This window comes from Caballeronia grimmiae (assembly GCF_022879615.1).
In the GTDB taxonomy this organism is placed as follows: Bacteria; Pseudomonadota; Gammaproteobacteria; order Burkholderiales; family Burkholderiaceae; genus Caballeronia; species Caballeronia grimmiae.
In genome coordinates this window covers 57,459-518,831 of record NZ_CP084272.1, presented here as the reverse complement: position 1 = coordinate 518,831, position 461,373 = coordinate 57,459, and the positions used below count along the sequence as shown (strand labels likewise).

At 63.2% G+C, this 461,373-nt stretch carries 391 protein-coding genes, 3 tRNA genes, 6 pseudogenes, 4 riboswitches and 1 other annotated feature (2 of these 405 running past the window's edge); of the genes and pseudogenes, 180 read left to right on the top strand and 220 right to left on the bottom strand.

The window, feature by feature from the left end:
* On the bottom strand, positions 1–1,091 hold the 5' portion of the coding sequence (gene cbiE, locus LDZ21_RS15990) for a precorrin-6y C5,15-methyltransferase (decarboxylating) subunit CbiE (RefSeq protein WP_244795776.1). 118 nt of this gene lie to the left of the window's left edge; only the first 1,091 of its 1,209 coding nucleotides appear in the window; its start codon is at positions 1,089–1,091; its stop codon lies beyond the left edge, outside the window.
* 83 nt (positions 1,092–1,174) lie between these two features.
* Positions 1,175–1,365, top strand: a riboswitch (cobalamin riboswitch).
* Positions 1,366–1,484: 119 nt separating this feature from the next.
* Here cbiE and cobG point away from each other — a divergent pair.
* The 4 genes from cobG to cobJ are packed head-to-tail and all read left to right on the top strand — an operon-like array spanning position 1,485 to position 5,659.
* A complete protein-coding gene (cobG, locus tag LDZ21_RS15985) occupies positions 1,485–2,699 on the top strand; it encodes a precorrin-3B synthase (RefSeq protein WP_244795775.1) in 1,215 nt (404 codons plus the stop codon).
* Positions 2,692–3,318 (top strand): precorrin-8X methylmutase, encoded by a 627-nt coding sequence (locus tag LDZ21_RS15980; RefSeq protein WP_244795774.1) that lies wholly within the window; start codon positions 2,692–2,694, stop codon positions 3,316–3,318. The genes cobG and LDZ21_RS15980 overlap by 8 nt, the downstream gene beginning before the upstream one ends.
* A complete protein-coding gene (locus tag LDZ21_RS15975; RefSeq protein WP_035964542.1) occupies positions 3,315–4,043 on the top strand; it encodes a precorrin-2 C(20)-methyltransferase in 729 nt (242 codons plus the stop codon). Before LDZ21_RS15980 ends, LDZ21_RS15975 begins: the two co-directional genes overlap by 4 nt.
* The gene (gene cobJ, locus LDZ21_RS15970; protein ID WP_244795773.1) at positions 4,031–5,659 is read left to right on the top strand and encodes a precorrin-3B C(17)-methyltransferase; all 1,629 of its coding nucleotides are present in this window, start codon (positions 4,031–4,033) and stop codon (positions 5,657–5,659) included. Before LDZ21_RS15975 ends, cobJ begins: the two co-directional genes overlap by 13 nt.
* Here cobJ and LDZ21_RS15965 read toward each other — a convergent pair.
* The 4 genes from LDZ21_RS15965 to cobW all read right to left on the bottom strand — a co-directional run bounded on the left by LDZ21_RS15965 (position 5,638) and on the right by cobW (position 12,191).
* Positions 5,638–6,210 (bottom strand): vWA domain-containing protein, encoded by a 573-nt coding sequence (locus LDZ21_RS15965; protein ID WP_244795874.1) that lies wholly within the window; start codon positions 6,208–6,210, stop codon positions 5,638–5,640. The two genes, cobJ and LDZ21_RS15965, sit on opposite strands and share 22 nt — an antisense overlap.
* A 113-nt stretch (positions 6,211–6,323) precedes the next feature.
* Positions 6,324–7,337: a magnesium chelatase ATPase subunit I gene (locus LDZ21_RS15960; RefSeq protein WP_244795772.1), complete on the bottom strand. Its 1,014-nt coding sequence runs from the start codon at positions 7,335–7,337 to the stop codon at positions 6,324–6,326.
* The gene (gene cobN, locus LDZ21_RS15955; RefSeq protein ID WP_244795771.1) at positions 7,334–11,107 is read right to left on the bottom strand and encodes a cobaltochelatase subunit CobN; all 3,774 of its coding nucleotides are present in this window, start codon (positions 11,105–11,107) and stop codon (positions 7,334–7,336) included. The genes LDZ21_RS15960 and cobN overlap by 4 nt, the downstream gene beginning before the upstream one ends.
* Before the next feature lie 4 nt (positions 11,108–11,111).
* Positions 11,112–12,191: a cobalamin biosynthesis protein CobW gene (gene cobW, locus LDZ21_RS15950; protein WP_244795770.1), complete on the bottom strand. Its 1,080-nt coding sequence runs from the start codon at positions 12,189–12,191 to the stop codon at positions 11,112–11,114.
* A 114-nt stretch (positions 12,192–12,305) separates the two neighbouring features.
* A riboswitch (cobalamin riboswitch) is annotated at positions 12,306–12,550 on the bottom strand.
* A gap of 54 nt (positions 12,551–12,604) precedes the next feature.
* Positions 12,605–12,846, top strand: a riboswitch (cobalamin riboswitch).
* A gap of 174 nt (positions 12,847–13,020) precedes the next feature.
* Here cobW and LDZ21_RS15945 point away from each other — a divergent pair.
* The 4 genes from LDZ21_RS15945 to LDZ21_RS15930 are packed head-to-tail and all read left to right on the top strand — an operon-like array spanning position 13,021 to position 15,480.
* Positions 13,021–13,350, top strand: coding sequence for a cobalamin biosynthesis protein (locus LDZ21_RS15945; protein ID WP_244795769.1), 330 nt, complete (start codon positions 13,021–13,023; stop codon positions 13,348–13,350).
* Positions 13,347–13,949 (top strand): cob(I)yrinic acid a,c-diamide adenosyltransferase, encoded by a 603-nt coding sequence (cobO, locus tag LDZ21_RS15940; RefSeq protein WP_244795768.1) that lies wholly within the window; start codon positions 13,347–13,349, stop codon positions 13,947–13,949. Before LDZ21_RS15945 ends, cobO begins: the two co-directional genes overlap by 4 nt.
* A complete protein-coding gene (locus LDZ21_RS15935) occupies positions 13,949–15,247 on the top strand; it encodes a cobyrinic acid a,c-diamide synthase CobB (protein ID WP_244795767.1) in 1,299 nt (432 codons plus the stop codon). The genes cobO and LDZ21_RS15935 overlap by 1 nt, the downstream gene beginning before the upstream one ends.
* A complete protein-coding gene (locus LDZ21_RS15930) occupies positions 15,244–15,480 on the top strand; it encodes a DUF1289 domain-containing protein (RefSeq protein WP_244795766.1) in 237 nt (78 codons plus the stop codon). The genes LDZ21_RS15935 and LDZ21_RS15930 overlap by 4 nt, the downstream gene beginning before the upstream one ends.
* On the opposite strand, the gene LDZ21_RS15925 is transcribed toward LDZ21_RS15930, so the two are convergent.
* Both LDZ21_RS15925 and LDZ21_RS15920 read right to left on the bottom strand, forming a co-directional pair.
* Entirely contained in the window at positions 15,477–16,241 is a 765-nt protein-coding gene (locus tag LDZ21_RS15925; protein ID WP_244795765.1) for a CbtA family protein, read from the bottom strand. The genes LDZ21_RS15930 and LDZ21_RS15925 overlap by 4 nt on opposite strands.
* Before the next feature lie 9 nt (positions 16,242–16,250).
* Positions 16,251–16,487, bottom strand: coding sequence for a CbtB domain-containing protein (locus LDZ21_RS15920; RefSeq protein WP_035964566.1), 237 nt, complete (start codon positions 16,485–16,487; stop codon positions 16,251–16,253).
* A gap of 30 nt (positions 16,488–16,517) precedes the next feature.
* Positions 16,518–16,639: riboswitch (cobalamin riboswitch) on the bottom strand.
* 89 nt (positions 16,640–16,728) lie between these two features.
* Here LDZ21_RS15920 and LDZ21_RS15915 point away from each other — a divergent pair.
* From LDZ21_RS15915 to hmuQ, 3 genes are read left to right on the top strand one after another with little or no spacing between them, the layout of a single operon-like run.
* Positions 16,729–17,274, top strand: coding sequence for a histidine phosphatase family protein (locus LDZ21_RS15915; RefSeq protein WP_244795764.1), 546 nt, complete (start codon positions 16,729–16,731; stop codon positions 17,272–17,274).
* A gap of 27 nt (positions 17,275–17,301) precedes the next feature.
* Positions 17,302–17,673, top strand: coding sequence for a DUF1428 domain-containing protein (locus LDZ21_RS15910; protein ID WP_244795763.1), 372 nt, complete (start codon positions 17,302–17,304; stop codon positions 17,671–17,673).
* Positions 17,674–17,710: 37 nt separating this feature from the next.
* Complete coding sequence (hmuQ, locus tag LDZ21_RS15905) at positions 17,711–18,025, top strand: heme-degrading protein HmuQ (RefSeq protein ID WP_244795762.1); 315 nt, start codon at positions 17,711–17,713, stop codon at positions 18,023–18,025.
* A 55-nt stretch (positions 18,026–18,080) separates the two neighbouring features.
* Here the strand turns inward: hmuQ and LDZ21_RS15900 are convergent, their stop codons facing one another.
* Entirely contained in the window at positions 18,081–18,416 is a 336-nt protein-coding gene (locus LDZ21_RS15900; RefSeq protein ID WP_244795761.1) for a hypothetical protein, read from the bottom strand.
* 79 nt (positions 18,417–18,495) lie between these two features.
* A complete protein-coding gene (gene lhpI, locus LDZ21_RS15895; RefSeq protein WP_244795760.1) occupies positions 18,496–19,419 on the bottom strand; it encodes a bifunctional Delta(1)-pyrroline-2-carboxylate/Delta(1)-piperideine-2-carboxylate reductase in 924 nt (307 codons plus the stop codon).
* 200 nt (positions 19,420–19,619) lie between these two features.
* On the opposite strand from lhpI, the gene ppk2 reads away from it, so the two are divergent.
* Entirely contained in the window at positions 19,620–20,516 is an 897-nt protein-coding gene (ppk2, locus tag LDZ21_RS15890) for a polyphosphate kinase 2 (protein ID WP_244795759.1), read from the top strand.
* A gap of 6 nt (positions 20,517–20,522) precedes the next feature.
* Here ppk2 and LDZ21_RS15885 read toward each other — a convergent pair whose 3' ends face one another.
* From LDZ21_RS15885 to LDZ21_RS15865, 5 genes are all read right to left on the bottom strand, one after another.
* Positions 20,523–20,744: a hypothetical protein gene (locus LDZ21_RS15885; RefSeq protein ID WP_244795758.1), complete on the bottom strand. Its 222-nt coding sequence runs from the start codon at positions 20,742–20,744 to the stop codon at positions 20,523–20,525.
* Between the two features lie 147 nt (positions 20,745–20,891).
* Positions 20,892–22,382: an efflux transporter outer membrane subunit gene (locus LDZ21_RS15880; RefSeq protein WP_280519425.1), complete on the bottom strand. Its 1,491-nt coding sequence runs from the start codon at positions 22,380–22,382 to the stop codon at positions 20,892–20,894.
* 23 nt (positions 22,383–22,405) lie between these two features.
* Positions 22,406–25,606, bottom strand: coding sequence for an efflux RND transporter permease subunit (locus tag LDZ21_RS15875; protein ID WP_035964585.1), 3,201 nt, complete (start codon positions 25,604–25,606; stop codon positions 22,406–22,408).
* Positions 25,607–25,637: 31 nt separating this feature from the next.
* Positions 25,638–26,834, bottom strand: a complete 1,197-nt coding sequence (locus LDZ21_RS15870) for an efflux RND transporter periplasmic adaptor subunit (protein WP_244795756.1) — start codon at positions 26,832–26,834, stop codon at positions 25,638–25,640.
* 55 nt (positions 26,835–26,889) lie between these two features.
* Positions 26,890–27,708 carry an alpha/beta hydrolase gene (locus tag LDZ21_RS15865; RefSeq protein WP_244795755.1) on the bottom strand — a complete coding sequence of 273 codons (819 nt, stop codon included), beginning with the start codon at positions 27,706–27,708 and terminating at the stop codon, positions 26,890–26,892.
* Between the two features lie 204 nt (positions 27,709–27,912).
* Here LDZ21_RS15865 and LDZ21_RS15860 point away from each other — a divergent pair, with 204 nt between their 5' ends.
* From LDZ21_RS15860 to LDZ21_RS31170, 3 genes are all read left to right on the top strand, one after another.
* The gene (locus LDZ21_RS15860; RefSeq protein WP_244795754.1) at positions 27,913–28,923 is read left to right on the top strand and encodes a LysR family transcriptional regulator; all 1,011 of its coding nucleotides are present in this window, start codon (positions 27,913–27,915) and stop codon (positions 28,921–28,923) included.
* Positions 28,924–29,073: 150 nt separating this feature from the next.
* Entirely contained in the window at positions 29,074–29,418 is a 345-nt protein-coding gene (locus LDZ21_RS15855) for a DUF4148 domain-containing protein (protein ID WP_244795753.1), read from the top strand.
* A gap of 36 nt (positions 29,419–29,454) precedes the next feature.
* Positions 29,455–29,580 (top strand): hypothetical protein, encoded by a 126-nt coding sequence (locus LDZ21_RS31170; RefSeq protein ID WP_280519424.1) that lies wholly within the window; start codon positions 29,455–29,457, stop codon positions 29,578–29,580.
* Here the strand turns inward: LDZ21_RS31170 and pdxR (LDZ21_RS15850) are convergent.
* On the bottom strand, positions 29,577–31,079 hold the full coding sequence (pdxR, locus tag LDZ21_RS15850; protein WP_244795752.1) for a MocR-like pyridoxine biosynthesis transcription factor PdxR: 1,503 nt from the start codon (positions 31,077–31,079) through the stop codon (positions 29,577–29,579). The two genes, LDZ21_RS31170 and pdxR (LDZ21_RS15850), sit on opposite strands and share 4 nt — an antisense overlap.
* Positions 31,080–31,274: 195 nt before the next feature.
* Here pdxR (LDZ21_RS15850) and LDZ21_RS15845 point away from each other — a divergent pair, with 195 nt between their 5' ends.
* From LDZ21_RS15845 to LDZ21_RS15825, 5 genes are all read left to right on the top strand, one after another.
* Positions 31,275–32,378 (top strand): ABC transporter ATP-binding protein, encoded by a 1,104-nt coding sequence (locus tag LDZ21_RS15845; protein ID WP_244795751.1) that lies wholly within the window; start codon positions 31,275–31,277, stop codon positions 32,376–32,378.
* Between the two features lie 72 nt (positions 32,379–32,450).
* Complete coding sequence (locus tag LDZ21_RS15840) at positions 32,451–33,494, top strand: ABC transporter substrate-binding protein (protein WP_244795750.1); 1,044 nt, start codon at positions 32,451–32,453, stop codon at positions 33,492–33,494.
* 78 nt (positions 33,495–33,572) lie between these two features.
* A complete protein-coding gene (locus LDZ21_RS15835; protein WP_244795749.1) occupies positions 33,573–34,844 on the top strand; it encodes an ABC transporter permease in 1,272 nt (423 codons plus the stop codon).
* A gap of 5 nt (positions 34,845–34,849) precedes the next feature.
* Positions 34,850–35,689, top strand: coding sequence for an ABC transporter permease (locus LDZ21_RS15830; protein WP_244795748.1), 840 nt, complete (start codon positions 34,850–34,852; stop codon positions 35,687–35,689).
* Between the two features lie 332 nt (positions 35,690–36,021).
* Positions 36,022–36,486: a DUF3331 domain-containing protein gene (locus tag LDZ21_RS15825; protein ID WP_035964645.1), complete on the top strand. Its 465-nt coding sequence runs from the start codon at positions 36,022–36,024 to the stop codon at positions 36,484–36,486.
* Here the strand turns inward: LDZ21_RS15825 and LDZ21_RS15820 are convergent, their stop codons facing one another.
* Positions 36,487–37,101 carry an NAD(P)-dependent oxidoreductase gene (locus LDZ21_RS15820; RefSeq protein ID WP_244795747.1) on the bottom strand — a complete coding sequence of 205 codons (615 nt, stop codon included), beginning with the start codon at positions 37,099–37,101 and terminating at the stop codon, positions 36,487–36,489.
* Between the two features lie 439 nt (positions 37,102–37,540).
* On the opposite strand from LDZ21_RS15820, the gene LDZ21_RS15815 reads away from it, so the two are divergent.
* From LDZ21_RS15815 to LDZ21_RS15775, 9 genes are all read left to right on the top strand, one after another.
* Entirely contained in the window at positions 37,541–37,738 is a 198-nt protein-coding gene (locus LDZ21_RS15815; protein ID WP_035964659.1) for a hypothetical protein, read from the top strand.
* 532 nt (positions 37,739–38,270) lie between these two features.
* The gene (bcsD, locus tag LDZ21_RS15810; RefSeq protein WP_244795746.1) at positions 38,271–38,735 is read left to right on the top strand and encodes a cellulose biosynthesis protein BcsD; all 465 of its coding nucleotides are present in this window, start codon (positions 38,271–38,273) and stop codon (positions 38,733–38,735) included.
* A gap of 125 nt (positions 38,736–38,860) precedes the next feature.
* The gene (gene bcsP, locus LDZ21_RS15805; RefSeq protein ID WP_244795745.1) at positions 38,861–39,469 is read left to right on the top strand and encodes a cellulose biosynthesis protein BcsP; all 609 of its coding nucleotides are present in this window, start codon (positions 38,861–38,863) and stop codon (positions 39,467–39,469) included.
* Positions 39,466–40,251, top strand: a complete 786-nt coding sequence (gene bcsQ / locus LDZ21_RS15800; RefSeq protein ID WP_244795744.1) for a cellulose biosynthesis protein BcsQ — start codon at positions 39,466–39,468, stop codon at positions 40,249–40,251. The genes bcsP and bcsQ overlap by 4 nt, the downstream gene beginning before the upstream one ends.
* Positions 40,200–42,464 carry a UDP-forming cellulose synthase catalytic subunit gene (gene bcsA, locus LDZ21_RS15795; RefSeq protein WP_244795873.1) on the top strand — a complete coding sequence of 755 codons (2,265 nt, stop codon included), beginning with the start codon at positions 40,200–40,202 and terminating at the stop codon, positions 42,462–42,464. The genes bcsQ and bcsA overlap by 52 nt, the downstream gene beginning before the upstream one ends.
* A complete protein-coding gene (gene bcsB / locus LDZ21_RS15790) occupies positions 42,464–44,845 on the top strand; it encodes a cellulose biosynthesis cyclic di-GMP-binding regulatory protein BcsB (RefSeq protein WP_244795743.1) in 2,382 nt (793 codons plus the stop codon). The genes bcsA and bcsB overlap by 1 nt, the downstream gene beginning before the upstream one ends.
* Before the next feature lies 1 nt (position 44,846).
* Positions 44,847–45,980 carry a cellulose synthase complex periplasmic endoglucanase BcsZ gene (gene bcsZ, locus LDZ21_RS15785; RefSeq protein ID WP_244795742.1) on the top strand — a complete coding sequence of 378 codons (1,134 nt, stop codon included), beginning with the start codon at positions 44,847–44,849 and terminating at the stop codon, positions 45,978–45,980.
* Positions 45,974–50,563 carry a cellulose biosynthesis protein BcsC gene (locus LDZ21_RS15780; RefSeq protein ID WP_244795741.1) on the top strand — a complete coding sequence of 1,530 codons (4,590 nt, stop codon included), beginning with the start codon at positions 45,974–45,976 and terminating at the stop codon, positions 50,561–50,563. Before bcsZ ends, LDZ21_RS15780 begins: the two co-directional genes overlap by 7 nt.
* Positions 50,564–50,721: 158 nt before the next feature.
* On the top strand, positions 50,722–51,369 hold the full coding sequence (locus tag LDZ21_RS15775) for a phosphoribosyltransferase (protein ID WP_244795740.1): 648 nt from the start codon (positions 50,722–50,724) through the stop codon (positions 51,367–51,369).
* Positions 51,370–51,540: 171 nt separating this feature from the next.
* Here LDZ21_RS15775 and mdeB read toward each other — a convergent pair whose 3' ends face one another.
* On the bottom strand, positions 51,541–54,255 hold the full coding sequence (gene mdeB, locus LDZ21_RS15770) for an alpha-ketoglutarate dehydrogenase (protein WP_244795739.1): 2,715 nt from the start codon (positions 54,253–54,255) through the stop codon (positions 51,541–51,543).
* A gap of 138 nt (positions 54,256–54,393) precedes the next feature.
* Between mdeB and LDZ21_RS15765 the strand changes: the two genes are divergently transcribed.
* From LDZ21_RS15765 to LDZ21_RS15750, 4 genes are all read left to right on the top strand, one after another.
* The gene (locus LDZ21_RS15765; protein ID WP_244795738.1) at positions 54,394–54,924 is read left to right on the top strand and encodes an Lrp/AsnC family transcriptional regulator; all 531 of its coding nucleotides are present in this window, start codon (positions 54,394–54,396) and stop codon (positions 54,922–54,924) included.
* Between the two features lie 74 nt (positions 54,925–54,998).
* Positions 54,999–55,895: an ATP adenylyltransferase family protein gene (locus LDZ21_RS15760; protein ID WP_244795737.1), complete on the top strand. Its 897-nt coding sequence runs from the start codon at positions 54,999–55,001 to the stop codon at positions 55,893–55,895.
* A 70-nt stretch (positions 55,896–55,965) separates the two neighbouring features.
* The gene (locus LDZ21_RS15755) at positions 55,966–57,003 is read left to right on the top strand and encodes a S1C family serine protease (RefSeq protein WP_244795736.1); all 1,038 of its coding nucleotides are present in this window, start codon (positions 55,966–55,968) and stop codon (positions 57,001–57,003) included.
* A 226-nt stretch (positions 57,004–57,229) separates the two neighbouring features.
* On the top strand, positions 57,230–57,397 hold the full coding sequence (locus LDZ21_RS15750) for a hypothetical protein (RefSeq protein ID WP_160174734.1): 168 nt from the start codon (positions 57,230–57,232) through the stop codon (positions 57,395–57,397).
* A 33-nt stretch (positions 57,398–57,430) separates the two neighbouring features.
* Here LDZ21_RS15750 and LDZ21_RS15745 read toward each other — a convergent pair whose 3' ends face one another.
* On the bottom strand, positions 57,431–57,796 hold the full coding sequence (locus LDZ21_RS15745; RefSeq protein WP_244795735.1) for a hypothetical protein: 366 nt from the start codon (positions 57,794–57,796) through the stop codon (positions 57,431–57,433).
* Between the two features lie 179 nt (positions 57,797–57,975).
* Between LDZ21_RS15745 and LDZ21_RS15740 the strand changes: the two genes are divergently transcribed.
* Both LDZ21_RS15740 and LDZ21_RS15735 read left to right on the top strand, forming a co-directional pair.
* On the top strand, positions 57,976–58,500 hold the full coding sequence (locus LDZ21_RS15740) for a hypothetical protein (RefSeq protein WP_244795734.1): 525 nt from the start codon (positions 57,976–57,978) through the stop codon (positions 58,498–58,500).
* A gap of 544 nt (positions 58,501–59,044) precedes the next feature.
* A complete protein-coding gene (locus tag LDZ21_RS15735; protein ID WP_244795733.1) occupies positions 59,045–59,968 on the top strand; it encodes a DMT family transporter in 924 nt (307 codons plus the stop codon).
* Positions 59,969–60,013: 45 nt separating this feature from the next.
* Here LDZ21_RS15735 and LDZ21_RS15730 read toward each other — a convergent pair whose 3' ends face one another.
* Positions 60,014–60,358 (bottom strand): helix-turn-helix domain-containing protein, encoded by a 345-nt coding sequence (locus LDZ21_RS15730; RefSeq protein ID WP_244795732.1) that lies wholly within the window; start codon positions 60,356–60,358, stop codon positions 60,014–60,016.
* Positions 60,359–60,766: 408 nt separating this feature from the next.
* Between LDZ21_RS15730 and LDZ21_RS15725 the strand changes: the two genes are divergently transcribed.
* Positions 60,767–61,372, top strand: a complete 606-nt coding sequence (locus tag LDZ21_RS15725; protein ID WP_244795731.1) for a phasin family protein — start codon at positions 60,767–60,769, stop codon at positions 61,370–61,372.
* Positions 61,373–61,379: 7 nt separating this feature from the next.
* On the opposite strand, the gene LDZ21_RS15720 is transcribed toward LDZ21_RS15725, so the two are convergent.
* Positions 61,380–61,739, bottom strand: coding sequence for a DOPA 4,5-dioxygenase family protein (locus LDZ21_RS15720; RefSeq protein ID WP_244795730.1), 360 nt, complete (start codon positions 61,737–61,739; stop codon positions 61,380–61,382).
* 53 nt (positions 61,740–61,792) lie between these two features.
* Entirely contained in the window at positions 61,793–61,921 is a 129-nt protein-coding gene (locus LDZ21_RS31165; protein ID WP_280519423.1) for a hypothetical protein, read from the bottom strand.
* Between the two features lie 76 nt (positions 61,922–61,997).
* On the opposite strand from LDZ21_RS31165, the gene LDZ21_RS15715 reads away from it, so the two are divergent.
* From LDZ21_RS15715 to LDZ21_RS15705, 3 genes are all read left to right on the top strand, one after another.
* Positions 61,998–64,307 (top strand): ATP-dependent DNA helicase, encoded by a 2,310-nt coding sequence (locus tag LDZ21_RS15715; RefSeq protein WP_244795729.1) that lies wholly within the window; start codon positions 61,998–62,000, stop codon positions 64,305–64,307.
* Between the two features lie 55 nt (positions 64,308–64,362).
* Positions 64,363–64,878 carry a hemerythrin domain-containing protein gene (locus LDZ21_RS15710; RefSeq protein ID WP_244795728.1) on the top strand — a complete coding sequence of 172 codons (516 nt, stop codon included), beginning with the start codon at positions 64,363–64,365 and terminating at the stop codon, positions 64,876–64,878.
* Positions 64,879–64,960: 82 nt separating this feature from the next.
* Positions 64,961–65,707: a 2OG-Fe(II) oxygenase gene (locus LDZ21_RS15705; RefSeq protein ID WP_244795727.1), complete on the top strand. Its 747-nt coding sequence runs from the start codon at positions 64,961–64,963 to the stop codon at positions 65,705–65,707.
* 3 nt (positions 65,708–65,710) lie between these two features.
* Here LDZ21_RS15705 and ribA read toward each other — a convergent pair whose 3' ends face one another.
* Both ribA and LDZ21_RS15695 read right to left on the bottom strand, forming a co-directional pair.
* Entirely contained in the window at positions 65,711–66,379 is a 669-nt protein-coding gene (gene ribA / locus LDZ21_RS15700; protein ID WP_035964806.1) for a GTP cyclohydrolase II, read from the bottom strand.
* Positions 66,380–66,505: 126 nt separating this feature from the next.
* A pseudogene (locus LDZ21_RS15695) lies at positions 66,506–67,216 on the bottom strand (NADPH-dependent F420 reductase); the annotation flags it as partial.
* Positions 67,217–67,388: 172 nt separating this feature from the next.
* On the opposite strand from LDZ21_RS15695, the gene ahpC reads away from it, so the two are divergent.
* Both ahpC and ahpF read left to right on the top strand, forming a co-directional pair.
* On the top strand, positions 67,389–67,952 hold the full coding sequence (gene ahpC / locus LDZ21_RS15690) for an alkyl hydroperoxide reductase subunit C (RefSeq protein WP_035964812.1): 564 nt from the start codon (positions 67,389–67,391) through the stop codon (positions 67,950–67,952).
* A 145-nt stretch (positions 67,953–68,097) separates the two neighbouring features.
* A complete protein-coding gene (ahpF, locus tag LDZ21_RS15685) occupies positions 68,098–69,672 on the top strand; it encodes an alkyl hydroperoxide reductase subunit F (RefSeq protein ID WP_244795726.1) in 1,575 nt (524 codons plus the stop codon).
* A gap of 77 nt (positions 69,673–69,749) precedes the next feature.
* Here the strand turns inward: ahpF and LDZ21_RS15680 are convergent, their stop codons facing one another.
* Entirely contained in the window at positions 69,750–70,979 is a 1,230-nt protein-coding gene (locus LDZ21_RS15680; protein WP_244795725.1) for a sensor histidine kinase, read from the bottom strand.
* 215 nt (positions 70,980–71,194) lie between these two features.
* Between LDZ21_RS15680 and tam the strand changes: the two genes are divergently transcribed.
* Positions 71,195–71,971 (top strand): trans-aconitate 2-methyltransferase, encoded by a 777-nt coding sequence (tam, locus tag LDZ21_RS15675; protein WP_244795724.1) that lies wholly within the window; start codon positions 71,195–71,197, stop codon positions 71,969–71,971.
* 6 nt (positions 71,972–71,977) lie between these two features.
* Here the strand turns inward: tam and LDZ21_RS15670 are convergent, their stop codons facing one another.
* The gene (locus LDZ21_RS15670; RefSeq protein WP_244795872.1) at positions 71,978–72,913 is read right to left on the bottom strand and encodes a LysR family transcriptional regulator; all 936 of its coding nucleotides are present in this window, start codon (positions 72,911–72,913) and stop codon (positions 71,978–71,980) included.
* 154 nt (positions 72,914–73,067) lie between these two features.
* Here LDZ21_RS15670 and LDZ21_RS15665 point away from each other — a divergent pair, with 154 nt between their 5' ends.
* Positions 73,068–74,651 carry an aldehyde dehydrogenase (NADP(+)) gene (locus tag LDZ21_RS15665; RefSeq protein ID WP_244795723.1) on the top strand — a complete coding sequence of 528 codons (1,584 nt, stop codon included), beginning with the start codon at positions 73,068–73,070 and terminating at the stop codon, positions 74,649–74,651.
* 550 nt (positions 74,652–75,201) lie between these two features.
* Here the strand turns inward: LDZ21_RS15665 and LDZ21_RS15660 are convergent.
* On the bottom strand, positions 75,202–75,399 hold the full coding sequence (locus LDZ21_RS15660; protein WP_244795722.1) for a hypothetical protein: 198 nt from the start codon (positions 75,397–75,399) through the stop codon (positions 75,202–75,204).
* Between LDZ21_RS15660 and LDZ21_RS15655 the strand changes: the two genes are divergently transcribed.
* The gene (locus LDZ21_RS15655; RefSeq protein ID WP_244795721.1) at positions 75,398–77,227 is read left to right on the top strand and encodes a RodZ family helix-turn-helix domain-containing protein; all 1,830 of its coding nucleotides are present in this window, start codon (positions 75,398–75,400) and stop codon (positions 77,225–77,227) included. The two genes, LDZ21_RS15660 and LDZ21_RS15655, sit on opposite strands and share 2 nt — an antisense overlap.
* Positions 77,228–77,323: 96 nt before the next feature.
* Complete coding sequence (locus LDZ21_RS15650; protein ID WP_404980961.1) at positions 77,324–78,460, top strand: TAXI family TRAP transporter solute-binding subunit; 1,137 nt, start codon at positions 77,324–77,326, stop codon at positions 78,458–78,460.
* Between the two features lie 6 nt (positions 78,461–78,466).
* Here the strand turns inward: LDZ21_RS15650 and pdxR (LDZ21_RS15645) are convergent, their stop codons facing one another.
* From pdxR (LDZ21_RS15645) to LDZ21_RS15635, 3 genes are all read right to left on the bottom strand, one after another.
* Positions 78,467–79,918 (bottom strand): MocR-like pyridoxine biosynthesis transcription factor PdxR, encoded by a 1,452-nt coding sequence (gene pdxR / locus LDZ21_RS15645; RefSeq protein WP_244795870.1) that lies wholly within the window; start codon positions 79,916–79,918, stop codon positions 78,467–78,469.
* A gap of 135 nt (positions 79,919–80,053) precedes the next feature.
* The gene (locus LDZ21_RS15640) at positions 80,054–80,317 is read right to left on the bottom strand and encodes an ArsR family transcriptional regulator (protein WP_244795720.1); all 264 of its coding nucleotides are present in this window, start codon (positions 80,315–80,317) and stop codon (positions 80,054–80,056) included.
* The gene (locus LDZ21_RS15635; protein ID WP_244795719.1) at positions 80,314–81,759 is read right to left on the bottom strand and encodes an aminotransferase-like domain-containing protein; all 1,446 of its coding nucleotides are present in this window, start codon (positions 81,757–81,759) and stop codon (positions 80,314–80,316) included. The genes LDZ21_RS15640 and LDZ21_RS15635 overlap by 4 nt, the downstream gene beginning before the upstream one ends.
* A 148-nt stretch (positions 81,760–81,907) precedes the next feature.
* Here LDZ21_RS15635 and LDZ21_RS15630 point away from each other — a divergent pair, with 148 nt between their 5' ends.
* Positions 81,908–84,220: an FdhF/YdeP family oxidoreductase gene (locus LDZ21_RS15630; RefSeq protein ID WP_244795718.1), complete on the top strand. Its 2,313-nt coding sequence runs from the start codon at positions 81,908–81,910 to the stop codon at positions 84,218–84,220.
* A 470-nt stretch (positions 84,221–84,690) separates the two neighbouring features.
* On the opposite strand, the gene LDZ21_RS15625 is transcribed toward LDZ21_RS15630, so the two are convergent.
* The 3 genes from LDZ21_RS15625 to LDZ21_RS15615 form a co-directional block, all read right to left on the bottom strand.
* The gene (locus tag LDZ21_RS15625) at positions 84,691–87,426 is read right to left on the bottom strand and encodes an MGH1-like glycoside hydrolase domain-containing protein (RefSeq protein ID WP_244795717.1); all 2,736 of its coding nucleotides are present in this window, start codon (positions 87,424–87,426) and stop codon (positions 84,691–84,693) included.
* A gap of 83 nt (positions 87,427–87,509) precedes the next feature.
* On the bottom strand, positions 87,510–89,417 hold the full coding sequence (locus LDZ21_RS15620) for a glycogen debranching enzyme GlgX (RefSeq protein ID WP_244795716.1): 1,908 nt from the start codon (positions 89,415–89,417) through the stop codon (positions 87,510–87,512).
* Positions 89,414–89,890 (bottom strand): nuclear transport factor 2 family protein, encoded by a 477-nt coding sequence (locus tag LDZ21_RS15615; RefSeq protein WP_244795715.1) that lies wholly within the window; start codon positions 89,888–89,890, stop codon positions 89,414–89,416. The genes LDZ21_RS15620 and LDZ21_RS15615 overlap by 4 nt, the downstream gene beginning before the upstream one ends.
* A 600-nt stretch (positions 89,891–90,490) precedes the next feature.
* Here LDZ21_RS15615 and LDZ21_RS15610 point away from each other — a divergent pair.
* Positions 90,491–91,675: a hypothetical protein gene (locus LDZ21_RS15610; protein ID WP_244795714.1), complete on the top strand. Its 1,185-nt coding sequence runs from the start codon at positions 90,491–90,493 to the stop codon at positions 91,673–91,675.
* A 19-nt stretch (positions 91,676–91,694) separates the two neighbouring features.
* Here LDZ21_RS15610 and LDZ21_RS15605 read toward each other — a convergent pair whose 3' ends face one another.
* From LDZ21_RS15605 to LDZ21_RS15595, 3 genes are all read right to left on the bottom strand, one after another.
* Positions 91,695–92,975 carry a DUF445 domain-containing protein gene (locus tag LDZ21_RS15605; RefSeq protein ID WP_244795713.1) on the bottom strand — a complete coding sequence of 427 codons (1,281 nt, stop codon included), beginning with the start codon at positions 92,973–92,975 and terminating at the stop codon, positions 91,695–91,697.
* Positions 92,976–93,072: 97 nt separating this feature from the next.
* Entirely contained in the window at positions 93,073–98,889 is a 5,817-nt protein-coding gene (gene uvrA, locus LDZ21_RS15600) for an excinuclease ABC subunit UvrA (RefSeq protein ID WP_244795712.1), read from the bottom strand.
* 186 nt (positions 98,890–99,075) lie between these two features.
* Positions 99,076–99,969, bottom strand: coding sequence for an alpha/beta fold hydrolase (locus LDZ21_RS15595; RefSeq protein WP_244795711.1), 894 nt, complete (start codon positions 99,967–99,969; stop codon positions 99,076–99,078).
* Between the two features lie 280 nt (positions 99,970–100,249).
* On the opposite strand from LDZ21_RS15595, the gene LDZ21_RS15590 reads away from it, so the two are divergent.
* Positions 100,250–102,238: a glycoside hydrolase family 28 protein gene (locus LDZ21_RS15590; protein ID WP_244795710.1), complete on the top strand. Its 1,989-nt coding sequence runs from the start codon at positions 100,250–100,252 to the stop codon at positions 102,236–102,238.
* A 55-nt stretch (positions 102,239–102,293) separates the two neighbouring features.
* Here LDZ21_RS15590 and LDZ21_RS15585 read toward each other — a convergent pair whose 3' ends face one another.
* Entirely contained in the window at positions 102,294–102,797 is a 504-nt protein-coding gene (locus tag LDZ21_RS15585) for a DUF6496 domain-containing protein (RefSeq protein ID WP_244795709.1), read from the bottom strand.
* Positions 102,798–103,172: 375 nt separating this feature from the next.
* Between LDZ21_RS15585 and LDZ21_RS15580 the strand changes: the two genes are divergently transcribed.
* From LDZ21_RS15580 to LDZ21_RS15515, 14 genes are read left to right on the top strand one after another with little or no spacing between them, the layout of a single operon-like run.
* On the top strand, positions 103,173–103,352 hold the full coding sequence (locus LDZ21_RS15580) for a Flp family type IVb pilin (protein WP_244795708.1): 180 nt from the start codon (positions 103,173–103,175) through the stop codon (positions 103,350–103,352).
* A gap of 51 nt (positions 103,353–103,403) precedes the next feature.
* Positions 103,404–103,952, top strand: coding sequence for an A24 family peptidase (locus tag LDZ21_RS15575; protein ID WP_244795707.1), 549 nt, complete (start codon positions 103,404–103,406; stop codon positions 103,950–103,952).
* A 12-nt stretch (positions 103,953–103,964) separates the two neighbouring features.
* Positions 103,965–104,933, top strand: coding sequence for a Flp pilus assembly protein CpaB (cpaB, locus tag LDZ21_RS15570; protein WP_244795706.1), 969 nt, complete (start codon positions 103,965–103,967; stop codon positions 104,931–104,933).
* A 46-nt stretch (positions 104,934–104,979) separates the two neighbouring features.
* On the top strand, positions 104,980–106,458 hold the full coding sequence (locus LDZ21_RS15565; RefSeq protein WP_244795705.1) for a type II and III secretion system protein family protein: 1,479 nt from the start codon (positions 104,980–104,982) through the stop codon (positions 106,456–106,458).
* A 7-nt stretch (positions 106,459–106,465) separates the two neighbouring features.
* The gene (locus LDZ21_RS15560) at positions 106,466–106,840 is read left to right on the top strand and encodes a CpaD family pilus assembly lipoprotein (RefSeq protein ID WP_404980968.1); all 375 of its coding nucleotides are present in this window, start codon (positions 106,466–106,468) and stop codon (positions 106,838–106,840) included.
* 21 nt (positions 106,841–106,861) lie between these two features.
* Positions 106,862–108,079: a CpaE/TadZ family protein gene (locus LDZ21_RS15555; protein ID WP_244795704.1), complete on the top strand. Its 1,218-nt coding sequence runs from the start codon at positions 106,862–106,864 to the stop codon at positions 108,077–108,079.
* The gene (locus LDZ21_RS15550) at positions 108,079–109,464 is read left to right on the top strand and encodes a TadA family conjugal transfer-associated ATPase (protein WP_244795868.1); all 1,386 of its coding nucleotides are present in this window, start codon (positions 108,079–108,081) and stop codon (positions 109,462–109,464) included. The genes LDZ21_RS15555 and LDZ21_RS15550 overlap by 1 nt, the downstream gene beginning before the upstream one ends.
* A complete protein-coding gene (locus LDZ21_RS15545; protein WP_244795703.1) occupies positions 109,461–110,435 on the top strand; it encodes a type II secretion system F family protein in 975 nt (324 codons plus the stop codon). The genes LDZ21_RS15550 and LDZ21_RS15545 overlap by 4 nt, the downstream gene beginning before the upstream one ends.
* On the top strand, positions 110,432–111,391 hold the full coding sequence (locus LDZ21_RS15540; protein WP_244795702.1) for a type II secretion system F family protein: 960 nt from the start codon (positions 110,432–110,434) through the stop codon (positions 111,389–111,391). The genes LDZ21_RS15545 and LDZ21_RS15540 overlap by 4 nt, the downstream gene beginning before the upstream one ends.
* A complete protein-coding gene (locus LDZ21_RS15535; protein ID WP_244795701.1) occupies positions 111,388–112,212 on the top strand; it encodes a tetratricopeptide repeat protein in 825 nt (274 codons plus the stop codon). The genes LDZ21_RS15540 and LDZ21_RS15535 overlap by 4 nt, the downstream gene beginning before the upstream one ends.
* Positions 112,209–112,676 (top strand): TadE/TadG family type IV pilus assembly protein, encoded by a 468-nt coding sequence (locus LDZ21_RS15530; RefSeq protein WP_035969104.1) that lies wholly within the window; start codon positions 112,209–112,211, stop codon positions 112,674–112,676. Before LDZ21_RS15535 ends, LDZ21_RS15530 begins: the two co-directional genes overlap by 4 nt.
* A gap of 2 nt (positions 112,677–112,678) precedes the next feature.
* Positions 112,679–113,323 (top strand): TadE/TadG family type IV pilus assembly protein, encoded by a 645-nt coding sequence (locus LDZ21_RS15525; RefSeq protein ID WP_244795700.1) that lies wholly within the window; start codon positions 112,679–112,681, stop codon positions 113,321–113,323.
* A gap of 2 nt (positions 113,324–113,325) precedes the next feature.
* Positions 113,326–115,170 carry a VWA domain-containing protein gene (locus LDZ21_RS15520; RefSeq protein ID WP_244795699.1) on the top strand — a complete coding sequence of 615 codons (1,845 nt, stop codon included), beginning with the start codon at positions 113,326–113,328 and terminating at the stop codon, positions 115,168–115,170.
* A gap of 24 nt (positions 115,171–115,194) precedes the next feature.
* Positions 115,195–115,776 carry a DNA-3-methyladenine glycosylase gene (locus LDZ21_RS15515; protein ID WP_404980973.1) on the top strand — a complete coding sequence of 194 codons (582 nt, stop codon included), beginning with the start codon at positions 115,195–115,197 and terminating at the stop codon, positions 115,774–115,776.
* Here LDZ21_RS15515 and LDZ21_RS15510 read toward each other — a convergent pair whose 3' ends face one another.
* From LDZ21_RS15510 to LDZ21_RS15495, 4 genes are read right to left on the bottom strand one after another with little or no spacing between them, the layout of a single operon-like run.
* Positions 115,777–116,982 carry an ABC transporter substrate-binding protein gene (locus tag LDZ21_RS15510; protein WP_244795697.1) on the bottom strand — a complete coding sequence of 402 codons (1,206 nt, stop codon included), beginning with the start codon at positions 116,980–116,982 and terminating at the stop codon, positions 115,777–115,779.
* A gap of 46 nt (positions 116,983–117,028) precedes the next feature.
* Positions 117,029–117,736: an ABC transporter ATP-binding protein gene (locus LDZ21_RS15505; protein WP_244795696.1), complete on the bottom strand. Its 708-nt coding sequence runs from the start codon at positions 117,734–117,736 to the stop codon at positions 117,029–117,031.
* Positions 117,733–118,518 carry an ABC transporter ATP-binding protein gene (locus tag LDZ21_RS15500; RefSeq protein WP_244795695.1) on the bottom strand — a complete coding sequence of 262 codons (786 nt, stop codon included), beginning with the start codon at positions 118,516–118,518 and terminating at the stop codon, positions 117,733–117,735. The genes LDZ21_RS15505 and LDZ21_RS15500 overlap by 4 nt, the downstream gene beginning before the upstream one ends.
* Positions 118,515–120,392 (bottom strand): ABC transporter permease, encoded by a 1,878-nt coding sequence (locus LDZ21_RS15495; protein WP_244795694.1) that lies wholly within the window; start codon positions 120,390–120,392, stop codon positions 118,515–118,517. The genes LDZ21_RS15500 and LDZ21_RS15495 overlap by 4 nt, the downstream gene beginning before the upstream one ends.
* Before the next feature lie 205 nt (positions 120,393–120,597).
* Here LDZ21_RS15495 and LDZ21_RS15490 point away from each other — a divergent pair, with 205 nt between their 5' ends.
* From LDZ21_RS15490 to LDZ21_RS15480, 3 genes are all read left to right on the top strand, one after another.
* Positions 120,598–120,792: a hypothetical protein gene (locus LDZ21_RS15490; protein ID WP_244795911.1), complete on the top strand. Its 195-nt coding sequence runs from the start codon at positions 120,598–120,600 to the stop codon at positions 120,790–120,792.
* Positions 120,793–120,951: 159 nt separating this feature from the next.
* Complete coding sequence (locus LDZ21_RS15485; protein WP_244795693.1) at positions 120,952–122,286, top strand: glutamine synthetase family protein; 1,335 nt, start codon at positions 120,952–120,954, stop codon at positions 122,284–122,286.
* Positions 122,287–122,300: 14 nt separating this feature from the next.
* Positions 122,301–123,674 carry an aspartate aminotransferase family protein gene (locus LDZ21_RS15480; protein ID WP_244795692.1) on the top strand — a complete coding sequence of 458 codons (1,374 nt, stop codon included), beginning with the start codon at positions 122,301–122,303 and terminating at the stop codon, positions 123,672–123,674.
* Here the strand turns inward: LDZ21_RS15480 and LDZ21_RS15475 are convergent, their stop codons facing one another.
* A complete protein-coding gene (locus tag LDZ21_RS15475) occupies positions 123,675–124,574 on the bottom strand; it encodes a LysR substrate-binding domain-containing protein (RefSeq protein ID WP_244795867.1) in 900 nt (299 codons plus the stop codon).
* Positions 124,575–124,661: 87 nt separating this feature from the next.
* The gene (locus tag LDZ21_RS15470; protein ID WP_244795691.1) at positions 124,662–125,615 is read right to left on the bottom strand and encodes a 2-hydroxyacid dehydrogenase; all 954 of its coding nucleotides are present in this window, start codon (positions 125,613–125,615) and stop codon (positions 124,662–124,664) included.
* Between the two features lie 415 nt (positions 125,616–126,030).
* Here LDZ21_RS15470 and LDZ21_RS15465 point away from each other — a divergent pair, with 415 nt between their 5' ends.
* Positions 126,031–127,416 carry an MFS transporter gene (locus tag LDZ21_RS15465; RefSeq protein WP_244795690.1) on the top strand — a complete coding sequence of 462 codons (1,386 nt, stop codon included), beginning with the start codon at positions 126,031–126,033 and terminating at the stop codon, positions 127,414–127,416.
* Between the two features lie 4 nt (positions 127,417–127,420).
* Here the strand turns inward: LDZ21_RS15465 and LDZ21_RS15460 are convergent, their stop codons facing one another.
* Complete coding sequence (locus LDZ21_RS15460) at positions 127,421–128,065, bottom strand: TetR/AcrR family transcriptional regulator (protein ID WP_244795689.1); 645 nt, start codon at positions 128,063–128,065, stop codon at positions 127,421–127,423.
* A 160-nt stretch (positions 128,066–128,225) separates the two neighbouring features.
* Here LDZ21_RS15460 and LDZ21_RS15455 point away from each other — a divergent pair, with 160 nt between their 5' ends.
* From LDZ21_RS15455 to folE, 3 genes are all read left to right on the top strand, one after another.
* The gene (locus LDZ21_RS15455; RefSeq protein ID WP_244795688.1) at positions 128,226–128,648 is read left to right on the top strand and encodes a YybH family protein; all 423 of its coding nucleotides are present in this window, start codon (positions 128,226–128,228) and stop codon (positions 128,646–128,648) included.
* Positions 128,649–128,670: 22 nt separating this feature from the next.
* Positions 128,671–129,123 carry a VOC family protein gene (locus LDZ21_RS15450; protein ID WP_244795687.1) on the top strand — a complete coding sequence of 151 codons (453 nt, stop codon included), beginning with the start codon at positions 128,671–128,673 and terminating at the stop codon, positions 129,121–129,123.
* A 125-nt stretch (positions 129,124–129,248) separates the two neighbouring features.
* On the top strand, positions 129,249–129,899 hold the full coding sequence (gene folE / locus LDZ21_RS15445) for a GTP cyclohydrolase I FolE (protein WP_035969081.1): 651 nt from the start codon (positions 129,249–129,251) through the stop codon (positions 129,897–129,899).
* Positions 129,900–129,951: 52 nt separating this feature from the next.
* Here folE and epsC read toward each other — a convergent pair whose 3' ends face one another.
* Positions 129,952–130,944: a serine O-acetyltransferase EpsC gene (epsC, locus tag LDZ21_RS15440; RefSeq protein ID WP_244795686.1), complete on the bottom strand. Its 993-nt coding sequence runs from the start codon at positions 130,942–130,944 to the stop codon at positions 129,952–129,954.
* 173 nt (positions 130,945–131,117) lie between these two features.
* Positions 131,118–131,351: a hypothetical protein gene (locus tag LDZ21_RS15435; protein WP_035970900.1), complete on the bottom strand. Its 234-nt coding sequence runs from the start codon at positions 131,349–131,351 to the stop codon at positions 131,118–131,120.
* Positions 131,352–131,614: 263 nt separating this feature from the next.
* On the opposite strand from LDZ21_RS15435, the gene LDZ21_RS15430 reads away from it, so the two are divergent.
* Complete coding sequence (locus LDZ21_RS15430; protein ID WP_244795685.1) at positions 131,615–132,205, top strand: DUF3005 domain-containing protein; 591 nt, start codon at positions 131,615–131,617, stop codon at positions 132,203–132,205.
* 50 nt (positions 132,206–132,255) lie between these two features.
* Here the strand turns inward: LDZ21_RS15430 and LDZ21_RS15425 are convergent, their stop codons facing one another.
* The gene (locus tag LDZ21_RS15425) at positions 132,256–132,414 is read right to left on the bottom strand and encodes a hypothetical protein (protein ID WP_167569282.1); all 159 of its coding nucleotides are present in this window, start codon (positions 132,412–132,414) and stop codon (positions 132,256–132,258) included.
* Positions 132,415–132,584: 170 nt separating this feature from the next.
* On the opposite strand from LDZ21_RS15425, the gene LDZ21_RS15420 reads away from it, so the two are divergent.
* The 4 genes from LDZ21_RS15420 (at position 132,585) to LDZ21_RS15405 (ending at position 135,636) form a co-directional block, all read left to right on the top strand.
* A complete protein-coding gene (locus LDZ21_RS15420) occupies positions 132,585–133,058 on the top strand; it encodes a hypothetical protein (protein ID WP_244795684.1) in 474 nt (157 codons plus the stop codon).
* Positions 133,059–133,144: 86 nt separating this feature from the next.
* The gene (locus tag LDZ21_RS15415; protein WP_244795683.1) at positions 133,145–133,744 is read left to right on the top strand and encodes a short chain dehydrogenase; all 600 of its coding nucleotides are present in this window, start codon (positions 133,145–133,147) and stop codon (positions 133,742–133,744) included.
* Between the two features lie 2 nt (positions 133,745–133,746).
* Positions 133,747–134,187, top strand: coding sequence for a GNAT family N-acetyltransferase (locus LDZ21_RS15410; RefSeq protein WP_244795682.1), 441 nt, complete (start codon positions 133,747–133,749; stop codon positions 134,185–134,187).
* 210 nt (positions 134,188–134,397) lie between these two features.
* Positions 134,398–135,636, top strand: coding sequence for an MFS transporter (locus LDZ21_RS15405; protein WP_244795681.1), 1,239 nt, complete (start codon positions 134,398–134,400; stop codon positions 135,634–135,636).
* Between the two features lie 44 nt (positions 135,637–135,680).
* On the opposite strand, the gene LDZ21_RS15400 is transcribed toward LDZ21_RS15405, so the two are convergent.
* From LDZ21_RS15400 to LDZ21_RS15390, 3 genes are all read right to left on the bottom strand, one after another.
* The gene (locus tag LDZ21_RS15400; RefSeq protein ID WP_244795680.1) at positions 135,681–136,610 is read right to left on the bottom strand and encodes an SMP-30/gluconolactonase/LRE family protein; all 930 of its coding nucleotides are present in this window, start codon (positions 136,608–136,610) and stop codon (positions 135,681–135,683) included.
* A gap of 96 nt (positions 136,611–136,706) precedes the next feature.
* The gene (locus tag LDZ21_RS15395) at positions 136,707–138,284 is read right to left on the bottom strand and encodes an aldehyde dehydrogenase (NADP(+)) (protein WP_244795679.1); all 1,578 of its coding nucleotides are present in this window, start codon (positions 138,282–138,284) and stop codon (positions 136,707–136,709) included.
* A gap of 151 nt (positions 138,285–138,435) precedes the next feature.
* Positions 138,436–139,953 carry an MFS transporter gene (locus LDZ21_RS15390; protein WP_244795866.1) on the bottom strand — a complete coding sequence of 506 codons (1,518 nt, stop codon included), beginning with the start codon at positions 139,951–139,953 and terminating at the stop codon, positions 138,436–138,438.
* Positions 139,954–140,222: 269 nt separating this feature from the next.
* Here LDZ21_RS15390 and LDZ21_RS15385 point away from each other — a divergent pair, with 269 nt between their 5' ends.
* The 4 genes from LDZ21_RS15385 (at position 140,223) to LDZ21_RS15370 (ending at position 143,174) form a co-directional block, all read left to right on the top strand.
* Positions 140,223–140,696 carry a universal stress protein gene (locus LDZ21_RS15385; protein WP_244795678.1) on the top strand — a complete coding sequence of 158 codons (474 nt, stop codon included), beginning with the start codon at positions 140,223–140,225 and terminating at the stop codon, positions 140,694–140,696.
* Between the two features lie 104 nt (positions 140,697–140,800).
* Positions 140,801–141,523 carry a helix-turn-helix domain-containing protein gene (locus LDZ21_RS15380; RefSeq protein WP_063934938.1) on the top strand — a complete coding sequence of 241 codons (723 nt, stop codon included), beginning with the start codon at positions 140,801–140,803 and terminating at the stop codon, positions 141,521–141,523.
* A gap of 171 nt (positions 141,524–141,694) precedes the next feature.
* Entirely contained in the window at positions 141,695–143,020 is a 1,326-nt protein-coding gene (locus LDZ21_RS15375) for an SUMF1/EgtB/PvdO family nonheme iron enzyme (RefSeq protein ID WP_244795677.1), read from the top strand.
* A 77-nt stretch (positions 143,021–143,097) separates the two neighbouring features.
* Positions 143,098–143,174, top strand: a tRNA-Val gene (locus tag LDZ21_RS15370).
* A 73-nt stretch (positions 143,175–143,247) separates the two neighbouring features.
* On the opposite strand, the gene LDZ21_RS15365 is transcribed toward LDZ21_RS15370, so the two are convergent.
* The 3 genes and pseudogenes from LDZ21_RS15365 to LDZ21_RS15355 all read right to left on the bottom strand — a co-directional run bounded on the left by LDZ21_RS15365 (position 143,248) and on the right by LDZ21_RS15355 (position 145,307).
* Positions 143,248–143,466, bottom strand: a complete 219-nt coding sequence (locus LDZ21_RS15365; RefSeq protein ID WP_244795676.1) for a hypothetical protein — start codon at positions 143,464–143,466, stop codon at positions 143,248–143,250.
* Between the two features lie 149 nt (positions 143,467–143,615).
* Positions 143,616–143,870, bottom strand: a pseudogene (locus LDZ21_RS15360) (TonB-dependent siderophore receptor); the annotation flags it as partial.
* 213 nt (positions 143,871–144,083) lie between these two features.
* Positions 144,084–145,307 (bottom strand): PepSY-associated TM helix domain-containing protein, encoded by a 1,224-nt coding sequence (locus LDZ21_RS15355; RefSeq protein ID WP_244795675.1) that lies wholly within the window; start codon positions 145,305–145,307, stop codon positions 144,084–144,086.
* A 231-nt stretch (positions 145,308–145,538) separates the two neighbouring features.
* Here LDZ21_RS15355 and LDZ21_RS15350 point away from each other — a divergent pair, with 231 nt between their 5' ends.
* Both LDZ21_RS15350 and LDZ21_RS15345 read left to right on the top strand, forming a co-directional pair.
* A complete protein-coding gene (locus tag LDZ21_RS15350; RefSeq protein WP_244795674.1) occupies positions 145,539–146,429 on the top strand; it encodes a sterol desaturase family protein in 891 nt (296 codons plus the stop codon).
* A 250-nt stretch (positions 146,430–146,679) separates the two neighbouring features.
* Entirely contained in the window at positions 146,680–147,189 is a 510-nt protein-coding gene (locus LDZ21_RS15345) for a hypothetical protein (RefSeq protein ID WP_244795673.1), read from the top strand.
* A gap of 8 nt (positions 147,190–147,197) precedes the next feature.
* Here LDZ21_RS15345 and LDZ21_RS15340 read toward each other — a convergent pair whose 3' ends face one another.
* Positions 147,198–147,476: a DUF3253 domain-containing protein gene (locus LDZ21_RS15340; RefSeq protein ID WP_244795672.1), complete on the bottom strand. Its 279-nt coding sequence runs from the start codon at positions 147,474–147,476 to the stop codon at positions 147,198–147,200.
* A gap of 10 nt (positions 147,477–147,486) precedes the next feature.
* Positions 147,487–148,617: a porin gene (locus tag LDZ21_RS15335; RefSeq protein ID WP_244795671.1), complete on the bottom strand. Its 1,131-nt coding sequence runs from the start codon at positions 148,615–148,617 to the stop codon at positions 147,487–147,489.
* A 462-nt stretch (positions 148,618–149,079) separates the two neighbouring features.
* On the opposite strand from LDZ21_RS15335, the gene LDZ21_RS15330 reads away from it, so the two are divergent.
* Positions 149,080–149,730: an N-acyl amino acid synthase FeeM domain-containing protein gene (locus LDZ21_RS15330; RefSeq protein ID WP_244795670.1), complete on the top strand. Its 651-nt coding sequence runs from the start codon at positions 149,080–149,082 to the stop codon at positions 149,728–149,730.
* Positions 149,731–149,866: 136 nt separating this feature from the next.
* Positions 149,867–152,773: a putative bifunctional diguanylate cyclase/phosphodiesterase gene (locus LDZ21_RS15325; RefSeq protein ID WP_244795669.1), complete on the top strand. Its 2,907-nt coding sequence runs from the start codon at positions 149,867–149,869 to the stop codon at positions 152,771–152,773.
* Between the two features lie 90 nt (positions 152,774–152,863).
* On the opposite strand, the gene LDZ21_RS15320 is transcribed toward LDZ21_RS15325, so the two are convergent.
* The 3 genes from LDZ21_RS15320 to LDZ21_RS15310 form a co-directional block, all read right to left on the bottom strand.
* Positions 152,864–152,998, bottom strand: a complete 135-nt coding sequence (locus LDZ21_RS15320) for a DUF3563 family protein (protein ID WP_244795668.1) — start codon at positions 152,996–152,998, stop codon at positions 152,864–152,866.
* A gap of 51 nt (positions 152,999–153,049) precedes the next feature.
* Complete coding sequence (locus tag LDZ21_RS15315) at positions 153,050–154,024, bottom strand: hypothetical protein (protein WP_244795667.1); 975 nt, start codon at positions 154,022–154,024, stop codon at positions 153,050–153,052.
* Between the two features lie 195 nt (positions 154,025–154,219).
* The gene (locus tag LDZ21_RS15310; RefSeq protein ID WP_244795666.1) at positions 154,220–155,305 is read right to left on the bottom strand and encodes an alpha/beta fold hydrolase; all 1,086 of its coding nucleotides are present in this window, start codon (positions 155,303–155,305) and stop codon (positions 154,220–154,222) included.
* Between the two features lie 243 nt (positions 155,306–155,548).
* Between LDZ21_RS15310 and LDZ21_RS15305 the strand changes: the two genes are divergently transcribed.
* Both LDZ21_RS15305 and LDZ21_RS15300 read left to right on the top strand, forming a co-directional pair.
* The gene (locus LDZ21_RS15305; protein WP_244795665.1) at positions 155,549–155,974 is read left to right on the top strand and encodes a ribbon-helix-helix domain-containing protein; all 426 of its coding nucleotides are present in this window, start codon (positions 155,549–155,551) and stop codon (positions 155,972–155,974) included.
* Between the two features lie 36 nt (positions 155,975–156,010).
* A complete protein-coding gene (locus tag LDZ21_RS15300) occupies positions 156,011–157,081 on the top strand; it encodes an extracellular catalytic domain type 1 short-chain-length polyhydroxyalkanoate depolymerase (protein ID WP_244795664.1) in 1,071 nt (356 codons plus the stop codon).
* A gap of 31 nt (positions 157,082–157,112) precedes the next feature.
* Here LDZ21_RS15300 and LDZ21_RS15295 read toward each other — a convergent pair whose 3' ends face one another.
* Positions 157,113–158,030 carry a LysR family transcriptional regulator gene (locus LDZ21_RS15295; RefSeq protein WP_244795663.1) on the bottom strand — a complete coding sequence of 306 codons (918 nt, stop codon included), beginning with the start codon at positions 158,028–158,030 and terminating at the stop codon, positions 157,113–157,115.
* Between the two features lie 118 nt (positions 158,031–158,148).
* Here LDZ21_RS15295 and LDZ21_RS15290 point away from each other — a divergent pair, with 118 nt between their 5' ends.
* Positions 158,149–158,910 (top strand): SDR family NAD(P)-dependent oxidoreductase, encoded by a 762-nt coding sequence (locus LDZ21_RS15290; RefSeq protein ID WP_244795662.1) that lies wholly within the window; start codon positions 158,149–158,151, stop codon positions 158,908–158,910.
* 912 nt (positions 158,911–159,822) lie between these two features.
* Here the strand turns inward: LDZ21_RS15290 and LDZ21_RS15285 are convergent.
* Positions 159,823–162,570 carry a hybrid sensor histidine kinase/response regulator gene (locus LDZ21_RS15285; protein ID WP_244795661.1) on the bottom strand — a complete coding sequence of 916 codons (2,748 nt, stop codon included), beginning with the start codon at positions 162,568–162,570 and terminating at the stop codon, positions 159,823–159,825.
* A gap of 512 nt (positions 162,571–163,082) precedes the next feature.
* Between LDZ21_RS15285 and LDZ21_RS15280 the strand changes: the two genes are divergently transcribed.
* Positions 163,083–164,711, top strand: coding sequence for a PAS domain-containing sensor histidine kinase (locus tag LDZ21_RS15280; protein WP_244795660.1), 1,629 nt, complete (start codon positions 163,083–163,085; stop codon positions 164,709–164,711).
* Here LDZ21_RS15280 and LDZ21_RS15275 read toward each other — a convergent pair.
* Positions 164,708–165,196, bottom strand: coding sequence for a response regulator (locus LDZ21_RS15275; protein WP_244795659.1), 489 nt, complete (start codon positions 165,194–165,196; stop codon positions 164,708–164,710). The two genes, LDZ21_RS15280 and LDZ21_RS15275, sit on opposite strands and share 4 nt — an antisense overlap.
* A 346-nt stretch (positions 165,197–165,542) precedes the next feature.
* On the opposite strand from LDZ21_RS15275, the gene LDZ21_RS15270 reads away from it, so the two are divergent.
* Genes LDZ21_RS15270 through LDZ21_RS15255 form a run of 4 tightly spaced genes read left to right on the top strand, consistent with a single transcriptional unit; the run spans position 165,543 to position 169,407 of the window.
* Entirely contained in the window at positions 165,543–166,382 is an 840-nt protein-coding gene (locus tag LDZ21_RS15270; RefSeq protein ID WP_244795658.1) for an ABC transporter permease subunit, read from the top strand.
* An 8-nt stretch (positions 166,383–166,390) separates the two neighbouring features.
* On the top strand, positions 166,391–167,113 hold the full coding sequence (locus tag LDZ21_RS15265; protein WP_244795865.1) for an ABC transporter ATP-binding protein: 723 nt from the start codon (positions 166,391–166,393) through the stop codon (positions 167,111–167,113).
* Positions 167,114–167,147: 34 nt separating this feature from the next.
* A complete protein-coding gene (locus LDZ21_RS15260; RefSeq protein WP_244795657.1) occupies positions 167,148–168,152 on the top strand; it encodes an NrtA/SsuA/CpmA family ABC transporter substrate-binding protein in 1,005 nt (334 codons plus the stop codon).
* Positions 168,153–168,171: 19 nt separating this feature from the next.
* Positions 168,172–169,407: an acyl-CoA dehydrogenase family protein gene (locus tag LDZ21_RS15255; protein ID WP_244795656.1), complete on the top strand. Its 1,236-nt coding sequence runs from the start codon at positions 168,172–168,174 to the stop codon at positions 169,405–169,407.
* A gap of 45 nt (positions 169,408–169,452) precedes the next feature.
* Here the strand turns inward: LDZ21_RS15255 and LDZ21_RS15250 are convergent, their stop codons facing one another.
* On the bottom strand, positions 169,453–170,511 hold the full coding sequence (locus LDZ21_RS15250) for an LLM class flavin-dependent oxidoreductase (protein WP_244795655.1): 1,059 nt from the start codon (positions 170,509–170,511) through the stop codon (positions 169,453–169,455).
* Positions 170,512–171,114: 603 nt separating this feature from the next.
* On the opposite strand from LDZ21_RS15250, the gene LDZ21_RS15245 reads away from it, so the two are divergent.
* The gene (locus LDZ21_RS15245) at positions 171,115–172,290 is read left to right on the top strand and encodes an acyl-CoA dehydrogenase family protein (protein WP_244795654.1); all 1,176 of its coding nucleotides are present in this window, start codon (positions 171,115–171,117) and stop codon (positions 172,288–172,290) included.
* A gap of 21 nt (positions 172,291–172,311) precedes the next feature.
* On the opposite strand, the gene LDZ21_RS15240 is transcribed toward LDZ21_RS15245, so the two are convergent.
* From LDZ21_RS15240 to LDZ21_RS15225, 4 genes are all read right to left on the bottom strand, one after another.
* The gene (locus tag LDZ21_RS15240) at positions 172,312–173,517 is read right to left on the bottom strand and encodes a benzoate/H(+) symporter BenE family transporter (protein WP_244795653.1); all 1,206 of its coding nucleotides are present in this window, start codon (positions 173,515–173,517) and stop codon (positions 172,312–172,314) included.
* A 17-nt stretch (positions 173,518–173,534) separates the two neighbouring features.
* A complete protein-coding gene (gene catC, locus LDZ21_RS15235) occupies positions 173,535–173,813 on the bottom strand; it encodes a muconolactone Delta-isomerase (protein ID WP_244795652.1) in 279 nt (92 codons plus the stop codon).
* A gap of 51 nt (positions 173,814–173,864) precedes the next feature.
* Positions 173,865–174,992: a muconate/chloromuconate family cycloisomerase gene (locus tag LDZ21_RS15230; RefSeq protein WP_244795651.1), complete on the bottom strand. Its 1,128-nt coding sequence runs from the start codon at positions 174,990–174,992 to the stop codon at positions 173,865–173,867.
* A gap of 105 nt (positions 174,993–175,097) precedes the next feature.
* Positions 175,098–176,021: a LysR family transcriptional regulator gene (locus LDZ21_RS15225; protein ID WP_244795650.1), complete on the bottom strand. Its 924-nt coding sequence runs from the start codon at positions 176,019–176,021 to the stop codon at positions 175,098–175,100.
* Between the two features lie 173 nt (positions 176,022–176,194).
* Between LDZ21_RS15225 and catA the strand changes: the two genes are divergently transcribed.
* The 6 genes from catA (at position 176,195) to LDZ21_RS15195 (ending at position 181,332) form a co-directional block, all read left to right on the top strand.
* Complete coding sequence (gene catA / locus LDZ21_RS15220) at positions 176,195–177,130, top strand: catechol 1,2-dioxygenase (protein WP_244795649.1); 936 nt, start codon at positions 176,195–176,197, stop codon at positions 177,128–177,130.
* A 92-nt stretch (positions 177,131–177,222) separates the two neighbouring features.
* Complete coding sequence (locus LDZ21_RS15215; protein WP_244795648.1) at positions 177,223–178,581, top strand: Rieske 2Fe-2S domain-containing protein; 1,359 nt, start codon at positions 177,223–177,225, stop codon at positions 178,579–178,581.
* The gene (gene benB, locus LDZ21_RS15210; RefSeq protein ID WP_244795647.1) at positions 178,578–179,066 is read left to right on the top strand and encodes a benzoate 1,2-dioxygenase small subunit; all 489 of its coding nucleotides are present in this window, start codon (positions 178,578–178,580) and stop codon (positions 179,064–179,066) included. Before LDZ21_RS15215 ends, benB begins: the two co-directional genes overlap by 4 nt.
* Positions 179,067–179,105: 39 nt before the next feature.
* Positions 179,106–180,137 carry a benzoate 1,2-dioxygenase electron transfer component BenC gene (gene benC / locus LDZ21_RS15205; RefSeq protein ID WP_244795646.1) on the top strand — a complete coding sequence of 344 codons (1,032 nt, stop codon included), beginning with the start codon at positions 179,106–179,108 and terminating at the stop codon, positions 180,135–180,137.
* Positions 180,124–180,900 (top strand): benzoate diol dehydrogenase BenD, encoded by a 777-nt coding sequence (benD, locus tag LDZ21_RS15200; RefSeq protein WP_244795645.1) that lies wholly within the window; start codon positions 180,124–180,126, stop codon positions 180,898–180,900. The genes benC and benD overlap by 14 nt, the downstream gene beginning before the upstream one ends.
* 33 nt (positions 180,901–180,933) lie before the next feature.
* Positions 180,934–181,332: a RidA family protein gene (locus tag LDZ21_RS15195; RefSeq protein ID WP_244795644.1), complete on the top strand. Its 399-nt coding sequence runs from the start codon at positions 180,934–180,936 to the stop codon at positions 181,330–181,332.
* A gap of 269 nt (positions 181,333–181,601) precedes the next feature.
* Here LDZ21_RS15195 and LDZ21_RS15190 read toward each other — a convergent pair whose 3' ends face one another.
* Both LDZ21_RS15190 and LDZ21_RS15185 read right to left on the bottom strand, forming a co-directional pair.
* A complete protein-coding gene (locus tag LDZ21_RS15190; protein WP_244795643.1) occupies positions 181,602–182,051 on the bottom strand; it encodes a LysR substrate-binding domain-containing protein in 450 nt (149 codons plus the stop codon).
* Entirely contained in the window at positions 182,024–182,164 is a 141-nt protein-coding gene (locus LDZ21_RS15185) for a helix-turn-helix domain-containing protein (RefSeq protein ID WP_244795642.1), read from the bottom strand. The genes LDZ21_RS15190 and LDZ21_RS15185 overlap by 28 nt, the downstream gene beginning before the upstream one ends.
* A gap of 181 nt (positions 182,165–182,345) precedes the next feature.
* Between LDZ21_RS15185 and LDZ21_RS15180 the strand changes: the two genes are divergently transcribed.
* Positions 182,346–184,778: a glucose/quinate/shikimate family membrane-bound PQQ-dependent dehydrogenase gene (locus LDZ21_RS15180; RefSeq protein WP_244795641.1), complete on the top strand. Its 2,433-nt coding sequence runs from the start codon at positions 182,346–182,348 to the stop codon at positions 184,776–184,778.
* A 161-nt stretch (positions 184,779–184,939) separates the two neighbouring features.
* Complete coding sequence (locus tag LDZ21_RS15175) at positions 184,940–185,938, top strand: porin (RefSeq protein ID WP_244795864.1); 999 nt, start codon at positions 184,940–184,942, stop codon at positions 185,936–185,938.
* 22 nt (positions 185,939–185,960) lie between these two features.
* Here the strand turns inward: LDZ21_RS15175 and LDZ21_RS15170 are convergent, their stop codons facing one another.
* A complete protein-coding gene (locus LDZ21_RS15170) occupies positions 185,961–186,638 on the bottom strand; it encodes an HAD family hydrolase (protein ID WP_244795640.1) in 678 nt (225 codons plus the stop codon).
* Between the two features lie 300 nt (positions 186,639–186,938).
* On the opposite strand from LDZ21_RS15170, the gene LDZ21_RS15165 reads away from it, so the two are divergent.
* On the top strand, positions 186,939–188,210 hold the full coding sequence (locus tag LDZ21_RS15165) for an MFS transporter (RefSeq protein ID WP_244795863.1): 1,272 nt from the start codon (positions 186,939–186,941) through the stop codon (positions 188,208–188,210).
* Positions 188,211–188,279: 69 nt separating this feature from the next.
* Here the strand turns inward: LDZ21_RS15165 and kdpE are convergent, their stop codons facing one another.
* The 9 genes from kdpE to LDZ21_RS15120 all read right to left on the bottom strand — a co-directional run bounded on the left by kdpE (position 188,280) and on the right by LDZ21_RS15120 (position 199,685).
* A complete protein-coding gene (kdpE, locus tag LDZ21_RS15160) occupies positions 188,280–188,978 on the bottom strand; it encodes a two-component system response regulator KdpE (RefSeq protein WP_244795639.1) in 699 nt (232 codons plus the stop codon).
* An 82-nt stretch (positions 188,979–189,060) separates the two neighbouring features.
* The gene (locus LDZ21_RS15155) at positions 189,061–191,853 is read right to left on the bottom strand and encodes a DUF4118 domain-containing protein (RefSeq protein WP_244795638.1); all 2,793 of its coding nucleotides are present in this window, start codon (positions 191,851–191,853) and stop codon (positions 189,061–189,063) included.
* Positions 191,854–191,882: 29 nt separating this feature from the next.
* Entirely contained in the window at positions 191,883–192,458 is a 576-nt protein-coding gene (gene kdpC / locus LDZ21_RS15150; RefSeq protein ID WP_244795637.1) for a potassium-transporting ATPase subunit KdpC, read from the bottom strand.
* A 31-nt stretch (positions 192,459–192,489) separates the two neighbouring features.
* On the bottom strand, positions 192,490–194,574 hold the full coding sequence (kdpB, locus tag LDZ21_RS15145) for a potassium-transporting ATPase subunit KdpB (protein WP_244795862.1): 2,085 nt from the start codon (positions 194,572–194,574) through the stop codon (positions 192,490–192,492).
* Between the two features lie 85 nt (positions 194,575–194,659).
* Positions 194,660–196,468 carry a potassium-transporting ATPase subunit KdpA gene (kdpA, locus tag LDZ21_RS15140; RefSeq protein ID WP_244795636.1) on the bottom strand — a complete coding sequence of 603 codons (1,809 nt, stop codon included), beginning with the start codon at positions 196,466–196,468 and terminating at the stop codon, positions 194,660–194,662.
* A complete protein-coding gene (gene kdpF, locus LDZ21_RS15135; RefSeq protein ID WP_035965954.1) occupies positions 196,465–196,560 on the bottom strand; it encodes a K(+)-transporting ATPase subunit F in 96 nt (31 codons plus the stop codon). Before kdpF ends, kdpA begins: the two co-directional genes overlap by 4 nt.
* Before the next feature lie 535 nt (positions 196,561–197,095).
* Positions 197,096–197,740 carry a response regulator transcription factor gene (locus LDZ21_RS15130; RefSeq protein WP_244795635.1) on the bottom strand — a complete coding sequence of 215 codons (645 nt, stop codon included), beginning with the start codon at positions 197,738–197,740 and terminating at the stop codon, positions 197,096–197,098.
* A complete protein-coding gene (locus tag LDZ21_RS15125) occupies positions 197,721–199,187 on the bottom strand; it encodes a sensor histidine kinase (protein WP_441301349.1) in 1,467 nt (488 codons plus the stop codon). Before LDZ21_RS15125 ends, LDZ21_RS15130 begins: the two co-directional genes overlap by 20 nt.
* Before the next feature lie 111 nt (positions 199,188–199,298).
* Positions 199,299–199,685 (bottom strand): response regulator transcription factor, encoded by a 387-nt coding sequence (locus tag LDZ21_RS15120; protein WP_244795633.1) that lies wholly within the window; start codon positions 199,683–199,685, stop codon positions 199,299–199,301.
* A 433-nt stretch (positions 199,686–200,118) separates the two neighbouring features.
* Between LDZ21_RS15120 and LDZ21_RS15115 the strand changes: the two genes are divergently transcribed.
* On the top strand, positions 200,119–200,451 hold the full coding sequence (locus LDZ21_RS15115; protein WP_244795632.1) for a DUF4148 domain-containing protein: 333 nt from the start codon (positions 200,119–200,121) through the stop codon (positions 200,449–200,451).
* A gap of 70 nt (positions 200,452–200,521) precedes the next feature.
* Complete coding sequence (locus LDZ21_RS15110) at positions 200,522–201,316, top strand: alpha/beta hydrolase (RefSeq protein WP_244795631.1); 795 nt, start codon at positions 200,522–200,524, stop codon at positions 201,314–201,316.
* A gap of 85 nt (positions 201,317–201,401) precedes the next feature.
* Here the strand turns inward: LDZ21_RS15110 and LDZ21_RS15105 are convergent, their stop codons facing one another.
* Entirely contained in the window at positions 201,402–202,649 is a 1,248-nt protein-coding gene (locus tag LDZ21_RS15105; protein WP_244795630.1) for an NAD(P)/FAD-dependent oxidoreductase, read from the bottom strand.
* A 125-nt stretch (positions 202,650–202,774) separates the two neighbouring features.
* Between LDZ21_RS15105 and LDZ21_RS15100 the strand changes: the two genes are divergently transcribed.
* Positions 202,775–203,515, top strand: a complete 741-nt coding sequence (locus LDZ21_RS15100; protein WP_244795629.1) for a class I SAM-dependent methyltransferase — start codon at positions 202,775–202,777, stop codon at positions 203,513–203,515.
* A 60-nt stretch (positions 203,516–203,575) separates the two neighbouring features.
* On the opposite strand, the gene LDZ21_RS15095 is transcribed toward LDZ21_RS15100, so the two are convergent.
* From LDZ21_RS15095 to LDZ21_RS15015, 17 genes and pseudogenes are all read right to left on the bottom strand, one after another.
* Positions 203,576–204,010 (bottom strand): YbjQ family protein, encoded by a 435-nt coding sequence (locus tag LDZ21_RS15095; RefSeq protein WP_244795861.1) that lies wholly within the window; start codon positions 204,008–204,010, stop codon positions 203,576–203,578.
* 25 nt (positions 204,011–204,035) lie between these two features.
* A complete protein-coding gene (locus tag LDZ21_RS15090) occupies positions 204,036–204,437 on the bottom strand; it encodes a hypothetical protein (RefSeq protein WP_244795628.1) in 402 nt (133 codons plus the stop codon).
* Between the two features lie 62 nt (positions 204,438–204,499).
* Positions 204,500–205,747: a beta-ketoacyl-[acyl-carrier-protein] synthase family protein gene (locus LDZ21_RS15085; protein WP_244795627.1), complete on the bottom strand. Its 1,248-nt coding sequence runs from the start codon at positions 205,745–205,747 to the stop codon at positions 204,500–204,502.
* Positions 205,744–206,970, bottom strand: a complete 1,227-nt coding sequence (locus LDZ21_RS15080; protein WP_244795626.1) for a beta-ketoacyl-ACP synthase — start codon at positions 206,968–206,970, stop codon at positions 205,744–205,746. Before LDZ21_RS15080 ends, LDZ21_RS15085 begins: the two co-directional genes overlap by 4 nt.
* A complete protein-coding gene (locus tag LDZ21_RS15075) occupies positions 206,970–207,695 on the bottom strand; it encodes a 3-ketoacyl-ACP reductase FabG2 (RefSeq protein WP_244795625.1) in 726 nt (241 codons plus the stop codon). The genes LDZ21_RS15080 and LDZ21_RS15075 overlap by 1 nt, the downstream gene beginning before the upstream one ends.
* Positions 207,692–208,183, bottom strand: a complete 492-nt coding sequence (locus LDZ21_RS15070; RefSeq protein ID WP_244795624.1) for an ApeP family dehydratase — start codon at positions 208,181–208,183, stop codon at positions 207,692–207,694. The genes LDZ21_RS15075 and LDZ21_RS15070 overlap by 4 nt, the downstream gene beginning before the upstream one ends.
* 6 nt (positions 208,184–208,189) lie before the next feature.
* On the bottom strand, positions 208,190–209,374 hold the full coding sequence (locus tag LDZ21_RS15065) for a beta-ketoacyl-[acyl-carrier-protein] synthase family protein (protein WP_244795623.1): 1,185 nt from the start codon (positions 209,372–209,374) through the stop codon (positions 208,190–208,192).
* Positions 209,371–211,785, bottom strand: a complete 2,415-nt coding sequence (locus tag LDZ21_RS15060; RefSeq protein ID WP_244795622.1) for an ApeM family transporter — start codon at positions 211,783–211,785, stop codon at positions 209,371–209,373. The genes LDZ21_RS15065 and LDZ21_RS15060 overlap by 4 nt, the downstream gene beginning before the upstream one ends.
* Positions 211,785–212,450: a LolA family protein gene (locus LDZ21_RS15055; protein ID WP_244795621.1), complete on the bottom strand. Its 666-nt coding sequence runs from the start codon at positions 212,448–212,450 to the stop codon at positions 211,785–211,787. The genes LDZ21_RS15060 and LDZ21_RS15055 overlap by 1 nt, the downstream gene beginning before the upstream one ends.
* Positions 212,447–212,887 (bottom strand): acyl-CoA thioesterase, encoded by a 441-nt coding sequence (locus LDZ21_RS15050; protein WP_244795620.1) that lies wholly within the window; start codon positions 212,885–212,887, stop codon positions 212,447–212,449. Before LDZ21_RS15050 ends, LDZ21_RS15055 begins: the two co-directional genes overlap by 4 nt.
* Positions 212,880–214,643 carry a glycosyltransferase family 2 protein gene (locus LDZ21_RS15045; RefSeq protein ID WP_244795619.1) on the bottom strand — a complete coding sequence of 588 codons (1,764 nt, stop codon included), beginning with the start codon at positions 214,641–214,643 and terminating at the stop codon, positions 212,880–212,882. The genes LDZ21_RS15050 and LDZ21_RS15045 overlap by 8 nt, the downstream gene beginning before the upstream one ends.
* Positions 214,640–216,337: pseudogene (locus LDZ21_RS15040) on the bottom strand (ApeI family dehydratase). Before LDZ21_RS15040 ends, LDZ21_RS15045 begins: the two are co-directional and overlap by 4 nt.
* Positions 216,334–216,966, bottom strand: coding sequence for a COG4648 family protein (locus LDZ21_RS15035; protein ID WP_244795618.1), 633 nt, complete (start codon positions 216,964–216,966; stop codon positions 216,334–216,336). Before LDZ21_RS15035 ends, LDZ21_RS15040 begins: the two are co-directional and overlap by 4 nt.
* Positions 216,966–217,217: an acyl carrier protein gene (locus LDZ21_RS15030; protein ID WP_244795860.1), complete on the bottom strand. Its 252-nt coding sequence runs from the start codon at positions 217,215–217,217 to the stop codon at positions 216,966–216,968. Before LDZ21_RS15030 ends, LDZ21_RS15035 begins: the two co-directional genes overlap by 1 nt.
* Before the next feature lie 2 nt (positions 217,218–217,219).
* Complete coding sequence (locus LDZ21_RS15025; RefSeq protein ID WP_244795617.1) at positions 217,220–217,519, bottom strand: ApeE family acyl carrier protein; 300 nt, start codon at positions 217,517–217,519, stop codon at positions 217,220–217,222.
* A complete protein-coding gene (locus tag LDZ21_RS15020) occupies positions 217,500–218,291 on the bottom strand; it encodes a lysophospholipid acyltransferase family protein (RefSeq protein ID WP_244795616.1) in 792 nt (263 codons plus the stop codon). The genes LDZ21_RS15025 and LDZ21_RS15020 overlap by 20 nt, the downstream gene beginning before the upstream one ends.
* Positions 218,278–218,997: a beta-ketoacyl synthase chain length factor gene (locus LDZ21_RS15015; protein ID WP_244795615.1), complete on the bottom strand. Its 720-nt coding sequence runs from the start codon at positions 218,995–218,997 to the stop codon at positions 218,278–218,280. The genes LDZ21_RS15020 and LDZ21_RS15015 overlap by 14 nt, the downstream gene beginning before the upstream one ends.
* A 479-nt stretch (positions 218,998–219,476) precedes the next feature.
* On the opposite strand from LDZ21_RS15015, the gene LDZ21_RS15010 reads away from it, so the two are divergent.
* Positions 219,477–220,331, top strand: a complete 855-nt coding sequence (locus tag LDZ21_RS15010) for a polysaccharide deacetylase family protein (RefSeq protein WP_244795614.1) — start codon at positions 219,477–219,479, stop codon at positions 220,329–220,331.
* A 228-nt stretch (positions 220,332–220,559) separates the two neighbouring features.
* Here the strand turns inward: LDZ21_RS15010 and LDZ21_RS15005 are convergent.
* The 9 genes from LDZ21_RS15005 to fdnG form a co-directional block, all read right to left on the bottom strand.
* A tRNA-Sec gene (locus LDZ21_RS15005) sits at positions 220,560–220,655 on the bottom strand.
* 72 nt (positions 220,656–220,727) lie between these two features.
* Positions 220,728–221,354, bottom strand: a complete 627-nt coding sequence (locus LDZ21_RS15000; RefSeq protein ID WP_244795613.1) for a DedA family protein — start codon at positions 221,352–221,354, stop codon at positions 220,728–220,730.
* A 28-nt stretch (positions 221,355–221,382) separates the two neighbouring features.
* A complete protein-coding gene (locus LDZ21_RS14995; RefSeq protein ID WP_244795612.1) occupies positions 221,383–223,386 on the bottom strand; it encodes a bifunctional DedA family/phosphatase PAP2 family protein in 2,004 nt (667 codons plus the stop codon).
* Positions 223,387–223,425: 39 nt separating this feature from the next.
* Positions 223,426–225,354, bottom strand: a complete 1,929-nt coding sequence (selB, locus tag LDZ21_RS14990; protein WP_244795611.1) for a selenocysteine-specific translation elongation factor — start codon at positions 225,352–225,354, stop codon at positions 223,426–223,428.
* Positions 225,351–226,790 carry an L-seryl-tRNA(Sec) selenium transferase gene (gene selA / locus LDZ21_RS14985; protein ID WP_244795610.1) on the bottom strand — a complete coding sequence of 480 codons (1,440 nt, stop codon included), beginning with the start codon at positions 226,788–226,790 and terminating at the stop codon, positions 225,351–225,353. The genes selB and selA overlap by 4 nt, the downstream gene beginning before the upstream one ends.
* On the bottom strand, positions 226,787–227,797 hold the full coding sequence (gene fdhE / locus LDZ21_RS14980) for a formate dehydrogenase accessory protein FdhE (protein WP_244795609.1): 1,011 nt from the start codon (positions 227,795–227,797) through the stop codon (positions 226,787–226,789). The genes selA and fdhE overlap by 4 nt, the downstream gene beginning before the upstream one ends.
* A gap of 205 nt (positions 227,798–228,002) precedes the next feature.
* On the bottom strand, positions 228,003–228,653 hold the full coding sequence (locus LDZ21_RS14975) for a formate dehydrogenase subunit gamma (protein WP_035966003.1): 651 nt from the start codon (positions 228,651–228,653) through the stop codon (positions 228,003–228,005).
* The gene (gene fdxH / locus LDZ21_RS14970; RefSeq protein WP_244795608.1) at positions 228,640–229,572 is read right to left on the bottom strand and encodes a formate dehydrogenase subunit beta; all 933 of its coding nucleotides are present in this window, start codon (positions 229,570–229,572) and stop codon (positions 228,640–228,642) included. The genes LDZ21_RS14975 and fdxH overlap by 14 nt, the downstream gene beginning before the upstream one ends.
* A gap of 9 nt (positions 229,573–229,581) precedes the next feature.
* Positions 229,582–232,650: a formate dehydrogenase-N subunit alpha gene (fdnG, locus tag LDZ21_RS14965; protein WP_244795607.1), complete on the bottom strand. Its 3,069-nt coding sequence runs from the start codon at positions 232,648–232,650 to the stop codon at positions 229,582–229,584.
* Positions 232,651–232,952: 302 nt separating this feature from the next.
* Between fdnG and LDZ21_RS14960 the strand changes: the two genes are divergently transcribed.
* From LDZ21_RS14960 to LDZ21_RS14950, 3 genes are all read left to right on the top strand, one after another.
* Complete coding sequence (locus LDZ21_RS14960; RefSeq protein ID WP_244795606.1) at positions 232,953–234,242, top strand: YihY/virulence factor BrkB family protein; 1,290 nt, start codon at positions 232,953–232,955, stop codon at positions 234,240–234,242.
* A 292-nt stretch (positions 234,243–234,534) separates the two neighbouring features.
* Positions 234,535–235,701, top strand: a complete 1,167-nt coding sequence (locus tag LDZ21_RS14955; protein ID WP_035966011.1) for a porin — start codon at positions 234,535–234,537, stop codon at positions 235,699–235,701.
* Positions 235,702–235,909: 208 nt separating this feature from the next.
* A complete protein-coding gene (locus LDZ21_RS14950) occupies positions 235,910–236,878 on the top strand; it encodes a glycerophosphodiester phosphodiesterase family protein (RefSeq protein WP_244795605.1) in 969 nt (322 codons plus the stop codon).
* 6 nt (positions 236,879–236,884) lie between these two features.
* Here LDZ21_RS14950 and LDZ21_RS14945 read toward each other — a convergent pair whose 3' ends face one another.
* Positions 236,885–237,757, bottom strand: a complete 873-nt coding sequence (locus LDZ21_RS14945) for a proteasome-type protease (protein WP_244795604.1) — start codon at positions 237,755–237,757, stop codon at positions 236,885–236,887.
* Between the two features lie 181 nt (positions 237,758–237,938).
* Between LDZ21_RS14945 and LDZ21_RS14940 the strand changes: the two genes are divergently transcribed.
* Positions 237,939–239,495: a 3'-5' exonuclease family protein gene (locus LDZ21_RS14940; RefSeq protein WP_244795603.1), complete on the top strand. Its 1,557-nt coding sequence runs from the start codon at positions 237,939–237,941 to the stop codon at positions 239,493–239,495.
* A gap of 477 nt (positions 239,496–239,972) precedes the next feature.
* Here the strand turns inward: LDZ21_RS14940 and LDZ21_RS14935 are convergent, their stop codons facing one another.
* From LDZ21_RS14935 to LDZ21_RS14915, 5 genes are all read right to left on the bottom strand, one after another.
* Positions 239,973–241,772 (bottom strand): ShlB/FhaC/HecB family hemolysin secretion/activation protein, encoded by a 1,800-nt coding sequence (locus LDZ21_RS14935; protein WP_244795602.1) that lies wholly within the window; start codon positions 241,770–241,772, stop codon positions 239,973–239,975.
* A 269-nt stretch (positions 241,773–242,041) separates the two neighbouring features.
* Entirely contained in the window at positions 242,042–242,311 is a 270-nt protein-coding gene (locus LDZ21_RS14930; RefSeq protein ID WP_244795601.1) for a hypothetical protein, read from the bottom strand.
* The gene (locus tag LDZ21_RS14925) at positions 242,308–242,667 is read right to left on the bottom strand and encodes a hypothetical protein (RefSeq protein WP_244795600.1); all 360 of its coding nucleotides are present in this window, start codon (positions 242,665–242,667) and stop codon (positions 242,308–242,310) included. Before LDZ21_RS14925 ends, LDZ21_RS14930 begins: the two co-directional genes overlap by 4 nt.
* Positions 242,668–242,675: 8 nt before the next feature.
* Positions 242,676–243,074: a hypothetical protein gene (locus LDZ21_RS14920; RefSeq protein WP_244795599.1), complete on the bottom strand. Its 399-nt coding sequence runs from the start codon at positions 243,072–243,074 to the stop codon at positions 242,676–242,678.
* Positions 243,075–243,094: 20 nt separating this feature from the next.
* Positions 243,095–245,899, bottom strand: coding sequence for a two-partner secretion domain-containing protein (locus LDZ21_RS14915; protein ID WP_244795598.1), 2,805 nt, complete (start codon positions 245,897–245,899; stop codon positions 243,095–243,097).
* 404 nt (positions 245,900–246,303) lie between these two features.
* Between LDZ21_RS14915 and LDZ21_RS14910 the strand changes: the two genes are divergently transcribed.
* Complete coding sequence (locus LDZ21_RS14910) at positions 246,304–247,506, top strand: NAD(P)/FAD-dependent oxidoreductase (RefSeq protein ID WP_244795597.1); 1,203 nt, start codon at positions 246,304–246,306, stop codon at positions 247,504–247,506.
* Between the two features lie 100 nt (positions 247,507–247,606).
* On the opposite strand, the gene LDZ21_RS14905 is transcribed toward LDZ21_RS14910, so the two are convergent.
* Complete coding sequence (locus LDZ21_RS14905; RefSeq protein ID WP_244795596.1) at positions 247,607–248,161, bottom strand: RrF2 family transcriptional regulator; 555 nt, start codon at positions 248,159–248,161, stop codon at positions 247,607–247,609.
* Between the two features lie 519 nt (positions 248,162–248,680).
* A pseudogene (locus tag LDZ21_RS31410) lies at positions 248,681–248,810 on the bottom strand (IS30 family transposase); the annotation flags it as partial.
* A gap of 6 nt (positions 248,811–248,816) precedes the next feature.
* Between LDZ21_RS31410 and LDZ21_RS14895 the strand changes: the two are divergent.
* Positions 248,817–249,042: pseudogene (locus LDZ21_RS14895) on the top strand (outer-membrane lipoprotein carrier protein LolA); the annotation flags it as partial.
* A 47-nt stretch (positions 249,043–249,089) separates the two neighbouring features.
* Here the strand turns inward: LDZ21_RS14895 and LDZ21_RS14890 are convergent.
* The gene (locus LDZ21_RS14890; RefSeq protein ID WP_244795595.1) at positions 249,090–249,284 is read right to left on the bottom strand and encodes a hypothetical protein; all 195 of its coding nucleotides are present in this window, start codon (positions 249,282–249,284) and stop codon (positions 249,090–249,092) included.
* Between LDZ21_RS14890 and LDZ21_RS14885 the strand changes: the two genes are divergently transcribed.
* Complete coding sequence (locus LDZ21_RS14885) at positions 249,283–249,423, top strand: hypothetical protein (RefSeq protein WP_244795910.1); 141 nt, start codon at positions 249,283–249,285, stop codon at positions 249,421–249,423. The two genes, LDZ21_RS14890 and LDZ21_RS14885, sit on opposite strands and share 2 nt — an antisense overlap.
* A 417-nt stretch (positions 249,424–249,840) precedes the next feature.
* On the opposite strand, the gene LDZ21_RS31305 is transcribed toward LDZ21_RS14885, so the two are convergent.
* From LDZ21_RS31305 to LDZ21_RS14860, 5 genes are all read right to left on the bottom strand, one after another.
* Complete coding sequence (locus tag LDZ21_RS31305) at positions 249,841–250,194, bottom strand: hypothetical protein (RefSeq protein ID WP_309775565.1); 354 nt, start codon at positions 250,192–250,194, stop codon at positions 249,841–249,843.
* 787 nt (positions 250,195–250,981) lie between these two features.
* Positions 250,982–253,681, bottom strand: coding sequence for a type VI secretion system ATPase TssH (gene tssH, locus LDZ21_RS14875; protein ID WP_244795594.1), 2,700 nt, complete (start codon positions 253,679–253,681; stop codon positions 250,982–250,984).
* 139 nt (positions 253,682–253,820) lie between these two features.
* Positions 253,821–254,306 (bottom strand): Hcp family type VI secretion system effector, encoded by a 486-nt coding sequence (locus LDZ21_RS14870; protein ID WP_244795593.1) that lies wholly within the window; start codon positions 254,304–254,306, stop codon positions 253,821–253,823.
* Positions 254,307–254,398: 92 nt separating this feature from the next.
* Positions 254,399–255,997, bottom strand: coding sequence for an OmpA family protein (locus LDZ21_RS14865; protein WP_404981094.1), 1,599 nt, complete (start codon positions 255,995–255,997; stop codon positions 254,399–254,401).
* An 83-nt stretch (positions 255,998–256,080) separates the two neighbouring features.
* The gene (locus LDZ21_RS14860) at positions 256,081–256,821 is read right to left on the bottom strand and encodes a DotU family type IV/VI secretion system protein (RefSeq protein WP_244795591.1); all 741 of its coding nucleotides are present in this window, start codon (positions 256,819–256,821) and stop codon (positions 256,081–256,083) included.
* Between the two features lie 473 nt (positions 256,822–257,294).
* On the opposite strand from LDZ21_RS14860, the gene tssB reads away from it, so the two are divergent.
* Positions 257,295–257,807 (top strand): type VI secretion system contractile sheath small subunit, encoded by a 513-nt coding sequence (tssB, locus tag LDZ21_RS14855; protein WP_244795590.1) that lies wholly within the window; start codon positions 257,295–257,297, stop codon positions 257,805–257,807.
* A gap of 55 nt (positions 257,808–257,862) precedes the next feature.
* Positions 257,863–259,418 (top strand): annotated as a pseudogene (gene tssC, locus LDZ21_RS14850) (type VI secretion system contractile sheath large subunit).
* 471 nt (positions 259,419–259,889) lie between these two features.
* Here the strand turns inward: tssC (LDZ21_RS14850) and LDZ21_RS14845 are convergent.
* The 16 genes from LDZ21_RS14845 to LDZ21_RS14775 all read right to left on the bottom strand — a co-directional run bounded on the left by LDZ21_RS14845 (position 259,890) and on the right by LDZ21_RS14775 (position 281,280).
* Entirely contained in the window at positions 259,890–260,438 is a 549-nt protein-coding gene (locus LDZ21_RS14845; protein WP_244795589.1) for a hypothetical protein, read from the bottom strand.
* A 277-nt stretch (positions 260,439–260,715) separates the two neighbouring features.
* Positions 260,716–261,228: an OmpA family protein gene (locus tag LDZ21_RS14840; RefSeq protein WP_244795588.1), complete on the bottom strand. Its 513-nt coding sequence runs from the start codon at positions 261,226–261,228 to the stop codon at positions 260,716–260,718.
* Between the two features lie 61 nt (positions 261,229–261,289).
* Positions 261,290–262,150: a type VI secretion system lipoprotein TssJ gene (gene tssJ, locus LDZ21_RS14835; protein ID WP_244795587.1), complete on the bottom strand. Its 861-nt coding sequence runs from the start codon at positions 262,148–262,150 to the stop codon at positions 261,290–261,292.
* A 32-nt stretch (positions 262,151–262,182) separates the two neighbouring features.
* Positions 262,183–263,148, bottom strand: coding sequence for a type VI secretion system baseplate subunit TssG (tssG, locus tag LDZ21_RS14830; protein ID WP_244795859.1), 966 nt, complete (start codon positions 263,146–263,148; stop codon positions 262,183–262,185).
* A gap of 77 nt (positions 263,149–263,225) precedes the next feature.
* A complete protein-coding gene (gene tssF / locus LDZ21_RS14825; protein WP_244795586.1) occupies positions 263,226–265,037 on the bottom strand; it encodes a type VI secretion system baseplate subunit TssF in 1,812 nt (603 codons plus the stop codon).
* A 71-nt stretch (positions 265,038–265,108) separates the two neighbouring features.
* The gene (tssA, locus tag LDZ21_RS14820; RefSeq protein ID WP_244795585.1) at positions 265,109–266,704 is read right to left on the bottom strand and encodes a type VI secretion system protein TssA; all 1,596 of its coding nucleotides are present in this window, start codon (positions 266,702–266,704) and stop codon (positions 265,109–265,111) included.
* 16 nt (positions 266,705–266,720) lie between these two features.
* Positions 266,721–266,825: a hypothetical protein gene (locus LDZ21_RS31550; protein ID WP_483305515.1), complete on the bottom strand. Its 105-nt coding sequence runs from the start codon at positions 266,823–266,825 to the stop codon at positions 266,721–266,723.
* Between the two features lie 39 nt (positions 266,826–266,864).
* On the bottom strand, positions 266,865–270,413 hold the full coding sequence (locus LDZ21_RS14815; protein ID WP_244795584.1) for an ImcF-related family protein: 3,549 nt from the start codon (positions 270,411–270,413) through the stop codon (positions 266,865–266,867).
* A gap of 11 nt (positions 270,414–270,424) precedes the next feature.
* Positions 270,425–271,699, bottom strand: coding sequence for a KPHS_23130 family T6SS system protein (locus LDZ21_RS14810; RefSeq protein WP_244795583.1), 1,275 nt, complete (start codon positions 271,697–271,699; stop codon positions 270,425–270,427).
* Positions 271,699–271,956, bottom strand: a complete 258-nt coding sequence (locus LDZ21_RS14805; protein WP_244795582.1) for a PAAR domain-containing protein — start codon at positions 271,954–271,956, stop codon at positions 271,699–271,701. Before LDZ21_RS14805 ends, LDZ21_RS14810 begins: the two co-directional genes overlap by 1 nt.
* A gap of 111 nt (positions 271,957–272,067) precedes the next feature.
* Positions 272,068–273,012 (bottom strand): DUF6708 domain-containing protein, encoded by a 945-nt coding sequence (locus LDZ21_RS14800; RefSeq protein ID WP_244795581.1) that lies wholly within the window; start codon positions 273,010–273,012, stop codon positions 272,068–272,070.
* Positions 272,933–273,850 carry a hypothetical protein gene (locus LDZ21_RS14795; protein ID WP_244795580.1) on the bottom strand — a complete coding sequence of 306 codons (918 nt, stop codon included), beginning with the start codon at positions 273,848–273,850 and terminating at the stop codon, positions 272,933–272,935. Before LDZ21_RS14795 ends, LDZ21_RS14800 begins: the two co-directional genes overlap by 80 nt.
* Positions 273,851–273,897: 47 nt before the next feature.
* Complete coding sequence (locus LDZ21_RS14790; protein WP_342346298.1) at positions 273,898–274,842, bottom strand: DUF6708 domain-containing protein; 945 nt, start codon at positions 274,840–274,842, stop codon at positions 273,898–273,900.
* Positions 274,843–274,847: 5 nt separating this feature from the next.
* Positions 274,848–277,949, bottom strand: a complete 3,102-nt coding sequence (locus tag LDZ21_RS14785; protein WP_244795578.1) for a T6SS effector BTH_I2691 family protein — start codon at positions 277,947–277,949, stop codon at positions 274,848–274,850.
* A gap of 23 nt (positions 277,950–277,972) precedes the next feature.
* Positions 277,973–278,941 (bottom strand): DUF4123 domain-containing protein, encoded by a 969-nt coding sequence (locus LDZ21_RS14780; protein ID WP_244795577.1) that lies wholly within the window; start codon positions 278,939–278,941, stop codon positions 277,973–277,975.
* Positions 278,938–281,280: a type VI secretion system Vgr family protein gene (locus tag LDZ21_RS14775; protein ID WP_244795576.1), complete on the bottom strand. Its 2,343-nt coding sequence runs from the start codon at positions 281,278–281,280 to the stop codon at positions 278,938–278,940. Before LDZ21_RS14775 ends, LDZ21_RS14780 begins: the two co-directional genes overlap by 4 nt.
* Before the next feature lie 316 nt (positions 281,281–281,596).
* Between LDZ21_RS14775 and tssC (LDZ21_RS14770) the strand changes: the two genes are divergently transcribed.
* The 5 genes from tssC (LDZ21_RS14770) (at position 281,597) to LDZ21_RS14750 (ending at position 285,881) form a co-directional block, all read left to right on the top strand.
* On the top strand, positions 281,597–283,042 hold the full coding sequence (tssC, locus tag LDZ21_RS14770) for a type VI secretion system contractile sheath large subunit (RefSeq protein ID WP_244795575.1): 1,446 nt from the start codon (positions 281,597–281,599) through the stop codon (positions 283,040–283,042).
* Between the two features lie 68 nt (positions 283,043–283,110).
* The gene (gene tssK / locus LDZ21_RS14765) at positions 283,111–284,457 is read left to right on the top strand and encodes a type VI secretion system baseplate subunit TssK (protein ID WP_244795574.1); all 1,347 of its coding nucleotides are present in this window, start codon (positions 283,111–283,113) and stop codon (positions 284,455–284,457) included.
* Positions 284,454–285,107, top strand: a complete 654-nt coding sequence (locus LDZ21_RS14760) for a DotU family type IV/VI secretion system protein (RefSeq protein ID WP_244795573.1) — start codon at positions 284,454–284,456, stop codon at positions 285,105–285,107. The genes tssK and LDZ21_RS14760 overlap by 4 nt, the downstream gene beginning before the upstream one ends.
* Before the next feature lie 13 nt (positions 285,108–285,120).
* A complete protein-coding gene (gene tssE, locus LDZ21_RS14755; RefSeq protein ID WP_244795572.1) occupies positions 285,121–285,555 on the top strand; it encodes a type VI secretion system baseplate subunit TssE in 435 nt (144 codons plus the stop codon).
* A gap of 50 nt (positions 285,556–285,605) precedes the next feature.
* Positions 285,606–285,881: a PAAR domain-containing protein gene (locus tag LDZ21_RS14750; protein ID WP_244795571.1), complete on the top strand. Its 276-nt coding sequence runs from the start codon at positions 285,606–285,608 to the stop codon at positions 285,879–285,881.
* A 644-nt stretch (positions 285,882–286,525) separates the two neighbouring features.
* On the opposite strand, the gene LDZ21_RS14745 is transcribed toward LDZ21_RS14750, so the two are convergent.
* The 3 genes from LDZ21_RS14745 to LDZ21_RS14735 all read right to left on the bottom strand — a co-directional run bounded on the left by LDZ21_RS14745 (position 286,526) and on the right by LDZ21_RS14735 (position 290,275).
* A complete protein-coding gene (locus LDZ21_RS14745; protein WP_244795570.1) occupies positions 286,526–286,783 on the bottom strand; it encodes a hypothetical protein in 258 nt (85 codons plus the stop codon).
* Positions 286,784–287,132: 349 nt separating this feature from the next.
* Positions 287,133–288,995, bottom strand: a complete 1,863-nt coding sequence (tssF, locus tag LDZ21_RS14740; RefSeq protein WP_244795569.1) for a type VI secretion system baseplate subunit TssF — start codon at positions 288,993–288,995, stop codon at positions 287,133–287,135.
* Positions 288,992–290,275 carry a type VI secretion IcmF C-terminal domain-containing protein gene (locus LDZ21_RS14735; RefSeq protein WP_244795568.1) on the bottom strand — a complete coding sequence of 428 codons (1,284 nt, stop codon included), beginning with the start codon at positions 290,273–290,275 and terminating at the stop codon, positions 288,992–288,994. Before LDZ21_RS14735 ends, tssF (LDZ21_RS14740) begins: the two co-directional genes overlap by 4 nt.
* Positions 290,276–290,315: 40 nt before the next feature.
* On the opposite strand from LDZ21_RS14735, the gene LDZ21_RS14730 reads away from it, so the two are divergent.
* Positions 290,316–291,565 (top strand): IS3 family transposase gene (locus LDZ21_RS14730; protein ID WP_425306854.1). Its coding sequence is split into 2 segments (ribosomal slippage): positions 290,316–290,628 and positions 290,628–291,565, totalling 1,251 coding nucleotides; the frame shifts between segments, so codons are not numbered across the junction.
* Positions 290,618–290,734: a sequence feature (AL1L pseudoknot), on the top strand. It overlaps the preceding gene by 117 nt.
* On the opposite strand, the gene LDZ21_RS14725 is transcribed toward LDZ21_RS14730, so the two are convergent.
* From LDZ21_RS14725 to LDZ21_RS14695, 7 genes are all read right to left on the bottom strand, one after another.
* Complete coding sequence (locus LDZ21_RS14725; RefSeq protein WP_244795567.1) at positions 291,562–293,949, bottom strand: ImcF-related family protein; 2,388 nt, start codon at positions 293,947–293,949, stop codon at positions 291,562–291,564. The genes LDZ21_RS14730 and LDZ21_RS14725 overlap by 4 nt on opposite strands.
* Positions 293,915–295,282 (bottom strand): KPHS_23130 family T6SS system protein, encoded by a 1,368-nt coding sequence (locus LDZ21_RS14720; protein WP_244795858.1) that lies wholly within the window; start codon positions 295,280–295,282, stop codon positions 293,915–293,917. The genes LDZ21_RS14725 and LDZ21_RS14720 overlap by 35 nt, the downstream gene beginning before the upstream one ends.
* Positions 295,234–295,494, bottom strand: a complete 261-nt coding sequence (locus LDZ21_RS14715) for a PAAR domain-containing protein (RefSeq protein ID WP_244795566.1) — start codon at positions 295,492–295,494, stop codon at positions 295,234–295,236. Before LDZ21_RS14715 ends, LDZ21_RS14720 begins: the two co-directional genes overlap by 49 nt.
* A 769-nt stretch (positions 295,495–296,263) precedes the next feature.
* A complete protein-coding gene (locus tag LDZ21_RS14710; protein WP_244795565.1) occupies positions 296,264–296,887 on the bottom strand; it encodes a hypothetical protein in 624 nt (207 codons plus the stop codon).
* Positions 296,888–296,889: 2 nt separating this feature from the next.
* A complete protein-coding gene (locus LDZ21_RS14705; protein WP_244795564.1) occupies positions 296,890–299,322 on the bottom strand; it encodes a hypothetical protein in 2,433 nt (810 codons plus the stop codon).
* A 73-nt stretch (positions 299,323–299,395) separates the two neighbouring features.
* Positions 299,396–301,768, bottom strand: coding sequence for a type VI secretion system Vgr family protein (locus LDZ21_RS14700; protein WP_244795563.1), 2,373 nt, complete (start codon positions 301,766–301,768; stop codon positions 299,396–299,398).
* A 433-nt stretch (positions 301,769–302,201) separates the two neighbouring features.
* Positions 302,202–302,522, bottom strand: a complete 321-nt coding sequence (locus LDZ21_RS14695; RefSeq protein ID WP_244795562.1) for a LamG-like jellyroll fold domain-containing protein — start codon at positions 302,520–302,522, stop codon at positions 302,202–302,204.
* Between the two features lie 114 nt (positions 302,523–302,636).
* Here LDZ21_RS14695 and LDZ21_RS14690 point away from each other — a divergent pair, with 114 nt between their 5' ends.
* The 4 genes from LDZ21_RS14690 (at position 302,637) to LDZ21_RS14675 (ending at position 305,584) form a co-directional block, all read left to right on the top strand.
* Positions 302,637–303,548, top strand: a complete 912-nt coding sequence (locus tag LDZ21_RS14690; RefSeq protein ID WP_244795561.1) for a tyrosine-type recombinase/integrase — start codon at positions 302,637–302,639, stop codon at positions 303,546–303,548.
* 206 nt (positions 303,549–303,754) lie between these two features.
* Positions 303,755–304,012, top strand: coding sequence for a hypothetical protein (locus LDZ21_RS14685; protein WP_244795560.1), 258 nt, complete (start codon positions 303,755–303,757; stop codon positions 304,010–304,012).
* A gap of 199 nt (positions 304,013–304,211) precedes the next feature.
* On the top strand, positions 304,212–304,430 hold the full coding sequence (locus tag LDZ21_RS14680) for an excisionase family protein (RefSeq protein ID WP_244795559.1): 219 nt from the start codon (positions 304,212–304,214) through the stop codon (positions 304,428–304,430).
* Between the two features lie 17 nt (positions 304,431–304,447).
* Complete coding sequence (locus LDZ21_RS14675) at positions 304,448–305,584, top strand: site-specific integrase (RefSeq protein ID WP_244795558.1); 1,137 nt, start codon at positions 304,448–304,450, stop codon at positions 305,582–305,584.
* Between the two features lie 232 nt (positions 305,585–305,816).
* Here LDZ21_RS14675 and LDZ21_RS14670 read toward each other — a convergent pair.
* The 5 genes from LDZ21_RS14670 to LDZ21_RS14650 form a co-directional block, all read right to left on the bottom strand.
* Positions 305,817–305,893: transfer RNA gene (locus LDZ21_RS14670), tRNA-Ile, on the bottom strand.
* Between the two features lie 153 nt (positions 305,894–306,046).
* The gene (gene rpoD, locus LDZ21_RS14665) at positions 306,047–308,101 is read right to left on the bottom strand and encodes an RNA polymerase sigma factor RpoD (RefSeq protein WP_244795557.1); all 2,055 of its coding nucleotides are present in this window, start codon (positions 308,099–308,101) and stop codon (positions 306,047–306,049) included.
* Between the two features lie 427 nt (positions 308,102–308,528).
* Positions 308,529–310,412 carry a DNA primase gene (dnaG, locus tag LDZ21_RS14660; protein ID WP_244795556.1) on the bottom strand — a complete coding sequence of 628 codons (1,884 nt, stop codon included), beginning with the start codon at positions 310,410–310,412 and terminating at the stop codon, positions 308,529–308,531.
* 21 nt (positions 310,413–310,433) lie between these two features.
* A complete protein-coding gene (locus LDZ21_RS14655) occupies positions 310,434–310,880 on the bottom strand; it encodes a GatB/YqeY domain-containing protein (protein ID WP_244795555.1) in 447 nt (148 codons plus the stop codon).
* 259 nt (positions 310,881–311,139) lie between these two features.
* Positions 311,140–312,366, bottom strand: coding sequence for a BaiN/RdsA family NAD(P)/FAD-dependent oxidoreductase (locus LDZ21_RS14650; protein ID WP_244795554.1), 1,227 nt, complete (start codon positions 312,364–312,366; stop codon positions 311,140–311,142).
* A gap of 61 nt (positions 312,367–312,427) precedes the next feature.
* On the opposite strand from LDZ21_RS14650, the gene tsaD reads away from it, so the two are divergent.
* Positions 312,428–313,456 (top strand): tRNA (adenosine(37)-N6)-threonylcarbamoyltransferase complex transferase subunit TsaD, encoded by a 1,029-nt coding sequence (gene tsaD / locus LDZ21_RS14645; protein ID WP_244795553.1) that lies wholly within the window; start codon positions 312,428–312,430, stop codon positions 313,454–313,456.
* Here tsaD and LDZ21_RS14640 read toward each other — a convergent pair.
* Positions 313,453–314,085 (bottom strand): glutathione S-transferase family protein, encoded by a 633-nt coding sequence (locus LDZ21_RS14640; RefSeq protein ID WP_244795552.1) that lies wholly within the window; start codon positions 314,083–314,085, stop codon positions 313,453–313,455. The two genes, tsaD and LDZ21_RS14640, sit on opposite strands and share 4 nt — an antisense overlap.
* A 32-nt stretch (positions 314,086–314,117) precedes the next feature.
* Positions 314,118–315,356, bottom strand: a complete 1,239-nt coding sequence (locus tag LDZ21_RS14635) for an MFS transporter (RefSeq protein ID WP_244795551.1) — start codon at positions 315,354–315,356, stop codon at positions 314,118–314,120.
* A 103-nt stretch (positions 315,357–315,459) separates the two neighbouring features.
* On the opposite strand from LDZ21_RS14635, the gene LDZ21_RS14630 reads away from it, so the two are divergent.
* Entirely contained in the window at positions 315,460–316,356 is an 897-nt protein-coding gene (locus tag LDZ21_RS14630) for a LysR substrate-binding domain-containing protein (protein ID WP_244795550.1), read from the top strand.
* Between the two features lie 51 nt (positions 316,357–316,407).
* Here the strand turns inward: LDZ21_RS14630 and folE2 are convergent, their stop codons facing one another.
* The 4 genes from folE2 to LDZ21_RS14610 form a co-directional block, all read right to left on the bottom strand.
* Positions 316,408–317,205, bottom strand: a complete 798-nt coding sequence (gene folE2, locus LDZ21_RS14625) for a GTP cyclohydrolase FolE2 (protein WP_244795549.1) — start codon at positions 317,203–317,205, stop codon at positions 316,408–316,410.
* Positions 317,206–317,363: 158 nt separating this feature from the next.
* Positions 317,364–319,274, bottom strand: a complete 1,911-nt coding sequence (gene dxs / locus LDZ21_RS14620) for a 1-deoxy-D-xylulose-5-phosphate synthase (protein ID WP_244795548.1) — start codon at positions 319,272–319,274, stop codon at positions 317,364–317,366.
* Positions 319,275–319,353: 79 nt separating this feature from the next.
* On the bottom strand, positions 319,354–320,241 hold the full coding sequence (locus LDZ21_RS14615) for a polyprenyl synthetase family protein (protein ID WP_035966048.1): 888 nt from the start codon (positions 320,239–320,241) through the stop codon (positions 319,354–319,356).
* Positions 320,238–320,570, bottom strand: a complete 333-nt coding sequence (locus LDZ21_RS14610; RefSeq protein ID WP_035966050.1) for an exodeoxyribonuclease VII small subunit — start codon at positions 320,568–320,570, stop codon at positions 320,238–320,240. The genes LDZ21_RS14615 and LDZ21_RS14610 overlap by 4 nt, the downstream gene beginning before the upstream one ends.
* 322 nt (positions 320,571–320,892) lie before the next feature.
* Between LDZ21_RS14610 and LDZ21_RS14605 the strand changes: the two genes are divergently transcribed.
* Positions 320,893–321,999 carry a putrescine 2-hydroxylase Put2H gene (locus LDZ21_RS14605; protein WP_035966052.1) on the top strand — a complete coding sequence of 369 codons (1,107 nt, stop codon included), beginning with the start codon at positions 320,893–320,895 and terminating at the stop codon, positions 321,997–321,999.
* 97 nt (positions 322,000–322,096) lie between these two features.
* Entirely contained in the window at positions 322,097–322,966 is an 870-nt protein-coding gene (locus LDZ21_RS14600) for a sulfurtransferase (RefSeq protein WP_244795547.1), read from the top strand.
* A gap of 10 nt (positions 322,967–322,976) precedes the next feature.
* Here the strand turns inward: LDZ21_RS14600 and LDZ21_RS14595 are convergent, their stop codons facing one another.
* The 3 genes from LDZ21_RS14595 to polA form a co-directional block, all read right to left on the bottom strand.
* Positions 322,977–323,849 (bottom strand): dienelactone hydrolase family protein, encoded by an 873-nt coding sequence (locus LDZ21_RS14595; RefSeq protein WP_244795546.1) that lies wholly within the window; start codon positions 323,847–323,849, stop codon positions 322,977–322,979.
* Between the two features lie 222 nt (positions 323,850–324,071).
* A complete protein-coding gene (locus LDZ21_RS14590; RefSeq protein ID WP_244795545.1) occupies positions 324,072–325,445 on the bottom strand; it encodes an NAD(P)/FAD-dependent oxidoreductase in 1,374 nt (457 codons plus the stop codon).
* A gap of 138 nt (positions 325,446–325,583) precedes the next feature.
* Positions 325,584–328,322: a DNA polymerase I gene (polA, locus tag LDZ21_RS14585; RefSeq protein ID WP_244795857.1), complete on the bottom strand. Its 2,739-nt coding sequence runs from the start codon at positions 328,320–328,322 to the stop codon at positions 325,584–325,586.
* A gap of 1 nt (position 328,323) precedes the next feature.
* Between polA and LDZ21_RS14580 the strand changes: the two genes are divergently transcribed.
* Positions 328,324–329,073 carry an LOG family protein gene (locus LDZ21_RS14580; protein ID WP_035966057.1) on the top strand — a complete coding sequence of 250 codons (750 nt, stop codon included), beginning with the start codon at positions 328,324–328,326 and terminating at the stop codon, positions 329,071–329,073.
* Between the two features lie 301 nt (positions 329,074–329,374).
* Positions 329,375–330,214, top strand: a complete 840-nt coding sequence (locus tag LDZ21_RS14575) for a hypothetical protein (protein WP_244795544.1) — start codon at positions 329,375–329,377, stop codon at positions 330,212–330,214.
* A gap of 43 nt (positions 330,215–330,257) precedes the next feature.
* Here the strand turns inward: LDZ21_RS14575 and LDZ21_RS14570 are convergent, their stop codons facing one another.
* Complete coding sequence (locus tag LDZ21_RS14570; RefSeq protein ID WP_244795543.1) at positions 330,258–331,784, bottom strand: AMP nucleosidase; 1,527 nt, start codon at positions 331,782–331,784, stop codon at positions 330,258–330,260.
* Positions 331,785–331,987: 203 nt separating this feature from the next.
* Here LDZ21_RS14570 and LDZ21_RS14565 point away from each other — a divergent pair, with 203 nt between their 5' ends.
* From LDZ21_RS14565 to LDZ21_RS14555, 3 genes are all read left to right on the top strand, one after another.
* A complete protein-coding gene (locus LDZ21_RS14565) occupies positions 331,988–332,410 on the top strand; it encodes a hypothetical protein (RefSeq protein ID WP_244795542.1) in 423 nt (140 codons plus the stop codon).
* A gap of 89 nt (positions 332,411–332,499) precedes the next feature.
* Entirely contained in the window at positions 332,500–333,471 is a 972-nt protein-coding gene (locus tag LDZ21_RS14560) for a homoserine kinase (RefSeq protein WP_244795541.1), read from the top strand.
* Positions 333,472–333,486: 15 nt separating this feature from the next.
* Entirely contained in the window at positions 333,487–334,308 is an 822-nt protein-coding gene (locus LDZ21_RS14555) for a BPSS1780 family membrane protein (protein ID WP_244795540.1), read from the top strand.
* 83 nt (positions 334,309–334,391) lie between these two features.
* On the opposite strand, the gene LDZ21_RS14550 is transcribed toward LDZ21_RS14555, so the two are convergent.
* A complete protein-coding gene (locus LDZ21_RS14550; RefSeq protein ID WP_075583151.1) occupies positions 334,392–334,565 on the bottom strand; it encodes a DUF3563 family protein in 174 nt (57 codons plus the stop codon).
* Between the two features lie 137 nt (positions 334,566–334,702).
* Positions 334,703–335,863, bottom strand: coding sequence for an extracellular catalytic domain type 1 short-chain-length polyhydroxyalkanoate depolymerase (locus LDZ21_RS14545; protein WP_244795539.1), 1,161 nt, complete (start codon positions 335,861–335,863; stop codon positions 334,703–334,705).
* A 296-nt stretch (positions 335,864–336,159) separates the two neighbouring features.
* On the opposite strand from LDZ21_RS14545, the gene LDZ21_RS14540 reads away from it, so the two are divergent.
* Positions 336,160–336,846, top strand: a complete 687-nt coding sequence (locus tag LDZ21_RS14540; RefSeq protein WP_404981032.1) for a phosphatase PAP2 family protein — start codon at positions 336,160–336,162, stop codon at positions 336,844–336,846.
* A gap of 26 nt (positions 336,847–336,872) precedes the next feature.
* Here LDZ21_RS14540 and LDZ21_RS14535 read toward each other — a convergent pair whose 3' ends face one another.
* Positions 336,873–337,697, bottom strand: coding sequence for a molybdenum-dependent transcriptional regulator ModE (locus LDZ21_RS14535; RefSeq protein ID WP_244795537.1), 825 nt, complete (start codon positions 337,695–337,697; stop codon positions 336,873–336,875).
* A 158-nt stretch (positions 337,698–337,855) separates the two neighbouring features.
* Here LDZ21_RS14535 and LDZ21_RS14530 point away from each other — a divergent pair, with 158 nt between their 5' ends.
* Both LDZ21_RS14530 and LDZ21_RS14525 read left to right on the top strand, forming a co-directional pair.
* Positions 337,856–339,442: an inorganic phosphate transporter gene (locus tag LDZ21_RS14530; RefSeq protein ID WP_244795536.1), complete on the top strand. Its 1,587-nt coding sequence runs from the start codon at positions 337,856–337,858 to the stop codon at positions 339,440–339,442.
* Positions 339,443–339,707: 265 nt separating this feature from the next.
* Positions 339,708–339,866 (top strand): DUF3309 family protein, encoded by a 159-nt coding sequence (locus LDZ21_RS14525; protein ID WP_035966072.1) that lies wholly within the window; start codon positions 339,708–339,710, stop codon positions 339,864–339,866.
* Between the two features lie 78 nt (positions 339,867–339,944).
* Here the strand turns inward: LDZ21_RS14525 and LDZ21_RS14520 are convergent, their stop codons facing one another.
* Positions 339,945–340,253 carry a hypothetical protein gene (locus LDZ21_RS14520; protein ID WP_244795535.1) on the bottom strand — a complete coding sequence of 103 codons (309 nt, stop codon included), beginning with the start codon at positions 340,251–340,253 and terminating at the stop codon, positions 339,945–339,947.
* A gap of 36 nt (positions 340,254–340,289) precedes the next feature.
* Positions 340,290–340,520 carry a hypothetical protein gene (locus tag LDZ21_RS14515; RefSeq protein WP_035966075.1) on the bottom strand — a complete coding sequence of 77 codons (231 nt, stop codon included), beginning with the start codon at positions 340,518–340,520 and terminating at the stop codon, positions 340,290–340,292.
* A gap of 251 nt (positions 340,521–340,771) precedes the next feature.
* On the opposite strand from LDZ21_RS14515, the gene LDZ21_RS14510 reads away from it, so the two are divergent.
* The 3 genes from LDZ21_RS14510 to LDZ21_RS14500 all read left to right on the top strand — a co-directional run bounded on the left by LDZ21_RS14510 (position 340,772) and on the right by LDZ21_RS14500 (position 342,295).
* Positions 340,772–341,044 carry a DUF2866 domain-containing protein gene (locus LDZ21_RS14510; RefSeq protein WP_244795534.1) on the top strand — a complete coding sequence of 91 codons (273 nt, stop codon included), beginning with the start codon at positions 340,772–340,774 and terminating at the stop codon, positions 341,042–341,044.
* 91 nt (positions 341,045–341,135) lie between these two features.
* The gene (locus tag LDZ21_RS14505) at positions 341,136–341,573 is read left to right on the top strand and encodes an MbcA/ParS/Xre antitoxin family protein (RefSeq protein ID WP_035966077.1); all 438 of its coding nucleotides are present in this window, start codon (positions 341,136–341,138) and stop codon (positions 341,571–341,573) included.
* On the top strand, positions 341,570–342,295 hold the full coding sequence (locus LDZ21_RS14500; RefSeq protein ID WP_244795533.1) for an RES family NAD+ phosphorylase: 726 nt from the start codon (positions 341,570–341,572) through the stop codon (positions 342,293–342,295). Before LDZ21_RS14505 ends, LDZ21_RS14500 begins: the two co-directional genes overlap by 4 nt.
* Positions 342,296–342,299: 4 nt before the next feature.
* Here the strand turns inward: LDZ21_RS14500 and LDZ21_RS14495 are convergent, their stop codons facing one another.
* Complete coding sequence (locus LDZ21_RS14495) at positions 342,300–343,604, bottom strand: DNA topoisomerase IB (protein ID WP_404981097.1); 1,305 nt, start codon at positions 343,602–343,604, stop codon at positions 342,300–342,302.
* Positions 343,605–343,672: 68 nt separating this feature from the next.
* Positions 343,673–344,410: a metallophosphoesterase gene (locus LDZ21_RS14490; protein WP_244795532.1), complete on the bottom strand. Its 738-nt coding sequence runs from the start codon at positions 344,408–344,410 to the stop codon at positions 343,673–343,675.
* Positions 344,411–344,616: 206 nt separating this feature from the next.
* Here LDZ21_RS14490 and LDZ21_RS14485 point away from each other — a divergent pair, with 206 nt between their 5' ends.
* The 10 genes from LDZ21_RS14485 to treY all read left to right on the top strand — a co-directional run bounded on the left by LDZ21_RS14485 (position 344,617) and on the right by treY (position 366,163).
* Positions 344,617–345,270, top strand: coding sequence for a DUF1345 domain-containing protein (locus LDZ21_RS14485; protein ID WP_244795531.1), 654 nt, complete (start codon positions 344,617–344,619; stop codon positions 345,268–345,270).
* Between the two features lie 351 nt (positions 345,271–345,621).
* Positions 345,622–347,265, top strand: coding sequence for a glycogen synthase GlgA (gene glgA / locus LDZ21_RS14480; RefSeq protein WP_244795530.1), 1,644 nt, complete (start codon positions 345,622–345,624; stop codon positions 347,263–347,265).
* Positions 347,266–347,385: 120 nt separating this feature from the next.
* Positions 347,386–347,562: a hypothetical protein gene (locus LDZ21_RS14475; RefSeq protein ID WP_160174748.1), complete on the top strand. Its 177-nt coding sequence runs from the start codon at positions 347,386–347,388 to the stop codon at positions 347,560–347,562.
* Between the two features lie 64 nt (positions 347,563–347,626).
* A complete protein-coding gene (locus LDZ21_RS14470; protein ID WP_244795529.1) occupies positions 347,627–351,025 on the top strand; it encodes a maltotransferase domain-containing protein in 3,399 nt (1,132 codons plus the stop codon).
* Positions 351,026–351,106: 81 nt separating this feature from the next.
* Positions 351,107–354,487, top strand: a complete 3,381-nt coding sequence (gene treS / locus LDZ21_RS14465) for a maltose alpha-D-glucosyltransferase (RefSeq protein WP_244795528.1) — start codon at positions 351,107–351,109, stop codon at positions 354,485–354,487.
* Entirely contained in the window at positions 354,480–356,708 is a 2,229-nt protein-coding gene (glgB, locus tag LDZ21_RS14460) for a 1,4-alpha-glucan branching protein GlgB (protein ID WP_244795527.1), read from the top strand. The genes treS and glgB overlap by 8 nt, the downstream gene beginning before the upstream one ends.
* Before the next feature lie 144 nt (positions 356,709–356,852).
* The gene (gene glgX / locus LDZ21_RS14455) at positions 356,853–359,078 is read left to right on the top strand and encodes a glycogen debranching protein GlgX (protein WP_244795526.1); all 2,226 of its coding nucleotides are present in this window, start codon (positions 356,853–356,855) and stop codon (positions 359,076–359,078) included.
* Positions 359,079–359,160: 82 nt separating this feature from the next.
* Positions 359,161–361,056: a malto-oligosyltrehalose trehalohydrolase gene (treZ, locus tag LDZ21_RS14450; RefSeq protein WP_244795525.1), complete on the top strand. Its 1,896-nt coding sequence runs from the start codon at positions 359,161–359,163 to the stop codon at positions 361,054–361,056.
* Entirely contained in the window at positions 361,053–363,248 is a 2,196-nt protein-coding gene (gene malQ / locus LDZ21_RS14445) for a 4-alpha-glucanotransferase (RefSeq protein ID WP_244795524.1), read from the top strand. Before treZ ends, malQ begins: the two co-directional genes overlap by 4 nt.
* Positions 363,245–366,163, top strand: coding sequence for a malto-oligosyltrehalose synthase (gene treY, locus LDZ21_RS14440; RefSeq protein WP_244795523.1), 2,919 nt, complete (start codon positions 363,245–363,247; stop codon positions 366,161–366,163). The genes malQ and treY overlap by 4 nt, the downstream gene beginning before the upstream one ends.
* A gap of 189 nt (positions 366,164–366,352) precedes the next feature.
* Here the strand turns inward: treY and LDZ21_RS14435 are convergent, their stop codons facing one another.
* Together LDZ21_RS14435 and LDZ21_RS14430 are read right to left on the bottom strand one after the other, a co-directional pair.
* Positions 366,353–367,708, bottom strand: a complete 1,356-nt coding sequence (locus LDZ21_RS14435) for a hemolysin family protein (RefSeq protein ID WP_244795522.1) — start codon at positions 367,706–367,708, stop codon at positions 366,353–366,355.
* A 61-nt stretch (positions 367,709–367,769) separates the two neighbouring features.
* Positions 367,770–368,891: a sensor histidine kinase gene (locus LDZ21_RS14430; protein ID WP_244795521.1), complete on the bottom strand. Its 1,122-nt coding sequence runs from the start codon at positions 368,889–368,891 to the stop codon at positions 367,770–367,772.
* A 403-nt stretch (positions 368,892–369,294) separates the two neighbouring features.
* Here LDZ21_RS14430 and LDZ21_RS14425 point away from each other — a divergent pair, with 403 nt between their 5' ends.
* The 9 genes from LDZ21_RS14425 to LDZ21_RS14385 all read left to right on the top strand — a co-directional run bounded on the left by LDZ21_RS14425 (position 369,295) and on the right by LDZ21_RS14385 (position 379,189).
* Entirely contained in the window at positions 369,295–370,347 is a 1,053-nt protein-coding gene (locus tag LDZ21_RS14425; protein ID WP_244795520.1) for a glycosyltransferase family 2 protein, read from the top strand.
* A 43-nt stretch (positions 370,348–370,390) separates the two neighbouring features.
* Entirely contained in the window at positions 370,391–371,878 is a 1,488-nt protein-coding gene (locus LDZ21_RS14420) for a N,N-dimethylformamidase beta subunit family domain-containing protein (protein ID WP_244795519.1), read from the top strand.
* 416 nt (positions 371,879–372,294) lie between these two features.
* Positions 372,295–373,563 carry a flippase gene (locus LDZ21_RS14415; protein WP_244795518.1) on the top strand — a complete coding sequence of 423 codons (1,269 nt, stop codon included), beginning with the start codon at positions 372,295–372,297 and terminating at the stop codon, positions 373,561–373,563.
* A gap of 234 nt (positions 373,564–373,797) precedes the next feature.
* The gene (locus LDZ21_RS14410) at positions 373,798–373,977 is read left to right on the top strand and encodes a hypothetical protein (protein WP_035968835.1); all 180 of its coding nucleotides are present in this window, start codon (positions 373,798–373,800) and stop codon (positions 373,975–373,977) included.
* Between the two features lie 481 nt (positions 373,978–374,458).
* Positions 374,459–375,610 carry a glycosyltransferase gene (locus LDZ21_RS14405; protein WP_244795517.1) on the top strand — a complete coding sequence of 384 codons (1,152 nt, stop codon included), beginning with the start codon at positions 374,459–374,461 and terminating at the stop codon, positions 375,608–375,610.
* Between the two features lie 10 nt (positions 375,611–375,620).
* Positions 375,621–376,700 (top strand): glycosyltransferase family 4 protein, encoded by a 1,080-nt coding sequence (locus tag LDZ21_RS14400; protein WP_035968840.1) that lies wholly within the window; start codon positions 375,621–375,623, stop codon positions 376,698–376,700.
* Between the two features lie 37 nt (positions 376,701–376,737).
* Positions 376,738–377,931, top strand: coding sequence for a glycosyltransferase (locus LDZ21_RS14395; protein WP_244795516.1), 1,194 nt, complete (start codon positions 376,738–376,740; stop codon positions 377,929–377,931).
* 129 nt (positions 377,932–378,060) lie between these two features.
* Positions 378,061–378,402, top strand: a complete 342-nt coding sequence (locus LDZ21_RS14390) for an FKBP-type peptidyl-prolyl cis-trans isomerase (RefSeq protein ID WP_244795515.1) — start codon at positions 378,061–378,063, stop codon at positions 378,400–378,402.
* Positions 378,403–378,409: 7 nt separating this feature from the next.
* Positions 378,410–379,189 carry an AraC family transcriptional regulator gene (locus LDZ21_RS14385; RefSeq protein ID WP_244795514.1) on the top strand — a complete coding sequence of 260 codons (780 nt, stop codon included), beginning with the start codon at positions 378,410–378,412 and terminating at the stop codon, positions 379,187–379,189.
* Between the two features lie 60 nt (positions 379,190–379,249).
* Here the strand turns inward: LDZ21_RS14385 and purF are convergent, their stop codons facing one another.
* From purF to leuC, 16 genes are all read right to left on the bottom strand, one after another.
* Positions 379,250–380,797, bottom strand: coding sequence for an amidophosphoribosyltransferase (purF, locus tag LDZ21_RS14380; protein WP_035968845.1), 1,548 nt, complete (start codon positions 380,795–380,797; stop codon positions 379,250–379,252).
* A 132-nt stretch (positions 380,798–380,929) separates the two neighbouring features.
* Positions 380,930–381,463, bottom strand: coding sequence for a CvpA family protein (locus tag LDZ21_RS14375; RefSeq protein WP_244795513.1), 534 nt, complete (start codon positions 381,461–381,463; stop codon positions 380,930–380,932).
* Positions 381,464–381,469: 6 nt separating this feature from the next.
* Positions 381,470–382,303 carry an SPOR domain-containing protein gene (locus tag LDZ21_RS14370; protein ID WP_244795512.1) on the bottom strand — a complete coding sequence of 278 codons (834 nt, stop codon included), beginning with the start codon at positions 382,301–382,303 and terminating at the stop codon, positions 381,470–381,472.
* Positions 382,304–382,350: 47 nt separating this feature from the next.
* On the bottom strand, positions 382,351–383,661 hold the full coding sequence (gene folC, locus LDZ21_RS14365; protein ID WP_244795511.1) for a bifunctional tetrahydrofolate synthase/dihydrofolate synthase: 1,311 nt from the start codon (positions 383,659–383,661) through the stop codon (positions 382,351–382,353).
* Between the two features lie 78 nt (positions 383,662–383,739).
* A complete protein-coding gene (gene accD, locus LDZ21_RS14360; RefSeq protein WP_035968851.1) occupies positions 383,740–384,612 on the bottom strand; it encodes an acetyl-CoA carboxylase, carboxyltransferase subunit beta in 873 nt (290 codons plus the stop codon).
* 60 nt (positions 384,613–384,672) lie between these two features.
* A complete protein-coding gene (gene trpA / locus LDZ21_RS14355; RefSeq protein WP_035968854.1) occupies positions 384,673–385,476 on the bottom strand; it encodes a tryptophan synthase subunit alpha in 804 nt (267 codons plus the stop codon).
* A 52-nt stretch (positions 385,477–385,528) separates the two neighbouring features.
* Complete coding sequence (locus LDZ21_RS14350; protein WP_244795510.1) at positions 385,529–386,380, bottom strand: DNA-methyltransferase; 852 nt, start codon at positions 386,378–386,380, stop codon at positions 385,529–385,531.
* A gap of 7 nt (positions 386,381–386,387) precedes the next feature.
* A complete protein-coding gene (gene trpB / locus LDZ21_RS14345; protein ID WP_244795509.1) occupies positions 386,388–387,581 on the bottom strand; it encodes a tryptophan synthase subunit beta in 1,194 nt (397 codons plus the stop codon).
* A gap of 54 nt (positions 387,582–387,635) precedes the next feature.
* Entirely contained in the window at positions 387,636–388,304 is a 669-nt protein-coding gene (locus LDZ21_RS14340) for a phosphoribosylanthranilate isomerase (RefSeq protein ID WP_244795508.1), read from the bottom strand.
* Positions 388,301–389,104: a tRNA pseudouridine(38-40) synthase TruA gene (gene truA / locus LDZ21_RS14335; protein ID WP_244795507.1), complete on the bottom strand. Its 804-nt coding sequence runs from the start codon at positions 389,102–389,104 to the stop codon at positions 388,301–388,303. The genes LDZ21_RS14340 and truA overlap by 4 nt, the downstream gene beginning before the upstream one ends.
* Position 389,105: 1 nt before the next feature.
* Positions 389,106–391,127 carry a FimV/HubP family polar landmark protein gene (locus LDZ21_RS14330; RefSeq protein ID WP_244795506.1) on the bottom strand — a complete coding sequence of 674 codons (2,022 nt, stop codon included), beginning with the start codon at positions 391,125–391,127 and terminating at the stop codon, positions 389,106–389,108.
* Positions 391,128–391,302: 175 nt separating this feature from the next.
* Positions 391,303–392,424, bottom strand: coding sequence for an aspartate-semialdehyde dehydrogenase (gene asd / locus LDZ21_RS14325; protein WP_244795505.1), 1,122 nt, complete (start codon positions 392,422–392,424; stop codon positions 391,303–391,305).
* A gap of 81 nt (positions 392,425–392,505) precedes the next feature.
* On the bottom strand, positions 392,506–392,655 hold the full coding sequence (locus LDZ21_RS14320; protein WP_160174749.1) for a hypothetical protein: 150 nt from the start codon (positions 392,653–392,655) through the stop codon (positions 392,506–392,508).
* A gap of 134 nt (positions 392,656–392,789) precedes the next feature.
* On the bottom strand, positions 392,790–393,857 hold the full coding sequence (leuB, locus tag LDZ21_RS14315; protein ID WP_244795504.1) for a 3-isopropylmalate dehydrogenase: 1,068 nt from the start codon (positions 393,855–393,857) through the stop codon (positions 392,790–392,792).
* 17 nt (positions 393,858–393,874) lie between these two features.
* On the bottom strand, positions 393,875–394,525 hold the full coding sequence (gene leuD / locus LDZ21_RS14310; RefSeq protein WP_244795503.1) for a 3-isopropylmalate dehydratase small subunit: 651 nt from the start codon (positions 394,523–394,525) through the stop codon (positions 393,875–393,877).
* Positions 394,526–394,547: 22 nt separating this feature from the next.
* Positions 394,548–395,957 (bottom strand): 3-isopropylmalate dehydratase large subunit, encoded by a 1,410-nt coding sequence (gene leuC / locus LDZ21_RS14305; protein WP_035968873.1) that lies wholly within the window; start codon positions 395,955–395,957, stop codon positions 394,548–394,550.
* A 309-nt stretch (positions 395,958–396,266) separates the two neighbouring features.
* On the opposite strand from leuC, the gene LDZ21_RS14300 reads away from it, so the two are divergent.
* Together LDZ21_RS14300 and LDZ21_RS14295 are read left to right on the top strand one after the other, a co-directional pair.
* Positions 396,267–396,515, top strand: coding sequence for an AbrB/MazE/SpoVT family DNA-binding domain-containing protein (locus LDZ21_RS14300; protein WP_244795502.1), 249 nt, complete (start codon positions 396,267–396,269; stop codon positions 396,513–396,515).
* Positions 396,509–396,829 (top strand): type II toxin-antitoxin system PemK/MazF family toxin, encoded by a 321-nt coding sequence (locus LDZ21_RS14295; RefSeq protein WP_244795501.1) that lies wholly within the window; start codon positions 396,509–396,511, stop codon positions 396,827–396,829. Before LDZ21_RS14300 ends, LDZ21_RS14295 begins: the two co-directional genes overlap by 7 nt.
* 257 nt (positions 396,830–397,086) lie before the next feature.
* Here the strand turns inward: LDZ21_RS14295 and LDZ21_RS14290 are convergent, their stop codons facing one another.
* The 8 genes from LDZ21_RS14290 to LDZ21_RS14255 form a co-directional block, all read right to left on the bottom strand.
* The gene (locus LDZ21_RS14290; protein ID WP_244793700.1) at positions 397,087–398,112 is read right to left on the bottom strand and encodes an IS110 family RNA-guided transposase; all 1,026 of its coding nucleotides are present in this window, start codon (positions 398,110–398,112) and stop codon (positions 397,087–397,089) included.
* Between the two features lie 132 nt (positions 398,113–398,244).
* On the bottom strand, positions 398,245–399,546 hold the full coding sequence (gene gltA / locus LDZ21_RS14285; protein WP_244795500.1) for a citrate synthase: 1,302 nt from the start codon (positions 399,544–399,546) through the stop codon (positions 398,245–398,247).
* A gap of 156 nt (positions 399,547–399,702) precedes the next feature.
* Positions 399,703–399,996, bottom strand: coding sequence for an FAD assembly factor SdhE (locus tag LDZ21_RS14280; protein ID WP_035968877.1), 294 nt, complete (start codon positions 399,994–399,996; stop codon positions 399,703–399,705).
* A 1-nt stretch (position 399,997) separates the two neighbouring features.
* Positions 399,998–400,702 (bottom strand): succinate dehydrogenase iron-sulfur subunit, encoded by a 705-nt coding sequence (locus LDZ21_RS14275; RefSeq protein ID WP_035968879.1) that lies wholly within the window; start codon positions 400,700–400,702, stop codon positions 399,998–400,000.
* A gap of 16 nt (positions 400,703–400,718) precedes the next feature.
* On the bottom strand, positions 400,719–402,494 hold the full coding sequence (gene sdhA, locus LDZ21_RS14270; RefSeq protein WP_244795499.1) for a succinate dehydrogenase flavoprotein subunit: 1,776 nt from the start codon (positions 402,492–402,494) through the stop codon (positions 400,719–400,721).
* A 5-nt stretch (positions 402,495–402,499) separates the two neighbouring features.
* Complete coding sequence (gene sdhD / locus LDZ21_RS14265) at positions 402,500–402,868, bottom strand: succinate dehydrogenase, hydrophobic membrane anchor protein (protein ID WP_244795498.1); 369 nt, start codon at positions 402,866–402,868, stop codon at positions 402,500–402,502.
* Between the two features lie 2 nt (positions 402,869–402,870).
* Positions 402,871–403,281 carry a succinate dehydrogenase, cytochrome b556 subunit gene (sdhC, locus tag LDZ21_RS14260; RefSeq protein WP_244795497.1) on the bottom strand — a complete coding sequence of 137 codons (411 nt, stop codon included), beginning with the start codon at positions 403,279–403,281 and terminating at the stop codon, positions 402,871–402,873.
* Positions 403,282–403,456: 175 nt separating this feature from the next.
* Complete coding sequence (locus tag LDZ21_RS14255) at positions 403,457–404,248, bottom strand: GntR family transcriptional regulator (RefSeq protein WP_244795496.1); 792 nt, start codon at positions 404,246–404,248, stop codon at positions 403,457–403,459.
* Positions 404,249–404,824: 576 nt separating this feature from the next.
* Between LDZ21_RS14255 and LDZ21_RS14250 the strand changes: the two genes are divergently transcribed.
* From LDZ21_RS14250 to acnA, 6 genes are all read left to right on the top strand, one after another.
* Positions 404,825–405,811, top strand: a complete 987-nt coding sequence (locus tag LDZ21_RS14250) for a malate dehydrogenase (protein ID WP_244795495.1) — start codon at positions 404,825–404,827, stop codon at positions 405,809–405,811.
* Between the two features lie 169 nt (positions 405,812–405,980).
* Positions 405,981–406,991 (top strand): HpcH/HpaI aldolase/citrate lyase family protein, encoded by a 1,011-nt coding sequence (locus LDZ21_RS14245; protein ID WP_244795494.1) that lies wholly within the window; start codon positions 405,981–405,983, stop codon positions 406,989–406,991.
* Positions 406,992–407,094: 103 nt separating this feature from the next.
* Positions 407,095–408,270: a bifunctional 2-methylcitrate synthase/citrate synthase gene (prpC, locus tag LDZ21_RS14240; RefSeq protein ID WP_244795493.1), complete on the top strand. Its 1,176-nt coding sequence runs from the start codon at positions 407,095–407,097 to the stop codon at positions 408,268–408,270.
* 88 nt (positions 408,271–408,358) lie between these two features.
* Entirely contained in the window at positions 408,359–408,880 is a 522-nt protein-coding gene (locus tag LDZ21_RS14235) for a hypothetical protein (RefSeq protein WP_035970578.1), read from the top strand.
* A 32-nt stretch (positions 408,881–408,912) separates the two neighbouring features.
* On the top strand, positions 408,913–410,364 hold the full coding sequence (locus LDZ21_RS14230) for a bifunctional 2-methylcitrate dehydratase/aconitate hydratase (protein WP_244795492.1): 1,452 nt from the start codon (positions 408,913–408,915) through the stop codon (positions 410,362–410,364).
* A 68-nt stretch (positions 410,365–410,432) separates the two neighbouring features.
* Positions 410,433–413,150, top strand: coding sequence for an aconitate hydratase AcnA (gene acnA, locus LDZ21_RS14225; protein WP_244795491.1), 2,718 nt, complete (start codon positions 410,433–410,435; stop codon positions 413,148–413,150).
* Between the two features lie 87 nt (positions 413,151–413,237).
* Here the strand turns inward: acnA and LDZ21_RS14220 are convergent, their stop codons facing one another.
* On the bottom strand, positions 413,238–413,555 hold the full coding sequence (locus tag LDZ21_RS14220; protein WP_244795490.1) for a DUF2917 domain-containing protein: 318 nt from the start codon (positions 413,553–413,555) through the stop codon (positions 413,238–413,240).
* A 293-nt stretch (positions 413,556–413,848) separates the two neighbouring features.
* Between LDZ21_RS14220 and LDZ21_RS14215 the strand changes: the two genes are divergently transcribed.
* Positions 413,849–415,270 (top strand): aminotransferase-like domain-containing protein, encoded by a 1,422-nt coding sequence (locus tag LDZ21_RS14215; RefSeq protein ID WP_244795489.1) that lies wholly within the window; start codon positions 413,849–413,851, stop codon positions 415,268–415,270.
* A gap of 17 nt (positions 415,271–415,287) precedes the next feature.
* On the opposite strand, the gene LDZ21_RS14210 is transcribed toward LDZ21_RS14215, so the two are convergent.
* Genes LDZ21_RS14210 through LDZ21_RS14200 form a run of 3 tightly spaced genes read right to left on the bottom strand, consistent with a single transcriptional unit; the run spans position 415,288 to position 417,244 of the window.
* Positions 415,288–415,902, bottom strand: coding sequence for a DUF5666 domain-containing protein (locus LDZ21_RS14210; RefSeq protein WP_244795488.1), 615 nt, complete (start codon positions 415,900–415,902; stop codon positions 415,288–415,290).
* Between the two features lie 48 nt (positions 415,903–415,950).
* Positions 415,951–416,718 (bottom strand): molybdopterin-dependent oxidoreductase, encoded by a 768-nt coding sequence (locus LDZ21_RS14205; RefSeq protein ID WP_244795487.1) that lies wholly within the window; start codon positions 416,716–416,718, stop codon positions 415,951–415,953.
* A 4-nt stretch (positions 416,719–416,722) separates the two neighbouring features.
* On the bottom strand, positions 416,723–417,244 hold the full coding sequence (locus tag LDZ21_RS14200; RefSeq protein WP_425306859.1) for a cytochrome b/b6 domain-containing protein: 522 nt from the start codon (positions 417,242–417,244) through the stop codon (positions 416,723–416,725).
* Between the two features lie 244 nt (positions 417,245–417,488).
* Here LDZ21_RS14200 and LDZ21_RS14195 point away from each other — a divergent pair, with 244 nt between their 5' ends.
* Both LDZ21_RS14195 and LDZ21_RS14190 read left to right on the top strand, forming a co-directional pair.
* On the top strand, positions 417,489–418,160 hold the full coding sequence (locus LDZ21_RS14195; protein ID WP_244795486.1) for a heavy metal response regulator transcription factor: 672 nt from the start codon (positions 417,489–417,491) through the stop codon (positions 418,158–418,160).
* Positions 418,157–419,557, top strand: coding sequence for a heavy metal sensor histidine kinase (locus LDZ21_RS14190; RefSeq protein WP_244795485.1), 1,401 nt, complete (start codon positions 418,157–418,159; stop codon positions 419,555–419,557). Before LDZ21_RS14195 ends, LDZ21_RS14190 begins: the two co-directional genes overlap by 4 nt.
* Positions 419,558–419,562: 5 nt before the next feature.
* On the opposite strand, the gene LDZ21_RS14185 is transcribed toward LDZ21_RS14190, so the two are convergent.
* From LDZ21_RS14185 to LDZ21_RS14135, 11 genes are all read right to left on the bottom strand, one after another.
* Positions 419,563–421,362, bottom strand: a complete 1,800-nt coding sequence (locus tag LDZ21_RS14185) for an FAD-dependent oxidoreductase (RefSeq protein WP_244795484.1) — start codon at positions 421,360–421,362, stop codon at positions 419,563–419,565.
* A complete protein-coding gene (locus LDZ21_RS14180) occupies positions 421,359–422,471 on the bottom strand; it encodes a DedA family protein/thiosulfate sulfurtransferase GlpE (RefSeq protein WP_370887037.1) in 1,113 nt (370 codons plus the stop codon). The genes LDZ21_RS14185 and LDZ21_RS14180 overlap by 4 nt, the downstream gene beginning before the upstream one ends.
* Positions 422,472–422,722: 251 nt before the next feature.
* The gene (gene denD / locus LDZ21_RS14175) at positions 422,723–423,691 is read right to left on the bottom strand and encodes a D-erythronate dehydrogenase (protein WP_244795482.1); all 969 of its coding nucleotides are present in this window, start codon (positions 423,689–423,691) and stop codon (positions 422,723–422,725) included.
* 16 nt (positions 423,692–423,707) lie between these two features.
* Positions 423,708–424,496, bottom strand: coding sequence for a 2-oxo-tetronate isomerase (gene otnI, locus LDZ21_RS14170; protein WP_244795481.1), 789 nt, complete (start codon positions 424,494–424,496; stop codon positions 423,708–423,710).
* Between the two features lie 46 nt (positions 424,497–424,542).
* Positions 424,543–425,436 carry an L-threonate dehydrogenase gene (gene ltnD, locus LDZ21_RS14165; protein WP_244795480.1) on the bottom strand — a complete coding sequence of 298 codons (894 nt, stop codon included), beginning with the start codon at positions 425,434–425,436 and terminating at the stop codon, positions 424,543–424,545.
* 22 nt (positions 425,437–425,458) lie between these two features.
* Positions 425,459–426,163 (bottom strand): FadR/GntR family transcriptional regulator, encoded by a 705-nt coding sequence (locus LDZ21_RS14160; RefSeq protein ID WP_244795855.1) that lies wholly within the window; start codon positions 426,161–426,163, stop codon positions 425,459–425,461.
* 93 nt (positions 426,164–426,256) lie between these two features.
* Entirely contained in the window at positions 426,257–426,595 is a 339-nt protein-coding gene (locus tag LDZ21_RS14155; protein ID WP_035970636.1) for a thioredoxin family protein, read from the bottom strand.
* A gap of 65 nt (positions 426,596–426,660) precedes the next feature.
* A complete protein-coding gene (locus LDZ21_RS14150) occupies positions 426,661–427,188 on the bottom strand; it encodes a chromate transporter (protein ID WP_244795479.1) in 528 nt (175 codons plus the stop codon).
* Positions 427,185–427,733: a chromate transporter gene (locus LDZ21_RS14145; RefSeq protein ID WP_244795478.1), complete on the bottom strand. Its 549-nt coding sequence runs from the start codon at positions 427,731–427,733 to the stop codon at positions 427,185–427,187. The genes LDZ21_RS14150 and LDZ21_RS14145 overlap by 4 nt, the downstream gene beginning before the upstream one ends.
* Before the next feature lie 63 nt (positions 427,734–427,796).
* Positions 427,797–428,741: a 2-dehydropantoate 2-reductase gene (gene panE / locus LDZ21_RS14140; protein WP_244795477.1), complete on the bottom strand. Its 945-nt coding sequence runs from the start codon at positions 428,739–428,741 to the stop codon at positions 427,797–427,799.
* A 33-nt stretch (positions 428,742–428,774) separates the two neighbouring features.
* Positions 428,775–429,146, bottom strand: coding sequence for a hypothetical protein (locus LDZ21_RS14135; RefSeq protein WP_244795476.1), 372 nt, complete (start codon positions 429,144–429,146; stop codon positions 428,775–428,777).
* Between the two features lie 211 nt (positions 429,147–429,357).
* Between LDZ21_RS14135 and gndA the strand changes: the two genes are divergently transcribed.
* Positions 429,358–430,764 (top strand): NADP-dependent phosphogluconate dehydrogenase, encoded by a 1,407-nt coding sequence (gndA, locus tag LDZ21_RS14130; RefSeq protein WP_244795475.1) that lies wholly within the window; start codon positions 429,358–429,360, stop codon positions 430,762–430,764.
* Between the two features lie 48 nt (positions 430,765–430,812).
* Here gndA and LDZ21_RS14125 read toward each other — a convergent pair whose 3' ends face one another.
* From LDZ21_RS14125 to LDZ21_RS14100, 6 genes are read right to left on the bottom strand one after another with little or no spacing between them, the layout of a single operon-like run.
* Positions 430,813–431,934: a Gfo/Idh/MocA family protein gene (locus LDZ21_RS14125; RefSeq protein ID WP_244795474.1), complete on the bottom strand. Its 1,122-nt coding sequence runs from the start codon at positions 431,932–431,934 to the stop codon at positions 430,813–430,815.
* On the bottom strand, positions 431,931–432,992 hold the full coding sequence (locus LDZ21_RS14120; RefSeq protein WP_244795473.1) for a sugar phosphate isomerase/epimerase family protein: 1,062 nt from the start codon (positions 432,990–432,992) through the stop codon (positions 431,931–431,933). The genes LDZ21_RS14125 and LDZ21_RS14120 overlap by 4 nt, the downstream gene beginning before the upstream one ends.
* Positions 432,993–433,039: 47 nt before the next feature.
* Positions 433,040–434,002, bottom strand: a complete 963-nt coding sequence (locus LDZ21_RS14115) for a substrate-binding domain-containing protein (RefSeq protein ID WP_244795472.1) — start codon at positions 434,000–434,002, stop codon at positions 433,040–433,042.
* Positions 434,003–434,024: 22 nt separating this feature from the next.
* Positions 434,025–435,041, bottom strand: a complete 1,017-nt coding sequence (locus LDZ21_RS14110; protein WP_035970647.1) for an ABC transporter permease — start codon at positions 435,039–435,041, stop codon at positions 434,025–434,027.
* Positions 435,022–436,509 (bottom strand): sugar ABC transporter ATP-binding protein, encoded by a 1,488-nt coding sequence (locus LDZ21_RS14105; protein WP_244795471.1) that lies wholly within the window; start codon positions 436,507–436,509, stop codon positions 435,022–435,024. The genes LDZ21_RS14110 and LDZ21_RS14105 overlap by 20 nt, the downstream gene beginning before the upstream one ends.
* Before the next feature lie 2 nt (positions 436,510–436,511).
* Positions 436,512–437,531 carry a LacI family DNA-binding transcriptional regulator gene (locus LDZ21_RS14100; protein ID WP_244795470.1) on the bottom strand — a complete coding sequence of 340 codons (1,020 nt, stop codon included), beginning with the start codon at positions 437,529–437,531 and terminating at the stop codon, positions 436,512–436,514.
* Between the two features lie 187 nt (positions 437,532–437,718).
* On the opposite strand from LDZ21_RS14100, the gene LDZ21_RS14095 reads away from it, so the two are divergent.
* Positions 437,719–438,135 carry a YciI family protein gene (locus LDZ21_RS14095; protein WP_035970091.1) on the top strand — a complete coding sequence of 139 codons (417 nt, stop codon included), beginning with the start codon at positions 437,719–437,721 and terminating at the stop codon, positions 438,133–438,135.
* 7 nt (positions 438,136–438,142) lie between these two features.
* On the opposite strand, the gene LDZ21_RS14090 is transcribed toward LDZ21_RS14095, so the two are convergent.
* Together LDZ21_RS14090 and LDZ21_RS14085 are read right to left on the bottom strand one after the other, a co-directional pair.
* On the bottom strand, positions 438,143–438,850 hold the full coding sequence (locus LDZ21_RS14090) for an SDR family oxidoreductase (RefSeq protein WP_244795469.1): 708 nt from the start codon (positions 438,848–438,850) through the stop codon (positions 438,143–438,145).
* A 79-nt stretch (positions 438,851–438,929) separates the two neighbouring features.
* On the bottom strand, positions 438,930–439,358 hold the full coding sequence (locus LDZ21_RS14085) for a MarR family winged helix-turn-helix transcriptional regulator (RefSeq protein WP_244795468.1): 429 nt from the start codon (positions 439,356–439,358) through the stop codon (positions 438,930–438,932).
* Between LDZ21_RS14085 and LDZ21_RS14080 the strand changes: the two genes are divergently transcribed.
* Together LDZ21_RS14080 and LDZ21_RS14075 are read left to right on the top strand one after the other, a co-directional pair.
* On the top strand, positions 439,357–439,641 hold the full coding sequence (locus LDZ21_RS14080; RefSeq protein ID WP_244795467.1) for a hypothetical protein: 285 nt from the start codon (positions 439,357–439,359) through the stop codon (positions 439,639–439,641). The genes LDZ21_RS14085 and LDZ21_RS14080 overlap by 2 nt on opposite strands.
* A 60-nt stretch (positions 439,642–439,701) precedes the next feature.
* Positions 439,702–440,859: a branched-chain amino acid ABC transporter substrate-binding protein gene (locus tag LDZ21_RS14075; protein WP_244795466.1), complete on the top strand. Its 1,158-nt coding sequence runs from the start codon at positions 439,702–439,704 to the stop codon at positions 440,857–440,859.
* Here the strand turns inward: LDZ21_RS14075 and LDZ21_RS14070 are convergent.
* On the bottom strand, positions 440,840–441,769 hold the full coding sequence (locus LDZ21_RS14070) for a LysR substrate-binding domain-containing protein (RefSeq protein WP_035970095.1): 930 nt from the start codon (positions 441,767–441,769) through the stop codon (positions 440,840–440,842). The two genes, LDZ21_RS14075 and LDZ21_RS14070, sit on opposite strands and share 20 nt — an antisense overlap.
* A 116-nt stretch (positions 441,770–441,885) precedes the next feature.
* On the opposite strand from LDZ21_RS14070, the gene LDZ21_RS14065 reads away from it, so the two are divergent.
* The 3 genes from LDZ21_RS14065 to LDZ21_RS14055 all read left to right on the top strand — a co-directional run bounded on the left by LDZ21_RS14065 (position 441,886) and on the right by LDZ21_RS14055 (position 445,653).
* Positions 441,886–443,040, top strand: coding sequence for a methionine aminotransferase (locus LDZ21_RS14065; protein WP_244795465.1), 1,155 nt, complete (start codon positions 441,886–441,888; stop codon positions 443,038–443,040).
* A 24-nt stretch (positions 443,041–443,064) separates the two neighbouring features.
* Entirely contained in the window at positions 443,065–443,847 is a 783-nt protein-coding gene (locus LDZ21_RS14060; protein ID WP_244795464.1) for an ABC transporter substrate-binding protein, read from the top strand.
* 231 nt (positions 443,848–444,078) lie between these two features.
* Complete coding sequence (locus LDZ21_RS14055; RefSeq protein ID WP_244795463.1) at positions 444,079–445,653, top strand: DHA2 family efflux MFS transporter permease subunit; 1,575 nt, start codon at positions 444,079–444,081, stop codon at positions 445,651–445,653.
* Positions 445,654–445,862: 209 nt separating this feature from the next.
* Here LDZ21_RS14055 and LDZ21_RS14050 read toward each other — a convergent pair whose 3' ends face one another.
* The 3 genes from LDZ21_RS14050 to LDZ21_RS14040 form a co-directional block, all read right to left on the bottom strand.
* Positions 445,863–446,300: a DUF29 domain-containing protein gene (locus tag LDZ21_RS14050; RefSeq protein WP_244795854.1), complete on the bottom strand. Its 438-nt coding sequence runs from the start codon at positions 446,298–446,300 to the stop codon at positions 445,863–445,865.
* A gap of 89 nt (positions 446,301–446,389) precedes the next feature.
* Complete coding sequence (locus tag LDZ21_RS14045) at positions 446,390–450,064, bottom strand: DUF748 domain-containing protein (RefSeq protein ID WP_244795462.1); 3,675 nt, start codon at positions 450,062–450,064, stop codon at positions 446,390–446,392.
* A 123-nt stretch (positions 450,065–450,187) separates the two neighbouring features.
* Positions 450,188–451,663 carry a DUF1254 domain-containing protein gene (locus tag LDZ21_RS14040; RefSeq protein ID WP_244795461.1) on the bottom strand — a complete coding sequence of 492 codons (1,476 nt, stop codon included), beginning with the start codon at positions 451,661–451,663 and terminating at the stop codon, positions 450,188–450,190.
* 257 nt (positions 451,664–451,920) lie between these two features.
* On the opposite strand from LDZ21_RS14040, the gene LDZ21_RS14035 reads away from it, so the two are divergent.
* The 5 genes from LDZ21_RS14035 to purU all read left to right on the top strand — a co-directional run bounded on the left by LDZ21_RS14035 (position 451,921) and on the right by purU (position 461,091).
* Positions 451,921–452,571, top strand: a complete 651-nt coding sequence (locus LDZ21_RS14035; protein ID WP_244795460.1) for an FMN-binding negative transcriptional regulator — start codon at positions 451,921–451,923, stop codon at positions 452,569–452,571.
* Positions 452,572–452,653: 82 nt separating this feature from the next.
* The gene (locus tag LDZ21_RS14030; RefSeq protein WP_244795459.1) at positions 452,654–454,939 is read left to right on the top strand and encodes a heavy metal translocating P-type ATPase; all 2,286 of its coding nucleotides are present in this window, start codon (positions 452,654–452,656) and stop codon (positions 454,937–454,939) included.
* A 706-nt stretch (positions 454,940–455,645) separates the two neighbouring features.
* Positions 455,646–458,714 (top strand): acetoacetate--CoA ligase, encoded by a 3,069-nt coding sequence (locus tag LDZ21_RS14025; protein ID WP_244795458.1) that lies wholly within the window; start codon positions 455,646–455,648, stop codon positions 458,712–458,714.
* 224 nt (positions 458,715–458,938) lie between these two features.
* Positions 458,939–459,973, top strand: coding sequence for a glycosyltransferase family 2 protein (locus tag LDZ21_RS14020; protein ID WP_244795457.1), 1,035 nt, complete (start codon positions 458,939–458,941; stop codon positions 459,971–459,973).
* 242 nt (positions 459,974–460,215) lie between these two features.
* Positions 460,216–461,091, top strand: coding sequence for a formyltetrahydrofolate deformylase (gene purU / locus LDZ21_RS14015; protein ID WP_035970103.1), 876 nt, complete (start codon positions 460,216–460,218; stop codon positions 461,089–461,091).
* Positions 461,092–461,157: 66 nt separating this feature from the next.
* Here the strand turns inward: purU and LDZ21_RS14010 are convergent, their stop codons facing one another.
* Positions 461,158–461,373: the 3' portion of a glycine betaine ABC transporter substrate-binding protein gene (locus LDZ21_RS14010; RefSeq protein WP_244795456.1), read on the bottom strand. The gene runs 639 nt beyond the window's last position; the window shows 216 of its 855 coding nt (coding positions 640–855); its start codon lies off the right edge, out of view; its stop codon occupies positions 461,158–461,160.

Here is a 461,373-nt window from a genome sequence, read left to right as displayed (position 1 = left end):
CGCCAGTCGACGAGCGCCGCTTCGCTCTGCAAGGTCACCGCGTTGACGATAAGACGGCCGCCCTGCCGCAGCCGCGACCAGCAGGCATCGAGCACGCCGGGCGCGGTCGCCCCTCCGCCGACGAATACCGCATCCGGTGCGGGAAGGCCATCGAGCGCAGCGGGCGCTTCGCCCTTCACGAGCCTGAGCGTCGGCACGCCGAGCGCATCGCGGTTGTGCTCGATGAGACGCTGCCGCCCTTCATTCGCTTCGATCGCAATTGCGCGGCACGCCGGATGCGCGCGCATCCATTCGATGCCGATCGAACCGCAGCCCGCGCCCACGTCCCATAGCAATTCGCCGGGCTGCGGCGCGAGACGCGCGAGCGTGATGGCGCGCACATCGCGCTTGGTGAGCTGGCCATCGTGACGATAGGCTTCGTCGGGCAGACCGGGCGTGAGCGGCGGGCCGGCGTGGCCTGCGTGCGTCCTGCAGTCGATCGCCACGAGATTGAGCGCAGCGACTAACGGCTCGCGCCAATCGTCCGCACGTTCGTCGATGCGGCGCTCGCCGATACCGCCGAGATGCTCGAACACGCTCATGCGGCTTGCGCCGAAGCCATGCACGGTCAGCAACGATGCGATAGCCGCGGGCGTCGAGCCATCGGCGCTCAGCACGAGAAGGCGCGCGCCGCGAAACGTATGGGCGAGCAGTTCCGCGACCGGACGCCCGACGAGCGATACGCACTGTGCATCCTGCAACGCCCAGTGCAGGCGCGCCGCTGCGAGCGACAGCGAGGAAGGCGCGGGAATCACGCGCATTTCATCGGGCGAAAGCTCGCGTGCGAGCGTGGCGCCGACGCCGAAGTGCATCGGGTCGCCGCTTGCGAGCACGCATACTCGCGTGCCGCGCGTGCGTTCCGCGAGCACGGCATCGATGGAAAAGGGTTTGGGCCACGGCGCGCGGCGCGCCGCGATACGTGCGGGCAGAAGCGCGAGATGACGCTCGCCACCGTGGATCGAACCGGCTTCGATGAGCGCGCGACGTGCCGCGCGGCTCAGGCCATGCCAGCCGTCTTCGCCAATGCCCACCACGGTCAGCCAGGTCGACATGTGCCGTTCCCTCCTTGCGGTTCGCTGCGTGCATCACGAGAAAACTGCATGCACGAAGCGGTCTGATGGTCGATAAAAGCGGGCATAATACAACGTCCGTCGGTGCCTGCCAGGGTAAAACCTGAAGGGCCTAACAGGGAACACAGCAAAACTGTGGCTGCCCCCGCAATTGTACGCAGCGAGTCCGCGCTCCACTGCCACTGGTTTATACCGGGAAGGCCGGCGCGGATGGCGACCTGCCAGCCAAGAGACCTGCCGACGCCAGAATCAACGCTTATTTCGCGCGAGCCCGCCGGGCGGGGTGTACCGGTCTGTTCATGGCGCGATACCGCATCCGTTACGCTTTTGAACGCACATTCTTCGACATCGCGGCCATCGGCTTGTCCGGGCCTCATGCGCATCGTGCCCGCACGAGACGGCGGCCTCGCCCGCTTGCGTCTCATCGGCGGCGAACTGAGCGCGCATGCAGCGCATGCGGTTGCACGCGCCGCCGTGCTTTGCGGTTCGGGCGTCATCGACGTGACGAACCGGGCCAATCTGCAACTGCGCGGCATCCGCGACGATGCCCACGCGGAACTCATCGATAGCGCCTTGAACGCCGGCCTCGGTCCGCAGGCGGAAGGCGGCGACGATATCCGCAACGTCATGCTAAGCCCGCTCGCCAACGACGCGACGCGCACGCTCGCCGCCAGCATCATTGCCGCGATGCAAAACGATGCCGCGCTACACGCGTTATCGCCGAAATTTTCGCTGCAACTGGATGGCGGCGAATCGCTCGCCATGCTCGATCATAGGCATGATGTGTGGCTCTCTGCACTCGATGGCGGCGCGCGTTTTGCGTTCGGTTTTGCAGGGTCGATGCCGCATCACGTCGAACATGCGCCCGCGCTTGGCGGCGTTGCACGCGATGATGCCGTGGGTTTTGTGATTGCAGTGTTGCATGCGTTTCTGGCACAGGCGACGCAACAGGAACATCGCATGCGCGAGGTGCTTGCACGCATCAGCGTTGCGCGCTTTCTCGATGCGCTTTCCTTCGATGCCGCATGCACGACATGGCGGCGTGCGCCGTCCGATGCGTCGCTGCGTCTGGGCGCACACGCAATGCCCGAACACGATGCATGGTACGTCGGCGCACAACCGCCGCTTGGCCGTCTGGATGCGGCGACGCTCGACGCGCTCGCTGATCTCGCGTCATCGCATGCGCAGGGGCGGCTCATTTTCACGCCGTGGCAAAGTGTAGTGCTGCCCGGCGTCGCAATGCAGGACACGCGATACGTGATAAATCGCCTCGATGCGCTCGGCCTCGTCACCGACGCGCGCCATCCGCTTGCGCGACTCATCGCATGTACAGGATCGGCCGGCTGCGCCAAAAGCCACGCCGACACCAAAGCCGATGCGCACCGCCTCGCGCCGCTGTTGCCACCGAATACATACGTGCACTTGAGCGGTTGCGATCGTTCGTGCGCGGCGGCGCATCCGGTTGAAGTAACGCTGTTCGCGGTCGGAACCGGCCGCTATGACGTGCATCAGCAGGCACAGTGCGTCGCGCACGATCTTTCCATCGAAGAGGCGGCCGCATGGCTTGCCTGGAGACATGCCGATGCTTGACTACATTCGCGACGGCGCCGAAATCTATCGTCAGTCGTTTGCGACGATTCGCGCCGAAGCCAACCTGAGCGCCATTCCTTCCGATATTGAGAAGGTCGCCGTGCGTTTGATCCATGCGTGCGGCATGACCGATATCGTCGATGACTTGCGTTCTTCTCCCGGTGCAGGCGATGCGGGCCGCGCGGCGCTTGCTGCGGGCGCACCCATTCTCTGCGATGCACGCATGGTCGCGGAAGGCATCACGCGCGCACGCCTTCCCGCCGATAACCGCGTGATCTGCACGCTCGGCGATGCATCCGTGCCCGAACGCGCCCGTGCAATGAACAACACGCGATCCGCCGCCGCGCTCGAGCTATGGAGGCCGCATCTGGAAGGCGCGATCGTCGCGATCGGCAATGCGCCGACCGCCCTCTTTCATCTACTCGACATGATCGATGACGACGCACTGAAACCCGCGCTCATACTGGGCTTTCCGGTTGGTTTCATCGGCGCGGCGGAATCCAAGGCGCTGCTTGCGTCCGACAGCCGCGGCGTGCCTTACGTCGCCTTGCTCGGACGGCGCGGCGGAAGCGCAATGGCCGCCGCCGCAGTGAACGCACTTGCTTCGGAGACCGAATGATGAGCGGACGACTCTACGGGCTGGGCGTCGGTCCGGGCGATCCTGAACTCATCACGGTCAAGGCGCTGCGGCTGTTGAAGTCCGCGCCGGTGGTAGCTTATTTCGTCGCGAAGGGAAAGAAAGGCAATGCGTTCGGCATTATCGAGTCGCATCTCGACGATACACAAACGCGCCTGCCGCTCGTTTATCCGGTCACGACGGAAGCGCTCGAACCGCCGCTTTGCTACGAAACCATCATCAGCGCGTTCTACGATGAATCCGCACTCGCCATCGCCGATCATCTCGAAGCGGGGCGCGATGTCGCGGTGATCTGCGAAGGCGATCCCTTTTTCTACGGCTCGTACATGTATCTGCACGACCGCCTGGCCGGACGCTTCGACGCGCATGTGGTCCCCGGCGTGTGCTCGATGCTAGGCGGCGTATCGGTGCTTGGCGCGCCGCTCGTGTATCGCAATCAAAGTCTCAGCGTCCTTTCGGGCGTGCTGCCCGAAGAGGAACTTCGGCGCAAGCTCGAATCGTCGGATGCGGCCGTCGTCATGAAACTCGGACGCAACTTCGAGAAAGTGCGCCGCGTCCTGATCGAACTCGGGCTGGACAAGCGCGCGCTTTATGTCGAACGCGCGACGATGGCGAATCAACGCATCGTCCCGCTCGATGAAGTCGATCCGATGGCGTCGCCTTATTTCTCGCTGCTCGTCGTGCCGGGGAAAAAATGGCAGGCGTGAAGACGCATTCGACGCTTGCCATCGTCGTGCTCGGTGAAAGCGGGATGCACACTGCGCGCCGCATTCAGGCGCAATACGCCGGATCGCTCGTGCATGGTCTTGCGGGCCGCGTGGACGCTGATCGTGCTTACGAGAATTTCGGCACGCATCTGCGTTCGCTCTATGCATCCGATACGCCGATCGTCGCGCTATGTGCCGCGGGAATCCTGATTCGTGCACTTGCGCCCTGCCTGAGCGACAAGCAAGCCGAACCGCCCGTGCTGGCCGTCGCGCAGGACGGCAGCGCGGTGGTGCCGCTCCTCGGCGGCATGAGCGGCGTCAACGTGCTTGCTAAGGAAATCGCTGCTGCGCTCGACGTGAAACCAGCGATTACGACAAGCGGCGAATTGCGCTTCGGCACATGCCTGCTTGCGCCGCCGGAAGGATATGCGCTGGCCGATATCGAGCGCGGCAAGCGCTTCGTATCCGACTTGCTCGCGGGCGAAACGACGCGCATAGAAGGTCATGCACCCTGGCTCGATCACGCCGATCTTCCGCGCAGTGCCGATGCGCGCCTCGCGGTGCGCGTCACGCCGCATATCGATGAACACGACGATGCGCTCGTGATTCATCCGCGCTGCGTGGTGGCGTGGGTGCATGACGTGAGCGGTCCTGTCGCAGAACGCGTGCGTGACGCGTTACGTGCACACCGCTTGTCCCCGCTTGCGCTCGCAGCACTCGTCGCACCGACGCACGCGATGGCTCGCGATGCCCTCGCCGATGCCGCCAGCGCACTCGACGTGCCGCTGCGTTTCAGCGACGCGATGCCTTCGCAAGACATCGGCATCACCGTGGCGGACGGCCCTGTCGATGTGCAAACCATTGGCCGCGCACGCGGGATGCTGACCGTAATCGGCCTGGGCCCGGGCAACGCGGATCTGATGACGCCCGCATCGAAGGCCGCGCTCATCGCCGCGCAGGACGTGCTCGGCTATGAAACGTATCTGCGCATGGCGGGACCGTATCGCGCCGATCAATGCGTGCATATGAGCGACAACCGCGAAGAGTTGCAACGCGCGCGCCATGCTTTCGAACTCGCGAGCGCCGGACGCAACGTGGTCGTCGTTTCATCGGGCGATCCGGGCGTATTCGCGATGGCCGCCGCCGTGCTCGAAGCATTGGAAGAAGGCTGCGCGACTCATCCCGAATGGAACGCGGTCAAGCTGACCATTTTGCCGGGCGTATCCGCGTCCCTCGCGACGGCCGCACGCGCGGGCGCACCGCTCGGCCATGACTTCTGCGTGCTGTCGCTATCGGACAACCTGAAGCCTTGGGACGTGATCGAGAAACGAATCACACATGCATGCGAAGCCGATCTCGTGATGGCGTTCTACAACCCGCTATCGAAGGCGCGGCCCTCGCAGTTCGATCGCGCGATGAGCATCGTGCGGCAGTATCGCGATGCAGCGACGCCCGTCGTGCTCGGCCGCGACGTGGGACGTCCCGCTGAGACGATCCGCACGGTCACGCTGGGCGAGCTGCACGGCGGCCTCGTCGATATGCGCACGATGGTGATCGTCGGTTCATCGCGAACACGCAGCTTCGGCGACTGGGTCTATACGCCGCGCTGGTATTGAAGCAGCGCATCCGCCGATACGCATTGCGCTCCCCACGACACCGCCAACGCCTCAGCCCCGCCGACACGCACGAGTCCATCCTCGAAATCCACGACGATGATGCGATCCGCAAAAGAAGGCGCGGCGGGCCGCTCGTTCACGCGGCCATCGGTCAGCAGCCATAGCCAGCGCCGTTGATCGGGCCTGCGCCGTGCAGCGCGCGCAAGCACCGTTGCCGCGCTCGCCATGCCGAGCGTGAGCGGCGTACCGCCTCCGCCGCCGATCGGCGCAATCCATCGCTCGTTGAACCAATGCGCCGCGCCCGGCTGACGGCGCACTTCGGCGCGGCCGCCGCCGAAGCACACCAGCGCAACCTCAGCGCGCTCGCGATAAGCGCGGTCGAACAGCGCGATCAACATGCCTTTGGCGCGTGCGAGACGTTCGCCGCCTAGCATCGAGCCGGAGCAATCGAGCACGAAGCAATGCAACGCGCTCGCGTCGCCATCGGTGTGGCGAAAGCGCAAATGTGCCGCATGAAAAGGCGCGGCGCGCTTCGCTCGCAGCGTCCCTATCCAGTCGATGCGTGCGCTGTCCGCGCCATCGTGAGTACGGTAGTGGCCCCGCGAACGCGCGTTCTGCCATCGAAGACGATGCGCTTGCGCATCGGCGTCGAGCCTTCGATGGCTCAGGCTTTTTTTTCGGCGAGCGGCCTGACTTGCTTGATCTTCGCGGCGCCAACCGGCTCGGGCGGCACGTAGCCCCACTCGCCATCCTGTGCGCTCGCGCCGTTTGCCTGACGAGGCGGCATCTCTTGCGGCGCTCTTTGCGGCTGCGCGTCCTGCTCACGGCGTCGATGACGCAACACCGCTTCGGCCACGCATTCGACATGCTTCGTCTCGACGCGATGCGCGCCTTCGAGCGCCGCGAGCGCACGCGCCGCCCGTAGCATCACGAGGTCCGCGCGCAAGCCATCCACTTGCGCGGCGATACAAAGCTCGCTGACGCGCGCATGAACGGCATCGTCGAAATCGTAGTGGTTCAGCGCGGCGCGCGCGGCATCGATACGTTCGCCGAGCGCCGCCTGGTTGTCCGCATGGAGCACACGAAATGCCTCGGGATCCGTATCGAATGCAAGACGCGACTTGACGATTCTCTGTCGCACGTTCGCATCGAAACAATTGTCCAGTTCCACCGCGAGCCCGAAGCGGTCCAGCAATTGCGGACGCAGTTCGCCTTCTTCCGGGTTCATCGTCCCGATAAGAACGAAGCGCGCATCATGCCGGTGCGAAATGCTGTCGCGTTCGATGATGTTCACGCCGCTCGCCGCCACATCGAGCAACTGATCGACGAGCGGATTCGGCAACAGGTTCACTTCGTCGACATACAGCACGCCGCGATGCGCTTTCGCCAGCAGGCCCGGCGAGAACTTCACGCCGCCGTCGCGCAACGCGCTCTGGATATCCAGCGTGCCAATCAACTGTTCCTCGCTTGCGCCGAGCGGCAAGGTCACGAGCCGTCCTTCGGGCAGAAGCTCCGCGAGCGCGCGCGCCGCCGTTGATTTCGCCGTACCGCGCGGCCCGCTGACGAGCACGCCGCCAAGCGAGGGATCGACAGCCGCGAGCAGCAAAGCCTGCTGCAACGGCGCCTGTCCGACGAGCGCGGTGAAAGGAAACACTGGAAATGAAGAGGTATCGTTCAAATCTGTCGGCTCTCGAGTTGCTGCTCGACATCGAGCAGATGCCGCGTCACCGCCTCGCGATAGTCGCCCGGCGCTTGCCACAAGCCGCGCTCCATCGCTTCGAGCAAACGCTCGCAGATCGACTGCAACGCGTGCGGGTTGTGACGGGCGATGAAGTCGCGCGTGCCGGCATCGTTCACATAAGCATCGGTGACGAGCGCATATTGATGATCGGACACGACGCGCGCCGTGGCGTCGTAGCCGAATAGATAGTCGACCGTTGCGGCCAGTTCAGATGCGCCCTTGTAGCCGTGTCGCTTGACGCCATCGATCCATTTCGGATTGACGACGCGCGCACGCACCACGCGTGCAATTTCTTCGTTGAGCGTACGAACGCGCGGCGCCGCCGGGTTGCTGTGATCGGCGTTGTACGCCTGCGGCTGCAAGCCCGACAGATAACGCACCGCCGCCACCATGCCGCCCTGAAACTGGTGATAGTCGTTCGAATCGAGAATGTCGTGTTCGCGATTGTCCTGGTTTTGCAGCACCACATCGAGCGATGAGAGACGCGTGCCGAAGCTCGCGCGCGCTTCGACGCCGTCGCCGCCTTGCGAATACGCATAACCGCCCGTGCTTTGATAAGCCTCCGAGAGATCGGCGTCGGTGTGCCACTGACGCGCATCGATCAATTCCTGCAAGCCCGCTCCATATGCACCGGGCTTCGTGCTGAAGACACGCCAGCCCGCACGGCGACGCGCTTCCGTTGCATCGACACCGCGGCCGATTAGTTCATCGCGCTCGCGCAGAATTCGTGCGCGAATCGGGTTCACGTCGTCCGGCTCGTCTTCGAGTGCGGCAACGGCCTGCACCGCCGCGTCGAAGAGATGCATGAGATTGGCGAACGCATCGCGAAAGAAACCCGATACCCGCAAGGTCACGTCGATGCGCGGACGATTGAAGATGGAGATGGGCAGGATCTCGAAGTCCGTCACGCGATGACTGCCCGCCGCCCACTTCGGCCGCACGCCGATGAGCGCGAACGCCTGAGCGATGTCGTCGCCTCCCGTGCGCATCGTCGCCGTGCCCCACACCGACAAGCCGATCGCACGCGGATAGTCGCCGTGGTCCTGCACGTGTCGCTCGACGAGCATGTTCGCGGACTTGAGCCCGAGCGACCAGGCGGCTTGCGTCGGCAAGGCGCGCGTATCGACCGAATAGAAATTGCGACCGGTAGGCAAGACGTCGGGCCTGCCGCGTGATGGCGAACCACTCGGTCCCGGCGGCACGAAGCGCCCTTCGAGACCGCGCCTGAGTTGCATCAGCTCTTGCGGTCCGCATGCATCGAGGCGCGAGAGGACATCGCTTTTCAGGCGTTCAAGCACGAGTTTCGTATGTGCTCCGGGCACGCGAGCATCGTCTTGCAGCAGTTGCATCGCAAGACATTCGAGGCGCTCGCGCGTGTCGCCATGATGACGCCACGGCGCACTGCTCACCGCTTGCAATGCTTCAGGGCGCGGGCCCGTCCATGATGCGGACCAGTCGGCGTCTAGCGGATCGAAGGCATCGCCCAGTTGCAGATCGCGTGCGAGCGCGGTGATGAGGCTCGCGTTCGCACCTTGGCCATCGCCAACTGGAAAACGCCCTAATGCAAGCAACGTATCGCGGCGCTGCACGCCGTCGGGCGATACGCCGAACACATGCAGGCCGTCGCGTATCTGCGCCTCCTTCAGTTCGCACAGGTAGGCATCGGCGCGCGTGAGCAATGCGTCTTCGCCCGCGATGTCGCGCGGCGCGTCCAGCCCCAGCTCTTCATGCAGTCTGTGTTGGACGATGTTTTGCAGTATCGACTTGCGCAAAAGTTTTGCGCGGCGTGCATCGACCATTAACGCTTCGTAGTATTCGTCGACTTGCCGTTCGAGGTCCTGCAAAGGCCCGTAGTTCTCAGCGCGCGTGAGCGGCGGCATCAGATGATCGATGATGACCGCCTGCGCGCGCCGCTTCGCCTGACTGCCCTCGCCCGGATCATTGACGATGAACGGGTAAAGATGCGGCATTGGGCCGAGAATCAGATCGGGCCAGCACGACGCCGACAACGCCACGCTCTTGCCCGGCAGCCATTCGAGATTGCCGTGCTTTCCTACATGCACGATGGCGTCGATATTGAAGCGCGAACGCAGCCAGAAATAGAACGCCAGATAAGCATGCGGCGGGACGAGTTCGGCATCGTGATAGCTCGCGTAGTCGTTCCGTTCACGCGAACGCGAAGGCTGAATGCCAACGAAGACTTCCCCGCAACGAAAGCCCGCGATCATGAAGCGGCCGCGTCTTATCGTCGGGTCTTGCTCGGGTGCGCCCCATGTTGCTTCCAGTGCAGCGCGCGCATCGGCGGGAACGGCGTCATACGCAGCACGATATTCCTCGAGCGAAAGGCTTTGCAGCGCGGGACGCAAATCGCGCACGACCGGATCGTTCGTCACGCCTTGCGTCAACGCCGCGATGAGCGCATCGCCATTCTCGGGAATAGTGCCGACGCGATAGCCTTCGCGCGCAAGCATCGACAGAATGCCGACTGCGGACGCCGGCGTATCGAGACCCACGCCGTTGCCAATGCGCCCTTCGCTTGCCGGATAGTTCGCCAGCACCAGCGCGATGCGTTTGGCCGCGTTCGGTTTATGCCGCAGCGCGCACCAGCGCCGGCTCAGTTCCGCGACGAAGCGCACGCGCTCGGCATCGTGCTGATAGCGCACGACGTCGACTTGCGTATGCGGACAGTGATACGCAAGCCCCTTGAAACTCACTGCGCGCGTGATGATGCGGCCATCGACTTCGGGCAACGCAATATGCATTGCGACATCGCGCGAATTGAGGCCGTGATTGTCCTTCTGCCAGTCTTCACGATTGCCGCCGCTTAAAACCACTTGCAGCACGGGGGCATCGCCGGCCACTTCGAATGCTTCGCTCTCGCCGATCACGCCCGCTGCGAACGCCGTCGTATTCAATACGAGCGACGCATGATGCTCCGCGCACAAGCGCGCGACCACTTCGCGGCTGACGCTTTCCTTAAGGGAGGAAATCGCGATCGGCAGCGGATTGAGCCCCTCATTTTCGAGCGAATCGATCAGCGCATCGAATACCGCTGTATTGCCCGCTTGCAGATGCGCGCGATAAAACAGCACCGCGACGACTGGCGCGCCCGCGGTCCATCGCGCGCGCCAGTCGTCGATCACGGCGATATCGTGCTCGGGATGATAGATGGCGACAGCAGGCAACGGACTCGGCGGCTGCGGCTCGCGCCCGAAGCCAAGCGCATGATGAGCGATCGCGCGCAGGAACGCTTCCGCATTGCGCGCGCCGCCTTCGCGCAGATAACGCGACATGACGCGGCAGAACGCGGCGTCGGCCGTGCTCTTGGCGATGAGATTCGGGTCTTCGGTGAGATCGCCGGAGAACATCGCGAGCACTTGCTTCTCGCTCTTCGCAAGCGACACGAGCCGCTCGATCCCATACGGCCAATACGATTCGCCGCCGAGATGGTCGACGATGACGACCTTCGCGTGACGCACGACGTCGTCGATATAGAAGTCCACCGATGCAGGCTGACGCAAGAACGACTGATTTGCGAGCCGCACTTCGGGAAAGCCCGCTTCGAGGCGCGGAAACGCGCTCGCCAGCAGTGCGAGCGTCGTGTCCGCCGAACTGAGCACGACGATCGGCGCACGCGTCTGCTCGATGCGTATGACGCCAGCGGCATCGTCGACGAAACCGCCAGGTGTCGTGCGTAGTAAATGCATCGTGTCAGGCCTGGACCGGCGCGCTGGCGAGCGCGGCATCGAATGCGGACTGGAGCGCCGGCTGATCGAGGTCTTCTCCGATCAGCACGAACCGGCTGGCCGCTTCGCCGTCGGACCAGCGCCGGTCGAAGTAACTATCGAAACGACGTCCCACGCCTTGCACGACCAGACGCATTGCAGCGCCGGGAAGCGCAGCAAAGCCCTTCACACGATAGATCGTGTGGTGCTCGACGAGACTCTGCAACGCGGCGATGGCCTGCTCGCGCGACTCGATGATCGCCTGAACGACGACCGAATCGAACGCGTCGTGATGATGGTCGGCGTGGCCTTCATCATCTACCGCACCGTGATGATCGTGCCGCAAATGAATCGTCTCTTCCGATGCCGATTGCAAGCCGAGCAACGCATGCAGATCGAGCCGGCCCATCTGCGCAGGGACGATCTTCACTTGCGGCGGAATCTCGGGTCGTATGAGTGCTTCCACTTGGCCAAATGCATTGCCGTCCATCAGGTCCGTCTTGTTGACGATCACCAGATCGGCCGATGAAAGCTGATCCTCGAACAGTTCATGCAGCGGCGATTCATGGTCGAGGTTCGGATCGGCCTTGCGCTGTGCGTCGACTGCGGCGGGATTGGACGCAAAGTGGCCGCTCGCAGCAGCGGGGCCATCGACGACCGTGATCACGGCATCCACGGTAAAAGCATTCTTGATGGACGGCCAGTTGAACGCCTGCACGAGCGGCTTCGGCAATGCGAGACCGGACGTTTCGATCAGCACGTGGTCGATGCGGTCGCGCCGTTCGAGCAATTGCTCCATCACGGGATAGAACTCTTCCTGCACCGTGCAGCACAAACAACCGTTCGCAAGCTCATAGAGATTGCGGTCCGCAGAGGCCGCTTCGTCATCGCAGCCGATACCGCAGCCCTTCAGAATCTCGCCGTCGATGCCGAGTTCGCCGAACTCGTTGACGATGACCGCCAGGCGCAAGCCCTGCGCATTCGACATGATGTGGCGCATCAAAGTGGTCTTGCCGCTGCCGAGAAAGCCGGTCACGACGGTGACGGGAATCTTGCGGGTTTGCATCGTTGCTCCGTGGCGTGTGTGCGTGCGCCGTGCCGCTCAAGGCATGAAATGCGATGTCGAACGGGAATGCGCACGGCTCTGTGATCATGGACCGGGCCGCATCCCCGCGGCATGGGTCCTTGCGAAAGTCTGGCCGGTATCCGGGCTTGCGGCTTCATTGCACCGCCTTCCTGCCGATGGCAGTGGCGTGTGGCGCAATGCGCGGCATCGTCAATACCGATACCGCCAGTCGCTTACCGTTGCGGGGGCAGCGCAGGTTGACGCAAGCCATGATCATGCATGGCCAGGCGCTCCCTGCTTCCCGTTTAACTGTGCGCGAAAGAAGCTCGCACACGAGCACCAAAACTGCGTGAAAGTCTAGGCGTAGCGGGCACGAGCGTCAAGGAAACACGCGCTTTGAAGAAGCGCCTATGGTATCTTTGGCCCGCGACTGGTGCTCGCGCGTTCCAACGCAACGCGCAGTTAAACGGGAAACAGGAAGCCGTGCTCGTCAGACGAACCACGCGCCAGCCTGTGCTGTCCCCGCAACGGTACGCGACCAGCGGCATTGTCATCGTGCAATGCCGCGCATCGTGCTCGAATGCCACTGCCGAAGGCGGGAAGGCCGCACGGTGAGGTCGCAAGCCCGGATACCGGCCAGCGCAGGAACGAAGCGCATTGCGTGATTGCATGCGACGCGCTTCGCCGAACGCCGCGCATCCGCGAGGGACGCATGCACGGCGCAAGCTGCCATTCCATTTCGATGATGACCATTAGCGCGAAGCGGCGCCATCTTGCCGTCGGCATCGGTTGCAGGCGAGGCGCAAGCGCGGACGCCATAGAGCAAGCCGTGCGCGCGGCGCTTGGCGCAACCGCCTTTCTGTTCGAGGATATTGCGCTGGTCGCCAGCATTGCCGCGAAAGCGAATGAAGCAGGCTTGCTTGCGTTTTGTGAGCAACATGGTCTTGCTTTGCAATTCTTCCGAACGGAAGAAATTGCCGAAGCGCCAGCAAGCTATTCGCCGTATGCCGGCAAGCACGTGAACGTCGATGGCGTGTGCGAGCCTTGCGCGATACTGGCAAGCCAGGGCGGACGCCTCGTGCTTGGGAAGACTATCGTCGGCGATGTGACTGTCGCCATTGCAATGAAGAACGCGCCATCAGATACGAAAGTCCCATGAAAACCGATACCGAATCGCATCTGCGCATGACGCAGCGTCGCAAGGAAGGCCACGAAAAGAAGCAGGCCGCCGCCGATCACGAGAAGGGTTTGTTGATCGTGAATACCGGCAATGGGAAGGGCAAGACCACAGCCGCATTCGGCATGGCGGTGCGCGTGCTCGGCCACGGCATGAAGCTCGGCGTCGTGCAATTCATCAAGGGCGCGTTACATACGTCCGAGCGCGATTTCCTCGCCGCAGTGGCGAATTGCGATTTCGTCACGATGGGCGATGGCTATACGTGGAACACGCAGAACCGCGAAGCCGATATGGCGACCGCGCGCAAAGGCTGGAATGAAGCGCGCCGCATGATCGAGAGCGGCGAGTATCAGATGGTCGTGCTCGACGAACTCAATACCGTGCTCAAGTACGAGTATCTGCCGCTCGATGAAGTGCTCGATGTGCTGAAGGCGCGGCCCGCGATGCTGCACGTCGTCGTGACGGGCCGTCATGCGCCAGATGCGCTCGTCGACATCGCCGATCTCGTCACCGAGATGCGGCTCGTGAAGCATCCGTATCGCGAGCAAGGCGTCAAGGCGCAACGCGGCGTCGAATTCTGATGCCGCGCTGCCCTGCACTCTTCATCGGTGCGAGCGCCTCGCATCAAGGCAAGACCACCGTGACGGCCGCGCTTGCGCGCCATCATGCGCGGCAAGGCCGGCGCGTGCGCGTCTTCAAGACCGGCCCGGATTTTCTCGATCCGATGATTCTCGAACGGGCATGCGGTTCGCCCGTTTATTCGCTGCATCTGTCGATGGTCGGCCTCGATGCCTGCCGCGCGATGCTTGCAAAAGCAGCGCGTGAAGCCGATCTCATTCTGATTGAAGGCGTCATGGGTTTGTTCGATGGCACGCCCAGCAGCGCCGATCTGGCCGCCACGTTCAACGTGCCCGTGCTCGCCGTGATCGGCGCGCATGGCATGGCGCAAACGTTCGGCGCGGTGGCGTTCGGGCTGGCGCGTTATCGCACGGATGTGCCGTTCTATGGCGTGCTCGCCAATCGCGTGGCATCGGCGCGTCATGCGCAGATGCTTGCCGAAGCCATTCCGGACGGATTGCGCTATTGCGGGCATCTGTCCAACGCGGACGATATCGCGTTGCCCGAGCGTCATCTCGGCCTGACGCAAGCGCAGGAAATCGCGAGCCTCGATGCACGCCTCGATCGCGCCGCCGATGCCATCGCTACCACCTCGCTTGGCGACCTGCCGCCGTATGTCGAGTTCGAAGATGCGACGCTCGATGCACCGCCGCGCGTGCCCGATGGGATGCGAATCGCCATCGCGCGCGATACCGCGTTTTCTTTCATCTATCCGGCGAACATCGACTTGCTGATTGCGATGGGCGCGACCGTCACGACGTTCTCTCCGCTCGCCGACGAACCGCTGCCCGCCGATACCGATGCGCTCTATCTTCCCGGCGGCTATCCCGAACTGCATGCGGCCACGCTCGCATCGAATGCATGCACGCGAGCGTCGATCAGGGAGCACGTTGCGCGTGAGCGCGTGGTCGTCGCGGAATGCGGCGGCATGCTTTATCTGCTCGACACGCTGACGGATATCGAAGGCAACCGGCACGCGATGCTTGGTGTGTTGCCCGGCAATGCGACCATGCAGCGGCGTCTCGCACGCCTCGCGATGCAGCGTCTCGACACTGCACATGGCGTGCTCACCGGCCACACCTTTCACTACTCGACACTCGATACGCCGATGCAGCCGCAACTCACCGCGACGCATGCAACGACGGGCGCGGCAGGCGAAGCGCTTTATCGCCAGAGCCGCATCACGGCAACGTATATGCACGCTTATTGGCCGTCGAACCCGGCGGCAGCCGCCGCGCTGTTTCGCGGCGAATCACTATGACGATGACATTGGACCTCGCCTTCACGATCGAACGCGCGAAAGCGCAAGAACCCATTGGTTCGCCTTGCACCGGCGTATGCAGGATCGATCCCGCACACGAACTGTGCGCGGGATGCTTCAGAAGCCGAGCGGAAATCAAAGCCTTCAGATCGATGGACGATGCCGCAAAGCTCGCCCTTCTCGAGGAATTGCCCGGCAGGCAAGCATCGGTGTCGGGCGTGAAGATCGCTTAGACCGTCGCCATGCTTCGCCGCGCGGGACGTTCCAGTTCGCGGGCGGCGAGTGCGCCGAAGACAAGTCCGAGCGTCGTCCAGATGATCGCCTGAATGCCGATGGCGGCCACGCGGAAATTCCAGAGCAACGATCCGGAGAAACCAGCGGGCACTTCATCGACGCGCGGCAGGATGAATTGCGCAAGCACCATCAACGCCATATACGCAGCGCCCGCGATGATCGTCGCATTCCAGTTGCCCTGAGTGCCATGCAAGCGCCTTTGAAACCACACGGAAAAAGCCGCCGTCGCAATGGAAATCGCAACGATGCCGAAGAACAATGCAGTGCGCACGCCGATGGTCTCAGGATTGCCGACGGCGGGCGGATTCGGCGGATACACGAGAAACGGCGCAACGGTCACGCTGACGAAGCCGAACATCGCGAGCAATGCCGCTACGCCACGCGCGTGCAAAGCGCCGAGCCGCCCGTAAGCGAGGGCAAAGACAAGCGAGAAAATGCCGCCGAGCGCCGTGCCGAATACCGCGATGCCTGTGAGCAAGCCTAAGCCCGCCTGAGTATCGCGGCTAACGATGTCTTCGCCGCCTTCGTGTTCGTGTGAATGCGCCGCCCCTTCATGCCCTGCATGCGCATGTTCGTGCTGCGCTTCGAAAGCGATGGCGCGCTCGACCGATGCTTCACCCACCGTCTTTGCGAACGCGAAGCCGAGCAGGCCCGCGACGAGTCCCGCGATCATGCCGCGTATCAACAGACTGCGAATCACGGCCCGTCCTCAGTGGCACGGAAAGCCGAGCAAATGCCGGCCATCGTGAACGAACTCGTGGACGTAGGTGCCCGACAGAATCGACGTTGCGCCCTGCTCTGCGCCGACGAAGTAAATGGCGATTAGCAGAATGAGGCCGATAAACACGGCCCAAGGCAGGACTTCGCGCACCGGAATGGGGACAGGTGCGTCGATTGTCGGCAAAGAAGGAGCAGCGGAAAAGACCGGTGCGTTGGAAGCATTCATGGATGGTTCTCCTGGGAAAAGCGCGTCCCGATAGACGAAGAGCTTGCAGCGGGGTCTGACTCGCGGGCTATCTATTTGACACGCCCGCTTACAGTGGCGCGACCGTGCCGGGTTTGCACCGGCTTCCTCGCACTGCAAGCTTGCCATTCTATGACGATTACCGGCAAAGTAAAGCAATGCTGCTCTAAGGCGATTGATTGAAGTGAACGTTATTCTGCTTTGCCACGGCGCTACGCATGCCATGAGAGCCGCGCGCTTTCCGACTGGTGACGAACCCGTTGAGCGCGGCGAATTCGCGCGCTTCGATCTTCCTCACGACGTTCCTGTCATTTCCAGTCCGGCCGCCGCAGCGCGCGAGACGGCCTCATGGCTAACGAGTAATTTCACGATCGACCCTGCGTTCGACGATATCGACTATGGCCGTTGGCGCGGCCATGCCCTTCGCGAGATTGCGCAGCAGGAAGCGGCAAACATCGCTGCGTGGTTATCGGATGTGAATGCGCGCCCGCATGGCGGCGAGAGCATCGCCATGCTGGCGGAACGCGTCGCCGGGGCGCTGACGCGTATCGGGACCGATGCGTTGCATGAATGCTGCATCGTGGTCACGCATGCGATCGTCGTCAAAGCGGCGCTCGCGCATGTGCGCGGCGAAGCACTGGCGTCGTCGTTGAGAATGGATTTCGCGCCCTTGTCGTCGATACAGCTTGAATATGATGAAGCGCGTCGTTTATGGTCCGTACGAAACTTCGATGCCAGCGCAAGGCTCAAAAGCATCGACAGCGCATGACGCTGCCGCACACTCAAGGAGACTCACATGGCGCACTACGTTGATGGTTTCGTCGTACCCGTGCCAATCGACAAGATAGATGCATACCGGGCCATGGCCGAGGAAGCCGGCAGAATATGGCTCGAACACGGCGCGCTGCAGTTCGTCGAAGCCATCGCCGATGACGTCAAACCGGGCGAACTCACTTCGTTTCCGCAGAGCGTTCAGCTAAAGGAAGGCGAGACAGTTGCGTTCTCGTGGATACTTTACGATTCGCGAGAGCAACGCGACGCAGTGAACGAGAAAGTCATGAACGACCCTCGGCTGAAGGCCATGATGGAGAAGGCTCCGCCGCCGTTCGACGGAAAACGCATGTTCTTCGGCGGATTCAAGACGCTGGTCGAACTCGGCAGCGCCTGAGCGCGCTTAGCGCAATTCACAAAGGAAAAGCATCGACATGTTCATCGCCATGAATCGCTTCAAGATAGTGCCGGGCGCCGAGTCGGATTTCGAACGGCTGTGGACGAGCCGCGATACTCATCTGAAGGAAGTGCCCGGCTTCGTCGAGTTTCATCTGTTGAAAGGCCCGATTAAGGACGACCACGTGCTTTATTCGAGCCATACAATCTGGGCGAATCGTGCCGCATTTGAAGACTGGACGCGCTCGGACGCGTTTCGCGCCGCTCATCGCAACGCGGGCGGCGAGTCACGTCAGCTCTATCTGGGTCATCCGGAATTCGAAGGCTTTGAAGTCATTCAGACGATCAGCTAACACGCGCGTTTTACACGTCGATGAAAAAACGCGCTAAAGTCGCCATCGCAATGGACTAAGCCTTTGCCCCGCGAGCCATCCGTTGCAGCGTCGAAGAATCGATTGCGGCGGCGCAGATGCGTACGGCTTCCTTCAAGGTCCGGGGCCGTCCTTCGCCGAACTGCGATTCGAGCATGGCCACCGCGCGCACCCGCTCTTCGTTGCCCAGCTTTTCGCCGGTCGCCAGTTCCAGCACGGAGATGAAGTAGGCGGCGGGCGGGGCTGCGCGCCCGGCAGGAGTGGGATGTGCGGCACGCACGCCATGCGATTCGCCCGCACCGTCGCGGTGTCCATCGAACGCGGTCCGGCGCAATGGCCGTGCGGTCCAATCCGTTTCGCTTCGACTATTCATTGGTCTGATCTTCGCTGAAGTGCCCTGCGCCCGAAGCGCATCGTCTGTTTATTAGACAGCAAAGATCGTTCCAACCCGCCTACGCGCTCGCCTCTTGCGACGATAAAACAGCTCTTGCGACGCGGCATGCAGCGAGATCCCACGCCGCACAGCCGACCGACTTGAATACCACCGGACGGCCGGAAACGCTGCGCGAAACAAGCGCCGACGCAAGGGGCGTCACTGCATTCCAGTCGACATCCGCGAGAATGTAGTCCCCCGCTTCGTGGCGAGCGCCAGCCGGATCGTCGACATAAAGCTCGCTGGCATGAATGATCGACGGCGCGATTTCGGCCGCGTCCGCGGTGAATGCGCCCACGCCGATGACGAGCCGAGCCGGGTTCGCCGGCTGCGTATAGACCGGCGTTTTGCTCGTTGTCGCCGTAATCACGACGTCGATCGAATCGGGCACCGAACCGTGTTCCAGCGGTTCCATATTGGCGGACAAACCCGCGTTCTCCTCGAAGAATACGCCCGCGCGGCCCGGCCGCGAGCCGAGAACATGGATGTGCGCTTCGGGATAAAGGCTCGCAAGCGCCTCGACATGATGCGCAGCCTGTTTGCCGGTACCGATAACGAGCACTGCCCGAGGCGCTTGTGCGGCGAGCGTGCGAATGGCAAGCATGGATACCGCGGCGGTTCGGCGGCCCGTGACGGTCGGACCGTCCAGCATGAATTGCAGCGCACCGGTTGCAGCATCGAATGCGCTGACCTGTCCGTGTATCGTGGGCAAGCCCAGCGCGCCGTTGCCGGGGCACACGTTCACGAGCTTGTGCATGGCGATATCGGCGGCGGACGCGGGCATCGACAACATCACGCCGCCGTGCGCGAGCGGCACGACCATGCGCTCGGGACTGACGATGCGGCCCGCCGTGTAGTCGAGCATGGTCGCGGCCAAAGTGTCGACGAGGCGATCGTAAGGCAATAGGCGCGCGGTTTGCACTGCATCGAACGTGTCGGTCATCGTGAGTCGCCTCTCTGAGTTTTAGCGCCAAGCGCCGGAATATTCTAACGGCGCACGAACGCGTGTCAGAAAGCGCGAGCGTTTCTACAATGGACGAATCGATTGCGGCGTCATACGACTGCAACGCCATGCGGTCATAATCGGGCGTCCCGCGCCGCTCACGAACGACCGCGCGAACCAGATGCATTCCGGAGCACGACATGAACATGACGGACAAACAGCGCCGTTTTCACGCCGACCTGATCGACAGCTACGACGAAGAGTTCGAGATGGAGATCGACGACCGCCTGATGGACGGCGAAGCGGCCTTCTCCGATGAAGAACGGGCGATCCGCAAGACCTATTTCCGCGAGCTTTTCCGCTTGCAAGGCGAACTCGTCAAGTTGCAGGACTGGGTCGTGCACACGGGACACAGGCTCGTCGTCATCTTCGAGGGACGCGACGCCGCCGGCAAAGGCGGCGCAATCAAACGCATCACGCAGCGGCTCAATCCGCGTGTATGCCGCGTCGCTGCACTGCCTGCGCCGAACAATCGCGAGCGTACGCAATGGTATTTCCAGCGTTATGTGTCGCATCTGCCGGCTGGCGGCGAGATCGTGTTGTTCGATCGAAGCTGGTATAACCGCGCGGGCGTCGAACGCGTGATGCACTTCTGCACCGATGAAGAGTACGAAGAATTCTTTCGCTCGGTGCCGGAGTTCGAGAAGATGCTGGTACGCAGCGGCATTCAGATCATCAAGTACTGGTTTTCGATTACCGACGATGAACAGGAAGTGCGCTTTCAGGCGCGCATCGAAGATCCGTTGAAGCAGTGGAAGCTCAGCCCGATGGATCTCGAAAGCCGCCGCCGATGGGAAGCCTATACGGCCGCGAAGGAAGTCATGCTGCAACGCTCGCACATACCGGAAGCGCCGTGGTGGGTGGTGCAGGCCGTTGACAAGAAGCGCGCACGCCTCAACTGCATTCATCACCTGTTGAGTCAGGTGCCGTATCACGAGATCGAGCATTCTTCGATACAGCTGCCCGAGCGCGTATTCAATCCGGATTATTTACGCCAGCCCGTGCCGCACGAGATGTACGTTCCCGAAGTCTATTGACAAGCCTCAGCAGCAGTGACGGCAGGCAATGCGATCGATTGCCTGCCCGCGCTCACGATGCACCGCCTGACGCGCGACGAACTGATAAGCGTGCTGCGAACCTCTGAGCAGCATCACGAACATGACTTGCGCGAGATTGAAGTCGAGCGTGACCATGAGCCGCATGAGCAGCAGCAAAGGCAGCACGACGGCAGGTTGATAGATTTGTCTGGCGATCAAGGCTCTCATTGGCGGCTCCCATTCCCATGACTTGTATTCTATGGATCCAAGCGATGCCGATAAATGGGCCGCAAGTGAAGACATATGTTCCTTGAAGCGAACAATCGCGGTCAGAAACAAAAAAGGCCCCGCATTCAGCGGGGCCAAAGACCGGCATTAGTTCTTCGCGAGACTCGGTTCGGGAACCGGCGTGGGCATCGCATCGCCCCATCCGCCGCCAAGCGCGCGTATCAGGTTCACCGTCGATACCGCCTGTGTCCCCGCAAGCTGAACGGCCGCGCGCTGCGACTGCAACACGGTTCGCTCCGCGTCGATCACATCGAGGTAATTCACCGCGCCTTCCGTGTACTGCCTGCGTGAAAGCTGCGCGGCGCGCACCGATGCGTTCACCGCATCTGCCTGCGTCGTGGTCTGCGTTTCGAGGATGCGCAAGTCCGACAGGTTGTCTTCGACTTCACGGAAAGCCACCAGCACTTGCTGACGATAATTTGCCACGTCCTCTTCGTAAATGGCGCGCGCATTCGCGAGATTGCCCTTGCGACGCCCGCCATCGAAGATCGGCAGATTGAGCATCGTGCCCGCGAACGGCCCGAGCAGGAACGTGCGGCTCGACCAGTTGAAGAGATCGCCGAGCGTCGCCGATTCGAAGCCGCCCGATCCCGTCAAGGTCAACGACGGAAAGAACGCCGCCTTCGCCACGCCGATGCGCGCATTCGCTGCGGCCATCGACCGCTCCGCTGCAGCGATATCCGGACGGCGTTCGAGCAACGACGAAGGCAAGTCCGGCGGCAAGCGCACCGTCACCGGCTTGAGCGGGTTGGCGGCCATCGTGAATTGCGCGGGCGCCTTGCCGAGCAGTACCGCAAGACCATGCTCCGATGCCGCGCGCAAGCGTTGCACCGTCATCGCATCGGAACGAGCCGTTGCCAGTTCGGAGCGCGCACGCGCGACGTCGAGTTCGCTGATATCGCCTTCCGCGAAGCGCCGCTGCACGAGCTTGAGCGCTTCTTCACGCAGGGACACGGTGCGCGCGAAAACATCGGCTTCCGCATCCAGCTCGCGAAGATTGAAGTAGTTCTGCGCGACGTCCGCCTGCAATGCAAGCTGCACGGAACGGAACAACGCCTGGCTTTGTTCCGTGTCCGCGTTGGCCGCCTGCACCGAGTTCGAGACGCGGCCGAACAGATCGACTTCATACGACACGCTCGCTTGCGCGCGCCACAACGTCTGCGCCGGAACGTTCCCGTCGGGCGGCAGGAATTGCGAGGCCGGCGAGAACTTCTCGCGTGTCGGACCGAAGCCTGCATCGAGCGTCGGAAAGAGACCTGCACGCGCCGTCTGATTGATTGCGCGCGATTCCTTCACGCGCGCCGCCGCAGCCTTCAGATTCTGATTCGCCTCCTGCGCCTGACGTTCGAGATCGTTGAGCGTGGCGTCGTCGAACACGGTCCACCACTCGCCGCGCAGCATTTCTTCCGAAGGCTGCGCGGTCTTCCACGTACCCGCTTCCGATGGCGACAGCGTCGGCGTTTCCTTGTACGCAGCCGGCGGATTCACATCCGGCTTTTCATAGGTCGGGGCAAGCGAGCACCCCGCGACCACGAGCAGCGACGCCATCAAAGCCGGCAAGCCCAACCATCGTTTCATTAGCGACTTATTCATCATCCACCTCATTGCGCTTCGTACGAAGCACCGATACCGCGCATCTGCGGATGCGTGCCGTGCTTGTCCGTCACATGTTCCGTGCGGCTCAGCTTGCGCAGGATCACGTAGAACACCGGCGTCAGCATCAGACCGAACAGCGTTACACCGAGCATGCCGAAGAACACTGCAACGCCCATCGCATGACGCATCTCCGAACCCGCACCCGACGACAACACGAGCGGCACCACGCCCATGATGAACGCGATGGATGTCATCAGAATCGGACGCAGACGCAAGCGGCTCGCTTCGATCGCCGCCTGCACGATGGAACGTCCCTGCATTTCCAGCTCACGAGCGAACTCCACGATAAGAATGGCGTTCTTCGCCGACAAGCCCACAAGCACCATCAAGCCGATCTGCGTGAAGATGTTGTTGTCGCCATCCGTGAGCCATACGCCGAGCAGCGCGGAGAGGATGCTCATCGGCACGATGAGGATCACCGCGAGCGGCAGCGTCAGGCTTTCATACAACGCGGCAAGCACGAGAAACACGAGCAGCACGCTGATCGGGAACACCCACAGTGCAGCGTTGCCCGCGAGAATCTGCTGATACGTAAGGTCCGTCCATTCGAACTTGATCCCGCGCGGCAGCACTTCAGCCGCAATGCGTTCCGCAGCCGCCTGTGCCTGGCCCGACGAATATCCCGGCGCAGGACCGCCGTTGATATCCGCTGCCGTGTAGCCGTTGTAACGCACCACCATTTCCGGGCCATACGTCGGCGATACCTTCACGAGCGAGGAAAGCGGCACCATGTCTCCGTTCGCGTTGCGCGTCTTCAGCAAGCCGATGTCTTCGGGATTCGCACGGAACGGCGCATCGGCCTGCACGCGCACCTGGTACACGCGTCCGAAGCGGTTGAAGTCGTTGACATACAGCGAGCCGAGATAGACCTGCATCGTGTCGAACACATCCGTCACCGAAACGCCCAGTTGCTTCGCTTTCACGCGATCCAGATCCACGTTCAGTTGCGGCACGTTGATCTGATAGCTCGAGAACGTCGGCCCGAGTTCCGGCGTCTGAGATGCGCGCTTGATGAACGCCTGCGTGGCATCGGCGAGCGCCGCATAGCCGAGCGCGCCGCGATCTTCAAGCTGCATCTTGAAGCCGCCGAGCGTGCCGAGACCGAGCACCGGCGGCGGCGGGAACACGGCGATGAACGAGCCCTTGATGCCCGCATACTTCTGATTCAACGCACCGGCAATGGCATTGGCCGACAGCGACTTGTCATGCACGCGGTCCTTGAACGGCTTGAGCGTGACGAAGACAATGCCCGCGCTCGAGGAATTCGTGAAGCCGTTCACCGACAGGCCCGGAAATTCCACCGCGCTTTCCACGCCCGGCTGTTTGAGCGCGATGTCGCTCATCTGGCGGATCACGCCTTCGGTGCGATCGAGCGATGCGCCGTTCGGCAACTGCGCGAAGCTGATCAGATACTCCTTGTCCTGCGCGGGCACGAAGCCGCCCGGCACGAGCTTGCCCATCAGCACCGCACCGCCGAGCAGCACCGCATACACGACCATCATGATCGCCTTGCGGTTGATGACGCGGGTGACGCCCTTGCCGTACGCGTCCGATCCGCGATGAAAGACCTTGTTGAAGCCGCGGAAGAAGCCGCCGAACACGCGATCCATTCCACGCGTGAGCCAGTCCTTCGGTTCATCGTGGCCCTTCAGAAGAAGCGCTGCGAGCGCCGGCGAAAGCGTCAGCGAGTTGAACGCGGAGATCACCGTCGAGATCGCGATGGTCATCGCGAACTGCTTATAGAACTGACCCGTCAGGCCGGACATGAACGCGAGCGGCACGAACACGGCAACGAGCGTCAGGGCAATCGCGATGATCGGCCCGCTCACTTCGCGCATCGCCTGATACGTGGCATCTCGCGCCGACAAGCCCGCTTCGATATTGCGCTCGACGTTTTCGACGACGACGATCGCATCGTCGACCACGATACCGATCGCGAGCACCATGCCGAACAGCGACAGCGCGTTGATCGAGAAGCCGAACGCAAGCAACAGCGAGAACGTCCCGACGATCGACACCGGCACCGCAAGCAGCGGAATGATCGAAGCACGCCACGTTTGCAGGAACACGATCACCACCAGCACGACGAGCGCAATCGCTTCGACGAGCGTATGAATGACCGCCTCGATACTCGAGCGCACGAACTGCGTCGGGTCATAGACGATCTGATACTCGAGGCCCGCAGGCATGTCGGCCTGCAGTTCCTTCATCGTCTTGCGCACTTCGTCGGAGATCTGGAGCGAGTTTGCGCCCGGTTGCTGGTTGATTGCGATCGCCACGGCCGACTTGTTGTCGAGCAACGAGCGCAGGCCGTACTCGGATGCCGCGAGTTCGACGCGCGCGACATCGCTGAGATGCGTGACCGCGCCATCCGGCGAAGTCTTCAGCACGATGTCGCGGAACTCGGACTCGTTCTGCAAGCGGCCGCGCGCATTCACGTTCAACTGCAGCGGCACGTTGGGCAGCGTCGGCGAACCGCCGATCACGCCAGCCGCAACCTGCACGTTCTGCTCGCGGATCGCATTGACGACATCGGTCGCCGTCATGCCGCGCTGCGCGACCTTTTGCGGATCGAGCCAGACGCGCATCGAATAATCGCCCGAGCCCCACAACTGCACTTCACCCACACCGGCGATACGCTCAAGCCGATCCTTGACGTTGATGAGCGCGTAATTGCGCAGATACGTCATGTCGTAGCGGCCGTTCGGCGAGTTCAGGTGAACCACCATCGTGAGCGTCGGCGATGACTTGATCGTCGTCACGCCGAGCCGCTGCACGTCTTGCGGCAAACGCGGCAGCGCCTGATTCACGCGGTTCTGCACGAGCTGCGTGTTCTTGTCCGGGTCGGTGCCGAGCTTGAACGTGACGGTCGTCGTGAGATTGCCGTCGCTGTTCGCCTGCGACTGCATGTACAGCATGTCTTCGACGCCGTTGATCTGCTCTTCGAGCGGCGAAGCCACGGTCTCCGCAATCACCTTCGGGTTCGCGCCGGGATACTGCGCATGCACGACGACCGATGGCGGCACGACTTCCGGATACTCGGAGATCGGCAGCTTGAACATCGCGATGATGCCCGCCAGCAGCACGACCACCGACAACACGCCCGCAAAGATCGGGCGGTCGATGAAGAATTTGGATATGTTCATGACGAGTTCTTTCCGTTGCGGATCACGCGAATCACTGCGCCGATGCCGTCTTCACGACGGGCGCATCGCCGCTGTTGTTCATCGCGACACCGTTGGCTTTGACGACATCGTTCGGACGCACGCGCTGCAATCCGTTCACGACGATGCGTTCGCCCGCTTCCAGTCCCTTCGCAATCACGCGCAAGCCGTCATGTGTCTGACCGAGCGTGACTTCGCGATACTGCACGCGGTTGTCCTTGTCGACGACCATCACGAACTTCTTGTCCTGATCGGTGCCGATGGCGGCATCGTCGACGAGCACGGCCGGGTGAGGCGTGCCGCCGCCCACTTTGATGCGTGCGTACAGCCCCGGCACGAGCGAGCCGTCCGGATTGTTGAAGCGCGCACGCACGCGGATGGTGCCGGACGTCGTATCGAGGCGGTTATCGACGGAATCGACGACGCCTTCGCGTGAATAACCCTCTTCGTTGGCAAGCCCGAGCGACACCGGCACGGTGTGGCCCGCGTCCCGGCCGAGATAGCGCAGATAGGTTTGTTCGTCGACATCGAACGATGCATAGATCGGCGAGACCGACACCAGCGTCGTCAGCAAGGGCGCATTGCCGCCCGTCGATACGATGTTCCCCACCGTCAGTTCCGCACGCGACACGCGACCCGATACCGGCGCGGTGATGCGCGTATAGGCAAGATTGATCTTCGCGGTTTCGACGGCGGCTTGCGCAGCCTTCAGGTTGGCGACGGCCTCGCGTGCGGCGTTTTGCTTCTCGTCGTAGTCGCGCTTGGCGATCGCGTTATCCGTGAGCAGACGTTCGGCACGCGCGGCGTCCGTCGATGTATAGCCGTTGCGCGCCTGCGCCGCCGCGAGTTGCGCTTGCGCGCGATCTACTTCGGCTACATAGGGACGCGGATCGATCGTGAACAGCGGATCGCCCTTCTTCACGAGCGCGCCATCCTTGAAATGCACCGCGACGATCGTGCCGGGCACGAGCGGGCGAATATCCACGTGGTCCACCGCTTCGAGCCTGCCCGAGTAGCTTTGCCAGTCGGTGATGGTCTTCGAAATGACGGTCGCGACATCGACTTCGGTGGCAGTGGGGCTATGCGCTGCGGCTTTGGCTTCGTTGATCGCCGCGTCGCCGTGGCCGCGCCAGGCGGTATAGCCGCCCGCGCCTGCGATGACCAACGCAGCGCCTAGCGCGGCGTAGATGCGTTTGCGAGTGAAGAACATGATGAAAGGCTCCGGTTGCGTTGAGATTGTTTTTTTATGGTGCTCGGCTTAGCGCTTATTTGGTGCGCGCAAGCCGCTTCCTGAAGAAAGCGACGACATCGGCCAATGCGTCGGGATGCGCGGCAAGCGCCTGATGCGATGCCTTGCAATGCCTCGTCACTTCGGTGGGCACGCCCGCCGAGATCAGTTCCGCTGCGTACTTTTCAGCCTCGATGTGCAGCAGGTCATGCTCGGCGCTCGCGATCAATGCAGGAGGCAGGCCAGCAAGACGACGCGATTCGAGCGGCGCCGCATACGGATGCAAGCGTTGCGACGGATTCGGCAGGTAAGCGCGATAACAGCGCGCGCATTCGCTCAGTTCGAGATCGGGGCACAGCACCTTGCGCTCATCGGCGACGCGCGTCATGCTCGGATCGAGCAGCGGCGCCAGCAGCACTTGCGCGGACATGCGAATGTCGCCGCGATCGCGTGCAATGGCAGCAACACATGTCGCGAGATTGCCGCCCGCATCGTGGCCCGCCACGCCTACTCGCTGCGGGTCCGCACGTTGAGCGCGCGCATGCGCCACGGCCCATTGCGCCGCGCGATAACCATCCTCGGGCGCGGCCGGAAACGGATACTGCGGCGCCAGCGAATAAGCCACCGACACGACCCATGCGGGCGTATCGCGTGCGATGGTCGCCGCGGCGATGTCGGCATCGTCGAGTGTGCCGCTTGTAAAACCACCGCCATGAAAATAGAGGACGATGGGCAGGACGGTGCCGTCCGACGCGGGGCGATAGCTGCGCAGCATGATGGGCTGCACATGGCCCGCAATGCGCGCCTCTTCGATGCACAGTCTCGGTCCTTGCTCCAAATCCAGCAGTGATGCCATGGTTATTTCCGTGCACAGCCCTGATGCAAGGCCGTCACGCATGAGTTGCGATGGTGCGAATTCTGGAGTCCGCGCCTTTTTTAATAAATGCCTATAATCCGGCAACACAATTCGGTCGCCCCGAACAATCATCGCTTAAGCTCCCGGCAATTTTCTTAGCCAGCCGCTTAATTCCCTGCCTCTATAAGCATCGAAGGTACGAAAATGGATCGGCTACAAGCAATGCAGGTCTTTACTCGCGTCGTCGACACCAACAGCTTTTCGCGTGCAGCGGATACGCTGAACCTGCCGCGTGCATCGGTGACGACGATCATTCAGAACCTCGAAGCCTTTCTCAACGTGCGGCTGCTTCAGCGCACCACGCGCAGGCTCAATCTCACGCCGGACGGCGCCGCCTACTACGAGCGATGCGTGCGCATCCTCGGGGACATCGAGGAAGCCGAGAGCACGTTCTCGAACAACGGCAAGGGGCCGCACGGCAAGTTGCGCGTGGACATGCCGGGGGCCATCGGGCGGCTGATCGTTATGCCCCAGCTATGCGATTTCCACACGCGCTATCCGGACATCGAACTGATGATGGGCTTCGGCGACAAGCCGGTCGATCTCATTCAGGAAGGCGTCGATTGCGTGATCCGCGTCGGCACGCTGCAGGATTCGAGTCTTGTCGCGCGGCGCATCGGCGTGTTTCAGGGCGTCACGGTGGCAAGCGCTCAATATCTGGAACGCAACGGCACGCCGACGACGCTCGACGATCTGCAGAACCACACTGCCGTCAATTACTTCTCGAGCCGGACTGGGCGAATCATGGACATGGATTTCGTCGTGGACGGCGAGACCATCGAAGTGAAGATGCGCGGCATGATCGCGGTGAACGATGCCGAAGCGTATCTGAGTTGCGGGCTCAAGGGCGTGGGCATCGTTCAGGTGCCGCGATTCATGGCGCTGCCGTATCTGCGTTCGGGCGAACTCGTCGAACTGTTGCCGCAATGGAGCCCGATGCCGATGCCCATTTCCGCGGTGTATCCGCACAACCGGCATTTGTCGCCGAAGGTGCGCGTGTTCGTCGACTGGGTGGCGGAGCTGTTCGAACGCTGCCCGCTGCTGCAGGGCCAAAAAGAAGCGGAAGAGCGCTGCCTGCCGACGAGCACCGCATCGCCGATGATCGTTCGCCACGGCACGCCCGAAGTCGCGGGCACGGCGGACGTCGTGGTTTGACGGCTCGACGATTATTCGCCGCAATAGATAAATCTATTCGTCAATAGGCCATTTATCCGCCGCACCGGCGCGACTACATTTCGTCCTGCCACGGCGCATCGTTCATTCACACGATGCGCCGTATCCCGAAGGATCGAAAGGAGTCGCACCATGAAACGCTATCTGCTCACGAGCCTCTCGCTCGCCGCTGTGTCCGCCGTGATCTCGAGCACCGCTTTTGCGGAAGGCGGCCAGGGAATCGGCCGTGCGGGAACGTATCTCACGCCTACGCAAAGCACGGCAAGCGCAAGCGAAACGCCCAAAACGCGTGCGCAAGTGCGGGCCGAACTCGCCGCAGCCTATTCGAACGGCTCATTGCCGGCCCTCAATCGCAATACTTATCCTTCGCGAAGCATGTGGGGCGACGCCGTCGCCGCGCAGGCAGAAGCGCACAACCGGGCAATCGTCGATTACGCGAATGGCGCGCCGGCCGCCGCGAATCTGAGCGCACGCTGATTCATTCGTCATTCTAACTATTCGAAGGATAAGCCCATGTTCGATACCGAATCGGCACTGGAGCAATTCTCTTTGCTCGATGATTTCTCGACGGACGCGCCCGTCTGGCGTCCGTTTGCACCGGACGAAACTCAACAGCACATCGACGCCGAGATTCTTTAGGAACCCGCTTCCACCGCGCTCAATGCCCGCTCGATCACGCTCGCCAGCTTTGCAAAGGCGGGCGCGATCTCGGCGTTCGGCACACACGCATAGCCCAGCATCAAGCCCCTGCGCGCGTCGTCCTGATTCATGTAGTAGTGCGTAAGCGGACGCGTGACTACGCCGTTCGCGAGCGCATCGTCGGTGATTGCGCGATCGCTCGCGTTGCCGGGCAATTCGAGCACGAAGTGCAGGCCCGCTTCGTCGCCGCGCACGGCGAGCGTTTCACCGAAATGCGCGCCGATCGCGTCGATGAGCAACTGACGGCGTTCATCGTAAAGGCCGCGCATGCGCCGCACATGCGACGTCAAATGCCCATCCAGAATGAATTCCGTCATCACCGCTTGCTGCATCAACTGGCCTTCGCGGTAAAGCTCCGCTACGCCGGTGCGGAACGTATCGACGAGATTCTCCGGCACGACCATATAGCCCATGCGCAAGCCGGGAAACATCATCTTGCCGAGACTGCCGACATAGATGACCTGCCCGGCATCGTCGAGTCCCTGCAGCGACGAAAGCGGCCGGCTGCGATAACGGAACTCGCTGTCGTAGTCGTCCTCGATGATCCACACGCCATGCTGCCGCGCGAATTCGAGCAGCGCACGACGCCTCGCGAGACTCATCACCATGCCGAGCGGATACTGATGCGACGGCGTCACGAGCGCAATGCGCGGCGGCGCGGCCATGTCGCGCGCGCTCGGATTGAGGCCTTCTTCGTCGACGGGCACGGGCACGAGCGACAGCCCCGACGCCTGCAGCACGCTGCGCACGCCCCAGTAGCACGGCTCCTCGACCCACGCGCGATCGCCGCTATCGGTCAGAAGACGCACCGCGAGATCGATCGATTGATGAATCCCCGTCGTGATGATGATCTGATCCGGCGTGCATTTCACCGAACGCGCGACGCGCAGATAGTCCGACAACGCGCGCCGTAGCGGCCGGTACCCGCCGCCCGGCGCATACGTCAGCAAATCGGGACTCGCGCGCTTCCAGAGCCGCGACTGCAAACGGCTCCACGTACGCGACGGAAACTCCGCCACATCCGGCACGCCCGGCATGAACGCGCCCCACTGCTTCGGCGCGACGCCCGCGTGGGCGATCAGCCGCGCGCCCCGCTTCGATATCAGACAAGGCTTGCGCGGCGTTTCGTCGGCTGGTTCCTGCGGCTTGCGCACGGCCGCACGGTCGTTCGGGGCGGTATCGGCGACATAGGTGCCGCTGCCGGTCGTGGACGTGACATAGCCTTCGGCCGTCAACTGCTCGTACACATGCAGCACCGTATTGCGCGCGACGCCGATGTCGGCCGCCAGCATGCGCGAGCTCGGCAGCTTCGCCCCCGACGCGAGCTGACCGGTCAAAATGGCCTGCTGCATCGCCTCGAGCAGTTGCCGGTAGACCGGCTCTTCGCGCGCGCGGTCGATTCGCGCGTTCAGCCAGTCTGCAAGGAGGATAGCGTTCAAAGTCCTGTCCCGGGACGAGGAGCCGGCTGCCGGAAGTGGCTCCCCGATGAATATTGAAATGGTTCCCCATTGTAGAACCGTCTCAGGCTATAGTTAGCGCAAGTAGTGGAAAAAATTTCCGGAGCCGCTCGCCGTCCCGTTGCGGCGCCGGCATCCGAAATATCCGCATTCAGCTTTCCGAAGGAGACACGGAAGATGAAATCCGATCAGGTGATCGTCAGCTTTCGCGGCGTCCGAAAGACTTACGACGGCGAAACGCTCGTCGTGAAGTCTCTCGATCTCGACATCTACCAAGGCGAATTCCTTACGCTGCTCGGGCCATCCGGCTCGGGCAAGACCACGTGCCTCATGATGCTCGCGGGCTTCGAATTCCCGACGGGCGGCGAAATCTGGCTCGACGGCAAGCTGCTCAACAAGGTGCCGCCGCACAAGCGCGACATCGGCATGGTGTTTCAGAACTACGCGCTCTTTCCGCATCTGTCGGTGCAGCAGAACGTCGAATATCCGCTGACAGTGCGCAAGATGTCCGCCGAAGAACGTGCTCATCGCGTCAACAACGCGCTGAAGATGGTGCGCATGGAGAGCTTCGCGAAGCGTTACCCGGCGCAGTTGTCGGGCGGTCAGCAGCAGCGCATCGCGCTGGCTCGCGCGCTCGTGTTCGAGCCGAAGCTCGTGCTGATGGACGAGCCGCTCGGCGCGCTGGACAAACAGCTTCGCGAGCACATGCAGTACGAACTGAAGTCGCTGCACGAGAAGCTCGGCGTCACCTTTGTGTACGTCACGCACGATCAGGGCGAGGCGCTCACCATGAGCGACCGCGTCGCCGTGTTCGACAAGGGCATCGTGCAGCAGCTCGATACCGTCGACCACCTCTACGAAGCGCCGTGCAACGAGTTCGTCGCCAACTTCATCGGCGACAGCAACCGGCTGCGGGGCACCATCGAACATACGCAAGGCGATTACTGCGAGATACGGCTCGCGGACGGCACGCGGCTTTCGGGCCTGAACGTGGCGAAGGCGAACGCCGGCGCGTCGGCGGTAGCGTGCATCCGGCCCGAACGCATGAAGCTCGCAGCCGGCGCGCACCGCATGAACGGCGCCAACGGACACAACGCGCTCGCGGGTGAAGCCAGGAGCCTCATCTATTTCGGCGACCACGTGCGCATGCGCTGCGGCGTGCGCGATCAGGACGAGTGTTTCGTCAAGGTGCCGCTCGGCACCGAGGCCCTCGCAGGCTTTACGCCCGGCGCGCCGATCGCACTGGAATTCGCGCCCGAGCATTTGCGCGTGTTCGCGTGAGACGTTCCCCGGCGTGCCGCGCGCATGCCCTTTTCCGCAGTCAATTGATAAAACCAAGCAGAGGAAACCACCATGAGGAAGTTCGCACTGTGTTCCAAGGGAGCCGCCGCGCTCGTGTGCGCGACGAGCGTATCGGTCGCGTTCGCGGCGGACCTCACCGTCGTCAACTTCGGCGGGGCTAATGGCGACGCGCAAAAGGTCGCGTTCAATCAGCCGTTCGAGAAGGCGACCAACAACAAGGTCACGGCGGTCGAGTACAACGGCGAGCAGGCCAAGGTCAAGGCGATGGTCGAAGCCAAGCACGTGAACTGGGACGTGGTCGAAGTCGAATCGGGCGATCTCGGCCGTGGCTGCGACGAAGGTCTGTACGAAAAGCTCGACTGGTCGAAGATCGCGAAGAAATCGGAGCTCGTGCCCGAGTCGCCGCAAACCTGCGGCGTCGGTTTCTTCGTCTGGTCGACGGCCCTCGCCTATAACGCCGACAAGCTCAAGAGCGCGCCGGCCAGCTGGGCTGACTTCTGGGACACGAAGAAATTCCCCGGCAAGCGCGGCATGCGCAAGGGTGCGCGCTACAACCTCGAATTCGCACTGATGGCCGACGGCGTCGCGCCGAAGGATGTCTACAAGGTGCTCGGGACCAAGGCCGGCGCGGATCGCGCGTTCAAGAAGCTGGACGAGCTGAAGCCGAGCATCCAGTGGTGGGAGGCCGGTGCACAGCCGCCGCAATTCCTCGTCGCGGGCGATGTCGTCATGTCCACCGCGTACAACGGCCGTATCGATGCCGCGCGCAAAGAGGGCAAGAACCTCAAGGTCGTGTGGAACGGCAGCATCTACGACCTCGACTACTGGGCCATTCCGAAGGGCTCGCCGAACAAGGACGTGGCGATGCAGTACATCGCGTATTCGGTATCGCAGAAGCCGCAGCAGGAGTATGCGCAGCACATCGCCTATGGTCCGGTGAACAAGGCCGCGATCACCGCGCTCGATGCGAAGACGCAGGCCGATATGCCGAACTCGCCGGCCAACGCGAAGAACGCGGTGTTGCAGGACATGGCGTTCTGGACCGATCACGGCGATGAACTGGAACAGCGCTTCTCGGCGTGGGCATCGAAGTAAGTGGCTGACTGCGGTGCGACGGTCGCGCCTCCTGTGAGGCGCGGCCTCGTTACCGCCAAGTTGCAGGGAGACACCAGCGTGAACACCATCACGATCGCCGTGGACGAGTCGGGCGAATCGACCGCGCGCCTGAAAAAAGAGCTGAAGCTCGCCGACGCCAAGAAACGCGCGATGGCGCTTGCGTTGATCGCGCCGCTCGCCATCTTTTTGTTTCTGATCTTCGTCGTGCCGATCGGCGCGTTGCTTACGCGCGCCATCGAAAATCCCGAAGTGGCGAACGCGTTGCCGCATACCGGCGCGGCGCTCGCCGGCTGGGACCGCAAGGCCGCGCCGCCCGATGCCGCCTACGCCGCGCTCGCGCAAGACCTGACCGCGATCCAGGACGGCGATTCGATGGGCGCGCTCGCCCGCCGCCTGAACACGGAGATTCCCGGCTATCGCTCGCTCGTTGCGAAGACCGCTCGCGCGATGCCGCTCACCGGCGACGACGGCAAGCCGCTCGCGCCGCCGCAGTTGCGCGCCAAGATCATCGAAATCGACGAGCGCTGGAACGATCCGGCCTACTGGCAAGTCATCGCGAAGAACGCGAGCCGGTTGTCGCCGTTCTATCTGCTGGCGTCGCTCGATCATAAGCAGGACGGATTCGGCAACATCGTCCACGCCGATCCCGACCAGTCCATCTATCTCAACGTATTCGGGCGCACCTTCGTGATCGGCTTCGCGGTGACGCTGTTCGCGCTGCTGCTCGGCTATCCGCTCGCCTACTGGATCTCGACGCTGCCCGCGCGCCGCGCGAACCTCGTGATGGTCCTCGTGCTGATACCGTTCTGGACCTCGGTGCTCGTGCGCGTCGCCGCGTGGATCGTACTGCTGCAGAGCGAAGGGCTCATCAACAAGGCGCTGATCGGCAGCGGGCTGATCGGCTCGCCGCTCGCGCTGCTCTTCAACCGCGTGGGCGTCTATATCTCGCTGACCCACATTCTTCTGCCCTTCATGATTCTGCCGCTGTACAGCGTGATGAAGTCGGTGCCGCCGACTTATCAGCGCGCGGCGGTATCGCTCGGCAGCCATCCGTTCGCCGCGTTCTGGCGCGTGTATGTACCGCAGACTTATCCCGGCATCGGCGCGGGCGTGCTGCTCGTGTTCATTCTGGCGATCGGCTACTACATCACGCCGGCGCTGCTCGGCGGCCCGAACGACCAGATGGTGAGCTACTACATCGCCTATTTCACGAACGTGACCATCAACTGGGGCATGGCCTGCGCCCTCGGCGCGCTGCTGCTCGCCGCGACGCTGGTGCTGTACGTCGTCTACGGGCGCTTCACGCGCTCGAACGTGAGCCTGGGGTAACAGAGATGAAACTCGCCAAACCGCTGTTCGCGCCGCACACGTCCGCCATCGAGCGCATCTGGTACTTCGCGTTGCGCATTCTGTGCGTGCTGACGCTGCTGTATCTGATCCTGCCGGTGCTGGCCATCGTGCCGCTGTCGTTCTCGTCGAGCACCTTCCTCGTCTATCCGATTCCCGGCTTCTCGATGCGCTGGTATCACAACCTCGTCATGTCGGATGAGTGGCGCATGGCCGCGAAGAACAGCTTCATCGTCGCGCCATCGGCGACGCTGGTCGCGACGATCCTCGGCACGCTCGCCGCAGTCGGGCTGACGAAAGCGAACTTTGCCGGCAAGGGCTTGCTGATGGCGGTGCTCATCTCGCCGATGATCGTGCCGGTGATCGTCGTCGGCGTCGGCATGTATCTGTTCTTCGCGCCGCTCGGCATCGCGAACACGTACTTCGGACTGATTCTCGCGCACGCGGCGCTCGGCGTGCCGTTCGTGGTGACGACGGTCGCCGCGACGCTGCAGAACTTCAACACGAACCTGGTGCGCGCGAGCCAGTCGCTCGGCGCGAACCCGCTGACGACGTTCTTTCGCGTGACGCTGCCGGTGATCGCGCCGGGCGTGATATCGGGCGCCCTGTTCGCGTTTGCGACATCGTTCGACGAAGTCGTCGTCACGCTCTTTCTCGCCGGCGCGGAACAGACGACGCTGCCGCGCCAGATGTTCACGGGCATCCGCGAAAACATCAGTCCGACAATCGCCGCGCTGGCGACGATTCTCATCGTGTTTTCGACGAGTCTGCTGCTGGCGCTCGAATGGTTGCGCGGTCGCGCGGCGGCTCGGGCCGTGGCGGGGTGAAGTGCTGCCGGGCTGCTTCGCGCGTGTCGTTGCAGCCCGGTTTTATTGCGGTAGCGACTGAACGCTGCGGCGCTTCTTTCGAATTTGCCTTCTTTCTAATTACTTATCGCTTTCTAGATTCGAGCAAAGCTCTGTTTTGCCGACGGAGTAGGCAAAACTTAAACAGGCCGCAAAGCCTTACCCGGCAAGCATCCGGCATTGACATAAGCGCAAATCTGACCGTCCATTGGGATTATTCGCGTCAACGGGACAGTGTTTTCACTGATGCCGTATTTATCGGAATGTGCTTAATGACGTACGTTCTAGGTCGAGCCAAAGCCTGGAAAAATGCCATGACAGCACTTTCGAAGCGAGCCGATCCGTGGTCTCAAACGGTCCATCAGCTCGAAACGATACCCGCCGAGACCGGCCGCATCGCTCCGTCCCAACGAACCGCACGCGCCGAGAGCGCCTTTGTCGACCGTCTGACGCGCGACTGGAATCGGGCGCATCCGCAGCCTGCGAATGACCGGCTGCCCTATCCTCAAGCCATCGTGCGCGTGATCGAGCGCCCGAGCAGCGCCACCGCGCTCGTCTACTGGTCTGATCCCGGCACCTGCCATTACGGCTATCAGGGCTGGCGCGCGACGACGGCCAACACGGAAGGCGTCTGCTCCCTGTCGGGGATGCCGATTCATCGCGGCGATCAGGTGTATCGCCCGTCGCAGCGCGATCCCAAACCGCAAAACGCATCGGCGATGATCCTCGCCGCCGCAATGCCGCAAGACGAGGAAGTCGAAGCCGACGTCCACGGCTGATCAGTAGCCGACCGTGAAGCGTTGCCTGACCGGTACGCCGCGCTCGAAGGCGTCGAGGAACGCGATCGCGAAGTCGTCGAACGTGATCCAGCTTCTGCCGTTGGCGTCGACTAGCAATTCGTCGACGCCAACGCGGAATTTACGCGTGCGCGGGCCGTCCACGAATTCCGCCGACGGCGACACGAAGGTCCACATCACGTCACGCTCGCGGCGCAACGCGTCGAGGAACGCCGCGCCCGCCGTCGCCTCCTCGCGATAGGCCGGCGGAAAGCCCGGCGCATCGAGCACGCGCCGGCCGGGCGCGACGTACAGGCTTCCCGCGCCGCCGACGACCAGCAAACGTTCGACGCCCGCGCGCTTCACCGCTCCGACGATCGCGCTTTCAGGCACCGAGGCGAAGCGCGTCGCGCTGAACACCGCGTCGTGACCCGCGATCGCATCGGCGAGCGCGGCCATGTCGAGCGCGTCGACGTTGCGCGCGGTCACGCCGTCGCGCGCGTTCAGGGCGGATGTATCGCGGGCCAGCGCCGTTACCGTGTGTCCCCGGCGCAACGCTTCCTCCAGCAATCGGCTGCCGGCATTGCCCGTCGCGCCGATGATCGCAATCTTGCTCATGCATGTCCTCCCGGCGTTGGCGGCGCAAAACGTGCAACTCCGTGCGCGGTAATTCCTTCACACAGAGAGCGAAAACACAGAGGCGCCGCATCGAATGGCCCGATTCCGTTTCGACGAATCGACGAATGCGAGAATCGTTCGGGCAATGCCGCCGCCTTCAGAACCGGCGACCGGTTCCGGGAACGCAATTTTCGAGCCGGTTTTAAGTGTCCCCGCCAATAACCAACCCGTCCGGCCATAATCCGCCGCACACCATGATGCAAGGAAGACGCCGTTAAACTAGAGACCCCGCACTCTTGTCGAAACGTGTTATTACGGCGATTCCCGGCGCGCCGAACGCAATCCGTTTCGCGAAGAGTTTCAATCGAAGTCGTCAATTTGTCATGACACTGGTTTATCTTGCAGGTCCTCGCCGCTCCATTACCGGAAGGAGTTAATCGTGAAGAATCCGCAATTGCAGGGTGCGATCGAAGGACGCGACAATCCGGCTGGTGAAACCGCCTACGAGCCAATCCCGCTTGGCGCCGCTCAGGCAGATTCCGCCGATGAAGCCGACTACGCCGATTCGCTGGACATCCCGCTCAATTACGGCATCGTGATGGACGCTGTCAGGGACGCAGTTCGCGCCAACCCCTGAGCGTTCGAATTTCTTATACGAAGCGCCCCGGATGGGGCGCTTTTTTGTCCAGTTTCGGTCGCGACATTCACCGTTCTTCACTGCGCCGGCGAACCAATTATCAGAACAATAATCGCCGTGCAGATCAAAGATCGCCATCGGTCGCTCTGACCGACAAAAAGTCAAGAGAAACAAAAGCGTCAATATTCGTTACCGAACTGTATTAACACGATGGTACACTTCGCCGTCCGCTAAGCGCGGACTCGCGTCTGAAGTAAGACGCGGCTGCTGTCCATCATTCGTCCATGCAGACGGCGCCTGAAAGACCGAAATCAATGCCGCGAATCAAGCGGTATATCGCCGTACTGGCTAATCGTCCTGATTATTGCTCTTTGGCAGAAGCCAATGATCTGAGCTAACTTCAGACGAGAAGCAACGCCTGACCGACTATTGGGATTAGAGGGATTCGACGTCTGCTTTCAGTCAGATAAGCAAAGGCGAAAATCACCGGACAACCTGCACGCACCTTGCGCGCGCATTCGAATCGACCACGATGGCCGCACCTTTCGATTACCTGCTCGACCGTCAGATATCCCGGCAGTGGCGCGGCTTGCTGTCGTCGCTCGCGGATGAATTCGAGGCGCAGATCGGCGGTGCAGAACTGCGTCAACTGATGCATCGCGTAGGCAACCGTTTTGCCGATGCGTCGCCCCTGCCGCCATGTGCCTCGACGGCCGACCTCGCCGATGCGCTGAACGCAGTCTGGCGCGAAGCGGACTGGGGTTTCGTCGAGCTGTCGGACGCGCGCGACCATCTGCGCATCGTTCATTACTGCGCGCCGCTTCGGGCGTTCGGCGAAAGCGCCCTCGCGTGGACGCCCGCGTTTCTGGAAGGCGCGTACCAGCATTGGCTCTCGGCGCTGGGCGCGGAAGGGCTGGCCGTCCGGCAGCACGGCGGCATCGGGGAGACGGGCGGCGACGCCGCCATCGAATTCCGGCTAGCGCACGGCGCGAGCTGAGCAGCGGCTGTCGAGGATGGGCCGCGTCGTTGGCGGCATCGACCGTTCAGCATCGGACGGCGAAAAAAATGCAGCACGCAGCACTGGCCACGTTTGAAGCAGGGCATCACGAGGATGCGGCATCCATGAATACTTCGCGCGACATCGAGAAGCTGTTCGATCACTTCGGCGGCAATGCAGGGGAATATCAGGAGATCGGCCGGGAGAACGAGGCCAGGAACGCTCGCACCCGCTGGCCGCTGCTCGCCACGCTCGACTTCGCGCAGCCGGCGATTCCCGAGATCGCGGCGCGCCGCGAGTCGCGCGGGCCATCGGACGCCGCGCCGACGACCACTCCCACGCTCACGCCAATTCGCCGGGGCAAGCCGCCGCTCTTCGCGCGGTCTCATCGACGGACGATTCCGCCTGTGAATCCGCCCGCCGCGCACGATTCGCTGAGCGCCGCGCGGTTTTCGTCGCCGGAAGAGGCGGTGCGAGCGGCCGTTCCCGCGTCGCTGAACGTCGCGCGCCCCGGCTGGCTCGACGCGCGCAACGCGCCTGCGGCGATACCTGCCGTCGACAAGGCCGCAGCCGCCGTCGCTCCGGCGATCCCGAAGGCCGAAACGCCGCGCGCGAACCCGGCTTCGTCGATCCTCGGCAAGCTCTTCCAGCCCGCGCCCGCCGCGCAAGCCGCCTCCGACGACTCGCTCCCCGCGCTGTTTCACCGCCTGCGCAACGGCGGCTCACGCTCATGAAAGTCGTCACCGTCGTATCCGCGAAGGGCGGCGTCGGCAAGACGACGCTCGCCGCCAATCTGGCCTCGGTGCTGGCGTCGCGCAATCGCCGCGTGATCGTGCTCGATCTCGATCCGCAGAACGCCCTGCGCCTGCATTTCGGGATTCCGCTCGACAGCATCGACGGCATCTCGCGCGCCACGCTCAGCCAGAGTCCGTGGCAAACGGTGATGTTCGACGGCATCGACGGCGTCACCGTGCTGCCCTACGGCGCGGTCGTCGAGGACGATCGCCGCCGCTTCGAAACGCTCGTCGACAGCGATCCGGCCTGGCTCGCGCGCTCGCTCAATTCTCTTGCGCTCGACGCAAACGATATCGTCATCGTCGATACCCCGCCCGGCTCCTCCGTCTACACGCGCACCGCGCTGACGGCGGCCCATTTCGCGCTGAACGTCGTGCTTGCGGACGCGGCCTCCTACGCCGCGATTCCCGGCATGGAGCGCATGATCGACGCGTACGCCGCGCCGCGCAGGGACTTCGCCGGTCAGGGCTATGTCGTGAATCAGGTGGATCAATCGCGTCAGTTGAGCAAGGACGTGCTCAAGGTGCTGCGCGACATGCTCGGCTCGAAGCTCTTTCCGGGCGTGATCCATCAGGACGAAGGCATCGCGGAATCGCTCGCGTGCGACACGACACTGATCCACTACGATCCGCTCTCGCAAGCCGCCGCCGATCTGCGCGCGTGCGGCGACTGGCTGCTCGCCGCCATCGACGCGATCGCGCCTTCAAGGAACGTCGCATGAGATCGGCGAAGATTCCATCGCAGGAAACGGAGGTCAGCGTCGCGACGTCGCGGCTCGAACGGATCGTCGATGCGGGGATCTGGAGCAGCCGGATCGTGGTCGCCGCGCTGACGCTTTTCGCCGCGTTCGCGCTGTACTTCGTCGTGACGGTGCCGCTCGCGTTCGGCCAGCAACTCGCGTTCGCAACGATCTGCTTCGTCTGCGCGCTCGGCTTCCGCCGCTTACAGGGCCAGTATGCGACGCTCGTGATGATCATGCTGTCGGTGACGGCCTCGGGCCGCTACATGTATTGGCGGCTCACCGAAACGACGTACTGGGAGCGCCCGCTCGACGCCGCGTGGGGCCTCTTGCTCGTCACCGCCGAAGTCTACGCGACGCTCGTGCTGATGCTCGGCTACTTCCAGACCGCGTGGCCGCTCAAGCGCAAGCCGCTGCCCTTGCCCGCCGATCGCAGCGCGTGGCCGACGGTCGATGTCTTCATCCCGACGTACAACGAGCCGCTTTCCGTCGTGAAGCCGACGATCTACGCGGCGCTCGCGCTCGACTATCCGACCGACAAGCTCGCGATCCACGTGCTCGACGACGGCCGCCGCCCCGAGTTCAAGGCGTTCTGCGAGGAAGTCGGCGTCAACTGGACGATCCGCACGCATAACCGCCACGCGAAGGCGGGCAACATCAACGAGGCGCTCAAGATCACGAATGGCGAGTACCTCGCGATCTTCGACTGCGATCACATCCCGACGCGCTCGTTCCTGCAAATCTGCCTCGGCTGGTTTCTACGCGACAAGCTGCTTTCGATGCTGCAGACGCCGCATCACTTCTTCTCTCCCGATCCGTTCGAGCGCAATCTCGGCACGTTCCGCAAGGTGCCGAACGAGGGCGAACTGTTCTATGGCCTCGTGCAGGACGGCAACGACCTATGGAACGCGACGTTCTTCTGCGGCTCGTGCGCGGTGCTGCGCCGCTCGATGGTCAAAGAGATCGGCGGGATCGCGGTGGAAACCGTCACCGAGGACGCGCATACCGCGCTTAAGCTGCATCGGCTGGGCTATACGACCGCGTATCTCGGGATTCCGCAAGCCGCCGGGCTCGCGACGGAGAGCCTGTCGGGACACATCGGTCAGCGCATCCGCTGGGCGCGCGGCATGACGCAGATTTTCCGCATCGACAATCCGCTCACGGGCAAGGGTCTCAAGATCGGTCAGCGGCTGTGTTATCTGAACGGCATGCTGCACTTCTTCTATGGCGTGCCGCGTCTCGTCTTTCTGACCGCGCCGCTGTCGTATCTGTTCTTCGGCGCGCACGTGATCGAAGCGGCGGCGAGCACGATCGCCATCTTCGCGCTGCCGCACATGATGCACGCGAGCATCACCAATTCGCGGATGCAGCGGTCGTTCCGCCATTCATTCTGGGCCGAAGTGTACGAGTCGGTGCTGGCGTCGTACATCACCGCGCCGACGCTGCTCGCGGTCATCAACCCGAAGCTCGGCAAGTTCAACGTGACCGCGAAGGGCGGACAGATCGCGAAGGCTTACTTCGACTGGTCGATCTCGCGCCCGTATCTGTTCCTCCTGTTGCTGAACCTGCTCGGCTTCATCGCGGGCGCGGTGCATATCGGCCTGAACTGGCACGTGCGCAGCGAAGTGCAGACGACCGTGCTTAACCTCTGCTGGACCGTCTACAACATGCTGATTCTGGGCGCGTCGGTGGCGGCGGCGAGCGAGCAGCGCCAAGTGCGGTCGACGCATCGCGTGACCATGAAAATGCCGGTGATGCTTAAGTTCGCGACGGGGCGCACGCTCGCTTGCGAGACCATCGACTATTCGGAAGGCGGCGTCGGCGTGAAGCTGCCGAACAGCATCGCCGTGCCGCTGCACGAGCGCGTCACCGTCTCGCTCTTTCGCGGCGACGAGGAATTCGCGTTCCCCGCGACCGTGGGTTTCAGCGAGCCGGGGCGCGTCGGCCTGCGCTTTTTGCAGCTCACGCGCGAGCAGGAATACGACTTCGTCAAAACGACGTTCGCGCGCGCGGATGCCTGGACCGGCTGGTCCGAAGGCCGCCTCGCCGATACCCCGCTGCGCGGCCTGTCGCACGTGCTGCTGGTCGGCACGCGCGGCATCGCCGGCCTTTTCGAGCACCTGTACAGCGACCTTCGGACCTGGACGAGCAAGACGCCGGTCGACGCGAAGAAGCTGACGACCAAAGATCAATAATGAGCAAGGGATCATCGAGGCCGCGTCTCGGCGGCGCAGTGGCATGCGCGTTTGCATTGGCTATGGCGCTGGGCGTGCCGGTCGCGGGGGCGGCCGACGTCGCGCCGGGCCCGGCCGTCGTCTATAACCCCAACACCATCGCGCAGCCCGCGCTCGCGGCGCCGGTGCCCGCGTTCTCCGGCAAGCCCGACAAGCCGCTCGCCTCGCGCGTGCCGACGACCGCCGATCCCGGCATGCTCGTCCCCGGCGGACGCCGCCAGACGCTCACCTTCGCCGACTATGGAGCGCTCGATCCGCTGCAATTGCGCGGCACGGACGGCCAGAACGGCATCGCGTTCTCGGTGCGCGGCGACGAAGTCGTGACCGGCGCGGTGCTGCATCTGATCTACAGCTATTCGCCGTCGCTGCTGGCAGCGATTTCTCAACTGAAGGTGCTCGTCAACGGCGAAGTGGCCGCGACACTGCCGGTGCCGCGCGAGCAGGCCGGCACGCTCGTCGCCCGCGACGTGGCGATCGATCCGCGCTTCATCACCGAGTTCAATCACCTGAACGTGCAGTTGATCGGGCACTACACGCAGCAGTGCGAAGACCCGTCCAATTCGACGCTTTGGGCGACGGTCAGCAATTCCAGTTCGCTCGATCTCACGTATGCGTCGATTGCGAGCAAGCCCGATCTCGCCGCGTTGCCGCAGCCGTTCTTCGACCGGCGCGACGTGCGCCGGCTCGAACTGCCCTTCGTGTTCGCGGGCAAGCCGGGCCTCGGCGAACTGGAGGCGGCGGGCATGGTGGCGTCGTATTTCGGGTCGCTCGCGGGCTATCGCGGCGCGGTCTTTCCCGCGCAAACGGACGCCGTGCCGCTTGCCGGGAATGCCGTCGTGTTCGCCCTCGGCGATGCGAAGCTGCCGGGCGTCGATATCCCGCCGGTTTCCGGTCCGACGATCGCGGTCGTCGAACGCGATGCCGCCGCACGCGGCCGCCTGCTTCTCGTGCTCGGCCGCGACGACAAGGAACTGAAGATCGCCGCGAAGGCGCTCGGCGTCGGGCAGAACACGCTGTCGGGTGCGAGCGCGACGATCACGCAGTTCAACGATTTGCAGCCGCGCCGCCCCTACGACGCGCCGAACTGGCTGCGCACCGACCGCCCGGTGCGCTTCGGCGAACTGGCCGAAGCGCGCGATCTGACCGCCAACGGCTACGACGCCGACGCGGTGCGCGTGAACCTGCGCGTGCCGCCCGATCTCTTCATGTGGCAGACCAAGGGCGTGCCCATCGACCTGGCTTATCGCTACACGGTGCGGCCCGCGCCGGATCGCTCGTCGCTCAACATCAGCGTGAACGACGGTTTCGTGCAGTCGCTGCGGATTCCGGCGGTGTCGGCATCGACGTTCGATCTCGCGCACTATTTCAGCCGCGTGCTGCCTGACCGGACCGCCGCCGCGCGCCGCCAGATTTACTTGCCGCCGCTGCTGATCACGCCGCGAGCGCAGTTGCGCCTGCACTTTTATTACGACATCCCGAAGACCGGCGAATGTCAGGGCCGCGTGCTCGATAACGTCGTCGGCGCGATCGATCCGAATTCGACCATCGACCTGTCCGGCTTTCCGCATTACATGGCGCTGCCCGACCTCGCCGCGTTCGCCAACGGCGGCTTTCCGTTCACGCGCCTCGCGGATTTGTCGCAGACGGCGGTCGTGCTGCCGAACGACCCGAACTCCGCCGACTACAGCCTGTATCTGCTGGAAATGGGTCGCATGGGAGCGTCGACGGGCTATCCGGTGACGGGCGTCACCGTGACGAACGCGAACGATGTCGACCGTTTCGCCGACAAGGACCTGCTGATTCTCGGCGCGCCGGGCCGCCAGCCGCTCTTGCAACGCTGGGCGAAGCAGATGCCGTTTTCGAGCGACGGCGACGCGCGCACTTTTCAGTTGAGCGACGTGGCGTTCAAGGTCGTCGACTGGTGGCATGGGGAAGACGGGCCGGAACGCTCGCCGGCACGCGCGGATTTGTCGCTCGTCAGCGCGAACGGCGACGCGCTCTTGACCGGCTTCGAATCGCCGCTGCAGAGCGGGCGCAGCGCGGTGGCGCTCATCAGCGCGGCGGGGCAATCGGATGCGGACCTGTCCGCCGCGTTGCTGGACAACGACCTGCTGCCGTCCATTCAAGGCGCGATGGCTGTCATCCACGGCCGCACGGTCACGGTGACGTCGAACGGCGAGGCGTATTACGTCGGCCATCTTTCGCCGATGCATTACATGCGCTGGGCGCTGTCCGCGCATCCGCTGTTGCTCGTGTTCTCCGCGGTGATCGCCGCGTTGATCATCGCTGCGCTGTTCTACCGCGCGCTGCGTTCGCTCGCGGCGCGCCGTCTGAGGGATTGATATGCGTGAGGTTCTCGTTCGGCTCGCGGCGGGCGCGGTCGTCGCAGTGGGCGCGGCGTCGCCTGCCAACGCTGCGCAGTCGTGCGACTGGCCCGCGTATCGGCAGTTCGTCGAGCGCGTCGTGCAGGCCGATGGCCGCGTCGTCGACCGCTCCACCGACGCGCAGCAGACGACGTCCGAAGGCCAGTCGTACGGCATGTTCTTCGCGCTCGTGGCCAACGACCGCGCGAGTTTCGACCGCCTGCTCGGCTGGACGCGCGCCAACCTCGCCGCCGGTCGCTTCGACGCGAACGACATCCGTTTGCCCGCGTGGCAATGGGGCCGCAAGGCCGATGGCTCGTTCGGCGTGATGGACCCGAACGCGGCCTCCGACGCCGATCTGTGGATCGCCTATGACCTGCTGCAAGCGGGCCGCTTGTGGAACGAGCCGGCCTACACGCGGCTCGGCCGCGCGCTCGCGGCGCAGGTCGTGAAGCAGGAAGTCGCCGATCTGCCCGGTCTTGGGCCGATGCTCCTGCCCGGTCCGCAAGGCTTCAGCGCGGACGGCGTGACGCGGCTGAATCCGAGCTATCTGCCCCTGCCGCTGTTGCGCGGCCTCGCCCACGAGATGCCCGACGGCCCGTGGACGAAGCTCGCGCAAAACGCCGCCCGCCTCGTCAGGATCACGTCGCCGCGCGGCTACGCGCCGGATTGGGCGGCGTATCGCAATGGCCAGTTCGTCGTCGATCCGAAGAGCAGGGATATCGGCAGTTACGACGCCATCCGCGTTTATTTGTGGGCCGGCCTTGCCGCGAGCAGCGATCCGCTTTCCCGGCCCTGGCTCGACGCGCTTTCGGGCATGCGTCAAAGCGTGGCGAAGACGGGCTTTCCGCCCGAGAAGGTTTCGTCGACGACCGGCGCGGCCAGCGGCGAAGGCCCGCTATCTTATTGGGGCGCGCTGGCGCCGTATTTCAGGGCGCTGAACGACGAGCGAAGTCTCAGCCTCGCGCGCGCCCATCTCGACGCGCTGAACGGCGGACAGGAGCCGGTCTATTACGACCGCGTGCTCGGGCTGTTCGGCGGCGGCTTCATCGACGGGCGATACCGCTTCGACGCCAACGGCCGCCTCGTGCCGAACTGGAGAAGCGCATGCTGATCCGCACGAGAAAGCGCGCCATCGCGGCGATGCTCTGCGCCGCGCCCGCATGGGCATTCGCGCAGGCTAGCGCCGATCCGCTGACGGTGCTCGTCGATCAGGGCAAGTACTGGCAGGCGCACAAGCGGGGCGATCTCGCCGAGCAGGCGTGGCAGAAAGTGCTGCGCATCAATCCGAAGCAGCCCGACGCGCTCTTCGGCATGGGCATGGTGCTGGCGGATCGCAAGGACGGCAGCGGCGCGCAGCAATATCTCGCGCAATTGCGGCAGGTTGCGCCGAACTATCCGAGCATCGACGAACTCGGCGCGAGGCTCGGCGAATCCAGCCCGCGCGATCAGAGCGTCAACGACGCCCGCCGTCTCGCGCAAAGCGGACAAAGCGCGTCGGCGGTGCAGGAATACCGGCGCGCGATCGACGGCAAGCCCGCGACGCCCGCGCTCCAGCTCGAGTATTACCAGGCGCTCGCCGCGACGCCGCAGGGCTGGGACGAGGCGCGTCGCGGCCTCGAACAGCTCGCGCGCCAGAACGCCGACGATCCGCGCTACGCCCTCGCCTACGCGCAGCATTTGACTTATCGCGATGCGACGCGCCGCGACGGTATCGCGCGGCTCGCGAAGCTGGCGGGCGACGGCGCCGTCGGTGCGCAGGCGAAAACGAGCTGGCGGCAGGCGTTGTTGTGGCTGGGCGCGCGGGCATCGGATGCGCCGCTGTTTCAGGCGTATCTCCAGACCGCGCCCGATGACGCCGCCGTGAAGGCCCGCTTCGATGCGATGGTGCAGCAGGACAAGGCCGCCCGCGACCGCGCGCAGGCGGACGCCGCCGTCGATGCGCGCGGCCGCGCCGTCGCCGATGGCTTCGCGGCGCTCGATCGCGGCGATCTCGTCGCGGCGCAGGCGCGCTTTTCGTCGGTGCTGGCGGGCGACCCGAACGATGCCGACGCGCTCGGCGGCCTCGGTGTCGTCGCGCTGAAGCAGGAGCGCTTCGCGGAGGCGCGTACGTATCTCGAACGGGCATCGCGTGCCGGCAACGCCGCGCGCTGGAAAGACGCGCTCACCAGCGCGACCTACTGGACCTATACGAGCGATGGCATCGGCGCGCGCAGCAACGGTGAAATCGCGAAGGCGAAGGCGTTGTTCGAGCGCGCCATCGCCGTGAATCCGTCCGATGTCACCGCGCAAACCCTGCTCGGCGACATGCTGCTCAACAATGGCGATCCGCGCGGCGCGGAAGCGGCGTTTCGCATGGCGCTGCGCCGTCAGGCCGACAATCCCGACGCGATTCGCGGGCTCGTCGGCGCGCTGGCCGCGCAAGGACGGGGCGACGAAGCGCTCGAATTCGCGAATCGGCTGAACGCGGAACAGCAGGCGAAAGCGGGCGGCATCAACACCCTTCGCGGCGAAGCGCAGGCGGCCCAGGCGCGCACCGCCGAAGCGCGCGGCGATCTCGGCGCGGCCCGCAGCCTCTTCGAAGACGCGCTGCTCAACCTGCCCGACGATCCGTGGCTGCGCCTCGACCTGGCGCGCATCTATGTGCGGCAGGGCGCGGTCGGCAATGCGCGCAGCATGATGGACGGCCTCGTCGCAGCCCACCCCGAGATGACCGATGCGCTGTACGCCAGCGCCCTCCTCGCCGCCGAAACGCAGGACTGGTCGACGGGGCTCGCGCAACTGGAACGCGTCCCCGCCGCGCAGCGCACGCCGGCGATGACGGCGTTGCAGCATCGACTGTGGGTGCATCAGCAGGCCGAACTCGCGACGCGCGTCGCCAACGCGGGCCAGCGCGCCCAGTCGATCGCCATTTTGCAGCGCGCGGAGCCGCTCGCCGCAGGCAGCGCGGAACTGACGGGCGCGGTCGCGTCGGCGTATCTGAAGGCGGGCGATGCATCGCGTGGACTCGCGCTCATGCGCGGGGCGATTGCCAGTGCGCCGAACGATCCGGGCCTGCTGCTGCAATACGCGGGCATCCTTTCATCGACGCAGCAAAGCGCCGAGCTTGGCTCCGTGATGCGGCGTCTCCAGTCAATGCCGCTGACCACGCAGCAGCGCGCCGATTTCAACGACCTGAACGTGGGTATCGTGATCGCGCAGGCGGACGCGGTGCGCACGCGCGGCGATCTGGCGGGCGCTTATGACGTGATCGCGCCGTGGCTCGCCGCGATGCCCGACGACGCGGACCTGCAGGCGGCGCTGGGCCGCATGTACACCTCCGCCGGCGATGACCGCAACGCGCTCGCGTGCTATCGCGCGGCGCTCGCCCGCCGTCCGGACGACATCGGTTTGCAGAGCGCCGCGATATCGGCAGCGTCCGGCGTGCGCGATTTCCGGCTGTCGGAATCGATGGCGAAGCAGGCCATCGCCGCCGCGCCGAACGATCCCGCGCTGCTCGCCGCTATCGGGCGGATGTATCGAGCAGAAGGCAAGCTGGATCTCGCCGCACAGTTCTTGCAGCGGTCGCTGGTTGCGGCCAGTCCGTCCGTCGCTGGCGGCGCGGAAAGGCGCGGCAACGTTCCGCGCGACTGGCAGGCCGCGATGAATCGCATCGGCTCGACGCCGCTTCCGGGGACCAATCCGTTCGAGGGGAAGACGGCCGTCGGAACGGCGGGCTCGGGAAATGCGCAAGCCGATTTCGGTCCGTCCAACTCGTTCAACTCGTTCAACTCGTCCTATTCGACACCAGTGCCGACTTATCTGCCGCCGCCTGCGCAGCCCGCGCCCTATTCCGTGCCTTACGTGGCGCCTCAACCCTATGGCGCACCGCGCTCAGCGGCAAGCGGCGGATATGGCCCGGATGCCTATGGCTCCGCGCAGTCGGGCGGGCCGCGCCCGGCGGCGAACAGCGGCTATGCTCCGGACAACGCCGGCTACGCGCAGCCGGCCGCGCCGCTGCAACCGTATCCTGGGCAAGAGCCGGGCGCTTATCCGGCGCAGGCGTACCCGCAGCCGGATGCGTATCCGCCGTATCCGCAGCAGCAAGCGGCCTACGGCGCGGCCGACCCTTACGCGACGTCGCCGTGGCCGATGTCGCCTGCGGCGCGTCAGGCGAAAACGGGCGGATATGCAACCGCCGCTGCTCCGGCTTCGAAGCGGGCGGCATCGCGCAAGACGGCGGCGGCATCGGCTTATCCTGCGCAGGCGCCGTATGGACAGCAGCCATACGCGCCGCCTCAACATGTGCCGCCTCAATACGCGCCGCCTCAATACGCGCAGCAACAGCCGTATGCGCAGCCTTACGCTCAACAGGCTTATCCGCAGCAGTACGCGCAGCAGCCCTACATTCCGCAGCCGCCTGCGGGCTACGCGCAGCCCTACTATCCGGCGCAATCGCAGCGCGCCGCGTCCGCCGCAGCGGTGAGCGCGGGCGGCGCGGCAAGCATCGTCAGTTCGCAGACGGCCGGCGTCGCCGAAGAACTGGCCGCGATCAACCGCGAGCAGGCGAGCACGATCTCGGGCGGCATCGTCTTCCGCAATCGCGATGGCGAAAACGGCCTGTCGAATCTGACCGATATCGAAGCGCCCGTCGAAGGCCGCATCAAGGCGGGCAACGGACACGTGATCGTGCGCGCGACGCCCGTCACGCTCGATGCCGGCACCGCCGAGAGCACGCAGCAGACGCTCGCGCGCTTCGGCTCGGGACAAGACGCGACGACGACGCCGGTCGCCAATCGATACGGCTCGCAGACGGCGACGGGCGTCGGCCTGTCGGTCGGCTACGAGAATCGCCATTTCAAGGGCGATATCGGCACGACGCCGCTCGGCTTCCGCGAGACGAACATCGTCGGCGGGGTGCAGTATCAGAACGCGATCAGCGACAAGGTATCGTATTCGCTCGCCGTCGCCCGCCGCGCCGTCACCGACAGCCTGCTCTCCTACGCCGGCGCACGCGATGCCGGCCAAGGCCTCGAATGGGGCGGCGTGACGTCGAGCGGCGCGCGCGCGGACCTCGGCTGGGACGACGGCACGAGCGGCGTCTATGTCAATGCGGCGTTCCAGTATCTGGATGGCCGAAACGTCGCGTCGAATACGGCGGAGAAAGGCGGCGGCGGCATCTACACGCGGCTGTTGAAGGACCCGGACCAGACGCTGACTGTCGGCGCGAACACGACGCTCATGCACTACGACAAGAACCTGTCGTATTTCACGTACGGTCAGGGCGGCTATTTCAGCCCGCAGCAGTACGTGATCCTCAACTTCCCTGTCGAATACATGGGACGCACGGGCCTTTTCACCTACGATGTAAAGGGATCGGTCGGCGTGCAGCATTACCGGCAGGATGCGTCGAGCTACTTCCCGACCGATAGCCAGCGGCAGCAGAACGCAGCGGGGTCATCGACGGTTCCCGATGCCGGCGCGGTGTATCCCGGCCAGAGCAAGACGGGCGTGTCGTACTCGTTGAGCGCGACCGGCGAGTATCAGCTCGCGCCGCAACTGGCGTTCGGCGCGACGGCTTCGTTCGGAAACGCGTATCAGTATCGGGAATGGCTGGCGGCGGTGTACGTGCGATACAGCTTCAACCGGCAAGGCAACGTGCAGCCGCTATTTCCGCCGCAGGCGTTCAGTTCGCCGTATCTGTCGCTGGCGAACTGAGCGGGCGTCGTTCTGACGATGCGCGGGCGGTCGTTTGTCTACGGCGTTGCCTCGCTGAAAAGCCTCATGCCGGCTATGGCGCTTTCGCGGGAACGCGCGTAGCTTGCGGGCTTAGGGACGTGCAGGCGCATGTTCCAGCACATCCGAGGACACATCAAATGACCTCGACTTTCACCGACAGACGCCACGCAGGCCGCGAACTCGCCACGCTTCTTTCGACGTATGCGGCCCGCGACGACGTCGTCGTGCTCGGCCTGCCGCGCGGCGGCGTGCCGGTGGCGTTCGAAGTGGCGAGCGCGCTCGATGCCATGCTCGATGTCCTCGTCGTGCGCAAGCTGGGCGTACCGTGGCAGCCTGAACTCGCGATGGGCGCGATCGCTTCCGGCGACGCGTTTTATCTCGATGAACGCATCGTCGAATATGCGGGCGTGTCCGCTTCCGCACTCGAGGACGTCATTGCCAGCGAGCGCGCGGAACTGGAACGGCGCGAGCGGCTTTATCGCGGATCGCGGCCGCCGCTGAATCTGTCGGGCAAGATTGCGATCATCGTCGATGACGGCATGGCGACCGGCGCAAGCATGAAGGCCGCCGCCATGTCGTTGCGCAACGGCGACGCGCCGCCTGCTTTGATCGTTGCGGCGGTGCCGGTCGCCCCGCTGGATTCGGAGGCGCGCGTCGCGCATGTCGTCGATGAGTTCGTATGCGTGCTAAGGCCGCAGCAGTACCTGGGGGTCGGGCAGTTTTATTTCGACTTCGATCAGACGAGCGATGAGGAAGTCCGCACGTTGCTGGGTTTGCGGGGTTAGTGCTTAACGGGGTGTCGCGTTGCGCCGCCGCATGGTTCTACGTCATTCCGTCATCCGCAATGAGCAGCAGTCCGAGGAGCACGCCGGCTCCTGAACGTTGCCAAGTATCCCTGATTACTTGGCGGAGGCACAACAGCGCCGCGTAAGCCCGCCCGTTGCCCGCCGTGGACGCTATCGCGTCCAGGGAGCGTCGCCTTCCGCTCCCTCCCGCCCATACTTCTTCCGCGCCTCCCCGAGTATCGACGGCGCGACCACGCCCTCATCGACCAGCGCCTTCAGTGCCGCCAGCACGATAGACACGCGGTCCACTTCGAAGAACGCGCGCAATGATTGCCGCGTATCGCTGCGGCCGAAGCCATCGGTGCCGAGCGTCACATAACGGCGCGGCACGTAAGCGCGGATCAGCTCGGGCACCGCGCGCACGTAATCCGTCGCGGCGATGACCGGTCCGCGCGATGTTTCCAGCGCACGCTCGACGTAAGGCTTGTCTTCCGCATCCGAAAGACGCGCAAGCCGCTCGCACGCCGCGCCATCGCGATGCAACTCCGTGTAGCTCGTCACGCTCCACACGGCGGCGTTGATGTTCCAGTCCGCCTGCAGCATCGCGCGGGCGGCGATGGCCTCGTTCAGAATCGCGCCGGAGCCGAGCAATTGCACTTGCGCGCCGTTCGCCGAAGCAGCGTCGCCAATCCGATAAATGCCGCGCAGAATGCCTTCGCGCGTGGCCGCGTCGAGCGTCTTGCCGGGCGCGGACGGCTGCGCGTAATTCTCGTTGCCCACGGTGATGTAATAAAACACGTCCTGCTGGCGCTGCATCATCTCCTGCATGCCTTCATCGACGATGGCCGCGACCTCGTACGCGAACGCGGGATCGTAAGCGCGGCAGTTGGGTATCGTCGATGCCGACAGGTGGCTCGTGCCATCCTGATGCTGCAAGCCCTCGCCCCCGAGCGTCGTGCGTCCCGCCGTCGCGCCGATGAGGAAGCCGCGCGAACGCTGATCCGCCGCCGCGAAAATCAGGTCGCCGATGCGCTGGAAGCCGAACATCGAGTAGTAGATGTAGAACGGCAGCATCGGCAGATCGTGAACGCTGTAGGACGTCGCCGCCGCGATCCACGATGAAATCGCGCCCGCTTCCGAGATGCCCTCCTCCAGAATCTGGCCGCGCGTGTCCTCGCGATAGTAGAGCATCGAGCCCATGTCCTCCGGCTCGTACAACTGGCCGAGCGGCGAATAGATGCCGACCTGCCTGAAAAGGTTAGCCATGCCAAACGTACGCGCCTCGTCCGCGACGACCGGCACGACGCGCGATCCGAGCGTCGCATCCTTCATCAGGCTGCCGAGCATGCGGACGAAAGCCATCGTCGTCGACATCTCCTTGCCGGCGGTATCCATCGCGAACTGAGCCCACGTGTCGAGCGCGGGCGGCACGACCGGTTGCGAGGCCCGTGCACGGCGGCGCGGCAGATAGCCGCCCAGCGCCGCACGCCGCTCGTGGAGATAGCGCATTTCCGGAGCATCGTCGGCAGGCTTGTAGAACCTGAGTTGTTCCACATCGCTATCCGACAGCGGCAGGCGGAAGCGGTCGCGGAACGCCTTGAGGTCATCGAGATCGAGCTTCTTTTGCTGATGCGTCGTCATGCGGCCCTGCCCGACCGCGCCCATGCCGAAGCCTTTCATCGTCTTGGCGAGGATCACGGTCGGCTGGCCCCGATGCGCCAGCGCCCTTGCATATGCCGCGTGCAGCTTGCGCACGTCGTGACCGCCGCGCCGCAAACGGTCGATATCCTCATCCGACATATGCGCGACGAGCGCCGCCAGTTCCGGATTCTGGCCGAAGAAGCGCTCGCGGTTGTAGCGGCCATCGTTCGCGGAAAAGGTCTGGAACTGGCCGTCGACCGTGTGCGCGAACGCGCGCAGCAATGCGCCGGTGCGGTCGCGCGCAAAGAGCGCGTCCCAGTCCGATCCCCACAGCACCTTGATGACGTTCCAGCCCGCGCCGGTGAACTGCGCTTCGAGTTCATCGACGATACGGCCATTGCTGCGCACCGGGCCATCGAGCCGCTGCAAGTTGCAGTTGATCACGAACACCAGATTATCGAGCTGCTCCCGCGACGCCAGAGACAGCGCGCCAATCGATTCCGGCTCGTCCATCTCGCCGTCGCCGAAGAAGCCCCACACCTTGCGTCCTTCAGTCTGCTTCAAGCCGCGATTCTGCAGATAACGCATGAAGCGCGCTTGATAGATGGAGTTGATCGGACCGATGCCCATCGAGCCGGTCGGGAACTGCCAGAAGTCGGGCATCAGCCACGGATGCGGATACGAGCACAACCCCGGCCCCGCGATCTCGCGGCGATAGTGGCGCAAGTGGTCTTCGTCGAGAAAGCCTTCGAGGAACGCGCGGGCATACACGCCCGGCGACGAGTGCGGTTGGAAATAAACGAGATCGCCGCCGCGTTCATCGCCGGCGGCGCGGAAGAAATGATTGAAACCGACTTCGAAGAGATCGGCCGCCGACGCGTAGCTCGCGATATGGCCGCCAAGCTCGCCATACGCTCTGTTGGCGCGCACGACCATCGCCAGTGCGTTCCAGCGCAGGACAGCCGCGAGTTTCTCTTCGATATCGAGATTGCCGGGATACGGCGGCTGCTCACTGACGCCTATCGTGTTCGTGTATGGAGTCGCACGCGCCCGCGCCGATTCGACGCCGACCGACAGCGCATGCTCCGCGAGCCTGTCGAAGAGATATTGCGCGCGCTCCTTGTCAACATGCGCGACGACCGCATCGAGCGCTTCCAGCCATTCCGCGGTTTCGGCGGGGTCCGTGTCTTCACGGCCTCGCGCAAGAGAAAGAAGCTGGCTGGTTCCGCTCGACAAGTCCGTCATGGCGCGACTCCGGGTAAGGGCTGAATCCTTTCAAGCATATCCAGTTCCCGGCAGAATTTGCGTCTCATTTGGCTGCGGCGCCGCTTTGCGATAGTGTGTTCATTCTTTGAAACCGCCAAAAACCGGAATCATCACACTATGAGCGTGCAACCGAAGCAACGCCTCGATCGCATCGATATCGGCATACTGAACCAGTTGCAGCAGAACGCGCGCATCACGAACTCTGAACTGGCGCGCGCCGTGAACCTGTCGCCGACGCCGTGCTTCAATCGGGTGCGGGCGCTCGAAAAGGCGGGGCTGTTCAGGCAGCACGTGACGCTGCTGAGTCCCGAGGCGCTCGGCTTGAGCATCAACGTGTTCATTCAGGTAAGCCTGGAAAAGCAGGTCAAGGACGCGCTCGCCCGCTTCGAACAGGCCATCAGCGAGCGCCCGGAGGTCATGGAGTGCTATCTGATGACGGGCGACGCCGATTATCTGCTGCGCGTCGTTCTGCCGGACGTGGCGGCGCTGGAACGCTTCATTCTCGAACGGCTGACGAAGATGCCGGGCGTGTCGAACATCCGCTTCAGTTTTGCGCTCAAGCAGGTGCGATACAAGACCGCGTTGCCGCTGCCCGCGTCAGGATTGACGCTGCCGGAGCCCAAGCACGATGAAGACGACTGGACGTGATGCGCTATGAACGCTCGGCGCGGCGGACGATCGAATCGCGCAGAATAGACGCTCCGTCACTCCCGCAAACGCCAATGACCGAACGCGCCCCGCTTCGCGCGCCATCGTGGCGCAATATCCTTCAGCAGACAGAACGCGCGCTCGCCTGCGGCGCACTGCGTCCCTTCGATACTGTCCCGCATGTCATCGACGATCGAGGCGTGCGCTTTCTCGTGCGTCAGGCGGCGAATCTCGCCCGCAAGGAAGAAGCCGCGAAGCTGGCGGCCAAGACGGCGGCCGATGCGGCCAGCGAATGGCGCGATCCGTTCTCTCCGTGCGAGGAGGCGCTGCGCGTCGGCGATATCGGCGAGCGGCACTTTCTCCTGCTCAACAAGTTCAACGTGCTCGCGCATCACCTGCTGATCGTGACGACGGAGTTCGAGCCGCAAGCCGCGCTGCTCGACGCCGGCGACTTCGCGGCGCTCCTCGCGTGCCTGCGCGAATTCGACGGCCTCGGCTTTTACAACGGCGGCGCCGTCGCCGGATCGAGCCAGCCGCACAAGCATCTGCAGATCGTGCCGCTGCCGCTCGACGGTCATCCGGTGCCGATCGAACCGCTCGTCGAAGCCGCTCGCGATACCGCGCCGTATCGAGTGCCGCAATTGCCGTTTGCGCATGCGGCCGCGTGGCTCGGCGATGCCACGTCGGTCGAAGCGGCCGACGCATTCCAGACGTATCGCCGGCTGCTGGACGCGATCGGTATCGAACCGTTCGATGTGCTCGGGGCGGCGCATCAATCGGCGCCCTACAACCTGCTCGTCACACGCCGATGGATGCTCGCCGTTGCGCGCACCGCCGCCGATGTCGATGGCGTCGCGGTGAACGCGCTCGGCTTCGCAGGATCGCTTTTCGTGCGTGACGATGCACAGCGCCGCATCGTCGAAACGCTCGGGCCGATGCGCCTCCTCGCGCGGGCATCGCGCCCGGCCTGAGAGCGCCGAACCGGCCTTGAAAAGCCGTGCGGCGGCCCGCATGTCGGCTCTCATACATTCGGAGTCCGAGATGGGAAGCCGTCCTCGATTCATCGACGATCTTGCGCGCGGCTCGCAAGACGCCGCGTCCTCACAGCCGCTCCAGCCGCTCGACGACGCCCCTTTGCTCGATGCCTATTCGCGCACCGTGATCGGCGCGCTCGAGCGCGTGCAGCAAGCCGTCGTCTTCATTTCAGTGGAACGCGAATATGCCGATGCGCGCGGGGCTCGCCGCGCGGCCGGCGGCACCGGTTCGGGCTTCATTTTCACGCCCGACGGCTATTTGCTGACCAATAGCCACGTCGTCCACGGCGCGACGCGCATCACCGTGACACTGGCGGACGGCGCGCGCTTCCATGCGGATCTCGTCGGCGACGATCCCGACAGCGATCTCGCGGTGCTGCGCATCGGTTCGCCGGAGCCGCTGCCGCACGTCGCACTGGGCGATTCGCACAGCCTGCGCGTCGGGCAGATCGCAATTGCCGTCGGCAATCCGCTCGGGCTTGCGCAAACGGTGACCACGGGCGTCGTGTCGGCGCTCGGACGCTCGCTGCGATCGAACTCCGGCCGGATGATCTACGACGTGATCCAGACCGATGCCGCGCTCAATCCTGGCAACTCGGGCGGGCCGCTCATCAACTCGGCGGGACAGGTCATCGGCGTGAACACCGCGATCATCTCGGGCGCGCAGGCCATTTCCTTCGCCACGGCGATCGACACTGCAAAGTGGGTGATCATGCAGATCTTCGCGCACGGGCGCGTGCGGCGCGCGTACATCGGCGTCGCGGGCACGACTGCGCCCGTTTCGCGGCGCGTGCAGCGCTTCTTCGGGCTGCCGGCCGCAAGCGCGGTGCACGTGATGGAAGTCGTCAAGGGAAGCCCGGCTGCGTCGGGCGGCCTGCGCGCCGGCGATCGCATCGTCGCGGTGGATGACGTCGTCATCGATAGCGTCGACGGTTTGCAGCGCACGCTGGATGCATCGCGAATCGATCGTGCGGTGAAGATCACGGTGCTGCGCGGGTCGCAGAAACAGGACATCGAAGTGACGCCGGTCGAACAGACCGGCTGACGTTTTTCGTCGGCATCACGAAGCACTCAGGCCAGCGCGAACCTGTCAGGCCCACGGTTTGCGCTAAGACGATTGTCTGGTGACTATGTGCGCTAACAGCCGGTCGAAACAGCGACTATCCGGCTTAATAAAGGAGCAGCAGGCGCACGAGCGGGTCACCGTTCGACCGGCCTGCCCTCCGGGGAAGGTCCCAAGGTCCATAGAGAACCAAGCAAAAGGGATTGCCATGACCAAGCACAAGACCAAACTTTCGATGCCGCGCCGTCAGGCGTTCCGCTGCAGCGGCCAGCAACTCGACGCCATCATGCGATTCGCCGAAGAGCGCAAGTTCGACGAACAGCCGCTGCAATGGGTCGTCGCCCAATATTGCCGTTCGCAAGCGAAGGCAGCCTGATTGCAGACTGAGTACCACTGAGCTGACGTCGGTTCAGCGCTCCGACAGGATCCGCTGCTTGAGCACCCAGATCGCCGTGGACACGGCGTAGTACGCACTTACGTTGCCGGTCACGAGCTTGCCGGTGAGTTGCACGCGTGCGTCTTCGGGCAGCTCGGCATCGACGATCTGCACCGTGGATACATTCGACTGCGTCCCCGCGCTCGCAATGCAAAGAGGGCTCGAAAGCGCCAGAATCCATGCGCGGTTCGTGGCGGCGTCGGCCTGACGCGCAGCCTGGCGCGTGACCTTGCCTTCGAGCATCACGATGTCGCCGTCGCTGAAGCAGGGCGCCGCCCATGCAGAGCTCGCCGCTGCCATAATGAGCAGACACACCCACGCACACGCTTTCGCTGTCATGCGAGCCTCGTAGAAAGCGCATTCGAGTCGACGCGCTGTGGCCTGAAAAGACGCCCACCCACTTTAGGCGATTGCCGATAGGGTCGCAACCCGGACAAACTTCGAAAACGTGCCGCGCCGGGCGTACGTGCGGGAACGCACGTTGCTGTCTCTTCTGATGATTCCTACACCGCGCACTCATGCGAGCGTCGCGTCGTTCGATCAAGGAAGCGACGCTCGCATCGACGATACGCGCATACACGCGGACGGAGACGACGATGAATCAGGCGACCAATCAGGTGATCGTGGGCGTATTTGCGTCCTATCGCGACGGACACGAGGCGCTGCGCGCGTTGCAACATGCCGGACTTTCACGCGACGACGCGCATCTGTACCGCGCCGGGCCGAACGATGTCGATTTCGACGCCTTTCCGCTGCCCTCGCACGAAGAGGACGAGGCGGAATACATCGCACATGGCGAACATCAAGGGGTAATCGGGGCGCACAACCGTTTCGTTTCCCGCGACCCGAAGCCGCCACGGCCGCCGGGTCCCACGGAAAACGACGATGCCGTCCGGCAGCGCACGCTGCTGGTCATCAGGATCACCGAGCATATCAAACCGGGCCCGATCGGCGACATGCTGCATGAACATGGCGCAGTCGCCGTGAAAGATGCCGCAGGCCATTGGCGATTCTCGCCGTACAGGAGCGCGGCGCGCGCGTAAGCCGCAGCGCGGCGCTTGGCTTCAATGCATGCGCCGCTGCGCTCGTTCGTTGCACGCGGTATCGGGGTCTGCGGCGGAATCGGCTTCGCTATCCGCCGCTGCGGACGCTTCGTCGGCCTCTTCTCTCGCAAGGCGCATCGCCTCTTGCGCCGACGCAGCCCGCAAGGCCCGGCATTGCGCCGATCTCCGAAACATTGCCAGCATACGGACGACTTCGCGTGGTCTCGTTCGCATCGCCGTCTCCTGATGAAGCGTTGAGAAACTACTTTAAGTGTAGGCGGCAAACGGCGGAAGACAAAGCCCGAATCGCGCATGATCGGATGCAGCGTTCACGTTTTTTCTCGATGATCGCGCCTCTTCTTCGACCTCCTCATGCACCCGCGTGAACGAACCGTCTAGTTAATTTCACCATCGTGACGCTCGCACAACAGCGCGAAAAGTACTTTACTGCCGCCTTGCCAGCCGCGTTCGATGTCCGCAGAATGGAAGCAACGGCTTAATTAAAGCCGTTCTTCATTCATGGCAGCGGACGGGCGGACAGTCGATGGCAACCCTGGAAGGCAAAGCGCGATTTCGGATCGATACCGACAACACCGGCGCCGGCATCGCGATCATGGTCCTGACGACCGCCACCTTCGCCGCCAGCGATTCGACCGTCAAGCTGATCGGCGCCGCTGTCCCGCTCGTCGCACTGCTGTGGGTGCGCTACCTCTTCCAGATGATCGTGCTCGGCGTCTGGCAAGCGCGGCGCGGCTCGTTCAGCCTCTTTCGCACCGACAATGCGAAATTGCAAATTGTCCGCGCGCTCCTGCTGCTCACGAACTCCGCCTGCACCTTCGCCGCGCTCCGTTATTTGCCGCTTCCCGTGACCACATCGCTTGCGATGCTCGCGCCGCTCATTTCCACGCTGCTCGCCGCGCTCGTGCTGAAGGACCACGTGCCGCGCAGCAAGTGGGCGATGGTCGTGATTGGCTTCATCGGCATGTTGATGGTGGTGCGGCCGGGCGGCAGCGGATTCACGTGGACCGTGATTTTTCCGATCGCCTCGGCGACCTCGTTCGCGTGCTTCCAGGTAGTGTCGAGCCATCTGTCGCGCGTCGATGACGCCGCCACGACGAACTTTCTGACCGCGCTCGTCGCGACGATCGTGCTGTGCGCGGCCGTGTGGGCGGATCAGGCACAACTGCTGCCAGAGATTGCGCGCGTGACTGCCGCAAGCTGGATGCTCGTCGCGTTCATGGCGACGATGGCGACCGTCGGCCAGTTGCTGATGCTGCAGGCGTTGCGCCGCGCTCCGCTATCGGTGCTGACGCCCTTTTCCTACGCGCAGCTCGCCTTTGCATCGTGCTTTAGCTGGCTGCTCTTCGGACAGGCGCCCGACCTTTGGGTGGCGATCGGCATGTGCGTGATCGCGGCGAGCGGTATCGGGACGGTGCTGATGCACGGCCGCAAGGCGGTCACGGTTTGAACGCTGCCGCGCGCTGCGCACGCCCCGAAGCACGCGGATAGCAAATCAGCGCGATGCTTGCGCCGCTTGAGCCTGGCCAGTACAGAGCCAGTGCACGTCGACATCGAGCGCCCTGGCGATGCGATTGAAAGCGTGGAGCGGCGGGACGGTAATGCCGCGCCGCCAGAATTGCACGTCGTCTTCGCTTACTTCGACCCATTTCGCGGCTTTGGCGGAACTCACGTTCGCGCGCTGCATCGCCCGGTCGAGGCGCGCGGCCATTGCGCGCCGCAAGGAATTATCGTCGTGACTGCGTTCAAGGTGCCCAATGGTGAAGGTATGTCGGCCCATCTGTTTTAACTCTCTCGATTTATCTATTTGGCCGTTCAGCGCCGGCTCGATCTGCTCCATGAATCGTACAAAATAACAGTGACGAACGAATGACAGCCCTGTTCTCTCGTTGAATCATGCGCTTATTGCAGTGCGAGATTTTTCAAGATAGGAGGCATACCGTCAAGTGGGGATAGACCGGATCTCATGCCCGCCGCTCTAAGTGTTTACCCGCCGCAAACGTAAAACGCTTTATTGTCAAGGACTTATCGAACGTTCGTACGCGCCGTGCCTCGGTCGGCGGATTCATAAGCAGGACGCACGGTTGCGTCGTGTCCCGTTTACTGCCGTTGAACCCAGATTAAACAGAGCAATGCCGCCGCCAAAATAAAGCATTAGAAATGGCAATTGACACGCGTGTGACTTTCTCTAAAAATCGATTCCTCGCTGCACCGCAAAATTCACCGATTTTCTTAGAGAGGCATTTCAATGGAATCGAGCACGAGCAGTCTTGCGCCGGAGAATCTACTTGCATCGCAGAAGGCAGGATTGAACGTCAGTTTCGGTCTTGCATCGCGCGCGGTCGAAGGCTTTGAAAAGCTCATCGATTTGAATGTGCGCACCTTCAGGACAGCACTCGCGGAACATCAGGAATACGTGACGAAGGCTTTCTCCGTCCGCGATCCGAAAGAATTCTTCGCGCTTCAGAACGCGCGATTCCAGGCGAACGCCGAGAGTACGCAAGCGTACTGGCAGCAGGTTGCCGACGTTGCGACGGGCGTGCGCGGTGTCTATCTGGAGGCCGCGCAGGATCAGATCGGGAAATCGCAACGCAACGTTCAGGCGTTTGTCGACAGCATCGCGAACGGTGCGCCGGGCAGCAACGCGGTCGTGTCGGCGTGGAAGCAGGTCATCGATACGGCCACGCAGTCCGCGAACTCGGCGTATGAAGCCGCTCGCGCCGCTGCGCGCCAGGTCGTCGAAGCCGCACAGGACGATGCAGCCAGCGCAGCTAACGCCGCCAGCACCGCCAGTGCAGCGACGCCGCCCGCCGTTCGCGCGGTATCGACGAAGGCTGCGAGCGCAAAGAAGTGAGAACGCGTTACCGTTGAAAGGCCGTCAGCACGAGTTCGTGCGAGCGGCCTATCCACACGGCCGAGTCGCGATGATCGCGCAAGTCATCGCCGGTATTCGGATGCATGAAAATATCGAGCGCGCCGTGATTGACGGCCAGCCATTCGAGCATCGAAGCGAGCCGCTCGCTCCCGAACGCCAACTGAAACGACCATTGCGGATGCGGCCCGACAGGCCGTTCGTGAAAGCGCCCGAGCCGCAACACACCGCTTTGCACGTCGCTCGCGAACCGCTCCGCGATCAGTTCCCTGAGTTGCCACGCGGCGTCGCGGCTGGCGGCGTCGAAATAAACGTGCGCGTGCCAACTGCTTATCGTGGGCGTTTCCATCGTTTCATCCGTTCGCGCGTGATCGAGACAGCGACCATTCTAGCGAAACGCCGCTAATACGCCCCGCCGCCGCTACCGGACGACGACCGGCTCGACGACGCGCCACCGCCCTCCGTCTGACACCCGGCGAGCGTTCCACCAAGCAGCGCGACGACTGCCGCGACGATGATTGCGAGCTTCATGTCCGTCTCCAGAAGTTAGCGACGTTCAATAAACGCGTCGCCGGAGCGCAATATTCCGCATGCTAGACTACTGTACATGTGTACAGTTCCAGAGCCCGCCTACACTGTCGCCGTGCGCGCGCTGTGCGAATTCACCGCGAAGCAAGGCGATCTCGACCTTCGTTTCACGCCCACGCCGACCGCACAGGAAGGCGTCGCCGGTCACCTGACCGTGACTGGGCGCAGGCCCGACGGCTATCAGAAGGAAATCACGCTGTCGGAAGACTACGGCCCGCTGCGCGTGCGCGGCCGGGCTGACGGCTACGATCCCGCATCGAACCGGCTCGAAGAGATCAAAACGCATCGCGGGAAGCTGGAGTCGATGCCGCAGAACCATCGGCATCTGCATTGGGCGCAGGCGCGCGTCTACGGGCACCTGATGTGCCGCAAGCTCGCGCTGGAATCCATCGACATCGCGCTTGTTTATTTCGACATCGTCGCGCAGACGGAAACCGTCCTCGTCGAGACGCAATCGGCGCTCGCCCTGAAGGAACATTTCGATGCGCAATGCGAGCGGTTCATTGCGTGGGCGGAGCAGGAAGTGCAACACCGGACGGCGCGCGATGCCTCGCTCACGGCACTTGCTTTCCCGCACGCCACGTTTCGCCCCCGACAGCGCGCGCTTGCCGAAGGCGTGTATCGCGCGGCCATGTCTGGGCGATGCCTTGTCGCTGAAGCGCCGACGGGCATCGGCAAGACGGTCGGCACGCTCTTTCCGCTGCTGAAGGCGTGGCCCGCGCAGCAGCTCGACAAGATCTTCTTCCTCACCGCGAAAAGTGCAGGCCGCCAGCTCGCACTCGATGCGCTGACGACACTCGGCGCGTCCACGCAGCGGCCGCTGCGGGTCATCGAACTGGTGGCGCGCGACAAGGCGTGCGAGTATCCGGACCGCTCATGTCACGGCGATTCGTGCCCGCTTGCACGCGGCTTCTACGATCGCCTGCCGGCCGCGCGCAGCGCTGCGCTCGAACGTGCGCAACTGCATCGCGCGTCGATTGCGGAAGTGGCGCGGGAGCACGCCGTCTGTCCGTACTATCTGAGCCAGGAATTGTCGCGTTGGGGCGACGTGATCGTCGGCGACTACAACTATTACTTCGATACGAGCGCGATGCTCTTTGCGCTGGCGGTGGCGAATCGCTGGCGCGTGGCCGTGCTCGTCGACGAAGCGCATAACCTCGTCGATCGCGCGCGCGGCATGTATTCCGCGACGCTCGATCAGGCCACGTTCAACGCCATGCGCCGCACCGCGCCGCCGGCGTTCAAGCGCACGCTGGCTCGCGTGGCGCGTGCTTTCAGCGACACGAGCCGCGAGCAGAGCGCGGCGGGCATCGAATACGCGGCGCACGACGCGCCGCCCGCCAAACTCCTGAAGGCGCTGGGCCAGGCGGTATCGGCGATGACCGAAACGCTCGCCGAGCAGCCGGACGTCTTCACGCCCGATGTCCTGCGCTTTTATTTCGACGCCGTGCAGTTCACGCGCATCGCGGAGCGGTTCGGCTCGCATTCGCTGTTCGATATCGCGCTTTCTGGCAAACGCCACGCCGTGTTCTGCCTGCGCAACGTGATTCCCGCGCCGCATCTCGCGCCACGCTTTGCGCGCGCCCACAGCGTCGCGCTGTTCTCCGCGACGCTCACGCCCGCGCACTTTTACGCCGACATGCTCGGCCTGCCCGCGACGAACGTGCGCATCGACGTCGATTCGCCTTTCACCGCGGACCAGCTCGACGTGCGCGCGATCTCGAACGTATCGACGCGTTTTCGGGATCGCGAGCGCTCCGTGGACCGCATCGCCGATCTGATCGCCGGGCAGTACGCGCGCGCGCCGGGCAACTATTTGAGCTTTTTCAGCAGCTTCGACTATCTGACGCAAGTCGCGTCGGCGGTGGCGGAGCGGCATCCGTCGATACCCTGCTGGCAGCAGTCCCGCGCGATGAGCGAGGCCGCGCAACAGGCGTTTCTCGCGCGCTTCGAGCCGGATGGGCGCGGCATTGGCTTCGCGGTGCTGGGCGGTGCGTTCGGCGAGGCGATCGATCTGCCGGGCACGCGGCTGATAGGCGCGTTCGTCGCGACGCTCGGGCTGCCGCAACTGAACCCCGTCAACGAACACATGAAAGCGCGCATGCACGATGCCTTCGGTGAAGGCTATGCGTACACGTATCTGTTTCCAGGCTTGCAGAAGGTGGTGCAGGCGGCCGGGCGCGTCATTCGCGGGCCGCAAGATCGCGGTGTCCTGTTCCTGATCGACGATCGCTTCGCCCACGCCGAAGTGCGGCGGCTCTTGCCCGCCTGGTGGAACGTGAACATCGTTCGCGAGCGCGAGGCGGCGGGCACTCTCCTTGCTGGATAAAGGCACCCCAAAAGCCTGCCGCGCGAGAAGCCCAGGCCACACATAAGGAGAAGCCATGTCCACCACCGATCAACCGCTGCGGCAACCGGAAGCGGGCGACGCGCTCGAAATCCTCACCGCCGATCATCGCGCCGTCGAACAGCTTTTCGAGGCGTTCGACCGTGCGCCGAAAGACGATCTTGAACGCAAGTCGACGCTCGTGCAGCGCGCGTGCGAACTGCTGACGATTCATGCGATCGTCGAAGAGGAACTGCTCTACCCCGCCGCCCGCGAGGCGTTCGGCAAGGACGACGAGAAGATCGATGTCGAAGAAGCGTACGTCGAGCACTTTCTCGTGAAGACGCTGATCGAGAAGTTCACGCAGTTGCGCGCCGGCGACGAAGGCTTCGATGCAACTTTCCGCGTGCTGAAGGAAAACGTCACGCATCACGTCGAAGAAGAGGAAACCGAGCTCTTCAAGGAAATCCGCAAGGCCGGGGTCGACCTCGTCAAGCTGGGCGAGAAGATCGAGGCGCGCAAGACCGAGTTGCAGAACCGCATCACCGAAGTCGCGACCGCGACGACGCACTGAATCACACCGCAAGATCCGGAGCGTGTGAGCCGCGCTTTTGCCGCACAGTGACGGCGAGACTCACACATCGGCCGGAGCATTCATGAAAGTGACTGGAAACGCGCTCGCATACGATGCGGGCGCGGACATCGTCGAACGCGTCGATGCGCTCGACTGGACGGATATCGAAACGCAACTCGGCTTGCAAGGCTCGGCCATTGCGCCGGGCCTGTTGTCCAGCGAGGAATGCGCGGCGCTCGCGTCTTCGTACGACGACGAAGCCCTGTTTCGCAGCCGCATCGTGATGGAGCGGCATAGCTTCGGGCGCGGTGAATACAAGTACTTCTCTTATCCGCTACCCGCGCTGATCGACGACGTGCGCGGCGCGGCGTACGCGCATCTCGCGCCGATTGCGAATCGCTGGAACAAAGCGATGCACATCGACGTGCGCTTTCCGCAGCATCATGCGGCCTTCATCGAGCGATGCCACCGCGCGGGACAAACGCGCCCGACGCCGCTTCTTCTTCGATACGTCCCCGGCGACTTCAACTGCCTTCACCAGGACTTATACGGCGAGCACGTTTTTCCGATTCAGATGGCCATTCTGCTTTCCGCGCCCCGACGCGAGTTCACGGGCGGCGAATTCGTGATGACGGAGCAGCGTCCGCGCATGCAGTCCCGCGTGGAAGTGGTGCCTCTGGCGCAAGGCGACGCGGTGTTCTTCGCGGTGCATCAGCGGCCCGTGAACGGCACGCGCGGGGTGTATCGCGTGAACATGCGGCATGGCGTCAGCCGCCTGCGCACTGGCCGGCGGCACATGCTCGGCGTGATCTTCCACGACGCGCGCTGACGCTTACTCGTTCTCTTCGAAGTAATGCCCGAAGCGCGTCTGCTTCGTCTTGATGTAGCGTTCGTTTTCCTCGCGCATCGGGATGGCGAGCGCCACTCGCTCGCTGACCGGAATGTCATGGCGCAGCAGCGTATCGAACTTCGACGGATTATTGCTCATCAGCCGCACCGACCGGACGTTCATCGCGCGCAGGATGGCGGCGGCTGAGTCGTATTCGCGGGCGTCGTCGGGCAGGCCGAGGTGCAGGTTCGCATCGACGGTATCGAGGCCCTGCTCCTGCAGTGCATAAGCGCGAATCTTGTTCGCGAGGCCGATGCCGCGCCCCTCATGCCCGCGCAGATAGAGCAGAATGCCGCGATTCTCAGCGGCGATATAGCGCAGCGCCAGATCGAGTTGCTCGCCGCAATCGCAGCGATATGAGCCGAACACATCGCCGGTCACGCATTCGGAATGCAGGCGCGTAAGCACGGAGTCGCCGTTGCTCACGTCGCCCATCACGAACGCGATGTGCTCGACATCCGTTTCCTTCACGCGATAGACATACGAGCCGAAGGTGCCATAACGCGTCGGAATGGTGGCGGTAGCGACCAGTTCAACGTCCGCGCATTCGGCGCATTCGCCGAAGCGGTGATCAGTGTCCTGCACGGCAAGCGTTGGAGAAACGGTTTTCATAGTGAATCAGCGAGTCCATGACGCCGGGTGCGACCCGGCACGTCATGGTAAAGCCCATCGGGAAAGTTTGCAGATTGTCGCACGGCGCGCGTCCGCTTTACCCGTTGCCCCGCTGATGGTCCCGATTCACGCCGGGTTCTCGAAAGTGCCGGGACTGTTGTCCGTCGCGCGCCATTCGGGCTTGCGCACCGGATCGGCCTTTTGCAGCGCCGCGCGGAGGGCGGCGGCGTCGAGATCGGCGGTATAGACAGGCGTGGCCGGCTGCTGACGCCAGGAGTCGTCGATCTCGCCGGCATCGACCGCATCGAAGCCGATTTCGTTGATCAATTTCATCACGACGCTCTTCGCGCGATGATCGTCGCCCGCGACCGGCAGCGCGATGCGCCCCGCCGCGCCCGCCGGCTTGCCGTTCTTCCGCAGATGCGCCGCGTAGATGTTGTTGAACGCCTTCACGACAGGACGCCCGATCTGCTGTTCGACCCAGCGGCTTTCCGGCATGCCCTTCTCGATCGGCTCGATACGTCCGTCGCGCTGCTGCGGATAGTAGTTGCCCGTGTCGATCACCACGACGTTCGCCGGCACGCCCGCGAACAGGTCCTTTGGCAAGCCGGGCACTTTCGCTTCCGGAATGGTCACGACGACAACTTCGGCACCCTTCACCGCTTCGCGTGCCTCGACGGCGACCGCGCCGGTCGTCCGCTCGACGTCGCGCAGCGAGTCCGGCCCGCGTGAGTTCGCGATGCTGACGTCGTGCCCGGACTGCGTGAAGCGTTCAGCGAGAACCTGTCCGATGTTGCCTGCTCCAATGATGCCGATTTTCATAAAAACCCTCCGTGAATTAAGCGCCTGCCTAGCTACGCGAGCGCAGTGCCGCCTCTGGGAAAACGCGACGAATCGACGCCATAGCCTGGATCAATTACAATGATAAAATCAATCCATTTTCAAGGATTGATAGTTTTAGTTCATACTTCACTCACTTCTTCAACACCACTCCAAGAGGAATCTGGTAATGCCGATCATCAACAGTCAAGTCAAGCCGTTCAAAGCAACCGCCTACCATAACGGCGACTTCGTGACCGTCACCGACGAAAGCCTGAAGGGCAAGTGGTCCGTGTTCGTGTTTTACCCGGCTGACTTCACGTTCGTTTGCCCGACCGAACTGGGCGATCTGGCGGATCGTTACGAAGAATTCAAGAAGCTCGGCGTCGAGATCTACGGCGTATCGACGGATACGCACTTCACGCACAAGGCATGGCACGACACGTCGGAAACCATCGCCAAGATCAAGTATCCGATGATCGGCGACCCGACGCTCGCGATCTCGCGCAACTTCGACGTGCTGATCGAAGAAGAAGGCCTGGCACTGCGCGGCACGTTCGTGATCAACCCGGAAGGCGAGATCAAGCTGTGCGAAGTGCACGACAACGGCATCGGCCGTGACGCTGGCGAACTGCTGCGCAAGGTGCAGGCTGCGCAATACGTCGCATCGCATCCGGGCGAAGTCTGCCCCGCCAAGTGGACGCCGGGCGCTGAAACGCTGACGCCGTCGCTCGACCTCATCGGCAAGATCTAAGTCTGGGTTTTCACAACGAGCGCATCACGAATCCGCCGCACCACTCGCGGCGGATTCGCCTCCTACGCCTTCGGTACGGCGCCTTGCGCCGCGCCGGAGCGTGTCGCAAGAACGCCAAGAACAACGTCACGGAACGGACAACGCCATGCTGGACGCCAACCTCAAGAATCAGTTGAAAGCCTATCTGGAAAAGGTCAGCCGGCCGATCGAGCTCGTCGCCTTCCTCGACGACAGCGACAAGTCGCATGAGCTCAAGAGCCTGCTCGACGAAATCGCTTCGCTGTCCCCGCGGATCAGCGTCGTCGAGAAAGGGGATGCCGCTGCGCGCCGTCCGTCGTTCACGATCGGCGAGCCGGGCAAGGCCGCGAGCATCCAGTTCGCAGGCATCCCGATGGGTCACGAATTCACGTCGCTCGTGCTGGCGCTGCTGCAAACCGGCGGCCACCCGATCAAGCTCGACGACGCGACCATCGAGCAGATTCGCAATCTCGATGGCGACTATCAGTTCGAAACGTATTTTTCGCTGTCGTGCCAGAACTGCCCGGAAGTCGTGCAGGCGCTGAACGTGATGGCGATCATCAATCCGCGCATCAAGCACGTCGCAATCGACGGCGCACTGTTCCAGAACGAAGTCGAGGAACGCCAGGTCATGGCCGTGCCGACGATGTTCCTGAACGGCGAGAGCTTCGGCCAGGGCCGCAGCGGCGTGAAGGAAATCCTCGCGAAGCTCGATAGCGGTTCGGCGGCCCGCGCGGCGAAGGAACTGGAAAAGAAGCCGGTGTTCGACGTGCTGATCGTCGGCGGCGGCCCCGCTGGTGCGGCTGCGGCGATCTACTCGGCACGCAAGGGCATCGCGACCGGCGTCGTCGCGGAACGCTTCGGCGGGCAGGTGCTCGACACGATGGCGATCGAGAACTTCATCTCCGTGCAGGAAACGGAAGGACCGAAGTTCGCGACCGCGCTCGAGCAGCACGTGAAAAGCTACGACGTCGACGTGATGGACGTGCAGCGCGCTGAAAAGCTGGTGCCGGGCCGCATCAACGAAGTGCATCTGGCGAGCGGCGCGGTGCTGAAGGCGAAGGCCATCATCCTCGCGACCGGCGCGCGCTGGCGTGAAATCAACGTGCCGGGCGAGCGCGAATATCGCGGCCGCGGCGTGGCGTACTGCCCGCACTGCGACGGCCCGCTGTTCAAGGGCAAGCGCGTCGCGGTGATCGGCGGCGGCAATTCGGGCGTCGAAGCGGCGATCGATCTGGCGGGCGTGGTGTCGGCGGTGACGCTGATCGAATTCGGCGCGGAACTGCGTGCCGACGCCGTATTGCAGAAGAAGCTGCGCAGCCTGGCGAACGTAACCATCGTCACCAGCGCGCAGACAACGGAAATCACCGGCGACGGCAAGAAGGTCAACGGTCTGACCTACACCGACCGCGTGAACGGCGAAAGCCATCGCGTGGAACTGGAAGGCGTGTTCGTGCAGATCGGCCTCGTGCCGAACACCGAATGGCTCAAGGGTACGGTGGAGTTGTCGAAGCACGGCGAGATCATCGTCGATGCGAAGGGCGCGACGTCCGTGCCGGGCGTGTTCGCCGCGGGCGACGTGACGACCGTGCCGTTCAAGCAGATCGTGATCGCGGTGGGCGAAGGCGCGAAGGCATCGCTGGGCGCGTTCGATCACCTGATCCGCGCATCGGTCGAAGAGGAAGAAGCCGTGGCGGCGTAAGCAGCATCGGAAGCGCAGTCATAAAAAAGGCGAACGGAGCGATCCGTTCGCCTTTTTCTTTTCCTTTGCCGCGCAAGTCACGGCGCGCTCGAAGGCTTCGGCTCCAGCACGAGCGGAAACGTCACTTCGAACACGCTGCCGTACCCTTTCGACGACTGGAAGCGCAACTCGCCATCGAGCGCGCGTGACAGTTCCTTGACGATCGCGAGGCCGAGACCCGCGCCGGGGATATCGTCGGCGGCGGCGCGCTCGAATTCCTCGAACACCCGCTCCTGATCCGCCTCGCCGATCCCCACGCCAGTATCCGCGACGCGCAAACGCCAGCGATCGCCGGGCGCGACGCTGATCGACAGTGCGATTTCGCCCGATGTCGTGTACTTGATCGCATTCGACAGCAAGTTCAGCGCGACCTGCTTGACCTTCAGCCGGTTCGACACCACCGCGCCCAGGCCCGCGTCCAGATGCCCGACAAGCGTGAGCCCTTTTGCCTCTGCCGCCACGCGCGACGACTGCATCAGCTCGTCATAGAGGGCGATGAGATCGACCGATTCGACCGTCAGGATGGAATCGTCGTTGAGCACCTTCGAGTATTCGACCATTTCGTCGACGAGCGTCGCCATGTCCCCGATCTGGCGGTTCGCAAGCGCGAGCGCCGTATCGCGCCGGGTCGGCGAGCGCGCGGCCAGTTGCAGCGCCGTCGAGAAAACATTCAGGAAATTGCGGAGGTCGTGCGCGACGCGCCGTGTGATCTGCATGCGGGTTTCGTATAGCTCGCTGATCAGCTTCTGGCGCAGCGTCAGTTCGTGGTTCGCGTGCTCGAGCATGCCGGTGTATTCGTCGATCTTGCGATCGCGCTCGCTCACGGCTTCGCGGATCGACGTCAGCGTGACGAAGCTCACGACTTCGTCGGTCGTGAGGCGCGCGTGCTCCTCGTCGATGCGGGACAAGTCGTCGTGAGTCGCCGCATATTCGCCGATGGCCGACAGCAACACCTGCCGGAAAGCGTCGAGCTCGCGCACCAGCTCGTCGATGCGATAGCCCTGCTGTAAGCGCCATTGTCCATGCAGCCGCGCGTCGGCTTCGAGCGAGCGTGCGCTATCGACCGCGCCGGGCGACTCGAGCACCGAGCAGATTTCATCGAAGATGCTCGGCAAATGATCCGCGAGCTGGCGGTACGTGAGCTGGTCCGCGTGTTCGACTTCGGAATCGCCGAACACGAGAGTCATCCATCGTTCGGTGAGTTCGGTTTGCCGGTGGCGCAGCGCGGCCACGAGACCGCGCATGCCGCCGGCTGGGGTGTCGCTCATGTGCGATGCTCCGATTGCTGTGCGCCGGAGGCGGCGCGCATGACGCTGAACTGTTATGCGGCAATAAAGGTCGATTCGACCGCATGCCGCTTCGAACACCACGGCAGTATAGGCCGACACATCGCGCGCGGCGTATGTCCGACCATGCAGTTCGGGCATTGTTTTTCTTGATCGCGGCGTTATTCTTTACGCGGACCCGATGGCAGGAGCAGCCCATGACGACAGCATCCGGCTGGCAAGCAAAGCAGTACAGTCTCTTCGAAGCCGAACGCACGCGGCCGGTGCGCGATCTTCTCAACGGTGCGCAAGGCGCGCCCATCCGGACGGCGGTCGACCTCGGCTGCGGTCCCGGCAATTCGACTGAAGCGCTCATTGCGTATGCGCCCGAGGCGAGCGTCATCGGCATCGACAATTCGCAGGACATGATCGACGCCGCGCGCAAACGCCTGCCCCGCGTCACCTTCGAGCTTGCGGATATCGCTGCGTGGGACGACGCCGGACCGTGCGATCTGATCCTCGCGAATGCGTCGCTGCAGTGGGTGCCGGGCCACGACATGCTGCTGCCACGCCTCGTCGATAAACTCGCGCCCGGCGGACGGCTCGCCATCCAGATGCCCGACAACCTCGACGAGCCCGCTCACGTTCTGATGCGCGAAGTGGCGTCGGACGCGCGGTGGCGTGATCGGCTGCAGGGTGTTGAACGCACCGCGCGCTTTTCGGCTGAGTGGTATTACCGGCTGTTGAAGCCGCATTGCATGCGCGTCGATGTGTGGCGAACCACTTATCACCACGCGCTCGACGGCGGTATCGACGCGGTCGTCGAATGGTTCAAGGGCAGCGCATTGCGGCCCTTCCTGGCGAAGCTCGACGCGGGCGAACAGGCGGACTTTCTAAGTCATTACCGCTCCGCGCTGGCCTCCGCTTACACCGTGCTGGACGACGGTTCCGTGCTGCTGCCGTTTCCGCGTCTCTTTATCGTCGCGACGCGGTGACAACGCTCATTGCGGCCGGCCGGTTTCACGCAGCATCTGCACGAACTGCCGCGCCGCCGGCGACAGCTCGCCGCCCTTTCGCGTGACGACACCGTACGTCTGCGATTTCGATTTCATGCGCACGGGCAAGACGCGCAGCATGCCGTGCCGCTCGAACACGCGCGCGACGCTCGCGGGCAGAATCGACACCAGTTCGGGACTCTCCTGCAGCAACGTCACGGTGACGAGCGGCGACGCCGTCGAGATGGGATTCGCGGGCATCGGCAGGCCGGCCAGGTCGAGTTCGCGCTCGAGCAGCGCGCTCATTGGCAGATAGCTGGGGTACGTCACCCAGCGATGATTCGCCAGCTCCGCGAAGCCGATCTCCTTCACGCCCGGCTCCGCATGACTTCGCCCGACGACGATGCTGAGCGGCTCGTCCGTAAGCGGCTGATAGTGATACTTCGACGGCTGATCCGACACGCTCGCCCGCCCGATCACGAGGTCGACACGGCCATCGTCCAGCATCACGAGCATGTTGGCGCTCGTGTCCTCGATGATCTCGATCGCGAGGTCCGGATGCTTCGCGTGCATCGTGTTCACGATCGGCGCGACGATGCCCGGCACCGCGCCCATGATCGTGCCGACCGACAGCCGCCCGCCCGTGCCCGCGCGGATCTGCGCGACTTCCTGGCACAGCGCGTTGAGGTCGGCGGCGAGCACGCGCGCATAGCGGATCACGCAGCGGCCGAACGGATTCGGAATCAGCCCGCTCTTTGCGCGCTCGAAAAGCGGCGCTTCGAGCATCGATTCGAGTTCCGCGAGCGCCTTGCTCGCGGCGGACTGGGTCATCGCCATTGCGCTGGACGCCTTGTGCAGCGACTTGTGCTCGTCGAGCGCGATCAGCAATTGAAGCTGCTTCATCCGCAGCCGGGACATCAGAGTATCGAGCGAACTTTTCATCATGCGGCGCCGCGGGGTGATTCCGAAAAGCGATCATGCGATGGAAAGGTTTCACTATACAGGCGGCGTCCTCGCGCCGTATAGTCGGAACAGCGCCCTGCTCGTCACACATCATACGAGTCGGCGAACCATTTCACGAGAGAGACGAGACATCATGCAACTCACAGGCAATCTGCTCATCGGCCAGCAATCCGTCTATGGCGCGAACGGCTCCATCAAGGCCATCAACGCATCGACGGGCGCGGCTATCGAACCGGCTTTCGGCGGCGCGACCCTCGAAGACCTCGACCGCGCATGCGCGCTCGCCTGGTCCGCATTTGACGTGTATCGCGAAACCGCGCCGGAAGCACGCGCCAAGTTTCTGGAAGCGATCGCGCAGAACATCCTCGATATCGGCGACGACCTGATCGAGCGCTGCATGATCGAAAGCGGCCTGCCCCGTCCGCGTCTCGAAGGCGAGCGTGGCCGCACGGTCGGCCAGTTGCGCATGTTCGCTGAAGTCGTCCGCAACGGCGATTACCTCGGCGTGCGCATCGACCCGCCGCAGCCCGAGCGCAAGCCGCTGCCGCGCGTCGATCTGCGCCTGCGCTACATCGGCCTCGGCCCGGTCGCCGTGTTCGGCGCGAGCAACTTCCCGCTGGCGTTCTCGGTTGCCGGCGGCGATACGGCATCGGCGCTGGCCGCGGGTTGCCCGGTCATCGTGAAGGCGCACTCGGCGCATCCCGGCACGGCGGAACTCGTCGGCCGCGCGGTGCAGAAGGCCGTCAAGGATTGCGGCCTGCCGGAAGGCACGTTCTCGCTGCTGTTCGACAGCGGCCGCGATATCGGCCAGGGCCTGGTCAAGGACAACCGCATCAAGGCGGCCGGCTTCACCGGTTCGCGCGGCGGCGGCACGGCGCTGATGAAGCTCGCCGCGGCCCGCACCGAACCGATCCCGGTCTACGCGGAAATGAGCAGCATCAACCCGGTCGTGCTGTTCCCGAACGCGCTGAAAAACCGTGGCGAAGCCATCGGCAAGGCGTTCGTGCACTCGCTCGTGCTGGGCGCGGGCCAGTTCTGCACGAATCCCGGCCTCGTGCTGGCCGTCGACGGTCCCGACCTCGACGCGTTCATCGCAGCGGCATCGGCGGCGCTGAAGGAAACCAGCGCGCAGACGATGCTCACGCCGGGCATCCACAAGACCTACGAAAGCTCGATCGACAAGGCCGCTTCGCACGCCGACGTGACGATCGCCGCGCGCGGCCTCGAAGCCAAGAGCGGCCATCAGGGCCAGTCGGCGCTGTTCGTGACGACGGCGGATGCGTTCCGCAAGAATCACGAACTGCAGGAAGAGATTTTCGGCGCGTCGTCGCTGGTCGTGCGTTGCCCGGATCTCGCGTCGATGCGCGAGCTGATCGAATCGCTGGAAGGCCAGTTGACGTCCGCGCTGCATATTGATGAAGCCGATTACGCCGATGCCCGCAGCTTCCTGCCGGCGCTGGAACGCCGCACCGGCCGCATTCTGGTGAACGGCTTCGGCACCGGCGTGGAAGTCGGTCACGCGATGGTCCACGGCGGCCCTTATCCGTCGACGGCCGATGGCCGTTCGACGTCGGTCGGCAGCCTGGCGATCGACCGCTTCCTGCGCCCGGTGAGCTATCAGGACCTGCCGGAAGCGCTGCTGCCCGACGCGCTAAAGATCGACAATCCGCTGGGGCTGAATCGCCGTATCGACGGCAAGCTGCAACTCGCGAGCTGACCGAAGCACGGTCTCGCAGGACGCCCCTTCGGGGGCGTTTTTTGTTTTCGGCTCGGGGGCGATTATTTCGTCAACCTAACGAATTCACGCCTGCGCGCCGCCGGCCGGGCAAGCCCCAGCCGGTCCACGCGGTAAGCGCTTTTGCATCAGTGGGTTATCGAGCGGCCCGTCGGCCTTGTCGGTTATCGGCTAAAGAATGGCGTCTCAAAACCGCCGCCCCGCGCAAAATGTCGCAAACAGTGAGACTGAAGCGTGGCGCTGCGCGCATCGCCCGGCGCTTACGAAGCGTAGCGACGGGCCGCGCCCGCAGCGATCCGGCGTTTTCGCACCGGGACAAGGAGCCACGCGCCGCGATCCGGATCCGGCGCGCCATGCGCCGGCGCTCGCATCGAGACGCCCGAATCTAGGTGCGAAATGCAATTGACGTCCGCAAACGGTTGAACCATATTCAGATGTCGCTCCCGTTAGCGAGTTTTCGCACGGGGAAACAATACGAAGGATTGCTGCGGCGTCTCCCGCGTGTCACGCGCGGGGCCGCGCCGAGGCCACGTTATTGCATATGTCCTTCGAGGGCTTTTAGCATGACCACGCGTTTGACGTTTCCCGCATCCATGTTTTCCGTCGTCTGCCAGCGCTGTGGCAGCACGATGCGCAAAAGCGCCGACAGTTGCCCCAACTGCGGCGCCGACCGCAGCGCGGCTTTCGGCCACAAACGGGGCCCGGCGGAAGCACGGCCGCGCGCGAACATGTTCGAGCAGCAGGCGTCGACGCCGCTGGCATCGGCGGCGGCTTCCGGTCCGATCGAAACCGGCGACGACGATGCACCGTATTCCGCCTGGGCCGGGCGCTGGGACCCGAAGCGCGCGAGCGAGCGCATCGCTCAGCGGGCGGCCGACCACAGGGCGAAACGCGCCGAGGAATCCGCGCGCAACGCCTACGCGGACCCGAGCAACGACCCCGACGGGCTGCCCGGCTCCGGCAACTGGGACCGCCGGAAGACGGTCATCGCGGGCGCGTGCGCGCTGGCGGTGGCGGCAGGCGCAATCGCCCTGGTGCGGCAAGCATCGGATGAGCAGCCCGCGCCTACGACGGAACTGAGCGCGTCCGGCACCATCGATCCGAAATTCGGCGCATTCGGCCGCGGCGCAACCGATGCGCCCGCCGAGTCCGCCCTTCCCGCCACGCCGAAGCCGCAAGTCCAGACGGCGCAGGACAGCGCGCGCGTCATCGCTCCCGACGATCCGCTGTACGCCGCGCGCATGGCGCTGGACCGGCGCGACCTCACGGCGGCGCGCGCCCGTCTGAAGGCACTCCCCGCACAGCAGCAGGCGCGCCCCGAGTTCGATGCGCTCAAGGAGGAACTGGCCAACCGCGAACTGCAACGCGACGCCGCGCTGCAACTGGCTCGCGCGTGCGAGCGGACGTCCGCGTGGGCGTGCGTGCAGCAGAATGCGGCGGAGGCGCTCGCGCTCGACGGCAGCAACGCCGAATCGCAAGCGATGCTCGAACGCGTCATCACCCATGCGGGCTGGCTCGCCGGATCCCCGCAGGGCGGCAAGGCACGCGCTGCCAACACGCCTGACAACACGGCGAACCCCGCTGCCGCGACGGGCGCGGTGGCGGTCGCGCCGGCTCCGGCGCCTGCTCCGGCAAACGTTGCATCGGCGGCGGTGGCCGCTGCTCCGGCAACGCCGGCTGCGGCAACGCCGGCACCGTCCGCCGCCGTCGCGGCAGCGAAACCGGCCCCGGAACGGCACACGACACAACGCGCAACGAGCGCAACCGCCGCCGCGGCAGCCGCGCGCCAGGCCGCCCTCGACGAAGCCCGCGCCGAGACCGGGTATTTGTCGCGAGCGGAAAAGATCGCGCGTGCGCAAGCGGCGACCAATGCGGTCGTGGCCGCGACCATCGTTCCGCCGACGCCCGCGTTCGCCTCCGCGCCCGCTGCGACGGCTGCCGCGCCGACGAAACCGGCCGCGACATCGACCGTGACGGCCGTCGAAACCGCCAGACCCGCACCGGCGCAAGCCGCGCCGGGCAACGGCCTGTATGTCGCGCCGAGCGCGCAGAACGGCATGTACGTGGCCCCGAGCGCGCCCACCGACATGTACGTCGCGCCCGCCGCGCCGAACGGCATGTATGTCGCGCCGACGCCGCGCCCGGCTCCCGCTCCATCGCCTGCGCCCGCGCCCGCGCCCGCGCCCGCGCCGGCACAGCGCTCGACGCCCGCCGGCGCGCAGTCATCCGCGCCGCCCGTTGCCACGCAGGCATCGGCGCTGGCTACGACGCAGGCAGCGGTGCAAGCCCTCGCGCAACCCGCCGTATCGCACGCGCCGCTGTCCGCGACGTCGAGCGCCGCGCCTGCCGTCAGGCCCGTCGCGACCGTGCAGACCGCCGTCGCCGCGACGCTCGCACCGACCACGCCCGTCGCCAGTACCGGCGTGCGGGCGGCGGGCACGCCGGCCGCATCGACCGTGACGGCGCGCTTCGACGCCGACAAGAGCGACGACGTCGAACGCGCGATCAAGCAATACGGCTGGAGCAGCACCGACGCCGCGCCCAAACCCGCGCGCTAGACCGCCCGCGCAATCAGCGCATGACCGCCTTTCGCGCGATGCAGCCGCATCGCGCGTGTTTCGAAGAACCCGTCCAACTCGACTCAAGGGTCAACCATGGTCTCGACCAGTTTCATGCGCAATGCCGCGCGGGGTGCGCTCGCTCTCGCTGCCGTCATCGGGCTCGCCGGCGCGGCGAGCCTGAGTCACGCCGATCCCGTGCCGTACAAGATCACGACGGGCCAGGAACGCGGCACGTATATCCAGATCGGCCAGGATCTGTCGAAGTACGTCGCGGAGCCGGCGGGCATCGATCTGGAAGTGCTGCCGTCGAAGGGATCGGCGGAAAACGTGCAGCGCATGCGTTACGAGCCGGGCGTCAAGTTCGCGCTGGTGCAGTCGGACGTGTATCAGGCGTATCTCGACATGGCCGCTTCGGGCAACGCGGACGCCGGCAGGATCATTCAGCCGCTGCGCCTCATCATGACGCTGTACGACGAAGAGATTTACTTCGTCGTGCGCTCGGATTCGCCGCTCAAGACCATCAACGAGATCAAGGGCAAGAACATCAGCGTCGGGCCGATCGGCAGCGGGACGGCGCAATCGGCGGAAACGCTTTACCGGCTGATGTTCGGCGAGCCGGTCCCCGAGGCGAACGAGCAGCACTACAACAACGAAGACGCGCTCGCGAAGCTGATCGTGCGCAAGATCGACGTCGCGGTGATCGTGGCGGGCCAGCCTGCCAAGCTGTTTCAGGACATGAATCCGGAGTTGCTGCAGCAGATCAAGCTGCTGCGCCTCGATCCCGCCGCGCCCGAGACGGCGAAAGCGAAGCAGACGTACTTCCCCGCGACCATCCGCACGACGAGCTATCCGAACTGGATTCAGGAAGACACGCCGACGCTCACCGTGAAGGCGTTTCTCGTCACCTACGACTACGGCTTGCGCGGCACGGTCGGCGCGCTGTCGAAGTTCGCCGATTCGCTCTGCACGAACTTCGACACGCTGCAGGCGAGCGGTCATCCGAAGTGGAAACAGGTGCGTCTCGAACTCCCGCCGCTCACGCGCGGCTGGAAGTACTATCCGCCGATGGAAAAGCACTTGCGCCAGTGCATCGCGCGGCGCACGGCGGCGGGCAAGTCGCCAGGATCGGCGCAGACGGTGTCCACGCGCGGAGCGGACGCCGCCGCGGGCAAGAAGAAATCGACGTGCACCGGTCAGGAAAAGCTGCTGCTGCTGTGCGACGACCAGTGACGCGGGTCATCCGCGAAGCGACGGCATGAGCGCGGCAAGACGCGTCATGCCGCGCTCGATCGTCTCGACGCTCGTCCCGCCGTATCCGAACAGCATGCCCTGCTCGCGCGCCTGACCCGCATAGAACGGGCGGATGCCGTACAGCCCGACCGACGCCTCCCGCGCCGCCGCGACGACGCGCTCCTCTTGCCACTCATCGCGAAGCCGCGCGACGAGGTGGATCCCCGCCATCGCGGGTAACGGTTCGAACAAGGGCGCGAGATCGCCCGTCAAGTGGTCGAGCAAGGCCGTGCGCCGCTGCGCATACGCCTTGTGCATGCGGCGCAGATGCTTCGCGTACTCGCCGTCGAGCATGAAAGCGCCGAGCGCGGTCTGCGTCAGCATGCAGCTATGGCAATCGGCGATCTGCTTCGCGTTCCAGAGCGGCTCGCGAAGCGTCGCCGGCGGCACGGCATAGCCGATCCGCAAATCCGGGAACAGCGTCTTCGAAAACGTGCCGACATAGGCGACGAGGCCCGCGCGATCCAGACTCTTCAGCGATTCCACCGGCCGTCCTTCGAAGCGGAACTCGCCGTCGTAATCGTCCTCGACGATCACCGCGCCGCGCTTGCTCGCCCATTCGAGCAATTCGACGCGCCGGTCAAGGCTCATCGGCATGCCGAGCGGAAACTGATGCGACGGCGTCACGTAGACGAGCCGCGCATTGCGCGGCAGCCTGCCGACGACGATGCCCTCCCCATCCACCGGCACATGCGCGATCCGTGCGCCCAGCGCCGCGAACAGCGCCCGCGCGGGCGGATAGCCCGGTTCTTCGACCGCGACGACATCGCCTGGCTGAATGACCACGCGCGCCAGCAGATCGAGCGCCTGCTGCGCGCCCTGCGTCACGATGACGTCCTGCCAGTTGCACGCCACCGCGCGGCTGAAGCCGAGATACCGCGCGATGCCGAGCCGCAGTTCCTGCTCGCCCGCCGGATCGCGATACGACGCCACGCCGCCGCCCGCCCGCGCCTGCGTGCGCAGCGCCTGATTCAGGCAGCGGCGCCAGGCATCGAAGGGAAACAGCGTCTTGTCGGTCACGCCGCCCTTGAAGTCGCAATCGAGCGTGACGTCCGCGGGCGGCATCGGCATGGCCATGCGCTCGGGCATCGCGCGCCAGATGCCGGCGGCCCGAGCGCGCGCCGACGCCGGATCGGGGCGTGCGCCGGGCAGCCGCGCGAGGCCATCGGCGACGAACGTGCCGTCTCCGGCGCGCGTGCGCAGGAAGCCCTCCGCGATGAGGCGATCGAAGACTTCGAGCGTCGTTTTTCGTGAAACGCCGAGCTGCGCGGCGAGATCGCGCGTGGACGGCAGGCGCGCGTTCGCGGCGAGCCGTCCTTCGATGATGCCGGCGCGCAACTGACCGTAAATCTGGCCGGTCAGGTCGCGCCGGCCGTGCAGGGTGATGTGGATGTCCAACGGGGTAGCGATGTCGTTAGCGAAGCGGCGGCGATTCGGCACGCGGCGTTTTCTTGCTTCGGCCGCGCGATGCGCGAAAAAAGTATGGACGGACAGCTACAGCGCCCGGCTGCACCTGAGCGTTTGGACCGCGAGTCACTCGTCGTCTCCGAAAATTGCACTGCAAAGCGCCTCGCCATCGGCGGTCAGCCAGGCCGAACCCGCGCCCTCTTCGCCCGTTTGCACTTCGACCAGCTGCGCATCGGCGAGCGCGGTCAGTTGACGGCGCAGCGCGCTCATCGGCAAGGCGGACTGCTTCGCCAGCCTCGCCAGCGACCACGCGCGCCCCGGCGACTCCTGCTTCGCGCGCCACAGTTGCGCGAGAACGGCGACGAGCGCCGGATCGATTTCATCGTTCATGTTCTTGCTCCGTTCGCGCGGGCGTCCAGTTCCCCAACGAGTTGCCCGAGCCGTTGCAGCGCCGCCTCGCGCTGCGGCGTCCACGGATAGCTGTAGTTGAGCCGGATGTAATGGCTGAAGGCGTTGCGCGTCGAAAACATATAGCCCGGCCCGACCGTGATGCCCTCCGCGAGCGCCGCGCGATACAGCAGCATCGAATCGACGCGCTCCGGCAGTTCCACCCACAGCACGTAACCGCCCTGCGGCGCGGATGTGCGCGTGCCCGCAGGAAAGAACCGCTCGACCATCGCGATCATGATGCGCGCCTGCTGCCGATATAGCTTGCGCACGCGCCGCAAATGCCGGTCGAAGCCATCCTGACGCAGATAGTCCGCGACGGCCACTTGCGGCACGGAAGGCGTCGTCAGCGTGTTGAGAAACTTCAGCTTCTCGACTTGTGCGCGAAAACGCCCGGGCATCGCCCAGCCGATGCGATACGACGCCGTCAGGCTCTTCGAGAACGACGCGCAGTGCAGCACGATGCCCTTTGTATCGTAGTTCTTGAGCGTCGAAGGCCGCGCATCGCCGAAGTGCAGTTCGTGATAGACGTCGTTTTCGATCACCGGAATATCGTGCATCGACAGCAATTCCACGAGCCGGCGCTTGCGCGCGTCGGGCATCTCGAAGCCGAGCGGGTTCTGGAAGTTCGGCATCACCATGCACGCCGCGATTTTTCCCTCGCCGATGATCTGCGCGAGCGCGTCGATGTCGATGCCATCGGCGGGATGCGTCGGCACTTCGATCGCGCGCATGCCGAGGCGCTCGATTGCGTGAAGCATCGCGTAGAACGTCGGCGATTCGACGGCGACCGTATCGCCCGGCTTCGCGACGGCCTGCAGGCTCAGGTTGATCGCTTCCGTCGCGCCAACCGTGATGACGATCTCGCCGGGATCGACGGGCACGCCGGTCTCCGCATAGCGCCGCGCAATCTGGCGGATCAGCTCCGGATTGCCCGGCGGCAGATCGTCGATCAGGTTCCAGCTTGCATACCGCCGCGCAATGGCGTTCGCGTACTGGTTGATCCGCCGCCACGGGAACGGCTCGGTATCGGGATACGGCGAGCCGAACGGCACGGCGTCGTGCGCGCGGATGCTGCGCAGCGTCGACAGCACGAGGCGGCTCACGTCGACTTCCGACGCGACCGCGATCGCGCCGGGCTCGGCGGCTCCGTTGCGGCCTGTCACGCGTGCGCCCGGCTTCGCGCGCACGAAATAGCCCGACTGCGGCCGCGTCTCGAGAATGCCGCGGCTTTCCAGCAGCGCATACGCATGCAGCACGGTCTTGATGCTCACGCCGTGCTGCTGGCTCGCCTGTCTCACCGACGCGACGCGCTCTCCCTGCGTGAACACGCCGCGCCGCACGGCGGCTTCGATTTCATCGGCGAGTCGTTCGTAGAGGTTCACGGAGCGCGTTTATCGGCTGGATCAAGCGCAAGTCTAGGGCAAATCGCCGCAACTGTGCTCCTCTCATTTCTGGTTTTCTGTGCGCCGCCTTCGATTCGGGACACAGTACGCTGTGACCCATCGTCTCATTAAGCCGTCGCCCCCCGCCATGAAGAAGCCCGAACCGCGCATCGAACCGTATCATCACCCCGCCGCCGGCTGGGGCGCGCTCAAGCAGGTCGCCATCAACCTCGTGAAGGAAAAGGTGTCGGGCGGCAACTATCGCACGCTGTTCAAGCAGAATCAGCCCGATGGTTTCGATTGCCCCGGTTGCGCGTGGCCTGATCGCCAGCATGCCTCGACGTTCGAGTTCTGCGAAAACGGGGTGAAAGCGGTCGCCGCCGAAGCCACGGCCAAGCGCGTCACGCCGGCTTTCTTCGAGAAACACACGGTGTCGTCGCTGATGGCGCAGTCGGACTACGAGCTGGAGCAACACGGCCGCCTGACCGATCCGCTCGTCTACGATGCGAAACGCGACCGCTACGTGCCGATCGGGTGGGATGCGGCTTTCGAACTGATCGCATCGCACCTGAAGAAGCTGGACGACCCGGATCGCGCCGCGTTCTATACGTCGGGCCGCGCCAGCAACGAAGCCGCGTTCCTGTATCAGTTGTTCGTGCGCATGTACGGGACGAACAACTTTCCCGACTGCTCCAACATGTGCCACGAAGCAACCAGTCGCGGCCTGCCGCATACGGTCGGCATCGGCAAGGGCACGGTCACGCTCGACGACTTCGAGCACGCCGACACGCTTTTGCTCTTCGGCCAGAATCCGGCGACGAACCATCCGCGCATGCTCGGCGAGTTGCGCGAATGTGCGAAGCGCGGCGCGACGATCGTATCGATCAACCCGCTCAAGGAGCGCGGCCTCGAGCGCTTCGCCAGCCCGCAGCACACGCTCGACATGCTGAAGCCCAAGGGCGTGAAGATCAGCTCGGTATTCATCCGCCCGAAAGTCGGCGGCGATTTCGCGCTGATCAAGGGCGTCGCCAAGCGCGTGATCGAACTCGACGACGCGGCGTGCATCGCGGGCGGCGAGCGGGTGCTCGACGTCGAATTCATTGCGCAACATACCGTTGGCTTCGATGCCTTCGCCGCCGATCTGCGCGCGGAAAGCTGGGACATGATCGTCGCGGAATGCGGCGTGCCGATGGACGAGATTCTCCGCCTCGCCGATATCTACGCGAACGGCCGCGCGGTGATCGCGACGTGGGGCATGGGTCTTACGCAGCACAAGAACTCCGTGCCGACGGTTCAGTTGCTCTCCAACCTGATGCTGATGCGCGGGAACATCGGCCGGCGCGGCGCGGGCCTGTGCCCGGTGCGCGGGCATTCGAACGTGCAGGGCGATCGCACGGTCGGTATCGAGGAAAAGCCGACGCAGGCGTTTCTCGACCGGCTCGGCGCAGCCTACGATTTCGAGCCGCCGCGCGAGCACGGCTACGACGTCGTGGAAACCATTCACGCGATGCTGGAAGGCCGCGTGAAGGTGTTCATCGGTCTGGGCGGGAATTTTTCGATCGCGACGCCCGACACGCCGCGCACCTGGCAAGCGATGCGCGCTTGCGACCTCACCGTGCACATCACGACGAAGCTCAACCGAAGCCATCTCGTGCATGGCCGCGACGCGCTCGTTCTGCCGACGCTCGGCCGCACCGAAATCGACATGCAGAACGGCGTGGCGCAAGGCGTGAGCGTCGAGGATTCGATGAGCATGGTGCACATCTCCTACGGCATGAACAAGCCGGCGTCACCGGACCTGCTGAGCGAAGTGGCGATCGTCGCGCGCATGGCGCACGCGACGCTCGGCAGCGCCAAGGTCGACTGGCTCGCGCATGCAGACGACTACGCGATGATTCGCGACGGCATCGAGAAAGTGATCGACGGATTCGAGAATTACAACGAGCGCCTGAAGCAGCCGGGCGGCTTTCATCTCGGCGTGGCGTCGCGCGATCGCGTATGGAAGACGCCGAGCGGGAAGGCGCAGTTCATCGTGCATGCAATCGCGGTGGATACGCCGATTCACCGCGCCCGCGCGCTGCACGGCGAGCGCCTCCTGACGCTGATGACGACGCGCTCACACGATCAGTACAACACGACGATCTACGGCCTCGACGACCGTTACCGTGGCGTCTATGGCCAGCGCCGCGTGTTGTTCGCCAATCGTGAGGATATCGACATGCTCGGCTTCGAGCCGGGCGAGCTCGTCGATATCACGAGCGTATGGGATGACGGCGTGGAGCGCCGCGTCGAGGGCTTCAAGCTGGTCGAGTATGACATTCCGCGTGGCTGTCTTGGCGCGTACTATCCCGAAACGAATCCGCTCGTGCCGCTCGCGTCCGTTGCGGATGGCGCCGGTACGCCGACATCGAAGTCCATTCCCGTGTTGTTGCGCTCTGCCAGTCGAGCCTTTGCCGCCTGAGGTTGCACTTGAGCGTGGCTTTGCAGACCGCTTGCTGACGCGCCCGTGACCGCGCGCTGAGGCGGCGTTCGAGCGCGGCGGCGCCGCAAAAGAAGCGGTCGACGACCGCGCCGAGCGCCGCCAGGATGCCGACGCACGCAATCCACCCGAACGCGAGGTTGTCGAGCGTGCAACTCACGTAGACGCCGCCCGCCATCGCCACGAGGAACACCAGCATCACCAGCCCGAACGGGGGCGATTCCTCGTGCTCGGTGCGGCGGCGTAAACAGGCGAACCCGTTCCCGCGCGATGCGTTGTACTGTCCCAAGCCCTGCATGCCTGCGATTCCGTTCATTTTTTTCTCCAAACTGCTGCAAGTTTGTGTCCGCACAACTTACGCAGAAGGAGACAGCAGAGGAATCGGATTTGTCCGAACCGTAGACTGCAGGTTTGGCTCTTGACTGAACGGTGAAACGGCGCTTTCACGCGGCTCATTTCGCGCCCGCGAACTCCTGCACATCGGCGTCGGCAACGCCGGCGAGCGGCACGACGCCGGACGGTCCCATCGCGCGGGGTTGCAGCAGCAGCGCGACCAGCCCTGTCCATCCCGTCTGGTGCGACGCCCCCACGCCGCGGCCGTTATCGCCGTGGAAATACTCGTGGAACAGCACGAGATCGCGGGAGCGGGGATCGGCCTGCAGCAACGGATATGCGCCCATCACGGGCCGCTCGCCGTTCTTGTCGAGCAGAAAAAGCGTGGTCACGCGACGCGCGAGTTCATCGGCGATTTCGGCAAGCGAGAACGTCTTTCCCGAGCCGGTCGGATACTCCACGCGAAAATCGTCGCCGTAATAGCGGTGAAATTCGAGAATCGATTCGATCAGCAGATAGTTCACCGGCATCCACACCGGCCCGCGCCAGTTCGAGTTGCCGCCAAACACGCGCGACGTCGATTCGCCCGGCTGATACTGCACGCTGAAGCTCTCGCTGTTGTGATAGAAGACGAACGGCTCGTCGAGATGGACACGCGAAAGCGCGCGCACGCCGTGATCGGAGAGGAACTCGGTTTCGTCGAGCATGCGCTTCAGCAGCGCTTTCATGCGATGCCCGCGCAACAGCGACAGCAGCACGCTATTGCCCTGCCCCGCGACGTTCCATCGCGACACGAGCCGCGACAAGTCCGGCCGATGCTCCAGAAACCAGTGCAGCCGGTCGCGCAAGCCCGGCAACGCGCGATGCACGCTGGGCTCCAGCACGTGAACCGCGAAAAGCGGAATCAGGCCGACGATCGAGCGCACGCGCATGGGCACGCTCGAGCCATCGGGCAGGCGCAGCTTGTCGTAGAAAAATTCGTCCTCGCTGTCCCAAAGACCGGTATCGCAGCCGTCCTCGCAACTCACCGCTTCCGCGATATACAGGAAGTGCTCGAAGAACTTCACCGCGATATCGACGAACACCTTGTTCGCATACGCCAGTTCCAGCGCGATCCGCATCAGGTCGAGCGCATACGCGGCCATCCACGCGGTGCCGTCGGCCTGGTCGATATGACCGCCCGTCGGCAGCGGCGACGAGCGATCGAAGATGCCGACGTTATCCAGCCCGAGAAAGCCGCCCTGAAAGATATTGCGGTCGTCGGCGTCCTTGCGGTTGACCCACCACGAGAAGTTGAGCAGCAGCTTGTGGAACACCAGTTCCAGAAAATCGCGGTCGCCGACGCCCGTGATCGCGCGATCGATCTCATATACGCGCCACGTCGCCCACGCATGGACGGGCGGGTTGGCGTCGCCGAACGCCCATTCGTAGGCCGGCAACTGGCCGTTGGGATGCTGATAGCGGTCCTTCACCAGCAGCAGCAATTGCCGCTTGGCGAACTCGGGGTCGATCAGCGCAAATGCCGCCGCATGGAACGCGAGGTCCCACGACGCGTACCACGGATACTCCCACTTGTCCGGCATCGACACGATGTCCGCGTTGCACAGATGCCGCCAGTCGTAGTTGCGCCCGAAGCGCCGCTGCTTCGGCGGTTTCGGCTGCAACGGATCGCCATCGAGCCAGCGGGTGACATCGAACTGATAGTACTGCTTCGACCACAGCATGCCCGCGAGTGCCTGCCGCTGCACGAGCCGCTGGTCGGCATCGGCGATCTCGTGCTGGAGCGCGCCGTAGAACTCGTCCGCTTCCGCGATGCGTCGCGCGAATAAAGCATCGGCGTCGAGCGGAACGCCGTCCGGCGCGGATTCGGGACGCCAGCGCAGGTACACCGTCGCCTTGCCATGCGCCGCGAGCTGGAGATGAAAGCGGGCCGCCGCGCGTGTGCCGGTGTCGCGGCGGATCGCGTCTTCATCGCCATGCAGGACGTAGTCGTTGAAGCCGTCCTTGAACGGCCCCGCGCCGTCCATGTGGAACAGGCGCTTCACGTTGGTCTCGTTCTCGCAGAACATCCATTCGACGCCTTGCACATCCGGCGACCATGCGGTGACCACCATCGGTTCATGGCCCAGATGCCTCGCCGCCACGTACGTCGCGCCCTGCACCGATTCGAGCGTGAGCGATGGCTTCGTCGGCGTCGGTTTCCACGACCAGGTGTTGCGCGCCCAGATTTGCGGCAATGCGTCGATGACCGCGGCCTCGTTCGCGCGATTTTCGATGCTCACGCGCATCACGATATCGTCCTCGGTGTGCTTCGCGTATTCCACGTGCACATCGAAGTAGCGTTCGTCGTCGAAGGCGCCGGTATCGAGGACTTCGTACTCGGCCATGTCTGCGCCGCGACGCGCGTTTTCATCGACGAGATCGGCGTACGGAAACGCCGCGTGCGGATACTTGTACAGCATGCGCATGTAGGAATGCGTCGGCGTGCCGTCGACGTAGAAGTACAGCTCCTTCACATCCTCGCCGTGATTGCCCTCCTGATTCGTGAGGCCGAAGAGCCGTTCCTTCAGGATCGGATCGCGTCCGTTCCAGAGCGCGAGCGAGACGCACCAGTTGAGCTTGTCGTCGCCGAAGCCGGCGATGCCGTCCTCGCCCCAGCGGTACGCGCGGCTCCGCGCATGATCGTGCGGGAAGTACTCCCATGCGGTGCCAAATTCACTGTAGTCCTCGCGCACCGTGCCCCACTGACGCTCGCTCAGGTACGGCCCCCAGCGTTGCCAGCGCGGGCAGTCGCCGCCATGCAGCCGCGTTCCTTCGGCGGTATGAATCTGGTTGACGGTGCGCGGCTTCGGCATGAGAGTTCCTCGGTGCGGCTATGGATGATTGTCAAAGACGCCCAATTTAACGCGATTCGACGAGCGCCCGCACAAACGATGCATCATGCGCCACCGATCAGCTTCTCGACGCGCATCAGCTCCGCGAGCGACCACGCCTGAAACGGCGCGCCGCCGGGCGTATGCGGCGCTTCGCCGTCCGCGACTTCGCTGATATGGCCGATGCCATAATGTTCGAGATGCGCGTGAAGCGGCGCGAGAAAGCGCTCGCGCACGCCCGCTGCGCCATGCACGCGCAGCCACGCTTCGACGAACGGGCCCATGAGCCACGGCCACGCGGTGCCCTGGTGATAAGCGCCATCGCGATCCAGCAATCCGCCTGCATAACGCGAACGATACGCCGGGTCTGATGGCGCGAGCGTGCGCAGCCCGAGCGGCGTCAGCAAGTGCGCTTCGACCTGAGCGATAACCGCGCGCGCGATCTCGTCATCGACGATGACATGCGGCAGACCGCCGACCGCGAAAATCTGATTGGGACGGATGGAGCGATCGAGCTTGCCCGGCTCGTGATCGGCATCGACGACATCGTAGAGCGCGTGCGTCTGCGGGTCGACGAAGCGCACCTGGAACGCCTGCTGCGCGCGATTGCGCATCGGCTGCCAGCGCGCGTTCCACGCCGACGCGATCGACAGCGCGTTGATCCACAGCGCCTGCACTTCGACCGGCTTGCCGATGCGCGGCGTCACGACCCAGTCGCCCGCCTTCGCGTCCATCCACGTGAGTTGCACGCCGGGAACGCCTGCGCGCAAGAGGCCGTCGTCGTCCGCGGCGATGTTGAAGCGCGTGCCGCGCGTATAGCCTTCCAAAATTGCATCGACGGTGCGTTGCAGGCGCGTCGTGGTCGCGGCGGGCGCATGGCCGGTCGCGAGATAGTCGTGGACCGCGATCACGAACCACAGCGACGCATCGACGGAGTTGTATTCCGGCAGGCCGCCGCTATCGGGAAAGCGGTTCGGCAGCATGCCTTCCGAGAGCGTGTCGGTCCATTCGAGCAAAATCGATTCTGCATCCTGATGACGTCCCGAAGCGAGCAGCAGGCCGCGCATCGAGATGAACGTGTCGCGGCCCCAGTCGGTGAACCACGGAAAGCCCGCGATGATCGTGCGCCCGTGCTTGCGCGCAACGACATAGGCATCGGACGAGCGCGCGAGCCGCGAGCCAAACGCGGCGCGGCGCTCTCGCTCACGCCCGTCGAATTGCGATGCAAGCGCGAGCGCATCGCGTTCGCGCGGCGGATCATCGCCGGCATCGGCGTGCAGGATGAGCACCGCTTCGCCGCCCGCGAGATCGAAGTGAAAGACGCCGGGCGTCGCAAGGTCTTCGATGTCGTCGAGCCCGCGCTCCCGTTCGCGCACATACAGGAAGTTGCGATACCAGTCCGGCGCGTGTTCGTATGCGCCATTGCTCGTCGCGCCGATGGCAGGCAGGTCGCCATAGGGCCGCCAGTGCACGCGCTCGCCATCGACGCTCGCATCGAAGCTGAACGACGCGTTCTCGCGATGCAGCGCGTGATAATCGCGCCCGGACAACAGCGGCCGCACGTGCAGCGCCGCTCGGGCCGCCGGGCCTTCGAGACGCCAGCGCAGCACGGTCTCGCCGCTCTCCTTCGCGACGAACACTTCCGCTATGACCGTCACGTTCTCGCCGATGCGATAACGCCACGTCGGCCACGGCGATGTATCGAAGGAATCGAGATACGCCGATGCGTCCGGATACAGCACGTCCGGCGCGTAACGCTGCATGGTCAGCGGAACGCGTGCGCCGTCGACATCGAGCCAGGCCTCCACGCCGTTGACGAGCACGACGCGCCCGGCGGGCGGCTGCGTCGCCGTAAGCAGGAGCGCGTGATAGCGGCGCGTGCGCGCGGTGCCGACGGTCCCCGATGCAAAGCCGCCATGCGCATCCGCTTCGAGCCATTCGTCTTCGAAGCGCGCCGGGTCGAGCGCCGTCATGCCGACGCCTCCTTGCGATAGTCGGCGAGCGCGCGGCGCGCTTTGCGGCGGATGGCCTGCTGCATGCGCGGCGTCCAGCCGAAGCACCAGCCGGCGGGACCGAGCGCCTGACGGCTCCAGCGCCAGAGATCGAAGGCGTCCGTCTGTTCGAAGATGAGTCCGTCGCGAATCGTGAAGCGCGTGCGTATCTCGTTGACGACGGGCCGGCCCGTCGCCGAGTACGTGTAACGGACGACGGCGGTCGCGTTCGCGGTTTGCCCGAGCGCCTCGATGCCGTCGACGCTCAATGCGAAGTCGCGCGCGCGATGCAGCAGCATGCGCCACATGTCGCCCGCTTCAACGCCGAACAGCACGCCGAAGGCAGGGTCTTCGAAGCGGACGTCGGGTGCGTAGCAGGCGGCCATCGCGTCGGCGTCGACGTTCCCGAAAGCACGGTAAAAACGCTCGATGAGTTCGATGTTCGTATTCGGCATGGCGGATCGATTGTGCGTGTTGGCGGCGGCTGCGGCGCGCACAAAGTCGCATTCTCGCGCGACTGCGGCTTGTCTGCATGATCGCGGGTTCCCTGATGCCAATCACGAAATGCGGAAGTAGCTAAAAACCGCGCGCCTCATTTAAAAGCCAAGGGTCGTTATTCTACGAATAGGATGTTTCTTATTTTTATCTGAGATTGTTCTTAATCAAAAAATGACAATTCAACCGGCGATCAACGGCGGATAATTTTTTCAAACCGATATCCTAAAGATAGCCATTTAAATATAATCCGGTGGCCGCACCCGCTGGGTGAATGAATCCGGCAGCGCCGCCATGCCGCGTCGACCTGACACCGACGCCAATCAAGAACCGCAGCAGCACAGAAGTAGAGCGCGATGAGAATCAAGCCCACAATGAGTACGCCATCGCAGGCGTCCGCGGATTATTTCCTGACTGACACCCGAACCGGCGTCATTATTCGCGTCATTCAATCGGTATCGCCCGATAATGTTATTTACGTGCTTAAAACCGAGAGCGAATCGCTATATTGTGCGCAACTCGATTATCGGGAATACCCCGATCGTAATTCGGTTCTGCTGATGGCATTCGAATCGGGGCTTTCTGTCACGATGACCGGAGACGCGAGCCACAATATCACCGACATTTCCGCAGCACTGCCCGGCGCCCCGCGACTTCCTTCCATTGACGCCACCTGGCGTCTGCTGGAGGACGTCAGGACAGGAAGCATCGCTCAGATCGAAGATGCCGATACCCTCGCGAGCATGGCGTACATCGTACGCAGCGCGGACGGCTCGCACCATTGCGCGCAGATTCGCCCGCGCGAGCACGGCTATCGCAACGCGTTGCTGATGGCGGCATTCAGGGCAAGCCTTCCCGTGACCGTGGCCGGCGACGCCGACTATTACCTCACGGCGCTATCGGTTGGATCGAAGGCGTTCGGGCCGCACCTGAGCGCCGCGCCCGCCTTCATCGCGAGCACGCCGCGCTCCGGCGTCATCGACGAGATTACGGACAAGGAAGTGTCCGACACGCTGATCGTCATCGTCAAAACGCCGGACGGCACGCGCTATCACGCGCAGATCGACCGGCAGGAGCATGCGAACCGAAACAACCTGCTGTTGCTCGGGCTCAAGACGGGCTTGCCGGTCACGGTCAACGGGGATAAGGAGCACTACGTCACCGGCATCGCGGTCGGCGCGCTGAGTGCGCCCGCCGCGCCGTCGCTCGTGCTATTCGGGGCCAAGCTGACGGAGACACGCAGCGGCATGCTCGTGCGCATCATCGATTCGGATTCGCTCGAAAATATCCGCTACGTGCTGCGTACCGCCGATGGCGCGCACTACTGCGCGCAGATGAACACCGTGGATCACCCGAGCCGGCATCAGATGCTGATGTCCGCGCTGGCGAAGAACCTGCCGGTCAGCATTTGCGCCGACGACGCTTCGACGATCACCGGCGTCGCGATCGGCCTGCTGCGTGCGGGCAGCCCGACCTTCCATTGCGGCGCAACGCGCTTCGCGACGAGCGAGATGGGGAACATCATTAGAGTGATCGACTCCGACCTGCTCGGTGCGGGCGCCGTCTATGTGCTCCAGACGCCCGACGGCAACGAGTGGTGCGTGCCGCCGCTCGCGCACACCGAACCGGCGCGCGGCGAACTGCTGACCGCCGCGATGACGTCGGGACTGACCGTCACGGTCCACGGCAGCAGCGCCGAGAACATGCCGTATGGCGCGGGAAGCGTGATGGTCGAGCGGCCTTGACCGCACGCTGATCTGCGTATCAGATGCTTAGAAGCGTCACCGCGTGAATGAGCAAGCCGACCGCGCCGCCCACCAGCGTGCCGTTCACGCGGATGAACTGCAGATCGCGGCCGATGTTCAGCTCGACATCGCGCACGAGCGTCGCGTCGTCCCATTGCTTGACGGTCGCGGCGATGTGCTTCGCGATGCCTTCGCGCAACTCCGGCGCGAGCGCCTTCAATGCATCGCGCATATGCTCGTTGATCGACTCGCGCAGCGCGGGATCGCCGCCCAAGGATTGCGCGAAGCCGGACGCCACCTGAACCACTTTCACATGCAGCGCGGAATCGGCGCGCTGCAGATCGGCGCCGAGCCATGTGGTGAATTCGTCCCACAGGCCATCGACATAGCCGCGCAACTCGGGCTTGTCGAGCCACTCGCGCTTGTGCAGGTCGATGCGCTCCTTGAACGCCGGGTCCGACTTCAGGCGTTCGACGAAGCGTTCCACGGCGGCGTCGAAGGCCTTTCGGCGCTCGTGCTCCGGGTCGCTCGTCACGTCGTGCAGCCATTGATTCGCGCCGCGCACGAGGCCCGCCGCGAACTTGTTGCCGAGGTCGGCGGCGTCCAGCCCGACGAAACCGAGCATGCCGACGAGCTTCGGATACTCCTCTCCCGCGACCGCGACGATGCGCGCCGCCAGCATCTCCTGCACCTCGGGCTTGTCGAGCCACGCGGCCATCTGCTTGAGACCCTCGTCCAGCAGCAACTGATGACGGCGGTCGGCGGTCAGCGTGGACAGCAGGTTGCCCGCCGCGGCGGACAAATCGAAGGCCTCGGCCCGGCGGCGGATGGCTTCGTGAAGCGTCGCCTTGACGCGCTCGTCGTCGACGAAAGACAGCAACTGGCCGACCGCCGTGACGGCTTTTCTGCCGAGCAGGTCGGCGTTCTTCGGCTCCGCGAGCCACGCCGACAGACGGCTCGCCGGATCGAAGGCGTTGACGCGCTCGACGAGCGCATCGGTGCCGAGGAAGCGGTCGCGCACGAACGCGGCGAGGTTATCGGCCACGCGCGCCTTGTTGGCGGGCAGGATGGCCGTGTGCGGAACCGGCACGCCGAGCGGATGCCGAAACAGCGCGACGACGGCGAACCAGTCCGCGAGCGCGCCGACCATCGCGGCTTCCGCGAACGCCGATACCCACGCCCACGCGCCCGCATCGTGCTGGCTCTTGGCAAGCGCGAACAACGCGCCCGCCGCGACCAGCAAGCCGGCGGCGAACCACTTCATTCGTTTCAGGGCTACGGCTTTATCCTGCGTGTCCATCGAGTCGTCATCGCGAGTGGTGGAAAGGGCGCCAGCATATCAATGCCGCCGCTGCAACGCCAACAGCGGATCGACGCGACGAACCCGGCGCCGTCCTTCACGCCGCGTCTTCCGCGCGCTGCGTGCGTCCGAGCACCGGTCGCAACGCCGTGCCCGTGTGACTGCGCGGATGGCTCGCGAGCGTCTCCGGGTCCGCCGCCGCGACGATCGTCCCGCCGTTCACGCCGCCTTCCGGCCCGAGGTCGAGCACCCAGTCGGCTTCGGCGATCACATCGAGATCGTGCTCGATGACGATCACGCTATGCCCGCCGTCCACCAGCCGGTGCAGCACGCGAATCAGCTTCGCGACGTCCGCCATGTGCAGGCCGACCGTCGGTTCGTCGAGCACGTAGAGCGTGTGCGGCGGCTTCTGGCCGCGCCGCGTGATGTCGTCGCGCACCTTCGACAACTCGGTGACGAGCTTGATGCGCTGCGCCTCGCCGCCTGACAGCGTCGGCGACGGCTGGCCGAGCGTCAGATAGCCGAGGCCCACGTCCTTCATCAGTTGCAGCGGATGCCCGATGCTCGGCATCGACGAGAAGAACTCGACGGCTTCGTCGATCTCCATCGTCAGCACTTCGCCGATGTTCTTGCCGCGCCACGTCACCGCGAGCGTTTCGGGATTGAAGCGCTGGCCGTGACAGACGTCGCACGGCACCTTGACGTCCGGCAGGAAGTTCATCGCGATCGTGCGCACGCCCTGGCCTTCGCAGGCGGGGCAACGGCCATCGCCGGTATTGAACGAGAAACGCGACGGCTTGTAACCGCGCGCGCGAGCTTCGAGCGTATCGGCGAACAGCTTGCGGATGGTGTCCCACATGCCGATGTACGTCGCCGGGCACGAACGCGGCGTCTTGCCGATCGGCGTCTGGTCGACTTCCAGCACGCGGTCGATCGCCTCGAAACCGGTGACGCCCGAGCAGCCGTGCCATGTGTGGACGACATCAAACTTCGGACCCGGCGCTTCCCGCGCGAGGACGCTCGAGCGCGACTTCGCGGCGGGCTTGCCCTGCGCCGCCTGCGCCGTTTTGCGCGCGCGGCGCTCGGCCGGCGACGACAGCGCCGAACGGCCGACGGCATCGAGCAGATTGGTCATCAGCACGTCGCGGGCGAGCGTCGACTTGCCCGATCCCGACACGCCCGTGATCGCGACGAGCCGGTTGAGCGGCACGCTCGCCGTCACGTTGCGCAGGTTGTGCAGCGTCGCGTTCTCGACCGTGAGCCACTGTTCCGGCACGGCGGCACGCTTGCCCGACCCGGCGCGCACGTCCCGGCGCGGCTGCAGCGGATGCACGATCGGGTTCGCCAGCATCTGCCCGGTCAGCGACGCCTTGTGCGCCGCGAGGTCCGTCACGCTGCCCTGCGCGACGACCGTGCCGCCGCGCTTGCCCGCGCCCGGCCCGATATCGATGATGTGGTCCGCGCGGCGGATCGTGTCCTCGTCATGCTCGACGACGACGAGCGTATTGCCCTTGTCGTTGAGCTTTTTCAGTGCGGACAGCAGGATCAGGTTGTCGCGCGGATGCAGACCGATGGTCGGTTCATCGAGCACGTAGCACACGCCCTGCAGGTTGCTGCCCAACTGCGCGGCCAGCCGGATGCGCTGCGCTTCGCCGCCCGAGAGCGTAGGCGCCGCGCGATCGAGACTCAGATAGCCAAGCCCGACTTCTTCCAGAAACTGCAGGCGCCCTTCGATTTCGCTGACGACGTCGCGCGAGATGTCCGCATCGCGGCCCGTGAGTTTGAGGCCCGCAATCCATTCGCGCGTGTCCGTGACCGTCCAGCGTCCCACTTCGGTGATCGGATAATTGCCGAACGTCACGGCCCGCGCGACGTCGTTCAGGCGCGTGCCTTCGCATTCGGCGCACGGCTGATCGACGATATCGTCCGGCTCCTGATCCACCGAACCGATGCTCTGCTCGCGGCCCCGATCGTCCTGCGCGAAGACGGTATCGTCGAAGGCGGCGCGCTGCTCGCGCGTGAGCTTCACGCCGGTGCCGACGCACGTGTTGCACCAGCCGTGCTTGCTGTTGTACGAGAACATGCGCGGATCGAGTTCCGGATAGCTCGTGCCGCACGTGGGACAGGCGCGCTTCGTCGAGAACACGATCGTCTCTTCGCTGCCGCGCCGCTTGCCGTTCGACAACGCGCCGTGCAGTTCGTGGAGCGGCGCGCACAGGTGCATCACGCCCTTGCCAACTTCGAGCGCGTCTTCGAGCATGCGCCGCAGTTCCGCCTCGTTATCCGCCGATACGACGAAGTCCGCCACCGGCAGTTCGATCGTATGTTCGCGGAAACGATCGAGCTTCGGCCACGGATCGACCGGGTGAAACTCGCCGTCCACCCGCAGATGCGTATTGCCGCGCGCCTTCGCCCACTTCGCGAGATCGGTATAGACGCCCTTCCGATTCACGACGAGCGGCGCTAGCAGCCCGACATGCTGCCCCTTGAAATCGCGAAGAATCTGCGCCGCGATGGACTCCGCGCTTTGCGCCTGCACCGGCGTGCCGTCGTTGACGCAGTGCTGGATGCCGAGCTTCACATACAGCAGACGCAGGAAGTGCCAGACTTCCGATGTCGTCGCGACCGTGCTCTTGCGCCCGCCGCGCGACAGGCGCTGCTCGATCGCGACGGTTGGAGGAATGCCGTAGACGGCATCCACTTCCGGCCGGCCCGCCGGCTGCACGATGGAGCGTGCATAAGCGTTCAGCGATTCCAGATAACGGCGCTGGCCTTCGTGGAAGAGGATGTCGAACGCGAGCGTCGACTTGCCCGAGCCGGACACGCCCGTCACCACGTTGAACTTGTTGTGCGGAATATCGACGTCGAGCGACTTGAGGTTGTGCTCGCGCGCATTGACGATCCGCACGACGCCCTCGCCCTGCAGCGCGCGCCGTGCGCTCGCCACTTCCGCCGCGAGCTGCAGCGGCACGCCCGCGCGCTTTTCCGCCGCGCCCGGCTGCATCGCTTCTTCGTAGTCGAGCAACGCGCGGCCCGTGTGCGACGCTTCGCAGCCGGCCACCTCGTCGGGCGTGCCGACGCACACCACTTGCCCGCCGCCGTCGCCGCCCTCGGGACCGAGATCGATGATCCAGTCCGCGGCGCGAATCACGTCGAGATTGTGCTCGATGACGATCAGCGAATGACCGCGTTCCAGCAGCCGGCGCAACGCCTGCATCAACTTGGCGATGTCGTCGAAGTGAAGGCCCGTCGTCGGCTCGTCGAACATGAAGAGCCGGTCTTTCTGATTCGGCGATGCGGTCTCCGCCAGAAAGCCCGCGAGCTTCAGACGCTGTGCTTCGCCGCCCGACAGCGTCGGCACCGGCTGACCGAGCTTCACGTATTCGAGGCCCACGTCGACGATAGGCTGCAACACGCGCAATACTTCGCCGTCCGAAGCAAATAGCGACACCGCTTCGCTGACGGTCAGCTCCAGCACGTCCGCGATGCTCAGTTCACGGCCGGCGCGCTCGATCTTCACATCGAGAATTTCCGCGCGATAACGCCGGCCGTCGCAATCGGGGCAGCGGAGATAGACATCGCTCAGGAACTGCATTTCGACGTGCTCGAAACCCGAGCCGCCGCAGGTCGGGCAACGGCCATCGCCCGAATTGAAGCTGAACATGCTCGCGCCGTAGCCGCGCTGCGCGGCGAGCGGCGCCTTCGCGAAAAGCTTGCGGATTTCATCGAACGCGCCGACGTAGCTCGCCGGATTCGAGCGCGCCGTGCGGCCGATCGGCGATTGATCGACGAACACCACGTCGTCCAGTTGCTCCGCGCCCTTCAGCGCACGGAAGGCGCCAGGCGCTTCCGTCGCCTTGCCGAAGTGGCGCATCAGCGCGGGCGCGAGCACGTCCTGAATCAGCGTCGACTTGCCCGAACCGGATACGCCCGTCACGCAGACCAGACGCTGCAACGGAATCTCGACCGTCACGTCCTGCAGATTGTGATCGCTCGCGCCTTCGAGCACGAGGCGCGGCGTGTTCGCATCGACCACGCGGCGCGTCCAGTTCGCCGCGTGCGCGACCTGCTTGCGGCCGCCGAGATACGCGCCGGTGAGCGTGTCGCTGGCTTGAATGTCGTCGGGCGTGCCGTCGTAGACGATCTCCCCGCCGCGCTCGCCCGGCCCCGGCCCCATGTCGATGAGACGATCGGCGGCGAGCATCACCGAAGGATCATGCTCGACGACGACGAGCGTATTGCCCGCATCGCGCAGACGATGCATCGCCTCGACGATGCGGTTCAGGTCGCGCGGATGCAGCCCGATGCTCGGTTCATCGAGCACGAACAGCGTGTTCACGAGCGACGTGCCGAGCGCGGTCGTCAGGTTGATGCGCTGCACTTCGCCGCCCGACAGCGTGCGGCTCTGGCGATCGAGCGTCAGATAGCCAAGGCCCACGTCGCACAGATACTTGAGGCGCGTCCGCACTTCCGCGTGCAGCAGCTTCAGCGCTTCGTCGAGCAAGGTGGAAGGCAGCGTCAGGGAGTCGAAGAAGCGGCGGATGCGCTCGATCGGCATCAGCATCAGATCGTGCACGGTCAGGCCCGGCAATGCTTCGAGCTGATCGCGCGTCCAGTCGACGCCGTTCGGCAGGAAACGATCGGCGGGCGCGAGGACGGCATCGGCCTGTTCCTTCGTGCCGAGACGCCACAGCAGCGATTCGGTCTTGAGACGCGCACCCGCGCACGCGGGGCACGTCGTATAGCTGCGGTATTTCGACAGCAGCACGCGAATATGCATCTTGTACGCCTTCGACTCCAGATAGTCGAAGAAGCGCTGCACGCCGTACCACTGGCTTTGCCACTTGCCGGTCCAGTCGGGCGAACCTTTGATGACCCAGTCCCGTTCCTTCTGCGTCAACTCGTTCCACGGCACGCCGAGGCGGATGCCCGCCTTCGCGCCGTATTTCACGAGGTCGTCCTGATTCTCTTTCCACGCCGGTGTTTGCAGCGTCTTGACCGCGCCTTCGCGCAGCGTTTTCTTCTCGTCCGGAATGACGAGGCCGTAATCGACGCCGATCACGCGCCCGAAACCGCGGCACGTTTCACACGCGCCATACGCCGAGTTGAACGAGAACAGCGCCGGTTGGGGATCGGCATAGCGCAGGTCGCTTTCGGGGCTATGCAGGCCGGTCGAGAAGCGCCAGATGTCCGGCTCGCCCTCTTCGTTCAGCACGTAGACGTTCACGCGCCCCGTGCCGCGCAACAACGCGCCTTCGATGGCCTCCAGCGCACGCGAGCGCTCCGTGTTCTGCAAACGGAACCGGTCCGCGACGACATCGAGCACCTGCCGCGCGCCCGCGTCCGTCTCTACGTGGCGTTTCGCCTGCACGCGCGTGTAGCCGCTCGCGGAAAGCCATTGCGCGATTTCGTCGTCGCTGGTGGCGTCGGGCAATTCGACGGGAAACGTGATCGCTAGACGCGGATCGCCGGCGCGCGTGCGTTCGAGCAGCTCGGCATAGATCGTCTCGGGCGTGTCGTGCCGCACGCGATGCGCGGTCTTTTTGTCGAACAGTTCGGCGGCGCGTGCGTAGAAGAGCTTCAGGTGATCGTTCAGTTCGGTCATCGTGCCGACGGTCGAGCGCGAGCTACGCACCGGATTCGTCTGGTCGATGGCGATGGCGGGCGGCACGCCGTCGACGCGATCCACCTGCGGGCGGTCCATGCGGTCGAGAAACTGGCGCGCGTACGCGCTGAACGTTTCGACGTAGCGGCGCTGGCCTTCGGCGTAAAGCGTATCGAAGACGAGGCTCGATTTGCCCGACCCGGACGGACCCGTCACGACGGTCATCTGGCCGGTGTGCAGGTCGAGGTCGAGATTCTTGAGGTTATGTTGACGGGCGCCGCGAATGCGGATTGCGTTGTTCGATGCCAATTTTTCAACCGGTTCAAGGTGATGGACGGCTCTCGCGCGTCGGTCGACAGCCGTGGGCAGCGCGCACAAGTGTTCGGCAGCGCGCACCTGCCGCAGCGAACAGTACTGTACACCTATACAGTATGTGTCGCCAGACGCGCCAGAAGTGTGCGCCTGTGCCTTTGCAAGTAGCTCGCCCGGTCGACGTCAGCGGAGGTGCGCGATGAGGGCGTCGGCCACCGCATCGGGCGCTTCGCGAGGCGGGAAATGCCCCGCGCCGTCGATCACCACGCGCCGGTAACCGGCCGTGAAGCACGCCTCCTTGCCCTCGGACATCGACGGATCGTCGCAGCTATCCGCGCCGCCCTGGATCATCAGCGCGGGCACGCCGATCTGCTCGATCCCGCGCAGGCGCTCGTAAAGCGGCGCGAGCGACGCATCCGATGGCTGATCGCTGCGCCAGCGCCGCCGATAGGCGTTGAGCGTGACCGCCACCCAGTCGGGGTTGTCGAATGCGCGGGCCGTGGCGGCGAACTCGGCTTCGTCGAACCAGCCGGGCGGCGACCACGTGTCCCACTGGATACGCGCGAAGCCCCTGGGATCGGCGGCGACGGCGGCCGGTGCGTCATCGAGCGACATGAACCACTGATACCAGAAGCGCCGCGCCTGGCCGAAGTCCGGCGGCAGCGCGAACTCGCCGCGCGGCTGGAACGCGAGCGCAATCGCGGCCATGCGCCGCACGCGTTCGGGAAACAGCGCGGCGACCGTGTACGCGGCGCGCGCGCCCCAGTCGTGGCCGACGATATCGAATCGCCCGATGCCGAGCGCGTCCGCCAGTTCGACGGCGTCGTTGGCAAGCGCCACGCCGGAGCCATCGCGCACGGCGGCATCGCGCAGAAATCGCGTGCCGCCCGCGCCGCGCAACTCCGGCACGACGGTGCGAAAGCCCTCGGCGTTCAATCGCGCCGCCACCGCCGTCCACGCCCGCGCCGCGTCAGGCCAGCCGTGCAGCAGGATGACAGCCGGCCCATCGGCGGGGCCGGCGTCGGCATAGGCGATGTTCAGCGTCGGCGTTTCGGCGCGGCGGTCGAAATCGAGCATGGCGGCTCCGTTCAGACACACGAGACCGTTCATTCTAGGTCGATCGCCGTTCGGACGCGCGCGGCCCTGCGACGCTTTCGACGGCTGACGTCGTATAAGTAGGTTAGGGGTAAGTCCTGAGCCGATGCACGTCGGCGGAGCCTTGACGCTTATGGGAAGCGCCCGGTATCGTCCTTGCAGGTAAACGGTTTCCTAACTCATCGCCGAAACGCGGCGCATGGTTGTACGACGTCAGCTAAATTCCCACGATATATCCGGCCAAACCGGAATGGAGACACGCATGAAGGACCGCAATCCCACTCTCACCTCGCCTCGACGCCGCAGCATCCTGAAATTCGCCGGCGTATCGGCGAGCGCGCCGCTGATCGGCGGACTCGGCAGCCTGGGCGTCCTCGCCGGCTGCGGCGGCCACGACGATTCCGGCACCCCAGCGACCGCCGCCGATCCCATCTGGGGCCCGTCCGGTTCCGCGACGCAGATCGTCAACGCGTTGAAGAACGTGTCGACGTCGATGGTGCCGGGCCGCCAGTTCCTCGTCACCGATTACGGCGCGAAGCCCTGCGCGGTCGTCGCGGCGGCGAATCCGTACACCGATCCATCGAAGTCGCCCCTCAGCACCGGCGCGGACCAGACGCACGCGCCCGGCTCCTTCGATTCGCGGCCCGCCTTTCTCGCGGCCATCGCGGCGTGCAGTGCGGCCGGCGGCGGGCGTGTCGTCGTGCCAACGGGCAACTGGTATTGCGCGGGGCCGATCGTGCTGCTGTCGAACGTCGACTTCCATCTGAGCGCGAATTGCGAAATCTTCTTCAGTCAAAACCCGGCGGACTTCGCGAAAGACGGCCCGATCGACTGCGGCGCGAACGGCAAGCTGTTTTATAGCCGCTGGCAGGCAAACGATTGCCTCAACTACGGCCCGCCGGTCTACGCGCGCAACCAGACCAACATCGCGATCACCGGCGAAGGCGATACCTCCGTGCTGAACGGCCAGGCGATGACGCCGTTCGCCGGCAGCGGCAACACCGCGACGTGCTGGTGGACGTGGAAAGGCAACAGCGGCGCATACGGCTTCGCGGGATCGTCGACGCCCTCGCAGGCATTCGCCAATCCGAATAACGTCGACCTGAAATCGGCCGCGCCCGGCATCGCCGATTCGCTCTACGCCAAACTCACCGACCCGGCGACACCGTGGCAGCAGGATCAGAACTACCTGCCCGCGCTGTCGGAAGCCGGCGTCGCGATCGAGAAGCGTATCTTCGGCATCGGGCATTACCTGCGGCCATGCATGGTGGAATTCATCGGCTGCACCAACGTGCTGATGGAGGGCTATCGCACGATCAACACGCCGTTCTGGCAGCACCATCCGACCGACTGCACCAACGTCGTGATCCGCAGCGTCACGGTCGACAGCATCGGCCCGAACAACGACGGCTTCGACCCGGACGCCTGCGACATGGTGCTCTGCGAAAACGTCACGTTCAACACGGGCGACGATTGCATCGCGATCAAGTCGGGCAAGGATCTCGATACGCAATACGGCCCCGCGCAGAATCACGTCATTCAGAACTGCACGATGAACAGCGGCCACGGCGGCATCACGCTCGGCAGCGAGATGGGCGGCGGCGTGCAGAAGATCTACGCGCGCAATCTGCAAATGCTGAATCAGTTTTGGGCGACGAACTCGCTCAACATCGCGATCCGCGTGAAGACGAACATGAATCGCGGCGGCTTCGTGAAGGACTTCTATGTCGACAACGTGACACTGCCGAACGGCGTGAGCCTCACGCCTTCCGGCTATGGCAGCAGTCTGCTCGCGGGCAGCCCGATCAATTCGACCGTTCCGCTCGGCGTGGTGACGGCGACGGCGGCGAACCCGTCGGCGGCGCAAGGCGGGATCATCACGTTCGACTGCGACTATCAGCCGTCGAAAGATGCGATCCGCACGCGGCCGGCGCTCGTGCAGAACGTCAATATCTCGAACGTGAAGGCGAGCAACGTGACGCTCAGCGGCAAGACGGGATCGTGTTTTCAGGCGATCGTCGCGCAAGGGCCGGTCGCGTTCGACTACAACGGCGCGCCGCCCACACCCGCGATTCCGGCGATCACCGGCGTGACCATCACCAATTGCGACTTCGGCACGCCGGTTGCAGTTGGCCCGGCGACGGCGGCATCGCCCGGACCGGTCTATGCGTACAACGTGCACGACATCAAGCTCGTCAACACGGTGATCGCGGGGCAGACGCTGAATCAGACGGTAAGCGATCCGCGCTAAGCGAACAGCGGGACTCGCGCGAGTCCCGCTTTTCTAACGCTTCGTCAACGCTTCGTCACCGCGACGCGTGCCGCGAACTCGACGCGGACTTCTTGCCCGCCGCGTGCGCGCGACGCGTCGCCCAGCCCTTCTTCGCGGACGCCGAACGATCGGCGGCCGAACGCCGGCTCGCGCTGGCGTGGGCCTGCTTCGACAGCGACTTGTGCGACGCCGCCTTCGTGCTTTCGCGCTTCAGTACGCGCGTCGACGTCTCCGAGCGCTTCGCCTTCGATTCGGTGCTCGGGCTCTTCGTCTTGCGATGCGCGGCCTTCGTATCCTGCGCGGCCTTCTTGCGCGTGCCTTCCGACGCTTCGCCCTTCTTCGGCGCCTTCAGCTTGACGCCCGAGCGCCGCGCTTCGGACAAGCCGATGGCGATCGCCTGCTTCGCCGACTTCGCGCCATGCTTGCCCTCGCGGACGTGATCGATCTGCTCCTTCACGAACGCGCCCGCCTGCGTGCTCGAGGACTTCCCTTCGCGCTTCGCTTTCTTCGCGCGCTCGACGGTTTTTTTCTCCGGCATGTCGGTGCTCCTTTGAGGTGAGTCGTATCGCCCTTTGAGCAACGGGCGTGCCTTGTCGCTCGGTGGAGAAGCACCGCGCCGAACGTTTCGCAAGACGCGCAAACGATTGCGCACTCCCGTTTTGCGCGTTCCTTGTAACGCGCTGAAATCAAGTCTCCTTGGATACGAAGCGGTAGCCATGAACCCCGCTAAAGACGACCGCGTTTCTGCCGATAAAGCTCCTATCCACCCCACCGCCAAACGTTCTCGATATAGGCGCGGTTCTGCCTCCTGTTCGATGAATTGCCTCTTGGCGGTGGTGGATAAGCTTCAACCGGTAAGCAATCCCCTGCAGCGCTTGAAGTCGTTCTCTCCTCCCTCTTAAAGGAAGCAACCATGCAAAAGTTCTTGAAGGCGTTCGTGCGCGACGAACGCGGCGTCAGCGCGATGGAATACGCCATCCTGGCTGGCATCGTCGTGATCGCGCTGGTCGCGGCCGGCACCAGCTTCTCGTCCGCGATCAGCGGCCTGTGGGGCGGCATCACCACCGCCATCACCAACGCGAAACCGTCTTAATCGCCGGCGATGCACCCGGAGATCCGCGCAGCGCTTCGCCGGATCTCCACCTTGCCGTTCTCCGTATTGCCCATCACCCAGCGATCCATCGTGCCGACTCTTTCCGTTGTCATTCGTCTTGTCGCCGTCTGCGGGCTCCTGTGGCTCGCGGTCATCGACGTGCGCGCGCGACGTCTGCCCACGAAAATAGTCCTCGCGATCGGCGCGCTCTTTTTCGTCGATGCGCTCATCGCCGGCATGCCGCTCGACGACCTCATCGCGCATCTGGTGCTCGCAGTCATCGTCTTCTTCGCCTGTGCGCTGCTGTTCGCGGCGCGGCTCCTCGGCGGCGGCGATGCGAAGCTCGCTTCCGTCATCTTTCTGTGGGTCGGCTTTGGCCTGTCGCTCGCCACGCTCACGCTCGTTTCCGTGATCGGCACGCTCGTCTCGCTCGTCAGCCTCGCCACGCGCAACATGAATCCGTCGCAGCGCTTCGTCCCGCTGCGCGCGCTGGCGATGTTCTCCGCCCGGCGCGGTGTGCCGTACGGCGTCGCGCTCGCGTTCGGCGGCGGCGCGGTGATCGTGCTGCCCGCCGTGCTGCGCCTTCTTTCGACGCAATAGGACGGCATCCTCATGTCCAACATCATCAAATTCGCGGTGCTGCTCGTCGGCGCGCTCCTGGTCGCGCTGATCGTGCGCGTCGTGATTGCCAGCGCATCGCATTCGGGCAAGTCCGCCGCCACGACGGAGAAAGTCCTCGTGAGCGCGGCACGCCTTCCGCAAGGGCTGCTGCTTCGCGACGAGGATCTTTCGTGGAAGCCGGTCGACAAGACGCAGGTGCCGCCGAACGCGATCGTTTCCGGCGATGCGAAAGCGCCCGAACTCAAGGGCGCGCTGCTGCGCCATCCGGTCGAGAGCGGCGCGGTGCTCGTCACCGACGATGTGATCCTCCCGAGTGCGCCCGGCTTTCTCGCCGCGACGCTCAAGCCGGAAATGCGCGCGGTGTCCGTCGCCGTCGATGACGTCTCCGGCAACGCGGGCCTGATCCAGCCGGGCGATTACGTGGACCTGCTGCTGACGCAACAGATGGAGCGCCGCACCGATTCGCCCGATCTCGCGGTATCGAGCGAGACGGTGGTCGAGCATGTCCGCGTGCTGGCGGTGGGCTCGGAGATCAAGCGCCCGAAGAACGACAGCGACGGGCAGGACGCAGCCATCGCCCGCGCCCGCACCGTCACGCTCGAAGTCACGCCGCACATGGGCGAAGTCGTCGCGGTGGCCGCGCGGCTCGGCAGCCTGTCGCTCGCGCTGCGCAGCTTCGCCACCGTCACGCGCGATCCGGCCGCGACGGCGGCATCGACGGCGGACGAGCGCAAGCCAATCTGGGCCGGCGACATTTCCCGCGCGGTCCGCGATCTGCCGCGCAATCGACAGGCGCCGGCGGGGACGGCGAACGCCGCTCCGCACGCGCCGGCCGTTGCACGCACCGTGACCATTTATCGCGGCTCCGAGAAGTCGGATACGTCGGGCGGCGCGCAAGCGGGCGTCACCGGTATCGCCGGCGTTTCGCCGCCGCTGCCGGCCCTTCCCACCGAACGTTGACGCCGCGTCACCGTCCTTTCGCGCGCCATCGCCAGGATTCAGGTTCATGAAAACGCAGTTCAGTTCGATCCGTACCGATGCAAGGCTGCTCGCCGCCCTGCCGATGTGCGCGGCCATCGCCGCGAGCGCCGCGCAGGCAGCGGAGTCCGTGCGGCCGCCACCCAACACCGCACCGTCGATCGTGCGCGGGGCGACGCCGCCGGCCTACGCGGGCCAGCAAGGCCCGCTCACGCTCGACGCCGGCAAAGGCACGCTGCTGCAGTTCGGTGAACCGGCGGTATCGGTGTTCATCGCCGATCCGGCCATCGCCGATGTACAGGTGCCGTCGCCCAAATCGCTTTTCGTGCTCGGCAAGAAGACCGGCACGACGACGCTTTACGTGCTCGGCGCGAACAACAAGCCGATCCTGCAACGCACGGTCGTCGTCACGCGCGACATGCTGACGCTGCGCGCCTCGCTCGCCGCCCGCTTCCCGAATACGAACCTGCAGGTCAGCACCGGACAAGGCTCCCTGCTGCTCACGGGCCAGGCCGCCACGGCCGCCGATGCGGACGCCATCGTGCAGGCGGTCACGCCGTATCTGGCGGACAAGGAAGTGCTGATCAACCGCATGACCATCGACCGGCCGTTGCAGGTGCAACTGCGCGTGCGCATCACCGAGGTCGATCGCAACGTCACGCAGCAACTCGGCATCAACTGGCAGGCGATGGGCAACGCGGTCGGCAACTTCTATAGCGGCATCTTCAGCGGCCGTCCGATCTATAACCTGAGCAACCCCATCACCGGCTCGAATGGCAGCGTGTCGTATCCGGTCAACTTGCCGACCAACAATGCGTTCTCGATCTTCGGCGGCTTCAGGACCAACAACGTCGACATTCGCGCGCTCGTCGATGCGCTGAATCAGGAAGGCTTGCTCACCGTGCTCGCCGAGCCGAATCTCGTCGCGCTGTCCGGTCAGACGGCGAGCTTCCTCGCGGGCGGCGAATTTCCGATTCCCGTGTCGCAGACGAACGGCGCGATCTCGGTCGAGTTCAAGCAGTTCGGCGTCAAGCTCGATTTCACGCCGACCGTGCTGAACGACCGCCGCATCAGCCTGAAGGTGCGTCCGGAAGTCAGTCAGATCGACACGAGCGCGAGCGTCACCACCGGCGGCGTGACGGTGCCGGGCCTGTCGGTGCGTCGCGCGGATACGACCGTCGAGCTTGGCAGCGGACAGAGCTTTGCGATCGGCGGCCTCCTGCAGAGCAATACCAGCGACATCGTTTCGCAGGTGCCCGGCCTCGGCTCCATTCCCGTGCTCGGCAAGCTGTTCTCGTCGACGAACTATCTGAATAACAAGACCGAACTCGTGATCATGGTCACGCCGTATCTCGTCGAGCCGACGAATCCGTCGAATCTGCGCTCGCCACTGGAATCGCTGATTTCGCCGTCGAGCGACGTCGAATACGGCTTCCGGCGCAAGAACGGCGGGGCCGTGGAAAGCGGTCAGCCGCGTCTCGTCGGCGCGGCCGGATATGTGTACTGAGGCCGCCATGAAACCCACACGACTGCTCTCTCTCCTTCTCGTCTGCGCGTTCGCGATGAGCGCGAGCGGCTGCTTCAAGCCACCGCGCAACATGCCGGAAGCGTCGGTGATCGGCTTCGACGGCACGGCCGCCGTGCCGCCCGACTGCGCGAGCCTGTCGCGTCCGTCGCTGCTGACCGACGCCGGCATTCGCCGGCCGCGCGTGCAATGGGGATGCGCGACCTACACCAATCTCGCGGCGCAAGTCGCGCGTGGCGAGGACCTCGTCGCGCCGCGCACGCTCGGCCCCGCCGATGCGGCCGTCGCGGCGAGCGCGGTGCGCCGGTATGAAACCGGCCGGGTGATCGAACTCGACAAGTCGACTTCACGCAGCAGCAAGTGACGAACGACAAGGCAGACACGCATGAGCACTGAATTTTCCTTCACGAAGAGCAAGTCCGGCGCGCGCAACGCGGACTTCATCGCGTTCGTCGCGGATCGCAAGACCGAGCAGATCGTCAAAAGCTTCGTGCTCGAACAGGCGATGCCGCATGCGCATGTCGCAGTCGGCAATGTCGACGACGCCATCGCCTATCTGGCGAAGATCGACCGCTCCCCGCTGTTCCTTCTCGTGGACCTGCAGCAATCGGTGATGCCGCTGTCCGATCTCGGCCGTCTCGCCGAAGTGTGCGAGCCGTCGGTGCAGGTCGTCGCGCTCGGCGAGCGCAACGATGTCGGCCTGTTCCGCAGCCTGCTGAAAATCGGCGTGCGCGACTATCTCGTGAAGCCGGTAACGGTCGAATTGCTGAAGCGCACGATCAGCGTGTCGGAAGGCAAGGTCAGTCCGGTAATGCTCGCGCGGGCGGGCAAAACGATCGCCTTCGTCGGCTCACGCGGCGGCGTCGGCGTGACGACGTTTGCGCTCAACGTCGCGCGCCATCTGTCCGAGGACACGCATCGGCGGGTCGCGTATGTCGATCTGAATCTCTACGGCAGCGCCGCCAATTCGATGCTCGGCCTGCAGACCAACAACGGTCTCGTCGATGTCTTGCAGAACGTGCACCGGCTCGATCCGCAATACGTCGAGCGCACGCTCGTCCCCAAGGGCACGCGCCTGTTCATGCTGTCGGCGGAACTGGAAATCGCCGCGGCGCGGCCTTTTTCCGCAGGCGCGCTGCAACGCGTGCTCGAACTGCTGTGCGACAGCTTCCACTACGTGATTCTCGACGTGAGCAACCCGAACGATCCGCTTGCACAGGAAGCGTTCGATCACGCGGCGCGCGTCTATCTCGTTGCGGACCGCTCGGTACATTCGACGCGTTCGACCATTCGCCTGTTGCGGCACATCGAGGATCGCGACAACAACCCGCCGACCTCGCTCCTGCTGAACAACCCCAACGCCGCGACGAGCGGCAAGGTGCAGACGGGCGACTTCATGGCGGCAGTCGGACGCACCGTGCTGTATGAAATCCCGTTCGAGGCGAAGGCGCTCGCCACCGCCGAAAATCTGGGCGAAGCGCCGAAGGACAAGACAGCAAACGGCTTCAATCAGATGATCACGCGCATCGGCGGCGACCTGACCGGGCAGCAGGTCAGCGCCGAACGTTCCTTCTTCCAGAAGCTCAAGCGCGGGAGAGGATGATGTTCGGGCAGAAGCAGGCCTCGCGATCAACGCCGGAAGCGGACGAAGAAGCCGTCGCGCCGGTCGTTCATGCCGTGCCCGTCGCCGCGCCCGCGCGGCCCGCCGCGCCCGAAGGCAACGACGTGCTGGTGCGCTCGGACCTTTTCAGAGTCATTCGCAACGGCGTGTTCGCCGCGATGAACCCGTCGGCGGCCGTCGGCAAGACGCGCGAGCAGATGAAGCCGGGCGTCGAGACGCTCGTGCTCGACGTGGCCGAACGCGAGCGCCTGAACATCACCATCGCGGAGCAGCAGCAGATCGTCGGCGAACTGCTGAACGACATGTTCGGGCTCGGCCCGATCGAACCGCTGCTCGCGGACGACACCATCACCGACGTGCTCGTCAACGGTCCCGATCAGGTCTACGTGGAACGTCACGGACGGCTGGAACTCACGAACTGCAAGTTTCGCGACAACAATCACGTGGTGAACGTGGCGCAGCGGATCGCGGCGGGCGTGGGGCGTCGCGTCGACGAAAGCAGCCCGATGGTCGATGCGCGTCTCGCCGATGGCAGCCGCGTGAACGTCGTCTTGCCGCCGCTCGCGATTCACGGCGCATCCATCTCTATTCGCAAGTTCTCGAAGCGCAACATCACGCTGCATCGCATGGCGCAGCAAGGCAACATGTCCAGCGCGATGGCGACCGTGCTCAAGCTCGCGAGCACGTCGCGGCTCAACATCATCGTGTCGGGCGGCACCGGTTCAGGCAAGACGACGCTGCTGAACGCGCTGTCGCACTTCATCGGACATGGCGAACGCACGGTGACGATCGAAGACGCGGCGGAACTGCAACTCGTGCAGCCGCATGTCGTGAGCCTCGAAACGCGCCCGGAAAACGCCGAAGGACTCGGCGCGGTGACGCAGCGCGACCTCGTGCGCAACGCGCTGCGGATGCGCCCGGACCGCATCATCCTCGGTGAAACGCGCGGCGCGGAAGCCTTCGACGTGCTTCAGGCGATGAACACCGGTCACGACGGCTCGATGACCACGATCCACGCCAACACGCCTCGCGACGGCATCACGCGTCTGGAAAGCATGGTGATGATGGCGAACGGCAACCTGCCGCTGCTGTCGATCCGCCGCCAGATCGCGAGCGCGGTGCATATGATCGTGCAGATCGAACGCATGCGCGACGGCATGCGGCGCGTGACGCGCATCACCGAACTCGTCGGCATGGAAGGCGACGTGATCATCACGCAGGACCTGTTCACGTTCCGCTACGACGCGAGCGCCTATAGCGAGGAAGTCAAGGGCGTCTACGAATGTGCGGCGGTGCGGCCTTCGTTTGCGACGCGCGCCGCTTACTACGGTCTCGAAGACGCGCTGCTGGAGGCGATGCGGCCATGACCTCCGTCGACCTGATTACGTTCTGCGCGTTTGCCGGCGTGCTGCTGCTCGGCATCATGGCGCTCGTGCTGCAGGACATGCGCAATCAACGGCCCGACGCACGCATCCGCGCGCGCATCCGCTCGGCGTTTCCGCAGAACGGCATGCGCCTGCACGATGCGCGTCACGACCATTCGGACCTCTATACATTGAGCCGCAACGACAACGCGTTCAGCCTCTGGTTTGCGCCGCGAATCGCTCGGCTCAGGACGGTGGCCGGCGCGAACGGGTTGCGCGTGGTGCTGGGCGCGGCGATCGTCGCGGAGATCATCGCGCTCGCCATGGCGCGCTTTCTGCCCTTGCCTTCCATGCTGACGCCGGTGTTGCTGATCGGGCTGCCCGTGTTCGCGTCGATGCAGGCGTACCGCTTTCTCATTGAACGCTTCAAGCGGCGCTTCCTCGATGGCTTCCCCGATCTGATCGACCTGATCGTGCGCGCGGTGCGTGCGGGCGTGCCGGTGACGCATGTGATCGGCACGGCAGCCAGCGAATGTCCCGAGCCGCTCAGCAGCGAGTTCAAGCAGATGGGCGATGCGCTCCAGGTCGGCCTCGATCTCGAAGAAGTGCTCAATGTCGCGGTCGCGCGCATCGGCATCGCGGATTTTTCGTTCTTTTGCGTATGTCTGCTGCTTCAGCGCGAGACCGGCGGACAGCTTGGCGAGACGCTCGAAAACCTCGCGGGCATCGTGCGCAAGCGCCGTGAGATTCGCCAGAAGACGCGCGCGCTGACCGGCGAGGCGCGCATCACGACGAAGATTCTCGCGTCCGTTCCGTTCGTCATTCTGGGCAGCATGTTCCTGCTCAATCGCGCTTATCTGATGGTGCTGTTCGACACGTCGACGGGTCAGAGAGTGCTCACCTGTGCGGCGATTTCGCTCGTGATGGGATTGAGCGTCGTTCACAAGATGTCGAAACTGGATACATCGCGATGAGCCAGGCCAACGTCGAAACACTCATCAACCTGCTGATGCTGCTGACGCTCGTGATCGCGATTGCGATCTGGTGGGCGACGAAGCATGGCGGCCAGCGCGGGCGTATCGCGGATCGCGTGCGTCAGGCCGGGCTCACGCATCGCAATGAAGGCGCGAGCGACGAAGACGACCAGAACGACAGTGCCGTCGCGCGCGCGACGCATCGGCTCGCGCGTCTCGGCGACCGTCTGCCGCTCTTCGACGCGAAGTATCGCGAGAAGCTCAGGAAAGAGATGGTGCGCAGCGGCTATCGCAGTCAGGCAGCCGTGTCCGTGCTGCTCGCGGTGAAGTTCGTCGTCGGCCTCATCTGCGCCGCGTTCACCGTGATGCTCGGCTCGCATATCCCCGTGGTGGGCGGCTATCCCGCCGTGCGCGGCATCATGATGCTGCTCGTGTTCGTCGTCGGCATGATCCTGCCGGAATACGTGCTCGCGTTCTTCGCCTCGCGCCGCCGCAAGGCGATGGCGTCGAGCCTGCCCGATGCGCTCGACCTGCTCGTCATCTGCACCAACGCGGGCAATAGCCTCGGCGTGTCGATCCGCCGCGTCGCAGATGAAATGAAGACCATCTGCCCGCCGCTTTCAAGCGAGTTCGCGCTGACGGCGGACGAACTCAAACTGTCGGGCGACAGCCAGCGCGCGCTGCACGCGCTGGCCGATCGTATCGACCTGCCGTCGATTCGCGCGCTCATTTCGACGCTCACGCAATCGATGCGTTATGGCACGCCCATCACGCAGGCCCTGCGCACGCTTTCGCATACGGAGCGGCTTGCACACATCGTGTCGCTCGAAGAAAAGGCCGCGAAGCTCGCGCCCAAGATGGCGGTGCCGATGATGGTCTTCATCCTTCCCGCGGTGATGCTCATTGCCGCAGGTCCGGCCGTCATTCAACTCATGAGCGTTTTCGCAAAGAAATGAACACTCTAAAAATCTGCCCGAGCCGCGCACTGAATCTTGCGTCGAGAGCCGGCGCGGCATCGCTCGTCATTGCACTCGCCGCATGCACGACGACCACGCGCCAGGTGACCGATACGCATCCGGTCATGCGCAACTCCGCGCCCAGCACGATGAGCGAGTTGCGCATCGCGGACACGGCGCTCGAATCCGGCAATCTCGAACTGGCGACTTCGCTCTACGAAAAAGCGGTGCAGGCCGATCCTCGTTCCTCGGCGGGTCTCACCGGGCTCGGCAACACGCTGTATGCGGTCGGCGACTTCACGCGGGCGGGCGTGTACTACGACCGCGCGAGCAAGGTCGATGCAAACGCGCCCGCGCCGCTCATCGGCATGGCGCGCGTGGCGTTGCGTCAGCGCCGCTTCGATGACGCGATCGCGACGTATCGACGCCTCGTCGCGCTCTCGCCGGACGATACGCTCGCGCTCGCCGGACTCGGCGCGGCCATCGACATGACGGGCGATCACGCGGCGGCACAGGCCTTTCTGCGCGATGCGTTGAGCAAGCATGCCGGCGACCCGATGCTGTCCGTGAACCTCGGCATGTCGTTGATCCTCGGCGGCGATCCGCGTGAAGGCGCGAACGTGCTGCTCGATGTCACGCGCTTCCCCGCCGCGCCGCCGCAAGCGCGTCAGGACCTCGCGCTCGCCTACGGCCTGCTCGGAAACCGGGAAGCCGCCGCCGAAATCCTGTCGCGCGATTTGCCGAAGGCATCGGTGGAAGACAACCTGCGCTACTACGACATTCAGCGCGAACGGCTCGCGCAAGCCGGCGGCATCAAGTGAAAGCGACGCGCCTTCTTCGCGACGACAGCGGCATCGCGGCGATCGAATTCGCTTTCGTGCTGATGGTCGCGGTCGTGCTTATCGTCGGCACCATCGAACTGGCGCTGGAGATGATCGTCGATGCGACCGTGCAAGTGGCGGCGCAGGAAGCGTCACGCGTGGGCCTCACGACGACGGCGCCCGCCAGCGGCACGCGACAGGATCAGGCGTCCGCGATCGTGAACCGGATTCTCAACGGATGGACGAAGCTCGGCGCGAAGGTGGCCATTACCGAAGCCAACTACGTCACGTTCGGCAACCTCGCGAACGCGAGTTACACGCCGTCGAGCGACATGGGCGCATACGGCGATGTCGTGGTCTACAACATCAAGCTCACGATGCAGGGCGTCACCGGGATTCCGAAGATGTTCGGCGTCAAGGAGCTGACGTTCCAGCGCAACTACATCGTGCAGAACGAGAAATGAACATGGCCCAGCTATTCGATAAACTGGCGCGGCGAATCAGGGCGCTGCTGCATTCGGATCGCGGCAGCGTGTCGGTCGAGTTCGTCGTCATCGTGCCGCTGATGCTGCTGGTTCTGCTCGGCTTCACCGAGCTGTACATGTACATGCGCGCGGTCAGCGCGGTCGATCGCACGGCCTTTACCGTCGCGAACTCGCTCGGGCAAATGTCGAGCGTGATCATCGACGACTCCGACACCGCCGATGCGAACAGCACCGCATCGGTATGGCGCGCGGCTGCGCTGATCGCCGCGCCCTACAAGCTCAACGGAAACGGCATGGTCTACATCACGTCCGTGTGCGACTCGCTGCCGTGCATCACGGACAACTCGTACTCGCTGAAAGCCGGGACCGCGACGATTTACTGGACCGCATCGCCGTCGGGCTGGACGAAGAATGCGGGCATGACGTCACAGGTCACGAAGACGAATCTGCTGCCGGCGACGTGGCCGTTCCGCACCGGCGATTCCGCGATCATCGTGGAAGTGTTCCTGTCGTATAACCCGTTCACGATGACATCGAACTTCATGTCCGGGCTGCCGGGCAAGCAGACCATCTATCGCCGCGTCTACGTGCGAACGCGTACCGGCCTTCCGCTCTACAAGCAATGAACATGGACCCGCGCGCCCGACCTTCAGCCAGGCTCACGTTCAAGCCGATGCCCGCCGCGAGGCGCTTCGTGCGCCGCGTGCGCGATGGCGAACGCGGCGCCGTCGCGATTCTGTTCGCCATGTGCGCGAGCGCGACGATCGGCTCGATGTGCATGTCGCTCGATGCGATCGACTACGCGATGACGCAGGGCCGCATGCAGATGGCGCTCGACGTCGCGACGCTGTCGGCCGGCGCGGACCTCTCGCACTTCAACGGCACGCCGACCGGCGCGAATCTCGCGACCTGGCAGGCCGACGCCCGCGCCTACTACAACGCGAACATGCCAACGAACGCGCTGGGCTTCACGATGCCCGACGCCAGTTTCGTTGCGACCGTGACCGGCACGCCCGCCGCCGGTCAGAAGATCTCGTTGTCCGCATCGGGTTCGATGCCGCTCTTCGCGCCGAAGGTCCTGAGCATGCACGTGAGCGGTCCGGGGTCGGGGTCCGGCTCCGGCTCGACGCCGTCGTCGCCGCAGGCGTCCATCGTCTCGGCGACGAACACGGCGTTGCGCCTGCCCGAAAGCACGCTGGAACTCGTGATGGTGCTGGACAACACCGGCTCGATGAGTTCGCCCGCTAATGGCGTGAGCGGCGATACGAAGATGACCGGCCTGAAGAAAGCGGCGAACACGCTGATCGACAGCGTGCTGCCTTCGGCATCGAAGAAAAGCTATATCGGGCTCGTGCCGTTTGCGAGCACGGTGAACGTGAGCGGCGCGTTATCGTCGAGCGGGAGCTGGCTCAGTTCGTCATGGCCCGTCTATAACGCGACTTCTTCGATCAAGACGGCAAGCTGGGGCGGTTGCCCCGTCGAGCCGCGCACGGGAGGCTACCTGTCCCCCGAAGCGTATTCGCCGGGCGACACGGGCAAGTTCGGCCGTTACTACTACAACGTGCCGACGAGCGGACTGAGCGTCTACACGTATAGCAGCAGAAGCAATTACAGCTCGTGCAGCCTTTCGAGAAACTACTCTCCCACGGTCGCGAGCAACGTTCCGGTCACGCTGGGTTCGGGCGGAGCCAATCTGTGTGACTATCCCAACTCGGGACAAGGAACCGGCATCGGGTATCGCTACGATCAGTACACGTCCTCCGGGCAAACGCTCACGCAGAATTCCGGCTGTCTTGCCACACCGGTCACCTTCCTCACGCAAGACGAGACCGCGCTCACCAGTGCCGTCAACGCGATGACGCCTTCCGGTTCGACCGTCATTCCGACCGGTCTGCTATGGGGCTGGCGCATGCTCGAACCTGCGTGGTCGCAGAACGTGGCGGGCAAGGGCAACGGATGGGTATCGACGGATACGAGCTTGCCCAAGCCCACCGATGGCACCGTGTCGAATCTTCAGCGCGTGATGATCGTGCTGACCGATGGACTGAATCAGATCGGCGCGGCGGGTTCCATTCCCAATACGCTGTACTTCAACGGCTTGTCCGGCGTGGGATCGAACAGTCTCGCCGCGAACACGGTGAAACGCGCGGACGGCTCCTCGATGACCAATGCGCGCACCGATTCCGCGGAACTGCATGGCGGCGATCCGAGAGACCCTTCGAGCGGCAACAACGCGGGCTGGCCCGACGACGCGAACACGTTTCAGTTGGCGATCTGCTCGGCGATAAAGGCCAAGGGCATCACGGTCTATGCAATCACGTTCGGCGCGTCGGCCTCGAGTTCGACCGCGCGGGTCACGATGCAAAATTGCGCGAGTCCCGGCAACTATTACCATGCACCCGACAACGCCACGCTGAACAGCATCTTTCAGCAGATCGCGGGCAGGCTCGGTGTGCTGCGGCTGACGCAATGACGCCGATGAACATTCGCCCGTAGAATGCCGGGTGTGAAAGCGAACCCTGATCCCATCGATTTTTCCGCCGCCTCGGACGTGGTCGCGCGCCGTCTCATCGGCGCGATCGTGACCGTGGATGGCGTTGGCGGCCGTATCGTCGAAACCGAAGCTTACGATCGCGAAGACCCGGCATCGCACAGCTTCTCAGGCCCCACGCCCCGCAACATGGTCATGTTCGGGCCGCCCGCGCATGCGTATGTGTATCGCTCGTATGGGATTCACTGGTGCCTGAACTTCGTGTGCCGCGAAGCCGGTCACGGCGCGGGGGTGCTGATTCGCGCAATCGAACCGTTGACCGGCATCGACGCGATGCGCGAGCGGCGCGGACTGGAACCGCTCAAGCTGTTGTGCTCGGGACCGGGGCGCGTCGCGCAGGCGCTCGGCATCACGCACAAGAACAACGGCATGTCGCTGCTGGAAGCGCCCTTTCATATCGAGCCGCCCGAAGAAGCGTTCGACATCGTATCGGGGCCGCGCATCGGCATCAGCAAGGCGATGGATGTGCCGTGGCGTTTCGGGCTTGCCGGATCGAAATACTTCAGCAAGCCCTTTCCCAAAGACTGATCAATCTGCCGGGCGCAGCTTCTTCACTTCTTCGTCCGATGGTTGCACGCTCGCGCCGTCTACATAACGGAAATTCGTCATCACGCCCTTGCCGTCTTTCAGCGCGGTGACGCCGACGTAGGCGCCCATCGTCGATTGATTGTCCTGCTTGCGATAGACGATCGGACCGAAGGGCGTATCGACGGGCAAGCCCTTGAATGCGGCTGCGAGCTTGTCGGCATCGGCGCTGCCCGCTTTCTTGAGGCCATTGGCAAGCGACATCATCGCCGTATAGCCGACGACCGAGCCCAGGCGCGGATAGTCATGGTATTTCGCCTGATATGCAGCGACGAACTGCTTGTTCGCGGAGGTATCGATGGAATACCACGGATAGCCCGTCACGATCCAGCCCACGGGCGCTTCCGCGCCGAGCGGGTCGAGATAGTCCGGCTCGCCGGTCAGCAAGGACACCACCGCGCGATCCTTGAACAGCCCGCGCGTGTTGCCCTCGCGAACGAACTTGCCGAGGTCCGCGCTGAAGAGCACGTTGAAGATGGCGTCGGGCTTCGCATCGGCCAGGGCTTGCGTGACCGCGCCCGCGTCCACGTTGCCAAGCGGCGTGGCTTGCTCCGCGACGAATTCGACATCGGGCTGCGCGGCTTTCAGCAGGCGCTTGAAGGTCGCCACCGCGGACTGGCCGTATTCATAGTTGGGATAGACGAGCGCCCAACGCTTCTTCTTGAGCTTGGCCGCTTCCGGCACGAGCATCGCCACCTGCATGTAAGTGGAAGGCCGCAAGCGATAGGTGTACTTGTTGCCGTTCTGCCAGACGATCTTGTCGGTCAGCGGTTCGGCGGCGAGAAAGAATATGCGCCGCTGCCTGGCGTAGTCAGCGAGCGCGAGTCCCGTGTTGGACAGATAGCCGCCGAACAAAAGCTTCACCTGTTCGCGGGCGACGAGTTCCTGCGCCACGCGCACGGTATCGCCGGGGTTGCCGTTGTCGTCGCGAGAGACGACTTCGAGCTTGTTACCGTTGACGCCGCCTGCAGCATTGATCTGTTCAAGCGCGAGATTCCAGCCGTTTCTATAGGGCATCAGAAAAGCGGGCTGCGCTTTATAGCTATTGATTTCGCCAATCCTGATGGCGTCCGCGTGGGCTTCGAAAGCGCTTAGCGCCGCTATGGCGGTCAAAGTGAGCTTGAGCAATTGTCCTGCACGAATCGTCATCAATCTTTCTCCTTTAGCGATATTGTTTTCGCGCGAGCATCGACGCTCAAACGCCCAGGTACGCACGACGCGCGGCATCGTCGCGAACGAATTCATTCATCGGGCCTTCATGGCGAATCTGGCCTTTTTCGAGCACATAAACGCGGTCGCTGACGAGCGCCGCAAAGTGCAGATTCTGCTCCGACAGAACAATGGCGATGCCTTCACGTTTCAATTCGAGGATCATATCGGCCATTTGCTCGACGATGACCGGCGCCACGCCCTCGGATGGCTCATCGAGCAGCACCACGCGCGGATTGCCCATCAGCGTGCGCGAGATCGTCAGCATTTGCTGCTCGCCGCCGCTCATGCGGCTCGCGCGGCGGCCCCGCATTTCGTCCAGGTCAGGAAACACGCGAAAGAGCTTCTCGGGCGTCCACGAGGGCGCGCCTTCACGCGGCGGCTGACGGCCGGTGTCGAGATTCTCCATCACGGTCAGATCGCCGAATATGCGGCGGTCTTCCGGCACATAGCCCAGTCCCATGCGCGCGATGCGATACGGCGGCAAGCCGATAATGCTCTCGCCCATGAACGATATCGCGCCCGTCGTACGCGGCAACAGGCCCATGATGGCCTTCATGGTCGTCGACTTGCCCGCGCCATTGCGGCCCAGCAAGGCGACCACTTCGCCGGGCCGCACGTCGAAGGCGACATCGAAAAGAATCTGCGCACGGCCATAAAATGCGTTGAGGGTGCCGACCTCGAGCAGCGTCATCGTGCGGCTCCGTCGTTGAGCGCGGCATGCGGACTGAACGACGCGCCCGTGCCAAGATACACCTCGCGCACGCGCGAGTCGTTGCGTATGGCGTCGGCATCGCCTTGCGCGATCAGCTTGCCGCGTGCCAGCACGATCAGCGTATCCGCATATTCGAACACCACGTCCATGCTGTGCTCCGTGAAGAGCACGCCGATGTTGCGCTCTTTCGCAAGGCGCGCGGTCAGCGCCATCAACGCGTTGCGTTCTTCGGGCGCCATGCCGGCGGTCGGCTCGTCCATCAGCAACAGCTTCGGGCGATTCGCCAGAGCAACGGCCAGTTCGACGCGCTTGACATCGCCATAAGCCAGCACGGCGCAACTGCGTTGCGCATGGCCCGCCATGCCGACGAGATCGAGCAACGCCATGGCTTCGTCTTCGCGCCACGAAGCAATGCGTGAAAACAGGCTTAAAACGCGCCGTTCGTGCGACAGCAAGGCCATCTGCACGTTTTCGAGCACGGTCATCGAATTGAACGTGGCTGCGATCTGAAACGTGCGGCCTACGCCGAGCCGCCATATGTCGCGCGGACGCTTCCCCGCTATCCGTTGACCGTCCAGTTCGATCGAGCCTGCGCCTGGCTTGAGTTGCCCGTTGATCATGTTGAAGCACGTCGATTTGCCCGCGCCATTCGGACCGATGAGCGCAAGTAGCTCCCCCGCCTTCAATGAGAACGACACGTCATCGACGGCCTGCACGCCATCGAACGATTTCGACAGATGTTCGATGCGCAAGAGCGTCATTGCGCCTCCGGGAATCGATCGCGCAGAAAGCCTGCAATACCCTGCGGAAACGCGATGACGAGCACGAGAATGGCCGCGCCGAGCAGCGCCTGCCAGTAGTCGGTTTGCCGCGCGACGGTGTCCTGCAACCAAGTGAACACCGCAGCGCCGACGATAGGCCCGGTCAGCGTCTGTATGCCGCCTAGCAGGACCATGACGAGGCCGTCGACGGAACGCGCGACGCTGATCACGTCCGGTGAAATGTTGCCCTTCGAGAACGCGTACAGTGAGCCTGCAAGTCCGCACACGAGCGATGCAACGACGAAGGCAAACCATTGCACGCGCGCCACGTCGATGCCGACTGCTTCCGCGCGCAAAGGCGAATCGCGGCCCGCGCGCATGGCAAGACCGAGCGGTGCGAACAGCATGCGGCGCAGAAACCAGACGCCCGCTATCGCGGCTAACAACGTCAAGTAATAGAAGGCGACCGGCGACGAAAGCCACGGCGATGGCCACAACCCGAGCAGGCCGTTGCTGCCGCCCGTCACGGCGTCCCACTGATACACGACGGACCATACGATCTGCGCGAACGCGAGCGTCAGCATCGCGAGATAGACGCCGGACAAGCGCACGCAGAACCAGCCGAAGACGATAGCGCCGAAGCCCGCGATGATCGGCGATAGAACGAGCGACGCTTCCATCGGCAGGGAAAATGCCTTGAGGAACAACGCCGCGCCGTATGCGCCAAGGCCGAAATAAGCGGCATGTCCGAACGAATGCATGCCGCCCGGCCCCATGATGAAGTGCAGGCTTGCGGCGAACAGCACGGCGATCATGATCTCGACCAGCAGCACCGGCATGTACGGAAAAGCGTTTGCAGCAAGCGGCGCGAGCACGAGCACCAACACGACGACGCCCGCCGCGAACTTCATGCGCCGCGTCGCGGGAACGAGCGGCCTGTCGGCGGGCGCGGCGGAACGTGCGATGGCTTGCGGACGCCCGAAGAGCCCCCAAGGCCGCAACACGAGCACGACGGCCATCACGACGAATTCGGCGACCAGCGTGAATCGCGACAACGAGAAGTCCACGCCCATGATCGACACGTGTCCAATGCCGATGCACAGCGCCTTGATCTCCGCGATCAGCAGAGCCGCGACGAACGCGCCGGGAATCGAGCCCATGCCGCCCACCACGACGACGACGAAGGCATCGCCGATCGTCGCGATGTCGAGCGCCAGATTTGCCGACATGCGCGGCGCCTGCAATGCGCCGCCCAACCCCGCGAGACATGCGCCGACGAAGAACACGCCGGTAAAGAGCCACGCCTGATTCACACCCAGCGCGCCGAGCATCTCGCGGTCCGCACTGGCCGCGCGCACGAGCGTGCCCCAGCGAGTGCGCGTCAGCGCATACCAGAGCGCGGCGAGCACGAGCGGTCCAGTCACGATGAGCATGAGGTTATAAGTTGGCAACGCATGGCCGAGCACTTGCACCGCACCCGCGAGATGCGGCGCGCGCGGGCCGAACAGATCTTCCGGGCCCCACAGATAAAGCGCGGCGTCGCGAAAGATCAATACGAGCGCGAAGGTCGCGAGCAAATGGAATAGCTCCGGCGCGCGATAGATGCGTCTCAGCACGCCGATTTCGATCACCGCGCCCAATGCGCCGATGACGACCGCTGCGGCCACGACCGATGCCCAGAAACCCGCCACGCTTGCACCGAAACGGCTCGTCAGGCTATAGGCCACGTACACACCGAGCATATACAGCGAGCCATGCGCGAAGTTGACGATGCGCGTCACGCCGAAGATCAGCGAGAGTCCCGATGCAACGAGAAAGAGCGCACAGGCATCGGCGAGACCGTTGACGAGTTGGACGAGCAGATTGGCAAGCATCGGGCGCGTTGAAAACGAGAAGGCAAAAGAACGACGAGGCGACATTATCAATCAAATTGGACTGAGCCTTTCTGCATGACAAAAACCTCTGCGCTGGAAAACACGGCTTGACGGCGCCGATGGCTCGTATATTCTCGCTAGAGGGACTCAGTGGCCATGCGCCGCCATCCCTCGAGTAGTTCAATTTCGCCAAACGAGCATTATCGTGAGCGTCCAAAGCCCTCTGGTTAGCAGAAGCGCGAGCCGCTTCTTCACCGATCGCTGCGGCATCTATCCCGATTGCCGCTTCATGCCGGTCGTCACCATCCTGTCTCGCCGCTCAGTGCGGCGACGCAACGCCATTGCAGCGCGCGCGTTCATCGCCGTGGATTGCGTCGGCGTGGCTTCGCTGCTGCCGTAGCGCCTCTTCTTCCGTTTCTTCCGCTTCTTCGCTCGACAGCCGCTTGAGCGCGAGCATTCGCGCGGGCCAGGCTCGTCTGCACGCTTTGCGGCCGGCATCTCCCGCCTAGGCCGGAGATGCGCGCGCCCTATGAAAACGCATCGGAAAGAGAGCACGCAAATGGAACGCATAGACGAATTCCTGCGCAAGCATCGCATCACTGAAATCGAAGCCATCATTCCCGACATGGCGGGCACCGCACGCGGCAAGATCATTCCGCGCAGCAAGTTCGAATCGGGCGAATCCATGCGCCTGCCGCAGGCCGTCATGATCCAGACGGTGACCGGCGATTATCCCGACGACGCGAGCTTCACGGGCCTGACCGATCCCGACATGATCTGCGTGCCGGATGCATCGACGATCCGCCTGATTCCGTGGGCCACGGACCCGACCGCGCAAGTCATTCACGACTGCGTGCATTTCGACGGCACGCCGGTCGCCATTTCGCCGCGCCGCGTGTTGCGTCAAGTGCTTCAGAAATTCGAGGATAAAGGCTGGCGGCCCGTGGTCGCGCCCGAACTGGAATTCTTTCTCGTCGACGTTAATCGCGATCCCGACCTTCCGTTGCAGCCGCCCGTCGGCCGCACGGGCCGCGCGGAAACGGGCCGGCAAGCGTATTCCATCGACGCGGTCAACGAATTCGATCCGCTCTTCGAAGACATCTATGAGTATTGCGAGGTTCAAGAACTGGAAGTCGACACGCTGATTCACGAAGTCGGCGCGGCGCAGATGGAGATCAACTTTCTGCATGGCGATGCGCTCAATCTCGCGGACCGCGTGTTTCTGTTCAAGCGCACCGTGCGCGAAGCCGCGTTGCGCCACAAGATGTATGCGACGTTCATGGCCAAGCCGATGGAGAACGAACCGGGCTCGGCCATGCATGTGCATCAAAGCATCGTCGATGAAGAGACCGGGCGCAATCTCTTCACCGGGCGCGATGGCGAAGCGACGGGCCTGTTTTACAGCTACATCGCGGGGCTGCAGAAGTACACGCCTGCGCTGATGCCGGTCTTCGCGCCATATATCAATTCATATCGAAGATTCTCGCGCTTCATGGCCGCGCCGATCAACGTCCAGTGGGGCTACGACAATCGCACGGTCGGCTTTCGCGTGCCGCATGCGTCGCCCGAAGCAAGGCGCATAGAGAATCGCATTCCGGGCGTGGACTGCAATCCTTATCTCGCGATTGCGGCAACGCTTGCGGCCGGCTATCTCGGCATGACGCAGCATCTGGAACCGACCGCGCCGCTCACCAGCGACGGCTATCGCATGCCCTTTCAGTTGCCGCGCAATCTCGACGAAGGATTGACGCTAATGGGCGCCTGTGAGCCGCTCGCGGACATGTTCGGCGAGAAGTTCGTGCGCGCCTATCTTGCGTTGAAGGAAACCGAATACGAAGCGTTCTTCCGTGTCATCAGCTCATGGGAACGCAAGCATCTCTTGCTGCACGTCTGATAGCGGAGGCAAACATGAATGATCGTATCCACTCGACAGCGCATTATCGTGCGCTCGATGCCGCGCATCATCTGCATCCCTTTTCGGATATGGCGGAACTCAATCGCGCGGGAAGCCGCGTGATCGTGAAAGCGGATGGCGTCTATCTGTGGGACTCGGATGGCGTGCGCATCATCGATGGCATGGCAGGGCTGTGGTGCGTCAACGTCGGCTATGGACGGCGCGAACTCGTCAATGCCGCATCCACACAGATGCAGGCATTGCCCTACTACAACACGTTCTTCAGAACGACGCATCCGCCGGTGATCGAGCTATCCGACATGCTCGCGCAACTGGCTCCGGCAGGCTTCAATCGCTTTCTGTACTGCAACAGCGGCTCTGAAGCCAACGATACGGCGCTGCGCGCGGTGCATCGCTATTGGGCTTTGCAAGGCAAGCCGAACAAGCGTTATGTGATCGCGCGACACAACGGCTATCACGGATCGACGATCGCGGGCGCCACGCTCGGCGGCATGACTTACATGCACGAGCAGATGCCGTCGATGATCGAGCATGTCGCGCATATCGATCAGCCTTACTGGTTCGGCGAAGGCGGCGAAATGGACGCCGAAGCATTCGGCCTCGCGCGTGCACGTCAACTCGAAGCGAAGATCGTCGAACTCGGCGCAGAGAACGTCGCTGCGTTCATCGGTGAGCCGTTTCAGGGCGCGGGCGGCGTGATCTTTCCGCCCTCGACTTACTGGCCGGAGATCGAACGCATCTGCCGCAAACACGGCGTTCTGCTGATTGCCGATGAAGTGATCGGCGCATTCGGGCGCACGGGTGAATGGTTCGCGCATCGCCACTTCGGATTCGCGCCGGATGTCATCACGATGGCGAAGGGTCTGACGAGCGGCTATGTCCCGATGGGCGCGGTCGGGCTGTCGGACCGCATCGCGGATGCGATCGTTGATGGCGGCGAGTTCAATCACGGCTTCACTTATTCCGGACATCCGGTCGCGGCGGCCGTCGCGGTCGCGAACCTGAAGCTATTGCGCGATGAAGGCATCGTCGCACGCGTCAAAGACGATGCGGGACCGTATTTCCAGCAGCGATTGCGTGATGCGCTGAGCGATCATCCGCTCGTCGGCGAGATACACGGTGCGGGTCTCGTTGCAGGCATCCAACTCGCTGAAGATCCGCTCAATCGCAAGCGGTTCGCCAATGGCGGCGAGGTCGGAACCCTGTGCCGCAATTTCAGCTTCGACGGCAATCTCGTGATGCGCGCAAGCGGCGACCGCATGTTGCTATCGCCGCCGCTCGTGGTGACGCACGATGAGATCGATGAGATCGTCGCCAGGGCCAACGCGGCGATCAATGCGACGGCGAAGGCGCTTCACATCTTGTAGTCAGCTTTGTGCCTTGCTGGCAAAGTGATCCGCCGCCATCAGCCTGAAAGCGGTGACGGCGGGATTGTCCTGATCCGCGCGCCAGGCCATGCTCATTTCCGCTTGCACGCTGTGGTTCGCGATCAGGCGGAACTCGACGTTGTCGTAATGGAAGCGTTGCGCCGATGCTGGCAGAATGCCCACACCAAGCCCGGCGCGTACGAGCGACAGAATGGTCGGCGTCTGATCGATATATTGCGTGAAATGCGGATTCACTTCTTCCGCAGCAAGCATGCCCATGATTCGTTCATAGAAGTACTTTCCGTGCGTAGGCGAGTGCATGATGAACGGTTGCTGATCGAGTTGCCGGAGCGCGATCTGTTCATGGCCGCATAACGCGTGACCCGCTGGCAGTGCGACGATCAAAGGCTCTCTGTCGACAAGCTGAAACTCGAGCTTCTGACGCGACGGCAAGGGCCTGAGAAAACCAAGGTCGATTGCATTGGCGGCAAAGGCTTCGATCTGTGCGACTGAAATGAGTTCGAGCAACACGACATCGATATCCGGCAATTCGCGCCGTGCGGCAACGAGCACCTCCGGAATGAGTTCATACCCCGCCGCGCCCGTGAAGCCGATTCGCACGCGCCCCGTCTTGCCCTTGCTCGCGCGCCGGACGGCGCTTTCTGCTTGCTCGGAGAGATTGAGCAACCGCGATGCATCGGCGAGGAAAACGTGGCCTTCGGTCGTCAGCTTGACGGTGCGTCCAATGCGCTCGAACAGCTTGACGCCCAGGTTCTCTTCAAGCAGATGAATCTGCCTGCTGAGCGGCGGCTGCGTCATGTTGAGCAACGCGGCGGCACGTCGGAAGTTCAGCTCCGTCGCGGCGGCGACGAAGCAACGTACTTGTCCAAGGTCGAGCATCGTGATCGGCGCAAACGGCGCGGGTGACGGCATAGCCGATCATTATAGGTGCGCTTCCAGCGGTATCGCGCTGCGTCGCCGCGTCAATCAGGTCGTGAGGCTGCCTTCAGGACGCTGACCTGCAAGCGCCTTGGCGATACTCGCCAGCACCATTTCGCCCATCGCCGTGCGCGATTCCACGGTCGCGCTCGCGCGATGCGCCTGCAACACCACGCGATCCATGCCGAACAGCTCGGACGGCACATTCGGCTCATCGACGAACACATCGAGGCCCGCGCCTGCAATCACGCCGCCCTTCAGCGCATTGACGAGATCGTGTTCCGCCACCAGCTTGCCGCGCGCAACGTTGATGAGATACCCGTCCTTGCCGAGTGCATCGAGCACGGCTGCATTGACGATGCCCTGCGCTTTATCCGCTGCGGCGGCCAGCACGAGAATGTCGCTTTCGCGAGCAAGCGATAGAAGATCGGGCACGAAGCGATGCTCGACATCGTCCATGCGGCGAATGTCCGTATAAGCGATCGGACAGCCGAACGCCGATGCGCGCTGTGCGATCGCCCGGCCGACCTTCCCCAGCCCGACGATGCCCACGCGCTTGCCGCTAAAACGGCGCGACAGCGGTATCGCAGCGGGACTCGGATTGGACTGCCACTTGCCGGCCTTGACGAACTCATTGCCCGGGCAGATCTCGCGCAGCACGGTAATGATCAAACCGATAGCCAGATCCGCGACATCTTCGGTCAACGCGCCAAAGGTGGCCGTCACCGGAATGCCGCGTGAGCGGGCGAATTCGAGATCGACGGCATCCGTGCCCACGCCATTGACCGCGATCACTTCGAGCGCCGGCAGCTTCGTGATGAGTGCATTGGAGATTCCCGTATGCCCGCCCGTGATGACGCCTCTGATCGATGCACCATGCTCGCGGATATACGCCTCTTTGTCGTCCTGTTCGAAGAGGCGATGCATCATGTACCGTGCGTTCAAGGTGTCGTTGATTGCGGGCACGAGGATGGGATTCAGTTGCAGGATGTTGGGCTTCAAGAGAGTGTCTCCGTGTGAATCGCGTTCGTCGCGGGCGGTGGATTGCGACGGATCATGTCGTCTTTTCCAGTGCGCGTCCAATCCCAAATCGCTATCAATTGATCCACGATTCGATGCTTCACACGGAGCGCCACAACCGATTCAATACGGGAATCAGGTAATAGCAATAAAAGATTGGACGGCTGATCACGTCCGCCGTGAGAATCGGTTCATCGGCAGAAAGAACACTAAAAATTGCCTTGAATCTGATCGGAGACATCAGCGTGAAATCGAGCCTTACATTCGCACTTCCGTTGCACTTCCCCGCCTTCGCACGTTTTAGCGGCCCCGCCCGCTGAAGCTGTCCCTTCGCAAGAACACGCGTTCAACCCATGCGCGATGTTCTCCTCGCGTCGAATGAACCGGAGGAAGTCACATGAATAACGCTGAAGGCGTTGTCTCGTCCGTGCAGGCCGAGCCCATTGCGGGCAAGCGCACGGGTCATCGATGGATCGTGATGGGCCTGATCTTCTGTATCTGGGCCATCGCTTGCGCGGACCGCGCGAATTTCGGCATCGCACTGCCCTATCTCAAGAAGGAATACCACATCACGAATACCGAGGCTGGCCTGATCGTCAGCCTCTTCTCGTTCGCGTATGGCTTCGTGCAGATTCCAGTCGGCCTGCTTTACAAGCGTCTCAGCGAGAAGACCACGGGTTTTCTTTTCTCCGTGTTCCTGATTCTGACGTCCGTTTTCACTGGACTCATGGGCACCACGTCGTCGGTGTTCCTGCTTCAGGCGTATCGCGTCGGCCTTGGTTTGTCGGAAGGACCGCTCGGCATCGGCTGCACGAACATCATCAACCGCTGGTTTCCGGCCAAAGAGAAAGGCACGGCAACGGGCCTCTGGATTGCAGCGTCGAAGCTCGGGCCGCTGATCGTGCCGCCCGTGTGCATCATCGTGATCCAGCTTTGGGGATGGCGTGAAATCTTCTATGTGTTCGCGGTGCCGGGTATCGTCCTCGCGTTCGTGTGGATGGTGCTGGTCACGAATTCGCCCGGGGAAAACAGGTTCTGTTCGCCCGAAGAACGCCGCTATATTCTCGATGAAGCGTCCGCCGGCATGAGCGAAGCCAAAGCTGCGAGCCGCGGCCACCTCGAACCGATGCCCTGGCTCGACGCCATCAATCGCACGAAGCGCGTCGCCCCGCTCGACACGATTCGCCAGGTGTTCCGCTCATGGAATATCTTCGGCGTAGCCTTGGGCTATGGCTGCATGATCGGCATCAGCAACATCTTCATCTCGTGGATTCCCACGTATCTCGTCACTGTGAAGGGCTTCGCTTCGGTCAAGATGGGCTTTCTCGCGTCGGCGCCTTTCATCGGCGCGGTAGCGGGCAACATGCTCGGCGGCGTGATCTCGGACCGTCTGCTCGGCGGCCGCCGCAAGCCGATGATGATGCTCGGCGCGTTCGGCACCATGATCATGATGTTCGCGCTGATCGACGCCCCCGACAGCGTCGCTTATCTGGGCGCGGCGCTGATGATGTCCGGCCTCATGCTTGGCATCGGCTTCGCGGGCTATTCCGCGTATCCGATGGGACTTGCCACGAAAGCGACGTATCCGACGGCATTCGGCATCGTCAATTCGCTGGGGCAGATCGGCGGCGCGTGTGCCCCGCTCGCCGTCGGGCTGCTGCTCGATCGCTATAGCTGGACGAGCGTGTTCCTCTATATGTTCGGCACGTCCCTGCTCTGTCTCTTGCTGCTCCTGAGCATCGTCGAACCGGTGGCAAGCGTCGATGCGAAAAACAACGGCTAAACGCTCATAAGCCTTGCTCGACCATCGAAAGCAGACGCGCAGCAAGCGGCTCGATCTCTTCAGGACCGAGCCCTTGCAGCGGACCTTCGATCAATAGCAGCGCAAATCCATGCACCGCGCTCCACGCCAGATACTCCGCCTGCCTGCGGCGACGCGCTTCGAGCGCACCCGCCTCCACCATCTCATCGAGCGCGCGGCTCAATAGCTGGAAAGGATCGAGACCGCTCGGTCCCGCGCCATAGGGCGCGTCGTGCTCGGCCCACTCCGCTTGCGGCGCGGCAAACGCGGTGCGGAACAATCCCGTCTCCTCCTGCGCGAAACGCAAATAACCCGCGCCGATCGCGCGCAGCCCCGAGCGCGCGGCATCGGCGCGGCGACGCTTCATCGGGCGCGCGGCCAGTTCGTCCTCCATCGCCGCAGCCACCGATGACAACGCCGCCGACCGCACCGCCGACAGCAACGCCTGCCTGCTTTCGAAATGCCGATACGCCGCGTTAGGCACGACGCCCGCACGGCGCGTCGCTTCACGCAGCACGATTGCATCCGGCCCGCCCTCGCGCGCAAGCTCAATGCCGGCGTCGATCAACGCACGGCGCAGATCGCCATGTCTGTAAGTGCTTCGCGCTTTCGTCGCGTTCGGTCTTGTCATTTTGCTTGCAAGGGCGATGCGCTATGTGGACAGCGTCCATTATCTCTGCTACTTTTTGTGGACGGTGTACACAAGCGAAGAATTATTTCGCGTGCGCCTTTGCCGTTGTTCTGTCACGACAGGCGTGCATCGTAGGAATACCGTCACGTGTGGAGGCACCATGCCCGTTCCGAACGACCGTATGAATGACGAAGCGCGCATACGCGAGATTGCCGAGGCGTGGCGGCAAGCGGTGCTCGCAAAAGACACGTCTGCGCTGGTCGCGCATTACGCGGCGGACGCAGTCGTGTTCGATGTCGTACCGCCCGCGTCGATGCAGGGCGTCGAGCACTATTGCGAGAACTGGCAGCGCTGGTTCGACAGCATCAATGGCCCGTTCACGTTCGAGTTCAGGGAGATGCATATCGCGGCAAGCGGCGACATAGCGTTTCTGCACTCGCTCAATCGCGTGGCGGCGGGCGGGCGCGACGACCTCGTTCGCGCCACCGTATGTTTCAGAAAAATAGACGGCGACTGGCGCGTGGTGCACGAGCACGCCTCGGTGCCGCTGATGATGGACATGGACCCCGACGAAAAGCCCTGACCGTCTCTTTCAAGGAGCAGACATGCAAGTTCAACCCTATTTGTTTTTCGAAGGCCGTTGCGAAGAAGCGGTCACGTTCTATCGCGAACAGCTTGGCGCACAAGTGCTCATGAAGATGCGCTTCAGGGACAATCCCGATGCGTCGAAAGACAACGGCAGCGAAGCGGCCAGCGGCTGCAGCCTGCCCGCAGGCTCGGAAGACAAGGTCATGCACACCGCCTTCACCATCGGCGATTCCATGCTGATGGCCTCCGACGGCATGTGCAGCGGCAAGCCCAATTTCCAGGGCGTATCGCTTTCGCTGACGGCCAACGACGAGCAACAGGCCGAGAAGTTCTTCAACGCGCTCGGCAACGGCGGCCAGGTGCAGATGCCAATGACGCAGACGTTCTTCGCGAAGCGCTTCGGCATGGTGCAGGACAAGTTCGGGGTGTCGTGGATGGTGCTCGGCGGCGTGGAAAGCCACCCGGCCTGATCGCATGCTGCCATGCGGCCGCGGGCGGCCATCGAAAGCTCTAAAGACCGGACGAGCGTATAGACCTTCCAAAACGTGGAACAATATAAGGCGCTATCCGCAAAACCGAACAGAAGGAGTTTTCAATGAGCAGCCCGCGCAAAAATCATCTAACCGGCTCGGACATGCCTGCTGACTCAGCCGATCGTCCGTCGCGCGAGGAAGCCGAAGCCGCCGTGCGCGTGCTGTTGCGCTGGGCCGGCGACGATCCCCGCCGCGAAGGCCTGCTGGACACGCCTGCCCGCGTCGTGCGTTCCTATGAAGAGTTCTTCGCCGGCTATGCCGAGAATCCGCACGACATCCTCGCCCGCACCTTCTCCGAAGTGCAGGGTTACGACGAAATGATCGTGCTGAAGGACATTCGCTTCGAGAGCTATTGCGAGCATCACATGGTGCCGATCATCGGCCGCGCGCATGTCGCTTATCTGCCTAACAAGCGCGTGGTCGGCATCTCGAAGCTCGCGCGCCTCGTCGATGCGTTCGCCAAGCGCCTGCAAATTCAGGAGAAGATGACCGCGCAGATCGCGGATACGCTGGATGAAGTCCTGCAGCCGCTCGGCGTGGGCGTCATTCTCGAAGCGGCGCATCAGTGCATGTCCACACGCGGCGTGCACAAGGCGGGCGTGGCGATGGTGACATCGCGCATGCTGGGATCGTTCCGCGACGATCCTTCCACGCGGCGCGAGTTTCTTGCGATCGTCGGGCAATCGAGCGCGTTCAGCGTGACGAATACCTGAAGCGCACAGTCGCAGCACGCAAGAGAAAGGGCCTTCGCGGCCCTTTCGTTTTTTATGCGCCGCGGCCGTTGTCGCCGCCGACGCCATTGCGCAGCGCATCCGCTCCCGCGCCTTCGCGCACCTTGCCCTGCGAAACGTTGCTGCCCGGCGGGACGCTATGCGTGAGCCACACGTTGCCGCCGATCACCGAACCCTTGCCGATGGTGACACGGCCAAGGATCGTTGCGCCCGCATAGATCACGACATCGTCCTCGACGATCGGATGCCGCGCGTTGCCCTTCACGAGCACGCCGTCGTTGCCCGATGGAAAGCTCTTCGCGCCGAGCGTCACGGCCTGATACACGCGCACCCGCTCGCCGATGACCGCCGTCTCGCCGATCACCACGCCCGTGCCGTGATCGATGAAAAAGCTCGGGCCGATCGTCGCGCCCGGGTGAATGTCGATGCCCGTCAGCGAATGCGCGATCTCGTTGATGAAGCGCGCGAGCAGCGGCACGCCCAGCTTGTGCAGCGCATGCGCGAGACGATGATGCGTCATGGCCCACACGCCCGGATAGCACAGCAGGATCTCGGTAATGTGCTGCGCGGCGGGATCGCCCGTGAAAGCGGCCTTGATGTCCGAGACGAGCAGCGCACGGATAGCCGGCAATTGCGCGCCGAATTCACGCGCGATGCCGAATGCAAGCGTGTTCAGCTGGGAATCGTTCGTGTCGCGATATTCGGGCAGAAAGCGCAATGCGCGGCGAACCTGCTCATGCAACAGGCGCAGCGTGTTTTCGAGCGTCTGCCCGACGTAGTAATCGACGCTTTCGTCAGTCAGATCCGGCGCGCCGTAATGCGTCGGAAAGAGTGCGGAGCGCAGACCATTGACGATCTTCAGAATGGCGTCGCGCGACGGCAATTCGCGTATGCCAAGCGGATGCCGCGTGCGATGCAATTCCTCGCGCGACTCACGCAGTTCCGCGACGATGCGCGACAAGCCCCATTCGCGCGAGTCGTGAAGCGGCGCGTCGTTGAGGGAGTCAGGCGCGATGTCGCGTGGCATGGAAGTTCTGACCGAAGGCGTGTTCTGCATGTCGACAACGAAAGAATGTAAACGGCGACCGTGACGCGCACGGCGGAATTACCTCAAGCGTACCCGGTTTCGACTGGCGTTGCGTCGACGCGGCCCGGAGTTGGCGCTTTCGCACGCGACTCTGTCGATTCGACGCCGCTTGCTTACACCGTGACATGGCTTGCATCGATCCAGCGCACGGCCCAGTCGCGTGCGTGCGCAATCGCGTCGTCCTCGCTCGGAAAGCGCAATTCAGCGGGGAAAAAGCGGTTCGCGACGAGTTCGCCATCGCTCGAACGCGAGATGACGACATACGGTTGATAGCTTCCGTCCGCCGTCCGGGCGGGCGCGCAGTTGAGTAGATAGCCTCGATGGAAAAAGGCTGCATCGTGTTGCATGAGTCACCCGTCCTAAAGTGCCCTGCTCTCGAATGGCGTTGCCTGAAGTCGGGCAGCGTCGCGCGTGTTGCGCCCTATTGCGCTTTGCTGCGGACAAGCTACAAATAATACTGGTAGTAAAACCCCTGAGTGGCGAAAAAAATCCGCGAAATTTTTATCGTCGATGGAGCGCCCATCGTGCAAGGCTTCCGGTTGCATCGTCAGAAATCCGGAACGGCTCTTGCAGCAAAGCATCGTCACTCATGCCACTGCAGGAGGTCATCGTGAACAACGCTGAAGCTAACGAACCGCAAGGCAAGCAGAGCGATCGCGCGGCGCGCAGCCCCATCAAAACACCTGCGACCGAGACCGCGCACGTCAGCATGGACGATGCAAGGAAGGCCGAGGCCGGCCGCGAAGCGCATGCCGGCGCGGGTGCGATGGAAGACACGGCCGCGCCGAACCAGGCGCAAAGCCGTCATCCGCGCGGTATCGATGTTCTCAACGACGAGACACTCGACGACACCGTCGATGCCGATGGCAAGAACATTCATGCGAAACGGGAAGCGGAGATGCGCGCACGCGAGCCGGATTCGGTCATTTCATCGAATGCGACGCTCGTCAACACCGTTCCCGAACCGGGTGACGGACTCGGCGGCTTCGACAGCCGCCCCGCGCGCAATGGCCTTGCGCTGGCGCTGGAGCGCGGTTGCCGGATGATCGATCGCGGCATGGTCACGCCGGCGCTGCCGGAAGTCGAAGCGCAGCAGCGCTTCGAAGCACGCGATGCGCGCGGCCACACCTTGCGCGGCCGCAAGCACTATGCGTTGAACCACCTGCGGCCATCGCGTCTCATTGAAATAGAGCGTTCGTGATGGCGTGCAGACAGGCCGCGCACGACGCGCGGCCTGTCTGCGGAGCGGCTTTACTCGTCCTTCTTCTTGTCTGCCTCATCGTCGGTCTCGATGCGCGTCACGCCGCCGGTCGCGGGCGGATCGCTCGCCGGAAACGTGTCTTCTACCGCCTTGTCGACGATCTCTTCATCGCGCTCCGAATGGGGATTCTGTTCCTTGGTGTTGCTCATTGTCGGCTCCTTTGTCGTGGGCTCGCGAGGCGAGCCGTGGGTGTCTTCATGCAATGCAGCAACGTTCATTCCAACACGGGTAACAGCAGGCACACCGATTGCGCAAGAGCTTGGCTGCAAAGAAGATTCGGATGACAGCCGCATCAATCGAACGAGATGAGGAAGGAAACATGAGCACGGGTCAGGCATACGACGATTACAACGCCACTGACGAAACTGCCGACACCCCCGCGCCGCCGCCACTGGAAACGCACGCCGCCGCACCAGCGCGATCGTCGGCCGAACAACGCTTCAAGACCGCGCTCACGTGTCTCGGCACGGCTTACGCCCTCTCATGGGCCGAACTGGGCCTCTCGCTCGCGCTGGGCTTTCCCGGCGATGCGGCGAGCTATCCGGTGGCGGCGTCCATCGTGTCGCGCGTGCTCGTCGGCCTGCTTTACCTGTGCGTCGCGTCGCGGTTGCAATGGGCGCGCTGGGCGACGGTTGCGCTCGGATTTGCGTCGGTCGGGCTCGTCGCTCCGACGCTCGCGATGCTGTGGCATGTGTTTCCCAGCGCCGCCGTGCTTTCCGGCGCAATGCTGGCGTGCCGGCTCGCGGCGTCGCTCTGCCTGCTTTCGCCGATGCCGTCGCGCAAGGCCGGATAAGCAAAAGCTTCGCGGCTTTTCATCGTGCAGTGGCGCGTGCACAATGCGTTGCGAATCCTCAACCGCAACGCATAGCGAGGCTGCTCATGAAAATTGCCGTTATCGGTGCGACCGGCACGGTCGGCCGGGCCGTTTGCGCCGAATTGCAGGCGCGTCACGACATCATCGACATCGGCGCGACGCGCGGGACACATCGCGTCGATCTGCTCGATGTCGACAGCATCAAGCGTCTTTTCGACACGATTGGCCACGTCGATGCGATCGTCGCCACGGCGGGACACGTCCATTTCGGCGAACTCGTGAAGATGACGCCCGCGCAATTTCGCGTCGGCCTCGACGACAAGCTGATGGGCCAGGTCAACCTCGTCCTCACGGCGCGCGATTATTTAAACGATGGCGGTTCGTTCACGCTGACGAGCGGCATCATCGGCGCGGAGCCGATCCGGCTGGGCGCGAGCGCGGCGGCGGTCAACGGCGCGATCGAAGGCTTCGTGCGCGGCGCGGCGATCGAGTTGCCGCGCGGCTTGCGCATCAACGCGGTCAGTCCGACGGTGCTCACGGAAGCGATGGAGAGCTACGGCCCTTACTTTCGCGGGTTCGAATCGGCGAGCGGCGCGCGCGTGGCGCTTGCGTATAGCCGCAGTGTCGAAGGCGCCGAGACGGGGCGTGTCTATCAGGTTCACTAAGCATGCAAAACGATGCCATGCGATGCACGCGCGACGATTATCGCGTGACCACCGATATCGACACCTTCGATTTCGATGTCGTTCACCGCTATTTGAGCGAAGTGGCGTACTGGTCGCCGGGGATAGCGCGCGAGACGGTCGAGCGCGCCGCGCGGCATTCGCTCGCGTTCGGGCTGTTCGAGGGCGAACGGCAGATTGGCTATGCGCGCGTCATTACCGATACCGCGACCTTCGCCTATCTCGCCGATGTGTTCGTTTTGCCTGAGCATCAAGGCGCCGGACTCGGCACCTGGATGATCGAATGCATCATGGCGCATCCCGGCTTGCAAGGGCTCCGCCGAATGATGCTCGTCACGCTGGATGCACACGGCGTTTATGCGCGGTTTGGCTTCGAAGCGCCAAAGCATCCGGAGCGGATCATGGAAAAAATCGGCCGCTCCTGAAGCCTCGCGCGTTGCTGGGCGTACATTGCCGCGATTGTTCGGCTGCCCTGGATTGTCAATTCGACGCGCCGCCCTTTTTCCTCGCCGCCCGTCCTTCTACAGTGTGTCCTTCGCCGCGCCGGCCGTTCAGTGTTGAACGCGCCGCGCGTCAGCTTTGCGACTGCCGAACGCGAGGCCACGGCTTCGCCGGCACTTTCTGGTTTTCATTCTATGCATATCGACTCGCCCACCGTCTCCGGGGCACCGGACGACGTTTCCACCACGCTACGCCAGTGGCTTGCCGTGCTCGCGGTCGCAGTCAGTGCGTTCGCGTTCGTGACGGCGGAATTTCTGCCGGTCGGCCTGCTGCCGCAGATTGCCCACGACCTGGGCGTCAGTCCAGGCATCGCAGGCCTGATGGTGACGACGCCCGGCGTCATGGCCGCGATCTTCGCACCGACGCTCATCATCGGCGCGGGCCGCATGGATCGTCGATATGTGTTCCTGCTGCTCACCGCTGTCCTCTTCGTGTCGAACGTGGTGTGCGCGATGGCCCCCGGCTTCGCGATGATGCTCGTCGGACGCGCGATGCTCGGCGCGGCGCTTGGCGGCTTCTGGACGCTCGCGACGGCGGCGGCGCCTCGCCTCGTGCAGGGCAAGGACGCAGCGAAGGCGACGGCGATCATTCTGACGGGCGTCACGTTCGCGACGGTCATCGGCGTGCCGCTCGGCATCTTCATCGCGTCGTTTGCGTCGTGGCGGCTTTCGTTTGCCGCGACTGCGGGCCTCGTCGCCGTCGCGCTGATGGCGCAGGCGCTGCTGGTGCCGCGACTGCCGTCCGCGTCCGGTCTGCGCATCCACGACTTCAAGGCGCTGCTGGCAAGGCCGCATGCGCGCCTCAGCATGGTGATGGTGGCATTCGCATTCGGCGCGCACTTCTCGACTTACACGTACATTGCGCCCTTGCTGGAACAGGACTTCTCGCTGAACGCCATCACCTTGCTGCTGCTCGGCTTCGGCGTGATCGGCTTCTTCTCGAACGCGCTGATGTCGGCGATGGTCGCGAAGCACCTTGTCAAGTCCGTGGCCGTGATGATTCTGCTGCTGCTCGGCGCGATCGTATCGATGCTGCTGTTCGGGCATTCGCACATCGGCGAAACAGCGGCCATGCTGATCTGGGGCGTCGCGTTTGGCGCGCTGCCGCTCTGCTTCAGCGTGTGGATTCAGCGCGGCACGGCGGACTATCCGGAAGCCGGCTCCGCCATGTTCGTCAGCATCATTCAGGTGGCGATCGCGATGGGCTCGGCAGTAGGCGGCGCGATCGTCGACCGCGCGGGCGTGGAGACCGACTTCATGCTCGGCGCGGGACTCGCCGTGCTCGGCCTGCTGACCTTGCAACGCGTGACGGCGCTGGGACGTTCGGGCATGGCTCGCACCGCGAAGGGTCCGTGCGAGCCGTCGCTCGACTGAGGCTTTGCGGCGCGTGGCGGAAGACGTGAGACGTCAGGTCTGCTTCAGCATCCCTGCGAGTTCACATACAGCGAATACAAGCCGTGGCTCGCCGCCATGAACAACCGGTTGCGATGCCGGCCGCCGAAACACACGTTCGCGCATCGTTCCGGCAGATCGATATGTCCGATCGCCTCGCCTTGCGGCGTGAACACGCGCACGCCGTCGAGTTCCGCATCGCCCATGCCCCAGCCGCACCACAAATTGCCGTGGATATCGACGCGAAAGCCATCGGGCGTGCCGGGACCGGCGTCGATCAGAAGGCGCGGTTCACCGAGCGACCGGCCGCCGTTCAGCACATCGAACGCGAAGATCTTGCGCGGCGTCGAGCGCGATTCAACGACGTACAGCACCGATTCATCCGGCGAGAACGCGAGTCCGTTCGGGCCGACGAAGCCGTCGATCATCTTCGTGATCTCGCCGCTCTGTCCATCGACGCGATACACGCATGGCCTCAGTTGCGGCTCCTGCTTCTCGCCCTCGTAGTAGCCGTCGATACCGAACACGGGATCGCTGAACCAGATCGATCCATCCGACTTCACGACGACATCGTTCGGCGAATTCAGCGGCTTGCCTTCGAAGCGATCCGCGAGCACGGTCACGGAGCCGTCGTACTCGGTGCGCGTCACGCGCCGAGTCAGATGCTCGCAAGTGACGAGCCGCCCTTCACGATCGCGCGTATTGCCGTTCGCGTTGTTCGATGGCTTGCGGAACACGCCGACCTGCCCGCTTTCTTCGTCCCATCGCAGGATGCGATTGTTCGGGATGTCGCTCCACAGCACGTAGCGGCCGTCGCCGAACCACACCGGCCCCTCCGACCAGCGCGCGCCCTGATAGAGGCATTCGACCGACGCTGAAGCGATGCGCAGCGCGTTGAAGCGCGGATCGAGCACGCGGATGGCGGGGTCGGGATAGCGGCGGTCGGATGGAGGCATCGAGTGGTCCTTTTTGAGAATGCAAAGCCGTTGCGGGCGACGGCGCGCCGAAAGCGCGCGGGTCATACGCGTGATTCTGTGGCGACCAAGGCGGCTTCAATTCGCCCCGAGTTCCCCATCGCGCAGCCGCCACAGATTGAGCGGATTCTCGTCCGCCAGCGCCTGCGGCAAGAGCGGCGCGGGCAAGTCCTGATAGCAAACCGGCCGCAAGAACCGCTCGATCGCCATCGCGCCGACGGATGTGGACCGTCCATCGGACGTCGCGGGGAACGGGCCGCCATGCACCATCGCATACGCCACCTCGACGCCCGTCGGGAAGCCGTTCGCCAGAATCCGTCCGACCTTGCGCTCCAGCACGGGCATCAGACGCCGCGCGAGATCGATGTCGTCGTTGTCCATCAGAAGCGTCGCGGTCAACTGGCCTTCGAGTTGGCGCGCGACCGCGATCATCTCGTCCTCGTTCGCGCAGGCAACGATCACGGACGTCGGGCCGAAGATTTCATCGGCAAGCTGCGGTGTCGCGAGAAACTGCTCCGCGTTCACCCGATACAGCGCCGGCAGCGCGCCGCTCGCCGTCTCGCTCTCCTTGCCCGTCGCGATGCGCAGCGCGCCTGACGCATCGCGATGCGCGATGCCGTCCGCATACGCCGCCGCCATGCCCGCGGTGAGCATCGTCTGCGCTTCCTTCTTCTCGAGCGCGGCCATCGCATCGTCGATGAAGTCTTCCAGCTTCGAATCAGCCAGCGCGAACAGGAGGCCGGGATTCGTGCAGAACTGGCCGACGCCCAGCGCGACCGAATCGATATAGCCGGCCGCGAGCGCATCGCCGCGCGTGGCCAGCGCGCCGGGCAGCGCGAAGACCGGATTCACGCTGCTCATTTCGGCATAGACGGGAATCGGCACGCTTCGCCTGGCGGCAATCTCGACGAGCGCGAGACCGCCACGCCGCGAGCCGGTGAAGCCGACCGCCGCGATGGCCGGATGCGCGACGAGCGCCTCGCCGATCGCGTTCCCCGCGCCGACGAGCAACGAAAACACGCCTTCGGGCAAGCCGTTGTCGGCGACCGCCTTCTGCACCGCGCGGCCCACGAGTTCGGACGTGCCGAGATGCGCCGGATGCGATTTCACGACGACCGGACATCCCGCCGCCAGCGCCGCCGCCGTGTCGCCGCCTGCAACCGAAAACGCCAGCGGGAAGTTGCTCGCGCCGAACACCGCGACGGGGCCGAGCGGAATCTTCTGCAAACGCAGATCAGGACGGGGCAGCGGTTTGCGATCGGGCTGCGCGGAATCGAGCGTCGCGGAAAGCCAGCGCCCTTCGCGCACCAGCGACGCAAAGAGCCGCAACTGCCCGACCGTGCGGGCGCGTTCGCCTTCGAGCCGCGCTTTCGGCAACGCAGATTCCGCCTGCGCGCGTTCGATGAGCGCATCGCCCAGTTCGATGATGTTGTCCGCGATCGCCTCGAGAAATTGCGCGCGCGTTTCGAGCGGCGCGTGGCGATATGGATCGAACGCGGCGTCGGCGAGGTTACACGCGCGGTCGACTTCCGCCGCGCCGCCCCCGCCGAAGACGGGTTCCAGGTCGACGTTGCGAGCGGGGTCGAACGCGCGGAGCGTAACTTCGGCGCCCCGCACGGCCGATGCGCCGATCAGCATTTCTCCGGTAATCATCATGGTGAACCTCCGTGCTGTTGGTGCTGCCCGTGCCTGAGCGGGCGGCAAGGGATGCGGCATTCGGCAACGCATGGCGTGTGCCGGATCGGTGCGCGCCTGGCAAAGTGACTCGCGGGCGGCCAAAGCGTTCCGCCGCACGATCAGCGCGGCGTCAGCCCTTGCCGGCCTTCCGGAACGTTATATGTCCGATCCGCCGCACCAGCAACACCGCGACGAGCGCCGCGACCGCCGTCAGCATCGTGCCGATATGCACGGACTGCACGAGCGCATCGCGGGCAGCGTCGAAGAGCGCGGGCGCGTCGAGCCCGGCCGAGCCCAGATCGCGCAGCAGCGTATCGCGCAATGCTTCGTCGACGAGAATGCGCGGATCGACGAAACGCGGCTGCCATTGCGCCGATGCCGTCGCGCCGAGGACGCTGACGGTGCGCTCGACGACGCTCGCGTAATGATGCGCGACGATCGTCCCGACGATGCTCGTGCCGAGCATGCCGCCGACCATGCGCGTCGATTGCAGCAGCGCCGTCGTGATGCCGAAGCGCTCGCGCCCCGCGATCTCCTGCCCGAACACGTTCATGTTGTTCAGCACGAAGCCGAGCCCGATACCGACGGCCGCCATCGGCAATTCGATCCACAGGTGCGGCGTCGACACGCGCGCAAACGACAGCCCGACCGACGCCAGCACCAGCAGCGAGAAGCCGATCGTCAGGATCATCGTCGGCTTGCGCAAATGGATGACGATCCGCGTATTGATGAAGCTGCCGAGCGCGATGCACGCGGCAATCGGCGTGGCGAGCAGCCCCGCCTCCTGCGGCGAAAGCCCGAAGCCGCCCTGCAGCAGCAGCGGCGCGAAGAAGATCAGCGAGAACATCACGAAGCCCGCCATGAAGGACAGCGTGAACAGCGTGACGAGATGCGGATCGCGGAAAATATCCAGCGGGATGATCGGATGCGTTGCGCGCCGCTCGCAGACGAGGAGCGCCGCCGCGCCGACGATCACCGCGCAACCGAGCGCGACGTTGCCGCCCGACAGCCCCGACTTCGGCACGGACTCGATCAGCGCCTGAAAACCGCCCAGCACGAGCGCGACAAGCACGGCGCCGGTCCAGTCGATCTTTACTGCGCCTTCGCGCGGCCGGTGCAGGTTCGGCAGATGCGACCAGATGAAGTACAGCGCCGCCGCGCCCACCGGCAGGTTGATCAGGAACGTCGAACGCCAGCCCCAGTGCTGGCTCATCCATCCGCCGAGCGACGGCCCGGCCGCCGTGCCGATGCCGTACGCCGCCGCGAGCACGACCTGCCATCGCACGCGCGTGCGGGGATCGGGAAAGAGATCGGGGATCGCGGCGAACGCGGTGCCGACCATCATCCCGCCGCCCACGCCCTGCAGTCCGCGGGACAACGCCAGAAACAGCATGTTCGGCGCGAGCCCGCACAAAACCGAGGCAAGTGTGAACGTGACGACCGCCGCGATGACGAACCGCTTGCGGCCGAAATAATCGCCGAGCCGCCCGAACACCGGCACGGTGACGACGGATGCCAGCAGGTAGGCGCTCGCAATCCACGCGTAATACTCGAAGCCGTGCAGTTCCGCGACGATCGACGGCAGCGCCGTGCTCACGACCGTCTGGTCCAGCGCCACCAGCATGTTGACGAGCCCGATGCCGAGCATCGCGTAGAGGGCGGTTCGGAACGCGAGTGCGTGCGGCTGGGGTTCGGTGGTGCGGTCGTCGGTCATGCGGCGTGTTAAGCGGGCGCTGAGTCGGTGGAATCAAGGATTGTACGGCGTCGCTTGCGACAGATCGACTCATCCCAAAAATTGCGCGGTCTTCCGGCAACGGCTGCGCGTTATGCTGCAAAGCGCGTATCGCCGCGAGGCAAACGCCCGCGCCAGGCACCGGCGGCGGCGCGCCCGACATTTCATTGCACGAGGAACACGCCATGTTCAAACGCATCATCGTCGCCATCGACGGCAGCCGCACGTCCCAGCACGCCTTCGACACCGCGCTCGACCTCGCCGTCACGCATCAGGCCATCGTCCAGCCGTACTACGTCGTCGAGAGCGGGCCGATGTATATGGACGTGCCCGGCTACGATCCGTCCTTGCTGCAGAAGGGCCTGACCGAACAGGGCGCGACGGTGGCGCGGGAAGCCGCCGAAGCGATGAAGGCGCGCGGCGTCGCGGGCGACGTCGTCACCGTCGAAGCCACCGTCAGCGACGATGTCGCCTCGCTCATCATCGGCGCCGCGCGTGCATTCAACGCCGATCTGCTCGTGATGGGCACGCATGGCCGCAAGGGCTTCAAAAGGATGATTCTCGGCAGCGTTGCCGAGCGTTGCCTGCGGCAAGCCAGCTTGCCGGTGCTCTTGATTCCCTCGGCGGCAACGAATTCGGACGACGCCTCTACCGCATGATGTAAAGATTGTGCAAGCAGCGGAGGCGCGGCATTTTTCCGCACGGTCGGGCAGGCGTGCTATGGGACAATCAATTTGTCATCCATCAAGAATCCGAGCTCGCCATGTCTGATCCGATCCTTCCCCGGCGGCAAGCGGCGCACTGTTCCAGCTGCGCTATGCGCCATCTGTGCATGCCCGAAGGCCTCTGCGCCCGGGACGTCACCAAGCTGGAACACATCATCTCCGTGACGCGCAAGATCCGTCGCGGCGATGCCCTTTTCCGCACCGGCGACACGTTCGATTCGCTCTACGCGGTGCGCTCCGGTTCGCTCAAGACCGTCGTCACCAATGACGGCAGCCGCGACGGCGGACGCGAGCGCATGACCGGCCTGCTGCTGGCGGGCGATGCGCTCGGCCTCGACGGCATCGGCGATGGCCGCCATACGTGCGACGCCGTCGCGCTGGAAGACAGCTCCGTCTGCGTCGTGCCGTACGCGCTCTTCGAGCGCATGTGCCGCGAGACGGATTCCCTGCAACGGCGCATGCATCGCATGATGAGCCAGGCGATCAACCGCGAAGCCGAACACGTCGTGCGGCTCGGCATGCTGCGCGCCGACGAGCGCGTCGCGCGCCTGCTGCTCGACATGTCGGCGCGGCTCGCGCGGCGCGGATACGCCACCGCCGAGTTCACGATGCGCATGACGCGCGACGACATCGGCAGCTATCTCGGCATGACGCTCGAAACGGTGAGCCGCACGCTGTCTCGCTTCGACAAGCTCGGGCTCATCGAGGCGCAGGGCAAATCCATCCGCATCCGCGATTTCGACGGACTGCGCGGCATCTGACAATCGCGTGAGCGCGCGGCGGTTTGTTCGGCGCACCCGAACAAACGCCGTGTTCGGCGCGCGTGGCACGGACTTCGCTACACATTAGCTCTTTCATGCAACCGGGCAGGCGTTTTGGCGCTTGCCCGAATCCTATGCAATGCTTTCGGCTTGCACCGGAGACCGAGCGAAATGAATCGCGAACCATCCCTGCGTCATCCCCTGCTGGAGCGGCTCGCTGAAGCGCGCCGCGTGACGGACGAACTTTTCGACATCGTCAGGCGCGAGCATCTCTACGATCGGCCGATCGCTGAACGGCATCGCATCGTCTTCTATATCGGCCATCTCGAGGCGTTCGACCGCAATCTGTTCGACAAGCGCCTCTTCGACCTGCCGAACACCGATCCCGCCTACGACCAGCTTTTCGCATTCGGCATCGATCCCGTCGATGGCGGCCTGCCGACCGATCAGCCGGGCGATTGGCCTTCCCTTGACGAAGTGCAGGCCTACAAGATGCGAGTGCGCGCGGACATCGACGCGCGCTTCGATCCGACGAGGCTCGTCGCCGAACCCGCGTCCGCCGACGAACCGCCCGCGAAGCTGCTCGAAGTCGCGATCGAGCATCGGCTGATGCATGCCGAGACGCTTGCCTACATGCTGCATCAATTGCCGGTCGACAGAAAAATTGCACCGGCGAACGCGGCATCCGAGCGGACCTCGGACCGCCCGCTCGTGCACGAGACGGTGCACGTTCCCGAAGGCACGGTCACGCTGGGTCTTTCCCGCGCGAGCGGGCGATTCGGCTGGGACAATGAGTTCGATGAAATGCACGTGGACGTGCCGGCGTTCGATATCGACCGCTACATGGTCACGAACCGCGATTACCTGCGCTTCATCGATGCGGGCGGCTACTGGAATCGCGACTTCTGGAACGACGCTGACTGGGCGTGGAAGGAACGGCATCGCATTGCGCATCCGGCCTTCTGGATTCCGGGCGACGCGGCCGACGACACTGCAGCCAGTGCGGACCAAACCGATGCCGGCTGGAAGCTGCGCACGATGTTCGAAGAGATTCCGCTTCCGCTCGACTGGCCGGTGTACGTGAGCCATGCGGAAGCCAGCGCCTATGCACGCTGGGCCGGCAAGACGCTGCCAACTGAAGCGCAGTGGCAACGCGCGGCCACGGGCGCCCCGCACGTCGCGGAAGGCAACTTCGATTTCCGCCGCTGGGACCCGACGCCGGTGCAGGGGCATCCCGAGAACCGCAGCGCGTTCGGCGTCGAGGGGCAGTTCGGCAACGGCTGGGAATGGACATCGACGACATTCGGCCCGCTGGATGGCTTCGAGCCCTTCCCGTTCTATCTCGGCTATTCGGCGAACTTCTTCGACGGCAAGCACTTCATCATCAAGGGCGGCTCACCTCGCACGGCGGCGTGCATGCTCCGGCCGAGCTTCCGCAACTGGTTCCAGGGGAATTACCAGTACGTGTATGCGGGCTTTCGCTGCGTGAGCGTGTGAGCGTGTGAGCCGTCTGAAGATTCTTCGCGCTCGGGCTTGTATATCCGCTCGGGGCTCTCTATAATGCGCGGCTCAACAGGCTCGTAGCTCAGCTGGTTAGAGCACCACCTTGACATGGTGGGGGTCGTTGGTTCGAGTCCAATCGAGCCTACCAACGCATATGCTGTAAAACAAATCGCCGCGTTCATCGCGGCGATTTGTTTTTCTGCTTCCTCTTTTGTACTCCCCTAATCCCACATGTTCCGGAACGCCACGGCGGCGATCACGGGCACGGTCAGCACGAGCGGAATCGCGAAGTACGGTACTTCCAGGTTCACCATCCAGCTATAGATCAGCCAGCCGATGCCAAGCGCCAGCGTGCCGATGCCGACCAGCGCCGAGAGGACATTGAGCGAGCGCGCCGACAAGCGCCTGCGGGACGGTTCTTTACTCGAGGTCGGTTCCATGATGACGGTGTGGGCGCAGCGTGCGCGAGACATATACATCTAAGTTTATACCGCTCGCCGATGCGGCGTAGCGCGGTCACGAGACCATTAAAAAGCACGCCGCCGGTTCAAGACACGAACCAGCGGCGCTTGCTTTCACTCAGCGTTCATCAGAAATCGGTGGTCATCGACAGAAGCACCTTGCGCGGCGCGCCTTGCGTCAGATAACCGCCGATCGTCGATGACCAGTACGACTTGTTCGCCACGTTGAGCACGCTTGAGCGGAACGTCGTCGGCTTGCCGAACAGCACGGTCGCATAACGCGCGCCGAGGTCGAAGCGATCCCAAGCCGGAATTGACAGCGTGTTCGTTACGTCCAGATATTGCGAGCCGGTATGGATTCAGCGCGCCGTCAACGTCAGGCCGTTCGAGATCGCCCGCGGACAGCGTCCTCGCCGGATACGGCACCTGCGGCGTGTCGTAGAGACTCGTCGGGAACGCGCCGGCGAAGGTATAGGCCGACATGGAATCGACGCGCCCGCCGTCACGAAATGCGACATCGGGCCGGTATTGAAATGCCCGCGCACGCCCGCTTCGGCCGAGCTGCTGTCTTCCGCTGTCGCGTTCAGCCCTGTGCGTCACGACGACAGCGACCGTCCTCGCGCCGCGCGAGCGTCCGCAGCGGCGGCCGAGTGCCGGCGCGCCGCCCGCTTGCGCATCCAGATGATGAGGCCGGTCGCGCTCAGAATGGCCACTGCCACGCCGACCGCGCTGATCAGAATCCGCCCCGTCAGCCCGACGATGCGCCCCGAATGCAGCGGAAACTGCGCCTGCATGAAGATATCGCCGGCCGAGCCGCGGCCCGGGATCGACGAACCCGCGAGCGTCCCCGTGTGACCGTTGTAGTACAACCACGCGTTGCCGAGGCCGCCATCGCCGTGATCGTGACCGGGCGCGAAGAAGCCGACGCCGTACGCCTGCATCGCAGGGGCGTAGTAGAGCGCGCCCATCGGCTCGGCGATGCTCTCGCGCTTCGCATCGCGGGCCGCCGTTTCAATGATCTGCGCGCGTGTCGCGGGCGGCTGGCTCGTTGGCGCGGGGCGCACCAGATCGGCGTTTTCAAGGAATGACGGCGACAGCTTCGAGAACGCGGACACGATGGGCCGCACGACCGGATCAGCGAGATTCATCGAAACGGAGGTGAGCGCCATCATCAGCAGCAGCGCCCAGATCCACACGCCGCCCGAGCGATGAAGATCGAAGGTCAGCGCATAGCCGCCGCGACGGAAGCGGAACGCGAGCGACTTGCGCCACGCCTTCACGCTCGGGAACGACAGCACGAGCGCGATGCCGCTGTCGAAAAACCAGATGATGCCGACGACGCCGAGCAGCCACGTACCGGTATCGAAGCCGCCGAGCACCGGCAAATGCAGCGTGTAATGCAGCTTGTAGAGGAACGGCATCAGATCGATGCGCGCAAGCGACACCGCGCCCCACATGCGCCGCGCCTGCACTTCGCCGGTGGCGGGATCGACGGCGATCTGGTTGTAGTCGACGGCATACGGCGCCCCCGTCGACGGATTCGTGCGCGGCCAGACCATTATCTGCGCGGCATGCCCCGGCTCGACGCCGAGCGGCAGATACGTTACCTCGACGCGCGGATCGGCTGCTTCGACGCGCTGCGCTAGCTCGAGCGGCGGCAGCGGCGCGCCGCCGGTACGCGCCTGGAAAAACGACGGATTGAGCATCGCGTCGATCTCGTGATCCCACGCGATGATCGCCCCGGTCAGCCCCGACACGAACAGGAACAGCGCGGTCGCGACACCAAACCAGCGGTGCAGCCGGACGAGCACCGGCCTCATGCTGACACTGCCTTCAAAGGAAATTTGCGCGCGGCTGCGGTCATTCGACGTCCGTTGGTAAATAGGAATTATTCGCAATGTTATACAGGACGGGCGATGTGGACAAGCCTTTCGTCAGGTTCGGCGCGTCCACGGCCACACCGCGACAACTCGCGAAACAAATGCTGCGTGGTTTTTAACCGGCGCCATCACTACAGTTGCGTTCATCCGCAACCCACTCATGGCGACATCATGGAAATGATCGGAAAGTTATCGATGTACGTGCTCATCATCGTGCTCGGAGCGTCGATGCTCGAAGCGCTGATTCTCAGCCGCGTTCACAAGGGCACTGCGCGCGCATTCGACTGGCACGAAGTCTGGATCTCCCTCGCCGATCTCGTCGGCCGCAAGCTGCTTGCGTTTCTGCCGCTTTCACTCGCGACGCCGGTGTTCGCGTTCGCGTGGGAGCATCGCATTCACACGGTGACGAGCAATACGCCTCTGACCGTGCTGATGCTTTTTATCGGCATGGAGTTCTGCTACTACTGGTATCACCGCGCTTCGCACACCATGCGTTTCTTCTGGGCGACGCATGCAGTGCATCACTCGCCCAACCAGTTGACGCTCTCTTCCGCGTACCGGCTCGGCTGGACGAGCAAGATCACGGGCGCCGCGATGTTCTTCACGCCGCTCGTATGGTTCGGCGTGAAGCCGGAAGTGGTGCTTGCCGCGTTGTCGATCAACCTGCTGTATCAGTTCTGGCTGCACGCCACGTGGATTCCGAAGCTCGGCTGGCTTGAATACGTGCTCAACACGCCTTCATCGCATCGCGTGCATCATGCGTCGAATGCGGCTTATCTCGATGCGAATTTCGGCGGCGTGTTGATCGTCTTCGATCGACTGTTCGGCACGTACGTCGAAGAACGCGCCGATGAACCGTGCCGCTATGGACTGACGACGCCGACTACATCGCGCAATCCGATCGTCGTTGAGACGGAGCACTGGACGAGCCTCGCGAAAGACGTGGTGAGCGCTAAAAGCGTGTCCGATGCAGTCAGCTTCGTGTTGCGCCCGCCGGGCTGGCTGCCCAATGGCGGAGGAGAGACGACCGCGGAGTTGCAGAAGCGTGCCAAGGCAACCTGAGTTTGCGACGTTGTATTCGGGCAAAGGCGGAACGAGTGTTTCGCCTTTTTGCGCTTTGCGCTCTTATCGCGCCACGATGGAACGAACATTCATCAAACATCCTAATCATTCTCCGATGACTGGACCTTTCTCTTCGAAAGCCCTATAACCGTATGCATCGGCGACTTCGCTTTCCCGTCCCTTAAGGAAACCGAACGATCGATAAGCATAACCCAGCAATTTGTCGGGGTTAATGTTCGGAGGTGTCGTCATGCAACGCAAGACGTGCCTTTTAAGTAAGAAACTGGTGAGGGCTTCGGTCATCGTGCTCTTCGCGGCAAGCGCCGTATCGGCGCAGACGATCCCGAAGCAAGGTCCCATCGATGTGACTTTCACGGCTCTCGGACGCGACATCAGCGCAATACCGGCCGGCGGCGAGGACGTCGTCTACTTGTATGAAGCGACGATGGCCTTCACCAATAACGTCAAGACGCCCTTGATGCAGAACGTGATTGCGCGCTGCGTGGAATCCGGATTCAGCGGCGGCGAGGCGAACGGATTCTGCGTCTTCACCGACAAGGACGGCGACAAGTTCGTCGAGACGTTCAGTCACAAGGCGGGCACCATTGCAGGAAAAGCGGTCCTTGGCTCAGGGACCGGCAAATACAAGGGCATAGAAGGCCAGCTCGACTGGCAACAGGTGCAGCCGCTGCCCGCCGACAAGGGAACCTTCAACTTCGTCGGAAAGAAGACGGGAAGTTATCGGATAGCGGGTGGTTGAGCGAGCCATCACGGCGCGGGAAATCGAGGGCCGCGCCGCAAGCGGATCGGACCGCGATCGATCGACTCCGGCGACAACGTCACCGCGGCTTGCGTGATCAGAATGCTTCCCTCTCGCGCCAGCCGCGCGGCGACTTGCCGTATTGCAGGCATCAGCTTGCGCCATTCGCTTTCATCGTCGGGAATGAGTTCGCGCGCGACATCCGAAGGGCAAATGGATGCAGTTGCCGAGCGCCTTCCGAGCAATTCGAACACGCAACGCTCGATATCCTGGTCCGATGAAGTCATCGCTCGATGCTCAGAAGCTATGCCGAAGGCCGGTCATCACCGACAGTTGGGTCGATCCGTTCGCTGCGCTCAATCCGCTGACGCCCTGCAATTGCGCACCGATCAGGCCGCCTCGATAGAGCGAGTAATCGGCTTCGACATAGACGTCAGTGCGGCGGGATATGCCGTGATCGGCCACCACCTGGAACTGCGTCGCGTTGCCGTCTCCGCTTGCATTCTTGCCATCCTGAAGCGTGCGCCAGAAGTTGGCTGACACGTGCGTGCGCGTGCCGATCAACTGCGTTACCCCGCCAAAAAACATTTGCCGCGATGAAAATTGCGTGAATCCCAGCGCCGTCAACAGCGCGGGCGTATAGGGGCCGTTTGGCGCGTTGCCCACATACGCACCATCCTCGCGATTCACCGCCCATCCCGCGTTCACCGAAGTGTTCCCGAACGTATAGGCTCCGCCCGCCGTCCACGACTTCATGTGGGCCGAACTGTTCACGGCGTCGCGCGTGTCGAGATAGCCCGCGGCCAGCCGCAACGGCCAGCCCGGCACATACGACACCGATGCACCAATCTGGCTCCCCGCGCCGTATGCCCCGGCAACACCGCCGAACGCATAGGAGAGTTCCATCGTCACGTCTTGCCAGCGCGCCGTGTATTTGGCCATGTTGCTGGTCCAGACGCCCTGCGCCATGCCGACCTCGGGGCGGAAGACATAAACCGTCGGCAGCCACGCATTGGTGACATAGGTGCGCAGGACTGCCGTCGCAAGCGGATTGACTTGCCGCCCCAGCGTCAGTCGTCCGAAAGTAGACGACCGGATGCCGACGAAGGCCGTATTGAAGAAAGGATAAGCCGGGTCATTCGTCCCGCTATTCGGGAAAAAGCGATTCTCCAATTGAAAAACGACGCTGTTGCCGCCGCCAATGTCTTCGGAACCAAGCAGGCCCCAGTGACTTTCGCTCAGGCCGCCGTTCGAAAGTTGCAGGCGGTCATTGCCGGACGTGTCGGCATGAGTCGTGTAGCGCAGCGCCGTGTCCACGAGTCCATAGAGCGTCACTGACGACTGAGCGCACGCGCTCGCGCTGTACAGCCCGACGCCTGCGAGAAGGACGGCCAGTGATCGCGGGTCCCATTTCGAACTCAGGTTCATTATCTGCCTGTGTGCATAGCGGATTGAGTTGCAGCCGGTCCAGTGTCAAAGATCCGGCGTCTTGAATACGAAGGCCGCAGACTACCAGCAACGCACGAACGCTAGCGACTTCGTGTCGTATCGGTAAGAAACGCCTTGACTTTTGCCTGCACTCGCTAAGGAAAAAAGGAACTAGTAAATACTCATGTAAAAGCTACTCGCTCCGTCGACACGACACTCCCGGCTTGCCGGCCGGGACACATCACGTCCCGCACGTTCGTGAGAATCTTGGTCGTCGCGTTTAGGGGCCAACCTTATTCCCTAAAGCGGCGCACTTTTTTCTTTCTTTAATCCACGGGATAAAAAATGGACCGCATCGACTCAGCGCTTCTCACGCAACATCTGGACTTCACGTCGCTCGAACAAGACCTGGCGCCAAGCACGGTTAAGAAAACGGAAAGATTGCCGTTTACGATAAAGATCGTGAGTGATCAGGCAGAACTCTCGAAAGCCGTCGAAATGCGGCGGGCCGCCTATGGGCGTCACCTGCCGGAATTCGCAGAAACGATGGACGTCGAGGCGCTCGATGCCGCGCCCGGCACGGTCGTGCTGCTCGCGCAATCACGGCTGGACGGAGGTCCGCTCGGTACGATGCGGATCCAGACCAACGTATTCGGACCGCTCGCGGTCGAGCAATCCGTCCGCCTGCCCGACTGGCTGAACCAGGCGCGACTTGCCGAGGCGACGCGGCTTGGCGTCGCACGCGGCGCAATCGGCCGGATGGTCAAGGTGGCGCTGTGCAAGGCGTATTACATGTACTGCGTTGAGAACGATATCGACTGGATGCTGATTACCGCGCGTTCACCGCTCGACCGGGAGTACGAGGCGATGCTGTTCAACGACGTGTATGGCCAGAACGAGTTCCTGCCGATGACGCACGTCGGCGGCATGCCGCATCGGGTGATGGCGAAGCCGGTTGCGCTGGTCCGCCAGCGTTGGGCCGCGGTCAGTCACTCGTTCTATGGTTTCTTCTTCGAGACGAATCATGTCGACATCGATGTCAGCGTGGCGTCGAGGCCGGATCAAGCGGATGGCGTCGAGTACAGCGGGCTGCAATCGCTGAGCGAAGCGTAAGGTAGCAAACGTACGCCCGGGCATAAGGAGCGTACCGATGATCGCCGGCGGCGACGCATTCGCGTGGCCGCTGTCGATTGTCGTAGCATCTCGATCCACGAGATGAAAGCGGTAGTCAAGGAGGAAAGGGCACTAAATGACAAGCGATAAGTGGACGTTTCGGGACCGGCTGACCAGTTGGGCGTTCCTGCGGTTCTCCGTATACGTGGCGCCGTTCGTGATTGCGCTCGGCACCATCGCGGTCATGTTCTGGGCGCCGCGTCAGTTCGACACGACGGGCACCGTTCCGCTTCGCTTCCACGTGATCGCCGATCCGGCCGCGACGCTGCGGCCCGCCGATGCCATCGCCCGCCTGCGCGATACGGCGTCCATCGCGCGTACTGCGCGTTTCAGCACGCATCTCGCGCAAACGCCGTTCTGGTTTCTGCTCGAAGCGCCCGCAAGCAATACCAGCGTACCCGCGTTCATCGACCTTCCGTCGCGGCACGCGCAAACGATATCCTGCTGGAGCACCGCCCCTAGCCCTGCCCTTCTCGGCGCCGGCGACCGCTACGGCACGCACGGCGACATCCGCTTCAACAAGGCGGGCTTTGCGCTGCAACTTGGTGCGCAAACACGCGACACCCCCATTCTTTGCCGCGGCACATTCTCCGGACCCGCGTACATCACCGCGACCGCACTGAGCCGCGACAAGCTCGAAGAAACCACACTCGATTTTCAACAGGGCGCATCGCTGATCACGGGCGGCCTGCTCACGCTTGCGATCTTCGTGTTCGTGACGGCAATCATCAATCACGAATGGACGTACGTCATTTTTGCCGCATGGCTCGTTGGCAATCTGCGCTTGACGGCCAACGCAATGGGTTTCGATACCGAATGGATGGGCCGTCTCATTCCGCCCGGTCATATTGAGTTTCTGCGCGAATTCACCTTCGCGTCCTACTACATCCTGACTGCGACGCTCTTCGTCGAACTGTTCCGCCGCGAACTGAAAGCGATCGGCCTGCGCTGGACTCTGCACGCAGTCCGATACGGCGGTTGCATTCTGATGGTCGCTGCTTTCATGCTGAGCTACGCCCACTTCATTCCCGTGCTGTGGGCGAGCGCGAGCTTTTGCATCGTGGTGCTCACGTATTTTCTCGCGCAGCTCGTCTTCAAGGCGAGATCGCGCACGGTGTTGTGGTATGTCGCGTCGATGGGCATCGTGCTCTTCGCGACGCTGTCGGAAGTGCTGGAGGCAGCGTTCGGCTTCAAGGGACTCGCAGGCGCGCATAGTCCCGTCTTGACGGCGCTGTCGTCGAGCATGCTGTGCGCGTTCGCAATCGCTGAACGCATGCGCGAAGAGCGCGAACGCCGCCGTCAGATGCAGATCGAGCTGCGCAATACCTACGATGTCACGCCCATCGGCCTCTTCACGTTGAACGAGGAGCATTGCTTCGTGCGCGCCAATCCCGCGCTGCACGCGATGCTCGGCTTGCCGCATGCGCAGGATGGTTCGCATCGCTGGGCCGACTACTTCGCGCAAGGCGCCGAGCGCGCGTTGAACGAACTGCTGCAAGGCGATGAATCGGCGTCGATCGAAATCGAGGGCGCGCCCGGCACGACAACCGACGGACGCCGCTACTCGCTTCGAGCCATTCGCGCGAAGGGCTTCATCGAAGGCTCGCTCGAAGACGTCACGGACCGCTCGAAAGCCGTCGAGCGCCTGCACTTCCTCGCCGAACACGACCCGCTCACCGGGCTGTTGAACCGGCGCGGGATCGAACACGCCATCGCCCGTCAATGCGAAAAGAGCGGCGCATGGGCGCTCGCGTATCTCGACCTCGACCGCTTCAAGGTGTTCAACGATCTGTTCGGCCACAGCACGGGCGATGAAATCCTTCGGCATGTCACCGCGCGTCTGGTCGAGCGCCTTGGCTCGCATGTGCCGATCGGGCGCATCGGTGGCGACGAGTTCGTGTGCGTGCTTGCCGACATGGAGATCGACGACGCGATCGCGCGCTGCAAGGAACTCGTCACCGCGTTGAACGCGGCCCCGTTCCTCGTCGATACACGCGCCTTCCAGGTCAGGGGATCGATCGGCGTCGTCGAATGCTCGCACGGTGAACACGGCCAGGACGCCCTCGCCTACGCCGACCGCGCATGCCGCGCCGCCAAGCGCGGCGGCAACGCACGGCTCGTCGCATTGCGTAAAGGTGCGCCCGCCTTCGAGGAACGCGCCGCCGAAATCAGCCTCATCGAAGCGCTCGGAGAAAGCCGCCTGCCCGACGGACTCTTCCTCGTCATGCAACCGATCATGTCGATGCAGGCACCGGGAGAATCGCTCGATTTCGAAATGCTGTTGCGCCTGCGCACCGCGGATGGCGCGGTCGCAACTGCTGGCAAGCTGGTCGCCGCCGCCGAGGACTCGGGCACGATCGTACAGATCGACCGCTGGGTGCTCGCGACGACGCTTGCATGGTTGAGTGAGAACCGCGCATCGCTCTCGAGAACGCGCTTCGTGTGCGTGAACCTGAGCGGCGGCTCGCTCAACGACGAGCACTTCCTCGACGAACTGTTCGCGCTGTTCTCGCGTTACGAGGACATCGTGCATTACCTGTGCATCGAGATCACCGAGAGCGTCGCGCTGCACGACCTCGAGCATACGGAGCGTTTCATCGCACGCGTTCACGACATGGGCGCGAAGATCGCCATCGACGATTTCGGCGCCGGTCAGACATCGTTGCGCTATTTGAAGAAGCTATCGGCCGATGCGCTCAAGATCGACGGCGAGTTCGTGCGAACGATGTGCAACCATCCCGCCGATATCGCAATCGTCGAAGCGATCATCAATCTCGCGCGCAATCTCGGCATGCGCAGCATCGCCGAATGGGTCGAAGATTTGCAAACGCTCGATGCGCTGAAGGAACTGGGCGTCGACTATGTACAGGGCTTCGCCATTGCAAAGCCGCAAGAGGCCCGCGACATACTCGTGGCCTCGTCCGCTGCGAGCTTCGTGACCAACCCTGAAGTCAAACGCTATTTGCAAGCGGAAACGGTATGAGCGCGTGATGGCCTGCGCGGGCGATGCATGCGCCGCCGGCTTCTGTGTCCGGCGTGGCGCATGCGTCGTCGAGAGACTTGCTTCGAAGAATCAACGAAGCACGTCCCCGGCTTCGAGCTTTCGTATGCGCCTTTCAACGTCGGCAAGATCAGTCGCTTCGGAGACATAGGCATCGCACCGCTTGCGCTCGATCGCGTCGAGCCAGGCGTTCAGCAGATAAAACAAGAACATGATCATGGTATTTCACCGTCTGGTCGTGTGATCCGGCTTGCGCCATCACGATTGCGCGAAGGCATCCGTGCCGCAAATGAGCGTCCGGGCGTGCAGCGGTTCGAGCGCCGCCGCAAGCCGTTGCCCTTGCGCGTCACTTACCATGCCCGTCAGCACCTCGGCGAAGCGCGGCGCCTCGACGCCCGAGATGATGTATTGCCAGCGATAAGCATCCAGCACGCCGGCGCAGACGCGCGCTTCTTCATCGTCGGACAACGCGCGGTCGAGCATCGACAGGAAGCAATGGGCATCCGCTGCGGCCTGGGTTTGCAGCAGGCCGTCGATCGCGCAGACCAGATCGATCAGATCGCCGATTGCCTCATCACGCGCGGCTTCGTCGATGCGCGCGTCTTCACGCAGCCATTCGAGTTCGTCGATGATCGCGTGCTGCGACTCCTCCTGCCAGTGAAACAGAAAGATGTCCTTGAAGAGCGGCGACATGTTGCTGTCGCTTTCCATGCTCTGCCGGTAATGCACTTGCGTGACGATTTCGATGCAGCAGGTCAGCGCAAGAATCGACCACGTCGACTTCGTCAGCACGAGCGCGGCGACGTCATCGGCGCTCGCAGTGAAGCGATAGCCGTGCGGCATGACGGCGGCAGCCAGCGCATCGACACGGCGGAATAGTTCCTGATGCTTCAGCTCTTCATCGGTGAATCGCACGATCGCCTCGAACGCGGTCTGATTGGCGAGCGCGTGTTCACGGCCGAGTTCGATCATCTTCGCGCCGATGAAACGCTCGATCAGCCCGAACATGTTCGCGTAGGTGCGGCCCTGAATCTGCGACATCAGGCGGCGCTCGGCGTCATCGAGAAACGGCAGGCGTTCCGTCTCGCTCAGTCCTTCGGGCATGAACTTGTGCAACGGGTCGAATTGACGGCCGCGTAATACGTCCCGGTCGATGTCCCAGCGAATGCGGCGCGATGCTTCGATGCATTTCATATAGCGTTGCTGGGCGGCTTGAGGACTGAAGGCTTTCATGAACATACTCCGTGAACTGTCTGTCGGAAGATAAAGGACGGTTCGGCGGAAGAAGGAAGAAAGCGTTGCGCCACCGTCTGGAGATCATTCTGGGCAGACGCATGCGCGAAAACATGAGTCGCACGTCCCGGTCGATGCCGGGAAGAGGCGCGCAGTACGCGCGAAAGCGGGACACGTGTCCCGGCCAGGTCGGGTCTACGAAGAAACGTCGTCGAAGCCTGCGCGGCGCGCAAGCACGATCGCCTGTCCGCGGCTATCGACTTCGAGCTTCGAGAAAATGCTGGTGAGATGATTGCGCACGGTCTTTTCGCTCAATGCGAGGCGCGCGGCAATTTGCGCGTTGTCGCGGCCGCCCGCAAGCAATTCGACGATGTCCCGCTCGCGCGGCGTCAGCATCGCGAAGGCGGGATCGGGCGCAGTCAACGCCGGAAGAAACCCGCGCACTTCATCGCGCCATCGCTGCCAGGCTGGCTCGGCTTCGAGCACGAGATGATTGTCGCTTTCGAGCGGGACGAAGCGCGCACCGGGAATCATCCCTGCGATCAGGCGGCTTTCGTCGAACGGGACGCGCGCATCGCCGCTTGCGTGAAGCACCAGTACCGGGCATTCCACCTTGGGCAACAGATCGAACACATCGATCTCGTTGAAGACGCGCATGATGCGCGCCGCGTTGCGCGGCGTCGTGGTCATGCGTTCCAGCTCATTGAACCAGCGATGCTGTTCCGGACTGCCGCCCGGTATGAACTGCGTGGTGAAGAACTGGCGGAACGCGGGATTGCTCTTGCCCCAACCTATTTCAGCGAGACGCACGAGCATTTCCGCTTCCTCGTGCAGGGCGGGATCGTTCGTGCGCTTGAGGCGTCCTCTCGCATAGCCGCCGTGCAGCACGAGATGAGTCACGCGCTCGGGATGCGCCACCGCATACGCGACGGCGATCGATGCGCCCTGCGATATGCCGAGCAATGGAAAACGCTCGATGCCGCACGCGTCGACGACGGTTTCCAGATCGCGCAGCCACGCATCGAAGGAGATATCGGCGACGTCTCTATCGGAGAGGCCGCAGCCGCGCTGATCGTAGCGAATCAACGTGTGATGCTGGCACAGCTCCAGCATCAGATGACTCCACACCGGGCTCGAGAAGTCCAGCTCGAGATGGCTCAGCCAGTTCGCCGCCTTGATGAGCGGCGGCCCGGAGCCGCACGTCGCATAAGCGATGCGCGCGCCATCGCTCGCCATGCATAGACGTATCTGTTGCCGCGGCGGGGACGAGCACTGCTTCATCGCGAGGCAATGATGTAGGGAGTACGTACTAATTCGGCCGGTATTAAACGGATCGCACGAGTCAGTCATGCTCGCGCGCAAAGGCCGGGGAAGTCAAGGTTCCGGGTGTCGTCGGATTCGATGCCGCAGTCGCTTTATCGCCCATCAGCATCGAGGCGCGCGAACGCGAATTCGTTTGACACCGACGATTTATAAGCCTATAACCATCCCATTGGATGGTGAGCGGATGGAAACGCCGAAAACATGGAAAAGACGGATACGCCCGAATCGTCGCGCTCACGCGGCGGCGAAACGGAAAAAATTACGATCAATCTCGGCCCGGTGGACTTGGGCCAGATCGACTTGCTCGTCGAAGAAGGCTTCTACTCGAACCGTACGGACCTCATTCGCACGGCCATTCGCAATCAGTTGTCCGTTCACGCGGTCGTCGTTCGGGAAACGGTGACGCGGCGCGAACTGGTGCTGGGCCTTCAGTACTTCTCAAAGCGCGATCTCGAAGCGGTGCGCGCCGCGAACGAGCGACTCAACATTCAGGTGCTGGGACTTGCCAGCATTGCCGCCGACGTGACGCCCGAGCTCGCGCTGGCCACGATCGATTCCATTCTGGTGCGCGGCGCATTGCACGCACCAGCGGCCGTCAAAGCTGCGCTCGCGGGTCGAATCCGCTAACGCCAGCATGCACGCCAACAAACAACGGACCTCATAATGAAACTCAATGAAGGCTTTCTGGACTCGATGAAAGAAGCGTTCGAACGCTTCAAGGAACACGACCCCGCCGCCGCCACCGATCTCATCAGGCGCGCGTTAAGCGGCGAATCCACACACGTGGAGCCCCCGCAAGCGCAACGCGCGGAACAGGCAAAGGTCGATACGACGCCCTTCGGCCGCTTTCACAAGACGCGGACTGAAACGGATACTGCCGTCGAGGATCGCGGACATTTCAGCCGGAAAAGCTACGCGAATGCCGCCGGGCAGCGCGATTACAAGCTATACGTGCCGAGCGGATATCGCGGCGAGCCGGTGCCGCTCATCGTCATGCTGCACGGCTGCACGCAGGACGCCGACGATTTCGCGGCCGGCACGCAAATGAACACACTCGCGGACGAGCACGGCTGCATCGTCGTCTATCCGATCCAGCCGCAAGGGGCGAACCCGTCGAAGTGCTGGAACTGGTTCAAACCCGCCGATCAGGCGCGCGAGCGCGGCGAGCCATCGTTGATCGCGGGCATCACGCGTGAAGTCATGGCGAGTCATAGCGTGGACTCGAAGCGTGTGTATGTCGCGGGGTTATCGGCGGGAGGCGCGATGGCGGCGATACTCGCGCAGACCTATCCGGACTTGTACGCTGCGGCAGGCGTGCATTCGGGACTGGCTGCCGGCTCGGCGCACGATCTTCCGTCAGCGCTCGCAGCGATGCGCGGCGGCCAGCGTCCCGGGCACGCGAAGACGACGCAGCCTTCGCGCTGTCCGCTCATCGTCTTCCACGGCGATGCGGATACCACCGTCCATCACGCCAACGCCGATGCGATCCTGCGCGGCTTCAGCGTCGATACGGCCGCGTCGGCCGCGCCCGCAAGCGACATCGTGAGTACGCGCAAGTACACGGTGCGCAAGCTGGTGTCGCCTGAAGGCACGCGGGCGGAGTTCTGGACGATACACGGCGCGCCGCATGCGTGGTCAGGCGGCAGTTCACGCGGCTCCTATACCGATCCCACCGGCCCGGATGCCAGCGCCGCCATGCTGCGATTCTTTCTGGCGCATCCTCGGCAGCACTGAGCGTTATCGGCGTGATTGGCGTGGTCAGTGGTCAGCGGTGCAGCAGCCACGCAGGCTCGGAAAGATGCGCCGCGAAGAAATCGCCGAGCGCCGTCACCTTCGCCGGACGCGCCCTCGCCGATGGCGTGACGAAGTACAGGCCGCCTCGCGTCAGCCGCCAATCGGGCAGGATCGTTTCGAGACGGCCATCGGCGAGATATTCGCCCGCGATGAACTCGGGCAGTTCGGCAATGGCGAGCCCATCGAGCAGCATCGGCAGAAGCGCATCGGCGTTCGTGACGCGCAACGGTCCCGTCGGCGTGACCGGCTCTTCTTCGCCGGCATCGTTGGTGAAGCGCCACACTGCGTTGCCCGCGCGATAGGCGTACGAAAGGCACGGCCGGCCCGCGAGATCGCGTGGATGCGCCGGGCGGCCGTATCGCTCCAGATAGTCCGGCGACGCGACGACGAGTTGCGACACCGGACACAAGCGCCTCGCCACCAGCGACGAATCCGGCAAGGCGGCAATCCGCAGCGCCGCATCGAAACCTTGCGCGACGATATCGACCGTCGCATCGGACAAATGCAAGTCGACCGAGACTTCCGGATACGCCTGGAAGAACGCGGGCATCAGCGGCGCGACCCAGCGCAAGCCGAACGACATCGGAACAGCGAGACGAACCAGCCCGCGCGGCTGCACCGACATCTCGCGCGCGGCGCTTTCCGCTTCCTCCGCCTGCCGATAAATGTCGCCGGCTTTCTCCGCGATAGTCCCGCCGAACTCGGTCAGCGCCAGTTGCCGCGATGTTCGATTGAACAGCCTCGCGCCAAGGCGATCCTCCAGCCTCGCCACGCCGCGCGACACCGTCGCGACGGAGACGCCCATCGCGCGGGCGGCGGCTGCGAACGAGCCTTCTTCGGCCACCTTGGCGAACATCGCCAGACCCTCGAAATCCGGTAGCTTCGTCATTTCATTTCTGCAACGATGGTTTGCAGACGATTCTATTTCGAAAGGACGCGTCCGTCGATATCCTTCTCACATCGCTTCACGACATGACACTTCAACCGGACACACAAGGAGCAACACCATGGCACGCAAGCTCGAAGGCAAGATCGCACTCGTCACCGGCGCCACCAGCGGCATCGGTCTCGCAACCGCCAAGCGGTTCGCATCGGAAGGCGCGCATGTGTACATCACGGGCCGTCGCGCAGCCGAACTCGATGCAGCGGTCGCGGCCATCAACGCGATCGGCTCGGCGACCGGCGTGCGTGTCGATTCGTCGAAGCTCGATCAACTGGACGCGCTCTATGAGCAGATTCGCGGGGAAAAGGGCCGGCTCGATGTGCTCTTCGCCAATGCAGGCGGCGGGAGCATGCTGCCGCTCGGCGAGATCACCGAAGCGCATTATCACGACACCTTCGACCGCAACGTGAAGGGCACGCTCTTTACGGTGCAGAAGGCGCTGCCGCTGCTGTCCAAGGGCGCATCCGTGATCCTCGCGGGGTCGACGACGACCATCGAAGGGACGGCGGCGTTCAGCGTGTATTCGGCGTCGAAGGCTGCGATCCGCAACTTTGCCCGAAGCTGGATTCTCGATCTGAAAGACCGCGGCATCCGCGTCAACACCATCAGCCCCGGTGCGACGAAGACGCCCGGACTCGTCGAACTCGCAGGCCCGGACGAGACGCAGCAGCAAGGCCTGCTGGACTATCTGGCGTCGCGCATTCCGATGGGGCGCGTCGGCGACCCGAACGAAATCGCTGCGGCTGCACTCTTCCTCGCGTCCGACGATGCGAGTTTCGTGAACGGCGCCGAACTGTTTGTCGACGGCGGTCAGGCGCAAGTCTGAGCATCACAGCACGCAGGCAGCGGCGCGTGCGGTTGCCTTCGAAAGATGCAGCGCCGGCCGTTGGCTTGTGATCCTCGGCTCTCTCTCAGGTTCTAGCTGGCCGAAACACGGTTGATTCCAGCGCTGCGCGGGCAGGATAGCTGGAACCGGTTCCAATGTCGCATCGTTTTTCGCAATATCGTTATTACGGTCGATGATTTGCAACGGCGACCAAACGGGATGCACGAGCGGCAGGCAAAAAAAAGCCGGCTCATGGAGCCGGCTTGAAAGTTCTGGCCATTCCGAGGGCCGTGCCAGAACCTGAGAGAGCGAACGTTCCGCAGAACAGAAACGACAGTATAGCTGATGGCGAGCGCGTCTGGCTTTTTCACTTTCATTTTTATCATTTTTTGTGAGAGTTGATCGTCGCTTCTTGTTAGGTCGTGGGGCCTGTCGAGGCAAGCTGGACCAGCCTTGGCCGCGTCAACGTCGAATCGACGCCCCTCAACGATCCTTTCATTTTTATCATTTTTAAATGTTTGCTGCGTTCAAGGGCAGTGCCGCCTGGCGGGGTGAGCCTGACCCACGCGCGTCGAACTACGCGCGTTAGCGACGCATGCGTGCAATAAGGGCGCTCGCAGATCAATGCCCACGGCGAACTAAACGGCCACCGGCTGCCGGAAGTCGCGCCCGGCGATGATGCGCCCACGTTCGGTCAATTTGCGGACGCAAAAAGTAGCGCGCGCTCGGAAGCGTCGCTGCAAGTGATTTGGATCAGCATTTGCCTTTGCGGACGTTCCACCGTTTGCGCGGCCTGTTCAAAAGCGCCACGCTCAGCAACGCAAACAATCGCAGCCGTCCGCGCTAATCGAAGAACAGAACGCACCACTCGACGCCGAGCCCGACTGCCGCAATATGCCGACGATCCAACTATCACTGCCGCTCGCTCATCCGTGATTCGGAGATCACGCTCCGTATCGCATCGAAAAGACGGGCAGGATCTACGGGCTTCGACAGATGCAGATCGAACCCCGCCTGCAACGCACGCGCTTTGTCGTCCGCGCTGCCGAAAGCGGTCACCGCGATAGCCGGCGTCCGATGCCCCGCCTGTCGCAACGATCGCATGAGCGAGTAACCATCTTCGTGCGGCATCCCAATGTCCGACAGCACCACGTCGAACCGCCGCGTCGCGAGGCAATGCCGCGCAGCCGACGCCGATTCCGCCCCGCACACTTGCGCGCCGACGGAACCCAACACGGCGGTCATTGCATCACGCGCGTCGGCTTCGTCTTCGACCAGCAGAATGTCGAGACTGTCGAGCACGTCGCGACGCGATGATGAAGCAGCATGCAACGGGACAACGCCGCCGGATTGCGCATCGTCGCTGGTCCTGGACGGCAGTGACACCGTGAAGACGCTACCCTGCCCCACACCGCCGCTATACGCCGTGATGGAACCGCCATGCAGATTGACGATGCTTTTCGCGATCGCCAGGCCAATCCCGAGTCCGCCGAACGCGCGCGTCGTCGCCGGCGCGTTCGAAGCCTGCGCGAACGGTTCGAAGACGCGTTCGATAAAGGACGCCGGAATTCCTTCGCCGGTGTCGGCCACTTCGATCTCGGCAGCGTCCCCCTTTCTGCGTGCGTCGATGCGTATGCGGCCACCCGGCTTCGTGTATTTGAGCGCATTACCGAGCAGGTTCGAGAAGACCTGACTGAGCCGCGTTGAATCGCCTTCTATCACGAGCGATTCGGGAAGCTCATGAACGATATTGATTTCCTTCGCCACCGCCTCCAGCGCCACGTCTTCCATCTCCGACACCAGCAGCGGCACGAGATCGACCGTCTCCATCTCGATGAGAAGCTGCCCCGCCGCGATGCGGCTCAGGTCGAGCAGGTCATCGACGAGGCGAGCCTGCAACTTCACGTTCCGGTCGATCGCGTCGATCCCGCGCGCGCGCAGTTCGGCGTTGGCGCTTTCGTGACGCAGAAGATAGCTCCACGATTGCATCGCGTTGAGCGGCGTGCGCAATTCATGCGATACGGTCGCGAGAAACGTATCTTTCAGGTTGCTCGCGTGCTGCGCTTCAAGGCGCAGAAGCCGTTCATTCGCCAGCAGCCGGTTGCGCTCGCTTTCCAGGCTCTTCTGATGTGAGATGTCGATGGTGATGCCGTCGAATCGCACCGGCTGGCCGTCGTCATCGACGTGGGTGCGGCCTTTCGCGCGAATCCATCGAACGTCGCCGGCCGGCGAGACCGTGCGGTACTCGATATCGTAGGGAATGCCTTGGTTGACGGCCCGCTCGATGGCCACGCGAGTCTTTTGCCTGTCCTCCGGATGAACGATCTGATAGAACAGTTCCAGGTCGACCTCCGCGTTGGGTGCGAGCCAGAAATGCTCCTTACATTTCGGATTCCATATGATTCGGCTGAGTGGGATCGGGCAATGAAACGTCCCGATCTCCGCCGCTTCGATCGACAAGTCCAGACGTTCGCGTTCCTCGCGCAGGCTTTGTGCGGTGCGTAGCGTTTCTTCGACATCGGTGATCATGCCGACCCATTCGTAGATATCACCGTCCTTGCCGCGCGTGCCCGCCGCACGAACCTGGCACCGCCGGAACGTCGACGACGCCGCATGCCACAGGCGCACGTCGGCACGATAAGGCTGATCCGTCTTGACGGCGCGCTCGAGCGCGGCCTGAGCCAGCGCGCGGTCCGCTTCATGGATCATTTCAATCCATCCGTGGCCCTGATGCTTCTCCCACGGCTGCCCGGTATAGCTTTCCCACGAGGGCTGCGGAATCACGAAGCGGCCGATTTCGTCGCACACATAGGCGATCGTGCTCGCGACCGTCACGAGCGCGCGATATCGCGATTCGAGCCGCAAGCGTTCCAGCTCGATGTTCTTAGGCTCGTTGACGTCGATGGTCGCGCCGAGCCAGCGAACCAGCGCGCCTTCGCGATCCCTGAGCGGCGTCGCGAGCGATCGCATCCAGCGATACGTCCCGTCCGGCTGACGAAGCCGATGATCGATGACATAGTCCGTGCCGTCCTGCACGGATGCCGCCCATCGTTGAACCGTCGCTTCGCGATCGGTCGGGTGAGTCAACGTTTCCCATGCGCGTCCGAGCAGCGGCTGTTCCGCGGCGGTATGGCGCAATGCCGCGCTCGACATGTGATCGAGAAGGCCATCCGGGCTGGCCGTCCACAGAATAATCGGCATCGCCTCTGAGAGCATGCGATATCCCGCCAGCGCGGTCTCGATGTCCATCAACACCTGATGCGCGCCCGACGGCTTCACGACGAGCAGCATCGCGGGTTCTCGAGCGGCATTCGTGCGCTGCGGGAGCGGACGGAACTCCAGCGTCCAGGCTGCCCCGTGTTCCGCCGTCGAAGCTGTGGACGCAGGCACGACCACAATCGCGGGCTGCATCGTTCGAAGGGCTTCGGTTGCACCGGCGAACACGCGGGCGCCCCACTCGTCCCTCGACGAAGCAGGATGGTCTTTCAAGAGAAGTGAAAGAATTCCTTCGGATACTGGCCCCGGCGCAGGCTCGCCAAAGCGTTCGACGAAGTGCCTGTTACCCGCGATGACAGACAGATCCCGGGCAAGAATGGCGCATGCGGACGGGTTGATTTCCAGCAGCGCGAGCGCCAGTGCGTCGTCGTTGGTCGTGGGCATTTCTACGGCAGTCGAGAGTCACGAGTGAGTTTCCGCGCTTGGACGCTTCGGCGGGTTTCGTTCACTCAGGAACCTTCTACAGAGGTCAGTGAGTTCGCGCATATCTTACCCGTGGATGTGCGCTCCGGGCGTTCGATGGACAAGCAAATCGAGTGCCATTGTTTGCACGCTTACCACTTGGGTAGACATTCACTCACTCGTCCAATTTCTGTTCATCCTAGGCTCGCCGATGGATACCGTATAACAACCTTCAACCGCCCGCCGATTTAATCGACACGGAACCCCCGCATAGATTGGAACTCACGGAAACAAGAAGAAACAAGCGCGGAAAGAAAGCGAAGTGAAGCGAATGTCTGTCAGAACGTCGTTCGCTTCATGCGATGCACTCTTTCACTGTGAATCAGTGATTAGGATGACAGCCGGCAGCGTACACGATTCCAGAAAAATGGGAGAATGCCATCTTGCAACGCGCACAATATCAATAACGCGCCCGCGTTTTCCTTCAAGCTCCTATGGATGACCTCAGTAGATCGCTTTCTCAAACAGATGTCCCGGACGCGGCAGCATGGTTTGAAGCGATCCTCGATGCTTACGTCATCCTGGACGAGAGCTACCGTATATGTTTTGTCAACGCCAGTTATACGCAGTTGACGGGGCATACACGCGAGGCAGTCATCGGCAAGTCGATCTACGAGATCAATCAATACGGAAGCGAAGCACATCGCGCCGCCCGTAGCCAGTGGGTTGCGGCTGCAATCGCGGAACTGAAACCGGGCGAGACACGTTCATCGCCGCCCTTTCGCGCCGAATGGCCTTCGAACGAGGATGGCAAACTCGCGCTTCGCTTCTGGAAGATCAAGGCCAGCGTGATCGTCCCCGCCGATAGCGGCCGTTCCTACTACGCCATTCGCGTCAGCGATGTCACCGATCGCGTGAAGCGCAGCGAGGCCGACAAGCGCGAGAAAGCGCGTCTGCGATCGCAAGCCCAGCTTCGCCAGATCATCGCTGCGGAGAAAGAAAGGCAGCTTCAGGAAAGCCGCGAGCAACTAGCCGAAGTTCTCGCCTTCGCGAAAGTAGGCGCATGGAAGCGGGACTTGATGAGCGGCGTCATCACCTGCACCACGCAAGCCAAGATCAATCTCGGACTGAAGCCGCACAAGGAGTTGACGACCGAGCGCCTGTTCAATGAACTCATCGACCCGGCCGATCGTGAGCGCGTGCGCGAGGAACTCGAGACGTCCATCGTCGCGCATCGTGATTACCGGGTGGAATATCGCGTCATATGGCCGGACGGTTCGGGCCACTGGGTCATGGTCGGTGGCCGCGCACGCTATGGAGAAGGCGGCCAGCCCACGCAGATGCTCGGCTTCGTGCTCGACATCACCGCTCGCAAGCAGCAGGAGATCGATCAACAGCGCATCGCAGGCGATGAGCGGCTCGCACGGGAACAAAGCGACAGGAACGCGCTTGCCATGGATCACTTCCTCACGGCGGTGTCACACGAGTTGCGCTCGCCGATCAGCGTGATCCTCAACTGGGCGGAACTGCTGGAGCGCACCGACTACAAGGCCGGTTTGCCACGCGCCACCGCCACCATTCAGCGCAACGCCAAGCAGTTGGCGCTGATGGTCGATGATCTGCTAGACAGCGGGGCAATCGTCTCCGGCAAGCTGTCTATCGAGTTCGCGCCGCTCGCGCTGGATCGGCTCGTGGTGGATCTCGTCAACGATCTTCGCTTGCAGGCCGATCACAAGAAGCTGCAATTGACTAGCGTCCGGCTGGACTCGTGCACCATTCAGGGCGATGCCGCGCGCGTCAAGCAGATCGTCTGGAATCTCGTCACCAACGCGATCAAGTTCACGGATACGGGCGTGATCGACGTATCCGTGTCGTCAGAGAACGGACATGCCGTACTCACCGTCAGCGATTCGGGCTGCGGTATTTCAGCCGATGCGATCGACAAGGTATTCGATCGCTTCGAGCAGTTGAAGCCGAGTTCGTCGGGGCGCGTCGGCGGCCTGGGATTGGGCTTGTGGCTCGTCAAGACGCTCGTCGAACGCCAGCATGGGCGCATCGACGTACACAGCGCGGGCATCGGTTGCGGCACGACGTTCGTCGTGACGTTGCCGCTGAGTGATTAGGCGTCGTCGCTTGCGGGCCGCGTGGCGGACGTCCTGCCTGGCTGCCGTGCGCGATGCTTGTTCAACACGAGCCAGAACGCGCCGATGTCCTTGATGGCGTCCATGAAATCCGTGAACTCGACCGGCTTCACGACATACGCATTCACGCCAAGGTCGTAACTCGTCAGAAGATCGGTTTCCTGTCTGGATGATGTGAGCATCACGATCGGAATGTGCTGCAATTGCTCGTCTGCGCGGACGGCGGCGAGTACGTCGTGGCCGTCGAGCCTCGGCAATTTCTTGTCGAGCAGAATGACGGCCGGATGCACGTCGGGGCGGCCGCTCCACTTCTTTTCGCGACGCAGATATTCGAGCGCCTCCACACCGTCGCGGACGACATCAACGGGATTTTCCAGGCCTGCCCTTTGTAGCGAGAGAAGCGTCAACTCGATGTCGTTCTCACTGTCTTCGACAAGCAAGACCGCTTTCAACTCTTCCCCCGCCATTCAACTTCTCCCTTTCTCTGGTCTTTGCTGATTCAGCTTTGCGTGCGCTATTGCCGTGTTTGCCAACGCTCTGGCTGCGATGGCTGAATTGTAGCGCCCGTGACGTGTCTGCCGCAGCGCGGCGCTTCGCAGCAAGAAATGGGCCGCGAGATGACCCGAATCAAGCCCGGACGATTGCTTGCCACTCACGGCCTGAAAAGCATTCAACAATAAATCGTTTGTTGCGCGAGTGCATGCCGGCTTCTAATGACTCGCTTTCTCTCTCGACATTCCGGCAGCGTTGCTTTGCAAAAGCATTCGCAGCACCGGCGCATCGAGTCCGAACGATCGCTGAATCCAAACCGACATGGCCGACCTGACTTCCTCGCGCAACACCTATGCGTCGACGCTGCCTCCTCGCACGGGCGTTTCGAAGCACGTGCTTTATCGATGGCTATCCTGGACGGTTCCCGCGATCGTCGCGCTGCTATGGGAAGCCGCCGCCCGGCTCGGACTGATCGCGCCGCAAGTGCTTCCCGCACCGAGCAGCGTCTTCGCGACCGCCGCGAACATGACGCAAAACGGCGAGCTATTCATTCATCTCGGCGTCTCGCTGTTGCGCGCTGCAGGAGGCTTCGCCATCGGCGGAAGCATCGGGCTGGCGCTAGGTGTCCTCGTCGGCTTCTCGCCGTTTGCGCAGGCGCTACTAGACCGCCCTATCCAGATGATCCGCGCCGTTCCTTTTCTCGCGATGCTTCCGCTCGTCATCGTGTGGTTCGGCGTCGGCGAAGTTGCGAAGATCTTTCTCGTTGCGCTCGCAGTCCTCTTTCCCATCTACATCAACACGATGCTGGGCATCCGGCAGATTGATCCCAAGCTGATGGAACTTGCCCGCGTGATCGGCATGAGCCGGGCTGGCGTCGTGCGGCGAATCGTCATTCCCGGCGCCATGCCCTCGATTCTCACCGGCGTGCGCTATGCGCTCGCGCATGCGTGGCTCGCGCTGGTCATCGCCGAGACGCTGGCGACAACGCGAGGCATCGGCTTTCTCGCAATGGACGCGCGTGAGTTCCTCAACACCAACGTCATCCTGCTCACCATCATCATTTACGCGATCATCGGCGTCGTCGCGGACGCACTCGTTCGCATGCTCGAAAGCCGCTTGCTCTCCTGGCACGCGAACTACGTCAAAGGAGCGCGCAAGTGACGCAAGGCATCGAACCTGTCGCGACGGGGGTACGGACCCGCGACCGCAACGAGCCATCGGCGCTCGCCGTGTCCGTGCGCGGGCTGCAACGGCGCTACGGCAGCCGCATCGTCATTGATTCGCTCGACCTCGATATCCGCAAAGGCGATTTCGTCGCGCTGCTCGGCGAGAGCGGTTGCGGAAAGACCACGCTGCTGCGCGCGCTCGCACGGCTCGATACGCCCGACGCGGGCAAGATCCACGCGCCAGAGCGACCTTCCGTCGTGTTTCAGGAGCCGCGCCTGCTGCCGTGGGCGACGTTGTGGGAGAACGTGGCGCTCGGTCACGAACACACGATTCGCCGTGACGGCGCAGCCCGTGCGCTTGCCGAAGTCGGGCTCGCCGGCCGCGAGGACGACTGGCCGCGCAATCTGTCGGGCGGTCAGTCGCAGCGCGTGGCGCTCGCGCGGGCGCTTATCCACGACCCTGCGCTATTGCTGCTCGACGAACCGTTCGCCGCACTCGATGCGCTCACGCGCATCAAGATGCATGGGCTCGTGAAAGAACTCGTCGCGCTTCATCAGCCGGGCGTGCTGATCGTCACGCACGATGTCGACGAAGCACTCGCCCTCGCCGACCGCATCCTCGTCATGCGCGCCGGACGCATTGCGGCGTCGTTCGACACGGAAGACTACGCGCCTCTCGCGCTGCGGCCCACGCTTCTCGCGGAACTGGGCGTGCAACGTCACTGACCGATTTTCCATAAGACCAGAAGGACCCGAAAGGATGAACGACTCTTCAATGAGCCGCCGCCAGTTATTGCGCGCGGCGGGTGGCTTGCTGGCCGGCGTGGCCGCCAGCAGTGTTTTCCCGGCGTACGCGGCCGAGCCGCGCAAGCTCACGCGCAACACCGATACCGTGCGTATCGGCTGGGGTTATGGCAGCCTGCCGGATATCGCCAAACAACGCGGCGTATTCGAGAAAACGCTCGCCGCCAAAGGCATCAAGGTCGAATGGATCGGCCCGTTTCCAAACCACGCACCCTCGATTCAAGCCGTGGTCGGCGGCAGCGCCGACTTCGGCTTCTGGGGATCGACGACGCCCGCGCTTGCCGCCATGCTCGCCGGTTCGCCCATCGTCTTCAACGCATTCGATATCTACTCGCCGCGCTCGACGGCCATCATCGCGAAGAAGTCGAGCGGCATTAATGCCGTCGCAGATCTGGCGGGCCGCAAGGTCGCCGTCAACCGCTCGGGCCTCGGCGAATTCCTGCTGATTGCAGCGCTGGAAAAGCATCGCATCGACCGGGACAAGGTGCAGTTCGTCTACCTCAATCCGCCCGATGCCGCGCCTGCATTTGCACAAGGCAAAGTCGACGCGTGGTCGATGTGGTCGCCGGGCGTCGACATCTCGCGCTTCTCCAACGATGCGAAGGACATCTTCAACGAAGGCCGCGATCTGGAGTTTCTCATCGACTATAGCTCGCTCGTCTCGCGCCGTAAGTTTACCGAAGAGAATTCGGAACTGGTCCGAGCGGTGATCGACGCCTATTACGTCGAAGGCGCATGGCAGTCCGCGCATTCCGCCGACGCCGAATTGCTCGTGCAGCGCGAGGGCAAGTATCCAGATCAGGTTCGCGAGTATCTGACGAGCCTCAAGCGCGTCAATCAGTTTCACGAGCCCGACGACGCCGCTTTCATCGCGCAATTTCAGCGCGCCGCCGACTGGCTCGCGGAACGCAAGATCATCAATTCGCGCATCCGGGTCGCGGATTACAGCATCAAAGTGTGATGCGAGGAGACCAACGATCATGACCGAACGCACGCACTTCGCGGGGCCGAAGCTCGTGTCCGCCGTGTCGGCAACGCTCGGCTTCGCACAAGTCATCGACGATATCGCCGCGACGGCCGCCGAACGTGAACGCGCGCATCGCCTGCCGCATGAGGAGATCGCCAGGCTCAAGGCGCTCGGCTTCGGCGCGCTGCGTCTTTCGTCCGATACTGGCGGGCACGGCGCATCGCTGCGCGACATGTTCGCCGTCGCGCGTGATGTCGCCGCGGCGGACTCGAACATCGCACATGCGTTTCGCAATCATCTGTGGCAGGTCGAAGCCGCGCTACGACGCCGCGATCATCCGTTCCATGCGCGCGTGCTGGAACTGACCGGACAGCGCAAGACACTCGGACTGAGTTTCGTCGACAGCGACGTGACGGCGGCCGGCGCCCGACCGGCGAAGGTCCTGAGCAGGCTCGAATGGGACGCATCGAGCGATGTCTATGTCGGCTCCGGCGACAAGGTCTATGCGACGGGCAATCTCTATAACGATGCGTTCATCGGCGTGGCAGTGGAAAGCCGCGCGGGCCGAACGGTGCAATACGTGCTGGAACGCGGCCCCGGCGTCAGCGACGACGATGACTGGCAAGGCTTCGGTCAACGCCTGACAGGCTCGGGAACCGCGCGCTTTCGCGATGTGACGATTCCCGCCGCGCATCTCTATCCGGCCGATCCGCCGAAGTCCGACGAAGCCGCGCCCTGGGGATTCACTTTCCATCAGGTGTATCTGACCAACTGCATTGCGGGCATCGTGCGTCGCGTGGCACTGGACGCGGTCGATGTATTGCGCACGCGGGGACGCAACTTCTATCACGGCGAAGCGGCGCATCCCACGGACGAGCCGGTTCTGCAATCGTTACTTGGCCGCATTCGCGCTTATGCCGCGAGCGTCGAGGCGACTGCGGACCGCGCGGTCGATGCGCTACAGCGCGCGTGCGACGCGCACGGCACGCCCGATGATTACGACGCGACGCTTGCCGCCACGCTCGCGGCATCGGAAGCGAAGGTCGTCATCGACGAGCTCGCGCCGCAAATTGCAAGCTGGCTGATCGATCTCGGCTCGGGCTCGGTCGTGTCGCGCATCGGTGCGCTGGACCGGCACTGGCGCAATATCAAGGTGATTGCGTCGCACAACCCGAGGCTTTACAAGGAACGCCTGCTCGGGCAAAACCTGCTGACCGGGCAATTGCCGCCTACGGGCGCGTTCTTTTGATGATGAGACGCGCCTCCGCTGAACCACAGCCGAGGCGCGTCGCAATCACGCGTTCAACAGGCGGCGCACGCGCGGCATGACTTCGTGCGCGAAGCGGGCCATGTCGGCTTCGAATGGCTGGAATTGCAGCATGAACAGTTCGATGCCCGCGCGATGGAAGTCGACGATGCGCCGCGCGACCGTATCGTAATCGCCGACGAGATCGGCAGCCGTGCCGCCGTTCGATCCGACGCGCGCCGATCGTGCGAATGTTTTATGCATCACCGCGTTCGGATCGGTATTGGCCTTTTGCCGCTCGCGCAGCGGCTTGTCCAGTTCGGCGAGCCCAAAGAGATGCTGGAGATGAGCCTGTGCGTCGTCTTCCGTGTCCCGCGCAATCACGAATGCCGATAGTCCGAAGCGCAACGGCTCACGCCCGTCCGGACGCGTGCGTGCGGAAACATCGGCGATGAGGCTCGCTACATCATCGTGTGGCTGGCCGTTGATGAACCACACGTCGCCATGCGCCGCCACGAGGGAACGCGCGGGCTCCGATTCGCCGCCGACGTAAATGCGTGGACGCGCACGAAACGGGTCGGCCGGGCGCAACTGATAATCGTCGATACGGAAGTTGTCACCGCGATGCTTCACGGCTTCGCCGCGCAACAGGGCATCGACGACCGTGATCCACTCGCGGCCATAGGCATAGCGTTCATCGTGCTCGGCGAAGCCGATGCCGGCGCGTTCCAGTTCCGGCCGGTTCCACGCATTGACGAGGTTGATCGCGAAGCGCCCGCCGCTGATGTGCTCGATCTGCTGCGCCATCTTCGCCAGCACCACGGGGTGGTAGAGATAAGGTTTGATGGCCGCGATGATCTCGATACGCGACGTAAGCGCCGCCAGAGCCGCCGATGCGGTCCACGCTTCCAACTGATCGAGCGAGGGGTCGTGCGGATTGATCGTGTGTTGCGCGACGAGCACCGAGTCATAACCAAGCCGTTCGGCTTCGAGCACGAGCGCCTTGTTGCGCGCCCAAGAGGCGTCGTAAGGTTCCTCGGGATCTTGCAGCGCCGCACGGCTGCCATGCACGAGCGCCCAGACACCAAAGCGGGGAGAATTGGACATCGCTGGATTGAACCGGAGGACGAGTTGGAAAGAAGCACATGCTAACGTCAGCCGCGCTTCGCTCCATCCAATTTCTAACGATAACCAATTGAGGTTTGAGCATTAGGCGATAGCGCAAACTCTTGCGCCTCACCGCGTATGAAGTCATCCGAAGCAACTGGTTATTTCAGCCGATGGCGAGCGCGGCGCCACGGTGCAACATCTGCTTCAAACTCACGCGCAGGGTCACGGCCGAAAGTTACGAGGATTTCGTCCGTATCGTCATTCTCTAACTGCAGACGGGCGGCATCTATAAGACATCGTGCGAAGAAGGCACGCTGCGAGAAGGTGCGCGGCTCGGTTCACGTTATACCGGCACGGCTTTTCGGGAGCTTCGAAACCGCTTCAACTTATTGGCTGAGAAATATAAACGCACTGAGCGGAATCTGCGGCTCGCGCGGACTAACGTGGCGACCCCGCGTCCACTTAAAACAGCGGCGATTCCCCATGAAATTCCGCTATCAATCTATGGATTTCGGCATGCGCGTCTTATACCCTTGCAGTCACGCACCGCGTGCCTCGCAGACGACACCGGATGACCCATCACGATCAGGAGGTACCGCAATGAGCCGCACTGAGAACGCACCGTGGACCGAGCCGCTCGACGCGCTCTTGCGTGAATGGGCGCAAACCGCCGCTGCGCGCGACAAATCCGGCGGCACCGCATTTCACGAGCGCGGCCTGCTGCGCAAGAGCGGCCTGCTTCGCCTGTCGATTCCGGCGCAATACGGCGGCGACGGCGCTTCATGGTCGACGACGCTCGATATCGTGAGGCGCATGGCGCAAGTCGACAGTTCGCTCGCGCATCTCTTCGCGTTTCATCATCTGCAACTCGCGACGATCCGCCTTTTTGGCCGCGATACGCAGATTCGCCACTGGCTGTCCGAAACCGCAAATCAGGGCTGGTTCTGGGGCAATGCGCTTAATCCTCTCGACAAGAGCACGCGCGCGCTTCCCGGTGAAACGAACGGCTATCTCTTCGATGGCCGCAAAAGCTTTTGTTCCGGCGCCCGCGACTCCGATCAACTGCTCGCGTCTGCATTCGACAGCGACGGCAAGCTGCTCATCGGCGTGACGCCGACGAATCGCGCGGGCATCACCGTGCTCGACGACTGGGACAACATGGGCCAGCGTCAGACCGACAGCGGCACGGTGATCTTCGAGCGCGTCAGCATCGCGCCGGATGAATTGCTGAACGATCCCGGCCCGCTGTCGAGTCCTTTCGCGTGCCTTAGACCGCTCCTCGCACAGGCGATCCTGAGCCACATCTACGTGGGCATCGGCGAAGGCGCATTGCAGGCGGCGCGCGAAGCGACGCTCGCGCAGGCGCGGCCGTGGATCGCTTCGCAGGCGGAGCGGCCCTCGGAAGATCCGTATGTGATTGCGCATTACGGCGACTTCTGGGTCGCGCTGGAGGGCGCCCGCCTGCTCGCCGAACGCGCGATGCAAGCGTTCGACGAGGCTTGGCAACGCGGCCTTGCACTGACGGAGAGCGAACGCGGCGAAGTGGCCATTGCAGTGGCCACGTCGAAGGTCGCGGCGGCGCGTGCGGGGCTGGAAGTCGCGAGCCGCATGTTCGATGTGACCGGGGCGCGTTCGACCACGGCGGCGCTGCGTCTCGATCGCTTCTGGCGCAACGTGCGCGTGCATACGCTGCATGATCCGATCGACTACAAGGTTCGCGAACTGGGCGACTGGGCGCTCAATGGGCGTGCGCCGAAGCCGTCGTTTTATTCGTGAGGATTCGGCGGCGAACGTTCACTAACCCGTAGCAGCGTTTCTTCTCAGCACGAGATGCGCGACCGTTCCCAGAACGATTCCCCAGAACGCAGAACCGAGACCGAGAAAACTCATGTTGGAGGCAGTCGCAATAAACGTGATGAACGCGGCTTCGCGATGCGCCTCATCGTGGACGATGCCCGCGATATTCGTGGCAATGGCGCCCAGCAGAGCCAGCCCCGCGAGAACCGCCACGAAAGCGTTCGGAAGCGCGGCGAACAGCATGACGACCGTTCCCGCGAAGGTTCCGCCGATCAGATAGAACAAGCCATTTGCAATGCCCGCGATATATCGGCGCTGCGGGTCGCGATGCGCATCGGGACCCGTGCATAGCGCCGCGGTGATCGCCGCGATGACGATCGTCACGCCGCCCGTGAAAGCGACCAGAATCGACGCGAGGCCGGTTCCGACGAGTACCGGCCGGCTCGGCGTTTCATATCCGGAGACGCGCAGAATCGCGAAGCCGGGAAGAAACTGGCCCGTCAGACTCACGATGACGAGCGGCAGCGCGAGGCTGATCGTCGATTGCCAGTTGAAGGTAGGCAGCGTGAACACCGGATGAGTCACTTGAAGGCTCACGGTATCGAAATGCGTCAAGCCAAGCGCCGCAGCGAGCGCACAACCGAAAGCAAGCACGAGAATCAGGCAGTAACGCGCGGCCAAGCGCCGAAACACGAGATAACTGCCGAACATCCCGAGCGCGAGCCACGGATGAATGGCCACCGACTTGAACAGGTTGGTGCCGAACTGAAAGAGAATGCCCGCCATCATCCCGCAGGCAATGCCTTTTGGAATCCGCTTCGTGATTTGATCGAACAAGCCCGAGAGACCGAGCGCAAAAATACATGCACCGGCCACGATGTACGCGCCGATCGCATCGCTGACGGGCATCCCCGGAAAAAGCGTTACGAGCAGCGCGCATCCGGGCGCGGACCATGCCGTGATGACCGGCTGTTTCAGCCACCAGCTCAGCGTCAATCCCGATACCGCCGCGCCCATCGAAATCGACCATACCCACGAGGCCACTACGTCATTGCCGACATGCGCGGCATGCGCCGCCTGAAAGAAAATCGCGAGCGGCCCAGCATAGGAAATGACGACAGCGAGCAGCCCCGCCGTGACTGCGGATATCGACCATAAGCCTTTCTGATTGACGGAATCCAGCGTGCCGTTCTTGTTCTGACTCATGGAATGATTCAGCGCCTTTAGCGAATAGATGACGGATGATGAGCGAGCGGCATTACCTGCATCGTCATGTATGGAAACAACGGCAAAGCCGACAGCATGGTGTGCAGCTCGTCATGCGAATCGACGTCGAACACGCTGTAATTCGCATACTCGCCAACGACGCGATGCAACTGCTGCCACTTCCCTGCCCGCTGCAACTCTTGCGAATAGGCCTTTTCACGCGCCTTGATTTCTTCTGCCTGTGCGGGCGGCATGTCGTGCGGCAGGCGAACGTCCATTCTTACGAGATAAAGCATGTCTTCTCCTCGAGGGTAACACTCACACTGCATGTTGAACGGGACGGTCGCTCACGCCTTGTTGTCGCGTCGGTAAAAGGCGAGCTTGTCTTCGTCGATCTGCAACCCGAGCCCCGGACCTTGCGGAAGATGAAGATCGAAGTCGCGATACTGCGGACGATTCGTCACGATGTCATCCTTGAGCAGCAGCGGGCCGAACAGCTCGGTGCCCCAAGCCAACTGCGGAAGCGCGCTGAAAGCATGTGCCGAAGCGATCGAACCGATGCTGCCTTCGAGCATCGTCCCGCCATAGAGCGATACGCCCGCTGCATCGGCGATGGCGGCCGTGCGCATCATGCCGTAGATGCCGCCGGACTTTGCGATCTTCAGCGCGAAGACATCGGCACAGGCGTCGCGCACGAGGTCGAGCGCATCCTCGGGACCGGTGACGCCCTCGTCGGCCATGATCGGAACGATGAAGCGCGCCGCAAGCCGCGCAAGCGCTCCGCGATTCTCACGCGGCGTCGGCTGCTCGATGAGGTCGATACCCGCTGCCTCCAGCGCCTGGATACCCACAGCCGCATCCACTTCGTTCCATGCCTGATTCACGTCCACCGTGACCCTAGCGCGATCGCCCAGCGCCGCTTTGATCTTCGACACGTGGGCGACGTCGTCGCGCACGCTCCGACGGCCTATCTTCAGCTTGAACGTATTGTGGCGGCGTTCGTTCAGAAGCATTTCGGCTTCCTCAATATCGCGGGCGGTGTCTCCGCTCGCGAGCGTCCAAAGCACCGGAAGCGTCTTGCGCACCGCACCGCCCAGCAGCGCCGATACGGGCACGCCAAGGCGCTTTCCCTGTGCGTCGAGCAATGCGGTCTCGAGTCCTGATTTGGCGAACCGGTTGCCGCGTGCGACCTTGTTGAGCGTGAGCATCGCCGCGTTGATGTTGGTCGCGTCCTGTCCGATCAGCGCCGGCGCGAGATAAGTGTCGATCGTGAGCTTGATGCCTTCGGGACTTTCTTCTCCGTAAGACAGGCCACCAATGGTCGTAGCTTCGCCGATGCCCTCGATGCCATCGCTCGATCGCAGACGGATGACGACCATCGTTTGCTGCTGCATCGTCGTCATGGAGAGCTTGTGCGCGCGAATGGTCGGAAGGTCGACCAGAATCGCTTCGACAGACGTGATTTGAGCGTTCATACCTGAATTGGCGGAGTGGAAGGAGTCACTCAAGTATTGCCCGGGCAACCTCCGCCTGTCCAAGACCATCGACGTCTAATGCGATACCCCGAAGGTATGACCAACTCACTGCCCTTTCTCGGCGGGCGCCACGTGGGGAATCTGCGCTTCGTCGTAGAGCCGATAGATCAGTTCGAGCATCTCCCTGATGTCGCGCGACTCGTCCATCGCCCGCATGCTCATGATGATCGGCGATACCAGCGTCGGGTCGTCGAGTTCCCGGTAGCTGACGTCATCGCGCTTCAGGCCATAGACGCTGCTCGGCACGATGGAAATGCCCTCGCCTGCCGCCACCAGCCCCAATGCAATCTGGATTTCGCGCACCTCGTACACCTTGCGCGGCTCCAGTCCCCGGTCCTTGAATGCGGCGAGCACCTGATCGGCGTAACTTGGACGCGGCGTCTTCGGATAGACGATGAGCGTCTCATTGATCACGTCACGCAGCGCGCAGACCGGCTTCGAAAGCGCAAGCGGATGCCCCACGGGAAACGCGACGATCATCTTCTCTTCTCTCAGGACCACGCGGCGGATGTTCGCGTCTTCGAGACGAAGGCGGCCAAAGCCGACATCGATCCGTCCATCCTTGAGCGCCCGCATCTGATCCATCGTCGATAGCTCGTGGAGGCTGAGTTCGACTGTCGGGTTCTCGTCACGAAAGCGGCGAATGATTTTCGGCAACAGGCCATAAAGCGTCGATGCGACGAAACCCACTGACATGCTGCGCTCGATATTGCCGACTCGCCGCGTCATCGATTCGAGTTCGGACGTCTGCGCCAGCAACTGAACCGCGTGAGCGTAGAAGAACTTGCCAGTCTCAGTGAGTTTCAGCGGGCGCGAGTTTCTTTCGAAGAGCTGCACGCCCAGACTCTCTTCCAACTGCTGTATCTGCCGGCTGAGCGGCGGCTGGGCGATGTGAAGCCGCTGCGCGGCGCGCGTGAAGTTCCGCTCTTCGGCCACCGCCACGAAGTAACGAAGATGCCGCAGCTCCATACGATACCTCCGGGATATAGCCCGATACTAAATCAGTGTTGGACCATGCTGTTTGCCGTCCTCTATTCTGCATTCACGCTTTGTTTCAAGCCCGGACTATACCTTATGAGCATACGGGCATCGGCTTGAAACGAGGGTTAACCCCAGCAAAAGACAGAGACACAGGAGCAGACATGAGTGCCAAGGTATTCGACTCGAAGGAAGTTCACGACCTGTTGAGGGCCGCTGCGAATTTGGGAAGTCAGGACGGCAACGTCCGAGTCAAGCAGATCACGCATCGCCTGCTGAGCGATCTTTTCAAAGCCATCGACGACCTCGACATGACGCCCGATGAAATCTGGGCGGGCGTGAATTACTTCAACAAGCTCGGCAAAGATGGCGAGGCCGCGCTTCTCGCAGCCGGCCTTGGCCTCGAAAAGTATCTCGACATCCGCATGGACGCCGAGGATCGCGAAGCCGATATTCACGGCGGCACGCCGCGCACGATCGAAGGCCCGCTGTATGTCGCGGGCGCGCCGGTTCGTGATGGCGTTTCCAGAATCGATATCAACGCCGATGAAGATGCAGGCCCGCTGGTTATCCGTGGCACGGTGACGGGTCCGGATGGAAAGCCGCATGCCGGTGCGGTGGTCGAATGCTGGCACGCCAACTCGAAAGGCTTCTACTCGCACTTCGATCCGACCGGCGCGCAGGATGCCTTCAATCTTCGCGGTGCGGTGAAAACCGGCGCGGACGGCACATACGAATTTCGCACGTTGATGCCCGTTGGCTACGGCTGCCCGCCGCAAGGCGCGACGCAGCAACTGCTCGATGCGATGGCGCGTCACGGCAATCGTCCGGCGCATGTGCACTTCTTCGTGACGAGCGACAAGACTCGCAAGCTGACGACGCAAATCAACATCGAAGGCGATCCGCTGATCTGGGATGACTTTGCTTACGCCACTCGCGAAGAGCTCGTGCCGCACGTAGCCGAGAAGACCGGCGGCGCAGCCCTCGGCCTCAAGTCCGATGCGTATAAGGAAATCGTGTTCGACATCGCGTTGACTCCGCTGGTGCAGGGCAAGGACAACCAGTTGGTCAATCGCACTCGCGTCGCCGTCGCAGCCTGACGCAACATCGCGCCATATCGCCAGCACCCCCGCACGACTATTCAAACCGATGCAATGGGCTTCTCGACGAAGCCCGCATAGGGAGACGACTCATGTCCGCAACACTCGATAAAGCACGACAGCTCGACGACCTGCTCGCCAACGCGGTGCAGGACGACAAGGAAAACGGTGTTTTCCGCTGCCGTCGCGACATCTTCACGAACCCCGACTTGTACGAACTCGAGATGAAGCACATCTTCGAGAGCAATTGGGTGTATCTCGCGCACGAAAGCCAGGTCCCGAACAACAACGATTACTACACGACGTGGATTGGCCGCCAGCCTATTGTCATTACGCGTGACAAGACCGGTGAACTGCACGCAGTCATCAACGCCTGTGCTCACAAAGGCGCGATGCTCTGCCGCCGCAAGCACGGCAACAAGGGCAGCTTCACGTGCCCGTTTCACGGCTGGACCTTCTCGAACGCCGGCAAGCTGCTCAAAGTGAAGGACGAGAAAACCACTGAGTATCCGGTGCAATTCAACAAGCAAGGCTCGCACGACTTGAAGAAGGTCGCGCGATTCCAGAACTATCGCGGCTTCCTGTTCGGCAGCCTGAGCGACGACGTGACGCCGCTCGAAGACTATCTGGGCGAAACGAAGGTCATCATCGATCAGATCGTGTCGCAAGCGCCCGATGGTCTCGAAGTGCTGCGCGGCAATTCCTCCTACATCTACGACGGCAACTGGAAGATGCAGATGGAAAACGGATGCGACGGTTATCACGTCAGCACCGTGCACTGGAATTATTCGGCGACGATGGGACGCCGCAAGGTCGAAGGCACCAAGGCAGTCGATGCAAACGGCTGGAGCAAGTCGGTTGCTGGCGTGTATGGCTTCGAGCATGGCCATATCCTGCTCTGGACCAACACGATGAATCCCGAAGTGCGGCCGGTCTACCAGCATCGCGACGAAATCGCGGCACGCGTCGGCGAAGACAAGGCGAAATACATCGTCAATCAGACGCGCAATCTCTGCCTGTATCCGAACGTGTTCCTGATGGATCAGTTCAGCACGCAGATTCGCGTGGTCCGTCCCATCAGCGTCGATAAAACGGAAGTCAGCATCTTCTGTTTCGCGCCGAAGGGCGAAAGCGCAGAAAGCCGCGCAATCCGCATTCGTCAATACGAAGACTTCTTCAACGTCTCGGGCATGGGCACGAGCGACGATCTCGAAGAATTCCGCGCGTGCCAGGCAGGTTACGCGAACACGACATCGATGTGGAACGACATGTCGCGCGGCGCGCCGCTGTGGGTGCATGGTCCCGACGCGAACGCAAAGGGCATGGGCTTGAATCCGCTCGTCTCGGGCGAGCGCAGCGAAGACGAAGGCCTCTTCGTGGTTCAGCACGATTACTGGATGCAGGTGATGCGCGACGCCCTGCAAAAGGAACAGTCGGAGACGACAGCATGAGCATCGACTATCAGAAGGTCTGCAATGCGCTGTATCAGGAAGCGCGCTTTCTCGACGATCGCCAGTGGGACGAATGGCTCGCCTGCTATACGAAAGACGTCACGTACTGGATGCCCGCGTGGGACGACGACGACAAGCTGACCGACGACCCGCATAGCCAGATTTCGTTGATGTTTTACGCGGATCGCGGCGGACTCGAAGATCGCGTGTTCCGCATCAAGACCGAGCGCAGCGGCGCGTCCATGCCGGAGCCACGGACCAGTCATAACGTGACGAATGTCGAAGTGCTGGCCCAACGCGACAATGAAGTCGAGGTCCGATACAACTTCAACACGCTCAGTCATCGCTACAAGGTCACGGACCAGTTCTTTGGCGCCGCTTACGTCACCTTCCGCAAGATCGACGACCGCCTGCTCATTTCGAGCAAGAAGATCGCGCTGAAGAACGACTATATCCGCCAGGTGCTCGACGTCTATCACGTCTGATGCGCTTCGCAGGAACGAGACAAGGAAGTAGGAGGCATTATGTCCAGCTATAACATCGCACTGAATTTTGAAGACGGCGTGACGCGCTTTGTCGAATGCAAGGCCGGCGAGAAGGTTCTCGACGCCGCCTTTCGCGCCAGGATCAATCTGCCGATGGATTGCTCCGACGGCGTATGCGGCACATGCAAGTGCCGCGCTGAAAGCGGAAATTACGATCTCGGCGAGGACTATATCGAAGACGCGCTCTCCGGCGACGAGAAAGACAGCGGTCTCGTGCTGACGTGCCAGATGGTGCCGCAAAGCGATTGCGTCATCGCGGTCCCGGCGTCGTCGACGTCTTGCAAAACCGAGCACAACAAGTTCGCGGCAACGGTCACGAAGGTCGAACAACATAACGATGCCGCCGTGGTTCTCGAACTCGATGTGGACAGCGTTCCTCCCGTTTTCCTCGCTGGCCAGTACGTGAATATCGACGTGCCGGGCAGCGGACAGCATCGTTCGTATTCGTTTTCGTCCGCGCCGGGGGAATCGAAGATCAGCTTTCTGATCAAGAAGATTCCGGGCGGCGTGATGAGCACCTGGCTCGAATCCGCGCAACCGGGCAACAAGGTGGAGTTGACCGGGCCCATCGGCATCTTCTATTTGCGCCCCGTCGAACGCCCTTTATTGTTTCTCGCAGGCGGCACCGGTCTGGCGCCGTTCCTCTCAATGCTGGAAGTGCTGGCACGCACAAACTCGCAACAGAAGGTTCATCTCATCTATGGCGTGACGCGAGACCTCGACCTCGTGCTGGTCGAAGCCATTCAGGCCTACACCGGGAAGCTGCCGAACTTCACGTTCACGACCGTGGTTGCCGAAGCCGAATCCAGTCATCCGCGCAAAGGCTGGGTCACGCAGCACATGCCCCCAGAATGCCTGAACGATGGCAACGTCGATGTCTATCTGTGCGGCCCTCCGCCGATGGTCGACGCAGTGCGCAAGCATTTCGACGATAACGGTGTCGCGCCAAACAGCTTTCACTACGAGAAGTTCACTCCCAACGTCGCAGCGGTGGCTCATGAACACGCATAGATTCGAAGGCAAGGTGATGGTCGTCACCGGCGCGGCACAGGGCATCGGCCAGGGCGTGGCGCTGCGTGCGGCTTCCGAAGGCGCGAAGGTTCTCTTCGTCGATCGCGCGGACTTCGTTGCGGAAGTCGCGGCTCAAGCGACGGGCGCGGATACGGCCGGCTTCGTCGCGGATATGGAGACCTATGAAGGCGCAGCCTCGGCGATGGCATTCGCCATACAGCGGTTTGGCCGCATCGACATTCTGGTCAATGGCGTGGGCGGTGCGATCCGCATGCGGCCTTATGCCGAGTTCGAACCGGCCCAGATCGATGCGGAAATCCGCCGCTCGCTCATGCCGACGCTCTATGCGTGTCACGCGGTGTTGCCGCACATGCTCGCGCAAGGTCACGGAACGATCGTGAATGTATCGTCGAATGCGACGCGTGGCATTCGTCGCGTGCCTTACTCGGCGGCGAAGGGCGGTGTTAACGCAATGACGCAAGCCCTCGCGATGGAATATGGCGAGCACAACATCCGCGTCGTTGCGGCGGCGCCGGGCGGAACCGAAGCGCCTCCCCGGCGCGTGCCTCGCAATGCGGCAGGAGACAGCGCGCAAGAGAAGGTCTGGATGAGCGAAGCGGTTGAGCAGGTCACGCAGTCGACGTTCTTCAAACGCTACGGCACGCTCGAAGAGCAAGTCGCACCGATCCTCTTTCTCGCATCCGACGAAGCGGGTTACATCACAGGCGCGGTGCTGCCAGTTGCAGGCGGTGACAACGGCTGAAGCATGAGAGAGAATTTAAAAGGAGACGCCACGATGAACGAACGCAAAGCCATTGTCCCCGCAGGAATGGAAGCGGTGTACGACAAGATTCGCTACGCTCCGGCGGTGAAAGTCGGCAGCACGGTATACGTTTCTGGTCAGATCGGCCGTGACGGAAACATGAAGCTGGTGGAAGAACGCGAAGCGCAAATCGTGCAGGCTTTCGAGAACCTCAAGACCGTGCTCGAAGCGGCAGGCGCAACGCTCGGCGACATCGTCGACGTCACCACCTTTCACACCGACATGCGCGATCTTCCGCTCTTCATGGAAGTCCGTGACCGATACCTGAATACGCATCCACTGCCTGCATGGACGGCAGTGGGCGCGCATATGCTAGGCGGTGCTGCCGGTTACATCGTGGAAATAAAGGCCGTCGCTGTCATCGCTGAATGATGGCGGGTTATCGCCTGTTCAACGACCGGGAGCCGGTGCGCATCGCCAACGAGAAACTCGCCATGTTGTTGCGATACATGCAGATCGAACAGACCACGTGGCGCGCGTGGAGACGCTGCGCCGACGTGACGAAATTCGCGCGCGCCGCGACTCCTGCGAAGTCCGCGTCAGATCGTCGATGATCTATCGCAGGCACTCTTCCGTTCGGCACCACCTGAGCAAAACAATACAGCGCCGCGACGTAACGGCTCGTCATCACCGGCAGAATCTCAATGCTCTCGACATTGCACGCGATATCGAAGACTTGCCGGTTCGTCGTCCCCTTGTCCTGCAGCAAGACGGGATACGCACTGAGTTCCTTCAACGATCTTCGATCGCTGTGCGAGCGGATGCTCCAGATACATCAACGCCATCACCGGCGCGCGCTGCGTGAATTGCACGACGACGCCAGCTTCCGGTTTGAAGCTGAACGCAAGCGCAATCGACGCCTCTCCCGACAGCAACATCTGTCTCGCGCGATCTGACTTCACCACTTCCAGTTGCATCGCCACATCGGCGTGTTTTGCGCAAAATGCCGCCAGCGATACCGGCAAGAAGTCGAACGCGAAGCCTTCGGTGCAGGCAATGGTCAGCGTGCATGCGCGTCGCCGCTCTTCGCCTTGAATCTCTTCAAATACCGCTTCGGCATCGGCTAACGTGCGCTGCGCATGGCGCAGCAAAACCTGCCAGCATGCCGTTCGAAAAGCGACACGCCGAGTTCGCCCTCCAGCTTCGCGATATGACGGCTCAGAGCCGACACGGTCAGGCCGAGCTTCCCCGTCCGCCCTTTCATCCTCTTCCTTCGGACTTTGGCCCCTGAAAAACAGGGCCGCGCCTCGGTTCGTGCAAATTTTTAACTATTTGTTTAAAATTTGCCCGTCGCGCGGAATTGCCTTACGGAACCCTTGAGTCGCCTGGCCTGCGCGCGCGAAGCGTTCACCGGTTTCCTGCAGAGAGAAGAGAGAGAAAGTCAGATGTCCAAAAGTAAAGTCCGTCCTTCGGCGGCGCTGAGGGTCGGATGTGTTTTGCTGGGCCTCGTGCTGCTCGCAATGGGCCTGTTTTTCGTGGTCGGCGGCGCAAAGCTCGTGTCACTGCATGGCAGTGCGTATTTCCTGATTGCGGGCTTCGTCATCGTCGTGGCCGCAGTGCAGTTCTTTCGGGCGAAGTGGTCCGCTGTCGTCATCTATGGCGCGGCATTCGTCGGCACGCTGATCTGGGCGCTGATCGACGTCGGCCTCGATTTCTGGCCGCTCGTCTCGCGGCTCATGGTGCCTGCGGGCTTCATGGTGTTGTCGCTGGTTGCATGGCCGTCGCTTCGCAAGATCGATGCAGCGCAACCGGCGACGAAGCCGGCTTTCGCGCTGGCGGCTTTGATCGCACTCGGCATGCTGAGCACGCTCGTGCAGATGTTCCAGCCGCATCCAACTGTCCCGTTCGATGGCGTGCCGGCGCCGCTCGTCCCTGTCGCGAAAGATCAGGCGCAGAAGGACTGGAGCAATTACGGCAACACGCCGGGCGGCAGCCGCTTCGCCGCGCTCGATCAGATCACGCGCGACAACGTGAAGAACCTTCAGGTTGCCTGGACGTTTCATACGGGCGATATCCCCGTCAGCCCGACCGGCAACGGCGCGGAAGATCAGGAAACGCCGCTGCAAATCGGCGATCGCGTCTATCTTTGCACGCCGCATAACAACGTGATCGCCGTCGATGCGGACACCGGCAAGCAGATCTGGAAGCGCGAAATCAACGCGCAGGCGCAGGTGTGGAATCGCTGCCGGGGTCTCGCTTACTTCGATGCAACCCAGCCGCTCGCGCAGCCTGCGCTGAGCGGCGCAACGCGGGTCACTCCGGTATCGATCGCGGCCGGTGCGAACTGTCAGCGCCGCCTGTTGATGAACACGATCGACGCGCGCCTCGTCGCCATCGATGCCGATAGCGGCGCAATGTGCGAAGGCTTCGGCGATCACGGCTTCGTCGATCTGAAAGCGGGCCTCGGCGACGCAGCCGATCCGAAGTATCAGCTCACGTCCGCGCCGACGATGGCCGGCACGACGATCGTCGTAGGCGGACGCGTGGCCGACAACGTGCAGACCGACATGCCGGGCGGCGTCTTGCGCGGCTTCGACGTGATCACCGGTCAGATGCGCTGGGCGTTCGACCCCGGCCACGACGACGCGAACGCGCGCCTCGCGCCGGGCCAGACCTACGCACGCAGCACGCCGAACTCTTGGGCGCCGATGTCCTACGATCCGGCGATGAACACGGTCTTCATTCCGATGGGCAGCTCGTCGGTGGACCTGTGGGGCGGCAACCGCACGCCGCTGGATCATCGCTATGCAACATCGATCCTCGCGCTCGATGCGACGACCGGCAAGGAGAAGTGGGTGTACCAGACGGTCCATAACGACCTCTGGGACTTCGACGTGCCGATGCAGCCGAGCCTCATCGACTTCCCGCAGGAAGACGGCGCGACGAAACCCGCTGTCGTCTTCGGCACCAAGTCCGGCCAGATCTTCGTGCTCGATCGCATGACGGGCAAGCCGCTGACGAAAGTCGAAGAACGCCCGGTGAAGAAAGGCACGATTGCAAACGAGCAGTATCCGGATACGCAGCCGTTCTCGATCGGCATGCCGACCATTGGCGTCGGACCGCTGAAGGAATCGGACATGTGGGGCGCGACGCCGTTCGATCAGCTCATGTGCCGCATCAGCTTCAAGTCGATGCGCTATGACGGCCTGTTCACTGCGCCTGACACGGACGTATCGCTCAGCTTCCCCGGATCGCTCGGCGGCATGAACTGGGGCAGCCTGTCGACGGACCCGAATCATCACGTCATCTTCGTGAACGACATGCGCCTCGGCCTCTGGGTGCAGATGATCCCGCAGAAGACGGACAACGCAGCCGCGAGCAACGGCGGTGAAGCAGTGAACACGGGCATGGGCGCAGTGCCGCTGAAGGGCACGCCGTACGCGGTGAACAAGAACCGCTTCATATCGCCGCTCGGCGTTCCGTGTCAGAAGCCGCCCTTCGGCACCTTGTCGGCGGTCGACCTGAAAACCCGCAAGCTGCTGTGGCAAGTGCCGGCCGGCACCGTGCAGGATACCGGTCCGTTCGGCATCAAGATGCGCGCGAAGATGCCCATCGGCATGCCGACGCTCGGCGGGACGCTTGCGACACAAGGCGGACTCGTGTTCATCGCCGGTACGCAGGATTACTATCTGCGCGCGTTCGATAGCGCGACTGGCCGCGAAGTATGGAAGGACCGTCTGCCCGTCGGTAGTCAGGGCGGCCCGATGAGCTACGTCTCGCCCAAAACGGGCAAGCAGTACGTGCTGATCTCGGCGGGCGGCGCGCGTCAGTCGCCTGATCGCGGAGACTATGTCATCGCCTATGCATTGAATCGCTGACATGCCGTTCATGCTTCCGTCCTGAAGACGAACGGCGGCTGCGCGCGACGTGCGAGCCGCCGTTCGAATTCTTCGCTTCCGCAGTATCGGCCGCTTCCGCCGAAGGTTCCATGAGTTCGACAATTCTTACGCGCCGCCCTTTTGCGACGCGCTCTGTTTCGATGTGCCTGACCGTGGTGTGCGGCATCTGCACATCGGCGGTTCACGCACAAAGCTCGGTCACGCTATATGGCGTCATCGATACCAGTATCGAAGTCACCAACCCCGGTTCATCGTGGACACCGCGCATGGACTCGGGCGCGTATCGCGGCTCGCGGTTCGGCGTGCGCGGGTCCGAAGCACTCGGCTCCGGCACGCGTCTCCTGTTCGCTCTCGAGAGCGGCTTCAGTTCCGCCGACGGCACCATGTCCACCGCAGGCACGCTCTTCAATCGCCAGGCGTGGATCGGCGTGGGCGCACCGTGGGGCGAAGTGCGCGCGGGCCGTCAGTACTCGCCGATCTACATTCCGTTCAAGGGGCAACTGGATGCGTTCGGCGCGGGGACCATCGCATCCGGCCTCAACAATCTGTCGAAGATCACGCCGTACACGAATAACGGCATCGCGTACCTGTCGCCGGATCTGCACGGGTTCACGATGACCGTGATGATCGCACTGCGCGACAGCGGCAGCGGTAACGGCTTGTCCGGCGACTATGAAACGTTCGCGTGGCGTCACGGTCCGCTGCGTGTGTCCTACGCGCATCAGCAAACGCATGGTGGTGCGACCACACTGCGATCCAATCTCGGCGGGGTTTCATACCGGCTCGGCCACGCGACGGCCTTTCTGTCGTTCTTCAATGGCGATGGCGGTTCGCCGCGCTATCACGACGACGGTCTGTCCGCATCGATGCGCTATGCGTTCAGCCCGCGTCTGCGGGCTTCAGTCGGCTATGCCTATGCGCGCGACCGCTCGGGCGGCGGCAACGACGCGGACCAGTTCAGTCTTGCCTGCGAATACGATGTATCGCCGAAGCTGATGCTGTACGCGAGCGGCGCGATGCTGCGCAATCGCGGCAATGCGACGTTCACACTGCGAGGCGTCAATGTCACCGGCCTCCCGCCCGCTTACCCCGGTGCGCCGGTTCGCGGGGTGCAGGTGGGAATGATCGACCGGTTCTAAGAGAAGGCCCGCGATAGTTCGGTTACCTGTCCATCTCCGGTAACTTCGACAGCGGGATTGCGTTCAAACCAAGTTCCGCCGCCAGTTCGTCCGGCGAACGCACGATGTGCGCTTCGGGCGGAAAGAGCGCGGCGGCATCGTCATCGACGGGCCAGCCGATTACCCGCATGTTGGCGGCGATCGCGCCGCCCGCACCGGTCGGGCTATCTTCGACAGCAACGACCTCTTCGGGCGGGAGACGCAGCAGCCACGCGGCGCGTTCGTACGGCTCCGGGCTCGGCTTGCCGTGACGCACGTCATTGACGCTGACCGTGATGAGCGAAGGATCTTCGATGCCGAGCGAGCGCAGGTTCGCTTCGAGCAACATGCGCGACGCATTCGATACGATCGCCTGCGTCATGCCCGCCGCCTTCGCCTTGCGATACACCTCCAGCGCGCCGGGACGAGGCACGAGCCGTGGCGCGCCGTTCAGATACGCCCGCGCACGAAACGCGGACCATTCGCTGAAGTCGACCGACAGCCCGAAGCGTTCACGCACGAGCGCATGCACTTCGCGGCCGGTTTTGCCGAAGACGAGCGGATGCAGTTCATCGCCCGCTTCTACCCCGTGACGCGCCAGCGCCTCGACGAGCGTGGCCAGATGCAGTGACTCGCTCTCGATGAGCGTGCCATCCATGTCCCACAGAATTGCCTTGATCAAAGCGTGATTATCCTTGTCGTGCGTGCGCTGCAGGCGCGTATGCGTCGGGCGCGTGGAGATATGCATAGTCGAACGTGACGAGGGTGCTGACGGCATCGCCAGACTCGCGAATGGTCCGTTTGCGGTGTCCGAAAGACAGTGGAGCCTATCACGCCGCGCGCCTCACTATCGGCAACGAATCCGTTCCTGAAGATTATTTCCAGTCGATAATGCGTCTGAACGCCGGTGACGATTCCGCTCACGGAACGCGCCGCGTCTGTTCACATCACAATAGAAACGAGGAGAGACTGAATGACCGATATGCCGAGCTTCTCGCTCGAAAAGACCGCACCGAGCCGTCGTGCGTGGCGAATCATCGTGGCTGCATCGATCGGCAATGCGCTGGAGTGGTTCGACCTGGTCATTTACGGATTCTTTGCCGTCACGATATCGAAGCTTTTTTTCCCCGCCGGCAGCGAGACTGTCTCCTTGCTGCTGACGCTAGGCACGTTCGGCGTCTCGTTCTTCATGCGCCCGCTCGGCGCGGTCGTGCTGGGTGTCTACGCGGACAAGGCGGGCAGAAAAGCCGCATTGACGCTGTCGATTCTCTTGATGATGATCGGCACCCTGCTTATCGCGGTCATGCCGACATACGCGACGATCGGCATCCTCGCGCCAGTCGGAATCGTCTTCGCTCGCATGATTCAAGGCTTTTCCGCCGGCGGCGAGTTCGGCAGCGCGACCGCCTTTCTTGCCGAACACGGTGGTCAACGCCGTGGATTCTTTGCAAGCTGGCAAGCGGCCAGTCAGGGACTCACTACCCTGCTTGCAGCTTTGGCGGGAACGTGGCTCACCACGGCGCTCACGCCCGAGCAAGTCCTGAGCTGGGGATGGCGATTGCCGTTTTTCTTCGGGCTGTTCATCGGCCCCGTTGCGTACTACATCAGGCGCAACATCGACGAAACCCCGGAGTTCGTCAGCACAGGAACGGCGAAGACGCCCCTTGCCGATACCTTCACGGATCAAAGGCAGCGCCTCATCCTGGCCATTGGAGCGGTGGTTCTGGGCACCGTAGCGACGTACCTGATCCTGTACATGCCCACGTATGCCGTGAAGCAACTGGGCTTGCCGGCATCCGCTGCGTTCACTGCCACCATCGCGACGGGCGTCATCCAGATGATCGGCGCGCCGTTCTTCGGCCACCTGTCCGACCGTATCGGCAGGACACGAATCATGATCGTGGCAGGCGTGTTCTTCCTCGTCTGCGCGTATCCGGTTTTTAGGCTGCTGCACGACCATCCGACACTCGGAGCGTTAGTCGGGGTGCAAATTTTCTTCGGGGTCGCCAACGCTGCCTATTTCGGTGCGCTGCCCGCGTTGCTGAGCGACCTGTTCCCGACGAAGAACCGCACGACTGGCATGTCCGTCGGTTACAACGTGTCGGTCACGGTGTTCGGCGGCTTCGCTCCGTTCATCATCACGTCGCTCATCGGCTTGACGGGGAATCAGCTTGCGCCGAGCTTCTATCTGATCGCGGCGGCCATCGTCAGCTTGTTCGCGCTGATGCATATCAGGAAGCTCGCGATGCAGTGAAGGAAGCTCTGTCCGGGCGGGCACGCACTAGCGTCGCCCGGCTGGTCCGTCGTTTCACGCCGGTATCCCTCACACCGCGCCGACCAGCCGGTATCCCACTCCCGTCTCCGTCACGATGTGCTCCGGCTGAGCGCCATCGCGCTCGAGTTTCTGTCGCAAGTGAGCCATGTAGATGCGCAGATAGTGCGGGCTCTCCACATGCGACGGCCCCCAGACTTCCAGCAGTAGTTGCCGGTGCGTCAACACGCGGCCCGCATGACGCACGAGCGTGGCAAGCAGGCGATATTCGATCGGCGTCAGATGCACGCTGTTGCCCGCCCTGGTGACGCGCCGCATCGCGAGTTCGACGGTGACATCGCCGAACGTCACCGCCGCCGATTCCCTCGCGCCCGCCTGATCGCGCCGGCGCAAGTGAGCACGGATACGCGCCATCAATTCCGATACGCCGAAGGGCTTCGTCAGGTAGTCGTCTGCGCCGGCATCGAGTGCGGCGACTTTCTGGTCTTCCTGCGTGCGCGCCGACAATACGATGACCGGCACAGCGGTCCATGTGCGCAGTTCGCGGATCACGTCGATGCCGTCCATGTCCGGCAGGCCGAGATCCACTATCACGATATCCGGCTTGCGCGTTGCCGCTTCGACCAGACCTTGCTGCCCGGTTTCCGCCTCGTGAACCGTCATGCCATGTGCTTCGAGCGACACGCGCACGAAGCGGCGGATCTGCTTTTCGTCTTCGATCAGGATCGCAGTATTCGGGGATTCGGGCATCGGGCGCTCGGACAGTTGACGCGGTGACTCAATGGTGATGCGTAATCGCAAGCGGGGCAATCGCGCCGATGCGTGCCGCTTTTTACGGGACCTGCGAGCGCGGCATCGCCTGCTGCCCGGTCGCGGGTCCTGTCAACGGCTGTTCTTCCGCGACATCCGGCGGCGTTGCGTTCGCGGGCAGCGTGAACCAGAACCTCGCGCCGCCCACCTGTCTGCCCGCCTCACGATTTTCCACGCCGATCTCGCCTCCGTGCGCTCCGACGATCGCGCGGCAGATCGCAAGGCCCAGACCGACGCCCGTTTGCGGCGACTCCTTCTCGCCGCGCGTGAACTTCTCGAAGAGTTGTGCCTGCGTTTCCATCGGAACGCCCGGCCCTTGATCGTCGACCCACACGCGCACCTGACGCCCGTCGGCGGTCTGTTCCGTTCTCGCGCCGATCTCGATGTCCGTGCCGCGCGGCGTGTATTTCGCGGCGTTCTCCAGCAGATTCACGAGCAACCGGTCCATCAGGACCGCGTCGAGTTGCAGCCAGGGCAGTTCCGGCTCGATATTCACGCGGATACGCCGCCCTTCGAGCGTGCGCCGCATCGTGGCCAGCGCCGCGCCGATGATCTCTTCGAGCATGAACCATTGCCGGTTGAGCCGAACTGTCCCCGACTGCAGGCGCGCCATGTCGAGCAGGTTCGTGACGATGCTGCTCATGCGCAGCGCTTCCTCGTGAATCGACTGGACGATCTCCTGAGCATTGTCTGCTTGCATGCCCCCTGCCCGGCCCTGCTCTTCCAGCACGGACGCGAACCCGACGATCGACGTCAGCGGCGTGCGCAGATCGTGCGAAACCGCCGACAGCAGCGAGTTCCGCAGGCGTTCCGATTCCATGCTGACCAGCGCATCCCGCGCGATCTCTACGTAATGGACGCGTTCGAGCGCAAGCGCGATCTGTGCGGCGAAAGTCTCGAGCATCCGGCGCTGCTCCGGAATGTCGAGATCGGACATGCGCTCGCTCACGAACGCGAGGACGCCTCGCGTGCGCAACGGCGCCCTGAGCGGAAGATAGAGCGCAGCGGCGGCAGGCAAGGTGTCGGTGCCGGAACCAGCCGGCTTTTGCTGATCGTAGACCCATTGCGCGACGGCCAGATCGACACTCGATGCATCGAGCATGACGTCCTTGTCAGGGTCGATCACCTTCTGCTGGACCTTCTCGGCGCTGTCGGGAAGAAGCATGAGCGTCTTCGCGTGGAAGACATCCGCGATGTGCCGCATGCCGATTTCGATGATCTGCTCGGTCATCAGCGCAGCGGCAAGCTCGCGGGTCATCGCGTACATCGCGCCGGTGCGCCGTTCGCGCAGCGATGCGACGCGCGCCTCGCGCCGAAGACTCGACGTCAGGTGGCTGATCGTGAGCGACGTCAGCAGCATGACTGCGAAGGTCAGCAGGTACTGGGTGTCGCTCACAGTGAACGACATCACCGGCGCGACGAAGAAATAATCGAAAGCAGCGACCGACACGAACGACAGCAACACGCCCGGCCCGCGCCCCAGCCGCACCGCAGCGAATATCACGCCCAGCAGATAGAGCATCACCAGATTCGTCAGCGCGAACTGGCGATAGGCGAGCACGCTTGCGACGAGCGTAATGCCCGCACCGATCGCGAGAGCGAAACCATAGGCGCGCGGCGGCGAACGCATGTCCTTCTGAAGCGCGGCGAACGAACGCGATGGCTGCGGCTGGCCTTCGCGGATGCCCGCCGGCACCAGCGTCACATCGATATCCGCCGCCTGCCGGACGATGCGTTCGCTCACGGATCGCGTGACATAGCGCCGCCAGCCTTGCGTCGATGACACGCCCGCCACCAGCTTCGACACGTTGCGCATGCGCGCATAGTCGATGAGCGTGGCGGCGGCATCGGCGCCCGCGAGCGTGACCGTTTCCGCGCCGAGTTCGGAGGCGAGCTTGAGGGCATCGAGCGTCCGGGCGCGCGCATCGTCGGAGAGCCGCTCGAGCGCGGGCGTCTCGACATAGACCGCGAGCCAGTCTGACTTCAGCGCGGCTGCAAGACGCGCCGCCGCGCGGACCAGCGCCGCGCTTTGCGGCCCCGGCCCCACGCAGGCGATCAGCCGTTCGCGTGCGCGCCAGATTCGATCGATCGACCGGTCGGCGCGGTACTCACGCATCTGTCCATCGACACGGTCCGCCGTACGGCGCAAGGCGAGTTCGCGCAGCGCGATCAGGTTGCCCTTGCGAAAGAAGTTGCGCACCGCGCTCTCGCCCTGTGTCGGCAGATACACCTTGCCGTTGCGCAGGCGGTCCAGCAGTTCCTCGGGCGGCAGATCGACGAGCGTCACTTCGTCAGCGCGATCGAACACGCGATCGGGCACCGTCTCCCACACGCGAATGCCGGTGATGCGCCCGACCACGTCGTTCATGCTTTCCAGATGCTGCACGTTGACGGTCGTGTACACGTCGATGCCCGCGTCCAGCAGTTCCTGCACGTCCTGCCAGCGTTTCGTGTGACGCGCGCCCTTGACGTTCGTGTGCGCGAGTTCGTCGACGAGCAGCAGTTGCGGTTTGCGCGCGAGAGCGGCGTCGAGGTCGAACTCCGTCAGCACCTTTCCGCGATAGTCGATGCGCGCGAGCGGCAAGGTTTCGAGGCCGTCGAGCAGCGCAAGCGTTTCGTGGCGGCCGTGCGTTTCGACCACGCCGACGACGACATCGCGCCCGTCAGCCTGCACCCGGCGCGCGGCCTGCAGCATCGCGTAGGTCTTGCCCACGCCCGCCGATGCGCCGAAGAACAGTTTCAGGCGCCCGCGCCGGCGCTTTTGCTCTTCGCGCTGGAGCTTGTCGAGCAAGTCATCGGGATCGGGGCGGGTCATCGTCATTGCTCGTGGTGGTCAAGGTGCGTTCACGGTCTGGCGGCATCCAGCGCAAGATTGACCTTTAGCACATTCACCCGTGGCTCGCCAATGAGCCCGAACTGGCGTCCCGCCGTGGCTTGCGCGACGAGCGCCTCGACCTCGGGCACGGTCATGCCGCGCGCCTTCGCCACCCGCGTCACCTGATACGCCGCCGCAGCCGGGCTGATGTCGGGATCGAGGCCGCTGCCGGACGAAGTGACAAGATCGACGGGCGGCGGCGTTGCGTTGTCGGGATCGGCGGCGCGCAGCGCATCGATGCGCGTCTTGATCTCGCTTTCGAGCGCCGGATTGGTCGGGCCGAGGTTGGAGCCGCCCGAACTGCCCGCGTTGTACGGATTCGGCGTCGTCGCCGAGAGCCGCCCCCAGAAGTATCGCGGCGCGTCGAACTGCTGTCCGATGAGCTCCGAGCCGGCCGTCCTGCCGTCGCGCTCGATGAGGCTGCCGTTGGCCTGATGCGCGAACGCAGCCTGGCTGATCGCGGTGACGACTGCGGGATAAATCAGCCCGGTCACGACTGTCAGCGCGAGGAACAGTACCAGCGCCGGACGAAGAAGGCTTTTCATGATGTCGCTATCCTTTGAAGTGATGCCCGGCTCAATGCCAGCCGAGCGCCGAAATGGCCATGTCGATCAGCTTGATGAACGGAAACGGCAGAACGATCCCGCCCAGCCCGTAGACCAGCAGGTTCCGGCGCAACAGCGACGCCGCCCCCAGCGCGCGATACTTCACGCCCTTCAGCGCAAGCGGAATCAGGAACACGATGATGAGCGCGTTGAAGATCACCGCCGACAGAATCGCCGACGACGGTGACGCGAGATGCATCACGTCGAGCATGCGCAATTGCGGATAGGTCGTCGCGAACGCCGCCGGGATGATCGCGAAGTACTTGGCCACGTCGTTGGCGATGGAGAACGTCGTCAGCGCGCCGCGCGTCATCAGCATCTGCTTGCCGATCTCGACGATCTCGATCAGCTTCGTCGGGTTCGAATCCAGATCGACCATGTTGCCCGCTTCCTTCGCGGCCTGCGTGCCGGTATTCATCGCCACCGCGACATCGGCCTGTGCGAGCGCGGGGGCGTCGTTGGTGCCGTCGCCGGTCATCGCGACAAGCCGCCCTTCCGACTGATGCGCGCGGATCGTGGCGAGCTTGGTCTCGGGCGTGGCTTCCGCGAGAAAGCCGTCCACGCCCGCTTCCGCCGCGATGGCCGCTGCCGTCAGGCCGTTGTCGCCGGTGACCATCACCGTCTTGATGCCCATCTTGCGCAGCTCGGCGAAACGCTCGCGGATGCCGCCCTTCACGATGTCCTTCAGTTCGATCACACCCAGCGCGCGCGCTTTGCCTTCGCTGTGCTCGGCCACCACCAGCGGCGTGCTGCCGCGACGCGCCACGTCATCGACCGCATGCTGCACTTCCTGCGGGAAGCGCCCGCCATGCTGCTCGACGTATTTCTTCACGGCATCGGCTGCGCCCTTGCGAATCTCGCGGTCCGGCGCGCCGGGGAACGCCTTGCCGGGCGACAGATCGACGCCGCTCATGCGCGTCTGCGCGGTGAACGCGAGGAACGTCGCGTGAAGCGCCGCCATGTCGCGCTCGCGAATGCCGAACTTCTGCTTGGCCAGCACGACGATGCTGCGGCCTTCCGGCGTTTCGTCCGCGAGCGACGCAAGCTGGGCCGCGTCCGCGAGATCGCGTTCGTCCACGTCCGGCGCGGCGGTGAACGCCGACGCCTGGCGATTGCCCAGCGTGATCGTGCCGGTCTTGTCGAGCAGCAGCACATCGACGTCGCCCGCGGCTTCCACCGCGCGGCCCGAAGTGGCGATCACGTTCGCCTGCATCATGCGGCTCATGCCCGCGACGCCGATCGCCGACAGCAGCCCGCCGATCGTCGTCGGGATCAGGCAGACGAGCAACGCGACCAGCGCCGTGATCGTCACGACATGCCCTTGCCCCGCCGCCTCGACCGAGAACATCGAGAACGGCAGCAGCGTGGCCGTCGCGAGTAGCAGCACGAGGGTCAGCGCGACGAGCAGGATCGTCAGCGCGATTTCGTTGGGCGTCTTTTGCCGCTTCGCGCCTTCGACCATCGCGATCATGCGGTCGAGAAACGCTTCGCCGGGATTCACCGTGATGCGCACGACGATCCAGTCGGACAGCACGCGCGTGCCGCCCGTCACCGACGAAAAGTCGCCGCACGACTCGCGGATGACCGGCGCAGATTCGCCGGTGATCGCGGATTCGTCGACGGAAGCGACACCCTCGATGACATCGCCATCGGCGGGAATGACGTCGCCCGATTCGACCAGCACGACATCGCCCTTGACCAGGTCGGTCGATGTCGTGATGCGGATGGGCGACTTCGGATGCGGCTCGTTCAGCTTCTTCGCCATGACGTTGTGCTTGGCGCTGCGCAGCGACGCGGCCTGCGCCTTCGAGCGCCCTTCCGCGAGCGCCTCGGCGAAGTTGGCGAAGAGCACCGTGAACCAGAGCCACAGCGCGATCGCCAGAATGAAACCGGCGGACGACTCCGCCTGGCCGGCGAGCGCGGCGATCCACAACACGGTGGTCAGGATGCTGCCCACGTACACGCAGAACATGACGGGGTTGCGCAACTGCGTGCGCGGGGCGAGCTTCCGGAACGAATCGACGATCGCCGGCTTCAGCAGCGCCGGGTCGAACATCGAAAGAGCGGCCGTCCGCACGCGCCCCGATTGGCCGGGAGCGGGCAGCGGCGTTTGCGTCTGTTGAGTCATGCTGTCCTCAAAATCAGTGGCCGTGGACCATCGTGATGTGCTCGACGATCGGTCCGAGCGCGAGCGCGGGAATGTAGGTCAGCGCGCCAACCAGAAGCAGCGTGCCGAGCAGCAGCACCACGAACAGCGGTCCATGCGTGGGCAGCGTGCCCGCCGTGACGGCGAGGCGCTTCTTGGCCGCGAGCGACCCTGCGATGGCGAGAATCGGAATGAGCGTGCCGAAGCGTCCGAACCACATCGCGATGCCGAGCAGCACGTTGTAGAAGGGCGTATTCACCGAGAGACCGGCGAACGCGCTGCCGTTGTTGTTGGCGGCCGAGCTGAACGCATACAGCACTTCGGAGAAGCCGTGCGCGCCGGGATTGGCGATGCCGGCCTTCCCCGCCGCCGTCAGCACGGCGATGGACGTCCCCGCCAGCACCAGCAGCGGCGTCAGCAAAATGACGATGGACACCATCTTCATCTCGAACGACTCGACCTTCTTGCCGACGTACTCGGGCGTGCGGCCGATCATCAGTCCCGCGACGAACACCGCGAGAAGGGCGAATGCGAGCATGCCGTAAAGACCCGAGCCGACGCCGCCGAAAATTACTTCGCCGAGCTGGATCAGCAGCATCGGCACGAGGCCGCCGAGCGGGGTAAGCGAATCGTGCATGCCGTTGACCGCGCCGCACGAAGCCGCCGTCGTCGCCACCGTGAAGATGCCCGACTGCGCGATGCCGAAGCGCGTCTCCTTGCCTTCCATGTTGCCGCCTGCCTGCAGCGCGAATGCCTGGGTATCGACCTTGAGCGACGCATAGACTGGATTGCCGGCCTGCTCCGACGCGATCTCGCTTCCGCAAGCCACGGCAAACGCGATGGTCATCGCCGCGAGCACCGCATAGCCTTGCCGCGCGTCGCCGACCATGCGCCCGAACACGACGCATAGCGCAGCGGGGATGATCAGCATGGCGAGCATCTGCAGGAAGTTGGAGAGCGGCGTCGGGTTCTCGAACGGATGCGCCGAGTTCGCATTGAAGAAGCCGCCGCCGTTGGTGCCGAGCATCTTGATGGCTTCCTGCGATGCGACCGGGCCCATCGGCAAGGTCTGCTTGTCGACCTTGATGTCCTGCATCACGGGGCCGCCCGCCGCGTCCTTCATCGCGTGGCCCTCGGCGTCCGTCTGCGGCGCCTGATACGTGGTGACTTGCAGCGTCGGCACGTCCTGATAGGCCCTGAAGTTCTGAATCGCTCCCTGGCTCACGAAAACGAGCGCGAAGATCACCGCGAGCGGCGCGAGGATAAAGAGCGTGGTGCGCGTGAGATCGACCCAGAAATTGCCGATGGTCTGCATGCCGTGACGCTTGAAGCCGCGAATCAGCGCAGTCACAACCGCGATGCCGGTGGCCGCCGAGACGAAGTTCTGCACGGTCAGCCCGAGCATCTGCGCCAGATAGCCGAGCGTGCTTTCGCCGCCGTAGTCCTGCCAGTTCGTGTTGGTGACGAAGCTCAAGGCCGTATTGAACGCCGCATCGGGCGTCATGCCGGCCATTCCCTGCGGATTCGCCGGCAGCATGCCTTGCAGACGCAGGATGCCGTAGAGCACCAGCGCGCCGAGCACGTTGAACAGCATCACGGCGAGCGCATAGTGTTTCCACGACATTTCGACGCCGGGATCCACGCCGGCGAGCCGATACAGCAGCGACTCCACGGGGCGGCCTAACTTGCGCACGACGGCCGATGAACCGTCGAGCACGCTGGCCATGTAGCGTCCAAGAGGAATCGCCAGGCCGATCAGCGCGACGATGAACACGGTCATCTGCACTATCGCGTTGGTGCTCATTCGAGGTCCTCCGCACGAAGCAGCGCGTACACGAGGTACGCGAAAAGCAGCAGCGCGGAGGCGCTTGCCAGCCAGATCATCCACGCGTTCATGGATGACCTCCTGTCGTGCGGCGGCTCAATCGCTCGCAGCCGCTCGTGAGTGCCGCGCACAGTCCCCAGACGAGGACGATGCCGGCGAGGTAGAGCAAGTCCATTGCCGTGTTCTCCTTCGAAGCAGTTCAAGACAGGCTGGAGCGTACGAGAAGGGGCGTAAAGGACTTGAGAAGAGATGAAGCGGAGATATAAAAATCGTGTAAACGGACTTGATGGCCGCTGTGGAGCGTTATGTTTGGCGCGTTTGGAGTCGGACTGAGCTCTGCTGGCGATGCAGCAAGTCACACGTGACGCGAGCGCGTCAATGCAACGTGCGCGTTGGCGATTGGTTATGCTCGCGCGCTATGAGCGGCCGCTGCTGGCTTATTCGCGCCGCATTTCGCGTACGTATTGCGTTGAGTCTTAGGGCATAGCTTGCGAGCACGCGCTCGTGCATCTGCTGCGCGCTGGCGGCGAGCAGTGGCACGCGGCGTACCGGGCGATCAATCGACGACGGCAGCGCGCTGCGTCGCGCAATGCCGCCCGCGTCCGATCAACCCTGATTCGGCCCGACGCCCAACGCCTCTGCCTTGCGAACCAGATCCGCGAGCGACCGGGCCTGCATTTTCTTCATCGCCTGTCCGCGATGAATCTTGACCGTGATCTCGCTGAGGTTCATCTCGGACGCGATCTGCTTGTTCATCAGTCCCGCCACGACGAACGCCATTACTTCGCGCTCGCGCGGCGTCAGCGATCCGTAGCACACCCGCAGATCGGCGACGGAGCGCCGCGACTTGCGCCGTTCTTCGTCGCGGGCGAGCGCGTTAGCGACGGCATCGAGCATGTCCTGGTCGCGAAACGGCTTCGCGAGGAAGTCCTGCGCGCCGGCCTTCATCGCCTTGACCGTCATCGCGATATCGCCGTGCGCGGTCATGAAAACAATCGGCACGCCGAGTTCGCTCGCCGCGATCTGCTCCTGCACCGCAAGCCCGCTTTGCCCTCTCAGGCGCACGTCGAGAATCAGACAGCTCGGCACGTCCGGCATCTCGCACGCGAGAAACTCTTGCGCCGATGCGAAGGTCCGCACGTCGAGTCCAACGGAACGCAATAACATGCCGACGGCATCGCGCATGGAGTCGTCATCGTCGACGACGTAGACCATCGCATTGCTCGCGGCGTTATCCAGCCGGCTGCTCATCACATGTCTCCCTGTCGACGGGCAGAATGAATTGCAACGACGCACCGCCTTGCGCGGCGCCTTCCGCCCAGATGCGGCCGCCATGCGCCTCGACGATCGACCGGCAGATCGAAAGCCCCATGCCCATACCATCCGCCTTGGTCGTGAAGAAGGCGTTGAAGATGCGCCCCGCGCTCTCCTCGCCGATGCCCGGACCCGAATCCTCGACGATCACATGCGCATGATTATCGTCGAACGTGCGCGTGGCAACGTGCAGGCGCCGCGGCGTGTTCTGGCCAGCCATCGCCTGTGTGCCGTTCATGATGACGTTGATGAGCACCTGCTGCAACTGGACCCGGTCGCCGCATACCACAGGCGATGGCTCCGCAAGCTGCACACGCACGGCCACGCTGTGACGGTCGAGTTCGCCGCGCACCAGTTCGAGCGCCTCTTCGACGGTTCCGTTCAGCGCGAACCTCGCGGCCGGCCCTTCGTGTTTCTTCGCCATCGCGCGGATGCGCTGGATCACGTCGCTCGCGCGTTTCGCATCGCGGATCATCTGCGTGATCGACTGCTTCGCTTCCGCGAGATCCGGCTGCGGCCGGTTTAGCCAGCGCAACGCCGCATCGCCGCACGTGACGATGGCCGCGATCGGCTGCGTCGTTTCATGCGCGATCGAAGCCGCGAGTTCGCCGAGCATCGAAATGCGCGTCACGTGCGCGAGTTCCGCCGTCGAGCGCGCGAGCGCTTCCTGCGCGAGCGTCGTCTCGGTGATATCCATCAGCGCGCCGACGTACTCCAGCTCGCCGCTTCGCTGCATCACATGCGCGACGTAATGCACGTGCTTGATGGCGCCGTCGGGCATTCGCAGCCGATGTTCGACATCGATCACCGGCGCACCGCCCCTCTCGTTTTCGTATGCGTTGCGCACGAGCGCGAGATCGTCGGGATGCGTGCGCGCGAGAATCGCGTCGATGGATGGCGTCACGTCGCGCGTGTAATCGAAGATGCGATAGGCCTCGTCGGACCACCACATCGTGCCTTCGGGCAAACGCGTCGCGATGCTGGCGGTGCGGCTCAGGCGCTGCGCATCGAGCAGGAACGCTTCGGTGCGTTCGAGCGCCCGTTCGGCCTGCTTGCGCTCCTCGACTTGCTCGCGCAGGTCGGCCGTCGCGGTCTGGTTCCTCAACGCGAGATAGGAAGTCGTCGCGATCGCGAGCAGGCTCACCGCGCAACGGGCGATCGCGCCGGTCGACACCGAGTCGTCGTGAGAGAGGGCGAAGCCCGCGAGCGTCAGGAGCACGCAGCCCCATGCCGCGCGGACCGTTGCCGTGCGCCCGCCCGACGACGCGACGAGCAGCACGACGACCACGTAAAACACGGCGATCGCGATGTCGAGCGGCGTGAGCGCGTCGATCAGGAAAACCGTGAGAGCAAGAGCGCCGGCGAGCGCCCATGCGATTCGCACCTCGGGGCGCAAAGGACTGACAGACTCGTTTGGTTGGCCGCGCGAATCGGCCGGACTAAGCGGTTTATGCATGGGCAGTCGAAATGGCGTTGGCTTGACGGATGCGTGCGCTCACTGGGCGCCGGGATCGAACGTTCGCTGCAACGTACTCAGGCATTCGGATACGACGGCGCCGTCCACCGGCTTGCCGAGAAAGCATAGCGCGCCGCCGTCGAGCGCCTGCCTGCGCACCGCATCGGATGCGAACGCGGTGATGAAGATGATCGGCAACGCGAGCCCCAGCTCGCGCAGCCGCTGCTGCAACTGCAAGCCGGTCATGCCGGGCATCTGCACGTCGCTGATGATGCACGCAACTTCGTCGAAATGCCCGGATTCCAGAAATGATTCCGCAGACGGGTACAGATGCACTTCCCAGCCGAGCGAGCGCAGCAGGCTCGACGTGGCGGCGCGAACGGATTCGTCGTCGTCGATGACTGAGACCAGGAAAGGGAAGGTCAAGCGCGTGTCCTCGATCATAGGCTGTCGGCGCGGCCCGGTCATGCGGGTCCGCTCGTGTGATGCCATCTTAGCGAGGGTGGCGAGCGCCGAAAATCATATGTGCGTATAGGTCGTGCGCCGCTCCGAGCGCGGTTCATACCTTGGTATGACGGCGTCATGCGGCCTGCCTATGGCGGCTGGCCTTGCGTTCGATGAGCGCCATCCGCGCGCCTCGCGAAGCCATCCACGGTCATCCGGAAGTACACGCGAAACCAACGCCAGCGTGCCTGCTCGCGCGCCTTCGTACGATGGGCCGGCCAGCCACGCCCGACTACATTTCACTCACGGCTGCATCGATGACACGGTCAGCCGCACGAAGCACCGCCTGATGCACTGCATACAGGCGCTTCAGAGCCGCATCCCGGTCATTCAATCCATCCAAGGAGTGTCAATCATGAAGAATATCCTCGTTTCCCTCGCCGTTGCCGTCAGCGCCCTCGCCGCGCCCGCTTTGAGCTTCGCACAGTCGAATGGTCCCCTCACCCGCGCCGAGGTCCGCGCGGATCTGGTGCGCGTCGAGCAAGCGGGTTACAACCCGGCGGTTGCGAGCGATCCGCACTATCCCGACGACATCCAGACCGCCGAAGCGAAAATCGCCGCCGAACAGACGAGCGGCGGTTTCGGCGGCGTGCAGCAGCGCACGTCGTCGGGTGCGCCGGCGCGTACGTCGATGCAATCGACCTGCGTCGGACCGGCTGACTTCTGCACGCCTTACTTCGGCAGTTGATAGTCGCGGCCGGGCGGCCTGGCCCGCCCGCCGCTTTTGCAAGCGCTTTTATCCGTTGACGGAGTGTCTCGTGAAATCTCTCTCGCATGCCGCTATCGCGCTCGCGGTTGCCGCTGGTTTTGCTTCATCGGCGATCGCCGCCGCGCCGGCCTCCGCGCCTTCATCTGCGCCGGTCAGGAATATCGTTCTCGTCCACGGCGCGTGGGTCGATGGCTCCGGCTGGAAGCCGGTCTACGACATCCTCGTGAAGGACGGGTATCACGTCAGCGTGGTGCAGGAACCGTTGACGTCCCTTGCCGGCGATGTGGCGGCCGCCCGCCGCGTACTCGACGCGCAGGACGGCCCGACGATACTCGTCGGTCATAGTTATGGCGGCTCGGTGATTACGGAAGCCGGCGTGCATCCGAACGTCGTCGGGCTGGTTTATGTCGCGGCGCACGCGCCCGCCGTCGGCGAGGACGAAAGCGCGCTCGGCAAACGCATGCCGAGTTATACGTCGATGCAATCCGGCGCCATCGAGAAAACCGCCGATGGCTACACGTACCTCAATCCCGCTGTGTTCCCGCAAGACTTCGCGGCCGATCTTGCACCGGCCAAAGCCAGGTTCGAAGCACATGCGCAGATGCCGACGGCGGCGGATGTCTTCTCGACGCCGTTGACCGCTGCGGCGTGGACGTCGAAGCCGAGCTGGGGCATCGTCGCGGGGGGCGACAAGATCATCAATCCCGATCTCGAACGCTGGTATTACGAGCGGGCGCATAGCCACACGACCGTGATTCCGGGCGCGAGTCATTCCGTGTATGAGTCGCGTCCGCGGCAGGTGGCAGCAGTCATCGAGGACGCGGCGCGGCACGCGCAGCCTTGAGCACGACGTCCGCGTGAAGCAGCGGACTGATGCAGCGGCAATCGTCCGCGCCGCATCGAATGACGCGAGCGGCGGACGAGCGTCGTCAGCCTCGCTGCATGCACGCTTCATGGAGGGTATCGAGCCGACGCGCGGCATCGGCGACATAGGGATTCGTTTCGTCCCACGCATAACCGGCCAGCACGGAGCTAACCATGCGTCGGATGACCGGAGTCTGATCCGGCGCAAAGATGATGTCCGGCAGCTTGCCCGAATACCAGCGCTCCACGAACGCACGGAACGTATCGATGCCTTTGCGCAAGGGCGCGTCGTATTCCGTGTGCCAGTCGATGACATCGCCATTCAGTTGACGCTTGAGCGCCTGAACCGCGAGATGCGCGGACCGCAATGCGATCGTCACGCCCGACGAGAACACCGGATCGAGAAACTCGCCCGCATTGCCGAGCAGCGCATAGCCCGCGCCATGCAGTTTCTCGACGTTCGCCGAATAACCGCCAATGTGCCGCACCGGCATCAGGAAAGGCGCATTGCCGATCAACCGGTTCAGAGTCGGCTCGCTCCGGATCAGCGAGCGCAGCTTCTGCTCCCGTTCTGCTTCGTCCACATCCAAAAACGCCGCTTCCGCCACGCATCCCACGGACGACCGCCCGTTCGCCAGCGGAATCATCCAGTACCACACGTCGCGATGCTCGGGATGCACCGCCACCGTGATCTTGCTGCGATCGTGAGCTTCGACCGGAATGCCGTCGCGCACATGCGTGAAGATGGCGGCGCGCGTCGGCAGGCGCGTCGGCGCTTCGAGGTTCAGCAGACGCGGCAGCACGCGGCCGAAACCGCTCGCGTCGAGCACGAAGCGCGCGTGAACCTGATACCGCGCGCCGGCCTCGTCGACGACATCGAGCACGGGCGCATCGCCCGTTTCCATGGCGAGCACGGTATGCCCGAAGCGGACGTCCGCGCCCTGTTCCGCCGCGCAGCGAATCAGCAGATCGTCGAACACCGCGCGCTCGACCTGATACGTCGTGCCCCATCCCTCCGAATGCTTGTCGCGGAAGTCATAGGCCGGCGCTTTATCCCGATACACGAATTGCGCGCCATTCTTGTACTGGAAGCCCGCTTCCACGACCGCGCGCAGCATCCCCGCTTCTTCCAGATACGCCATGCTTTGCGGCAACAGACTCTCGCCGATCGAAAAACGCGGGAAATGCTGGCGTTCGAGCACGAGCACCGAGCGTCCCGCTTTTCGCAACAGCGCGGCAGCCACCGCGCCCGATGGCCCCGCGCCGATGATGGCTACATCGACGTTTGTCTTCACCGAAGTTTCTTGACTCATTTCAAATTTCCTCGTTGCACACGGCAACGTATTGCGAACAAGACACATGATTCACGCACCTGCGATTACAATCACACGCGGACCATGCATCAAAACCTCAAGACACTTCTTTACCGAATCTAATCGTGCAGTTCACCGAATCATCCAATGTGCCGTTCGTGCCCGAGACCTCTTTCGGCGTCTGGTTCTTACGCACGCACACGTGGGAACATCAGGTTCTGCGTGTTGCCATCGACGACCTCAAACGCCTCATCGACGCTCCGTTGCCCGCCGCGCCCGTGATCGTCGATGTCGGCTGCGGTCAGGGCCTTTCGTTCCGTCTGCTTGCGCAAGCGTTCAAGCCGCAGCGCATCGTGGGCATCGACTTCCACGCGCTATCGCTCGCGCTTGCGGCCAAATCCGCGCAAGCCTGCGCGCATCGTCCCGAAACCGCGGCCACGAGGATCGAACTGCTTCACGGCGACTGCGCGAACCTGCCGCTGCCGGACGCAAGCGCCGACGTCGTCTTCTGTCACCAGACGTTTCATCACCTCGTCGAACAGGAACGTGCGCTCGCCGAGTTTCGCCGCGTGCTCAAGCCTGGCGGCGTGCTGATGTTCGCGGAATCGACGGATGCGTACATCAAGTCGTGGGTCATCCGGCTACTGTTTCGTCATCCGATGCAAGTGCAGAAGAGCGCCGACGGCTATCTCGACATGATCCGCAAGGGCGGCTTCAGCTTCGGGCCGCACAACGTCTCGCTGCCGTATCTCTGGTGGAGCCGCGCGAAGGATTTCGGGCTGCTCGAGCGCATCGGCCTCTACGTGCCTAAGCCCGGCAAGCGGCGTGAAACGCTCGTCAACGTCGTCGCGAGAAAAACCGCCTGAGCAGCGCACGGCGTTCATGCGGCGCGTGCATCGAGGCACGCACCGCTTCGCGCTTGAACCTCAGTCTTTCAGCTTGACCACTTCACCCTTCAACGCGACGCCTGCAACCACGGCGCCCGCGCCGCACGTGAACTCGGTGGCGCTCTCGCGCTCCACGTTCTCATAGTTGCTCTTGATATTGATGACCGCGTTGCCGCCTTCCTTGCGTGCGCGCTCCTGCAACTCCCTCACAGCCGAAAGGAACACGTGCTGGCACGCGTCCTCGTCGCTCTTGCCGAACGCGTTGGTCTTCTTGTTGGTCGCGAATTCGCCGAGCGATTTCAAAACCCGCGGATGCGCTTGTCCCGCGAAATACAGCGGTATGTCCTTGTCGACCTTGTCGGGTTCGCTAACCAGAGCGGGCGCGACAGGATAGATCCTGATCGTATTGCGCGCGAACGCTTGCGACGAGAAGAGCGCTGCAACGGTTGCCGCACAAATGAAAAGACGCTTCATGGTGGTCATGTTCCTGGTGGTTTGCTTATTCGACGTCCAGTTTCACGACGTCACCGCGCACGGCAAGCGTCGATCCGTTGTTGCTCGCGCCACAGACGAACTCCTTCGCTGACGTGGTCTGCGTGTGCTGAAAGCGCGTCGTGACGTTGATGACCGCATCGGCATGCTGCTCGCGTGCATAGTCGCGCAACTGGTCGAGCGCCTTGCCGAGCGCGATATTGCAGGTCGCTTCCTGACCGTCCATCGTGCGGGCCACGCGCACCGCCACTTCCTTGCTGCTGAACATCGTCTTGACGTTCGCGTGCTTCTGATCGCCGAAATACACCGCGACGTCGTTCGGCTTTTGCGTCTGCAGCGCGGCGGGCATCGGCAGCGAATGGATTTTCGTTGTGCAGCCGGCTTGCGTGATCAGCACGCCGGCCATCATCGGAGGACGATTTTTGTTTTCATAGTGCGGTTTCGTTTCTAGTTGTGGCTGGGATGCGCCCGTTATTCTCCGACGGACAACGGCTGAAACTTCTCGAACACGAGGCTCGCGGAACTGCCGCCGAAGCCGAACGACACCGACATCGCGCGCCCGATATGCGCCTCGCGTGTCTCGCGCACGAGCGGCATGCGCTCGGCAAGCGGTTCGAACGCGCTACGCTCTCCGGTTCCCGCGATGAACCCGTCGCGCATCATCAGCAACGTGTAGATCGCCTCGTGCGCGCCGCTCGCGCCGAGCGGATGCCCTGTCAGTCCTTTCGTCGACGAAAACGGCGGCACGTCCGCGCCGAACACCGACTGCAACGCGCGCAGTTCTTCCGCGTCGCCGAGCGGCGTCGAAGGCGCGTGCGTGTTGATGTAGCCGGGCAACGCGCCCGCTTCGTCGAGCGCCATGCGCATTGCACGCGCGATGCCGTCCGCATGCGGCGACACCATGCCCGCGCCATCCGTGCTTTGCCCGAAACCCGTGAGTTCCGCGTAGATGCGCGCGCCGCGTGCGAGCGCATGATCGAGCGCTTCGAGCACCAGCACGCCCGCACCCGAACCGATCACGAAGCCGTCGCGGGCGATGTCGTAAGGGCGCGAGGCTTGCCACGGCGTGTCGTTGAAGCCGCGCGACAACGCGTGCATCGCGTCGAACATCAGCGTCATGTTGTCGTGCAGCGCTTCGCTGCCGCCCGCGAGCACGATCTGCTGGCGTCCCGTCTGAATCAGTTGCATCGCCTGCCCGATGGCGAGCGCGGATGTCGTGCATGCCGACGAAGGCGAATACGCGACGCCCTCGATGCCGAACGCCTGCGCGACATTCGCGGACGCGGTGCTGCTCATCGCCTTGGGGACCGTGTAAGGCGGCGTTCTTTCGATGCCGCGCGTCACTGCGATGCCCATCGCCGCGTCGTATTCGGCCATCGCGCCGACGCCCGAGCCGATCACCGCACCGGCTTTCGGCGAGCGCAGCATGTCGTCGCCGAGGCGCGCATCCTCAATGGCCTTGCGTGCAGCGTGACACGCAAAGCGCGCGGTCTCGCCCATGAAGCGTTCCAGCTTGCGATCGAAGGGCGGCTCATTCATCACCGACGCCACCGCCGCCACCTGCGAACCGAATCCGCGCTCGCGCCACGCGTCGATGCGCGTCAGGCCCGAGCGCCCCGCCTTCAACGCGGCGCTCACTGTATCGAGCGTATTGCCGAGACACGAAACGATGCCCATGCCCGTGACGACGACGCGCTGCATGCCTTGCGCCTTGATCATCGAACGCGCCGGAAGATGAGCGACGTATTGATGCCGCCGAACGCGAAGTTGTTGCTCACCACGTATTCGGCGTCGATCGCGCGCGCCTCGCCCGTGATGTAATCGAGCGGCGCACACGCGGCGTCGACTTCGGTGAGATTGAGCGTCGGCGCGTACCAGTTGCGCTTCATCATCTCGATGGTCCACCACGCTTCGAGTGCGCCGCATGCGCCGAGCGTGTGTCCGACGTAGCTCTTCAGCGAGCTGATCGGCACGCGCTCGCCGAACGTCTGCGCGGTTGCGTGACTCTCCGCGATGTCGCCGCGATCCGTCGACGTGCCGTGCGCGTTCACATAGGCAATGGCTTGCGGATCGAGCCGCGCGTCGTGCAACGCGAGGTGCATCGCGCGCGCCATCGTGCTCGCGGTCGGCTGCGTCATGTGCGCGCCGTCCGAGTTGCAGCCGAATCCGGCGATCTCCGCGTGGATCGTCGCGCCGCGCGCCACGGCGTGCTCGTACTCCTCGAGGACCAGCGTCGCCGCCCCTTCGCCGACGACGAGACCATCGCGCCTGGCATCGAACGGGCGCGGCGTGAGACCCGGCTCGTCGTTGCGCGTGCTCGTCGCATAGAGCGTGTCGAATACAGCGACGGCCGGACCCGACAACTCTTCGGCGCCGCCCGCGAGCATCATCGTCTGCTTGCCCGACGCGATGGCTTCATACGCGAAACCGATCGCCTGACTGCCCGACGCGCACGCGGACGACGTCGGCAGGATGCGGCCCTTCAGGTCCCAGAAAAGGCCGACGTTCACCGCCGTCGTGTGCGGCATCATCTGCACGTAGCTGTTTGATGTGACATCGACCATCGAACCGGTTCGAAGCATCGTGCCGAACGCGCGGATCGGCTCGACCGAGCCGGACGACGATCCATACGCGACTCCCATGCGTCCGTCGCTGATGGACGTGTCTCCCGTCAAGCCCGCGTCCGCCAGCGCCAGTTCGCTCGCGCGCACCGCGTACATCGACACCATGCCCATCGACCGTGTCTTCTTGCGCGGCCACTCGGAGGGCTGCTCGAAGGCGGGCAGCGGACACGCGAGGCGCGTATGAAGCCCTGCGAAGAAGTCCCATTCCGGCATGCGGCGCACCGCGTTGCGGCCGCTCCGGAGCGCGGCTTCGATATCATGCCAGCAATTGCCGAGCGCCGTGACGCCGCCCATGCCAGTAACGACAACGCGCTTCATCAGATCATCCCGCCGTTCACGCCGATCACCTGGCGCGTCACATACGAAGCCGCATCCGACATGAGGAAGCTGACGACGGCGGCCACTTCGCCCGGCTGGCCGACGCGATTCATCGGCACCGTCTTCAGCGCATGATCGACGGAAACGTCGTCGAGCATGCCCGTTTCGATCAGTCCCGGCGCCACGCAGTTCGCCGTGATGTTGCGCGATGCGAGTTCGACGGCGAGCGCCTTTGTCGCGCCGATCAAGCCGGCTTTCGCCGCGCTGTAGTTCACCTGTCCGCGATTGCCGATCACGCCCGAGACCGACGCGATCGTCACGATGCGGCCGCCCTGCTTCGCGCGCACCATCGGCATGGTCAGCGGATGAATCACGTTGTAGAACGCGTCGAGACCCGTTTCGATCACGATGTCCCAGTCGTCGTCGGTCAATGCGGGAAACGCGGCATCGCGCGTCACGCCCGCGCTGCACACGATGCCGTAATACGCGCCGTGCGTGGCGACATCGGCTTCGAGCGCCTCACGGCACGCCGCGCGGTCGCGCACGTCGAATTGCACGACGCGCGCCGAGCCGCCCTGCACGGCGATGCCCGCCGTCACCGCTTCGGCTTCGGCGCGTCCGGTGCGGCAATGCACGGTGACCGCGAAGCCGTCGGCGGCCAGTTGATACGCAATCGCCCGGCCAATGCCGCGGCTTGCGCCAGTTACGAGGACTCGCCGGCTCATGAACTGATGCTCCCTTCGATGAAAGTCTGAAAATCGCGTGGCTGAAAGACCTTGATGACGGCCTGCGCGTAACGCTCGCCGTCGTGCTCGATCGTGCATTCGTACGCGCCGTGGCCCTCTTCGCTGCGCAGCACTTCTTCCACGCGGATGGTGAGCCGCGCATCGCGCGCAAACGTGCTGACATCGGCCATATAGCTGCGCGTGCCGAGCAGCACGCCGGGACGCGCATGGCCGCCGGCGCGCATCGCGAGCAGCGCGACGTGCGCGGCCACGGCCTGCGCCATCAGCTCGATGCCGATCCACGCGGGCATCGCGCCGTGTTCGTCGGCATACCACGCGTCGGCGCGCACGGTCGCAAGCGCGGTGAGCGCAACGTCGCTGCACGCGGCCACTTCGTCCACGAGCAGCATCGTGCCGCGATGAGGAATGATCGTTTCGATCGGCGCAAACGCGCCGCCGTGTTCGTCGATGTAAGTGTGTCCGGTCATCGTGCGTCAACCCGCGAGGATGAGGCTGACATTGCTGCCGCCAAACGCGAAAGAATTGCTCATGACGTAGCGCTGTGACGCTTCCTGCGAGAGATGACGTTCTTCCTGAACGAGATCGAGCGCGGGCAGGCCGGGGTCAGCTACGCCATCCCATTGATGCAGCGGCAAAGGAAAACGCGCTCGCGTGAGCGTCAGCCATGCGAAGCCGACTTCCGTCGCACCGGCCGCGCCGAGCAGATGCCCCGTCAACGGCTTCGTGCCGCTCGCCGGCACGACTTGCGGAAAGACCCGCGCCATCAGATGCGATTCCATCTCGTCGTTCTTGCGCGTGGCCGTCGCGTGCAGGTTCACGTAGCCGATGCCGGCGGGCGTGACGCCTGCATCCGCGAGCGCGGCGCGCAGCGCCAGTTCGCCGCCGACGCCTTGCGGGTCCGGCGCGGACACGTGATGCGCGTCGCTCGATTCACCCGCGCCCGCGAGACGCACTGCGCCTTCGTCGCGTGTCATCAGGAACACTGCCGCGCCTTCGCCGATGTTGATGCCGTTGCGATTGCGGCTCATCGGATTGGTGCGCGACGGACTCGTCGATTCGAGCGACGCGAAGCCCTGCAACGTGAGCTCGCACAACGTATCGACGCCGCCGACGACGATCGCATCGCACAGCCCGAGTTGCAGCAGCCGCCGGGCCGCGACGAACGCCTTCGCGCTCGACGTGCATGCCGTCGAGATAGTGAACGCCGGACCTTGCAGGTTCATCGCGGCGGCTGCGAACGGCGCGGCCGTGCCGATCTCCATCTGGCGATAGTCGAAACGCTCCGGCAGGCAGCCCGCCTCGGCGCGGTGCAGAAACGCCTCTTCCGCTGCGCCGATACCCGACGTGCTCGTGCCCAGCACCACGCCGATGCGCGCCGAGCCGAAACGCTCGCGCGCCGCTTCGATGTCGGGGCGAATCTGTTCGAGCGCGGCGAGCAGCAGCCGGTTGTTGCGGCAATCGAAGCGCGCAACGGATGCGGGCGGCGCGATGTCGAGCGGCGCGAGCACGCGGCCGACGAACGCATCGCCACGGCGCGTGCGCATCGGCCCCATGCCCGGCGACTGCGCCGCAGCGAGCGCGGATGCAATCGAATCGACGTCGCCGCCGAGCGCATTGACCATGCCGAGCGCATGCAGATAAACGGATGGCAGCGTCACGCTTCATTTCTCCTATCGGGCGGCATGCTCATCGGCGCGAGCAGCACCGCGACCAGGATGCCGAGCGCGAGCGTCGCGCCGAAGCTCTTCAAGGCGGGCATCGCGCTCATGCCGAGCAAGCCGAACGACGGCAGCGTCGTCGCCGCGGACAACAGCACACCCGCCCACACCGCGCCGAGATCGGCGTCGCTGCGCAGGCATCCTTCGCGCAGGAACACCGCGTAGTTCGCGCCCACGCCCAGCACGAGCATCAGGGCGAGGCAGTTGAACAGATTGAACGGCACGCGTGCATAGCCGAATGCGGCAATCGTCACGCCGACGGCGAGCAGCACGGGCAGCGTCGTCGCGATGCCGCCGCGCAGCCGGTAGCGCGCCATCAGCAGGACGAGCACGAACAGCAGCGCGACGCCGAGCCAGAGGCCGCTATCGACGCGATACGCGCCAAAGAGCTTCGACACGCTCGCGGCCTTGTCGACGAAAACGACGCCGTCGATCGAGCGCGCCGTTTCGACGAGCGCGGATTCGTTCTGCGGCGTCACGCGGCGCGGCATGACGATGGTCGCGTAACCGCGTTGGCCAGCCGCATCGAATGCGCCGAGCCACAGATGCCTGTACGGCTGCGACCACGGCGCGGCGAGCCAGCGCCCGATCGTCAGCGGTTGCGCACTGTCCTTGCCGAACGAGGCGATCCAGGCATCGGCGATTTCGTCGCGAAAGCCCGCACGCGAGAGCGTTGCACGCAAGGCGGCCGGGTCGGCGAACACGTGTTGCGCGAGCAACGCGCGAGCTTGCGCCTGACGCTGCGCCGAGGGCACGAATTGCACGACCGAGCGCCAGCCATCGACCGACCGATCGCCCGTCAATGCGTCGAGCCTTGCGCCGAGCGCTTCGGCGCGCTGGAGCACGGCTTCTTCGGACGCGCCCCGGACCACGAAGAACTGCGCGGTGTCGTCGACGCCGACGGCCGCGCGGACCTCGTTTTCCTGCGCGACGAGCACGGGATCGCGCTGGATCAGCAGATGGATGTCGTCGTCGCTCGTGAGACGCAGCCAGCCCGGCAGCGCGACCGCGACGAGCGCCGCCGCGACGAGCCATGCGCGCTTTCCGCCGATCACGCCGCGCCAGCGTGCGAGCAGCGTCGCGGCGGATGCGAAAAGACGCCGGCGCCCGGCTTTCGGCGGCTTCACGAGCAGCGCGGGCAGCAGCGACATCACGGACGCGAACGCGACGCCGATGCCCGCCATCGCGAAGCACGCAATCTGCTTGAGCGCGGGAAACGGGACCCACGCGAGAATGGCGTATCCGAGCAGGCTCGTGGCAAGGGCCACGCCCAACGCGGGCCGCACCGACCGCGCGCCGCTTTGCGCATTCCAGCCGCGCTGCGCGCCGAGATAGACGACGAAGTATTGAATCGAATAATCGACCGCCTCGCCCATCAGACTCGCGCCGAACACGAGCGTCAGCAGATGCAGCTTGCCGAAGACGAGCATCGTGAAGGCCAGCGCGCACACGATGCCGAGCGTCGTCGATAAGAAGCCGAGCAGCAGAAGCCGCGGCGAACGGAACACCCAGAGCATCAGCAGCGCGATGCCGCACGCCGACACGACGCCGATCAGATGCACCTCGCGTTCCGACGCGCTGCGCGCCGCCTGCGCATAAAACACCGCGCCAGCGCGCGCAACCGTGGCGTCGGGCCACGCCGCTTTCACCGACGCTTCGGTCTGCGCCGCCGCCGACAGCACCGCCCGCTGCGTCCGCGACTCGTACGCGGAGCCATTCAGCGTGGTAACGACGAGCACGCTGGTCATGTCGCCCCGATGCGCGACGAGCAAGTTGTCTTCGAGATCGAGTCCCGACGTGCCGAGCGGCAACTCCGACAACCAGTGTTCGAGCCAGCCGAAGGGATCGTCCGCGAGTTGCGTCGCGAGCGGCCCGCGCACCGGGTTATAGATGCGCTGCATCAGCGCATCGCCGAGCGCCGGCGCACCGTTCGCCGCGTGGGCGACGGCGTCGCGGTCATCGCGGGTCAGCAGCTCGAAGCGATAAGGCGCATACAGCGCGCCGATCTGCGCGAGGTCGAATGGCGGCAGTTCCACCGTCACCGATGCAAACGCGCCGCTGGTTCGCAGTGCGACGCCGAAGCGTTTCGCGGCGGCCTTCGCGTGGGTCGCGTCGCGGCTCGACACGAGAAACACGGTGCGGTCGCCGAGCGCATTCGCCAGCCGATCGACGGCTTTTTCGGCGACCGGATCGGCTTCCGTCGCGGGAAGCAGCGCGAGCAGATTTGTCTCCAGCGGCGACGGCCCTTTGAAGCGATAGACGCAATACAGCGCGGCGACGAGCGCGAGCACGAGCCACGCGGCGCGTATCGCGAGAAGTGCCGCGCGGCTGCGCTGCCGTTCCTTCAGCATTACGGCGCTCCCAGCAAGCCGCGCTCGGCGGCCGGCACGTCGTCGAGCGCTTCGCTCTGCGTGAAGTCGATCTGCGTGACATCGCCGTTCGCAAGCTCGATGCGCAAGCTCTGCAAGAACGCGCCGCCCTTCATGTGCAGCCCTTTGATGGACTGCGCGAGTTGCGGCTGATTCGGCTTCAGCAACAGCGCCCATTGCGATGGCGAGCCTTGCGCGTCGACATCGAATTGAGAGTAAAGCGCCGACAGGTCGCCGCCGAGCATCGCGCGCATCATCTTCGATACCTGCGCGACGCCGCGCACGCCTTGCACGCCTTGCACGCTTTTCGTGCCGATGCGCTTGCCGTTGGCATCGACTTCCGCGACGCCTGCGTCGGTGATGACGAATGTTGCCTTGTACGGCGTCAGCACGCGCCAGATCACGCCGCGCTCGCGATAGAACACGAAAGCGCCCGTGCTGACCAGCGGTTGCTTCATGGCCGCAAGCGTCTGCGTCTGCGTGAACTGCGCGTGCACGCCCTTGACCTGCCCGAGCCGCGACGTCACTTGCGAGACGAGCGCCGCGTCGCCGCCAGCGTTCTGCGCGGGCGTGGCCGCATGAAGCCAGCCGGCATTCGCCGTCAGCAGCAACGCGACGAGCGCCGTGCTCGCGCAGCGAAGTTTCATCGTTGCGACCATACGCGCTCCAGTTTTTCGAACACGACGGGCGGCGACACGAATTGCAGTTCCTCGGTGGCTGCATCGACGGCAACCTGGATCGTATAGCCCTTGGTCAGACGATTTCCGCTTACGCAATCGACGAGTTGATAACCGACCTTCAGGCGGTTTTCGTATTCGAGCAGTTCCGCGCGGACGTCGATACGTTGCCCGTAACGCGCGGGACGCACATATTTCAGATGCGCCTCGACGATCGGCCACACATAGCCCGACGCGCGCATCTCGCCGTAGTCGTAGTCGAATGCGCGCAGCAGCGCCGCGCGCCCCGCCTCGAAATATTTCAGGTAGTTGCCATGCCAGCACACGTTCATCGCATCGACGTCGTGAAACGGCACTTCGACGATCGCGCTCGCCGTCAGCGTCTTGTTGTGCTTCAGTTCAGCCATGACGCGAGTTTTCAGTGAGATCGGATACGGACACCGGCGCGGCGCTGCCCGCACGCGCCCAGAAATCGAAGAAGTTGAACCATTGATACGGCGCCTTGCGGCAGTAGTGTTCGAGACGCGACGCATAGCGCTGCGCCCACGCCGCGATGTGTTGAGCGCGTTCCCGGCGCGGCAGCGCGATGCGTTCGGCAAATTGTTCGAAGTACAAACGATATGAGCCCCCGCGCTCCCTGAGGCAGAAGAACAGATACACTGGGCAACCGAGCGCGTGGGCAAGCACATACGGGCCTTGCGCAAACGGCGCGGTCGCGCCGAGAAAGCGCGCATCCGTCGTGCGGCCGGACTCGTGCGCCGGCACGCGGTCGCCGACGATCACGAGCAGCTCGCCCGCGTCGATGCGCGCCTGCATCATCATCGACGTGTCCGGGCCGAAGTCGCTCACGTGAATCAGATGCTTCGCGAAGTCGCCATTCGCGGACGACAGCACGCTGTTGAAGCGCTTCGCGTGCTCCGTGTAGACGATCGCCGTGACCTTCGCGCGGCCGTTGCGCGCCGCGAGCGCCCGCGTCATTTCCAGGTTGCCGAGATGCGCGCCGATCACGAGCGCGCCACGGCCGCTCGCGACGAGCGCTTCGAACGGCGCGGGATCGTCGAATACGGCTTCCCGATCGCCGATTCTCCCCGACCACGCCGCGAGCTTGTCGAGCCCGGACTGCGCGAAAGCGAGCATCTGGCGATACGCCGAACGCCAGCCCGGCTGCGGCGTGCGCTCGCCGGGCGCGGCCTGCGAGAGTTGCGCGAAATACCGGTGCGAAGCCGCACGTGCAGTGCGTCCCGTCAGCAGGAAATAGCCGACGACGGGATGCAGCCAAAGCCCCGTGAAACGCATGCCGAACAGGCGGCAACTGAGCGCGAGCAGGCCCATGCCGAGGCGGCTTCCCCGCTCCGCGACGCGCCACCAGCCGGGGCCACCATGCGTGACCTGTTCAGAGGCCGCCGTTCTGCGCGGCATCAGCTTGTGCGCGATGAGCATCGGCGAGCGCAGCACCATGCCGCACACGAGCCGCGTATGGCTCGCGCTGATGCGAACGTTGTCCCATAGCACGTCGAAGTGCGACACGCCGTCCGTCGCGTAGACGACGCGCGTCGGGATCGAGCGGAACGCAAGGCGCCGCCAGTGCAGCCGCACGAGGATCTCGATGTCGAAGTCCATGCGCGTGCCGAGTTGCACGCTGTCGATCAGCGCGCAGGCGGCATCGAGCGGATAGAGGCGAAAGCCGCACATCGAATCGCGGATCGTCAACGACAGCGTTTCGATCCACACCCACACGTGCGTCAGGTAGCGCCCATAGAGACGCGACTTCGGCACGCTTTCGTCGTAGACCGGGCGGCCGAGGATGACCGCGCCCGGCTCGGCGCGCGCCGCGTCGAGAAAGAGCGGCACGTCGTTCGCGTCGTGCTGTCCGTCGGCGTCGATCTGCAACGCGTGCGTGAAGCCCGCGCGTCGTGCCGCGCGCAGGCCCGCCATCACCGCGGCGCCCTTGCCGCCGTTCACCGGCAGACGCAAGAGCGTCATCTGCCCGTGATAGCGGCGGGCGAGTTCGGCGAGGACGGCTTGCGTCGCGACGTCGCTGCCATCGTCGACGACGAAGATCGGCAGGCCATGAACGCTCAGGCGCGCCACGGTGCCGCCAATCGCGTCCTTGTGGTTGTAGATCGGAATGACGATGCACGTCGCGATGTCCGCACCGCTCATGCGCGCTCCCGATAAACGATCGCGCCCGACGCGCAGTCGCGTCCGTTGATCCGATAAGCGAATTGCACGCGGCGCCGCGCGGCATCGTGCGCGAGCCGCAATTCGAGCACCGCGCCGGGCGGCACGGGCGCCATGAACTTGAGTCGATCGACGCTTTCGATTGCGCGCGCCGCCGCGACGTGTTCCGACGCGAGCCGGATCGCCCAGTCGACCTGCACGACGCCGGGCAGGATGGGCAAGCCCGGAAAGTGGCCGGCGAAATGATCGAGCGCGGGCGGCACGCGCAACTCATAGCGCAAGTTCTCGCCGTCCCGCGATTCCGACAGCAACTCGAAGCCTTCAGCGCGCGGACCGAACGCCGCCGCGACGGCCGCAACCGGCAGCTTGCCGCGCGCATCGAACGGCAGCGCGATGCGAAAGCGCCAGTGACGCGGCAACAGCACGACGTCGAAGTAGGCGGCGACATGACGGCGCAAGCTCTTTGCGAGCGCCACGCGGCCGATGTCGTCGAGCGCCGCGCGGCCTTCGTCGGAGATCGCGACGACCGCGCCGACACGCTCGCGCGTCGCGCCCGCGAGCGGCACGACGCTCGCTTGCGCCACCTACGGATGCAGCGCGAGACGCGCTTCGAGTTCCGGCAGCGACACGCGCTTGCCGTCGAGTTTGACGACGCGGTCGAGGCGGCCCTGCAGCCGGAAGCGGCCGTCGTCGTCGAAGACGATCGCATCGTCCGTGCGATGCCAGCCGTCGTGGTCCAGATGCGGCGAGCGCACTTCGAGCGCCCCGTCGCCGGCACGCCGCACGTCCACGCCGCTGACCGGACGCCACGCGGCCGTTTCGTTCTGCCTGCGCCACGCGATGCCGCCCGTCTCGGTGCTGCCGAAAATCTCGACGGGTGCGTCGCCGAGGACCGCCGCGTAGTCGCGGGCCGTGTCCTCCGCAAGCGGTCCGCCCGACGAAAAGAATGCACGCGGCGCGGGCGTGAGCGAAGCAAAACCCGCCAGCGCGGTCCAGCGCATCAGTTGCGCGGGCGACGACACCATGGCGGTCGCGCCGCAACGTGCGATGCGCGCCTGAACCTGCTGCGGTTCCACGCAGACGGCGCGGTCGAATGCGCGTCCCGCCGCGAGCGGCCACAGCACGCGAAACAGCAGGCCGTAGATATGGCGATGCGGCACGCTCGCGAGCATGGTCGCGTCGCCGATCAGCGCGCCCCAGTCGCGTTCGAGCGTGCGCACTTCGGCGTCGAACTGGGCGAGCGTCTTGTGAATCGGCTTCGGCACGCCGCTGCTGCCCGATGTGTAGAGCGTGAGCGGCGCGTGCGGGTCGATATTCAGGGTGAGCGCGCCGGGCGCGTGGGCGCCGGCTGCCGCGGCGATTTCGGCATCGGTGAGGACGGCGTCGTAGGCGTCGGCGAGATCGGCCAGATAACCGGGCGCGGAACTCGCGGGAATCACCGGCGTCTTGCCGCACGCAAAGAGCGCGAAAAGCGCGCAGGCGAAATCGAAGGAATCGTCGATGCACAGCGCATAGCGGCGCGCCGTGCCTTCGTGCAAGTGCAACGCGAGCGACGCCACGCGTGCGCGAAACGCGGCATGCGTGAGGATCGCGTCCGCGCCGTCCCCCGCTCCATCGCGGCAGACGGGCGTGTGCGGATCGCGCCGCGCGCAAAGCAGTTCGTGCAGCGCGATCATGACGCCCCCAGCCGCCGCGCGCGCGGCAGAATCACGAGATAGCGCCACGCGATCTCACCCGCGAGCAGCAGGCCGATCAGACCATACGCGATCGCGCCGTTATAGAGCGACCACGCCTCGCGCGACCAGTACAGCGCGGTATAGAGCGAGAACAGACCGTTCGCGGCGAAGAACGCGCACCAGATCTGCGTGACGCGGCGCGTGTGGCGCACGGCCGGCTCGCTCAGATCGGGCGTTCGGATGCGCGCAAATTTTTCGATCATCGACGGACCGCGTACCAACGTCGAACCAAATGCAATCAGCAGGCCGAGATTCACGAGAGACGGATAGAGATGGAGCAGGCGCTCGCTATCGGTCCACACGATCGCAGCCGATGCCGCGCTCAACATGAGCCCGACCGCCCAGTCGACGACCGTGAGCGTGCGCAGCGACGCACCGACGACGCCCGTGCCCGCGCAGCGCTGCAGCCAGATCAGCGCGAACAGCAGGCAGCCGATATAGCGTGGCGCGTTCCAGAACCAGCCGCACAGAATGACGGCCGGATACGCGAGCTTGAACGCGACGTTGAGCGCGAAGCCGATCCAGCTTCGATGCGCGCCGTCGCGGGTTGGGGCGGTCCGTGGCTGCATCAGTCCTGTGCTGCCAGCAGCGACTCGACAGCGGCGATCACGTCGCCGACCGTGCGCACCGATTTGAATTCCTCGGGCTTGATACGGCGGCCCGTCATTTCCTGCAGCTTGATCGCGAGATCGACGGCATCGATGCTGTCCAGATCGAGTTCTTCGAACAGATGCGCTTGCGGCGTCACGCGCTCAGGTGCGATGCCGAAGTTCTCTTTGAAAATCGCGCGGATGCGCTCAAGGATTTCGATGTCGGTCACGGTCATTCCCCCTTCGTTGCAGTGTCGCCCGATGCCCGCGCGCCCTCGCGCTGGGCCGCGACCAGTTCGGCGAGCGTGTTGATCGAGCGGAAGTGCTCGCGCGTGCGCTCGTCGTTGGCGGCGATCGTCAGTTGATAGTGTTTGCGCAGCACGATGCCGATTTCGAGCGCGTCGATGGAGTCGAGCCCGACGCCATCGGTGGAAAAGAGCGGCGCATCGTCGTCGATGTCGGCGGGTGTCAGATCTTCGAGATCGAGTGCTTCGATCAGAAGCTGTTTGATTTCAAGCTTTAAAGAATCCATGGTCGATCAGATGCTCGGTAATGTGGGCTTGCAGCGCGTTGGTCACAGTGCGCGCGGCGAGCGCGGGCGGTTCGTCGCGATCGGCGAGCGCGTCGGCTCCGACCGGGTCGAGCACGTTCACGCGCATATGGAAAGGGCGCTCGGGCACGTCGTGCCAGCGCATGTTTTTCGTGAAGGCGGGCGGGTCGCAGTCCATCAGGACGGGCAGAATCGGCGCACCGGACTGCAGCGCCATATGCGCGAAACCACGCGAAAACGCATGCAGGCGACTGCGCCCCGGACTGCGCGTGCCTTCGGGAAAAATGATCATCGTGTAGCCGCGAGCGAGTTGCCGCGCGCCCGCTTCCACGAGTTCGACGGGATCGGCGTTGCTCACGTAATTCGCCGCCCGCATCACGCCCCAAAAGAACGGATTGCTCCAGTGCGCGCTTTTTACGACGCAGCATGCGCGCGGCGTGAGCGACAGCAGCACCATGACGTCGAGCCAGGTCGGGTGATTGGCGACCACGATGGCGGCGCGCTGCGCCTTGCGATTGAGCGCATCCGCTCCGCGCACGTCGAGCTTCATCACGCGCACGCCGATCAGCACGGCGACGAGCGCGCGAAAGAACGCGTGAATAATCGCGGCGATGATGCGCTGCTTCGACGCGCGATGCGGCCACACACAGGCAAGCGGAAACACGATCAGCGAAAAGCCGAGTCCGCAGACGCCGAAGGCGGAGAACGCAAGGGCCGTCGCGACGAGGCGCCAATAATGGTCAAGCGCCTTCATGCCACTTCCATTGCCATGTCGAATTCGGGCCGCGCCATTGAACCGGCGCTTTTGCGTCGAGGCACCGGCGGACTGCTTCGCTCTGTGTGGCGAACCGGGCGCGCGTGGCGTCGCCGGCTTCGAACGGGGCGCTGGCTGCGTCGTCGCCGAACGCCGTGCGCGCGCATTCGAGGCGTCCCGTTTGCGCGGATGCATCAAGCAGGATGGCCAGCGCGCCGCCCTCCACTTCGTCTTCTATCGTTCCGTATGCGGGATCGGCGGGTTCGTCGGCGTAGACGAGCAGGACGGGCGACGAGGCATCCGTCGCATACTGCGCATGCGCTTCGAGCAGCGCATAGCCGAGCGTCTGCGCTCCCGCCGACACGGCGCTCGCCGGCGCACGGTCGCCTCGCGCGATGCCGAAAACGCCGGTCATCGCGTTGAGCACGGACAGGCTGAAGGATGTCGGCGAGACGGGTTCGCCTGCGCTGATATCGCACAGGATGCCGGTGGTGCGCCGCAGTTCGCCATGACGCGACGCGAACACGACACGCACGGCGGGCAGCGTCGCCGCGCAGTCGTACGCGACCTTGAGCGCGGCTCGCGATAGCGCGCTGAGCCGGCGCCGCGCCATCGGCTCGACGAAGCTGACGTCGGGTGCTACGGATGCGGCGGCAGGCCAGGAAGACCAGCGCGCAACCGGAATGGTCCAGTGCAGATCGGGCATATCGGTGTTCGCGCTCGGAAAACGATCAGCATCTGGGAAGAACAACCGGCGACAGCGCGTTGCCTGGTTCGACGGTGGCCACCCCATTAGCTCCTTAACAGGTAATTGACCCGTCGAATTAACGGCACGGCGCAGCGATTATTTAGCCTGTTGACGCGAAAATTCGACGGAGATGCGCACGATTCGGTTAGAAACGGGGTGCGAATGATACCGATGTTACGGCCGATTGCAGTAGCAAAAATTGAGCACTTTTTGCGGCTCCGTCTCATCGACGCGACGCACACGCAGTAGGACTTGCAGCGCGTGCACGAGGTATGTCTTTCGAGACGCCGGACCGACGCGCATCCAGCGGTTTGTGCAACATTCCCACACGGGCCGGGTCATCAACGTCTGGCGCGCGTGATATCGTTCGCCGCTTGACTAAAGTTAAAACGTCTGCCATTCGGGCCTTGACCGAAGTGGCGCAGACTGCATGCAAGATGAGGCAAATCATTTCTCGGCTGCGCGCCGAAGCACCGAGACGCTGGCCGCGCACAGGCTGGCCGCCGATGGTCATCGCGACCTTCGCCTGGCACGGCGTGGCCCTATGCGGATGGCTGCTGCGACCTTCAGCGTGGATAGCGTGGCTGGCGAGCGTCGCGGTCAGTCACATCGTCGTGGTGTCGATCGGGCTGTGGCCGCGCTCGAAGCTTCTCGGGCCGAACTGGACCCGCCTGCCCGACACGCCGTCCAACGCCGATGCCGTCGCGCTCACGATCGACGACGGCCCCGATCCAGTCGTCACGCCGAAAGTCCTGGACATTCTGGACCGGCATCGCGTGCGCGCGACGTTCTTTTGCATCGGAACGCGCGCCGCCGAGCATCCGGCGCTGGTTCGCGAGATCGTCGCGCGAGGTCACGCCGTCGAGAATCACACGCATCGTCACGTGCACACGTTCTCGGTGACGTTGCCGCTCCGGCTCGCGAAGGAAATCGACTCCGCTCAACACGCACTCGAAACGCTGACAGGCGAACGGCCCATGTTTTTTCGTGCGCCCGCCGGGTTACGCAATCTCTTCTTGGAGCCGGTTCTGCACCGGCTGGACCTTCGGCTGGCGGCGTGGACGCGGCGCGGTTTCGACACGCGCGAGGGTGACGCCGATCGCATTCTCGAGCGGCTCACGGACGGACTCGCCGCGCGGGATATTCTGCTTGTCCACGACGCGGGCGCGGCGTTGACATCGACCGGCGATCCGGTCGTGCTGGCGGTATTGCCGCGGCTGATCGATATCGTTCGGTCGTCGGGATTGCGATTCGTCACATTGCGTGATGCGCGGGCATCGCTTTCGCGTTGACGGAAGCTCGATGCGAATGGGCGATTCGCCGTCGCAAGACATCGCGAAGGTGCGCGAAGTTTTTACGGCGCAGCGAACGGGGTATTGAAGGAGGACTGGAAGGCGTGTGGGATACACGAGATGCAAACGCCTGACATGCGCCGCATCGGCTCGAACGCGTAATCGCCTTCGGCGCAACTGGGGGATATCGCGCCTCTTGTGTCTCACCGAGAGCACCTGAGAGATGCCTGGCGGAAGGCAGCAGGAGTCGAACCTACCTGGGAGTGTCTGACACCCCCAACTGGGTTTGAAGCCCAGCCGCACCACCGGATACGAATGCCTTCCTCGAGCGCAAATTGAGATGAACAGCGCGAGCGCCCGATTATAACGGCGTAACGCCTATCGCACGCACCGGCGTCAACTGGCATCTTCCCCTGTGTGGTCGTCTCGCGGCTGCCGGCGGCGAAGCAGGCGGTACGCGAAGAACAGCAACGCCAGCACGACCAGCAGGTCGATCATCGTCGCGCCATGCGTCTGCAACTCCACCAGCGCGACATGCAATTGCCGCTGAAACAGCGCACCGCCCAGCAGCCAGAACCCCGCCCACACGACGATGCCCGCCGCGTCCCACATAAAGAACACGGACGCGGCGATGTGCGTCGTGCCCATCAGGGGCGGCGTGACGAGCCCGAGCCCCGGCACGAACTTCGATACCGCGACGATCGGCGCGCCATACCGCTCGAACAGATCGCTCGCCGAGCGCATGCCCGTGTCGAACGCATAGGACCGGCGCGACAACGCTGCAATCAGCCGCCGTCCATAGAGACGCCCTGCCGAAAACCACACGGCATCGCCGGCCAAAGCGCCGCTCGCCGCCGCCAGCAGCACGTGCCAGAACGATAGCCGCCCGCTCGCGATCGCCGATCCCGCCAGCACGAGCAGCGGCGCGGACGGCAACGGCACGCCAAGCCGCGTCAGCAGCACGTTGCCGAACACCGCAGCCGCGCCCCACTGCGTAGTCGCCGATGGCGGAATCTGGATCAAACGGCGCCTCCGCCTTCCATGCCTGCCTTCATTTCGGCCCCGACTCGACCAGCATCACCGGCACGCTGCCGCACCCCGCACTCGATGCAATTTCGATGCCGCGCCACGGCGACCCGTCGCCATGATCCAAGGCCATCGGATCGATGCGCCGGTCCGGGCGCAGCACGTTGAACGGCCACGACGGCCGCCGCAGCCGTTCGTGCACGACGGAGCCGAGCCAGATCGGCGTCGGCGCGGCGCCCGGATGCTCGCGCACCGCATAGGTCGTCGGCCAGAAGCGCAGCACGTCGCGTTGATCGGGTCCGCGCGGCGAGCGCGTGAAAACGAGCTTCGACGGCTCGCCGTTGTTCAGGCGCGGCAGCGCAGGCAGCGCGGTCGCCGGCGCATTCGGCGACACCACCGACATCACGCTTTGCATCGTCACGCCCGTGACTTCCTGCCAGCCGCGGCTCGCAAGCTGCGCGCGAATCTGCGCGGGCGTGGCGGCCCACTGCACGGTGATCGGTTCGCGCCGGTCGCCATCCAGACTCGACCGGTAACAGGAAAACCTGCGCCAGACCGTATCCATCCATTCGATCGGCGTAATGACGACCGTCGCGGGCGGCACGCTATGCGCTTCCGTCTCATCGCTCATTTGCAGGGCCACGCTCGCACACACCACCGTGAGCACCGCAAGCGGCATCAGCGGACGCGGCTTCGGCTTGCCCGGATTGCGCCAGACGGCGGTCAGCGCGATCAGAAACACCCAGATCGCGGCGAGCGCAGTGCTACCGAGCGCATCCGAGATGGTGAAGCGGCCGAAGTACAGCCCCGCGAGCGCCACGGCGGTGACGATTCCCGATGTCGCCGTCGCGACGAACACGCCCGTCAGCATGCCAACGCGCCGCAGCAGCAGGAACGCGAGAAAGCCGTAGATGACGACCGTCGCGGCAAGATGACTGCTCGGGAACGTACGGCCCGCAGGCGCGAAGGACATCGGCAACGGCTGATGCGTCGTGAAGCGGATCACGGCCACGAGCGCCTGCGAGAACACGACGGCCACGAGCCAGTACGCCACGGTGCGCCAGCGCCGCTCGAGAACCATCCACACGATGACCATCGCCGCGAGCGCGAGCAGCGTCGGCATGCTGCCGAGGGCGGCGGCGGCATCGAGAATGGTATCGGCCCATGTGGACCGGAATGATTGCAGCAGCCGGTAAATCGACGCATCGATCTGCACGAGCGACGATCCGCGCGTCACGTTCGTGAGCACATAGAAGAACAGCACCGCCGACGCGAGCAGCAACACGGATATGACGGCGATCAGCCCGCTCGCCGGATTGCCCGGATCGAGCGCGCGCGAGACGAGCCGCGCCGCCAGCCCGCGCTTTCGCTGCGACCACGTCAGCAGGCGCTCGCGCGAAGCGACCGTCCATTCTCTCGCATGAGAGACGACGACGCGAGCGAGATTGAAAACGAGCCACGCGGCAGCCGTCACGATCACGAGAATGACGACGAGCCGCACCGATACCGCGCCCGCCAGTTCGATCGACGCGCCGAACACGACGCCGGGCAGCACATGCAGCGGCGCCCAGATCAACGCGCTCACGACGTTGACCACGAAGAAGCGCGCGGGCGGCATGCCGGAGATGCCGGCGACGACCGGCACGACCGCGCGCATCGGTCCGACAAAGCGCGCGAGCACGACGCTCTTCGCGCCGTGGGCTTCGAAATACCGCTTGCCTGCGGCGAGCGCGCCCGGATGCCGACGGAACGGCCACATCTGCGCGAGCGTATCGGCGTAGCGCGCGCCGAACCAGAAACTCACGGCATCGCCGGCAATCGCGCCGAGTATCGCGCAGACCATTACCCAGCCGAGATTCAGCGCGCCCGCGCCGACCAGCGCACCGGCGACGAACATGGCGGTGCTGCCGGGGACGAAGGTGCCGACGAAAGCAAGGGATTCGAGAAAAGACGCGAGCAGGACCACGCCGAGCGACCACTCGGGATGCGCCGACATCAGATGCAGCAACTGGTAGTAAGCATGCTCCATCGTTCGCCTCGCCCGAGTGAACGGACCCGTGCAGCCGATTCAGACCGGCTCGTGCCAGCGGCTATCGGCGCGCAACAGGTGAAGGTCGCGGTGAAAGCGAGTGTAACCAACCCTGTCGAAGAACTCCAAAACCTGAATCGCGCGCTTGCGGCCGAGCCCGGTCGCATCGCGAAACTCGGCCGCGCCGATGGCGTGCACCACGCCGTCGCGCGAGCATGCGTTCTGCGCCGCGAGCCGCGCGAGTTCCGCAATGGCTGCGCGCGAATAAAACAGATCGCGCACGATCTGGAACAGGTCGCCGCGCCGCGCGAGCTTGCGCAACAGGCGGCGCATCGCGTCTTCGGCCGCGCCGTGCTCGCGGGCGAGATCGCGCATCCACGGCGGATCGAAACGCCCGCGCTCGATCGACGCCAGCACCGCGCCCGCCAGCGCCTCCTCGGCGGCGTCGAGCGCCACCGTATGCGACGGCACATGCAGCCACGGCCCACTGCGCGCGATCGCGCCGCTCGCCACGGCATCGTCGATGATCGCGCGCCACAACGCGTCGGGCGCGAGCGGCGCGGCCATGCGGCGAAGACGCGCGGCGTCGGGCCCCTGCTCGTCGGGGAAGCGTTCGTGGAACGCGGCGAGCGCATCGGTGAGACGCGCGGCAAGCGCGTTCCAGTGCGATGCGGAGATGAATATCGCCTCGTCATGCAGGGGCACGCGGCGCAAGCCATCAGGCAACGCAATCGCTTCCGCCGGCATTCCGCAGAGATGCTCGACGAGCGAGCGCGGAATGCCATACCGCGACTCGTGAAAGAGCGCATCGGCGCGGGCGCTGTCGAGCCACGCGGCGAGTCCATCGAGCCAGGCGCGGCGCTGCGGCGTGCGGCGCTTGCGCGCGGGCGCGAACGGATCGAGCACGCGCCCGCCGCCGACGGTCCGCGTCGCCTGCGCGTTTCGCACGATGAAGCGATCGCCCGGCAGCGCGCACACCGCCTGCTCGAAGACCAGTTGCACGCGCGCCGCCCGGCCCGCCGCGAGCGACTCGCCTTCGAGCAGCGCGACGTGCGCGACCCGGTGCGTCGTGCCGAGATGCACGTGCAGCGGCGCCCAATGCGTGAGCGTGATGCCGGCGTCGGCGAGCAGCGTCAGGTCGACATCGAGCCGCTCCGATGCCCGCGCGATCCGCGCATCGACGATCCAGTCGCCGCGCGCGAGCGCGTCCTTGTCGACGCCCGCGAGATTGAGCGCGCAGCGCTCGCCCGCCCGCCCCGCTTGCGCCGCACGGTTCTGCGCGTGGATGCTGCGCACGCGCACGGGCTCGCTGCCGTTCTCGCGCGGCGCGAGCGCGAGCACGTCGCCGACGTTTGCGCGCCCGGCGAACACCGTGCCCGTCGCGATGGTGCCCTGCCCCGACAGCGTGAATACGCGATCCACCGCGAGCCGGAAAAAGCCGTCGTCGCGGCGCATTGCCCCGTGAGCGGCGGCGTCGCGCAGATGCGCATCGAGCGCGGCGACGCCCGCATCGTTCGGGGCGGTGGCGCGGGTATCGAAAAACGGTGCGTCGTGAAGCGGCGTATCGGCGAGCAACCCGCGGATTTGCGCGTGCACGTCGCGCACGCGGGCCTCGTCGACGCGATCGGTCTTCGTCACCGCGACCGCGCCCCGCATCACGCCGAGCAGTTGCAGGATCGCGAGATGTTCGCGCGTCTGCGGCATCACGCCGTCGTCGGCGGCGATCACGAGCAGCGCGAAGTCGATGCCGCACGCGCCCGCCGCCATCGTATGCACGAGCTTTTCGTGGCCGGGCACGTCGATGAAGCCGAGCATGCCGCCGCCCGCAAGCGGCACATACGCATAGCCGAGTTCGATGGAAATGCCGCGCGCCTTCTCTTCCTTCAGCCGGTCGGTGTCGACGCCCGACAGCGCGCGCACGAGCGTGGTCTTGCCGTGATCGATGTGCCCTGCCGTCCCGACGATCATGCGCCCTCGCCTTGCAACTGCGCGATGAACGCGGCTTCGTCGGCTTCTTCGAGGCAACGCAGATCGAGCCACAACGCGCCATCCGCGATACGCCCGATCACCGGACGCGGCAGCGCGCGCAGCTTTCTCTCGATGCGGTTCAACTGCCCGCCCGCACGCTTGCCGCTCGCCAGCCTGACTGTCAGGCCGTAGCTCGGCAGCACGTCGACGGGCAACGCGCCGCTGCCGATCTGGCTGAACATCGGCTCGGTGGCGACGATGAAGGCATCGCCCGTCATGCGTTGCAGCGCGGGCCGGATGCGTTCGGCGGCGAGGCGCATGCAATCGGCGGCGCGCGTGAGCAGGCGCAAGGTCGTGAGGCGCGTTTGCAGCGTTTCCGGCGACCGGTACAGCCGCAGCACCGCTTCGAGCGCCGCGAGCGTCAGCTTGCCGACGCGCAGCGCGCGCTTGAGCGGATGCTTCTTGATCTTCGCAATCAGTTCCTTGCGCCCGACGATCAGACCCGCCTGTGGACCGCCGAGCAGCTTGTCGCCGCTGAAGGTGACGAGATCCGCACCCGCTTCGATGGTTTCGCGCACGGTCGCCTCGCGCGGCAAGCCCCATTGCGTGAGATCGACGAGCGTGCCGCTGCCGAGATCGACCGCGACGGCCACGCCGCGCTCCCGCGCGAGCGGCGCGAGTTCGGCGGTCGTGACTTCCCTGGTGAAGCCGCTCATTGCATAGTTGCTGCAATGGACCTTCATCAGCAGTGCGGTTCTCGCGTTGATCGCTTCTTCGTAATCCTTCAGATGCGTGCGATTCGTCGTGCCGACTTCGCGCAGCTTCGCACCGGCGCGGTTCATGATGTCGGGAATACGGAACGCGCCGCCGATCTCCACCAGTTCGCCGCGCGACACGACGACTTCCTTGCGCGGCGCGAGCGCCGACAGCGTCAGCAGCACCGCAGCCGCGTTGTTGTTGACGACGGTCGCGGCCTCCGCGCCGGTCAGTTCGCAGATCAGGTCGTTGATGAGGTCGTCGCGGTCGCCGCGTGCGCCGGTATCGAGATCGAATTCGAGGTTCGCCGGGCGCGTGAGGGCTTCGGCCACCGCGCGCACCGCTTCATCCGGCAAGAGCGCGCGGCCCAGATTCGTGTGCAGCACGGTGCCGGTCAGATTGAACACGCTTCTCACGCGGCTTTGCGCGTGTTTCGCGAGCCGCAGACTGACCGCGTGGCCGAGCATGGTGTCGGTGAGTGCATCGACCGATGCGTGGCCCGCCTGCGCGCCCGCACGCCATGCGTCGAGCGTCGCGCGCAGCATCGCGAGCGTCTGCGTGCGCCCGTAATCGGCGATGAGCGGCTCGAACACCGCCGACGCCAGCACGCGCTCCACCGATGGCACCCGCGCCATCAGCGCGCGGAGTTCGCTTCCGTCGCCGCCGGTGACGTCGTTCATCGCGGCTGGTCCGCCTGATCCGGTTCGTCGGCCTCGCGCGATTGCTCGGGCCACAGCCACGGATGCGGCGACGCGCGCAGGAAACCGGCATCGCTCATCAGCAGATCGAGCGTGAGGCTCGCGAGGTCATCGGCGAACGGCTCGAAATCGTAGGCCTTGTCCTGATAGCCGATCTTGCGATACGTGCCGCATTCATCGCACGACTCCGCCTTCAGCGGCGCGTTTCGCGCACGTTCGGCCTTCGCCTGTTCGTCCTCGGCGGAATGCTCGGCGGCGTCCATCGCGTGATAGGCGATGCCCTTGGTCGAATCGCAATTGGAGCACTTCGCGCGGACGATGTGCCATTCGGTCGAGCACAGGCCGCACTGCACGTAGCGATATCCGTCGTGCGTGCCGCCGATACGCACCACGCTGGCCACCGGCATCGTGCCGCAGACGGGGCAGACGCCGGGCGCGTCGACGTAGGGGACATCGCTCATCGCGATGCGGCTCGCGACATCGGTCCACAGCACTTGCAGCGCCGCCATGATGAACGGCGCGCCGGCGGGTTCGATGTCCGCGAAACGCAGCGCGAGGATGGCGTCGGCCTGGGCGTCGAGCGCGGCGGCTTCGGTCGTGCGAAGACGCGCGACGAGTTGCGCGAGCGCCGGCGTCAGCGCGCCCGCGGTCTCGATGCGGTCGAGCAGCATGAACAGCACGTCGCGCCACGCGGGATCGCGGGCGTCGGTGAGCGCGGGAACGATGGGCATCGAATGACGCTGATTCAACTCGATGGATTCACGCGATGGCGTCGGCGCGGTGAAATCGGCGAGCACGCGCTGTTGGGCATCGGCGAGCACGGCCATCAGGCGCAGATAGCCCGCGATGGGGTTGCTAGCATCGGCGAGCTGGCGCAGACGCGCGGCGCGCGCACTGAACACCGTCGCGCGTTCCGGCATGCGCAGCCGGGGAATGGCCGACGGATCGAGCGCTTCGATCGTGCCGGCTTCGAGTATGCGTTGAACCACTTGGGTTTGTCCTCAGGGTGCCTGGCGCGACGGGCAGCAGCCGCGCGCTCGTCGGCCAAGCATATCAGCTAAATCGAACGCGATCAGACCGCGAAAATGCGGCTGAACCGGTCGCGGATAAGGTCGATCCGTTAAAGAAAGAACCGCTCGCATGAGATGAAGCACGAGCGGTTCAGTTGACTTCCTCGGCGCCGGATCAGGACGCCTACTTCCCGATGATCTCCTTGAACCACCGCGGATGGTGCTTGCGCGCCCATCCATAGGTGACCGTGCCGCGCACCATCGCGCTGATCGAGCCTTTGATCCACAGTCCCGCATAGATGTGGATGATGATCGACATGATCAGCACGAAGGCCGTCGCCGCGTGCACCACCGCCGCCAGACGGATGACCGTGATCGGGAAATAGAACGCGAAATACGCGCGCCAGATCACGACACCGGACGCCAGCAGCAGCAGCAGACTGATGACCATCACGTAGAACACGAGCTTCTGACCGGCGTTGTACTTGCCGATCTCGGGCAGGCGGTCTTCGCGGTTGGCGAGCACGTCGTCGATCTGCTTCATCCACTGGACGTCGCTCTTGTCCATGCGGTTGTGATGCCACACGCGCAGCGCCAGCACGAGGAACGACAGGAACATCACGCAGCCGATGAACGGATGCAGGATGCGCGTCCACTGCCCGCCGCCGAGCACGGCGTAGAGCCAGGACATCGACGGATGAAACATGGCGAGCCCGGACAGCGCGAGCAGCACGAAGCTGATCGCGGTGATCCAGTGGTTCGTGCGCTCGTTCGGCGTGTAACGCACGATCAGGCGGTTGCCCCGCACGTCGCGCAAATCGCTATCGTGTTTCATTCGAACGCTCCCTTCCCGTGCGTGCATCGTCGGCTTCGCGCTGCGCTTCTGCTTCCTCTTCCGCCGTCACCTCGTCCGGACCGACCCGCGTGTAGTGGAAGAATCCGGCGAGCGCCGCGAGCGCCATGCCGGCGACCGCGAGCGGCTTCGTCACACCCTTCCAGACCGACACCAGCGGACTGATCTTCGGATCCTGCGCGAGCCCGTGATACAGCCCCGGCTGATCGGCGTGATGCAGCACGTACATCACATGCGTGCCGCCGACGCCAGCCGGGTTGTACAGGCCCGCGTTCTCGAAACCGCGTTCCTTCAGGTCTTCCACGCGATCCGCCGCCTGCTCGATCATGTCCGCCTTGGTGCCGAACATGATCGCGCCAGTCGGGCAGGTCTTGACGCACGCGGGCTCCTGTCCGACGGCCACGCGATCCGAACACAACGTGCACTTGTAGGCGCGGTTGTCTTCCTTCGAGATGCGCGGAATGTTGAACGGGCAGCCGGTCACGCAATAGCCGCAGCCGATGCAGTTTTCCTCGTGAAAATCCACGATGCCGTTCGTGTACTGAACGATCGCGCCCGGCGACGGGCATGCCTTCAGACATCCCGGGTCCTCGCAGTGCATGCAGCCGTCCTTGCGGATCAGCCATTCGAGGTCGCCCTTCCGGTTCTCGTACTCCGTGAAACGCATCACCGTCCACGAATGTTCGGTGAGATCTCGCGGGTTGTCGTAGACGCCGGTCGTATGGCCGACGTCATCGCGCAGGTCGTTCCACTCCATGCACGCCGTCTGGCAAGCCTTGCAGCCGATGCACTTCGACACGTCGATCAGCTTCGCGACGGTGCCCGTGGCCGGCTCGCGGATTTGCGGCGGCGGCGTGGTGGTGGCGGAGACGCGCTTCACATCGAGTGATTGCAGAGCCATGTCTCCTCCTTATGCCTTCTCGACCTTGACCAGGAACGACTTGAACTCCGGCGTCTGCGAGTTCCCGTCGCCCACGGAAGGCGTCAGCGTGTTGACGAGATAACCCGGCTGCGTCAGGCCCTTGAAGCCCCAGTGCAGCGGCAGGCCGACGGTTTGCACCTTCTTCCCCTCCACGGTCAGTGGTTTGATGCGTTTCGTAACGAGCGCCACGGCGACGATATGTCCGCGATTGCTCGACACCTTCACGCGGTCCCCCGCGACGACGCCGACTTCCTTCGCCAGGTCCTCGCTGATCTCCACGAACTGCTCCGGCTGCACGATCGCGTTGAGCTTCACGTGCTTGGTCCAGTAGTGGAAATGCTCGGTCAGGCGATACGTCGTGGCCGTATGCGGGAACTTGTCCGCGGTGCCCAGCTGCGCGCGATCGTCCGGGAACACGCGGGCAGCCGGATTGCTCGTGGCGGCCTTGTTGTCCGGGAAGAACGGGTTATAGCCGAGCGGCGTCTCGAACGGCTCGTAGTGCGCCGGGAACGGTCCTTCGTTCATGCCGTCGCGGGCGAAGAAACGCGCCACGCCTTCCGGATTCATGATGAACGGATTCATCCCGTTCTCGGGCGGCTCGTCGACCTTGAAGTCCGGTATGTCCGGGCCCGACCACGTCTTGCCGTTCCAGCCGATCAGCTTGCGCGACGGATCGAACGGCTTGCCGTTCACATCGCACGATGCGCGGTTGTACAGCACGCGGCGGTTCACCGGCCACGCCCACGCCCAGTTGAGCGTCTGGCCGATGCCCGTCGGGTCCGAGTTGTCGCGGCGGCCCATCTGGTTGCCCGCCTGAGTCCACGCGCCGCAATAGATCCAGCATCCGCTCGCGGTCGACCCGTCGTCACGCAGTTGCGCGAAGCTCGAAAGCTGCTCGCCCTTCTTCGCGAGCACCCTGGTCTTGTCGGCAACGTCGGTGACGTCGGCGAGCGCGCGGCCGTTGAACTCCATCGCGAGTTCCTCCGGCGTCGGGCTTTCCGGGTCCGCATACGGCCACGTCATCTTGAGGATCGGATCGGCATACGCGCCGCCGTTTTCCTGATACGCACGGCGCAAGCGCAGCCAGAGGGCCGACATGATCTCAATGTCGCTGCGCGCTTCGCCCGGCGGCTGCGCGCCCTGCCAGTGCCACTGGAGCACACGCGACGAGGACACGAGCGAGCCGCGCTCCTCTGCGAAGCATGTCGTCGGCAGGCGGAACACTTCAGTCTGAATCTGCGACGCATCGACGTCGTTGAATTCGCCGTGGTTCTTCCAGAACTCCGACGTCTCGGTCGCGAGCGGGTCCATGATGACGAGATACTTCAGCTTCGACAGCCCGAGTCCGATCTTCGCCTTGTTCGGCGCGGCGGCGAGCGGGTTGAAGCCCTGACAGAAGTAGCCGTTGATCTTGCCCGCGGCCATCAGTTCGAAGGCTTGCAGCAGGTCGTACGCCTTGTCGAGCTTCGGCAGGAAATCGAAGCCGAAGTTGTTCTCGGCGGTCGCGTTGTCGCCCCACCAGGACTTCATGAAGCTCACGTGGAACGCGCGATAGTTCTTCCAGTAGCTGAGCTGGTTAGGCCGCAGCGGCTGGGTCGCGCGCTTGGTGATGTACTCCTCGTAGTCCTGCTCCGCTTCCATCGGCAGCGTCATGTAGCCGGGCAGCAGGTTCGACATCAGGCCGAGGTCGGTCAAGCCCTGAATGTTCGAGTGCCCGCGCAGCGCGTTCATGCCGCCGCCCGCAATGCCGATGTTGCCGAGCAGAAGCTGCACCATTGCGCCCGTGCGGATCATCTGCGCGCCGACCGAGTGATGCGTCCAGCCGAGCGCGTACAGGATCGTGCCGGCGCGGTTGGTCGCGGCGGTCGACGCGAGCATCTCGCAGACCTTCAGGAACTTGTCGGTCGGCGTGCCGCACACCTTCGTCACCATTTCGGGCGTGTAGGCGGCGTAGTGCTGCTTCATCAGGTTGTAGACGCAGCGCGGATGCTGCAAGGTCGGATCGACCTTCACGAAGCCGTCGTCGCCGCGCTCGTAGTCCCAGCTCGTCTTGTCGTACCGGCGCTTTTCGGCGTCGTAGCCGGAGAACACGCCGTCCTTGAACGCGAAGTCCTCGCGCACGATGAACGACATGTCCGTGTAGTTCGTCACGTACTCATGCTGGATCTTGTCGTGCGTCAGCAGATAGTTGATGACGCCGCCAAGGAAAGTGATGTCCGTGCCGGTGCGGATCGGCGCGTAGAAATCCGCAACCGATGCCGTGCGCGTGAAGCGCGGATCGACGACGATCAGCCGCGCCTTGCGATGCGCCTTCGCCTCGGTCACCCATTTAAAACCGCACGGGTGCGCCTCGGCCGCATTGCCGCCCATTACCAGAATCACGTCCGCGTTCTTGATGTCGACCCAATGGTTCGTCATCGCTCCACGGCCAAACGTCGGGGCAAGACCTGCCACCGTCGGGCCATGTCAGACACGCGCCTGATTGTCGAATGCGAGCATCCCAAGACTGCGGACAGTCTTGTGCGTCAGATAACCGACTTCATTGCTGCCCGCCGACGCCGCGAGAAAACCCGTGCTGAGCCAGCGGTTGACCGTCTTGCCGTCCGGCGTCTTCTCGATGAAGTTCGCGTCGCGGTCCGCTTTCATCAGCTTCGCGATGCGGTCGAGCGCCTCGTCCCACGACATGCGCTTCCACTCGTTCGAGCCCGGCGCGCGATACTCGGGATGCAGCAGCCGGCTCGGGCTGTGAATGAAGTCGATGAGCGATGCGCCCTTCGGGCACAGCGTGCCGCGATTGACCGGATGGTCGGGATCGCCTTCGATATGGATGATGCTGGCCTTTGCGTTTTTGGCGTTGTCGCCGAGGCCGTACATCAGGATGCCGCATCCGACCGAGCAATACGGGCAGGTGTTGCGGGTTTCAGTGGTGCGCGACAGTTTGTATTGGCGGACTTCGGCGAGCGCGGGTGCCGGAGAGAAGCCCAGTGCAGCCAGGCTCGATCCGGCGAGCGTGCTCGCGGAAACCTTGAGGAACTGTCGCCGTGACATTTGCGGCATGATTGCCTCGGCGCGTCGTATAAGTGGGTGGTTTGAATTATAGGTACGCGATACGGCCCCGATGCTTGACCTTGCATAGGAATTGCACCAAGAAAGCCGATCGTTTCTTGCCGCTGCACAGCAATCGCCGTGCGTCGCGCGACAAAGGCGGGATCATAGCAATGAACTTAAGAAAACGCTTAGGCCCGCGTCGGCTCGAATTGGAATGAAACCTGCTCGAACGGGTGCAATTACCGCAAGCGGACGCCCGCGCGAGGCTCGACCCTTGCCGAGATCGATCCGATCCACTCGAGAGGACCACGATGAGCTCCGTTTCCACGCAAAAACTAGAGGCAGCCGTCAAGAAAGACGCGTCGTGGGCGATGAACGCGCTCAAGCAGTTCTCCGAGAACCGCTGCGCCGCGATGGCCGCGAGCATCGCGTTCTACTCGGCCTTCTCGCTTGCGCCGACGCTCGTGATGGTGATCGCCGTCGCGGGCTGGGTCTTCGGACCCGAAGCGGCGCGCGGGCAGTTGTTCCATCAGGTCAACGGGCTGATCGGCGATCAGGCGGCGGCGGGCGTGCAGAGCATCGTCGAGAACGCGCATCGCAGCGGCGGCACGGGGATCGCCGCGATCATCTCGTTCGTGCTGCTGGCCGTGGGCGCATCGGCGACGTTCTCATCGCTCAATACGGCGCTCAACATCGTCTGGCCGCTGACCGGCGAGCAACGCTCGAGCGTCATGGCGATGGTGCGCGTGCGGCTCGTGTCGTTCGGACTCGTGCTCGGCGTCGCGTTTCTGCTGATCGTCTCGCTCGTGCTCGATACGGCGATTCAGGCGGTCGGCATGTGGCTGTGGGGCGATTCGCCGTTCGTCATCATCGGCGACATCGTGCAACTGGTCGTGGGGCTCGCGATTCTGACCGTCGCGTTCGGCGCGCTGCTGAAGTTTCTGCCCGACGCGCCGGTCCATTGGCGCGATGCGCTCGTCGGCGGGCTCGTCGCGGCGCTGCTGTTTTCTGCCGGAAAGAAGCTGTTCGCGTTCTATCTGACGCACGCGGGCACGGCGAGCGCGTTCGGCGCGGCGGGATCGCTCGCGGTGCTGCTCATGTGGCTGTACTTCTCGGCGGCTGTGCTGCTGCTGGGCGCGGAGTTCTCGGCGGCGCGCGCGCGGATGCACGATCCGCGCGGCCCCGGCGGCGTGCAGAGCGGCGGACGCGTTCCGCCCGGCAGCCGCGCGAAAATCGGCTCGATGCTCGCCGGCTCGACGCGCGTCGGCATGCCGGCGGCTCCAATTACTTCAGCGACTTCCGGCGATGCCGCCCCGCGTCCCGTCGCGCCTCCTGCCGCCGTGACGAATGCCGGCGCGCTGACTCCCCGGCGCGATAAGGCATCGGCGGTGGCGCGGGCGGTCGCGTTGTCACGCACGATCGCGCGGGCGGAATCGACGGCCACGCGTGCAACCGCCGTCGCGATGGTAGGCGCGGGCCGCAAGGCTTCGCACGCGAACGCCGCAGTGAGACGGCATCCGTGGCGCGCGGTGTTCGTCGCGGCAAGCGCGGGCATGGCGGTCGCGCTGCTCTCGAAGCACGATACGTCTCGCAGGGATTGAAGACCCGGCTAAAGGCGAATCGCGCGCTTGCCGTTTATCAATGAAATCGCGAACAATCTGCCGGGAAGAAATACCGCCCGGTCTTCCGGGAAACTCCCTGCGGAACTTTCAATGAGCGCCACTGTCGTCGCGAAAACAACTGCCGAATTGCCGCAGAACGTGCGTGGGCGGGCGTTCGGCAACTGTGTGTGTTTTTCGAGACACTCTATTTTTTTCGTTTTTTAAGTTACGAAACGTTGCGTTATTCTCTGCGCCGGTAACAACGATATTAATCATTCGCGTGGAGAATTCGATGAAACGATTCGCACTGACGTCCCTCTCGCTGGCCTTGCTCGGCGCAGCTGGCGCAGCACAGGCACAAACGAGCGTGACGCTGTATGGCGTGATCGATACCGGCCTGGCCTATGTGAGCCACGCCAATGCGGCTGGCGACCACCTGTTCGGCATGGTCAACGGCACGCTGTCCGGTCCGCGCTGGGGCTTGAAGGGTCAGGAAGATCTGGGCGGCGGTCTGAAGGCGCTGTTCCAGTTGGAAAGCGGCTTCGATCCGGGCACGGGCCGTCTGAACCAGGGTGGCCGCGAGTTCGGCCGTCAGGCTTTCGTCGGTTTGAGCGGCAACCAGTGGGGTACGGTCACGCTGGGTCGTCAATATGACCCGTCGGTCGACATGGTTCAGGGCCTCACGGCTGACAACTACTGGGGCGCAGCGTTCGCAACCCCGGGCGACGTCGACAACTACGACAACAGCCTGCGCGTGAGCAACGCCGTCAAGTACGTTTCGCCGGTGTTCTCGGGCTTCCAGTTCGAAGGCATCTACGGTTTCAGCAACCTGGCAGGCACGACCGGCCAGGGCCAGACCTGGGGCGGCGCGGTCACGTATAACAACGGCCCGCTCGGCGTGGCCGGCAGCTACCTGTACGTGAACAACCCGAGCGCAAACCGCGCGACCGGCTGGAACAGCCCGTCGTCGGATTCGCTGTTCAACAGCGTGATCAACAGCGGCTACTCGACGGCACACGCAATCGGCATCGCACGCGGCGCCGGCCAGTACGCCTTCGGTCCGTTCACGGTTGGCGCGTCGTACAGCTTCGCGCAGTACAAGAACGACGGCAACTCGCTGTTCCAGGAGCAAGAGAAGTTCAACGTCGGCAACGCGTTCGTGAACTTCCAGCTGACGCCGGCTACCCTGCTGGGCCTCGGCTACACGTACACGCACGCAAGCGGCGACACGTCGGCGAACTACCACCAAGTCAGCCTGGGCGCCGATTACGCCCTGTCGAAGCGCACCGACGTCTACGCTGTCGGCGCGTACCAGCACGCAAGCGGCACGCAGCGCGTGACGAACGCCGACGGCACTTCGTCGACGGTCGGCGCGACGGCTTCGATCAGCGACTTCGGCTTCGACAGCGGCCGCAGCCACCAGGAGCTCGTCCTGATCGGCCTGCGCCACAAGTTCTAATAAGAACTGACAACCGGCAGACGTGGCACGCGAGTGCCGCGTCTGCGGACAGCAGCATCTCAAACAGCCATCGGTTTCCGATGGCTGTTTTTTTTGTGCTTGCCGTTCTATCCGCGATGAATTGCCGCTTGCAACCGATCAGGCGAGTTGAGCCGCGCGAGTGAATGCACAATGGCTCGCTCGATACCCGTCCTGCGGAGTGCTTCGGATGACCTCACGTGCGCCTGCTTCGCTCTGGCTTTGCGCCATTGCCGCATTGATATCCGGCTGCGCGTCTCAGGCGCTCCCGCGTCATGCCGACGCTGCACGGTCTTTGCCGATGATCGTCGCGCATCGCGGCGGCGCGGCCGATTTCCCCGAGAACACCTTGCTCGCGATCAGCGGCGCGCTGGAACACCACGCGGACGCGATCTGGCTGTCCGTCCAACTGACGCGCGATGGCGTGCCGGTGCTGTATCGCCCGGCGGATTTATCGGCGAACACGGACGGCCGAGGCACGGTCGCGAACATGGAGTTCGCGGCGCTCGCCCAGCTGAACGCCGGCTTCAACTTCGCGAGCGCCGATGCAAACGGCGCGACGACGTATCCGTATCGCGCGCATCCGTTGCGAGTTCCGACGCTCGCGGAGGCGCTCAACGCCATTCCGCCGTCGATTCCCGTGATGCTCGACATGAGAGCGCTGCCCGCCGACCGTCAGGCGGCAGCCGTGGCCCGCGTGCTCGACGAGGCGCACGCCTGGGATCGCACGCTGCTGTATTCCACCGATGCCGCGTATCAGACGGCGTTCGCGGCCTATCCGCGCGCGCGCCTGTTCGAATCGCGCGATGCGACGCGTGCCCGGCTTGCGAACGTCGCGCTGGCGCATGATTGCAGCCCGCCGCCGTCCGGCGCGTGGGCAGCGTTCGAGTGGTCGAGAAAAATGGAACTGGTCGAGACGTTCACGCTGGGCGAAGCGCGTTCAGCGGTGAACGCAAAGCTATGGACGCCGCAAGCGATGACCTGCTTCCGCGCGCGCGGCGATGCGCATGTGATGGCAATCGGCGTCGACGATGCGGAGGCTTATCGCGCCGCCGCGTGTCTCGGCATCGACGCCGTGCTGGTGGATTCGCCGCGCACGATGCAGGGGATCAGAAAGCGCATCGGCCAGCCGCTGCAATGCGCGGACGAGGCGCATTAGGCCGACTCAATCTTGCGGCGCGTTGCCCGCTGCCTCGACGTCCTGCGCGAGCGTCTGCGCGGGCGCGTCCGACCCGCCGGGCGGCACATCGCCGATGACGAGCCGCGGCACCGTTGCGCGCGTCTCGCGCGGACGCAGCGGCACGTCGGCGAGATCGGTCCACGACGGATTCGGAATCTCCCCGAAAAGCTGCCGCAGACGCTCGCCCCAGCTACGGTTGATCATCTGGTAGTAGGCGCTGTTGTTGTCGAGCGTGGCGAAGCGCGTGACCCGCAGCGAGTCTTTTTCGTACACCAGCAGATCGAGCGGCAAACCGACGGAGAGATTCGAGCGCAGCGTCGAGTCCATCGAGATGAGCGCACATTTGGCGGCTTCGTCGAGCGGGGAGGCAGGCGTGATGACGCGGTCGATGATCGGCTTGCCGTACTTCGATTCGCCGATCTGGAAATACGGCGAGACGCGCGTCGATTCGATGAAATTGCCCGCCGCGTAGACCATGAACATGCGCGGGCCCTGCCCTTCGATCTGCCCGCCCAGAATGAAGCTGCAATTGAAGTCGACGCTGAATTCCGCGAGCGACATCGCGTCGCGCCGATGCACCTCGCGCACCGCATCGCCCACGATGCGCGCGGCCTCGGCCATCGTCGCGCAGTTGTAGAGCGTCGGCGCGTCGGGGCCGGCGGGTTCGGCGAGCAGTTGCGTGACGGCCTGCGTCAGCGCGAGATTGCCCGCTGCAAGCAGCACGATGACGCGTTCCCCGGGCTGTTCGAAAACGGCCATTTTGCGAGCGGCGCTGACGTGGTCAACGCCCGCGTTGGTGCGCGTGTCCGACAGGAGCACGAGGCCCTCGTCCACGCACATGCCCACGCAGTAAGTCATGTCGATATACCTAAAAAACAGAAACCAGGCCGCCATTGTAGCGATCACGCCGGCGCATCGCAGCGCGCTTGCTCAAATCGGATTAACGGCAGGCTCGGACCTGCGCTTGAGCGATGCATGCGCTTTTGCATTTCGCGCTAGACTCGGCGCTCATTCGCGTTTTATGCCTCCGTTGCCGTTCATGCAAGAAGATTCCCTCGCCGATGCCCTGCTCGCCGGTCTCGCGCGCCCGATCGTTTTCGTCGATCTGGAGACGACCGGCAGCGACGCCACCGCCGATCGCATCACCGAGATCGGCGTGGTCGAAGCGAGCACGGCGGGCATCGAGCACTGGAGCGTGCTCGTCGATCCGGGCATGCCGGTGCCGCCGTTCGTCGCGCGTCTGACCGGCATCGACGATGCGATGCTGCGCGGCCAGCCGAGTTTCGAATCGCTCGCGCCGGCACTCGCCGAGCGGCTGCACGGCAAGCTTTTCGTCGCGCACAACGCGCGTTTCGATTACGGCTTTCTGAAGAACGAGTTTCGCCGCGCGGGCATCGCGTTTCGCGCGGATACGCTTTGCACGGTGCGGCTGTCGCGCGCGCTGTTTCCCTCCGTCGAGCGGCATGGGCTGGACGCGCTCATCGCGCGGCTGAACCTCGCGCCGCAAGGACGCCACCGCGCGCTGGCCGATGCCGATCTGCTCTGGCAGTTCTGGCAGAAGATCCACGAGCTTTATTCGCAGGAACTCGTCGATGCCGCCGTGAAGGCGCTCGTCAGGCGCGCGAGTCTGCCTGCCGCGCTGCCCGAAGGCGCGCTGGATGCGCTCCCGTCGTCGCCCGGCGTGTATCTCTTTCATGGCGATGACGACGTGCCGCTTTACGTCGGCAAGAGCATCAACCTGAAGCAGCGTGTGGGGGCGCATTTTTCCGGGGATCATCGGCTGGCGAAGGATTTGTCGATATCGCAGGCGATACGGCGGATCGATTACCGGGAGACCGTCGGGGAACTGGGCGCGCTGTTGCTGGAAGCGAAGCTCGTGAAAGAGTTGCAGCCGGTACACAACCGGCTGCTGAAGCGCGCAGCGGCGACGTGCGCGTGGCAATGGCTACCGGGTGCGCCCGCGCCGACGCTGTTGCGCGCCAGCAAGCGGGATTTGTCGCGCGAGCCGCATCTGTTTGGCGTGTTTTCGTCGCGTGCGAAGGCGCATGCGTTCATGCGTCATCTCGCCGATGAACACAAGCTGTGTCCGGCGACGCTGGGGATCGAGAAAGCGCCGCCGGGGAAACTGCGCGGGTGCTTCGGGTATCAGGTGAGGCGTTGTCTGGGCGCGTGTGCCGGTGCGGAATCGCTTGCGGAGCACGCGGCGCGGGCGCTGGATGCGCTGGAACACGCGCGCGTGGTGCGGTGGCCGCATGAGGGGCCGGTTGCGATCGCTGAGTACGATGCGGGCACGGGAGGCGAGGCCTGGCATGTGATCGATCGATGGTGTTACGTGGGTACGTGCGGCGCGCGTGATGGCATTGCTGGGGTGCTCGCGGATGCGCCCGAGTTGCGGCCCTTCGATGCGGATGTTTATGCGTTGATTGCTAGGCGGATCGCGTCGGGGGAACTTGAGTGGGTCGCGTGTGATGCGCGGCCGTCGTTTAGTCTGGTGGCGCAGGAAGCGGTTGTGGTTGCGGAGAAGCGCGTCGGGACGCGGCAGCGTGTGCCTGCGAAGCCCGTTACGAATGTGGGGCAGCTTGGGTTGCTTGGGTAGATCGTGGGCGTTATGCGGGTGGGGTCGATCGTCACAAAAGTGCGCGGCTGGCTTTCACACGCTGGTGTGAAGCTATGGCTGGAATAGGCCAGAGGCGAGACCACGGAATTCGTAGAGGATTTTCCAGCTTTGCACCAGGAAACAGGATAAGCGTGAGCGAGGCGCATCGGCCGGTTATTGGTCATATCGAGCAGCCCCGCTCGGTCGATGCGGCGCAAAAGCGGAGGCTCGTTAATCTGGCGGCGCTTGCGTGCGACTGAATTGCGCTGGAGGCGCACAAGCGGTTTTAGCGGTGAAGCAAGGGACGTTTGACTAGCGGAGACCGCCCGAAGGTTGCGAGCGCGGCATGGCGCTCCAGGCCATGCCGCTTCACGGATTTTGAGCGGGATAAGCCGCGCTTTTGCCCGACTACTATCGCCGCCCTTTTGTTCGTTGTGCGTTGACGATGCTCGATCGCGCCTTCTATGCGGTCTTTCCTCAGAGTTGCGCCATCACCTGGAAGCCGACGGTTACGCGGGAAGTCGCAAACGCCGATGGCTTGTGAATCGGCGTTCCTGCGAATAGGTCATAGCTGAGTCCCGCATACTTGCCCGGGATGCCGCCTCGCACGCCAACTACAGCACCGACCAATTGCGTGCCCGCCAAATACGCGGTGTTCGGACCAAACACGCGTCCGTAGTCGATGCCGACATAGAGCGACTGGCCGGTCTTGCCGATCGGCGCCTGCAACTCGTTGCGCCAATAGAAACCTTTCTCGCCTGCCAGCATCTGCTCACCATCGAAGCCCCGCACCGTGTAGCGGCTGCCGATCGTCAAGTCGTCGACATAGAACAACGTATCGTTCGTGTATTGGCCGTGGAACGTCGTGACGTAGCGCAACGCCTGCGATGCGACGGCGAACGGCACCGACAGGTTCGCGTCAAACACAGCCATGCGGAAACGATACGTCGGGCCGCTTGGTTTGGTCGCGGGCGTCTGTGCGATGACGCCATCGTCGGGCGGCAATGCCGGATCCGGCGTCGCACCCAGCCCGCCGATGCCTTGCCGATACGCCAGCGTCCCATCGAACTGCGCACCGCCGAAGTAATGTCGATCGGTCAGTCCCGCTTCGAACAACGTGTTGTTGCGGTGTTGCAGCGTGATTTCAGTGTCGTCGATGAAGCTCACGCCGAAGCGCTTCGACAGTTGCACATAGCTTCCGAATACATCGTTCTGGTCACGGCGTAGCACGCGGGCCAGCTTCAACCCCGCCGACTGCGAATTGCCGCTCGACACGAAGGTCTGGGTCACGCCTGCGATCTGCTGGTAGTACGTGTTCGTGTTGCCGAACAACGTCGCCGTCCAGTAGCCCCACGGCATCGAATATGAGCCGTTGAAGCCGTGCGAGCCGAGCGCCTTTTCCTTGAAGTACAAGTCCTGGCTGGCCCCGAGCGTCAGGATGTCGTTCAATCCGAGCAGGTTGTCGATGCCGAGACTGACGTTGCCTTGGAGCTTGCCTGTCGCGCGGCTGCCTGAGTTGTCGACCGATGCGACGAAGCTCCACGGCTTCGAGCGCTTGAGCGTGAGCACGACATCGCTTTCGCCGGGCACGCTGGTGGGCTCGATCTTCATCGCGACGTCCTGACTGGCGACGCGCTTCATCTGTTCGAGGCCTTGTTCGAGGTCGCGCAGATTCAGTACGTCGCCGGGTCTCGCGGGGAAGGCGGATTTCCAAGTGCCCCATGATACGGGATCTTCGAACCGCACTTCTCGGATGAGCCCCGGCACCAGCGCAACCTTGAGCGTGCCGCTCGACAGGTCTTGTTCGGGCAGCAGCACGCGCGTCGTAACCAGACCACGGCTGAGAATCGCCTGTTGCAGGCTCTTGGTGATCAGATTCACGCCGTCGTTGCCGACGCATTGCCCCTTGTAGTGATCGAGCCATTCACGCGCGAACGCGAAGGGGTCCAGCGGCAGTGACGACGCGGCCTTACCGCGCACCGCCTCAGGTAACGTCGCGGGCGTATCGAGCGCGAATGTGTCGATACGAAAGCACGGCGATTCGTTCGGCAGGTCGGGATAGACACCGGCTGCCGGAACAGTCGACCGCACCGTCGGCGCTTGCACAGCGGCGTCGCGCTGCTGCGCTTCACGTTGTTGCTGAATCTGCTGATTCTGCTCGGCGTTGGCGCGTGCCGCAGCGGCTTGGTCCGCTAGTGTTGGCGCTTGTTGTGCGTGAACGGCGAGTGTTACTACGGCTGTGAGCGGCAAAGCCGCCAGCCTTTTCCTGTTTCTCATGCTATCTACTAAGAATCACGGTCTCGATACGGTGATCGAGCCAATCACCAGATTTCGCTTCTGCTCGAACGCCCGTGCATTGCACTCACACTGCCCTGTGCGTTCCCCAACTCCGGCGCACCGGGCGATGGCTCGAACACGCCGGGCAGGATCCTGTGACCGAGTATGCGTTCACGTTGTCGAGGGAGGGCTCATCGCTCTGCCAGTTTGAACAATGCTACAAACGACAAACCTAGATCGATGGCTACGAAGGTCTTCTTGCATCAAGTTCAGTTCTTGAACCAAGGGCCGAACTTCTCCGGTTTATCACTGATCATTCCGGCTTTTCGCAGACGGGACGGCAACCTCCGAACCCAATAGATCACAAGCGCTAGGCACAGCGGACAAAAAACGAAGAGCATTGCAGGCTGTTCATCGAGATTGAACGCAAATCGGCACAACCCCGTCGCAAGCATCGCGATAATTGTTCCGGCGCCAATAGCCGAGCCCCACACGACGCAGATGGTCTGCACGGTCGCATAAAAACGTTTCCAGTTCATTTTTGCTTCCCTGCTCCGCGGGCGTCGTTTTCGACTTTTGCACCCTTCGTGCCAGCATTGATTGTTTGGATCGCCGCGTTCACGTCGCCCGGAATTACCCAATTCACGACCGGGATCGTAGTCGTGCTGCCGAACTTTGTAACAGTCACGTCGAACATGCTGGCGGGACGATTTAGCCCATCTGACCAGCCCATCTTCAGTGGAACGGGAGGAGTCAACGCGGCGATCGCCACGGCTAGCGATGCCACGTCATAAAGCGTGTTACCCCATGTTGGCGAGGCGTAGTTGAATGCCATCTGTAGCGGATTTATTCCCAATTCGGGTATCGCGTTGTATCGGTTATAGAGGCCGCTCATTCCGGTGGCTACATCGTTGGCTCCGGACACGGCCATCGCGCCGCCAACGCCACACGCAACCCCGTCGCGCAATATCTCACGCCAGCTGCAGTGACTAATGCACCGAGGCCAGCCTTGGCCGCATCCTTCCCTACGCCAAGCGGATCACTCATCACCATATCCATGAATTTCTGCCCCGGCGTGTAATTGAACAACCCCCCTTCCTTCTGGTTATTCACCCACGCCAGCTCCGGCCCGAGCTGCGACGCTTCGAGCTGACTCACGTAATTCGCGTTGTACGCGTCACTGCCTTGCGGATATTCCGCCCAGCACTTCACCGCATAACACGCAGCTTGCGTCAGCTTCTTCTCTTCGGCCTTGTCTCCGTTGGCTTTGTCCGCTATCCGCTTCTTTTCATCCGGATGCAACTGCCGATTGTACCGGTCAACTATCGTGAGCAGATTCTGCGTGTACTCAGGTTGTAAGACATCGAGAAGCCGTACACCAACTGGGCAGGACCACGCGTCGCATCAATCGTCGGAGCGACATCGATTCGTGCAAGAATTCCGTCTTTGCACAGTATCGTGCTTTGATTTATGGACGATTCTTGTTGCCGCCAACCACGACTTATCAAAATGTCTCGATAGGTTTCGGCTAGGTTCTGCTTCCACGACGCAGCATGTATGTTCGTAATCAGCAGCGCCCCACCAAATTTAGCATTGGAGTATGTGGACTGAATACTACCCCCTGCTACCAGTGCGTTATGCATATCCGCAGTCATCACAGCCAAGCGGGCTTCGCTATCCGCCTTCGATGGATTTATCAAACCAGCAACGATTATCATCGTCACTCCAAACACAAACACGAAACAACCCCAAACCTTCTTCCGATGTTTTTTCTTAATGCTTTGCATTCTTTGCCCCAAACCCAGGAATTTTGAGAATAGGAAAGCTATATCCGCGCGGCGTGCCGCCTGAATCGCGCCCTGCGCGTTGTTCAGTGGAAGCGCGGCCTGGAGCGCGAGCGCGCCGTTGGTCACGATCGTGCCCGATGCATTCGACAATGCGCCGTTCGATTTGACCGTCAGCGCACCCGCGCCCGCGTGTTGAATCGTGCCGCCGTCGTTGGTGATGCTCTGACCGTTGACGCTCAGATTGTTCGCGTTCGATGCGATCGTGCCGCCGGTGTTGTCAAGTGCGCCGCCTGCGCTGATGGTCTGATCGCCAGCGCCGTACTGCGTGAGCTTGCCGCCGCGATTGACCAGCGCGCCCGGCGTGGACACAGCGAGCGCATCGCCGTTGATGCCGCCTTTCGTGTTGTCGATCGATGCAGCGGAGACCGTCGTCGTCGCACCGGAGAGCGTGCCGCCCGCATTGTTCAGCGCGCCCGTTGTGGTCGCATTCAGTGCGCCGCCAGCGACCACGCTGCCCGCGTGATTGTCGATGCTCTGCGCGTTGAGCGTCGCGTTGCCCGCCGCGTTCATTTGACCCTGGTTCGACAGCGTACCCGCCGAAACGCCAAGCGCTCCGTTGGTGCCGATCGTGCCGCCCGCGCCGTTCACGAGCGCGCCGGTCGCGGTGATACTCAACCCGTCCGCGTTCAGCGAGGCAATGCGTCCCGCGGTGTTATCGACAGAACCCGCGCGGATCGTCTCGCGGCCCGCTGCCTGCATCACGCCTTGGCCATTGTCGAGCGCACCGGCCGCGTTGACGTCGAGCGTCGATTGCGTGACGAGCTGACCGCCCGCGTTGCGAATGCCGCCCGCGGCGACTTGCATCGCGCCGCCGCTCGATAGCTTGCCGCCATCGTTGACCAGTGTGCCGGCGGCGGTCACGTTCAACGCGCCGCCAGCGGTCGTAGTGGCACTCGCCAGGTTCAGGTCGCCGCTGTTGGCTGCGAGCGTCAGCGCGCCATTGGCCGACGTATTGGTGCCCGCGAGGTTGACGGCAGCGCCTTGGATGACGGTGTTGCCGCCGCCTTCATTGCGGCCGGTCGCGGTTATTGCGCCGTTCGACAGCACGTTGAGATCGCCCGAGTTGGCGATCGTGCCATCGGCGTTGACGCCCGCGCCGAGCGTGCCCGATGAGGCGACGCTGCCTGCGTTGACCGTCGTATTGTTCCGTGCGGCCAGCACGCCGCTGTTCGACAACGTGCCGCCCGTGGCGACGCTTACGTTGCCTTGCGCGTAGGTCGTGCCACTATTGTCGATGCCGTCACGCGCGTTCGCGTTGATCGTGCCGCTTGCGTTCGTTTGTCCGGCGAGCACGAGTCGTCCGCTCGATTGCAGCGTCAAGTCGCCCGCCTGCGCGGCCAGCACCCCGCGTGTGCTCACACCGACGCCGTATTCGTTCGACGCCAGAAAGATGCGATTCGAGTACATCCCGCCCAGCGCGCCAACATCGATCGCCAACGCTGGCGCAGCGCCATTACCGACGATTGCCGTCGCCGACAGCGTGTTGTGATCGATCTGATTCGCGCCGGCGATGACGTTCAGGTTGTTCGCGTAGATCGCGGCGTTGACCTGAATTGCGCGAGCGAGCAGATCAACCTGATCGACGTTCTTCGCATTCAGCCCCGCGCCTTGGATCGTGATGTTGCCGCCCGTCACGTTGAAGCCTGATAGGCTGCCGTTCGCGCCAAAGTTCGGCGTGCCCGTCGTCAGGATCGCACGCGACGTGTTGATGAAGCCGCCGCCGTCGACCACAATGCCGTTCGGATTGGCGATCACCAGTTCGGCTCTTGATCCCGCAATATCGAGATAGCCTCGCAGTTGCGACGGCGCATTGCTCATCACCTGGTTGACGATGATCCCCGCCGACTGGCCTGGCCCGAAATTCGGATTGCCATTGATGTAGCCCGCTTGTTGCGATTGGACAATGGTCGGCGAGTTGTTCAGGATCGCGCCTTTGCCCGGCACATCGAACTGTGAAAATGTGTTCAATGACACGCCGGCCGCACTCGGACGGGCGACGTTCACTTGATCCAGCCCATTCTGTGTCTGAATGACCTGTGCGCCCGATCCCGGTGCGGCGACGATCTGCGCATCGGCCATCGTCGAGACGGTGCCAAGCAGCAGCATCGCGGCGAACGCGGTTCTGCGCAAAACCGGCACAGCGCCAAAGCGACCGTTCAATGCCTGAGCCGCGCCCACGCCACTGCCCGGCTCGCTCGTATGCGAGGCGGCGAAGTCAGCAACCGCGACGAGCATGCGGCGCACGCGACAAAAAATTACCTTGTGTAGACCTTTATTCATTCTTTTTCACTGCTTCGTGCGATAAAGCCAACCTCAAATTATCGTTATCCTAAAAGATGACTACAGTCAGCCGACTCTGAATTCGCTTATGTAAGCAGTGACGCGGGCCGACGTTCTAGGGCACGTGCCGACATCAGCCGAAAGCATTCGCGCATCTACACCGACGTTCTAACCCAACCGCCCCTTTGCTGACTGAGTCCGCACGTTTCGACATCGACCGATGGCAAGGAGTCACCATTGCAAATCTCAGGCGCAATTGCACTTTCTTACACGGACTGATAAAGTCCGCGTTGATCGAGTCGGCGTGCTGAACGACCGTCAGGAGACGCCATGCGCCTCCGTAACTCGCGCCTAATGCCCAGAGCCGATCCGACGCATCACTTATTGCAGATCAAATCCCTTCTATGAAAAAACTTCTTATCGTTGGCGCTGGCTTCGCGGGTATGTGGAGCGCACTGTCGGCTGCCCGTGCCGCAAGTCTGTCCGGCCGCTCGAATGAACTGGATGTGACCGTGCTCGCCCCCGAGGCGCGCCTGAACGTGCGTCCCCGGTTCTATGAGAGCGATTTGTCCGGCGTCTCTGCTCCGCTTAACGATCTGTTCGAGGCTGTCGGTGTGACGTTCGTGGCCGGATATGCCGAGCAAGTCGATGCAGCCGATAGCCGCGTCGTCTATCGCAATGCGAGTGGCGAACGCGCGTCGATGAGCTACGATCGACTGGTCCTTGCGACCGGAAGCCGGCTCGCCAAACCCAACATCCCCGGCCTCGATGCGCACACGTTCAACAACGATACCCTTGCTGCGGCTCAGGACCTGCAACGCCATCTCGACGGTCTAGTCGATCTGCCCGATACGCCTGCACGCAACACCGTCGTGGTAGCAGGTGGCGGATTCACCGGAATCGAAACCGCAGCAGAAATGCCGGCCCGGTTGAGGCAAATCCTTGGAAGCGATGCGCAGGTGAACGTCATCATCGTCGAGCGCGCCGAGGTCATCGGGCCAGATATGGGGATGGGACCTCGACCGGTCATCGAAGAGGCATTGCACGAACTCGGCATAACGCTCAGACTCGGCGCAGGCGTTGCGGAGATCGATGAACGGGGTGTGCGCCTGGCCGATGGATCGCGCATCGACAGCGCGACGGTTATTTGGACCGCTGGCCTGGAAGCGAGTCCACTCACGCAACAGATCGACGCGAAGCGCGATCGGCAAGGCCGGCTGCATGTCACGCCTGAATTGAGAGTCGTGGGTCAGGAACGAATCTTTGCAGCCGGCGATACGGCTTTTGCCGCAACGGACGACGCCGGGAATCACGCGCTGATGTCATGCCAGCACGCCATGAATCTCGGACGCTCCGCAGGTCACAATGCAGCAGCCGATCTGCTTGGCATCCCCACTATTCCGTACGATCAAGTCAATTACGTCACGTGTCTGGACCTCGGACCATGGGGCGCCGTACTTACCGAAGGCTGGGATCGGAAAGTCAAACTGTCCGGAGCGCAAGCGAAGGAGCTTAAGCGGCAGATCAACACTGCGTGGATCTATCCGCCTCGCGCCGATCGCAACGAAGCGTTCCTGGCTGCTGATCCCACGCGGCGACTGGTCTAAAGGACGTTATCCGTTTTGCTGTAACGCAGGGAGATCGAACAAAGCGACGGTGGGCAGCAGTCTGCCTGTGTCCCGTCGCTGTGCGAATCAGGACAGGCGCTCACGCGCGTGGCTTGCCCCTGCGATTCGTGACGCCCTCCTGACGCGCCTGATCACGTGCGTCAGAACGGGCATCGAACCAATCAATGACGTGTTGCGCAAACCGCGCAGGTTCTTTCTTCGCGACGCCGTTGACCAGGTCGGCTAACGTCGTCGCGGCCAGTTCGTTGCGCATCAGCTTTTCCGCTCGAAGCATCACTGCGTGGATTTCGCAGACACCGTTGCTCGCCCACCTCGGCGCGTCGCCTTCGAACAGCGCGCACCTCGCGCGTACCTCTTGGCAATCGAACAACTGCTTCTCGCCATCGATGGCATCGGCGACATCCAGCACGGAGATCCGCTTTGCGGGCCGGGCGAGCGCATATCCTCCGCGAATGCCTTCCGACGCTTGAAGAATGCCGGCCTTTTCGAGCTTCGGGAAGATTTTCGCCATGTAAGCGACAGGCACGCCCTGAAGCTCGGCCAAGTCCCGACTGCTGGCGCGCGCTTGCGTCGGGCGCGCGATCCACAGCAAACAGTGCAGGGCGTATTCGACGCCGGCGCTGAAGTAAGCCATACAATTTTTAGTTTAGGGAAAGACGCATCGTAGCGCAGTGTGGGCCTTGCTTGGCTAGATTCAGTGGTGTGCGGCCACGTGTTCCACGACCCGCGCACGGGCAAGCCGTGGCATAGCGAAGAGCCGTTCCAGCGGGTTTACTGGGCGCCCATCCTGAAACGCCTTGGCATCCGCTACCGCCGGCCCTACACCATGCTGCACAGCTACGCCACCAGCATGCCATTGGCCCGCATGACGCCCGCTTTCTGCGCCCGGCAACTGGGCCATACGGTGAAGATGCTTCTGTGTGGACCTACGCGGAATGGATCGACGGCAGCCAGAACTACCTGGCGATGGCACGGCTGGAAAACGCGCTCACGGACCCTTTGACATCGTTGCGTACCGCAAAGCAATCGTAGCCGTCATGCGCAGGGCCGTTGCACACTCGTCCGTATTATGGTGCGGCAATGGCAATTGCCGCGACCGATGAGCGCATGCGACGGTTTACTGGTCCCACATCGGCGACTTCCGACGGCGGATTCAACCGGTCGATGCAACAAGCCCGATGGAATCGTTCAGCCGGTGTATCGAAGTCTAATGTCTTGCATGGACGTTCGTTGAGCCGTCGAGCAATGGTGTTGAGCTTGGCTTGCGAATAGACAGAGAGGTTGGTTTCTTATGCGGCATCGACTGGCTGGAACTGACGCGGAAGGCGAAGGACACGCAGTTCGAAACGGTCTGCATCCGGTTCAAGGACGGCAATCCGCAATCGATGGAACTGCACGACGTATCCGTGCAACCTCACGCTGCTGACGTCCCTGAACATCCAGAAGAACCCGCCGATGAAGGGCGATACCTTCAAGTTCAAGGTGCCGAAGGGCGCAGATGTGATCAACGGGTGATGACACGCCGTGCGGCTCGGTGGAGCAGCCCGGCGAAGACGCCGCGATCAGCGCATGGCCAGCATGCCCCGCAACGCCGGGCCGGCCTCGCCGGGCGGCAGTGTGGCGATCCGTTCGTAGGAGTCAGCCACGAGGTTACAAGCGGACTCGTCGGTGAGGCCCACGCTTGCAGGAGACCGGCCTTGAAGAATTTGAAGCTTGTCTCCATACTTCTGCTGCATCGCCAGGGAGACCGACGTCATGATTTTCTGGACCTCTTGCCGGCTCGCTGAAGCTGGCAACGACGAAGGCGACCGGAACGATGAGGTTAATTCGCGGACTGAATTTTTTATTGAGAAACTTCTTGTAGGCGAAAAGCCCGGCTTGAGCGATGCCCCCTGACTGCGCCGACGACGCCAGCGGCGATCATGTGGGCCGTCGAAAATGCCATTCGTTCAATCCTTGTCAGAGGGGCCAGGCGCGTTCGGCCAGCGGACTGCCGGCGCTTGCATGTGCTGGTGCGATGGAACCCTCCAGTTTCTCGACGATGGAATCGAACATCTCCAGGACCTCTCTGATACGTTAATGCGCTTCCCTCGCACCCAGGCGCTGCGCTCATATCGTCGATGAACGCATCGAGAACCTCGCGTCGTTCCCCGCGGTCCCGCCGTGCGCGCGTGACCATCTGAAACGCGACGCGATAGCGCATCGTCTGTTCGTTCAGCGGGGCGAGCAGGCCGTCCTCGACATACGAGGCGGCGAAATGCTCCGGCAGATAACCGAGATGCCGCCCGGACAGTACGAGCATCGCGACCGATTCTATGTTGTCCGCGACGGCGCGCTGATCGAGCGGGGCATCAGCGCGCCCGCTCCGGGCAACGGATAGCTGCGCCACGCCCAGTCATGCTCGGCGGCTTCGTCTAACGTCACGCGGCCCGCCCGCGCGAACAGCGGATGCAACCGCGCGCAATACGCAAGCTGGTCCTCCGCGGAAATTTCGCCAACGAAGGAAATAGCATTGGACGTCAACGAAACGCGCAGTGGCTCGATGCCGTTGCGAAGCTGCTTTGAACATATTTCGCCGACTGCACTATGGACTAAATGTTTCCCCGCCGAAGTTCTGCTTGCCAAGCTTTGTTGATGGCCCGCAAATGCTCCATTTTCCGCCGCCATACCGCTGATCGATTGACTCGATCGCACCAAAACGCACGCAGATATCTCCGCCACGACTTGCTTGGGCGGCGGCCAACATGAGCGCTTCCATAGGGGACATCTGCAGGCGTATCGGCGACGAACAAAAAGCTCAAATCATCGCGCAGTGCTTGAGGCGAGCGAGTCCCCTGCACATTCGACCATGGCATCGACAGGTACCGCATGAACGTTTTTCCTGCGATCGAGCGCGCTCATACATGTACAGGAACGCTCTGATCTTTATGTCGATTTTCCAACGGCAGATAGGATTCGCATTCGTTTAGATGACCCTCTTATCTGGTCTTGTCGCCGTGATCGAACGACGCACTCGCTTGGAAAGAAGGATGAGTGACATGATGACGGTCGGCGAATTGATAGAAGTTCTCGAAGGCGTTTCGCCCGATGCCCAGATCGTCTCGCCCACCAGCCGGGCTGGGCCTTCGAATACAGTATTGGCCCGACCGCGCAAGTCCGAGCGCACGATAGTCGGATCGTGCACATCGGCCAAGGCAACCAGTTTGGATATCTCAACGAAGAGGCCACGCGCGAACTCGGGTCGTGACGCGCAGTGCGGTGCCTGCGGCAGTGTCCGACAACGCGGTGGCCGACGGACGGCAAGCGCTAACCACGGTGAAGCTCGGCGCGATCTCAATTCGTACATCGTCGCTTCCTATCATGCGGTGCACTTGCATTCCACCCTGGACTCTCTACCGCCCGCGACCTAACGAGGCAAAACGGACAGCGAAAACACGTATCTGCCTGCCCGAACTTAGTTGGCACCTACGCTTACGTAAGGCACCGCCTCACGCTCAACGAACTCAATCGTCAGGTTACCGTCCTCCGAGCTCGCCAGATGAATCGCGGCGGGCGCCGCGCCAGAGGTCATGCGGGCGAGCAACTCCTGCGAAACGGCCGGCAGAATGCGCTGATCGAGGAAGGCATCGACACTGCGCGCACCCGACTCTCGTGCAAGGCACAGCTGCGCCAGCGATGCGATCAGCGAGTCCTCACACAAAAGCGTGACATCGTGCTGACGCTTGAGACGCCCGGCAATTTTCTCGAGCTTCAGACGCACGATGGCGGCAATGGCGTCGACGTTCAGAGGCCGATACGCAAGCGTCTGGAAACGCGCAAGCAAGGCCGGCTGAAAGTGCTTGACAAGCGGCTCGTGAATCGCATCGAGCAGCGCGGCTTGCGCGATCTCGGGATTGTCCGTCGTCGCTTCATCGATCTGCGCGCTCCCCAGGTTCGACGTCATCAGGATCACGCAGTTACTGAAGTCGATTTCGCGGCCCTCGCCATCGCGCATCGTGCCTCGATCGAACACCTGATAGAAGATATCCAGCACGTCGCGATGCGCCTTCTCGATCTCATCGAGCAACACGACGCTGTAAGGCCGCTGGCGCACGGCTTCGGTGAGAATACCGCCGCGCCCGTAGCCGACATAGCCGGGCGGCGAGCCCTTCAGTTGCGACACCGTGTGCGCTTCCTGGTATTCCGACATGTTGATGGTCGTGAGCGCGGCCTGGCCGCCGAACAGCACATCCGCGAGCGCGAGCGCCGTTTCGGTCTTGCCGACGCCGGACGGTCCGGCGAGCAGAAACACGCCCAGCGGCGCATGTTCGCTCTTAAGCCCGGCCTTGGCGGTGCGCAGGCTTTGCGCGAGCATGCCAAGCGCATCGTCCTGCGCCACGACGCGCTCGGCGAGGCGTTCTCCGAGCGTGAGCAAGCTCACCAGTTCGTCTTCGACGAGATTGCCCACCGGCACGCCGGTCCATTCTCCGACCACCCGCGCAATCGCCTGCGCATCGACGTCGGCAAAGATGAGGGGCGTTGTGCCTTGCACTTCAGAGAGCGCGCGCCGCGCCTGGGCGAGCGCGCCGGATGGCGGTTTCGCGCTGCCGTCGCCGCGCTGTTCGAGCAGCGCGCGCACGAGCGACAACTCACGTTCGTAGTGCGCCGCGAGCCGATCGGCGTCCTCAGCCGCTTGCTCGATCGAGGCGTCGAGCGCGTCGCGCCGGGCCGCGAGGTCATCGACGCCCGCACGTTCATCCGCATCGAGCGTCGCGCGTTCCAGTTTCAGTGCGGCCACTGCGGCGCGCGCGCGTTGCAGTTCGGCCGGCGGCGTATCCAGCCCCATGCGTACACGGCCGGCGGCGGTGTCGATCAGATCGACGGCCTTGTCGGGCAACTGGCGCGCGGGAATATAGCGGCGCGAGAGTTTGACGGCCGCCACGAGCGCTTCGTCGCGGATATGCACGTGATGGTGCGTGGCATAGCGCGTCGCCAGTCCGCGCAGCATCAGGCAGGCGGTGTCGTCGTCGGGCTCCTCGACCTTGACCATCTGGAAACGCCGTTCAAGCGCGGCGTCGCGCTCGAAATATTCCTTGTATTCGGTCCAGGTGGTGGCCGCGATGGTGCGCAATTCACCGCGGGCCAAAGCGGGCTTGAGCAGGTTGGCGGCATCGGAGCCGCCAGCCGAGTTGCCCGCGCCGATCAACGTATGAGCTTCGTCGATGAACAGCAGAATCGGCGTGGCCGAAGCCTTCACTTCGTCGATCACATTCTTGAGCCGCTGCTCGAATTCGCCCTTGACGCCCGCGCCGGCTTGCAACAAGCCCAGGTCGAGCGTGAGGATGCGCACCTCGCGCAAGAGCCGCGGCACGCTGCCGTCCACCACGCGCAACGCGAGTCCTTCGACAAGCGCGGATTTGCCGACCCCCGGCTCCCCTACGAGGATGGGGTTGTTCTTGCGCCGGCGCACCAGCACGTCGATCATCCGCTGGATTTCCCGATCGCGCCCGAAGACCGGATCGATATCACCGCCGCGCGCTTTTTCGGTGAGATCGATGGCGAAGCGGGCAAGCGCCTCGCCTTCGGTCGAGCGTGGCATGGCCGCCGGTGCCGGGTTGGTCTGGCGCCCCGCGGCGTTCGTCTGCGCGTTCATGGCGGGCACATCCGATTCCGACTCCGCCGCTTCGGGCTCCTCAGGGAGGTTCTCGCATGAGCGCTTGCCCAGACGCGGCGCCAGACGCTCGATTTGCACGCTCGATAGGGAGAAAATCGGCCACGCGTCTTGCGTGCGCAGCACATGGGGCGCGCCGAGAATCGCCTGCAACAGATGCGCCGAGCGGATCGTGCCATCGATATTCGTGCGCGAGGCGATGTTCCACGCATCCTGCAATACGCTGGCCAGTTGAACGGATAGCGCGGGCATGCCGCGCAGATGGCGCGGCAAACGGTCGATCGCGGCGAGCAACGCGTTCCAGACGGCGTCGATGTCGATCTCGTAGTGGCGCAGGATCGCCGGAATGTCGCCTTCGTCGGCTTCGATCAGTTTCAGCAGCCAGTGCTCGACGGTGATTTCATCGGCAAGGCGCGTCTGGCAGAGGCTCGCGGCCGCTTCCAGCGTGCGCGCGCAATGAGGATTGAGCCGGCGGAGCAGATGGGTCGAATCGCGCAAGGTCATAACGGGGAGAAGCTCAGAGAACGGAAGAAAGGCGGAGGGTGGGAAGAGTGCGAACGCTGGATCGTCCTGTCCGATGCAAGCGAACCAGCGAACGGGCCGGATCGATTGACCCGGCCCGCGTGCGACTCAAGCGCGCGTATTACGAGCGCTCATTCCACGTGTCGGCATGGATGATGTTGCCATCCTTGTACGCCCAGGTGATCTTCTCATAGCGCAACTCCACTTCTTCGAGGTGGTTGTGCTTCTCGAAGTCGGGAATCTTGATGTCGAGCATCTTCGGGCGCACGGCCACGACCTTGACGTTTTCGAGCTTGGTGTTGAAGTATTCCTTCTCCTTGCCCGCGTCGTCGATCTTGTACCACTTGAGCTCGACGGACTTCAGGGTCTGGCCGCTGGTCACCGCTTTGTACAGATATGGCGTGGACGCGTCGGTTTCCTTCGTGAAGGTAATCGGCGCATGCACGCGAGTGCCGGTAAGTTTGCCGGTGTTGCCATCGGTGGGGATGTGAATGCCGTGGTCAAACGCGACGACTTCCACGCTGCCTTCACGGTTCTGAACGGTGACCGAACCCTTGATGTCGGCGCCGCCGTCATCCTTGAGCCACATATAGGCGGGAATTGCCATTTTTTTCTACTCCTCTTAGTACTACAAACCAAGACCGGGAAAGATTTCCTGGCCTCAAGATCCCGAAGCCTTTGCTCCGGGGATTCAAAACGTCAGTGCACCCGCTCGGTGTCCGGCACCAGCGTGATTTCCACTCGGCGGTTCTTCGCGCGGCCTTCGGGCGTATCGTTGGAGGCGATCGGGCGCGTGTCGCCATAACCCTGGATGGCGAACTGCGTGGCCGCGATGCCGGAGGCGTCGACCAGCCAGTCGCGCAGGGCCGCTGCGCGCGCGTTCGACAGATGCAGGTTGCTCGTCGCACCGCCCACGTTGTCTGTATAGCCTGCGACCAGAATCCGCTTATCCGGATGCGCCTTGATCATCTCTAGCGCGGCCACGAGCGCGCGGTTCGAGCCCGGCTTGAGCTGCGCCCGGCCGCTGTCGAATAACGACATGCTGTCCAGCGTGACGACTTCAGGCGGCGGTGGCGGCGGCTGATAAGAAGCGATGACCGCATTCAGCGGCGGCAACATGCGCGCTCCGTGATACAGCCCCAATGCCAGACGCAGCGGCACACTCGTGCGAGCGTAGCGCTCCACTTCATCGCGATCGGCGACCAAGGCCTTAAGCGCGTCGCGGCGGGCGGCGTCGTGTTCGACGGGAATCGCTTCATAACGGTTTAGATCCGCGCCGACGCGCGTGAGCAATGCGGCGTTGTTCCGACCCGCGCCCCAGCATGCGGCGGCCAGCGCCAGCGCGGCAAGGGCGATGGCGTGCGCGAGCGCAGCCAGGCGCGGTGACAGGCGCCTGCTCCGCGGCATCGCCTCGATCAAGGGCTGCGGCAGCGGCCACGGCGTGGGTGAGGCCGCCACGCTCGCCGGCGCGATGCGCGTAGCTATCCGCACGTCTTGCTCCCACGGCTTGCTGGCATCGCTCGCGGGTCCGCAGTCGATCCAGCCCGCGCCGTGAAGCGGCCACGGCGCGGCAGGCTGGCGCGGGTCGGTCAGCGTGCCGAAGACGGTGCGCTGCGTCCAGCCGACGAGCGCGGCCAGTCCCGCAGTAAGCTCACCGGCGGCGGGATCGGAGGCGTTTTGCCGCGCCTCGGTCTCGGCGGCTTGCAAGACCGCTTCCAAGCGATGTGCGTCAAGAGGCGATGTGCTGGTGGACGCGCCGTACCATTGCGCAGGACTGTCTGCGCGGGGCGCCGTGCGCGTGAGACGTTGATAGACGGCGACGTAGCCGGGCAGCCGCGCGCCGGCCAGGCGCTGCGCATCAGCAAGCGCCTGACGCACTACGCGCAAAGACTGCGCGAGCGAGTCGGCATCGGCATGCAAGGCCGGGGCAACGCTGAGCACCACGCCATCGGGCGCCTGGCCGTCGCGCCACTGTCGCATGGCGAGCGCCACACGCGGCAGGTCACGGGCGTGATCGACACGCACCCACAGCGCGCCATCGCCGATAAAGACGAGCCGCTCGGTGCCGCTGTCGTGATTGAAGAGCGCGGGCAACGCATCGCCTGTCACGAGCACGAGCGGCATGCGCCTGCGCAGGTTGAGGGGTACGTCGGCCGTGGCGGCGCCCAGCGCGTCGAGCACGCGCGCGCTATGCGTGCGCGCCCGTTCGAGCCCATATGTGCGCCATCCGATGGCGAGCAGCGCGGCAAGCGCGATACAGGAAGTCAGCGCCCACGCCAGCTCGCGAACAAACGGCATTACGAGCCAGAGCACCGCAAGTGAGAGCGCGGCGCCAAGCGCGACGATGGAGCGCGCGGGATAGCCCAGCCTGTGTAGCGAGATCACGGTTTCACTGCCTGCGGGATGACCGAGACGAGCTGGGCGTCCAGCGCGATGCGCCACGCCAGCCAGACGGTCAATGTCATCGCGACGCACAGCCCGGCGATGGCCCAGGGCAAGACGCGATGAAACCAGTCGCCCGGACGCGGTGCTTGCCGATCGACGAGCACGCCCGGCTGCCTGGCAGGGCGAAGCGGCGCGATTTGCGCAGTCAGGCGTGCAATAAGCGCATCCCGCTTAGCCGACCCTTCAAGTGCGTAACGGCCCATGAAGCCCAGGCCGAGCATCATGGCATAGCATTCCAACAGATCGACGTTGGGCGGCGCCTCGTGCATGCGCGCATTGAGGCGTTCGAAGACGAACTCGCCGGCGTCATGCTTGTTGAATCGACTCACTTGCAGAGGCCGCGCGGCCCACTCGACCTTGTCATGCTCGCCGAGATGGCGCAGCGCAATCTCGTCGAGCAACGCACACTGGGCCATCAGCGCATCCTCGCAGACATCGCGGGCATAACCCCGGCGCGCCAAGTCTGCGTCAAATTGAGCAACCAGTTGATCGCAGCGCGAACGCATCACAGAGCGTGCTTCGGCCTGGCCGTTTGCACTGAGCATGGCGACGAGCAATGCCGTATTGCGCAACAAATCGCACAAGGCGCCGGATGAGGCAAGAGCGATAGTCGGCAAACCTGCGTCGCGATCTGGTGAGTTGTCGCGTAGAGATGAGGAGAAGAACGTGCTGCTCAAGGGTTTATTCTACGGTTGAGTGGTTGAGCAATGAACTCGTGCGAACCCATGGACTCGTGTGCGCGGCTGGGTCCACGCTCTGCTCATGAATTCCATCGGTCACGGATTCTATAGTTCAGCGATTATTTCGTATACCGATAGAACAGCGATTGAATGCACGTTCATCGCCTACGCGTCCAAAACGCCATCAAACTCCCTGCGCAACGGTACCTGTAATTCGTAGTTTTCTCAAAACCGGCGCGACTTATCTTAGAGATTCATATCGATCGAATCATTGACTGACTAAAAGCAGCCTTATGCCTCGAATCCTTAAGCCAAGTCATTTCGTTTGCAGTTCCTTGAACAGCTGTTTAAGATGCCGCCCATGAGAGGCGGATGGGCCCTATGACGCGCGGCGAACGAGGCCACCTTGGCGCATGTTCGATCACCGCCACCCCCTGCTCATAATGTAGTGATTCTATTAAGGACTATTGATGGACAGCTTTCAACGGGAAATTCCAAAAAGCCGGGTATCCATTACCCTCGACCTGCACACGGGCGGCGCACAAAAGAAAGTCGAACTGCCGCTCAAGCTGCTGGTGGCGGGCGACTTCAGCGCGGGGCGCGAGCAGGCGCCGCTCGCCGAGCGCAAGAAGGTAAATATCGACAAGAACAACTTCGATGCGGTGCTCGCTGATTACGCGCCCGATCTGAAGTTTGCCGCCGACAACACGCTGGCCAACGACGGCTCCGAGTTGCCGGTGAATCTGTCGTTTCGCTCTATGAAGGACTTCGAGCCTGAGCAGGTCGCGCGTCAGATTCCCGAACTTCAGGCGCTTTTGGCCATGCGCAATTTGCTGCGCGATCTGAAGTCGAACCTGCTCGATAACGGCACGTTCCGCCGCGAGTTTGAAAAAATCCTCAAGAACAGAGAACTGTCGGAGAAGTTGCGCGGCGAGCTTTCGCAGATCGCCACGGCCGCCACGCAGCCCGAAGGGAACGCATAACGCACGCAATCGCGCGCAAGCCCCAACCGACTCCGCATTGCAGACAAGACATACCATGAGCAAAAATCCTTCCGCCCGCCCGAGCGCAGCAGCCGACACCGTCGTGCTCGACGCCCCGCAAGACGCGCAGGGCGACAGCGTCTACGCGTCGCTATGCAACAAGATTAATCTGCACCCGGTGGCGCAGGCCCGTCCGCTCGAAGCGTTCCGTGACAACGACATGCTTTCGGAGGCATCGGCCGACGAACGTCTCGCGCGCGGCATGGGCGCGTTTCTCGATCTGGTGGCGCAAGCCAGCAAGCCCGTCGACCGGCTGGACAAGTCGCTGCTCGATTTCTTCATCGGTCAGCTCGACCGTCAGATCGGCCGACAACTCGACGCGGTGATGCACAACCCCGAATTCCAGGCGCTCGAAGGCCGCTGGCGCGGCCTCAAGATGCTGGTGAGCCGCACGGATTTCCGCAAGAACGCGCGCATCGAAGTGCTCGACGTCTCGAAGGAGGCGCTCATCGGCGATTTCGAAGACGCGCCCGAACTGATTCAAAGCGGCCTGTACCGTCTGACCTACATCGAAGAGTACGACACGCCGGGCGGCCAACCGATCAGCGCCATGATCAGCGACTTCGAGTTCGCCAACTCGCCGCAGGACGTGGCGCTGTTGCGCAATATCTCGAAGGTGGCGGCCGCCGCGCATATGCCGTTTATCGGGTCGGTAGGCGCGGCGTTCTTCGGCAAGAAGTCGATGGAAGAGGTCGCGGCTATTCAGGACATCGGCAACTACTTCGACCGGGCCGAGTACATCAAGTGGAAGAGCTTCCGCGACACGGACGATGCCCGCTACGTCGGTCTTTTGATGCCGCGGGTGCTGGGCCGTTTGCCCTACGGCAAGGACACCACGCCCGTGCGCGCCTTCAACTATGAGGAAGAAGTCAAGGGTCCGGACCACGACCGCTATCTGTGGGTGAACGCCTCGTTCGCATTCGCGGCCAACATGACGCGCAGCTTCGTGAACAACGGCTGGTGCGTGCAGATTCGCGGCCCGCAGGCGGGCGGCAAGGTGGAAGATCTGCCGGTGCATCTGTACGACCTCGGCACCGGCGTGCAGCCGAAGATCCCCACGGAAGTGCTGATCCCGGAGACGCGCGAGTTCGAGTTCGCCAATCTCGGTTTCATCCCGCTGTCGTTCTACAAGAACCACGACTTCGCCTGCTTCTTCTCGGCGAATTCGACGCAGAAGCCCGCGCTTTACGAAACCAAGGAAGCCACCGCGAACAGCCGCATCAACGCGCGTCTCCCGTACATCTTCTTGCTCTCGCGCATTGCCCACTACCTCAAGCTGATTCAGCGGGAGAACATCGGCACAACCAAGGACCGGCGTCTGCTCGAGATCGAGTTGAACAACTGGATCAAGGGCTTGGTCACCGAGATGAAGGATCCGGGCGATGAACTGCAGGCATCGCACCCCTTGCGCGAAGCAAGGTGATGGTCGAGGACATCGAGGACAACCCGGGATTCTTCCGCATCAAGCTGTTCGTCGTGCCGCACTTCCAGGTTGAAGGCATGGATATCGGCCTGTCGCTGGTGTCGCAAATGCCCAAGGCAAAGAGCTGATCGCACGCCCATCGCAGCCTTGACTGCAATGCATGGAGCCGAAGCGCCGGCGCAGCCTTCAAGGTTGCGCCGGCGTTCTTGCTTGCGCAGAATGCCCCCGGCACGCTGCGCGTTGTCAACAGTAAACCGTGCGACAGCGCACTTCGATTCGTAATAATCGGCGATGCCGGTGTAACCGCTCGCGAGACGCCGACCTTCATGTTTGGCCGCAGCGGCCTCAAGCGTTGGAATCCATCCGCATGCGTGTAAAGCGCCGATTGCCGGACACAGCACCAGAGGGACAGCCGTGGCCGTCGAGTAGTGGGGCTATACGCGCAACCCGCTCATGCATGTCGTCACACCTGAAGCGATACCGGAGCTTGACGCCAGCGACCTCGTCGAGGCAAGCAAGGCCGCCCTCGCGTAATAGGTTTTCGAACCGCTGCGTCAACTCGTTGCGCGTGCATTCGGGACAGGTGGCCGTCCCTCTATTCAGGACGGGAGCGCTGCGTTCGAGTTGATGGCCACCAGCACATTGGAATCGATAGACGACCGTATTGTCATCCACTGCGTGGGCAGCAGCGTCATGCCACGCCCGCTCGCCGCATCAGCCAAACGCAGCAGCATCGCGGCGTTTCTCAGTTGTTGTTTTGAGAGTGGCATCCTTGCTCGGTCAAAAGATACGTCGCCTGAATACACCGGTCGTTTATCCTGCATATCGTAGCGCCTGCGCTTCTTGGCACGCGTCGTAATCTGAAGACCGGCGCAGTACGGACACCCAATGACCCTGCTTAATAAGCTTTGGCATCGATTGTCGGCATGACATCGTCCGCCTTTTGCGGAGGCCGCCGCCTGAAGTTGTTCAAGACCGTCGCTGAGCGACCGAACTTGCCGATGGCATTTGATGCACCATTTACCCTCCCTGATCGAAAGGCCCGATGTTTTCCACTCGTGTTCTCTTGCGCAGCGCAGACGATATCGTTCATCGAGCCTTGTGAAGGTTCCGCGAAGCGCCGCGCCTCGTCCTGCGACGGAGGTCATGCATGCTGCGCGGATTGTATCGATCTCACATTCAATGCAGAGGAGAGATTCCACGTACAGAACGTGCTTCGCGGCGCGCTTGAAGCGATGGCCGTTTGCACACGCGAAATCGTAGATCGCTTGAGTGCCCAGCCATTCTTGCGAAAGGCAGCGCCAACTGAGTTCCTTGCGCGAGCATTCAGCTTGGCGACATACGGACTGCTTTCGTTAATCGACGGATTTGAATTCATCGGATAGCTTTGCGACTCAAGTGCAAACGACCGGTAACGACTGCGCCTCAGCGTTTCGCCCGGCCCATGATCGCATCGAGCGATTCGCCTACCACAACAATCTCCGTGCGGCGATTCTTCGCCTGACCGTCTGGCGTGTCGTTGCTCGCCGTCGGCTTGTCGTACGCAAAGCCCTTCGTCGCGATGCGCGAGGCGGAAATTTCTCGTTCCTCCAGCGCGGCGGCGACCGTCTGCGCACGTGCTTCCGACAGCGCCTGGTTGTACTCGTGCGTACCTGTGTTATCGGTGTGCCCCTCGACGATCACCGACTTCTTGCTACGCTTGATCAACACGACCGCGCGGTTCAGCGCGGGACCGGAATCGGCACGCAGCGCGGACTTGTCGAAGTCGAACAGTACGCGGTCCGGCAGGCGCACCTGCACGCCTTCCTTGATCTGCGTGACCTCGATGCCGACTTGCTGGTTCAGGGCGACTTCGTCGTCGCGGTTTGGGCCGATAGCGCAAGCGCTCAGCAGCGAGATGGAGAGTGCACATCCTGTGAGTGAAAGAACGTTCTTCATGTCCTTGATCTTTTATTGATGATCGAATGAGATAAATGCCGTCGCCGGCTCAAGCGCGTGATTACTTAAGAAGCAGCCCCGTTGCGCTTCGTATGGCCGCGCTCGCGCTCGTCTTGACGTTCGTGACCGAGGTCGTGGCAGCATTGACGTTTTGCACCGCAGCCTTGGCGGGTGCCGATGAATATCCACCCGTGTCGGCCGCATTGCCGAGTGCCGCTGCATGGTTCTTCACTTCGTTCATTGCGTTGTTCGATGCGCTGCTCCCCGTGCCGCTCGAAACGTCGCTCGCCGCCATACCCGGCGAAGCCTTCGCCACGGGTGTCGACTGCTGAGGCGCATCGCGCTTGACGGGTTTCGGGTTTGCACCTTCATACGCCAGCGTGTTGTTTGCCACGTGGACCTTGACCGGATCGGTGTCCTTCCACTGCTTCTTCGGGATCAGCACCTTCCACACGCCGTTGCTGTTCGGTGAGCGGAAGAACGCGACGACACCGACGTATTCCGCGTCCTTATCCATCGGCTCACTCACGCTTGCCGCAGCGCCCGGTTTCACTATGACGTCCCTGGTGGCAAGCAAATCGGCTTTGAGCAACTCGAGATCGTTGTTCTGGAGCTGAACGTATTCGAGCTTCGCGAAGGTCTGCGAATCCTTGAGCTGATAGAGCCGCACCACCGTCGAGAGCGACTGTCCGCCCGTCGTCTCGTTGGTCGCCGCGCGCGCGTCGAGATCGACGTTCATCGTCTTGACCTGTGTGGTGAAGAGCCACTGCGCCGCGCCTACGGTAGTGTCCCTGGTGGCTTGCCATGCACCGCAACCGGCCAGTGCGAGCACGCTCGCGGCGCAGGCCGCGGCGCTTGCGGCATTTGCAAAGCGCGCGGACGATCGACCCGCGCATGACATCATGACTTTCTTGTGCTGCATCGTTCCTTCTTGCCTCAGATGATCGATTCGATTCATGCGTTCGACCCGTTCCAGCGGCCCAGATGAACGCGTGTGATGTGCTGATTCTTGTGTTGCGCGGATGATGGGGGCAACTGACTCGTCAACCCCAAACTCGTCTGCCTGGACACGAGCACGGGATCGGGCATCAATTCGGGTCGCACATGCATCTCCAGATGCGCCTCACCCTCATAGCCCAGATAGAACCGCAGCAGCGCCATGATTTCCCGATGCGCCGCGTGTCCTGGCGTCAGACTGAGCACCGTCTCACGCGTGTCCGGTGTGATGATCACACGCACTGCATTCGAGCGATCGTAAAAGCCGCGCCCGAGCAGACACTGTTCACCAAGCGCCGCCGGTTCGAAGTCATTCACCTCGCGCCATACGGGGAAGAACTCTTCGACCTGCACCTTTGCATCAGGGACCGCGTGCTGCAGGACGCCTGCGAGTCCCTCGGCCGTGCGCGTCTTCTGTGCGACCACGCCCAACATCGACATGAGCGTGCGCGGGTCGACGCCGGATTTGGCACGTTGATCGTGCGCTGTGTTGAACCCCAGCCCTACGTAGCTCAATAGATAACGCGAAACCGGGTCCGTGCCGCCCTGCCGGTAGCCCACCGGATAGCGATACTTGCGCCACACGCGATACAACTGCGTGACGATGCGGTGATGGAACACATCCAGAAACGCCGCAAGCGGCTCCGCGCCATCGCGGTTCTGCGCCACTTCATCCACGAAATACGACGGCATGCGCGCATCGACGCCATATAACCCGAGGAAGGTCGTGCGCACTGTCGGTGGCGCTTTTTTATCTTCGTTGTCGTCGTCAAATTCGACGCAATCGATCTCGCTGCCCGGAAAGCCCAATCGCGCGCGCGAGCGGAATCGCACGGGCTCCGTCGATGGCGAGTCGGTCGTACCGATCGGTGCGGCATCGGGCGCGGCCAGTTCGATCAGTTCGCAGAAGCGGAAGAAGTTCATCCGCGTCGCGTCATCGAGCAATGCGGGTAATAGCTCGCGTTGCGTTTCTCTTGACGCTCTGATGCTGTCTGGCGCGCTCAAAACGGCGCTCCTTCACCCTTGGTCTCCGGCCACTCGATGCGCTTGCCCGTCGGCTGTGACACGATCACCAGCTTCGTGTAAAGATTGACCGTCGCATAGAGACCGAGGAAACGGTTGAGCATCCCGCCGAACAGTTCGATGTCGCCATCGCCCGCGAAACGGCTGCTGTCGAGCGTCACCATGATTTCCACGCCACGCATCAGCCCGCCCTTCACCAGCTTGTTCAATGGCCGATGCTTCACATCCGTGATCGCTTCAACCCGTCGCCGATTCAGTTCACCCTCGGTCCAGTCATATAACGCGAGCGAACCGCGCAGAATTTCTGCATCGAGCAACGACAGGTAGTTCGGCGCCAGATGCGACAGCACGCGCCACTGGAACCGGTCACCCGCCGGCGGATACACGGGCAAGGTGGGCGCCGTCAGATTGCGTACCGAAGCCACGTTGGTGAACCCACCGCGCATGCGCGTGATGCCCGCCTCACGCAGCGCCTTGCGCGGCAGCATGCCGTTGGTGCCGGTGACTTTGAGTGACAGCGTTTCTTTCGGCAGCGTTTGTGCTTTCTCCCACCCATGACCGCCCAGTACGATCCACGCATCGAACCGTCCCGAAGGGCCGCGGCGCATGTGCGTGTGGAAGTAGCGTTCCGGGAGCTGATGACGCAACATCCCGCCGCGATGCTTGAACGCAGCGAACGGCACATACTCAAAGCGTTTGCCCTTCTCGAAGACTTCGACCGTATCGACCGAATAAATATCGACCAATGCGCCCTGCTGCCCGCTTGCGCGCACGCGATACTCCGTCTCGAACTGCGTGACCTTGACGGGGTCGGCGGCGACCGAGAACAGGTTGATCACCGGCGTGCAGTACAGACGCACGTTCTCTTCGGTAAAGCGCATGTCGTCCGGATAGGGTTTATCCAGCACCACTTCGACGTCGAACGATCGAACCGACGCCGGAATCGCTTTCATGTCCAGACCGAGCATATCGATAAACATGAACTTCTCGGGAAACGTGAAGTATTCGAGCAGCAGCTGATAGCCGCCGAAGGCGTTGTCGGCTTTGGGCCACAGGCGTTCCTGCGGGGAGAATCCCGCGGGCGCGAGACGCAGGCCCGGCATCGCCTGAGGCGTGCCCGGTCGATCCTCAGGGAAACCCGGCACGCGTAGCTGCATGGCGATCGGCTTGGCGGCCAGTGCGGCGTAAAGCGCGAGCGCCACGGGCCGGTCGGCGTGCAGATAGAAACGCAATCTCGGCACCTCCAGCCGATCACGCTGCGCCTGCTCCTGAATGGCGAAGCGAAAGCGGATCACCGAGCGGCCGTCTTCGCGCGCATAGGTACCTGCTTGCGTCAGCGTCAGCGGGTACGCGTCGACCGCTTGTGTGGTGCGATAAACGCACGTGGTCTGCGCATCCCCCGCGCTCGTGCCGGTCTGAATCGGATCGGACGTCGCCTCCAGCCCCGCATCGATGATTTCGTGCTTTTGTAGCACACCGACCGTCGGTCTCAGTTCGAGGATGGCCAGCGACGGAATCATGCGCAGGTAATGCGGCCAGAGCATGCTCACCAGCCCTTCTGTGAGTTCCGGCAATTCGTCGTCCAGTTTGTGACGCAATCGCCCCATCAGGAACGCAAAGCCTTCGAACAGCCGTTCGACGTGCGGATCGCGCTCGCCCAGGCGATCGATGTTGAGTTCCCGTGCACGGTCCGGAAACGCGCGGGCGAACTCGGTTCCGGCCTCGCCCAGGTAGCGCATCTCCGCTTCATAGTAGCGCAGGATTTCGTTGTCTTTAGTCGGAGATGACATTCAGGCTTTCTTTAGTCTGGTGTGCTTCATTCTTACGCGCTTCATTCTTACGTGCTTCATTCTTACGTGCTTCAGGCCAGCGCGACCGCGCGAGCCGGATCGATGGCCGTGAGATCGCCAATCAGCGCGTCGATGCGCGTGCCAATCGCGGCCCTGTCGGCATCCTTGCGGTTCAGGCGAATCTTGAGGATGCGCAGCAGATGCTGCTTCACTTCGAACGCCAGCGACGGCTCCCAGCGCGCGAGTTGATAACGCAGCGCATCGGCGTCGAGCAGGGTCAGCAAATGCACGGCGGTGTCAGGCCGTTCGGCACGTTCGCACACGCGCGCCATCACGAACTGACGGACGAAGCGTTCGCGCTCGCCGCCCGAGATCGTGGTCGCGTCATCCTGTCTCGGCAGTCGTTGCAACCAGGCGAGCGCCGCATCGAGCCCTTGTTGGCTGGCCAGATCGTTTGCCTGCGCTTCGGTCTCGGCCCAGTCTGTGCCGGCTGCGGGTACGCTTACCGGCGCGGCAACCTCTCCTCGTTCGAGGTCACGCACGGTCGCATAGCGCGCAATCCATTCGAGCGTCGCGTCATCGGCGAAGGGCGAGCCATCGGAGAACAGCAAATGTTCAAGGCCCGGCAAGCGTTCGAGCATCAGCGCGCAGTCGGTGGCGGCCGTCTCGCGCACCTGCGCGTACTCGCCGCCCGCCTGCTCCTGAGCCACGAAGGCGTAGTACTGCAAGTCCAGCCAGAAGTGATTTGCGCCTTCCGCAAATGCCGATTCGACGCGTTCGAGCAACTCGGGCCACTGCTTTTGCAGAAGCAAACGTTTGAGGTTCGCGCGCAGTTCGGTGCGCGGCGCGAGCAGGCGCGTCTTGCCACCGGCCTCGAAGGGCGGCGCTTCGGTGAGCGTGTCCCAGCGCACGCAGCGCATCAGACGGTAAGCGGCCAGATATCCCTGCGGCTGCTCACGTAGGAACTGCGCCATCTGGCGCGCACGATCGAGCAGTTCGCGCGTCGAGGTGACTTCCGATGCGGCGGGTAGACTGGCGGACGATGCTGAGATCGGTGCGTCAGAAGACGACGCACCCTGTTCGGCCTGAGGTGACTCAACGCGGCCCTCGAAGCGGCGGAACAGCGCCGCCAGCGCCGGACGCTCCGCTTCGGGCCAGGTGACGACGCGCTCGTCGATCAGCGCCAGCGCCGAGAGCGTGCGTTCGAGCAAATCGCCGGTCAGCCCCTGCACGTTGTCGAGCCGGTCGGCGAAAGTGCTGCCGCATAGCCATTCGAATGCCGCGCGGCGCGATGCTGCGCGTGCTGGCAGCAGCGTGTCGTCGAAGCGATCGACGAGTGACGCCAGCAACTCGAAGCCCGATGCGACACCTTCCGCGCCATCACGGCGCATGCGGCCGTAGACATAGTAGACCGCGATGCGCACGTCCTTGGCGCGGCGTTTGAGCAGCCGCTCGGACGACTCGATGATGAGCGCATCGTCGACGTTCGAGAGCTTGGCGACTTCTTCCTTGATGGCCTGGAAATCGTCGTCGTAACCGGGGTCGTCACCAGTGGGGGCATCCGCGCGGATGGGCCGCAGCCAGTCATCCCACTGCGCTTGAGCGGCGCGCGCAAGATCGGACGGCTCACGCGTGCCGAACAGCGCCTTGAGTAAATTCGTGAACATGGGAAGCTGAAGTCTTTTAGTTTGAATGATGGCGCGACTCAGCGAGCCGGTCAGCCCGGATCACCGTGGGCGCGATAAAGATCAGCTTGCGCACGCTGTGTTGCGGGCCGTGCGACTGCATGTGCATGTCGCCTCGCCTGGCATGAGCGGCTCGCCAAGCTCATAAAGCACCTCGTGCGGCGGGCAGCGGCGTTTCCGCTTGCCTCGCCGCTTCGATTGCCGCTTTCGGCAGCGGCGGCGGACCATCGGCCATCTTCACGCCCTTTGGCAAGGTGTCGCGCTTGATGAAAATGCGCGAGGGCATCGCGAAGCCCTTGAGGTCGAGCAATTCCAACGGGCCCTTACCCACATCGGTGCGCATCATGTAACTCAGCGGATGCGTGATGTCCGCTGATGTATTGGCAGTCGGGCCGTGTGCGGTCAACGCGTCCTGATCGACCGCGTCGGTCGTCTTCGGGGCATAGCGCGTGTCCTCGAACTGCGCTTTGGCCTGCCAGGTCAACTGATAGGTTGCGGTATCGATCGGCTCGACGTGCGCGCGTTCCAGCATGCGCACGAGTGCCCAACGACCCGGGAATTCGAAGCGCTTGTTCGTGCCCGCGGTCTCCGTCTGCCACTCCAGACGCGTGCCCGCACTCTGCGGATCGTTGGTCGGCCACGCCATGCCGCTCCAGGTTTCGATCTGGTTGTAGTAATGCAGCTTCTGCGCGTCGATGGTGAGCAAGGTATCGGTGATGCCCGGCTGCGGGATCGGCTTGAGTTCAAACCGGTACGACGGCTCGCCTTGCGCGAACATATGTCCGGCGATACGCTGTAGCGTGTTGATCGCCTTCAGAAATGCCGGATCTATCGCCTGGGAGACACTGCCTGAACTTGTGCCGCCTGCGACCGGTACCCACTGGTCGCCCTGCAGTTGCAGCACGCCCGCCAATTGCGTGGCGAGGAACGTGTCGATCAGACCGCCCTGCGGACGCAGGAAGCGCGCAAGCTCCGGCAGCGACGCATCGTTCGTCGTGTTGGCGAACGGATAGCGTCCAGCGAAGGACTTGTTCCAGCTCGCCTCAACGCTTTGCTGCCAGGCATCGTTCAGGCTGGCCTGTGCTGGTTGGATCACCGTTTGCGTCGCTTGCGAGACGGGTCGCACGAATAACTCCGCGCCCATACCGGCCCACTGTTCGCCCAGACTCGCGGCGATCAATTGCGCGTAAGAGAGCGTGTCGGCCAGTTCCGAACCTTTGCCCAGGAAGAGCGATTGCGCGATTAGCCGGGCTTGTTCGTCGGAATCCGGACTGTCGCTGATTTGCTGCAGCTTCAGCCGCAAGGTGGTGATGCGCTCGGTGAAGCGCTCCAGACTTAGGTCGCTTCGATTAGCGGCTGCCGCCGCTGCTGCTGCGGCAGGTGTGTTTGCGTTGGCTTGCCCCACGAGACGTAACACGGGCCCAAAGTATCCGCCCAGCGGTCCGGCAGGGTCCGCCTTGGCGGTCTGCGGCACGTCATCCTTCTTGCCAAACACGCTCTGCGCTTTACCGACCAGTGTGTCGGAGAGCGATGCGTGTTGGGCGCCGGCGCCACCCTGGTATTCCAGCGATTTCATCAGCGCAATCAGCGGCGACTGACGCGCATCGGCGATCAACTTCAACTGGCCGATCGCGGCCGGCAGCGTCGGGGCAGCGTCGCACCGCATGCTGTTCATGAACGACTGCCAGTGCTCGGCGTAATCGGTGAAATAGCGCGCGCGTAGGGCCGCACGTAGGGCGTCTGGCGTTTGCGTGCTGGACGCGTCAGCACCCGTCGCGTTGTTCACGTTACCCAACACCCAGTCGCTTGCCACGCCGTTGTGCTTGGCTGCCTCGTCCATGGCGGCTTCAATCGATCCTTCCCATGCCTGGCGCGTGTAGACACCGGCAACGGTGGCTGTGGTGCGAAACAGTCCACGGGTGTCCGTGCCGGCGGTGAGCGAGGCGAGCGTTTGATCGGGGTATTTGTGACCGATGGAGGCGAGTACGCTCTGATAGAGCGTGTCCTCGGAATTTTTGACACCAATTACCGCCAGCAAGGTGGAACGCGAGGTCGCGATAAGCTCCTCGCGTGGCTGGATGCGCCACTCCGGATGCGACTGCAGGTGTTCAGCCCAGGAGCCGAGCAGGTGTTGCGACAGGTCGAGCTTCTCGCCCGCGGTAAGGCTTGCGGTCGGGTTCCAGTACTGCGCGAGTTGCGGCGTCATGAAGGCCGCATCGGCGTGCTGCGGCTCGGCCATCATGAGGTACGTCTTGAGCGCCGCCTGGCCACTTTGCGCGATGTGTGTCGCCTGATCGTCGAGATCGGTCGTCGGCATCTGGCCGAGATCGACCAGACGCGCTTCGAGTTCCTGTTGCACCGGGGCGCTGAGCAGCGTGCGGCTCGCTTTGGCGAAGGGCGTCCACAGCGCATCGAGCACGGCGCGGTCGTGATTCAGGCCGAAGCGGGAGAACAGCGGCGCGTGGTGCTGTACGCGGTATTCGTAGAAGCCGATGCGTTGCTGAAGCGCGGACAAGGCACGCAGGCGTGTGGCGGCATCGGGCGCACGGTCGAGGGAGCCGATGGCCTCATTCGTGAGCACCATCTCATGAGCGTTGGTGATGCCTGACGCGGCCATGCCTGCGGCAATGATGCCAAGCGCACTTAGCACGAGCGCGGAGAAAATTGTGACTGGATGAAAGCCCGTCATGCGGCCCGTTTTCCGTTTTGTGCCCTCTGCAAGATAGCGCCACAGAGCGAACTGATCGGCAGCATGCTTATCGAGTTTATCCGCCTTGGTGGCCGCCCACGACGAAAAGAATGCGCCAGCGACCGGAAACGGGTGCCGCTGCCACATCGACAATTGAACGATCCACTGCGCGAGCGCTTGCGCCCGAGTGTCCAATCGCTTCGAGAGTTGCGACAAGAAGCGCTCCCCGAGGTCGTGACCGAGTTGTTTGATCCCGAGATCGGCTAGAGAATCCCGCAACGTCAGGAGTGCGCTCTCAATAACGGATTTATCCGTCGAACTGGTAAATTCGCTTCCGATCACAAACGTTACATCGCTCGCGGTCGATTCACCTGCGAGATCAAGCACAAAGATCGGCGCAGCCCAATTCAGTACTTCGGTGATCCGCGCAAGCGTTCTGTCCCACCCCAGTTCCTCGTTCAAGTAACTCGACAAGGCTGCGGCGCCGTCCAGCGTCAAAACGATGGCGTCAACCGGACGATTACGACGAAGCTTTCCGATCTTTCTTAGCCAGGCGACATCGCTGCTTTCGTTATTCCACAGCAGAACGGCAGAATCGGTAATCACATATCCGTTCTCGGCAAGCTCCGGCAGCAAGCGACGCACGGTAGGCTCTTGCCCCAACACGAGAAGCCATGGCAGGCGATAGTGCCATCGCCAACCGTATTGCTGACGCATGCGTTCGTGCAACTCTCGCAAAGGATCTTCATTCGGTTCGGGTGTCGTCGTTACCGTATCGATTTGTGCTGAACCAATTTCACGCAGCACCTTTTTTTTGCGTATGTGCCGACCCACCACAATCTTCGCAAGGGTGACCAGCAGAAACACGATAGCCAACGCTGCGACCGCGAGCCACCGTGCCAAGATGGAGTCCAAACCGGCTTCGCCACCCTTGAACAGGATGACGACAGCGGCAGCGGCAGCAACGGCCAATCCGGCCGCGAGCGTGAAATTCAAACGCATAAGACTTGTCTTTAAGTTCGAGGAACGACTATGGCGAGTGTCAGCGCTTCGTCATCTGCGACGCTGACGAGCTGCTTGTGTGCGGAGATATTTGCGTGGACTGAGGCAAGGGCAATGGCAAGCCACGGAGCGACAAATCCAGCGCTACCAATTCGCAGATCTATATCATGATGGCCCTTCAACTCTCTCGCTTTCGCAAGAGCAATACCTTGAGCGTCCAACTGCTCCATCAACGTCCGGAATAACGGAGCGTCCGATCCCCCGCCAAACCAAAGATCCTCAAGTTCGACTTCCTTCGCCCTGCTCCAAAATAGAATTTGTCTCACGCTTTGCGCAAGATCTGATTGGTCGCCTCGCTCCGGCCGATAAAGCAGCGCCTTCGAATCCAGCCGCTTTCGCTTGCTTAGGGTGTCGGTCGCGAAGACAAGAACCGCACCTGCTTCAGTTGTGCCGGCAACGGGAGACGCACTTAATAACGTGGCCAACCGAACGGAACCCATGATCCGAACTGCATCAAGTGTGTAGGGAATACCGCCATCCAACCATTTGTCGACCTCTATCAAGGCGGGTGTATCAGTGCGCACCAGGGGGAGAGACACCGCCTTCAGTTGATTCGCCTTCCACACCTCGGCCCAGATGCTTTCCACGCTCGAAGTCGGAAGCAACGTGTCAACACCAAGCTCCGTCAGGACAGGCAGATGCTCCGGCAAAGCCTTGATGGCTGATGAAATCTGTTTGACCAGCGAATCCGCAACGAGTCGAAATATCTCTTCGTGACGTGCAATGTCAACGCCGTCCCCTCCAGGCAACCAGCAGTGATTCGGCGACTCAATCCACCGCGCAGTCACGCATTGACCATCGCCCGGATAGCGGCTTCGGGGTTGGAGCAGCAGCTTTTTCTCCGTGACCGACACCGGAGTGTTCTCATGCTCATACGCGGAGAACACAAACCCCGATGCCAGTAGGTGGAGAGGCACGCCACCTTCCCGCTGGACCTGTCGGATATAGTCGCCCCTATCGTCGTTATATTCCTGAGCATTACTGCGCCGCGCCTGCAGGACGCCGAGATAAAACAGAAAGGGGGCCGACCCGAGAAGAATCGGGAGAACGGTGGCGCAGGTCCAAAACCACGCAGCATGAGCGGACTCCCCTTTGGGCCAGCGACTCACGACGCCTACCGCAATTCCTCCTGCGAGGATCACGCAAAACACCGCCCACCTGATCCAGGCTGGCTCGAAGGGCGGCACGGGCTTTTCAGGACCAATCCGACGCAGGTCGTAAGCCATCAAGCGCTACCGGTGGTTCCGTTCGACGAAATCAGGGTCGCGCCGCAGCGCGTGTGATGTCCATGGAATGACAAAGGAAGGTCACCATCTTTCATTTGGGCGTCTCCCTCGACGATTTCGTTTTCTCCACACCGTGGGCACGATACGCGGTCCGTCTTGCGAGCCGCGCCGCGTCCGTTAAGCGAAACACGCGACGACCCCGTAAGGACGACGCCCCCGTGACTGGTGGTATCCCCGACGTAGATGAGATTCGGCATTGCTGTTTCTTTGGGTGAAAGGTTGTATCACGCTCTGCTGCTGTGAAAGTCGTGCCGTCACGGAACGCTGATCCAGTTGCCCGCTCGACGTCACGCAACATGCGAACGGCGCTACCGAAAGCCTTCTGGGTTGCTTCTCGAGTCACGTACATACGGATCGCCAGGTTCAATACGGCAGGCCGCCTGCACGTCGGCCGGCCAAAGCGGCACTTTAGATGTTGCGCGCCAGACTATGCGACCAAGAAAAGAAACCGCGTGGATCGAAAACATCAGCCACTTGAACACGGGGTTCCACGCATCACTCGCCACCAACGCCACCCACCCTTGATAGGGCGTTTCCTTCCTGTCCGCGATCGGCAAGCAGTAGCGGAATCCATCGGCGTTCATGACGGCGCTAGGGCCATCTTCCATATAGCGGCGCATGAATTCCCAATGTCGAAAACAATTCTCCTTAATAGACGAAGAGTAGCCAAACATGAACTGCTCCTGCACGGTCGTTTCGTCCTTCATTACCAGACCGCAGATACCCAGCCACGGTACGCCGATATTCTTGACGACGTAGAGCGTAAAGTAGGTCGCATCCCATGGCGCTTCGAGCACTGTCCCATCGCCTCGAAACACGTAGACCATACGGTTCCTTCGATTCAAACGGATCGGATAGTGCGTATAGCCAGACCATTCACCTATCCAACACGTGAACATGATGGTGCCAAAAATAAGCAAGGAGTAAGCGGTTGCAACGCTACCCGTGGCAATAAACATCGGAATATCTTCGTTATGGTTCCAGCTGGAATCTAGATAGTCGTGAGCTGTGGAAAACAGAAGCATTGCCAGAAAGCCAAGGCCAACAGATAGCGCGAATATGGAAAATGCGCTCATGACTCCCCGATTGGCGTAGTATCCGTCGACCATCTCTAAGTATGTCGAATTCATGCGAATCGCCAAAGCCGAGGCGTGGGGCTCACCAGCCGAATAACTAATGGGAAGGTACCATTCGCGATCCTGCTCGCAAATGGGCCGTTCCTTTTGAAAGGTCTTGAGGTTGCGCGCCTTCATGCCCCTTACGCTCCAGCCAATAATTCTTTGAAGTCGGACTGCTCATCATTGACGTTAGCGTATCGCGCCTTTTCAAGACTTCCCCAATAACAGCAGTTAGCCACTGCGCGATATTGTCGCCCTTGACGTTGCTAATCCACAATGCAAGTGCGGCCAATATCGCAGCCAGCACAAACCCGATGATAGTCAGCGTGATTGCAAAGGTCGCCCCAAGGATACTGATAGAGCCCACTACAGTTGCACCACCTTCTGCGGCAGGCGTCGCCCAAATCGCGATCACTGCAGAAGCAGCACCCGTAGCACCAGACAGTCCCTGCAACGTCATCAGTTGCCATTGGTATTGCTCTCTACTTTGATTACCATCCGCAAGATCCATAACCGCATACACGCCCGCAAGTATCCCGCCCAACACCCCGGCGAATTTCAGAAATACAGCGGCGCGCTCCATCTGCTTCTCACCGGCCAACATCTCCGGCATGCCCACCGCATACGCATTGCGCCATGCTCCGTACATCTTCAGCACATTGCCCGCTCCCGACGCCAGCGCGCCAAGAAATAGCCCATCGCAGAGCGTCGCACGTGCATCCAGTGTCCACGTCTTTTGAAACTTCAATGCCGATGCTTCGTCACTGATGGCCTGCTGCCACGTCGCGTATTTGCAAATCGCGTCGACTACGGTCAGCACACCCTCCGAGACCGCTCCATAGAGCTTGATGCGTGACCCGATTCTCATCAGACCGTACTCTTGCAGGTTCTTCGGCGTTTTCACATGTTCGACCAGCCACGCCACCTTCTTAGTCGGATCGGATTCTGTTGTTGTTGAAGGTCGTGCAGCCACAGAACGATAATCGAGTGGCCAACTACCGCTCCCAACAAAGTGCGGCGTTACCGAAAGCCTTCCGGGTCGCTACTCGAGTCACGTACATACGGATCGCCCGGTTCAATTCGGCAGGCCGCCTCCACATCGGCCGGCCAAAGCGGCACTTTAGATGTTGCGCGCCAGACTATGCGACCAAGAAAAGAAACCACGTGGATCGGAAACATCAGCCACTTGAACACGGGGTTCCACGCATCACTCGCCACCAACGCCACCCACCCTTGATAGGGCGTTTCCTTCCTGTCCGCGATCGGCAAGCAGTAGCGGAATCCATCGGCGTTCATGACGGCGCTAGGGCCATCTTCCATATAGCGGCGCATGAATTCCCAATGTCGAAGACAATTCTCCTTAATAGACGAAGAGTAGCCAAACATGAACTGCTCCTGCACGGTCGTTTCGTCCTTCATTACCAGACCGCAGACACCCAGCCACGGTACGCCGATATTCTTGACCACGTAGAGCGTAAAGTAGGTCGCATCCCATGGCGCTTCGAGCACTGTCCCATCGCCTCGAAACACGTAGACCATACGGTTCCTTCGATTCAAACGGATCGGATAGTGCGTATAGCCAAACCATTCGCCTATCCAACGATTAAAAAGAACGACGCCAAACGTGAGCATGGAAAACAGGAACGTCGTAAACACCGTGAAGAGAAATATCGAAAGATCATCGTTATGGTTTCGTCCCGAACTAAAGAATTCGACAGCTGAGAGAAAAATATTCATGACCAATCCAACGACGCCAACGATCGCAGCAAAGACTCCAAATGCACTCATAACTCCGCGATTAGCATAGTACCCATCGACCATCTCCAGGTAGGTGGAATTCATGCGGATGGCCAAAGCCGAGGCATGGGGTGCGACAATTGGCTCGTCGATTCGAAGGTGCCATTCGCAATCTTTCTGTGTAAGGAAGCGTTCTCCTTTGAATGTCTTGAGGTTGCGTGGCTTCATGCGCTTCACGCCCCCGCCATCAATTGTTTGAAGTCGGACTGTTCCTTATCAAAATCAGGGTATCTCGCCGTATCTCCCAAACTTCCCCAATAAGAACGGCTCATCCACTGCGCAATGCTATCGCCCTTGAGGCTGCCAATCCACAATGCAAGTGCGGCTAATATTGCAGCCAGTACAAACCCGATGAAGGTCAACGTGATAGCAAAAGTTGCTCCGAGTACTCCGATTGATCCGACAATGGTCGCACCACCTTCCGCCGCGAGCGCAGCCCAAATAGCAATGCCTGCGCCGACAACACCTGCGCCTCCTGAGGTGAGTTGAAGAGCAGCAAGCCCTCGTTGTCCTTCAGACCTACTCTGAAAGCCGTCGACAAGATCCATAACCGCATACACGCCCGCAAGTATCCCGCCCAACACCCCGGCGAATTTCAGAAATACAGCGGCGCGCTCCATCTGCTTCTCACCGGCCAACATCTCCGGCATGCCCACCGCATACGCATTGCGCCATGCTCCGTACATCTTCAGCACACTGCCCGCTCCCGACGCCAGCGCGCCAAGAAATAGCCCATCGCAGAGCGTCGCACGTGCATCCAGTGTCCACGTCTTTTGAAACTTCAATGCCGATGCTTCGTCACTGATGGCCTGCTGCCACGTCGCGTATTTGCAAATCGCGTCGACTACGGTCAGCACACCCTCCGAGACCGCTCCATAGAGCTTGATGCGTGACCCGATTCTCATCAGACCGTACTCTTGCAGGTTCTTCGGCGTTTTCACATGTTCGACCAGCCACGCCACCTTCTTAGTCGGATCCTTGATGGCATCCAGTTCGTTATACATCTGTGGCGTGATGAACACGGCCATCTTTGACTTCGTGCTGCTACCCATTTGCGTCTCAAATGCACCGACGTTTCCGCTCGCAAAGCTGCCACGCACCTGACGTTCGGCGTAAGTCCTGAGCTGTCGGATCTGTGCCTCCGAGAGTTCATTGCCGCTTTGCTTCCCCGCTGCCACGAGGTTGTCCACAAAGATCTGTGACAAAAACTTGATCGATTGCTGGACAGTGCCATTCACCTCGATGACGCCCACCGGCGTCCGCATCGTCACGCCCGCGATCACCATCCACTGCATCAGCTTCTTTTCCGCTGCATTGCCGTTAAATTCACGCAACATGGTTCCGAACGGGGCGGAGACGTACGTCAGCACCGTGGCGACCGAATCGGGAAGCAGCTTCGCATTAGTATTTTGCTTAGCGCTGTCCGCCTGCGCTTGCGCATTTTCCCATGCGGCTTTGGCTTCCTCCATCTTGCGTTTGATCGGGCTCTTCATAAACGCCAGCCCAGGAGCCGTGCCGAGTGCTTCAAAGTAAGCCGTGGTGGCCTCCTCATACGTCTTCTTTGCTTTGGCTTCATCTCGCTGCGCGGCAGCTGCGACCGCCGGCGCATTTACATCCGGTTTAAGAAGCGCCTTCATGTGCGCCGCATATTGGTCCATCAGCGTTTGCCATGGAACATTTTGAGGATCGAGTGAGGCCACCGCAAGCTTTGCAATGAGGTCGTCTTGTTTGAGCAGAAATGCACGCAGCAATAGGTTCGTCCTTTCTCTGACGTCTCCTCTAAGCCAGTTCTCATACACCGCCCGGCATCCGTCTACCTGTTGAGTGCCTGAAATGCAACGGTATAAAGTCGCGGCATATACGTCTCCGGATAGTGGCTGCGCCCCGTCATGAGTCGACTCGAGCTTATTAGCAAGTAAATTACTCTGCATCCACGCGGCGTGCACCTGACTAAGCGGCTTTGTATGCTCTTTCATTAACGCGTCAGAAGCGCCCTTGAACTCCTTCCGCCAACTGGCATATGGACCGTTCTTCTGACCAACGATTGTACGTTCTAGGTACTGATTCCAATAGTAGCTCTGTGTTTTTTCAACGAACTCAGGAGTCGGATTTCTCACTAGCTTGTCGGATTCGTGCTGTCTAGCAATATCGACCAAGGTTTGCGTCTTGCCGGACTGCGAGCCCACGCCCGGTCTGCTAGCCATAGAAGGTGTCACGGCGATGGCTGCAGCCTGCTCACGCCCAACGTCATAGCTGACCTTCAAAGCGTCGGCAAGCGCGTCCCTATTCGCAAAGATCTCAAGCTTTACTTTTTCATCATTCGACGATTTCAGCGCCTTTAGAGAGCCGTCCAAAGCAACCAAATTTCGGTAGCTGGTCGCGTAACCATAGCCCTTTCCGAATTTATTTATCGAAACCGGTGTATCAAGCAGTCGATTAAAATGCCATTGAATGAGAGCAGCAAGATCTTGAGCGATACCAGCAGGATCATCAAGCGCGACGATCGCCGCCTGCAGTTTAGGGCTTCGGCGTGCGCAACTTTCCAGCACGGCCGACGCTTGCCCTGCCCGTGCGTGGTAGTTCGGCGCAGTCGAAGGCTTGAACGACGCCGATGCGCCTTGCGCGCTCTTGCCAACCGATGCATATTCGGCGACAGTGGTGCCCAAATTGGTCAGTCCCACTACATGCGGAACGCTCCCACGATCGCTCGCGGGGAATATCCCAGGCGTCACCTTATGTGCCTTCGCCCAAGCGCCAGCGTCGAAGGCCCTCATATGTAGTGTACGCTGTGCGTGGCCAGCCTTACCTTGATGAGCCTTCACCACGGCCGGCGTCCATTGCACATCGGAGAAGCCAAGCCAAACGATTCCGGCGTGCTCAACATCATTGATTGCAATACAACCCGCCAGCTCTTTGTGGCCGGCGAAATCACAAGGCGTCGCCGACTTCGCTTGCTCTGGAATTGTCGTCTCAGCCGGGAAACTCATGAAATTTCCCTGAGACGTGATCCAATAGCTTTGCATGCGATCGCGCATCTCGTCGTAGACGTAGAGATACCCGCTGCGCATCACGCGAGTCGTGTACTGAGCGCTTTCCTTCAACTGCACGTCCTGCTTCTTGCCCTTGCCGACGCTCTCTGCTACGTCTTCCACCTTTAGCGGAGCAGTAACAACCGGTAAGCCAAGCTCTCGCGGGGCAATGGCGTAACGCACCGGCATGATGAGCAGACCATGCTTATCACAAAGATTGCAGACCGGTTCGGTTCCCGAAGCCATGGATGGATCTCCTCAAGATATTGTCAAACAAGGGCTGGCTCGTTCTTTGAGCTAGCACGATTTGGAGTTCGCTCAGGCAATTGCGCATATACGTCGTTAGTCAAAAGCTCGGAGACCTCCGTCCAACCTCCTGATGCCATACGCGTTTCGCGGGCTCGCCAGTACTCCTTCAGCTTAGGGTGCGTCTCGAATGCGTCACCGTGCCTCGCCACGTGTTCGGCATAACGCATCTGATCGCCAGTGTGAGCAAAATTGAGCCGAGAATTTGCCGCTTGCAATGCTTTTTCAATGATTGCCGCAAGATAAGTCTGTTGCTGCCAGGTGTAACCTTCGGGCAATGAGAGACGTGCTAGCACCTGATTGATCTGTGAAACACGCTGCGCGCGACCCCACATGCCCCACTCGATCTGGCGAAAACCTGAGGGCGTCAATTGAGAGAAATAATCTTCATTGATTCCTATGGGAAAAGGATTCTGGAACCTGTACCAACGACCAAACCATGGAAATGCCCATGCTGAGACGGGGCCGACCAGGCTGCATTGCTCATCGACATCGAGTAGCCAGCACAGATGGGTAAACACCCGAGGATCGAAGAACCGCCACAGCGAGGGCGCGCCCGATCGACGTCGTTCCGCATCAACAGGCAGCACGACAAGTTGACGCGCAATGTGTAGTGCGATTTGAGCCAAGGAGGCTGTCGCCGTCAAATGCGCGCACACACCTGCATGCGTTAAAGGCATCTGGCCACTCAGATTCGCTTCATGTTCCGCGATCGACGCAAGCCACTCGCGTTGCGACGCGTCACAATCAGCCAAACTGATCACCATGGGCAGGCCTGTAAAATCACGCCCCCAATTGGTGGGAATGCAAAGGGATGACGGAAAGCTCGACGTCGATATCTCTGGCGGAAGCGCACCAGGATCGGCAAGCAAGAAGCCATCTTCAAAATGCGATGCGTCCGGCGACGAAACGATCGAAGAGACAGCGCTCACGTCAGCGCTCCGCTATTCTCGCCAGATGTTGCGGCAGCGGCGTTCGAAGCATGGCATGTGCTGAATCCGGGAAGCTTGCCTTGAATGCTGTCCGGACCGTCCCACTTGAAGTTGGCCATCTTAATGGCAACTTGACCGGGCGAACCGATAGTGACTTGACCGTTTTCAAGCTTGATGTAGGCACCGCCGCCGTCCGTCAGTGTGAGGGATTTGCCCGCTTGCACCACCACGTGACCTTCACTGCTTGTGACCGTCATGTTTTGCTGCGAGGTCAGTTCGATCTCATCGTTCTGAGCCTGAATCGAAATTTTTCCGTGATTTGCGTAGAGCTTCATACCCATGTGGTGGGCGAAGAGGCTGATCATTTCGCCTGCAAAGACCCGAAACCTCCGTAAAACACCGACGTCCGCGCTGTCTCCCGCCGTAAAGGCGAGGTTCGCCCCCGCACTATGCTGAATCGAATCCGGGCTAACCATAGCAATCGAAGACTTTGAGGAGAGCAGCATGACTGCTTCTTGCATATCTTTGATCTGCTTCTGCTGAACTTCCGACATAGCTTTGAGATCAGCCGACTCGGCCTGCGACTGTTGCGCGGCTTGCGAGAGTCCCTCCATGCGTCCGTAAGCGTCTTCCAGGCGCTGCATGGCCTCCTGCATATCGAGCTGTTTGCCGCTTGCGTCGGGCTGGTCGTCAGTGCTGAGAAGAAGCCCTTTACCTGAACGGACAGCACCATAACCCGACGACCTCAGCTCAAATCCTTCCCCGCGCTTTTCCAGCTTGTTATCAACCAGATAACCGAGATTCAGCTGCGACTTGCCCGAATGCTCCGTGCTGAGCTTGATGCCCTCCTGCCCCTGCCAATCCTCAAAGCGCAGCTTGTTATTGCTCTGCGTACGGATCATCCCGCGCGAGATCCACCGGCGGTCGCTCGTAACGAGATCAACGGCCTGGCTATGGTGATGGAAGCCGCTGATTTCAGGCTTGTCCGGATCTCCGTCGCGGAACGAAATCATGGCCTCGGTGTTATCCAGCGTCGGGAAGTGGAACCCCGTCTGCAATGCACCCGCGAACGGCTTGACCAGCCGCAGCGGCACGCTTTCGCCGCCTTTAGGCCAGCCATCGAAGTCGAAATCGAAGCGGACCGTGTAATAGCCTGCCGCGTTCAGGAAGGCATATTTATATCGATCCGGGGAAGTCACACGCGCACTGAGCGTACCGGCCACCCGCGGCCACTTCTCCGTTTCGAGTCGAAGCCGGAAACGCCGATCCGCAGGAATGGCCTTGAATGCATTCGTATAAGCCTGGTTCCGCGCGCCGGTGTGCGTCACTTCGATGACCATTAGCCCATCTGGCGCATCATCGAGTGTTTCGTCCGTATGGAAGACGCGTCCGGTCTGCAGGCCTAGCTCAGTACTGTTCCCTTCGATCACCACCTGCCAGGCAATCGCCTCTTCATGGCGCAGTTGCGCTTCGAACTTCGCTCCGGCAAAATCCCGGTGCCCGGTCCCGAACGCGTAAGGCGTGCCGTAGGTGGTGGGATCTTCAGGCGCGACGTTGGCTTCATCAAAGAAGCGCTCATAGGCCTGGTCAGGGTTGTACTCGGCAACCGCGAACGATTTTGCTACCGTCGTTGCGTGGACCGACAGTTCGTACACCGAGGCACGCGCGGCATTCTGCCCGGACACTTCACGGTACGACAGGTTCAGCTCAGGATCGTAGATGTAGTGATCAATGTCGTCGCCGAGCACGATCTGATCGCCGTATTCCGTCTCCTGAATGTAGAGATAAATGCCCGCTTTCTGGCACAGCATCTGAACATAGGCAAGGTCGCTCTGCCCATACTGGAAGCGGAATGCGTGTTGGGGGTGAGCGCCACGCAAGCGCACACTGATCAGATGATCCGGAATACCGTGCTCGCGCAGCTTCGACACCACAATTTCTGGTGTCGTTTGATGCTGATAGATTCTAAAGCGACTGACGCCTTCCAGCCTACCTAAGTGAGATTTCAACTCAATCTCGTACTTCGTGAAATCGACTGAAGTCTTGAGCGTCTTGTACGATGCGATGAACCCCGAGAAGCAGTGCGGCGTGCCGTCCAGCGGACTCATCGAGAACTTCGCGTCCTTCCCCAAGAAATGCTTGCGCGAGAGCCGGTTCGGATGCGTCAGCACGATGGTGGCCACCACGGGCTCGCCCATGCGTTCACGCACGCTGCACGAGACAACCGAAAAGCCCTGCGCCTTCTCTTCTGCGCCAAAGACTTCCAGGTGGTATTCCTGCCGCCCGGTAATCACCTGCCCCGCCACCCGCTGCAAGGTTTCATCCAGTACGTCGGCCATCGTTGCCTCTCCTTTCTAAGCAGTGCCATCGAAGCTTGCAGAAGAGCAAGCGTTGGCGACATCCGCGATGCGATCCATCTATTTGGGGAGCGAAGATAGCGGGTCGCACCAATCCTGGCAAGGCCAGCATTCCCCATTTAAGACAAAACCGCATCTGTTCAGGTGCTTTTTCAATGCTTGACAGATTTAAATGCTCACGCGTGCTATACGTAAGCTTGAAGCCTTCCCTGCGCTCAGCTTGTTCAACAGCCGGTTGTCGTTGAATGGCTGATTCAAAGCAGCGACCAGACTACCCACAAAGGAATACGACGTCTCGATGGTGCAAGCCCCGCCTACTCGCCAATCACCTGCAGCCGATTCCGGGAATGGTGACGCGCCTCATCAAGATGCCCTCTCATCGCTTTTGAATGCGATCGATACGTCATCACGAGACGAATCGCCGAACGCCACATCGGACCGTGACATCGCGCTGCTGGACTACTGGATCACCGACATCGACGAGAAGATCGGCCGACAATTGAACGTGCTTTTGCACCAGCGCGATTTCCAGCAACTGGAATCCGCCTGGCGCGGGCTGAAGTTTCTCGTCGATCAGACCGACTTTCGTCAATCGGTGAGGATCGAGCTTCTCGACGTGTCCAAGGAAACGCTCCGTCAAGACTTCGAAGACGCGCCCGATGTGGTGCAAAGCGGTCTGTTCCGCCATACCTATACGGAGGAATACGACACGCCGGGCGCCCATCCGATCTCGGCGCTCATCTCGGACTATACGTTCGACAACAGCGCACAAGATGTGACCCTGCTGCGTGATCTGTCGAAGGTCGCCGCTGCCGCTCACATGCCGTTCATCGGCGCGGTGTCGCCGCGCTTCTTTGGTCGGGCTTCAATGGAAGAGGTCGCCAGCATTCGCGATCTCGACGATCACTTCGAGCGCCCCGAATATCAAAAGTGGACAGCACTACGCCAGACGGAAGATGCACGCTATCTCGGTCTGGTGTTGCCTCGCTTTCTGGCACGCTTGCCGTATGGGCTCGATAACACCGCGCCCACGCAGCCCTTCAACTATGTCGAAGATGTCGACGGCGCTGGCCCGGGCCGGTTGCTCTGGGCGAACGCCTCGTTTGCCTTTGCGACGAATCTGGTACGTAGCTTCATCCGCAATGGCTGGTGCATCCAGATTCGTGGCCCTCAAGCCGGTGGGTTGGTCGAAGGTTTGCCGACGCAACTCTATGATCTCGGCGCGGGTCGTTTAGGCAAATTTCCGACCGAAGTGCTGATTCCCGAGACACGCGAGTTCGAGTTCGCCCATCTGGGGTTGATCGCGCTGTCGCACTACAAGAATCATGACTACGCGTGCTTCTATTCAGCGCACTCCGTCCAGAAAGCTGAAGAATTCGACACCAAGGAAGCCAGCGCCAACAGCCGGGCGAATGCGCGCTTGCCATACATATTCCTGCTGTCGAGAATCGCGCATTATTTGAAGGTGATTCAGCGCGAGAACATCGGCACGACCAAGGATCGTCGGCTGCTGGAACTGGAGCTCAATACGTGGATCAAGACACTCGTGACTGAAATGACCGGCGCAGGCGATGATTTGCAAGCCGCGCATCCTTTGCGGGAGGCGCGCGTAGACGTCGAGGACATCGAGGACAACCCGGGGTTCTTTCGCGTCAAGCTCTTTATCGTGCCGCATTTCCAGATCGAAGGAATGGACATCAACTTGGGACTCGTCTCTCAGATGCCCAGAGCGAAAAATAATTAACCCGTTCAATTCAAACTCGTGCAAAGGGGCGCGCCGCCCCATCCTGCATTTACCAGACTCAATAAGCAATGAAAATCACCCGACCGCTGTGGGCACAGGGCGTGTTCATGACGCCCCAGCACTTTCAGCAGCAGGCACTGTGGGAACAGTTCGCCAATGCACGCATTGCCGAGATGGCGAGTCCCGATCCATGGGGCGTGGTCCAAGTGGCCATCGACACACAGGCGCTCGGCATCAATCGCCTGCAGTTCACGTCCTTATGCCTGCGTCTGCCCGACGGCGCCTTCATCGACAGCGAGACGTCAGACTGGCTCCCGTCGGCACGCAGTCTCGACGATGTCTCGACGCAATACGATGCCGTCACCGTGCTCGCGGGCGTGGCGCTCGTGGATGCGAAGGGGAATAACTGCATCGAGGCGGGCGCGAAGCCTGCGCGGCCACGTCGATATGTACGCGAATACCTCCACGTCGATGACTTGCATGGCGAAGGCAAGGAGGAAATCAGCGTCGAGCGTCACGTCGTGTCGCTGCTGTTCGACTTCGAGGAATCCGGTGACTACGTAACGTGTCCGGTCGCACGACTCATCCGCAACGCGCAGGGACGCTTCGAGCCTGACGCGTCGTTCGTGCCACCGTGTCTCTTTCTGTCAGCCAGTGCGACGTTGATCGAGCGGGTCAAGCGCCTGTCGGAGATTTTGAGCGCTAAAAGCGGCAGTCTCGCGGTGCGTCGGCGCGAGCGCTCCGATCAGATCGCCGATTTCGCCGTCGCCGACGTGTCGCTGTTCTGGCTGCTTCACAGCGTGAACTCGTCGTGGCCGGAGTTCGCGCGCCTGGTGCAGGCGCCGAATCAGCATCCGGAGCGGCTCTATGCGTTGCTCTCGCGCCTCGCGGGTTCGTTGCTGACGTTCTCCACGACCGAGACGTTGCAGGCCATTCCCGCCTACGATCACCGAGCACCGGAACCCGTATTCGCGGAACTCGAATCGCTGATTCGAATCCTGCTCGACACCGTGATTCCCTCGCGCGTGGTGCCGATCGCACTGGAGCGTGTGCGTGGCACGATGTGGACGGGTCTCATCAAGGAAGAGCGACTCGTCGAGGGTGCCGATTACTATCTATCGGTTCAGGCCACTTTGCCCGCGCACACGCTCATCGAACGATTCCCACGGCTTTGTAAGGCCGGCTCACCCGACGAAGTCGAACAGATCGTCAATTCAGCGCTTTCCGGCATTCCAATCAAGTCCATGTCGCGCTTGCCGGCGGCGATTCCCGTGCGCATTGAGAATCAATACTTCGCACTAGATGCGGCGCATCCTGCGTTCAAACGCATGCTTGATGCACGGGCCTGTCAGTTCTATGTGCCGGCATCGATTCCGGATGTGTCGCTCGAACTCTACGCGGTGTTACCGACATGAGCGCGATGAACGAACTGCTGCCCGTCGCGCTGCGCGATACGGCGCTCACGATTGCCGAGCTGCACGGCGAGAACAAGCCATCGGCCGAGGCCGTACTCGCCGATGCGAAGAACCAGATCGAGCAGTTGGGCGCGGAACTTCAAATGCGGGGTCTGTCGCCTGATGTGATCGAAGACGCGCAGTATGCACAGTGCGCATTGATCGATGAGACGGCCATGCGTTGCCTTGCGGGCGATGAACGCCATAACTGGGAGCTTCATCCGCTGCAACTGGGGAAATTCGAGCGCAACGATGCGGGCGAAGAAGTTGTGCGGCGCATGCAGCGCTGGATGGGACAAGCGCGCACAGAACGGCTGCTCCTTGCGATCTTCGGCGCGGTCCTGGATCTCGGCTTTATGGGTCGGTTCGCGCTCGAAGGCGAAGAAGCGCGCGCCAAGTTTCGACGAAGCATCGACCAGCGACTTGGCGTCTCGCACAAACACGAGTCGGAAGATGACGAATCGATCGTGATCAAAGCCGACGTCGTTCGCCCATGGACGAGCCGGATTTCTCCGCTGACGTGCATGGCACTGGCGTGCGTCGCAACCGGACTCGCGTGGTTCGCGATCAACGGCTGGCTCGACGCGTCGGTTGCGCGCATGACGCATTGACGAAGGACAAACGATGACGGGAGCAGGACCGGGACTCTTCGAACGCATCACGGGTCATTTTGCGGATGGCACCGCAGTCGATGATCATTCGCCCGAGGCGCAGACGTTCTATTCGGTGCAAGACAACATCCAGCGCATCCTGAACAGTCGTCGCCGGGCGCTAGCTCATCTGCCGGCTTATGGGCTGGACGATCTGTCTGAGATCTACCGGCATTTGCCGGCGTCGTCGCATCGGTTGAGAAATGAGATCGAGTCGACGCTGCTGGAATACGAGCCGCGCCTCAAAGCAGTCGAGATCGAGATCAAGAAGCCCGAGCCGGGCATGCTGCTCAGTTTCACGATGGTTTGTCATCTGAAGCGGGAAGGCCTGGTGCGTTTCGGGACGGATTTTACGCCGGACGGACAGACGCGGCTGCGCATATTGAACTCGATCGCCAGCGATGCGTGACGGCGCGCTGCGTCGACCGATCCGGCTGAAACGAAATACGGAAGATTGGGATGACCAAAATGATTGCTTGCAAAGGCAATCTCACCACAACCGGCGGACGCGTGCTGGATGGCGACGACTCGATGCTCGACGAGGGACAACTCATCGCCCGTCACTTGGGCCTGGCGTCGTGTCCGCGCTGTGGCAAGAACGGTCAGATGCTAGGCACGGCCGTCAACTGGGGATTCGGCACGTCGCGAGCGGTTGTCGACGGCGACATCGTGATGTGCGAATGCCCGAGTGGCGCCAATCGGGTGATTGCGCGCTCGACCATCTTTGATAGTTGAAGCGATCACGCATGTGAAAGATTTAGGCTCGCCCTCAAACGTCTGCGTCATGTCGGCGCTGTGTGATACGCCGATGATATCTCCCGGCGCGTATCGTCATCGATGCCTCGAATTGCCTTAGCGTCCGATACGACGCGGCTGTTGCGCAGGTACGGCGTATTGGGGTGTTACCGATTACGACCTGTTTCTTGGGCGACGCTGCGGAAACCGGGATGTGCTCGCGGTCCGTCTCGTAGAAGGCGTCGATCAGTGGAAACGGTTGAAGGCCGGTGCGGCACGAGCAAGTTCATTGAGGTCACGCAGTAGCCGGTAGGTGCGCTGCGCGTCGACGTGAAACGCCTCGCCGTTGGCAATCTGGCTGCCAAACTAGAGACAGACGTTCGCCTTGCTGATCGGCGAATGGCAACGTGCGGTCGACCGTCGTGATCGTAGGTGCGGACCGAGGTACGGTCGAAGGCGAGTCCGTGTTCATTCTCAGGACGTCGACCGTCCGTAACTTCGCTCGGAGACACCGGTGCTTCTTGGCGCACAACGTCCGCTTGATCTGCGGCGCTTGTCGCACTCAATCCGTCGACAGACCGAACTCTCCCGGTTCAGTCGCATCGACAAAGTTCAGCACAACGTGAATGGCAGCGGGGCGGTTCTTACTCGGTCAGTCCAGCTGGCCGATAGCGCCGTTTCGCCTTCTCCTGCAGACAGCGCGCCAGCGCCGCGCACTGCGGCACCAATTTCCATTGACGATATTCGATGGTCTGGTCGACCGGGCGTGTTCCTTGGTCGCACAGCCATTCCATCTTTTGGTGAGCTGACAGGTAGGCGTCGGACAGGCAGATGCCACCACGCGCCGCCGCCAGCCTTCGCATTCGCTCAAGCCCGCCTGACTCCGCTTTTCCTTCTGGCACGGCTGGCACCAGTGACCATTGCGTATATTGGCAACTCGGCTCTCTGATTCATGACGGCACGAACAGCGCCAACGTAGTCGATCGAGCGAACCGGAATACGTCTTTGACAAACACTGCACGCCTCGTTTTGCAGCGAGCGCGTGAATCTCGTCCATTGTTCGGCGTCGCGCCGCGAACGTACATTGCTGACACCAATGCCCCGCGCGCAGGCTCCTCGCGCGCTCGCGATCGTCCGCATTTCCTCAATCGTCAGCGCCTTGAGTCCGCCGCGCCGTTTCCGCCCTGTCGCGGTCGCGTTTTCTCGAGGCTTCATTATTGTAGCGATTGATAGATGAGCAACCCAGTCCCATCAGAAAGGCGCGCCTTCGTGCTCCATGCGCGGATACACGGTCTCTTTACCATCGACGATCAGCACCAGCCGCATCGAGTGATGGAAGCTTGCATAGTGGCCGATGAATCGGCTCAGTACGTCACCGAAGAGCATCACATCGCCAGGGCCGTCGAACGCCTTCGCGTCGAGTTGAACATGCATTCGGGCTTCACGATGCACATACGCGCGCTGTAGCGCCTTATGCTCGACCAGCCACACGCGTTCGATCGCGTCGATGCGTTTCGTGATGCTGTCGTCAACCGACCAGTCGTACAACTCCAATGCCGCGCGCAATGCGGGGGCGCCGGCCATCTGAATCATGTTCAGTTCGTTCGCGCCACCTGCCGTGTAGTGACCCAGCACACGCCAGTCGTACCCCGGGTGATGACGCGGCGGATAAAGCGGCAAAGTCGGTCCGGTCAGGTTGCGCACCGACGCGATGCCGGTGAAGCCCGACACCGTCTCGGTGATCGTCGCCTCGGCGAGCGCCATGCGGGGTAATCGCCCGTTATTCGCCAACGCGCGCACGGTCAGATGTCGATCTGGTTCGATCGATCCGCCCTCCCGGTCGTCGCGACGCGCGTCTTGCTTCTCCCATAACTGGCCCGACAGCGTCACCCAGAGTTCACGCCCCACCACACCAAAGCGTGTCGATGTGTGGAAATACCGCTCCGGCTTTTGATAGCGCAACATCCAGCCGCGATGCTTGAAAGTCGTGAAGGCGCTGTAGGCATGAAGCGCGCTGTCCTCCTGATCGGTTGCCGTCACCGCGAGCACGTCATACGGCTCCACGTGACCGGCCAGCTTCGAGTGTGCCCGAATGCGATGTTCCCGGTCATGCCAGTCCGTGGGCCGAAGCGCTACGGCATCGATCTCGAACAAATTGATCACGGGAGTGCAGAACAGGCGAAAGCTCTCACGGCTGACAGCGTAGTCGCCGGGCACCCGTCCGTTCAGCTCGATTTCGACTGTCATGCGCGTTTCGCCTGCCGGCACCATCGACGCATCGAGGCCGCACAGATCGACGAAATGGAACTTCTGCGGGAACACGAAGTATTCGAGCAGCGTCTGTTCGCGGTCGAGCGTCTTGTCGCGCTCGGCATTCGTGACCGGCCACAGCCGCGTCGAGGAGCCGAAGCCCGCTGCCTCGAAATGTACGTCGGCCAGCCGTTGCAATTCGCCATTGCGCACCGACGGCAGACGCAATCCGACGGAAGCGACCTGACGTGTGAGCGCAGCGTACAACGCGGATGCAGCCGGCCGCTCGCCGTGTAGATAGAGCCTGATACGCGACAAGTCCGCCCGCTCGCGCTGCTCGGCCAGCAACAGACCGAACGTGAGACGAATGACGGTACGACCGTCCGCGCGCACCGCGACTTCGGCATCTTCCACCGATAGCGGCAGCAACGGCACCGCCTGCGTCGTCCGATAGAGGCATTGCGCCTGATCCGGACCGATCGGCGTCGAGCGCATGACAGCGCCTGCAGGAACCTGCGCCGCGGTCGTCGCCGCACGCCCGAGCGGCGTACATTCGACGATGGAGAGCGAGGGGATCGCCCGCGCCATATGTTCGTACAGGTTGTCGATCAACGGTTCGGTGATTTCCGGCGCACCGTCATCAAGCTTCATGCGCAATCGCGCGGCGAGAAGCGCGAAGCCTTCGTAGGTCTCGCGCACGCCTTCGCCGAGTTCGCCATAACGCATACCGAGGCGGCGCGCGGTGTCCCGGTGCGCCTGTGCGAACTCGCCGCCTGCCTCACGCAAATAGCGCATCTCCTCATCGAAGTATTTGAGGAACGGGTTCTCGTGTTCGAGCGGCGAGCGCTTCCACGGCGCCGTCATGGTTGCATCTCCGGTGGCAGCGGCGGCAAGGAAGGTACGGCCTGGAGCACACCCGCGCGGCCCGTCATGAAGATGCGCTCGGGCATTTGGAAGCCGCGCAGCTTGAGCAAGTCGAGCGGACCGGCGCCCGCTTGCACGCGCACTTCATAGTGAATCGGGTCCAATGCGTATCCCTTCGTTTTCGCGTCTTCGCTGTTGGGTTCGGCGTTCCAGACGAGTTCATAACGTGTGTCATCAAGCGGCTTGATGCGGGCCTTTTCTAGCATCCGCAGGAACGCCCAATCACCCGACGCGTCGAATGCGACGCGTAAGCCAGCGGTCAGCGCCTGCCACGTCAGCGACGCGCGCCCGTTCAGTCCGTCGCCCGGCCAGGTCAGTGGCGTCCACAGTTCGAGTTGGTTGAAATAGACGATCTTCTGTCCGTCCACGCTCAGTTCGTTGCGTGTGATCTCGGGCGTCGGATGCGGCATCATTTCGAAGTGATAGGCCGCTTCCCCGCGTGCATAGAGATGCGCACCGAGCGGGCCAATGAGACGCAGCATCGCCAGGAACTTCGGATCGAACTGAAGTGACTGCGGCGCGAGTTCGTTCGGCACCCACTGGTCGCCCTGACGTTTGAGCACGCCGGATAGTTCGCTTTCGATGAAGCGGCTGATGAGTCCTGTGTCGGGGCGCACGTAGCGGCCGAATTCGGCAAAGGAGGCATCGACGCTGTTTTGTGCAAAAGGATAGCGTGTGGCGAACAACGACTGGAACGGTGCGGCAACACTCGCACGCCACGTATCGTTCAGGCTTGCGGCAGCGGGTTGCAGGACAGCCTGCCAGGCGGCGTCGAGGGGCTGCACGAACATCGTCTGGCCAAAACCGATCCACTGCGCGCCCAGACTCGCGGCGGTCAGCGCCGCGTCGTTTCGTGCTTGCGACAGGTCGGAGAGCTTGCCCTGAAATACTGCCTGCGCGAGCGCACGCGCCATCGATTGTGCGTCCGGGCTAGACTGGATCTGTTGGAGCTTCAGGCGCACGGTCGTATCGGCGGTCAGTACGCGCGACAGACTCACGCCGCTGTAGGCGGCGATGTCGGGCGAGTTGGCATCGTCCTTCTTGCTGCTTCTCGCTGATGCATTGGCGTCGCCAAGCAGTGCCAGCAGCGGGCCGAACGATTTGTCGAGCGGGTTGGCGTCCGGCGCTTGCGTCTGCTCGGACTCGTTTGCGCCAAGGAAACCCTGTGCCTTGCGCACGAGCGTGTCAGCTAACGCCTGCGACGGACGCCTGAAGCGCACCGGGTTTTCCGGAGACCTCAACTCCTGAGAGAATGAGGAAATGGAAAGCATCGACAAAGCAAAACGCAAGACTGCGCCGAAGTATCCGACCGAGGTTCGCGAGCGCGCGGTTCGCATGGTGTTCGAGCACCGTTCGGAATACGCTACGCAGTGGGAAGCGATCCAGTCGATCGCCGCGAAGATGGGCTGTTCGCGCGAGACTCTTAGAAATTGGGTCCGTCAGGCTGAGAGTGATCGTGGTGTGCGAGCAGGCCCCTCGAAGCAAGAGCAAGATCGAATTCGCGAGCTTGAACGAGAGGTCCGGGAACTGCGCCAGGCGAACGAGATCCTGCGCAAGGCCTCGGCGTATTTCGCACAGGCGGAGCTCGACCGCCGACCGAAGTGATGATCGCTTTCATCGACGATCACCGATCGGTCTACGGGGTCGAGCCGATCTGCAGAGTATTGCCGATCGCCCCGTCGACTTACTACCTGTACGCCTCCCGCCGCGCCGATCCTCGTCGGCTACCAGCGCGGCAGCAGCGTGATGCTTTGTTGTGTCAGCATATCCGTCGCGTTTGGGAAGAGAACTTTCGAGTGTACGGTGCGCGTAAGATCTGGCGACAGTTGCTGCGCGAAGGTTTCAGAATTGCGCGTTGCACCGTTGAACGGTTGATGAGGCGGCTAGGTCTGCAGGGTGTACGGCGGGGTAAGTCGATGCGAACCACCGTCAGCGATAAAAACGCACCTTGTCCGCTTGATCATGTTCAGCGTCAGTTCAAGGCGTCAAAGCCCAACGCACTGTGGGTGTCCGACTTTACCCTTGTCGCGACCTGGCAAGGCTTCGCGTATGTTGCCTTCATCGTTGACGTGTTCGCGCGACGCATCGTGGGTTGGAGAGTGTCAAGTTCAGCGCGCACCGATTTCGTACTGGATGCGCTGGAGCAGGCCCTACATGAGCGCCGACCAGCCGAAGGTAACCGTTTGGTACATCATTCGGACCGCGGGTCGCAATACGTTTCTATTCGGTACACGGACCGGCTAGCTGAAGCAGGGATTGAACCGTCAGTTGGAAGCGTAGGCGATTCATACGATAACGCACTCGCCGAAACGATTAACGGCCTCTACAAGGCAGAAGTCATTCATCGCCGCGGCCCGTGGCGCAATGTGCAAGCCGTCGAACTGGCGACACTTAGTTGGGTGGACTGGTTCAATCACCGACGTCTGCTTGAACCTATCGGCAACATCCCACCGGCCGAGGCGGAAGCTCGTTACTATGAGCAACTCGCTGGAATGCCGATGGCTGCTTAACTCCAGCAAAACGGTCTCCGAGGTTCCCGGTGCGCTTCACGCCCGGCTTCACCCTGATACTTCACCGACTTCATGATGGCAATCAGCGCTGAGGTCTGGGCATCGGTCATCCGCGTGAGCTGATCGATGACGCCGGAAAAGCTCGTGGGCTGAGTCCAGCGCAGGCTGTTGAGCATGCTCGCCCAGGCGGAAACGTAGTCCGTGAAGTATCGCGTGCGCAGGCGCTTTCTGAGATCGTCGATGTCGCGCTTCTTGTCTAACGCAGTGCGTGCAGCGTCAACCGCGCCGGCCGCGCCGGCCACTACGCTCGGCTGGCCTGCGGGTCGATCGTCCGTCAGCACCCAGTCACCTTCGAGGTGTTGCTGCTTCGCTGCATCGTCGATGGATTTTTCGATAACGCCGTCCCACGCCGCGCGGGTGAAGATGCCCGGCACGGTCTGCGTCGTCGTGAAAAGACCATGTGCGTCTGCGCCCGCGAGCAACGTGGCCAACGATACGTCCGCGTATTTACCGCGTGCGGAACCGAGCACGCGTTCGTACAGCACGTCGTCGCTGCCTGCCAGACCAATCTGGTTGACCAGCATCGAGCGCATTTGCGTGACCAGTGGCATCGACGCAGTGATCCGCCACGCGAGATGCGCCTTCAGGTGGTCGGTCCAGAACGCCATGAGTTGCTGTGACGTGTCGAGCCATTCACCGGCGCGCATGTCCGAAGGCGCGGGCCATAAGTCCATCAGTTGTGTCTTGAGAAAGGACGCATCGGCACGCGTGGGGTTGGCGAGCATCAGGTACGCCTTGAGGCGGTTATACGCGCGCTGCTGCACGTCGTGACTTTGCTGTTCGTCGGAGCGAGTTTGCGAAAGCGTGGTGAGTTGGCTTTCCAGCGCCTGAACGACTGGTTGACGAAGATTTTGCGCCGCCACGGTTTGATAGGGCTGCCACAAGGCGTCGAGCAGTTCGTCGTTGTGCGACAGCCCCGCGCGCAGATACCAGGGCGCGCCATGCTGTTGGCGGAATTCGAGCGTTTCGATCTGCTTCTGCAAGGCGAGTTGCGCGCGCAGAGCTTGGGGTGTGCCAGGCGTGGCGGCTTGCGCTGCGGCGACTGTGGCCTGTGCGTCTTGCACCAGAACATGATTGCCGATGCCCGAAACGACCAGAAGCACGGACCACAGCAACGCCGTTATCAGGACGCACGCCGCCAGCAGGTTCGGCCAATAGAGGCGCGTGCGACGACCACGATATCGGGATGTGGACGCCCCGATCTGCTGCCAGACGGGCAGCAAGGCCGGCGGTTGTTCGCGCGTGATGGGGATCGTGTCGACTTGCTCCGTCTGTGCAGGTTCGCCTTGCGTTTGCTCCTCGCTGACTTCCGGCACCGGTACGACGGCCGCTTTGGGAAAGACCGGAGCGAACATGACGCCCGCAAGCGGAGCGCGCAGCCAGTTCGAGGCTGTCAGCCCGCGCAGGTTCTCGACCATTCGCTCGGCATGCTTGCCGATGTATTCAGATATCAAGCAGGTTATCCAGCCCTTCTCGCTGATTATGCGCACGCCGATGTCCGCCGTTCTCTGTTCAAGCTCGTGCAGCATGTCCGGCAACGTGGCGACAGCGAACGAAGCCGCGCCACGCGATGCGTCCGGCATGAACGCGCCCACGGCATCAAAGCGTTCAGGCTTGCCGCCCCTCGCCTCGACGGGATGAAGAAATGTGACGGGCGCGGCCCAGCCCAGCGCTGTCGTGATGCCTGATAGCGTGCGCGGCAGTTCGGAATCGTTTGCATCAGCACGTGCAACATGCACGATGCCGTCGACAGGCCGATGACGACGCAACCGACGAATCTCATTCAACCACCTAGTCGCTTCAATGCTGTCCGGCGAGGCATGTACCAGAATGCTTTCGCCTACGTGTACGACGCCCAATTGCTTGAGTCCGGGCGCTACCTGCTCGATGTATTCATCCGTGCCGTGGAGCAAAAGCCAGCGCAGGCGGCGGCGCCACGACCAGCCGCGGGCGACGCGCAGTTCTTCGAACATGCGTTGTAAGCGGGCGTCGCGTTTGAGAGGCTTTGACGACTTCGTTTTGTCGCCGGTTTCCTTGTGAAAAAGCCTGTAAGCGAACGCGTAGGTTCCCGCGGCGAGCAGGAAAAGGTGAAGCACGACCAGCAGCACGATGCTGACCAGTACGGTAATCACGGCCCACATGCGTGGCTCACCGGACGGCAGGCCGACCGAGTCTCCTCGGATCCAGACGAAGCCAATCGCGAACACGCCGATGATCAGCATCACGGCCGGCAGACCCCAGATCGCGATGCGGCTCGACAAATCGGGTTCTGGTGTGCTCCGTGTGGACTCAAGCGATTGCAGGGTGAGCTTGGGATCGGTCATCTGAAACTGGATGGTTCTTTGTGGTCATCGTTATGACAGGTGTTACGCGCAAAATCGCCGACTGTACGCCATCAACGATAAGTTGCGCTACTTCTGCTCCGCCTGATTCAACAGCTGCGGCAACGGACAGCCAGCCGTTCGCGTCGCCCAATTCGCCAACAACATGGTCCGCTCGCCGTTGCGCAGCATCTTTCGTGAGGACATCCATATGAGCCGCGCGCAACGCTTTATTGCATCCGTCGACAGGACGGGTGATCCACGCGCGAGCAGGGGACGCGGCGTCAGCCTTGCCCCAGACCGCAGCATTAGCCAATCCGTACTCCATTTCCGATCCGATGCCGGCGACCGGCCTGTGCAGTCGGGCAGCGACCGTGACGGATGCCGGCAAGCGGAAAAAGCCCGGCGCAAGCAGGATGGCCACGCAACCTTCCGTGCTTTTTTCCGGTGGTCCTGCTTCGTGCCAGGCGGTCGCCACAACGAGTAGCGGACGCCGCTCGTTGGCGTCCAGCCACGCATCCGCCACCATGAGGCCGTCCGACGCCGATGCGGCTTGCACAGCGAGGGGCGGCAGATTCGCCCTGCGCAGCGCATCGCTTACATGCGCTACATAGGCTTGCTCTTTGCCGGGCGGAGCCAAAGCGCGAACCTGCGGCCACCAGATATTTTGGTAGCGCGTCAGGACGAGCACGCTGTCTGCGAGTGGCTTGAGCGCTTCGGCCATCTTCAGGGTGAGCAGCGAAACCTGTTTTGCAGATCTTTCTGCATCAGGGCGTAACTCGCTGTCGTCTGGAAGATCGTTGTCCATGGGATCGTCGATCAACCAACCCGCTTCTTCAAAACGCGCGTGCTCGATGAGACCAGGACCTGTGCGGGGAACTTGTGAAACGGGCAGTCGTACTCCAGCTTCGATCACGCTCGAAAGCGACTGACCGCCAAGCGGCAGGCAGTAGCCAACGCCGAGGACCTGCAAAGGCTTTTGGGCTATGCCGAGCTGCTGTGCTAACCATCGACTGCGATGCTGGTTCCGGTAGTGCGCTCGATACCACAGTCCTTCGTACCCCGCTCGCTCGATGCCGAACAGGACCAGCGATACGCCGTTCGGAATACCAACGACGCAGAACCAAAACCAGGCGCCGCTCGCTGGCTCAGTTTTCGGCCAGAGCAACAACACAATGCCAGCGCCGAGTACGTCACAAGCCAGCCAGATGCAACACCACCACGGCCAGAACCGTGGACGGCGCGGATAGGCGCTGGGGCGTCCGGCTGGAGACAGATCAACCGGCATTAGGTGATATTGACGTTCTGCAGCGATGAAATTAGCGCGCAGCCACACACGCAACGATGGCCGTTCATGGCGAACCATTTGCCGTCGCGGTCGGGGAACTTCGCTAAGCCTTCGTCGATCGAGGTCGGGCCGTGCAGGTCGCACCGCGCTTCGTCGCCCTTGCGCGCAAGTGAGCGGCCCATGAAGTCGGTCCACGGAGAACCGCTGGTCACTTCGCCGCCGTGCTCGAGTTTGTCGCCTTTACGGATAAGGGATTTCATTCCAAATAATTCACATTACTCAAAACAGTGTGGACAGGACCCATCCGTTGACAGGTCGCTTAAATAGATTCTGACGGACGTCACTTCTTAATTGCCAACCTAGTAGTGCAGATCTTAGGAATATTCTGTGAAAAATAGGTGCTAACTAGGCGGCGATTCTGCTTATCGACTTGCAGACCAAGGAATCATCGCCGCACTGAGGAGACCTCTCGACAATTTTGTTAGTCGCTGGAGAGAATGAAAAAACTCTATGAATAGTGGATGTACCCATTCCATCATCAAGGTACCATACCAAAAATCCCAATCGTCCACTAAAGTCGTAACCACCCACTGCGATATGAATAGTTTTTTCGGTATCGAGGATAATGTTTCCTTGACGGACTAACCCTCTCGCTCGCTTCTCCATAACAAACTTCGACCCTTCGTCTCCACGACCGCCTGAACGTCACTGGCCGGTGAAAAAACTACTCTGGAGTCGTTCGCTGCATGGGCCATCCACGTGGCGGCCAACAAAAAAACCAATAGGACAATCTTACAGACTTTCATCAAATCACTCCGGCCTTAGCATGCTAGCGACGACTGCGTTCTTTGGATCAGGCGGGTTTATCGTCACGGTTTCACTGACATCTGTTCCGTCCCCCATCAAACGAAAAATGTACATCGAATAGGCCTGCCTTTCGTAGTAACCGTTCCCGCCTCCATTGACCAATCTTTTCCTTGTGATTCGTCTGATCGCTCAGATCATTGGACGGCAGCGATATTGCCAGTCCTAATTGCGCAGGGAGGTATCAACGAACTCCACGCTGCGGAGGATTCTTAGAACGAACGGAAGCAGACTGCCCTTCGGATCGCCAAGGTACATAATGGGCTTACTGCCACACACAGCAGTGGAGTCGTGAAATATGCAGAATGCGAGGTAACGCTCGCGCTGTGCCGGATTACCGTCTCGGTCGTCTTGTGTCAGATAGAATCCACGTCCATTGACTGACTTTAAGTCACGCACCTTGGTAAATGCACTCAGCAGGCTCGAATCCCTTTCGCTGTCGTAATATGGAACCCACCTTCCATGTTCGCCATCGTAGGTAGCACCATACTGGCGTGCGATATCCTCTTTGGACTTATCGACCAAATTATCACAAACAAAGTCAACGGAAAATTTCGTGAGCGATGTCCGACCAGGCGGCCTGTCAGTCCAATAAGATGCATTGGATTGCATTTCACTAGCAAAATGACCTTTGAAGTAATCATTAACGCTTATAACGCAGTTCTTTCCCATGTCGACCACTAGTCTTGACGACTCGTTATCAACAGAATGTTCTTCAATAGAGTTCGAGACCAATGGGGCGACTGCTAAAGACAATCCAATAACGGATAATAAAATCATTTTACGCATGTTCACCCCCTCCGTGGAACGCGGCCTTCAGGAAATCCAAGTACAGGGTCCCCCGTTGCATCCGGAAATTTGTTGTCGGCCAGCACAGCTAACGCCTGCCCGTATGCTACGCATCGAGCGATGTAGCCATTAAACGGTCTATTAGGTTGCCCCACTGCACTAGGGAGATTCACAGATGCAGACGCATCCCTAAAGCTCATGCTATGGTAATAAATCTTGGTGCAGGGCGAATTTGGCCGCGGATGCTTCGGATCTGGCGGTCGCGTTGCAGTTATTGATCGCCTTACAAGAACCGTCCGCCTATCAGCGTAACGCCCCATGCCCATCTGAGCCCAGTAGTAGCCTGCGCTGTCGGAGGGGGCAAGAGTGTCTTCCGGCGTGACAGGCGTGCCCTCCGCACCAACTTGCTCGCGCCAGCCGATGCACAAAGCCGTCGCTCCGCTGACCGAGTCCGCCAGGTACAGTTGGGCCTGAGGGCGATGCTGGTTCGCCTGAGCTTGCGCGCGTGCCAACGCATCGCGTGTGGCTTGTGAAATCTGAGACTTACGTCCTCGAAAATCCCAATATCCGATATAGTTCGACGAGTGTGTGAGCTGCAGAAATCCTCGGCCGTCCCATGGGTAGTACCATTCATTGCGGTTATTCTCATGCAATTTCTCGAGCCACTGCGTTTCCTGCACAGAGTTTCCAAAGAATACCGCCATGCGTTCAGGAGTTGAGATACTGTACTTTCGCAAAGCAATATTCAACGGGATTCGATGTCTTCTCGCGAGGTCTGACCGACGTGCCGAATACGCCACATCCTCGTAGTACAACACATTCGCTCCGGCCTCGCGCAGCACTTCTGTCGGCAGCAATTGTTTAAATTCGATGGCACTTAACCACCCACACATCCTAAAGTGCCGAATAAACGCCAATGGATGAAAGAACCAAAGCTCCTTCCCAGCGAGCGGTGTCTTATCCAGAAATTGAGACTTGCTCAGAAACGCGAGGAAATTCGAGTAACCATTGGGATTGGTCAGCGTCTGCTTACCAAAAAAACCATCAGGAGCTTTCAGATCTCGATAACGGTCCTCATTGTCGGACGGGTCCCACTCGCTTCGAGCTTTGCAGATCAGCCCCTTCAGTTTGGGACGAACGCCGTCCGCATGACGCACATACCCCGCAAGCTGCTGGTTGGCATGGTCGGCGTTGTTCTTGTCGTACTCCAACGGCTGCACCATGCCGGCAGTCGTCTGTGGGTCCGCTACGCCGGTTACACGACAAAGCTCATCGTATCCGCATAGTCCATTTTCCCTGAAGGGCGTGTTGCCATCATCAATCTTTTGCCAATCTTTGAAAAATGGAAAGTCGGCGTCAGACAATTTGATGACTGCGTCGGGCGCAACATTGACGTAACCCTGAGTGCCAGTCTCGTTGAATGGCACTGCAATCCAGGTGGCAGGAGCCGCTCCAGAAGCGACCGGATGCGAGAGAATGCGCCCAAACCGCAGCATTTCATAGCCATCGCTTGGGCATGCCGAATAGAGAGCCATTGCGCGCTCATACAGGTCGTACTCGTACTGCTTGGTGTCGCTATCGTAGGGATCTGCAATAGGACTAGGCGTTAGCAGAGTAACCTTGCCACTATTGCCGCGGTCGATCCAGGCCTTCGTATAGCGCCGCCCTTTGTGGAACCATGCCTCGACATACAACGTGTCATGTTGACCGACTGAGCCGCCGGGCACACGCGGAAACCACCTGTCGCCCATGCCCGCCGGCTGCGCCGCCAATTCCACTGGCCCCTTGATAATGAAATAGGAATGTCCCCAGTAGTCAGTCGAGGTGGGCTGAATCGGGCGCTTCTCGCCTAATTGAACCTTGTGCCCGGCCTGCTCGAACCACGACGTGAAGTCACCCGTGGTCATGAAAATCTCGAAGTGCAGATGTGGCACGCCCTGATGCTGCCCCATGTAGCCAAGAATGTCCTTGCGATATACCTTCTTCGTTCCACCCGGCAGAACCTTCCCATCGTTGCCGCCTGATGTGTCGAGCAGCCACTTCGGCAACGCATTCGCCGATCCTGTCTCTGGAGGATTGGTCGGCTGCGGAACGATTCGCTGCTGACCGTTCATGTCCAGCAAGTGCATATAAAGCGAGTAGAACGTGATCGTTCGCCCCTCACCCGTATCGGTCGTGTGTTTGAGCAGCACAAAGCCAGCGTTCGAGTTTAATTTGGGATGGCCGGTGGTTGCGTCGATCGCGCCGTCAGAGATGGCGTTTTGGCAGACCCGATACGCTACGACTTCGCCATCGGCGATCGCACGCACGGGCTCTGCGTGGCCCGCGCCCTGCGTGCCCGGATTCAAATGAATCCCGCAGTGAAAACGTCGATCGAAGGCAATCGGATAAACGCCGTGATGGCCAATCTCGAACTCGTCGACAAAGTCCATCATGGGGTCCGGCCTCGACGCATCGTTAGACGTCAGGCCGGAAGCGGGTAGAAATGGAGGGCTGATAATCATTGTTTTAGTGCGACGACGAATACTGGTCTGAAATTTTCAGGCTACTTCTTGGCAGCGATGGCAACGGCGTCGCAGCATTACCCGGCCCCTGGAACGTGAACGACGCCGCCTTGATGACGAACGCGCCTGGACAGTTGAACGTCATGTTGCCGTCCTCGATCACCAGCGACGCCCCGCCGCTGTTGAGCGTGATCTTCGATTTGGCCGCCACCTGCACCTCCGCGCTTTCGCTGGCCATGCGCAATTGCTGTTGCGCGAACAGATCCATGCCGCCCGTTTGCGCGGCGATTTCAACCGGCCCTTTCGCCGCTGTCAGTCGCAGCCCGAGCTTGTGCGCACAGAGAGAAATCAGATCGCCCGCCACCATGCGCAAGCGTCGCGTGATGCTCACGTCCATGTCCTGGCCTGCCGTGACGATCACGCTCTCGCCCGCAGAATGCTGGACCGATTTCGGCGTGACGAAGCCCATGCCGCCCGGCGCGCTGGCCAGCAGGCCCGCATCGCGAAGCTCGTTCAATCCATCCAGCAACGCCGATTGCGTCGCACGATCCGCTGCATCGCCCTGGGCCTGTGAGGTCGCGGCCGCCAGATCCGTCACACGTTGCAGCGCAGCCTTCAGTTGCGCCACCGCAGCGGGCATCTCCAGATGCGGCGTGTCAGCGCCAGCCGCTGCGTCAGCGGAGAAAAACAGACCTTTTGCTGCGCGAACGGTCGCCCAATCCCGGCTGGTAATTTCGACGCCGGTCCCACGCGCAAGCTTCTTACTATCGAGCAGATACCCGAGGTTCACCGCCGACTGACCATGGACCGTGGCAATACGCGCGCTCTCCTTGCCCTGCAAGTCATTGAACACGGTTTCCGCGCCACGCAACGGCGAACGCCAGATCGCGTAGCTGAACATCGCGTCTGCGCCATGCACGACATCGGGATGGGAATAGTCGTGCAGCGCCCCGGAAATATGCATGCGGTCCACATCGCCGTGCGCTCCTTCCAGCAAAACCTCTGTCGATGGAAGCAAAGGCGCGTGAAAGCCGCCCTGATACGACGACGACGGACGCAACAAGCGCAGGTTAAGCACCTGCTTTTCGACGCTGTCCGAGCCTTGCAAAAACTTCGGCAACACGGGATAACGCCCGTGTTCGTCCATGCATCCGTAGGGCGAGCTATCGAACGTAGTCACCACGCCGACAACCGGACCGCTCAAAAAACGCCAATGCTTCTCGTAATCGAACTTCGGACGGTAGACCAGATGCGCGGGCATCGCCTTGAACCGGTTGTGCGCCGGCTTCGTGCGGCTGCCCTTCATGATCATCGACTTGATCACGAACCCGTATGGGGCGATGGGCGACTTCGTATTAGTCAGCTTGACCACCACGCCCGGCAGGAGCGCCTTCACGTTACTCGTGCCACGAACCATGAGCTGACGGGAAACTTGCTCCTCGCGCCGAATCTGCGCCCGAGCGTTGCCTCCTTCCTGCGTCAGATGGAATTCCGTGCTTCGGTTGATCTGACCGAACACCGAGCGGTCACCGTCCTCGTCGGACACACATGTTGCGGCCCGCAGCGGCTCTTCCGGCGTGCGATAGTTGCGCTCCCACAGTTCGATCGTCTCCGGCACCAATGCGCGCTCGCCATCGAGCGTCAGGATCGCCTCGTGCCAGTTGTTGTTGAGCCCGGATGCCGGTAGCAGCGGAACGTCGATTGAACGCACATAGGCGCGCGGGTTGTCCGCAAAGACGATCGTGTCGAGCTGGCCGTCCTTGCCGCGCCCTTGTTTGTAGTACCAGACGATCCCGTTGCGTCGGCAATGGCGCGCGATAAACGCCCACACGGACTCTTCGTACATCACGACCTGTTCGAGCTTCTCTTGCGAACCTTCCAGCTTGAACTCGACATCGACCGCATCGAAGTTCCTTCGGTCGACCAACAGTTCTGTGACAATTTCCTGAAAGGTCTTATCGACGAAGCGCCGGGACCCGTGCACGCGCTTGCAGAGCGCAGCGAACCGTGGTTCGATGCGTAATTTATAGGCAGACTCGTCCCGGCTCGTGCGGATGCGTTTCCAGCGGGTGACAACGCCATTGAAGGCCGCCGCATCATGATCAACGGCATCGACATAGTTGACTGAGGGCACCGTGACGCGCTCGTCGATATGCAAACCCGCGCGGCGTCCGACACAAAGCTTGCCGTCGATGTCGAGCTGCGACGAAGTTACCGTGACATCCACGACGTAGTCTTCGCAAAAGCCAGAACGCATCTTGAATTTGAGCACGTCAAGATCGAACTCATGTGTTCCGATCCAGATGCTCATGTGCTGACTGAGGCGCGCGCTTGGATGACGCAGCGCGTCGATCAGCGGTTTTGTCACAGCATTCATACGCCATCCTTTCTTGTTCAGAGCAACGACGTGAGATCGTTGTGCGCCCATTTTTGGACGATGAATTTAGGATTACATCCTACTCAGGTCAATGCCTCGCATGATCTGCGTATTGGAAACCCTACACTTCGGTGAAAATTGGTGACGAATTAATGCAGCAGATGTATCAAGGCCCATTCGCGTGATAAGCGTGCGCGCCTAAGCAGGCCGAAATACGATTGCCAAACATCAATTACTTGATTAGACACAGTGCTTCCTGGCTGCTTGTACTCAAGGCCCTGCCGACTGAGCAGCCGCCTCGCTCGGTCAACCTTCGCCTTGGGCACAGTGAGCGTACCGCTGTGGTTCCCACCGTCTGCAACGCTGTTCGAGTCACCCGCGACATGGATGAGCGTGCAGGCCGACAACACGAGCAATGTCGTGACGACGAGCGTTAAGCGGACAACCATAAGGACACGCGATGGGGGACGAGGCCCGCTGCGTAGTGCGCCGCAACCTGCTGGGCGCTCAGCGCGCTGCCATACAGGGCGACTTCCCCAATTGCGCCATTCAATGCGCGGCAGGTCCAGCCGGTCGAGCCAATCTGCAGCATTGCGCGGATGGTGACGTTGGTGGAGTGGGCAGTGGTGAGCAGTGCGCCATTCAGATAAAGGCAGAAGGCACCGTTCTGATAGGTGACGACTTTATGATCACCGTGCCCAACGCGGGCGCTGCGTTGCTCGCCGACTGCACATTGCCGTAGCTCGCCGGCCACAGAATCGTGTCGGACACGGCGTTGCCGCCGGCATAGGCCCCCAGGCTCCAGTCCATTCCGGACTGCGTACTGGTTCCGCCGTTCCACGTCTGGTTGCCCAGAAACCGCGCGCCGATGTTGGTGCCCCACGGCGTGCCGTGTGAGCCATCCGCGCCCGATACCTCCAGGCGTTCACGTTGGACGAGCACTCCGCCGACCAGGCCGGACCGGCGCAAAACTGATCCGCAGCGAGGCCGGCCGCAGGGCACCCTGCCGCTGCGCAACCTGAAGCTTTCGCAAATCCTGACGGCCATCGCCAGCCGTCGCGAACTGTCGGACAAGACGATCAACAGCTACGTCTCCGTACTGCGCCTCGCGCTCAGCATCGCGGTGGCCGACGAGTTGATTCCGGCCAATGTTGCCGAATCAGTCTCGCGCGCAAAGCACCCGCGTCAGCTCACCGATCCGTTCTCGCGCGAGGAGTCCGAGGCGATCATTCCAGAAGCCGCGCGGATGGACGAGCATTCAAAACTACATCGAACTGTGGTTCTGGTCGGGCTGCGCACGTCGGAGATCAACGGGCTGGAATGGCGCTACGTCGACTTCAAGGACAATACGATCGGCATCGAGCGGGTTCTCGTCGCAGGCGGGCAGAAGAACCGGACCAAGACGGCCGAGGCGCGGCTTGTGCGCCTGAATAGCCGCTCACGGGCCGCCCTGCTGCGCCAGCGCGCCTTCACCCAGGTCGCGGGGCGGATGGGTGTTCCAGGACCCGCGCACGGGCAAGCGGTGGCACAGCGAGGAGGCGTTCCAGCGGGTTTACCGGGTGCCCATCTTGAAGCGGATTGGCATCGGCTACCGCCGGCCCTACGACATGCCGCACCCCCAGTGGCTCAGATTTCAAATGCGTTTAACAATGACGCCCGCGTTCTGCGCGAAGCAGCTTGGCCACACCGTCGAAATGTTCCTTCGCACCTATGCGAAGTGGATCGACGGCAGCCAGAACGACCGGGAGATGGCGCGGCTGGAATCGGCGCTCACGGGTGAAGAAGCGGCGTCGAATGGCTCGCATTGACACGAGCGGCGCGATATCACTGTCAGTGATTTTTATTGACTAGATCGAAGCCGGCCGCGGCGAGAGGTACAAGATTTCCGAGTGAAGCACCTGCTCACCAAGATGTTCGACGATGTCGCGGTTCACGTTATCGAAGTACACGCCACGTCCGGCAAGCCGCAATGAGTCCACCGGCCGTATGCGACTACGACTGGAAGCAGACGTGAGGTGCCTCGTCTCCGACAAGAACGTACGCAAGCTGCTCGCGCGTCATCCGTCGCTCGAAGTCAGCCGCACTGACCATCACGTGCGCGTGCGGCACCGAGGCACCGGCGACTTCGTGATCGTCTCGTCCACCAGTTCGGACTGGCGCAGTTTGCGCAAGGTCCAGCAGGACCTGAAACGGCTCGAGGCGGGCGTGGGCTATTTGCAGCGGTCCCGCTCACGCCGGCGCTGAAATCAAGCGGCATGTGCGCCCCGCAGACCCAAAAGCGACACCTGCGCCCGAACCTGCACCCATTCGACACCCACGAGTGGATGTTCACGGCACGCAACGGTATCGTCGACCTGCGTTTGAACCAGAGAGAGAACGCCAACAGCCGCAGTGACGGGAATCCATCGCACAGTGGTCCAGTCATCACAGAGGATCACTAACGATGATCACGCCACCTACCCCGCTGTCGCCCGTCCACTACGTGACCATCGCACGAGCCGCTGAGATGACGGGACTGAGCGAGAAAGCGATCCGTCGCAAGATCGAGGACGGCAAGTGGATCGCTGGACGCGAATATCACCACTCGCCGGACGGCGGCATTTTTATTGACTTACGAGCTTACGAGAAATGGGTCGAACGAATCGAACATCGGGCGGAGTAGAAATCCGCGACACCTCCATGCGCATGCACTTCACCGTCGAGGGCATGCGCTACCGCCCCACGCTCATGATCGACGGCGAGGCCCTAGCGCCCACGCCCGCGAACATCAAGTATGCGAACCGGCTGATCATCGAGATCTGCGAGCGCATTCGCACCGGCACCTTCATCATGCGGGAGTACTTCCCGGACTCCGACGAGACCACGAGCCCCGCCGAGCTGACCGTCGAATCGTGGCTGATCGAGTGGCTCACCACCCTGCGTATCGAAAACTCGACGCGCGGCGGCTACGACGCGGCCATCAAGTTCTGGAGTCGCGCGCCATGCGACGGCAAGCAGCGCACGCTTGGATCGATACCGCTGCGGGCGTTGAAGCTGTCGCACATTCTGACGGCAATTGCTTCGCGTCCTGACTTGAGCGGCAAGACCATCAACAACTACGTCTCCGTGCTGCGTCAGGCGTTCACACTCGCCGTCACCGACAAACTGCTGTCGACCAACCTCGCCGAAGCCGTACCGCGCGCCAAGCACCAGCGCCAGCCTGCCGATCCGTTCTCGCGCGCCGAGTCTGAGGCGATCATCGCCGAAGCAGCGAAGGTCGATCCACAGATTCACAACTACATCGAATTTTGGTTCTGGACGGGGCTGCGCACCTCTGAGCTCAACGGACTCGACTGGCGCTACGTGGATCTTTACGGCGATGCGGTCTCGATCGAGCGCGTGCTGGTCGGCGGCGAGGAGAAGGACCGCACCAAGACGGCCGAAGCGCGGCTGGTGCGGCTCAATAGCCGCTCACACGCCGCGTTACAGCGCCAACGTGCGGTCACAGGGCTCGCGGGCGGGCGCGTGTTCCAGGACCCGCGGTACAGCCGCCCCTGGCACAGCGAGGAGGCGTTCTTGCGGGTGTATTGGTCGCGCATCCTGAAGCGGCTCGGCATCCGCTACCGGCGCCCCTACAACATGCGCCATAGCTATGCCACCAGCATGCTGATGGCCGGCATGACGCCCGCGTTCTGCGCCAAGCAACTCGGCCACACGGTGGAGATGTTCCTGCGCATCTACGCGAAGTGGATCGACGGCAACCAGAACGACCTGGAGATGGCGCGACTGGAGTCGGCTCTGGGCACGCGGGCAGCAAACGGCGCCAGCCCCGGCTGAAACCGCACGCAGCGGGAGTGGGAGGAAGAACTCCGGCGACGCCGACAGCCCGGCACACACCGCCCCAAAAGGCCCTACACGGCCCATTCGATAGCCGCCAGTTTCCACCTGAACACGGCCGCCAGCCGCGGCAAACCGATCGTCAATTCAGGAGGCCGAAAACGAAATTGTCCCTGGGATGTCCCTGGACGCCTCTCAATTTCCGTAAGTATTTGATTTTACGAAGGAATTTTGGTGGGCCGGGTGGGACTCGAACCCACTGTCGGTCGATTATGAGTCGACAGCTTATACCAGTTAAGCTTCCGGCCCTGAGACAGCGCAAACAAGCGCAGCGAGCAAAAAGAGACAAAAAGAAAGCGCCGCAGCGGCGCTTTCTGATGCTTCAGAAAGATGCGCAAGGCGACTCTCGAAGGTCTGCGAGTTTGCCTTACAACGTCTCTCAATACAAGCCCGCCGAACGCATCAACTGCCTTCGAGGAACGATTTCAGCTTGTCCGACCGGCTCGGATGACGCAGCTTGCGCAACGCCTTCGCCTCGATCTGCCGGATCCGCTCGCGCGTCACGTCGAATTGCTTGCCAACTTCCTCCAGCGTGTGATCCGTGCTCATCTCGATGCCGAACCGCATCCGCAGCACCTTCGCCTCACGCGGGGTCAGCGAGTCCAGCACGTCCTTCACCACATCGCGCATGCTCGCATGCAACGCTGCATCCGCCGGCGCGACCGTGTTGTTGTCCTCGATGAAATCGCCGAGATGCGAGTCGTCGTCGTCGCCGATCGGCGTCTCCATCGAAATCGGCTCCTTCGCAATCTTCATGATCTTGCGGATCTTGTCCTCCGGCATCTCCATCTTCTCGGCCAGCGTCGCCGGATCCGGCTCCAGACCGGTCTCCTGCAGAATCTGCCGCGAAATGCGGTTCATCTTGTTGATCGTTTCGATCATATGAACCGGAATGCGGATGGTGCGCGCCTGGTCCGCAATAGACCGCGTAATGGCCTGCCGGATCCACCACGTCGCGTACGTCGAGAACTTGTACCCGCGACGATATTCGAACTTGTCCACCGCCTTCATCAGGCCGATATTGCCTTCCTGAATCAGATCCAGGAACTGCAAGCCGCGATTCGTGTACTTCTTCGCGATCGAAATCACGAGACGCAAGTTCGCCTCGGTCATCTCCCGCTTCGCCTGCCGCGCCTTCAATTCGCCCGCCGCCATCTGACGATTCGTTTCCTTCAAATCCTTCAGCGGCAGCACCACGCGTGCTTGCAAATCCAGCAGACGCTGCTGCTGTTCGCGAATGGCCGGAATGTTGCGCTCAAGCACGGCGCTATACTCATGACCTTCGGCAACGACCTTGTCCGCCCAGTCGAGGTCCGTCTCGTTGCCCGGAAAACGCGAGATGAACTCGGCGCGCGGCATGCCGCACTTGTCGACGACCGTATGCAGAATCTGCCGCTCGACCTGACGCACTTCGTCGACCTGGGCGCGCAGCGTGTCGCACAGGCGCTCGACGGTGCGCGCCGTGAAGCGAATCGACATCAGCTCGGTCTGGATCGCCTCCTGCGCCTTCAGATAGGCCTTCGACTTGTAGCCTTCCTTCTCGTACGCGCGGCGCATCTTCTCGAACCACTCGCTAATCAGCGAGAACTTCTCGAGCGACTGGCGCTTGAGCGCCTCGAGTTGCGCGGCGTTGGCGCTGGCTTGCGCAGCGCCGTCGTCCTCTTCCTCTTCTTCGTCGCTTTCCTCGTCCGTTTCCTCTTCCTCGGATTCGATCGCCTCGGCTTCCTGCTCGGAAAAGCCGTCGGTGTCTTCCGCGTTCGGATCGATCAGGCCGTCGACGAGTTCGTCCACGCGCGTTTCCTCGTTCTGCACGCGCTCGGCCATCGCGAGAATGTCCGCGATGGTCGTCGGGCAGGCGGAAATCGCCATGACCATGTGCTTGAGGCCGTCCTCGATGCGCTTCGCGATCTCGATTTCGCCCTCGCGCGTCAGCAACTCGACCGTGCCCATCTCGCGCATGTACATGCGCACGGGATCGGTCGTGCGGCCGAATTCGGAATCGACGGTGGACAGCGCGACTTCGGCCTCTTCCTCGACTTCATCGTCCGAGGATGCGTTCGGCGCGTTGTCATTTAGAAGCAGCGTCTCGGCATCGGGCGCCTGCTCGTACACCGCCACGCCCATGTCGTTGAACGTGCTGATGATGCCTTCGATCGCCTCGGTTTCCGTGAAGTTGTCCGGGAGGTGATCGTTGATCTCGGCGTACGTGAGAAAGCCGCGCTCCTTGCCCAGCTTGATGAGCGCGCGCAGCTTGGAGCGGCGCTCCTCCAGCTCTTCGACCGTGCCGGGCGCGCTCGACGCGAACGCGTCCTTCAGCAGCGCCTTCTCCTTCGCGCGGCGATCGCGAGCCCTGGCCTTCTCGACCTTCGCCGCAGGTGCGGCAGCCGGCTCTGCGTTTTGCGTTGCGTCGTCTTCGACGGGTACATCGTTCAGCTTTTTCGTCATGGAGTTCGCCATACAGGCTCTAGTCTCGACTCGCGGCTGCCGGACGGCAACCGATTGAACCGTGAATACCCAATGCGCACGCCGCTTCCTGCTGACCTGCCGCGTGCCCCTGCCCGGAGCCCTATCGCGGTTCGAACGCACTGCGCCCGATCGTGAATCGCTCTACCCGCAATAGCAGCCGGTTCGCTTGCGCCCGTCTGTTCGTCGGCGTGCTTTTCCGCCCGTTCCCGCGTGTCTCGGCACGCCTTCGCGGCGCATTACTGCACTCGCCGCAACCGCGTCCGCTCGACAGCCGATTCAGCCAGCGCCTTGCTTCACCCTACCCGACCTTCCCGATCTACTCTGTCACGCGTCGCTCGCTGGCTCGCGCCGACCTGACGCGAACCCGACAAACTAAGTGACTAAAAACAACGAATTTTGAACTTTTTATTATAGCAGTTCACCTTTCGGCATCTGCGCTAGCGGCCCTGCCAGCCTTGATCTGCGCGACTTTTGCCGACAGGTCCGAAAATTCCGCGACCTCTTCCGCCGACAAGTTCGATTGCCGCGCCAGTTGATCCAGCCGCGCCCGGTACGTGTCGTGACGCAGCTTCACCACCGTTGCCTGCAATTCCTCCGCTAACAGACGCTTCTGCTCTTCCACGCGCTCCGCCGCGCCTTCATCCGATGGATCGCGGAGCAGCAGATCTCGCACGTTTTCATCATAGGCGAGAATTTCCTGGAAGATATCCTCGTATGTAGGCGCATTTGCAGCATTTCTCAAGACATCCGACAGCATCTGGAACTCCGCCGCGCCGCCCAGTTCACGTGCGTGGCCGATCACTTCGCTGAACAATTCGCCGTGCTCGGTCATGGTGACGAGCGTGCGTTCGCCCTCCCCATCGAGCGATACCGCGATGCCCGGATACATCACCAGATTACGCAGCGCGCGCTGTTCCTGGCCGGTCACGCGACGGCGTTCGCTCTTCGGCACCGACGCGCGGGCGACGGCGGCGGCGCGCGAATCAATGTCGCACAGCGCCGCAATTTCCGTGAACGGTGTATCGAGCCGGTCAGCGAGCATATGCAGGATCTGCACCCGCAACGCGTTCGCCGGAAGCGCCTGCAGGAGCGGCTTGGCGTCGAAGAGCGCCTTTGCGCGGCCCTCCGGCTGTTCCAGCTCCTTGTCGTTCAGCACCTCGTTGAGCAGAAATTGCGACAACGGCATTGCGCGGTCGACCTGCTCGCCAAAGCCGTCCGTGCCGAACTCGCGGACGTAGCTGTCCGGGTCGTGCTCCTTCGGCAGGAACAGGAACTTCACGGTGCGGTTGTCGGCGGCGTGCGGCAGCGCTGCTTCGAGCGCGCGACGCGCGGCGCGGCGGCCAGCGGAATCGCCGTCGAAGCTGAACACCACGGTGTCCGTCTGGCGAAAAAGCTTTTGCACGTGGACCGGCGTGCAGACGGTGCCGAGCGTCGCCACGGCGTTCGCGAAACCCAGCTGCGCGAGCGCCACGACGTCCATATAGCCTTCGACGACGAGCGCATAACCCAGTTCGCGGATCGCAAGACGCGCTTCGAACAGGCCGTAGAGCTCGCTTCCCTTGCTGAACAAGGGCGTCTCCGGCGAATTCAGGTACTTCGGCTCGCCGCCGTCTAGCACGCGTCCGCCGAAGCCGATGACATTGCCCTTCACATTGCGTATCGGGAACATCACGCGCTCGCGGAAGCGGTCGTAGCGGCGCACCTGGCCTTGCGCGTCCGTCTTCTCGCTGACGATCACGAGGCCCGCTTCGACGAGATTGTCGTTGCGATAATCCGGGAACGCGGTTTCGAGGTTCTGCCAGCCGTCGGGCGCATAGCCGAGGCCGAAGCGCGCGGCGATCTCGCCGGTCAGGCCGCGCTTCTTCAAATACGCGATGGCGTTCGGCGCGGCGCGCAACTGCTTGCGGTAAAAATCGCAGGCAGTTTGCATCACCTCGGTCAATGCGGTGCTGACCGCCTTGCTCGGCGCGCTCTCGCCGCCACCCGAGCCGCCGCGAAACGAATTCGAAGGCTCTTGCGGCACCGTCAGCCCCGCGCCTTGCGCGAGGTCTTTCACCGCCTCCGGAAACGTCAGCCCCGTGTGTTCCATCAGGAAGCCGATTGCCGTGCCGTGCGCGCCGCAGCCGAAGCAGTGATAAAACTGCTTGGTCGGGCTGACCGTGAACGACGGGCTCTTCTCGTTATGGAACGGGCACAGGCCCATGAAATTCGCGCCGCCCTTCTTCAACTGGACGTAGCGGCCCACCACGTCGACGATATCGACGCGATTGAGCAAATCCTGCAGGAATGCGTGCGGAATCACCGGTAGTCAGCGCGGCGTGCGTTACTTGGCGAGCGCGGCTTTGACCTGCGCGGACACGGCGGTCATGTCCGCCTTGCCCGCGAGCTTCGGCTTCAGCACGCCCATCACCTTGCCCATGTCCTGCGGACCGGCGGCGCCCGTCGCGGCGATCGCGGCCTGCACTTCGGCGGCGATGGCATCGGAGGAAAGCTGCTCGGGCATGTACGCGGACAGAATGGCCAGTTCGGCCTTTTCCTTGTCGGCGAGATCGGTGCGGCCGGCCGATTCGAACTGGCTGATCGAATCCTTGCGCTGCTTGATCATCTTGTCGATGACCGCGGTCACGGCGGCGTCGTCGAGCGTCACGCGATCGTCGACTTCACGCTGCTTGATCGCCGCGAGCAGCAGACGAATCGTGCCGAGGCGCTCGGTTTCCCGTGCGCGCATCGCGGTCTTCATGTCGTCGTTGATCTGGTCTTTGAGGCTCATCGTTCACCCGGTGCAATTGCGAAATGGAAAGTCCCGACCGACGTTCGACCGCGCCGCGAAAGCAAAAACCCGCTTGGGAGCGCCTCCTCAAGCGGGACTGTAGCGAGTCGTTGGAAGCTCCGAGCGATGCGCGCCGCCGTAACGCCAGTCAGAGCGAAGGAGCGGCGCGAGAGCGCACAAGGAATCCTCCGATGACCGTCCGAGTATAGCAAACGGGTTCGCGTTTCGAGACCGGCAAAACGCCCGTCCGCGCGCCCCCTCAGGCGACTTTTGCGATGCCGTGCGCGTACTCGGCTGCCGCCTTGCCCGCCGCGACGCCGGATGCCCACGCCCACTGAAAGTTGTAGCCGCCGAGCCAGCCGGTGACGTCCACCGCCTCGCCGACGAAGTACAGTCCCGCGACGCGCTCGCTCATCATCGTGGCCGACGACAGTTCGCGCGTATCGACGCCGCCGCGCGTCACTTCCGCCTTGCGATAACCCTCGGTGCCGCTCGGCGTGAGCGTCCAGTCCGACAGCGACGCGCCGAGCGCCTTGAGCGTGCGATCGGGCAGATCGGCAAGGCGCGCATCGACGGGCACGCGCTGCGCGTCGAGCCACGCATGCGCGAGCCGCGCGGGCAGATGCTCGGTCAGGAAATTGCCGATCTGCTTCTTCGATCCCGCTTTCGCGTCGAGCAGAAGCTCCGTCGCGTCCAGTTCGGGCAGCAGATCGACGTGGATCGCCTCCGACGTGTTCCAGTAGCTGGAGATTTGCAACACGCCCGGCCCCGACAACCCGCGATGCGTGAGCAGCAAGTCCTCGTCGAACTCGCCGCGCGTCTTCGCTTTGCCCGCGCTGATGCGAACCGGCAGCGAAAGCCCGGACAACGCGGCGAACGGGGCCCAGTCGGCGGAGGTGAACGTGAGAGGCACGAGCGCAGGATGCGTATCGACGAGCTTGTGCCCGAACTGCTTCGCGACGCGATAACCAAAATCCGTCGCGCCGATCTTCGGGATCGACAGTCCGCCCGTCGCGATCACGAGCGCGGCCGCGTGAATCGCGCCGGCAGTCGTATCGAGCGTGAAGCGCGCGCCGTCGTGACGGATCGCATGAACGCTCACCGGACGCCGCCACGCGACGCCGCCGGCATCGCATTCGCTGCGCAGGACGTCGATGACCGTCTCGCTCGAATCGTCGCAGAAGAGCTGGCCTTTGTGCTTCTCGTGCCACTTCACGCGGTATTGCTTGAGCAGCTCGAGAAAGTCGCGCGGCGTGTAGCGGGCGAGCGCCGAGCGGCAGAAATGCGGATTCGCCGACAAGAAGTTCGCCGGCTGCGCGTTGATGTTGGTGAAGTTGCAGCGGCCGCCGCCCGAGATGCGGATTTTTTCCGCGAGGCGCTCGGCGTGGTCGATGAGCACGACGCGCCGGCCCGCCTGAGCCGCGACGGCCGCGCACATCATGCCGGCCGCGCCCGCGCCGATCACGGCGATGTCGAAGGATTCCATGCCGCGCATTGTAACCGGCGCCCGCTGGTATACTTTCCCGTTACCCTCCGACGTCCCGATCATGCTCGTTCTCGGCATCGAAAGTTCCTGCGACGAAACCGGCCTCGCGCTCTACGACACGGAGCGCGGCCTGCTCGCTCACGCGCTGCATTCGCAAATTGCGATGCACCGCGAGTACGGCGGCGTCGTGCCGGAACTGGCCTCGCGCGATCACATCCGCCGGGCGCTGCCGCTGCTCGAACAGGTGATGAGCGAGGCGAAAGTCGAGCGCGCCGCCATCGACGCCATCGCGTTCACGCAAGGGCCGGGGCTCGCGGGCGCGCTGCTGGTCGGCGCGAGCATCGCCAACGCGCTGGCGATGGCGTGGGACAAGCCGACGGTCGGCATCCATCATCTCGAGGGGCATCTGTTGTCGCCGCTGCTGGTCGATGCGCCGCCGCCGTTTCCGTTCGTCGCGCTGCTGGTCTCGGGCGGACATACGCAATTGATGCGCGTCACCGATGTCGGCGTCTACGAGACGCTCGGCGAAACGCTCGACGACGCCGCCGGCGAAGCGTTCGACAAGACCGCGAAGTTGCTCGGCCTCGGCTATCCGGGCGGGCCGGAAGTATCGCGGCTCGCGGAGTTCGGCACGCCGGGCGCGGTCACGCTGCCGCGTCCGATGCTGCACTCCGGCGACCTCGATTTCAGCTTCAGCGGCTTGAAAACCGCCGTGCTGACGCAGAGCCGCAAGCTCGGCGCGAACGTCTGCGAACAGTCGAAGGCGGATCTGGCGCGCGGTTTCGTCGATGCCGCCGTCGATGTGCTCGTCGCCAAGTCGCTCGCGGCGCTCAAGAATACGGGCCTGAAAAGGCTGGTCGTTGCGGGCGGCGTCGGGGCGAACCGGCAGCTGCGCGAGGCGCTGTCGGCGGCGGCGACGAGGCGGCGCTTCGACGTCCACTATCCCGATTTGTCGCTCTGCACGGATAACGGCGCGATGATCGCGCTGGCTGGCGCGCTGCGGCTCACGCGCTGGCCGGAGCAGGCCGTGCGCGACTACGCTTTCACCGTGAAGCCGCGCTGGGACCTGACCTCGCTGGCCCGCGCCTAGTTCTTTTTCGGCGGACTGAACGGCTGCACGACCGACTGAAACACGTCGAGCGCTTCGCAGCGATCACTATGCGCGATCAATGCCGGCCATCGCGCGCCAGCGAAAACCGGCGCGTGCGCCTCGCGGGCAAAACGCAGCGCGCACGCCACGGCGATATCCGCGTGACCGATCGATTCGCCGAACCAGAAGGGCGTCGGGCGCGCGGCGCGGTCGGCTTCGAGCGCATCGAGCACGCGCTCGACCTGCCCCCTGCAGCGATCCACCCACGCCTGCGACTCCTCCTCATGCAACACGCGTTCGTAGACCAGCGCGACGGCTTTGTCGGCGAGACCCGTCGCCAGCGCGCAAACCTTGAGCGCCTCGCGTCGCGCGGCGCCGTCCGATGCAATCAGCGCGCGCGCCGCACCCGCTTGTTCGTCGAGATAATCGAGGATCATCGCGCTTTCGATCAGCACGTCGCCGGAGTCGAGCACGAGCGTCGGCACGCGGATCAGCGGGTTGATCGGCGCGATCTTGCCGGCATCGCCGAAGACGGACCACGGACGATGCTCGTACGCGATGCCGTAAAGATGCAAAGCGATGCCGACGCGTCGCACGAACGGGGAATCGTATTGGCCGATGAGGATCATTCGCGCGCCCGGTAGTGTGAGAGACGGCCAGTTTAAGGTCGCGCGGGCCTCGGAAACAATGGCAGCGCGAGCGAGGCACACCCGCCCGCCGCGAGCCAGACGGCCGTCCACGAACCGGCGGCCAGCACGTGCGGAATCGCGATCGGCGTCAGAAACAGGCCGGCGTAGACGGCGGTGTTCGTCATTCCGAGTGCGGTGCCGGCGCGCGCGGTGCCCGCGAGCGTCGCCAGTTCGGTGTACGCGACGCCATGCCATGCCGATATCGACACGCCCGCCAGGACAATCATCGTCGCCAGCAATACGGGCGCGCCTGCCGCGCCGAACGCGGTCGCCACCGCCAGCGCCGCGAACGACGCCACCGCGATCCACGTCGATACACGCAGATACCCGCGACGATTGCCATGCCGGTCGGTGTAGCGGCCGCTCCACACGCGCATGATCATCGCGCCGAGCTGGAGCGCGCCCATCGTCACGCTGATCGACGTAACGCCGAAGCGGCCCGCATCGTGCAGAAAGACGGCGGCGAACGTCAGCACCGCGAACTGGGGCACGCACAGCACGCCGATGCCGAGCACCATGCGCCAGACGAGCACGTCGCCGAGCGGCGCGGCGCGCTTTTGCTGCGGATGCTGCGGCGGCTGCGCGGCGCGCGGCGGTTCGTGCAGCCAGCGCCAGGTGAATGCGCCGGACACTGCGCACATCGCGGCCAGTGCGCCGAACACGGCGGAAAAGCCGACCGACGACGCGAGCCACGGCAGCAACGCCGCGCCGATCCCGCCGCCGAGCGGCACGGCGGTCTGTCGGATGCTCATCGCGAGGCCGCGCTCCCCTTCCGCGAACCAGGCCATCACCGCGCGGCCGCTCGCGCCGTTGACGCTGCCGCCGAACAATCCGAGCGCGCACATGCCGGCTACGAGCCAGACGAGCGACGGTGCGCCCGCGCTTGCCGATGGCGCGACAAACACGCTCATCGCGACGAGCGCGATGGCGGTCGCGATCAGACCGAGCAGCAGCACGCGGCGATCGCCCCATCGGTCGGTCAGCAAGCCCCACGGCAATTCCGATACCGCCGCGCCCAGCCCGAGCGCGCCCAGCACGAGCCCGAGTTCCGCGTTGTTCAAGTAATAGCCGCTGCGCAACCACACGGCGGTCGTCGGTATCCCGGCCACGGCGGCGGCAAAGCTCGCGTTCGCCGCCACGCCCACGCCGAGCACTTTCCACCGATGCCCGCCGCCAACCGCAGGCGCGGTCGAATCGAAAGTCGTTGCCATGCCGCACCTCATAATCATTGACTGCGGCCAGTCTGACGTCTTAGCATCGTCCTGAAAATCAAATAGTTTTGCACCGATCATTCGGTTAACCGGGACAGTTGCCATGAGCCAAACGACATTCGATCTTGCCGTGCTGCGCAGTTTCGTCGCCGGGATGCAATTGGGAAGTTTTGCGAAGGCTGCGGATCAGGTCGGGCGATCGACGTCGGCAATCAGCGCGCAGCTTCGCAAGCTGGAGGAACAGGCGGGCATCGAACTCTTTCGCAAATCCGGGCGCGGCCTCGCGCTGACCGACGCCGGCGAAGTGATGCTCGGCTACGCGCGGCGCCTCGTCGAACTGAACGATGAAGCCGCCGTCGCGGTGCGCGGCGTCGATCTGGAAGGGTGGATCCGGCTCGGCCTGCAGGAAGATTTCGGCGAAGCCGTGCTGCCGGATGTGCTGGGCCGCTTTGCGCGGGCGCATCCGAAGGTGCGGATCGAGGCGCGCGTCGCACGAAATACGGAACTGCTGGAACGCATCGATACCGGCCAGCTCGATCTCGCGCTCGTGTGGGGCCTGGCGGGCGCGAAGGAATTCGAGCCGATCGCCGCGCCGCGCATGCGCTGGATCGGATCATCGACGGTGCCGTTTCAACGCGACGCAAACGAGCCGCTACCGTTGATCGCGTTCGATCGTCCGTGCGTCTTTCACAGCGCGGCGACGGCGGCGCTGGATCGCGCGGGCATCAAATGGCGCGTCGCGTTCACGAGCCCGAGCCTCGCGGGCCTCTGGGCCGCCGCAGCCGCAGGGCTTGGCGTGACGGTGCGAACGCGCTACGGGCTGCCGTCGACGGTGCGCGCGCTGGACGAATCCGAATGCGGCTTGCCGTCGCTGCCCTCGATTCCGCTCGCATTGCACCGCGCATCGGCGGGCGGTTCAGCGCCGGTCGAGCGGCTGGCGTCGCTCGTCGTCGAGTCGGTGCGGGAAGCGCATGTATCCGCGCAACCGGCGTTTGCATGAAAAAACCGGTCGCGCGGACCGGTTTTTCGTTAGAGGTGAGAGCGGAAACGCTCAGCGTTTGTCTCGCTCGATCACCGCATACGCGCTGTGATTGTGAATCGACTCGAAGTTCTCCGCTTCCAGCACATACGCGGCGATGCGATCGTCCGCGTTCAGCCGCACCGCGATATCGCGCACGAGGTCTTCGACGAACTTCGGATTCTCATAAGCGCGCTCGGTCACGAACTTCTCGTCGGGGCGCTTCAGCAAGCCCCAGAGTTCGCACGACGCCTCTTCTTCCGCGATACGCGCCAGTTCTTCCACCGCCACATCGCCGGCGAGTTCCGCTGTGATCGTCACGTGCGATCGCTGATTGTGCGCGCCGTACTGCGAAATCTTCTTCGAGCACGGACACAGGCTCGTCACCGGCACGAGCACTTTCAGCGACAGGCGCGTGTCGCCGTTGCGCTTTTCCGCGACGAACGTCACCTCGTAATCAAGCAGGCTTTGCACGCCGGAAATCGGCGCGGTCTTCATCACGAAATACGGCAGGCTCACTTCGATACGGCCCGAATGCGCTTCGAGCTTCGTGAGCATCGCGGTGAGCATGGTTTGCAGCGCGGCCTGATCGAGCGGCTCGCGATGCTCTTCCAGCAACGCGACGAAGCGCGACATGTGCGTGCCTTTCTGGTCGGCGGGCAGATGCACGTCGAGGTTCCATACGCCGACGCTCGGCTGCACGCCGCTCGCCGTCCTGACCGACAGCGGATGCCGCACGCCTTTGACGCCGACGCGCGCAATATCGATCTGACGCGTATCCGGCGTGCTCTGGACATCGGGCATGACGAAGGCGGGATTCATCTGGTTCATTTTTCTATGTCCTTCTACGCCGCCCGCGGAGACGACCGGCGTTGAGCGGCGATAAGCGATGAAACGCAAGCGGCGCGGGGAAAACCCCGCGCCGCATGGCTCAATTTACGTCCGGCGCGCCCGCACCCCGGGGCGTGCCTCTGCTCCAGGCTTTCGCGTCAGGCGACGCGCTTGGTCAGCTTACCCGCGCTTTCGACGGCAGTCAGAAAACGCTCGCGGATGGAACGCGCGATACCGGCGGCGTCGAGGCCAACGCTCGCGAGCAGCCTCGCGGGATCGCCGTGGTCGATGAAAACGTCTGGCAAGCCCAGTTGCAGCACCGGCTTGACGACGCCGCTCGCCAGCAGCGCTTCCACGCAGGCCGAGCCCGCGCCGCCCATGATCGAGCCTTCCTCGATGGTCACGATGGCGTCGTGCGTCGCAGCCAGTTCGCGCAGCAGGTCGGCGTCGACCGGCTTCACGAACCGCATATTGGCGACCGTCAAGTCCAGCTCGTCGGCGGCGGCGAGCGACGGCGCGACCATCGTGCCGAACGCGCAAATCGCGATGCGCTTGCCGGAGCCGAGCTTCTGCGACGATTCGCGGCGAATCTCGCCCTTGCCGACGGGAAGCGCGGTCATCTGCCTGACCGTGGCGACGCCCGTCCCCGCGCCGCGCGGATAGCGCACCGCAGTCGGGTTCGGCTGCTGCAGCGCGGTGTACAGCATCTGACGGCATTCGTTTTCGTCGGATGCGGCCATCACCGTCATGTTCGGGATGCAGCGCAGGAACGCGAGGTCGTAGTTGCCCGCGTGCGTCGCGCCGTCCGCGCCGACGAGGCCCGCCCGGTCGATTGCAAACACGACCGGCAAATTCTGCAACGCGACATCGTGAATCAACTGGTCGTAAGCGCGCTGCAAGAACGTCGAATAAATCGCGACGACGGGCTTCATGCCGTCAGCCGCGAGGCCGCCCGCGAACGTGACCGCGTGCTGCTCGGCGATGCCGACGTCGAAGTACCGGTCGGGGAAGCGCTTCTCGAATTCGACCATGCCCGAGCCTTCGCGCATCGCGGGCGTGATGCCGACCACGCGCGAGTCCTGCGCGGCGGCGTCGCACAGCCATTCGCCGAACACTTGCGTGTAGGTCTTCTTCGACGGCGCGGTCGACGGCTTGATGCCTTCGGCCGGATTGAACTTGCCGGGGCCGTGATACAGCACTGGATCGGCTTCGGCGAGCTTGTAGCCCTGGCCCTTCTTCGTGACGACGTGCAGGAACTGCGGGCCGCGCAATTCCTTGATGTTCTGCAGCGTCGGGATGAGCGACTCGAGATCGTGACCGTCGATCGGGCCGATGTAATTGAAGCCGAACTCTTCGAACAGCGTGGCCGGTACGATCATGCCCTTCGCGTGCTCTTCGAGCTTGCGCGCGAGATCCAGCACCGGCGGGGCGGCGCGCAGCACGCGCTCGACGCCCGCGCGCGCGGCGGCGTAGAAACGGCCCGACATCAGGCGCGCGAGATGGCGATTCAGCGCGCCGACCGGCGGCGAAATCGACATGTCGTTGTCGTTCAGGATGACGAGCAGCGGCAGGTCGTCGGCGACGCCCGCGTTGTTCATCGCCTCGAACGCCATGCCCGCCGTCATCGCGCCGTCACCGATCACGGCGATCGAGTAGCGGTTGTCGCCCTGCAGCTTGTTCGCGACCGCCATGCCGAGCGCCGCCGAAATCGACGTGCTCGAATGCGCCGTGCCGAACGTGTCGTAGGCGGATTCCGCGCGGCGCGGAAAGCCGGAGATGCCGCCAAGCTGACGCAGGCCGGGCATCTGATCGCGGCGGCCGGTCAGAATCTTGTGCGGATAAGTCTGATGGCCGACGTCCCACACGATGCGGTCGCTCGGCGTATCGAAGACATAGTGCAGCGCAATCGTCAGCTCGACCGTGCCCAGATTGGACGACAGATGGCCGCCCGTCTGCGACACGCTGTCGAGCACGTAGGCCCGCAGTTCGTCGGCAAGCGGCTGCAGTTGGCGTCGATCGAGGGCCCGAAGATCGGCCGGATCGTCGATGGATTTCAGCAAGTCGTACATCGTCGTCCCATTTTAGGAAAACTGGCGTGATTCGTTCAGCGCGATTGTTGCGCCGTGGGGTTCGTCACGCATTCAACGTTCAATGCACCCGGTTCACGACCAGGTCTGCAAGTTCAGCAAGCCGCTGGCCGCGTGGGCCGAACGGCTGGATGGCGGCGTGCGCGTCGCGTCCGAGTTGAGCAGCGAGTTCACGCGATGCGTCGAGTCCGATGATGGACACGTAAGTCGGTTTGTCGTGCTGCGCGTCCTTGCCCGCCGTCTTGCCGAGCGTGGCGGAGTCGGCGGTCACGTCCAGAATGTCGTCGACGACCTGGAACGCGAGGCCGACGGCGGCGGCGTACTGATCGAGCGCGGCGAGCGCCTCGGCGCCCGGCTGCGCGCCCGCGAGCGCGCCCATGCGCACCGATGCGCGCAGCAGCGCGCCTGTTTTCTTGCGATGCATCGTCTCGAGTTCGGGCCGCGACAGCTTGCGGCCGACGCTTTCGAGGTCGATCGCCTGCCCGCCCGCCATGCCGACCGAACCGCTCGCGATGGCCAGTTCGCGCACGAGCGCGGCCTGCTGGCTATCGGACAAGCCGTTGCCCGCGGCGGTCAGCGCGACGAACGCCTGCGATTGCAGCGCATCGCCGACGAGCAGTGCCGTCGCTTCGTCATATTGGATGTGTACCGTGGGCTTGCCGCGGCGCAGGGCGTCGTCGTCCATCGCGGGCATGTCGTCGTGCACCAGTGAATACACGTGGATCATTTCGAGCGCGGCGCTCGCGGCTTCGACCGCGTGCGCGCTCGCGCCGGTCAGTTCGCCGGCCGCGTGCACGAGCAGCGGGCGCACGCGCTTGCCGCCGCCGAGCACGGCGTAGCGCATGGCTTCATGGAGCCGCGCCGGAGCGATGTCGGTTCCGGGAAGATAATGCTCGAGCGCGGTTTCGACGCGGTCGAGCGTGGCGCGCATCCATTGTTCGAAGGTCATAGGTCGTCCCCGTTGTCGGTGGCGGCGCCCGCGCCCTGAGTTGCGCGCTGTACGTCGGCGGGCAGCGGCTTGAGCGTCTCGCCGTCGAGCACGCGAACCTGCTGCTCCACTTTTTCGAGCTGCTGTTGGCAAAAGCCCACAAGCGTCGCGCCGCGACGGTACGCCGCAAGCGATTCTTCGAGGCTCAGCGCGCCCTCTTCCATGCGCGCCACGAGCGATTCGAGCTCGGCCAGCGCGGCTTCGTAATTGTCCGGAAGCAACGCGGCGTCTGCGCCCGGCGTGTTGTCGCCGGTTTGTTCGCCTGTTGCCTGGACTGCGGTCTTCGCCATGAATCGTGGATGTGCAGTTGAAAATTGGAACCAAGTCGCACATTCTACGGCAAAAGCCAAATTTTCGACCCGCACCCGGTACGGATGCCGGACGACACGCGGGACAAGCCCGCTCATCGCCGCCCGTCAGAAATTCAAACGAACAAGAAGCGCGTCGGGCGCGCAATAATCGCGGTTTCGACGGAACTCTTGCGACAATTTATACCCAAATCAAGACCTTATACACCCCGGTGTGGCGGATTTCGGTATAATCGCGGGCTCCCTAAATCGAATCTTCGATGGTTGGGTTGTTCACTGCTTTCACGTCTTAACGGGAGTGGGAATGTCCAATCTGAGCAATGCATTGCAGTTGAAGGCTGTTCATAGCCAGCTGCCAGTCACGGCTTACTTTGACGAAGCGCTTCTTACGCGCGAACTCGACACACTTTTTAAGCAAGGTCCACGCTACGTCGGGCACGAACTCATGGTTCCCGAAGCGGGAAACTATTTCGCGCTTCCCGGCGAGGGCGAAGGGCGCGTGCTCGTCCGCAATCGGCAAAACGACATCGAACTGCTGTCGAACGTATGCCGCCACCGCCAGGCCATCATGCTGAACGGTCGCGGCAGCGCGGACAATATCGTCTGCCCGCTGCACCGCTGGACTTACGATCTCAACGGCCAGTTGCTCGGCGCGCCGCATTTCGCGGACAAGCCCTGCCTGAATCTCGGCGCAACGCCGCTGCAAAACTGGCAAGGCCTGCTCTTCGAGGCGCAGGGCCGCAACGTCGCGGCCGATCTCGCGAAGCTGGGCACCGCGCGTCACTTCGACTTCTCGGGCTTCATGTTCGATCACGTCGAAGTCCACGAGTGCAATTACAACTGGAAGACCTTTATCGAGGTCTATCTGGAGGATTACCACGTCGCGCCGTTCCATCCGGGACTTGGCAGTTTCGTCTCGTGCGACAACCTCGAGTGGGAATTCGGCGACTGGTACAGCGTGCAGACGGTTGGCGTCCACAAGAATCTGGAAAAGCCCGGCAGCCCGATCTATCGCAAGTGGCACGACGAAGTCCTGCGCTTCCGTAACGGCGCACCGCCGGACTTCGGCGCGATCTGGATGGTGTACTACCCCGGTCTGATGATCGAGTGGTATCCGCACGTGCTGGTGGTGTCGTGGCTCATTCCGCACGGCACGCAGAAGACGACGAACATCGTCGAGTTCTATTACCCCGAGGAAATCGCGCTGTTCGAACGCGAGTTCATCGAGGCGGAACGTGCGGCGTACATGGAAACCGCGCGCGAGGACGATGAAATCGCCGAGCGCATGGATGCGGGCCGGCGCGCGCTGATGTCGCGCGGCGAAAATCAGGTCGGGCCGTATCAAAGCCCGATGGAATCGGGCATGCAGCACTTCCACGAGTTCCTGCGCCATCAGCTCGGCGCCATCTGAGCGCAGTTTGCAATGCGAAAAGACGGGCTTTCGAGCCCGTTTTTTCTTTTAGACTTATGGCTATTCCCGCATTGCAAGCGCTGCCTCAGGAGCCGTCATGCCGCACACTCACTACACCACGCTCATATCCGCGACGAACCTCGCCGGGCAGCTCGACACGGCGCCGGGCAGCGTCGTCGTCTTCGATTGCCGGTTCGATCTGGCCGCGCTCGAAGCCGGAGAAGCCGCCTATGCCGCGGGGCACATTCCCGGCGCGCATTATCTGCATCTCGACCGCGACCTGTCTGGCGCGAAGACCGGTACGAACGGCCGCCATCCGTTGCCCGACCGTGCGGCGCTCGTCGCGAAGCTCGCCAGTTTCGGGTTGAACGAAGGCCAGCAGGTCGTCGCTTATGACGCTCAGGGCGGCATGTACGCGGCGCGTCTGTGGTGGCTGCTGCGCTGGCTCGGCCATGACTCCGTCGCGCTGATCGATGGCGGCCTGCAAGCGTGGGAAGCGGCCGGCAAGCCTCTCGACACCGCCGTGCCGCCGACATCGCAAGGCAGCTTCAAGGCCGCCGCGCCGCTCCAGGTGACGATTGATGCGCAGGCGATCGAGCGCAGCATCGGCACACGCGATCATCTGCTGATCGATGCACGCGCGGCGGACCGGTATCGCGGCGAGAACGAAACGATCGATCCCGTCGGCGGCCACATTCCCGGCGCGCTGAATCACTTCTTCAAGAACAATTTGACGCCGGAAGGCCGCTTCAAGACCGCGCACGAACTGCGCGAAGCGTTCGCATCGCTGATCGGCCCGACGCCGGTGGATCGCGTGGTCCTGCAATGCGGGTCGGGCGTCACCGCATGCCACAACGCGCTGGCGATGGAAGTCGCCGGCCTGCATGGCGCGGCGCTTTATCCCGGCTCGTGGAGCGAATGGAGCGCCGATCCGGGCCGCCCCGTCGCGACCGGCGCGAACCCCTAAGCCGTCGTTTTCAGACGCCGTGCTCGCGGAACCACGCGAGCGCGCGCTTCCAGCCGTCCTCGGCGTCGGCCTTGCGATAGCTCGGACGATAATCGGCGAAGAAGGCATGCGGCGCATCGTCATACACGACGAATTGCGAACCGCGCGCTTTCTGCGGCCCGTTCGCGATGGCCCGCTTCATCTGCTCGATGGTGTCCTGCGGGATGCTCTGATCCTGCCGCCCGTACAGTCCGAGCACGGGCGCCTTCAGCTCGCCGACGTTGTCGATCGGATTGCTCGGCGTCGTCGCCGTCTTGTTGCCGACGAGCCGCCCGTACCACGCGACCGCCGCCTTCACGTTCGGATTGTGCTCGGCGTAGAGCCACGTGATGCGCCCGCCCCAGCAGAAGCCGGTAATGCCCAGACGCTTCGTATCGCCGCCATGTTCGCCCGCCCACTTGACGGTCTCGTCGATGTCCGACAGCACTTGCGCGTCCGGCAGCTTCGAGACGATCTGATCGTTGATCTGCTGGATCGACGGCATCGACGCCGCATCGCCCTGGCGCGTGAAAAGCTGCGGCGCGATGGCGAGATAGCCGAGCTTGGCGAAGCGGCGGCAGATATCGGCGATATGCTCGTGCACGCCAAAAATCTCGTGAATGACGATGATCACCGGCAGATGCGTCTTGCCCTTCAGCTGCGCCCGATACGCCGGCACCAGCGTGCCGTCCGCGCCGCGCACGGCGATGGAACCGGCCTCGAGACCGTCGCTATCGGTATGAATGGTTTGTGCGGAGACCGGCAGCACGGCAGCCGCGAAGCCGCTGCCCAGTGCGGCCTTGATGAAGCCGCGGCGATCGAACGGAACGTGGGGGATGAGGCTGTCGACTTCGGGGGTCAGCATACGAAGCTCCTGCGGCAAGAGCCGCCAAGGCGCCGCCGATGCGGGCGTCGGCTGTATGGGGCCGCGTACCGTCGATGGCGCTGAACCGGAAACCGCGCTTCTCGTTGAACATCATGCAGCGCGGCGCTGGACGACTGTCACGGGCGAAGGCCGCATGCCCGGGCGCGCCGGACAGCGGCGCGCCGCTCATTCTAAACAGCTTTGCCGTGCGGATGCGCGCCGTCAGTGCAGCTTGACGCGCGGCGCGGTGGACCGGCGCAGCCAGTGCGCGACGGTATCGAGCATCATGCGCGCGTAGCCATGCAGCGCCGCGATATGCAACCGGTACAGCGACATATACATGAAGCGCGCGAAGAGCCCTTCGATCAGCATGTTGCCGCCGATCAGCCCGCCCATCAGATTGCCGACCGCGCTATAACGCCCGAGCGACACGAGCGAGCCGAAATCGCGATACGTATATTCCGGCAGCGGCTTGCCCTGCATGCGGCGCTCGAACGCCGCGAACAGAAAGCTCGCCTGCTGATGCGCCGCCTGCGCGCGCGGCGGCACGTTGCGCTCCGTGCCGGGCCAAGGGCACGCGGCGCAATCGCCGAGGGCGAAGACGTTATCGTCGATTTCCGTTTGCAGCGTGCGGCGCACGATCAACTGGCCGAGCCGATTGGTGGGCAAGCCGTCGAGTTGCGACAGCACAGCGGGCGCCTTGATGCCCGCCGCCCACACGGTCAGGTCCGCGCGGATGATTTTGCCGCTCGCCGTGCGGATTGAATCCCGCGTGACCTGGGCGACGGTCTCGCCGGTCATCAAACGGACGCCGAGCTTGGTGAGCAGTTCCGCCGTGGCGCTCGACACGCTCTCTTTGAGCGCCGGCAAAATGCGCGGCCCCGCTTCGATCAGCACGATGCCGATGTCGTGCTTCGGATCGAGCTTGTGCAGCCCGTAAGCGGCCAGCACTTGCGCGGTGTTGCGCAGTTCCGCCGACAATTCGACGCCCGTCGCGCCCGCACCGACGATCGCCACCTGAATACGCGGCGCGGCTTCCACGGCCGGCAGCGGCGCGCTTTCCTCGATACCCGCCGCAACCGGCTCGGGCACGACGTGCTCGGCGCGCATGCACGCCGCGATCAGCCGCTTCCGAAACAGCTCCGCCTGGCCGACGGTATCGAGCGCAATCGAAAACTCCTGCGCACCTTCGACGCCGAAAAAATGCGTGGTGCTGCCGATGGCGAGCACGAGCGTGTCGTATTCCAGTTCGCGCTCGGGCAGCAGTTCGCCCGCCTCGTCGTCGCGCAACGCACCGATCCTGATGCGCTTCTGCGCGCGATCCAGCCCGGTCAGTTCGCCCTGCTGAAACTCGAAGCCGTGCCATAGCGCCTGCGCGGCGTATTCGAGTTCCTGCGTGAAGGGGTCCATGCTGCCTGCCGCGACTTCATGCAGCAGCGGCTTCCAGATATGCGTCGGATTGCGGTCGACGAGCGTGATCTGCGCACGCGGCGCTTTGGTGTCCGGCTTGCCGGCGCTCGACCCGAAGCGGTCGCCGAGACGCGTCGCGAGTTCGAGACCGCCGGCTCCGCCGCCGACGATGATGAAGCGATGCATGGAGCTTCTCCCTATGGCGTTGGAATCGAGTGCGCGCGTACGCGCTGCGTGTTGGCGCTTCGCTTCATTGTGCGCGAGCCAGCGTTGCATCGACAAGCGCCGCCGTCGCATGCCGGACATGCGCGCGGCGCCGAACCCTCAGTGCGCCTCTTCCCAGTTGTTGCCGACGCCCACTTCCGCGACGAGCGGCACCTTCAGTTCAGCGACGCCGCACATGAGTTCGGGCAGACGCTTCCTCACGTCCGGCAGTTCTTCTTCCGGCACTTCGAGGACGAGTTCGTCGTGAACCTGCATGATCATCTTCGTGCGCATGCCCGTGCTTTCGAGCCAGTCCTGCACCGCGATCATCGACATCTTGATGAGGTCGGCGGCGGTGCCCTGCATCGGCGCATTGATGGCCGCGCGTTCAGCGGCCTGACGGCGCGGGCCGCTGCCGCCGTTGATCTCGGGCAGCCACAGACGCCGCCCGAACACGGTCTCGACGAAGCCGTTCATTTTGGCGGTCGTGCGTGTCGTGTCCATGTAAGCGGCGACGCCCGGGTATCGCGCGAAATAGCGGTCGATATACAGCTTGGCCGCATCGCGCGTAATGCCGAGATTCGATGACAGTCCGAACGAGCTCATGCCGTAAATAAGGCCGAAATTGATGACCTTCGCGATGCGCCGCTGATCGTTGTCGACTTCGAGCGGCGTCACGCTGAACACTTCGGAAGCTGTCGCGCGATGCACGTCCTCGCCTTGTCTGAAGGCGCGCATTAGCGATTCATCGCCGGAGATATGCGCCATGATGCGCAACTCGATTTGCGAGTAATCGGCAGAGACGATCTTGCAGCCCGGCGGTGCGATGAACGCCTCGCGAATGCGCCGCCCTTCGCCGGTCCGGACAGGAATGTTTTGCAGATTCGGCTCGTTCGACGACAGCCGCCCCGTCACCGCGACGGCCTGCGCATAGTTCGTGTGCACGCGTCCCGTCGATGCGTTGACCATGCGCGGCAGCTTGTCCGTATAGGTGGATTTCAGCTTCGACAGCGCGCGATGTTCGAGCAGCACCTTCGGCAGCGGATAGTCTTCGGCGAGCTTTTGGAGCACCTCTTCGTCGGTGGAAGGCGCGCCGCTCGGCGTCTTCTTCACGACGGGCAACTCCAGCTTTTCGAAGAAGATCTGCCCGATCTGCTTGGGCGATCCGAGATTGAATTCGCCGCCCGCGAGTTCGTACGCCTGCGCCTGCAATTCGATGAGCCGCTTGGCGATCTCGTTGCTTTGCGCATCCAGCTTCTCGCGGTCGATCAGCACGCCATTGCGTTCGATCTTGCGCAGCACGCGCGATGTCGGCATTTCGATGTCGCGATATACGCTCAACAAGCCCTCTTCTTCGGCGACCTGAGGATACAGCGCCTGATGCAGACGCAAGGTGACGTCCGCGTCTTCGGCGGCGTATTCGGCGGCCTTGTCGAGCGCCACTTCGTCGAAGCCGATCTGCGATGCGCCCTTGCCCGCGACGTCCTCATACTTGATGGTCTTCACGCCGAGATGCCGCAGCGCGAGGTTGTCCATGTCATGTGGACGATGCGATTCCAGCACGTACGATTGCAGCAGCGTGTCATGCTCGACGCCACGCAAGTCGATGCCGTAATTCGCAAGCACCTGTTCGTCGTACTTCAGATGCTGTCCGACCTTCTTCTTCGATGCATCCTCGAGCCAGGGCTTGAGCTTGGCGAGCACTTCATCGCGCGGCAGTTGCACGGGCGCATCCGGCCCGCGATGCGCGACCGGAATGTACGCGGCATGCCCCGCTTCGACCGCCACCGAAATGCCGACGATCTGCGCGACCATCGGATCGAGCGACGTGGTTTCGGTGTCGAACGATGTGATCTCCGCGCCCTCGATGCGCGCGAGCCACGCATCGAACTGTTCCCACGTCTGCACGGTCTCGTAGTGATGAACGATCTCGGTGACTTCGGCGGGCGGCGTGTCGGTCGGGCCTTCCACTGCATCCGCGATTTCGATCTCGCGCAGCCAGGTCTTGAAGCCGTGACGGAGGAAGACATCGCGCAGTTCGTCGCGCGCTTCGGGACGGCTCGGCAGCGTCTCTTCGATCGACGCAATTTGCGAAGCGAGGTCGCATTCCGTGTGCACGGTGACGAGCTTTCTGGCCATCGGCAGGAAGTCGAGAGCCTTGCGCAGATTGTCTCCTACCGCACCTTTGATCTCACTGGCGTGTGCGACGATGCCATCGAGCGTTTCGTATGCCGTGAGCCATTTGAGCGCAGTCTTGGGGCCGCACTTTTCGACGCCGGGCACGTTGTCGACGGTATCGCCGATGAGCGACAGATAGTCGACGATGCGCTCCGGAGGCACGCCGAACTTGTTCACGACGCCCGCGCGATCGAGCGTTTCGTTGGTCATCGTATTGATGAGGGTGACATGATCCGTCACGAGTTGAGCCAGATCCTTGTCGCCCGTCGACACGATCACTTTCATGCCGCGCTTCTCGGCCTGAACGGCGAGCGTGCCGATGACGTCGTCGGCTTCGACGCCTTCGATCATGACGAGCGGCCAGCCGAGCGCGCGCACCGCGACGTGGATGGGCTCGATCTGCTTGCCGAGGTCGTCGGGCATGGAAGGACGGTTGGCCTTGTAGTCGGCGTACCAGTCGTCGCGGAAGGTCTTGCCCTTTGCATCGAAGACGCACGCGCTATACTCTGCATTGATTTCGCGCCTCAGGCGCCGCAGCATGTTCACCATTCCATACAGTGCGCCGGTGGGACCGCCGTCGGGACCACGCAGGTCTGGCATCGCGTGGTAAGCCCGGTACAAGTAGCTAGAACCGTCGACCAATAGCAGGGTCTTACCTTCAAGACTGAGTTCTTCAGGCATTATGAACAAGAGAAAAGTGATTCCGAGTCTGCGATCGCTCGCAGATCAAGAGCGCGCGACGGCCAAGAAGGCTCGCGCGTCGTGGCAGATGTTCACGATTATGGCAGAGTTTATCGAGGCGACCGAGTACCTCTCGGAGATCCGCCCTGCCATCAGTATCTATGGTTCGGCGCGTTTGAAACCGGAGTCGCCGTACTATCAGCGCACGATCGAAATCGCTCAAAAGTTCTCCGATGCGGGCTTCGCGGTCATCTCCGGCGGCGGCCCCGGCATCATGGAAGCGGCCAACAAGGGCGCGCATGCGGGCAAGTCGCCGTCGGTTGGCCTGAACATCGAATTGCCACACGAGCAGTCGGGCAATCAGTGGCAGGACATCTCGCTGCGCTTCCGTCACTTCTTCACGCGCAAGGTCACGTTCGTCAAGAACTCGGATGCGGTCGTCGTGATGCCCGGCGGTTTCGGCACGCTCGATGAACTAGCCGAAGTGCTTACGCTGATTCAGACGAAGAAGTCGCGTCATGTGCCGATCGTGCTGGTCGGAGCGGAGTTCTGGGCGGGGCTTCTGGACTGGTTCAAGAACACGCTGCTTACCAATGGCGTGATCAGCGAGAAAGATCTGGATCTGATGCAGGTCATCGACGAACCCGATCAGGTGCTGGATGCGGTGCTGCGGTTCTATGAAGATCGCGAGGAAGCGGTCGAGGCGCCGGCTGAAGGCAAGTCCGACGAGGATCGGATGTTTTATCTGTGAGGCTGTAGACTCACTTCGGGAAGGACCGTGCCGTCCTTCCCTTCCCCGCCCTCATCTCTCCCGGCAGAACCTTGCCGCGGCTTGACAGTTTTCCATAAAGCCTAGTGGTCCGAACGGTATGCTCTCGCGCGCGCCGGCTGCTTAAGCCCGCGCGCCGGCGCCGCATCGGATGCGGATACGGGAGCGCACGCGCTGCAGTCCCGCGTCCATCCCACCGCTCCCATCGATAATCCCGGTTCTTCGAGATGGCGCCTGATTGAAGAGCCGCCGTCATTGCCCGAGTGGCAAGCCTGGATCAAGCATGAACAAAGCGTTGAATCGAACACTACGTGTGGCCGTCGCGGCGGCAATCGCCGTCTCGCTGCTCGCCAGTTGCGAGAAGGGAACGAGTCCGCTGGCTAACTCGTCGTCCAACCCTGCGCAAGACCAGAAGGTCACTCTCCTAAAAGATATTTCGGGAGTCTGGAACTCGACGGCGGGGCTTACAACGATCCAATACGCCGACAGCCGCCTGCAGATCGTCCAGGGCGACACGCCTTTGGCGGTCACGCTGGGTGACGTCGACCCCGACGCGGAAACGGTGAACGTCAACACCGTGGTCGACCGCAAGGAAGAGATCCTCACGCTTCGCAAAAAGTGGAACGCGGACCACACGGCCTACAATCTGACGATGACAGGCGGCGACGGCCAGCAAGCTACGCTCGGCTTTGTCCGCCGCATCAGCAACGACGATCTGAACCGAATCAGCAGGCTGAGCGTCGCGCGCGCGCCGGCCGCGCCGCCAAGTCAACCCGTCCAGGCGGCGCCCGTCGCCGCGGCTTCGAACGACCGCGGCGTCATCGATATGTGGCTCGGTGGCATCGACATGAATCTGCGTTCTTGTCCGGGCTCGACGTGCGCGGCGCTTATGATCGTTCCGAAGGATTCGAAGCTGAGCGCCGATACATCGACGATTCGCAACGTCACCGAAGCATCCGGTACGAACACGCCGTGGGTTCGCGTCACCTATGAAGGCGCATACTGCACGCCGGCAGAACTGGATCAACAGACCGGCTGCACGCCTTCGCATGGCACCGAAGCGCCGGTGACGGGATGGATGAACTACACGCGGCTGCTCACCGCGCCGCGTCTGCAGGAATAAGAAGCTCGAGGCCGCCAGCCGCGCGGCCTTGCCTGCCCCGCTTCTACTGAAACGCCACCTCCGCAAAGCTCCGCAACTTCCGCGAGTGCAGTTTCGACAACCCGTTCATCCGCAGCAGTTCCATCGCCTTTACGCCGATCTGCAAGTGCTGGTCGACCTGCGCACGATAGAACTGATCCGCCATCCCCGGCAGCTTGAGTTCGCCATGCAGCGGCTTATCCGACACGCATAACAACGTGCCGTACGGCACGCGGAAGCGGAAGCCGTTCGCGGCAATCGTCGCGCTTTCCATATCGAGCGCAATCGCGCGGCTTTGCGACAACCGCTGCACCGGCTCGCGATGCTCGCGCAACTCCCAGTTGCGGTTATCGACGCTCGCGACCGTGCCCGTGCGCATCACGCGCTTCAGTTCCACGCCTTCCAGCTGCGTGACCTGCGCCACCGCTTTCTCCAGCGCCACCTGCACTTCCGCGAGCGCCGGGATCGGCACCCAGAGCGGCAAGTCCGCATCGAGCACATGATCCTCGCGCACATAGCCGTGCGCGAGCACGTAGTCGCCGAGCCGCTGCGTGTTGCGCAGGCCCGCGCAGTGACCGAGCATGATCCACGCATGCGGACGCAGCACCGCGATGTGATCCGTGATCGTCTTCGCGTTCGACGGCCCCACGCCGATGTTCACCATCGTGATGCCGCTGCCGTCCGCGCGCTTCAGGTGATACGCCGGCATCTGCGGCAGGCGCGCCAGCGGAGCGCCCTCCTCGGGCTGCGCGTCGAGGTTCGCGTTGTGGGTGACGACATCGCCCGGCTCGACGAACGACGAATACTCGCCGCGATACGCCCGCGTCTCTTCATCGTCGGCGCGCGACATCATCGTGCGGCCGAGCTTCACGAACTCGTCGATATAGAACTGGTAGTTCGTGTACAGCACGTAGTTCTGGAAATGCGTCGGGGAAGTCGCCGTGTAATGGCGCAGCCGGTGCAGCGAGAAATCCACGCGCGCCGCCGTGAATAACGCAAGCGGATGCGGCTCGCCCGCCGCCGGCTCGTACGTGCCGTTGACGATGCGATCATCGAGCAATGCGAGATCGGGCGTATCGAAGACATTGCGCATCGCGAGCAGGCGATCACGGTCGAGATCGCCCTCGAGATGAATGCCCTCGGCGAATGCGAAGTGAATCGGAATAGGCTGCGCCGACACGCCCACTTCGATGCCCACGTGATGATTCTTCGCGAGCAGCCGCAATTGCTCGCGATAGTAATCGCCGAAGAGATCGGGGCGCGTGAGCGTCGTCTCGAAGATGCCCGGCCCGGCGACGAAGCCGTACGAGCGCCGCGAATCGATCTGGGAGTTCAGCTCGGTCCGCACGCGCACGAACGGATAGCACGCGCGCACGCGATGCGTGAACTGCTCGTTGCGCCGATACCGCGCGAAGGCATCGCGCAAAAAGGCGGTATTCGCTTCGTAGATCGCGGACAGGCGCGTGACGGCGGCGGCCGGATCGTCGAAGGATTCGGTCGGGAAGTCGTTCGCAGGCGTGCCCTGAGTGCTCTGAGTGCGGTCGTTTGTCATGGTCTTGTGCGTGTCTTTGTGCCCTCGTGATAAATCACATTAACACGGAAGAAAGTGAGAACCATGAAGCCCCTCATCGCGTGGGTGCCTCCGTATGCATCTTTTTTTGCGCAATGCCGCCAGCCGCAAAAGCGGCGCAGAATAAGGCAATGCTTCGCTTGCGTTAGGGTTTGCTAGAATCCGCCATCGCCTGGAGAACTCCCATGAAGCCCCTTCTTTCTGCCGCCGCGGCAGTCCTCGCCGCCGCAAGCGTTGGCGTTTTCGCGCAACCCGTGGCCAACGCCACACAATCGGCAGCGGACCCGGCAGCACAACCGGCCAAGCAACAAGCCATGTCGCCGGAAGAAGCCGCAGGCCTTCCGGATCTCAAGGCCATCAACCGCCCGCCCGCCAACGTCAGCTCGAAGGTGGAAATTTCGCCGCCGCGCAAGCCGAGCTTCCATGAACTCAGCTCGAACGGCACGGAAATCACCGAGTATCGCGACAAGGGCAAGCCCGTCGAAATTAACGTGCAGTCGAATTTCGGCACGCGTTATCAGATGAGCGCGCCTGCGGATACGTCGCCGCAAGTGCGCGACAACGGCAAGGCGAGCACGCGCCTGCCATCCGTCAATCTGCGTTATTGACGCCAGTAAGATAGTCCCAAGCCCGCTCGTCAGCAGCGGGCTCCTTCATTCGGCCCGCTCGGGCCATCCACCAGACCGACGTATTCTGCATGGCCGTATTCACCCCCGTCACTGACGCCGAACTCGGCGACTGGCTGCAACTCTACGATCTCGGCGATGTCGTCGAATTTCGCGGCATTCACTCGGGCATCGAGAACAGCAATTTCTTTCTCACGACGACGCACGGCCAGTACGTGCTGACGATCTTCGAAAAACTCACCGCGACGCAGCTGCCGTTCTATCTCGATCTGATGCGGCATCTCGCGTCGCATCGCGTGCCGGTGCCCGATCCGATGCCGCGCCGCGACGGTTCGCTCTTCGGCATGCTGAAGGGGAAGCCGGCGGCCATCGTCACGAAGCTCGAAGGCGCGCCGGAACTGGCGCCGACGCCCGCGCACTGCATCGAAGTCGGGCAGATGCTCGCGCGCATGCATCTCGCGGGCCGTGACTTCGCGCGGCATCAGCCGAACCTGCGCAGCCTGTCGTGGTGGCAGGAGAACGTGCCGGCCATCGCCAGTTTTCTGAGCGACAGCCAGCGCGAACTCATCGAAACCGAACTCGCGCATCAGGCGGCGTTCTTCGCCTCGGCCGATTACGCCACGCTGCCCGAAGGCCCATGCCATTGCGATCTCTTCCGCGACAACGTCCTGTTCGCGCACGGCCGCGAGCACGCGCGCCTCGGCGGCTTCTTCGATTTCTACTTCGCTGGCGTCGACAAGTGGCTCTTCGATGTCGCCGTCACCGTGAACGACTGGTGCATCGACGTGGAAACGGGCGCGCTCGATCCTGCTCGCGTCGATGCCCTGCTGCGCGCGTATCAGACCGTGCGTCCGTTCACGCCGGCCGAAGACCGTCACTGGAACGACATGCTGCGCGCCGGCGCAATGCGCTTCTGGGTCTCGCGGCTGTACGACTTCCATCGCCCGCGCGAGGCGGAGTTGCTAAAACCGCACGATCCCGGTCATTTCGAACGCATTCTGCGCGAGCGAATCCATGCTGCTTCTTCTCACGCCCAACGGTAACCCGGCAACTCATCCATGCGACTGATCGAAGTTCCCGCCAAAACCGGCTACGTATGGTTCCGCCAGGGCATCTGGCTGTTCCGCCGCAACCCGTTCGCGTTCCTCACGCTCTTCTTCGCGTATCTGTTCGTGATGACGCTGATCTCGCGCGTGCCGCTCATCGGCCCGTTGCTGCCGTTGCTGTTCATTCCGGGCATCGCGGTGGGTTTCATGTCGGCATGCCGCAATACCATCGCGGGCAAGCCGGTGTGGCCGACCATTCTCGTCGATGGCTTTCGCTCCTACGGCAATGCGGTCGCGCGCCGGCTGCTGGTGCTCGGGGTGCTGTATATCATCGCGATGGGCGTCATCTTCGGCGTCTCGGCGCTCGTCGATGGCGGCACGCTGCTCAACCTGATGATGGGCAACGGCCCTTCCGGCGATCCCGAGACCGTCGCTGCAAGCTTCAATCCGCTGGCCGTGCTGGTCGCGATGGCGTGTTATCTGCCCATCGCGATGCTCTTCTGGTTCGCGCCGATCCTCATCGCGTGGCACGAGGTGCCGACGGCGAAGGCGCTGTTCTTCAGCCTCGTTTCGTGCTGGCGCAATCGCGGCGCCTTCGTTCTATACGGCGTGTTGTGGATCGCGGTTGCGCTGGCAGTGTCGTTCGGGCTGACGGCGCTCATGCAGGCGATCGGCGTCGGCCAGGAAATGGCGTTCGCGGTGCTGATGCCGGCATCCATCCTCGTCACGACGGCGCTTTATTGTTCCTTCTACGCGACGTATCGCGGATGCTTCGGCGTTCAGTCGCCCGATACGCCCGACCTGCCGAATGCGTCGGATGTGTCCGGCGCGTAAGCTGAAACGCTCGCGCAAATGAAAAATGCCGGCTTTGACAGCCGGCATTTTCACATCCACCGCGAACAATGAAGCGATGAAGTTTAGTTCGACATCCACGACGGATGACGCGCCGCTGCGCGCTGATCGAGCTTCTTCATGCGATATTCGAGATCGTAAATGTCAGTCGCTTCGGCGAGGTACTCGTCGTCGCGCTCGCGATCGCGCTGGTCAGCGGACTTGGTCAGAAAAAGGAAAAAGCGGGAAAGCAGGAACATGGTTGGCCTCGCTGGAATACTGGGGTAACTACCTATGAAAGCGATTATAGGGTAATCCCTGATGCGACGCCAGCCTTTTACGCTAGAACCCTGATACTAAAGATCATTTTGCAACAGTCGAAACGATGCGCCGCCGCTCACGCGACGAACGCAGCCTGCGCCGCTTCTTTGGAACGGCGCTGATGCTTGAAGAATTCCCACATCAGCGCAGCCGAATCCCGCCCTTTGGATGAGTGGAACGCGACGGTGTCGTCGCCGCCGGCCCACGAATGGCCGAGCCCGCGAACAATCGATGTCTTCACCACGCGCCGGCCGTTCTTGAAGTAATCGCGCACGACGCCGTCTTCCTGCGTTTCCTCGCGGACATCGCCCGCGCGGCGATTGCCGGCGGCATCGATGAAACCGTTCAGCCGCAAGAACTGCTTCGTGAGCTGATCCGCATTCGCCGACGTGACGACGGAATCGAGCTCGCCGTGGACGATGACCGCGGGCATGCCCGGGTAGTCGCGCACATCGACGGCTGCATCGATCAAGGCGACCGGATCCGAGCGGCTGGCGCGCCGCATGACGTCCATCGCGCCGATGGCCGACGTCGCTTCGCCGAACACGACGCCCGAATGAAGCCCGACCGCGGCGAACAGTTGCGGATAGCGCACCGCCAGCATCGCCGAAAGCCCCGCTCCGGCCGACATGCCCGCCAGATAGACTCGCTCGGCGTCGAAATCGTGCTTCGCGATGACCGCGTTGATGAGCGAGACGATCGACGCCGCTTCGCCGCCGCCCGCGCCGCTCGAATCGTCGTACCAGTGCCAGCAGCGATGCGGATGCTCGTGCTTCGACTGTTCCGGGTACAACACTGCGAAGCCGTACTTGTCGGCGAGCAGGTTCATGCGCGTGCCTTGCGCGAACTCGTCAGCGGTCTGCTGGCAGCCGTGAAGCATCACGACGAGCGGCAGCCGGCCGAGCGTGGCTTTCGGCGGCATGTACAGCGCGTACGACAGGTGATTGACGAATCGCCCGGCTGTCGGCGGCGCGGAATGATACGAGCGATCCCACTTGCCTCGCGCCCACGCCGACGCACGCGGCCGCACCCGCGACTCGCGGACTTCAGGGCGCGCCAGAGTACGGGGCGAGACGGCGGTTTTCGTCGCTGTGACGGGCTTGATCTTCGATTTAACGGTTTTCGCGCGCACCGGCTTTCCCGCAGCGCGCGGCTTCGGAAGGGGTTTCAGTTCCACTTGGCCAGCGACCAGGCGTCTCAAGCCGCGCAACCAGACTTTGGTAAGGCTTTTCGACATTCGGCTGGGCTCTCCACAAACGTTGACTCAATTAGTGCGCGACAAACAGACGCGCATCTTGCTGCATTGCACAATAACACCATATTCGTTTTCTAGCCGAACGCGATCAGTATATGCAAACGAATTTTGCCCGCACTTACCATACGATGTCCGCTTTACACAGAGGATGAGCGCCGTAAGCGGGTAACTCTTTCCGACAAATTCGGCCTGATCCGAACCGGTATACTCCTCGGCTTCGCACACGATCAAGTGGTCGGTCTGCCGCAGTGCAGCAACACCTATGCCACGCGAACACAATGAACCTCGATTTGCCTTTTTCAGTCTGGATGAGCATCACTGCCCTCGGCGGCACGGGCGTCATGCTGCCCGTTGCCATCGCCGCGGCTGCGTGGCTCGCGCTCGGCTATCGCTGGACATACACGGTTGAATGGGTCGCGCTCTTTAGCGTCGGCAGCGCACTCGTCGCGGTGAGCAAAATCGCGTTCATCGGATGGGGAATCGGAATCCGTCACGTGGACTTCACCGGCATCAGCGGGCACGCCTACATGGCGACGTCCGTCCTGCCCGTCGCGATATTCGTCGCGCTGTTGCCCGCGCGCGGCTCGGTTCGGGGAGGCGGCGTGCTGATCGGCTTGCTGCTGGGCGTGGTGGTCAGCGGGTCGCGTGTCGTGGTGAACGCGCATTCGGTGTCGGAAGTAGTGGCCGGCTGCATGCTCGGCGCGGCGGTATCGCTCGCGTTCGTGCGCATCGCATGGCGCGCGGAGCCGGGCAAGCTCGCGCCGATGCCGGTAGCGGCGAGCCTGGCCGCCGTCGTCGTGGCGCTGCATGGCGTGCCCGTGCCGACGCAGCATTGGATCACCGAAATCGCGCTCGGATTGTCTGGCCATCCATACCCTTACGTGCGGGCGCTCTGGAAGTCGAAGAGCTATCACAAGCCGGATCGCCGGACCGACGTCCAGGCAATCCGCGATGGCCTGAGCTGACTATCGCGTTCCCGCGCGCTCGATCGTCAGTCGTTCACGCCGATGATCACGCTCGACGCCTTCACCACCGCGACCGCTTTCTGACCCGGCGCGAGGCCAAGCGTGTCCGCGCTTTGGTTCGTGATGATCGCGGTGACAGTCGTCGCGTCGTCGAGTGAAAGCGTCACTTCGGCGTTCACCGCGCCGCGCGTCACGCTCGCGACGGTCCCGCGCAACTGATTGCGCGCCGACAGCTTCGCCGGGGCGTCTTCCATCAGCATGACCCACGACGCCTTGATGAGCGCGAATGCATCGCTGCCTTCCGTGAGACCAAGCGTCTCGGTGCTCTCATGCGTGACAACCGCGACGATGGCCTGTCCGCCCGGCAATCCAAGCTCGATTTCGTCGTTCACCGCGCCGCGCGTGATCTTCGTGACCTTTCCCGCCAACTGATTGCGTGCACTCGTTCTCAATCCCAGTCTCCCGATCAATCGCCAATCGTCCTCGAAGCCTTCGATGGCTTCACCTACCCGCCTAAGAAACTTGCGATGCTCGCGCTCGACGGCCTGATACGTGTCGATGATCCGCAACGCCGATGCCGTCAGCTTCGTCCCGCCGCCGCCCCGGCCACCGGTGGCGCTGGCGACCAGCGGTTCGCCGGCCAGGTTGTTCATCGTATCGATCGCGTCCCAAGCCGCCTTGTAGCTCATGCCGACGGCTTTGGCCGCCGCGGTGATCGAACCCGTATCGCGGATGGCAGCCAGAAGCGCGATGCGCGCCGCGCCGCCGAGCGTCTCGCCGCCGCTTTTCAGCCACACTGAGCCGCCGAGTTCGAGCGGATCGCGCGGCGCGGGCGGGGTCGTTTTGGTCATCGGTCGTGTCGTTGCTGGTCAGGAACAGCGTGGCGATTATATCGGCGTTCTCTTAGACGCATTCATATGAAATAACAAAGGCTTACGCGTTCACGAAACCGACACGCGCACCAGCAAACATGGCCTTTTCCGCAATGTTCCAGGCTCAAGGACGCGCCATGAACCAGATCGTCTTTCCGAACACCCGCGCAGGCCGCACGCCGGGGCAACGACTCGCCTTTCTCGTGTTTCTGCTCACAATCGGGGCGGGCGCCGTCTACTGCGTCATGCATCTGCTGGAAGATCTGGCGCCCGTGCGCGAATCGTCCGCGTTCCCGTACATTCTGCTCGGCGTTGCGCTGCTCATCGCGCTCGGTTTTGAATTCGTCAACGGCTTCCACGATACCGCCAACGCCGTCGCGACAGTCATCTACACGCACTCGCTGACGCCCAACCTCGCGGTCGTCTGGTCCGGTGCGTGGAATTTCATCGGCGTGCTCGTATCCAGTGGCGCGGTCGCGTTCGGCATTCTGCAATTGCTGCCGGTGGAACTGATCATCGGCGTCGGCAGTTCGCAGGGCTTCGCGATGGTTTTCGCGCTGTTGATCGCGGCGATCATCTGGAATCTCGGCACGTGGGCGCTCGGCCTGCCGTCTTCCAGTTCGCACACGCTGATCGGCTCGGTGGTCGGCGTCGGCCTGATGAACCAGATGCTGCACGGGACCAATGGCACGTCGGGCGTCGACTGGAGCCAGGCGGTGTCGGTCGGCAAGTCGCTGCTGTTTTCGCCGATTATCGGCTTCGTCCTTGCCGGCTTCCTGCTCTATGTGCTGAAGCTCGTGGTGCGCGTGCCGGCGCTCTACAAGGAGCCGAAGCCGAACACGCCGCCGCCGTTCTGGATTCGCTGCCTGCTGATCCTGACGTGCACCGGCGTGTCGTTCGCGCACGGCTCCAACGACGGCCAGAAAGGCATGGGCCTCATCATGCTCATCCTGATCGGCACCGTGCCGACCGCGTACGCGCTCAACAAGGCCGTGACCTCGGGCGAAACGCAGACGTTCCTTGCGGTAAGCCACAGCGCATCGGAGGCATTGCAGCGTTATGCCGGCGACGCATCTCCCGGTGCGGATGCGCGTGCGCGCGTCGAACGCTACGTGCAGACCAAAACGCTCGCGCCGGACAGCGTCGCATCGCTGAAGGCGCTGATCGATTCCATCGATTCGCAGATCCGCCCCAGCGAGACCATCGCCGCCGTGCCGCAAGGCAATGTCCGCAACGTGCGCAACGAGATGTACATCGCGTCGGAAGCGTTGCGCTTGATGGGCAAGCAGAACGCGCCTGCCTTCGCGTCGAATGACCGCGCCGTGCTCGACAACTACAAGCATCAGCTCGATCACGCGACGAAGTTCATCCCGACGTGGGTGAAAGTCGCCGTGGCGGTTGCGCTGGGACTGGGAACGATGGTCGGCTGGAAGCGCATCGTGGTGACGGTCGGCGAGCGCATCGGCAGGACGCACCTCACCTATGGGCAAGGCGCATCGGCGGAACTGGTCGCGATGGTCACCATCGGCGCTGCCGATGCCTACGGGCTGCCCGTGAGCACGACGCACGTGTTGTCGTCGGGCGTTGCGGGCACGATGGCCGCGAATGGCTCCGGCCTTCAATGGCGCACGGTGCGAAGTCTCGCGCTCGCGTGGGTGCTGACGCTGCCGGTCTCGATTGTGCTGGCGGGCCTGCTGTTCTGGGTCTTCCGCGGAATATTTTGAAACCCGACCCCGATGCAATTCTTTCAAGGCGCTCGACCAACTCTTTCCTTTTGACAATCGCGACAGTTCGCGCCTTCGTCGCCGGGTGCGCGCCGCGCCTTGTTTGTTAAGGGTTCGCGCCAATGGCACGGATGCTGCTCTCTGCTCCTTGTCGATCGCAACGCCAAAGGCCAGCGGCATCGCGCCGCTCGATCCGACGTGCGGCTGCCTGGGGGAGGCCACGTCGAGCCGGATGGTCGCGCGATCTTTTACAAGGAGAAGTCAAATGACAATCGGAACCATCCTGTTGATCGTGCTCATCCTGCTGCTGATCGGCGCCATTCCGTCGTGGCCGCACAGCCGTAGCTGGGGCTACGGACCGAGCGGGATTCTCGGCGTCGTGCTGGTCGTGGTGATTGTCCTGTTGCTGATGGGACGCCTATAAGCGCCCTGTCGCCGGCTCAAAAGGAAAGGGGCGCTCGATGGAGCGCCCCTTTCTCGTTCTGGCTGTCGCGCTAGTTCTTCAGACGCGCATGACCTGTCCGTTCGGATCGATCTTGCGCGGGATGACCGGCTCAGTCTGCTTCGGCGAATTACCCTTGCGCGGCGACGCGGCGACCGGCTGATCCATGGAAGCCTTGTCGGCCACCTGCTTGACTGCCGTCGCGCTCTTGCGCTTCTTCTTTCCGGCCGTGCGCGATGCGCCATGCGCCTTGTTCTTGCCCTTCACCACGTGTACTTCGGGCGGATTCCAGACTTCCGTGTAATGCGTCGCCGCCGCTACCGGCGACGAACTCAACACGAAAGCGATCGTCAGGAATGCGATTTTCAAGTCGTTTCGCTCCATCGATTTATGCCCCTGTTGCCTCTAATGATCCTGACGCGCGCTGCGCGAGAGGATGGCGTCGAGCGAGCGCTCGGACGTTTCGAGTTCGCGCAGTGCGTCGTCCAGGCGCTGCTGCGAACGCGCCACGGAGCGCGCGCCGTACTCCAGAGCCGGCTCGCCCCGAGTGGCGTCGAACGCGGCGTTCACCGCGCGTGTCGCGCGCATGAAACGTTCGAGCGCGGCGGCTTCGAGCGAATCGTTGCGGGATATCATCGGCACACTCCTTGTTGCGGACAACTGTACGAATATACAGTAAGCTGGCCCGCCGGCAAACAAACGCCGCGGCGCGTGGTGAAAATGCCGAAGCGCCTCTTGACCGGCGCATCCCAGCGCATTGGAGCATCGAAGCGGCTTTTCGCCGCACGCGGCATCGCGTTAGCGCCGGTTAAGCGCGGCTTAATTATCCGCGGACACACTCGACTCGCCATCTGGCCCAACGGGGCCGTCAACGTGAGGAATGTGCCATGTCCAGCAACGCCGCCACGCGTTCATCCTTCTCCAATGTTGCCCGGGCGATGCGCAGTCACACCGCGCTGAAGCTGAGCCGATGCCGTCTGTCCGCGCCGATCGAGCCGCCCTGGGGTCAGCCGTACCGGATGGTCGAGTGGTCGTTGAAGAGCGATCCGCATCTGCAGCGCTGCGTGGTGCCGGCCGATTGCACGCCGTCCGACATCGCCGACGCACTGCAATCCCACGTTCCCGGCCGCCGCTACACCGTGCCGGAAGACGAAGATTAACCCGCAGTCGTCGCGTGCAGGCGAAATATCGCTTGTATGAATCCATATATGGACTACCATGCGTTAAGAGTTCCTTTGGAGACTTAACGACATGCCTCACGCCGCACGCGCTGCCTCGGCGACGACCGAACATCCGGTCCCGCGCCCCACGCCGGATATCGGCGACTTGTCTGCGGCCGGCCTGCGCGCGTTCATCAACATCGCCCGCGACTGGGCCTTGTCCGCCGACGAGCAAATCAAGCTGCTCGGCTCGCCCGGCCGCTCGACGTACTTCAAATGGAAGAACACGCCCGAATCGGCGCGGCTGCCGCGCGACACGCTCGAACGCCTGTCGCTGATTCTCGGCATCTACAAGGCGCTGCAGATTCTGCTGCCCGAACCGCACGCCGCCGATACCTGGGTCAGGCGTCCCAACACCGCGCCGCCGTTCGGCGGCAAGCCGGCGCTCGATCGCATGCTGGCGGGCAATATCAGCGATCTCGTCGCCGTGCGCCAATATCTCGACGCGATGCGAGGCGGCTGGGCGTGAACGACAAGCAGGCTGAAACGAACTGGCGGGCGCGCTGGCCGCATGGCGAACTCGACTGGTCGCCGGCGTATCGGGTGATTCCGACGCGTTTTCCGGCGGTGAATCTGTTCGACCGCGTCGCGTCGCCACAAGATTTCGACGCTCTCTACGCGCTCGAAGCAATGACCAACGACCGCCTGCGCACCGAGACCGGCGAACTCGATCTGGTGCCGTCCGACGAACGCTGCTTCGGGCCGGGATGCGGGCCGATCATGGCCGCCTTCACGCATTTGAATCCGAGCGGCAGCCGCTTTTCCGACGGCAGCTACGGCGTGTTCTACTGCGCCCGCGAGCGGCGCACGGCCATCGCGGAGACGCGCTATCACGCCGGTCTCTTTCTCGCCGCGACGAAGGAAGCGCCGCTGCGCCAGCAAATGCGCCTGTACACGGTCGTCGCGCGGGGCGAGGTCGTCGATCTAACGGGCGATCGCATCGCGCAGGCGGGTCTCGATCCGCGCATTCTCGCGCCGGACGATTACGCGCCCGGCAAGGCGCTAGGGCGCGCGATCCGGGCGGCGGGCGCACCGGGCATCGCATATCCGTCGGTGCGCGATCCGCAGGGCGACTGCCTCGCTGCGCTGCGCACGACGATGCTGCGCGACTGCCATCACGCCGCGTATCTCGAATACAACTGGAACGGCGAAACGATCGACTACGTGTTCGAGCTGAATCAGGTCGGCTAGGCGATCATCGGATCGCGACCGCCGTCGATGTCCGCGTGCGCGACAGCTTCTTCGTCGCCGGACGCGCGGCCTTCGGCGCGGTCTTGCGCGCGACGGTCTCGATCGCCTGGACCGCCGCATCCTTGGCGCTTCCCTTCAGCGCACCGGCGCGCGCCTTGCGGCTCGATTCGGCGAGCATGCCGGTCAGCCGCGTATCGCTTGCGGCTGCGCCCTTGCGGTTCTTGCGCGCCGCCTCGCGCGCCCGGCGCTTGGCCTCTTTCTCCAGAAAGATGACGAGCGCGGCTTCATCGGTCTTGAGTCCGTGACGGCGCGACGCAGGCAACGCTTCCGCGAGTTCGCCCGCTTCGAATGCCTCGATGACAGCCGGATGCACATAGCATTTGCGGCAGATGGCCGGCGTATTGCGCAGCAGTTGCGACACTTCCTTGATCGTCCCGACGATATGCTTGCGCGCCTCCGTCACGGTCTCCCACTGGAGCTTGCGCAGCGCCGCGAGCGCGAACACGCTGCCCGCCCACGTCCGATAGTCCTTCGCGGTGAAATCCGCGCCGGTGATCTCGCGCAGATAGTCGTTGATGTCCGACGACGTCACGCCGTGGCGCGTGCCGTCCGCATCGAGATACTGAAAGAGGTCCTGGCCCGGCAGGTCCATGCAGCGCTTCACGATTCGCGCGACGCGCGCATCACTCACGGCGACGTCGTGTTCGATGCCGCTCTTGCCGCGAAACTTGAAGCGCAGCGTTCCCGCCGATACCTTCAGATGCCGCTTCCTCAGCGTCGTCAGCCCGTACGAGCGGTTCTCCCGCGCGTATTCCTCGCTGCCGACGCGAATCAGCGTCGTATCCAGCAGCCGCACGACGGTGGCGAGCACCTTGTCGCGCGGCATGCCGTCGAGCGCGAGATCGCGTGTGACGCGCGCCCGCAGCTTCGGCAGCACCGCGCCGAACGCGAGCATGCGCTCGTATTTGTTGGCATCGCGGGTTTCGCGCCACTGCGGGTGATAGCGATACTGCTTGCGCCCGCGCGCATCACGGCCCGTGGCCTGCAAATGGCCGCGCGAGTCCGGGCAGATCCAGACATCGGTATAGGCGGGCGGGATCGCGAGCGCCTTGATGCGCCGGATATCGGCCTCGTCCTCGATGCGATTGCCCTGCGTATTGAAGAAGACGAACTCCCCGTCGATCCATTCGCGGGTGTAGCCGCGCCGCGAGTCGTCGACGTATCGGAGGCCGGGTGGCAAGTCTTCGATGCAGACTGCCGCGTTGTCGTTTTGCGCACCGCTCGCGCTCTTAGCCCCGTTGCTTTCGATGGTCGCCACTGCCTGCCTCGCCTGTTTGCTTTCGATTCATGGCGAGGAATTCAGCAACGCCCGTGCCTTTAAGGCAACGCCAGCTCCCGCGCGCCTTCCGACGCGGCCCAGCGCTCCTTCACGGACCATCGTTCATCGGTGCCGGCTTCGACGATCGTGAGCCGCCCTTCCGATGCGAACGCGCCGGTATCGATAAAAATCTGCGAGCCGATCTGCCGCACCGCGCGCATCGGCGTGTGGCCGCAGTACGTGGGCGAGAGACCGCGTTGCAGGCCGGGGTCCGCATTGCCGAGCGCAAGGCCGCGGCCCCATAGCATCTGGCTGCGCGTCTGTTCCGCGAACTCGGCGGCGTCGAGATCGGCGTCGCTGCCGAAGAATTCCGCGTGCAGCACGTTGAAGCGCCGCTCGCCTTCGCCGACGACGCGCACGAGCGGCAAGCGCGCAAGCCGCGTGGCGAGCGTATTGAGCTGCTCGTCCGCCAGCGTTTCGGCCCATGATCCGCCGATGGCGTACCACGCCTGGCGGCGCATCGCGCCAGTCGCGACCGCGATCAGCGAATCCTCGTGATTGCCGAGCACCGGATAGAACCACGGCTTGTCGATCAACTCGATCGCGGCGAGCGAGTCTGTGCCGCGATCGATCAGATCGCCGACCGAGAACAGACGATCGCGCGAGCCGTCGAAGCCGATCTCGCGCAACAGATAACGCAGCGCATCGACGCAGCCATGCAGATCGCCGACGACGAAATCGCGGCCGATCTCATTGGCTGGGTGCCTGCAGACGACGGGATAGGTAGGATCATTCATGCGTCGAATCTTAGCGCCGGCTCAACGGCCGGTGTGCGTGCTGGGTCGCTTTTCGCTGCGTTTTCGGCGGCGAGCGGCGGCAGCGTTTCGAAATGGTCTCCGATCCGATTGTCGCCCGAAAGCAGGCGCTGCGGCCATCACTTGCACATGCGTCTGTAAGGCGCGTCAGTGATAATCGCCGACTGCCGCGTTTCCCCGTCGAGACGATGAATCTTCTCCCACCCGTGTTGCGCACCCGTCCCCGCGCCCTGATCGGCCTGGCGGTCGGCTTTGGCGTCACCGCTCTCCTTCCAGGGAACGTGCGGCCGATCGTGCGCGCGCTCATCGGCTGGGACTCGGCCGTATGGCTGTATCTCGCGCTCATCTGGCTGCGGATGGCCAGCACGCGGCAAAGCAACGTGCAGGCGCTCGCCGAGCGCGAGGATGAAAACGCCGCCGCCGTGCTGATGATCGTGAGCCTCGCGGCGGTTGCGAGCCTCGTCGCGATCGTCGTGGAACTCACGGCGGCGAAGAGTCACGGCGCGCATGCGTATCTGAACTATGCGTTGACCGGTGCGACGATGCTGGGCGCATGGTTTCTCATCCCGACGATGTTCACGCTGCATTACGCGCGGCATTACTATCGCTCGCCACCCGGCAACCCCGCGCTCCGGTTCCCCGACCGCCACCTCAAACCCGATTATTGGGATTTCCTGTACTTCTCGTTCACCATCGCCGTCGCCTCGCAGACATCCGACGTGATGCTCTGCTCCCGGGACGCACGCCGCACGGCGCTCGCGCAATCGGTACTGTCGTTCTTCTTCAACCTGGCGGTCCTCGGATTGTCGGTGAACATCGCGGCCAGCATGGTCGGCGGCTAAGGCCAGCGCGCCGCGCGTAACGCGCCTTAGATATCACCTCGATACGCTTCGAACGCCCTGTGTAAAAACGCGACGCACGCCGCTGTCAGTTTTACACGCGGCACGCGCTAGCGCTTTTGCGCTGTTGCGAGATGCGCGACACCGGACCCTCGTCGAACATAAGTCCGAAATGATCGTGCGAGCGCGCACATACGGGACAGGGTCGTGGCATGCACATTGCTGCACTGCGCAAGCCAAAAAGAAATTACCCGATCAGTACCCGGAATGCGCGGCCCGGCTGGTCCTCGTCACCGGTGTCGAGTGTACGAGCGCATGGCCATCGCCCCGCGTTTGCCCGCACAGGAGTCCACTTTGCCTTTGAACGTTCTGCTGGTCGCCTCCGAGGCCGTCCCGCTCGCCAAGACCGGCGGCCTCGGCGACATGGTCAGCGCATACGCCGCCGCCCTGCGCGCAGCCGGCGTCGACGCCACGATTCTCCTGCCCGCGTACCCCAAGGCTCTCGCCACGGCGGTGGACGTCAGCAAGGTCTGCACGCTTCACGATCTCCCCGGCGGCGATGCCTCGCTCTTGCGCGCGCGCATGCCCGATACCGGCGTGCCGGTGCTTTTGTTGCGCTGCGATGCACTGTATGCGCGCACCGGGCTTTATCAGGATGCACAGGGCCGCGATTATCCGGACAACGCAGTCCGCTTCGCGACGCTGTCGGCGGCCGCCGTGCGCGTCGCGCAGGGTGTGCGCGGCGTCAAGAAGCCGGATATCGTCCACGCACACGACTGGCACAGCGGCCTGACGCCGCTCCTGATGAAGCACGCTGGCGTGCAGGCCAAGAGCGTCTTCACAATCCACAATCTGGCGTTCCAGGGCAACTACGCGCTGTCGCTCGGACGCTCGCTCGGCGTGCCGGAGAAGTGGCTCGTGCATGCGTTGAGCGACCCGCAGAGCATCGAGTTCTACGGCGCACTGAGTTTGATGAAGGCGGGGATCGTTCATAGCGACCGCATCACGACCGTCAGCGAGACCTATGCGCGCGAAATTCTCACGCCGCGCTTCGGGCACCTGATGGAAGGCGTGCTGCAAAGCTGCGCGGACAAGCTGTCGGGCGTGGTGAACGGCATCGATGAAGACGCTTGGAATCCCGCCATCGATCCGCTGATCGAGCGCACTTATTCATTCGACGACATGCGCGGCAAGCACGCCTGCAAGCGCACGCTACAGCGCATGTTCGGCCTGCCGGTCGATCCGTTCGCGCCGCTCATGGCGATCGGCAGCCGCATGACCGGTCAGAAACTCGCCGATGTCGTGCTTCAGGCGCTGCCGCGCCTGCTCGAGAAGCATCCGCGCCTGCAACTCGCCGTCATCGGCCAGGGCGAGGCGTACATCGAGAAGGGATTCCGCAAGCTCGCGCAGGAGTGGCCGGATCGCGTCGGCGTGCATATCGGCTATAGCGAGCGTCGCGCGCATGCACTGCACGCCGGCGCGGACATTCTTCTGCACGGCAGCCGCTTCGAGCCGTGCGGCCTGACCCAGCTTTACGCGATGCGTTACGGCACGCTGCCGGTCGCGTCGCGCGTGGGCGGACTGGCCGATACCATCGTCGATGCCGGCGAAGCCGACATCGCCCCGCAGGAAACCGTGTATGTCCGCGACGGCACGCACGACGCGCCCATCGCAGTGCAAGCCTCGTCGCGTGCGCCCACGGGCTTTCTGTTCGACGGCGAAACGCCTGACGACGTCGTCACCGCGGCGGGCCGCGCACTCGATGCGTACATGCGCCCGCCCGCCTGGCGCGCGATGCAGCGCAACGCGATGTCGTGCGATTTCGGCTGGGCCGAGGCGGTATCGAAGATGATCGCGCTGTATTCCGGTCTCACCGGCCTGCGCCCGAGCCGTACGGCCGTGCGCCTGCGCCGTCTGCCTGTCCGGGCCGATGTGCAGACACCCCTTCCCGACCACGCGCACCGCAACGGCAAGCCGCTCGTCGCGAAGAGCGCGTAGCGTTTTGAACCGCATGCGAACGGGGCGTCCCACATGCGCCCCGGCTTGCCGCATAGTATCGCTGTGACGAAGCGCCGTTCGGGTACGCAAAAGGCGCGGCACGCAACGTGCTGTCAGGCGATGCAACGCCCGCTGGAAACCCATTGGACCGTGGCGGCAGCCGTGCCCGATCCATTTGCATCGCGAAACGCGACCCGGGCCTGCATCGTCGACGGCGCCGAGCTTTCGCATGGGGTCCGCGAAGCGCGCGATGCGCCGAAACGTGCGGACCGGCCCTTCAGCCAGTTTGACCCGTGAGCGTGATCGCGATTTCGTTGCCCGCATCCCCGCCACCGCAGGACGACTCTGGAAAAGACGAACGATGGAAAACCATCAAGCTCATCATGCGTACGCGCCTCGTATCTACTTCATCGATCCCCTTCTCGTCGGCCCTCTCGCCAACTGGCCTGCCCAGTTCGAGCACGCGGCCGCGCTGGGCTTCGATCACGTTCTGATCGGCTCGCCGTTCGTGCCCGGCAGCAACGGGCATCGTGAAGCGGTCGCGGACCATCATCGCCTGCATCCTGTGTTCGAATCGAACGCCAGTGCCGCCGACGGCCTGCGCGAACTCGCCGATGCCGCGAAAAAGCACGGCATCACGCTGCTGGTCGATGTCGTGATCGATCGCGTGAGCGCGGAAGGCGGGCTCTATCAGGAGAACAAGCACTGGTTCAAGCCATTCGAAAGCGCCGATGCGCGGCTCGATCCGCGCCGCCCGCCGAGTCAGCGGGATGTGGCGCATGCGAACTTCAACGATGGCGAAGCCGCGCAGCAACTCACCGCGTGGTGGGCGCGCGAACTGAGCCTGATCGCCGATGCGGGCGTTGGCGGCTTTCGCTTCGCATCGCCGCAGGCCGTGCCTGCTCACGTGTGGCGCAGGCTCGGCGCGGCGGTGCGCGAAAAGCATCCGGACACGCGCTGGCTCGCGTGGACCGTGGGCGTATCGCGCCATGATCTGCACGGCCTCGTCGATGCGGGCTTCGATGCCGTCTTCGCCTCGACGCGCTGGTGGGACTTCAAGAGCGCGTGGCTCGTCGATGAACACGCGGCGCTGTCGCGCATCGCGCCGCCAGTTACGTTTCCGGAAGAACCCTACGGCTCGCGCCTGATCGCGGACCTGAGCGATACCAGCGACACCTCGCTCATCGAACGCGCATACTGCCGCGCGCTCTTCACCGCCGCTGCGCTCGGCACGGGCATGCTCGTGCCGATGGGCTTCGAATATGGCGTCGGCTTGCCGATGTCGCAGCAATACGGCGTCGCCGCCGAATATCAGCGCGCGAAGAAAGAAGCGCGTTTCGATCTGTCCGCGCAGGTCATGCGTGCGAACAAGTTGCAACGCGAAACCGCGACGCTTTCCGGCGTCGGTGAACTGCGCGCGCTGACCGGCGCGGGCACGCCGTACGCGGCGCTGATCCGCGCAGCGGGCGGCGACTTGCGGCATAGCGAATCGGCGGTGCTGATCGTCATCAATCCGGACCTCGTCGCGCCCGTGCAGGTCGATACGCGCCATCTGCTCGAAGGCGTCCCCGGCAACTACACGCGGTTTGCGCCCCTCGACGATGCCGCCGCCAAGCCCGAACGCCTCGCGTCGCTCACGCTGAAGGCGGGCGAAGTGCGCCTGTTCCGCGCCGAAGCCGAGCCATTCGTGCTGCTTGCGCAGCCGCAAGTGAAGCGCGGCGCGAAGGCGGCCGACAAGAAATCCGTGGCCGAGGCGATTGCCGCCCCGCGCGTGTCGATCGAAAGCGTGACGCCATCGGTCGATCACGGGCGCTTTCCGGCGAAGCGCATCGTCGGCGAAGCGGTGGAGATTCAGGCCGCGATCTTCGCGGAAGGCCATGACAAGATCGCCGCCGCCGTGCAATGGCGCGCCGCCGACGAGACCGAATGGCACGAAACGCCGATGTCGCCCGTGCTGCCGCTCGGCCTCGACTTGTGGACCACGCGCATTCCGCTCGAACGCGTGGGCCGCCATGAATTCGTCGTGATGGCGTGGCGCGACGATTACGCGTCGCTCGTCGATCACATGCAGAAGAAGCTCAAAGCCGGGCAGACCGTCGAACTCGAAGTCGAGGAAGCGAAGCATCTGTTCGCGCTGATCCTCGCGGAAGTGAAGACGGTCGAAGACTCGGACAGCGCCCCGCTCGAAAAAATCGTCAAGGAATTCACGAAGGCCGACGACGCGCGCAAGCTCGAACTCGTGATCGCGCCGGCGACTGCGCAAGCGGTGGCTGCGGCACGGCATCGGCCGTTCCTGTCGCGCGATCCGGTGGTGTATCGCATCGACTCGGAACGCGCCGCTGCACGATTCGCGAGCTGGTACGAAATCTTCCCGCGTTCGATGAGCGACGACGAGAACCGTCACGGCACCTTTATCGATGTGATCGGCAAGATGCCGCGCATCCGTGAGATGGGTTTCGACGTGCTGTACTTCCCGCCGATTCATCCGATCGGGATCGCGAATCGCAAGGGCAAGAACAACTCGCTGACGGCCGGCCCGGACGATGTCGGCAGCCCGTATGCCATCGGCGGCAAGGAAGGCGGCCATACCGCCGTGCATCCGGAACTCGGCAATCTGGACGACTTCAAGCGCATGCTCGATGCCGCGCACGAACATGGGCTGGAGATCGCGCTCGACTTCGCGGTGCAATGCTCGCCGGACCATCCGTGGCTCAAGGAGCATCCGACGTGGTTCGCCTGGCGGCCCGACGGCACGCTGCGCTATGCGGAGAATCCGCCGAAGAAGTATCAGGACATCGTGAATCCGGACTTCTATGCGAAGGACGCGAAGCCCGATCTGTGGCTCGCGCTGCGCGACGTGTTCCTGCACTGGATCGCGGCGGGCGTGCGCATCTTCCGCGTCGATAACCCGCACACGAAGCCGTTTCCGTTCTGGGAATGGGTCATCGGCGATGTGCGCGCGCGTCATCCCGACGTGATGTTCCTCGCCGAAGCGTTCACCCGGCCGCGCGTGATGAATCGCCTGGCGAAGCTCGGCTTTTCGCAGTCGTACACGTACTTCACGTGGCGCGAAACGAAGCGCGACTTTGTCGAGTACATGCACGACCTCACGCAGACCGACGCGAAGGATTACTTCCGCCCGAACTTCTTCGTGAATACGCCGGACATCAATCCGCGCTTCCTGCAAAGCTCGGGGCGTCCCGGCTTCGTGATCCGCGCGGCGCTGGCGGCGACGCTGTCGGGACTATGGGGCGTGTATAGCGGGTTCGAATTGTGCGAGTCAGCCGCACTGCCCAACAGCGAGGAATATCTGGATTCCGAGAAGTATCAGTTGAGGGCGTGGGACTGGAACCGGCCGGGCAACATCGTTGGAGAAATCACGGCGCTGAACCGCATCCGCCGCGCGAATCCCGCGTTGCAGACGCATCTCGGCGTGAACTTCCTGCCCGCGCATAACGATCACATCCTCTTCTTCGAGAAGACGAACGCGTCCGGCGATAACGTCGTGCTCGTCGCCATCAATCTCGATCCGTTCAACGAGCAGGGCGCGGATATCGAACTGCCGTGGAAGACGCTGGAACGCTGGGGCGTGCACGAAGGCGACGCGATCGCGGTCGAGGATCAGGTGACGGGCGACCGTTTCGAATGGCGCGGGCGGCGGCAGCATGTGCGGCTCAATCCTCATTCGCTGCCCTTCGCGATCTGGCGCATCTCGCCGGCCGGAGGCTTGCCGAAGCCCCGGCTCGCCGGGGAACAGTGAATGCGCGCACCGAACGACGGTGAACCGGTAACAGGGCACATGGCCTACTAAGAGCACTTGGAGCAAACCGTGGATACAAGGGTGAAGCGCAATAAGAAGACATCGCTGCTGAGCGATGATCCGCTCTGGTACAAAGACGCAATCATTTATCAGGTTCACATCAAGTCGTTTTTCGATGCGAACAACGACGGCATCGGCGACTTCGCGGGCCTGCTTGCGAAGCTCGATTACATCGCGGAACTCGGCGTCGATGCGATCTGGCTTTTGCCGTTCTATCCCTCGCCGCGTCGCGACGATGGCTATGACATCGCCGACTATCGCAACGTGCATCCGGACTACGGCACTCTCGCCGATGTCAAACGCTTCATTCAGGAAGCACATGCGCGCGGCATTCGCGTCATCACGGAACTGGTCATCAATCACACGTCGGACCAGCATCCGTGGTTTCAGCGCGCGCGGCGCGCCAGGCCGGGATCGAATCATCGCAACTACTACGTGTGGTCCGATACGGACAAGAAGTACGAAGAGACGCGCATCATCTTCATCGATTCGGAGCCTTCGAACTGGACGCACGATCCCGTTGCGGGCCAGTACTACTGGCATCGCTTCTATTCGCACCAGCCCGACCTGAACTTCGACAATCCTGCGGTCATCAAGGAAGTGCTCAGCGTGATGCGCTTCTGGCTCGACATGGGTATCGACGGTCTGCGGCTGGATGCGGTGCCGTATCTCGTCGAACGCGAAGGCACGAACAACGAGAATCTGCCGGAAACGCACGCCATCCTGAAGCAGATTCGCGCGACCATCGACGCCGAATATCCGAACCGCATGCTGCTCGCGGAAGCGAACCAGTGGCCGGAAGACGTCAAGGAATACTTCGGCGACGAAGACGAATGCCATATGGCGTTCCACTTCCCGCTGATGCCGCGCATCTACATGTCGATTGCGAGCGAGGACCGCTTCCCGATCACGGACATCATGCGTCAGACGCCGGATCTCGCGGCCACGAATCAATGGGCGATCTTCCTGCGCAATCACGATGAACTCACGCTCGAGATGGTGACGGACTCCGAGCGCGATTACTTGTGGAACACGTATGCCGCCGATCGCCGCGCGCGCCTGAACCTGGGCATTCGCCGGCGTCTCGCGCCGCTGATGGAGCGCGACCGGCGGCGCATCGAACTGATCAACTCGCTGCTGCTCTCGATGCCGGGCACGCCCGTCATCTATTACGGCGACGAACTCGGCATGGGCGACAACATCCACCTCGGCGATCGCGATGGCGTGCGCACGCCGATGCAATGGTCGTCGGACCGCAATGGCGGCTTTTCGCGCGCCGATCCTGAGCAGCTCGTGCTGCCGCCGGTGATGGGCTCGCTCTATGGCTATGACGCGGTCAACGTCGAATCGCAAAGCCGCGATCCGCATTCGCTGCTGAACTGGACGCGCAAGATGCTTGCGGTGCGCCGCTCGAAGCATGCATTCGGGCGCGGCTCGATCCGCTTCCTGAAGCCGAGCAACCGCAAGATTCTCGCGTATTTGCGCGAACTGGAAGGCGAGCCGCCGGTGCTGTGTGTCGCGAACCTCTCGCGTGCGCCGCAAGCGGTGGAACTCGATCTGTCGGAGTTCGCGGGCTCGGTGCCGCTCGAAATGACGGCGGATTCGCCGTTTCCCGCCATCGGCCAACTGACTTATCTGCTGACCTTCCCGCCCTATGGCTTTTTGTGGTTCCAGCTCTGCCCCGGCAACATGCGGCCCGCATGGTCGCAGGCGCCGTCAGAGCAATTGCCGGAGTTCGTAACAATGGTCATTCGCGCGGGACAAACGGGACCGACGCCGGAGAACGTGCGTCTTCTGGAATCCGAAGTATTGCCGAGCTATCTGAGCAAGCGCCGCTGGTTCGCGTCGAAGGATCAGAAGCTGCATGCAGTGCGCCTCGCCGCGCTTACGACGATCGAAGGCGCAGGCTTCGCCTTCACCGAAATCGAAGCGGACGTCGGCAAGCACACCGAGCGTTACGTGCTGCCGCTTTCGATTGCGTGGGGCACGGAAACGACTTCACCGCTCTACATGCAGCTTGCGCTCGCTCGCGTGCGCCGGGGCCGAACGATCGGCCATATCACCGATGCGTTCGCGGTGCCGCAGTTCACCTACGGCATCTTGCGCAAGCTCAAGCAACGCGCTGTGGTGCCGACCGTGCAGAAGAGCGAGATTCGCTTCATTCCGACGGAGCGCTTCGAGGAGCTCGACATGAATCCCGCATCGCCGCCCGAAATCCGCTGGCTTGCGGCCGAGCAAAGCAACAGCTCGCTCGTGATCGGCGACAAGATCGTGCTGAAGCTCGTGCGGCGCGTGGTTGGCGGCATTCATCCGGAAGCGGAGATGAGCCGCTATCTGACGAAGCTCGGCTATGCGAACACCGGCCCGCTGTATGGCGAAGTGGTGCGCGTCGATCCGCAGGGCGTGCCGCATACGCTCGTGATCCTGCAGGGCTTCGTCGACAACCAGGGCGACGCGTGGAACTACGCGCTCGATTATCTGCGCCGTGTCGTCGATGAACTCGCGGTCACCGGCGAAACCGACGACGCCAAGCCCGACCAGGCCGCGCAGGCTGGCGGCTTCGAAGGCTACGGCAACATCGCGGGCATCATCGGCAAGCGGCTCGGCGAACTGCACGTCGCGCTCGCCTCGCCGACCGATGACGAGGCCTTCTCGCCGCGCCGTGCCACGGCCAAGGACGTGAAGGGCTGGGTGGACGGCACGCTGCAACTGCTCACGAGCGCGCTCGACATCCTCGAGCAGAAGGCGGCCAGCTTCAACGAGCACGATCGGGGGCTCGCGCAAAGCCTGCTCGATCGTCGCGAGATGCTGATCAACGCCGTGAAGAAGCTCGTTCCTTCGGATGCCGATGCACTGTGCACGCGCATCCACGGCGACTTCCATCTGGGCCAGGTATTGATGGCGCAAGGCGATGCGTATCTGATCGACTTCGAAGGCGAGCCCGCGCGCACGCTCGAGGAGCGCCGCCGCAAGACGAGTCCGCTGCGCGACGTCGCGGGCCTGCTGCGTTCGCTGTCGTACGCGAGCGCCGCGGCGCAACCGACGACGGAAAACGCGCCTGCACAGACGGCCGATCGCAAGCGCGCGTTGTTCGAAAGGATGCGCGCGTTCGCCGAAGAGAAGTTCCTGCGGCAGTATCGGCAGGCTATCGAGACATCGCCCGAGACGATTGCGGATGAACGCGTCTTCACGGCCCTGCTCGATCTCTTCCTGATCGAGAAGGCCGCTTACGAGATCCGTTACGAAGCCGCGAACCGGCCGACGTGGATCGGCCTGCCGCTGCGCGGTCTCGCATCGCTGGCGAGCCGGCTGCTCGGCGACACCGGCGCGCCGCCCGCGCCCGGCACGCGTCACGTGACCGACGCCACCAAGGACAATCCGGATGGAACCCACCATGAATAACCGTAGCGACGCGGGATCGGACACGCGTAACCCGGCGCATGGCCTCAATCCGCTCGACATCGATGCGCTCGTGGAAGCGCGGCACCCCGATCCGTTCTCGATGCTCGGCCTGCATCAAACCGAGCACGGCTATGTCGTGCGCGCGTTCCTGCCGAATGCGTCCGGTGTAAGTGTCGTCGATGCATCGAACGGCGAGCCGTTAGGCCAGCTCACGCGCATCCACGATGCGGGGCTTTTCGCGGGCTATGTCGAACGTCCCGCTGCGTATCGGCTCGTGATCGACTGGCACGGCACGCCGCAGGAAACGTACGACACCTACTCCTTCGGCCCTGTGCTGTCCGATGAGTGGCTAGACCGCCTGTCGCGCGCCGATCCCTATGCGGTGCTCGAATGTCTCGGCTCGCGGCCGATCACGCATGGCGGCGTGGCGGGCGTTCGCTTCGCGGTGTGGGCGCCGAATGCGCGGCGCGTGTCGGTAGTCGGCGACTTCAACACGTGGGATGGCCGTCGTCATCCGATGCGTCTGCGCCATAACGCCGGCGTGTGGGAGCTGTTCATCCCGGGCATCGGCGCGGGCACGCGCTACAAGTACGAGATCGTCACGCGCGAGGGCCATACGCTGCCGCTGAAGGCCGATCCCTGCTCGATGCAGAGCGAGAAGCCGCCGTCGACGGCATCGGTGGTGGCGGATGCCGACGCCATCGATCATTACGCATGGACCGACGATGAATGGATGAACACGCGCGCCGCGAAGCAGACACCGCAAGCGCCGATCGCCATTTACGAAGCGCATGCGGAGTCGTGGCTGCGCGTGCCGGAGGAAGGCAATCGCGGCATGAACTGGCACGAGCTTGCCGAGCGTCTGATTCCGTATGTGAAGACGATGGGCTTCACGCATATCGAGTTCATGCCGGTGGCGGAGCATCCGTTCGGCGGCTCGTGGGGTTATCAGCCGCTTGGGCAATTCGCGCCTTCCGCGCGCTTCGGCACGCCGGAGCAATTCGCGGAGTTCGTGAATCGCGCGCATGAGGCGGGGATCGGCGTAATTATCGACTGGGTGCCCGCGCATTTTCCGAACGATGCGCATGGCCTCGTGGAATTCGACGGCACGCCGCTTTACGAGCATGCCGACCCGCGCGAGGGCTACCACCAGGACTGGAACACGATGATCTACAACCTCGGCCGCAACGAGGTGAGCGCGTTCCTGATCGCATCCGGGCTCGCGTGGCTGAAGCGCTATCACGTCGATGGCTTGCGTGTCGATGCAGTGGCGTCGATGCTGTATCGCGACTATTCGCGCAAGGCGGGCGAGTGGGTGCCCAACATTTATGGCGGCAGAGAGAATCTGGAGTCGATTGCGTTCCTGAAGCGTTTGAATCAGGAAGTGCGGCACATTCCGGGCGCGATCACGATTGCGGAAGAGTCGACGGCATGGCCGGGCGTGACGGCGAGCGTGGAGAGTGGCGGACTGGGCTTCGACTTCAAGTGGAACATGGGGTGGATGCACGACACGTTGCATTACATGCAGGAAGACCCGGTGTATCGGCAGTATCACCATCACCTTTACACGTTCGGCATGGTGTATGCCTATTCCGAGCGATTCGTGCTGCCGCTTTCGCACGATGAAGTGGTGCACGGGAAGGGATCGCTGATCGGCAAGATGCCGGGGGACAGGTGGCAGAAGTTCGCTAATTTGCGGGCCTATTTGAGCTTCATGTGGACGCATCCGGGGAAGAAGCTGCTGTTCATGGGCGGCGAGTTCGGGCAGGTGGCGGAATTCAATCACGATGCATCGCCGCATTGGCACTTGCTCGATGATCCGTTCCACGGCGGGTTGCAGAAACTCGTGCGCGATTTGAATTTGCTCTATGTGGGCGAGCCTGCGTTGCACAAGCTCGATAGTGATCCGCGGGGGTTCGAGTGGATCGTCGGCGATGACAACGCCAATAGTGTGTTTGCTTATCGGCGGACGGATGCCGAGGGGCGCGAGCTGGTTGTGGTTTGCAACATGACGCCGGTGCCTCGGGCGGGGTATCGCGTTGGGCTGCCTCGCGGCGGGCGGTGGAGTGAAGTGCTCAATTCGGATGCTTCCGTCTATGGTGGGTCGAATACCGGGAACGGGGGGGTTATTCATGCCGATGACATGTTCAGTCATGGGCGGCAGCAGTCTGCTGCACTGACTTTGCCTCCTTTGGCTACTATTGTTTTGCGGGCTGATTGAGTTTTTTATGGGCTTCGTAATTTCATGTCGGTCTATCAGGTCGCTCCGGGGAGGGGCGAGCCAATAGACCGGCACGAATACAAGTGCAACGTCCCGAGAAGGCCGACCCCCAAGCGCCGCCAAGCGCATCAGAAAAAGCAAACCATGCCCAACGCACTCCCCGACAAGTTACTCCCGGGCGCCCCCTACCCGCTCGGAGCCAACTGGGACGGACTCGGCGTCAACTTCGCGGTATTCAGTTCGAATGCTCATCGCATCGAGGTGTGTCTGTTCGACAGCACCGGCCGCAAGGAGTTGATGCGCTTCGATCTGCCCGAATGCACCGACGAAGTCTGGCACGGCTATCTGCCCGGCGCACATCCCGGCACCGTCTACGGATTCCGCGCCCACGGGCCCTATCAGCCGCAACAAGGGCATCGCTTCAATCCGCACAAGCTCTTGCTCGATCCCTATGCGAAGAAACTCGTCGGCCCCTGGCGATGGTCCGACGCCCTCTTCGGCTATCGCGTGCATTCGAATCGCCTCGACATGTCCATGGACCGGCGCGACTCCGCGCCCGCCATGCCCAAATGCATCGTCACCGACGACGCCTTCGACTGGTCCCGCGACGTGCGCCCCGATACGCCGTGGGGCGAAACCATCATCTACGAAACGCACGTGCGCGGTGCATCCATGAACCGCAGCGATATCCGCCAGCACGAACGCGGTTCGTTCGCCGCGCTGTCATCGCCGTGGTTCATCGAGCACTTGCAAAAGCTCGGCATCACCGCCGTCGAATTTCTGCCCGTGCATGCGTTCCTCAACGACCGCTTTCTCGTCGAACGCGGACTGCGCAATTACTGGGGCTACAACACCGCCGCCTTCTTCGCGCCCGAGCCGTCGTATCTGTCGACGCATCGGCTCAACGAAATGCGCATCGCCGTGCGCCAGCTGCATGCGGCAGGCATCGAAGTCATTCTCGATGTCGTCTACAACCACACATGCGAAGGCAGCGAACTGGGGCCGACGGTTTCATGGCGCGGGCTCGACAACGCCAGCTACTATCGCCTCATTCCCGGCGACGAACGGCACTACATCAACGATACAGGCTGCGGAAACACGGTCAATCTCTCGCATCCGCGCGTGCTGCAAATGGTGATGGACTCGCTGCGCTACTGGTCCACCGCGTTCAACATCGACGGCTTCCGTTTCGATCTCGGCGTCACCCTCGGGCGCGAAGGCCACGGCTTCGATCCCGGCTCCGGCTTCTTCGATGCAATCCGGCAAGATCCCATTCTCTCGACGCGCAAGCTCATATCGGAGCCGTGGGATATCGGTCCCGATGGTTATCAGGTCGGCAATCATCCACCCGGTTTCGCCGAATGGAACGACAAGTTCCGCGACGGCGTGCGGCGCTTCTGGCGCGGCGATGCAGGCACGCGCCCCGATCTCGCGGCGCGTCTGACCGGCTCGGCTGAACTGTTTAATCGCCGCTTCAGAAAGCCGTGGGCATCCGTGAACTTCGTCGCTTCGCATGACGGCTTCACACTCGCCGATGTCACCGCGTACACGCAGAAGCACAACGAAGCGAATCAGGAGGGCAATAACGACGGCCACAACGAGAATTGCAGCGCGAACTGGGGCGTGGAAGGTCCGACCGACGATCCCGCGATTCTCGATATCCGTGCACGCGTCGCCCGCTCGATGCTCGCGACGACGCTGCTGTCGCTCGGCACGCCGATGATTCTCGGCGGCGACGAATTCCTTCGTACGCAGCACGGCAACAACAACGCGTATTGCCAGGACAACGAGATCTCATGGATGGACTGGGACGCTGCTCATGGCCCGGGCGGCGTCGAAATGACGGAGTTCGTCGCGCGCGTGATCGCGCTGCGCAAAAAGTACCCGGTGCTGCGCGAGACGCGTTTTCTCTATGGCGATCGCGAAGTGCTGCCGGGCCTCTACGACGTCAGCTGGTTCGACGAACGCGGCAACGCGCTTGCTATAGAAGCATGGCAAGACCCGGAAGGACGGGCGCTGGTCCTGCGTCGCGCGGGGCCGGGACTCACGGGCGAAATCGATGTCGTCCTGCTCATGATCAACGGCTCCGCGCAGGCGCTCACGTTCGCACCGCCCGCGCCGCACTTGGAATGGAACGTGCTCCTGGATAGCGCGGAGCCCGACGCTGTCGAGAGACCGCTCGTCGGGAGTGAATTGGAACTGGCCGCGCACAGCATCGTCGTGCTGCTCGCGCAGCCGACCGGCGAAGCGGACTGGCAAGCCGTATGGATGGCGGGCGCCCATCAAGGCCCGCGTCTTCTGACCGCCCTGCCGCCGGACCCCGGAACGCTGCCATCGCATCAGACGCCGGAGACCGGTTCGACGTCCTAGCGAAGCATCGCGTCATGCATCGGGGCTCGCGCGACAGGCATCACATCAAAGTGGCAATGCGTTAGCAACCAGGCACGAAATCATGTCCGAACGTCCGATCGATCCTCACAAGCATCAACACGCGCATTGCCTTCCCTTCGGCGCGCATCTCACGGGCGCGGAGCGCGAGCATCCGCGCACGCGCTTTCGCTTTTGGGCGCCGTCGCGCGACCACGTGCAAGTGGAGCTTCAGCGTCCCGGCAGCGCGACGCCCGATGTCATCGACATGCAGGCGGCCGGCGACGGCTGGTTCGAAGCGGAAGCCGATGCCGGCGCGGGCACGTTGTATCGCTATCGCCTCGACGAAAACCTCGCGGTGCCCGATCCCGCATCGCGCTTCCAGCCGCAGGACGTGAACGGGCCAAGCGAGGTCGTCGATCCGCGCGCCTATCGCTGGACCAACACGGACTGGCACGGCCGTCCGTGGGAAGAGACCGTGCTCTATGAACTGCACGTCGGCGCAATGGGCGGCTACGCGGGCGTCACCGCGCGCCTGCCGGAACTCGCGCAACTGGGCATCACGGCCATCGAACTGATGCCGCTCAATGACTTCTCCGGCACGCGCAACTGGGGCTATGACGGCGTGCTGCCCTACGCACCCGATTCCGCCTATGGCCGCCCCGAAGAACTGAAGCAACTCATCGACACCGCGCATGGCCTCGGCCTCATGGTGTTTCTCGATGTCGTCTATAACCACTTCGGCCCGGACGGCAATTATCTGCACGCCTATGCGAAGACCTTCTTCCGCGAAGGCGTCGATACGCCCTGGGGTCCGGCGATCGATTTCGAACGTCCGCAAGTGCGTGACTTCTTCTTCGACAACGCACTCTACTGGCTCAACGAGTATCGCTTCGATGGCCTGCGCCTCGACGCGGTGCACGCGATCAACGACGATGAATGGCTGCGCGAACTAGCCGACCGCGTGCGCAGTTCCGTCGAAGATCAACGTCATGTGCATCTCGTGCTCGAGAACGAACACAACACGGCGAATCTGCTGGAAACGCACTTCAACGCGCAATGGAGCGACGATGCGCACAACACGCTGCATGTGCTCTTGACCGGTGAGAGCGAAAGCTACTACGGCGCGTATTCGGAGCAGCCCATCGAGAAGCTCGCGCGCGTGCTGTCGGAAGGCTTCGTGTATCAGGGCGATCCGTCGCCGATCCATGATGGCGCGCCGCGCGGCGAAAAGAGCGCGCACCTGCCGCCGACCGCCTTCGTGATGTTCCTGCAGAATCACGATCAGGTCGGCAATCGCGCGATGGGCGAACGTCTGCGCTCGCTCACCGACGATCAGTCGCTTTTCGCCGCGACCGGACTCATGCTGCTTTCCCCGCAAATACCGATGCTTTTCATGGAAGAGCAATACGGCTCGAAGCAGCCGTTCCTGTTCTTCACCGACTATCACGACGAACTCGCCGATGCGGTCCGCGAAGGCCGCCGCCGCGAGTTCGCAAAGTTCTCCGCATTCGCCGACGAAAAGCGCCGGGCGCAGATTCCCGATCCGAACGACAAGCGCACGTTCGAGATGTCGTCGCCCAGTGTGGCGAACAAGAGCGATGAACTCGACAGGCTCGACTGGCTGCACTTCTATCGCTCCGCGCTGACGGTGCGCGCGAAGCTCGTGACGCCGCGTCTGAAAGGCGCGAAGGCGCTGGGCGCAACGGTGCTCGGCGAGAAAGCGGTCGTCGCGCGCTGGAAGCTCGGCGACGGCGAAACGCTGACCGTTGCGCTCAATCTCGCCGATGCGCCCGTCGCGCTGCCCGATGCGCCGCAAGGCAAGGTCGTATTCGAAACGCCCGCCCGTGCGCAGGATCGCGCGAGCGAGGGCGAACTGAGCGCGCGCACGTTCGTCGCATGGATCACCGGCGAAGTGAATGAATACGCGATCGCGCACGATGCGCGTCATCTGGAACCAATCGAAGGAAAACGCACGTGAACGCGAACCAGCAAAAGGATGCGCGTCCACGCTCGGCGCTCGAAACGCTCGCGGAACGCGCGGGCTTCGAAGTCGAATGGCAGGACGCGCACAAAATCACCCAACGTGTGCCCGAGAGTACGTTGCGCATCCTGCTCGAGAAGCTCGGCCTGCCATGCGGCAACGCCACGCAGATCAAGCAGAGCATGGCCGCCGTCGATGCCGAAGCGAGCGGGCGCAAGCTGCCGCCGCTCATCACGGCGGAAGTGGATCGCGGCATTGCGCTGCCGGTATCGGTGGCGAAGTCGGGCGCGCGCTATCGCGTCGAACTCGAAAGCGGCGAAGTCATCGACGGGCGTTTTACATCGCCCAAAGGCGAAACCGCGTTACTTGCGCCGATTGCGGAGCCGGGCTATCACACGCTCGTCATCAACGATCATCGCACGACGCTAGCTGTCGCGCCGGCACGCTGCTATACGATCGACGATGCCTGGCGCTCGCTCAACGAAGACGCGCAAGAAGCGCCGCCGCTCTTTGGCATCGCGGCTCAGGTGTATGGCTTGCGCCGCAATGACGACGGCGGCATCGGCGATTTCACGGCGCTCGCATCGCTTGCGACGAAGGCGGCGAAGCACGGCAGTCACGCGCTCGCCATCAGTCCGATGCACGCGATGTTCAGCGCGGAGCCGAACAAGTACAGCCCGTATTCGCCGTCGTCGCGGCTCTTCTTCAACATCGCGCACGTCGACCCCGCTGCGGTACTCGGTGCGCCCGCTGCGCGTGCCGCGATTGAAAAAGCAGGCGTCGCCGATGAACTCGCCGAACTCGAACGCTTGCCGCTGATCGACTGGCCGCGTGCAATGAAGGCGCGGATTGCGGTGTTGCGCGCGCTGTTCGATGCGTTCTCACAGGACAGCGAATCGGCATTCGCGAAGGACTTCGCGTCGTTCGTGAAAGAAGGCGGACGCCCGCTCGAAGACCACGCACGATTCGAAGCCCTGCAAGCCGAACAGATCGCGCAGAACGGCGAAGGCCACTGGCGCAACTGGCCCGAAGCCTTGCGTGATCCGCGCAGCGATGCGGTCGCCGCGTTTGCGGAAGCGAACCGGCGCGAAGTGGATTTCTTTCTCTTCACGCAATGGCTCGCGGCCAAAGGTCTGATGCATGCCCAGCACGCGGCGCGCGATGCGGGCATGGCTGTCGGTCTCGTCGCGGACCTGGCCGTCGGATGCGATAGCGCGGGCAGTCACGCATGGTCGTATCGCGATGAGATGCTCACGGGCGTGTCCGTCGGCGCGCCGCCCGATCTCTTCAATCAGGCAGGGCAATCGTGGGGTCTCACGACGTTTTCGCCTCGCGCGATGCGCATGCAGGGCTTCTCGGCGTTCATCGACATGTTGCGCTGCTCGTTCGCGCAAGCCGGTGGCATTCGCATCGATCACATTCTCGGCTTGCGGCGGCTCTGGCTCGTGCCCGAAGGCGAAAGCGCGAAGGATGGCGCGTATCTGCGTTATCCGATCGACGACCTGTTGCGGCTGATTGCGCTGGAATCGTGGCGCCATCGTGCGATCGTCGTCGGTGAAGATCTCGGCACGGTTCCGCCCGGCTTCAGCGAGCGATTGCAGGAGCACGGCTTGCTAGGCATTCGTGTGCTGTGGTTCGAACGTGCTGAGGAGGGCGAAGGATTCAAGCCGCCTCGCGAATGGAGCAACGGCGTGACGGCAACCACGACGACGCACGACCTGCCCACCGTCACCGGATGGTGGCGCGGCGAGGACATCGAATGGCGCTCGAAGATCGGCCAGACGATGGCGCGCGACGATGGCCGCGATCCTGTCGAAGTCGCGATGGCAGAGCGCGGTGAAGATCGCGCGCATCTGTGGGGCGCGTTTCAGGAGGCGGGCGTTGCGCCTGCGGATGTGGAAGCGCCGCCGGTCGATAACGCGCCCGTGGATGAAGCGCTTGCCTTCGTCGGCATGACGCCTGCCCCGCTCGTCACGTATCCGCTCGAAGATTTGCTCGGCCTCGCGGAGCAGCCGAATCTACCCGGCTCGATCGATGAGCACCCGAACTGGCGGCGCCGTCTTACGCTGCCGGTCGATGAACTGTTTCTCGACGATGCCTTTTGTGATCGCCTTCTCGCCGTGGATTCAGCCCGCAAGCGCGCCTTTCACCCCGATAACTCAGATACCCCAAAGCCCGAATCGCCATGACCGTACCGCGCTCCACGCTAAGGCTCCAGCTTCACAAGGACTTCACGTTCGACGACGCCGCCGCGCAAGTGGACTATTTCGCGTCGCTCGGCGTGAGCCATGCGTATGCATCGCCGATCACGACTGCAACATCCGGCTCCACGCACGGCTATGACACCGTGGACTACACGAAGGTCAATCCCGAGCTTGGCGGCGAAGAAGGCTTGCGCCGCTTCGTCGAAAAGCTCCGCGCGCACGACATGGGTTTGATCGTCGATGTCGTGCCCAATCACATGGGTGTCGGCGGATCAGAGAACGCGTGGTGGCAGGACATTCTCGAATGGGGACGGCATGCGGCGCACGCGCGTTTCTTCGATGTCGACTGGCATTCGCCCGATCCCGCATTGCGCGGCAAGGTACTCGCGCCGTTTCTCGGCGCGGCGTATGGCGAAGAGTTGCAGGGCGGCAAGATCAAGCTTGCGTATCGCGCGGACGAGGGGCGCTTCGTCATCGAGTATTACTCGCATGTGTTCCCTGTCTGCCCGGTCGATTACCCTTCCGTGCTTCAGGAAGCGCCCGAGCTTGCGCAGCGTTTCAGCGGCCTGACGACGCAGCCCGCCGATCAGCCGCGCGCCGCCGAAGCGCGCACCGCGCTCGTGACCATCGCGCAGACCGAAGGCGGACGGGCCGCGATTGCCGCCGTGCTCGCGGCGCATTCATCCGAGACGCAGGCGGGACGCGAGCGCTTGCATCGACTGCTCGAACGGCAGCACTACCGGCTTGCGTGGTGGCGTACCGCGGCGGACGAAGTGAACTGGCGGCGCTTCTTCGATGTGAGCACGCTTGGCGGCGTGCGCGTCGAGCGGCCTGAAGTGTTCGAGGCATCGCATGCCCTCATTTTCCGGCTCTTTACCGAAGGGCTGATCGATGGCGTTCGCATCGATCACGTCGATGGTCTCGCGGAGCCGCGCGAGTATTGTCAGCGTTTGCGTGCGCGGCTCGAAGAGCTATCCGCTGAACGTCCGGAGGCGTTGCGCCACGGCAGTAGCCGCACGTACTTTGTAGTCGAGAAGATCCTGGCGCGCGGTGAGCCACTTCGCCGCGACTGGGAAGTGGATGGCACGACCGGTTACGACTTCATGAACGATGTCGGCGCGTTGCTGCACGATCCGGCGGGCGCGGAGCCGCTTGCTGCGTTGTGGGCCGAGATCACCGGCAAGAGCAGCGAGTTCGCCGATGAAGCGTTGATCGCGCGACGCAAGATTTTGGCGGAGAACCTCGCGGCGGAACTGGATCGTGTGACGCGTGCGTTGCATCGTATTGCGCGTGATGCGCAGAGCACGCGCGATTTCACGTTCACGTCGATTCGTCGCGTCGTCGCGGAACTGGTCGTGCATTTTCCGGTGTATCGAATCTATCCGGTTGGCGGCGTGCGCAGTGCCGAAGACGAGCGTTATTTCTCGCAGGCGCTCGAGAAGGCGCGTGCATCGCTCGCTCGCGCGGACCACGTCATCCTCGATCAGGTCGCGCAATGGCTCGGCGGCAAGTTGCCTGAAGAGACGGCGGCAGATCGCAACGAAAGGAACGATCGTCAGCGGGAGCGTGCTGCTGAGCGTGGCCGCGATCGTGATCGCAATCAGGCGCAGGCGGGACCGAATCCGCAGGCATCGACTGGCTCGCAACGGCGCGCGGCGCAGACTTTGTTCTCGCAACTGACGTCGCCGGTGGCGGCGAAGGCGGTCGAGGACACGGCGTGTTATCGCTATGGCCGGCTCATCTCGCGCAACGAAGTGGGCGCCGATCCGGGCGAGTTCGCGTTGTCGGTCGAGGAGTTTCACAAGGGCAATAGCGAGCGTCTCGCCGACTTTCCGCATGCGATGCTTTGCACCGCGACGCACGATCACAAGCGCGGCGAGGACGTTCGCGCGCGCATTGCCGCATTGAGCGAGATTCCCGATGAATGGGCCGCGACGCTTAAGGCATGGTCGACGTTGAACACGCCGTTGCGGCGCGGGGCGAGCGACGGTCACGACTGGGCGCCCGGCCCGGCTGCCGAAGCGATGCTGTATCAAACGCTCGTGGGCTGCTGGCCGCTCACCCTCGACCCAGATGATGAAGCCGGCGTTCAGGAACTGGCCGAGCGCGTGGCGCAGTGGCAGTTGAAGGCTTTGCGCGAGGGCAAGCTGCGCACGAGCTGGTTCGCGCCGGACGAGGCATATGAGCAGGCGTGCCGTGACTTCCTGTTCGATATCGTTTCGCCGCAGCGGCGTAATGGCTTCTTGCAGGAGTTGTCGGCGTTCGTTGCGCGGATCGGGCCGGTCGGGGCGATCGACAGTTTTCAGCAGACGCTGCTGCGTCTTACCGCGCCTGGCGTGCCGGATCTTTATCAGGGCACGGAGCTGTGGGACTTCAGTCTCGTGGACCCTGATAATCGCCGGCCGGTGGATTATGCGTTGCGTCGCCGATGGCTCGAAGAGATCGACGAGAAGGGACCGCCTTCGGAGCAGATGGCTAATTGGCGCGATGGCCGCGTGAAGCTCGGGCTCGTGCGGCGGGCGCTTGCTTTGCGCAAGCATTGCGAATCGCTTTTTGCGCAAGGGGAATATCTGCCTCTGACCGTGCAGGGGGAACACGCGAAGCATGTGATCGCTTATGCACGGCATGCCGGCAGTGCTTATGCGGTCGTTATCGCTACGAGGCTTTCTGCGGCCCTGCTCGGCGATCAGCGTGATGTGCCGCTAATTGAACCTTCGGTTTGGGGCGATACGTGCGTCGTGCTGCCGGAAGCGCTTAACTCTCGGGCGTTGTTCGACTGGCTCAGTCCTAATGCGCCCAAGGGCGATGGCGAGCGGCTTTTCTTGCGCGATGCATTGGGGGTAATGCCAGTGGCGTTGCTCGTGGAGGAAGGAGTGCCGGGGTGTGGGGCGTGTGAATAGTTCGGTATTGGTCGGGATGGTCGCCCTTTCCCGGGGCGGGGTGCTTCTTTTGCGAACTTAAGTCGACGCCTCTTTTCATCGCGCTACTTGCTTTCGTGTCGGTCTATTTGCTCGCCGCTCCCCGGGGCGCACTAATAGACCGACACGAAAATTTCGAAGCAAAATCAAGAAGCGAAGAAAACCCGCCGCCTAAGCAAAAGCCTCCTCCTCACGAGGATAAACGCGAACCAGCACGATCCGAGGCCCATTCATCTTCTTAACGACGATATCGAACCGATCGAACGCAACGCGTTGCCCCTCCGACGGCAAATCGCCAAGCGCATTAATGACCAGCCCCCCAACCGATTCCGCGCGCCCTTCATCGATATCGATCCCAAGCGCACGCTCCAGCGATACAACCGGCAACGAGCCCTTGCCCATCAAAGTGCCATCGTCCATGCGCGACCAGTCCGCATCGCCCTGACGGAACTCATCGTGAATCTGGCCCACCAGCGCACCGAGCAAGTTATCGAGCGTGATGAAGCCAATCGGCTTCGCCCCCTTCCTCCCGACAAGCGCGAAATGCGGCGCACCCTTGCGAAAGCGCCTGAACAACTCCAGCGCCGACAGATTCGGCGCAACATACTGCACCGGCCGCGCATAACGCGACAGCTTTTCCAGTTTCTCGCCATCCTTGCTGAAACTGAAGCTGAACGTCTTGCTCCCGCCATCGCGCGCAAGCAATAAGTCTTTCAGATGGATCATGCCGATCACCCGCTCACCAGATCCATCCGCATACAACGGATATCGGCTGAAGCGATGGCGCGCAATCACCGCAAGATTCTCGCGCACCGATAAATCATTGCGCAGACCGACAAGCTCATGCCCCGGCCGCATCAGGTCCGACACCGTCATGCGGCTGAAATCGAGCGAATGGGCAATGGTGTTCCATTCATCCGCGTTATACGACGATGCCCCGCCAAGCCGGCGCCCGCGCAAGATCAGCTTGAGTTCATCGGTCGAGTAATGTGCGTCATGGCCATGCTCGGCCGATATGCCAAAAAGCCGCAACACCAGATTCGCGCTGGAATTCAGCACCCAGATAAACGGGTACATCAGCCAGTAGAAACCGTATAGCGGCGTGGCAAGCCACAATCCCACCTGCTCGGCACGACGAATCGCCCATGACTTCGGCGCGAGTTCGCCTACGACGATGTGCAGGAAAGAAATGACCGTGAACGCGAAGAACAGCGAGATGGAGTCGACGAGCCGCTCCGACTCCACACCGATCAGCGCGAAAAGCGGATGCAGCAGCGATGCGAAAGCGGGCTCGCCAATCCATCCGAGCCCGAGCGATGCCAGCGTAATGCCCAACTGACATGCGGAGAGATAGGCGTCGAGCTGCCCGTGAACTTTCGCGAGCAGCCGGCCCGGCAGACCGTTGGTCCTGGCAATGGCCTTGACACGCGTCGCCCTGAGTTTGACGAGCCCGAATTCAGCAGCGACGAAAAAGCCATTCAGAGCGACGAGCAACAATGCGCCGATCAGCGCGACAACCTGAGCCAAAGCAACTCTCTTCGAAAGTGGAAAGCGTCAGTATATGGGCGACAGGCAATCGAAAGTGAAATTACATCCCGGCAACCGCGATGCGCGCCGATAGCACCACCTCCGCGCCATCGACGATATTCGCATGTTCGAACGCGCCACCGTGCGCTTCGGTCACGCGCTTGCACAGCGCGAACGCCCACGCAATCCGCCCGCCCTCGCGCGGCTCGAGCGCCTGCCGTCGCGCAAAGGCTTCGAGCGCGTGCGGCGCCGATGCATCCGTAAGCGCCTTGGCCGATGCCGTGAATCGCACGTCCGTGCGCCACATGTTCCCCTCGATCACGCTTGCGACCTGCACGGTCGTATCGCGCGCACTGGCTTCGACCGCAAACGTCAACATGAGCCACAGCATCTGCGTGAGACGTTCGGCATCGCCTTCGACCTGCTCCTCCGCAAGCGGAGATTCAACCGTCATAGCGACGCCACGCTGCAGCGCAAGGCTGCCTTTCGCAAGCGACACGCTTTTATCGAGCACTGACCGGACGGCCACGGGCGCAAGCGACAACGCGAGCGCCTTGGTTTCGGCACGCGTCGTATCGACGGATTGCTCGATCAGCTTCACCTGCTGCTCGACACCCGAACGTATGCCCGCAAGCGCGCGCTGCGCGGCGGGGTCCTTGGCGTCGACCTTTCGTTCGAGTACATAACCCCAGCTATGAATCGCATTGAGCGGTCCGCGCAAGTCATGCGACACGACCGACAAGACATGATCGCGCATGAAGAGCGATGCCTCTGCCCGCAAATGCGCAAAGCGCTCGGCTTTTCCTTGCGTCTGTGAAGCACCCGTGCAAGGCGAAACGACGAGCGTGACCGATTCATTCGAAGGCAGCGCAAGAATGGCGAAGCTGCGCGTGGACTCGTCTTCTTCGATGGAAACCTGCGCACGACGGATGCCGTTGCCAGCAAGCGCGGCATCCGCAGCCTCGGCGAGTGCAGCAACGAGCGGCTTCGGCAAGGACGTTTCAGTCAGCGCGCGGCCTGTCAGGCCGGCGGAGCCGGTATCGAAGATATGTGCAAAGGCGGCGTCGGCAGAGAGGCAACGCTGGGCGGCATCGAGCACGAGCACGCCGTCATTTCCTGAAGCGGCCGGATCAATCTGCTGCGCGCCTCCGGGCTCGACCGTACTGGAGAAAGACGTGGTCACGGTTGTTGGTCCTTGCGTATATCGATGTTGCGGTTCATGTCGCCAAGAAACGGATGCTTGTCGGAGCCCGACCAAATCATTATATGTGAGCGCCTCTCCCGTTTGCGAAGCGTAAAACGCTTAATGCATCGAACCAGCAATCACCGTGCGCGGCTCTTTGCAATTGCCGTTGCGTTTCGTATATGCGGTTCAACACACCAAGCGGTCGGCGACGCGCCGGGGCATCGTGCGTCTTCGAACACTTTATCCTTACAAATGACTATAAGCTGCTCCTCAAGATAGCGCACTGGTCGGCCGGCCCTGCAACAGCATGGGCCGCGACGGGGAGTCGAATTCCGATCAGCAACGCCGCTCTCGGCCACGGTAAGCCTTAATTCAAAACATCAACCGGGTACACGAGTCCATGAAACGCGCCCGCAGCGTCGCGCCGACATTGCTGTCGGTGATCATTCCCGCTTATAACGTCGAGCATTACATCGCCGCTTCGCTCGAATCGGCACTCTCGCAACCACGCGCCAACGAGATCGAAATCATCGTCATCGACGACGGTTCGACGGACCGCACACTGGAACGCATCCGCGAAGTTCAGCGCAGCGAGCGCGGACAGCATATTCAGGTGATTCACCAGGAAAACCGTGGTGTGTCGGCTGCGCGCAATCGGGCGATCGCGCTGGCGTCATCGCCGTTCATCGGGTTCCTCGATTCCGACGATGTGTGGTCCGCCGATTTCACCGCGAAGATCATGCCGCTGCTCGACAGGAACGTGGCGGACATCATCGAGTTCAACGTCGGCATCATCAATTCGAATGGCAAGCTCATCGAGCACCTCGAGTTGGTCCACCCCGCCACGACCGGTCCCCGCACTTGCGATCTCAAAGCGCTGCTCGACTTCGCACGTGTTTATCAAGTCTTTCCCGTGGCGCGCGTGTACAGGCGCGAATTGTGGAACGGCATCGAATTTCCAGCAGGCCGCGTGTACGAAGACGCTTCCGCGATTCCGCTCGTTTATTCGCGTGCGCAAACGCTTTATCGCCTCGCCGACGACCTGTATTTTTATCGCCGACGCGCGGGCAGCATCACCACTAAAGCGACGCCGTTCACGGTGATGAGTCTCACGACATGCGCGGAAGAAACACTCGCGCGCTGTAACGGCGGCCCGCTGGATACCTTCTGGCTCGCGATGTTCCATAAGGTGTTCGCGTATGCCTGCCATGAAGCCGCACGCGTCGATGCACGCGGCTTCGCGGAATCGATGCGAATGATGGAAGCGACCGCCGCGCGCTATCGCGTCTTTGCCGCGAATCGCACGGATACGCCTTCGGTGCTGCGCTTTCATACGCGAATCGTCGCGGACCGGCGCTGGTTCCAGACCAAGCGCATGGTAAAGCGCGTGCTCGGCAAGGAGCTGCGCGCGCCGTCGCCCGCCCCGCGCACCATCGCCACCGCCAATCAATGACAAGAACGAATAACGAATAACAAGGCCAGAACGAGGGCGTGACATGCAGATCTATCCGATAAGGCCCGGCTTCACGGCCGGCGACTGGTTCGAGCTTGCGGTGCAACCGGGCTCGCGGTTTTCCATCGCCATTTACCAGCAACGCAGCGATGAAGACCTGACGAGCGTTGGCGGTGTCGCCGTTCAACCGGGCGGCAGCGTGCGTGCCGAGATGATCAACGGCAGGATCGTGTTTCAGTCGCCGGGCAATCTCAAGCCCGTGCGTTTCGATGAAGACTGGCGTTGGCCCATCGTCACCATCAAGCCGAATAACGACGATCTCGAAAGCGGCGCGTATGTCGCGATCGCCTATGAAGTCGGCGCGAATGGCGAGCCGCTGACCGACCTCGGACGTCGCGTCGCTGCGCATAAGTCCATCTTCGCCGGGCCACCCGATAGCGACAGCATGGCGCTCATCGTCGCGAGGCCGCGCACGCCCTCCGCGGATATCGCGTATATCGTCCCGATCAATACATATCACGCGTATAACTCGATGGGCGGCGGATGCTATTACGGCGATCCGATCCATCGCACACAGGCGCAAACGCGCGTGAGCCTCTTGCGGCCGGGCGGCGGTCTTGGCGCTCAACTCGGCGAACCCGCCGATCCGTACGACATGCGCTCGCCGCGTCAGCAGTTCACGCATTGGGACGCGAAATTCATTCGCTGGTTGCGAGCCGAAGGCATTGCGTGTGACTTCTATACCGATCATGACCTGCATCGCGGCTCGCACCTCAAGCTCGAAGCCTATCGCTGCATGTTGAGCGTGGGGCATCACGAGTACTGGAGCAAGGAGATGCGTGAGCATGTCGCGCGCTTCATCGCCGATGGCGGCAATCTCGCGATCTTCAGCGGCAATACCTGCTTTCGCCCGATCGATTACGCGGACGCACCCATCGACGGCGATTACGCCCTGATGAATCGACTCGGCGAGAAATGGCCGGGACACGACGAGTCCGATCTCATCGGCCTCTCGTATGGATACGGCGGCGGCAAATACGGCGTATGGAAGCGCCTGCGCGGCGGCTGGATCAAGCGCGAGCGCGAAGCAATCGGCTACACCGTGCGCGATGCGAACCACTGGGTTTTCGGCGGCACCGGCTTGCGCAATGGACAAACCTTCGGCGCAGTGGATCGCCTCGTCGGCTATGAAGTCGACGGCGTGCCGCCCGCGCCCAATGGCTTCGTCACGCTCGCCGATACAGTGAGACTCGAAGGCTGGGACATGGGCGGCATCGGTGCGATGGGCGTGTATCGGCCGAACCGCGACGGCAGCGTCACGCAAGGGCTCGTATTCAACGGCGGCACGACTGACTGGGCCCGCGTGCTGATGGACAAACACGCTGAAAGCCGCCTCGTCGTGGACCAGATCACGCGCAATGTAGTGCGCCGGTTTATCGGCTTGCCGCCGCATCATATCGTGCGTTCAGATGCGATCATCGACAGCGCCGAACGAGGCGCACGGAAGATAGCCGACAACGCATCGGCCTGAGCGATTTGCCCGCCGGAGCCGCGCGGCCCGGCGGTCGTTTTTCCCGCACAGCACATCGCGCGGAGAATTTGCGTGTGCAAACCCACTGAAGAGTTATTTTTTTTGCGGTTTAATGCTCGCTGCGGACGCGTCGCGTCATCCCCGGCGGCTGGTCAGTGGCGCCGCACTGACGCGCAGCCGTTCCAGCGTTGCTTCACCTCTCGCAATGCCCCTTTCGCTTCCGCTGTCAGGCCAAGGCACGGACGCTTTACCCTCCTTGGCCGTGCGCCTCTGCCATGAAGGAATAACGCCGGACGAAACTATTCGTCTTGGGCGTTGTCATGGAAATGCCCGGTTGGAAGGGCAAAAATGCAGAAGGCAGCACTTTTTGCGTCATCGACACCAGGGCAGCAATTCAAGTCGGGAAAAATCGCTCAATGGCATCTTTTCGAAAGAACTTCACCATTCTGATGACGTTGCAGGTATCGACGTACCTAGCACCGCTTCTGACGCTGCCGTGGCTGGCGCGCGTCCTCGGCCCAAGCGAATATGGGCGGCTTTCCTTCGCGATGGCCTTCACCACGTATTTCATCACGCTGACCAACTACAGCTTCTCGCTCACCGCGACACCCAAGATTTCGATCAACCGCGATAACCGTGCGCTGCGCTCCAAGATGTTCTGGGAGACGATGTATGCGCAGATAGCACTGTCCGTCGCGGGCTTCATCGTGCTGGTCTTGCTGACGTTCATCGTGCCGATGCTCGCGGAAAACCGTGCGCTTTTGCTCGTCGGCTTCGGCATGGCAATCGGCTCCATGCTCATTCCCACGTGGTATTTCCAGGGCGTCGAAGACCTTGGCGTGATCAGCGCGATCGTGTTCGTGGGCCGCGCGCTCAGCATTCCAGCGATGTATCTGTTCGTGCGCCATCACGATGACGTCAACAACGCGATGCTCGTCAATACGCTCGTGCCGCTGCTGTCGGGCATCGCCATCTGCGTCTACCTGTATTTCCGCCGCGAGCTCGACTTCGTCCACGTGTCGCTCAAGACCATCATCGAACGGCTGAAGGATGGCTGGAGCGTCTTCATGGCCACATCGCTCGTCGATATCTATGCGTCGAGCAATATCGTGCTGCTGACCTTCATCGCGGGCAACGTGGCGGGCGGTTACTTCGCTGCCGGCGACAAGCTGATCCGCGCGGCGCTGAACATGCTGCGGCCGCTCAAGACCGCCGCGTATCCGCGTGTGAGCTTTCTGATGCACCATGCACGCGATGATGCATTCGCGTTCCTGCGAAAGATGTTCGTGGTGCAAGGCGCGATCGTGTCGATCATCTCGGTGTGCATTTTCTTCGGCGCACCGCTCGCAGTGAAATTGCTCTACGGACCGCAGTTCGGCCCGACGGTGGACGTGCTGCGCTGGATGGCCTTCGTGCCTCTAATGTCCGGACTGGCCGATCTCTTCGGCGTTCAGACGATGCTTCCGCTCGGCATGAAGTCGCACTTCAGCCGCGTGCTGATTGGCTCCGCCGTGCTCAACTTCGCGTTGCTCGGGGTGCTGGCGACGCTGTTCCACGAGCAGGGCGCAGCGGCAACCGTGCTGGTCGTCGAGACCGCCATCGCGGCGGCGATGGCTTTTACGCTCCATCTCGAAGGCGTACCGTTGCTCAAGCGCCAGCGTCCGATGACGGAAGGCGCCAATTAATCGTCCTGGCGCGTTTCCTGCTGGTAGACGTGCTCTCTTCCCCGTTCCGACGCCGTCGGAACGTCCGTGCCTAACGCCCTGAAACCCGAACTGGCCGCTCGATCGCAGCGGCCTTTGCACGCCTGAGTGTTGCGCTACTCCAGTTGTTGGAGCCGTGTATGTGTGGTTCCGCACGGACGGAAGACGGTTCGGGGTTTAAGGTACTAGGTAAGAATACTTATTGTGAGCGGTGGAATGAAACCAGACGACCTTTCGTTCGAACGCGTGCAGAAGCTGGTGGAGCGCGCCGAAAACCTGCGCATGCAATCGGCTGCAATTCCGGTCAAGGATTTGCGGGTGCTTCTCGAAGTTTGCGAAGTCGCCTTCTCGCAGCAGGCACTGGCGAACGCCAAGGCCGAACCCGAAGTCAATTGACTTCGGCAGCACGACCCAAAGCTCGCTGTCGATCTTGCCGCCCTTGATGACTAGGGGCGCAAGTCGCGCGGCGACACATTCACTATCGGCTTTGCGTCGTGCAAACTCACTCGCGTATCGAAGAATGCGCCGTCTTTCGACGGGACGGCGCGACTCCGATTGCCGAAACTGAATTCCTCGCCTGGTGTGAGGAAAGCCTTTCGCTGAACAGGCTGGCTCCTGTATCAACGAAACGCACTCAATCTAATCGCGCAGCAAAACAAGACTTGTGAATCGAGTCGCCAAAATCGCATTCGATTAGTGATGCTGCGCGTCGGCTTCATTGCCTTGTGTTTCGCTTTCAACGTGTATTCGCGCACAGTCCCGCCCTGCTTAGCTCGGGGATATGTGTGCTAGCAACTATTGACAGGACCTGGCCGCGCATATTCTCCATTGCGAGTGCAACGGGGTGCGTGGCAATACACTAAAAAAGAGTCCAGGAATGAAAGAGATCGTCCACATAACCGAGGCGTTCGGTGGCGGGGTGTTGTCTATGCTGACGCAACTGTCGAACCGCGCAGCGGCGGCAGGAGTCAGTGTCACGATCCTTCATTCGATCCGGCCGGAGGGTCCCGTCAACTTCTCGAAGCTCTTTCATCCCGCAGTCAGGCTTGTCCACGTGGACATGTGCCGTGATGTTCATCCGGTCAAGGACTGGACCGGTCTCTGGGATCTCGTGCGCGCGCTTCGCCATTGCGATCCTTCCGTGGTGCATCTTCATTCGTCGAAGGCAGGCGTGCTCGGCCGTGCTGCCGCACGCATTGCAACGCCTGACGCGCGGATCTTCTATTCGCCTCATGGCCTGTCCTTCCTGCGCCGTGATGTATCGCCTGCAAAGCAACTGGCTTACTTGAACTTCGAACGCATTGCGGCGCGCATGGGCGGCGTCATCGTCGCATGCTCGGCGAGTGAGTTGCAGGAGATCGAGAGCAAGGTTAATCCGCGCAGCGCGGTGCTGATAGAGAACGGTGTCAACGTATCGGAGATACCGCCGCGCATCGAGAAGGACGATGATCGCATCGTGATCGGCATGAGCGGACGCGCGTCGTATCAGAAAAATCACGAAGCATTCGCCAGGCTTGCAACTAATTTGCAAACGCCGAACGTCGGCTTCTCGTGGATAGGCGGCAATCCCGATGAGTTGCCCGTTGAGGCGCGCAGCGCCGTTGAATGCAGTGGATGGGTCGCGCGCGATCGTGCGCTTGAACTGACTGCGCAGCTCGATGTCTATGTGCAGACATCACGCTGGGAAGGCATGCCGATCGCGCTCATCGAAGCACAGGTCGCCGGCATTCCCGCTGTCGTCACGGATGTCGTCGGTAATCGCGATGTCGTGAAGCATGGTGTGACAGGCTTCATTGCGACGAGCATCGAAGAGATGAGCGCATATATCGCCCGCCTGCGTGACGAACCCGCGTTACGTGCGCGCATGGGCGCTGCCGCGAGACACGCTGCGAGCGCGCGCTTCTCGATGGACACGATCTTTCGTCAATGGCTGTCGATCTACGAAACGGGATCCGGCAAGCCGGTGCGCGAACCACTCGGCGCAAACGAAGTCGCATCGTATGAAGCCCGGCCGGACTCACAGTTTTAAAGCGAAATTCATGGACACTTCGATCGCAACTAGCAAGCTCGTTTATAACGGGCGATTCACGAGCCAGAAGACGACGGGCGTGCAGCGTGTCGCACGCGAACTCGTCGCTGCGCTCGTGAAGCTGCCGGAGGGCGCGCACGTGATGCTGGCGGTGCCGCCGCAGTCCGGGCTCGTGCCGGTCGATGGCGTGCCCACAGTCAAGCTCGGGTTCGGCAAGGGCGTGCTGTGGGAGCAGTTCGTGCTGCCGCTCTTTGCAGGGCGATCGCGCATCGTCAATCTCAGCAACTCGGGCTCGATCTTTCGTCGCAACCAGATCATCTACATGCACGATGCTGCGGTGTTCGACACGCCCGCGCATTTCTCGTGGAAGTTTCGCATGTGGTATCGCGTGATGTTCTGGATTCTCGCGCGCACATCGAGTTGTGTGCTGACGAACTCGATGTTTTCGCGGGACCGGCTTGCGCATCATGTGGGCGTTGCGCCCGAGCGTATCGGCGTGGTGCCGCTCGCGGCGGACCACCTCGATCATGTCGTAGCCGATGATTCAGTCATCGCGGAATTAAATCTCACGCCCAATCGTTACGTCCTGGCAGTGAGCAGCATGAATCCGACGAAGAATTTCAAGCGGCTGGTCGAGGCTTTCATGCGTCTGAACGATCCTTCGATCGACCTCGTCATCGTCGGTATGAAGAATGCAGCGATTTTCGGCAAAGCACAGGATTTGTCGAACGCACCCAACATCAAGGAAGCAGGCTATGTGAGCGACGAAAAACTCAAGGCGCTGTATCAGCATGCAGCATGTTTTCTGTATCCGTCGATCTATGAAGGCTTCGGTATTCCTCCGCTGGAGGCAATGCGCAACGGATGCCCGACGCTCGTCGGACGCGCTGCGGCGCTGCCGGAAGCATGCGGTGACGCATCGATCTATTGCGATCCTTATTCGGTCGACGACATGGCGACAAAGCTGCGGGAACTGCTCGATTCGCCTAAGCTAAGCGAAGACCTCAGGCGCCGTGGACTCGCGCACGCCGAGCGCTATCGTTGGACGGAAAGTGCGCGGCTGCTGATGCAATTCGTCAACAGGCAGTGAATACGCGCACGGCGCGCGCTGTTAGGGGAGAAAGCCGGTGAACGTTGGAATCTATTGTGACTCGGGCATCAACGGTGGGCATGAAGAGATGCTCAAGCGGTTCATGCTCGCGCTCATTACGAGCGGAAATGTACAAACGCTGCACATCCTCGTGCCGAAAAGCAATTCGGCGCTGCATCGCTATGTGAGCGAACTGGCGCGCCACAATGCCAAGGTGCGCATGGTGAGCCTGTCTTACACCGCGGAATCGATACGCGGCGATCTGTTCGCGCTGTTCCGTGCGATTCGCTCAACGGCTGCGACGCTGCGCACGCTGCAGCTCTCGAAGCTGTTGATCGCGCAGGGCACGATCGTATCGGGCATCGCCGGGCTCTTTGCCGCGCGTTATGCGCGTGTGCGTGCGTTGAGCTACTTGCCCCTCGTCGATGACGGCCCGGCCACCGAAAGCTCAACGGATAAGGTCAAGTGGCTCGCGAAGCGCGTAATGTATCGGATGCCTGATGAATTCGTGACGCTCAACGAGCATCTGCGCGGGAAGCTGCGCACGCTCGCGCCGCACGCGCGAACGATGATCCTCGAGAACTATGTCGATGACCGCTTCAGCCGCTCGATGCTGACCAAGTCAGCGGCGCGCGCATCGCTCGGCTTGCCCGATGATGGAACCACGGTCATCGCGCACATCGGCCGCATCAACTTCAAGCAGAAGCGCCAGGACTTTCTGCTCGAAGCGATCGAGCGTCACCCGGAAGCGTTCAAGCGGACCATCGTGCTGATCATCGGTGAAGGCGCCGATGCGGCGCGGCTCGCAGCGATGGTCGACGCCAGCCCGACGCTGAGTGCGTGCGTGCGGATCGTCGGCCCGAAGAGCGACGTGCTGCCGTATATCGTCGCGAGCGATACGCTCGTGCTGCCATCGGCTTTCGAAGGCGTGCCGCTCGTGATGATCGAAGCGGTGCTCGCGGAGCGCCCCATCGTGGTATCGCGCATCTGCGGTCTGGATTCGTATCTGCCCGATGCGCTGCTTTTCCCGGCCGGCGATCACGACGCTTTCGTCGAACGCATCTTTGCCGCCCGCGACGTGCCGATGGCCGCGCTCACCAGCGACTTCCGCCGCCGCTTCTCGCGCGAGGTATTCGAAGCGCAGGCGCAGAGCGTGATGATGCCGGCGACGCCATCGCGCGGCGCGTATGACCCGGCATCGCCGCAGCCTTCAGATTTGCTCGCGAAGTAAGCTGGGAGCGCCATGCGAGCGGTGGTGCTCGCATGGCGCACTCGGGCGCACGCCTCATCCCTTCCTCCGCTCCGTTCTACAATGCTGGTTTCGACCATCGGCGCTATGCCGTGCAACCAGGGAGCAAACATGTCGACAGTCACGACCGATTCCGGTCTCAAGTATGAAGACGTCACCGTCGGCGAAGGCGCCGAAGCCGTCGCAGGCAAGACGGTCAGCGTGCATTACACCGGCTGGCTGACCGACGGCCAGAAGTTCGATTCGAGCAAGGATCGCAACGAGCCCTTCGCCTTCGTCCTCGGCGGCGGCATGGTCATCAAGGGCTGGGATGAAGGCGTGCAGGGCATGAAGGTCGGCGGCGTGCGCCGTCTCACCATTCCGGCGCAGCTCGGCTATGGCGTGCGCGGCGCAGGCGGCGTGATTCCGCCGAACGCGACGCTCGTGTTCGAAGTGGAACTGCTCGACGTCTGAGGTACACGTGAGCGCGCCGCTCGCCCTCTCCACGCCCACGGTCTCGCTGCGCCGCTATGAACAGGTTCAGGCGTCGGATGAACACGACTTTCACCAGATCGTGCTCGGCTTCGACGGTGCGATGGGCATGGCGGTGGATGGCCGCGAGTCGCAGATCGACCGCCATCGCGCGTGGATCATTCCGGCCGGCGCGCGTCACGAATACTGGGCCGAAGGGGTGAATCGCCAGCTCGTGCTGGATCTGCCGGCGTCATCGGTGGCGGTGCCGGCGCGCTTCTTCGAACGCGCCCGCACTGTCGATCTCGATGCCTGCATCACCGAACTCGTCGCGAACGTGGCTACCAGCGTAAGCATCGACGATGCCGCGTTGCCGCGACGCTTTGCATGGCAAGCGGCCACGCGTCTGTGCGGCGCATTGATGGCCGACGCCGGCGCATCGCCGGGTGATGAAATGCGCGCGCTCGACTTCGCCCGCATCGACCGATGGCTGCGCGCGCATCTCTCGGAGCCGCTGCGGGTGGCCGATCTCGCCGCGCACTGCGGCTTCGGCATGCGGCGCTTTCACCAACTGTTCAACGAAGCATTCGGCGAGACGCCGCATCGCTATCTGCTGCGCTTGCGGCTCGATACGGCGCTCACGCTGCTTGCCGATCCGCGCACCACGCTGACTGCTATCGCGCTCGATGTCGGCTTCGCCGATCAAAGCGCGTTCACGCATGCGTTCTCCAAACGCTTCGGCATCGCGCCGGGGCAATGGCGCAACAGCGGCCTGATGCGCGCACAGTAGACGCAAAAAAGCCCGCTCGTCGGATTGACGCAGCGGGCTTCATTCAAAGCCGCGAAGGGCTTATTCCACCGACAGTTGCAAGTGCAGCTGCGAGCGCGCCGGACCGCCATCGAGCGCTTCGCCCGCGATGTCCCGATCCGTTTGCTCCTGCGGCGCAAGACGCGCGGTTTCGATGCGATCGAGATAGTCCGTCGTGACATCGCCGGTGATGTAATTGCCGTCGAAGCACGATGCCTCGAACTCCTTCAGCGCCGGATTGATATCGCGCACCGCGCTCTTCAGGTCCTCGACGTCCTGATACACGAGATAGTCCGCGCCAATCATGCGCGCCACTTCGTCGTCGCTGCGGCCATGCGCGACGAGTTCGCCACGCGTCGGCATGTCGATGCCGTACACGTTCGGGAATTTCACCGGCGGCGCGGCGGACGCGAAAATGACCTTGTTCGCGCCGGCATCGCGGGCCATCTGCACGATCTCATGCGAGGTCGTGCCGCGCACGATGGAATCGTCGACGATCAGCACGTTCTTGCCCTTGAACTCGATGCCCATGGCGTTCAGCTTCTGGCGCACCGACTTCTTCCGCACCGCCTGGCCAGGCATGATGAACGTGCGGCCCACGTAGCGATTTTTGAAGAAGCCCTCGCGGTATTCGACGCCGAGCTTCGCCGCCACCTGCATCGCGGCGGGGCGCGACGAATCGGGAATCGGCATGACGACGTCGATCGGCACGTCGGGCAGCACGCGCTTGATCTTCTCGGCGAGATAGTCGCCCATGCGCAGACGCGCGTTGTAGACCGGCACGCCATCGAGACAGGAATCCGGACGCGCGAGATAAACCAGTTCGAAGATACAAGGATTCAGCACCGGCTTTTCGGCGCACTGGTGGCTGTGGAGATTGCCTTCGGCGTCGATGAAAATCGCTTCGCCCGGCTCGACATCGCGCACGAACTCGAAACCGATACCCTCGATCGCCACCGATTCCGACGCGACCATCCACTCGACGCCCGTCGACGTTTCGAGCTTGCCGAGCACCAGCGGGCGAATGCCGAACGGATCGCGGAACGCGACGAGACCGTAGCCCGCGATCAGCGAAACGATCGCATACGAGCCCTTCACGCGGCGATGCACGCCCGCGACCGCCTTCCACAGCGCGGCGGCGTCGAGCTGCAGGCCCGAGCTTGCCAGTTGCAGTTCGTGCGCGAAGACGTTGAGCAGGACTTCGGTATCGGATGCGGTGTTGATGTGCCGGCGATCGATGCGGAACATCTCGTCCTTCAATTGCATCCAGTTGGTCAGATTGCCGTTGTGCGCGAGGATGATGCCGAACGGTGCGTTGACGTAGAACGGCTGGGCTTCTTCCTCGTTCGATGCTGAACCGGCCGTCGGGTAGCGCACTTGCCCGATGCCGACCGTGCCCGGCAGGCTGCGCATGTTGCGCGTGCGGAACACGTCGCGCACCATGCCGTTGGCCTTGTGCATGTGGAAGTTGTTGCCGTTGGCCGTGGCGATGCCCGCCGCGTCCTGACCGCGATGCTGCAACAGCAACAAGGCGTCATAGATGACCTGATTGACAGGGCTTTGGGAAACTACACCTACGATGCCGCACATGGCATGGTCCTTCAAAGAGTCGAAACGGGGTCGAAAGGCGTGCCGCCTGCGCGCGTTGCCCCGGCTCGTGCAAGCCGAACCAGAGGCGACGCAGTCTGGCGTCGCGCGTTCCTCGTGTAGCCAGCCGTTCGTCTATTGTGCGGCGTTTCGCGCCGGATCGCCCGGATCGGGGGCGACGTGCACATACGCGGCGAGCGTATCGGGAAGCAGCGGTTTCAGTTCGCGCACGCCCTGCTCGACCGTCGGCCTGAGCAGCGCATTGCGCCAAAATTCCTTCTGCGGCAATTCGGTCAAGCCAGCAAGGGCGACCAGGATCACCACCAGTATCGCGCCTCTGGCGAGGCCGAACAGCAAACCCAGCGAGCGGTCTACGCCGCGCAAGCCGGTGACTTCGGTGATGCGCGTCAAAAGCGCCGACAGGACGCTCGACAGCAGCAGCACCGCGCCGACCACCAGCAGAAACGCGATGAGCCATTGCGTCAGCGCGCCGCCCGGCCATGTGGACGGGATATACGGCACGACGACGCCGACGAAGCGGCCCGCGATCAGTATCGCGGCAATCCAGCCCACCAGTCCGAAGGCTTCGGCCAGCAATCCGCGCCACATGCCGCGCAACGCCGACAAGCCGATCACCGCCATTACCGCGTAGTCGAAGCTCGTGAACATCGGCGCTTAGTTCGACGCCGAACGCTTGCCGCCGGCGAGTCCCGCCTGGCGCACCTTCACGAGCGCCGCCGACGCCGCCGCGCGATCCGGGAACGGTCCCGCCCGCAGCAACGCACGGGATGAGCCGTCCGTCTGCTGCCGATGCTCGACATATGCGGGCACACCCGCGGCTTTCAACTTGTGAACCCAGTTCTGCGCGGCAGTTTCGTCGTCGAAGGTGCCGATTTGCAGCACGAAGCGGCTGCCTGCGGGCGACGACGGCGTGTTCGCGGTGGCGGAAGTCGTGTTGGTGGTGTTATCGGTGTCTGCTGCCTGCTCCGCAGCCTGCGGCTTGGCGGCCGGCTTCGCGGCAACGGCTGGCTTCGGTTCCGGCCTGGCTTCGGGCTTCGGTTCAGGCTTCGCTTGCGCAACCGGCGCGGACGCTTGCGGCTGCTGCGCTTGCGCCACGGCCGGCGCCGATGTCGGCGCAGGACCGTCATGCGCGACGCCCGCTTGCGTATCGGCGTCTTCCGCGTCGCGCGATTGCTTCGCGGCCGGCGCGGCGCGGCTAGGAATGTCGATGGAAATGTCGTCGGTGACCGGCTTCGGGCGCGAATCCAGCACCATCGGCAGAACGATGACCGCCGCCAGTACGAGTGCGATCGCGCCGACCAGCCTGCGGCGCGCGCGCTGCTTCTCGGGCAGGGTGGGGTCGAGCATCATCGCGTCGGCGTCCGTGCGCTCGGAGCGGCGCGTGCGGCGTTCCGTGCGCACGGTATGACGCGAGCCGAGCGGGGAATCGGGGTATGCGTCGCTCGCCGCGCGTGCGTCGTCTTTCTTGCCGAACGAGAAAAGTCCCATGTATGGCTTGGTGCGAGATGCTTGGACGCCCGGCCTGGCCGACCGTCTCAGTGATGCTGCGATTTGCGGTAGGCCATGACCCCAGCCACCGTATAGAAACTACCGAAAACCACGATTCTATCATTTTCGGACGCCCGGCTTAACGCATCTTGAAAAGCATCGGCCGGGCTGTTGAAGCGTGCAACGCTGCTGTCGGGGCCTTCGTTGACACCGGCTTCGCGCAGCGCCGCCTCCAGCCGCTCGGGGGATGCCGCCCGCGGCGTCGGCAGCGCGGTCACGTTCCAGTGATCGATTTCGCCGCGGAACTGGCGGATGACGCCGTCGATATCCTTGTCGTTCATCGCGCCGAACACCGCGAAGGTGTACGGGAAGTAGCCCATGTTGCCCAAGTTCTGCGCCAGCACGGCGGCGGCGTGCGGATTGTGAGCGACATCCAGAATGATCTGCGGCTTGCCCGGCAGCACCTGGAATCGTCCCGGCAACTCGACGTTCGCAAGCCCGAGGCGAATGTCCTGCGCGGACACCGGCAGCCGCTCGCGCAACGCTTCGAGCGCGGCCAGTGCGGCCGACGTGTTGATCAACTGATTCGCGCCGCGCAGCGCCGGATACGCGAGCGCCGAGCGCCGCTGCGTGCGCCCGATGTAGCTCCATTGCTGCCGCTCATTGCCCGGCTGCGCTTCGTAGCGAAAATCGCGGCCGACGAGCCACAGATCCGCGCCGATGGCCTCGGCGTGATCGATCAGCGTCTGCGGCGGCGAGGGATCGCCGCACACCGCCGGCTTTCCCGAACGGAAGATGCCCGCTTTCTCGAATGCGATCTTCTCGCGGGTATCGCCGAGGTAGTCCGTATGGTCGATGTCGATGCTCGTAATCACCGCGCAATCCGTATCGACGATATTGACGGCATCCAGCCGCCCGCCGAGCCCGACTTCGAGAATCACCGCGTCCAGCCCGCGCGACGCGAAAAGATGCAGGATCGCGAGCGTCGTGAATTCGAAATATGTCAGCGAAACCGGCTCAGGCAGGCTCGCGCGCGCTTTCTCGACGGCTTCGAAATGTTCGAGCAACTCGGCGTCGCTGGCTTCCGCGCCGTCGATCCGCGCCCGCTCGTTGAACGCGAGCAAGTGCGGCGACGTGTGACAGCCCACGCGATACCCCGCGCGCAGCAGAATGGTTTCGAGGATCGCGCAGGTCGAGCCCTTGCCGTTCGTGCCGCCGACGGTGATAACCGGGCAGTCGAACGTCAGCCCGAGCGCGTCCTTCACGCGGCCGATCCGGGTCAGACCCATGTCGATGCCGACGGGATGCGCCGCCTCCAGATGGGCGAGCCACGCGTCGAGTGTGGGGAAAGTGTTCATTGTCGAGATCGAGAAAGCAAAAACGCCGCGCGGAACCTCGCGGGTTCACGCGCGGCGCGGCGCGGGACGAAAGCGGCCTCAGGCGACGGAATCGGCGGGCTGCCCCGTCATCAACGCCATCAACTGGGCGATTTCCTCGCGCATCTTCCGGCGATCGATGATCATGTCGACCGCGCCCTTCTGGAGCAGGAATTCGGCACGCTGGAAGCCTTCCGGCAGCTTTTCGCGCACGGTCTGCTCGATCACGCGCGGACCCGCGAAGCCGATCAGCGCCTTCGGCTCCGCGATCACGACATCGCCGAGGAACGCGAAGCTCGCGGACACGCCGCCCATTGTCGGATCGGTCAGCACGGAAATGAACGGCAGCTTCGCCTCGGACAGCTTGGTCAGCAGCGCCGTGGTCTTCGCCATTTGCATCAGCGAAAGCAGGCTTTCCTGCATGCGCGCGCCGCCCGACGCCGTAAAGCAGATGAACGGCACGTTCTGCTCGATGGCATTGCGCGCGCCGCGCACGAAGCGCTCGCCGACGACCGAGCCCATCGAGCCGCCCATGAACGAGAATTCGAAGCACGCGACGACGCACGGCAGCGTGTGGATCGCACCGCCCATGACGACCATCGCGTCGGTTTCGTCGGTGTCTTCCATCGCCTCTTTCAGGCGATCCGGGTACTTGCGGCTGTCCTTGAACTTCAGCGCGTCGACCGGAACGACTTCCTGGCCGATTTCATAGCGGCCTTCCGGATCGAGCAGGCGATCGAGCCGCTCGCGCGCGCCGATACGCATGTGATGACTGCACTTCGGGCAAACATGCAGATTCGCCTCGACGTCGTTGCGGTACAGCACCGCCTCGCACGACGGACACTTGACCCACAGGCCCTCGGGGATGCCCTTGCGGCTCTTGGGGTCGGTTTGCTTGATCTTGGGCGGCAGCAGTTTGTCGAGCCAGCTCATCGTTTTTCCTTGACTGTTCGGGGGCCGCGGCGCGCGAGTCACGCGGCGCGGCGGCGAAAATTACCTGGCGGAATCGAGCGCCGTGCGGATTTCCGCGATGAAGCTCGAAAGCGACGCCGCAGCCGTTTCGGGCGGCGCCTCTTCGAGCAACTGCACGAGCCGGCTGCCGATGACCACGGCATCCGCGACTTCGGCCACGGCGCGGGCGGTTTGGGCGTCGCGAATGCCGAAACCGACGCCGACCGGCAGGGGCACGTGCGACTTGATGGCCGGGATTTTACTCGCGATGCGGGAAACGTCCAGATTAGCGGCGCCGGTCACGCCAGTGAGCGACACGTAATACACATAGCCGCTGGCAATTTTGCCGACCGCCGCGATGCGCTCGTCCGTCGACGTGGGCGCGAGCAGGAAGATCGGATCGATGCCTGCGGCGCGCATCGTCGTGCTGAAGTTTTCCGATTCCTCCGGCGGATAATCGACGACGAGCACGCCGTCCACGCCCGCCTGCTTCGCGGCTTGCGCGAACGCTTCGGCGCCCATGCGCTCGATCGGATTCGCGTAGCCCATCAGCACGACGGGCGTTGTGTCGTCGGTTTCGCGGAAGCGCGCGACATCGGCGAGCACGCGCTTCAACGTCACGCCGCGCGCCAGTGCGCGTTCGGACGAACGCTGGATGACAGGGCCATCGGCCATCGGGTCGGAGAACGGCACGCCCAGTTCGATGACGTCCGCGCCGCCCTTCGCGAGCGCGTGCATGAATTCGACGGTCTGTTCCGGGTTGGGATCGCCCGCGGTGATGAACGGGATCAGCCCTTTCTTGCCTTGCGCGGCGAGCGCCGCGAGCGTGTTCTTGATACGGGACATGGAAATTCTCGTAGTCGTATTCGGTAGGCGTCGATAGACGCGGTCAGCGACGCTATTGCGCGGCTTGCGCTTCGGCGGCAAGCGGCACGGCGGCAGGCTTTGCAGGCGCCGTATTAGCCTGTGCGATGCGGCCTTCCGCGATCGCGCAGTAATCGGCGTTGATTTCGTAACCCGTGAACAGCCGTCCGTGGCGCGCGCACGCAACCGCCGTCGTGCCGCTGCCCATGAACGGATCGAGCACGCGGCCGCCCGGCGGACAACTCGCCAGCACCATGCGCTCGACGATTTCCAGCGGCTTTTGCGTCGGATGATCGACGCGTTCCGCATGCTGCCGATGCAGCCGCGATACCGACCAGACGTCCTTCGGGTTATAGCCCAGCTCTAGCCACTTGCTGCCTTCGAAGATCTTGCGCGAGCGCGCCTTCTTCGTCGCTGCGTCGTAAGGGATGCGCACCGGATCGAGATCGAAGTAGTAATCTCTCGATACCGCGAAATAGCCGATGTTGTCGTGCACCGACGTGTACTTGCGCGTCGTTCCGCCCATGCTCGGCACGCGCCGGTCCCAGACGATCTCGTTGACCATCATCATCCGGCGCTTCAGGAACACGAACAGTTCGGGCGAGTATTGCCAGGTGCAGAAGATATACAGCGAGCCGCTTTTCTTGAGCTTCGGAATCGCCATGTCGAGCCAGCGATACGTCCATTCCAGAAAGGCGTCGCCCGACAACATGTCCGAGTCGTTCCCGTAATCCTTGCCCAGTCCATAGGGCGGATCGGCGACGATCAGGTCGATCGACGCATCGGGAATGTTCGCGGCATCGGCCAGGAAATCGCGGTTGCGAATGTCGATGCCGGCGCCTTGCAGTGCGCCGGCGGACAACGGTTCGTCGATGACAGTGCGCATCTGCGGCTTAGAACTGGATGCCCGATCGCTCCGCGACCGTGTGCATGTCCTTGTCGCCACGGCCCGACAGGTTGACGAGCAGCACCTTGTCGCGCGGCAGCGTCTTCGCGAGCTTCGCGCCGTAGGCAAGCGCGTGGCTCGATTCGAGCGCCGGGATGATGCCTTCGATACGGCAGCAATCGTGGAACGCCTTGAGCGCCTCGTCGTCCGTGATGCCGACGTACTCGGCGCGGCCCGCGTCCTTCAGCCACGCGTGCTCGGGACCGACGCCCGGATAATCCAGGCCCGCCGACACCGAATGCGTCTCGATGATCTGCCCGTCGTCGTCTTGCAGCAGATACGTGCGATTGCCGTGCAGGACGCCGGGGCTTCCGCCCATCAGCGACGCCGCGTGACGGCCGGTGTCGATGCCATCGCCCGCGGCCTCGACGCCGATGAGCCGCACGTCCTTGTCGTCGATATACGGATAGAAAATGCCCATTGCGTTCGATCCGCCGCCCACGCACGCAATGACCGCGTCCGGCTGACGGCCCGCGATTTCAGGCATCTGCACGCGGCATTCGTCGCCGATCACGCGCTGGAAGTCGCGCACCATCATCGGATACGGATGCGGACCCGCGACCGTGCCGATGATGTAGAACGTGTTCTCGACGTTCGTGACCCAGTCGCGCATGGCTTCGTTGAGCGCATCCTTGAGCGTGCGCGAGCCGGATTCAACCGGCACGACAGTCGCGCCGAGCAGCTTCATGCGATAGACGTTCGCCGCTTGCCGCCGCACGTCCTCCGCGCCCATGTAGACGACGCATTCCATGCCGAAGCGCGCCGCGATGGTCGCCGTGGCGACGCCGTGCTGGCCCGCGCCCGTCTCGGCGATCACGCGCGGCTTGCCCATCTTGCGCGCGAGCAGCGCCTGGCCGATCACGTTGTTCACCTTGTGCGCGCCGGTGTGATTCAGGTCTTCGCGCTTCAGATAAAGCTGTGCGCCGCCGAGCATCTCGCTCCAGCGTTTGGCGTGATAAATCGGGGAAGGACGGCCGACGTAGTGCTTCAGTTCGTAGTCGTATTCGGCCTGGAACTCGGGGTCCTGGCGGGCCGCGTCATAGGCGCGGCGCAGTTCGTCGAGTGCATGAATGAGCGTTTCGGAAACGAAAACGCCGCCATACTGGCCGAAGTGGCCTCTTTCGTCAGGCAAGTTGTACATTGCGTCACTCTCTCGGTGGCGGTCCGACAATGCATGTCGGCGCCGCATTCGGAATCAGGCGGCGTCCGCTTCGCGCACCGCGCGCACGAACGCCGTCATTCGGGCGTGATCTTTCACGCCCTTGGCGCCCGGCACTTCGATGCCGCTGGAGACATCGACCGCGAACGGGCGCACGCGCCGGATGGCTTCACTGACGTTTTGCGTGTTCAACCCACCACTCAAAACGGCCCGATGCCCGAGATCTGTTGGGATAAGTGACCAATCGAATACCTTTCCACCGCCGCCGAAGCCCTCGACGAGCGCGTCGAGCAGGATGCCGCCTGCGGCTGCATATTTAAGCGACGATTCTACCAAATCGCTTGCAGCCGCATCAGGCCCGACACGCACTGCGCGCCAATAGGGCAAACCCGCAATCGCGGCAAGTTCGGCGCATTGCTCGGGCGTTTCGTCGCCGTGAAACTGGATAAGCGAAAGCGGCACGCTCGACGTGACTTCCGCGATCCATTCGGGCGTCGCGTTGACGAACAGGCCGACGGCCGCGACGAGCGGCGGCACGTGCCGCGCCAGTTCGACGGCCTGCGGGACGCTCACCGAACGCGGACTCGGCGGATAGAAGACGAAGCCCACCGCATCCGCGCCGAGCGCGACGGCGTGCTTCACGTCATCCACGCGCGACAACCCGCAGAGCTTCACCCTCGTTCGATGCAAGTCCTGGTCGTTCATGTCTGATCGGTCCAAATGGCGCTCCACGGCATGCTCGCGATATGCGGGGGCGGCACCGCGAAGCGTTCGGGATAGCCGACTTCCGCCAGATAAAGTCCGTCGGGCATGAAGGTCGGCGCAGCGGCGCGGCGGTCGCGGGCGGCGAGGACGTCGGTCATCCACGAGACGGGGTGCCGGCCGCGCCCGATCGCGACGAAGCATCCCATTAGATTACGCACCATGTGATGCAGGAACGCGTTGGCGCGAAAACGGAAGTGGACGAATTCCCCCTGCTTGCGCACGTCGATCCGATACATATGCTTGACCGGCGTTTTCGACTGGCAATCCGCTGCACGAAACGACGAAAAATCGTGCTCTCCGATGAGGCACGCCGCCGATTCGCGCATCGCGGCGACATCGAGCGGCGCGTGCACCCAGCCCGCGCGTTTCGAGAGCATGGGTGAACGCACCGGATTGACGTACAGCACGTAATAGTAAGTGCGCTCGAAGGCCGCGAAGCGCGCGTGGAAATCGTCCGGCATCGGCTTCGCCCACTGCACCGCAACCGATTCCGGCAGGAACGCGTTGGTGCCGCGCACCCACGAGAACACGGTGCGCTCGAGGTCCGTATCGAAATGGACGACTTGACCGAGACCGTGAACGCCCGTATCCGTGCGGCCCGCGACGACCGTTTGCAGCGGCGTCTGCGCGAATTCCGCGAGCGCGCGCTCGAGTTCGTTCTGCACCGTGTTGCCGTGCGGTTGCGATTGCCAGCCGCTGAACGCGGCGCCGTCGTACTGAACGCCTAACGCAATGCGCATATCAGGAATGCGGCGCGAGCGTCGAAAGCAGCGCGGCGGCTTGCTGGCGGGTGTCCGCATCGTTCGACGCAATGACTTCCTGCAGCAACGTGCGCGCGCCGCCCAGATCGCCCAGTTCGATGTACTCGACAGCCAGTTCGAGCTTGTTGCGTGCGATCGTCGCGAGTTGCGCCGGGGTCAGCGCCGGCAGCGGCTCGGTATGGCTCGACGGCAGATTCAGATCGAAGTCCAGACTGAGCGGCCCGTACGGCGTCGCGCCCAGACCGGCGACCGACGCAGCGCCGGCCGTTCCCGCCTCGATCTGCGCGGCAGCCGAGGGCGGCTCGATCTTCCGGAGTCGCCCCGCATCCGTGTCGGCGACGGGCTGCGGCACGAACGGCACCGGCTCGATCGGCGTTTGCGACTCGCGCAAAGCGGGGGCAGCGCCGGCATCGCCCGGCGTTCCCAGTTGCAATTCCATGCGCGGAGGCAAGCTCAGGTCGAGGGAGCCGAGGGCCTCGACGGCTTCGGTCGGAAACTTTGGCATCGGGAAGCGATCGCCGCGCGTCGGTTCGTCGTCGTCCGCAGCTTCCTCCGGATGCGTCTCGCGGCGCGCCGCCTGTTCCGCCGCGCGTTGCTCATCGGCAGCCTGCGCCTCGCGCAACTCGGCCTCGCGCGCGATGATCTCCCGCGCAGCCGCCTCGCGGGCATGCTGCGCCTGCGCTTCCTGTTCGGCGGCTTCGCCTTGGTGACGCGCCATTTCAGCGGCGAGCGCCTCGCGCGCTGCTGCCTCGCGTGCGCGACTCTCGCGCTCCTCGGCCTCGCGCGTCGCGGCTTGCCGGGCGGCGGCCTGACGTTCTTCGGCTTCCCACTTTTCGGCTTCGCGGGCGGCGGCTTCGCGAGCGGCGATGTCTCCCTCGTTGACATCGCTGTCCTGCCCGTCCGCCGTGCCGGACTGTTGCAGCGGCGGCACGAACCCCGCGTGAATCGCCGCGGGCGGCGACGGCATGAATGGCGCGGGCGGCTCGGCGCGTGTTTCAACCGATTTGGGCGCGTGCGGCGTCGCCGGTTCGGCTTCGTGCAGCGCGGTCGGCGCGGCCGGCAGCGACGCCGGCGGCGTATCGGCGGAGGGCACGGCATCGTCGTCGGACGGCGCGGCGAAGGTCTGAGCCGCCTCGTAGCTCTCGATGCTCGCCGCCACCGCATTCAATTCCGACTGATCGCGCTCGACGGCCTTCCCCTCGAGTTCGGCCGCGCCGGAGCCTGCCGGCCCTGCGGGGAACGCGGGCGTCACGGGGCGCTCGCTATTTCGCGCATCGGCTTCGGCTTGCGCCACCGCACGGCGGCGTTTTGCGCTGCGCCACATCATCAGCAGGAACAGCAGGACGAGTACCGCGATCGCGAGACCGAACAGCATCGGATCGGGGCCGACACGGCGCGTGGGGGCCGTTTCCGTCGCCGGGGCGCTGGCCGTTGGTGCGCTGGCCGTTGGTGCGACGGCGGGCGCGGGCTGCGGCTCCGGAGCCTGCTCGATACCCGATGCCTGTTCGATACCCGAAGCCGGCGCGATGCCCGAAGCGGCCTCCGCCGGCGCTTCCGGCGACGACGCAACCGGGCCAGCGGGACTGACCGCCGGCGCACTCGCCTGATCGCCGCCGGCCGGAGCCTGCGTCGCGGGTGCCGCGCCGGTATCGCCCGCCGGCACGTTCAGCACCGCGCCGAGCTTGAGCCTGTTGATGTCGTGCCCGGCGAACGCGTTCGGATTCGCGTCGAAGAGCGCACGCGCCATTTTTTCCCTGACGACACGTTCCTTCGACCCGGTGATTTCGGCGGCGACGTCGTTGAGCGACTGTCCCGGTTTGACCGCGTACCGCTGGCCGGACGCGCCCGCGACGGCCGCCGAGGCTGTGTCGGCGGCGGCGCCGCTCGCCTGCGCGAGCGCCGCGCCGGGGTTCGTCCAGAGCAGCGTGCAAACGGCGACGCTTGCCGCGGCGAGCGCCGCACGCGATGACGGGATGAAAGACCGGCGGGGTCGTCGAATCATTGAAACTCCAGGGTACGGCGAAAAATTGAAACAGGAACGAAGACTCGCGCGGCCGAAACGGTCATGACCGGCCATTCGCGCACAGCGCCAAACAATCGGGCGCATAAACAAAAAAGCGCCGCGATAACGCGACGCTTTTTCTTCGAGGTCCGCGCTTTCTGGCGCGTAGTTTACTTTACTTGTCCAACAGAATGCGAAGCATGCGGCGCAGCGGCTCGGCAGCGCCCCACAGAAGCTGGTCGCCGACCGTGAACGCCGACAGATACTCGCCGCCCATCGCCAGCTTGCGCAGACGGCCGACCGGCACCGTCAGCGTGCCCGTAACGACGGCCGGCGACAAATCGCGCATCGACGCTTCACGCTCGTTCGGCACGACCTTCACCCAGTCGTTCGCCGAAGCCAGAATGCCGTTGATCTCGTCGAGCGGCACGTCCTTGTTGAGCTTGATGGTCAGCGCCTGCGAGTGGCAGCGCATCGCGCCGATCCGCACGCAGAGGCCATCGACGGGAATCGAGCCCGGCTGACCCATCGCGGGCTTGCCCAGAATCTTGTTGGTTTCCGCGCCGCCCTTCCACTCTTCCTTCGACATGCCGTTGCCGAGATCCTTGTCGATCCACGGAATCAGCGAACCGGCGAGCGGGACGCCGAAATGCTCGGTCGGCATGGCGTCGCTGTTCATCGTCGACAGAACCTTGCGGTCGATGTCGAGAATAGCCGACGACGGATTCGCGAGATCGTCCGCGACCGACGCGTTCAGCGCGCCCATTTGCGACAGCAGTTCGCGCATGTTCTGCGCGCCCGCGCCGGACGCGGCCTGGTACGTCATGGCCGTCATCCAGTCGACGAGGTTCTCGCGGAACAGGCCGCCCAGCGCCATCAGCATCAGGCTGACCGTGCAGTTGCCGCCGACGAAATCGCGCCCGCCCTTGACGAGCGAATCCTTGATGACGTTCAGGTTGACCGGGTCGAGGATGATGACCGCGTCGTCCTTCATGCGCAGCGCCGATGCGGCGTCGATCCAGTAGCCCTTCCAGCCCGCCGCGCGCAGCTTGGGATACACGCCGTTCGTGTAGTCGCCGCCCTGGCAGGTAATGATGGCGTCGCACTTCTTCAGGTCGTCGATGCTCGTTGCATCTTTGAGCTTCGTCTCGTTTTTGGCGAACGACGGCGCGTTGCCGCCCGCATTGCTGGTGCTGAAAAACACCGGTTCGATCAGGTCGAAATCGCCTTCCTGCTGCATGCGCTGCATCAGGACGCTGCCGACCATACCGCGCCAACCAACGAGACCTACGTTCATGACTAACCTTATGTGTGGATTCTTCCCCGCATCCTTGCCCGGCGTGGCCGCGCGGGGAAGACGCTCGGACACGAGGGACGATCAGCGAATCGTGATCGCTTTGATGGAGACTTTCGTAATGCGCGTTTTCGACGTAATGACGCCGATGCGCTTGACGATGACGAGACCCGTCGCGCGAGCGTCGATGCCGCGACCGATGGAATCCGTAGAGAATTGAGAGTTCTTCGCCATGACCAAGCAATATACACGATCTGCGGCGCGTTGGTCCGCGGTTGCGACGCGCGCCAACGATCGATTCGGACGACGCGTCAATGCTACCGGATCGGCCGCTTCGAAAAGAAACGGCCGATCGTTTCATTGAACGTTCAAAGCGCAGCCAGCACTGCGGCGCCCATTTCCTTCGTGCCGACAGTCTTGCCGTCTTGCGTCGCAATGTCTCCGGTGCGGTAGCCCTGCTCCAGCACCTTCTTCACCGCGCTTTCGATGCGATCCGCCTGTTCCACTTTGCCGAGCGAGTAGCGAAGCATCATCGCCGCCGACAGGATGGTCGCGAGGGGATTCGCCACGCCCTTGCCCGCGATGTCCGGCGCGGAGCCGTGCGACGGCTCGTACAAGCCCTTGTTGTTCTTGTCGAGCGACGCCGACGGCAGCATGCCGATCGAGCCGGTCAGCATCGCGGCTTCGTCCGAGAGAATGTCGCCGAACATGTTGCCGGTCACGACCACGTCGAAGGCTTTCGGCGCTTTGACGAGCTGCATCGCCGCGTTATCGACGTACATGTGCGACAGCTCGACTTCCGGATATTCCTTGGCGACGTCGATCATCGTGTCGCGCCAGAGTTGCGAGGTTTCCAGCACGTTGGCCTTGTCCACGCTCGTCAGCTTCTTCTGGCGCTTCTGCGCGGCGGCGAACGCCACATGCGCGATGCGGCGCACTTCCGGCTCCGAATAGCGCATCGTGTCGAAGCCTTCGCGCGCGCCCTCGAACGGGCCGTCCGGCGCTTGACGCACACCGCGCGGCTGACCGAAGTAGATATCGCCGTTCAGTTCGCGCACGATGAGAATATCGAGCCCCGACACGATCTCCGGCTTCAGCGACGACGCGGCCGTCAATTGCGGATAGCAGATCGCCGGACGGAAGTTCGCGAACAGTTGCAGATGCTTGCGCAGCCCGAGGATGGCCTGCTCGGGACGCAGCGCGCGTTCGAGCTTGTCGTATTTCCAGTCGCCGACGGCGCCGAAAAGGATCGCATCGGCTTCTTTCGCCAGCTTGAGCGTCGATTCCGGCAGCGGATGGCCATGTGCTTCATACCCCGCGCCGCCGACGGGCGCTTCTTCCAGCTCGAACTTTTCGCCGAGCGCGTTCAGCACTTTGACCGCTTCGGCCATGATTTCGGGGCCGATCCCGTCGCCGGGCAACACTGCGATTTTCATCTGTCTCTTCCTTTGATTTAGCCGATCACGCGATTGTTCAACCACGGCTGCTTCGCGAGCCGCTCTGCTTCGAACGCCTTGATCTTGTCGGCGTGACGCAGCGTGAGGCCGATATCGTCGAAACCGTTCAGCAGGCAGAATTTGCGGAAGCCGGGGACATCGAACGCGTACTCGGTGCCGTCGCCGGTTCGCACCACTTGCGCTTCCAGATCGATCGTCAGCTTGGAGCCGACGAACGCATACGTCTCGTTGAAGAGCTTGTCGACCTGCTGCTCCGACAACACGACCGGCAGCAAGCCGTTCTTGAAGCAGTTGTTATAGAAAATGTCCGCGAAGCTCGGCGCGATGATCGCCCGAAAGCCGTATTGGTCCAGCGCCCACGGCGCGTGCTCGCGCGAGCTGCCGCAGCCGAAGTTCTTGCGCGTCAGCAAGATCGACGCGCCCTGATAGCGCGACTGATTCAGCACGAAATCCGGATTGAGCGGACGCTTGCTGTTGTCCTGGCCGGGTTCGCCGACATCCAGATAGCGCCATTCGTCGAACGCATTCGGGCCGAAGCCCGTGCGCTTGATCGACTTCAGGAACTGCTTGGGGATGATCGCGTCCGTGTCGACGTTCTCGCGATCCAGCGGCGCCACGAGCCCGCTATGAACGATGAATTTTTCCATGTCTTTCTCAGTATCCGATTGATCACGCGAGCTTGCGCACGTCGACGAAATGGCCTTCGATCGCGGCGGCGGCGGCCATCGCCGGGCTGACCAGATGCGTGCGGCCGCCCGCGCCCTGACGCCCCTCGAAATTGCGATTCGACGTCGAGGCGCAGCGCTCGCCCGCATCGAGGCGGTCGGCGTTCATCGCGAGACACATCGAGCAACCCGGCTCGCGCCATTCGAAACCGGCGTTCGTGAAAATCTTGTCGAGTCCTTCGCGCTCGGCCTGGGCCTTCACGAGACCCGAACCCGGCACGACCATCGCGAGCCGCACATTCGGCGCGACGCGCTTGCCGAGCGACTTGACGACATACGCCGCCGCGCGCAGGTCTTCGATGCGCGCGTTCGTGCAGGAACCGATGAAGATCTTGTCCGGCCTGATGGATTCGATCGGCGTATTCGGCTGCAGCGCCATGTAAGTGAGCGCGCGCTCCATCGCGTCGCGCTTGACGGGGTCTTTTTCACGCTCGGGATCGGGCACGCGGCCGTCGATGGACGTCACCATTTCCGGCGATGTGCCCCACGTCACTTGCGGCACGATTTCGGCCGCGTTGATCTCGACGACGCGATCGAACTGCGCGCCATCGTCCGATTTGAACTGACGCCAGTACTCGACCGCCTGATCCCATTCGACGCCCTGCGGCGAATACGGACGGTCCTTCAGGTAGTTGATGGTCGTATCGTCGACGGCCACCATGCCCGCGCGCGCGCCCGCTTCGATCGCCATGTTGCAGACGGTCATGCGGCCTTCCATCGTCAGCGACCGGATGGTCGAGCCGCCGAATTCGATTGCGTAGCCCGTGCCGCCCGCCGTGCCGATCTTGCCGATGACCGCGAGCACGATGTCCTTCGCCGTGCAGCCGCGCGGCAACTGACCTTCGACCTTGACGAGCATGTTCTTGCTCTTCTTTTGCAGCAGCGTTTGCGTGGCGAGGACGTGCTCGACTTCCGACGTGCCGATGCCATGCGCGAGCGCGCCGAACGCGCCGTGCGTCGACGTATGCGAATCGCCGCAGACGATCGTCATGCCGGGCAGCGTCGCGCCCTGCTCCGGCCCGATGATGTGCACGATGCCCTGACGCAGGTCGTTCATCTTGAACTGCGTGATGCCGAAGGCATCGCAATTGGCGTCGAGCGTATCGACTTGCAGCTTCGAAACGGGATCGGCGATGCCGTGCGAGCGGTCGGTTGTCGGCACGTTGTGGTCGGACACGGCGAGATTCGCGCTGATGCGCCACACCGGGCGCTCGGCCAGCTTCAGACCTTCGAACGCTTGCGGGCTCGTGACCTCGTGCAGCAGATGACGATCGATGTAGAGGATCGAGGTGCCGTCCTCTTCTGTGTGGATAACGTGCGTGTTCCACAGCTTGTCGTAGAGAGTCTGGGACATGGTGAGCGCTTTCGTAGGTGACTGCGGGGTGTTATGGGGTGCGGCCTGTTGGACGATTATGCCACTTCCATCACGGCGCGTGGTACTAGGCTAAACGAAAAAAGCTTGCAAATTCAGTGGGTTATCGTAGTGGTGGCAATACCTGGATTGGGACTACCTGCTTGACTCGCATTTACGCTCGCGTCTCCTATCACTTTCGGCGGAGTGTCGCCGCCGCGCGAAGAGACGTATGTTCATCGCGGATCGAGTTTGACGACCGCACACGTCGGTAATAACATTGTTTGCACGTAGGTGACCGCGATGAACTTCATGAAAACGACCATCCGAAGAATCGGCAATTCTCAAGGCGTGCTGATACCCAAGCCGTTCCTCACGCAATTGGGGCTGGAGAACGAAATAGAAATGAATGTCGAAGGCGATGCAGTCGTGCTGCGCAAGCCACGCGCGAAAGTGCGGGCGGCGTGGGCGGAAGCGAGCAAGGCGGTCGCTGCAAGCGGCGAAGACGCGCTCGTGCTCGGCGAGTTCGGTAACGCAGACGACGGAGCGCTCGAATGGTGAGGCGCGGCGAGATATGGCTGGTCGCGCTGGACCCGACGAAAGGGAGCGAAGTGCAGAAGACGCGCCCTTGCGTGATCGTGTCGCCGCCCGAACTGCATGATCACTTGCGCACGGCGATCATCGCGCCGATGAGCTCGAATGGCAGGCCAGCGCCGTTTCGCATCCCTGTTTCCTTCAAGCAAAAGGAAGGGCTGATTCTGCTCGATCAGATCCGAACCGTCGACAAGCTGCGCCTCGTGAAAAAAGAAGGCGTTATCGCCGACGAGACACTGGCGAACACGCTTCACACGCTTCAGGAAGTCTTCGCGGTCTGAGCCCAAAAACAAATGTATGGTCAGCCTAGTTTCTGCAACCTCGATCTGTGACCTAAGATAAAAGGGCTTGCGCAAATGTATCCGGGCTCGAAATGGGCGCGGATCAGAGCGCCCGGCCCTCGATGAGAAGCCGCACCCAACTGTCCTTAAAAAGCCCTCAGTCTGCAGGACTGGATTGTTTTTCAGGTTTTCAGTCGGGGCCGTGAGCCGTTTATCTTCATCACGGGTCAGTGGTCGCAAAAGCAGGCGGAAAGCTCTCAGGCGATGGCCGGTTGTGCCCGGTACACGCCACCCTTGGCCAGAATCGCCCAAACGATTCTGGCCATTTTGTTGGCGAGTGCGCAGGCAACGACATTGCTGTGACGACGTAGCAGCAACGCTTGCAGCCAGCGACCCAGCGCATCGGTTCGTCTATCGGCATAACGCATCACCGCGCGCGCGCCTTGCACGAGCAGGCAGCGCAACTGCTTGTTGCCGCGCTTCGAGATGCCCAGCAGGGTCGCTCGGCCGCCAGTCGAATGTTGGCGCGGAACCAGCCCCAAAGACGCCGCGAAGTCTCGGCCACATTTGAACGCGCGTGCGTCGCCGGCCATGGCGAGCAAGCTGCTGGCGGTGATCGGGCCGATTCCAGGAATGGTGAGCAGGCGTTGGCCGGCTTCGTCTTCGCTCGTCTGCCGCTTGATCTGGGTCTCCAACTCGGCGATCTCGCCACCCAACTGTGCGTAACGTTGATGCAGGCGAAGCAACAAGGCCACCAGCACGGGCGGCAGTGCATGCACAGGATCATCGAGTAGGACCGGCAAGCGCGTGATGGCCAGTGCGCCGACAGGCAGATCGATCCCGAATTCGAGCAGGAAAGCGTGGATTTGATTGCTGGTTGCCGTGCGTTCAGCGACAAGCGATTCGCGCACGCGATGCAGCGCAAGCAGAGTCTGTTGCTCGGCGGTCTTGATTGCGACAAAACGCATGGAAGGACGCGAGGCAGCTTCGCAGATCGCTTCAGCATCGGCAAAGTCGGTCTTGTTGCCTTTGACGAATGGCCTGACGAACTGCGGTGCGATCAAGCGAACCTGATGTCCATATGACTGACATTTGCGTGCCAGCCAATGCGCGCCCGCGCAAGCTTCCATTGCCAAGACGGCGACCGGACAGGTCGCCAGGCACCCGTAGAGTTGCTTGCGCGTCATCTTCTTGCGCCAAACCTGCGTGCCGCGTGCGTCCTGCGCATGCAAAAAGAAGCAGTGCTTGCCCAGATCAATGCCGATAAGCGTAGTGTTCGCCATGATGGCCTCCAAAAAAGGAAATGGCCCGATCAGCGTATGCCAATCGGGCCATCTCGGTCAGGCTGACCATCTCATTAAGCCCCGGCAGTCACCCGCCGGGGCTTTCTCAAACTACAGCTTCAACCAACCGGCTTACCGCTTGTCGAGCGGCTTCACTTCACGCGGCGTGTGGCCGATGAACAACTGGCGCGGACGGCCGATCTTTTGCTCGGGATCGGCGATCATCTCGTTCCACTGCGCAATCCAGCCCACCGTACGCGCCATCGCGAAGATGCACGTGAACATCGACGTCGGGATGCCCAGCGCGCGCTGCACGATGCCCGAGTAGAAGTCGACGTTCGGGTACAGCTTGCGCGACACGAAGTATTCGTCTTCCAGCGCGATCTTTTCCAGTTCCATCGCGAGCTTGAACAGCGGGTCGTCGTGCAGGCCCAGTTCGTTCAGCACTTCGTGGCAGGTTTCGCGCATCAGCTTCGCACGCGGATCGTAGTTCTTGTACACGCGGTGACCGAAGCCCATCAGCTTCACGCCCGAGTTCTTGTCCTTCACCTGCTTGATGAACTCAGGAATGTTGTCGACCGAGCCGATCTCTTCCAGCATGTTGAGCGCGGCTTCGTTCGCGCCGCCGTGCGCCGGGCCCCACAGACACGCGATACCCGCAGCGATACACGCGAACGGATTCGCACCCGACGAACCGGCAAGACGCACCGTCGACGTCGACGCGTTCTGCTCATGATCCGCGTGCAGAATCAGGATGCGGTCGAGCGCGCGCACGAGCACGTCGTTGACCTTGTACTCTTCGCACGGGTTCGCAAACATCATGTGCATGAAGTTCGCGCTGTACGACAGCTCGTTGCGCGGATACACGAACGGCTGGCCGATGCTGAACTTGTACGCCATCGCGACGAGCGTCGGCAGCTTCGCAATCATGCGGATTGCCGAGACTTCGCGGTGACGCGGATCGTTGATGTTCAGCGAGTCGTGGTAGAACGCGGACAGCGCGCCGACCGCCGCCACCAGGACGGCCATCGGGTGCGCGTCGCGACGGAAGCCGCGGAAGAAGAAGTGCATCTGCTCGTGCACCATCGTGTGACGCGTGACCGTGTCCACGAATTCCTTGTTCTGCGCAGCCGTGGGCAGTTCGCCCTTCAGCAGCAAGTAGCACGTTTCGAGGAAGTCGGCGTTCACGGCCAACTGCTCGATCGGGTAGCCGCGATACAGCAGCTCGCCCTTGTCGCCGTCGATGTAGGTGATCGCCGAATTGCACGCCGCCGTCGACATGAAGCCCGGGTCGTACGTGAACTTGCCGGTCTGACCGTACAGCTTGCGGATGTCGATCACGTCGGGGCCCATCGTGCCCTTGTAGATCGGCATTTCAACGCTCGGCGAGTTGTCGCTGAACGATAGCGTGGCTTTAACATCTGACGGGGTCATAGCACATCCTCAATCGAAGTATGGATACAGGTTTTCGATAATTTGCACGACGGAAGCTGCGCGGCAGGACTGCACGATCGACCGCTGTCCGCTCTCAACTGCTTGGCGCGCGGACTCACGGCGCATTGTGTGAAACTCCGCGGATCTCTGCCCAAATCACACGGAACGCAGGATCTGAATCACGCGAATCACGTCCGGCGTGGCAAGCTCGCCCTCCGGTTCGGTCCGCGCGAGCAGCAGGTCCATCAGTTCGTTGTCGCTCAGCTCCAGCAGGCGGGTCAAAGCGGCCACGTCGGCGTCACTGAGGTCATGCTCATATCGGCTGAAAAAACGCTCGAAGATCAGATCGTTTTCCAGCAGGCCGCGCCGTGCACGCCACCGGAGGCGCGCACGGCGAAGAGGGTCGGACTGGTGAGCGCTGTCTTGCTTGTCGACCATCGCATTGTCCATTTCAGACAGCCCGGCGCACCATCAATTCCTTGATCTTGCCGATCGCCTTCGTCGGATTGAGCCCCTTCGGGCACACGTCGACGCAGTTCATGATCGTGTGGCAACGGAACAGACGATACGGATCTTCCAGATTGTCGAGGCGTTCGCCCGTCGCCTGATCGCGGCTGTCCGCGATGAAGCGATAGGCTTGCAGCAAGCCCGCCGGTCCGACGAACTTGTCCGGATTCCACCAGAAGCTCGGGCACGACGTCGAGCAGCTCGCGCACAGAATGCACTCGTACAGGCCGTCCAGCTCGTCGCGCTCGACCGGCGACTGCAGACGCTCCTTCTCGGGCGGCGGCGTGTCGTTGATCAGGTACGGCTTGATCGAGTGATACTGGTTGAAGAACTGCGTGAAGTCGCAGATCAGGTCGCGCACGACCGGAAGGCCCGGCAGCGGACGCAGCACGATGCGCTCCGGCAGGTCGTTCAGGTTCGTCAGGCACGCGAGGCCGTTCTTGCCGTTGATGTTCATCGCGTCCGAACCGCACACGCCTTCGCGGCACGAACGGCGGAACGACAAGGTTTCGTCCAGCGCCTTCAGCTTCACCAATGCGTCCAGCAGCATGCGTTCGTGCGAGTCGATTTCGAGCTCGTAACGTTGCATGCGCGGGGCCGCGTCCTTGTCCGGATCGTAGCGGTAGACTTCAAAAATTCGTTTTGCCATTTCGATTCCCTTGCCCTTAGAAGGTGCGCGCCTTCGGCGGCACCGATTCGACCGTCAGCGGCTTCATCTGAACCGGCTTGTAGTCGAGGCGATTGCCTTCGCTGAACCACAGCGTATGGCGCATCCATTTGTCGTCGTCGCGATGCTCGTAGTCGCTGTGCGCGTGCGCGCCACGGCTTTCCTTGCGCGCTTCGGCCGAGACCATCGTCGCGCGGGCGACTTCGATCAGGTTCGCCAGTTCCAGCGCTTCGACCTTCGCGGTGTTGAACACCTTCGATTTGTCCTTCAGATGCACGTGCTTCACGCGCTCGGCCAGTTCCGCGACCTTGTCCACGCCTTCCGACAGCAGCTTGGACGTACGGAACACGCCGGCATGCGCCTGCATCGTCGAGCGGATGTCGTTCGCGATGTTCTGCGTGTATTCGCCCGAGGTCGACTTCTCCAGCACGGCGAGGCGCTCGAGCGCGAAGTCGGCGGCGTCGGCCGGCAGCGGCTTGTGCTCGCGCGCTTCCTTCGCGTACTTGATGATGTGATTGCCGGCCGCGCGGCCGAATACCACCAGGTCCAGCAGCGAGTTCGTGCCGAGGCGGTTCGCGCCGTGCACCGAAACGCACGAGCATTCGCCCACCGCGTAGAACCCGTTCACCGGCTCGTTGTAGCCGTTCGCCGTGCCGACGACCTGACCGTGCATGTTCGTCGGAATCCCGCCCATCTGGTAATGGATGGTCGGAACGACCGGGATCGGCTCTTTGATGCAGTCCACGTTCGCGAACTTCAGCGCGATCTCGCGAATCGACGGCAGACGCTTCATGATGGTCTCGGCGCCGATGTGCGACAGGTCGAGCAGCACGTGATCCTTGTTCGGACCCACGCCGCGCCCTTCCTTGATTTCCTGGTCCATCGAACGCGAAACGAAGTCGCGCGGCGCCAGATCCTTCAGCGTCGGCGCGTAGCGTTCCATGAAGCGGTCGCCGTTCGAGTTACGCAGAATGCCGCCTTCGCCGCGCACGCCTTCGGTGATCAGCACGCCAGCGCCGGCCACGCCGGTCGGGTGGAACTGCCAGAACTCCATGTCCTGCAAAGCGATGCCCGAACGCGCCGCCATGCCGAGGCCGTCGCCCGTGTTGATGAACGCATTCGTCGATGCCGCGAAGATGCGCCCTGCGCCGCCCGTGGCGAACAGCGTGGTCTTGCCTTCGAGGATATAGACTTCGCCCGTTTCCATCTCGAGCGCGGTCACGCCGAGCACGTCGCCGTCGGCGTCGCGGATCAGGTCCAGCGCCATCCATTCGACGAAGAAGTGCGTCTTGGCTGCGACGTTCTGCTGATATAGCGTGTGCAGCAGCGCGTGGCCGGTACGGTCTGCTGCCGCGCAGGCGCGCTGCACCGGCTTCTCGCCGTAGTTCGCCGTGTGGCCGCCGAACGGGCGCTGATAAATGGTGCCGTCCGCATTGCGGTCGAACGGCATGCCCATGTGTTCGAGCTCATAAACGGCGTTCGGCGCTTCACGGCACATGAACTCGATCGCGTCCTGGTCGCCGAGCCAGTCGGAACCCTTGATCGTGTCGTAGAAGTGATAGTGCCAGTTGTCTTCGCTCATGTTGCCGAGCGATGCGCCGATGCCACCTTGCGCCGCGACTGTGTGCGAGCGCGTCGGGAACACCTTCGACAGCACCGCGACCGACAGGCCCGCCCGCGCGAGTTGCAGCGATGCGCGCATGCCCGATCCGCCCGCGCCAACGATGACCACGTCGAAACGGCGACGCGGCAGGGAAGTCTTGATTGCAGCCATATTCTTTAAACTCTCCAGAGAATCTGTGCAGCGTAGCCGGCGCATCCGATGAGCCAGAGCACGGTCAGGACCGTCAGGAACAGGCGAAGGCCGACCGGCTTCACGTAATCCATCCAGATGTCGCGCATGCCGACATACGCGTGATAGAAGAGCGAAAGCAAGGCTACGAAAGTGGCGAGCTTCATCCACTGCATTGCGAAGATCGACGCCCAGCCTTCATAGGAGAAGTTGCGCGCGCCGAAGAACAGCACCAGCAGGACGAGCGTATAGACAGCGGCGACGATGGCGGTTATGCGCTGCGCGAGCCATTCACCCAGGCCGTAGTGCGCGCCGACGACGAGGCGCTTGGGGCCGACTCTGTTTTGCGTACCCATGTTTAGAAGGCTCCGAAAAGTTTCAACGCGACGACGAGCGTCAGCAGCAGCGACACGACGAGCACGGCAAGCGCCGTCTGACGGCCGCCTTCCTTGTTCACGGCGACGTGCGTGTCGAGCACGAGAAAGCGGATGCCTGCGCAGAAGTGATGCAGATACGCCCAGGACAGCACGAGCGCGATGATTTTGACGATGGGGTGAGCGAGGAAGCCTTTGAATGCGTCGAAACTGATTTCCGACGTCAGACTCTGATCGAGCAGATAGAGAAGGAACGGCAGGGCAACGAAGAGCAGCAAGCCGCTGATACGGTGCAGGATGGAGACCTTCCCTGCTAGCGGCAAGCGATATTTCGCAATCTGTCCAAGCCCGATGTTCCGGTACTCGGGCCTTGGTTTTTTTACGGCTTCAGCCATGCTAGACCCCAACTTGTTATTACACTAACCCGCGATTTTAGCGCCTTTTTATTTCACGCTGCAGGGAAAACCCGCCCAAGAGACTATTGCTGCACGCGTGAAAATGGCGAACGTGAATGCTTTGTCGATGCTTCGCGGACCGCCCGGCCGATGCCCGCCGCGTCTGTTCATCCGGTCAACTCAGGTCGTTCTGATAGTAGTAGCCGGTAGTGACATACCAGCCGCGCCGCACTTCCACCGGGCGATCGCCGTACGTGTACGAGATCCGTTCGACCGAAAGAAGCGGAAAACCCGGCTGCACTTGCAGCAATTGCGCGACCGGCTCGTCCGCCGCCACCGCGCGAATCTTCTCCGAGGCCCGGATCATGCGCGTGCCGAACTCCGTTTCGAACATCGCGTACAGCGGCCCTTTGTAATCGGCGAGCCGCTCGGCCGTCAGTCCGCGGAAAACCGCGCCCGGCAGCCAGATTTCGTCGAACACGGTCGTTTCGCCGTCGAACTGCAGCAGGCGCTTGATGAGCACCACAGGATCGGCGGGCTTGAGATCGAGCTGGCGAGCGATTTCGGCGGGCGCACGCAGGCGCCGGCATTCGAGCAGGCGGCTTACGTGGGGATGAACGTCGCCGTCATCGGGCAAAAGGCGCAGGAAGCGGAACTGCACGCGATCTTCGCTATGCGTCGCAACGAACGTGCCCTTGCCTTGACGGCGCACGAGAAGATTGTCGGCGGCGAGTTCGTCGATGGCCTTGCGGACGGTGCCCTGGCTCACCTTATAGCGCGCGGCCAGTTCCACTTCGCTGGGGATGATCTCGCCCGGCTTCCACTCGCCCGATTCGAGGCCCTGCGTAATCAGCGCCTTGATCTGCTGATAAAGCGGGCTGAACGTCGGCGACGGCGCGCCCTCGGCCGACTGTGCGTTGCCGTTGGGTGGGGTGGTGCTCGCCGGGTTTGCCGCGTTGGAATTCATGCCGCGCATTTCAACACAAAGGGCTGCCGCGCGTCCACATTTTCACGCATGATCCTATGTCTTATATAAGACATAAGATACTGTTGACTTTGCCTCCGACCAATCCTACACTCCTTGGCGAGCAAGGGTTCGCGGGTCGCCGCGCAGTCCGTGGAAAGTTCGTTTGGACCGGTTCAATCGGCGCATTTTGCCGGTGAACGGTGCGTTCGGCACATCGCGGGCAGCGCCGCCAACCGCCAGGCACGCCCTTTCGCTTTCGCCTCACGCCGATCGGCCAATCGATTCGCGCGCCGCTGCCTGCCTACCGCCTCGCAACGTCCAGCGCCGTCTCGAATGGGCGCTTGTCCGTCAGACTCTAGCGAATCGCCGTTTCCTCACGTCACACCGCGCAGTCTCTCGCTCGAAGAAGGATTCATGGCATGACAGCCATGCCGTCACGCTTTCATGCGGAGCCACGCGTTGCGCCGCTATCGAAGAGCGCTGCGGCATCGCCGGCATGTCTTCATCAACGCTTCGCGTAACGCGCATAAAATAGCGTTTTTCCCTAGCGTTCCACGCACCGTCAGGAGAGTTTCAATGGCTAAGTCCGCAAAGCGCGTTGCCGTAACCGGCGCCGCAGGTCAAATCGGCTACTCGCTGCTGTTCCGTATCGCCAATGGCGATCTGCTCGGCAAAGACCAGCCCGTGATCCTTCAGTTGCTCGATCTGCCGCAAGCGCAAGCCGCCGTGAAGGGCGTCGTGATGGAACTGGAAGACTGCGCATTCCCGCTGCTCGCGGGCGTGGTCGTCACGGACGATCCCAAGGTCGCGTTCAAGGACGCCGACATCGCGTTGCTGGTCGGTGCGCGTCCGCGTTCGAAGGGCATGGAACGCAAGGACCTGCTGTCGGCGAACGCCGAAATCTTCACGGTTCAGGGCCGCGCGCTGAACGAAGTCGCGAGCCGCGACGTGAAGGTGCTGGTCGTCGGCAACCCGGCGAACACGAACGCCTATATCGCGATGAAGTCGGCGCCGGATCTGCCGAAGCAGAACTTCACCGCCATGCTGCGCCTGGACCACAACCGCGCGCTGTCGCAACTGGCGGCCAAGTCGGGCAAGCCGGTCGCGTCGATCGAAAAGCTCGTCGTGTGGGGCAATCACTCGCCGACGATGTACCCCGACTTCCGCTTCGCGACCGCCGAAGGCGAGAGCCTCACGAAGCTGATCAACGACGACGAATGGAACCGCAACACGTTCATCCCGACCGTCGCCAAGCGCGGCGCGGCGATCATCGAAGCGCGCGGCCTGTCGTCGGCGGCGTCGGCGGCTAACGCGGCCATCGATCACGTGCGTGACTGGGTGCTCGGCACCAACGGCAAGTGGGTCACGATGGGCATCCCGTCGGACGGCTCGTATGGCATTCCGGAAGACATCGTCTACGGCGTGCCGGTCACGTGTGAGAACGGCGAGTACAAGCGCGTCGAAGGGCTGGAAATCGACGCGTTCTCGCGCGAGAAGATGGACGGCACGCTGAACGAACTGCTCGAAGAGCGCGACGGCGTGGCGCATCTGCTGGGCAAGTAAGCAGCACGGCATCATCGGGAGCCTTCGCGGTTCCCGTCAGCGCGAACGCTTCGCGGCGTTCGCGGCTGATTCGATCGCGCTTGAACGAAAGCGAGCAAGCCTTCGAGCGCGTCCGAATCAGAAGCACGAGCAGCATCGAACTCTCTTTCAATCGGAGCCGACGCCGACAATGCCCGCTCTCACACCCGCAGAAGTGCTGTTCGACGGCGAGCCGCAGCCCGCCGTCCTGCCGCCCTGCGACCACTACGCCGGCAGCGAAAAGCTGATTCGGAAGTCGCTCGCGCTGCAGGCCGAACTCGGGCCGGTGTTCGACATCACGCTCGATTGCGAAGACGGCGCGCAAGTCGGCCACGAAGCCGAACATGCGGAGATGGTGGCGTCGTTCGTCGGCGGCGAAGATGACCGCTTCGGGCGCGTCGGCGTTCGCATCCATGACTTTCATCATCGCGCGTGGCGGGACGACGTACGCATCATCCTTCGCCAGGCAAAGAAAGCGCCCGCCTTCGTGATGCTGCCGAAAATCCGCAGCGTGTTCGACGCCGCCGAGATGATCGCGTTCATCGAGGCATCGCGCAGTGAGTTCGGCATCGCGCAATCCATTCCGTGTCATCTGCTGATCGAAACGCACGGCGCGCTGGCGGAAGTCTTCGAGCTGGCCGCGCTGCCCGGCGTCGAATCGCTGAGTTTCGGCCTGATGGACTTCGTGTCGGCGCACAACGGCGCCATTCCCGATACCGCCATGCGCTCGCCCGGCCAGTTCGAGCATCCGCTCGTGCGTCGCGCGAAGCTGGAAATCGCGGCGGCGTGTCACGCGCATGGCAAGGCGCCCTCGCATAACGTGTCGACGGAAGTGCGGGACATGAGCGTCGTCGCGAACGACGCCGCCCGCGCCCGCAATGAGTTCGGCTATACGCGCATGTGGAGCATCCATCCGTCGCAGATCCGGCCCATCGTCGATGCCTTCTCGCCGCGCGCCGACGAGATCGCGCTCGCCGCCGAAATTCTGCTGGCCGCGCAACACGCGCAGTGGGGCCCGACGCGCCACGGCGACACGCTGCACGATCGCGCGAGCTATCGCTATTACTGGTCCGTGTTGCGCCGCGCGCAAGCCACCGGCCACGCGATCCCCGACGAATGCGCCCCGCTGTTCGCAGCGGCATCGACGGGAAGCGCGGCATAAATGCAAAGGTTTCGTTACGCCGCGTACGGGCCGAATACCCGGCGCGCCTTTCAAGCAAAAGAGACGACGCTGCTGCACGAGCGTTCACAGGAGACTTGAAGCAATGAGCGATACCGCAACGACCGACGCGCCCGCAGCAGCGGGTGGTTTCAAACCGAAGAAATCCGTCGCGCTGTCCGGCGTGACGGCGGGCAACACCGCGCTGTGCACGGTCGGCAAGACCGGCAACGACCTGCACTATCGCGGCTACGACATCCTCGATGTCGCGACGACTTCCGAATTCGAGGAAATCGCGTATCTGCTCGTGCACGGCAAGCTGCCGAACATCGCGGAACTGACGGCGTACAAGGCGAAGCTGAAGGCGCTGCGCGGACTGCCTGCGAACGTGAAGGCCGCGCTCGAATGGATTCCCGCGTCCGCGCATCCGATGGACGTGATGCGCACCGGCGTCTCCGTGCTCGGCACCGTGTTGCCCGAAAAGGACGACCACAACGTCCCCGGCGCGAAGGACATCGCCGATCGCCTGATGGCGTCGCTCGGGTCGATGCTGCTTTACTGGTACCACTACTCCCACAACGGCCGGCGCATCGAAGTCGAAACCGACGACGATTCCATCGGCGGTCACTTCCTGCATCTGCTGCATGGCGTGAAGCCGTCCGAATCGTGGGTCAAGGCGATGCACGTCTCGCTCAATCTCTACGCCGAGCACGAGTTCAACGCATCGACGTTCACGGGGCGGGTCATCGCGGGAACGGGTTCGGACATGTACTCCGCGATCACCGGTGCGATCGGCGCGCTGCGCGGCCCGAAGCACGGCGGCGCGAACGAAGTCGCGTTCGAAATCCAGTCGCGCTATCAGACGCCCGATGAAGCCGAAGCCGACATTCGCCGCCGCGTCGAGAACAAGGAAGTGGTGATCGGCTTCGGGCATCCGGTCTATACGATCTCCGATCCGCGCAACAAGGTCATCAAGGAAGTCGCGAAGTCGCTGTCGAGCGAAGCCGGCGACACCAAGCTTTTCGATATCGCGGAACGCCTCGAATCGGTCATGTGGGACGCGAAGAAGATGTTCCCGAACCTCGACTGGTTCAGCGCGGTTTCGTATCACATGATGGGCGTGCCCACCGCGATGTTCACGCCGCTCTTCGTCATTTCGCGCACGTCGGGCTGGAGCGCGCACATCATCGAGCAGCGCATCGACAACAAGATCATCCGCCCGAGCGCGAATTACACGGGGCCGGAGAATTTGAAGTTCGTGCCGATAAATAAGCGAAAATAGCGGGCTTGCGCGATCGGAACCGCGGGTAAAGCGTTCCAATCCGCGCAACAACCGCCAATCAACCCAAATGTTTTTGAAAGGTTTTTAGATGAATAAGCTTCTGATCGCTGCAATCGTCGGCACGCTCGCCACCACCAGCGTGTTCGTGAGCGCCGACGCCTTCGCCGCGACAACCGAGTCGGGCGCGAGCAAGGCCAAGCGCCCCGCCCCGGCGCGCCGCATCATCAAACGCTCCCCCAAGGCGGCGGCGGCTGCAGCAGCCAAGACTGACCCGGTTCCCGAAGGCGCCGTGAAGTGGGCTTGCAAGGACGGTCTTGCTTTCTATCTGAAGGGCGACATGAAGCGTGACGCAATCGTCACGGTCAACTGGGCGAAGAAGGACTACAAGCTGCCGCGTCAGGATACGACGACCGGCGCCGATCGCTTCCACGATTCGGCAACGGGCATGGATCTCGTCGTGATCCCGACCAAGGCGATGCTGTTCTCGGACAAGGACTCCTCGCGACTCGCCGACGAGTGCATGACGTCCGAAATGGCCGCAGGCGCGGCTGCGCCGACGCAGTCCGAAGCGCTGAAGCAGAACCCGCTGCTGCTCAAGCCGGCGGAATAAGCAACGTCAGCACATCAAACAGGGAATCCTCGATGTCCGCACCGATCTCCAATGTCCGCCCTGAGCCGGACAAGGTACTCGTAGACATAGTCGACTATGTTCTCAACTATGGCGTCGACAGCACGCTCGCGCTCGAAACGGCGCGCAACTGTCTGATCGACACGCTCGGTTGCGGACTCGAAGCCCTCTCCTATCCCGCCTGCACCAAGCTGATGGGACCGATCGTGCCCGGCACGATCGTCCCCAATGGCGCGAAGGTGCCGGGCACGCAGTTCCAGCTCGACCCGGTTCAGGCCGCCTTCAACATCGGCGCGATGATCCGCTGGCTCGACTTCAACGACACCTGGCTCGCCGCCGAATGGGGCCATCCGTCGGACAACCTGGGCGGCATTCTGGCGACCGCGGACTGGCTTTCGCGCAACGCCGTCGCAGCCGGCAAACAGCCGCTCACCATGAAAGACGTGCTGATCGCGATGATCAAGGCGCACGAAATTCAAGGCTGCATCGCGCTCGAGAACTCGTTCAACAAGGTCGGTCTCGATCACGTGCTGCTGGTGAAGCTCGCTTCCACAGCGGTGGTCGGACAGATGATCGGCCTCTCGCGCGAAGAGCTCATCAACGCGGTGTCGCTCGCATTCGTCGATGGCCATTCGCTGCGCACGTATCGTCATGCGCCGAACACCGGCTCGCGCAAGTCGTGGGCAGCCGGCGATGCGACCTCGCGCGCCGTGCGTCTCGCGCTCATCGCGAAGACCGGCGAAATGGGCTATCCGTCCGTGCTGACGGCCAAGACCTGGGGCTTCTACGATGTCCTCTTCAAGGGCAACGAGTTCAAGTTTCAGCGTCCGTATGGCTCGTACGTGATGGAGCACGTGCTCTTCAAGATATCGTTTCCGGCCGAGTTCCACTCGCAAACGGCGGTGGAAGCGGCCATGACCCTGCACGGCACGCTGAAAGAAGCCGGCAAGGGCGTCGAGGACATCAAGAAGATCACCATTCGCACGCACGAGGCGGCCATTCGCATCATCGACAAGAAAGGGCCGCTCGATAACCCCGCGGACCGCGATCACTGCATCCAGTACATGATCGCCGTGCCGCTGATCTTCGGCCGCCTGACCGCCGCGGATTACGAAGACGCCGTCGCAAAAGATCCGCGCATCGACACCTTGCGCGCGAAGATGGAATGTGTGGAAGACCCGCAGTTCACGAAGGATTATTTCGATCCGGACAAGCGTTCCATCGCGAACGGGCTGACCATCGAGTTCAACGACGGTTCGGCGCTCGATGAAGTCGTGGTCGAATATCCGATCGGTCACAAGCGCCGCCGCGCGGACGGCATTCCGCTGCTCGTCGAGAAGTTCAAGACGAACCTCGCGCGCCGCTTTCCCACCAGGCAACAAGAAGCGATCCTCGCGGTATCGCTCGATCAGGCAAAGCTGGAAGCAATGCCGGTCAATGAATACGTCGATCTGTACGTGATTTAGTCGATCGACTCGGTCATACAGAAACGTTGCATCGAAGCATTTCCTCGTTTAGCCCTAGGAAAACAACCATGGCCCACAATCTCCACAATACGCTCAAGGAATTCGACAGCGGTTCCGGCAAAGGCAAGTTCTACTCGCTGCCGCAACTCGGCGAAGCACTGAAGGTCGACATCCAGCGCCTGCCGGTTTCGATCCGTCTCGTGCTCGAGTCGGTGCTGCGCAACTACGACGACAAGAAGATCAGCGAGGAGCACATCAAGCAGCTCGCGAACTGGAAGCCGAACGCGGCTCGCGTCGATGAAATTCCGTTCGTCGTCGCGCGCGTGGTGCTGCAGGACTTCACCGGCGTGCCGCTGCTCGCCGACATTGCCGCGATGCGTGGCGTCGCGAAGCGTGCCGGCAAGGACCCGAAGGCGATCGAGCCGCTCGTGCCGGTGGACCTCGTCGTCGATCACTCGGTGCAGATCGACCACTTCCGCGAACCGAACGCGCTCGACCTGAACATGAAGCTGGAATTCCAGCGCAATAACGAGCGCTACCAGTTCATGAAGTGGGGCATGCAGGCATTCGACACGTTCAAGGTCGTGCCGCCGGGCGTCGGCATCGTGCACCAGGTCAACCTCGAGTACCTCGCACGCGGCGTCCACAAGAAGGCCGAAGGCAGCGACACCGTGTACTACCCGGACACGCTCGTCGGCACGGATTCGCACACGACGATGATCAACGGCATCGGCGTGGTGGGCTGGGGCGTGGGCGGCATCGAAGCGGAAGCGGGCATGCTCGGCCAGCCGGTGTACTTCCTCACGCCGGACGTGGTCGGCGTCGAGCTGAAGGGCAAGCTGCGCGAAGGCTGCACGGCAACCGACCTCGTGCTGACCATCACCGAAATGCTGCGCAAGGAAAAGGTCGTCGGCAAGTTCGTCGAGTTCTTCGGTGAAGGCACGGCGTCGATCGCGGTGCCGGACCGCGCGACCATCGGCAACATGGCGCCGGAATACGGCGCGACGATGGGCTTCTTCCCCGTCGACGAAAAGACTATCGACTACTTCAAGGGCACGGGCCGCACCGACGCGGAAATCGCCGCCTTCGAAAACTACTTCAAGGCGCAGAACCTGTGGGGCGTGCCGAACGCAGGCGACATCGACTACACGAAGACGCTCACGCTCGATCTGTCGACCGTTGCGCCGTCGCTCGCTGGCCCGAAGCGTCCGCAAGACCGCATCGAAATCGGCAACGTGAAGAGCACGTTCACCGACCTGTTCTCGAAGCCGGTCGGCGAAAACGGCTTTGCGAAGAAGCCGGAAGACCTGCAAGCGACGTACAAGACGGCTGACGGCATCGACGTGAAAAACGGCGACGTGCTGATCGCGGCCATTACCTCGTGCACGAACACGTCGAACCCGAGCGTGCTGCTCGCGGCCGGCCTGCTCGCGAAGAAGGCCGTCGAAGCCGGTCTCACGGTGGCGCCGCACATCAAGACGTCGCTCGCGCCGGGGTCGCGCATCGTCACCGAGTACCTGACGAAGACCGACCTGCTGCAGTATCTCGACAAGCTCGGTTTCACGCTGGCCGCTTACGGCTGCACGACGTGTATCGGCAATGCGGGCGACCTGACGCCGGAACTGAACGACGCGATCGTGAAGAACGATATCGTCGCGGCCGCCGTGCTGTCGGGCAACCGCAACTTCGAAGCGCGCATTCACCCGAACATCCGCTCGAACTTCCTGGCTTCGCCGCCGCTGGTCGTGGCCTATGCCATCGCGGGCAACATCACGCGCGACCTGATGACCGAGCCGGTCGGTCAGGGCAAGGATGGCCGCGACGTCTACCTCGGCGACATCTGGCCGACGAGCGAAGAAGTGCACGCGCTGCTCAAGTTCGCGCTCGACGCCGACGCGTTCCGCAAGAACTACGCGCAGCTCACGACGGAAGGCGACCTGTGGAGCAAGATCGCGGGCGAAACGGGTCAGGTCTACGACTGGCCGAAGTCGACGTACATTGCTGAGCCGCCGTTCTTCGGCGACGACTTCTCGATGAAGCCGGCCGATTCGATCCCTGCGGTGAAGGGCGCACGCGCGCTCGGCATCTTCGGCGATTCCGTGACGACCGACCACATCAGCCCGGCGGGCTCGATCAAGGAAACGTCGCCGGCGGGCGTGTGGCTGAAGGCGAACGGCGTGCAGAAGGCCGACTTCAACAGCTACGGCTCGCGTCGCGGCAATCACGACGTGATGATGCGCGGCACGTTCGCGAACGTCCGCATCAAGAACCTGATGATTCCGGCGAAGGCGGACGGCACGCGCGTCGAAGGCGGCCTGACGATCCATCAGCCGAGCGGCGAACAACTGTCGATCTATGACGCCGCGATGAAGTACATCGCCGACGAAACGCCGACCGTCATCTTCGCGGGCGAAGAGTACGGCACGGGTTCGTCGCGCGACTGGGCCGCGAAGGGCACGCAGTTGCTCGGCGTGAAGGCCGTGGTCGCGCGCAGCTTCGAGCGTATCCATCGCTCGAACCTGGTCGGCATGGGCGTGCTGCCGCTGCAGTTCAAGGGCGCGGACAGCATCCAGTCGCTGAACATCACCGGCGATGAAACCTACGATATCGAAGGCCTCGGCGATAACTTCAAGCCGCAGCAGGAAGTGACGCTCGTGATCCATCGCAAGGATGGCAAGAACGATCGCGTGCAAGTGCTGCTGCGTATCGATACGCCGATCGAAGTCGACTACTACAAGCACGGCGGGATTCTGCCGTTCGTGCTGCGTTCGCTGCTCGCGGCTTAAGCTCGCGCGTGATTTTGCAGGTGACCGCGCTCGAAGGAGCGCGGGAACATTGGACCCGGCCTTGGCCGGGTTTTTTTTGCCTGCGCGCTACACGTTCGACACAGCCGTGCCGCTTTGCCCCGCGCGCCGCGCCAGCCACGCGTGAATGAGCGACGCCAGACTTCGCGCTGACGCCGACTCCGACGCCAGCGAAAACCGGCTGCCCTCGCATGCGCCGCTGACCCAGATGGTCGAATACGGCTTCAGTTCGATCGCGTCGCCGGCGTTCAGCCAGTGATCGTCCGCCTCGCCTTCCACCGTCATCCAGATTTGCCCGCGCAGCACGCGCAGCGTTTGCGGGCGGTGGCTGCTCCACCGCGTCGGCGCGTCGCGCCGGTCGAGTTCGAATGTCCGGATTTCACGCATGATGCCGCTCCCAGTTGACTCATCGGATGGCCGCGCCGCGAAAGTGGTCGCCGGGCCGTTGAACACATTATTGGGCCGGTTCCGAACATCTTGAATGAACACTTGCGTACAGTTGCATCGGAACTGTTCAGTCAGACAGGGTGAACAGTTCACGCTGTTAGGCCAGCGCGCGGACACCGCATTAGCCGGTTGGACAGCTTGACACGGCTTTACGGCTGCGTTCGAATCACTTCTGACACTCGTGCAAACAGCGCGTGCAACTGTTCACCCGACTCTACCGAACACTTCAAACGATGAACGCACTTCCGCTCAGAATCGACGGCGCGACCGGCGTTCCGCTCACCGAGCAGATCGTCAGCCAGATCGAAGCGATGATCCGCTCGCGGCGCGTGCTCGCCGGCGCGAAGCTGCCGTCGATCCGTCAGCTTGCCGCCGAACAGCGCATCAGCCGCTTCCCGGTGATCGAGGCTTACGACCGCCTCGCGTCGCGCGGGCTCATCCAGCCAAAGCACGGCTCGGGTTTTTACGTGGCGAATCGAATCGACGACCGCGAGGGCGAGTCGGGCAATTGCGATCCGCGTCTTGCGGAAGAAGAATCGAATCAGGTGCTTCAGCAGTTCAACTACCCCGGCGAGACGCTCAAGCTCTCGAGCGGTTTCATCCCGGAGGCGTGGCGCGATCTCGATGGCCTCACGCAGGCCATTCGCCAGGCGTCGCGCAGCGATGTATCGAGTGTGATCGACTACGCGATTCCGCACGGCGACGCCAGCCTGCGCCAGCAAGTGACGCTGCGGCTCAACGCGCTCGGTATCGCCGCCGATCTGCCGAACGTGATGATCACGAACGGCGCGAGTCAGGCGCTCGACCTGATAGTGCGAACGATGCTGAAACCGGGCGATACGGTGTTCGTCGAAGATCCCGGCTACTACAACCTCTTCGGCCTGCTGAAGCTGCAAGTCGTGCGTCTCGTCGGCGTGCCGCGGCTCGCGAACGGGCCGGACGTCGACGCAGCCGAAGCCCTGCTCAAGCAACACAAGCCGAAGCTCTTCTTCGTTAACACGGTCTTCCAGAATCCGACCGCGACGAACATTGCGCCGCAGGTCGCGTTCAAGCTGCTGCAACTCGCGACGCTGCATGGCTTCTCTATCGTCGAGGACGATATCTACGCCGATTTCCAGGCCGTGCCGACGCAACGGCTCGCGTCGCTCGATCAGCTGGACCGTGTGATCTACGTGGGCGGCTTGTCGAAGACGCTGTCGTCGTCGCTGCGGATTGGCTATCTGGCGGCGAACCGGCAACTCGTGAAGGGTCTCGTCGATGTGAAAGTGCTGACGAGCCTCGGCGGCACGCGATTCGCGGAAAGCGTCGCGGCGAGCCTGCTCGAACGCGGCACGTATCGCAAGTATCTGGAGCGGCTGCGCAAGCGCGTGCGCGATTCGCTGTCGAGCGCGGTGCAGCAGCTCGAAGGCTATGGATGGACAGTGTTCGATGAACCGAGCGGCGGCAGCTTCGTCTGGGCAAGCGTGCCGGGCATCGGCGATTCAGCGGTGCTCGTCGATGAAGCCGCGAAGTTCGGCGTCACGCTCGCGCCGGGGAGTTACTATCGGCCGAACGGGGAAGCGTGTCCGTGGGTGCGGATCAACTCGGCGTATGCGGGAGACCGGCGCGCGTCGCGCTTCTTCGAGCATATGACTCAGAAGCGCGACGCGGCCTGAAACAAGCGCCGCTGCGATTACATCGGCGGGGCGACGCCATCCTTCTCGACGACGATCCGCTGCGCAGCATAGGCGCCGCCGCTTTCCGGGCTCGCCACCACGAACACCTTCTTGCCCGGCTTCAGATCGTCATGCGTCGCCGGCGCGAAAGTCACGACCGGCACGTTCTCCGGCACCGTCACCGCGTTCGATCCGCCCTTGTACGACAGCTTCAGGTCACGCCCGCTCGTGCCCTGCACGACCTGATCGACGTTCGCGTTGGTCATCGAGCTTTGCGGGCCGAGATCCCACGCATAGTGGCCTTCGCCCGTGCCGCGTGCGGCTTCCGGGAACACGAGCACTTCGGTTGCGGTGAGCTTGCCATCGGTGCCGGTGGTGGCTGCGGTGCCCACGAACTGGCCCGGCTTGATGTCGGCCAGTTTGATGTTCTTCAGCGCCGACACGGGCGTATCCGCTTTCACCGCGATCTTCACCGTATCGCCGCTGCGGCGATGCACGGTCAAGGTATCGCCCGACAACGCGACGATATCGCCGCGAATGCGCGCGGGCTTGCCTGCGGGCGCCTGAGCGAAGGCGGCGGTCGCGAATGCGAGAGCCGCGATGCTGAGGCCGAGTTTCGTGCGAATCGACATTGAATCTCCTTCAGTGAGTGGACAACGTAAGCGATAGAAAAAGCATCATCAGGAACCGCCGAACCAGTTGTAGCCCTGGTTCTCCCAATAGCCGCCGGGGTAATCGTTGGTGACGGTGATCGCGACGATATGCTTCGGGTTCTTGTAGCCGAGCTTGGTCGGCATGCGCAGCTTCATCGGGAAGCCGTATTTCGGCGGCAAGATCTGGCCGTCGTAAGTCAGCGTGAGCAGCGTTTGCGCGTGCAGCGCCGTCGGCATGTCGATGCTCGTCGAGTAGTTATCGGCGCAATGGAACGCGACATACTTCGCGCTCGTATCCGCCCCCGCTCGCGCCAGAACATGCGCGAAACGCACGCCGCCCCACTTGCCGATGGCGCTCCATCCTTCGATGCAAATGTGCCGCGTCACCTGGCTTTCCTGCGGCATCGCGTGCAGTTCATCGAGCGTCCACACGCGCTTGCCCGTGACGCGCCCGCCTACTTCGAGCTTGTAGGCCGATGCATCGACTTCCGGCACTTCGTCGATGTCATAGAACGCGTTGAAAGGAAACGGGCGCGTGATCATCGACTCGGGATACGTCGGTGCGAGCTTGTTCGGATCGAAGAGCAGCGCCTGCGCGTCGTCATTGAACGACGATATCTTGCGCAGCATCGCGTTGACGGACTTGTCGTCGGTGAGATTGCAACCCGACAGCATCACGAGGCCGCCGAGCGAAAGAATGCGCTTGCCGAAGAGACGCCGGGCGGGCGCTTTCAACTCTTTCGCGGCATCCTTGATGATGGACTCTGCATCGAGCTTGGTGTTTCGGATCGACATGGCGTCAACGTCCTCTGATCATCAGCACGAGCGAACGCGGCACGAGTGCGACCATCACCACATGCAGCACGACGAACGCCACCAGAAAACTCATGCCGAAGAAATGCACGACGCGGGCATTGTCATAGCCGCCCATCAGCGTGCGAAGAAAGGGGAACTGCACGGACTTCCACACGACGAGGCCCGACAGAATGATGACCACGATATCCACGATCACCGCGAGATAAGCCAGCTTCTGCACGGCGTTGTAGTGCGTGAGATCGTCGTGGCCGAGCTTGCCGCGCACTGCGGCGAGCGCATCGTTCACCACGCTCCTGATGCTCAATGGAAACATGCGCCGGCGAAAGCGCCCGGTGACGACGTTCATCACCGCATACACGATGAAGTTCGCCACCAGCAGCCACATTGCCGCGAAGTGCCATTGCAGCGCGCCGCCGAGCCAGCCGCCGAGCGTGATCGACGATGGAAACGTGAACGGTTTGAAAATGGGCGATGCGTTATAGATCTGCCATCCGCTCGTCACCATCACGACGATGGCGAGCGCATTGAGCCAGTGCGTGATACGCAGCCATAGCGGCTGTAGCGTTCCTTGCTGCACGTCGAACCTCGCGTCGGGTTGATGGGACTTGAAACGAGAGCATGAAGCGGATGCTAACGGCGCGGCGCTGATGGATCGATGACGACTCGATGACTTTTTTGTCATACTCGGCCGGCCTTGCGCGCGCGCTGGCAGAATGACGTCAACGTAGCAACGACAGCGAAGCGCGCGCATGACCATCCTCGTGATCGAAGACGACCGCAAGACCGGCGACTACCTGAAAAAAGGGCTCATCGAGTCCGGATATCAGGTCGATCTCGTGCGCAACGGCACGGATGGCCTGCATCAGGCGCTCGCCAATCCCTACGAGTTGATCGTGCTCGACGTGATGCTGCCGGGCATCGACGGATGGCAGATCATGTCCGCATTGCGCGCGAAGCGTGACCTGCCTGTCATTTTTCTCACGGCACGCGATCAGGTGAGCGACCGCATTCACGGCCTCGAACTCGGCGCAGACGACTATCTCGTCAAGCCGTTCTCGTTCACTGAACTCGTCTTGCGCATTCGCACGCTGTTGCGCCGTGGCGTGATGCGCGAATCGGATACGTTTCAGGTCGCCGACCTTCACGTCGATGTTCTGCGCCGCAAGGTCACGCGCAAGGGCATCGACATCGTGCTGACGAACAAGGAGTTCGCGCTGCTGCATCTCTTCTGCAAGCATCAGGGCGAAGCGCTCTCGCGCACGCTGATCGCATCCGAAGTGTGGGACATGAACTTCGACAGCGATACGAACGTCGTCGATGTCGCGATCAAGCGTCTGCGCGCGAAGATCGACAATCCGTTCGGCCTGAAGCTGATCCATACCGTGCGCAGCATCGGCTATTCGTTCGGAGAGGACTCTTGAAGCGGCCGTCGCGATCGCTTGCGGTTCGCATCGCGCTGTCGTTTGCGGCGATCGTATGCGCGGTCGTTGGCATGGTCGGCGCGTCGCTTTATCACGCGACCAACTCCGCACTGTCGACGCGCGCCGATTATCAGGTGATCGCCCGCGTCGAACATTTCCGCTCGCTGCTGCACGACCTTTACACGATCAACGAACTCGAAGCACGGCCCCGGCTCTTCGAAACGATGCTCGGCGACCGGCAAGACGTGATTCTCTTTCGACGCGCGGGAACGGCGCCTTTCATCAACGTCAATCCAGAGCACATGCCGTTGCCGCCGCTGTCGATCGTGCCGGTCGATCGCGCCATCGGTCTCGACGATCTCTACGAAGGCACGCGCGCCGATGGCGTGCGCATGCGCTGGGTCGGCGCACAGGCGCGCATCGGCGATAGCGGCGAAGTGGTCGACATCATCGCGGCGCACGTGATGACGCAGGAAGCACACGTGTTGTCGGCCTATCTGAAGCGCGTATGGTTCACGGTGATCGGGGCGGTGGCGGTGACGATGCTGCTCGCGTACTGGGTCACGAGCCGCGGACTCATGCCGCTGAAGCTGATGGCCGACAAGGCCGCGGAGATCACGCCGAACCGCATGTCGGCACGGCTCGACGTCGCGCATGCGCCGGCGGAACTGCAGAGCCTCGCGGCGTCGTTCAATGCGATGCTCGACCGGCTCGAACATGGCTACGAACGCCTGCTGCAATTCTCGGCGGACCTAGCGCACGAGTTGCGCACGCCGATTGGCGTACTGATCGGCGAAACGCAGGTGATGCTCGCGCACGAACGCAGCGTGGCCGAATATCGCGGCGTGCTGGAATCGAATCTCGAAGAGCTGGAGCGGCTCTCGCGCATCGCGCAGAACATTCTGTTTCTCGCGCAAGCGGATCATTCGCAACAGCCGATGGAGCGCGAGCGAATCGACATTCGCGAGGAACTCGAAACCATCGCGGCGTATTTCGAAGGCATCGCGGAGGAACGCCGCATCACGTTCGCCATCGACGCGAGCGGCGGGATGCACGCCAACGCGATCATGTGCCGGCGCGCAATCGGCAACGTCGTCGTGAATGCGGTGCGTTATGCGGCGGCAGGCACCGTCGTGCGCCTGTCCGGTCATGCCGATGCGGACGGCGCGTGCATCGTCGTGGGCAATCGCGGCGCGGTCATCGCGCCGCAGGAACTCGCGCGGCTCTTCGACCGCTTCTATCGCGGCGATGCGGCCCGCAGCGAGTTCACGGAATCGAGCGGGCTCGGGCTGTCGATCGTGCAGGCGATCATGCGGATGCACGGCGGCAGCGCGTCGGCCGCGTGCTCGCCGGATGGGTGGATCGAATTCACGCTGCGGTTTCCAGCGAGCGCCTGAAAACGCTACGCCCCGGCGACGCTCAACGCCTGCCGCTGCGCCAGCAAGCCATGAATCTGCGCGACGACCGCCGCGCCTTCGCCCACTGCCGCCGCGACGCGCTTCGTCGAAGTCGAACGCACATCGCCGATCGCGAAGACGCCCGGCACGCTCGTTTCTAGCCCCATGACGCCTTGCGTCCGTCCGTCGTGCGCTTCGGGACCGGTCAGCACGAAGCCCTTGCCATCGACGCTTACGCTGCAGTCGCGCAGCCAGTCGGTGTTCGGGTTCGCGCCGGTGAAGAGAAACAGGTGCCGCGATTCGAGCGTGAGCGGACCATCGGGCGTCTTGCACTGGACGGCGGTGAGCGCGCGGTCATCGCCCATCAGTGAGACGATTTCCGTATGCGTGCGCACCGTCACGTTCGGCAGCGAGCCGATGCGCTCCACCAGATAATGCGACATGCTCGCCGCGAGCCCGGAACCGCGAATCAGCACATGGACGTGCTTCGCGTGCGAGGCGAGATACACGGCCGCCTGCCCCGCCGAATTGCCGCCGCCGACGAGCACGACCTCCGCGTTCTTGCAAAGCTTCGCCTCGACGGGCGACGCCCAGTAGTACGTGCCATGCCCTTCATAACGCTCGAGCCCGTCGATGGCCGGCCGCCGATACGCCGCCCCAGACGCGATCACGACCGTCTGCGTCGTCACGCGCGCGCCGTTCTCCAGTTCGATCTGAATCGGCGACGAACCGCAGTGCAGCGCCTTGATGCGCGTCGGAATGGCGATGTGCGCGCCGAATTTCTGGGCCTGCACGAACGCCCGGCCCGCGAGCGCCTGGCCGGAGATGCCGGTCGGAAAGCCGAGATAATTTTCGATGCGCGCACTCGCGCCCGCCTGCCCGCCCGGCGCGCGGCAATCGAACACCGCCACCGACAGCCCTTCGGACGCCGCATAAACGGCCGTCGCCAGACCGGCCGGACCGGCCCCGACGATAGCGACATCGTAGACATGGGCCGGATCGAATTCGGGCAGCCAGCCCAGTTGCGTCGCGAGCTGATTCTCGTCGGGTGCGCGCAGCACCGTGCCATCCGGACAGATGACGAGCGGAAAATCCGCCGTCGACGCCGAGATGCGTTCGAGCAGCGCGATCGCATCCGGGTCCGAGCAGGCGTCGATGACCGTATGCGGATAACCATTACGGCGCAAAAAGCCTTGCAGCGACACGAGCCGGCCATCGTCGGACTGGCCGAGCAGCACCGGGCCGCTGCCCTTCTCGATCAGGCCGACGCGCCGCAGAATCAGCGCGCGCATGATGCGCTCGCCGAGTTCCGCTTCCGCGACGAGCAGCGCGCGCAGCCGCTCTGGCGGCACGACGATGCCTTCGACATCGTCCACCGCGATGCCATCGACGAGACAGGGCTTGCCGGAAAGCTGCGCCACTTCCGCGAGGAAATGTCCCGCGCCATGTTCGACGATCAGGTGATTGCCGCCGAGCGCATCACGCCGCGTGACGCGCACGAGCCCGCTCAGGATGATGACCATGCCGCGCCCGACTTCGCCCATGCGGAACATCCACTCGCCCGCACGCCAGCGCGCCGCCGTGCCGAAGCGGCTCATGCGCTCGATCTCGGCATCGGTGAGGCGCGGAAACATCTGATGCGAGCGCGTTTGCAGCGGCGAGAACGGCGCGTTGTCGTCGGCGGGTGCGGATGCACTGACGCCCGTGGCCACGACGTTCGGATCGTCGGGCGGCGGCATCCCCGGACTCCAGGCGATGACGTTCGGCATCTCCAGTGCGTGCCCGTTACTCGGGGTCGTACTCATGCGCGATCTCCGTGTGGTAACCCTGGTTCATGCAAGGACGCAGTTGCCTGGGACGTCTGCGCGGCCTGTACCGCCTGTACCTGCTGCACGATGGGCAACGTGCAGGCGGAGGCCATCTGCTCCGCTTCCTCGGGGCTCGTCGCCGCGAGTTCGCCGAACTCGGTCAGATTGGCGACTTCGAAACCGGCGAGCCGCCATGCGTCGAGACCGCCCGTCAGCGGCAGCACGTCGCGAAAGCCCGCGTTGCGCATGGTCTTCGCCATCCACGCCGCCGACACTTCGTTCGGACAGGAGCAATAGATGACGACCTTGCGCGACTTGTCATAGCTTTCGATGATTTTCTGCAGTTCGCGCTCGTCCGCGAAGAGCGAGCCCGGAATCGCAAACGGATCGAGCATGCGCTTTTCCGGCGAGCGGATGTCGAAGATCACGGGCAGCGGTTCGGCGTGCATCAGCGCGTAAAGATCGTCGACGGTGATGCGCGCTTTTTCCAGCGTCGCCATCAGCGCACGGCGACGCCACCAGCGATACGTCACGTAGATCGCCAGCAAGACCGCGACGACCATGCCCGCTTGCCGGCCGAGCCGCGAGATCATCGCGAAGACCATTTCCAGCTCGGCTGCGAACAGCACGCCGACGCTCAGGCCGACCGCTCCCCACAGCGCGATGCCTGCGCCATCGTGCGCGATGAAGCTGCGCAGGCGCACGCCCATCGCGCCGGCGAGCGGCACCGAGACGAGCGACAGGCCGGGAATGAACTTGGCGACGAGCAGAATGCGCACGCCCCATCGCCCGAAGAAGCGTTCGGTCTTTTTCACGCAGGTATCGCGCGAAAGGGACAGCTTGCAAATGGTTTTGAGCGTGCGGTCGCCGTATTTGCGTCCGCCCTGGAACCAGACGAAGTCGCCGAGCACGCCTCCGGCCACCGCGACGGCCAGTACACCGAGCAAGGGCGTCCAGAAAGCGGCGCCGTTCACGGCCATCAACGCGATCGACGCGCCGACGATGATCATCGTCGGCATGGCGGGCACGGGCAGCCCGAGGGCCGAGCCCATCACGTTGATGAAAACGATGATCGGGCCGAACCGATCGACTAGCTGATGCAGCAACATGGGATTCTCCCGCTTGGCGCTACGGCAAGTGACGGGACGAAGCGGTTTCGCGCGCGAGGGCGGCGAAAGGCGCAAACCGGAAGAATGGGGAGAAACGGGCGAGCGACGCCCGTGATCCATGGCGGCGCATGGAGCGCCGGGCCGGCCTTCGTCACATTTAAGGGATGAGTTTAGCGCGGAAATGCGGAAGAAAGCGTGACGGCGTGCAGGGAGCGCGCGTCACGCTGGTTGTTGCGAACGGGCGCTGCTCACGCGTCCCGTTGCTCCTCGATATACCCCCGAACCACCTCCACGAACGACCCGTCGCCGCCAAGCCCAAGCGCCTCCGCCCGCGACGTATCCCACGCGCCGGGCCAGCTTCCGACGATCTTCTCGATGCGCTCGTCGCGTTGCCAGTCGATGCGCGCGACCGCTTCATCGCCCGCCACTTCGCGCAAGGCCGCGACCATTTCGTCGACGCTCACCGACAGGCCCGGCAGGTTGACGACCGGACGTTCTCCGAGCGCCGCACGATCCAGCTCGCAGCCGGCGATGAGCGCCTCGATCGCGCTTCGCGGCGACAGCAGCCACAAGCGCGTGCCGCCATCGACCGGACAGACCGAGCGCTCGCCGTTCAGCGGCTCGCGAATGATCCCGCTCGCGAACGACGACGCCGCCGCGTTCGGCTTGCCCGGCCGCACGCTGATGGTCGGAAGCCGCAGCACGCGGCCATCGACGAAACCGCGCCGCGCATAGTCGCACAGCAGCAATTCGGCGATCGCCTTCTGCGTCCCGTACGAGGATTGCGGATTGAGCGCGGTATCGTCCCGAACGATGGCGGGCAGCGTGCCGCCATATACCGCGACCGAACTCGTGAACACGACGCGCGGCACATGTCCCGCCGCGCGGCACACTTCGAGCAGCGCGCGCGATGCGTCGAGATTGATCTTGATCCCGAGGTCGAAGTCGGCTTCCGCCTGACCCGAGACGATCGCCGCGAGATGGAAGATGGCTTCCGTGCTCGCGTCGACGTGACGTTCCAGCACCGCGCGATCCGAGATGTCGCCGGTTTCGGCGCGCACGCGGGAATCGGCGAGAAGGCGCGCATCGGCGGGACGCGCGACGTCGAGCAGAACCAGTTCGCTAATCGGCTTGCCATTGAGTTCGCCGCGATCGAGCAGGCGTCTGGCGAGCCGCTGACCCAAGAAACCGGCGCCGCCAGTAATGAGAATCTTCATTCGCGTCGCTCCTGTGTCAGAGATAGGACTTGAGCCAGCCGAGGCCGTCGGACGTGCCCGCCTTCGGACGATATTCGCAACCGATCCATCCGTCATAGCCGAGCGAATCGATCAGATCGAACAAATAGGGATAGTTGATTTCGCCGATGTCCGGCTCGTTACGGTCCGGCACGCCCGCGATCTGAATATGACCGATGCCGGCGTTGGGCCGCTTCATGTCGCGCTTGAGCTTCACGGCGATGTCGCCTTCGACGATCTGGCAGTGATAGATATCGAATTGCACTTGCAGGTTCGGCGCACCGATTTCATCGCAGATGGATTGCGCTTCGTCCTGACGATTGAGAAAGAAGCCGGGAATGTCGCGTGTATTGATCGGCTCGATTACGATCCCGATGCCCGCGCCTTGCGCCGCCTTCGCCGCATAGTCGAGATTCTTCATATACACCGCGCGATGTTTCTCGCGCGGCTGCTCCGGCGTAATCAGCCCCGCCATCACGTGCAGCTTCTGGTTGCCGAGCGCGGCGGTGTATTCGAGCGCCTTGTCGACGCTCGCCCTGAACTCGTCCTCGCGTCCCGGCAGCGAAGCAATGCCGCGTTCCCCCGCCGACCAGTCGCCCGGCGGCGCGTTGAAAAGCGCCTGCGTGAGGCCGTTGTCGGTGAGGCGCGTCTTGATGTCGGCGGCGGGAAAGTCGTACGGAAACAGGAATTCGACCGCCTTGAAGCCGTCTTTCGCGGCGGCGGCGAAGCGGTCGAGGAACGCGTGTTCCGTGTACATCATCGTGAGATTGGCGGCGAAGCGGGGCATCGGGTGTCTCCTTGAATGGGTGGTCGCGGCAAGCCGGGCGGCGCGGTCACTTCGCGCTTTTCGGAACGTCGATGCCCGGAAAGATCTTGATGACCGCAATATCATCCTCGCCGCCGTGGCCCGCCGTCGACGCCATCATGAACATCTGATGCGCCGCCGCCGAAAGCGGCAGCGGAAACTTCGACGTGCGCGCGGTATCGAGCACGAGGCCCAGGTCTTTCACGAAGATATCGACCGCGGAAAGCGGCGTGTAGTCGCCCGACAGAACGTGCGGCACGCGGTTCTCGAACATCCACGAGTTGCCCGCGCTATGGGTGATGACGTCGTAAAGCGCGTCCGGCTCGACGCCCTCGCGCAAGCCGAGCGCCATCGCCTCGGCCGCCGCCGCGATATGCACGCCCGCGAGCAGTTGATTGATGATCTTCACCTTCGATCCCGCGCCGTGTGCGTCGCCCAGCCGATAAACCTTCCCGGCGATCGCGTCGAGCACGTCTTCGCAGGCGGCGTAGGCATCGGCGGGGCCGGAGGTCATCATCGTCATTTCGCCGGATGCCGCTTTCGCCGCGCCGCCGGAAACGGGCGCGTCGATCATCAGCAGACCCAAGGCTTCGATGCGCTTGCCGAGTTCCACCGCGAAGTCCGGCGCAACCGTCGCGCAGGCGAGCACGACGCCACCCGGCTTCATCGCGGGCGCCGCGCCGTTATCGCCGAACAGCACGGTTTCCGTCTGCGCCGCATTGACGACGAGCGTCACGACGACATCGCACTTGCCGCCCAGCTCCGCCGGCGACGCGCACGCGATGCCGCCTTCCGCAGCGAAGGCGTCGAGCACCTCGCGGCGCACATCGCATACATGCACGGCAAAGCCCGCGCGCAGCAGCGAGCGCGCGACGCCCAGCCCCATTGCGCCCAAGCCGATGACTCCCACGTTTCTGGACATGGCGATTCTCTTCGAGTGAAGGTTAGCGGATGCCGGCTTCCGCGAGACGGCGCGCGGCGTTGTAAAGATGCGTCTGGGCGGCGTGACGCGCAAGTGCCGCATCGCCGGCGCGGATGGCGGCGGCGATCTCGGCATGCTCTTCGCGCACTTGCCGCGAGAAGTCCTCGCGCAGCGCCTCGTTGCGGCGCGTGACGAGCGTGCCCGCTTCCAGATATTGATTCAGGAAGGCGAGCGTCTTGAGGAAATACGGATTGCCAGTGGCGTTCGCGATCTCACGATGAAACGCCACGTCTTCGGCGACGCCATCGCGGCCTTCGCGCACCGCTTCGTCGATGCGGGCGAGCGCGGCGTCGATGGCGGCGAGTTGCGCATCGGTGCGGCGCAGCGCGGCCTCGGCGGCGACTTCGGCTTCGATCGCGCGGCGCAGCGCGAGAATCTGCACGACCGCGCCCGGCTCGACGGCCTGCGCATAATCGATGCGCAGCGGCCGAATGCCCGCGCGCTCGACGATGAACACGCCGCTGCCCTGGCGCGGCTCGACCATGCCCTCGTTCTTGAGACGCGAGACGGCCTCGCGGATCACCGTACGGCTCACGCCGAACTCCTGGGCGAGCACGGCTTCGCTCGGCAGCTTGCCTGTCGCGGCGAAACTGCCCTTCTCGATCAGCTTCTGCAACTGCTGCGCGACCGTATCGGAGAGCGCGCGGGGCGAGATTCTCTCGAACATGCGCGGCGTCGTGGCATCGGAAGTCATCGGGTCATCATACAAGTTGACGACGCGCATGTCTCTTCGGCGATAACCCTTAGCCCTAAACCGCGATCATTCGGCAAGCGGCTCGTCGATGAGCGCGAGCGCGTCGCGAATTTCGCCGACATCGCCGGGGCGCACGAGGCGCGCGACTTCCTTGCCGCCGAGCATGAAGATGAGCGTCGGCCAGAGCTTGACGCGGAAGGATCGGCCGAGCGGGCGGCCGCTGCCATCCTCGATCTTGATGTGATGCACGCCGCGATGCGCCTGAAACGCCTGCGCGATCAGCGGCTGCGCGGCGCGGCAGTAGCCGCACCAGTCCGTGCCGAATTCGACGACGGTGGGAGCGGTCAGGGCGTCGACTTCGCTGCGATCCGGCGCGGTCTTCGCGTATTCGGTGGTCATGCTCATGGTGCTGTCCTCATCGCTTTCGTTATCCCGCGAAGCAGCAGAAAACCTGCCAGCCCGCGTGTGCGTTACTGCCCGAATCCCGTCAACCCGATCAGCGCGCCGGCCCCGAGCAGCCATAACGGATGCAGCTTCGTCCGGTAAGCCAGCAGCGCGACGGCGACCGTGATGCCGCCGAGCATCGCCGTCCGGTCGGACGCCTCGGCGATCAGCAACGCGCTCGCCGCGACGAGTCCCACGGTGATCGGCATGAGCCCGAGCTGCACATAACGCCGCCAGGGCCGGTCCTTGAAGCGCTCCCACGCGTGCAGCGCCGCAATCGTGACGAGCGACGACGGCCCGAACTTCGCGATCGACGTGATCAGCACGCCCGGCCAGCCCGCGACGTGCCAGCCGATCAGCGTGACGACCATCATGTTCGGCCCGGGCGCGGCCTGCGCCAGCGCGAAGAGCGCGGAGAAATCGGCTTTGGTCATCCAGTGATGGACCTGCACGACTTGCCGCTGCATTTCGGGAAGGATGGTATTGCCGCCGCCGAACGCAAGCAGCGACAACTGGCTGAAGATGGCGGCCAGCGACAAGAGATCGTCTTTCATCGGCGCACCTTCCACGCGATGAGCACTGAAACGGGCGTGAGCACCAGCATCGACGGGAGCAGCGGCGTGCGGAACAGCGCGATGGCCGCAAACATCGCAAGCGCGACGAGTGCCGCTTCCGGCTTCTTGCGAAGCGGCCACATGAGCTTCACCGACATCGCGATGAGCAGGCCCGCCGCGGCGGCCGCGAGCCCAGCGAACAGATGCGCGACGCGCGGATCATGATGCGTGCGCTGATAGATGACGCCCAGCGCGATCACGACCAGCGACGGCCCGACGAGCAGCCCGAGCAAACCCGCGAGCGCGCCGGGCAGCCCGCGAAACCGCATGCCGATGGCGACCGACAGATTGATGACGTTGCCGCCCGGAAGAAACTGGCAGAGGCCGAGGAGATCGGTGAACGCGTCGGCATCGAGCCATTTGCGGCGCTCGACGATCTCCCGCCGTGCGAGCGGCAGCGCGCCACCGAACGCGGTGAGGCCGAGCGTCAGAAAGCCGATGAAGAGTTCGGCGATGGTGGGCTTGGGCGTGTCGTTCTGATGCATGGCGCGCAAGGAATTGCCAGGAAGCGGGAAGCGTACAGCGTCGGATGCGGCTCCCGCAATTGTTCAGCCTTTCGACGCGCGCTCCTCGCGCTCACGCCGCGCCTCATACGCCTTCAGATGGGCGTAAGCCACCGCCAGCAACGACGTTCCATCGAACGCTGTCTTTCGCCGCGCCAACAGATTGCCGACGATATGGTCCGCTTCGATGGGCGCGTCGTTTTCGATATCGCGCAGCATCGAGGCCGTCATCAGCGAGCCGCGCTCCGAGAAAAACGTCCGCGAGCGCGCGAGCACCGCCTCGCCGGGCGCATGGCCGTTGTCGCCGGCGATACCGCTGCACTCGTCGAAGATTCCGCGCAGCAGCGCTTCCCCGCCCGGCGCGGCCACGATGTCGCCGATGGGCGCGCGCATCAGGCATGTTCCGGCCGCGAGCGTTGCGAGAAACACCCACTTGTCCCACATCGCCTGCAGGATGTTTTCGCTGACGTTCAACTCGTAGCGCGCGCCGCTCAATTGCTGCCCGATCGAATCGATGCGCGCCGACCGGCCGCCCGCGCGCTCGCCGATGGTCATCGACTGCATCGTGTTCAGATGAACGATGGCGCCCTGAGCATCGAGCGTCGCGGCAATCACGCATTGGCCGCCGAGCACTTTGCCGGCGCCGAAGCGCGCGTCGAGCGCATCGAGATGAGCCATGCCGTTCAGGAGCGGCAGAATCGCGGTATCGGGGCCGACGGCGGGCGCGAGCGAATCCATCGCGCCCTGCAGATCGTAAGCCTTGCAACCGAGCAGCACGAGATCGTAAGGCTCGGCGATATCCTGCGTCAGCACGATCGACGGATTGCCGATGCGCACATCGCCCTCGGGGCTTCGCACGTTCAGGCCGCCATCACGCAACTGTTGCGCACGCCGCTCGCGCACGAGAAAAGTCACGTCGCGGCCCGCTTCGAGCAGCCGCGCCCCGAAATATCCGCCGATGGCCCCCGCGCCCACTACCAGAATCCGCATGCCTCGCTCCTTGTCGTTGATCGTTTGATTCGCTCAAGCCTGCCACACGCCATAGCCCGCTTCGCGCAAGCCGATCGCCAGTTCCACTTCCATGTCGCGTGCGCCGTCGTAGGGCATCGGGTTGTACATCTCGTACAGATGCGGCAAGAGCCGCAGCCCGTAATCCCGCACGAAGCGGTTCGACTGGATGCCGGCCTTGTGCTTGTCGAAACGCACGTCCGGGTCGATGCCCGTCATCCCGACATAGACGAACGGCTTGCCGAGCACGTAATCCGGGTTCGCACGACGAAAGCGCGCCTCGTTCCAGACCGCGTCCGACAGTTCGACGACATAAACCGAATAGTGATGCGCTCGTGTGCGCCGCGACACCGCCATGAAGGATGCGATACGGTCAGGGGCGTCCATTCTATGCCGATGCCCGCGTGCGTGCGCGGCCGCCACCGCTGCCGGATGCGTCCCAAAGTGGTAAATTCGGGCGGTCTGCGCTCGCCCAATGGGCAGGTGTCGGTAGCATCCATGACGCCTCGTGAAGCGCGAGCGCCGCATCCATCCACAGTTTTCATCCGAAGCGCCCGCGCCACGAGCCGCAAGCGCTTCGGTCATTCGGAGATCAAGCATGAGCAAACAAGCTATCGGCGTGGTGGGCCTCGCCGTCATGGGCCGCAACCTGGCCTTGAACATCGAGAGCCGCGGGCACGCCGTTTCGGTCTACAACCGCAGCCGCGCCAAAACCGACGAACTGCTTGCCGAACATCCCGACAAGAAGCTCGTGCCGACGTACACGCTAGAAGAGTTCGTGCAATCGCTCGAAACGCCGCGCCGCATCCTGATGATGGTGAAGGCCGGCGCGGGCACCGACGAGACCATCGCGCAACTGCGCCCGCTGCTCGAGAAAGGCGACATTCTCATCGACGGCGGCAACACGCATTTCACCGATACCATCCGCCGCAATCAGGACCTCGCGAAGTCAGGCCTGCATTTCATCGGCACGGGCGTGTCGGGCGGCGAGGAAGGCGCGCTGAAGGGGCCGTCGATCATGCCGGGCGGACAGAAGGAAGCCTATGAACTGGTGGCCCCGATCCTGCACGAGATTGCCGCGAAGGCGCCGGATGGCGAGCCGTGCGTCGCGTACATGGGACCGGACGGCGCAGGCCACTTCGTGAAGATGGTGCACAACGGCATCGAGTACGGCGACATGCAGTTGATCGCCGAGAGCTACGACGTGCTGAAGCGTGTGGCTGGCCTCTCGAACGAAGAACTGGGCAAGGTGTATGTCGAGTGGAATCAGGGCGAGCTGGATAGCTACCTGATCGAGATCACGTCGAAGATCTTCTCGAAGAAGGACGAAGAGACCGGCAAGGATCTCGTCGATGTCATTCTGGATCGCGCCGCGCAAAAAGGCACCGGCAAATGGACCAGCCAGAACGCGCTCGATCTCGGCGCGCCGCTGCCGCTGATTACCGAAGCGGTGTTTGCGCGCGTGCTGTCGTCACTGAAGGATCAGCGCGTGAAGGCGAGCAAGGTGCTGTCGGGTCCGTCGCCCAAGTTCGATGGCGATCGCGAGGCATTCATCGAAGCGGTGCGGCGTGCGTTGTATCTGTCGAAGATCGTCTCATATGCGCAGGGCTTTGCGCAGTTGCGCGCGGCATCGGACGAGTACAACTGGAACCTGCAGTATGGCGAGATCGCGAAGATCTTCCGGGCGGGCTGCATCATTCGTGCGCGCTTCCTGCAGAAGATCACCGATGCTTATGCGGCTGACAAGAACCTCGCGAATCTGCTGCTTGATCCGTATTTCAGCGATATCGCGGCGAAGTATCAGGACGCATTGCGCGATGTCGTCGTTGCGGCGGTGAAGGCGGGCATTCCGGTGCCGGCGTTCTCGTCTGCTATTGCTTACTTCGATGCGTATCGATCGGAACGGCTGCCGGCGAATTTGGTGCAGGCGCAGCGGGACTTCTTCGGCGCGCATACGTTCGAGCGGACGGATAAGGAAGGGTCGTTTCACGCGAACTGGGCGTGATGATCTGAGCGGTTGATCGCACGGGGCAGCCTCAGGGCTGCCCCGTTTTCAATCGATGCTGACCCACCCCCCATCCATCCCGCTGCTCCGCAACACCCCCTCCACGAACCTCAACCCAGCGACCCCATCCTCCACCGTGGTCAGCCACTCGTCGCCCTGCGTGGTCCCACTCGCGATACAAGCCGCCGCGTCCGTATAAACCTGCGCGAACGCTTCGATATACCCTTCCGGATGCCCCGCCGGCACGCGTGTCGCATGCTGCGCCTCGGCGCCCTGCACCCGCCCGCGCGTCAAGCGACGCGACGTCCCGCCAACCGGCGTGAACCACAATTCATTCGGCGACTGCTGATCGAACGCAAGTCCCGCCTTCGTCCCATACACGCGCAGCCGCAAGCCGTTCTCCTCGCCCGCCGCCACCTGACTCGCCCATAACATTCCGCGCGCACCGTTCGGATACCGAAGCATCGCCTGAACATGATCGTCGACGCGCCGCCCAGGCACGAACGTCGTCACTTCCGCCGATAGCTCCGAAGGCCGCATCCCCGTCACGTATTCCGCAAGCTGATACGCATGCGTGCCGATATCGCCGAGACACCCCGCCGGTCCCGCCATCGACGGGTCCGTGCGCCACGCGGCCTGCCGGTTCGCCTGCGTCTCGACCGGCAACGACAGCCAGTCCTGCGCATACTCCACCTGCACGACGCGGATATCGCCGAGCATGCCCTGCCGCACCATCGCGCGAGCGTGGCGCACGAGCGGATAGCCGGTGTACGTGTACGTCACCGCGAACACGAGCCGCTTCTCGCGCGCCAGCTTCGCGAGCGCCTCGCCTTCATCGAGCGATACCGCGAGCGGCTTGTCGCAGATCACGTGAATGCCCGCTTCGAGAAACGCCGTTGCGATCGGCGCGTGCAGATGATTCGGCGTGACGATCGCCACCGCTTCGATGCCATCGGAGCGCCCCGCTTCGATGCGCGCCATCTCGCGATAATCGTCGTAGCTGCGCGGCAAGCCGATCGCCGCCGCGCTCGACGCCGCGCGCCGCGCATCCGACGACAACGCGCCCGCCACCAGCTCGTAACGATCGTCGAGCCGCGCCGCCATGCGATGCACCGCGCCGATGAACGCGCCTTCGCCGCCACCGACCATCCCCAGCCGCACGCGCTTCATCGCTGCTCTCCGATGCCGAGCACATCGCGCATCGCGTCCCGGCTCGCGCCGCTGCCGGCGAAATCATCGAACGCCCGCTCCGCCACCCGGATGATGTGATCGCGGATGAACACCGCGCCCTCGCGCGCACCGTCTTCCGGATGCTTCAACGCACATTCCCATTCGAGCACGGCCCAGCCTCCGAAGTCGTATTGCGCCATCTTCGAGAAGATCGCCTTGAAGTCGATCTGGCCATCGCCTAGCGAACGAAAACGTCCCGCACGCTCCACCCAGCCCGAATAGCCGCCATACACGCCCTGCCGACCGTTGGGACGAAACTCCGCGTCCTTCACATGAAACGCCTTGATGCGCGCGTGGTAGATGTCGATGAACGCGAGATAGTCGAGCTGCTGCAACACGAAGTGACTCGGATCGTAGAGGATGTTCGCACGCGGATGATCATCGACCGCGGCGAGAAAGCGCTCGAAGGTCACGCCATCGTGCAGGTCTTCGCCGGGATGCAGTTCGTAGCACACGTCGATGCCCGCGCGATCGAACTCATCGAGAATCGGACGCCAGCGCTTCGCGAGTTCATCGAACGCCGCTTCGACGAGACCGGCCGGACGCTGCGGCCATGGATAAACATATGGCCACGCCAGCGCACCCGAGAACGTGACATGCGCGTTCAGGCCGAGCCGCTTCGACGCCGCCGCCGCGTGCTTCAATTGCGATATCGCCCACTCGGTCCGCGCGGAAGGATTGCCCCGCACGTGCGGGGCGGCGAAACCATCGAACAGCGTGTCGTAAGCGGGATGCACCGCGACGAGTTGCCCTTGCAGATGCGTCGACAATTCGGTGATTGCAACGCCTGCATCTTCGACGGTGCGGCGGATATCGTCGCAATACGCATCGCTCGATGCGGCTTGCTCCACATCGATCAGACGCGCATCGCAAGGCAGCTGAATGCCCTCGTAGCCAAGCGATGACGCCCACGACGCCAGATTCTTCAACGAATCGAACGGCGCGGCATCGCCCATGAACTGTGCGAGAAAGATCGCGGGGCCCTTGATGGTCTTCATCTTTCGCCTCGATAAGAATGCCGGTCAACGCGTGACCGGCCTGGCGCTCAGAACGGCGAGTTCGGGTAGTAGAACTGCTTCGCGTTGTCCTTCGTGATGAGCACCGAAGGAATGATGGTCGTCGGCGGCAGCTTGTCGCCCTTGAGGCGCGCTTCCGCAGTGAGCTTGATCGCGTCGTAGATGAACTTCGGCGAGTACGAGACATCGGCCCGCACGCGCTTGTCGCCGTCCATGATGCGCTTCACCGCTTCCTTCGATCCCGCGCCGCCGAACACTTCCTTGATATCGGTGCGCTTCGCCTGATCGATCGCCTTGAGCACGCCAATCATCATGTCGTCGTCGGCCGCCCAGACCGCGTCGATATGCTTGAAGCGAGTGAGATAGTCCTGCATCACCTTGAATGCGTCATCGCGATTCCAGTTCGCATACTTCGCATCGAGAATCTTGATGTCGGGATGCTGCTTCATCACGCCTTCGAAGGCCGCCCAGCGTTCGTTGTCGAGCGTCGTGGGAATGCCGCGCAGCGCGACGATATCGCCCTTGCCGTCGAGCGTTTTCGCGAGATACTCGGCGGGCAGCTTGCCGAACGCGGTGTTGTCGCCGGCTACGTAGGCATCCTGAGCACTGGGATCGGTCAGGCCGCGATCCACGACCGTCACATACACGCCCTTCTTCTTCACTTGCGCCACGGGCTGCGTGAGCGAGGCCGATTCGAACGGGAAGATCACGAGCGCATTGATCTTGTTGACGGTCACGAGATCCTGCAACTGGTTCGCCTGCTCGGGCGCGCCGCCCGCCGTCTTGACGATGATCTTGAGATCCGGATGCGCCTTCTCCAGCTCTTTCTTCGCTTCGTTCGCCCACCAGACGATGCCGCCCGTGAAGCCGTGCGTCGCAGTCGGAATGGCGACGCCCAGCACGACCTTATCGGCGGCGGATGCGGACGGCGCAACGGCAAACGCGCTCGCCGTGAGCGTCAGCGCGGTGAGCGCGCGGAAGAGTTTCTTCATGACGATGTCTCCTGTTCGAATATTAACGACGGCCACGCTGCAAGAAGGCTACGAAGATGATCACGGCGCCCTGCACCGCCGCGTTCAGATACACACTGATGATGCTCGTCAGATTCAGGATGTTGTTGATGACCGAAAGCAGAATCGCGCCGATGACCGTGCCGATCACGCGCCCCTCGCCGCCCTTGAGCGCAGTGCCGCCGACCACGACGGCCGCGATGGCTTCGAGTTCCCAAAGCAGGCCGGTTGTCGGCGTGGCCGAACCGAGGCGCGGCACATAGAGCACGGTCGCCACGGCAACGCACAGACCGAGCAGCACGTAAGTGGCGATCTTCACGTGATCGACGCGTATCGCCGCATAACGCGCGACCTGCTCGTTCGATCCGATGGCCTGCACGTGCCGCCCGAACACCGTGCGATTGAGCACCAGCGCACCGCCTCCCGCGACGATGGCGAAAACCCAGATCGGCACCGGCACGCCGAAGAGACTTGCGTAGTACACCGGGCCGTAGAGATCGACGAGCGAATTGTCGAGTGTGAGCGCGCCGCCGTCCGCAAGCCACGTCAGCAGCGCGCGAAACACACCGAGCGTGCCGAGCGTCACGATGAACGGCTCGATGCGCCCCTTCGTCACTAGCAGCCCATGCGCGAGGCCGAACAACGCGCCGAGCACGAGCGCAAGCACGATGCCGAGCGCAAGAATCACGAGCGGCGGCACTGCATGGCCGCTCACGCCCTGCATCAGCCCGTTCATCATGTAGATCATGCTGCCCGCGATCAACGCGGCCATCGATCCCACCGACAGGTCGATACCGCCCGAAATGATCACGAAGGTCATGCCCACCGCGATGATGCCGATGAACGACGTGCGCGTGAGCACGTTCATCGCGTTGTCCAGAGTGGCGAAGTCGCTGTTGAGCAGCGTGCCGCCGATGCAGAGCGCAATCAGCCCGAGCAGCGGCCCGATGCCGAACAGAATGCGCGAGAACGCCGCGAAACGGCTCTCGCTTTCGGTGTCTTCAGTGTGTGCCGGTCGCATGCGCGATCAACCTCTCTTCGGTCAGAAGGTCCATGCCGAGTGTGGCGACGAGTTCGCCCGCGCGCATCACCGCCACGCGATGGCATAGCCCGATCAGTTCGATCAGCTCGGAAGAAATGACGATCACCGCGCGGCCTTCGGCGGCGAGGCGGTGAATCAGAAAATAGATGTCGCGTTTCGCGCCGACATCGACGCCGCGCGTCGGTTCGTCGAGCACGATGACGCGCGGATCGGGATGCAGGAATTTCGCGAGCGCGAGCTTTTGCTGGTTGCCGCCCGACAGCATGCGCGCGCGGTTTGCCGCATTGCCCGTGCGAATGCCGAAGTCTTTCATTGCGACGCCGAGCGCATTTCGCTCCGCACGCTTGTCGATGAACGGCCGCGCGTAGCGTTCGAGCGTCATCATCGTCAGGTTGTCCTTGAGCGCCATGTCGACGTGCAGGCCGCGGCCCTTGCGGTCTTCGCTCAGATACGTGACGCCGTGACGCATCGCATCGCGCGGGCTTTTCAGCGTTGCCGCTTCGCCTTCGATGGTCACGCGCCCCGCGCTCAACGTCCGCAAGCCGACGAGCGCCTCGAACAGTTCGGTGCGGCCCGCGCCGACCAGTCCCGCGAAGCCGAACACTTCCCCCTCGCGCACCGAGAAGCTCACGCCATCGGCCCAGCCCGGCACCGATGCGCCTTCCACTTCGAATGCGACGCGCGCATCGGCGGCGAGCGCGGGCTTCGGCGGAAACATGTCGGACACTTCGCGGCCAACCATCAGGTTGGCCATCTGCTGCCGCGTCAGGTCGGACGTCGGCGCGCGCGCAACAAAGCGGCCGTCCCGCATCACGATGACTTCGTCCGTCACGCGCTCCACTTCATCGAGCTTGTGCGAGATATAGACGATGGTCGCGCCCGCCTCTTTCAGGCGCGCCATCAGCGCGAAGAGGCGTTGCGTTTCGGACGGCGTGAGCGTGGCCGTCGGCTCGTCCATGATGAGCAGACGCGCATCGCGCAGCATTGCCTTCGCGATCTCGACAAGCTGCTTTTCCGCGACGATCAGTTCGCGGACCCTGGTATCCGGGTTCTTGTGCAGGCCGACATCGGCGAGCGCGGCGCGGGCGTCGTCGCGCATCGCGGGCTCGTCGAGAAAGTAGCCCTTGCGCAGTTCATGCCCGAGAAACATGTTCTGCGTGATGCTCAGGTGATCCGCGAGATTCAGTTCCTGATGAATCAGCACGATGCCCGCGCGTTCCGCATCGCGCGAACTCGTGAAGTCGACGCGTGCGCCATCGATCGAAACCATGCCCGCGTTCGGGCGCTCGTAGCCCGCGAGAATCTTCATCAGCGTGGATTTGCCGGCGCCGTTCTCCCCGAGCAGGCCATAGATGCGGCCCGGCGCAAGATCGAAGCTCACGCCATGGAGCACGCGCACCGGCCCGAACTGTTTTTCGATTCCTTCAAAGCGCACGGCAAGGCTCATCGTCAGGCGCTCCTTCGTTGGATCAGACGATGCGGCAGCAGCACGCCCGGCACATCGGCGCGCGGATCGCGCAGCCGCTTGAGCAGCAGATCGGCCGCCGCTTCGCCGAGCGCCTGCATCGGCTGGGCAACGGTGGTCAGCGGCGGATCGACGTGCGCGGCCACGGCGATATCGTCGAAGCCGACGACGGCGACATCGTCCGGCACGCGCAAGCCCACGCCGCGCAAGCCGTTCATCACGCCGATCGCGAGCGTGTCGGAGACCGCGAAAATCGCCGTCGGCCTGTCGCGTCCGAGCGATGCCAGCTGCACGGCGGCGCGTTCGCCCGCGTCGTAGTCGAGGCTGTCGAGCTCGATGCGCCACGCCGGATTCGGCACGATGCCCGCGGCTTCGAGCGCATCGCAATAGCCCGCAAGCCGCTGGCGTCCGTACAGATAGCCCTGCCCCGAACCGATCAGCGCGATGCGATGGTGCCCCCTGGCTAGCAGATACCGCACGGCATCGCCCGCTGCAAGATGATTGTCGATGCCGACATACGGCACGCCCGCGTCCGGATCGAACTCGCAGCACGCGACCCAGGGCAATCTCGACGCTTCTTCGGCGAGCGCGTTCTGCACGGCGGCGGGATCGAGACAGATTGCGCCATCGGCGCGCCGCCCGCGCAAAAGATCGAAGTAACTGCGCTCGCGCAACGGGTCCGCGCCGGTATCGCACAGCAGCATGAAGTAACCGTTCTGCCGCGCGACGCTGTCGATGCCGCGCACGATCGCCGCATAGAACGGATTGCCGAAGTCGGGGACCATCGTGAGCAAAAGGCGGCTTTCAGCCGTGCGAAGGTTGCGCGCAAGCTCGTTGATGCGATAGCCGCTTGCCGCCACGGCCGCGCGCACCTTGTCGCGTGTGACTTCGCGAACGTTCGTGTGGCCGTTGAGCACGCGCGATACGGTCGCGACGGACACGCCTGCGCGCGCCGCGACATCGGCAATCGATACTTCCTCGCGGGATCGAACGGTTTCCGACATGCTGCGCGCCACGACGGCGGACGGGATGTAATGGATTACATTATTTGGTCCGGCGTGCTCGCAAGGCAACCGGAATCGGATAGGGATAAACGCTTAATGCCGGTCGATGTCGATCGAAGGCGCGTCCGGTCGTCGTAGGGTATGAGGGCGTCTGGCCCCGATCGACGATACCAATGGGAGCACGTCCATGCGATTCATGATGCTGATGATCCCGCGCGGCTACGAAAGCGCGGAGCCCGGCACGATGCCGAGCGCCGAAGCCGTCGCGGCGATGATGAAGTACAACGAAGCGCTGCAGAAGGCTGGCGTGCTGCTCGCGCTCGACGGTCTGCATCCGCCGTCGATGGGTGCGCGCGTTTCGTTCGAAGGCGGCAAGCCGCGCGTCACCGACGGCCCGTTCGCCGAAGCGAAGGAAGTGCTGGGCGGCTACTGGATGATTCAGGTCAGTTCGCGCGAGGAAGCGATCGAATGGGCGAAGCGCTGCCCCGGTTCGCCGAACGAGACGATCGAAGTGCGGCAGGTCATGGAGTTCGACGACTTCCCGCCCGATGTGCAGGAAGCGTCCGCAGGTTTCGACGAGATGCAGAAGGCGGCGAAGCGTTGAAGCCGTATCAGCGCGGGATGCCGGTGATATAAATCGGCGTCGGCGTCGAGAGCGATTGCTTGACGGCGCGGCCGGTTTCATCGACGAGGACTTCTTCTTCGCCGCGCTCGACCGCCGCCAGCACTTGCTCGACCACGCTCGCGGGCGATGTCTTCGGCGCGGTGACTTCCGCCACCATGTCCGTGTCGATATAGCCGGGATGCACGCCGACCACGAGCGTGCCCTGTCCGCGCAATTCGTCGCGCAGCGCGTTGGTCACGGCCCACGCGGCCGACTTCGACACGCTATAAGCACCGCCGTCCGGCAACACGACCCAGCTCAGCACGGACAGCCCGTTGATGACCGCGCCGCCGCCGTTCTGCTTCAGCACGGGCGCAAACGCCTGCGTGACGTTGAGCGGTCCGATCGCGTTCACTTCGATGAGATCGCGCACGCTTTGTGTCGATGCCGCATCGAGCAGCGCGCCGCGCGCCAGCGCCCCCGCGTTGTTGATGACGATCTGCACATCCGTGTACTTCGCGGCCGCATCGGCGATGTCGGCGGGATTGGTCACATCGAGCTTCACGGCTTGCGCGCCTTCGATGTCGACGCTGCCCGGATTGCGCGCCGCCGCATAGACTTTCGACGCGCCCGCATCCAGCAAAGACTTCACGAACTGCTTGCCGAGGCCGCGATTCGCGCCGGTGACTAGAACGACCTTTCCTTTGATCTGCATGACGGCTCCCTATTGATGTGCATATGCACTGAAGGTGGTATATAAAAGCCCGCTTCGATGCGGGCTACGTCCGGTTCAACTAACCCAGTTCGGTCAGCTCGAAGAGCGACTTGCGCAACGCCTTCGCACGCTTCTCGCCGAACTTCGCTTCGAATTCCGCCTGCGCAGCGCGCCATTGCTCGTAGCCCTGCGCCAGCATGGCCTTGCCTGCCGCCGTCAGCTTGAGGCCGACCGCGCGGGAACTCGGCGCTTGCTGCTCCATCTCTACGATGCCATCGCGCTGAAGCGGCTTCAGCGCACGGACGAGCGTGGTCCGATCCATCACCATCGACTCGGACAGTTCGGCCATTTGAACGCCGGGCTTGCGCGAAATCGACGCCATCAGCGTGAACTGCGCGGGCGTGATGCCCGCCACGCTCAGGTGCCGTTCGTAAAGCTGCGAAATGTAGCGCGCCGCCTGACGAATGGCGAAGCAGTTGCAATCCAGAGGTGATGAGCTCGTTGTCATGGAATACAGCTTATCGGTGCATATGCACTTCGTCAAGCACGGCGTTTTTATCGAAACGATAGGCACGGCACAAATCGTCGCGCGAAAGAAGGGGAAAAAACCCGTGCCGCCATGCCGGGCCTGCGAAAGCGCACCGCCGCGCCTGTGCCGAAATCCGCATTCCGTTCGCGACGAATCGACAAGACGCGGCCAATTTGGCTTTCTACATTTGCGCATGTCCGCCGCTGCGGCAGAGGGCAACTCCGTCTTGCCGGCGCGTAATTGGTCGTGTTCCATGCAGTGATCGTGCGCGATGCAACGGCCACGTCTGACTAGATTTCAAACCACAACAGGAGAGGAAACCATGCGTATCCGTACGAGCTTCAAACCGTCGGCATGGATGGTGGCGTGCGCCGCCGTGTTCGCCGCCGCGCCGATGACCGCCGCCGCCGAAGACGTCACGGTGAAAGTCGGTTTCGCCGCGCCTCTCACCGGCGCGAATGCAGGTTACGGAAAGGATCTTCAGAACGGCGTGCAGCTCGCGCTCGACGAAGCCAACGCGAAAAAAATCACCATCGGCGGCAAGACGGCGAAGTTCGAGATCGCGGCGGAAGACGATCAGGCCGATCCGCGCGTCGGCGTGCAGGCGGCGCAAAAACTGGTCGATAACGGCGTCGCGGTCGTCGTCGGCCACTTCAATTCGGGCACGACGCTGCCTGCATCGCCGATCTACAACAACGCCGGCATCCCGATGATCGACCCCGCCGCGACCAACCCGACCATCACGACGCGCGGCCTCGAGAACATCTTCACCGTGATTTCGAGCGATGCGCAGAACGCGGGCAACGCCGGCGTCTACGCGGTGACGACGACGAAGGCGAAGCGCATCGCGATCATCGACGATCGCACGGCCTTCGGTCAGGGCGAAGCCGACGAGTTCGAGAAGGCGGTGAAGGCGAAGGGCGGCAACATCGTCGCCCGCGAGTTCAGCGACAACCAGACCGTCGATTTCAGCGCGCAACTGACGCGCCTGAAAGCCGTGAACGCGGACCTGATCTTCTTCGGCGGGCTCGACCGGCAGGCGGCGGCGGTCGTCAAGCGCATGAAGCAGCTTGGCGTGAATGCGCAGTTCGTGGGCGGCGGCGGCGTGATGGACGCCGATTTCCTGAAGCTCGCGGGCGATGCCGCCGAAGGTGCGCAGGCTTGGGAATACGGCAGCCCGCTCGACAAGCTCCCGCAAGGCAAGGCGTTCGGCGACAAGTTCCAGAAGCGCTTTGGCGTCGCCATTCTGTCGTATGCGCCGTTCGGCTACGACGCTGCGTGGGCCGCCATCAACGCGATGCAGAAAGCCAACTCGGCCGATCCGAAGGTGTATCGCCCGGCGCTGAAGAGCATCTCGTTCGAGGGCATCACCGGCCCGATTGCGTTCGACGAAAAGGGCGCGCTGAAAAATGCGTCATCCACGCTGTATCAGGTCAAGAACGGGCAGTGGGAAACCATCGTCACGAAGCATGGGATGTAACGTGCAGCGTCTCGCGCGTGGCCGCCGCTTCGGCGTCGAGCCACAGCGCGAACTGCTGCAACGCGGGCGACGGCGCGGGCCGCTCCGGATAGACGAGGTAGTAGCCCGCGCCGCTCGGCACGCATAGCGGGAACGGTGCGATCACGCGCCTCGCGCGCAGGTCTTCTTCGATCAGCGAGACATCGCCGATGGTGACGCCGAGCCCCTGCATCGCCGATGACATCGCGAGGTCGAGCGTGTCGAAATGCTGCGCTTTCGCCGATGGCAAGCCCGCGTAACCATACGCGCCGAGCCACAGCAGCCAGTCGCGGCGATCGCGCGTCGGGTGAAGCAGCGTCTTGCCAGCGAGATCGTCGGGCGTGGGCGCCGTGTGCTTGCGCGGCTTCCAGAGTTCGGGCGCGCACACGGGCGTCAACACTTCGTCGAACAGATGATGCACGGTCACGCCCTTCATCGACGACACCACGGCCGGCACGCCGAAGACGATGGCGGCATCGAAATGTTCGGCGTCGAACTCCACGCCATGCGACACCGACGCCGTCACTTCCACCACCCGTTCCGGCCGCTCGTTCTGCAAGCGGATTACGCGCGGCAGCACCCAGCGCATCGCGCAAGTCGGACACTTGACGCGCAACGTGCCGGACTGACTGCCGCTCTTGGCGAGCGCGTCGCCGATCTGCGCGAACGCCTGCTGCAGCGGCGCGACGAGCAGCGTGCCCTGATGCGTGAGCGCGAGCCCGCGCGCCTGCCGCACGAAGAGCGCATAGCCGAGATGCGCCTCCAGTCCGGCGATCTGCCGGCTCACCGCGCCTTGCGTCACGTTGAGCATGTCGGCGGCGCGCGTGAAGTTCAGCTTTTGGGCGACGACGAGGAAGGTCTTCAGCACGTCGAGGGAAGGCAACGGTTTCATCGGGTTTTTGTCGAGTAGCCATGAGCGGAAAGCATGGCTAGTATGACAAACTTTCGATTGTTGGCGCTTTATTGCCACGGTTGAATCGTGGCAACGCCATAGTGGAGTCAATCGTCGTGCAAAGCGCCTGCGTCCCCGAATCCAAACTGCCGAACGTCGGCACGACCATTTTCACCGTGATCGGCCAACTGGCCGATGAACACGATGCGCTGAACCTGTCGCAAGGCGCGCCCAACTTCGCGTGCGATCCGAAGCTCGTCGAAGGCGTCACGCGAGCCATGCAGGCAGGACATAACCAGTATTCGCCGATGGCGGGCGTTCTCGCGTTGCGCGAGGCGATCGCCGTCAAGACGCAGAAGCTCTACGGCGCGCAATACGATCCGGGCACGGAAGTGACGGTCGTGGCGAGCGCGAGCGAAGGGCTGTACGCGACGATCAGCGCGCTCGTGCATCCCGGCGACGAGGTGATCTACTTCGAGCCGTCGTTCGACAGCTACGCGCCCATCGTGCAGCTTCAGGGCGCGACGCCGGTTGCGATCAAGCTGTCGCCGGCGGATTTCAGCATCGACTGGGACGAAGTCGCCGCCGCCGTCACGCCGAGGACGCGCATGATTCTCGTCAACACGCCGCACAATCCGACCGGCAGCGCCTTCACGCCCGCCGATATCGAGCGGCTCACGGCGATCACGCGCGGCACGAAGATCGTCGTGTTGTCGGATGAAGTGTACGAACACGTCGTCTTCGATGGCGCGTTGCATCACGGCATGGCGCGCTATCCCGAACTGGCCGAACGCAGCGTGATCGTGTCGTCGTTCGGCAAGTCGTATCACGTGACGGGCTGGCGGGTCGGCTATTGCCTCGCGCCCGCGGCGCTGACCGCGGAGATCCGCAAGGTCCACCAGTTCATGACCTTTTCCGCCGACACGCCGATGCAGATGGCGTTCGCCGAAGCCCTCGCGGACGAATCGAGCTATCTGCATCTCGGGCGCTTCTATCAGCACAAGCGCGACGTGTTGGCGCGGGCGCTCGAAGGTTCGCGTTTCGAGCTGTTGCCGAGCGCGGGCAGCTTTTTCATGCTCGCGCGCTACAGCGCCATTTCAAACGAACGCGACAGCGACTTCGTGCTGCGGCTGATCCGCGAGGCGCGCGTCGCGACCATCCCGCTGTCGGCGTTTTATACCGATGGCGCCGACAATCGTCTGATTCGTCTTTCGTTCGCGAAGGACGACGACACGCTCATCGAAGGCGCGCGCCGCCTTTGCCAGATCTAGCCTTGTTTATTGGAGACCACCACGATGAAGAAGAATCATATTGCGGCCGCGCTTCTCATTGCTTGTTCGTTCGGAAGCAGCGTTGCATTCGCCGCCGATACGCTGCGCTTCGGCCTCGAAGCGCAATATCCGCCGTTCGAATCGAAGTCCGCGACGGGCGAACTGGAAGGGCTGGATATCGATGTCGGCAAGGCGGTGTGCGCCGCCGCGAAGATGCAGTGCAAGTGGGTCGAGACGTCGTTCGACGGCCTGATTCCCGCGCTGCAGGGCCGCAAGTTCGACGCAATCAATTCCGCGATGAACGCGACCGAGCAGCGCCGCCAGGCCATCGACTTCACGACGGTGGTGTATCGCGTGCCGACGCAACTGATCGCGAAGACCGGCAGCGGCATCGAGCCGACGGCGGCGTCGCTGAAGGGCAAGAGCGTGGGCGTGCTGCAAGGGTCGATTCAGGAGACATTCGCGAAGGCGCATTGGGAGAATGAAGGCGTGAAGGTCGTGCCGTATCAGGACCAGAATCAGGTCTATACGGATCTGAAGTCCGGCCGCCTGGATGCGACGCTCGTGCTCGCGCCCGCCGGACAAACCGGCTTCCTGTCGAAACCGGATGGCGCGGGCTTCGCGTTCGTCGGCGCGCCGGTGCGCGATGACAAGATTCTCGGCAGCGGCATCGCCTATGGCATCCGCAAGGGCGACGATGCGCTCAAGACCAAGCTGAACGCGGCGATCGAGAAGGTCAAGGCGGACGGGACCATCGACAAGTACGCGAAGAAGTATCTGGGCAATATCGATATTTCGGCGAAGTAACGGGCGGCATGCGCGGCGGCAAGTTGCCGCGCATGAGTGGAACCCGAGCTGGGAATCAGGACGTTCGCGGCGTCGAGTTCGTCTTCGGTCACGGTCTCGTCCTTGGACATCCCGTCACGGGCGACGTGGCTCCGGCTGCGGATTTGATCGACGAGCGTCCATCGCCCGCCTGTCCAGCAGCATTCCCGGACAACAGGCACACTTGCGGATCGACCCCCAGTAAGGAACCGCATGAGCACGCCGACGCCGACCAACGCCGGGCAGCCGCCTCCGCCTCCGCCGCTCGAAGGCGCTCAACTCGTGCTCGCCACCTTCGCCGTGGCGCTCGCGACATTTATGAACGTGCTCGATTCGTCGATCGCCAACGTCGCGATTCCGACGATCTCCGGCAATCTCGGCGTGTCGGTCAACGAAGGCACGTGGGTCATCACCGTGTTCGCGGCATCGAATGCGGTGTCCATTCCGCTCACCGGCTGGCTCACGCAACGGCTCGGGCAGATTCGCCTTTTCGTCGGCGCGATTCTGATGTTCGTGCTGTCGTCGTGGCTGTGCGGCCTGGCGCCGACCCTGCCGGTGCTGCTGGTCGCTCGCGTGCTGCAGGGCGCCGTCGCCGGGCCGCTGATTCCGCTCTCGCAAGCCATCCTGCTCGGCTCGTATCCGAAAGAGAAGTCGTCGATGGCGCTCGCGCTCTGGGCGATGACCGCGACCGTCGGGCCGATTGCCGGCCCCGCGCTCGGCGGTTGGATCACCGACAGCTATTCGTGGTCGTGGATCTTCTACATCAACATTCCGGTCGGCCTGTTCGCGGCGGGCGTGACGTGGGTCATCTACAGCAAGCGGGAATCGCCGACGCGCAAGGCGCCCATCGACGTGATCGGGCTCGCGCTGCTCGTCACGTGGGTGGCGTCGCTGCAGATCATGCTCGACAAGGGACGCGATCTCGACTGGTTCTCGTCGCCGCTGATCGTCGTGCTGGCGATCATCGCGGCCATTTCTTTCGCGTTCTTCGTCGTGTGGGAGTTGACGGAGGCGAACCCGGTCGTCGACTTGCGGCTGTTCGCGGGCCGCAACTTCTTTGGCGGGACGGTGGCGATATCGGTCGCGTATGGCGTCTTCTTCGGCAATCTCGTGCTTCTGCCGCAATGGATGCAGCAGTATCTGAACTACCGTTCCGTCGATGCGGGTCTCGTCACCGCGCCGCTCGGCGTGTTTGCCGTGATCCTCGCGCCGGTGATGGGCAAGGTTCTGCCGCGCAGCGATGCGCGCGTGATTGCGACGATGGCGTTCATCGGCTTTGCGTTCGTGTTCTGGTTGCGCTCGAAGTACGTCATCGAGATCGACACCTTCCATCTCGTGCTGCCGACGCTGCTGCAAGGCATCCCGATGGCGATGTTCTTCGTGCCGCTCACCGCGATCGTGCTGTCGGGCCTGCCGCCATCGAAGATTCCGGCGGCGGCGGGGTTGTCGAACTTTGCGCGCGTGTTTTGCGGCGCGGTGGGCACGTCGCTCGCGGGCAACGCGTGGGACAACCGCATCGCGCTGCATCACGAGCGGCTGACCGAGCAGGCGAATATCTACAACCCGGCGTTTTCCCAGTCGCTCGGGATGTCGCAATCGACGCTCGGCATCAGCGAAGCGCAGGCGCGCGGCATGTTCAATTTCACCGTGAACTCGCAAGCCGCGATGATGGGGCTCAACGATATCTTTCTGATCTCGGCGGTCATTTTCATCTTGATCATTCCGCTGATCTGGATCACGAAGGTCTCGAAGGGTGGTGGCGGTGGGGCGGCGGCGGGGGCGCATTGATGCTTGACCGCATCGGTCGATAGACACGGTGCGCCCGCGCCGCGTCAGGTCTGCGGCGTCAGGAAATAGATGGGCGTCAGCGGCATGCGCACCCGTGCATTGTCATCGAGCTGCAGTTGGTTCGTCATCCGTTGACCTGAATCACGACGGTCGCGCGGCGGCGAGAGCGCACCCTGAAAGCGCGAGCCGGGCGGCTCGCGCAGTGGCGGTTACTCCGGCAGAAACCCCTCTTCGAGTTTAGACGTCATCGGCCAGGGGCAAGTCTCTGGAAACGAATCTAAGTCCATGCCTGTCTCCGTTTCCGCCAGGTTTCGCGCCTTCAACCAAACAAGGTCGAGCCACCTCGCTTCCTCGAAGCGTCGCCGCAGGCTCGGGGCTTCGCTCAGAAGGTATAGCGCTTCCGTTCTTTGCGTGCGGATCGTATTGATCCAGCTCTTGCCCCGCCGCTCGGGCTGATATCGCCACTTGAGCAGATGCGCGAGAAGCACCGACACTCTGCTTCCCAGTTCGCGTAATTGGCTCTTCCCCACGTCCTCGATTTCCTCTGCAATATGCTCGATATCGATGGCCGAGAGCCTTCCTGCCCGCAACAGCGCGACCTGTTCTTCGGCCCACGCCACCACGTCCTTGTCATAAGGCGTTCCCATCGGCTCACTCCCGTTGTCCTCAGGATTTCCGGTATCGATCATGCTCTGCAGTTCCTTGCTCATCGAGTCGTCCAAACGGCTAATTCGCGCTACTTCAACCCAAGTTCCACCCGGCTCCCCGCACCCTTATCGTCGATGCCGTCCGCATTCAGCTTCGGCGCGACGACGTAAATCCGGCTGCTGTCGATCTTCCCGTCGAAGTACTCCTTCACCGCCTGCGCACGCTTTTGTGCCAGGTCGCGCAGCGACGAGTCATCGACCGGCGCGTTCTGCATCAGCGCAGCCTTCATGTCGGCATCCGGCACGCTCTTCGTCAAGCCGATCACGTTGCGCGGCTTCTTGAAATCCGCCGACTTGTACACCTTCGTCAGATACTTGTCGTAGTCGTCGCCCGACACCTTCACCGCCGCCCAATCGACGGCGTCGCCGCTATCCGACATGTCGCGCACCTTCGCGCGCTTCACCTGAGCGTCGAGCCACGCGCTGCGCAAGCCCGGCTCGTCCACCTTCGGATCGACGCGGCCCGTCACATCCAATCTGATCGACGGCTTGTCGGCCAGCGCCTTCGCGATCGTTGCCAGCTTTTTCTGCGCGGCATCGCCGAGCGTGGCCGATCCTGCATCGAACTCCACGTAGTTCAGTTCCTCGCCGCCGCCGCCGCCGATCGCATGCGCGAGCAGCGAGAACGGCGCAGTCACCGCCTTCTGCACGAGATTGACGATGGCCTGCCACACGAGCCCGCCAATCGAGAACTCGGGGTTCGACAGCGAGCCGGAAATCGGAATGTTCACGTCGATTTCGCCACGTGAATTCTTCAGCAGCGATACCGCGAGCCGCACCGGCAGCTTCGTCGCGCTCGGATTGTCGATGTGATCGCCAAACGTCAACTGGTCGATGAACAGATGGTTGTTCGCGGTGAGCCTGTCGTCGGCGAGCATGTAATGCAGATCGACGTTGAGCTTGCCTTTCGTGATCGGATACCCCGCGTACTTCGCCGAGTACGGCGTGAGATTCGTCAGTTCGACATCGTGCGCGCTCGCGGTCACGTCGAGCGCAGGCTTCTCGATCAGCGGATTGACCTGCCCCTTGATCGACACCGGACCGTTCGCCGCGAGCTTCGCGGTGACATCGACCGGCGCGGGCGTCGTCGAATGCGTGCCGAACGCGCCGATCGTCCCGTTGATCGCCACCAGATTCGCCGTGTAGTTCGGCTTGATGAAATTGTCGGTGTAAGTCACGCGCCCGTTCTGCAACACGAGCTGCCCGAAGCGCATATTGACGGGCGGACCCGATTTCGCGGTGTCCTGCGGCGCGCTCGCCGCGACCGGCGCGGACGCCGCCGGCTGCGTCACCGATTGCGCCTGCCCGCTATCGCTCACGATGACGTTCTTAAGATTCAGCTTGCCCTGCGCATCCAGCAGCACGCGGCCGTAGAAATTCGCGAACGTGATGCGCGCCGCCTCGACATCCGTCCCGCGCTCGCCGTACGCCGCCTTCACGTTCGTCAGGCCGAGCAGCTTCCAGCCGGCGAAGCGGTCGGAGGTTGCCTTGTCGAGCATGCGCACGTCCGTGAGTGATACGTCGCCCTTGTACGAGGCCGCCAGCGTCTTGCCGCTGCCCGACATCGACACGTCGCCGTTCGCGTTGAGATACGCGCTCGTCACCGCGACGTTCAGCCTGTCGCCGAAGTACGGCTCGAACGCGGAGGCATCGACCTGATCGCCTTTCACGTGCAGCGCGAGCTTCAGCGGACTTACCGTCACGTTGCCCGTCACGCCGAGCGCGCCCTTGCCGTTCAGCGTGAGCTTGCCATCGACGGCGAGCGGCTTCGTCAGATCGTCGCTGAACTGTTTGACATTGACCGATACCGGCGCGACATGCAGCTTCACTGGCCGCGCGGACGTTTCGTCGGTGAAATTCGCCGATGCGTCCGCCAGCGTGATCTCCCCGATCTGGTAGCGCCACGCCGGGCCGGCTGCCTGCGCCTTCTGGATCTTGCGCGTCGCGGTCTGTTCGGGCGCGGCTTCGTGCGGGCCGGCAAGCGCGGCCAGGTCGATGCTGCCGTCCTTGCGGCGGGTCGCATCGAGCGAAAGGCCGCGAAGCTGCACGCTGTCGAGCGCGGCAGTGCGCGCGGCGACATCGACCTTGCTGATGCTCGCGTTCGCCGATGCCAGCTTGATCGGCGCAGCGCCGCTTGCGTTCGCCGGGACGAGCGTGAGCGATTCGAGCTTCACGTCGCCCGCACCGACCTGCACGGCGGCGTCTGGCTTGGACCAGTCCACCGACAGCGGCAGTTTCGCGCCGAGCGTGCCCGACGCGACGCGCGCCGCCACCGCGTTCCCGATGTACGGCTGCAGCGGCGGCAACGCGAGCGCGTCGAGTGCGAGCGTCGCGTCGGCGGTTTTGGCGGAAAGCGTCACGTTGCCGGCTGCGTCGAGCGCGCCGCCCTTGTCGAACGCGGTCTTGAGCGTGTAGCGCGCGGGCGTTTTCGCGAGCGTCGAGAAGCGGTCGAGCGTGATCGCGATATCGGTCAGCGCGCCCTGCACCGGCTGCTTCAGCAGGCGGTCGTCCAACGTCAGCTTGCCCGCATCGATCGAAAGATGGTGAATGGCGAGGTCGAGCGGCGGAGTCTTGGCCCTGGCGTCGGCAGGCCGCGGCGCTTCCGGCTTCGCAGGCGGCGGCGCGAGCTTGCTCACGTTGAACGCGCCGGAAGCATCGCGTGCCAGATGCACGTCTGGACCCGCCAGCGTGATCTCGTCGAACCGGTAAACGTTGCGCAGCGGCTGCATGTCCGCGATCTTCACATGCACCGCACGAGCCGCGACGAGCGGCGCGTTCGCGCGGTCGGTGACCACGGCATCGGCGAGATCCGCGGTTCCGTCGATGCGAATCGTCGGCACGTCGCCGGCGAAAGCGAATCGCACGTTGAGCGCGGTCGAGAGCCGCCCGCTCTTCACCGCGACCGGCAGCGACGCCGGCGCATACGACGCCATCTGCGGCACATCGAGCGCATCGAGCGTCAGCGCGACTTCGGATTCGCGCGACGTGGCGAACGGCTTCGTGCGGCCCTTCAGCACGAGCGGCGAGCCGTCGATGCGCGCCTGCAGAAGCGGCGTCACGAAAATATCGGTCGCGGACGGCAACGTCGCGATGAACGGAATGCCGAGCGCGAAACGATCGATGACATGCTTCGCGTTCGTCAGCCGGTCGTCGAATTCAATGCGCCCGTTCTCCAGCTGAATGTTCGATACCGAGAAACGCGCGGGCCCGGTCGATGGCTCGGGCGCCGGTTTCGAAAACTTCGCGATGAGGTCGGAGAAATTGAAATGGTCGGCGTCATAGCGCGCCAGCCGGATGCGCGGCGAGTCGATCCTCAGTTCATCGACGACCGGCGCGAGCCGAAAGAGCGAAGTCCACGAGGAACGCACGACGAGCCGCGATACATCGACGAAACTGCCTGCGCCGCCCGGCGCCTTCGCGATGTTCGCCGCCGCCTCGCCGATATGCACGTCATCGGCTTCGAGGCGCAGCGTGTACGGATTGAGCGCGATGCGGCGAATGCTGACGGGGCGGTCGAGTTGCTGCGAAAGCTGCGTTTCGGCGACATGCCGGATCACCGGCGGCGCGACGAAGAAGCCGAGCACGCCGATGATCAGCAGTGCAACGATGAACCCGATTGTGATGCGCCGGGTGCGGCGCGCGTGAACTACGCCGCGCAGGGTCCGCCCGGCTGTGGTGAAGTTTGACTTCGTCGTGCTTGACATTCGATGCGCGGCGGCGCGTGCGCGCGGGATCGCCGTTCGGAAGGGGGATGCACGAGTATACGACGATGCACCGCGCCAACGTTGTCAAAACTTTTTATGTTCGCTTGCAGTCAAGAAAGCTGGCTACTGCCGCTCGATGGCGGGCGGGGCCCATGTGCCATCGCTGGCCTGCGGCTTGGGCGCATAGAGGCGCATCGTCAACTGGAACTCGCCATCGGGCGCGGGCAGCCAGTTCGACGCGCGCGCCTTCCCCGGCGCTTCGGCTGACACGACGACATCGATCGAGCCATCGCGATTCTTCTTCAGCCGGTCGCGATCCGACAGCGCGATGCGCGCGAGCTTGTCGTCGGCGAGCGCGCCGTCCTTCGTGTACGCGATGAGCGTCCAGAATCCTCGCACCGGCGGAAGCTGGTTCGGCGCGAAATGCAGCACGTACTGGTTCGCGCCGTTGAGCGCGTGACCCTCGCTGTCCAGATGCGCGACCGGCTTCACTTCGCCGTTCTTCGTCGTCGTGGCGATCTGATGGCGGGCCAGGTACGCGCGCAGGATGTAGTCGGTGCCGTAGACGCCGACGCCATCGCCGAACCAGGTCCAGCCGTTTTTCGTGATCGCGTTGGCCGGCACGGTGGCGAGGCGCGTGCGGGCATCGGCCACACCGGAATCGAGCAAGGGCGCGTCGGTCTTTTTGAACTGCACCGGCTCGCCGGGCTTTACGCCAAGCGACGCGAGACGGTTCATCGCGGGGGTATCGGCGGTGGCGGGCGGATTGGCGTCGAGCGCGCGCGCCAGGCGGGCGAAGAACGCGTTGGCTTCGAGCGCCTCGGCCTGCGCGCCCGGCGATGCCGTCGGCGGCGCGGCGGCCATGGCCGGCACGGCGGGCAACTGGCCGCTCGAATTGCCCGGCCACGCGCCAGTGACGACAGCGGGCGTCGCACTGGCATCGGTCGCCGCGCCGTTTGCGGGCGTCGCCGTGTCGATGCGCATCGCCGTCTGCAGCTTGCGCGCCTCGCGCACGTCGCGCGGGCCGTTCACCCGCACGCGCACCGACAGCCACACATAACGCGTGCGCGTTTCGACGCGCGTCGCGTTGGCGGGCACCGGGCCGGTCCATCCCGCCGGCACGAAGGCAATCAGTTGCGCCTTCGGATACGGCGTGGTGTCGGCGCTCGAATACAGCGCGTTGGTCCATGCGTCGAACGCGCGGGCGTCGAGATAGCGGCCGCGCGGTGCGGCGGGCAGCGAGACGATCACCGGCTCGGCCGATACATCGAGCCACGCGGTGGAATCGAGCGTATCGACGGTCGGCCAGCCGGTCGCACCGACAGGCGGCAGCGCCGTCGCGTGGCGGAAGGTGTTGAGCGGCGCGCGGCCAGGCTGCCCGGCGTTGCCGCTCGCCCGCTCCCGCGCAATGTCCGACACGACGAGCGGAAAGCCGAACGTGTAGGCATCCGCGACCTGGTCCTTCACCCATCCGCTGCTGGCTTTGGCTTCGGGCGCCTTGTCGGCGGCGCAGCCGGACAGCAGCGCCATGCCGGTCAGGCTTGCCGCCGCCCAGAAAGTCGTGGTCAGCGGGAATGTCCAGCGTCGGTCTTGAGTCATTCGAATTGGAATCCGGTTCTTGTTCTGCACGGGCGCACGCGTGGCGCAGGGAGCAGCGCCGCGGCCTTCGTTCCTCGTCGGGACTCATGCTCGGCGCTATCTCGGAATTCGGGTTTTAACGTATCCGCTGAGGATAGGCAAGAATTCACCGCGTTCGGCCTATAACAAATAGCCTAGCAAGCCGCGTGCGCCGGCATCTTGTAACATCGAAGTCACGCAACGCCTTTCGTTCAATCCACCGTCATCGAGCCGCCAAGATGTATCTGCCCGCCCACTTCGAAGAAAATCGCACGGACTCTCTGCACGCGCTCATCGCGGCCAATCCGTTCGGCGCGCTTGTCACGCACGGTCCGAGCGGACTCGACGCGAACCACATCCCGTTCGAGTTCGATGCGGCCACCGGCGAGCATGGCACGCTGCGCGCGCACGTGGCGCGGGCCAATCCGGTCTGGCGCGAAGTTGCACCGGGCGAGGACGTGCTCGTGATCTTTCAGGGCGAGGCGGGCTACATTTCGCCGAACTTCTATCCGAGCAAGCAGGAGACGCACAAGCAGGTGCCGACCTGGAACTATGCGGTCGTGCACGCGCATGGCCGCATCACCGTGCGCGACGACGAAGCCTATGTGCGCGGCGTGGTCGCGCGGCTCACGCGGAAGATGGAAGCCGGCGAGCCCGCGCCGTGGAAGATGGGCGATGCGCCGCGCGACTACATCGATCAGATGCTCGCCGCCATCGTCGGCATCGAGATCGAAGTGACGCGGCTCGTCGGCAAGGCGAAGCTCTCGCAGAACAAGGCCGACGCCGACCGCATCGGCGCGATCGACGGCCTGCGCAAGCGCGGCGGCGACGCGGCCGGCGCACTCGCCGATGCAATGCAGGCCACGCTCGCCGATCCCTCGCGCGGCTGAAGCGCGCGATGCTCCTTGACCTTCCAATCGCTGGAAGGTCGATACTGGTGATATTGATTCAGCCAGATTCGGAGCTTTTCATATGTCATCGGCTTCATCGCAGTCCGCGCGGACGGCCGAATTCGCCGTCAGCGGGATGACGTGCGCGTCCTGCGTCGCACGCGTCGAGAAGATGCTCGGGCGCGTGCCGGGCGTCGAGTCCGTCGCGGTCAATCTCGCCACCGAGCGCGCGACGGTTCACGCAGCCAGCGCCGTCACCGACGATCAACTCTTCGCCGCCATCACGAAAGCCGGCTACGAAGCCGCGCTGATCGTCCCGGACGCGCCGCCCGCGGCCGCGCGCACACGGGACGGCGAACTTGCGGCGGTCGTCGGCAGCGCGGTCCTGACGCTGCCGCTGCTTGCGCCGATGTTCGGCGGCGCGCTTCCGCCGTGGTGGCAGCTTGCGATCGCAAGCGTCGTGCAGTTCGGCTTCGGCGCGCGCTTCTATGTGAGCGCGTATCGCGCGGTACGGGCGCTTGCGGGCAACATGGATTTGCTGGTCGCGCTGGGGACGTCGGCGGCGTGGGGATTGTCCGTTTATCAGATGCTCGCGCACGGCGGGCCGGACGCGCATCTGTACTTCGAAGCGGCGGCGGTGGTCATCACGCTGGTGCGCTTCGGCAAGTGGCTGGAAGCGCGCGCGAAGCGTCAGACGACCGATGCAATCCGCGCGCTCAACGCGCTTCGCCCCGACCAGGCGCGCGTGCGCGATGCCGCCGATCCGTCGCGCGAACGCGAGATTCCGCTCGCGGAGGTCCGCATCGGCGACATCGCCATCGTGCGGCCGGGCGAACGCGTGCCGGTGGACGGCATCGTGCGCGAGGGGCGCACGCACGTCGATGAATCGCTGATCACCGGCGAAAGCCTGCCCGTCGCGAAAGAGCCGGGCGCGCGTGCCACGGGCGGCTCGATCAACGGCGAAGGCGTGATCGCGATCGAAACAACCGCCATCGGCGCGGAAACGACGCTCGCGCGGATCATCCGCCTCGTCGAATCGGCGCAGGCGGAGAAAGCGCCGATCCAGCGGCTCGTCGATCGCGTGTCGGCCGTGTTCGTACCGGCGATCCTCGGCATTGCGACCGTGACGCTCGGCGGCTGGCTGCTGCACGGCGCAAGCGCCGAGACCGCGCTGCTGAACGCGGTGGCGGTGCTCGTGATCGCCTGCCCGTGCGCGCTCGGCCTCGCCACGCCGACCGCGATCATGGCGGGCACGGGCGTCGCGGCGCGCCAGGGCATCCTCATCAAGGACGCGCAGGCGCTGGAGCAGGCGCACGCCATCGCCATCGTCGCGTTCGACAAGACCGGCACGCTGACGGTCGGGCGGCCGGCCCTCGTCGCATTCGATACCGCGCCGGGCCAGGACCGCGCCGACGCGCTTGCACTCGCGGCAGCGGTTCAGAGGATGAGCACGCATCCGCTCGCGAAGGCGGTGGTCGCGTCGGCGGCTGAAACGCGCGCGCCGCACTACGACGCAAGCGATGCTCGCGCGGTCGCCGGGCGCGGCGTCGAGGCGGGCGTGACGGTCATCGGCAGTGATGGGACGCGAACCACGCGCCGTATCGCGATCGGCAGCACCCGCTGGCTTTCGGAGCTGGGCGCGGACGTGCCGCACACGCTGACTTCGCGCGCGCGCGAACTCGAAGGCCAGGGCAACACGGTGTCATGGCTGATCGATCTCGACGGCGCCCGCGCGCTCGCCCTCCTCGCTTTCGGCGACACGATCAAGGCGACCGCCCGCGCCGCCGTCGACCGCCTGGCCGCGATGCGCGTGCGAAGTGCGCTGGTCACCGGCGACAACGCCGGCAGTGCGCAGGCCGTCGCGCGCGCGCTCGGCATCGCGCCGGACGCCGTCCACGCCGAAACGCTGCCCGCCGACAAGGCGAGCGTGGTCGCGCAGTTGAAGGCGGCGAACCACGGCATCGTGGCGATGGCCGGCGACGGCATCAACGACGCGCCCGCGCTCGCCGCCGCCGATATCGGCATCGCGATGGCGGGCGGCGCGGACGTGGCGATTGAAGCCGCCGGCCTCACGCTGATGCGCGGCGATCCCGCGCTCGTCGCGGACGCCATCGACATATCGCGGCGGACGTATCGCAAGATCCGGCAAAACCTGTTCTGGGCGTTCATCTACAACCTGATCGGCATACCGCTCGCGGCGTTCGGCATGCTCGATCCGATGTTCGCCGGCGCGGCGATGGCATTCTCCAGCGTGAGCGTCGTGACGAACGCGCTGTTGCTCAGGACTTGGCGTGCTCAGGCGGGATCGGCGGCGGGCGCGCAGCCGGCGGGCGGGCGCGCTGCGAGTTCGATCACGCGGGCCGCATGACGGGCATTCTTTCGCCGATGTGATCGTCGAATTGAAGGCAGCTTGCTTGGTCAACGTCGCCTGGATAAACGACGCCCGATGCGGTCCATGCACGCATCGGGTGGCGATACGGTAAATGGCCGTGGTAGTCCAACCATTCGTCGCGATACACCGCGGTCATCGCGCTTCAGGCATTTCCTAATTGCAATTGCCAATAATCCCTCGGTTTACGAACGTCATCGGCGGGACACAAAAAAACACTGCATTCCAACGTCAGTTTCTGATTGCGCCCACGAACAGCTTCGCCAAAATTCATGGCGCAATTGCCGCGTCGCGTTGAAAGCCGTTATATATCTTCAGTTGTTTCGGATAGACGCTGATTCAACTTATCCCTGTATGCTTCATCTAAAAGAATGACCGCGTTGTCCGCCACGCTGGTTAACGCTGATTGGTATGCCCAGCATATTCGCACGAGTACTTATTGCTACGCTTCGCGCGTCGAAGCATATATTTAACTCAAATTGCAAGGGCATTCTTGCCTGTTGCCACGCGGCCTTTTGTGGTTGTGCGCACATTGCGCCGCTTTCGCTCGCGGTACTCTGACTGCCGAGGAAGTGAACCTGCCTCCGGCGATTTGGCGCACCACCGGAAAATGAGAGATTTTCGGAGCCTGTCGCAGAGCACATTACAAATTCATAACCCCGTGCAATCACAGGTGCTTCAGACGATGGAACGTCAAAACGCCATTCGGGAGAGTGCGCAGTTTTATTTGCGACAGTCCCTCTACGCGCCGGCGCCGGAACGCGTATCGCGTTCACGCATGACACGCTTTATCGAAGACTTCGAAAAGCAAACCGGAGAGCGCTTCGCCGATTACCCCGCCTTGCACGATTACACCGCCCGCGAATATCGCCAGTTCTGGAAATCCTTTCTCGAATCGGCCGAAGGACTCGAATGGTCGGGTATCGCGGAACCCGTTTGTACCGGCGATGAAATCGAAACCGCCCGCTTTTTTCCGCATGTCGAACTGAATTACGCGGAGAATCTTCTCGGCCCGGGCATCGCGCCCGACGACGCTATGGCGCTCGTCGCCTGTTATGCCGACGGCGGCCGCGTCGCCTACACGCGCGGCGAATTGCGCGAGCGCGTCATACGGCTCGCGCAGGCCTTGCGCGAACTCGGGCTGAAGCCGGGCGACCGCGTCGTCGCGATCATGCGCAACGACGCCGAAGCGATCACCGCCGCGCTCGCCGTCGCCTCGCTCGGCGCGACGCTTTCCACCGCAGCGCCCGAAAACGGCGTGCAGGCCATCCTCGACCGCTTCGCGCCGCTCGCGCCGCGCATGTTGTTCGCGCACACCATGCAGCGCTCGTTCGATACGGCCGGCGCGCTCAGCGCTCACGTCGCCGCTGTGGCCGCCGCGTTGCCGACGCTCACCGACATCGTGTGCCTCGACGAAACGCCGCTGCCGAGCACGGTCACGACGCGTCAGCACGAGATGCGCGAACTCATCGAGCACGGCGATCCGACGCGGTTCGCGTGGCGGCGCTTTCCGTTCAACCATCCGCTCTTCGTGATGTTTTCGTCGGGCACGACGGGCAAGCCGAAGTGCATCGTGCATGGCGCGGGCGGCACGCTGATCGAGCATGTGAAGGAACATCGGCTGCATAGCGATCTCGGACCCGACGACAAGCTCTTCTTCTTCACGAGCTGCTCGTGGATGATGTGGAACTGGCAGTTGTCGGCGCTCGCGTCGGGCGTGCAGATCGTCACGTACGACGGACCGGTAGCGGCCGTCGACACGTTGTGGCGCATCGTCGCGAACGAGCATGTCACCGTGTTCGGCACGAGCCCCGCCTACCTGAAGATGAGCGAGGACGCGGGGCTCGAACCCGGCACGCTGTACGACCTGTCCGACCTGCGCGCGATGATGTCGACCGGCGCCGTGCTCTACGACACGCAATTCCACTGGGTGCATCGGCACGTGAAGCCGCTGCAGCTGCAGTCGATATCTGGCGGGACGGACATCATCGGCTGCTTCGTGCTCGGCAATCCCAACCTGCCCGTTCATGCCGGCGAAGCGCAGTGCAAGACGCTCGGCCTGAACGTGCAGGCCTTCGATCATGGCGTGCAGACCAACATGCCAGGCGAACTCGTCTGCACGAACCCGTTTCCGTCGCGCCCGCTCGGCTTTTTCGGCGACACGGACGGCTCGCGCTTTCACAAGGCATATTTCGCCGAGAACGAAGGCGTCTGGACGCATGGCGACGTCATCGAATTTTCGCCGGACGGCGGCGCGCGTCTGCATGGCCGCAGCGACGGCGTGCTCAACGTGCGCGGCATCAACGTGAGCCCCGGCGAGATCTACCGCATTCTGAGCGAAGTGCACGAGATTCGTCAGGCGATGGCCGTGCCGCAGACCGGCCCGCGCGCCGGCGAGGGCGGCCAGCGCATCGTGCTGCTGCTCGTGCTGCGTGAAGGCGAGCATCTCAACGCGGCGCTCGCCATCCGCATCCGGCGCGAACTCACGCGGCACGGCTCGGCGGCGCTGGTGCCGGATGTCATCGTGCAGGTCGGCGGCTTGCCGGTCACGCACAACGGCAAGCCGTCCGAAGCCGCCGCTCGCGATGCCGTCAACGGCCTGCCCGCGCGCAACGTGTCGTCGCTCGCGAATCCGGATTGTCTCGATGGCATTCGCGAACATCCGCTGCTCGCGCGCGCGCAGCCCGACTTGCCCGCGCCGGGCGAATCGGCGGAGGGCATCGAGGCGTATCTTTGCGCGCTGTGGGAGCAGTATTTCAGCTTCTCGCCGATCGGCCGCGACGACAACTTCTTCGAACTCGGCGGACACTCGCTGCTCGCGGCGCGCATGCTGGCCGACATCAAGCGGACGACGAACCGCACGCTGCCGATCGCCACGCTCATCGTCGCGCCGACGATCGCGCGGCTCGCGGCCGTCATCGCCGCCGATCCGAGCATGAGCGCCGAAAGCTCGTCGCTGGTGCAGATGCGCGCGGGGCGCGGACGGCCGCTCTTCATGGTCCACAGCATCACCGGCTCCGTGATGGAATGCCTGACGCTCGCCGGCACGCTGCAAAGCGAGCGTCCGGTCTACGGTCTGCAGGCGCTCGGCCTCGATGGCGATGAAGCGCCGCAGCGCAGCGTCGAGGACATGGCGCGCGCCTACGTGCTGCGCATGCGCGGCGTGCAGCCGAGCGGGCCGTATGCGCTCGTCGGCTATTCGTTCGGCGGACTGGTTGCGTTCGAGATTGCGCAGCAACTCGTGAAGGCCGGCGAGCAAATCGAAATGCTCTGCCTGCTCGATACCTATGTGCACGAACGCTGTCTGCCGCTCACCGCGTGGGCGCGCTATCAGGCCAGCATGATCGCCTACAGGATGCGCGAGTTCCGGGCGCTCGGCACGCGGGAGCGCATTGCATACGTGCGCGGCAAGGCACTCGCGATGAAGGACCGGGTACGCATGCGTCTCGGCAAGACGGCGCAGCGCCCCGGCCCCGAAACGCGCGGCCTGCCGCCGCCGCTGATGCTCGTGCGTGAGTCGATGCGAGTCGCGATGACGACCTACAAGCCGCGCCGCTATCTCGGCGGACCGATCGTTTATGTGCGCGCATCGATCCAGCAAGACGATCGCGGCGATCCGTTACCGGTATGGCGGCGCGTCGCGAAGCAGGGCTTGCGCATCATGCAGGTGGAAGGCCGGCATAACGATCTGGTCGTCGAACCGCAGCTTCTCACCGTCGCGCTCGCCCTGACGAACGCGCTCGCGGGCATCTAAGCCACCTTCGTTACCGTCTCTCCGGCGCGCCCCGCGGGGCGCGCCGGCTTTCGCGCGCCGGTCCAGTCTCCTCGAATTCAGACAAGCCCGATAGGAAACGGCTGGGCGTCTCCGCATACTTCGGAATCTGTAAAAAAGCCGCATCCAGCCATTCGGAAACGCGCAGTGGACTGCTGCGCCACGCCGCCCGCACCATCGCTGTTCCGTTCGCTGAGTTGCCGGCCATGCTCAATCCGTCAACGCCCGAGACCGCCTTGTCATCTTCGCCCCTCGTCACTGTCGTCATTCCCGCCTTCAATGCAGAACAGTTCATCGGCGAAGCGGTCGCCTCGATCCGGTGTCAGACTATCGAAGACTGGCAGCTCATCGTCGTCGACGACGGCTCCGCTGACCAGACCTTGTCCGCCGCCCGCGAAGCCGCCGGCGACGACAGCCGCATCCGCCTCATCCGTTTCGACCGCAACGAGGGCATCAGCACCGCATCGAACGCCGGCTTCGACGCGGCGCAGGGCGAGTTCATCGCGCGCGTGGATTCGGACGACCGCCTGATCCCGCACCGGCTTGCCGCGCAGGTCGCCGCCTTCAGGGCAAACGACCGTCTGGCCGCAGCGGGTTCCAACGTCAGCGTGTTCGGCGACGTTCCCGACGGCATCGCCTATTGCGCCCAGGGTGACGCCAACATCAAGGCTCGTCTGCTCGACGGTGTCAATACGATCAGCGGCGGCACGCTCATGGTGCGGCGCTCCTTCGTGCGCAGGCATGGCATCCGGTTCGACGACGTCGCCCGCAGCGCCGAGGACATCGGCTATCTGGCATCGGTCATGGCGGCGGGCGGCCAGCTCGAGAATGTCAACGAAGTGCTCACCGAGCACAGGTCGCATCGCGGCAGCTTCACCAACAGCCGCGGGGACGTGGCCGCTCCGTGGCTGCAAACCATGCGCCGCCGCCTCCTCGCGCTCTGGTATCCCGACCTCGACCCGGGCGACATCGAACGCATCGTCATCCCGTTTCTCAACACCTATCCGAACTCGTCCGACGAACCGCTCGCCATCGTCAGCGCGATCAATCGTCTCGTGAGCACCCGGGCTGTCGACCTCGGGCAGGACGTCTCCATCGTCCACGGGATCATTCTCGACCGGATGCGCAAGATGCTCGGCATCTACCAGGACAACAAGCTCCTCGACGCGACGCAAATCCAGGCCATTCGTCACTTCGTTGCCCCGGCAACGCGCGACGCGCTCGATCAGCTCACGTTCTAAACGGAGCGTTGCTCGCTTTCACGACGAGCGCCGCCGACGGCTTGCAGGCCGTTCGCGGCGCTCGTTGCATTTCAGGCTACGTCGTTCACGCCGCACGCGCCGTCTATCACCGGCTGCCCGGTTCGTTGACGCTTTCGTACTAGCTGCGAGGCGTATCGCTTCTATCGCCGTTTCGCGGCGTTTGTTCTACTAGCGGCACGCTCGCCCGATTGCGGCGACGCTTTCTCTGGACGGAGCCACGCATGTCAGCCGAATCACGCCTCAATCAACTGGTGCTCACCGTCGCGTGTCCGAGCGCGGCCGGACAGGTCGCCGCTATCGTCGGCTTTTTGGAGCGGCATCACGGCTATATCGACGAACTCACCGTGTTCGACGACGACCTCAGCGAACGCTTCTTCGTGCGCTGCGTCTTCCATGCCGCGAGGCGCGACGAAACGCTCGACCTCGACATGCTGCAACGCGAGTTCGCATCCATCGCCGCGCGCTTCTCGATGACGTGGGCGATTCACGATCTCGCCGTGCGTCCGAAAGTCCTCATCATGGTGTCGAAGCTGGAGCACTGTCTCGCCGACCTGCTGTTCCGCTGGCGCATGGGCGAACTGAAGATGGATATCGTGGGCATCGGCTCGAACCATACGGACCTCGCGCCGCTCGCGCAGCAGCATGGCCTGCCCTTCCATCACTTGCCGATCACCGCGGATACCAAGTCGCAACAGGAGGCCCGCCTGCTCGATCTGTTCGATACGTCGGGCGCGGAACTGATGATCCTCGCGCGCTACATGCAGATTCTTTCCGGCGATACGAGCCGCAAGCTGGCGGGACGTGCAATCAACATCCATCACTCGTTCCTGCCGGGCTTCAAGGGTGCGAAGCCCTATCATCAGGCACATACGCGCGGCGTGAAACTGATCGGCGCGACGGCCCACTTCGTCACCGACGATCTCGACGAAGGCCCGATCATCGAGCAGGAAGTGGAACGGGTCGATCATTCGTATAGCCCCGACCGTTTGCTGGCGACCGGGCGCGATGTCGAATGCATCACGCTGGCGCGCGCGGTGAAGGCGTTCGTCGAGCGGCGGGTGTTCATCAATGGAGAGAGGACAGTGGTGTTGCGTTGAGTCTCCCAAACGCGAAAGCGCCGCTGAAAAGCGGCGCTTTCTTCATCGCTAAGCCTGCAACCCGGCTTACTTGACCCAGCTATCCACCCGGTCTCCATGCGCGCTGATCCACGCATCGGCGGCTGCGGTGGGCTTTTCGCCGTTCTGCGTCGCGAGCATCACGCTATCGATTTCACCCGGCTTCCACTGGAACTTCTTCAGGAACGCGACCACTGGCGGCGCCTTCTTTTCCAGTTCTGGATTCACGACGCTGTCGACATGCTCCGCTTCGCCGAACACCTT

Bases quoted from the DNA above. Each gene is read 5' to 3' on its own strand.
- LDZ21_RS15080 (WP_244795626.1), bottom strand. From the start codon at position 206,970: ATGAAGCGCGTTGTCGTTACTGGCATGGGCGGCGTCACGGCGCTCGGC.
- LDZ21_RS14590 (WP_244795545.1), bottom strand. From the start codon at position 325,445: ATGCATCGCTTCATCATCGTCGGCGGCGGAGCCGGCGGTCTCGAACTC.
- LDZ21_RS14090 (WP_244795469.1), bottom strand. From the start codon at position 438,850: ATGCAGATCAAAGGAAAGGTCGTTCTAGTCACCGGCGCGAATCGCGGC.
- LDZ21_RS14210 (WP_244795488.1), bottom strand. From the start codon at position 415,902: ATGTCGATTCGCACGAAACTCGGCCTCAGCATCGCGGCTCTCGCATTC.
- LDZ21_RS15640 (WP_244795720.1), bottom strand. From the start codon at position 80,317: ATGAACGATGAAATCGATCCGGCGCTCGTCGCCGTTCTCGCGCAACTG.
- kdpA (WP_244795636.1), bottom strand. From the start codon at position 196,468: ATGAGCACCAACGCGATAGTGCAGATGACCGTGTTCATCGTCGCGCTG.
- LDZ21_RS15290 (WP_244795662.1), top strand. From the start codon at position 158,149: ATGGCACGCAAGCTCGAAGGCAAGATCGCACTCGTCACCGGCGCCACC.
- LDZ21_RS14485 (WP_244795531.1), top strand. From the start codon at position 344,617: ATGAATCTTCTCCCACCCGTGTTGCGCACCCGTCCCCGCGCCCTGATC.
- mdeB (WP_244795739.1), bottom strand. From the start codon at position 54,255: ATGACGGACTTGTCGAGCGGAACCAGCCAGCTTCTTTCTCTTGCGCGA.
- LDZ21_RS15535 (WP_244795701.1), top strand. From the start codon at position 111,388: ATGAACACTCTAAAAATCTGCCCGAGCCGCGCACTGAATCTTGCGTCG.
- LDZ21_RS14845 (WP_244795589.1), bottom strand. From the start codon at position 260,438: ATGACCTCCGTCGCAGGACGAGGCGCGGCGCTTCGCGGAACCTTCACA.
- LDZ21_RS14930 (WP_244795601.1), bottom strand. From the start codon at position 242,311: ATGAACTGGAAACGTTTTTATGCGACCGTGCAGACCATCTGCGTCGTG.
- LDZ21_RS15355 (WP_244795675.1), bottom strand. From the start codon at position 145,307: ATGAGGCCGGTGCTCGTCCGGCTGCACCGCTGGTTTGGTGTCGCGACC.
- LDZ21_RS15195 (WP_244795644.1), top strand. From the start codon at position 180,934: ATGAACGAACGCAAAGCCATTGTCCCCGCAGGAATGGAAGCGGTGTAC.
- LDZ21_RS15510 (WP_244795697.1), bottom strand. From the start codon at position 116,982: ATGACGATTCGTGCAGGACAATTGCTCAAGCTCACTTTGACCGCCATA.
- LDZ21_RS15630 (WP_244795718.1), top strand. From the start codon at position 81,908: ATGAAGAAGCCCGAACCGCGCATCGAACCGTATCATCACCCCGCCGCC.
- LDZ21_RS15420 (WP_244795684.1), top strand. From the start codon at position 132,585: ATGAGCACGGGTCAGGCATACGACGATTACAACGCCACTGACGAAACT.
- LDZ21_RS15015 (WP_244795615.1), bottom strand. From the start codon at position 218,997: ATGCCCGATCTGCACTGGACCATTCCGGTTGCGCGCTGGTCTTCCTGG.
- catC (WP_244795652.1), bottom strand. From the start codon at position 173,813: ATGCTTTATCTCGTAAGAATGGACGTTCGCCTGCCGCACGACATGCCG.
- LDZ21_RS14890 (WP_244795595.1), bottom strand. From the start codon at position 249,284: ATGACGTCGGTCTCCCTGGCGATGCAGCAGAAGTATGGAGACAAGCTT.
- LDZ21_RS15745 (WP_244795735.1), bottom strand. From the start codon at position 57,796: ATGACAGCGAAAGCGTGTGCGTGGGTGTGTCTGCTCATTATGGCAGCG.
- LDZ21_RS15450 (WP_244795687.1), top strand. From the start codon at position 128,671: ATGCAAGTTCAACCCTATTTGTTTTTCGAAGGCCGTTGCGAAGAAGCG.
- LDZ21_RS15915 (WP_244795764.1), top strand. From the start codon at position 16,729: ATGAGAGCCGCGCGCTTTCCGACTGGTGACGAACCCGTTGAGCGCGGC.
- LDZ21_RS15765 (WP_244795738.1), top strand. From the start codon at position 54,394: ATGAGCGTGCAACCGAAGCAACGCCTCGATCGCATCGATATCGGCATA.
- LDZ21_RS15980 (WP_244795774.1), top strand. From the start codon at position 2,692: ATGCTTGACTACATTCGCGACGGCGCCGAAATCTATCGTCAGTCGTTT.
- tssF (WP_244795586.1), bottom strand. From the start codon at position 265,037: ATGTCATCTCCGACTAAAGACAACGAAATCCTGCGCTACTATGAAGCG.
- LDZ21_RS14945 (WP_244795604.1), bottom strand. From the start codon at position 237,757: ATGACTTACTGCGTGGGCATGTGCGTGGACGAGGGCCTCGTGCTCCTG.
- leuC (WP_035968873.1), bottom strand. From the start codon at position 395,957: ATGTCCCAGACTCTCTACGACAAGCTGTGGAACACGCACGTTATCCAC.
- benD (WP_244795645.1), top strand. From the start codon at position 180,124: ATGAACACGCATAGATTCGAAGGCAAGGTGATGGTCGTCACCGGCGCG.
- LDZ21_RS14250 (WP_244795495.1), top strand. From the start codon at position 404,825: ATGGCTAAGTCCGCAAAGCGCGTTGCCGTAACCGGCGCCGCAGGTCAA.
- LDZ21_RS14280 (WP_035968877.1), bottom strand. From the start codon at position 399,996: ATGGACAATGCGATGGTCGACAAGCAAGACAGCGCTCACCAGTCCGAC.
- LDZ21_RS14805 (WP_244795582.1), bottom strand. From the start codon at position 271,956: ATGCCGAATCTCATCTACGTCGGGGATACCACCAGTCACGGGGGCGTC.
- ahpF (WP_244795726.1), top strand. From the start codon at position 68,098: ATGCTGGACGCCAACCTCAAGAATCAGTTGAAAGCCTATCTGGAAAAG.
- LDZ21_RS15050 (WP_244795620.1), bottom strand. From the start codon at position 212,887: ATGGCTGAACTGAAGCACAACAAGACGCTGACGGCGAGCGCGATCGTC.
- LDZ21_RS14020 (WP_244795457.1), top strand. From the start codon at position 458,939: ATGCTCAATCCGTCAACGCCCGAGACCGCCTTGTCATCTTCGCCCCTC.
- LDZ21_RS15565 (WP_244795705.1), top strand. From the start codon at position 104,980: ATGAAAACGCAGTTCAGTTCGATCCGTACCGATGCAAGGCTGCTCGCC.
- cobG (WP_244795775.1), top strand. From the start codon at position 1,485: ATGCGCATCGTGCCCGCACGAGACGGCGGCCTCGCCCGCTTGCGTCTC.
- LDZ21_RS14375 (WP_244795513.1), bottom strand. From the start codon at position 381,463: ATGTTCACGAGCTTCGACTACGCGGTAATGGCGGTGATCGGCTTGTCG.
- LDZ21_RS14300 (WP_244795502.1), top strand. From the start codon at position 396,267: ATGAAAACGACCATCCGAAGAATCGGCAATTCTCAAGGCGTGCTGATA.
- tssC (WP_244795575.1), top strand. From the start codon at position 281,597: ATGGTGCAAGCCCCGCCTACTCGCCAATCACCTGCAGCCGATTCCGGG.
- LDZ21_RS14690 (WP_244795561.1), top strand. From the start codon at position 302,637: ATGTTGGTGCCCCACGGCGTGCCGTGTGAGCCATCCGCGCCCGATACC.
- LDZ21_RS14575 (WP_244795544.1), top strand. From the start codon at position 329,375: ATGAACAAAGCGTTGAATCGAACACTACGTGTGGCCGTCGCGGCGGCA.
- sdhA (WP_244795499.1), bottom strand. From the start codon at position 402,494: ATGGCTGCAATCAAGACTTCCCTGCCGCGTCGCCGTTTCGACGTGGTC.
- LDZ21_RS14650 (WP_244795554.1), bottom strand. From the start codon at position 312,366: ATGGAATCCTTCGACATCGCCGTGATCGGCGCGGGCGCGGCCGGCATG.
- LDZ21_RS15500 (WP_244795695.1), bottom strand. From the start codon at position 118,518: ATGACGCTCTTGCGCATCGAACATCTGTCGAAATCGTTCGATGGCGTG.
- LDZ21_RS15625 (WP_244795717.1), bottom strand. From the start codon at position 87,426: ATGCCGAAGCCGCGCACCGTCAACCAGATTCATACCGCCGAAGGAACG.
- LDZ21_RS14390 (WP_244795515.1), top strand. From the start codon at position 378,061: ATGTCGACAGTCACGACCGATTCCGGTCTCAAGTATGAAGACGTCACC.
- LDZ21_RS31550 (WP_483305515.1), bottom strand. From the start codon at position 266,825: ATGCAGTCGCACGGCCCGCAACACAGCGTGCGCAAGCTGATCTTTATC.
- bcsP (WP_244795745.1), top strand. From the start codon at position 38,861: ATGAATACTTCGCGCGACATCGAGAAGCTGTTCGATCACTTCGGCGGC.
- LDZ21_RS15060 (WP_244795622.1), bottom strand. From the start codon at position 211,785: ATGCTGAAGGAACGGCAGCGCAGCCGCGCGGCACTTCTCGCGATACGC.
- selB (WP_244795611.1), bottom strand. From the start codon at position 225,354: ATGATCGTCGGGACGGCAGGGCACATCGATCACGGCAAGACCACGCTC.
- gndA (WP_244795475.1), top strand. From the start codon at position 429,358: ATGAGCAAACAAGCTATCGGCGTGGTGGGCCTCGCCGTCATGGGCCGC.
- tssA (WP_244795585.1), bottom strand. From the start codon at position 266,704: ATGTTCACGAATTTACTCAAGGCGCTGTTCGGCACGCGTGAGCCGTCC.
- LDZ21_RS14750 (WP_244795571.1), top strand. From the start codon at position 285,606: ATGACCAAAATGATTGCTTGCAAAGGCAATCTCACCACAACCGGCGGA.
- LDZ21_RS15665 (WP_244795723.1), top strand. From the start codon at position 73,068: ATGCAACTCACAGGCAATCTGCTCATCGGCCAGCAATCCGTCTATGGC.
- glgX (WP_244795526.1), top strand. From the start codon at position 356,853: ATGCCCAACGCACTCCCCGACAAGTTACTCCCGGGCGCCCCCTACCCG.
- LDZ21_RS14510 (WP_244795534.1), top strand. From the start codon at position 340,772: ATGTCCAGCAACGCCGCCACGCGTTCATCCTTCTCCAATGTTGCCCGG.
- LDZ21_RS14045 (WP_244795462.1), bottom strand. From the start codon at position 450,064: ATGTCAAGCACGACGAAGTCAAACTTCACCACAGCCGGGCGGACCCTG.
- polA (WP_244795857.1), bottom strand. From the start codon at position 328,322: ATGCCTGAAGAACTCAGTCTTGAAGGTAAGACCCTGCTATTGGTCGAC.
- LDZ21_RS15870 (WP_244795756.1), bottom strand. From the start codon at position 26,834: ATGTTCTTCACTCGCAAACGCATCTACGCCGCGCTAGGCGCTGCGTTG.
- LDZ21_RS14425 (WP_244795520.1), top strand. From the start codon at position 369,295: ATGAAACGCGCCCGCAGCGTCGCGCCGACATTGCTGTCGGTGATCATT.
- LDZ21_RS15525 (WP_244795700.1), top strand. From the start codon at position 112,679: ATGGCCCAGCTATTCGATAAACTGGCGCGGCGAATCAGGGCGCTGCTG.
- tssJ (WP_244795587.1), bottom strand. From the start codon at position 262,150: ATGCAGCACAAGAAAGTCATGATGTCATGCGCGGGTCGATCGTCCGCG.
- LDZ21_RS15115 (WP_244795632.1), top strand. From the start codon at position 200,119: ATGAAGAATATCCTCGTTTCCCTCGCCGTTGCCGTCAGCGCCCTCGCC.
- LDZ21_RS14935 (WP_244795602.1), bottom strand. From the start codon at position 241,772: ATGAGAAACAGGAAAAGGCTGGCGGCTTTGCCGCTCACAGCCGTAGTA.
- LDZ21_RS15185 (WP_244795642.1), bottom strand. From the start codon at position 182,164: ATGAAAGGGCGGACGGGGAAGCTCGGCCTGACCGTGTCGGCTCTGAGC.
- LDZ21_RS15380 (WP_063934938.1), top strand. From the start codon at position 140,801: ATGTCTGATCCGATCCTTCCCCGGCGGCAAGCGGCGCACTGTTCCAGC.
- LDZ21_RS15045 (WP_244795619.1), bottom strand. From the start codon at position 214,643: ATGAGCGGTGCGGACATCGCGACGTGCATCGTCATTCCGATCTACAAC.
- LDZ21_RS14955 (WP_035966011.1), top strand. From the start codon at position 234,535: ATGAAACGATTCGCACTGACGTCCCTCTCGCTGGCCTTGCTCGGCGCA.
- LDZ21_RS15340 (WP_244795672.1), bottom strand. From the start codon at position 147,476: ATGACTTCATCGGACCAGGATATCGAGCGTTGCGTGTTCGAATTGCTC.
- tssE (WP_244795572.1), top strand. From the start codon at position 285,121: ATGACGGGAGCAGGACCGGGACTCTTCGAACGCATCACGGGTCATTTT.
- LDZ21_RS14135 (WP_244795476.1), bottom strand. From the start codon at position 429,146: ATGGACGCCCCTGACCGTATCGCATCCTTCATGGCGGTGTCGCGGCGC.
- LDZ21_RS14870 (WP_244795593.1), bottom strand. From the start codon at position 254,306: ATGGCAATTCCCGCCTATATGTGGCTCAAGGATGACGGCGGCGCCGAC.
- LDZ21_RS15405 (WP_244795681.1), top strand. From the start codon at position 134,398: ATGCATATCGACTCGCCCACCGTCTCCGGGGCACCGGACGACGTTTCC.
- LDZ21_RS15900 (WP_244795761.1), bottom strand. From the start codon at position 18,416: ATGAATAGTCGAAGCGAAACGGATTGGACCGCACGGCCATTGCGCCGG.
- LDZ21_RS15105 (WP_244795630.1), bottom strand. From the start codon at position 202,649: ATGAGTCAAGAAACTTCGGTGAAGACAAACGTCGATGTAGCCATCATC.
- LDZ21_RS14545 (WP_244795539.1), bottom strand. From the start codon at position 335,863: ATGTCGAAAAGCCTTACCAAAGTCTGGTTGCGCGGCTTGAGACGCCTG.
- LDZ21_RS15650 (WP_404980961.1), top strand. From the start codon at position 77,324: ATGGTCTCGACCAGTTTCATGCGCAATGCCGCGCGGGGTGCGCTCGCT.
- LDZ21_RS14340 (WP_244795508.1), bottom strand. From the start codon at position 388,304: ATGAACGACCAGGACTTGCATCGAACGAGGGTGAAGCTCTGCGGGTTG.
- LDZ21_RS15670 (WP_244795872.1), bottom strand. From the start codon at position 72,913: ATGAAAAGTTCGCTCGATACTCTGATGTCCCGGCTGCGGATGAAGCAG.
- LDZ21_RS15225 (WP_244795650.1), bottom strand. From the start codon at position 176,021: ATGGAGCTGCGGCATCTTCGTTACTTCGTGGCGGTGGCCGAAGAGCGG.
- LDZ21_RS31170 (WP_280519424.1), top strand. From the start codon at position 29,455: ATGTTCGATACCGAATCGGCACTGGAGCAATTCTCTTTGCTCGATGAT.
- LDZ21_RS14330 (WP_244795506.1), bottom strand. From the start codon at position 391,127: ATGATTCGACGACCCCGCCGGTCTTTCATCCCGTCATCGCGTGCGGCG.
- otnI (WP_244795481.1), bottom strand. From the start codon at position 424,496: ATGCCCCGCTTCGCCGCCAATCTCACGATGATGTACACGGAACACGCG.
- bcsD (WP_244795746.1), top strand. From the start codon at position 38,271: ATGGCCGCACCTTTCGATTACCTGCTCGACCGTCAGATATCCCGGCAG.
- LDZ21_RS14055 (WP_244795463.1), top strand. From the start codon at position 444,079: ATGAGCACGCCGACGCCGACCAACGCCGGGCAGCCGCCTCCGCCTCCG.
- LDZ21_RS15495 (WP_244795694.1), bottom strand. From the start codon at position 120,392: ATGCTTGCCAATCTGCTCGTCCAACTCGTCAACGGTCTCGCCGATGCC.
- LDZ21_RS14570 (WP_244795543.1), bottom strand. From the start codon at position 331,784: ATGACAAACGACCGCACTCAGAGCACTCAGGGCACGCCTGCGAACGAC.
- LDZ21_RS14760 (WP_244795573.1), top strand. From the start codon at position 284,454: ATGAGCGCGATGAACGAACTGCTGCCCGTCGCGCTGCGCGATACGGCG.
- trpA (WP_035968854.1), bottom strand. From the start codon at position 385,476: ATGTCCCGTATCAAGAACACGCTCGCGGCGCTCGCCGCGCAAGGCAAG.
- LDZ21_RS14975 (WP_035966003.1), bottom strand. From the start codon at position 228,653: ATGAAACACGATAGCGATTTGCGCGACGTGCGGGGCAACCGCCTGATC.
- treY (WP_244795523.1), top strand. From the start codon at position 363,245: ATGACCGTACCGCGCTCCACGCTAAGGCTCCAGCTTCACAAGGACTTC.
- LDZ21_RS14100 (WP_244795470.1), bottom strand. From the start codon at position 437,531: ATGTCGGAAACCGTTCGATCCCGCGAGGAAGTATCGATTGCCGATGTC.
- LDZ21_RS15475 (WP_244795867.1), bottom strand. From the start codon at position 124,574: ATGCTCGACCTTGGACAAGTACGTTGCTTCGTCGCCGCCGCGACGGAG.
- LDZ21_RS15285 (WP_244795661.1), bottom strand. From the start codon at position 162,570: ATGCCCACGACCAACGACGACGCACTGGCGCTCGCGCTGCTGGAAATC.
- LDZ21_RS15300 (WP_244795664.1), top strand. From the start codon at position 156,011: ATGAAACTCAATGAAGGCTTTCTGGACTCGATGAAAGAAGCGTTCGAA.
- cpaB (WP_244795706.1), top strand. From the start codon at position 103,965: ATGTCCAACATCATCAAATTCGCGGTGCTGCTCGTCGGCGCGCTCCTG.
- LDZ21_RS14105 (WP_244795471.1), bottom strand. From the start codon at position 436,509: ATGAGCCTTGCCGTGCGCTTTGAAGGAATCGAAAAACAGTTCGGGCCG.
- LDZ21_RS15245 (WP_244795654.1), top strand. From the start codon at position 171,115: ATGAGCCGCACTGAGAACGCACCGTGGACCGAGCCGCTCGACGCGCTC.
- LDZ21_RS15230 (WP_244795651.1), bottom strand. From the start codon at position 174,992: ATGAACGCTCAAATCACGTCTGTCGAAGCGATTCTGGTCGACCTTCCG.
- LDZ21_RS14615 (WP_035966048.1), bottom strand. From the start codon at position 320,241: ATGACCTTCGAACAATGGATGCGCGCCACGCTCGACCGCGTCGAAACC.
- LDZ21_RS14085 (WP_244795468.1), bottom strand. From the start codon at position 439,358: ATGACAACGAGCTCATCACCTCTGGATTGCAACTGCTTCGCCATTCGT.
- LDZ21_RS15035 (WP_244795618.1), bottom strand. From the start codon at position 216,966: ATGCAGCCACGGACCGCCCCAACCCGCGACGGCGCGCATCGAAGCTGG.
- LDZ21_RS14420 (WP_244795519.1), top strand. From the start codon at position 370,391: ATGCAGATCTATCCGATAAGGCCCGGCTTCACGGCCGGCGACTGGTTC.
- LDZ21_RS15880 (WP_280519425.1), bottom strand. From the start codon at position 22,382: ATGAAACGATGGTTGGGCTTGCCGGCTTTGATGGCGTCGCTGCTCGTG.
- cobJ (WP_244795773.1), top strand. From the start codon at position 4,031: ATGGCAGGCGTGAAGACGCATTCGACGCTTGCCATCGTCGTGCTCGGT.
- LDZ21_RS14790 (WP_342346298.1), bottom strand. From the start codon at position 274,842: ATGAAGCCACGCAACCTCAAGACATTCAAAGGAGAACGCTTCCTTACA.
- LDZ21_RS15585 (WP_244795709.1), bottom strand. From the start codon at position 102,797: ATGCCGGAGAAAAAAACCGTCGAGCGCGCGAAGAAAGCGAAGCGCGAA.
- LDZ21_RS14565 (WP_244795542.1), top strand. From the start codon at position 331,988: ATGAAGCCCCTTCTTTCTGCCGCCGCGGCAGTCCTCGCCGCCGCAAGC.
- LDZ21_RS15720 (WP_244795730.1), bottom strand. From the start codon at position 61,739: ATGGAAACGCCCACGATAAGCAGTTGGCACGCGCACGTTTATTTCGAC.
- tssK (WP_244795574.1), top strand. From the start codon at position 283,111: ATGAAAATCACCCGACCGCTGTGGGCACAGGGCGTGTTCATGACGCCC.
- LDZ21_RS14185 (WP_244795484.1), bottom strand. From the start codon at position 421,362: ATGAGTACGACCCCGAGTAACGGGCACGCACTGGAGATGCCGAACGTC.
- kdpC (WP_244795637.1), bottom strand. From the start codon at position 192,458: ATGAAAAGCCTTCTTCGTCCGGCGCTGGTACTGTTCCTCGCGCTGACA.
- LDZ21_RS15735 (WP_244795733.1), top strand. From the start codon at position 59,045: ATGGCAACCCTGGAAGGCAAAGCGCGATTTCGGATCGATACCGACAAC.
- LDZ21_RS14595 (WP_244795546.1), bottom strand. From the start codon at position 323,849: ATGCTGACCCCCGAAGTCGACAGCCTCATCCCCCACGTTCCGTTCGAT.
- LDZ21_RS15760 (WP_244795737.1), top strand. From the start codon at position 54,999: ATGACCGAACGCGCCCCGCTTCGCGCGCCATCGTGGCGCAATATCCTT.
- LDZ21_RS14655 (WP_244795555.1), bottom strand. From the start codon at position 310,880: ATGAGCCTCAAAGACCAGATCAACGACGACATGAAGACCGCGATGCGC.
- LDZ21_RS15860 (WP_244795754.1), top strand. From the start codon at position 27,913: ATGGATCGGCTACAAGCAATGCAGGTCTTTACTCGCGTCGTCGACACC.
- LDZ21_RS14995 (WP_244795612.1), bottom strand. From the start codon at position 223,386: ATGGAGCATGCTTACTACCAGTTGCTGCATCTGATGTCGGCGCATCCC.
- LDZ21_RS15385 (WP_244795678.1), top strand. From the start codon at position 140,223: ATGTTCAAACGCATCATCGTCGCCATCGACGGCAGCCGCACGTCCCAG.
- LDZ21_RS14635 (WP_244795551.1), bottom strand. From the start codon at position 315,356: ATGGCAACGACTTTCGATTCGACCGCGCCTGCGGTTGGCGGCGGGCAT.
- LDZ21_RS15260 (WP_244795657.1), top strand. From the start codon at position 167,148: ATGAACGACTCTTCAATGAGCCGCCGCCAGTTATTGCGCGCGGCGGGT.
- LDZ21_RS15295 (WP_244795663.1), bottom strand. From the start codon at position 158,030: ATGACGAAGCTACCGGATTTCGAGGGTCTGGCGATGTTCGCCAAGGTG.
- prpC (WP_244795493.1), top strand. From the start codon at position 407,095: ATGAGCGATACCGCAACGACCGACGCGCCCGCAGCAGCGGGTGGTTTC.
- LDZ21_RS15325 (WP_244795669.1), top strand. From the start codon at position 149,867: ATGACAAGCGATAAGTGGACGTTTCGGGACCGGCTGACCAGTTGGGCG.
- kdpB (WP_244795862.1), bottom strand. From the start codon at position 194,574: ATGTTCGACCCGGCGCTGCTGAAGCCGGCGATCGTCGATTCGTTCCGG.
- tsaD (WP_244795553.1), top strand. From the start codon at position 312,428: ATGCTCGTTCTCGGCATCGAAAGTTCCTGCGACGAAACCGGCCTCGCG.
- LDZ21_RS15055 (WP_244795621.1), bottom strand. From the start codon at position 212,450: ATGAAACTTCGCTGCGCGAGCACGGCGCTCGTCGCGTTGCTGCTGACG.
- benB (WP_244795647.1), top strand. From the start codon at position 178,578: ATGAGCATCGACTATCAGAAGGTCTGCAATGCGCTGTATCAGGAAGCG.
- LDZ21_RS14050 (WP_244795854.1), bottom strand. From the start codon at position 446,300: ATGGGAACGCCTTATGACAAGGACGTGGTGGCGTGGGCCGAAGAACAG.
- LDZ21_RS15335 (WP_244795671.1), bottom strand. From the start codon at position 148,617: ATGAACCTGAGTTCGAAATGGGACCCGCGATCACTGGCCGTCCTTCTC.
- LDZ21_RS15710 (WP_244795728.1), top strand. From the start codon at position 64,363: ATGTCCACCACCGATCAACCGCTGCGGCAACCGGAAGCGGGCGACGCG.
- LDZ21_RS14885 (WP_244795910.1), top strand. From the start codon at position 249,283: ATGATTTTCTGGACCTCTTGCCGGCTCGCTGAAGCTGGCAACGACGAA.
- hmuQ (WP_244795762.1), top strand. From the start codon at position 17,711: ATGTTCATCGCCATGAATCGCTTCAAGATAGTGCCGGGCGCCGAGTCG.
- LDZ21_RS15615 (WP_244795715.1), bottom strand. From the start codon at position 89,890: ATGCCGAATACGAACATCGAACTCATCGAGCGTTTTTACCGTGCTTTC.
- LDZ21_RS15580 (WP_244795708.1), top strand. From the start codon at position 103,173: ATGCAAAAGTTCTTGAAGGCGTTCGTGCGCGACGAACGCGGCGTCAGC.
- LDZ21_RS15085 (WP_244795627.1), bottom strand. From the start codon at position 205,747: ATGATCAAGGCGCAAGGCATGCAGCGCGTCGTCGTCACGGGCATGGGC.
- LDZ21_RS15660 (WP_244795722.1), bottom strand. From the start codon at position 75,399: ATGTTCGCGCGCGGCCGTGCTTCCGCCGGGCCCCGTTTGTGGCCGAAA.
- LDZ21_RS14290 (WP_244793700.1), bottom strand. From the start codon at position 398,112: ATGGCGAACACTACGCTTATCGGCATTGATCTGGGCAAGCACTGCTTC.
- LDZ21_RS15560 (WP_404980968.1), top strand. From the start codon at position 106,466: ATGAAACCCACACGACTGCTCTCTCTCCTTCTCGTCTGCGCGTTCGCG.
- cobW (WP_244795770.1), bottom strand. From the start codon at position 12,191: ATGCAAACCCGCAAGATTCCCGTCACCGTCGTGACCGGCTTTCTCGGC.
- kdpF (WP_035965954.1), bottom strand. From the start codon at position 196,560: ATGAACGCGTGGATGATCTGGCTGGCAAGCGCCTCCGCGCTGCTGCTT.
- LDZ21_RS14230 (WP_244795492.1), top strand. From the start codon at position 408,913: ATGTCCGCACCGATCTCCAATGTCCGCCCTGAGCCGGACAAGGTACTC.
- LDZ21_RS15390 (WP_244795866.1), bottom strand. From the start codon at position 139,953: ATGCTCGGCATCGGGCTCGTCAACATGCTGGTGGCGCTGGACCAGACG.
- LDZ21_RS15680 (WP_244795725.1), bottom strand. From the start codon at position 70,979: ATGAGCGACACCCCAGCCGGCGGCATGCGCGGTCTCGTGGCCGCGCTG.
- LDZ21_RS14535 (WP_244795537.1), bottom strand. From the start codon at position 337,697: ATGACCAAAACGACCCCGCCCGCGCCGCGCGATCCGCTCGAACTCGGC.
- LDZ21_RS14035 (WP_244795460.1), top strand. From the start codon at position 451,921: ATGTATCTGCCCGCCCACTTCGAAGAAAATCGCACGGACTCTCTGCAC.
- LDZ21_RS15715 (WP_244795729.1), top strand. From the start codon at position 61,998: ATGTGTACAGTTCCAGAGCCCGCCTACACTGTCGCCGTGCGCGCGCTG.
- LDZ21_RS31165 (WP_280519423.1), bottom strand. From the start codon at position 61,921: ATGAAGCTCGCAATCATCGTCGCGGCAGTCGTCGCGCTGCTTGGTGGA.
- LDZ21_RS14705 (WP_244795564.1), bottom strand. From the start codon at position 299,322: ATGATGGACTTTGTCGACGAGTTCGAGATTGGCCATCACGGCGTTTAT.
- LDZ21_RS14070 (WP_035970095.1), bottom strand. From the start codon at position 441,769: ATGAAACCGTTGCCTTCCCTCGACGTGCTGAAGACCTTCCTCGTCGTC.
- LDZ21_RS14700 (WP_244795563.1), bottom strand. From the start codon at position 301,768: ATGAATGCTGTGACAAAACCGCTGATCGACGCGCTGCGTCATCCAAGC.
- LDZ21_RS14640 (WP_244795552.1), bottom strand. From the start codon at position 314,085: ATGATCCTCATCGGCCAATACGATTCCCCGTTCGTGCGACGCGTCGGC.
- LDZ21_RS14550 (WP_075583151.1), bottom strand. From the start codon at position 334,565: ATGTTCCTGCTTTCCCGCTTTTTCCTTTTTCTGACCAAGTCCGCTGAC.
- LDZ21_RS14245 (WP_244795494.1), top strand. From the start codon at position 405,981: ATGCCCGCTCTCACACCCGCAGAAGTGCTGTTCGACGGCGAGCCGCAG.
- LDZ21_RS14940 (WP_244795603.1), top strand. From the start codon at position 237,939: ATGCAAGAAGATTCCCTCGCCGATGCCCTGCTCGCCGGTCTCGCGCGC.
- LDZ21_RS15075 (WP_244795625.1), bottom strand. From the start codon at position 207,695: ATGAGCCGGCGAGTCCTCGTAACTGGCGCAAGCCGCGGCATTGGCCGG.
- LDZ21_RS15025 (WP_244795617.1), bottom strand. From the start codon at position 217,519: ATGGATTCTTTAAAGCTTGAAATCAAACAGCTTCTGATCGAAGCACTC.
- LDZ21_RS14295 (WP_244795501.1), top strand. From the start codon at position 396,509: ATGGTGAGGCGCGGCGAGATATGGCTGGTCGCGCTGGACCCGACGAAA.
- LDZ21_RS15165 (WP_244795863.1), top strand. From the start codon at position 186,939: ATGCCGAGCTTCTCGCTCGAAAAGACCGCACCGAGCCGTCGTGCGTGG.
- LDZ21_RS14370 (WP_244795512.1), bottom strand. From the start codon at position 382,303: ATGGGACTTTTCTCGTTCGGCAAGAAAGACGACGCACGCGCGGCGAGC.
- LDZ21_RS14675 (WP_244795558.1), top strand. From the start codon at position 304,448: ATGCGCATGCACTTCACCGTCGAGGGCATGCGCTACCGCCCCACGCTC.
- LDZ21_RS14320 (WP_160174749.1), bottom strand. From the start codon at position 392,655: ATGGCGAAGAACTCTCAATTCTCTACGGATTCCATCGGTCGCGGCATC.
- bcsB (WP_244795743.1), top strand. From the start codon at position 42,464: ATGAGCAAGGGATCATCGAGGCCGCGTCTCGGCGGCGCAGTGGCATGC.
- LDZ21_RS14080 (WP_244795467.1), top strand. From the start codon at position 439,357: ATGGAATACAGCTTATCGGTGCATATGCACTTCGTCAAGCACGGCGTT.
- LDZ21_RS14555 (WP_244795540.1), top strand. From the start codon at position 333,487: ATGCGACTGATCGAAGTTCCCGCCAAAACCGGCTACGTATGGTTCCGC.
- LDZ21_RS15130 (WP_244795635.1), bottom strand. From the start codon at position 197,740: ATGAGCAGCCGGCTGGATAACGCCGCGAGCAATGCGATGGTCTACGTC.
- LDZ21_RS14125 (WP_244795474.1), bottom strand. From the start codon at position 431,934: ATGAAGCGCGTGCGGCTGGGGATGGTCGGTGGCGGCGAAGGCGCGTTC.
- asd (WP_244795505.1), bottom strand. From the start codon at position 392,424: ATGAACGTAGGTCTCGTTGGTTGGCGCGGTATGGTCGGCAGCGTCCTG.
- LDZ21_RS15825 (WP_035964645.1), top strand. From the start codon at position 36,022: ATGACAGCACTTTCGAAGCGAGCCGATCCGTGGTCTCAAACGGTCCAT.
- LDZ21_RS15545 (WP_244795703.1), top strand. From the start codon at position 109,461: ATGACCTCCGTCGACCTGATTACGTTCTGCGCGTTTGCCGGCGTGCTG.
- LDZ21_RS15010 (WP_244795614.1), top strand. From the start codon at position 219,477: ATGAGGCAAATCATTTCTCGGCTGCGCGCCGAAGCACCGAGACGCTGG.
- LDZ21_RS15875 (WP_035964585.1), bottom strand. From the start codon at position 25,606: ATGAACATATCCAAATTCTTCATCGACCGCCCGATCTTTGCGGGCGTG.
- LDZ21_RS15175 (WP_244795864.1), top strand. From the start codon at position 184,940: ATGTGCCTGACCGTGGTGTGCGGCATCTGCACATCGGCGGTTCACGCA.
- LDZ21_RS14715 (WP_244795566.1), bottom strand. From the start codon at position 295,494: ATGAAATCCCTTATCCGTAAAGGCGACAAACTCGAGCACGGCGGCGAA.
- LDZ21_RS15655 (WP_244795721.1), top strand. From the start codon at position 75,398: ATGTTCGAGCAGCAGGCGTCGACGCCGCTGGCATCGGCGGCGGCTTCC.
- LDZ21_RS15910 (WP_244795763.1), top strand. From the start codon at position 17,302: ATGGCGCACTACGTTGATGGTTTCGTCGTACCCGTGCCAATCGACAAG.
- ltnD (WP_244795480.1), bottom strand. From the start codon at position 425,436: ATGTCCAGAAACGTGGGAGTCATCGGCTTGGGCGCAATGGGGCTGGGC.
- LDZ21_RS14200 (WP_425306859.1), bottom strand. From the start codon at position 417,244: ATGGTGACGAGCGGATGGCAGATCTATAACGCATCGCCCATTTTCAAA.
- LDZ21_RS15740 (WP_244795734.1), top strand. From the start codon at position 57,976: ATGCGAGCGTCGCGTCGTTCGATCAAGGAAGCGACGCTCGCATCGACG.
- LDZ21_RS14605 (WP_035966052.1), top strand. From the start codon at position 320,893: ATGTCCAATCTGAGCAATGCATTGCAGTTGAAGGCTGTTCATAGCCAG.
- LDZ21_RS14400 (WP_035968840.1), top strand. From the start codon at position 375,621: ATGGACACTTCGATCGCAACTAGCAAGCTCGTTTATAACGGGCGATTC.
- dxs (WP_244795548.1), bottom strand. From the start codon at position 319,274: ATGTACGACTTGCTGAAATCCATCGACGATCCGGCCGATCTTCGGGCC.
- LDZ21_RS15620 (WP_244795716.1), bottom strand. From the start codon at position 89,417: ATGACGGCGCTCGACCCGGCGCGCTTCGAAGACGAATGGCTCGAAGCG.
- glgB (WP_244795527.1), top strand. From the start codon at position 354,480: ATGAATAACCGTAGCGACGCGGGATCGGACACGCGTAACCCGGCGCAT.
- LDZ21_RS14160 (WP_244795855.1), bottom strand. From the start codon at position 426,163: ATGTTCGAGAGAATCTCGCCCCGCGCGCTCTCCGATACGGTCGCGCAG.
- truA (WP_244795507.1), bottom strand. From the start codon at position 389,104: ATGCGCATTGCGTTAGGCGTTCAGTACGACGGCGCCGCGTTCAGCGGC.
- cobO (WP_244795768.1), top strand. From the start codon at position 13,347: ATGAAAACCGATACCGAATCGCATCTGCGCATGACGCAGCGTCGCAAG.
- panE (WP_244795477.1), bottom strand. From the start codon at position 428,741: ATGCGGATTCTGGTAGTGGGCGCGGGGGCCATCGGCGGATATTTCGGG.
- LDZ21_RS15020 (WP_244795616.1), bottom strand. From the start codon at position 218,291: ATGAAGGCGCTTGACCATTATTGGCGCCTCGTCGCGACGGCCCTTGCG.
- LDZ21_RS14470 (WP_244795529.1), top strand. From the start codon at position 347,627: ATGGAAAACCATCAAGCTCATCATGCGTACGCGCCTCGTATCTACTTC.
- LDZ21_RS14415 (WP_244795518.1), top strand. From the start codon at position 372,295: ATGGCATCTTTTCGAAAGAACTTCACCATTCTGATGACGTTGCAGGTA.
- LDZ21_RS15865 (WP_244795755.1), bottom strand. From the start codon at position 27,708: ATGGCATCACTGCTGGATTTGGAGCAAGGACCGAGACTGTGCATCGAA.
- LDZ21_RS14095 (WP_035970091.1), top strand. From the start codon at position 437,719: ATGCGATTCATGATGCTGATGATCCCGCGCGGCTACGAAAGCGCGGAG.
- lhpI (WP_244795760.1), bottom strand. From the start codon at position 19,419: ATGACCGACACGTTCGATGCAGTGCAAACCGCGCGCCTATTGCCTTAC.
- LDZ21_RS14540 (WP_404981032.1), top strand. From the start codon at position 336,160: ATGAACCTCGATTTGCCTTTTTCAGTCTGGATGAGCATCACTGCCCTC.
- LDZ21_RS14815 (WP_244795584.1), bottom strand. From the start codon at position 270,413: ATGCGTTTGAATTTCACGCTCGCGGCCGGATTGGCCGTTGCTGCCGCT.
- kdpE (WP_244795639.1), bottom strand. From the start codon at position 188,978: ATGCCCGAATCCCCGAATACTGCGATCCTGATCGAAGACGAAAAGCAG.
- LDZ21_RS14205 (WP_244795487.1), bottom strand. From the start codon at position 416,718: ATGTCGATCCGAAACACCAAGCTCGATGCAGAGTCCATCATCAAGGAT.
- LDZ21_RS14775 (WP_244795576.1), bottom strand. From the start codon at position 281,280: ATGGCCGACGTACTGGATGAAACCTTGCAGCGGGTGGCGGGGCAGGTG.
- LDZ21_RS15840 (WP_244795750.1), top strand. From the start codon at position 32,451: ATGAGGAAGTTCGCACTGTGTTCCAAGGGAGCCGCCGCGCTCGTGTGC.
- LDZ21_RS14505 (WP_035966077.1), top strand. From the start codon at position 341,136: ATGCCTCACGCCGCACGCGCTGCCTCGGCGACGACCGAACATCCGGTC.
- catA (WP_244795649.1), top strand. From the start codon at position 176,195: ATGAGTGCCAAGGTATTCGACTCGAAGGAAGTTCACGACCTGTTGAGG.
- LDZ21_RS15775 (WP_244795740.1), top strand. From the start codon at position 50,722: ATGACCTCGACTTTCACCGACAGACGCCACGCAGGCCGCGAACTCGCC.
- LDZ21_RS15460 (WP_244795689.1), bottom strand. From the start codon at position 128,065: ATGACAAGACCGAACGCGACGAAAGCGCGAAGCACTTACAGACATGGC.
- sdhC (WP_244795497.1), bottom strand. From the start codon at position 403,281: ATGGCTGAAGCCGTAAAAAAACCAAGGCCCGAGTACCGGAACATCGGG.
- LDZ21_RS15350 (WP_244795674.1), top strand. From the start codon at position 145,539: ATGGAAATGATCGGAAAGTTATCGATGTACGTGCTCATCATCGTGCTC.
- LDZ21_RS14215 (WP_244795489.1), top strand. From the start codon at position 413,849: ATGAACGCACTTCCGCTCAGAATCGACGGCGCGACCGGCGTTCCGCTC.
- LDZ21_RS15830 (WP_244795748.1), top strand. From the start codon at position 34,850: ATGAAACTCGCCAAACCGCTGTTCGCGCCGCACACGTCCGCCATCGAG.
- LDZ21_RS15310 (WP_244795666.1), bottom strand. From the start codon at position 155,305: ATGAAGCAGTGCTCGTCCCCGCCGCGGCAACAGATACGTCTATGCATG.
- trpB (WP_244795509.1), bottom strand. From the start codon at position 387,581: ATGTACAACTTGCCTGACGAAAGAGGCCACTTCGGCCAGTATGGCGGC.
- benC (WP_244795646.1), top strand. From the start codon at position 179,106: ATGTCCAGCTATAACATCGCACTGAATTTTGAAGACGGCGTGACGCGC.
- folE2 (WP_244795549.1), bottom strand. From the start codon at position 317,205: ATGAACCAGATGAATCCCGCCTTCGTCATGCCCGATGTCCAGAGCACG.
- LDZ21_RS14865 (WP_404981094.1), bottom strand. From the start codon at position 255,997: ATGCCGTTTGTTCGCGAGCTGGCGTGGGCGCTGACTTCCTGTATCGCG.
- cobN (WP_244795771.1), bottom strand. From the start codon at position 11,107: ATGCATTTACTACGCACGACACCTGGCGGTTTCGTCGACGATGCCGCT.
- LDZ21_RS14725 (WP_244795567.1), bottom strand. From the start codon at position 293,949: ATGACCGATCCCAAGCTCACCCTGCAATCGCTTGAGTCCACACGGAGC.
- LDZ21_RS15465 (WP_244795690.1), top strand. From the start codon at position 126,031: ATGAATAACGCTGAAGGCGTTGTCTCGTCCGTGCAGGCCGAGCCCATT.
- LDZ21_RS14810 (WP_244795583.1), bottom strand. From the start codon at position 271,699: ATGGCTTACGACCTGCGTCGGATTGGTCCTGAAAAGCCCGTGCCGCCC.
- ppk2 (WP_244795759.1), top strand. From the start codon at position 19,620: ATGAACATGACGGACAAACAGCGCCGTTTTCACGCCGACCTGATCGAC.
- LDZ21_RS15505 (WP_244795696.1), bottom strand. From the start codon at position 117,736: ATGACGCTGCTCGAGGTCGGCACCCTCAACGCATTTTATGGCCGTGCG.
- selA (WP_244795610.1), bottom strand. From the start codon at position 226,790: ATGAACGACGTCACCGGCGGCGACGGAAGCGAACTCCGCGCGCTGATG.
- LDZ21_RS15540 (WP_244795702.1), top strand. From the start codon at position 110,432: ATGAGCCAGGCCAACGTCGAAACACTCATCAACCTGCTGATGCTGCTG.
- ahpC (WP_035964812.1), top strand. From the start codon at position 67,389: ATGCCGATCATCAACAGTCAAGTCAAGCCGTTCAAAGCAACCGCCTAC.
- LDZ21_RS14060 (WP_244795464.1), top strand. From the start codon at position 443,065: ATGAAGAAGAATCATATTGCGGCCGCGCTTCTCATTGCTTGTTCGTTC.
- LDZ21_RS14560 (WP_244795541.1), top strand. From the start codon at position 332,500: ATGGCCGTATTCACCCCCGTCACTGACGCCGAACTCGGCGACTGGCTG.
- LDZ21_RS15090 (WP_244795628.1), bottom strand. From the start codon at position 204,437: ATGATGGCCGGCGTGCTGATCACGCAAGCCGGCTGCACAACGAAAATC.
- leuB (WP_244795504.1), bottom strand. From the start codon at position 393,857: ATGAAAATCGCAGTGTTGCCCGGCGACGGGATCGGCCCCGAAATCATG.
- sdhD (WP_244795498.1), bottom strand. From the start codon at position 402,868: ATGGGTACGCAAAACAGAGTCGGCCCCAAGCGCCTCGTCGTCGGCGCG.
- ribA (WP_035964806.1), bottom strand. From the start codon at position 66,379: ATGAAAACCGTTTCTCCAACGCTTGCCGTGCAGGACACTGATCACCGC.
- LDZ21_RS14195 (WP_244795486.1), top strand. From the start codon at position 417,489: ATGACCATCCTCGTGATCGAAGACGACCGCAAGACCGGCGACTACCTG.
- LDZ21_RS14685 (WP_244795560.1), top strand. From the start codon at position 303,755: ATGCGACTACGACTGGAAGCAGACGTGAGGTGCCTCGTCTCCGACAAG.
- LDZ21_RS15345 (WP_244795673.1), top strand. From the start codon at position 146,680: ATGCAACGCAAGACGTGCCTTTTAAGTAAGAAACTGGTGAGGGCTTCG.
- LDZ21_RS14115 (WP_244795472.1), bottom strand. From the start codon at position 434,002: ATGAAGAAACTCTTCCGCGCGCTCACCGCGCTGACGCTCACGGCGAGC.
- LDZ21_RS14405 (WP_244795517.1), top strand. From the start codon at position 374,459: ATGAAAGAGATCGTCCACATAACCGAGGCGTTCGGTGGCGGGGTGTTG.
- LDZ21_RS14840 (WP_244795588.1), bottom strand. From the start codon at position 261,228: ATGAAGAACGTTCTTTCACTCACAGGATGTGCACTCTCCATCTCGCTG.
- LDZ21_RS14600 (WP_244795547.1), top strand. From the start codon at position 322,097: ATGCCGCACACTCACTACACCACGCTCATATCCGCGACGAACCTCGCC.
- LDZ21_RS14040 (WP_244795461.1), bottom strand. From the start codon at position 451,663: ATGACTCAAGACCGACGCTGGACATTCCCGCTGACCACGACTTTCTGG.
- LDZ21_RS14905 (WP_244795596.1), bottom strand. From the start codon at position 248,161: ATGGCTTACTTCAGCGCCGGCGTCGAATACGCCCTGCACTGTTTGCTG.
- LDZ21_RS15410 (WP_244795682.1), top strand. From the start codon at position 133,747: ATGCAAAACGATGCCATGCGATGCACGCGCGACGATTATCGCGTGACC.
- LDZ21_RS15595 (WP_244795711.1), bottom strand. From the start codon at position 99,969: ATGCTCGATTTCGACCGCCGCGCCGAAACGCCGACGCTGAACATCGCC.
- LDZ21_RS15725 (WP_244795731.1), top strand. From the start codon at position 60,767: ATGGAATCGAGCACGAGCAGTCTTGCGCCGGAGAATCTACTTGCATCG.
- LDZ21_RS14630 (WP_244795550.1), top strand. From the start codon at position 315,460: ATGAGCCAAACGACATTCGATCTTGCCGTGCTGCGCAGTTTCGTCGCC.
- LDZ21_RS15275 (WP_244795659.1), bottom strand. From the start codon at position 165,196: ATGGCGGGGGAAGAGTTGAAAGCGGTCTTGCTTGTCGAAGACAGTGAG.
- folC (WP_244795511.1), bottom strand. From the start codon at position 383,661: ATGAACACTTTCCCCACACTCGACGCGTGGCTCGCCCATCTGGAGGCG.
- LDZ21_RS14110 (WP_035970647.1), bottom strand. From the start codon at position 435,041: ATGCGACCGGCACACACTGAAGACACCGAAAGCGAGAGCCGTTTCGCG.
- LDZ21_RS14800 (WP_244795581.1), bottom strand. From the start codon at position 273,012: ATGAAGGCGCGCAACCTCAAGACCTTTCAAAAGGAACGGCCCATTTGC.
- LDZ21_RS15395 (WP_244795679.1), bottom strand. From the start codon at position 138,284: ATGATGATTACCGGAGAAATGCTGATCGGCGCATCGGCCGTGCGGGGC.
- LDZ21_RS14025 (WP_244795458.1), top strand. From the start codon at position 455,646: ATGGAACGTCAAAACGCCATTCGGGAGAGTGCGCAGTTTTATTTGCGA.
- LDZ21_RS14950 (WP_244795605.1), top strand. From the start codon at position 235,910: ATGACCTCACGTGCGCCTGCTTCGCTCTGGCTTTGCGCCATTGCCGCA.
- LDZ21_RS14490 (WP_244795532.1), bottom strand. From the start codon at position 344,410: ATGAATGATCCTACCTATCCCGTCGTCTGCAGGCACCCAGCCAATGAG.
- leuD (WP_244795503.1), bottom strand. From the start codon at position 394,525: ATGGAAAAATTCATCGTTCATAGCGGGCTCGTGGCGCCGCTGGATCGC.
- LDZ21_RS14075 (WP_244795466.1), top strand. From the start codon at position 439,702: ATGCGTATCCGTACGAGCTTCAAACCGTCGGCATGGATGGTGGCGTGC.
- LDZ21_RS14680 (WP_244795559.1), top strand. From the start codon at position 304,212: ATGATCACGCCACCTACCCCGCTGTCGCCCGTCCACTACGTGACCATC.
- LDZ21_RS15280 (WP_244795660.1), top strand. From the start codon at position 163,083: ATGGATGACCTCAGTAGATCGCTTTCTCAAACAGATGTCCCGGACGCG.
- LDZ21_RS15975 (WP_035964542.1), top strand. From the start codon at position 3,315: ATGATGAGCGGACGACTCTACGGGCTGGGCGTCGGTCCGGGCGATCCT.
- LDZ21_RS14145 (WP_244795478.1), bottom strand. From the start codon at position 427,733: ATGCATCAGAACGACACGCCCAAGCCCACCATCGCCGAACTCTTCATC.
- LDZ21_RS15485 (WP_244795693.1), top strand. From the start codon at position 120,952: ATGGAACGCATAGACGAATTCCTGCGCAAGCATCGCATCACTGAAATC.
- LDZ21_RS14255 (WP_244795496.1), bottom strand. From the start codon at position 404,248: ATGAATTCCAACGCGGCAAACCCGGCGAGCACCACCCCACCCAACGGC.
- LDZ21_RS14710 (WP_244795565.1), bottom strand. From the start codon at position 296,887: ATGCGTAAAATGATTTTATTATCCGTTATTGGATTGTCTTTAGCAGTC.
- gltA (WP_244795500.1), bottom strand. From the start codon at position 399,546: ATGACCCCGTCAGATGTTAAAGCCACGCTATCGTTCAGCGACAACTCG.
- LDZ21_RS15520 (WP_244795699.1), top strand. From the start codon at position 113,326: ATGGACCCGCGCGCCCGACCTTCAGCCAGGCTCACGTTCAAGCCGATG.
- LDZ21_RS15555 (WP_244795704.1), top strand. From the start codon at position 106,862: ATGAGCACTGAATTTTCCTTCACGAAGAGCAAGTCCGGCGCGCGCAAC.
- tssG (WP_244795859.1), bottom strand. From the start codon at position 263,148: ATGAACTTCTTCCGCTTCTGCGAACTGATCGAACTGGCCGCGCCCGAT.
- LDZ21_RS15480 (WP_244795692.1), top strand. From the start codon at position 122,301: ATGAATGATCGTATCCACTCGACAGCGCATTATCGTGCGCTCGATGCC.
- tssH (WP_244795594.1), bottom strand. From the start codon at position 253,681: ATGACCTTGCGCGATTCGACCCATCTGCTCCGCCGGCTCAATCCTCAT.
- purF (WP_035968845.1), bottom strand. From the start codon at position 380,797: ATGTGCGGCATCGTAGGTGTAGTTTCCCAAAGCCCTGTCAATCAGGTC.
- LDZ21_RS15400 (WP_244795680.1), bottom strand. From the start codon at position 136,610: ATGCCTCCATCCGACCGCCGCTATCCCGACCCCGCCATCCGCGTGCTC.
- LDZ21_RS15435 (WP_035970900.1), bottom strand. From the start codon at position 131,351: ATGCAACACGATGCAGCCTTTTTCCATCGAGGCTATCTACTCAACTGC.
- LDZ21_RS15885 (WP_244795758.1), bottom strand. From the start codon at position 20,744: ATGAGAGCCTTGATCGCCAGACAAATCTATCAACCTGCCGTCGTGCTG.
- folE (WP_035969081.1), top strand. From the start codon at position 129,249: ATGAGCAGCCCGCGCAAAAATCATCTAACCGGCTCGGACATGCCTGCT.
- tam (WP_244795724.1), top strand. From the start codon at position 71,195: ATGACGACAGCATCCGGCTGGCAAGCAAAGCAGTACAGTCTCTTCGAA.
- LDZ21_RS14120 (WP_244795473.1), bottom strand. From the start codon at position 432,992: ATGAAGACCATCAAGGGCCCCGCGATCTTTCTCGCACAGTTCATGGGC.
- LDZ21_RS15255 (WP_244795656.1), top strand. From the start codon at position 168,172: ATGACCGAACGCACGCACTTCGCGGGGCCGAAGCTCGTGTCCGCCGTG.
- treZ (WP_244795525.1), top strand. From the start codon at position 359,161: ATGTCCGAACGTCCGATCGATCCTCACAAGCATCAACACGCGCATTGC.
- LDZ21_RS14515 (WP_035966075.1), bottom strand. From the start codon at position 340,520: ATGATATCCCGCAACGATTCGCTCGAAGCCGCCGCGCTCGAACGTTTC.
- tssB (WP_244795590.1), top strand. From the start codon at position 257,295: ATGGACAGCTTTCAACGGGAAATTCCAAAAAGCCGGGTATCCATTACC.
- LDZ21_RS15610 (WP_244795714.1), top strand. From the start codon at position 90,491: ATGGCATTCGAATCGGGGCTTTCTGTCACGATGACCGGAGACGCGAGC.
- LDZ21_RS14925 (WP_244795600.1), bottom strand. From the start codon at position 242,667: ATGAGCGGCCTCTATAACCGATACAACGCGATACCCGAATTGGGAATA.
- LDZ21_RS14410 (WP_035968835.1), top strand. From the start codon at position 373,798: ATGAAACCAGACGACCTTTCGTTCGAACGCGTGCAGAAGCTGGTGGAG.
- LDZ21_RS14785 (WP_244795578.1), bottom strand. From the start codon at position 277,949: ATGGCTTCGGGAACCGAACCGGTCTGCAATCTTTGTGATAAGCATGGT.
- LDZ21_RS14030 (WP_244795459.1), top strand. From the start codon at position 452,654: ATGTCATCGGCTTCATCGCAGTCCGCGCGGACGGCCGAATTCGCCGTC.
- LDZ21_RS15750 (WP_160174734.1), top strand. From the start codon at position 57,230: ATGACCAAGCACAAGACCAAACTTTCGATGCCGCGCCGTCAGGCGTTC.
- tssF (WP_244795569.1), bottom strand. From the start codon at position 288,995: ATGACGGCGCCGTGGAAGCGCTCGCCGCTCGAACACGAGAACCCGTTC.
- LDZ21_RS15315 (WP_244795667.1), bottom strand. From the start codon at position 154,024: ATGAAAGCCTTCAGTCCTCAAGCCGCCCAGCAACGCTATATGAAATGC.
- LDZ21_RS15250 (WP_244795655.1), bottom strand. From the start codon at position 170,511: ATGTCCAATTCTCCCCGCTTTGGTGTCTGGGCGCTCGTGCATGGCAGC.
- LDZ21_RS15590 (WP_244795710.1), top strand. From the start codon at position 100,250: ATGAAGGACCGCAATCCCACTCTCACCTCGCCTCGACGCCGCAGCATC.
- acnA (WP_244795491.1), top strand. From the start codon at position 410,433: ATGGCCCACAATCTCCACAATACGCTCAAGGAATTCGACAGCGGTTCC.
- LDZ21_RS15920 (WP_035964566.1), bottom strand. From the start codon at position 16,487: ATGAATGCTTCCAACGCACCGGTCTTTTCCGCTGCTCCTTCTTTGCCG.
- bcsZ (WP_244795742.1), top strand. From the start codon at position 44,847: ATGCGTGAGGTTCTCGTTCGGCTCGCGGCGGGCGCGGTCGTCGCAGTG.
- LDZ21_RS15180 (WP_244795641.1), top strand. From the start codon at position 182,346: ATGTCCAAAAGTAAAGTCCGTCCTTCGGCGGCGCTGAGGGTCGGATGT.
- LDZ21_RS14525 (WP_035966072.1), top strand. From the start codon at position 339,708: ATGACAATCGGAACCATCCTGTTGATCGTGCTCATCCTGCTGCTGATC.
- LDZ21_RS15270 (WP_244795658.1), top strand. From the start codon at position 165,543: ATGGCCGACCTGACTTCCTCGCGCAACACCTATGCGTCGACGCTGCCT.
- LDZ21_RS15070 (WP_244795624.1), bottom strand. From the start codon at position 208,183: ATGACCGGACACACTTACATCGACGAACACGGCGGCGCGTTTGCGCCG.
- LDZ21_RS14960 (WP_244795606.1), top strand. From the start codon at position 232,953: ATGAGCTCCGTTTCCACGCAAAAACTAGAGGCAGCCGTCAAGAAAGAC.
- LDZ21_RS15375 (WP_244795677.1), top strand. From the start codon at position 141,695: ATGAATCGCGAACCATCCCTGCGTCATCCCCTGCTGGAGCGGCTCGCT.
- LDZ21_RS15605 (WP_244795713.1), bottom strand. From the start codon at position 92,975: ATGGACACGCAGGATAAAGCCGTAGCCCTGAAACGAATGAAGTGGTTC.
- LDZ21_RS15845 (WP_244795751.1), top strand. From the start codon at position 31,275: ATGAAATCCGATCAGGTGATCGTCAGCTTTCGCGGCGTCCGAAAGACT.
- LDZ21_RS15930 (WP_244795766.1), top strand. From the start codon at position 15,244: ATGACGATGACATTGGACCTCGCCTTCACGATCGAACGCGCGAAAGCG.
- LDZ21_RS15855 (WP_244795753.1), top strand. From the start codon at position 29,074: ATGAAACGCTATCTGCTCACGAGCCTCTCGCTCGCCGCTGTGTCCGCC.
- LDZ21_RS15095 (WP_244795861.1), bottom strand. From the start codon at position 204,010: ATGAAGCGTCTTTTCATTTGTGCGGCAACCGTTGCAGCGCTCTTCTCG.
- epsC (WP_244795686.1), bottom strand. From the start codon at position 130,944: ATGCCACGCGACATCGCGCCTGACTCCCTCAACGACGCGCCGCTTCAC.
- fdxH (WP_244795608.1), bottom strand. From the start codon at position 229,572: ATGGCTCTGCAATCACTCGATGTGAAGCGCGTCTCCGCCACCACCACG.
- LDZ21_RS14475 (WP_160174748.1), top strand. From the start codon at position 347,386: ATGCAACGCCCGCTGGAAACCCATTGGACCGTGGCGGCAGCCGTGCCC.
- LDZ21_RS15365 (WP_244795676.1), bottom strand. From the start codon at position 143,466: ATGGAACCGACCTCGAGTAAAGAACCGTCCCGCAGGCGCTTGTCGGCG.
- LDZ21_RS15705 (WP_244795727.1), top strand. From the start codon at position 64,961: ATGAAAGTGACTGGAAACGCGCTCGCATACGATGCGGGCGCGGACATC.
- LDZ21_RS15455 (WP_244795688.1), top strand. From the start codon at position 128,226: ATGCCCGTTCCGAACGACCGTATGAATGACGAAGCGCGCATACGCGAG.
- LDZ21_RS14910 (WP_244795597.1), top strand. From the start codon at position 246,304: ATGAAAAAACTTCTTATCGTTGGCGCTGGCTTCGCGGGTATGTGGAGC.
- denD (WP_244795482.1), bottom strand. From the start codon at position 423,691: ATGAAGATTCTCATTACTGGCGGCGCCGGTTTCTTGGGTCAGCGGCTC.
- LDZ21_RS15415 (WP_244795683.1), top strand. From the start codon at position 133,145: ATGAAAATTGCCGTTATCGGTGCGACCGGCACGGTCGGCCGGGCCGTT.
- LDZ21_RS15155 (WP_244795638.1), bottom strand. From the start codon at position 191,853: ATGACCCGCCCCGATCCCGATGACTTGCTCGACAAGCTCCAGCGCGAA.
- LDZ21_RS31305 (WP_309775565.1), bottom strand. From the start codon at position 250,194: ATGGCGGCGGAAAATGGAGCATTTGCGGGCCATCAACAAAGCTTGGCA.
- LDZ21_RS15780 (WP_244795741.1), top strand. From the start codon at position 45,974: ATGCTGATCCGCACGAGAAAGCGCGCCATCGCGGCGATGCTCTGCGCC.
- LDZ21_RS14915 (WP_244795598.1), bottom strand. From the start codon at position 245,899: ATGAATAAAGGTCTACACAAGGTAATTTTTTGTCGCGTGCGCCGCATG.
- LDZ21_RS15550 (WP_244795868.1), top strand. From the start codon at position 108,079: ATGTTCGGGCAGAAGCAGGCCTCGCGATCAACGCCGGAAGCGGACGAA.
- LDZ21_RS15240 (WP_244795653.1), bottom strand. From the start codon at position 173,517: ATGAGTCAGAACAAGAACGGCACGCTGGATTCCGTCAATCAGAAAGGC.
- LDZ21_RS14275 (WP_035968879.1), bottom strand. From the start codon at position 400,702: ATGGCAAAACGAATTTTTGAAGTCTACCGCTACGATCCGGACAAGGAC.
- LDZ21_RS14235 (WP_035970578.1), top strand. From the start codon at position 408,359: ATGAATAAGCTTCTGATCGCTGCAATCGTCGGCACGCTCGCCACCACC.
- LDZ21_RS15755 (WP_244795736.1), top strand. From the start codon at position 55,966: ATGGGAAGCCGTCCTCGATTCATCGACGATCTTGCGCGCGGCTCGCAA.
- LDZ21_RS14580 (WP_035966057.1), top strand. From the start codon at position 328,324: ATGAACAAGAGAAAAGTGATTCCGAGTCTGCGATCGCTCGCAGATCAA.
- LDZ21_RS14610 (WP_035966050.1), bottom strand. From the start codon at position 320,570: ATGGCGAAGACCGCAGTCCAGGCAACAGGCGAACAAACCGGCGACAAC.
- LDZ21_RS15515 (WP_404980973.1), top strand. From the start codon at position 115,195: ATGCCGGGTGTGAAAGCGAACCCTGATCCCATCGATTTTTCCGCCGCC.
- purU (WP_035970103.1), top strand. From the start codon at position 460,216: ATGTCAGCCGAATCACGCCTCAATCAACTGGTGCTCACCGTCGCGTGT.
- LDZ21_RS15305 (WP_244795665.1), top strand. From the start codon at position 155,549: ATGGAAAAGACGGATACGCCCGAATCGTCGCGCTCACGCGGCGGCGAA.
- bcsQ (WP_244795744.1), top strand. From the start codon at position 39,466: ATGAAAGTCGTCACCGTCGTATCCGCGAAGGGCGGCGTCGGCAAGACG.
- accD (WP_035968851.1), bottom strand. From the start codon at position 384,612: ATGAGCTGGCTCGACAAACTGCTGCCGCCCAAGATCAAGCAAACCGAC.
- LDZ21_RS14155 (WP_035970636.1), bottom strand. From the start codon at position 426,595: ATGAGCATGACCACCGAATACGCGAAGACCGCGCCGGATCGCAGCGAA.
- LDZ21_RS15215 (WP_244795648.1), top strand. From the start codon at position 177,223: ATGTCCGCAACACTCGATAAAGCACGACAGCTCGACGACCTGCTCGCC.
- LDZ21_RS14530 (WP_244795536.1), top strand. From the start codon at position 337,856: ATGAACCAGATCGTCTTTCCGAACACCCGCGCAGGCCGCACGCCGGGG.
- LDZ21_RS14350 (WP_244795510.1), bottom strand. From the start codon at position 386,380: ATGCGCACTGTCATCGACGAACCGTTGTCCGCCGGCGCACTGCAAGGC.
- LDZ21_RS15730 (WP_244795732.1), bottom strand. From the start codon at position 60,358: ATGGAGCAGATCGAGCCGGCGCTGAACGGCCAAATAGATAAATCGAGA.
- LDZ21_RS15935 (WP_244795767.1), top strand. From the start codon at position 13,949: ATGCCGCGCTGCCCTGCACTCTTCATCGGTGCGAGCGCCTCGCATCAA.
- LDZ21_RS15425 (WP_167569282.1), bottom strand. From the start codon at position 132,414: ATGAGCAACACCAAGGAACAGAATCCCCATTCGGAGCGCGATGAAGAG.
- LDZ21_RS15820 (WP_244795747.1), bottom strand. From the start codon at position 37,101: ATGAGCAAGATTGCGATCATCGGCGCGACGGGCAATGCCGGCAGCCGA.
- rpoD (WP_244795557.1), bottom strand. From the start codon at position 308,101: ATGGCGAACTCCATGACGAAAAAGCTGAACGATGTACCCGTCGAAGAC.
- LDZ21_RS14150 (WP_244795479.1), bottom strand. From the start codon at position 427,188: ATGAAAGACGATCTCTTGTCGCTGGCCGCCATCTTCAGCCAGTTGTCG.
- LDZ21_RS14220 (WP_244795490.1), bottom strand. From the start codon at position 413,555: ATGCGTGAAATCCGGACATTCGAACTCGACCGGCGCGACGCGCCGACG.